This is a genomic window from Pseudaquabacterium inlustre, from assembly GCF_038066595.1.
In the GTDB taxonomy this organism is placed as follows: Bacteria; Pseudomonadota; Gammaproteobacteria; order Burkholderiales; family Burkholderiaceae_C; genus Pseudaquabacterium; species Pseudaquabacterium inlustre.
In genome coordinates this window covers 227,867-675,628 of sequence record NZ_JBBUTH010000008.1, presented here as the reverse complement: position 1 = coordinate 675,628, position 447,762 = coordinate 227,867, and the positions used below count along the sequence as shown (strand labels likewise).

Below are 447,762 nucleotides of genomic sequence, written 5' to 3'. Positions count from 1 at the left end.
CCTCGCGCAGGGACACGGTATTTCTCTCCGTCCAGACCATGGGCTCTTCCGTTGGCTTCAGCCTCGAAAGCGTTACCCATGTCCTGGCACAGGTGTTACCTATGTCATCGGTCTGAACAGTCGCGACAAGAAAGGACCCAAAGAAGCGCTTCCAAACTTTCCGAACACGCCCTGCTGCTCCCCCACCACCCAGGCGGGCGCCTCGCCCGCCAAGCGGGCTCGAACAGGCTGCCGAACAAGGGCGGGGTGACGGAGGCGCTGCCGCCGATGGCAGGGCTGTCGCATGGTGGGGCTCTGGCAACTGCCGTGCCCTGCGGCGTTCCGCGCGCAAGTCTTGATCGGGGGGGCACGGCCGTGGAGTGATCCGTGGCCTGCCCGGCCGGCTATGTTCGAGCCCGCCGGGCGGGCGAGGTGCCCGCCTCGATGCGCTTCAAGCGCGAGGTGGTGTCGGAAGGTTTGGAGAGCGCTTTCTTTGCCCACTTTCTTTTCGCGAAAAGAAAGTGGGTCGCCCGCCGGGGCGAATTCCCGGCGCGCTGCCCAGAGCCATGGGCAACGCCAGCCAAGCGCCAGAGGTCAGTCGTTGTACCGAACCAGCACGTTCTCGCCCGGCGCCGCGCACAAGGCATCGCCAGCGTCGATCACCCGCCCCGGCACGGTGCGCCCACTGCCATGCCCCAGCAGCCAGCCATGCCACGCCGTCCACCAAGAGCCCTCGTGCCGCTCAGCGCCCGACGCCCATTCCTCTGGCGGCACCCAGGCCCCATCCGCCACCTTGGTGCGCATCGCGTAGTGCCGCCCGGCATGCCCCGGCTCCGACACGATGCCGGCGTTGTGCCCGCCGTTGGTCAGCACGAAGGTCAGCTCGGTGTCGGTCAGGCGGTGCAGCTTGTAGACCGACTTCCACGGCGACACATGGTCCTTCTCGGTGCCCACCAGGAAGATCGGCGTGCGGATGTCGGCCAGCGCCACCGGCCGGCCTTCCACCGGGTAGCGGCTCTCGGCCAGCTCGTTGCGCAGGTAGCAGCGGCGCAGGTACTCACTGTGCATGGCCGCCGGCATGCGCGTGACGTCGGCGTTCCAGGCCATCAGATCGTTCGGGCGCAGGCGCTCGCCCAGCCACACCTCGCGCAGCTTGGCGCTCCAGATCAGCTCGCGCGAGTGCAGGAACTGGAAGCTGCCGGCCATCTGCGGGCCGGTGAGGAAGCCGCGCTCGGCCATCATGTCCTCCAGCAGCGCCACCTGGCTCTCGTCGATCAGCACGCCCATCTCGCCGGGCTCGGAGAAGTCGGTCTCGGCCGCCAGCATCGACACGCTGGCCAGCCGGGGCAATTGCTCGGCGTTGGCCACCGCGCCGGGCCGCGCCAGCGCCGCGGCGGCGATCGACAGCAGCGTGCCGCCCAGGCAGTAGCCGGCGGCGTGCACGGCCTCGCCCGGCACGCGCTGGGCGATGGCGGCCAGGCAGTCGAAGATGCCCAGTTCCAGGTAGTCGGCCATGTCCAGCAGCGCGTCGCCCTCGTCGGGGTTGCGCCACGACAGGATGAACACCGTGTGGCCCTGATCGACCAGCCACTTCACCATCGAGTTCTCGGGCGAGAGGTCGAGGATGTAGTACTTCATGATCCAGCTGGGCACGATGAACACCGGCTCGGCGTGCACGCTGGGCGTGGCCGGGGCGTACTGGATCAGCTCCACCAGCGCATTGCGGTGCACCACCTGGCCGGGCGTGATGGCCACGTCCACGCCGGGCTGGTAGGGGCGCTCGGGCGGGTGCAGCGGGTCGAGGCCGTGGCGCACGCGCCATTCGTCCAGCGCATTGCCCAGGCCCTGGGCCAGGTTGGCGCCACCGCTGGCCAGCGTGCGCTGCAGCACCTCGGGGTTGGCCAGGCCGGCGTTGGCCGGGCTCAGCAGGTCCAGCCACTGGCGCGCGAACACGCGCGCCATCTCCTGGTGGTGCGGCGCCATGCCGCGCAGGCTGGCGGCCTCACGCCACCACTGCTCGGCGCCCAGGTAGGCGCGCACCATCGGCGCGTAGGGCCAGCGCTGCCAGGCGGGGTTGGAAAAGCGCAGGTCTTCCGGCCGGCCGGCGGCGGCGCCGGCATCGCCATTCAGGTCGCGCTGGGTGAGGTGGTCGGTCCACCAGCGCGCGGCGGCCTGGCCGGCGCGCAGCGCCAGCTGCATCGACTGCGCCGGCTGCGTGGCCAGGTGCAGGCCCCAGTCCATCGTGGCCAGCGCCAGCGAGATCGGCGACAACCCGCCCCACAGCGGCGCCATGCGGGCGTGGAAGGCGCTGTCAAAGGCGGCTGCGGCGGCGCGGCTCTGGGCCTCGTCGGCGGGGGCGTCGAGTTGCAGCGGGGGGGGATTGGGGCTCATCGCGTGCTCGTTCGTGGGGCCGTCGGATCGACAAACCGTAGAGATAGCACGCGAAAGTCACCGGCGCATGTCGGCCCCGCGCCGGTCTTGACCTGCCGCAAGCGGCGGCAGGCCGCAGGCCTGGATCAGCGGCGATCCAGGTGGCGGAAGGTGATGCGGCCCTTGCTGAGGTCGTAAGCCGACAGCTCCAGCGACACCGCGTCGCCCGCCAGGATGCGGATGTGGTTCTTCTTCATGCGGCCGGCCGAGTAGGCCACCAGCTCATGGCCGTTCTCGAGCTTGACGCGGTAACGCGAGTCGGGCAGCACCTCGAGCACGGTGCCACGCATTTCAATCAGTTCTTCCTTGGCCATCAACGGATCCTGGGAAAGGTGAATTCAGGGCCGGCCCGAGGGCGCGGCGCAAACCGGGGAACGCAACCGCCACCAGACCACAGCCCGGCGCGGACGATGAATCTCTCAACCACAGTCGCCACCTGCGGCCAGCCCCATGGCGATGGGCCGGCGACCTGGGGGCCCTGGCTGGGGGCGGCAGGTTCGCGCAGGGCGCCGGGTGCCTCGCTGGCGGGGCCCCGGTGCGGCGCGACGTTCGGGTGCGACGTTTGGGTGGTTGGGCGACAGACCGGCCCGGGCACTGCGCCCGCGCCACATGTGGCACCCTCCGACCAACCCACGATTGTACCCGCAAGGCCCGATTCGGTGTTGTGCGGTGGCTGCAACCGGGCCGCGCTGCCGCTATCCTCGGCGTTTTCGCGCCTTGTCGCGCCTTGTCGCCGTCAATTCCAGCCCCCGCCGCCCAGGAGCCCTGCCCCATGTCGTTCCGCCTGCCCCGCCGCCGCTCGCTGCTGCAACTGTCCCTGTCCGCCCTGGCGGTCGCCGCCACGGCCTTCGCCGCGCTGCCGCAGGCCGCGCAGGCCCAGAGCGGCCGCACCGTGCGGCTGCTGGTGGGCTTTCCGGCCGGCGGCGGCACCGACGCCATCGCCCGCCTGCTGGCCGAGAAGCTCAAGGACGAGCTGGGCGGCGCCAACGTGCTGGTGGAGAACAAGCCCGGCGCCGGCGGCCAGCTGGCGGCGCAGGCGCTGAAAAGCGCGCCGGCCGACGGCAGCACCTTCTTCCTGACCCACGACCACACCGTGTCGATCCTGCCGCTGGTGGTCAAGACGCCCGGCTTCGACACCGCGCACGACTTCACCCCGGTGGCCGGCTTCGCCACCTTCGCCAACGCCTGGGCGGTCTCGGGTGGCACGCCGGCCAAGACCATGGCCGAGTACGTGGCCTGGGTGAAGAACACCGGCAACGGCAAGGGCGCGGTGGGCATCCCGGCACCGGCTTCGGTGCCCGAGTTCCTGGTCAAGGTGGTGGCCGAGAAGTACAAGCTCGACCTCGTGGCCGCGCCCTACCGCGGCAGCGCGCCGATGATGGCCGACATGCTGGGCAACCAGATCGCCGCCGGCCTGGGCTCGATCCCCGACTTCATCGAGAACCACCGCCACGGCAAGCTGCGCGTGGTGGCGGTGATGGGCGACAAGCGCCAGGCCCAGCTGCCCGACGTGCCCACGCTGGCCGAACTGGGCCTGCCCGGCTTCGAGGACCTGCCGTTCTACGGCGTGTTCGCCCCGGCCGGCACGCCCAAGCCGGTGACCGATGCCTTCTCGGCCGCGCTGGCCAAGGTGGTGGCCCTGCCCGACGTGAAGGAACGCCTGACCGCCATGGGCCTGACGGTGGGCTTCGTGCCCGGCGCGCAGTTCAGCGCCAAGGAGCGGGCCTACAGCGCGGCCTGGGCGAAAGTGATCAAGGCCACGGGCTTCGTTCCTCAGTAAGCCTCAACGGCGGCGGGCCAGGCGCGGGTCGAGCAAATCCCGCAGCCCGTCGCCCATCAGGTTCAGCCCCAGGACGCTCAACGCGATCGCCATGCCCGGCCACACCGCCAGCATCGGCGCGGCGAACAGCTGGGTCTGTGCCTCGTTGAGCATGCGACCCCAGCTGGGTTGCGGCGGCTGCGTGCCAAGGCCCAGGTAGCTGAGCGCGGCCTCGGCCAGGATGGCGGTGGCGAACGAGATCGTGGCCTGCACGATCAGCACGCTGGCGATGTTGGGCAGCACATGGTCCAGCGTGATGCGCCAGGGGCCGAAGCCCGCGGCGCGCGAGGCCAACACGTACTCGCGCGCCCACACCGCATTGGCCGCGCCGCGCGTGATGCGCGCGAACACCGGCACGTTGAAGATGCCGATGGCCACGATGCCGGTGAGCAGGCCCGGCCCGTAGATCGCGCCCAGCATGATGGCCGTCAGCAAGGCCGGGAAGGCGAAGGTGAAGTCGGCGAAGCGCATCACCAGTTCCTCCACCCAGCCGCGCCGCGCCGAAGCCAGCGCGCCCAGCGCCACGCCCGCCAGCACGCCGATGCCCACGGCCACCACGCCCACCACGATGGAGTTCTGCGCCCCCACCAGCAGCTGGCTGAACAGGTCGCGGCCCAGGCTGTCGGTACCCAGCCAATGCGCGGCCGACGGCGGCGCCAGCTTGTTGGGGATGTCGATCTCGGCCGGCGGGTAGGGCGACCAGAACAGCGACAGCAACGCGGCGGCAGCCAGCAGGCCCGACAGCAGCGCGCCGATCAGGAAGCTGGGGTGGCGCAGCGCGCGCTGCGCGAACGAAGGAGCGGCGGGGCTATGCATCACTGGCCTTCAGGCGCGGATCGACCAGCGCATACAGCACGTCGACGACGAAGTTCACGATCACCACCACGGCCACCAGCAGCATCACCACGTCGCGCACCACCACCAGGTCGCGGTTGGCAATCGCCTGGAACACCAGGCGGCCGATGCCGGGCAGCACGAACACGTTCTCGACCACGATGGTGCCGGTGATCAGGTTGGCGAACTGCAGGCCCATGATGGTGAGCACCGGGATCATCGCGTTGCGCAGCACATGCCGCCACAGCGTGGCGCGCGCCGACAGGCCCTTGGCGCGCGCGGTGCGCACGAAGTCCTCGCGCATCACGTCCACCACGGCCGAGCGCGTCACGCGCGCCAGGATGGCGGCCTGCACCACGGCCAGCGCCACGGCCGGCAGAAGCAGCGACTGCAGGCCGTCCCACAGGCCGCCACCGTCGTCCTCGGTCCAGCCCGGAAAGCCGCCGGCGCTGAACCACTGCAGCTTCACCGCGAAGGCCAGGATCAGCAGGATGGCGAACCAGAAGTTCGGAATGGCGATGCCCAGCTGGCTGAGCGCCATCACGCCCAGGTCGCCCGCCTTGCGGTGGCGCGCGGCGGCGTAGATGCCGAGTGCCAGCGCCAGCACGGTGGTCAGCGCCATGGCCAGCGTGGCCAGCGGCACGGTGACCTGCAGGCGCTCGACGATCAGCTCGGCCGTGGGCGTGCCGTAGCTGTAGCTGGCGGCCGTGCGGCCCGACAGCAGGCCGCCGATCCAGTGGCGGTAGCGCGTGAGCGGCGGCTGGTCCAGGCCCAGCTTCTTCTCCAGCGCGGCCACGGCCTCGGGCGTGGCCGTCTCGCCCAGGATCACCTGCGCCACGTTGCCCGGCAGCAGCTCGAGCACCGCGAAAACCAGCACCGAGGCCACCGCCAGCGTGGCCAGCAGCGTGGCCAGGCGCTTCGCCAGGAAAACGCTCATGCTTTGGTGCAGTCTCGCCCGGCAGCGCGGCGCGAATCGGAAACCATCATGAAACCTATGATGCCCGAAGAACCCGGCTGACCCGAGGAGACCCACGATGACGACGATCGGATTCGACACCCGCCAACTGCTGATCGGCGGGCAATGGCGCCCCGCCGCCAGCGGCGAGACCCTGCCGCTGCTGAACCCCAGCGACGGCAGCCTGCTGACCGAGATCGCCCGCGGCACGGCCGCCGACGTGGACGCCGCGGTGCAGGCCGCCCAGGCCGCGCTGGACGGCGACTGGGGCCGCCTGACCGCCGCCGAACGCGGCCGCCTGATGCTGAAGATGAGCGCGCTGGTGCTGGAGCAGGCCGACGAGCTGGCCCGCCTGGAGGCACTGGACGTGGGCAAGCCGCTCAAGCAGGCCCGCGCCGATGCGGTGGCCATGGCGCGCTACCTGGAGTTCTACGGCGGCGCGGCCGACAAGGTGCATGGCGAGACGATCCCGTTCGCCAATGGCTACACCGCGCTGACGCTGCGCGAGCCGCATGGCGTCACCGGCCACATCGTGCCCTGGAACTACCCGATGCAGATCATCGGCCGCTCGGTGGGCGCGGCGCTGGCCATGGGCAATGCCTGCGTGCTGAAGCCGGCCGAAGAAGCCTGCCTCACCGCGCTGATGTTCGGCCGGCTGGCCGAGGCCGCGGGCTTCCCGGCCGGCGCCATCAACATCGTGCCGGGCCTGGGCGAGGAGGCCGGCGCGGCGCTCAGCCACCACCGCGGCGTGGCGCACCTGTCGTTCACCGGCTCGGTGGCCGTGGGCCAGATGATCCAGACCGCGGCAGCGCAGAACACCATCCCCGTCACGCTGGAGCTGGGCGGCAAGAGCCCGCAGATCGTGTTCGCCGATGCCGACCTGGACGCGGCCTTGCCCTTCCTGGTGAATGCCGGCATCCAGAACTGCGGCCAGACCTGCTCGGCGGCCAGCCGCATCTTGGTCGAGCGCCCGGTGTTCGAGGAAGTGAAGCGCCGCATGGCCGAGCGCTACAACGCACTGCGCGTGGGCCCGGCGATGAGCGACCTGGACGTGGGCCCGGTGATCTCGCCGCGCCAGCGCGAGATCGTCGAAGGCTTCCTGGCCGTGGCGCGCGACACCGGCCTGGCCATCGCCGGCCAGGCCACGCTGCCGGCCGACCTGCCCGCAGGCGGCTGCTATGTGGCGCCCACGCTGCTGGCCCCGGCCAGCGCCGACCACCGCCTGGCGCAGGAAGAAATCTTCGGCCCGGTGCAGGTGATGATCCCCTTCGACGGCGAGGCCGAGGCGCTGAAGATCGCCAACGGCACCAATTACGGCCTGGTGGCCGGCGTGTGGACGCGCGACGGCGGCCGCCAGCTGCGCATGGCGCGCAAGCTGCACTGCGGCCAGGTTTTCATCAACAACTACGGCGCGGGCGGCGGCATCGAGCTGCCGTTTGGCGGCGTCAAGCACTCGGGCCATGGCCGCGAGAAGGGCTTCGAGGCGCTGTACGGTTTTTCCTCACTGAAAACCATCGCGATCAAGCACGACTGATCCAGCGTCACCGCAGAGGGCCGCGGGCCGAGCGCCGGGCCGCTCCCAAGCGGGCCCGCACCCGCCCGGCGGGTGGACCCGCGTACCCGCGGGGCCGGGTGCCCGTCAGCCCTTCAACACCGCCGCCATGCCGTCGGCCACGCGCTCGACATTGGCGCGGCTCAGGCCCGCCACGCACATGCGGCCCGAGGCGATCAGGTACACCGCGTGCTCGTCGCGCAGGCGCTGCACCTGCTGCTGGGTCATGCCGGTGTAGCTGAACATGCCGCGCTGGCTGAGCAGGTAGCCGAAGTCGCGGCCGGGCAGGCGCGCCACCAGCGCGTCGTGCAGCGCGCGGCGCATGCCGGCGATGCGCTCGCGCATCTGGGCCACCTCGCCCTCCCACTGCGCGCGCAGGTCGGCCTCGCCCAACACCTTGGCCACCAGCTTGCCGGCATGGATGGCCGGGCTGGAGTAGATGCGGCGCACGGTGAACTTCAGCTGGCCCAGCACCAGATCGGCCTCGGCCGCGGTGGCACACACGGCGCTGAGCGCGCCGCAGCGCTCGCCGTACACGCTCATGCTCTTGGAGAAGCTGTTGGCCACGAAGAAGGTCAGGCCCGCATCGGCCAGCGCGCGCACGGCGTAGGCATCCTCGGCGATGCCGTCGCCATAGCCCTGGTAGGCCAGGTCGAGGTAGGGCAGCAGTTCACGCTCGCGCAGCACCGGGATCAGCGCCTGCCACTGCTCGCGGCTCAGGTCCACGCCGGTGGGGTTGTGGCAGCAGGCGTGCAGCAGCACGATGCTGCGCGCCGGCAGGCCGCGCAGGCAGGCCAGCATCTCGTCGAAGCGCAGGCCGCCGGTGGCCGCGTCGTAGTACGGGTAGGAGTTCACCTGGAAGCCGCTGCCCTCGAACATCGAGCGGTGGTTGTCCCAGGTCGGGTCGCTGACCCACACCGCCGATCCGGGCAGCCAGGTCTTGAGGAAATCGGCGCCCACCTTCAGGCCGCCGGACGAGCCCACGGTCTGGATCGTGGCCACGCGGTTCGCGGCGATGGCGGCGTGTCCGGGGCCCAGCAGCAGCTTGGCCACCTCGGCGCGGCAGCCAGCGTCGCCTTCCATCGGCAGGTAGCCCTTGGCGCCGCCCTCGGCCAGGATGCGCGCCTCGGCCTGCTGCACGCTGGGCAGCACCGGCAGGCGGCCTTCCTCGTCGAAATAGATGCCGATCGACAGGTTGACCTTGTGCGGCCGCGCATCGGCCTGGAAGGCCGCCACGACGGCAAAGATCGGGTCGCCCGCATAGGGCTGGATGTGCTCGAACATCGACAAGGGCTCCAGGCTCGACAAAGAGCCGGGAATTATCGGCGCGCGCCGCGCGGGTGCGGCGGGCGGCCACCGCGGCCCAGGACGTTCAGGCGCTCAGGCGCCCAGCGCCTGCTCGATGTCGCCCGCCAACTTGTCCGGCGCGTCCTGCGGCGCGTAGCGGCGGATCACGCGGCCGTCACGGCCGACCAGGAACTTGGTGAAGTTCCACTTGATCGCCTTGCTGCCCAGGAGGCCCGGCGCCTCGGTCTTGAGCCACTGGAACAGCGGATGGGCCCCGTCGCCATTGACCTCGACCTTGGCCATCATCGGGAAGCTGACCCCGTAGTTCAGCTGGCAGAACGAGGCGATCTCGTCATTGCTGCCGGGGTCCTGACGGCCGAACTCGTTGCTCGGAAAGCCGATGACCACCAGACCGCGGTCGCGAAACCGCTGCCACAGCGATTCCAGGCCCTCGAACTGCGGCGTGAAGCCGCACTTGCTGGCCGTGTTGACCACCAGCACCACCTGACCGGCCAGCGAGGACAGCTTCACGGTCTTGCCGGTGATGTCCTGGGCGGTGAAGTCGGCGATCGACGAGGCGCTGCTCATGTTGATCCTTGGCAAGAGTCCTGCGCTTCGGTGCCGCAGTTGACAACGTTTGCGGCATGTTATCCCTAGTTCCGCCGCGCCCCTGCATTGACGCTGGCGGAGCGGCCACCCAGGATGGCTGCAAACACCCAGGGAGACTGTTCACCGTGCCCTCGCCCGTCCGCATTGCCATCCTCGGATTCAGTGAATTCGAGCGCAGTGCGCTGGTGTCGTATTTCCAGCTCACCGCCCAACGCCAACCCAGCTACGCGCAGGTGCTGGCCATCGACGACGCCGACCTCGTGGTGGTCGACGCCGAACAACCCGGCGCGCTGGCCCTGCTGCAGGAGCTGGGCCGCACGCAGGACGCGGTGTACGTCGGCGCCCACGGTTCGGGCGACGCCGCCGGCTGGATGATGCGGCCGATCAACCCGGCCCATGTGCTGCGCGAGCTGGACGCGCTGCTGGTGCGGCACTTCAACCGGCCGGCCGACACGGCCCGGGCCTTCGCGCCCACCCAGCGCTCGGGCTTCGGCGCCACGCAGACGCTGGACTTCCCCGGCACCGTGCCCGGCGCACTGGCCCATCGCGATGCCGCAGCCGCCACACCGGCAGCCACCCCGGCAGCGGCCCCGGCCTCGCCGATGAGCACGGCCACCCTGCCCACGCTGCCGGCCAGCCTGTTCGGCGATCCGCTGGCGCCCGGCGCGCTGCGCACCATCGGCTCGCCGGCCGCGCTGATCCCGCCGCATGCCGGTCGCCGCGCCAATGACCGCAGCCCGACCGCCACCACGCCGTCACCCAGCCAGCTGGCCAGCGAGGCGCGCCGCCGCCGGCGCGAGGCCGCACTGCGGCCCGACGTGCTGCGCCGCGCGCTGCTGGTGGACGACAGCGAGGTGGCGCTGCACTTCCTGCGCCGCGAGCTCGAACCCTATGGCCTGGTGACCGATGCCGCCCGCGACAGCGAGCGGGCACTCGACCTGCTGACCCACCAGCCCTACGGCCTGGTGTTCCTCGATGTCGACCTGGGGCCGCCCAGCCACGTCGACGGGCTCACGCTGTGCCACCGCATCCGCCACCAGCTGGTGCATCCCGGCGGCCGCCCGCCGGCGGTGGTGATGGTCTCGGCCTTCCACGAGCCGGTCGACCAGGTGCGTGGCACGCTGGCCGGCGCCGAGGCCTTCCTGGCCAAGCCGCTGGACGTCGGCGCGCTCGACCGGCTGATGCGCCGCCACGGCTTCACCCGCCAGGCGCCAGTCGAACGCACGCTGGCGCAGTCCACCGCGCAGCCGCGCCCGCGGCTGTAGGCCGGCGCCAGCGTCAGTCGCGCTGCCAGGCGGCCAGCAGTGCCGCACCCACGATCAACACCGCGCCGGCGGCGGTGCGCGCGTCCAGCGCACCGGCGCCCAGCGCCAGCGCCGAGACGCTGGCGAACACCACCTCGCTGACCATGATCACCGAGGTGGTGTTGGCCGGCAGGCGCGCCGCGCCGTACTGCAGCGACAGGTTGGCCAGCAGGAACCAGCCGGCCAGCGCCGTGGCCGCCAGCAGCCAGCCGGCCGCCACCGGCGGCGGGGCCGGCACCCGGCCGGCCTGGGTGAGCAGCAACGCCAGCCCACCGGCCACGATGGCACCGCCGGCGAACATGGCCAGCGCACGCGCCGACTCGCTGCGGTGCGCCTCGCGGCGCAGCATCACGTTGTTCAGCGCGAAGCTGAAGCCGCCCAGCACCGACAGACCATCGGCCAGGCCCACGCCGGCCCAGGCCTGTGCGGCATTGCCGGCCGGCCACAGCACGGTGGCCGCCCCCGCCAGCGCCATGGCCACGCGCAGTGCGCCGCGGGCACTGATGCGCTCGCCCAGCAGCAGGCGTGACAGCAGCGCCGTCCACAGCGGCATCAGGTAGAACAGCAGCACCACGCGCACCACGTCGCCGATGCTCACCGCCCAGTTGAAGCAGGCATTGGTGGTGCCGGCGCCCGCCACCAGCACCCACAGCACCGGCGTGCGCAGCAGCTCGCCCAGCGCGGCGGGCCGGCGCAGCACCAGGATCACCGAGGCCGCGCCGAAGGCGATCACGGTCAGCCACAGCGCGTGCAGGCCCAGCCCGGCCATGGCCCGGAACGGCCACCAGCTCACGCCCCAGGTGAAGGCGTTGAACAGCAGCGCCAGCGCAGCCAGCGCGCGGGGCGGGAGCCCCCCGCTCAATGCTTGTCGCTGCGGGCGATCGCCAGCAGACGCTCGACCTCGTCGCGGTGCTCGACCAGGTTGCGCTGGTGCCACTGGCGGATCACCAGCATCGTGCCGGCCACCACCGTGCCCAGCGCCGCGATGGCGATGAAGGCCGAGAAGCCTAGCTTGGTCAGGCCCGTGTAGAACGCGCCGATGGCCAGGATGCAGGCCTGCTCGTTGAAGTTCTGCACCGCGATCGACCGGCCGGCGCCCATCAGGTTGTGGCCGCGGTGCTGCAGCAGCGCATTCATCGGCACCACCAGGTAGCCGCCGGCGGCGCCCAGCAGCAGCAGGAAGGGCACGGCCACCCAGATGTCACGGATGCCATTCAGGCCGATGGTCAGCAGGCCCATCGCGATGCCCAGCGGGATCACGCCGGTGGCCTTGTCCAGCCGCATGCGGGCCGAGGCCCACACCGCGCCGGCGGCCACGCCCACCGAGACCACGCCGGCCAGGTTCGACGCCTGCGTGGTGGTGTAGCCCAGCGCGGCGGCCGCCCAGGGGAACACGATGATGCGCAGGTTGCCGCCGAAGCCCCAGAACACCGTGGTGGTGGCCAGCGAGATCTGGCCCAGCTTGTCGCGCCACAGGCGGGCGTTGCAGTCGGTGAAGTCGCGCAGCAGCGTCAGCGGGTTGCCGGCCAGCGGCTGCAGCGTGGCGTCGGTGCGCGGGATGTACAGGTTGAACACCGCCGCCAGGATGTAGATGCCCACCATCACCGCGATGGCGGCCTCGGGTGCGGTGTCGACCCCGGTGTCGAAGCCCGGCAGGTCGAAGCCCAGCAGCACCGGCGACAGCTTCGGCCCCACCAGCTGGCCGCCGAGCACGATGCCCAGGATCACCGAGGCGATGGTCAGCCCCTCGATCCAGCCATTGGCCTTGACCAGCTGCGACGGCGGCAGCAGCTCGGTGAGGATGCCGTACTTGGCCGGCGAGTACGCCGCGGCACCCAGGCCCACCACCGCGTAGGCCAGCAGCGGATGGCCGCCAAACAGCATCATCAGGCAGCCCACCACCTTGATGGAGTTGCTGACGAACATCACCCGGCCCTTGGGCACGGCATCCGCAAAGGCACCGACGAACGGCGCCAGCACCACGTAGAACAGCGCGAACATCGGCGTCAGCGCCGGGATCTGCCAGGCAGGCGCCTGCGCATGGCGCAGCAGCTCGATGGCGGCCACGAGCAGCGCGTTGTCAGCCAGCGAGCTGAAGAACTGCGCTGACATGATGGTGTAGAAACCTTTTTTCATCCGCCGCGCGGGAAGCGCCCCAACAGTCCTTCGTTCGCCGGCAGGTCTCCACTGCCGCACACCATCATGCTGCACCGCATCAGGGCCCCAAGCCGCAAACAGGGCCGGGCCTGGCCGGGTGCGGCGGGGTTATAGCACGCGGCCCTGTCGCCACTGTCGCCCGCCTGTCCCCGGAAGGCACACCGCCGGCTGGCAGAATCGCCGGCGCCGTCCCTGCCCCGAGTGCTGCCCGTGCCCCGTCCGATCGAAGCCCTGATCCACCCTGGCGCACTGGCGCACAACCTGGGCCGCGCCCGCGCACTGGCCCCCGATGCCCGCGTCTGGGCGGTGGTGAAGGCCAATGCCTATGGCCACGGCATCGAGCGCGTGTTCGACGCGCTGCGCGGCGCCGACGGCTTCGCGCTGCTCGATCTGGCCGAGGCCGAGCGCCTGCGTGCCCTGGACTGGCGCGGCCCGATCCTGCTGCTGGAAGGCTGCTTCGAGCCGCGCGACCTGGAACTGTGCTCGCGGCTGAACCTGTGGCACGCCGTGCACTGCGAGGCGCAGATCGACTGGCTGGCGGCGCACAAGACGCACCAGCCGCACCGCGTGTTCCTGAAGATGAACAGCGGCATGAACCGCCTGGGCTTCACGCCCACCGCCTTCCGCGGCGCCTGGGCGCGGCTGAACGCGCTGCCGCAGGTGGACGAGATCTCGCTGATGACCCACTTCAGCGACGCCGACGGCACGCGCGGCATCGCCCACCAGGTGGCCGCCTTCGAGGCCGCCACGCACGACCTGCCCGGCGAGCGCAGCCTGGCCAACAGCGCCGCCATCCTGCGCCACCTGGGCGCGGCCGCCGCTGGCGCGCCAGCCCTGCGCAACGACTGGGTGCGCGCCGGCATCCTGAGCTACGGCAGCGCGCCCGACTTCCCCGAACACGACATCGCCCACTGGGACCTGCGCCCGACGATGACGCTGCGCTCGCGCCTGATCGGCGTGCAGGCGCTGCAGCCGGGTGACACGGTGGGCTACGGCAGCGCCTTCACCGCCGAGCAGCCGATGCGCATCGGCATCGTGGCCTGTGGCTATGCCGACGGCTACCCGCGCCACTGCGCCACCGGCACGCCGGTGCTGGTGGAAGGCACCCGCACACGCACCGTGGGCCGCGTGTCGATGGACATGCTGGCGGTGGACCTGACGCCGGTGCCCGGCGCGCAGATCGGCAGCGAGGTGACGCTGTGGGGCGAGGGCCCGCGCGGCAGCCGGCTGCCGATCGACGAGGTGGCGCGCGCGGCCGGCACCATCGGCTACGAGCTGATGTGCGCGCTGGCGCCGCGCGTGCCGGTGCGTGGCGATGCCGACGCGCTGAGCGGCTGACCGACCCGCCGCACCCGCGACGGAGCCAGGCTATCAGGCCATCAGGCCATCAGGCCCTCAGCCAGTCATGCCCGCTTGAACAGCGCCAGCGCCGTGCCGGCGGCCACGAACAGGCTGCCCATGCCGCGGTTCACCCAGCGGATGCGGCGCGGCGCCGCCAGCACGGCCTGCAGGCGGCTGGCCAGGGCGACGTAGCCGCTCATCACCGCGCACTCCACCACGCCGAAGGTCAGGCCGATCACCAGGTACTGCGGCGCCAGCGGCGCGCTGGTGTCGATGAACTGCGGCAGCACCGCCAGCAGGAACACCGTGCCCTTGGGATTCAGCGCATTGACGCCCCAGCCGCGCAGCACCAGTGCGGCGCGGCCGATCGGTGCGGCGGCTTCGCCCTGCGCCTCACCCGCGGCGGCGGCCACGCGCAAACCCAAGGCCGGCGCGCGCCACTGCTGCACGCCCAGCCACACCAGGTAGGCCGCGCCCACCCACTTGACGAGGGTGAACGCCAGCTCCGAGGTGGCCAGCACCGCCCCCAGGCCCACGCTGACCACCAGGGTCTGCGTCCACACGCCGAGCAGCAAGCCGAAGGCGATGGCCTGGCCGCGCGCGAAGCCGTGCGACAGGCCGGCGCCCATGGCCGCCAGCGCACCGGGGCCGGGCGACAGGCTGATGGCCACCGTGGCGATGAAGAACGGAATCCAGACTGACCAGCTCATGGCACCTGCTTCCAGTGGCGTAGCAACAAGGGGCCGCGGTTGTAGCACGCCGGCCGGCGCGGCCGCACGGCCAACGACAATCGCCCCATGGCCAAGGAAAAGACCCAGTACACCTGCACCGCCTGCGGCGGCACCAGCCCCAAGTGGCTGGGCAAGTGCCCGCAGTGCGGCGAATGGAACACGCTGGAGGAAACCGTGGCCGAGGCCAGCGGCGCCGCCCGCCACCGCTTCCAGGGCCTGGCCAAGGCGCAGCCGGTGGCCACGCTGGCCGAGATCGAGGCCGCCGACGTCGAGCGCACGCCCACCGGCCAACCCGAGCTCGACCGCGTGCTGGGCGGCGGCATCGTGGCCGGCGGCGTCACGCTGATCGGCGGCGACCCCGGCATCGGCAAGAGCACGCTGCTGCTGCAGGCGGCCGAGACGCTGAGTTCGGCGGTCAAGGTGCTGTATGTCACCGGCGAAGAGTCGGGCGCCCAGGTGGCGCTGCGCGCGCGGCGCCTGGGCCTGGCCGGCAGCCAGCTGCGCGTGCTGCCCGAGATCCAATTGGAAAAGATCCAGGCCGCGCTGAGCGCCGAGCAGCCGGCCTTCTGCGTCATCGACTCGATCCAGACGCTGTACTCCGACCAGCTGACCAGCGCGCCGGGCAGCGTGGCCCAGGTGCGCGAATGCGCCGCCCAGCTCACCCGCACCGCCAAGGCCACCGGCTGCGCGATGGTGCTGGTGGGCCACGTCACCAAGGAAGGCGCCATCGCCGGCCCTCGCGTGCTGGAGCACATCGTCGACACGGTGCTGTACTTCGAGGGCGACACGCACAGCAGCTACCGCCTGGTGCGCGCGATCAAGAACCGCTTCGGTGCGGTCAACGAGATCGGCGTGTTCGCGATGACCGAGAAGGGCCTGAAGGGCGTCAGCAACCCCAGCGCCATCTTCCTGTCGACCCACGGCGCGCCGGTACCCGGCAGCTGCGTGCTGGTGACGCTGGAGGGCACGCGGCCGCTGCTGGTGGAGATCCAGGCCCTGGTGGACAGCGGCGGCCCCAGCCCGCGGCGCCTGAGCGTGGGCCTGGAGCGCGACCGCCTGGCCATGCTGCTGGCCGTGCTGCACCGCCATGCCGGCGTGCAGTGCGGCGATCAGGACGTGTTCGTCAACGCCGTCGGCGGTGTGCGCATCAGCGAGCCGGCGGCCGATCTGGCGGTGCTGCTGGCCATCCAGGGATCCTTGCGCGGCAAGGCGCTGCCGCAGGGCTTCCTGGCCTTTGGCGAGGTGGGCCTGGCAGGCGAGGTGCGGCCCGCGCCGCGCGGTCAGGAGCGGCTGAAGGAAGCCGCCAAGCTGGGCTTCAGCGTGGCGCTGGTGCCCAAGGCCAATGCGCCGAAGAAGCCGATCGAGGGCCTGACCGTGCATGCGGTCGAGCGCATCGACGAGGCCATGGACCTGGTGCGCGGGCTGTGAGGTCTGCGGCGGCGACAATCCGCCGATGATCTCGGCGATCCTCGGTTCCGCGGCCTTCGGTTGGCTGCTCGCGCTGGTGGCCCATGTGGCCGGCTATGTGATGTACGGCTGGCCCGGCGTGGCCATGGCCTTCTCGGCCACGGTGTTCTGGCTGCTGCTGCAGTTCAGCCGCGCGCTGCGCGCGATGCGCGAGGCCGGCGGCGCGCCGGTCGGCCAGGTGGCCAGCGCGGTGATGCTCAATGCCAAGCTGCGCACCGGCCTGCGCCTGGTGGACATCATCCGCCTGACGCGCAGCCTGGGCGAGAAGCTGGCCGACACGCCCGAGACCTACCGCTGGACCGACGCCGGTGGCGTGGCCGTCACCGTCGAACTGGACGGCGGACGCTGCGCGCGCTGGACGCTGCAGCGGCCGGCCGAACCCGAGGCCGACGCCCCACCCCCGGCCTGACGCTTGGCGGGCCAGCGGGCGGTCAGACGCCGCGGCGGCGCACCAGGAAGCCCAGGCCACCCAGACCGGCCAGCATCAGCGCGTAGCTGCCGGGCTCGGGCACGGCGCTGGTGATGCTGCCGGCGTTGGCGTAGATCGACACGTGCGACAGACCGTTCTGGTTGGCCCCCGGCACGTCCACCAACAGCTGGCTGCCGGCGCTCAGGCCCTGGTCATAGCGGTAGGCGGCGAAGTTGCTGCCGCCCTTGATCGTCAGCACGAAGGGCGTGCCGATGTTCATCAGCAGGTTCAGCGTGCCCTGGCTCGCGTCGGTGCCCGACTTCACCAGGTCGAACAGCGCCAGCGCGGCGTTGGCCATCGTGGTGCCGGCGGCCGGATTGGTGTCCTTGTACTGGGTCAGCGTGCCCAGGCCGGTCCAGCCGGCGCTGGCCAGCAGGCTGGCCACGTTGCCGGGCTGGTCGTTGCCGCTGACGAAGCCGGCGCAGGCGTTGGCCGCCACGCTGACATCGGCCGTCACGCTGCAGGTCCACAGACCGCTGCTGGTGGACGTGGTGCCACCGGCCGGGCTGCTGCCCGGCTTGGCAGCATGGGCGGCGCCGGCCACCGACAGGGCGGCGGCAGCCAGGCTGATGAACAGGCGGTGTGAGTGCGACATGGTGGTTCCCGACGACGTGTGCTGGATGTGAGGCGTGGTCGCCCGTCGCGGACCTGGGGGCCCTGCACCGACGACGGGCCGCAGTGTCGGGAGAACAGCGGGGCCTGTCCGTGCCAGATTGCCGCTTCACCATCCGCCGGGCGGCTGCGGCGGGTGGCCGCGCCCCCGTGCGGTGGGTGTGCGTGACAAGTTGCCGCACGCGGCAGGCTGGCGGCACTCAAGTCGGCCCGCACGACGCCGATGCGCCGCAGCCACGGCCGGCGGCGCCGCACGGACCGGGTGCGACGGCCAGCGGCCTACAATCCCGGGTTCGCCCGATACCCCCACAGGAGAGCTCCCCATGTCGATGTCCGACCGCGACGGCAAGATCTGGATGGATGGCCAGCTGGTCGACTGGCGCGACGCCAAGATCCACGTGCTGAGCCACACGCTGCACTACGGCTGCGGCGCCTTCGAAGGCGTGCGCGCCTACAACACGGTCAACGGCACCGCCATCTTCCGCCTGCGCGAGCACACCGAGCGCCTGCTCAACAGCGCCAAGATCCTGCGCATGAAGGTGCCCTTCAGCATCGAGCAGCTGGAAGATGCGCAGAAGGCCGTGGTGCGCGAGAACAAGCTCGAGAGCTGCTACCTGCGTCCGCTGGTCTGGATCGGCGACCAGAAGCTGGGCGTCAGCCCCAAGGGCAACACCATCCACGTGATGGTGGCCGCCTGGGCCTGGGGTGCCTACCTGGGTGAAGAGGGCCTGAAGCGCGGCATCCGCGTGAAGACCAGCAGCTACACCCGCCACCACGTCAACATCACGATGACGCAGGCCAAGGCGGTGAGCAACTACACCAACAGCATCCTGGCCAACATGGAGGCCACCGACGACGGCTACGACGAGGCCCTGCTGCTCGACTCCAGCGGCTTCGTCTCGGAAGGCGCGGGCGAGAACATCTTCGTCATCAAGAACGGCGTGATCTACACGCCCGACCTGTCGGCCGGCGCCCTGAACGGCATCACGCGCAACACCATCTTCCACATCGCCAAGGACCTGGGCCTGGAGATCGTGCAGAAGCGCATCACGCGCGACGAGGTGTACATCGCCGACGAAGCCTTCTTCACCGGCACCGCCGCCGAGGTGACACCGATCCGCGAACTCGACCGCATCGAGATCGGCATCGGCAGCCGTGGCCCGATCACCACCAAGATCCAGGCCGCGTTCTTCGACATCGTCAACGGCCGCAACGCCAAGTACGCCGAGTGGCTCAGCAAGGTGTGATCGTCATGAGCAACAAGGAATCCGTCGTCGAAGTGCTGGCCAAGGACGTTCAGGGCCCGGGCGTGGTGCCCTGCCCGAACCCCAAGATGGCCCTGTGGAGCAACCACCCGCGCGTGTTCGTCGACGTCACGCACGAGGGTGGCGGCAAGTGCCCGTACTGCGGCACGGTGTACCGGCTCAAGGCCGGTGAAGTGCTGCACGGCGCGCACTGACCGCACGGCCGCGCGCATGAGCCAAGCCTCCCCCGCGGCGCAGGAATTCATCCTGACGCTGAGCTGCCGCGACACCACCGGCATTGTCTACGCCGTCTCGGGCCTGCTCTACCAGGCCGGCTGCAACATCATCGACTCGCAGCAGTTCGGTGACGTGCAGGGCGAGGACGCCACGGGGCTGTTCTTCATGCGCGTGCACTTCGCGGCACCGCCGCACCTGGCCGACGGCGCCACGCTGGCCAACCTGTTCGGCCATGTGCGCCAGCAGTTTGGCATGGATGCGCGCTTCCACGCCGTGGCCGCACGCCCGCGCCTGCTGCTGATGGTGAGCCAGCACGGCCACTGCCTGAACGACCTGCTGTTCCGCGTGAAGAGCGGGCAGCTGGCGGTGGACATCCCGGCCATCGTCAGCAACCACACCACGTTCCAGGCGCTGGCCGAGAGCTACGGCATCCCCTTCCACCACCTGCCCCTGCCCACGGGTGCCGACGCGGCCACCAAGCGCGCACAGGAGCAGCGCATCGAGGCGCTGGTGGAGGCCGAGCAGATCGACCTGGTGGTGCTGGCGCGCTACATGCAGATCCTGAGCCCCGAGCTGTGCGCGGCGCTCAAGGGCCGCGCGATCAACATCCACCACAGCTTCCTGCCCAGCTTCAAGGGCGCCAAGCCCTACTACCAGGCCCATGCCCGGGGCGTGAAGCTGATCGGCGCCACGGCGCACTACGTCACCGCCGACCTGGACGAAGGCCCGATCATCGAGCAGGACGTGGCCCGCGCCGACCACTCGCTGTCGGCCGAAGACCTCACCGCCCAGGGCCGCGACGTGGAATGCGTGGTGCTGGCCCGCGCCGTGCGCTGGCATGTGGAACGCCGCGTGCTGATGAACGGCCACAAGACGGTCATCTTCCGCTGACGCCCCACCCGCTCGACAGGCCCGACGCCATGACACGCCGCCCCGCCCATGCCGCCCACCTGCTGAGCACCCCCGACGAGGTGGAGGCCCAGTTCTACGAGGCCCTGCGCGAGGGCGACCTCGACAAGCTGATGGCCCTGTGGGCCGACGACGACGAGGTGGTGTGCGTGCACCCGGGCGGCCCGCGCCTGGTGGGGCATGGCGCCATCCGCGCGGCCTTCGAGGCCATCTTCGCCAGCGGCCGCATCAACCTGCAGGTCGAACGCGTGCGCCGCGTGCACAGCGCCGATGCCGCGATGCACAGCCTGGTGGAGCGGGTGAACATCGTCACCGCCGAAGGCGCCCAGGTGGGCCATGTGCTGGCCACCAACGTGTACCTGCGCACCGCCCAGGGCTGGCGCCTGGCGGCCCACCACGCCAGCCCCGGCACGGCCGACGAGCCGCCCGAGATCGTCGAGACGCCGTCGGTCCTGCACTGAGCCCGCCGGCAGGAGCGCGCATGCAGGAATTCCGCGCGCCGCGCTGGCTGCCCGGCGGCCATGCCCAGACCATCTGGCCGGCGCTGTACGCGCGCCGCCACCATGGCCCGGCCCTGGCCTTCACGCGTGAGCGCTGGGCCACGCCCGACGAGGACTTCATCGACGTCGACTTCCTGGGCGCGCCGCCGTCGCCCGCCGATGTGCGGCCGCTGCTGGTGCTGTTCCACGGCCTGGAGGGGTCTTCCGCCAGCCACTACGCCCAGGCCTTTGGCCACTGGGCACGCGAGGCGGGCTGGGCCTATGCCGTGCCGCACTTCCGCGGCTGTTCGGGCGAGCTCAACCGCGCACCGCGCGCCTACCACTCGGGCGACTGGCAAGAAATCGGCTGGATCCTCGAACGCCTGCGCGGGCGCAGCACGCAGCCGCTGCGCGTGGTGGGCGTGTCGCTGGGCGGCAATGCGCTGCTGCGCTGGGCCGAGGAGGCCGGCGACAGCGCGGCCGGCACGGCGGCCGGCGTGACGGCCGTGTGCTCGCCGATCGACCTGGCCGCTGGCGGCCACGCCATCGGCCGCGGCCTGAACCGGCAGATCTACACGCGCATGTTCCTGCGCACCATGAAGCCCAAGGCGCTGGCCAAGCTGGCCCAGCACCCGGGCCTGTTCAGCCGCGAGCAGTTGATGGCCGCGCGCGACCTGTACGAGTTCGACAACGTGTTCACCGCGCCGCTGCACGGCTTCAAGAACACCGAGGACTACTGGGCGCGCGGCTCGGCCAAGCCGCACCTGCACCGCATCCGCATCCCGGCGCTGGTGCTGAACGCGCGCAACGACCCCTTCATCCCCGCGCACTGCCTGCCACGCCCGCACGAGGTGGGCCGCTGGGTCACGCTGTGGCAGCCGGCGCATGGCGGGCATGTGGGCTTTCCGGGTGGGCGCTTTCCGGGCCACGTGCTGACCCTGCCCGACGCGGTGATGGGCTGGATGCGGCAGCATGGCGGCTGAGCCGCACCACCAGGAACCCGCCCCATGGACGCCATCGTCGAAGCCGCACTGAAGAAGTGGCCCAACGTGCCGCACTGCCACGGCTGGCTGGCGCTGGACGCGCGCGGCGACTGGTACATGCGCGACGAGCGCACGCAGCGCGCCGGCCCGTTCCCGCAGGTCAAGGGCAGCCGCGTGGTGCACGACAAGCTGCGCGAGTTCATCCACCGCAACTACGCTGCCGATGCCGCCGGCCAGTGGTTCTTCCAGAACGGCCCGCAGCGGGTGTACGTGCAGTTGGAAGCCACGCCGTGGATCTGGCGCGTGCAGTGGCCCGATGACGCCGCGCGGGCCGATGCCGTGCCCCGGGTGAGCAGCCACACCGGGCAGACCACCACCGTCACCAGCACCTGGCTGGACGACGAGGGCCGCCTGTACCTGAACACGCCGCTGGGCCTGGGCCTGGTGCACAGCCAGGACATGCTGGACGCCGCCCGCGCCATCGAGGCCGGGCTGTGGGATCCGCAGCCGCTGACGGCGGCCGAGGCGCCGGCACGCTTCGGCTTCGTGCGCGAGCCGCAACCGCCCTCGGCGCCGGCATGAAAAAACCGCCCCTCGGGGCGGTTTTCTCTGGGGCGCCAGGCGCCGAAGCCGGTGGGGCTTACTTCGACGCGGCGGCGTCCGGGGCCGAGGCGGCGCCGGCCGGGGCCTTGGGCTCGTCGAACTTGGCGCCGCCCTTGTTGGCCATGTACACCACGGCGCGGCCGATCTCCACGTCGCTGAAGTCGCCACCGCCCTGGGCACCCATGTTGCCCTTGCCCTTCAGGGCCGAGGTCAGCAGGGCCTCGTAGCCGGTCTTGATGCGTGCGCCCCAGGCGCCCTCGTCGCCCAGCTTGGGCGCACCGGCCGCGCCGGTGGCGTGGCAGGCCGAGCACTGGGCCTGGAACACCTGTTCGCCGCTCTTCAGCGCGCTGGCGTCACCGGCCACCTTGATCTCGATCGAGCCGATCGGCTGGATGCGGCGGGCCGTGGCCTCTTCGCTCATGCTGTCGCTGCCGGCGCCGGTCTTGCCGCCGAAGTTCACGAAGTTGGCCAGCATGATGATCACCACCACCGGCACCACGAAGGACGCGACCACCGCGCCGATCAGTTGCTTGGGCGTCTTGATCGGGCCTTCGTGCACTTCGTGTGCGTCAGCGTGGGAGGCCTGGTTGTGCTGGGCGTCGCTCATGGAGTCCTCGGCTAGTCACCCGGCAAAGACCCGGGCAAAACCTTCGGATTATAAGGGCCTCGCCCCGCCGCCATGCCCCGCAGGCGACGCGTGGGCGCCACGCCCGGTGGCTGTGCGTACAATGCGAGGTTCTTCGCCGTGGCGCCCGTAGCTCAGTGGATAGAGTATTGGCCTCCGAAGCCAAGGGTCGCTGGTTCGATCCCAGCCGGGCGCGCCACACCGCGCGAACACCGGTGCATACCCAAGCGGTCTGCACCCAGCACACGCCAACCTCCGGGTTGGCGTTTTGCTTTGTGCGCCGCGCCGGCGCCGGGGGCTTGTCCGCTCGCGGACAGCAGGTCCGCGCCCAGGTCCGCAGAATGGGTGCTTGGCCGCGAGGCGGCCGCTGACCTGTCACTGCCCCGGAGACCTCACCATGCGCGACTACCTGCAGTTCTACATCGACGGCGCCTGGGTCGATCCCGCCACGCCGCGCACGCTGGACGTCATCAACCCCGCCACCGAGGGCGTGGCCGGCCGGATCTCGCTGGGCTCGGCCGAAGACGTGGACCGCGCCGTGCGCGCCGCGCGCCGCGCCTTCGCCACCTACTCGCAAACCACCGTGGCCGAGCGCATCGCGCTGCTCGAGCGCGTGATCGCCGAGTACAAGAACCGCTACGCCGACATGGCCGCCGCCATCACCGAGGAGATGGGCGCGCCCGCCGCGCTGGCGCAGAAGGCCCAAGCCGCCATGGGCATCGGCCACCTGCAGACCGCGCTGGCCGTGCTGAAGGACTACCACTTCGAGGAGCAGCGCGGCAGCACGCTGATCCGCAAGGAGCCGATCGGCGTGTGCGGCCTGATCACGCCGTGGAACTGGCCGGTGAACCAGATCGCCTGCAAGGTGGCGCCGGCGCTGGCCACCGGCTGCACCATGGTGTTGAAGCCCAGCGAGATCGCGCCGTTCTCGGCGCAGATCTGGACCGAGATCCTGCATGCCGCGGGCGTGCCGGCCGGCGTCTTCAACCTGGTCAACGGCGACGGGCCCACGGTGGGCGCGGCGATCTCCAGCCACCCCGAGGTGGACATGGTGTCGTTCACCGGCAGCACGCGCGCCGGCGTGGAGGTGGCGCGCAACGCCGCGCCCACGGTCAAGCGCGTGCACCAGGAGCTGGGCGGCAAGTCGCCCAACATCCTGCTGCCCGATGCCGACTTCCAGCGCGCCGTCACCGCCGGCGTCAAGGGCGTGATGAGCAACTCGGGCCAGAGCTGCAACGCGCCCACGCGCATGCTGGTGCCCAACGCCCGCATGGACGAGGTGCTGGCCATCGCCAAGACCGCCGCCGAGGGGGTCAGCGTGGGCGATCCGGTGAGCAGCGGCGCGGCCATCGGCCCGGTGATCTCGGCCACGCAGTGGGACAAGATCCAGATGCTGATCAACAAGGGCCTGGAGGAGGGCGCCACGCTGGTGGCCGGCGGCCCCGGCAAGCCGGCCGGGCTGGAGCGCGGCTACTACGTCAAGCCCACCGTGCTGGGCCGCGTGAACAACCAGATGACCGTGGCGCGCGAGGAGATCTTCGGCCCGGTGCTCACCATCCTGGGCTACGACACGGTGGACGAGGCCGTGGCCATCGCCAACGACACGCCCTACGGCCTGGCCGCCTATGTCTCGGGCAGCGATGCCGAGCAGGTGCGCCAGGTGGCCGGCCGGCTGCGCGCCGGCCAGGTCAACCTGAACAGCGCCGCGCCCGACCTGATGGCGCCCTTCGGCGGCTTCAAGCAGTCGGGCAACGGCCGCGAGTGGGGCGAGCACGCGTTCGGCGAGTTCCTGGAAGTCAAAGCTGTGCTCGGATGGGCCGCGAAAGCCTGATTTCCGGCTGAGGTCGCGCTTGGCGCGACAATCCGGCGGCGCTCTTCGGAGCGCCGTTTTCGTTTCAACTCCCGGATCCCCATGAGCCACCTCATCGTCCACGGCGGCCGCCCGCTGCGGGGCAGCATCAGCCCGTCGGCCAACAAGAACGCGGTGCTGCCGGTGCTGTGCGCCACGCTGCTGACCACCGAGCCGGTGGTGCTGCACCGCGTGCCCGACATCACCGATGTGCGCAAGCTGCTGGCCTTCTTCCGCGAGCTGGGCTCGACGGTGGAGCTGGACGAGGCCACGCGCACGCTGCGCCTGCAGCACGGCGCCCAGATGCGCGCCGACGACGTGCGCCTGCCGGTGGGCATGCGCTCGTCGATCATGCTGGTGCCGGCGCTGCTGCACCGCTTCGGCCAGGCACGGCTGGAGGACGACGTGACCGGCTGCACGCTGGGCGTGCGCGAGGTCGATCCGCACATCGAGGTGTTCCGCGCATTCGGCGCCGAGGTGACGCTGGAGCCGGGTGCGGTGCAGATCCGCGGCGCCCAGCGCTTCACCGCCACCAGCCACTGGCTGGACTACGCCTCGGTCACCACCACCGAGAACTTCGCGCTGTGCGCGGTGGTGGCGCGCGGCCGCTCGCACCTGACCAACGCCGCCTGCGAACCGCATGTGCAGGAGTTCTGCAGCTTCCTGTCGGCCATCGGCGCGCGCATCCAGGGCAACGGCGGCTCGCAGCTCGACATCGAGGGCGTGGACCAGCTCGGCGGCACCGAGTTCACCTTCGCCGACGACTTCCACGAGGTGGCCACCTTCCTGGCGCTGAGTGCCATCACGCAGGGCGACGTGGTGGTGCACAACGACGCCGCCAGGCAGTTCCCGCTGCTGGACCGCACCTTCGCCAAGTTCGGCGTCGAGATCGAGCACCGCGACGGCTACAGCCGCGCCCATGTCAACGGCCCGATGAAGGTGAAGCCGCCGTTCACCAGCAACATCCTGCAGAAGGTGGAGGCCGCGCCCTGGCCCTATGTGCCGGCCGACCTGCTGCCGATCTTCGTGGCGCTGGGCGTGCGCGCCGAGGGCTCGGTGATGTTCTGGAACAAGGTCTACGAAGGCGCGCTGGGCTGGAGTGCCGAGCTCAGCAAGTTCGGCGCGCACGCCGTGCTGTGCGACCCGCACCGCCTGATCGTCTACGGCGGCAAGCCGCTGACCCCGGCCACGGTGGAGAGCCCCTACATCATCCGCGTGGCCATCGCGCTGTTCATGCTGGCCGCCAGCATCCCGGGCAAGTCGACGATCCTGAACGCGCTGCCGATCCGCCGCGCGCACCCGAAGTTCGTCGAGAACCTCAACGCGCTGGGGGCGGCGGTGGAGTGGGTGGCCGAGGAGTAGGCGCCGCGGGCGGCGGGTCGGCGCGCGTCAGTCCAGCGCCCCCACCACCATGCCCGCGGCGGCCAGCCGCTCGGCCAGCACGCGGCCCAGGCCGGTGGCCGGGGTGAGCACGCCGCCCAGGTCGGGGCCGCCGGGCAGATCGCTGCGCTGCAGGGCCAGCGCCAGCGCGGCCTCGCAGACGAAGGTGGTGGTGGCGCGGTTGCCGGGGTCGCCGCGGCCGGCGATGCGGCCGTGCAGCGTGTGGCCCCCCGGGGTGCGGCCGATCAGGTCGCAGCAGAAGCTGCCGCCGTCCATCGCTGCCTCGCTGGGGCCCTCGCCCGGGGCCGGGGCCAGGCGGCGCGCCAGGGCGCGGGCCGGCGCCCAGTGCAGCGCGGCCATGCCGCCGGCCAGGCCCAGGCTCACGCCGCCGGCCGTCAGCGCCGCGCCCAGGCCGCGGCCGGCGCGCAGCCATTCCTGGTAGCGCCAGCCGGGCTGGGCGGCGGCATCGCCGGCGGCCTGCAGCAGCGCCACGCTGCGGCGCACCACGCGGGTGTTCACCGGGCCCATCACGAACGGCGCCAGCCAGGCGTCGAAGTCGGCATCGCGGCAGGGCCCGGTGGGGTCGGCCGCCTGCGCGGTGGCATCGGCCGGCACCGGGCCGGCGGGGTTCAGCAGAAAGGGCTGCGCGGCCTGTGCCGACTGCCCGCTGGCCACCAGGTGCAGGGCCGAGGCCAGCGTGCCGCCGTTCAGCCCGCCGCGCACCGTGTGGCTGGCCTTGACCTCGATGCAGGGCTCGCCGTGCCGGTGCCACAGTGCCTGGGCCACCAGCCAGGCGCCCAGGTCGGACGGCACCGAGTCGAAGCCGCAGCAGGGGATGATGCGCGTGCCATCGCGCGCGGCGCGCGCGTGGTGGGCGTCGATCAGGCCGCGCACCCAGGGCGTCTCGCCGGTGATGTCAACGTAATGCGTGCGCTGCGCCACGCAGGCCGCCACCAGGCCGCTGCCGAAGCGGGCGAAGGGCCCGGCGGTGCTGAGCACCACCGCCGCATCGGCGGCCAGCGCGCGCAACGCGCGCTCGTCGTCGGCGGCGGCCACCACGATGCCGGCACCGGCCGCCGCGGCGCCACCGGCGGCCTCCACCGCCTCACGCACCGCCTGCAGCCGCGCGGCCGAGCGGCCGGCCAGCGCCCAGCGCAGGCCCGGCGGCGCATGCGCGGCCAGGTAGGCCACGGTCTGGCGGCCGACGAAGCCGGTGGCGCCGTACAGCACCACGTCGTAGCGGCGCGGCGCGCTGGGGTGCGAGTGGCGGGAGCGGGCCATGGCGCGGTGCGGGCGGGCGGGCGGGCGGGTGGGCGGGCTCAGGTCATGCGGCGCATCACCGCGCCGCTGACGCGCCGCAGCAGCCACTTGGGCGCTGCGCGGCCGGCCAGGATGGCGGCCAGGTTCAGCGTGCCGGGCACGCGGATCACCTCGCCGGCCAGGCAGGCCTCGTAGCCCTCCTGGGCCACGGCCTCGGCGCTGCCCACCACGAAGTCGGGCAGGCGGCTGCTCAGCGCCTCGCTGGCCTGCTGGGCCTGTTCGAGCATGCCGGTGGCGGTGATGCCGGGGCACAGCGCGGTGGCGGTGACGCCCGTGCCCTTCAATTCCTCGGACAGCGATTCGGTCAGCGACAGCACATAGGCCTTGGTGGCCGCGTACACCGCCAGCTGCGGCACCGGCTGGAACGCGGCGATCGAGGCCACGTTCAGCACCCGGCCCTGGCCGCGCTGCACCATGGCGGGCACGAACTGCGCCAGCATGCCGGTCAGGCCGCTGACGTTCAGGTCGATCAGCCGCCGGTGCGCGTCGGCCGGGTGCTCGACGAAGCCGCCCTGCTCCAGCTGGCCGGCGTTGTTCACCAGCACGTCGATGCGGCGGCGGGCGCGGCGCAGCCGGGCGGCCAGCCCGGCCGGCGCGTCGGGCTGCGACAGGTCGGCGGCCTCGGGCCAGGCGCGCACGCCATGCTCGGTGGCCAGTGTCCGGGCCAGGGCCTGCAGCGGCGCCAGGCGGCGCGACACCAGCACCAGGTTGAAGCCGCCGCAGGCGAAGCAGGCCGCCAGCGCGGCGCCGATGCCCGACGAGGCGCCGGTGATCAAGACGGTCTGGCCCCGGCCCGGTGGGTCCTGGTGCATGTGCGGTTCCTCCCTGCGACGTGGCAGCACATCACCGCGCCAGCGCAGCCATTCTGCATGGCTGCGCCGTTGCGGCACCGCCGCGCGCCCTCACTCGCTTCGGGGGGCGGCGGGCAGATCCAGCGTGAACAGCGCACCGCCCTCGGGGGCGTTGCTGGCGCTGAGGTACCCGCCGTGGCGCTCGACGATGCCGTAGCTGATCGACAGGCCCAGGCCGGTGCCGGTGCCCACCGGCTTGGTGGTGAAGAAGGGGTCGAACACGCGGCCCAGGTGCTCCGGCGCGATGCCGGGGCCGTTGTCGCGGCAGTGCAGGCGCACGCACTGGCCGTCGCAGCGCAGCGTGATCCACAGCGCCGGCGGGCTGGCGCCAGCGCCGTTGGCGGCGTCGTAGGCGTTCTGCACCAGGTTCATCAGCACCTGCAGCAGCTGGCCGGCATGGCCCACCACCCAGCACGGCTCGCCCGGCTGCCAGTGCACCTCGAACTGCGGCGCCGTGCCCTTGCACACCCAGTGGATGGCGCGCTCGATCACGCCGTTCAGGTCGATGCGCGTGCGCTCCTCGCGGTCCACCGCCGAGAAGCGCTTGAGGCCCTGCACGATGTCGGCCGTGCGCTGCGCGCCTTCCAGCGTGCCCTCCATCAGCGAGGGCAGGTCGGCCAGCAGGTGGTCGATGCGCAGCTTGGCACGCAGGCGCGCCTGCTCGCCGGCCGGCGTGCCGCCGTGCAGCGCATCCAGGTAGGTGCGCAGGCGCTCGGTGTAGCGCTGCAGCGCATGCACATTGCCCAGCACGAAGCTGATCGGGTTGTTCAGCTCATGCGCCACGCCGGCCACCAGGCGGCCCAGCGAGGCCATCTTCTCGCTGTGCAGCAGCTGCTGCTGGGTGCGCTTCAAGGCCTCGTGCGCTTCGCGCAGCTGGTGGTATGCGCGTTTGATCTCGGCCATCGGCCGGCCCACGAACACCAGGCCCACGCGGCGGCCGCGCGCATCGCGCCGCGGCGTGCAGTTGAAGTCCACCGGCACGGCCTGGCCCTGGGCGTCGATCAGGTCCACCTCGATCACGGTGCCGCCGGTCAGGCCCGACTTCTGCAGCGCCGGCGTGTCCAGCACCTGGCGCAGGCGCGCGCGGCTGGCGTCGCCGGCCAGCAGGTCGGTGATGCGCGTGCCGCGCAGCGCGGCCTCGTCGCGGCCCACCAGCTCGGCCAGGGCGGCATTGATCTCCTCGATCTCGCCGGCCTGGTTGCAGGCCACCAGCACATCGCTCATCGCCGACAGCAGGCTGAAGATGAACTGCTGGCTCTGCTCGAGCTCGGCGTTCTTCTGCTCCAGCGCGATCTCGTCGGCCACCAGCTGGCTGTAGGTCTCGTCCATCTTCTGGATCACGTCCAGCCAGGTGGTCTCGTCCACCGCGCCGTCCAGCTCCAGCGGCGGCAGCGTGGGCAGGCTGCGGTGTGCGTCTTTCATCGTGCCGGCGTCAATGCACGGTGCAGACCATGCAGGGGTCGAAGCTGCGCACGATGTGCTGCACGGCCACCGGCGTGGCCTCGCCCGGCTGCACCGGCGCGCCCTCCAGCGCGGCCTCCAGCGCACCGGGCGTGCCGGCGGCGTCGCGCGGCGAGAAGTTCCAGCTGGTGGGCGCCACGATCTGGTAGCCGGCGATGCGGCCGCGCTCCACGCGCAGCCAGTGGCCGAGCGCGCCGCGCGCGGCCTCGGTCAGGCCCGTGCCTTCGGCCTCGTCGGGCAGCGGCTGGGTGACGCAGAAGGGCTCGCGCGGTTGGATGGCCGCCAGCCAGCCGGCCATCATCGGCACCACGCGGGCCAGCTCGACCAGGCGCGCCAGCACACGGGTGTAGACCGTGCCGCCGCAGCGCGCCACGGCGCTGCGCACCAGCGGCTGGCCGCTGGCCAGCTGGCGCGCGATGGCGCCGGTCTCCACCACCTGGCCGGCCAGGCGTGGCGCCTTGTTCCAGGTGTAGGCGCCGGGCTTGTCGGCATCGGGCACGGTGAGGCCCATGGCCGGGTGGCGCGCGGCATGGCCACCATCGGCCAGCCAGGCGTGGGTGACGTCCTCGGTGATGCTGTTCAGCGCCAGCGGGTGCAGGCGGGCGTCGGCGGCGTGCCACAGGCCGCGGGCCAGCGCGAAGTCGCCCTCCGGTTGGGCATAGGCGCCATAGCTCAGGTAGCGGCCGGGGCCGGGGCCCAGGCGGTCGAAGCCCAGGTCGGCAGCGATGGTGAGAAACAGGCGCAGATCACCGCGCTGCGGATCGGCCGCATGCCAGGCCTGCAGCGCGGCTTCATCGGCCAGGCCGGCCACCTCATCGAGCGGCGCGCCGAACAACGTGCCTTCCAGAAAGCCCTGGAACTCGCGCAGCCGGGCCAGCAGACGCAGGCGCTCGGCCGCGTCAATGGCACGCGTGCTGCCGCCGGGCTGCAGGCTGTGGGTGTGCGGCCAACGCCCGCCCAGCGTGCCCAGGATCTCGAACCAGCGCTGCCGCGCCGCCAGCGCCGTGCGGGCATGGGCGCCGGCCCCGGCGGCAAAGCGACACTGCACCTCGTTGAACCAGGGTCGCGCGGCATACACCGGCCGCGTCAGGTCGGGCATGAAGAACAGGTAGAAGTGGGTCAGGTGGTCGGCCAGGTTCTCCACCGCCAGCATCAGGTTCAGCGCATGCGTGCCGTTGGGCGGCGGTTCGATGCCCTGCGCATCGGCCAGCGCGCGCGCGGCCGCCGCCGACTGCGACACCGAGCAGATGCCGCAGATGCGCGGCACGATGACCAGCGCATCCTGCGGCGCGCGGCCACTGAGCATGGGCTCGAAGCCGCGGTACATCGGCGCATTGACCTCGGCGCGCGTGACGCGGCCCTCGGCCACCTCGAGCCGCACTTCCAGATCGCCCTCCACGCGGTTGAAGGGGCCGACGACGAGACGGGTGCTCTCTGTCACTTGAGCCTTGTCTTCTTCACGGCCGGCGCGACGACCACATGGTCGGCCGTGGCGTTGTGCTTCACGCGGCGCGGCGTGGCGCTCTTGCTGAGCGAGGCCAGCGCCACGAACCAGGCCTTGGGCATGTCGGTGGGCAGGCCGATGGGGATGCCGGCCAGCTTGGGCGTCAGGTGGTACGGATGGCCGGGATCCTGGAAGCCCGGCTCGGTGCAGCTGATGCAGGCATAGCCGCCGCGGGTGCAGCTGCCCTCGCCGTTCCACAGCCGCGTGTTGCAGTCGGCATGCGCCTGCGTGCCCTTGCAGCCCAGGTGCTCCATCATGCAGCCCAGGTCCGATGGTTTCTCGGCGCTGGCCTTGAACTCGTAGAACTCGTTGCGCGTGCAGCCGTGGTGCACCAGCTGATCGGCATAGAAGCGGGGCCGGCCCAGGGCGTCCAGGTCGTCGGCGCCGAACAGGCCCGCGGCCAGCGCCATCAGCGTATCGAGCACCCAGCCGGGGTGCGTGGGGCAGCCGGCGATGTTGATCACCGGCAGGCCGCCGCGGGCGCGGAAGTCGGCACCCAGCAGGCCGCCGCGCACATCGTCCTCGAACTGCAGGCCGCAGGCCTCGGTGGCGTTGTCGCCGGTGGCGCTGATGCCGCCCCAGGCCGCGCAGCTGCCCACCGCCAGCACATGCGTGGCCACGGCGGCCAGGCGCTGCACCCAGTGGGTCATCGGCAAGCCGGTGCCGGCCAGGATGTGGAAGCGGCCGGTGCCGTGCGGCCCGCGCAGCAGCGCGCCCTCGATGCACAGCGCATCCAGCCGCTGGCGGCCGGCGATGCAGTCCTCCAGCAGCGTGATCAGCTCGTCGCCGCTGGCCAGTGACAGCGCCGGGTGCCACAGCATCTCGATGCCATTGGCCGCCAGCTGGGCCGGGAAGTCGGCCGTGTCGGCGCACAGCAGCGACATGCTGCAGCCACCGCAGCCGCCCGATTGCAGCCACAGCACCTTCAGGCTGTTGGGTGAGCCGATGGCCGCCATCTCAGTGCTTCTTGTCCGAGGCGGCGGCTTCGGCGCGTGATTCCAGACCGAAGCGCAGCAGCTTGGCACGCAGGCCCACGCGCGACAGGCCCAGCTCGGCCGCGGCGCGGGTCTTGTTCCAGCGGTGGCGCAGCATCACCTCGCGCAGCAGCATGGCCTCGATGGCATCCAGCCGGTCCTGCAGCGTGCCCTGGGCGGCGCCGGCAGACAAGGCGTCGGCCGGCGTGCCGGCGGTGGCGCGGCCGGTCTGGCCCTGCAGCAGCTTGGTGGAGAAGTCGGTGGCGCGCAGCAATGCGGCATCGGCGCCGGGGCCACGCAGGGCCAGCGCGCGGGCGATCTCGTTGCGCAGCTCGCGGATGTTGCCGGGCCACGGATAGCCCATCAGCACGGCGCGCGCATCGTCGTCGAAGCGCACCGGGCCCAGGCCCAGCTCGCGGCACACATCGGCCAGCACGCGCTCGGCAATCGGGGCGATGTCGCCCGGTCGCTGGCGCAGCGGCGGCATCTGCAGCGTGACGCCGGCCAGGCGGTAGTACAGATCCTCGCGGAAGCGGCCGGCGCGCACCTCGTCCTCCAGCTGGCGGTGCGTGGCGGCGATGATGCGCACATCCACCGGCACGGTGCGCGTGGAGCCCACCGGGCGCAGCTCGCCTTCCTGCAGCACGCGCAGCAGCTTGACCTGGAACAGCGGCGAGGTCTCGCCCACTTCATCCAGGAACAGCGTGCCGCCGTCGGCGCGCTGGATCAGGCCCACATGGTCTTCCACCGCGCCGGTGAAGGCACCGCGCTTGTGGCCGAACAGCTCGCTTTCCAGCAGCGTGTCGGGGATGGCGGCGCAGTTCTCCACCACGAAGGGCCGGCTGGCGCGGGGCGATGCGTAGTGGATGGCGCGCGCCATCAGCTCCTTGCCGGTGCCCGATTCGCCCAACACCAGCACCGACAGGTCATGCCGCGCCACGCGCTCGGCCATCGTGCACACGCCGTCCAGCGGGCTGCCGGGGGCGCGCACGATGCGCTCGAAATCGAACACGCTGCGCGCCTCGCGCAGCTTCTCGCCCAGGCGGGCACGCAGCGCCGGCGTGCCGGCGCGCAGGTCGATCTCCAGCCGGTGCAGGCCCTGCTGCAGCTGGCTGGCCTCCACCGCGCTGCGCACCGTGCCCAGCAGGTGCTCGGGCACCCAGGGCTTCAGCACGTACTGGTAGATGCCGGCCTCGTTGACGCCGGCGATGATGTCCTCGCTGTCGGCATAGCCCGAGATCACCACGCGCACCACCTCGGGCCAGCGCGCGCGCACGTCCTTCAGGAAGTCGACACCGCTCTGGCCGGGCATGCGCTGGTCGCACAGGATCACGGCCACGCGGTGGCGCTCCAGCAGCGCGCGAGCGGCCGCGGCATCGCTGGCGGTCAGCACCTGGAAGTCCTCTTCCAGCGTGCGGCGCATGGCCTCCTGCGAGCGCACCTCGTCGTCGACCACCAGCACGCAGGGCAGGTGGTCGTCGGCGTCGAAGGGCGCGGCAGGGCTCAGGGGATCCGGGGCGTTCATCGGCGGTGCGTGGCCAGGTGGCGCGGCGTCCAGGCGTGGGGCTTGCGATGCACGAAGTGGTGGCGCGCCACATGGTAGCTGGGGTCGAAGCCGAAGAAGTTGCGGCGCATCTGCGCCAGCTCGTCGGCGCGGTAGGCGGCCAGTGGGCGCCGGGCTTCATCGGCCGCGCGCCGGGCCTGCTTGGCCTGCACCAGGGCCGGCCATTCGGGTGCGCCGGCCAGGGCCAGCGCGGCGGCGGCCAGCTGGGCCTCGAAGTCCTCGCGGTCGGTGCCGAAGCAGTCGTCGATCACGCCTTGCGCCGCCGCCTCGGCGGCGCCCAGCGGCAGCCGGCCCTGCATCAGCGCGCGTGCCGCATCGGCGCCGATGCGGCGCGGCAGCGTGTAGGTCCAGTACTCGCTGCCGTACAGGTTGCCCATGTTCTTGTAGTGCGGGTTCAGCACCACGCCGGCGTGCGCCCACACGCGGTCGGCCGCCAGCGCCAGAAAGCAGCCGCCGGCCCCGGCATTGCCGCGCAGGCCGGCGATGGTGAGCCGGTCGGTCAGCGTCAGGATCTCCAGCGCCACGTCGTCGATGGCCTCGATGGCGCGCAGCGAGGCCTCGGCCGCGCTGTCGCCGGGCACGCGGGCGGCCTGCTCGATCTCGTGCAGGTGGATGCCGTTGCTGAAGAAGTCGGCACCGCCGGCCAGCACCAGCACCTGGGTGTCGCGGCCGCGCGCGAAGCGCAGCGCCTCGACCAGGCGGCGGCTGGCGCGCTCGCCCATCGCGCCGTTGTGGAAGTCGAACTCCAGCCAGCCGACACGGCCGCGCGGCGGGCCGAACTCGCTGTAGTGCAGTTCGTCCCAGCCGTCGGCGGCGTCGCGCATCAGCGGCAGCGGCCAGTCGGGCAGCGCCGCAGCCTCGGCCACGAAGGCCAGCGTGGCAGCCAGCTTCAGCGGCGGTGGCGCGGCCTCGGCGGCTGCCGGCGGCGGTGGCGCGGCCTCGGCGGCTGCCGGCGCCGGCGCCTCGGCCTCGCGCCGCACCTGGCCGATCCACACCGCGCCAGGCTGGCCGTCGGCGTCGTCGGCGCAGCGCAGCAGCACGGCCGGGCCGCGGCGGGCCACCGCCTGGCCAGGTGCCGCGGCCAGCGCACGCCGGGCCTCGGCCGCGGTGGCGGCATGGGCATCGAACAGCCGCACCGGCTGGCCGAACAGCGTGGCGCAGGCACCCGGCGCACCATCGGCACTGCGCACCAGGCGCAGCACGGTGTCGGCGCTGCAGCGCGCCCAGTCGATCTGCCGCTGCGCGCGCGTGACCAGCGGCTGCCAGCCGGTGCGCAGCGCCGGCTGCGGCAGCGGCGCGGCCAGCGGCGCCGGCGCCAGTTGGCCGGGGATGAAGCGCTGCAGCGCGGCCAGCGTGGCGCGCGTGGCGGCCTGCGTCACCTCGTGCCGGTACAGGCTGGCCTTGCTGGCCTCGGGCCGCAGCGTGATCGGCTGCCAGGCCCACACCGTGCCGGCATCGAACTCGCCGCTGGCCTGCAGCACTGTGACGCCCCAGGCGCGGCTGGGCTGCTCGCGCTGGCGCAGCACGGCCCAATCCAGCGCCGAGGGGCCACGGTCGCCCGGCGGGCCGGGGTGCACCACCAGGCAGACGCGCTGGCGCCACACCGGCTCGGGGATGCGGCGCTTGAGGAACGGGGCGATCAGCACATCGGGGTCGGCCAGGGCCACGGCCTCCTCGGTGACGGCATCGGCGATGTCCAGTTCCACGCTGACCTGGTGGCCGGCCGCGCGCAGCGCCACGAACAGGCGCTGCGTCAGCCCGTTGAAGGCATGGGCCAGCAGCAGGATGCGCAGCGGCCGCGCACCGGCCTGCGGCGCGTCAGCCCCGTCAAGCTCCGGGGCGACCGGCAGGACCGTGGGGGAACGCATGGGCAGGGGCCTCGTCGCGGTGGCGGCGTGCAGAACCGGGGCGGCTCAGCAGATGCGCGGCAGCGGCTCGCCGCTGAGCCAGTCGACCACGCGCCGGCCGCCGAAGCGGGTGGCCATCTGCACGAAGCGGTGGGCATCGTCCTGCACCACGCCGATGCGGGCCGCCGCCCGGCCCAGCGGATGCGCGCGCAAGGCGGCCAGCGCCGCCTCGGCATGCGCGGGCGCGACGATGGCGATGAGCTTGCCCTCGTTGGCGATGTACAGCGGATCGAGGCCCAGCAGCTCGCAGGCCGCCTCCACCTGCGGCTGCACCGGGATGTCGGCTTCGTGGAGCAGCATGCCGGCGCCGCACTGGCGCGCGATCTCGTTCAGCGTGGTGGCCAGGCCGCCGCGCGTGGGGTCGCGCAGCGTGTGCACCGCGCCTTCGGGCACGGCCGCCAGCAGCGCCGCCACCAGGCCGTGCAAGGCCGCGGTGTCGCTGACGATCTGGGTCTCGAACTCCAGCGACTCGCGCTGCGAGAGCACCGCCACGCCATGGTCGCCGATCGTGCCGGACACCAGCACCACATCGCCCGGTCGCGCCTGCGCGCCGCCGATGCGCCGGCCCATCGGCAGCGCGCCGACGCCGGTGGTGGCGATGAACACGCCATCGCCCTTGCCCTGCTCCACCACCTTGGTGTCGCCGGTGACGATGGGCACGCCGGCATCGCGCGCGGCCGCGGCCATCGATTCAACGATGCGCTTCAGATCGGCCAGCGCAAAGCCCTCCTCGAGGATGAAGCTGGCCGCCAGGTACAGCGGCGTGGCGCCCATCATCGCCACATCGTTGACCGTGCCGTGCACAGCCAGGCAGCCGATGTCGCCACCGGGAAACTCCAGCGGCGAAATGACATGGCCATCGATGGCCATCACCAGGCGATGACCGGCGGGCATGTCGAGCGCCGCGCCATCGTCGCCCTGGCGCAGCGCCGGGTTGTCGAAGGCGCGGGCGAACAGTTCCTCGATCAGCTGGGCGCCGGCGCGGCCGCCCGCACCGTGGTTCATGTCGACCCGCCCATGCTTGAAGTCAATGGGCCGGATGTAGTCGGGCTTGATGGTCATGCGCTCACCACGGGAATGTCTCTGAACCGGCCATACGAGTAGTGCGCCGCGCAGGCGCCCTCGGACGACACCATGCACGAGCCCATCGGGTTCTCGGGCGTGCACACGGTGCCGAACAGCGTGCAGTCGGTGGGCCGCTTGACGCCGCGCAGGATGGCGCCGCACTCGCACTTCTTGTGGTCGGGCACAGGGCTGTAGCCCAGCCCGAAGCGCTGCTCGGCGTCGAAGCGGGCGAAGGCCGGGCGGATCTTCAGTGCGCTGTACGGCACCTCGCCCAGGCCGCGCCATTCGAAGCGCTCGCGCAGCTCGAACACCTCGGCCACCGCCGCCTGCGCCGCCAGGTTGCCCTCGCGCGTGACGGCGCGGGTGAACTCGTTTTCCACCACCGCGCGGCCCTGGTTGACCTGGCGCACCAGCATCAGCACGGCCTGCATCACGTCCAGCGGCTCGAAGCCGGCGATGACCACCGGCTTGCGGTACTCCTCGGCAAAGTGTTCGTAGGGCCCAGAGCCGATGATGATGCTGACATGCGCCGGGCCGACGAAGCCGTCGATCGGCACGGTGCCGTACTGGCGCACCTCGGCCGATTCGAGGATGTGGGTGATGGCGCTGGGCGTCAGCACATGGCAGCACAGCACGCTGAAGTTCTTCAGGTCTTCCTTGGCCGCCTGGCGGATGGCCAGGGCCGTGGGCGGCGTGGTGGTCTCGAAGCCGATGGCGAAGAACACCACCTCGCGGCCCGGGTTCTGGCGCGCCAGCTTCACCGCATCGGCGGCTGAATAGACCATGCGAATGTCCGCGCCGCGCGCCTTGGCCTTCATCAGCGACAGGCTCTGCGAGGCCGGCACGCGCATCGTGTCGCCGTAGGTCGCCACGATCGCGCCCTTTTCCAAGGCCATCTGGATCGCCTGGTCGATGCGCCCGATCGGCAGCACGCACACCGGGCAGCCGGGGCCGTGGATCATGCGCACGGCCGGCGGCAGCAGCTCGGTGACGCCGTAGCGCGCGATGGCGTGCGTGTGACCGCCGCAGAACTCCATGAAGCTGTAGCGCTTGCCGGGCTGCACCTCGGCAGCGATGGCGGCGGCCAGGCCGCGCGCCAGCGCGCCATCGCGGAATTCGTCCACGTACTTCATGCGTTGGCTCCGGAGGGGCTGGCTTCGGCGCTGGCCGCCATCTCGGCAAACAGCGCCAGCGTGCGCTCGGCCTCCAGCGGATCGAGCAGACCGATGGCATGGCCCACGTGCACGATGACGTAGTCACCGGGCCGGGCCTCGGGCGTCAGCGCGATGGACACGGTTTTCTTGACACCGCCGAGCTCGACGATGGCTTCGTCGGCCGACAGCAGTTCGGCCACGCGGGCGGGCAGGGCGAGGCACATGGCTCAGGCTTCCAGATTGGGGCACCCGGCGTCGCGGGTACGCGCCGCCACCCGCCGGGCGGGTTGGCGGGCCGGCTTGGGAGCGGCCCGGCGCTCGGCCCGCCCCCCTTCGAACAGGTCGGCGGTCGCGCATTGCAACGCGGCGGCCCACGCCTGGCCCAGCGCCAGGCCGGCATCACCACAGCCCACGGTGGCGGGACGGTGCACCTGCAGGCCACGCGATTGCAGGCCATCGGTGACGCGCTGGCTCAGCAGGCGGTTGAAGAAGCAGCCGCCGCCCAGCACCACGGTGGCCGGCGCCGGCAGATGCGCCGCGGCCTCAGCGGCGGCCGCCACCAGGCCATCAGCCAGCGCCAGATGGAAGCGCGCCGCGCCGCGGCCGGCATCGGGCTCGTCGAGCAGGTCGACCACCAGCGGCCACAGGTCGAGCGACGGCGCCGGCAGCGCGGGCGCTTCATGCACGGCCAGCCAGGTGGTGGCGGCCTGCTCCAGCGCGATGGCGGCCTCGGCCTCGTGCACCTGCTTGACGCTCAGGCCCAGCACGCCGGCGGCGGCATCGAACCAGCGGCCAGCGCCGCTGCTGCGCGGGCAGCGCAGATCCCGCGCCAGCAGCTGGGCCACGCCGCGCGCGGCGGCCTCGCCCACCGCCGCGCCGAAGCGGGCCACGATCTCATCGGCCCGGCCGGCCTGGTGCAGCACGGCCGCGGCCAGGCGCCAGGGCTCGCGTGCTGCGGCGTCGCCGCCCGGCAGTGGCAGCAACGGCAGGTGATCCAGTCGCTCCATGCGGCCGCGCTGCACACGCAGCAACTCGCCGCCCCAGGCCGTGCCGTCGGTGCCCAGACCCACGCCGTCCAGCGCCAGGCCGATCAGCGGTGTGTCGTCGGTGATGCCGCGTTCGGCCTGCACCACGGCGATGTGGGCCTGGTGGTGTTGCACGGCAATGGCCGGCACGCCCAGGCGCTGCGCCCAGGCCACGGCCACGCGGGTGCTGTGGAAGTCGGGGTGCAGGTCATGCGCCACGGCGGCGATCGGGCCGCTGGCCGCGGCCACCAGCGCGGCCACCGAGGCGTCGAGTGCCGCGCAGGCCTCGGGCGTGCCCAGGTCGTCGTGCAGTGCCGACCACAGCGCCCGCGTGCCGCCGGCGCCATCGGGCTCGATCAGGCAGGCGGTGTTCTTGAGAAAGGCGCCGCAGGCCAGCACGCGCGCCGGGGCGGCGACGGGCAGCGAGGCCTGGGTGAGCGGGGCGGACATGGTGAGGACCGGTGACGGTGGCTGCGACAGAGGCTGAAGCTCAGCGCGCCGTGGCGCCGTGGCTGTCCAGCGCGGCCAGCCTGGCTTCCAGCTCGGCGATGCGCTGGCGCAGCGCGGCCTCGGTGCCGGTGCCGGTGTCGGCCATCGGCGCGGCGGGCTGGGCGCTGGTGTCGGCATCGAGCAGCCAGTCGAGCCAGGCGTCCATGCCGGCGCCGCTCTTGGCCGAGACCAGCAGCACCTCGATGCCGGGGTTCACGCGGCGGGCGTAGTCGATGCAGCGCGCCACATCGAAGTCCAGGTGCGGCAGCAGGTCCACCTTGTTCAGCACCATCAGGCGCGCGGCGGCGAACATGTCGGGGTACTTCAGCGGCTTGTCCTCGCCCTCGGTGACCGACAGGATGGCCACCTTGGCGCGCTCGCCCAGGTCCCACATCGCCGGGCACACCAGATTGCCGACGTTCTCGATGAACAGGATGGGTGCCCCCGGTCCGTCAACGGCTGCGCCGCTGCCGTCCCGCCCCCCGAGGGGGCCTCGCCCGCCTTGGGGCGGCCCGGCGCCGGGCTCGCCCTTCGACACCACCGCGCCGTGCCCAGGCGCGTGGTCGTGGTGCGCATGGTCATGCAGTGGCAGCCGCCCGAATGCATCGGCCACCATCTGCGCATCCAGGTGGCAGCCCTTGCCGGTGTTGACCTGGATGGCCGGGGCGCCAGTGGCGCGGATGCGGTCGGCATCGTGGCTGGTCTGCTGGTCGCCCTCGATCACGGCCACCGCGCGCCGCGGTGCGCGCGCCTTCAGTGCCTCGATGGTGGCGCACAGCAGCGTGGTCTTGCCCGAGCCGGGGCTGGACACCAGGTTGTAGGCGGCGATGCCGTGGCCGGCGAAGTGCGCGCGGTTCAGCGCGGCCAGGCGGTTGTTCTCGCCCAGCACATTGGTCTCGAGCTGGATGGCGCGGGCCTGGCTCATGCCGGGTACCGACACGCGGGCGCTGCCGGCGCCGTAGTGCAGGTCGCCATTGGCGGCCACGGCCGGGCCGTGACCGTGGGCATGGTCGTGTCCATGCCCGTGCGCATGGTCATGGGAATGCTCGTGGCCGGTGCTGGCGCAACCGCAGACAACGCACATGGTTCAGGTCTCCTGCAAGGGGGATTCGTCGTGCACGATCAGCTCGTGCACCGTGAGTTCGGTGCCGCCGGTGGGCTGGATCTGGTGGCTGCCGCACTGCGGGCAGGCGTCCAGCCGCGAGCGGATGGGCACCGTGGCGCCGCAAGGCAGGCACCAGGCCTGGGCCGGCGGCTCCAGGATCTCGATCTCGGCGCCGTCCAGGCAGGTGCCCGGGGCGATGGCATCGAGGGCGAAGCGCAGCGCGCGCACCTCCACGCCCGACAGCGCGCCGGCGGCCAGCGTCAGCCGCTTCACGCGGGCAAAGCGCTCGCGCACGGCGGCGTCTTCCACCACGCGCAGAACGCCGCCGGCCAGGCTCATCTCATGCATGTTGCGGCTCCGGTTGCGCGGCGGCTGGTGCGGCGGGGGTGGCCACGGTGAAGGCCACGCAGGGGTCGAAGGCCACGGCCAGGCGGGTGGCGGCGGCGCTGTCGTCGGCCGGCAGCGCGCGCAGGGCCTCGGCCAGCACGCCGTGGGGATGGAAGTTCCAGTCGGTGGGCGCCAGCACCTGCAGCGCCTGCAGGCGCGGGCCGGCGGGGCTGCCGTCATCGGCCTCCAGGCCCACGCGGTAGACCAGCAGGCCGCGCGCGGTCTCCACCCAGGCCAGGCCTTCGCCGGCGGTGGGCGATGCGGCGCCGGCGGACAGCCAGTCGGCACCGGCCGGGCGGGCCAGCTGCAGCAGGTCGACAAGACGGCTCACCAGGCGCATCCAGGCATTGTGGGCTGCGGGGGCCACGCGGTCATGCGCGCGGCTCCACGGGCCGGTGTCGGGCCGCGACGCGCTGGGGTCGCCGCCGCGCGGATCGGCCGCCTCGACACGCCATTCGGCCAGTGCCGCATCGAAGGCTGCCAGCGGGCCTGCGTCCGTGGCTCGGCTGGCGTCTGCGGCCGGCGCATCTGCCAACGGCAACCAGGGCCGCTGCGGCGTGGCCAGGGCCTGCGCGGCCGCGCACTGCCCGGCCAGCAGTCGGGCCAGCGGCGTGGCCTGCTGCTGGGCCCAGCGCTGCGGCCAGCCCAGCGGGTCGGCGGCCCAGGCGGCCAGCCAGTCGGCCACCGGCTGGCCCAGCCACTGCTGCGCCAGCCAATCGGGCAGGCCGGCCAGCGCGGCGGTGGGCGCCGTGCCGGGCCGCCACAGCGGGCAGCTGCGCAAGGCCTCGGCCAGCGCGGCAGCGTGCGGCTCGGCGCTGGGCAGCAGGCGCGGCCAGTCGTGGGCCAGGCGCAGGATCTGGTCGCGCGCGGTGCCGGCCTGCAGTGCCAGGCGCTCGGCGGCGGTGGGCAGCCCTGCCTGGCCACGCGCGGCACGCACGGCCAGCCGCGCGGCCAGGCGGTGGGCATGGGCGCACAGCGCATGCAGCGCCGCCATCAGCGTGGGCAGTTGCTCGGCGCGCTGGCCCAGGGCCACGCGCTGCAAGCCCTGCGGCCGCGTGCTGTGGATGGCGGGCGCAAGGCCTGGGCCGGGGTGCAGCAGCAGGCGGCCGGCGAGATCGGCACCGGTGCTCATCGCGCGCCTGCGTTGCTGCGGCCGAACAGGAAGCCGCGGCGCGCCGGCACCGGCTCGGCCGGAGGGGCTGCGGTCACGGCGATGGGGGCCACGACGGAAGCCGCGACAGGCGCCACCGGGCGCAGCTGCAGCAGCACCTCGCGCGCGGTGGCCACGGCAGCGGCCTGGTCGACGAACTCGGCCATCGGCGAGAACAGCGAGGCGGCGGCATAGCGGCCCAGGCCCTCCTCCTCGCCGCCGAAGAAGTCGAAGCGCCAGTCGCCGATGGCCAGTGCCTGGCTCAGGCCGGGCTGCGGCAGCGCCTGCGCCGCATCGGCATCCAGCGGCAGCTGCACCAGGTTCATGAACCACGGCGTGATCAGCACGCCCAGCGCCACGCCGGGTGGCCCGGCCTCGGCCGGCGCCGGTGCAAAGCCCACCGCCTGCACCGCCAGCGACGGATGCAGGATCGGCACGCCCGCCATGCGGCTGCGCGCGATGTGGCGGAAGGCGCTTTCCAGCGCCTCGACGCGGCGGGTGAGCAAGGGGGCGGTCATGGCGTCAGGCCTCGGGGCTCAGGCGTTGGCGGGAGGCAGGACCATGAACTGGTCGGCGTCGCCATCGCACTGCGGGCAGCGCCAGTGCGCCGGCAGTTCGGCGAAGGGCACGCCGGGCGGGATCTGCCACTGCGCGTCGCCCTCGGCGGGGTCGTACACCCACCAGCAGATCTTGCACTCCAGGCGCGCATCGGCCGGAAGCCGGTTGCGATCGCCCAGGTAGCTGCCCTCAAAAGTCATGTCTGCCCCTCGCCCGGCGAGTACGCCGGTCGATCCCCCAAGGGGATGGCGGGCCGGCTTGGGAGCGGCCCGGCGCTCGTCCCGCCAACGGTGACTCCGGTCAGCGTCATGCCTGCTCCACCCAGGCCAGCACCTCGGCCAGGCGCTCGCGCGAGTCTTCGAGGTCCTCGCGCGCGGCGCAGGCCACCTCGGGCAGGTCGACCACCTCCACCGAGTTCAGGATCACCGTGTCCTGCGAGTTGTAGTACACGACGCGCCAGGTGTTGGCCACGCGGCAGTTGGTGATGCGGCAGTTGCCATAGCCGCGCGACAGCACCAGCACGCGGCCGGTGCCCAGCACATGGTCGATGAAGGCGATGTCCTCGGGGCCGCAGGGCAGCAGCGTGAGGTTCACCACCTGGGCCGGCTGGCCGGCGCGCCAGGTCTGGCGGTGGTCTTCCAGCTCCACCAGGATGGGCTGGGCGTTCAGCACGCCCGGCGGGGCCGCGAGCATGTCGGCCGCCGGGCCGGTGGCGTCGGCGCGCGCCGCCTCGCGCAGCAGCGCCGGCGCGTCGCCCACCTCGATGCGGTCGATCACGCGGCCGTCGGCCAGGCACTCCACCACGCGCCACACGCCGGCGAACACCGACTCCTGGATGCGCGCCTGGCTCAGCAGCGGCCGCGCCGGATCGGCCAGCACCTGGGCGCTGACCTCGCCCTCGCCCAGCACCTGGTTGATCAGTGCCAGGTCGGCGGCCGGCAGGCCGGCCAGCACCACCGGGGCGGGCGTGCCACCGGCGTTGCGCAGGTCCAGCGCGGCCAGCACCGCACGCAGCGCCGACAGCGCGCCGTCGTGGCCGGCCAGGTCCTCGGGCTCGGGCAGCGGCGGCGGCTGGAAGGTGGCCATGCCCTGCGGCATGGTGATGTAGTCCAGCGTCTCGTCCTCGGTCTGGCTGCCGATGCCGAAGGGCATGTCGGCGATCACCGGGATCGGGAAGGGCTTGGTGCCGGCGGTGAAGTCGCGGATGCTCATGGGGGTCTCGTGCGGGAAGGGGTGGGAAGGCGGGGCGGCTCAGCGGCAGCCGGCGGCGTCGCCCGCGCCGGCCCGCACCACGCGCACGCCGATGCCCGGTGTGCGCGTGGCGGGCAGGGCCAGCGCCTCGTTGACGCGGGCCACGTAGTCCAGCCAGTCCAGCATGCCGGCCACCACGGTGACATAGCGGCCGTCGCGCAGGAACAGCAGCGAGGGCCAGCGCTGCACGTCGAAGCGCGCGGCCAGCGCGTCCTCGTCGGCGCGCGGCACCACGCCCACCTGGAAGCGGCCGCCGGGCGTGCCGTCGGCCACCGCGCGCTGCAGCTCGGGCAGCACCACGGCCACGTCCACCACCTCGGGAAAGCGCACCGGGTCGCCGTGGAAGAACAGCACGCGGTCACCGGGCTCGGCCAGGAAGGCCTCGAGCTGGGCGCGGCCGATCCAGCGCGCGCCATGCTGGGTGACCAGGCGCTGCACCAGCGGCGCGGCGCCATCGGTGGGGTCGGCGGTGGTGGGGGTGTCCAGGGTGTCGGTGCTCATGGTGTCTCGGTGGCTGGGGGGTTCGGTTCAGGGATGGGGCCGGGCGTCGGGGCGCAGACGGGTCATTGGCCGGCCAGCGCAGCCAGCTGCTCGGCCGTCATCGCCGAGGGCAGGCTGAAGCCGGGGTCGTGCCGCGGATCGGGCTGGCCGCCGTCCATCGCGGCCTGCACCAGGTCGAGCGTGGCGTTGACCTCGGCGGCGCGCGCGGCGTCGATCAGCTCGCGCGCACCGTCCAGGAACACCAGCAGCCAGTAGCCCGGCTGCACCGGGCCGACCAGCGCGGTGCTCACCTCGCGCTGCTCGCCGCGGCCGGTGGCCTGCGCGAAGCCCTCGCGCATGGCCACCACCTGCATGGGAATGCCGATGCACATGGCCGCTCAGCCCTGGGGCACCGGCTGGGTGCCGAGCAGTGCCGCCGCGGCGGCCGGGCTGACCATGAAGCGCTCGTCGCCGATGCGGCAGGCCTGGGCCTCGGCGGGGCGGCCGGCCTCGTAGGCACCGAGCGACAGCGTGGGCACGCACACGGCCTCGTCCTGCGGCGGCGGTGCCTGGCGCGGCTGCGGGTCGGCGCCCCATTCGCGCAGGCGCTGCACGGCCTGCTGCACCGCCTCTTCCAGCGCGGCCTTGACCACCGGGCGCAGGCTGCCGCCATAGTCTTCCAGCTCCTCGGGCTGGCAGCCGATCAGCAGCACGCGGTCGGGGTAGCTGCCGGTCAGGCGGGCCAATGCCAGCACCTCCTGGAAGCCGGTCTGGTGCAGGCTCATCTTCTTGGCGCCCAGGAAGCGCGGCACCTCGTCGTCCTCCACGCGCTTGAGCGTGCCGGGTGCGAGGCCGTAGTCGATGGCGTCCAGGATCAGCAGCTTGCGCGCGGCCTGCACATGCTGGATCAGGTACAGGCCCTGGGTGCCGCCATCGACCAGCCGCACGTTCGGTGCGAAGGCGTAGCGGGCGTCCAGCGCCTCGACCGCACGCACGCCGAAGCCCTCGTCGGCCCACAGCACATTGCCGATGCCCAGCACGACGATGGTGTCGTCGGCTGCCGTGTCGGGGGTGTTACACGGGGGGTGGCAGGTGCTTTCGGGGGCGGCGGCGCGCATGGGCTGTCTCGTCGGGTGGGTTTGGGGGGAGAGGGCGTGCCGCCGTCAGGCCGCACGCCTCCGGGCGGTGGGCCGGCCGGCCGGGGCCGCCGTGCGGGGCGCCAGCGTGCGGCGCAACTGCTTCCAGGCGTGGTAGCTGTCCCACTGCGCCTGCAGTGCCAGCCACTCGTCGGCCGGCAGGCCGAAGGCCAGCGCGCAGCGGATGGCCGTGTCGGGCGACATCGCCCGGTGGCCCATCACGATCTCGTTGACGCGGCGCCGGCTGATGCCCAGGCGCCGCGCCGCCTCGCTCTGGCTGATGGCCATGGGCGCCAGCACATAGCGCTGCAGGAAGCGCCCCGGGTGCACCGGCGCACGCCGGGGCACGCCGCTGGGGTGGAGCATCGGGGCGCGCATGGCGGGCAGCTCGCGTCGTCGGCGGCTTATTTCTTGAACGTGCGGTGGCCCGAGACCATCGTCGAGACGATGCTCTGGCGGCCCATGATGTCCTCGCGGATGGCCGCGTAGACATGCACGGTGATGAAGATCAGCATGCCCCACATGCCCATGCGATGCCAGGTGTGCACGTCCTGGCTCTGGCCCATCAACGGGATCACCCAGCCGAACAGGCGCTCCTGCCACGAGCCGGCCTGCGCGCCCTCGCCATACAGCGCGAAGCCGGTGCAGACCATGAACACCGAGAACAGGAAGAAGCCGAAGAACATGGCCAGCCGCGCCAGCGGGTTGTGGCCCACGTACTGGCTGGGCTGCGGGATCAGGAAGCCGTACCACTTGAGCATGGTGCGCACCTCGCGCCAGTAGGCCGGCGTGAGGATGGGCAGCGTGAACAGCTCGCGCGCATGGTGGTTGCCCACGAAGGCCCAGTAGATGCGGCCCAGCAGACCCACCGCGAACACATACGCCGCCGCGAAGTGCGCGAAGCGGATGTAGCCCATCAGGTAGTTGGCACTGGCCTCGCCCGGCTGCGTGGGCAGTGGCTGGCCGATGAAGTAGCCGGTGACGGCCAGCACGGTGATGCACGCGGCGTTGATCCAGTGCCAGACGCGCACCGGCGCCTCGTACACGTAGACCGAGCGGATGGTGCGGCCGTGGGCCACGGCCTCGTCGTCGACGCCGGTGGCCGAGGCCACGTGCGGCGATGCGGATGGGGTCATCTCGTTGTCTCCTTCTGGCGTCGGGCGTCGGGGCTCAGTCGCGCCGGCCGTTGTCGCGGCGGCGCAGCAGGTGCCAGGCCACGCCGCCCACCGCGCACAGCGCCAGCAGGGCCAGCAGCCACTCGCCATGCTGGTGGAACATGTCGGCGCCATGGCCGGGGTGGGCCAGCGCCGCGCCGCTGGCGGCCAGGGCCGCCAGGCCGCTCACACTGCGGGTCAGGAAGGAAGGCAGGGAAGTCGTCATGTCGAATGTCTCCGGTCGGGGAAGGCGGCGGACGCCGGTGCGGGCGCCTCAGCGCACCTTCACCGTGGTCAGCTCGCGGCCGTCCTCGCTCATCACGTGGGTCGAGCAGGCCAGGCAGGGGTCGAAGGAGTGCAGCGTGCGCAGGATCTCCACCGGCTGCTCGGGGTTGACCATGGGCGTGTTCATCAGGCTGGCCTCGAAGGCGCCGATCTGGCCCTTGTGGTCGCGCGGCGAACCGTTCCAGGTGGTGGGCACCACGCACTGGTAGTTCTCGATCTTGCCGTCCTTGATCTTCACCCAATGGCCCAGCATGCCGCGCGGCGCGGCCACCGTGCCCACACCCTTGGCCTCCTTGGGCCAGGTGCTCGGGTCCCACTTCTCGACGTTGGCGGTGGCGCGGTCGCCGGCCTTGATGTTGGCGACCAGTTCCTTGAAGTCGTCCATCATCATCTCGCCGCAGTACTGGCTTTCCAGCGCGCGGGCCAGCGTGCGGCCGATGGTGGTGGGCAGCAGCTGCTTGGCGGTGTACTGCGTCTCGGGCAGGCCCAGGGCCTTGGGGATGGCGCTGTTGATGGCCACCGCCGAGCTCTCGATCTGCTCCTTCACGCGCTGGCAGTGCTTGTTGCCCTTGAGCGCATGGGCATAGCCCAGGATGTAGCGCGACAGCGGGCCCACCTCCACCGCATGGCCGCGCCAGCGCGGGCTCTTGATCCACGAGTACTTGGCGCTCTCGTCGATCTGCTGGATGTGGGTGCGCGAGCCCTTGGTCTTGGCGCCGAGCTGGTAGTTCGGCTCGGTCACGCCGTCCCAGGGGTGCAGGCCCTTGGTCTCGTCACCGTACTTGTACCAGCTGTGGGTGACGAACTCCTGCACCTGCTCGGGGTCGCGCGGGTCGATGGGTTCGATCTTGTCCCAGTTCCCGCCCAGGATCACGCCGCCGGGCAGCTGCTGGGTCCGGGGGTCGTAGGCCACCTTCTCGTAGGTGCCGTAGTCGGCCACGTTCAGCGCGCTCAGGCCCCCGCCATGCAGCCAGCCGGCCTGCTTGTAGATCGTGCCGATGGCCAGCACGTCGGGGATGTAGACGTTGGCGTTGAACTCGATCATCTCCTTGATGCGGGCCTCGACGAAGTTCAGCCGCTCCATGTTGATCGGCGCACCGGCGGCGCCGTCGCCGTCGATGTTGATCGCGCACGGCACGCCGCCCACCAGGTAGTTGGGGTGCGGGTTCTTGCCGCCGAAGATGGTGTGCACCTTGACCCATTCCTTCTGCAGGTCGAGTGCCTCCAGGTAGTGGGTCACGGCCATCAGGTTGGCCTCGGGCGGCAGCACATAGGCCTTGCTGCCCCAGTAGCCGTTCATGAAAGGACCGAGCTGTCCACTCTCTACGAACTTCTTCAGCCGGTTCTGAATGTCGCGGAAGTAACCCGGCGAACTGAGCGGGTGGCTCGGCGAAACCAGTTGCTGCAGCTCGCTGGTCTTCTTGGGGTCGGCCTTCAGCGCCGACACCACGTCCACCCAGTCGAGCGCATGCAGGTGGTAGAAGTGCACCGCGTGGTCGTGCACCTGCAGCGTCTTGGCCATCATCTCGCGGATGAGGTGCGCGTTCTTCGGGATCTTGATGCCCAAAGCGTCCTCGACCGCGCGCACGCTGGTCAGCGCATGGCAGCCGGTGCACACGCCGCAGATGCGCTCGACGAAGGCCCAGGCATCGCGCGGGTCGCGGCCCTTCAAGATGACCTCGAGGCCGCGCCACATGGTGCCGGTGCTCACCGCGTTGCGGATGACGTTGTTGGAGTCGACGTTCACCTCGCAGCGCATGTGGCCTTCGATGCGGGTGACGGGATCGACGACGATGCGCTTGCCGCTGTCGTCGAGCTTGAAGCCTTGCGTTTCGTACGCGCCCATTTGGATGTTCCTGAGTGTTCTGTTCGAGGGTGGGCCGTGCGCTTACTTGGCGCCGCTGTCGACCGTGTCCCGGGCCGTGTCCTTGGAGGCCACGCGCTTGAGCGCGCTGACCGCGGCATGCGCCGCCACCGCCGCGCCCACCACGCCGGCGGCCGTGCCGCCCACCTTGTCGGCGTTGGCCTCGATGCCGAACTGGTGGATGTCGGTCAGGCGGTTGTAGAACGAGCCCTTGTCCCAGAAGCCGTCCTCGCTGCAGCCGATGCAGCCGTGGCCGGCCTTGATCGGGAAGCTGGTGCCCTCGTTCCACTGCACCGTGGAGCAGGCGTTGTAGGTGGTCGGGCCCTTGCAGCCCACCTTGTAGAGGCAGTAGCCCTTGCGCGCCGAGTCGTCGTCGAAGGCCTCGACGAACTGGCCGGCGTCGAAGTGCGGCCGGCGGTAGCACTTGTCGTGGATGCGCTGGCTGTAGAACATCTTCGGCCGGCCCTGGCGATCGAGCTCGGGGATGCGGTCGAAGGTGAGCATGTAGGTGATCACGCCGGTCATCACCTCGGCGATCGGCGGGCAGCCGGGCACCTTGATGATGGGCTTGTCGGTGATCACCTTGTGGATCGGCGTGGCCTGCGTCGGGTTGGGCTTGGCCGCCTGCACGCAGCCCCAGCTGGCGCACGAGCCCCAGGCGATGATGGCCTTGGCGTCCTTGGCCACGCGCTTGAGCTTCTCGACGAAGGGCTTGCCCGACTGGATGCAGAACATGCCGTCCTCGTTGAGCGGCGGGTTGCCCTCGACGGCCAGGATGTAGTTGCCCTTGTACTTGGCCATGATCTCTTCGAGGATGGCCTCGGCCTGGTGGCCGGCGGCGGCCATCAGCGTGTCGTCGTAGTCCAGGCTGATCATCGACAGCACCACGTCCTTGGCCAGCGGGTGCGCGCTGCGGATGAACGATTCGCTGCAGCAGGTGCATTCCAGGCCGTGCAGCCACAGCACCGGGGTGCGCGGCTTGGTCTCCATGGCATGGGCGATCTGCGGCACGAAGGCCGGGCCGAGGCCGAGCGAGGTCGCGGTGAGCGAGCAGTACTTCATCAAGCTGCGCCGCGAAATGCCCTGGCGGCGCATCACGTCGTAGAAGGTCTCCATGGGGTCGTGTTCTCCGTTTGCGCTGGACGCTGTCGTCTGAAGGCGGCCACAGCGCGCAAGGGCACCGTCAACCGCAGGCACGCCTTCCGGCGCGTGCAGCCCTCGTCACAAGTTGTGTGCCATCGCCAGGGACTGGCCGGGAAAACACCGAGAGGCCGCGCCAAGTGCTTGAAATCATTTGATTTGGATCCAGCCTCGTCGAGATCGCCCGACAGCCCGGCGCCGGCGCTGCAAAGCCGGCTTGCAGTGCCGGCGCCGGAGCGAAAGCGCGCTGACCATCCCCAACGCAGCAGACGAAGCGGCAGGGGCCGCTGGCTACACTGGTCCGCACCGGTGGCGCGAGCTGGTCTGGCCGCTGATCGGCGCCAACGCCCGCGCATCCACCGCCGCCACAAAGCGCAGGAGGCAGCATGGCCCAGTCGACCCCCCGTCCGCCGGTGAAGATCGTCACGCCACCGGGGCGCCACATCGAAAAGCCCGCGCTGCCACGCGGCCTGGCCGCCGGCCACCGCGGCGCCGGCCCGGGCGAGGATGACCGCTTCCTGCCCGCCGGCTTCGTGCGCGCCGTGCAGGCCATTGACCTGAGCCCCGGTGCCCGCGATGTGGCCGCCGGCCAGCCGCAGGAACTGGCCCCGGCCGCCGGCCAGGTGCTGGCGATCGAGCTGGCCGAGGGCGTCACCGTCTACACCAGCCCCGAGAACCTGCAGCGCACGCTGGCCCAGGTGGCGCCTGAGCTGGTGCTGCCCGACGGTAGCGTGGCCCTGGCCGGGCTGGAACAGCATGCCAGCGCCAGCCGCGGCGTGGGCGATGCGGCGGCGCAGCTGGTGGCGCGCGTCACCACGCTGGATGTGGGCCAGGCCGGCGACGCCATCACCCAGGCCGCCGGCGACAAGCTGCGCGAGTGGCTGGGAGACAAGATGGCCGGCAAGGTAGCCGACCAGCTGGGCATCACCTGGTGGGGCACCAAGGCGCTGATGTGGGCGATCGAAGACCGCCACGGCCGCACCCACGGCCTGTACCGCTGGATCGGCGGCGAGACGCAGCCGTCGGCACTGTTCGCGCCCGAGAACGATCCGCGCCTGGCCAAAGAAACGGCAAAGGGTGCTGCGCTGGTGTTCATCCACGGCACGGCGTCCAGCGTGGGCGGCAGCTTTGGCGAGCTGCAATCCGGCTCACCCGACACCTGGCGCGCGCTGGAATTGCAGTACGGCGAGCGCATCTACGGCTTCGAGCACCGCTCGCTGTCGGAGAGCCCGATCGACAACGCGCTGCAGCTGGCGCGCGCGCTGCCCGCGGGCGCGCGCCTGCACTTGGTGAGCCATTCACGCGGCGGCATGGTGGCTGACCTGATGTGCCTGGCCGCGCAGGGCGGCGCCGATCTGGACGCGTTGCTGGCCGGCTACGCCGTCGACACGGTGGCCTTGGGCGGCGTAGACGACGATGCCGACCGCGAACGCCTGAGCGCCGAGCTGGCCACGGCCTACGAGCGCCAGCGCGCCGCGTTGCGCGAGCTGGCCTCGCTGCTGCAAGGCCGCGGCTTCGTCATCGAGCGCTATGTGCGCGTGGCCTGCCCGGCGCGCGGCACGCGCCTGGCCAGCGGCAACTTCGATGTCTTCCTGTCGGGCCTGCTATCGCTGATCGGCCTGGTGCCCGGCCTGGCCGGCAACCCCTGGTACACGGCCTTCAAGCGCGTGGTGCTCGAGATTGCGAAGAACCGCACCCGGCCGCAGCGCGTGCCGGGCATCGAGGCCATGCTGCCGGGCTCGCCGATGGCGCGGCTGCTGGCCCGCCTGCCGGCGCAGGATGGCACGCAGATGGCGGTGATCGCCGGCGACATCGAGGGTGGCGGCCTGCTCAAGCGCCTGGGCGTGCTGTTCACCGACCACATGTTCTTCGACGGCGTGGACAACGACCTGGTCGTCGACACCGATTCGATGAGCGCCGGCGTGGCGCGCCCGGCCACCACCCGGCGCCTGTTTGACCAGGGCCCCGAGGTCAACCATTTCCGCTACTTCACCAACCCCAACACGCGCGAGGCGCTGCGACGGTGGCTGACCGAGGCCGACCCCACGGCGCTGTCGCAGTTCAGCTCACTTCCGGCCCTGGTGCCCGAACGCAGCGCCGAAGAGACGCGCCGTCGCGACATTGCTCGGGCCGCCCAGCGTGGCCTGACAACCACCAACCTGCCGGTCGTCATCGTGTTGCCCGGCGTGATGGGCACGCATTTGTGGGTCAACCGCAAGGATCGAGTGTGGATGGACCCGCTGGACCTGCTAGCCGGCGGCTTGGAGAAGGTGAAGTACGGTCAACCGAACGTTGAAGCCGAGAAGCTGTTCGACATGTCCTACGGCGACTTGTGCGAACACCTGGCGGCCAGCCATCAGGTTGAGCGCTTCCCATATGACTGGCGCCTGCCGCTCGACCAGCTGGCTGATACGCTGGCCGCGCGTGTCCGCGCCGTGCTCGATGCCAGCGCTAACCCGGCCCGTCCGGTGCGCGTGGTGGCGCACAGCATGGGCGGGCTCGTCACGCGGGCCATGATCGTCAAGCACCCGGCGCTGTGGACCGAGCTGATGCAACGCCCAGGCGCGCGCTTCGTGATGCTGGGCACGCCCAATCACGGCTCGCACCAGATGGTGGAGATGCTGATCGGCAAGGGCGACACGGTGCGCATGCTGGCCCATGCCAGCCTGAAGCACAGCCTGCAGCAGGTGCTGGATCTGGTGGGCGGCTTCCGCGGCCCGCTGGCCCTGCTGCCGCGGCCGGGCTTCATCGACGAGGCCGCCCAGTTGGGCGGCGCCGGCCAGCAGCTGCCCGACTACTTCCGCACCGACGTGTGGGACACCTTCCGCCGCGAGATCAAGGACCTCTGGTTCGGCACGGGCGTGGTGGCACAGCTGTCGAAGCAGGCGCTCGACGAGGGCGGCTGGCTGTGGCGCCAGGGCCCGGCCGCCACCAGCCTGCCAACCGGCTTCGAGGATCGCACCTTCTACGTCCACGGCGTGGCCAGCAGCACGGCCTGCGGCATCGTCAAGCGCAACGGCCGCTGGCAAATGCTGGCCACGCCGCATGGCGACGGCACGGTCAGCTGGCCCTCGGGTAAGTTGGGCGGCATCGGCCAGTACTACTACATGCCGGCCAGCCACGGCGCGCTGGCCGACACGGCCGAGTACTTTGAGGCCATCGCATCGCTGATCAGCACCGGCCAGTCCGGCAACCTGCTGACCAGCCCGCCACGTGCGCGCGACACCACTGGTGCCGAGATCACCCAGCCCGTGGCCTACGACGCCGGCCCGCCGTTGGTGCCCAACCAAGAGGAGTTGGCAGCGAGTTTGATGCGCCGCGAAGCCAAGCGGAATACGCATGCCCGGGGCCAACGCAAGCTCTACGTGCGCATTTGCAACGACGATCTACGTGCACTCAATCGACCTATCCTTGTTGGACATTACGAGCGAGACGCAATCTCGGGTGCGGAAGCACTTATTGATCGCGACTACATCCCAGGCGAATTGCGCAAGCGATATGACTTGGGTCTGTATGCAGGCCCCATCGGATCCGCGACGGTGGTACTACCAGTAAAGCGGACAGCGAGCAGCACCTATAGAAGCCTCAAAGGTGTAGTTGTAGCCGGGCTAGGGCCATTTGATGGTTCGCTGGGTGCACCCGCACTCACAACTGCTGTTCGCAGTGCTGTTACTCGGCTACTGCTATACGTACTGGATGCGGGGTTGACAGAACCAGAAGATGAACATGATGCAGGCCTACCTCTAGCTTCACTCCTCATTGGAAATGACACGGCGGCCGGATTGGGGATTGGCGATGTTTTGGCCGCCCTTATCAAGGGAACCGATGAAGCCAACCATAGCTTCCGAGAAGCAACAAGCAGTAAATGGCACGTTGATTCACTAGATATAGTGGAGGTCTATAGAGACACCGCATTCAGCGCGGCTTTGCACCTCGATAAATTACAAAAAGCGCGCGCATATGATCGGTCACTACGATGTGGCCTGGTCGTCCTACCTATCAAGGAAGGTAACGGCGCGCGCGAGCGCCTACTTGATACACGCGGCGTGTCACATTGGTGGCGACTATTGGTTAGCTCTACCAGCGATGATGGCATAGTTGAATCTGCCCCAGCGAATTATGGTGATGACTCCAGGGAACAGGTAAGTAGCCCTCGAGAACATGGCATGCGCCGCGCTGTAGCCAATCGACTGCGGTTCATATATTTGGGCTCAAGGCGCGCCCGGGTCGAGGCTCAAATTCAGCAACGCCAGCCGGGACTGGTCGAGCGACTGACTGAAAAGCAACTCAGACAATCTGAGGTTGACAAGGCATTTGGGCGATCGCTATTTCAGCTGTTGATTCCCAATGAGTTGAAAGATGCCGTTCGACAGCTAGATCGCACGGTTCTGGTTTTGGATGGCGCCACTGCCAATCTTCCTTGGGAGATGATGCGCATAGACGATGTCCCGCTAGCCTACCGCACAAGATTGGTCCGACAACTTGCGACGCTGCAGTTCAGCACGCAGGTACACCAAGCGTCGGGTCAGCTTGCTCTAGTCATTGGCAATCCATCCTACGAGGGCTTCGGTGCTGCGTTCACAAGGGCTGGTAGTGCGCCATGGCGCGATCCAGACTCACTCCCTGAGGCCGAGAATGAAGCTCAAACTGTCGTCGATGTTTTACAGAGGGCAATGTGGAAGCCTACGGCTCTAATTGGCCAGAATCGGCGATCCCTCGAAGTCATAACCGCCCTTATTGACAGTCCTTGGCGACTATTGCACATCGCTGCGCACGGCGTTGTCGATCTTCCGCACCCCGATGGCGGAACACGCAGTGGTGTAGTTTTGTCTGACGGCCTGCTAATAACGGCAGCTGAAATTAGCGCGATGCAAGCTGTGCCGGAATTGGTATTTTTGAACTGTTGCCATCTTGGGCAGATCGACTTATCAGGCGACGTGCCGCATCAAGCCAACCGGAACCGATTGGCGGCCAGCTTGGCGCGCGAACTTATCCAAGCTGGTGTACGCTCGGTGGTGGTAGCCGGGTGGGCAGTAGATGACGCAGCAGCACAGTTGTTTGCGACCACATTTTACGAGCGCCTACTGATTGGACGATCTTCTTTCGGAGACGCAGTATTCGAAGCACGCCGGAAAACCTACGAACGATTTCGAGATAGTACGACATGGGGCGCTTACCAAGCCTACGGGGAACCCGACTGGCGTTTTGCGAGCGATACCGCCAGCGACAGCGAAGAAACAGGATCGAACTGCCTCGCTACTGAAGAATTTGTTTCTCCGCGGCAGTTGGTCGAAGAACTGCAACTCCGTCGCAGGGATGTAATGCGGCAACACCAAGCGCTTACTCCTTCGGTAGTAGAAAATACAGCGCAATGGCTAAATGAGCGTCTTAGGGCCCACATCGAGTGGTCGGCTCACTCCGAGGTAGCTGTTGCAGCCGCGCAGTTGTTCAGTGATCTTGGGCCCAGGTATTTCGGAGAGGCGATAACCCTTTTTTGGAGGGCGCTTGACGATCCACGCCAAGTTGGCCACATAGACATCGATGCCGTACAGCAACTAGCCAATCTGGAAGCCCGCCACGGTGAGGCAACCGATGACTTGGCCTTGCTGGACCGCGCCATCACACGCGTGACCGACGTGCTGTCTCTCTTGGCGGGCGCTCCGGCCGTGGCCAAGGCTGGTTCGTCCGGTCTTACGCCTGAGCGAGCTAGCCTGCTGGGCAGCGCCTATAAGCGCCGTGCCGTGGTCCTGGCCCGCGCCGGCCGTCTGGCGCAGATGCGGCAGGACCTGCAAGCTAGCCTCGGCTGGTACCGTGCTGCAACCGCGCACGAGGAGGCGCCTGAGCGGCACCCCTATTCAGTGCTGAACTGGCTAACACTGGCGGCTTGGGACACCTCGCTAGCGCCGCATGTCGATGCCACCGCACGGCTTGAATTGGCGCAACGCTGCGGCGATTCGGCCAACGCCAGCTTCCGGGCATCGCGCGAGTTCTGGGATGCGGTGATGGTCGCCGACGCGCAGTTGACGATGGCGCTGCTGCGTGGCGAACTTGCGGCCACCACATCAAACGCCGCTGTCGCTCGCCTGTACAGCAAGTATGTCAATGATCTCGACGGCGTGATGATGCCGTTACGCGGCCTGGATTCGGTTGCGCAGCAGCTGCACATGACGGCCCAGTTCTTCGCTGCACGCGGCCGGCAGGGCGGTGCCGGTGCGGCGGCCGATCTGCGCACCGCGCAATCGCTGCACGACCTGGGCGAACGCCTGATGCCGGGCAGCACGCGGCAGGTGCCGCAAGACGCGCCGCCAGACGCCGCGCAGCCCGCCAAGCCCGCGCGCAAGGCCGCCCCGGCGAAGAAGGCCGCCCCGGCCCGCAAGACGCCGGCCCGGCAGCCCGCAGCCAAGGCCACCAATGCGGCCACCAAGTCGACCACCACAGCGGTCAGCCAGGCACCCGCCAAGGCAGCCGTGAAGACCGCCCCGGCGCCCGCAGCACCCGTCGAGCCATCCGCCAAGCGCGCGCGCCGCAAGCGCTGAAGGTTGCCGGAGTGGGTTAGGGTTCGGGCCGTGACCCGTCCGAATCCTGCCCACGCCCTGCTGCCCCTGGCCGTGGCGGCCCTGCTGGCCGCTTGCGGCAGCGCGCCGCCGCGTCCGGCCGCCGAGCCCGGCCCGCAGGCCACCCGGCCGGCGCCGCCACGGCCCGCCACGCCCGTGCCGCGCCGCGACGACCCCAGCCGCGATGGCCCCGAGGCCAACCCGCCGCCCAACCTGTACGCCGTGCCCGATGCCGAGCCGCGCATCGAGCCGCTGCGCGTGGGCGGGCCGAACAAGCCTTACGAGGTGCTGGGCACGCGCTACGAGCCGCTGACCGGCGACGTGGCGGTGCGCGAGAGCGGCCTGGCCTCGTGGTACGGCCGCAAGTTCCACGGCAAACCCACCGCCACCGGCGAGCTGTACGACATGTACGCGATGACCGCGGCGCACAAGACCATGCCGCTGCCCAGCTACGCCCGCGTGCGCAACCCGCGCAACGGCCACGAGGTGGTGGTGCGCATCAACGACCGCGGGCCCTTCCACAGCGACCGGGTGATCGACCTCAGCTACACCGCCGCGCTGAAGCTGGGGCTGCTGGGGGGCGTCGATCAGGTGGAGGTGCAGCGCATCACGCACGAGGCCATCCGCACCGGCAGCTGGCGCAACCCGCGGCTGCCGCCGGTGCCGGGTCTGATGCTCGACGACACGGCGGTGGCCACCATCGCGCGTGAGCCGTCCGAAGGTTCGCCACCCGCCAGCGCGGCCGGTGGCGCCTATGCCGACGACCCGATCGCCGCCTTCGCCAGCCGGCCCGGCGCGCGCGGCGGCAACCCGCTGGGCCCGCTGCCGCCGGCCCCGGCGCCGGGTGATCCGCTGTCCGGCAGCCAGACCTCGGCGGCGCCGGTGGTCAAGGCCGCGCCGGGTTTCTGGCTGCAGCTGGGCGCGTTCCGCGAGCGCGATGGCGCGGTGGGCTTCCGCCAGCGCGTGGCGCAGCAGGTGGACGGCCTGGCGCCGCTGCTGGCCATCTTCCAGGAGCGCAACCTGCACCGCCTGCAGGCCGGCCCCTACGCCAGCCGGCAGGACGCCGCCCAGGCCGCCGAGCGCCTGCGCGCCACCCTCGCGCTGGTGCCGGCCATCGTCGAGCGCCGGTGAACTGATACCCCCCCGAAGCGGCCAAGGCCGCTCCCCCCAGGGGGCGCCGCCAGCGGCCCGGCCAAGCCGGATCCGCGGCGACTGCTGGGTGGGGCCGGGTGCTTGCGCCGCCACCCGCACCACACCGGCTGCTGTCCGTCGCAAACCCCGAGGCGACAGGCGGCGCTTCGCAATTCAGTTACAAAGCCTCCACACAGTCCAGCGCCCATGAACGCCCGAACCTCGCCCCGCGTGCCGTCCGCCTTGTCCTTCCTGCCGATGCGGCTGACGCCGGTGGCCCTGGCGGCGTGGGGCCTGGGGGTGATGCTGGGGTGGCTGCCCGCCGGCCCGGCAGGGGCCCAGGCCGCCGCGGCAGCACCATCGGCAGCACCATCGGCAGCACCATCGGCAGCGGCAGCGGCAGCGGCAGCGGCATCGGCACCGCGGCCGGCGGCTTCGGCGCCGCGGGGCGCCCGCCCGCCCGGCGCGGCGGCCAGCGCGCCGGTGCAGGCGGTGGAGATCACCGGCCGCAACGTGGCCGACCCCACGATGGAGGAGCGCCGCCAGTCCACCGCCAGCAAGCTGGTGATCGGCCGCGAGGAGCTCGACCGCATGGGCGACGGCAGCGTGGCCGAGGTGCTCAAGCGCCTGCCCGGCGTGACCATGAGCGGCCCGCCCGGCCGGGGCAGCGGCCCGCGCATGCGCGGCATGGGCGGCGGCTACACCCAGCTGCTGGTGGACGGCCAGCGCATGCCGCCCGGCTTCTCACTCGACGACCTGCCGCCCGAGCAGATCGAGCGCATCGAGATCATGCGTGCGCCGGTGGCCGAGTACGGCACGCGGGCCATCGCCGGCACCATCAACGTGGTGATGCGCAACGGCTACAAGCGCCGCGAGAACGAGCTGCGCTTCGGCGGCGGCGCCGACGGCAGCCGCACCCAGTACGGCGGCAACTGGACGCGCAACGGCCAGAGCGACAACCTCACCTGGTCGGCCGGCGCCTCGCTGTTCGGCGGCGGGCGCAACAGCGACAGCGTGTCGCACACCACCGGCAGCGATGCCAGCGGCACGCCGACGCTGGACCGCACGGTGCGCAGCACCGGCTACGGCACGCGCGAATCGCTGTTCCTGAACGGCCGGCTGATGTGGCGCCTGGGCGCCGGTGAATCGCTGGAGCTGCAGCCGTCGCTGAACGTCTCGCGCGGCCAGAACCAGGGCCACAGCGACGTGACGCAGACGCTGGGCAGCGCCGATGCGCTGACCTACACCCGCGCCAGCAGCGAGGGCCGCAGCGAGAACCGCATGGCCCGCCTGGCCGGCACCTGGAACACCGCCACGGGCTCGGGCGGCAAGCTGCAGCTGCGCTTCGCCACGATGCTCAACCAGTCCGACAGCGACAGCACGCGCTTCGAGACCGGCGGCCAGGCCGGCGGCGGCCGCACCCGCACCAGCGACAGCCAGGTGCGCGACCTGTCGATCGACCTGAACGGCAAGTTCTCGCAGCTGCTGCGCGAGAGCCACTCGATGAGCGCCGGCTGGGAGCTGCAGAGCAACCAGCGCAACGAGAGCGGCAGCAGCGAGAGCACCGGCAGCCTGGTCAACAGCCTCGACCAGAACGTCGACGCGCGCATCCGCCGCCTGGCGCTGTATGCGCAGGACGAGTGGGAGTGGACCAAGCAGCTGTCGTTCTACGTCGGCGCGCGCTGGGAGGGCATCCTCACCGGCAGCGAGGGCAACACCGGCGCCAACGGCGCGCAGCGCCGCGTCAACAACCGCTCGGGCGTGTTCACGCCGCTGGCGCACCTGGTCTGGCGCATCCCCGACAGCAAGGACCAGGTGCGCGCCAGCCTGACGCGCAGCTACCGCTCACCCAACACCAACCAGATCGTCGGCCGCGTGGCGGTGTCGAGCCAGCAGCCCGACCTGACGCAGACCAACGAGATGCTGTCGCCCGACCGCATGGGCAACCCCGACCTGAAGCCCGAGCTGGCCTGGGGCCTGGAGGTGGGCTACGAGCGCTACCTCGAGGCCGGCGGCGTGCTCAGCGCCAACGTCTTCTACCGCCGCATCGACGACCTGATCCGCAACGTCATCGCGCTGCAGACGGTCGACTACGCCAGCGCCCAGCGCTACGTGTCGCGGCCGATCAACATCGGCCAGGCCGATTCGGCCGGGCTGGAGCTGGAGGCCAAGATGCGCGCCGCCGACCTGTGGGACACCGAGCTGCCGATCAGCCTGCGTGCCAACACCACGCTGATGTGGTCGCGCGTGAGCGCCGTGCCCGGCCCCAACAACCGGCTGGAAGGCCAGCCCCGCGCCACGCTGAACCTGGGCGCCGACTGGCCGATCCGTGGCACACCGCTCACCGTGGGCGGCAGCTGGAACCTGACGCCCGGCTTCAGCATCCAGCAGATCGACAACCAGGCCAGCAGCCAGGGGCGGCGCGCCCAGCTCGACCTGTACGGCCTGTGGCGCTTCAGCCCCGACTTCAGCACCCGGCTGAGCGTGAACAACGCCGACGCGCGCCACTTCGACACCGGCCTGGTCACCCGCGCCGCCGACGGCAGCCTGCAGACGGTGCAGACCTCGGCGCGCAGCACCACGCAGATCAACCTGCGGGCCGAGATGAAGTTCTGAGCACGGTGGTCGCGGCGGCGCGCAGCGGCGCGCCAGCGCCATCGCACGGCCCTGCATCCAATTCGGCCAGTCCTCCGTACAAGGGGTATCGGTGTGTCTCGCTCGGCCCGCCCGGCCGGCGGCGCGACCATGCACCTCACCCGAACCCAAGGATTCCCGATGCCCCGACACCTCGCCCTCACCGCCCTGGCCCTGGCCGCCTGCGGCCCGTTCACGCTGGCCCAGGCCCAGTCGCTGGCCAGCGACACGTCGATGGTCGACCCCACGCGCATGGTCGATGCCTTCGAGGCCACCAACGGCAAGTTCGAGGGCTACCGCCGCTCGGGCGCCAAGGGCGTCTGCGCGATGGGCGAGTTCACCGGCTCGGCCGAGGGCCGCGCGCTGTCGGTCGCCTCGGCCTTCAGCGGCCAGGCGGTGCCGGTGATCGTGCGCTTCTCGGTCGGCGGCGCCAACCCGCGCGCGGCCGACAACACCAAGTCGCAGCGCAACCTGGCGCTGCAGTTCAACCTGCCGGGCGGCGAGGTCTGGCAGATGGGCAACATCTCGGCGCCGGTGTTCGGCGCGGCCAGCCCGGCGCAGATGCTGGGGCGCATCGAGTCGCTGCGGCCCGATCCAGCCACCAAGGCGCCCGACGCGGCCAAGGTCAAGGCCTTTGCCGACGCCAACCCCGAGGTGCTGCTGCAGGGCCGCTACTTCGCCTCGCAGCCGGTGCCGGCCAGCTTCGGCAGCGTCAACTACTGGGGCGTGCACGCCTTCGCCTTCGTCAACGCCAAGGGCGAGAAGCAGTGGGGCAAGTGGCTCTTCGAGCCGGTGGGCGGCGTGCAGGGCCTGAGCGACGACGAAGCCAAGGCCAAGGGGGCGAACTTCCTGCTCGACGACCTGCGCCAGCGTGTGAAGGATGGCAAGCTGGCCTTCGACTTCAACCTCGAGCTGGCCCAGCCCGGCGACCGGCTGGACAACGCCACCGTGCCGCTGCCCGAGGGCCGGCGCAAGGTGAACCTGGGCCGGCTGAAGGTGACCGCGGTGGCCGAGGACGGCAGCGGCGCCTGCCTGAACCTGACCTTCAACCCGACCGCGCTGCCCAGGGGCGTGGAGCCCTCAGCCGACCCGATGCTGCTGGCACGCGCCGCGCCCTACGGCGTGTCGCTGGGCCGCCGGCTGGGCGAGGGCTCGAAGCAGTGAGGCCGTGACGGCCGCGCGCCGCCTCAGCGCGGCGGCTGCGGCAGCGCGGCCAGGGCCTCGCCAAAGGCCGCCATCTCGCGGATCACCCCCTCGAGCCGGCGGCCCAGCGGCGTGAGCTCGTACTCGGTGCGCGGCGGCACCTCGGGGTACACGGTCTTGGTCAGCAGGCCCTGGGCCTCGAGCAGGCGCAGGCGCTGCGCCAGGATCTTCGGGCTGATGCCCGGCAGCCCGGCCAGCAGCGCCGAATAGCGCCGGCGCCCCGGCAGCAGGTCGCGCACGATCTGCGTCGTCCACTTGCCGTCGATGATCTGCGCGGTGCGGCGCACCGGGCAGTCCGGCGTGCAATCCGGCGCGGCCGGTTCGGGATCGGATCGGTGCATGGCCGCACCGTGCCATGGTTTCCAAAAGGCCCCTACTTCCGAAAAGAAAGCATGGTGACTCGCATCCCGCCATCGGCGCTGCGCCATGCGCCACGGCTGTTTCAGGCGTTGCTGCCATGTCGCATCGGATCTCGTCCCACCCCCGACGGCACCGCGCGGCTGCTGGGGCTGGCCACCGCGCCGGGCTGGCATGATGAAGCGATGATGCCCCCGCGTTCCCGCACCTTGCGCCGGCTGGTGTCCGGCATGCTCGGCGCCTGCCTGATCCAGGCCCAGGCGTCCGAGCCCGCCGCGCCGCCGGCCCACCACCGCCCGCAGGGCTACCAGAACAACGACATCGAGTTCGCCCCCAAGAGCCTGCGCGACCTGATCGCCTGGCGGTGGAACGCGCTGCGCGAGGGCCTGCCGCGCCCGCCGCAGGCGCCCACGCCGGCGGTGGCGCCCGACCTGGCCTTCATCCACGCCAATGCCCAGGCCGGCGCGGCCATGCAGCCGGCCGTCACCTGGATCGGCCATGCCACGGTGCTGGCCCAGCTGGGCGGGCTGAACGTGCTGACCGACCCGATCTTCTCCGAGCGCGCCTCGCCGGTGGGCTTTGCCGGGCCGAAGCGCCATGCAGCGCCCGGCCTGGCGCTGGCCCAGCTGCCGCACGTGGACCTGGTGGTGGTGTCGCACAACCACTACGACCACCAGGACGAGCCCAGCCTGCGCGCGCTGGCCGCGCAGCCCGGCGGCTCGCCGCTGTTCGTGGTGCCGCTGGGCAACAAGGCCTGGTTCACGGCCCAGGGCCTGACCCGCGTGGTCGAGCTGGACTGGTGGCAGAGCCACCGCGTCGGTGCGGTGGAGGTGGTGCTGACGCCCGTGCAGCACTGGACGGCGCGCGGCCTGGGCGACCAGCTGGCCACGCTGTGGGGCGGCTATGCGCTGCTGGCGCCCGACTTTCACCTGTTCTTCGCCGGCGACACGGCCTACTCGAAGGACTTCCAGCGCATCCGCCAGCATTTCGCGCCGCGCCAGGGCGCGGCCGGCTTCGACCTGGCCGTGCTGCCGATCGGCGGCTACGAGCCGCGCTGGTTCATGAAGACCCAGCACGTGAATCCGGACGAGGCGGTGCAGATCCACCGCGACCTGGCGGCGCGCCAGTCGCTGGGCATGCACTGGGGCACCTTCGAGCTGACCGACGAGCCGCTGGACGAGGCGCCACGCGCGCTCGCCCGTGCACGGGCCGAGCAGGGCGTGGCCGACGAGGCCTTCTTCGTCACCGCCATCGGCGAGACACGGCGGCTGGCGCGGCGCGGCGCGCCTTGACTGGCAGGCGGCGGTCCGACGCGGGGGTGTCAGTCCCCGGCCGGCCGCCACAGGTGCCAGGCACCCGCCAGCAGCAGCAGCAGCGCCAGGGCGCCCGCATCCACGCGCATCACGGCGGTGAGTGCGGCATTGGCGTGGCCGACCAGTCGCACCAGCACGATGAAGGACAGCACGCTGACCAGCCCGGCCAGCAGCGCCGCGCCGTGCAGACGCGGCTGGAACGCCGCGGCCGCCAGGAACGCCGCCAGCAGGCCGAACAGCACTGCGCGGTGGCGCAGCAGGATCTCGAGTTCAGGGGCGGCGACCGGCACGCCGTACAGGCGCTGCAGCGGGTTCACACCCAGCACGCCGACCAGCGGCAGTGCATGGATCAGGGCCACCAGCAGCAAGGTGGCGGGGACGAGGTGGCGCATGGGCGGGGCGATGGCGTGACCGTGGGCATGGACATGCCGCACTTGTAGCCCGCCCGGTCGCGCCACGCCATGACCTCCCAGGTCATGGCGGCGGCGTGCGTCAGTCGCCCTTGAAGCCCGAGGCCTTCACCACGCCGGCCCAGCGCGCAGCCTCGCGCTGCAGCATGGCCTGGGCATCGGCGCGGCTGCTGGGTGTGACGGTGAAGCCGGCCTCGGTCAGCTTCTTCGCCACCTCGGGGTCGCGCAGCGCGGCCACGGTGGCGCGCTGCAGCTGGTCCTGCACGGCCGGCGGCGTGGCGGCCGGCACCAGCAGCGCGAACCAGGCGGCGAAGTCGGCCTTGGGGTAGCCGGCCTCGGTGAAGGTGGGCACCTCGGGCAGCAGCGGCGAGCGCTCGGGCGCGGTGGTGGCCAGGGCGCGCATCTTGCCGCCCTTGACCTGGGCCATGGCCAGCGCGGTGGACACGAAGGCGCCCTTCACGTCGCCGGCGATGATGGCGGTGACGGCATCACCGGTGCTGCGGTAGTGGATGCTCTCGACGCCGAAGCCGGCCAGGTGGCCGAACACCTCGGCGCCGAAGTGCCCGGGCGTGCCGGCGCCGAAGGTGCCGAAGTTGACCTTGTCCTTCTCGCCCCGCGCGGCCTTGACGAAATCGGCCACGCTGCGCTGCGGCGAACTGGCGGGCACCACCAGCACGAAGTCGGAGCGCACCACCTCGCTGATGGCCGCGAACTCCTTCAGCGGCTGGTAGGGCAGCTTGCCGAAGGCCGCCGGCGCGATGCTGATCGAGCCCACCTCGCCCAGCAGCAGCGTGGCGCCGTCGGCCGCGCCCTTGGCCACGGCCTGCGCGGCGATCTGGCCGCCGGCACCGGCGCGGTTGTCGATGGCCAGCGTGAGCTTGAGCTCCTCGCCCAGGCGCTGGCCCAGCGTGCGCGCCACCACATCCGGGCCCGAGCCGGGCGGAAAGCCGACCACCAGCTTCACCGGCCCGGCCAGCGTCTGGGCCTGCAGCAGCGGGGCGGCGCCCAGCGCGGCGGTGGCCGCCAGGCCGGCCAGCAGCAGGCGGCGCAGCGGGCGGGGGGATGCGGGACGGAACGACGGGGCGGGCATGGCAGGCTCCTCGGCAGGCAGGCTGGGCGACGATGGGCCGCGAGTCTGGCCGAGCGCGCCGTGCGGTCCTGTCATCCGAGAGGGCGACAGCGCCGGGCGCCGCCGGCTCAGTGCCGCTGGCCGTGGGCCCAGGCGAACAGCTCGCTGCGGAAGTGCAGGCCCAGGCGGTCGAAGGCGCGGGCGCGGTAGGTCTTGACCGTGGCCACCGTGAGGCCCAGGTCGGCGGCGATGCCGTCGTAGCTCCAGCCGCGCAGCAGGCGCTCGCAGACGTCGAGCTCGCGCGCGGTCAGCGCCGGACAGCGGGCCTGCAGGCGCGCGCGGGTGGCGGCCGGGCCGTCGTCGGGCGCGGCACCGGCATCGTCGGCCGGGGCGGCCAGGCGCGCCTGCAGCCGCAGGTGCTGGCGCACGCCGGACAGCAGCAGCGGCGCCAGGCGCTGGAAGCGTTCCTGCTCCACCGGCTCGAACACGCCCTGGCGCTCGTGGCGGTACAGGTTCACCGCCAGAAGGCTGCCGTCGTCCTCCAGCGCGGCCACGCTCAGGCGTTCCAGCACGCCGTGGCGCTGGTAGATGGCCTCGCGGTGGGCGCGGCTGGGCGCCTCGTCGGCGGCCATCTTCAGCACCAGCGGCGCGGCGGCACCGCGTTGGCGGCGCACGGCGTCGAAGCTGGCGTCGCGGCGGTACAGGCCGTCCAGGTAGGCGGCAAAGCAGTCGCGCGTGGTGTCGGGCACGCCGCGCGCCGCCGAGCAGTGCAGCACCGGCGGCTGGCCGGTGCGCAGCCGGTACACCGACCACGAGCCGGCGCGCAGCGCCTGGTTCAGCCCCTCCAGCGCGCCCTGCGCGAAGCCGGGCTCGCCCAGCTGGCCGATCAGCGCGCCCAGGCAGGCCTGCTCGGGGCGGTCGAGTGCGGTGGCGGGGGCGGCGGGAGCGACGGGCCAGGTGTGCATCGGTGGCGGCGGGGAACGGGGCTGTGATCGGAACGGTGGGGCGGCGGCCTGTCCGCCTCTGGGATGACAGCCCGCGGCGGCCGCTGGCGGCACGCTAGCGGGCTGGCAGGCATGCCGATGGCGCCCGGCGCGCCGATGCTAGGCGGCGCCACCGGCGCCCGGCATCCAGACTGTCCCTGCCCCGAGCCCATGACCCACCCCACCGACACCGCCGACCTGTCCTTTCCCCCGCCCCCGGCACTGGCGCCCTTCACCCGCATCCGCTGCGAGGTGGGGGCGCTGGTCACGCTGGGGCCGGGCCACCATGGCGAGCGGCGCTATGTGCCGCTGGGTGGCGGCACGGTGCGCGGCCCGGGCCTGAACGGCCGCGTGGTCGAAGGCGGCGTCGACTGGCAGGTGCGGCGCGCCGACGGCGTGCTGGACATCGCCGCGCACTATGTGCTGCAGGCCGACGACGGCGCGCTGATCGAGGTGCGCAGCGAGGGCTACCGCCACGGCCCGGCCGAGGTGATGGCGCAGCTGGCGCGCGGCGAGGCGGTGCCGCGCGAGGCCTACTACTTCCGCACCGTGATGCGCTTCCAGACCGGTGCGCCGGCCTGGGCGCACCTGAACGGCCTGCTGGCACTGGCGGTGGGCCAGCGCGAGGCCAGCGCGGTGCTGCTGGACGTGTACGCGATCCGCTGAGCGGCGGCGCGCTGTTCCGGCCTGACCGGTCAGCGCCCGCCGCTCACGTCGAGCAGGGTGCCGGTGGTGTAGCTGGCCTCGTCCGACAGCAGCCACACGATGGCGGCGGCGATCTCCTCGGCACGGCCCGGGCGCTGCATCGGGATGGTGTGGGCCAGCTTGAACGGGCGCTGCGGGTCGCCACTGTCGGCATGGATGTCGGTGTCGGTCATGCCGGGCCGCACACCGTTCACGCGCACGCCCTCGGCCGCCAGCTCCAGGCCCAGACCCATCGTGAAGGTGTCGATGGCGCCCTTGCTGGCCGCGTAGTCCACGTACATGCCGGGCGAGCCCAGGCGCGCTGCGGCACTGGACACGTTGACGATGGCGCCGCCCGCGCCACCGTGGCGCGTGCTCATGCGCCGCACCGCCTCGCGCGCCACCACCAGCGCGCCCACCACGTTGACGCCCATCAGGCGCTGGATGCGCTCGGCGCTCATCTCGTCGAGCCGGGCCTGCGGCGCCACGATGCCGGCGTTGTTCACCAGGCCCGACAGCCGGCCCCATTCGGCATCGATGCGCTCGTACATCGCCAGCACCTGGGCCTCGTCGGCCACGTCGGCCTGGATCACCAGCGCGCGCCGGCCGGCGGCGCGCACCTCGGCGGCCACGCGCTCGGCGGCCGCGGCGTCGCGGGCGTAGTTCACCACCACGTCCCAGCCGCGCTGCGCGGCCAGGCGGGCGGTGGCGGCGCCGATGCCGCGGCTGGCGCCGGTGATCAGCAGGATGGGGGCGGTGGCAGTGGCGGGGGCGACGGCAGTGGTGGCCATCGTCAGCCCGCCAGCACCACGCGCCCCACCACGTGGCCGGCGCGCAGGTCGTCCAGCGCGTGGCTCACCTCGTCGAGCGGGCGGGTGTGGATGGGCACGGGCGGCATGCCCTGGGCGTTCACCAGAGCCAGCAGCTCGGCCATCTCGGCATGCGAGCCGACGTACGAGCCGCGCAGCGTCAGCGCACGCATCGGCAGCATCGGCGTGGGCAGGTTCACGGCACCGCCGAACAGGCCCACCACCACCACATGGCCGCCCTTGGCCGCGGCGGCCAGCGCCAGGTCCACCGTCTGGCCGGCGCCGACGAAGTCGATCGCCGCCATGGCCCCGCCGCCGGTGGCGCGCTGGATCTGCGCCACCGCATCCGCGGCCTGGCCGTCGATGGCCTGGGTGGCGCCGGCGGCCAGCGCGGCCTCGCGCTTGGCGGCGTCGATGTCGACCGCGATGACCTGGCGCGCGCCCATCATGCGCGCCAATGCGATGCCCATCATGCCCACGCCGCCGGCGCCGATGACCACCAGCGGCTCGGTGGCCAGCAGCGGCTGCACCTTCTTCAGCGCTGCATAGGCCGTGACGCCCGAGCAGGCCAGCGGCGCCGCCTGCTGCGGCGTGAGCTGGCCGATCGGGAACAGGTGGCGGCCCTCGGGCACCAGCAAGTGGGTGGCGTAGCCGCCCTGCGCGAACACGCCCAGGAAGCGCGGCTTGGCGCACAGGTTCTCCTCGTTGCGCCGGCAGGCCGGGCAATCGCCACAGCCGATCCACGGGTGCGCCAGGCGGATGTCGCCCACCTGCACGCCGGTGGCCTCGGGACCCACGGCGATGACCTCGCCGACGTTCTCGTGGCCCATGGTCAGCGGCAGGCGGATGCCGCGGTCGATCAGGTTGAGCTGGCGGCCGCCGCCCATCTCGTAGTAGCCGTCCCAGATGTGCAGGTCGGAGTGGCACACGCCGGCCGCCAGCACTTTCAGCAGCACCTGCGCGCCCTGCGGCTGGGGCACCTCGCCGTCGCTGCGTTGCAGCGGCAAACCGCACTGGCAGACCTGGTAGCTGCGCATCCTCATCATGGGTCTCCTTCCTGGCTTTGGAACTTGTCGGGTGATCGGCTTGGGTGGACGCTAGGCGCCAGGGGCGGTGGCGTCAATCGGGCCTTGCGCCGTGGCCGTCTGCACCGGCGCGCATTGGTTACAGTGCCCGCCTTGCCGTCGCCGGGTGCCGTGTCGCCCAGGCGTCACCCGCCCGCTGGAGATCCGCCCGATGAGCCCGACCCGCCGCACCTTCGTTGCCACCACCGCCGGCCTGCTGCTGGCCAGCCCCGGCCTGCTGCGCGCGCAGGCGCTGGAGAAGCCCCAGCTCACGCTGGCCGTGGGCGGCAAGAACCTGCTGTACTACCTGCCGCTGACCATCGCCGAGCAGCTGGGCTACTTCAAGGCCGAGGGCCTGGACGTGAAGATCGTCGACTTCGCCGGCGGCAGCCAGGCGCTGCGTGCGCTGGTGGGCGGCAGCGCCGACGTGGTGAGCGGCGCCTTCGAGCACACCGTGAACATGCAGCCCAAGGGGCAGAAGCTGCGCGCCATCGTGCTGATGGGCCGCGCGCCGCAGATCGTGCTGGGCGTGAACCCCAAGAGCATGGCCGGCTTCAAGACCGTGGCCGACCTGAAGGGCAAGAAGATCGGCGTCACCGCACCGGGCAGCAGCACCAACGTGATGACCAACTTCGTGCTGGCCAAGGCCGGCCTGAAGCCCAGCGACGTCAGCATCATCGGCGTGGGCGCCGGCAACGGCGCGGTGGCGGCGATGCGCAGCGGCCAGGTGGACGCGATCGCCAACCTCGACCCGGTGATCTCGCTGCTCAGCCGCAGCAACGACATCAAGATCATCAGCGACACCCGCGTGGTGGCCGAGGCCGAGCGCGTGTTCGGCGGCCCGATGCCCGCCGCCTGCCTGTACGTGCCGCAGGCCTTCGTCGACAAGCACCCGCGCACCGCGCAGGCGCTGGCCAACGCCATCGTGCGCGCCAACCAGTGGATTCAGAAGGCCGGCCCCGGCGACATCATCAAGGCCGTGCCCGAGAGCTACCTGCTGGGCGACCGCGCGGTCTACATCGACGCCTTCCTGGCCGCCAAGGGTGCGCTGTCGCCCGACGGCCTGTTCCCCGACAAGGGCGCCGAGACCGCGCTGCGCGCGCTGGCCAGCATCGACGCCGAGATCGGCAAGGCCACGATCGACCTGAAGGCCGTCTCCACCAACGACTTCGTCAAGGCCGCGCTGGCCAAGTACCCGGCCAAGTGAGCACACCGGCACTGCAGCTGGCCGACGCCAGCGTCACCTTCGTCGACCGCGCCAACCCGGCCGCGCGCTACACCGCGGTGCAGGGCGTGTCGCTGACCGTGGGCGCGGGCGAGTTCGTCTCGGTGGTGGGCCCCACCGGCTGCGGCAAGAGCACGCTGCTGAACCTGGCCGCCGGGCTGCTGGCACCGTCCACCGGCACGGTGCAGGTCTTCGGCCAGCCGCTGCAAGGCATCAACGCCCGCGCCGGCTACATGTTCCAGGCCGAGAGCCTGATGCCCTGGCGCAGCGCGCTGGGCAATGTGATGGCGGGGCTGGAGTTCCGCGGCGTGCCGCCGGCCGAGGCCCGCGCCCAGGCCGAGGACTGGCTGCGCCGCGTGGGCCTGGGCGCCTTTGGCGACCGCTACCCGCACCAGATGAGCGGCGGCATGCGCAAGCGCACCAGCCTGGCCCAGACCCTGGTGCTGGACCCCGACATCATCCTGATGGACGAGCCCTTCTCGGCCCTCGACATCCAGACGCGGCAGCTGATGGAGAACGAGGTGCTGGCCTTGTGGCAGGCCAAGAAGAAGGCGGTCTTGTTCATCACGCATGACCTGGACGAAGCCATCGCCATGAGCGACCGCGTGGTGGTGATGAGCGCCGGCCCGGCCAGCCGGCCGATCGGCGAGTTCGCGATCGATCTGGAGCGGCCCCGCGACGTGGCCGAGGTGCGCACCACGCCCGCGTTCATCGCGCTGCACAACGCCATCTGGGCCGTGCTGCGCGACGAGGTGCTCAAGGGCTACCAGCAGCAATTGCAAGTGAAATGAGCGGCAGCATGTGGGACGCGATCAAACCCAACCCCCGCAACCTGCGCGCCTGGCAGGTGGCGCTGCTGCTGGCCATCGTCGGCGCCTGGCATGTGCTCACCACGCCGGGCCTGGTGCCGCCGATCTTCTTCAGCAACGACCAGCAGGCAGCCTTCTTCTTCGGTGAACCGGTGAAGGTGGCGCAGCGCATCTGGCGCTGGTTCGCCACCGATGCCGACATCTACAGCCACCTGGGCGTGACGCTGGTCGAGACCGTGCTGGCCTTCGTCATCGGCGCCGCCGCCGGCCTGGGCGGCGGCCTGTGGCTGGCGCTGCAGCCCATGGCCAGCGCGCTGCTGGAGCCCTACATCAAGGCCGCCAACTCGATGCCGCGCATCATCCTGGCGCCGATCTTCGCGGTGTGGTTCGGGCTGGGCATCGCCAGCAAGGTGGCCCTCGGTGTCACGCTGGTGTTCTTCATCGTCTTCTTCAACGTCTACCAGGGCGTGAAGGAAGTCAGCCCGGTGATCCTGGCCAATGCCCGCATGCTGGGCGCCAGCCAGCGCCAGCTGCTGCGCGCCGTGTACCTGCCGAGTGCCACCAGCTGGGTGTTCAGCAGCCTGCACACCAGCGTGGGCCTGGCCTTCGTGGGCGCCGTGGTGGGCGAGTACCTGGGCTCGGCCAGCGGCGTGGGCTACCTGATCCACCAGGCCGAGGGCGTGTTCGACATCAACACCGTGATGGCCGGCATCGTGGTGCTCACCGCCTTTGCACTGACGCTCGATGGCGCCGTGGGCCAGCTGGAGCGCCGGCTGCTGACCTGGCAGCCGCGCGGCGGCGAGAGCGAACGGCTCTGAGGCCGCGGGTCAGGCGCCCGGGGTCGCAGCCGGGGTGGAGGGCGCAGCGCCGTCTGCCAGCGCCTGCAGCGCCGGCTGCGTGAGGTACAGCAGGTACACCGTGCCGCGCGTGGCCACCATCGGCTGCAGGCTGCGGATGCGCCGTGCCGGTGTGCCCGGTGCGCCGGGCACTTCGAGCCAGGCGTTCGGGTCGTCGTGCTGGCCGATCAGCGGGTCCTTGGCCGTGCCGCGGTGGTCGGGACCCAGCGGGTTGCGGTCGGCCCAGGCGCCCAGCAGGTGCTCGAACTGGTCTTCCAGGCTGGCGCAGAAGAACAGGCCCAGCAGGCCGCGCTCGGCCGCATTGCGCTGGTCGTCGCGCGGGCTGGGCGTGGCGGCTGCGTCGGGTGTCCAGCGCGGGCCGTAGGGCATGCCGCGGCGCATCAGCGGCCGGCGCTTGTTCTGCACCAGCGGGTCGCTGCGCGGGTTCATGCGGCGCAGGTGGCTGCCCATCGGGCAGCCTTCGCCGCGCGGGTCGTCCTTGAAGTCGAAGCCGTTGTACAGGGCGCCCGACTGGCTCGCTTCGGCCGCGTCTGTGCCAGGGGCGCGCATCAGGCGGCCGTCGCGCCAGCGGCCGCACCACTTGGCCATCACCCACTCGGGCGATTCGCCCAGCTCGCGCGCCACGCGCTCGGCCTGGGCGTGGAAGGCGGCCTCGTCCTGCGCGATCTTGCGGTAGGCGCCGAAGCTGGCGTGGCGGAAGAACTGCGCCGCCGCCGGAGCCTCGGGCAGGCGCCAGGGGTTGGCGCCGTCGTCGTTGGCATGGCCCAGCAGCAGCTCGCCCGGCGCATGGCGCGGCGGCTGGCCGTCCTTGGGCTTGTGCAGGCCGGTCATGCGCGGGTTGGAGATGCCGTCCACATAGCCGAAGTGCACGATGCGCCGGCCGTCGTCGTTGTGCATGTGCTGGCCGGCGCTGCGGCCGCGCGCCCAGCCGGCCAGGCCTTCGGCGCCGTCCAGCGTGCGCAGATCGGCGATGCGCGCGTCCAGCGTGTGCAGGCTGTCGGCATGCAGCGTCAGCAGCAGGTGCGCCACGCGGTGGCCGAAGGCCGGCTCCCAGTGCGGCGGTGCGTTGTCGCCGGTGTCGCCCAGACGGCGGGCGGCGCGCGGCACCGCGCCTTCGCTGAAGGCCGGCGCGTACTGGCGCAGCAGCGCCTGCAGCCGGCCGGGCAAGCCCAGGGCCTGCAGCCCGCCGAAGCTGAGGCCCAGGTTCAGCGCCCAGCCGATGGCCTCGCGCGGCGCGCCGCTGATCTCGCGCAGCGCCTCGGTGCCCAGCCAGCCGCGCGCCAGCACGGCGCCCAGCCAGCGCCGCGCGGCGGCACCGTCGGTGATCTCCAGCAACAGCTGGGCGTTGCGCTGGTAGCCGTAGCCGTACACCGGCAGCTGCTGCACGCCGGCCTCGGCCGGCAGCGGCAGCCAGCCAGGGTGCGTGGCAGGCTTCGGGGCGGGCGCGCTCACTGCGCCCGCTCCTTCAGCGCATGCTGGATGTCGACCACCGGCGCGGCCGGGTAGGCGCTGTAGAAGTAGCCACCCACCGGCGCGGTGTTGTACTGCCGCGCCTTGGCGACGAAGGCCTCGGGGTGGTCGGCCACCGGCAGCGGCGGCGCGTCCTCGAGGTACTGGTAGATCGAGTCGAACAGCGGGCCCACGGTGCGCGAGAAGTGCTTCAGGTACTCGTCGAAGGCGCCGTCGAAGGCGGTGAACAGGCCCAGGCGCGTGTCGTTGTCCAGCAGCATGAACCAGGCGAAGTGCACATGGCGCGCCTCGTCCAGCTTCATCTCGATGCGCGGCGCGGCCACGGCGATGGTCTGCCGCAGCTTCTCGGCGTTCTCGGCCACCGGCGCCTTGATCTTCATGATCACGGCCAGCGGCTGCTGGGTGATGGCGCGGTCTCGGCTGTACTCCAGCATCAGCTTGTCGCAGCGGAAGCCCCAGGTCTTGACCAGCGCGGCCGGCTCGCCGGTGTCGACATCCAGCGCGCGGGTGATGCCCGGCAGCATCAGCACGCGGCGCACCGTCTCCAGCACCAGCGGCTGGGCCAGGTAGGCGCCCAGGCAGTCGTGCACATGCTGGGCGCCGGGTTCGGCCGACGCGGCGGCGCCGAAGATCAGCGGATCGCCGCGCGGGCCGAAGTCGTCGGCATGCGGCCGCATCTCGCGCGTGCCGGCGCCGATGGCCAGCAGCACCAGGCTGCCGGCCTTCAGCGTACCCACCGGCTGGCCGCCCACGGTGAGGGGCAGGTCGGCGATCACCTGACGCGGCAGAAAGGCCGCCGGCGGGTTGTCGGCCAGCGCGTCCATCACGCGGCGCTGCAGCCGCGCGCGCTCGGCCGTGCCGGGCTCGGCGGCATGGGCCTCGGCGATGGCCTGGGTCAGCGTGCCCTGCGGCGCGGCCATCAGCGCCTGCAGCGCGATGCTGACGCTGGCCTGCACATTGCCGATGGTGCCGGCGATCAGCCCGCCCAGCAGCGAGGCCAGCTCGGCGCCCGACAGATCGCTGGGCTCGGCCACCAGGCGCGCGCACACCGGCTGGAAGTGCTGGAGCGCGTCGAGCTTGCGCGCCTCGCCGATGGCCGCCAGCCGCGCCTGCAGCTCGCGCACATCGTCGGGCACCTGGCCGGCGGCGTACTCGCCCAGCAGCGCCACGGTGCGCTGCAGGAACAGCGCGCCGGCCTTCTGGGCCGCCACCGCCGCGGCAGGGTCGTAGCTGAAGTGCCGGCCGATGATCTGGTAGACGAGGTGCTGGTAGCCGTAGCGCATCGCGGCTTCCAGGTACGGATGCTCGTGCAGCGGAAAGCCGAACAGCAGCGCGGCAAAGCGCAGGCCCACCTGCTCGGCCAGCGCCGCGGCGTCGAAGCGGCGCTGCTTGAGCGGCAGCACCGCGGCGGCGCGCCAGGCGATGTCGATCAGCGCCGCCAGCTCGGCCGGGTGGTACTTCAGCACGCGCTGGGCAAAGCCGCGCTGCATGGCGTGCGCCATGCCATCGAGCCCCAGCATGAAGGTGCCGCTGCCCAGCGCCGCATAGGACGCGTTGCTGAAGTGGCGGTCGTCGCGCATGGCCAGGTCGATGTGCTCGCGCGCGGCCAGCAGCGTGACGGTCTGGTGGAAGGGGGGCACGCTGCCCGGCGTGGCGGCGGCGCCGTCCGACGGGGCCTGGGCCATGCTCTGGAACTGCAGCAGCCGCGGCTCGCGCTGCAGCTGCGCGTACAGCGCGGCGCGCTGCGCATCGTCCGACAGCACCCGCAGCAGACGCTGGCTGAACTGGAAGGGCGTGAGCGAGGCGGGCGCGTCGAGGTCGATCATCGTGGCGTCAGGCGGTTCGGATCGGGGCGCGGACCGGTCGGCCGCGTACGCAGCCGGGATGGTGCCGCCTGCCCGGCGGGGCGGCGGATGCCGTGTCGGGCAGCGTCCATCGCATTGCGGATGGGCCCCGGGCGCGCCCGGCGCTCAGGCCCAGCGGGCCAGCAGCGCGCGCGCGTGGCGCACGTCGCGCGTGGTCAGGCCCTCGCGCAGCGCGCCCAGCGCCGGCTGCAGCAGCGCACGGGCCTCGGCCTCGCGGCCCTGGGCGGCGTGGCGCTGCCCCAGGGCCATGGCCGCGCGCAGGGCCAGCGCGTCCAGCCCGCGGGCCTGGGCCTCGGCCAGCGCCTGCTGCAGCCAGCGCTCGCCCTCGGCCTGCGCGGCGGCATCGCCGGGCGCGGCGCGGGCCAGCAGCTGCAGGCCGATGGCGCGCGCCAGCTCGGGCGCCCAGTAGCGCTCGCCGCTGCGCTCCACCAGCGCCCAGGCCTCGCGCAGCAGGGCCAGGGCCTCGTCGTCGCGGCCGGCCTGGGCCAGGCCTTCGGCACGCAGGCTCAGGTAGAAGGCGCGCGTCACCACGGCGCCGGTGGCGGCCCACATGGCGTCGCCCTGGCGCATCTCCTCGATGCCGGCCTCCACGTCGCCCGGCTCGGCGCGCTCGGCCACCAGGCGTCCGTGCACCACGCGGGCATGGGCCAGCCAGACCGAGAAGCCGCCGGATTCGCAGATCTCGATGGCGCGGCGCGCGGCCGCCAGGCCCGGGCCGATCTCGCCGCGGAACCAGTGCGCCACGGCCAGGAAGCCATAGGCCTCGCCCATGCTGAAGCGGTGGTTCAGGCCTTCGGACAGGTCCACCACGGCGCGCGCGCGGGCCAGGGCCTCGTCGGCGCGGCCCAGCTCCCACAGGCCCCAGGACGAGTAGCACAGGCACATCACGCCGGGGTCCTGCACGGCCATGGCGCGGTGGCCCAGCTGGCGGTAGCTGGCCAGGCAGGCGTCCATCATGGCCACGGCGCGGCGCAGGTCGCCCTGGTGGAACACGATGTTGGCGATGGCCCACTGCGACTGGATGCGCGCCAGCCGGTCGTCCACCGCCGGCTGCGGCGGGCCCAGATCGTCCTCGACCTGGCGGGCGATGGCCATGGCCTGCGGGAAGTCGCCGCGCATGAAGTGCCAGCCTTCCAGGCCCAGGCGCACCTTGCCCAGCGCGGCCACGTCGCCGGTGGCTTCGCACAGTGCCAGCGCGCGGCCGTACACGGCCTCCACGGCCGGTGCGCCGTAGCCGGCGGTGGCGATCAGGCGGCCGGCCAGCAGCATCTGCAGGCGCAGCTCGATGCGGTCGCGGGCGCCACCTTCGGGCTGGCGCGCCAGCAGCACCAGCGCGTGGCGCAGGTGGGCGATGGCCTCGTCGTGCGCCGAGCGCGCCGCGGCATGGCGCGCCGCGCGCTCCCAGCCGCCCAGCGCCTGGTCGGTCAGGCCGGCCAGCTCCTGGTGGTGGGCCATCAGCTCGGGCTGGGCCGTCACCAGGTGGGCGAACTGCGTGGCCAGCACCGCGGCGATGGCGCCATGCAGGCGGCGGCGGTCACGCTCCAGCAGGCTCTGGTGGGCCGCGTCGCGCACCAGCGCGTGCTTGAAGGTGTACTCGCGCTGCGCGCCCTCGCCCTGCACGCTGACCAGGCCGGCCTGCGCCAGCACGGCCAGCTCCTGCGCCAGATCCGGCAAGCGGATCGGCGAATCGGCATGCGCGTTCACGGCCTCGGCCAGCGCCAGCGAGAAGCTGCGGCCGATGGCGCTGCCCAGCTGCGCGGCGCGGCGGGCCGAGGGCAGCTGGTCCAGGCGCGCGGTGAGCAGGCCCTCCAGCGTGGCCGGCACGGCCTCGCGCAGGGTGTGCGCGATGTCCATGCCCGGCGGCACCGGCGGCGCCCCCGGGGCCGGCGCCACGCCCACGGTGAGGCCCTTGACCAGGGCCGCGGCCATGCGCGCCGATTCCTCGATGAACAGCGGCACGCCGTCGGCGCGCGTGGCCAGCCAGCGCTCGGCCTCGGCATCCAGCAAAGCCGCGCCGCAGGCATCGCGCATCAGCTCGAAGGCCAGCGCCGGCGGCAGGCCGGCCAGCGGCAGGCGCGGCAGCTCGGGACCGAAGGCGGCGGCGTCCTCGGCCTCGCCCGCGTCGGCCGCGCCACCGGTGCGGCGCGTCAGCAGCAGCAGCAGCGGCATGCCGGCGCGGCCGTCCAGCAGGCTGGCCATCAGCTCGCGCGTGGACGGGTCGATCCAGTGGATGTCCTCGACGATCAGCGCCAGTGGTCGGTGGCCCGCCCCCAGTCGCAGCCACTGCACCAGCAGGGCCAGCGTGCGCTGGCGGCGCAGCGCGGCATCGGCCGGCACCGGCGGCAGGCCGTCGGCCGGCAGCGACAGCAGGTCGGCGGCCAGCGCCACCGCGTCGTCGCCGCCCAGCGTGGCCGGCCCGCTGCGGCGCAGGCGCTCCAGCGCGGCGGCGGGGCTGTCGACGCTGGCCAGGTTCAGCTGCCGGCGCAGCAGCTCGATCACCGGCTGCAGCGCGCTGCCGGTGTGCTCGGGCGCGCAGCGGCATTCCAGCACCAGCGCGCCACGCTCGCTGAGCTGGCGGCGGAACTCGCGCACCAGGCGCGACTTGCCGATGCCGGCCTCGCCGGTCAGCAGCACGGCCTGCGGCCGGCCGGCCGAGGCGGCCTGCCAGTGCTGGTGCAGGCGCGCCAGCTCCTCCTCGCGGCCGACGAAGCGGGTGAGCTGGCTGCGCGTGTCGAAGCGCTCGGTGCCCTGGGCCTCGCGCTCGCGCAGCAGGCGCCACACGGCGCCGCCGCCCTGCTGCTCGAAGCCCTTGAGCCGCGCGTCGGCATCCACCAGCGTGAACTCGAAGCGCTCGGCCACCAGGGCCTGCGTGGCCTCGGCCACCAGCACCGTGCCGGGCGCGGCCAGGGCCTGCAGGCGCGCCGCATGGTGGATGGCGCTGCCCACCGGCTGGCCGTCCTTGACCACCACGCGGCCGGTGGAGATGCCGATGCGCAGCTGCCAGGCCAGATCGGCCATGGCCTGGGCCAGCGCCAGGCCCGCACGCAGGGCCTGGGCCGGGGCGTCCTCGCGCGCCACCGGATAGCCGAAGTAGCACATGAAGCCGTCGTCGCCCTGCGGGTCGTCGGCCATGCCGCCATGCTGGCGCACGATGGCCGCCACACGGGCGTGGTACTGGGCCAGGCGCTCGGCATAGGCCTCGTCGCCCAGCACGCCCATCTGGCGCGTGCTGTCGACCAGGTCGCACTTGAGCATGGTGCACTGGCGCACGTCGTCGTCGGGCGGCTGCGGCGCCTCGGGCAGGCAGGGCGCGTGGCTGCCGTCGCCGTGGAACCAGGCGGCCGCGGCGCTGGCCAGCGCCGGCGTGCCGGCGGCCACGCGGCGCAGGCGGCGTGCGGCTTCGCCGAAGGGCGCGCCCTCGGCCAGCGCAGCCCAGAACGGCGCCAGCGCGGCATCGGCCTGGGCCGGCGCCACCGGCACGCACAGCGCGCTGAAGCCGGCGCGGCAGGCCGCGGCCACCCACGGCACCCAGGCATCGGCACCGTGCGGCCCCGGTGCCACCGTGGCCAGCAGCAGGCGCGGCGCGGCCGGCCGGGCGGCCAGCGCCGCCAGCCACGCGGGCAGGGCTCCGGCGGGCGGCAGGGCGTCGGCCCACCACAGCACCTCGGCGTCCACGGCCTCGGGCGGCGGCAGCGCAGCATCGGCGGCCGGTGGCAGGCACTGCAGCGGCAAGGCGGCGGGCAGCGGGCGCGCGGTGGCGTCGGCCGGCGCGCCCACAGCGCCCACCCGCAGCACCGGCACGCGCGCGGCGGGCGGGCGGTGCTGTGGCGGCGTGCCGCTGCCGGCCGTGCCCACCAGCTGCCGCACGACGGTGAAGCGCTGGTCCAGCGGCTGGCCGGCCAGCAGCGCATGCTCCCACGGCAGGGCGGCCAGGCCCTCGGCCAGCTGCAGCTGCAGCAGCGCGGGCGGCTGGCGCGCCAGCCAGTGCTGCACCGGCAAGGGCAGCCAGGCATGGCTGAAGCGCGCGCCGCGCTCGGCGGCGTCGTCCAACGTGGCAGCGGTGCGGGCCCAGGCCGCCAACGCGCCACCCAGGCCGGCATCGGGCAGGGCCAGGCGCTCGAACACGCCGAAGCTGCGTCCGTCACTGGCCAGAAAGCCCAGCGCCTGCGGCTCCTGCACGATGGCGAGCATGACGGTGGACGGGGCAGACACGGAACTTCAGCCTGGGCAACAAATGAAGACGCGCGCGCACTGTGCCACACCCACCCGGCCCCCGGCTGGCACCCTGGAGACGGCTCTCTAGAGGGTGAATCAGCGGTGGATCAAGTGTCGCTCAGCCCAGCAGCCCGCTGACCCGCTCCACCCGGCGCTGCACCGCGGCGCCCAGCACATCACCGGGCCCGGCCGGCGCCGCGGGCACCAGCGTGAACCACTGCCGCGCCCGCGTGATGCCGGTGTAGACCAGCTCGCGCGTGAGCACCGGGCTCAGCCGCGCCGGCAGCACCAGCGCGGCATGGGCGAACTCGCTGCCCTGGCTCTTGTGCACCGTCATCGCGAACACGGTCTCCACCGCGCGCAGCCGGCTGGGCAGCACCCAGCGGATGCCGCCCGAGCCATCGCCGGCCGGGAAGGCCACGCGCAGCACCGGCCGGCCGCTGGCGGCATCGGGCCGCGCCAGCGTGACGCCCACATCGCCGTTCATCAGGCCCAGGCCGTAGTCGTTGCGCGTCACCAGCACCGGGCGGCCGGCGTACCACTCGCCTCCGCCCTCTTGACCCGCCAGGGCCGGGGTGACGGGCGGCAGCAGGCCCTCGGCGCGCAGCAGGGCCACGATGCGGGCATTGAGCCCGGCCACGCCCTGCGGCCCGCTGCGCAGCGCGCACAGCAGCTGGAAGCCGCCGTGCGCGGCCAGCACCGCGCGCGCCCAGTCGTCATGCGCCTGCGGTGGCGCATCCGCTGGCGGCTGGCCCTCGCGCATGACCTGCAGGAAGCGGGCATAACCGGCCATCGGCGCGCCCGCCTCGGGCAGGCCGAAGGCGCGCGGCGCGCCGTGCACCACCAGCGCGCGGAAGGCCGCCTCGTCGCCCGCGCGCAGGCAGGCCAGATCGGCCGGGCGCTCGGCCAGCACCGCGCGCACGGCCGGGGCATCGCCCGCGTTCACCGCGGTGGCCAGGCGGCCGATGCCGCTATCGGCGCTGAAGCGGTGGCTGTGGCGCAGCTTGGCCACGGCCTGGTCCAGCGGCTGGCCGTGGGCATCGATCAGCGCGACTTCGATGGCCTGGCCGGTGGCTGCCTGCAGCCAGGCCGCCGTCTCGGGCAGGTAGTGGCCGTCGTCGGCGCGGCGGCACAGGTCGCCCAGCACGGCGCCGGCCTCCACCGAGGCCAGCTGGTCCTTGTCGCCCAGCAGCACCAGGCGCGCATGGGCCGGCAGCGCGGCCAGCACGGCGGCCATCATCTCCAGGTCCAGCATCGAGGCCTCGTCGATCACCAGCACGTCCAGCGGCAGCGGGTGGCGGGCATCGTGGCGGAAGTGCCGCGTGTCGGGCCGGCTGCCCAGCAGGCGGTGCACGGTGGTCACGGCGGTGGGGATGGCCGCGCGCAGCGCGCCGGCATCGGCCGGTCCGCCATCGCCCGGCAGCGGCCCCAGCCCGGCCAGGTTCAGCCCGCCCACGGCCTTGGAGATGGACTCGTTGAGCCGCGCCGCCGCCTTGCCGGTGGGCGCGGCCAGGCGGATGCGCAGCGGGCGCGGCGCCGCGCCACTGGCCGGCGGCGCGGTCAGCGCCAGGTGCTGCAGCACGGCCAGCAGGCGCACCACGGTGGTCGTCTTGCCGGTACCGGGGCCGCCGGTGACGATGGCGAAGCCCTGGCGCGCCGCCAGCGCGCAGGCCAGGCGCTGCCAGTCGGGCGTGACAGCCGGTGCGGCCGGTGCGGCCGGTGCGGCCGGTGCGGGCGGCGCGCCGGCAGCGGGCGTGAACACCACCTCGATGGCGCGGCGCAGCTCGGCCAGGCGCGCGGGCGCGGCCGCCTCGGTGGGCGCGGCCAGGCGCTGCGCAATGGCGGCGCGCACGTCCTGCTCGTGCTGCCAGTAGCGGCGCAGGTACAGCCGCGTGCCCTCGCGCACCAGCGGCGTGCCGCCGGCGCCGGTGCCCACCAGCAGCGGCTGGTCCAGCGCGGCCAGCCAGCGCGGCAGGTCCACGCCGGCCAGCAGCTGGGCCGGCGAGGGCGCGCGCGCCGGTGCGTCATCCCCGTCGAGCCCGTCGTCACCGGCCGGGGGCACGCGCGGCGCCGGCTCGTCGGGCGGCAGCGCCAGGGCCCCGGCGGCATCGGCCAGCGTGGCGGCCAGGTCCAGGCAGGCATGGCCGCGGCCGAGCTGGTGACTGGCCAGCGCGGCGGCCAGAATCAGCAGCCGGTCGGCATCCGGCGCCAGCTGCGCCAGGAAGCCGGCGAACACGCGGTCGAGCGCGCGCAGCCAGCCTTCGGCCACCCAGGCGTCCAGCGTGGCCAGCAGGTCGGCATGGCGCGTTGGCGGTGGGGCCAGCACGCGGGCGCGCGACCGCGCCCCGGCCGCGTCGCCACCGTGGGCCTCGGTGATGGCGGCGAAGGCGTCGACTTCAGGCATGGCGGTACGGCGGCCGGGCCACCGGGAGCGGAAACGTGCGCATGCCCTGGATCATGCCTTCAGGGGAGGTGGCCGCCGCGGCCGCGCGGCCTGCGCACACAATGCGCGGCGCGGCGGGTGGAGGACACAGGCGCGGCCCCGGGGAGTGGGCCTGACCTGACCCGCCTTGGGGAGCAGGATGTTGCAGTGGATGGAGCGCGCCACCGGCGGCGCGCGGATGGGGGCCTGGCGGCTGGGACGGCTGGCAATGGCGCAGCTGGGACTGACGCGACTGGCACTGGGTGGTCTGGTGCTGGCCCTGGCCGGCTGTGGCGGCGGCGGTGGGGGTGGCGGCGCGGCCGGCACGCCCGGCAGCACGGTCGAGGGCGCGGTGGCCGGTGCCGACTACCACCCGCTGAACCTGGGCGACCGCTGGCGCTATGTCGACGGCGCCCAGGCGCCGACCTGGGTGGAGGTGACCGGCAGCGAGTCCACGGGCTCGGGCCCGGCGATGCTGATGCAAACCGAGATGCCGCCCGACCGCTACACGCAGCGCATCGTCAAGACGGCCAGCGGCGTGGTGCTGGTGCCGGGGGCCGATGAGGACCCGGTGCTGCAGGCCCTGGGCCCGCTGCAGCTGCTGCGCCTGCCGCTGGTGGCCGGCGACGACTGGGTGCTGGCCGAGCGCGCGCTGGACGGCCGCTTCGACGTCGACCTGGACGGCATTCCCGATGCGATGACCGTGCGCATGCAGGCCACGGTGCTGGGCTTCGAGACGGTGGTGACGCCGGCCGGCACCTTCAGCCGCTGCGCCCATGTGCGCACCGTGCTCACCCGCACGGCCCAGCTCAGCAGCACGCGGCGCAGCGTGACCACCACGCTGACCTCGGACGACTGGTACGCGCCCGATGTGGGCCTGGTGCGCAACCGCCTGGTCGACAGCAGCGACCCGCCCGGCACCAGCTACGAGATGTCGCTGACCCACTACCGCGTGGCCGGCCGCAGCAACGACGGCACGGCGCCCACGGTGGCCTCGGTCACGCCGCTGGCCGAGGGCCAGGCCTACGGCGGCTTTCCGGAGGTGCGCATGGTGTTCTCGGAGGCCATGGACACGCGCAGCGGCGGCACGGCGCAGATCACGCTCACCCACGAGAGCGGCCAGGTGATGTCCGGCACCACGGTGTGGCTGGACGATCGCACGCTGGGGCTGATGCAGGGCATGGCCCTGCCCAGCGGCCGCTACACGGCGCGGCTGACCGGACGCGCCACCGACCAGGCCGGCAATGCGCTGGCGGATGCCCCGGGCTGGCGCTTCACGCTCGACGCCAGCGGCCCCGCGGCCACGCTGGTGCAGCCGCTGGCCGGCGCCACCGAGGTGGCGCTGGACACGCGCATCGTGATCGAGCTCGACGAGGTGCCCGACCCGCTGACCGTGACCCCCAGCACCGTGCGCCTGATCGACCAGCGGGCCAGCAGCGACGTGCCGGCCACGCTCAGCCTGAGCGACCGCACCGTCACGCTGACCCCCAGCGCCCCGCTGCGCATGGGCGGCCGCTACATGGTCTCGGTCAGCGGCATCGCCGACCGCCATGGCAACACGGCCTACGGCAGCAGCTGGACCTTCGGCACCGACCCCGGCCGCTTCGCCGCGCCGCAGGCCCTGTTCACCAACGCCGGCATCACGGCCGCCGCCATCGGCGACGTGGACGGTGACGGCCGCGCCGACGCGCTGGTGGCCGTGGGCTTCGGCTGGGGTGCGGCAGACGAGTTCACGCTGCAGTTGCGGCGCAGCCTGGGCGGCGGCAACTTCGCGCCGGCCCAGACGGTGGCCACCATCGCCGCCTATGGCGCCGAGATCGGCTCGCTGCAGATGGCCGACCTGGACCGCAACGGACGCCTGGCCGTGGTGGCGGCGGCCTCGGGCCGCGGCCTGCAGATCTTCCGGCGGCAGGCCGATGGCACGCTGGCCAGCAGCCAGGTGATCGACACCCCGCACAGCGCCGTGGTGCGGGTGATGGACATGGACGGCGACGGCCGCCCCGACCTGGTGAGCGCGCCGTTCTACGGCGATGCGGTGTCGGTGTGGCTGCAGCAGGCCGACGGCCGCTTCGGCACGGCCACCGTGGTGCCGGTGACGGTGGGCAGCTTCGGCGACATCGACGTGGGCGACCTCGACGGCGACGGCCAGCCCGACATCGCGGTGGTCAACGGCAATTCGCCCGATGCGCCGGTGTCCATCGTCACGCGCACCGCCGGCGGCGGCTATGCCGCCCCGCGCGTGCCGGCCCTGCCCAATGCCTATGCGGTGGCAGGCGTGGCCATCGGCGACGTCAATGGCGATGGCCGGGCCGACCTGGTGCTGGCGCAAAGCGGCAGCAGCCTGGTCACGGTGCTGGCCCAGCAGGCCGACGGCACGCTGCGCGCCAGCGCCCAGGTGAGCGGCATCGGCAACACGCAACGCGTGCGCGTGGTCGATCTGGACGGCGACGGCCAGGGCCGGCTGGACGTGCTGTCCTGGTCCTGGGGCGGCTACCCGATCGCGCTGAACCGCCAGCGCCGCGACGGCACGCTGGGCGCGGTGGAAAGCTGGCCGGTGGACGACTACGGCAACTGGCGCCCCGACCTGGCCGCCGTGGGCGACCTGGATGGCGACGGCCGGCCCGACCTGCTCTACGCCGGCCAGTGGCTGCGCCAGCGCGCCGTGGCCTGGACCGAGGCCACCGCCACGCCCCAGGCCGCCCCGCGGCGTGCGGCGGCCGCCACCGCCGCCGCCGCATCTGCCCGCCTCGGCGCACAGGCGCCGGCCGCGCGCGCGGGCAGCCCGCTGTGGCGGGCGCTGATCCGCCCCGTGCCGGCTGCCGGATCGGTGGCCGGGCGCTGAGCGCGCTGAGGACCGTCGCGCGGCCGGGCACGCGGCCCGACGCTCAGTCCGGTACTCCGTCGGACGCGCCGTCGAACAGCGCGTCCATCGCCTCGATCAGTTCGCGCGGCGGCCGATCCAGGTGCAGGCCCTGGCCCGGCGCCGCGTGGCCGCGCAGGAACAGGTAGACCGCGCCGCCGATGTGCTGCTCGTAGTCGTAGCCCGGCAGGCGGCACTTGAGCAGGCGGTGCAGGGCCAGCAGGTACAGCGCGTACTGCAGCTCGTAGCGGTGGTGCAGCACGGCGCTGCGCAGCGCCTCGGGCGTGTAGTCGGCATCGCGCGGGCCCAGCCAGTTGCTCTTGTGGTCGGCCACGTACCAGCGGCCCTGGTGCTCGAACACCCAGTCGATGAAGCCCTTGAGCATGCCGTTGAGCTGCTGCGCGGCCAGCGGCGGGCGCGGCGCGCCGCCCAGCGTGTGGCGCGTGACCAGGGCATCGAGCGCGGCGGTGTCCACGCGCTGCGCGGCGAACCAGAACTCCAGCTCCACCTGCATCTGCGTGGGCGCCAGGTCGGCCGGGGCCAGCGGCGTGGCGCCGGGCACCAGCGCATCCAGTTGCAGCGGTGTGGTGAGCCAGCCGCTCAGCCAGCGCGTCAGCGGCTCGGCCCAGCCGCGCCAGGGGCCGCTGGCGCAGCGCCGGGCCAGCGCCTCGGCACAGGCCGCCGGCTGCTGCGCGGCGTGGGCGAAGCCCTGGGCGCCGGCCCATTCCAGCACACCGTGCAGAAAGCTGCCGGCCTCGGCGCCGCGCGGGAAGGCGTGCAGCGTGCCCTGCGAGGCCGCGGCCACGGGCAGGCGTGCAGCCGGGCCGCGCTCGCCATCGGCCGCCTCGCCGCCGGCCGTCAGCACCTGCTCGGCCAGGGCCTCGGCAAAGGTTTCTTCTGCGGCGCTGGCCGGCGTGGGGCTGGCGGCGGAGGCGGCCTGTGCAGCGGCATCGGCGGTGGCGCCCTCCACCGTCACCGGCGCGGCGCGCAGCGCGGTGTAGCTGGCGATCCACCAGCGCTCGCGTGGCGTGGGCGGCGCGGGCTGCGGCGCCCAGTCCAGCGCGCCCTGTGTGCCGCGGTGGCGGGTGTCGTCGGCCGGCGGCAGCGGCTGCACGGCGACGGCGGCGCAGCCCTGGGCCAGGGCCTGCAGCGCCGGGCCCAGCGCCTCGGGTGGCAGCGCCTCGCCACCGGCCAGCAGGGTGCCGAAGGCGCTGCGCTGCAGGTCCTTCAACGGCGCCATGCCCACCCAGGTGGCGTGGCGCGCGCGGGTGAGCGCGACATAGAGCTTGCGCAGGTCTTCGCCCAGGCGTTCCTGGTCGGCGCGGGCCAGGCCGTCGGCATCGGCGCGCAGGGCCACCACGGGCTGGCCGGCGTCGTCGTGCCATTGGAGCGGCGTGTCGTCGCGCTTGATCGCGCGGAAGGCGCAGGCAAACGGCAGGAACACCAGCGGGTACTCCAGGCCCTTGCTCTTGTGCACCGTGACCACCTTGACCAGCGCGGCATCGCTTTCCAGCCGCAGCTTGCGCGCGTCGCTATCGCCGGTGGCGGCGGCGCGCTGCTCGGCCAGGTGGCGCATCAGCGCATGCTCGCCGTCCAGCCGCGCAGCCGCGTGTTGCAGCAGCTCGGCCAGGTGCAGCAGGTCGGTCAACAGCCGCTCACCTTGTCCGTCAGGCGCGGCCAGCAGGCGCTGCGGCACGGCGAAGTCATGCAGCAGGTGGCGCAGCATCGGCAGCACGCCCTGGCGCCGCCACATCGTGCGGTAGCCGCGGAACTGCAGCACGCGCGCCTCCCAGGCCAGCTCGTCATGGTTCAGGCGGTCGAGTTCGGCCCAGGCCAGGCCCAGCGTGGCGCTGCCGAGTGCGGCGCGCAGCGTGCGGTCGTCGTCCGGCTCGGCGCAGGCGGCCAGCCAGCGCTGCAGGTCGGCGGCCACGGCGCTGTCGAACACCGAGCCCTTGTCCGACAGGTATACGCTGCGCACGCCGCACTGGCGCAGGGCGCCCTGCACCGCCGCGGCCTCGCGGCCGTTGTTGACCAGCACGGCGATGTCGCCCGGCTGCACCGGGTGCAGCGCATCGTCCTCGGCAAAACCGGCGCGGCCGGACTGGCCCTCGGCCAGCAGGCGCACGATCTCGCTGGCGGCGGCCTCCGACGCCAGCGCCACATAGTCTTTGCCGCTGAGGGCCGCGCCGCCCTGGCCTGGCGGCACCTGCCACAGCACCAGCGCGGGTGCCTCGGCGCCACCGCGCCACCAGCGCTCGCCCCGGCCGCGCGCGCCAACCGGCTGGAAGGGCAGCGGGTTGTCGGCCCCCTGGCGGAAGCCGAAGGCGCCGGCACCGGGCCGGTCCTCGGCCTGCTGGAACACGCGGTTCACCGCCGCCACCATGGCCTGGCTGCTGCGGAAGTTGGTGCCCAGCGTGGCATGGCGGTCGCCGGTGTCGCGGCGCGCGGCCAGGTAGGTGTGGATGTCGGCTCCGCGGAAGGCGTAGATGGCCTGCTTGGGGTCGCCGATCAGCACCAGCGCGGTGGACGCCTCGTTGCCGGCCACGCGGTAGATCGCATCGACGATGCGGTACTGCACCGGATCGGTGTCCTGGAACTCGTCGATCAGCGCCACCGGAAACTGCGTGCGGATGCGCTGCGCCAGGCGTGCGCCGTTGGGGCCTTGCAGTGCGGCGTCCAGCCGGGTGAGCAGTTCGTCAAAACCCATCAGCGCGCGCTGGGCCTGCTCGCTGTGCAGGCGCTGCGCGGTCCAGGCGGCGGCGTGGCGCAACACGTCCTCACGGCCGGTGGGCATGGCGTCCAGCAGGCCGCGCAGTGCGGGCAGGGCGTGCAGGGCCGGGTGATCGGGCGCATTGCCCACCTTCCAGGCCTCGGACAGACCTTCGGGGGTCAGGCGCGTCCAAGCGGTGCTGGTGTTGTCGAGCGCCGGGCGCAGCGCCTCGCTGCCGGCCCAGGTGGCCAGGGCTTCGAGCCAGGGCATGTAGAAGCGCGCCTGCAGCTTGCGGCCATCCACCTGCTTGGCGGCCACGGCGGCATCGAGCAGCGCGCGCAACTCGGCCACCCAGGCGGGCCACGGCGCCTTCAGCTCGGCCAGGGCCTGCTGCTGGGCGGCGCGGGCCTGGCCCAGGGCCTGGGCCGGTGGCTCGCCGGGGCCCAGCGCGGCGCTGGCGGCCAGCAGCGGCTGCACCTCGGCGCGCAGCGCATCGGGCGTGGGCCACCAGGCCTGCACCTGGGCCGCATCTTCGGCCGGCAGCGGCGTGAAGAAGCTGCGCCAGTAGTCGCGCAGCGCTTCGGCCAGCAGCTCGCGCTGGTCGGTCTCCAGCGTCTGCGTGAACAGGCTGCCGCTGTCGAAGGCGTGCTCGCGCAGCATGCGGTAGCACCAGCCGTGGATGGTGGACACCGCTGCCTCGTCCATCCACTCGGCCGCCAGGCGCAGCGTGCGCGCGCAGGCCGGCCATTGCTCGGGCGGGTAGCTGGCGCGCAGATCGTGCAGCAGGTCGCGGCCCGGGGGCTGATCGGGCACCGTGGCGGGGTCAGCCAGGAAGGCCACCGCGGCTTCGGCCAGCCGGGCGCGGATGCGGTCGCGCAGCTCCTGCGTGGCGGCCTCGGTGAAGGTGACCACCAGGATCTCGGGCGGCACCAGCGGCCGTGTGAAGCCGCAGCCCTCCGGCCCGGCGCCGCCGTGGCCCAGCACCAGGCGCAGGTACAGCGCGGCGATCGTGAAGGTCTTGCCGGTGCCGGCGCTGGCCTCGATCAGCCGGCTGCCACGCAGCGGGAAGCTCAGCGGCTGCAGGATGGGCGTGCTCACTGGACTACCCTCCGGTCACTTCGTGACCACCTCCCCGAGGGAGGAACGCGCTTCCTTCGGAGCGGCCGTGCGGAAGCGCTCATGCCGCCGCTCCCGTGGTGGCGCGCTGGCCCTTGCCGGGCTTGTCGTCGGCGCGCTGCAGCGCAGCGTCCAGCGGCGCCAGCAGGGCCTGCGCCCATTGCGCGAATGCACCCTCGGCCCACAGCGCGTGGAAGTTCGCGAAGGCGCGCGCCAGGTAGGCATTGCCCTCGCGCTCGCCGGGCCGGCCGCTGCCGGTGTCGCCGTCGTCGAAGCAGGCGCGGGCAGCTTCCCAGGCCGCCTCGCTGTCCGGACCTTCTTCAGCACCACCCTTGTCCAGCCACTCGAAGCCGCTGCGCACGGCCAGCGGCAGCGGCGCCTGCAGGCCTTGTTGCCAGGCCGCCAGCAGCGCGGCCCAGGCGGCCTGCGCGTCGGCGTCGTTCAAGGGCCTCAGCGTGGCGGTGCCGGCCTTGCTGACCACCACGGTGGTGATCGGCTCGCCGGCCAGGTGCGCGGCCAGGTGCGCCACCCAGGGCGCCACCAGGCGGTCGCGGCGGTAGCGCTTGTTGGCGATCAGGCTGCCGCTGTCGAGCAGCAGGCGTACGCGCAGGCCATCGTCGTTGGCGCGCAGCCGGTCCAGCCAGTCCACCAGGCGCAGCGGCTCGGGCTGGCCCGGCGGCAAGTGATCGAGCAGGGCATCGGGCAGCGCATGCGGCCACAGCGCCAGCTGCTCGGTGTAGCGGGCAAACAGGTCGGCCATCGGCGCGGCCAGCTGCTGTTGCACCAGCTCGGCGAAGTGGCCGGCCGGCAGCGCGCCGCGGCGGGCCATGCGCGCCAGCTGGGCCCGCATCGCCTCCTCACGGCTTTCACCGGCATCGAGTGCGGCCTTCTGCGCCTGGATCAGCTCGTCCTGCAGCTGCCAGTTCTCCAGCGCGTCGACGGCGAAGGGTTCCTGGTCGGCGCCCACCGGGTCGTCGGCCTCGAAGAACACGCCCAGGCGCTGGCGCAGGAAGGCGCGCGCCGGGTTGGCCAGCAGGTCGGCGAGCAGGCGCAGCGTCAGCGGGCCGTCGAAGGGCCAGGGTTCAAGCGCTGCGCTTTTGGTGTCGTCTGATTGCGGCAGCGCCGGCTGCATCACACCGCGCAGGCCGTCGCGCCACTCATGCGCGTGGCTGAACAGCCGGGCATCGCCGCCCCGCGTGAAGTAGGCCGGGTCGAAGGGCTGCAGCCGGTGCTCGACGGTCAGCGCGTCCAGCAAGGCTTGGCCGGCATCCTCGTCGTCCGGTGCATCGGCCAGGCGCCAGCCGGCAGCCAGGTGATCCCGCAGCTGGGCCACCAGCACCGAGGGCGCGCGTTCCGACTGGTCGTGGATGCTGCGGCCCACCCAGCTGATGTGCAGGCGCTCGCGCGCCGACAGCAGGGCTTCGAGGAAGAGGTAGCGGTCGTCCTCGCGGCGCGAGCGGTCGCCGGGGCGCCAGTCACCGCCCGTGCCCGTCTGGTTCATCAGGTCGAAATCCATCGGCACGCGGCTGCGCGGGTAGTCGCCATCGTTCATGCCCAGCAGCGCGACGATGCGGAACGGGATCGCCCGCATCGGCATCAGCGTGGCGAAGGTGACCGAGCCGGCAAAGAAGGGCTGGCTCAGGCCGCCAGCGTCCAGCGCGGCCAGCCAGTGCTCGCGCACCACGGCCAGCGGCAGGGGCTCGACCAGGCCGGCGCTGGCACAGGCCGCCAGCCAGTCCTGCAGCGTGGTCTGCAGGCGCAGCAGGGTCAGGCCATCGGTCTGGCGGGTGGCGCCATCGGCCGCGCCGGCTTCCGTGTCAAAGCAGTCCGCCAGCAGCGTGGAAAGTCGCGCACCCCAGGCGCTGGGTGGCGCCGGCTCGGCCAGGGCCTGCCAGTGGCGCTCCAGCGCGGCCAGCAGGCTGACCAGCGGGCCCAGCAGCGCGGCGTCCAGCCCGCCGATCTCGTCCAGCGGCTCGATGCCCTGCCAGGCCTCGGCGGCACCGCTGGCATAGCCCAGCAGCATGCGCTGCAGGCCGCTGTCCCAGCTGTTGTGCGGCTGGTCGGGCGGCAGGCCCAGGGCCGCCCGCTGCGCCGCATGCAGGCCCCAGCGGATGTGGGCGCCGTGCAGCCAGCGGCGCAGCAGCGGCAGCTGCTCGTCGGCGATGGCAAAGCGCCGGCGCAGCGCCGGCACCTCCAGCAGATCCAGCACATCGCTGACGGCGATGCGCGACTGGGGCAGGTGCAGCAGCTTTTCCAGTGCCCCCAGCAGCGGGTCGTGCCCGCGCTGGCCCTGGTCGGCCAGCGAGAACGGGATGTGGCGCTTGTCGTCCGCCCGCAGCAGGCCGAACACCGCCTGCACATGCGGCGCGTAGGCGGCGATGTCGGGCACCATCACGATCACGTCGCGCGGCTGCAGCGTGGGATCGGCGGCAAAGGCGGCCAGCAGTTGGTCATGCAGCACCTCCACCTCGCGCTGCGGGCCGTGGGTGAGGTGGAAGGCGATCGAGCGATCCACCTTGGCATCCACCGCCGGCCAGCGCGCGCGGGTCTCGGCCAGCGGGCGCAGGTCGCGGATGTCGTCCTGCAGCTGGGCCAGCAGCGTGTGGCCGGGCGTGGCGTCGAACAGGTCGATGCGCTGGCCCAGGGCCTGCAGGCGCTGGGCATGGTCGCCATCGGCGGCACTGCCCTCGTCGAACTCGTCGAGCAGGCGGATGAAATCACGCCCCTGCTTGCCCCAGGCGGCCAGCAGCGGCTGGGCATGCAGGTGCAGGGCCTCGTCGGCGATGGCGCCCTCGCTGCCGGGGCGCCGGCGCTGGCGGTGGCGCTCGGCGCGCAGCAGGTCTTTGTCGGCCACGATGTGCGACCAGTCGTGCTCGCAGGGGTTGTGCACGCACATCAGCACCTGCGTGAAGCGCGCCAGCGCGGCCAGCACCTGCAGCGCCTGCTGCGGCAGCGACGAGATGCCGAACACCACCAGGCGCTGCGGCAGGCCGGCCGGGCGCGGGCCATTCCATTCGGCCATGCGCTGCAGGAACTGCTGGTGCACGGCCGCGCGGCTGGTGGCCGCCGCGGCCTCGCCGGTGGGGTCGGTGGCGGCCACATCGGCCAGCAGCGCGCGCCACAGCCGCGGCTGCCAGCGCAGATCGTCCGGCACCGGCTGCAGGCCATGGCGGCTGGTGGCGATGCGGTCTTCACCGGCCGCCCAGTCGGCCAGCCAGTCGGCCCGGTAGACCTGGTACTGGTCCAGCAGGTCGGCCAGGCGCTCGGCCAGCTGGTGGCGCTTGCGCAGATCGGCGTCGTCGGCCAGAAAGCGCTGCAGCGGCGCGAACACGTCCTCGACCAGCAGCGCCGGCAGCAGGCGCATCAGCCGCCACAGCAGCAGCGGCTTGTCGAAGGGCGAGACCGGCGGCACGGCCGCCTCGCCCAGCACCGCACGGTACACGTCCCACTGGAAGCGCGAGGGCAGCAGCATCTTCACCGCCGCGGCAATGCCCAGCCCGCCCGTGCCGTCGGCACGGCGTGGCTGCGCCATCGCCAACTTCAGCCACTGCGCCACGCCATTGCTCTGCACCAGCACCGTCTCTTGCGCCAGCGGCGGCAGCGGGTGAGCGGCCAGCCATTGCAGCATCAGCGCGCGCAGCGCCTCGGGGTGGTTGCCATGCACCACCAGGAAGCCGGGTTGGAGGGTGTCGGTCATGGGCGCGGTACTGCGGGTTCAGGCCGCCACGCTGCGCGTGTAGGCCGCATACACGGTGTCGCGCTGCCAGCCCAGCGACTCGTACAGGCGCTGCGCGGTGTGGTTGGTGTGCGCGGTGGTCAGGTCCAACCGCACCTTGCCTTGTGCGCGGGCCAGGTCTTCGGCCGCCAGCAGCAGCTGGCGGCCGGCACCGCTGCGGCGCTGGGCCGGCCACACGAACAGGTCGGACAGGCAGTAGATCGGCTGTGCGCTGATCGAGCAGAACAGCGGGTACAGCTGGCAAAAGCCCAGCAGCTCGCCAGACTCGGCCTCGGCCACCAGGATCTGCGCATCGCCGCGCGCCAGCCGCTGGGCGATGAAGCGCGTGGCCGTGTCCAGATCCGCCGGCTGCGCATAGAACTGGCGGTAGGCGTCGAACAGTGCGCCCAGGGCGGGCAGGTCGTCGGCTCGGGCGGGGCGGATGGTGGGCACGGCGGGGTTCCGGTGGGCAGGGGGCCAGGTCACAGCATGCGCAGCGCCACGCCCATGTCGCGCCATTGTTCGGGATGGCAGGTGAACAGCAGCAGCTGGTGGCGCTGGGCGGCGTCGAACAGCACGCGCTTCATCGCCGCCAGGCGTTGCGCGTCGCTGTGTACCAGCGCGTCGTCGAGGATCAGCAGCGTGGGCCGGCCGGCCTGCTGCAACAGGTCGGCATAGGCGAAGCGGCTGATCAGGCGCAGCTGCTCTTTGGCGCCGAAGCTCAGGTCATCGAGCGCGGCGCGCTCGGCGCTGCCATCGGCTGCGGTGCGCGTCACGGCCTCGGGGGCCAGCTGATCGTCCATCTGCACCGCGGCGCCGGGCAGCAGCAGCGGCAGGTAGTGCTGCAGGCGCTGCTGCAGCGGCGCCTGCAGGCGTTGCAGCGTGGCCTGGCGCTTGGCCTCGAGCCGGGTGCACAGCAGGTCCAGTGCGGCGGCGCGGCGTTGCAGTTCGGCGGCGCGGCGCTGACTGTGGGCCAACGCACCGGCCAGGGTGTCGCGCTGTTCTTCCAGGCCTTGCGCGCCGGCCTGCTGCAGCGTGCCTTCCAGCACCAGCAGTTGCTCGCGGCGCTGCTGGTGGGCCTGCAGCAGCTGCTCGATGCTGCGCGACAGGCGCGCGATGTCCTGCGCCACGATGTCGGGCCGGGCATCGGCCAGCGCCGTCTGCGCCTGGGCGATGCGCGCGGCCAGGGCCTCGTGCTCGGCCTGGGTGGCCAGCAGCTGGTCTTGCGCCTGCGCGTGGCGGGCGGCGCGGGCGGGGTCGGCCAGCGCGGCCTGGGCGCTGGCGTGCTCGCGCTGGGCGGCCTCGTGTGCGCTGGCGGCGGCGGCCTGGCGGCGCTGGGCAGTGGCCAGGGCTTCGGCAGCGGCCTGTTCGCTGCGCGTGGCAGCGTCGTGGGAGGCTTCGGCTTCGTCGAGCAGAAGTGCAGCGGCATCCGCAGCGGGCGGCAGGCGGTCGAGCGCGGCCTGGGCGCTGGCGATGCGTGCGGTGGCCTCGGTGGCCGCCGCCTGCATCGGCGCCAGGCCTTGCGGTGCCAGGATGGCCAGCTCGCGCTCGGCCAGCTGGATGGAGGCCTGGCGCTGGGCGTACGCAGCCTGGCGCGCCTCGGCCTCGGCCAGGTCGGCCAGGCCCTGGGCTTGCAGCGCCGTGGCCAGCGCGGCGGTGGCCTCGTCGTGCTGGCGCGCCAACGCGGCCAGGTCCTGCCCGCCGGGCGTGATGGTCAGCATGCCGCCGCCGGGCAGGGCCAGCGTGGCCGGGCTGTCGAGCAGGCGTTCGCCTTGCTGCTGCAGGGCCTGCTCGGCGCCGCGGCCATCGCGCAATGTGAGCGACTGCCCGGCGGGCAGATCGAACTGCAGCCGCGTGGCCACGGCCTGGCGGCGCAGTGCGGCGTCGCGCGCGGCGCGGTCGAGCTTCTGCAGCGCCTGCAGCTGTGCGGGGCTGATCGCCGGCTGCGCGGCGGCGTGGGCGCGCAGCGTGGCCAGGTGCTGATGCGCGGCCTCGGCGCGCTGCAGCGCATCAGCCTGGCGCTGGGCTTCTGCCTGGGCGGTTTGCAGCTGCTGGGCCAGGGCCTGGCGTTGCGCTGCCTCGCGCGCGGCGCGCCAGGCCTGTCGGGCGGATTGGGCGCGGGCCTGGGCGGCTTGCGCGGCCTGGCTGGCCGCGGCCACGGCGGCATCGGCCGCCTGCTGCTGCTGGGCGACCTGGGCCAGGGCCTGGGCGCGCTGGGTGGCCTGGTCTTGCTGGCGCTTCAACGCATCGAGCTCGCCGGCCAGCAGCTGGCGGGTTTGCGCCAGCTGGGCGGCGCGGGCCTGGTCGGCGGCCAACTGCTGCTGCTGGCCGGCCAGCGCCTGCTGGCGTGCCTGGGCCTCGGCCAGCGCAGCGCGCAGCGCCACCCAGGGCTGCGCAGCCTCGTCGGCCTGGTGCTGGGCGCGCAGGCTGGCCAGCTGATCCACCTGTTGGCGATAGGCGGCCACTTGCGCTTCCAGCGCTTGCAGCTGGGCCTGCTGCTCCTCGGCACTGGCCAGCGCATCGGCCAGTGCGCCACGTGGCTTGCCGGTGCCGGTGAGCAGCTCGGCGCGCTGGGTGCGCAGCTGTTCCAGCAATTCGTCGCCACCGCTGGCAGCCAGGCTGCCCGCGGCCGTCTGCGCGGCATCGGCCTGGCCTTGCAGCGCATCGTGCAGGTGCTCTCGCGCGTGGCTCACATCCAGCGCCTGGCCGCTGCCCTGCTCCACCCACAGCAGGCCGGGGATGCCCCAGTGCTCTTCCTTGCTGCGGCCCTTCAGTGCATAGGCATAGCCGAAGCACTGGGCCAGGAAGTCCTCGGCCTCGGCGCCGTCCAGCGTGCGCTGCGTGCCGATCTGCAGCGTGCAGCGCTTCTTGCCCAGAAAGCTCTTGACCAGGTGGTGCGGCTGGCCGTCGAGGTGGAAATCCAGCGTGATGGTGGGCGTGGCGCTGCTGCCCTCGCCCCAGGGGCGCAGATCGTCCACCGCGGTGGAGCGGTGGCGCTCGAAGAAGGCGGCGCGGATGGCGCGCACCAGCGTGCTCTTGCCGGCCTCGTTGGGCCCGGCCAGGATGTTCAGGCCGGGCTCGAAACCCTCCAGCACCAACGGCTGGCGGAAGCGCTTGAACTGCTCGACCTGCAGGCGGGTGATCTGGAAGGCCATGGCTCAGGCCTCCGTTGCCGCAGCGGCCACCGGCGTGCGCTGCGCCAGCGTGGCGGTCAGCAGCGCCAGCGCGTCGCGGGCGGTGCGGGCGTCGGCGGTGTCGCCATCCTGCTCGGCGCGCAGCTCGGCGATCAGCTCGCCCAGGTAGCCATCGGCCTGCAGCGCGGCGATGTCCTCGTCGGTCGGGTTGAGCTGCAGGTCGGCGTGGTCGCATTGCAGGTCGCGCGCGGCGGCCTCGGCGCGGGCGATGGCCGCCTGCAGCCGGGCGTGGCCGGCCAGGTCGATGCGGCCGGCCAGCGTCAGGCTCACCACGTCGCTGGCGCCCACCGCGGCCAGTTGATCGACCAGCGCGTCCACATCGCTGGCCACCTGCAGCGTGGCACCCAGCGCCTGCCAGCGGTACTGGCCCACGGCCAGCGGCGTGACCTGCGGCTCGGCGCCCAGCGCGGCGATGTCGACCAGCAGCGCCTGGCCGGCGCCGTTGTCCTTGAAGCGGTCGGGCTCGGGCGTGCCGGCGTACCAGGTGCGCGCATCGATGCGCTTGCAGCCGTGCCAGTCACCCAGGGCCAGGTAGTCCAGCCGGGCGCGCTCGGCACGTTCGGGCGCGATCGGGTTGGTGGCGTCGATGCCCTCGGCCAGCAGGCCCTGCACGCTGCCGTGGGCCAGGCCCAGGCGCAGCAGGCCGGCGGGGGTGTCGCAGCCATCGAACCAGGCGGTCAGGTCGCCATGGGTGTGGCGCTGGGTGAGCGGTGCGGGCAGCACGGCAAAGCCGGCTTCGGCGAACAGCCGCGGCTCGGGCGCCAGCAGCAGGTGGGCGTTGGGCGGCACGGCGCCCAGGCGCTGGGCGCGGGTCCACACGCTCTCGGCCAGTGCGGCGTCGTGGTTGCCGGGGATCAGCAGCCACGGCCCGGCATAGCCCGCCAGCGCGTTGAACAGGCGGCGGACGGTGCGGTCGGCCACGGTCTGCGCATCGAACACATCGCCGGCCACCAGCACCGCGCTCACCTGGTGCTGCGTGGCCAGCGCGGCCAGGCGCTCCACCGCAGCCAGCCGCGCATCGGCCAGCAGCGGCGCGTGCTCGGGGTCGAAGGTGCTGAACTGGCGGCCGATCTGCCAGTCGGCGGTGTGCAGGAAGCGGGGCATCGGGTGCGGCTTGGCGGTGAGAGACGACCGCAACAAGGCGGCGCGGCGAAGGCGCAACCATAGCCGCTGACTGGCTCAGCGCCCGAGCCTGCCTGCGGGTGCCGATGCCTTGTGGTCGCATCCAAACTGATGCAATATGGCATCAAATTCGATTCACCAGCCCACCATGCGCACAACCGTGACCCTGGACGACGCGCTGTACGAGCGCGCACTGGAACTGGCCGACCCCGGCACCGACAAGGCCGACCTGTTCCGCGATGCCATGCGCACCTTCGTGCGTGTGCAGGCGGCCAAGCGCCTGGCCGCACTGGGCGGCAGCGCGCCGGCCATGGCCGACATCCCGCGCAACACCGCCACCGAGCCGCCCGCCAAGCCCTACGCCCCATGAGCGGCATCACCGGCGTGCTGGTGGACACTGCCGTGTGGGTGGATCACTTCCGACGCCGCAACGAGGCGCTGGTGGCGCTGCTGGAGCGCGATCTGGTGCTGATGCACCCCCTGGTGCTGGGCGAACTGGCCTGCGGCACGCCGCCCGAGCGCCAGCGCACCTTGGTGGATCTGGCCGACCTGCGCCCCGCGCAGCAGGCCAGCCTGCGCGAGGTGATGGGCTTCATCGACCGCGAGCAGCTCTACGGCCTGGGCTGCGGCCTGATCGACCTCACGTTGCTGGCCTCCAGCCGGCTGACGCCCGGCGCCGCGCTGTGGACGCTGGACCGCCGCCTGGCCACCCTGGCCGCGCGGCTGAACGTGCGCTTTGCGGGCGCTTGATCAGGCCGCGCTGTCCACCACCGCCGCGTTGACCAGCGTGCGCAGCTCGCGCCGGATCGGGTACAGGCTGCTGGGCATGAACTGGGTCATGAAGACCACCGAGAGGTCTTCCACCGGGTCGACCCAGAAGGCCGTGCTGGCGGCGCCGCCCCACCAGTACTCGCCCGGGCTGCCCGCAATGCCGGTGCGGGCCACATCGGTGGTCATGGCAAAGCCCAGGCCGAAGCCGATGCCGTGGTACGTGGCCTCGCTGAACAGGCTGGTGGCGATGTCGGCCAGATCCGCGTTGCCGGGCAGGTGGTTGCTGGTCATCAGCTTCAGCGTCTTGGGGCCCAGCAGGCGCACGCCGTCGAGCTCGCCGCCGCGGCGCAGGCATTCGCAAAAGCGCAGGTAATCCGCTGCGGTACCCACCAGGCCACCGCCGCCCGAGGGGCAGCTGGTGGGCTCCAGGAAGGTGCGGCCCGGTAGCACGCCCAGCTTGCCATCGGCACCCTGGATGTAGCACTGGGCGAAGCGCTGGCGCTTGTCTTCCGGCACGTGGAAGGCGGTGTCCACCATGCCCAGCGGGCCCAGGATGCGCTGCTGCAAGAAGTCGGCGAACGGCAGGCCCGAGATCTTCTCGACCAGGTAGCCCAGCACGTCGGTGCTGACCGAGTAGTTGTAGGCCGTGCCGGGCGAGAACTCCAGCGGGATGCCGGCCAGCGCATCGACGAAGCCCTGCAGGCCGTTGGCCTGCTCGAAGGGCTCGAGCTTGGCCTTGCGGTAGGCCGCATCCACGCTGGTGCGCATGTGGAAGCCGTAGGTCAGGCCCGCGGTGTGGCGCAGCAGGTCGATCATGCGCATCGGCGCGCTGGTGGGTTTCGTCACCCAGCCGCCGCCGCCGCCCGGCACGCCGGCGCCGCCGGCCTGGTACACGCCCAGGCCGCGCCAGGCCGGGATGAAGCGGTGCACCGGGTCGTCCAGTGCCACCAAGCCCTCTTCCACCAGCATCATGAAGGCCACGCTGGTGATCGGCTTGGTCATCGAGTAGATGCGCACGATCGTGTCGTCGGTCATCGCGCGGCCGGTCACGCCATCGGTCGGCAGCACCGCCTGGCCCAGCACGCTGTGGTGCACGATGTGGCCGTGGCGCGCCACCAGCAGTTGCGCATTCGGCAGCTTGCCCGGCCCCACGTAGCGCTGCTGCAGAAAGCGGTCGATGCGAGCCAGGCGCTCGGCGCACAGGCCTTGCGAGGCGGGGCTGGCGGTGGGGATGGCGGGCATGGTCGGTGGATCCTGCATCAGCGCTGGGAGGCAGATGCTGGCGCCAGACCGCACCCGCGTCAGTCAAGCCGGCGACGCCGCTGCGCGCTGGTGGCGGCGCAGCGCCACGCCCAGGCCAGCCAACAACAGCCATGCCGAGGCCGGCTCAGGCACTGGCGTCTGCACGCCAAGCGGCGTGATGTCAATCTCGAAGCGGCCACCGTTGTCACCGTAGAAGCCATCGCTCACACCAAAGCGCAGCCGGTGCGACGTGCCCGACAGCAGGGCGCTGTTGATCACCACCTGGTACCGATGGTCGGAGCGGTAGGCCGGAACATGCGGGGCCGATACGGCCATGCCGGCATCCAGGTCATAGACGATGAACCGGCGGGCGCTGTCATTGGCTCCTGCATCGCCACCCAGTTCCACGCTGCCGCTGCGCGTGACCACCAGTTGGTAGAAGCTGCCGGGCGACTCGACCGGCCCGCCGGTGTAGAGATGAAACGCATCGTTCATGCGCGGGCCCAACGAGAAGCCACTGCCGCGGATGTTCAGCAGCACGTAGCCCTGGTAGTCGTTCAACGTCAATGCGCCGCTGCTGGCAACGAAGTCGGCCACCAGCGTTTCGGCGGGGCCGGCAGTTGCATAGTCGATGCCACCGATCTGGATGGCCCAGGCGGGTGCGAGGCCGGCGCAAAGCGCGGCCACGCAAGCCCATCGGGGCAGGCGGGAGGGTGGGAATTTCATGATGACGCTTCTCCTGACATGCGTGGGGTGACATGCCTGAGCGCAGCGCCGGCAAGCGGCAGGGATCACGCTTCCCCTTGAACGAGTGGGGGTGACGACGATGATCGCGGGGCCGCACTGCGTGCCCGCACGCAGCCCGCCACCGGCCGGTGCTAGACTGCCGCTCAACATTCGGAATTGGGTCGACGCCCATGCCAACCTGCCCGCCCGGGCAAGGTGGATCGCGAAAGCGGATGTGGCTCCTGCAGCAGGGGCAACCAAGCGGGAACTGCGTCGACCCTCCGCCGAACACGGAGGGTTTCTTGTTTCCAGACACGCAGATCGCAGCCGCGCTGATCCAGGCCTACCGCGAGACGCACTACGAGGTGCGGCCGGCGGACACCGCAGCCTTCACGCTGCACATCGACCAGCCCTGCGCCGGGCTGCGCGCCGCGCACCAGCGCCACGGCGTGGCCTGCAGCGCCTTCATCACCGCCTGCAACCCGTACAGCCAGGCGCTGGACGATGCCGCCAATGCCGCACGCCAGGCCGCGCTGCTGGCCAAGTTGGAAGCGCAGGGCAGGCGCACCGACGCGGGCCAGGGCCGCCATCCCGCCAACGGCTGGCCGGCCGAACCCAGCCTGCTGGTCTATGGCCTGGGCCTTGAAGCGGCCCGCGCGCTGGGCCGGCAACTCGAACAAAACGCCATCGTCTGGTGCGGTGCCGACGCCGTGCCGCGCCTGGTCCTGCTGCGCTGAACCTGCTGCGCTGAACCGATCCACCGGGGCTGGCCACCCTGCCACATGGCGAACCGGGCCGGGGGAGTTGATCCGGATTGCCGCCCCCGACGCAACGTCGAAGCGGCTAAAGAGGAGTGAACCATGCGCACCACCGTGCAACACACCGAGGCCTACGAACTGTCCGTCGCCATCGACGCCACCCGCCACGGCCACCACCTGCGCCTTGAAAGTCTGGTGCCCTGCGCCCGCCGGCCCGAACGGCAGCTGCGCTTCGAGGCGCTGCTGTCACGCGATGAGTTGGCCGCGCTGCAGGCGGCCATCGGCCAGGCCTTGCGGGCGGTTGACTCGGCGGCTGCAACGGCGGCGCCTTGATGCCGCTGCGCGCGCCGGCCTGCTGGCCACCGTGGGTGGTGATCCACCTGCCGCACGACGCCGTGACCATCCCGCCGGCCGTGCGCGGGCAGTTCGTGCTCGACGAAGTCGAACTGGCGGCCGAGGTCGGGCGCATGACCGATCACTGCACGCAAGCGCTGTTCGTGCCGCCCGCTGAGGCAGGCGGTGGCGTGTGCGCCGTGCGTGCGGCGGTCAGCCGGCTGGTGGTGGATGTGGAACGCTTTGCCGACGACCACGACGAGCCGATGGCCGCGCGCGGCATGGGTGTGATCTACACCCGCACCGCCGACGGCCAGGCTCTGCGCCGGCCCCTGGCGCCCGCCGAGCGCGAGGCCCTGCTGGCCGAGCACTACCGGCCGCACCACGCGCGGCTGGAGGCCGCGGTGGCCTCGGCCCTCAGCCACCACGGCCGCTGCCTGGTCATCGACGCCCACAGCTTCCCAGCAAAGGCGCTGCCGTACGAGCAGGCGGATGCGGGCACGCCGCGGCCCGACATCTGCATCGGCACCGACGACTTCCACACCCCGCCAGCGCTGGCACACGCCTTCGTGTCGGCCTTCGCCGAGGCCGGCTGGCGCGTGGCCGTGAACCAGCCGTTCGCCGGCGCCCTGGTGCCCGCCAGCCGCTACCACCGCGACATCCGCGTGGCGGCGGTGATGGTGGAAGTCAACCGCGGCCTGTACCTGGACGAAGCCGGCACCACGCCCTTGGCCGGATTCCGGGACGTCGCACGCCGGGTGCAGCGGGCCTGCGCGCGGGGGGCGCTGGACTGGGCCGGCGGCTGACACGGCCGGCGGGCGAGAATCGTGCATCCGTGCCCGCCCAAGAGCCCCACGCCATGCTGCGCTACGAAACCGTCCCGGTAACCCCTTTCGAACAAAATTGTTCGCTGCTTTGGTGCCCTGACACGCTGGAAGCCGCCGTGGTCGATCCCGGTGGCGATCTGGACCGCATCCGTGCCGCCGCGGCGCGGCACGGGGTCACGATCAAGCAGATCCTGCTCACGCACGCCCACATCGACCATGCCGGTGGCACCGGCACGCTGGCGCGCGAGGACGGCCTGCCCATCGTCGGCCCGCACCCGGGCGACCAGTTCTGGATCGACGGCCTGCCGCAGCAGGCGCAGATTTTCGGCTTCAAGCCGGCCGAGCCCTTCACGCCCACACGCTGGCTGGCCGATGGCGACACGGTGCAGGTGGGCCGCGTGACGCTGAACGTGCGCCACTGCCCGGGCCACACGCCGGGCCATGTGGTGTTCCATGACCCGGTGACGCAGCGCGCCTTCGTGGGCGACGTGCTGTTCGCCGGCTCGATCGGCCGCACCGACTTTCCGGGCGGCAGCCACCCCACGCTGATCGACAGCATCACCCAGCGCCTGTGGCCCATGGGCGACGACACGGTGTTCATTCCCGGTCACGGGCCGGAAAGCAGCTTCGGCGACGAGCGCCGGCACAACCCCTTCGTCGCCGGGACCTGACCAGACTGCCGGCCCGCTTCGGCATGCGGGCCAGGTGAATAAGTCACAGATCCGCAGGGCGGCAGTTCACCAAACGGGTGGATCGCCGGCACCTAAGCTTCTTGCCATGGCGTGAAAGCGTGCCGTCGGCAGCGCAGGGCGCCCGACATGCAGGAGGGAACACCATGCTGGATCTGCACGACACCCGCAGCGCGCAAGTCGCCGAGTTCTATGCCGGCTTCGCCGCCACCCTGCCCGCCACCCGCGGCCGCGGCTACGCCGGCCCCGAGCGCCGCGGCGCCGCCTCGCAGCAGCACCGCCGCATGGCGCAGATGCTGGACACGCTGGACCACGGCCTGCTGCTGGTGGATGCCGAGGGCCGCGTCGCCCACCTGAACAAGGCCGCGCGCCGCGACCTGGACGCCACGCACCCGCTGCAGCTGGCGGGCGATCACCTGGCCACCCGCCTGGGTGCCGACACCGTGCCGCTGCGCGATGCGCTGCAGGGCGCGGCGCTGCGCGGCCTGCGCCGCCTGCTGATGCTGGGCGAGGGCAAGCAGCGCGTCAGCGTGGCCGTGGTGCCGCTGGCGCCGCTGGGCACCGAGAGCCAGCACGGCGTGGCCCTGCTGCTGGGCCGCCGCCAGGTGTGCGAGGAGCTCACGGTCGACTGGTTCGCCCGCGCCCACGGGCTGACGATGGCCGAAACGGCCGTCATCAAGGGCCTGTGCGCCGACTACACGCCGCAGGAGATCGCCCAGCGCCAGGGCGTGGGCCTGGCCACCATCCGCACGCAAATCGGCAGCATCCGCCAGAAGACCGGCGCCGGCAGCATCCGCGCGCTGGTGCGCCAGGTGGCCCTGCTGCCGCCGCTGGTGAGCGCGCTGCAGGCCCCCGCCGTGGCCGGCACGCCGGCCCCCACGGCCAGCGAGGCGCCGCGCGCCGTGCGCACGGGCGGACGCACGCTCAACGCCTGAGGCCCCACGCCCCCGCCTGACGTCTCGGGCAGCCCCGGGCAGCCCCTGGGCGCAGCGGCGCATCCGGGTAGCATGCGTGGTGCTGCGCGGGCCACACAGGGCCGGCGCAGCGTTGCGTCATGGTTGCCCTCGCCCCTTCGTCTCCGCTTGCCGCCCCGCCTGCCACCGGCCCGGCCGATGCCGGTGGCGCCAGCATGTCCGACACGCTGCGCGCCCTGGCCGGGCGTGGCGAGACGCGCCGCTACCGCAAGGGCACGCTGCTGATCCAGGAAGGCGACCACGGCGACACGCTGTTCATCATCCTGAGCGGGCGGCTGCGCGCCTTCAGCGCCGGCGATAACGACCGCGAGATCACCTACGGCGTCTACGGCCCCGGCGAGTACCTGGGCGAGATGAGCCTGGACGGCGGCCCGCGCTCGGCCAGCGTCATCACGCTGGAGACCACCACCTGCTCGGTGGTGAGCCGGCGCACGCTGGAGCGCTTCATCTCCGAGCGGCCGGAGTTCGCCTTCGAGCTGCTGGCCAAGGTGATCCGCCGCGCCCGCGCCGCCACGCTCAACGCCCGCCAGCTGGCGCTGAACGATGTGTACGGCCGCCTGCGCCTGCTGCTGGCCGAGGTGTCCACGCCGCACGACGACGGCCACCGCATCGTCACTGAGCGGCTCACGCACCAGGAGATGGCGCACCGCCTGGGCTGCTCACGCGAGATGGTCAGCCGGCTGATGAAGGACCTGGAGCGCGGCGGCTACACCACGCTGCAGGATTCACGCATCCACATCCTCAAGCCGCTGCCGCAGCGCTGGTAGCCGACCGGAGCGGCGCGAGGCCAGCGCCGGGCCGCTCCCAAGCGGCCTCGCCACCCCCGCGGGGGGTGGTCTGCCGTACCCGGCAGACCGGGAGCTCAAGCATTCGGCGGGCCGAACCGCTGGTCGGGCTTCGCCGCCGCTTCGTACATCGGCATCACGCGCGGATAGCGGGCCTCGATCTCGTGGATGCGCGTCTCGCCCGACGGGTGGGTGGACAGCCACTGCGGCGGCGCGCCCTTGCTGGCCGCCAGCATCTTGCGCCACAGCGAGGCGCCGGCCTCGGGGCGGTAGCCGGCCTGGGCCGACAGGATCAGGCCCAGCGCATCGGCCTCGGATTCGTCGTCGCGCGAGAAGCGCAGCGTGAGCAGCTGGCCACCCATGTCGGCCACGCCGCGGCCCACATTGCCCAGACCAAACAACGCTGCGCCCAGCTCGATGGCCCCGCGCGTGGCCATGGTCTTGCCCATGCGCTCGCGCGCGTGCTCCAGCAGCGCATGCGCCACCTCGTGGCCCATGATCACCGCCACCTCGTCGTCGTCGAGCTTGAGCCTGTCGAGGATGCCGAGGTAGAACGCGATCTTGCCGCCGGGCATGCAGAAGGCATTGAGCTCCTTGCTGCCGATCAGGTTGACCTCCCAGCGCCATTCCTTCGCGCGCGGGTTGCAGTCGTAGGTGAGCGGGATGATGCGGTTGGCGATGTAGCGCAGCCGCTTGACCTGCGGATGGTCCTTGGGGGCCAGCGCCTGCTGGCCGTTGGCCTGCTGCAGCATCTGCCGGTACTGCTGGCCAGCGCCCTGCTCGATCTGGTCGGCGCCGGTGAGCTTGGCAAAGCCCGAGCGCTTGCATTCGGGCTCGGCCGCGGCGGCCGGCAGGCCGGTGGTGACGGCCAGCACGCCGGCGCCCAGCAGCGCGCCGCCCAGGCGGCGGCGGGCATGCAGCATGCAGCGGCAGCCGTCGGCATGGCGGGCCAGGGCGGGCAGATCCACCTGGGCATCGGTGCGGAAGTGCGTGTCGGTCATCGGTCGGCGGCTCGAGGGCAGGGGCGGCGGGCGTGGCCCGGATGGTCTCAGATGGCGGCGCGCTGCGGTGGTTTCAATCGTCCAGCGGTGCGGAGGCCGTCACCTCCAGCCGCTGCACGGTGGCGCGCAGCCACCACAGCATGGCCAACGCCGGCAGCGCCACCACGGTGGACACGATGAAGAAGGCCGGCCAGCCGATCGACTCGGCCAGCACGCCGGCCAGCGGCCCCACCCACACCCGGCCCACCGAGGCAAAGGCGCTCAGCATCGCGAACTGCGTGGCCGTGAAGCGCTGCTGCGTCAGGCCCATCAGGAAGGCCAGGAAGGCCGCCGTGCCCATGCCGCCGGCGATGTTGTCGACCGCGATCACCGCCAGCAGCGAGCCGTCCACCGGCGTGGCCTGCTTCAGCGCCACGAAGCCCCAGTCGAAGGCCGGCAGCAGCACCGCGCCCAGCGTGCCCTTGCCATAGGCAGCCAGCCACCAGTAGCCCAGGTTGCTGACCATCTGCAGCACGCCGAACAGCATCAGCGCGCGCCACAGGCCCAGGCGCAGCATCAGCACGCCGCCGGCCAGCGCGCCGGCAATCGTGAGCCACAGGCCCAGCACCTTGTTGACCACGCCCACCTCGGCCGAGCTGAAGGCCATGGCCTTGAGCAGGAAGGGCGTGACCAGCGCGATGGCAAAGGCATCACCCAGCTTGTAGAGCACGATGAACAGCAGGAACAGCCCGGCGCCGGGCTGGCTGAAGTAAGCGCGCAGGCCGCCCAACAGGGTGTCGAAGCGCGCGGCGCGGGCCGTCCAGGCGGCCAGCGGCAGCGTGAAGCCCAGGCCCAGCAGCAGCGCCGCCAGGTCGATCCAGCGCGCCTGCAGCGGCGCCGGCAGGCTGCCGGTGGCCAGCCACGGCCCCAGCACCGCGCCGGCCGCCGGCGTGAACACCTGCTGCGTGGCCACGTAGCCCACGGCCACCGCCGCCAGCACGGCCAGGAAGCCCAGCACGTCCTGCCGGCCGGCCACGGCCGGGGCGCCGGCGCCGGCATCCCCGGCGCGTGGTGCCAACACCGGCAGCTTGGGCAGCAGCAGCAGCGACAGGCCGGCCGCCACCGCCATGGCCAGTGCCATCCAGCGGTAGACCTGCGGCCAGGTCAGGCCGCCGCCCTGCACCGGGTCGGTCCAGATCATCGCCAGCCCGCCCGACACCACCATGGCCGCGCGGTAGCCGGCCACGTTCAGCGACGAACCCAGGCCGCGCTCGGCCGGCGGCAGCAGGTCGGTGCGGTAGGCGTCGATGACCACGTCGTGCGAGGCCGACACGAAGGCCACCGCCACCGCCAGCAGCGCGAAGGCCTGCAGCGCGCCCGGCGGGCCGTTGGGCGTGACGGCGGCCATGGCCACCAGGCCGCCGGCCAGCGCCAGCTGCGTGATGACCAGCCAGCCGCGCCGCCGGCCCAGCAGGCCCACGGCCGGCTCGAAGCGGTCCATCAGCGGCGCCCACAGGAACTTGAAGGTGTAGGGCAGGCCCACCAGGCTGAGGAAGCCGATGGTGGCCACGTCCAGCCCCGAGACACTCAGCCAGACCTGCAGCGCCTGGCCGGTGAGCGCCAGCGGCAGGCCGGAGGCGAAGCCGAGCACGGCGACCACCAGCCCGCGGTGCAGGGCGGCGGCCGTCGGCCGGGAACGGGTGGGGGCGGACGACGGCGCTGCGGGCATCGGCGGCATTCTAGGGAGCCGGGGGGCCGGCCCCATGCCGCTGCCGCCAGGCGCGGGCCGGCCGCGGGTGGCCGATCAGGACGCCGGCCGTCCGCCGGCGGGCTGCAGGCTGTCGGGCCGCGAGGCACCGCCGTCCGGCGTGCGCACGATGCCGTCTTCCACCTGCTTGTACACGGCCTCGGCCAGCGCCAGCAGCCGCTCCTTGGGCAGGTTGCCCACCAGCGCGCAGCCGAAGCCGTCCTCGGTCCAGTAGAACAGGCCCAGTTCGCCGTCGCGCTGGTAGCGGAAGGCCGTGTCGGCGCCGGCCTCGGGGCGGCGCAGGTAGACGGTGACGCGCTGGCCGCCGCTGTTCTGGTACATCAGCTGCGCGCTGGGGCCGGCGGCATCGGGCAGCAGGCGGCCGCCCACCAGCTCGAAGCCGTGGGCGCGCAGGTCGAACAGCTTGACCGGCATGTCCAGGCGCTTGGACAGCCAGCGCGCCAGGTGCTCCTCCTGCGCGCGCTGCTCGGCGGCGCTGCCCTGGGCCACGTTCACCTCCACCGGGTGGCGCACCTCGGGGGCGTAGACGGCATGGGCCATGGCGGCGCGGTGCGTCCAAGCCAGCGGCGACGGGCGCGCCCAGCCCCGGGCCTGCAGGGCCACCTGCAGTTCGGGCGAGTTCCACACCACACCGGCGCCCACCAGACCACCCAGCACGCCACCGGCCAGCAGCAGCCCGGCGGCCCAGGCCAGCGGCAGGCCGCGGCGCGGCGCGGGGGCTGGCGCCGCGCTGCGGCCCCCATCGCGCACCAGCGTGTGCCAGGCCTCGGGCACGGGCTCGTCGGCCAGCGGCGCCAGGCGGGCGCGCAGCGCGTCGCGGTCGGCGGCCCACAGGCGCACGCGGGCGGCGTCTTCCGGGTGCTCGCGCAGCCAGGCATCCACCTCGGCGGTGGCGGCGCTGTCGAGCTCGCCGTCCAGCCAGGCCGAGAGGCGTTCGTCGTCGGGGCGTTGGTTCGGGTCCATGGCTAGATCACCCGCCGCAGGTTGGGGGTGCCTTCGGGACGCGCCGGGCTGCGGCCGTCCAGGTGCTCGCGCAGGGCGGCGCGGGCGCGCGAGACGCGCGACATCACTGTGCCGATGGGGATGCCCAGCGCCTCGGCGCACTCGGCATAGCTGAACTGCTCCACGCTGACCAACAGCAGCGGCTCGCGCTGCTCGAGCGGCAGGCGCGCCAGCGCGGCCATCAGGTCGATGCGCAGGCCCACGTCGGCGCCGGGATCGGCGCGCAGCGCATCCTGGCGCGCGTCGGCCTCGGCCGGCTCGACGATGCTCAGCCGGCTGTCGCGGCGGCGCTGGTCGAGGTGCGCGTTGTGGGCGATGGACAGCAGCCACACCACCATGTCGCGCAGTGGGTCGAACTGGTGCCAGTGCGTCAGCGCCCGCTCCAGCGTGGTCTGCACCAGGTCGTCGGCGACGCCGGGATCGAAGGCCAGCGAGCGCGCATAGCGCCGCACCCGCGGGATGGCGGCAAGCAGTTGCTGGCGAAAAGCGGCAGGAGCGTCCACGCGAAGCCTACGGGCCGGGGTGCCGGATTATTCCGCCGCCGCGGTCCAAGCACCTGCTGGCGTCCACGTCATGGTGATTCGTGCACGGCCCTGCGCCCAACGCAGCGCACAATTGCGAAATTGCAGTAAGCCTGGCGGCCACCCACCGGCCTGCCCACCGACACATCCCGATGTCCGAACTCGATTGGAGCGACCTGCGCTATGCCCTTGCGGTGGGCCAGACCGGCTCGCTGGCCGGCGCCGCCCGCCAGCTGGGCGTGAACCACACCACCGTGCTGCGCCGGCTGGACGCCCTGGAGCAGCGCCTGGGTGCGCGGCTGTTCGAGCGCGCCCGCGCCGGCTACCTGCCCACCGAAGCCGGCGCACTGCTGCTGGAGCAGGCCCGCCGCATGGCCGACCAGGCCGAGGAGATCGAGCGCCGCGTGACCGGCCGCGACCGCGAGCTGACCGGCCCGCTGCGCGTGACCACCGCCTTCGTGGCCATGGAACACCTGCTGCCGCAGCCGCTGGCCGACTTCGCCCGCGCCTTCCCCGGCATCGAGGTGGAGGTGGTGGAAAACGCCTTCATGGCCGACCTGAGCCGCCGCCATGCCGATGAGTCCAGCGGCTGGGCGCGGCGCGAGGCCGATGTGGCGATCCGCCTGTCGCACCAGGTGGCCGAGCACCTGGTGGGCCGCCAGCTGGGCATGACGCAGTGCCGCGTCTACGCCCGCCGCGGCGCACCGGGCCTGCCGCAGACCGTGCTGCCGCTGGCCACGCTGCTGAAGGAGGCGCCGTGGATCGCCTTCGAGCGCGACAGCCAGGCCCGCGTGTACGACCACTGGATGCGCAAGCACCTGGCGCAGGCCAGCGTGCGCCTGCGCGTGGACATCTTCAACGCCGCTGCGGCCATGCTGCACACCGGCATCGGCGTGGCCGTGCTGCCCACCTTCATGGAGGCCCGCCACCCCGACCTGCTGCCGGTCAGCGAGGTGATCCCGGAACTGGCCGTGCCGGTGTGGATGCTGACCCACCCCGACCTGCGCCAGACCGCGCGGGTGCGCTCGTTCATGCAGTTCGTGGGGGACCGCGTGGCGGCCCTGCTGGCCGCCGCCCACACTGGCTGAACCCGGGACACGGTGGCGTTGAGGCCCCCCGGATCCGGGGACCCGCGGCCGGTGTTTAGGGATCGACGCGCAAGCAGTTGTTACCGACATTGCCTTTCGTCAACCCGGTGGCGGGTCGGCGGCGGCCCGGCAGCAGCCAGGCCCCGCCGGCGATGCACTTTCATCGACCGACGACAAAGGCAGCGCGATGCGTTCCACGATCCTGGCTGCGGCACTGGCTGCCGCGGCAGTCACCCTCCCGGCCACCACGAATGCGGCCGCCATCTTCCAGTTCAGCGAGGTTGGCGGCAATGTGGTGGGCACGCTGAGCGGCTCGCTCAACCTCAACGGGGCCACCCCGTACGCCGCGAACTCCACGGCGTACGGCAGCAGAGTGTTCTACAGGAACGGAAATATCCCGCTGTTCCAGTTGCAGGCCTCGGACAGTGCGGTCAACAACCAGGCCAATACCTGGCTGCTGGAAAGCGGCGTGACCGTCGGCACCCTGGACTCGAAGAGTGTCGCCGGCACCTCGACCGGTGGCACCAGCAAGTTCGAGATCGTGTACGACCCGAACCCGAGATTCAGCGACTACCTGTACCTGCCATCCAACTACGTCAGTGGCGGCGCGCTGAGCCGCACGCTGACCTTCTCGAACCAGAGCTTCCAGAGCCTGGGCATCGCGGCTGGCGACTATGTCTTTGCACTGGCCGGATCCCACGACACGGTGACCCTGCGCTTCCAGAACAGCACCAACGTGCCCGAACCTGGCGCACTGGCACTGGCGCTGGCGGCGCTGGGTGCAGCCGCCACCGTCCGGCGCAAGCCGGTGGGGCGTTCGTCAGTGGCCTGAACGGCAGCCGCGCGTCAATGCGCGTGGCCGGATCGCGCGGCGGAACGCGCATCCAGTGCCGTCAGAACGGCCGCATCGATCTGTGCGGCGGCCAGCACCTGGCCGCCATGCCCTTGGGCAAAGCGCTCGGCGGCTGAGCGGCTGGCAAAGGCCGGCAGGTTGCCGGCGCGCATCGGGCCCAGCGCGTCGGAGCCCTGCACATGCCAGGCGCCGATCGCGTCGATCCAGCCGCCGCCCTCGGTGTCGCGCACATACAGCGCGGCCAGGTCCTGCCGGCTGCGGCCGCGGGCGTAGCGGCCCACGTCCTGCAGGAACAGGTGCAGGCTCAGCGGCGAGTCGAAGAAGTGCGCGTCGCCGTCGCGGTAGATCACCTGCGCCGCCCAGGCCGCCGCGCGCGCCGGGAACATGCCGCACACCGGGCAGCGTGCCTGAGCGGGCACCGGGCGTGGCGCCAGGCGCGGCTGGCCGCTGGCGGGGTCGAACGGCAGGGCCGGGGCGAAGAAGCACACCTCGTCAGCAGGCACCGGTGCGCCGCGCGCCGGTGCCGACCGCTGCGTGGTCAGCGCATCGATCCAGTGGCGCAGCGCCGGTCCGCCCGCCCCGGTGAGTGCCCCGCCCGCCGCCAGGGCCAGTGCGGCCGCCCACAGCCAGCCGGTACGCGGCAGGGTGGTGGCGACGCGCATGGCTACATCCTGCTGTCGTGCAGCGCGCCACCCGACAGGTCCACCATCTCGGGCTTGATCTCGGCATAACGCAGCACGCGGCCGCCGAACTCCGCGGCGAACTTCTGCGCATCGGCCTGCTGCGCGAAGCTGGCGATGGTGGGGCCCATCGAGCCGTGGCGCTTGCTGCCCAGCACGAAGTAGCCGGTGCTGGCGTCGAACCACGCACCGCGCGGACTGGCCCAGTCGGCCTTGGCCATGTCCTGCACATACACGGCGCGCACCTGGCGCACCTGCTCGGGCTTGAGCAGGGTGGCGAACAGCTCCACCGTGTCGCAGAACCACAGCGGCCTGGCCTCGCCGGCGTAGTGCACCTGGGCCTTCGGGCCGGGGTAGTCGGCCAGCAGCATGCCGTCCAGGTCGCAGGTGGTGGCGCGGTCGATCTCCAGCGGCGCGGTGCTGGCGGTGGTGGCGCCGTCGCGGCCGCAGGCGCCCAGCGCCAGCAGCAGCGCCGCGGCCGCGGCATGGCGCAGCAGGCGTGCGCGGGAAACAGGGGTGAACATCATTGGCGGAATCTCCAGGCGGCCACCATCAGTGGGGCCACGATCCAGGCCAGCATGGCCACGCCCATCACGGCCGGGTTGGCCAGCGCCGGCGGCACGATGCTGGCCAGGCCGTACAGGCTGCGCACCTCGTCGAGCGAGAACACATTGAGGATGCGGAACACATCGGCCGGGTTGGCCAGCAGCAGCCAGGCGAAGGCCTCGCCGCCGAACTGCCCGCCGCTGACCACCAGCGCGCCCAGCAGCAGCAGGTCGAACACCAGCACGAAGAAGAACCAGGCGGCGATCGCCAGGCCCGAGGCGCGCGTGCGGTCGGCGGCCAGCACCGACACCATCACCGCCAAGCTCAGGAAGGCCCAGCCCAGCAGCAGCGCGCTGAGCATGAAGCCGCCGAAGTGCCACAGCCCGGCCGTGCCCAGCTGCAGCGCCAGCAGCACCGCCACGCCGCCAAAGCCCAGCAGTGTGCTGAGCGTGAAGGCCGCAGCCAGCCCGAGGTACTTGCCCAGCAGCAGCTCCAGCCGCGTGACCGGCAGCGCCAGCAGCAGGTCGAGCGAGCCGCGCTCGCGCTCGCCGACGATGGCGTCGAAGCCCAGCAGCAGCGCGATCAGCGGGATCAGGTAGATCACCAGGCTGACCAGGCTGGCGATGGTGACCTCGATCGAGCGCAGGCCCACGGCACCCTGCTGCGCACCGCCGACGTAGGCGATGACCAGCGCGAACACGGTGAACACCGCGGCCACGGCCAGCACCCAGCGGTTGCGCAGGCGGTCACGCCACTCCTTGGCGGCGATGGTGAGGATCTGGCGCGGCTCGATCCACGCCGAGGCGGCAGCGGCGACGGGTGGCAGGGCGTGTGCGGCAGCCATGGCGGTCGCTCCTTCAGTCGGACATGCCGAAGAACAGGTCTTCGAGCGAGGGTTCGATCAGTTGCAGGTCGGCCAGGCGCGGCCCCAGCGCTGCCAGGGCGGCCAGGGCAGGCAGCTTCATGGCGCGAGGGCAGCGGGCGGCAAAGGAATCGCCCTCGGCATCGGCGCGCCACTGACCGTCGGTGAGCGGCAGGCTGTCCAGCACCGCCTGCACCACGCTGCGGCTGGCGGCACGCGCAGCGGCATCGCCCGTGGCCAGGCGCAGCTGCAGGCGCAGCGGCAGCGCCACGCGCTCGCGCAGCGCCTGCACGCTGCCCACCGCCTGCACGCGGCCGGCGGCCAGGATGGCCAGGCGGTCCACCCGCTCCTGTAGCTCGGCCAGGATGTGCGAGGTGATGACCACCGTGACGCCCTCGTCGCGCAGCGCGCGCAGCGTGGCGTAGAAGCCGCGGATGGCCTCGGGGTCCAGCCCGTTGGTGGGCTCGTCGAGGAACAGCACCTGCGGCGCGCCCAGCAGGGCCTGCGCAAAGCCCAGGCGCTGGCGCATGCCCTTGCTGTAGCCGCGCACCGCGCGCTGGCCGGCATAGGCCAGGCCCACGCGGTCGAGCACCTCGTTGCAGGTGGCATCGAGCCCGCGCGCCGGCAGGCCCTTCAGGCGGCCGAAGAACTGCAGCGTCTCCAGGCCGCTCAGGTTGTCGTACAGCACCACGTTCTCGGGCAGGTAGCCGATGCCGCGGCGCACGCTGCGGAAACCCCGGCCCGACACCGGCTGGCCCTGCACGCGGATCTCGCCGGCGGTGGGCGGCAGCAGGCCCAGCATCATCTTGAACAACGTGCTCTTGCCGGCGCCGTTGTGGCCGATCAGGCCGAACAGCTCACCGCGCGGGATGTCGAGATCCACGCCATCGACGGCATGCAAGGCGCCGAAATGCTTGACCACGCCGCTGAGCTGCACGGCGGGCATGGCCGCCGGGGCGCGGGCCGCCAGCAACTGGAGGGGAGCGGCTTCGGGTGCACGCATGGTCGGGCTCATCCTGGAACGGTGGATCAATCGGCGACGGTCTGGCGGCCCAGCCAGGGCGCCCAGTCGGCATGGCCGGGCTTCATGCGCGGGTGGGCGTCCACCACGCTGGGCACGCGCAGCAGCGGGAACTGCTGGGCCACCAGACGCAGCGCCTGCACGGCCGGGCTGGCCATCAGCAGCTTCACGGCCGGGTGGCGCCACACCAGGCGGTCGACCAGGTCGTTGGCCTCGTAGCGCACATCACCGCGGCCGTCGCCGTCGCGGTCCCAGCCGAGGTAGTTGCTCCAGTGGTTGCCCGCGGCGCCGCCCCACACCTCGTCGCGCGTGCCCACGTAGCGCACCTGCTCGCGGTTGCCGATGAAGTCATTGCCCTCCACCACGTTGCGGGTGGAGCCGGCCGCCAGGTGCACGCCCACGCGGTTGCCCGCCACCAGGTTGCCGCGCAGCTTCGTGTACTCGACGTCGTAGATGAAGAAGCCGCGCACGTTGCCGGCCACCACGTTGTCCTCGACCACCGAGTCCTGGATCGAGCGCAGCATGATGCCGTGGTCGGTGTTGCCCCAGGCGCGGTTGCGGCGCACCACCTGGTCGCGCACTTCCATCAGCGCCAGGCCGCCGCGGTTGAAGTAGCTGTCGTTGTCCTCCCACACGTTGTAGTAGGAGTTCATGTAGTGCGTGCCGTAGCGGCTGTGGTGCAGCCGGTTGCCGCGAAACAGCGCGTGGTGCGACACGTCCACATACAGCGCATCGCGCACGAAGCTGATGTGGTTGCCGACGATCTGCGCGCCATTGGTGTTGTACAGCTGCACGCCGTTGCCGCGCTGCGCGCTGTTGAGCTCGCGCTTGCCGGTGATCAGGTTGTTCTCCACGCGCACATCGTTGGCCTTCTCGATCCACAGGCCGAACAGGGTGTAGACGATGTCGCAGCGGCGCACCACGGCACGGTGGGCGCCGGGGCGGATGTAGATGCCGGCGTTCTGCGCGTTCAGGTCAGCGCCCGAATCGCGCACGATCAGGCCTTCGATCGTGACGTCGGGCGCGGTGACGCGGATCACGTCACCCTGGTTGGCGGCCGAGATCGTGGGGTGATCGCTGCCACGCAAGGTGAGCGGCTTGTCGACCAGCAGGTTGCCGGCGTACTGGCCGCGCGGGATCACCAGCACATCGCCCGGCGCAGCCTGGTCGATCAGCGGCTGCAGGGCCTGGCCGGGCTGGGCGGTGAGCGTGGCGGCCATGGCCGCACCGTGCAGCAGGCTCAGCGCCAGCAGCAGGCTCAGGGCGGACGCTCGGCGTGCCATGGGGATCGACCTCAGGCCTGCAGCCAGCCCAGCGACTTCAGCGCCAGGAACAGCGTGGCGCCGATCAGCAGGTTCTTGAAGCCCACGTAGCTCAGCATGTCCATGGGCGTGGCCACGCGGTAGACGCGGCCCCACCAGGGCCCGTCTTTCACGTAGCGCTTGCCGGCCAGGCGCACGCCCACCTCCACCACGCTCCAGCCGAACCACCAGCCGATGATGGCGCCGGCGTGCAGGCGCCCGGTGGCCGCCGCGGCCCAGGCCAGCGTGACGGCCACGGCCAGGCCGGCGGCCAGGGCGGGCAGCAGGCGGCCGCGCTGCAGGCCGGCGCGGCTGAAGGGCCACAGGTGGTCCCAGGTCTCGGCCGCCAGCCATGCCAGCGTGCTGGCGCGCTCACCGTAGGCCGGCTGTGCGCGGTCGGTGGGCCAGCGGGGGTCGACGGACGTCACGGGCGCTCCTTCACCGCAACGATGGGGATGAAGTAGCCATCGGCCCCGATCGGCGTGATCAGCAGGCCGTCGCGCTCGCGGCGCTTGCGCTCCTGGGCCAGCGGCGGGCAGGCATGGTCATCGGTGTAGAGGATCATGCAGTCCAGGCAGTGCAGGCATTCGCGGTGGTCGATGCGGCCATCGTCGTCAATGGCCTGGGCGCCGCAACCGGCCTGGCAGGCGTGGCAGCTGTTGCACGCCTGCTTGCGCTTCAGGCCGAACCAGCGGAAGGTGCTGGGCATGGCCAGCGACGCGCCCAGCGGGCACAGGTACTTGCAGAACGGCCGCTCGGTGAAGATGGACAAGCCCAGCAACCCGGCCGCGAACAGCGTGTACGGCCAGGCGCGCTGGCCCCAGCCCACCAGGAAGGTGGTCTTGAACGGCTCCACCTCGGCCAGCATCTCGGCCAGGCCCATCGAGAACATCGACGTGGCCAGCAGGCCGAAGAACACGCCGTACTTCACCCACTTGAGCCGGTGGTGCCAGCGCGCCGGCACGAGGAACTGCGCCTTCTTCCAGCCCAGCCGCGCGAAGACCAAGCCGCCGATCTTGTAGAGCAGCTCGCTCAGCGAGCCGAACGGGCACAGCCAGCCGCAGAACAGGCCGCGGCCCCACACGAAGACGGTGATGCCGATGAAGATCCAGAACAGGAAGATGAACGGGTCGCTGAGGAACAGCGTCCAGGTCCACTGGAACAGCAGCGCATGGAACCAGGTCAGCACCTGGGTGATGGACGGCTGCGCCATCACGCCGAAGCCGACGAACACGATGCTCAGCACCCAGGCCGCGTACTTGAAGCTGTTGACCGGCCACTTGTTCTTGCGCGTGGCGCGTCGGGTGAGCCGCTCACGGTTGGCGTACACCACGCCCACCGCCACCAGCAGCACGGCAAAGGCCGCGATGGGCAGCGCGCGCTGGCGCCATACCTTGACCCAGGTGGCCTCGGGCTCGGCCACCACCGGGCGGCCGCCCTGCAGCGCGGTGTCGGGCAGCCAGTAGCGGGCATCGAAGTTGGCGAAGCTGCGTGCGCCGGTGGCGCGGTCGACCCGGTTGCCCAGGAACACCAGCTTGAACGGCAGCGCGGCCGAGAAGGCGGCGCTGCGAACGATGAAGATGGCCGACTCGTCGAAGGCCGGCGCGCCGGGCGCGGCCAGGCCGTAGAGGTTGAGGTAGTCGGTGTCGCGGAAGGTGAAGCTGTCGGCGTCCTGGCGCAGCTGCACGCGGTCGTAGATGCCGCCGCGCACGAAGCCCGAGCCCTTGAAGCTCTCCTGGCCCGCGGTGCGCACGATGAAGACGGCCTGCTCGCCGGGTTTCAGCTGCGCCATCAGGTTGGCCCAGCCGGCCTGGCCCAGCAGGCTCTGGCCGATGTCGGGCGGGTTCAGCAGGCCGAACCACAGGTCGATGAAGGGCGCGTCACCGCGCGGCAGGCCCACCTGCTCGGGCTGCACCACCAGGCGCTGCACGGCGCCCTGCTTCACCAGCGCGGCCCAGTCCAGGCGCTGGCCGGTCTGGGTGAACCGCGCCACCGGCCGCTGCACCGGCGGCAGGATGCCGGTCTGGCGCGCCACCGTGGCGGCCGAGGTCATCAGCACCTGGTTCTGCGCGATCACCGTGACCGTGGCGCCCGAGATCGCGTCCACGCCGACGATGCCCTCGTCGGGCCGGCTGTGGCCGATCTCCACCTTGGCGCCGGCATGCTGGCCCAGGTACTGGTGGTTGAACTTCAGCAGCGCGCTTTCGGGGATGCCCAGCAGCAGGATGGGCTCGGAGTGCTTGAGCACCTTCACGCCGACGAAGCGCCCCTTCAGGTCCATGCCGATCAGCGTGACCACCGGCTTGCCCGAATAGGCCGGCGTGTCGGTGATGTCGGTGGACAGCATCACATAGCCCAGCAGCGCGGGCTGGCCGTTCACCGGCGCGCCATAGGCCTCCACATAGGGCGGCTGGCCCTTGCGCTCGGAGAAGCTCAGGGCACCCGGAAACACCTCGGCACAGGGCGCGTGGTCGCACAGCCGCGGGCCATGGATGCCCTCGGGCAGCGGCGCCTCGTAGGCCGTGGCTTTGGCGGCGGCGTTGGCGGCGTCGGCCGCGGCGGCGGGCATGGCCAGGGCACACAGGCCCAGCCACGCCGCCAGCGCGAGCCGGCAGACGATGGACAGCGGGGACATCGGGGTCTCGTCGGGCGCGGCGGGCGTCACACACCGCCGCGCCGGGGTGCCACTCAGGCTTCCACGAACATGCGGCTGCGCATCTCGAGGTGCAGCGCGTGGCAGAAGTGCGTGCAGTAGCACCAGTACACGCCGGGCTTGTCGACGACGAAGGTCACCGAGGCCGTCTCCTGCGGGTTGACGATGAAGTTGACGTTGAACTTCGGGATCGCGAAGCCGTGCGTCAGGTCCTCCACCTTGTCGAGGTTGGTGATGATCAGCGTGACCTCGTCGCCCTTCTTCACGGTGAACTCGGGCAGGCTGTAGGCCGGCGCCTGGGTGGTCATCTTGACCGTCACCTTCTTGCCGTTGCGGGTGATGCCGCCGTCCTTCGGGTCCTTGATGGCGTTCGGGAAGTCGTCGAGGCTGTAGACCTGCTTGGGCCGCAGCAGCTCGCGCTTGAAGATGATGAAATCATGCGGCTCGCCGCGCACCGGATGGTCGCCGGTGAGGATCATCTTCTCGCCCGAGATGTCGACGATCTGCTCGTTCTCGGGGTGCAGCGGGCCCACCGGCAGGAAGCGGTCCTTCGAGAACTTGCAGCCCACGGCCAGCCACTTGCCATCGGCCTTGGCGGTCTCGGAGCCCGAGGCGTTCAGGTGGCCCGGCTGGTAGTGCACATCCAGGCGGTCGACCACGTACTTGGCGGTCTTGTCGCCACCGTGGAACTTGATCGCGGCGTCGACGTTCCACTTCACCACCTGGCTGTCGAGGAACAGCGTGGTGAAGGCGTTGCCGCGGCCGTCGAAGGCGGTGTGCAGCGGCCCCAGGCCCAGCTCGACCTCGGCCACGATGGCCTTGTCGATCTTGTCCAGCTTGCCGTCGAACCAATCGAGCACCTTGGCCAGCTCGATCACCGTGGCGGTGGGCGAGAGCTTGCCCGAGCAGATGAAGTACTTGCCGTCGGGGCTGGCGTTCACGCCGTGCGGGTTCTTGGGCACGCTCACGTAGGCGGCCAGCGCGGTCTTGGGGTCTTCGTTGCTCTTGCGCGTGCAGTCCACCACCGGCACCTTGCTGTCGCCGTAGGTCTTGAACTTGCCGTCCTTCACCGCCTGCTCGATGCGCGCGATGTGGAAGAACACGCAGGCATCGCGCTCGGCCGACATCATCTCGGCGAAGTGCGCACCGCCCTCGGTGTTGTACTGGTTGCTGGCCGCCAGCTTGCCGTCATAGGACGTGGCCACCAGGTCGCAGTTGCCGTCGATCAGCGCCTGCCAGCGCACGTTCATCGTCTCGACGTCGATGCAGGTGAACAGCGCGCGGTAGGTCTCGGGCTTGTCCATGCCCTTGCCGTCGTTGGGCAGCGGCAGGTGGAACTCGGCGCCGGCGAACACGCGCGTGGTGTAGTTGATCTTCTCGTCGACCGGGTCGCGCTTATCGGGGAAGATGCCGTGGAAGCCCTGGATGTTGGGAATCTCGGTGATCTTGTCGCAGACGAAGTAGTCGAGCCGGATGCGCGCGATGCGGCTGTTGATCTTGTCGTTGACGAAGGCGTAGCGGCCGTCGTAGTCGCCGTCCTTGTAGCTGGCGTGCACGTGGTGGGTGTCGCCCACGGTGTAGCGCAGGCTGCCGTCGGCCTTGGTGCCCATCACCTTCTTCGATTCATTGGTGATGCCCCAGCCCACCAGCGCATCGGGCACGAAGCAAGGGATGCGCAGGATCTCGCGGCCCGAGGGCATGCCCAGCACGCGCACATCACCGGTGTGGCCACCGCTCCACAGGCCGTAGTAGGTGTCCAGCTCGCCCGGCTTGGGGTGCAGGCCCGGCTGGCTGGACGTGCCGGCGTGGCCGCTGCCGCCCGACGCAGCGGGCGCGGCGCCCGAGGCGGCGCCCGCCGGGGCGGCGCTCTGGCTGCCGCTGTTGCAGGCGGCCAGGCCGGCGCCCAGACCGGCCACGGCGGCCGAGTTGAGGAAGCGGCGGCGGCCCGGTACGGTCAGCTCAGGCGTGGCCGAAGGGGCGGTCGCAGGGGTCTTGTCCTGGCTCATGGAGGGGGTCCTCGTTGCTGTTGTTCAGACGGCGTCGACACCGGCCCACGGGGTGCCGTGAAGCCTGCTGCGCACGCACGCCGGGGCGGCTCTTGGCGCAGGCTGGATGCTCGGGAAAGCCCTGTCCGGCGGCCTTGAACCAGTTCAACTTTCGAAACGAAAGCCGGTCAGCAGGCTGGACAGGGCCGACCGGCGCTTCCTACGATGGCCGCCATCGGGTGCCGCACCAGGGGCGCCCCTGCCCCTGCACCGAGACGCGCCATGCCCACCCCTTTGCCACGATGCCCGGCACCCGCCGCGTGCCGCCCGCCCATGCACCGACGCCAGGCGCTCGCGCTCGGCGGCGGCCTGCTGCTGCCCGGCCTGGCCACACTGCCCGCAGGCCCGGCCCGGGCGGCCACGCCCGGCACCTGGCGGCAGCAGGCGCAGCGCCCGCTGATGGGCACCACGGTGCGGCTGGTGGCCGAGACCGCCGACGCCGGCCGTGCCGCCGCACTGCCCGAGGCGCTGGACCATGCCTTCGCGCGCATGGCCGCTCTGGCCGCGCTGATGACGCATTACGAGCCCACCAGCGGCACCGGCGCCATCGCGCTGGCCGCCGGGCTGCAGCCGGTGCCGGTGGCCGCGCCACTGATGACCGTGCTGCAGCAGGCGCAGGCCCTGTCGGCACGCAGCGACGGCGCCTTCGACGTGACCATCGGCGCCACCGGGCTGTGGCGCTTCGACGATCCGGCCGCTCCGCCGCACCCGGCGCCCGAGCAGGTGGCCCGCGGCCTGCCGCTGGTGGGCTGGCGCCAGCTGCGGCTGGATGCGCGCGCCGGCACGGCCTGGCTGCCGCGCCGTGGCATGCGGCTGGATCTGGGCGGCATTGCCAAGCTGCCGATCCTGGCCGCCGGCCTGCAGGCCCTGCGCGAGGCCGGCGTGCCCCGCGCACTGGTGGACGGTGGCGGCGATGTGCTGGCCTTCAGCCCGCCGGACACCGCCACCGCCCCGGCCGGCCGCCGCCGCCTGCCCGCATCGCCAACATGGCCCGCCTGGCGCGTGGGCGTGCGCGACCCCGCGCGGCCCGACGCGCTGATCGGCGTGCTGGCGCTACACAACGGGGTGATGGCCTCCTCGGGCGACTACGAGCGCTGCAGCACCGACACGCTGGGCCGGCGCTGGCACCATGTGCTGGACCCGCGCACCGGCCGGCCCGCCACGGCGGCACATGGCGTCACGCTGCTGGCGCGTGCACCCGGCGAAGGCGGCCCCGCCGCGCTGGACGACGCGGTGGCCCGCGTCAACGGGCTGGGCGCTGCGCTGATGGTGCTGGACGAGGCCCGCGGCCGCGCGCTGCTGGCCGGCCTGCCACCGGCCGGCCACCGCCGGGCGGACGTGCAGGCGCTGGTGACGCGGCAGGACGGCTCGCGCTGGGGCGCGCTGGACGGCTGGGTGCGCGCCGGCGCGGCCTAGCGTCCGGTCGTCCCCGCCTCGTGGTGCTCGGCCTCGCCCTCCAGCACCAGCGGCAGGCGCACGATGAAGGTGCTGCCCTGGCCGGGGTCGCTGTGCAGCGCGATCTCGCCGCCATGGGCCTGCACCAGCGCGCGGGTGAGTGCCAGGCCGATGCCGGCGCCCTCGTGCAGGCGGCCGTTGCCGTTGTCCAGCTGGTGGAAGCGCTCGAACACCTGGGCCTGCAGCGTGGCCGGGATGCCGTGGCCGGCATCGCGCACCAGCAGCTCGAAGCGCGGCGGCCCGTCGTCGGCCGGCAGCGGCCGCGCCTGCAGCGCCAGGCTGCCGCCGTCGGGGGTGAACTTCACCGCGTTGGACAGCAGGTGCCACAGCACCTGGCGCAGGCGGTCGGGGTCGAGCATCAGCGCGTCCAGCCCCGCGTCCACCTGCACCGCCAGCGTCTGCCGGCGCGCCTGGCGCTGCGGCGCCAGCGTGGCGGCCACCTCGTCGACCAGCACCTGCAGATCGAACAGCGCGGGCCGCAGCTGCAGCCGGCCGGCCTCGATGTGGGCGAGGTCGAGCACGTCGTCGATCAGGCGCAGCAGGTGGCCGCCGTTGTTGGCGATGCGCGCCAGCACATTGGTCTCCTGCGGCGAGCCCGGCACCAGGCGGCCGCGGCGCATCAGTTCCACGAAGCCCAGCACCACGGTGAGCGGCGTGCGCAGCTCGTGCGTCATGGTGGCCAGGAAGCGGCTCTTCAGATGCCCCAGCTGCTGCAGCCGGCGTGCCTCCTCGGCCTGGGCCGCGGCCTCGGCCTGGGCCTGCTCGGCCTGCACCTGGGCGCTCACGTCGGTCAGCGTGGCGATCAGGCGGTCGGCAGCCAGGCGCTCCAGCCGCAGCGCCAGCACGCGCGCCGGCCCACCGGCGGCCGGCAAGGGCAGGCGCAGGCCGTCGTGGATCAGGCCAGGGGTGCTGCCGCGCGCCGCCACATCGGCGGCCAGGTCCAGGCCCGGCCGCACCTCGGCCAGCAGCGTGAACAGGTTGAACAGCGCACGCCCGGCGTTCAACGGCAGCAGCAGGCGGGCACAGGCGGCGTTGGCCAGCGTCACCGTGCCGTCGTCACGCACCGCCATCAGGCCCAGCGGCGCGGCGTTCAGGAACAGCAGCAGCTCGGCCAGTTCGTCGTCGGCGCTGGGCAGCGGGGGCATCGGGCGCCCCGCGTCAGCGCTGCACGCACACGTAGCTCAGGCGGTCCGGCGGCGCATCGGCCGGTCCGGCCAGCAGGCGCAGCCGCACCGGCGTGGGCCGCATGCGCAGCGTCAGCACGTAGTCGATCGTGGCGTCCAGTGGCCGGGCCTGCTGGCGCGCGCCGTGGAAGCGCTGCGCCACCAGCGCGTTGTCCATGCACGGCGCCACCACGGTGAACAGCGGCAGCCCCACCACCTGGTGGCGGCCCAGCGCGGCCAGGCGCGACTCGGTGGCGTTGTAGCGCTGCACGATGTCGGCGGCGTCGAAGCCGATGACCCCGAAGCCCAGCGCGTCCAGCGCGCCATCGTCCAGGCTGGACAGCACGGACCACAGGTCCGGTTGGTCAAAGGCGGTGCTCGGCAAGTCGGCTGTGTTCATGACCGGCGCTCAAAGGGGGTGGGCAACAGGGGGCTACAGCCGAAAGACACCCCGGTCGTCCGGATATCGGCCGGCCGCGGCGCCGACTTGAGCCCGGCATGCGGCGCGGCGACGTTCAGCGCCTCAGCGTCCCCACACCGCCGCCACCAGCGTCAGCGTGCCCAGCACCAGGTTGACGCCCACCCAGCGGCGGATGACGGCCATGGCCGCGCCAGCGGCCGGCCACTCGCGCGCCGCCACATGGCGCTTGAGCCGCGGGTAGGGCACGGTGACGATGAACGCGAAGATGCCCGCCATCACCAGCCCCAGCGCCAGCATGGCGTGCCAGGCCGGCGGCGCGGTGGCCAGACCCACGCGCCCCAGCAGCGCCAGGCCGGTGAGCAGGATCAGCGGCACGGCCACCCCCACCAGGCGGAAGAAGCGGCCCAGCGTGGCGGCCAGCAGCGGCAGGCGCTGCGGTGGCTCCAGCACCTCGGCCGCCGCCGGGCGCAGGGCGAAATGGGCGAAGGCCATGCCGCCCACCCACAGCACGGCGCCGAGCAGGTGGACCAGCAGCAGCAGTGGCCAGGGCAACCAGGGCAGGTTCATCGGGTGGGGCCTCGGGTGGGTGGCGCGCCACGCGCCGATGTCAGGACACCCGGCCGAGCTGGCGCACCAGGTGCGCCAGGCAGGCCAGGGTGAGCGCCGCCGCCACGGCCAGCGGCTGCAGCAGGTCCAGGGCGGCGATGGCCTCGCCGCTGAGCACGCGCTGCATCAGCGTGCTTTGCGCCAGCGCCGGCACCCACAGGTGCCAGGGCGCCTCGCCGCCCAGGCTGAACAGCGGCACCATCGGCGCGAACGAGCAGGCCAGCACCAGCACCGTGCCGCTGGCCTGCGCCTCCTTCACGCTGCGGCTGCGCAGCGCCAGCGCCATCATCGCGGCGGCCATCAGCGCGGCCAGCGGCAGCAGCAGGGCCAGGAACAGCGCCGCCTCGCGCGGGCCGAACTGGAAGCTGGCGGCCAGCATCTCGCTGCGCAGCAGCCACTGCCCGGGCAGGAAGCTCAGGCACGACAGCACCGCCACGCCCATGGCCAGCAGCGCCACCGCGCCCCACTTGCCCAGCACCAGCGCGGCGCGCGAGGCCGGCGTCATCAGCAGCGGCTCCAGCGAGCCGCGCTCGCGCTCGCCGGCGGTGCTGTCGAGTGCGGTGTGGAAGGCGCCGTACACCACCGCCATCAGGATGAACATCGGCAGCATGCGCGTGAACTGGGCCGAGCGCTGGCGGGCGTCGGCCATGTCCTGCTCGTCGGTCTGGATGACCTGCAGCACCGCCGGCGGCACGCCGCGCCAGACCAGGCGCAGCATGGCCTGCTCCTGCTGGAAGCCGGCCAGCAGCTGCTGCCACTGGCTGGCACTGCTTTGCGCGCGGGTGTTGCCGCTGGCCGTCTTGAGCACCAGCTGCGGTGCACGGCCGGCCAGCAGCGCGGCCTCGAAGTCGGGCGGCAGCACCAGCACGGCCAGTCCCAGGTCGCGCCGGGCCAGCGCGCGCTCGTGGTCGGCGGGCGCGGGCTCCAGCGTGTAGCCCTGGCGCGCGGCGTAGTTGGCCAGCGTGGGCGCATGGTCGATGCCCACGGCCATCAGCGTGCGCGCGCGGGCCTGGGTTTCCAGCTCGGCCACCAGGGCCGACAGGCCCAGCAACATCACCGGCCCGATGGCCACCGAGGACAGCAGCATCACGGCGATGGTGCGGCGATCGCGCAGCGCGTCGACCACCTCCTTCTTCAGCACCTGCAGCAGCTGGCGCAGCATCGCGGTCATGGGTGCCCCTCGCCGTAGCCCAGGCGCACGAAGGCGGCCTCGAAGTCGTCGCAGCCGCTGCGCGCCAGCAGCTCGGACACCGTGCCCTCGGCCACGGTGCGGCCACCGGCCACCACCACCACGCGGTCGCACAGGCGTTCCACCTCCTGCATGATGTGGGTGCAGAACACGATGCACTGGCCGCGCTCGTCGCGCAGCGTGCGCAGGGCCTCGCGCAGCGCGCGCGTGGCCAGCACGTCCAGGCCGTTGGTGGGCTCGTCCAGGATCAGGTGGCTGGGGTCGTGCACCAGCGCGCGGGCCAGCGCGGTCTTCATGCGCTCGCCCTGGCTGAAGCCCTCGGTGCGGCGGTCCAGCAGCGGCGCCATCTCCAGCAGGCGCGCCAGCGTGTCGGCGCGGGCGGCGGCGGTGTCGGCGTCCAGCCCGTGCAGGCGGCCGTGGTAGACGATGTTCTCGCGTGCAGTCAGGCGCGGGTACAGGCCACGCGCATCGCTCAGCACGCCCAGGCGGGCACGCACGGCCTGCGGGTCGGTGGCCACGTCGATGCCGTCCACGCGCACTGCACCGGCATCGGGCTTCACGCGCGCGGCCACCATGCGCAGCGTGGTGGTCTTGCCGGCGCCATTGGGCCCCAGCAGGCCGGTGATGCTGCCGTCGGCCACCGTGAAGCTGACCGAGCGCACGGCCTGCACCGGCGCGCCGGCGCGGCGCCACGGGCCCCAGCCGCGGCCGGTGGGCGGGCCCGGGTAGGCCTTGGCGACGCCTTGCACCTCGATCATCGGGCCTCCTGAACAGCCTGCACGGCGGACAGGCCAGGCGGCACGAAGGCCGGCGGGCGCGGCAGGCGCTGGCCGCAGCTGGCCAGCGCCTCGCGCTCTGCAGCCAGCGCGGCGGCGTCGTCGTCCAGCGTGATGAAGCCGCGCACCGCATCGCGCACACAGGGCTGCGACAGCACGCCATGGCCGGCCTGGGCCATCACGATGTGCCGCGCCTGCGCGCCCAGCGCGGCGGCGGTGCGCTCGGCATGGCGCGGCGGCGTCACCGGATCGGCCCCGCCCGACAGCAGCCACACCGGCACCGGCGATGGCGCCACACGGTAGAAGGCCGCCGGCACGGCGGCGCGCGGCCAGCCGGTGCAGGCGCGCTGGTACAGGTGCCGGAACGCGCTGGCGAACAGGTTGCTGCCGTCCTGCGCGGCGGCGCGCTCCTCGGGCGGTGGTTCGGGCGCGTGGTCGCCCAGGTCTTCGCTGCACACCACGGCATGGTGCAGGCCGGTGGCGATGCCCATGTCGCCGCCGCCCAGCGCGGCACCCAGCGTGGCCAGCGGCGCCCACTGGCCGCGGCTGGCGGCGTCGATGGCGGCGGGCAGGCCGGCAGCCAGGACCGGGGCGTACAACGGCGCGCGCAGCAGCGCGGCAAAGGCGTCGCGGTCCAGCGTCACACGCTCGGGCTGCCCGGTCAGCGGATGCGGCAGGCTCAGCGCGGCCGGCAGGCGCGCGGCCAGGGCCTGCAGCTGCTGGCGCAGCTGCGGATGGCGGCTCGCGCAGCCGGCGTCGGCAGCACAGCCGGCCAGCAGGGCGTCGAGCGCGCGCTGGTTGTCCAGCGCGGCGGCCTCGGACAGGCGCAGGTCGGGCGGCGCCACGCCGTCCAGCACCGCGCGGCGCAGCGCCTGCGGCGTCTGGCGCAGCCACTCCAGCACCACGCGTGTGCCGTAGGACACGCCGATGGCATTCACCCGCGGCGCGCCCAGGCGCTGGCGCACGGCCTCCACATCGGCCACCGCCAGCGTGGTGCTGAAGAAGCGCAGATCACCGTACGGCAGGGCCTGCAGCGCCGCGCGGCAGGCCGCCAGCCGCTGCAGCCGGGCCTCGGCGCTGTACTGCGCGGCCAGCGGCGGGGCCGGCGCATCGGGCCGGTCGTCGGCGCAGCGCAGCGGCGCACTGCGGCCGGTGCCGCGCAGGTCCACGAACACCAGATCGCGGCGCTGGTTCAGCCGCCCGTGCTGGCCGGCGAAGTGCGCCGCGGCATCGATGGCGCTCTGGCCGGGCCCACCGGCGAAGAAGAACACCGGGTCGGCCGCCTTCAACCGCGCCTGCGCCGGCAGCACGGCGTAGTGGATGTCGATGGCCACGCCCCCGGGCCGCGCCGGATCGAGCGGACGGCGCAGCACGCCGCACAGCGCGGCCTGCGGACGGTGGCGCAGCCGGCACGGCGCCAGGCCGGTGGACGGCTCGGGCGGGCTCGATGCGGTCGAGGTGGTGGTTGCCGCCGATGCCACCGACGCGGCCTGTGCGGCCTGTGCGGCCCGGGCCGGCGGCACGGCGGCCGACAGCAGGGCCAGCACGGCCAACGCGGGCGCCAGGGCGGGAGCCAGAGCGCTGAGGCGCATCAGGCCAGCAGCTGCTTCAGCTCGCCGCTGTCGATCAGCTTCTGCAGATCCTGCGCGCCGCCCACCAGCTGGCCCTTGACGAAGACCATCGGGAAGGTGGGCCAGCCGCTCCACATCTTCAGCGCATTGCGGCGGCGCCACTGGCTGAGGTAGCCGCCGTAGTCCAGGTCGTGGTGGGCGATGCCGGCGGCATCGAGTGCGCGGCGCGCCTTCTTGGGCCAGGGGTTGGCGGCCATGCCCACCACCACCACCGGGTGGCGGCGCACCGCCTCCTGCACCTCGCGCACGATGTCGGCGTGCGCATCGGCCACCCGGGCACGGATGGCGGGATGGAGGGCAGCGTCGTCGAGCACGGGGCGAGGCATGGGCGGTGTCCTGCAGCAATGGTGTGGGCGCAGCATACTTCGGCGTTCACCATTTCCGCGGCGATGTGCCGCGCCGGGTGGACGTTGCGGCATCCACGCCACCCACCCCGAAGGAGTCCTCCGCATGAAGCTCTACTACAGCCCCGGCGCCTGCTCGATGGCCGCCCACATCGTGCTGCAGGCCTCGGGCCTGCCCTTCGAGGCCATTGCGGCCCCCACCAAGACCAAGGTGCTGCCCGACGGCAGCGACTACCGCGCCATCAACCCCCTGGGCTACGTGCCGCTGCTGCAGCTGGACAACGGCGAGCGCCTGACCGAGTGCCCGGTGATCATGCAGTACGTGGCCGACCAGGTGCCGGCCAAGGCCCTGGCCCCCGCCAACGGCACGATGGAGCGCTACCGCCTGCAGGCCTGGCTGACCTTCATCAGCACCGAGCTGCACAAGGGCGGCTTCGGCATCTTCTTCAACCCGGCCGCGAACGCCGAGTTCAAGGCCGCGATGGGCGAGCGCCTGGCCGGCCGCCTGCGCTGGGTGAACGAGCAGCTGGAAGGCAAGACCTATGTGATGGGCGATGCCTTCACCGCCGCCGACGCCTACCTGTTCACCGTGACCAATTGGGCCAAGCCCACCGGCGTGGACCTGTCGCCCTACACCCAGCTGCTGGCCTGGCGTGAGCGCGTGGCCGCGCTGCCCGCCGTGCAGGCCACGCTGAAGGCCGAAGGCCTGGCCTGACGCTCAGGCCCCCCGCTGCTGGCGGCGGCGCGCCAATGCCCGCACGCCAGCCAGCGCGGCCAGGCCGCCGGCCAGCATCACCCCGCTGGCCGGCTCGGGCACCGGCAGGCTGCTGTAGTCGTGCCCGCTGGCGCTGGTGAGCGTGACGCCCTGCGTCATCACCTCGATCCAGAAGCCGGCGGTGTTGGCCGCATTGGCCGTGGCCTCCGACCAGGCCACGTAGCCGCCACCCGGCGTCTGGCGGCCGGCCCAGGCATCGGCCTGCGCGCCCAGGCTGGCGCTGATGTTGAAGGTCGACCACTGGAAGCCGCCGGCCGAGCGCTGGGCTTGCGCCACGCCACCGACCAGGTCGGCGCCGGTGAGCTGCATCGCGATGTCCAGCCCCGGGTAGCGCGGGTGATCGACGAACAGCCAGGTGTCCACCGAAGCCGACCCGGCGCCGCTGCGTGCGGCGCTGCCGCTGAGCTGCAGGTGGAAGTTCAGCACCACGTTGGGCACGTAGGTGCCCACCGGCATGTGGACGGTGATGGTGTCCTGCCAGGTCGTCGACGCACGCGCCTGGGCACTGGCCAGGTAGACGTCGTCCACCTGCTTGGTCTCGCCATCGGCGTTGGTGTAGACATAGGCCATCGGGTCGGAACTGGCGCGCGCGTTTGCGTAGGCATGCAGTGCACCGGCACCGGCCGTCGCGCTGGCGCTGGCCAGTGCGCCCTGGCTGAAGCTGTAGCGCCGGCCTTCGTCGGCGTCCACATACACCGTGCCGCTGGATGTGGTGACGCCGCTGCAACCGACCCCGAAGCTGGACGGTGCGCCGCCATCGGCGCGGGTGCTGCCCGAGGCCGAGCAACTGCCTTCTGCCGCGCCGGCTGGCGCGGCCAGCGCCCCCAGCAGCAGGGCCTGCAGCAGGGCCAGCCCCAGCGCCGCGGGGCGGGCCGGGGTGGAACGGGGCAGGCGGCCACAGCCGGCCGCCGGTGCATGCAACGGTGCCATCACGACGTCTCCTGTTCGAGGGCTTCTCTCCAGGAGCACAGTTCAGCACCCGCCGTCCGCCGGCGGCTTGACGCGCCGCAATCCACCGCCCCGCAAACCCGGGGGTGTATGCGCGCAGCCACGGCCCGCGCAATGCATGCGCACGCGGCCACCGCCGCGCGGGGCGATCAGCTGCTGCGCCGGGCGGCGTTCTTCAGCAAGGCCTCGCAGGTGGCACGCTGCGCGTCGGCCGCATCGAGCTTGCCGCACACCGGCTGCAGGCTGGTCTGCAGGCGCTTGACCACGGCCTCGTGCTGGCCTTGCGCGTTCCAGCTGGCCAGCTTGCCGCCCATGCGCTGCAGCGCGCGCGCGCTGCGCTCGTGGAAGGCCGCGGGGTCGCGCGCGGCCTCGTCGATCAGCTGCCGCGCCACGCGCTCGATGCGCGCCTCGTCCTGCGGCGCCAGCTCCACCAGCGCGGCAAAGTAGCCCGAGCCCCACTGCAGCCGCGTGGCCGGGCCCTGCGCCTTGGTGAACGACTCCTCGTACCAGCGCAGCGCCTCGTCGGCACGGCCCTGCTTGCGGGCGTTGCCACCCAGCTGGCTCATCAGGTAGTACGGCGAATGGCTGCGCGCCAGGTTGGCCTTGAGCAGCACATCGCTGTCGGCCCACAGCCCGGCCTCGCCCAGCAGGTAGGCGGCCGAGGTGATGACGGCCTGGCGCTCGTGGGGGTCGGTGATCTCGCGGTCCTCGCGCGCCGCGGCCTCGCGCACGCGCTGCAGCAGCGCGGCGGGGATCTTGGGCGCGCGCTCGTCCTTGGCCTGGTCGATGCGCGCCAGCTGCACGCGCGAGACCAGCGCCGACATGCGGTCGGCGCGCGACAGGCTGGCATCGGCCTCCAGGCGCTGCAGCGCGGCGTCGAAAGCGGTGGCCAGCTTCTGCCGGTCGGTCCCGCCGGGCCGCCCCAAGGGACCGGACGCCCCCTCGGGGGGCAGGAGCGAAGCGACGTGGGGGCGCGATGATCCCGCTTCGGGCGCCAGCGCCTTGGTGATGTCGGTGGCGAAGTTCACCACCACGTCCATCTGCGCGCGGCTGGCGGCGGCATCGGCCAGCACGGCCAGTACCTTGGCGCGCAGCGCGGCGTCGGGCTTCAGGCCCTTGCCGTCGTCGCTCTCGGCCAGGGCCTTGAGCAGCAGGCGCGTGCCGGCATCGCGCTCGGCCGGCGGGCAGGCGGCGGCCAGCTGGCCCAGCAGCGCGGCGCGCTCGGCGGCGGGCACCAGCTGCGATTCATCGGTGTCCCAGCCATAGAAGGCCAGCATGCGCCACTCGCCGCCGCTCAGCGGCTTGCCGGCGCGGGCATCGGCCAGCACGGCCTTCACCGGCCGGCCACCGGCCAGGCCCTGCTGCAGCAGGGCCATCACCTGCGGCGCGTCCACCTCGCCGGGCAGGCGGGTGATCTCGGCGCCCTCGGGGTTGAACAGGATCAGCGTGGGGTAGCCGCGCACCTTGAAACGGCCGCCCAGCTTCTGCGCGCCGGCCAGGTCGCCATCCACATGCACGGCGACGAAGCCCTTGGCCCGGTCGATGAAGTCCTGCCGGTTGAACAGCGTGGCCTTGAGCTGGTTGCACGGCGGGCACCAGCTGGCGCCCCAGTACAGCAGCACCGGCTTCTTCTCGGCCCGGGCCTGGGCGAAGGCGCGGTCGACGTCGGCATCGGCGCCGGCCTGCTGCCAGGCCACGCCCGGGCCGGGCAGGGCCGCGGCCTGGGTGCTGAAGCTGGCCGGCAGGCCCAATACCAGGGTGATGGCGCTGGCCAGGGCCAGGCGGGAACAAGCGCTGCGCAGGGGTGCTCGCATCGGGGTTTCAGGCGTCCTTCGTGGGGATCGCGGATTGTGGCGCCGGTGGCGCGTCGGCCGGCTTGGCGCTTTCCCCGTCGGCGCCGTGGTCAGCCCGCGGATCGGGTTCCGGATCGGCGCCCAGCGCCAGCTGCGCGTCGTCGTCCAGCGGCTCGGGCGTGGCGCGGGCCAGGGCCATCCACACCGGGAAGGGCAGGCGCATCGCGCGCTGTGGCGCCGGGCGCGCCACCTCGAGCGGGCCGCGTTCGGGCGCCACCAGCACGCCGTAGGCCGGCGGAATCTCCTCGGGCCGCGCGATGCCTTCGCGGATCACGTACCAGCACTCGCTGGCCAGCCAGCGGTAGGCCTCGCCCTTGGCCGGGCGGCGCAGGTCCGACAGCAGGTCGGCGCGGCGCACCTTGATCTCGTGCGCCACCGGCAGCAGCCAGGCCTCCTTGGTGGTGTGGCGGATCGAGTAGACATCGGGCATGGCCATCGCCCAGGCAGCATCGGGGCCGTCGACCTCCTGGCCGGCGTCGTCGGTGACCAGACCGACGCGGGCGCGCAGGCTCAGGCCCCGCCAGACGATGCGCCCGGCACGCTGCATCTCGCGCGCCACGCGGGCCACCAGGGCCTCGTGCGCATCGCGCGCGGCGCGGTTCTTCTGCAGCGTGTCGGCCAGCACGGCGATGCCGGCCTCGGTGACGCGCAGCGTCTCGCGCCCGGCGGCATCCAGTTGCTGGGCCAGCAGGCCGGCGGCCAGCAGCTCGGCCTCCAGCGGATCGCGGCAGGGCCAGCCTGCCGAGCGCCACACCTCGCGCAGGCGGCGGCGGTGGGCGGTACCGAGGGTGGGGGAAGACGATGCAGTGGACACGGTGCGCAGCGTAGCGCGGCGCAAAGCGGCCCGGCCACCCGGCCGCGCCATGCAGCGCCGGCGAACGCTGTGTTCAAGGCCCTGTGCACCGCGCGGGCCGGGCGCCGTGCCACGATCACGCCATGAGCACGATCACCGCCCCTTCTGCCCCGAACGCCCCCGCCACGCCCGTGCGCCAGCCGCGCGCGGTGGAGCGCCTGGTCACCGGCCAGCCCACGCAGGACGGCGCCGGCGTCAAGCTCACCCGGGTGCTGACGCAGCCGCTGCAGCGCCGGCTCGACCCGTACCTGATGCTCGACGCCTTCGGCTCCGACCAGCCGGGCGACTACATCGCCGGCTTCCCCGATCACCCGCACCGTGGCTTCGAGACCATCACCTACATGATCGCCGGGCGCATGCGCCACCGCGACTCGGCCGGCCACGAGGGCCTGCTGAGCAATGGCGGCGTGCAGTGGATGACCGCCGGCCGCGGCGTGATCCACAGCGAGCTGCCCGAGCAGGAAGAGGGCGTGATGGAGGGCTTCCAGCTGTGGCTGAACCTGCACAGCGCCGACAAGATGCAGGCCCCCGGCTACCGCGACATCCCCAGCGAGCAGATCCCCGAATGGCGCGCCGACGGCGTGACCGTTCGCGTGATCGCCGGCGAGAGCCAGGGCGTGGCCGGCGCCGTGCAGCGCCCCACCACGCTGCCGCTGTACCTGGATGTGCACCTGGCGCCCGGCGCGGTGTTCGCCCAGCCGCTACCCGAAGGCCACAACGCCTTCGTCTACACCTACCGTGGCGCCGTGCGCATCGAGGGCACCGAGGTGCCGGCCCAGCGCATGGCCGTGTTGGTCGGCGGCGGCATGAACCCGGCGCCCGGCACCGATGGCGTGCTGCTGGCCGCCGGGCCCGAGGGCGCCCGCGCGCTGCTGATCGCCGGTGCACCGCTGCACGAGCCGATCGCCCAGTACGGCCCGTTCGTGATGAACACCCGCGACGAGCTGATGCAGGCGGTGAGCGACTTCCAGACGGGGCGGCTGGCGTAACCGATTCGTACCTGGGCTCAGGTGCCTCCCGAGGGTGGCGAGGTGCTGCGCGTCCGTACACTCGGCGCGTTTGTCACTTTCCCACCCGGAACACCCCATGATGCTTCGCCTGCTGACCGCAGCCCTGCTGGCCACCGTGACGGCCACCGCCGCCCAGGCCGCCGACACCCCCGCCAAGGCCCCCAAGGCCGCACCCAAGTACCTGATCGTCGACCGCTCGTCCGAGGCGGTGATGGACAAGGCCACGGCCGAGGCCGAGTGGGCCAAGCAGATCGAAGCCAAGGGTGCCAAGCGCCTGGCCAAGCTGTATCCACTGGCCAAGTGGGGCTTCATCAGCCAGGTCGAAGGCGGCTTCACCGCCGACAAGACCTGCGTGGTGACCGCCCGCGCGATGCTGGTGCCGCGCGCTGGCAAGGTGCTGCAGTTCGTGCCCGACAAGACCGCCACCGTGTTCGACGCCAAGGCCGGCGCCGATGCCGCCGCCTGCAAGGCGCTGGGCGCGGCCAAGCTGGGCGAGGCCATCGACTCGGTGCTGTCCTCCCTGGTGAAGTGAGGCCCGGGCCGGCCGCGCCGGCCTGCGGCGCGGCGGCGGGCTGCGGTCAGGGCACGCGCAGGCGGCCGTCGGCCGGGTGCGCAGCCAGCGGCCCGGGCCCCAGCGGCGGCTCGGCCGGGTGCCGCAGCCAGTCGGGCGGCACCGGCGTGGGTGCCGGTGTGGCGGGCAGCGCGGCCACCAGGCTGCTGCGCGTCAGGCCGGTGGCCATCTGGTTGGCCACGTGGCGTGCGGCCTGCGGCGCCGCGGCACTGGTGCCGTTGAAGCGCTGCAGCACGGCGCGCCGGTTGCCCGGCAGGCGCATGCCGGGATGGCTGATGCCGGCGTCGGCCGCCGCGGCCAGCGGCAGCCAGCGTTGCGGCAGGCCGCCGGCGCCCGCCGCCAGGCCCGGCATCCCCGAGTAGCCCGACACCGGCCCGTCGTCTCGGCGGCCGGTGTACGCGGCCACGGCCAGCGTCAGCGCGCCGGTGGCCACGTTGCTCAGCGTGTCGTCGCGCCGCACCACACGGGCGGCGACCTCCTGCGGCCGCTCATCCGCGGCACAGCGCTGCGGGTTGAAGAAGCGCGCCGACTGCGGCCGCACCCGGCCGAAGATCACCTCGTCGCACTCGATCCAGGCCGACACCGCCAGCGGCCCGTCGCCGCCCTGGCGCACGCGCAGGAGCCAGGGCCCGGCCGGCGCGGGTGCTTGGCGGGTCACGCTGCTGGTGGTGCCCCAGATGGCCAGCAGGGCCATCGGCCGGTCGGTGGCCTGCACCACCTCGGAGTACAGCAGCAGTGCGGCGCACGGCTGGTCGGGCTGGCAGCGCCATTCCATCTCGGGTGTGCGGCCGTCCACGCGCAGGCAGGTGCCGTCGGGCGCCGTCACCTCGATCGCCACCTGGTCGAGCGCGGTGCCGGGCGGCAGCCACAACTCCACGCAGCTGTCGAAGGGCTGGGCCGGCGGCACGAACAGGCCCAGCTCGGCCCACCCACCGGCCGGCACCTCCAGCGCCGCATGGCTGGCGTTCAGCCGGCTGTTGCCGGCGGCCAGCGTGATGGCCAGGTGCTCGTCGGCCTGCAGCAACTCGTCCATCGCCCGTTCGAACATGGCCTGGCCGGCACGTGCCGCCGCGTGCGCGCCCGACGACAGGTTGACCACCACCGGCAGGCGCGCCGGCGGCGTGGCGGCCGGGTCCGCCGCCGCGCCATCGGCCGGCGCCCAGTGGAAGCGGCTCCGCGCCTCGGCGGTGATGAAGCGCAGACCGTCCAGCGCATTGACCGGCAGCCAGCGGCCCGAGGACACCTCGGACTGCTCGCGCGGCAGGTCCACCACCAGCAGCGGGCTGCGCGAGGCCACATCGCCCGGCGGCGCATGCAGCGCGGCAGGCGGCTGCTCGGCCGGCGGCAGGCCGGCGGGCCACCGCGCCACCAGGCCCGCCGCGGGCGCGGCCGCCAGCGCCAGCACGCCGCTGCCGTGCGAGGCCCGCGACAGCAGCGCACGCGACGGCTTGAGCCAGCGCCGGGCCGGGTGGGTGGCGCTGGCCGGCGCGGTGTCCATCACCGCGTACGCGGTCTCGTAGCAGCGGGCCTCGTCGACCGCGCCGTCGATGCGGTGCGCGTCCAGCAGCGCCTGCAGGGCGTCGTGGCCCAGCATCCGGCCATGCGTGAAGCCGGGCGGCAGCTGCCAGGGCGGCTGCGCCACGTCACGCGTGGTGCACTGCCACAGGGCGGCCACGCGGGTGGTCCCGGTGGCATCCAGCAGGCCGGCATGGGCGAAGGGGCAGCCGTAGTCGATGACGCCCAGCACCACCGCCGCCGGCCGGGTGAGCGGCCGCACCGGACCGGCCGGCGCGCCCGGCGCCGATGTGGCCGCGCCGCGCGGGTAGCCCAGCTGCAGCCGCGCCACGGCCGGGTTGCCCAGCACGCCGGCCACGCGCGCGGCCAGTGCCGGCGGCGGCAGCGTGGGTTGGCCGGGCAGCGCGGTGGCGATGCGCAGCGTGGCAAAACGCGAGGGCGTGCCGCGGCCGGGCAGCGGCTCGTCGTAGGCCGCGGGCACCTCGGCCCCGAACACCGGGCTGCGCACGGCGTCCCAGCCAGGGCTGTCGGCGCTGCGCTCGACGACGAAGGACAGCTGCGCCGGCAGCCGCCCACCGGGCATCAGCGGGCGCCAGGCGCTCAGCTCGGCCCAGCGCAGGTAGGGGTCGCGCGGTCGCGCGGCGGCGGCGCTGCCGGGGGCCCAGATCGCCGAGGGCTGCGGCACGGTGGGGGCGGGGGCGGCCATCGCCGGCTCAGCGCCAGTCGCCCCACTCGTCCCAGGCCAGGGCCCAGGCATGGCGCAGCACGCCGCGGCCCGGCTCGGGCGAGACGGCGTCGCGGTCGGCCACCGTGTCCTGGGCCGGCTCGAGCGCCGGTTGCGCATCCAGCGCCTCGACATAGGCCGGCAGCGCGCGCTGCGCGGTGACGCCGGCCGCGTCCAGCGGCTCGTGGCGGTCGAAGTCGCGCATCAGCGCCGGCCAGGGCAGCTGCGTGGCCGGATCGCGCCAGGCCTCGCCGTCGAAGCCGCGCGGCTGCCAGCCACCGCCCAGGCAGCGGGCGCGCACATAGCCCGCGAAGGTCTCGCCGACCAGGCGCCCGGCGACGTTGTCGATCGGGAAGTGAACGCCGGCCACGACGCGGTTGTCGGCGATGCGCTTGGCCAGGCGCTGCAGCTGGGTGTCGAACGCGCTGCCGACGGCCTGGCCGCTGAGCATCTGCAGCAGCCGCGCCACCAGGAAGGCCTCGGCCGCATGGCCGCAGGGAAAGGCGCCGAAGCGGCGCGGGTTGATCATCGGCTGGATGCTGGGCGAATAGGCCGTGGGTCGCGGGCACGCGAAGCTGTGCTTGGCCATCTGGTTCAGGTGCGACAGCGCCTGCAGCGCCACCGCCAGCAGCTCCAGCGTGCGCCGGTGCTGGGTGGGGTTGAGGTCGGCGATGGACGCCCAGAACTGCATCGGGATGCCGATCTGGCCGACGATCTCGGACAGCCGCTCCTGGCGCAGGTCGGCCATGTCGAACACCATCTGCACCTGGGCCTCGAACAGCGCCTGCGGCGGGCGGCGCAGGCGCATCACCAGCGCCACCGCGTCCAGCTGCGGAACGCCCGCGGCATCGGCGCCCATCTGGCGGTGCCACACCATCAGACGGTCGCCGGACAGGCGCCAATGCAGCGGCTCCATCAGCGCGGTGATGCAGTTCTCGACCCGGATGTCGTCGGACCACCGGGCGGCGCTGCCGGGCCGACCCACCGCGGGCAGCGCCAGCGGGCGCGCCGGCGACCAGCCCGCGGCCAGGCGCGGCTCGACCAGCTCCTCGCGGCTGGCGGTGAGGGCGAAGCTCATGGCCGCATCGGCGCCCGGACCCAGGCCCGAGGTGGGCGCCGCGGCCGCCTGCGCGAAATGCGGCACCCAGGCGCCATAGGCCCCTTGTGCACCTTGCGCGCCTTGTGCGCCTTGGGCTCCCTGCGCACCCTGGGCGCCTTGCGCGCCCTGCAGGCTGCTGTAGATCGTCATGCGAAAACTCCTCCCTGGATGGCGACGGGCTAGCCGGCCGGCAAGCCGGCATCGGCGAGTGCGCGGGCGAACAGCCGGTTCTGCTCGCTGTCGACCGCGGCGCGCGACAGGAACTGGCGCACGCTGGAACCGGGCTCGACCGCCCGCAGGCGCAGCACGGTGGCGCGCGCGTCGTCGGTGCGGCCCAGCATCATCTGGGCGATGGCCAGGGCCCGGTAGCTCGAGCCATGCATGCAGTTGGCGCGGATGGCGCGCTCGGCCAGCTCGACCGCGCGGGCGTACTGCCGGGCCCCCATCGCCGCGGTGGCGCTGAGCGAGTCGTAGTAGAAGCGCAGGGGGTCGAGCGGCGACAACTGCAGGGACCTTTCGCTGGATGCCAGGGCGGCCTCGCCCTCGCCGAGAAAGCCGTGGGCCACGCCCTTGAGCAGCCAGGCCAGCGGCTCGCTCGGGTTGCGCGTCAGGGCCAGCTCATAGTAGGAGCGGGCGCCGGCCATGTCGAGGTGGGCGCCGGCCCGCACCGAGCCGGCCATCGTCAAGGCCAATGAGGAATCCGGGTCGCGGTCGAGCGCGCGCTGCGCCTGGTCGCTGGCCAGGGCGCTGTCGCGCGCGACGTCGGGCGACCAGCCCTGCACGATGCGGAACACATGCCAGCGCGCCAGCCAGGCCGCCGGCACGGCATGGCGTGGCGCGCGCTCACGCAGGGCCTGCAGCATGTCGTGCGCGCGCTCGAAGTCGCTGCGCGAGAAGCGGTGCAGCATGCCCACCGCCGCCAGGTACAGCGTGTGCGTGGCCAGGTTGGGCAGCGGCTGGCCGCGGGCGATGTCGAGCTCGGTGACGGACAGCGCGTCTGCCACGGCCAGCACCACCTCGCCGAGCCAGGGCGGCCCGGCATCGGCCACCGCCGCCGCGGCGCAGGCGCGCTCGGCCTCCCACACGCAGCGACCGGTGCGCACATGCAGCAGGCGCAGTTGCACGGCCAGCCGGTGCGCCTCGGTCGGCAGGCGCAGGCCGGCGAGCACGTAGTCGGCCCCCAGGCGCTGACCGGCCTCGGCGGGCGCGATGCCGCGTCCGCGAAAGGCGTTGGACGACAGCATCGACGTGATCTGCAGCAGCGGGCTGGCCGACAGCGCGGCGGCCAGGCGGTCGACCAGCACATCGCCTGCATCGGGACCGGCACCGGGGGCGGCACCGGGGCCCGTGGCTGCAGTCGGCGCCACCGCGCACGCCGCGTCCCAAGCCAGCGGCAGCACCGCCAGGCGCGGCCGGATGTCGGGCGGGGCCTGGTGACCGCCGTCGGGCGCGCGGGCCCCGGCCCCGGCGGTCAGCACCTCCGCTGCCGGGCCTGCCCGCAGGCGGTAGGCGCGCAGCGGTTGCGGCACATGCTTGACGAAGACCTCGCCCTGGTCGACCAGCTGGCCGTCCAGCGGCTCGGTGAGCTGGTCGCGCACCTCGGCGCTGAGCCACACCTCGTCAGGCTGGGCCAGTGCCGCCAGGCGAGCGGCCAGGCCCAGGCCCTGGCCATAGGCGCCACCGTCCTCGTCCAGCAGCAGCGACGCGCAATGCAGGCCGATGCGCAGCTGCAGCGGCGCCAGGCCGGCGGCGGCATCGCCGCTGGCGGGCAGCGCCGCCAGGCTGGCCAGGGCCGCGGCGGCGGCCTGGCGCGGCGACTCGAAGCTGGCCAGCAGCCCGTCGCCACGGCGCTCGAGCACGCGGCCACCGAACTGCTGCACGTAGCGCTGCCCCAGCCCGCGCACCAGGCGCTGCACGCGGGCGGCATGCAGCGGCTCGTCCTGCGCGATCAGGCGCATGGACTCCACCACATCGGCAAACAGCACCGTGGCCTGCACGGTCTGCAGCGGACCTTCGCTCACGCCGGTGTCCTCCCCCTGCCGGCCCCGGGTGGCCAGCGACGCCCCGAGCCCGCCGCGACGATAGCCCGCGGCCGGGGCCACCGCCACCGCGCCGGCGCCAAGTCCCAGCGCCGGGCGGGGTTCAGTGTCGCCGCAGGTCCAGCACCACGGTGTGCGCGGTCTTGTCCTGGATGGCCTGGCGATTGCCGTCCCACAGCAGCTGCAGCAGGCCCAGGCCACCGGTGGCCATGCCCGCGGCATAGCCGCCGTAGCGCTTGAGGTTGCGCATCGGCGTCATCGGCTTGCCGGTCAGCTCGGCCACGCACAGGCCCAGCCAGCGCTTGCCCAGCGTCTGCCCCGGCCGGCCACCCAGCCAGCCGGCCGGCAGCAGCATGAAGTAGGCCAGCGACCACACCCAGCCCTCGCCCAGTTCGTCCAGCCAGTGCCGCGCGCGCGCCTGCCAGGCGCCCAGGCCGGGGCTGCGCAGGCGCTGCAGTTCGGCGTCCTGGGCGGCGATGCGCGCCTGCAAGCGATCGATGGGCTGCTGTGGCGGTGAGGCCGCAGGGCTGGCCCAGGTGGCGGACGCGGCGCCGGATGCGGCGTCGCCGGCGCCATCGCCCTCGGTCAGCGCGCCCAGGCACAGCAGGGCCGCGGCCAGCAGCGTGGCGCGCCAGGGCCGGCCGGCCGGAGCCCCGTCGGCCGGCGCGGCATCGGCTGGCGCACCAGCCGTCACCCGGCGGCGCGCACGCTGCCACAGCAGCAGCGCGGCCAGTGCCAGCGCCACCCAGACATTGCCCAGCGCGTGGAAGGCGGCGATCCACAGCCCGTCGATGGCGATGGCCGCCGCACGCCGGCCCGGCCCCGCCAGCGGCCGTCCCAGCAGTGCGGGCGCGACGTTCAGGTCCTCGGCCGACACCCGCTCGCGCGGGCCGGGGCCGCGTGCGATCAATGCCATGCGCCGCCCAGGGCGACCGCCAGCTGGCGCCGACCGGGCCGCGGCAAGGCCTGGCAGGGCGGTGGAACGGCAGCGGTCATGGGGCTCCTCCTGTGTGGCGTGTCGGCTGGATTCTGCAACCGCGACGCGGGCCGGCCGGGCGGTTGCTCCAGCCCGAAACACCGCTGCTCCATCCTGGCGAAATGGGCGTGCGACTTGAGATCGATCAAATCGCGGGCCGTGCTGCACCGCAAGATGCCGCCATCGACGCGATCAACCGTCATCCGCTGGAGTAGCACCATGCAAACCAAGTCGCCCCTTCTTCTCGCCCTGGCCGCCACGGGCCTGGCGCTGGCCGCCGGCAGCGCACGCGCCGACGACCACGACGCCATGGTCAAGCTGGCCACCGCCAGCGGCTGCATGACCTGCCACCACATCGAGCCGGGCGCCAAGGGCCCGGACGGTCTGGCGCCGATCGGCCCGGCCTGGAAGGACGTGTCGGCCAAGTACAAGGGCCAGAAGGGCGCCGACGCCAAGCTGACACAGACCGTGCTGGCCGGCTCCAACCCCTACGACAGCCACTGGAAGGGCAAGGTCTCGGGCCTGGCCATGCCGCCCAATGCCGTGGCGATCAAGGAAGCCGACGCCAAGAAGCTGGTGAAGTGGATCCTGACGCTGGACACGGCCAAGAAGGGCTGAGCGCCGGCGGGCGGGCCGCGGCCCGCCGTCCTGTGCCGGCAGGCTACTCGCCGCAGCCGCGCACGTCGCGGGTCACCACCCGCACCTCCTCGAGCTTGCAGGCGGGCTTGGGCTCGATCTTGGCGGCATCGCCCATGAAGCAGTCGGTGGCGATGCCGACGAAGGTCTTGACCACGCCCTTGCTGCCGACCACGCTGCCGGGGCACAGCGCCTCGTAGTGCACGTCCAGGCAGGACACGGGCTTCTTCTCGGCGCCCAGCTTGGGCAGCAGGCCGACCACGTAGTAGTGGCCCTCGCCGTCCGGACAGCGGCGTGCGCGCAGGTCCAGGTTCTTGCGCAGCGCCTGCAGGTAGTCGCTGCGCGCCTGGGCCTCGGCCTGGCGGCGGGCCTCCTCCTCGGCCTTCTTGCGCGCCAGTTCGGCCTCGCGCTCGGCCTTGCGCCGCGCGGCCTCGGCCTCGGCTTCGGCCCGTTTGCGCGCGGCTTCCGCATCGGCTTCGGCCTGCGCGCGTTTGCGCGCTGCCTCGGCCTGGGCATGCTGTTGCTGGGCCTGCTGTTGATGCTGCGCCTGCTGGGCTTGTGCCACGGCCTGCGCCGCCGGGCCCGCGCTGGCAGCGGCTGTGCCGGAGGCCTGCGCCGCCGGGTTCTGCAGCAGCGCCAGGCGCTGTGCCTGCTGCTGCTGCTGTTGTTGCGCCTGGCGCTCCTGGGCCTGCCTCTCCTGGGCGCGGCGTGCCTCCTCGAGCTTGCGCGCCTGCTCGGCCTGGGCTTGCTGCAGCGCCAGGGCCTGCGCCTGGGCCTGGGCGCGGCCGGCCTGAATGTCGGCGGCGGCGGCACGCATGCCGCTGCCGCCGCTGTCGGTCATCACGTCGGACACATAGCCGCTGATCATGCGCGCCTTCTCGGCGCCGCTGATGCCCGGCGCGCGGCCGATCAGCGCGGCGCCGAACAGGCCCACCAGCACCTGGCCGGTCTCCACGCGTGACGATGCGCGCTCTTCCTGCTTGCGCTGGCGCGCGGCGTCGAACTGTGTCGGCCCCTGGCGCTTGCCGTCGACGAAGGCGCCGACGTAGCGGTCGCCGTCGGGCCAGGTCATCTCGCCCTGGCCTTCGCGCTTGCCCTGGCGCCAGTCGCCGGTGTAGCGCAGGCCGTCGGCCCACAGCAGGGTGCCGCGGCCGTGCTGCTCGTTGGCCAGCCATTCACCCTCGTAGCGCTGGCCATCGGGCCAGGTGTAGACGCCTCGGCCGGCGCGCTGGCCGGCCAGCCACTCGCCTTCGTAGGTCTGGCCGCTGGCGTAGCGGATGCGGCCGCTGCCGGCATAGCGGTCGTCGAGCCAGCCGCCCTCGTAGCGCAGGCCGTCGGGCTGGGTGTGCACGCCCTGGCCGCTGCGCTTGCCCTGCGCCCAGTCGCCCTCGTAGCGGCCGCCACCAGCCAGCAGCAGGCTGCCGCGGCCGTGGTAGCTGCCCTCGCGCCATTCGCCCTCGTAGCGCTGGCCGCTGGGCCAGGTGTAGGTGCCCTGGCCGCTGCGCCGGCCCTGGGCGTCGAAGCCGCCTTCATAGACCTCGCCATTGGCCATCTGGTTGCGGCCCTGCACCAGCACGCCGGCCTCGTAGCGGCCCTCGTCGCGCCGGCCGTCGGGCCACAGCAGCACACCGGCGCCCTGGCGCTTGCCATCGACGAACTCGCCCTCGAAGCGCGCGCCGCCGGTGCCCACGGTGACGTGGCGACCGCTCAGGCGCTCGGCCTCGGCGCGCAGGTCGACCTCGCGCACCTGGCCGGCCGCCGTGGTGAAGCGCCCGAGGGACGGGCGGTCGTTGGCGAACTGGCCCTCGAAACGGTCGCCGTCGGGCCAGCTGTAGGTACCCTGGCCCTGCTGCAGGCCGGCGACGAACGTGCCCTCGTAACGGTGGCCGCTGCGCCAGGTGAAGACACCCGGGCCCTCGTACTTGCCGGCGGCGTCGAAACCGCCCTCGTAGCGGTTGCCGCTGGCGTAGAGGATGCGGCCCTGGGCCAGCTTGTCCTGCGCCCAGCGCGCCTCGTGCCGCTCGCCGCTGGGCCAGGTGGCCACGCCCTCGCCATGGCGCTTGCCCTCGGCGTACTCGCCCTCGTGGCGGCTGCCGTCGCTGCGCACCATCAGGCCGCGGCCGTGGTACTGGCCGGCGCGCCAGCCGCCCTCGTAGCGCTGGCCGCTGGGCCAGGTGTAGGTGCCCTGGCCGTCGCGCTGGCCCGCGGCATAGCCGCCTTCGTAGCGCTGGCCGTCGGCGAACACCTGCACGCCGCGGCCCTGGAAGCGGCCCTGCACCAGCTCGCCCTCGTAGCGCGAGCCGTCCAGGCCCAGCACGGTGGCGCTGCCGCTCAGGCGCTGGCGCTGGGCGCGCAGGTCCACCTCCAGGCGCTGGCCATTGGCCTTCAGCAGCGTGCCGGCCAGCGGCTCGCCGTCCATGAACTCGCCGTCGAAGCGGCGACCATCCGGCCACTGCAGGCTGCCACGGCCGTGGCGGGTGTAGCCGCGCAGGGCACCGTCGTAGACCTCGCCATTGACCAGCGTGAGCCGGCCCGACACCGTCTCGTTGTTCGAGAACACGCCCTCCAGCTTGCGGCCGTCGGGCCAGGTGATGGTGCCGCGGCCATGGCGCTTGCCCTGGGCTACCTCGCCCTCGTAGCGCGCGCCGTCGTCCCACTGGTAGACGCCGGTGCCGCGCGCCTTGTCCTGGCTGAGCCACTTGTCGGCCAGCGCCGGGCCCGCAGCGCCCAGGGCCAGGGCGGCGGCCAGCGCCAGCGCGGCGGGCAGGGGATGACGGGTCGGACCGGTCAAGCGGGCCACGCAGGCGAGGCGGAACGGACGTCGCACAGCGGGCGTCGAGGGCGGGGCAATTCGGCTCATCCGCACATCATCGGCGCCGGCCGCGACGGCCTGATGCCGGCGCGCCGGGCAGCGGTGTGGCGAAGCGCACGCCTCGGCGACAATGCCGCCCCATGCTCCAGTTCGACCTGCTTTCCACCGAGGGCCTGGCCCGCCGCGGCCGCCTCACGCTGAACCATGGCGTGGTGGAGACGCCGGTGTTCATGCCGGTGGGCACCTACGGCACGGTCAAGGGCGTGATGCCGCAGTCGCTGGAGGCGATGGGCGCGCAGATCATCCTGGGCAACACCTTCCACCTGTGGATGCGCCCGGGCCTGGACATCGTGCGCAGCTTCGGCGGCCTGCACGGCTTCGAGCGCTGGCCGCGGCCGATGCTCACCGACAGCGGCGGCTTCCAGGTCTGGAGCCTGGGCGAGATGCGCAAGATCAGCGAGGAAGGCGTCAAGTTCGCCTCGCCGGTCAATGGCGACCGCCTGTTCCTCACCCCCGAGGTGAGCATGCAGATCCAGACGGTGCTCAACAGCGACATCGTCATGCAGTTCGACGAGTGCACGCCCTACGAGGTCAAGGGCCGCCTGACCACCGAGGCCGAGGCACGCAGCTCGATGGAGCTGAGCCGGCGCTGGATGCACCGCTGCCGCGACGAATTCGCCCGCCTGGAGAACCCGAACGCGCTGTTCGGCATCGTGCAGGGCGGCATGTTCGAGCACCTGCGCGAGGAATCGCTGCAGGCCCTGGTCGAGATGGACCTGCCCGGCTATGCGGTGGGCGGCGTCTCGGTGGGCGAACCCAAGGAAGACATGCGCCGCATCATGGCGCACACCCCCCACCGGCTGCCGGCCCACAAACCGCGCTACCTGATGGGGGTGGGCACGCCCGACGACCTGGTCGAGGGCGTGGCCTGCGGCGTGGACATGTTCGACTGCGTGATGCCCACCCGCAACGCGCGCAACGGCCACCTGTTCACGCGCTTCGGCGACCTGAAGATCCGCAACGCGCGGCACAAGACCGATCCCGGCCCGATCGACCCCACCTGCGGCTGCGAGGCCTGCGCCGGTGGCTTCAGCCGCGCCTACCTGCACCATCTCGACCGCTGCGGCGAGATGCTGTTCCCGATGCTGGCCAGCATCCACAACCTGCACTACTACCTGAACCTGATGCGCGAGATCCGCGCAGCGCTCGACCAAGGCCCAGGCGGGTTCGCCGCCTTCCGTGCGCAATTCCTGTCCGACCGCGCCCGCGGCGTGTAGCCAGCCGCACGGCGGACATCCTTCCACCCGACACTGCGGGCGGCCCGACAGCAGGCCACCTGCCCGAGACAAGACACCCACGCCCCATGGCGACCACCCCTGCCCAAAAACGGACTCCCCGGCGCCGCGCCGGCGCCGCCACCACCGACGCGGCCGACACGCCCGCGCTGAGCCCTGCCGCCGCTGCGCCCGCCGCGCCGGACACCCCCGCGACCACCGACGCCCCGGCCAAGCCGGCGCGCAAGAAGGCCACCAAGGCAGCGGCCACGGCCGCGGCCAAACCCGCCGTGAAATCCGCGCGGAAGGCGGCCGCTGCGCCCGCGGCCGAGGCATCGCCAGCCCCGGCCCCGGCCCCCGCCGTCACGGAAGCCGTGGCGCCCGCCGCCGAAGCCGCTGCGCCTGAGAAGGCCCCGAAGAAGACCGCGCCGAAGAAGGCCGCCCCGAAGAAGACGGCTGCCAGCAAGACAGCCGCCAAGAAGGCCGCCCCCGCGAAGAAAGCCGCCGCGAAGAAGGCGCCGGCCCGCAAGACGGCCCAGGCCGCCGCGGCCGACGAGGGCAAGGTCATGGCGGACGAGGTGACGGCTGACGCCGCCGACGCGGCCACCGCTGCCACCGCGCCAGCCGACGCCGCCCCGGCGCCGGCGCGCAAGCGCAGCCCGCGCAAGGCCGCTGCGTCCGCTCCCGCCGCTGCTGCACCGGTTGCGGATGCTGAACCGGTCGCTGCAGCCGAAGCGGCGCCCGCCGTGGTGGCCGAGTTGGTGAGTGCGCCCGCGACCGAAGCCGCAGCCGCCCCATCGACCGAGGCCGCCCAGGCAGCGATCGACGAGCAGGAGCACACCGAAGCCATCGCCACCGACGAATCCGATGCCGACGCGACCGCCGACGTCGACACCGACACCGACACCGACACCGACAGCGACGCCGAGGCCGAAGCGCCGGCCACCACCGACGCCGCCGCCCCGCGCGAGCGCGGCCGCCGCAACCGCCGTCGCGGCCGTGACCGCCACCGCGATCGCGGCGAACGCGCCGAGCCCGCGGCCGAAGCGTCTGCCGCCGAGCCCGATGACGGCGCCGTGCCGGCCACCGTGCCAGACACCGAGTCCGCCACCTCCGCCGAGCCGGCCGCGCCCATCGACGTCGCGACGGAAACCCTCGCCGAGGCCCCCGCCCCGGCCCCGGCCCCGGCGGCCCCCGCCCGCCCGCCGCGCCCGGCCCCCAGCGGCCCGGCGCACAGCACGCTGCGCTGTGTCGACGGCGACCAGCGCCAAATCGTCTGGCAGACCGGCCATGGCGCCAGCGATGCGCTGTTCTACGCCGCGCTCGAACGCCTGGGCGCCGACGGCCGCCTGGGCGATGACGACGACGACAGCCTGCCGCGCCTGCTGCGCCAGGCCGGCGACGAAGGCCACCGCGTCGAGGTCGATCCTGCCGTGTGGGCGCAGCTGGCCGCGCGCCGCGATGCCCGCACCCGTGCCGGCGTGCTGCTGGCCGCCTACCCCGACGGCCCGGCCAGCCCGGCGCTGCGCCAGCTGCTGACCGCGCCGCTGCCGCTGTTCCAGGCCGAAGGTGCGCTGTGGGCCGTGGTGGCCGGCCGCGGCCTGCTGGCCGACGAACGCGGCCTGGGCAAGAGCGTGCAGGCCATTGCCGCCGCACAGCTGTGGCGCCGCCACTTCGGCCTGCGCCGCGTGGCCGTGATCAGCGGCGCCAGCGAGCGCCTGGCCTGGCAGCGCGCCTGGCGCCGCTTTGCCGGCCTGGACGCGCAGGTCATGGAAGGCGGGCTGCACCAGCGCCAGGCGGCCTGGTCGCAGGCGGCCGAGGTGCGCATCCTGGCGCCCGAGGCCCTGGCCAGCGACGCCGCGCACCTGGCGCACTGGACGCCCGAGCTGGTCATCGTCGACGAGCCGCAGCGCCTGGCCCTGGATGCCGAGGCCTGGGCCGTGCTGGACCAGGCGCCGCAGGCCCTGGTGCTGTGCGGAGCGCCGCTGGACGACCAGCCGGCGCTGCTGGCGCAGCTGGTGGCCTGGCTGGACCGCGACCGCCTGGGCGCCCTGGCCGCGCTGCGCGAGGTGCAGGCCGCCCGCGAAGGCCGCGCCACGCTGGGCGAGGCCGATGTCGAACGTGTGTCCGACGCGCTGTCGCGCAGCGTGCTGCAGCGCCAGCGCGCCGAGGTGGCCGAGCAGCTGCCGGCGCTGGTCTACAGCGAGCGCCTCGTGCCGCTGGCCCCGGCCCAGCGCGAGGCCCATGACCGCGCCCTGGCCACGCTGCGCCGCGGCCTCGCCGGCTGGCAGGCCAGCGGCTACCTGTCCGACACCGACCAGTGGCGCCTGGCCACCACGCTGCGCGCCGCGCTGGCCGCCTGCCACCGCGCCGATCCGGCCGTCGAGACCAGCCCGCTGGCCGACGCCGTGGTGCAGGCCGTGGCCGATCAGCTGCAGGCCTGGGCGCCCGGCGCCGAGGCCGCCGCACCGCTGGCCGTGGCCGTGCTGTGCGAGACCGAGGCGGATGCCGCCCAGCTAGACGCCGCGCTGCAGGCGCGCGGCCTGGCCCGCGACGGCATCGCGCTGCTGGCGCCGGGCCAGGCGCCCAGCGTGGCGCCCGAGGCCGTGCTGCAGGTGGGCGTGCCCTGGCGCACCCGCCGCGCCGCGCTGCTGCCGGCCGGCGCCCGCACCGAAGCGGTGGCCGGCCAGCAATGGCTGCTGCTGGTGGCCCAGGACAGCCTGGAGACCGCGCTGTTCGACACGCTGGCCGCGCGCCTGGATGCGCCGCGCAGCGCCGCCGAGCCCGGCAGCCGCGGCTTCCTGCAGGGCGAGCGCCTGCTCGCCTGGCTGCAAGCCGTGCAGCTGGCGCTGCAGGCCATGCCAGCCGCGGTGCCGTCCGTCAGCACCTCGGGCTGAACGGTCGCGCCAGGCTTGACCCGGTGGCCCGGCCGCGGATCATGCGGCCATGGCCCCCCATCCGCATGAGCCGCCGCGCGGCCTGAGCCCCGGCCCATGGCGCACCCTGCTGCAGTGGCTGCGCCGCCTCGGCGGCGCACTGCTGGCGCTGCTGATCCTGTTCGAGGAATGGGGCTGGGAGCCGCTGCAGCGCGCGCTGGCCCGCCTGGGCCGGCTGCCGCTGCTGCGCCAGCTGGAGGCCGCCATCACCCGGCTGCCGCCGGCTGCGGCGCTGGCGGTGTTCGCGCTGCCGGCGCTGCTGCTGCTGCCGGTCAAGCTGCTGGCGCTGGGCCTCATCGCCCACGGCAAGCGCCTGTTGGGCGTGGCCGTGATCGTTGCCGCCAAGCTGGTGGGCACGGCGGTGGTGGCGCGCCTGTTCACGCTGACCCGGCCGGCACTGATGCAGCTGGCGTGGTTCGCCGCGCTCTACACGCACTGGAGTGTCTGGAAGGAAGCGCTGCTGGCCCGCGTGCGCGCCTCCTGGGCCTGGCGCACCGGCCGCGCCATCAAGCGCTTGGCGCGCATGCAGTGGGGGCGCTGGCGGGCGGGTGGCAACACCAGCGCCTGAGGCGATCTTCGTCGCGAGCGGGCTCAGGGTGGTTCGAGCAGCGCAGCCGTACACCCGTACGGCGAGCAGCGCAGGGCCGCCATGTGCCCGCGCAGCAGAAGAGCGCTCAGGCGCTCACCAGAATTGCCATTGCCCTGAAGCCACCACCCAGATGCCCAGCGCGCCGTTGGTCACGGCGTGGGCGATCACCGCCGTCCACAGCCGGCCGGTGGCCCGGTACAGCAGCGCATAGGCCAGGCCGGCGACGATGGCCGCCAGCCACAGCGGATGCGCGAGCATGAACACGAAGGTGGACAGCAGCACCGCACGCGCGCCGGTGGCACGCGGGTCCAGTCCCTCGAACACCGGCTGCTGCAGCCAGCGCATCAGGAACGAGCGCCAGAACAGCTCTTCCATCACCGGCACCAGCAGCGCCGCGCCCAGCCAGCGCACGACGATCAGCGGCCAGTCGAGCGCGCCGGCATGCGTCAGCGGCACGAAGGCGGCCGTGGGCTGGCCGATCTGCATCCACGGCGCATCGAGGTGGATCCAGGCCACGAAGACCGCCACGCCGACGCCCACCGACAACGCGGCCTCGCGCCACGTGGGCAGGGTCTGGCGCGCCAGCTCGCCGTACTCGCGGCGCCAGGCCAGCAGCAGGCCCCCCACCACCAGCAGGTTCAGCGCGTACAGCCAGCGGCCGTCGACGCCCCAGTGGCCATCGGCAGGCACCATGCCGCGCAGCGCCAGCAACAGCATGAAAGCGACGAAGGGGGCGACGCGACGCACCGCGGCGCGGGACAGCTGAGGCATGACGGTGCGGAGCGGTGGCAACGTTTCGTAACGGCTGACCCCCAGTGTCGTCGAGCCACGCGACGGGTTGAAGACGGTGCTCACCCTCAAGGTGCGCACCTTTTGGCGCCTGGACGGACGCAGGCCCGGTCGCACCGCGACGGACCGCCATGGGCCACCACGGGCCGCCGCGCAGCGCCCTGCCACGGACCGCGCCGCAGGCGTGACAGCAGGGACATGCGCCGGCCGGTTAACCTGCCGCCCATGCCTACCCTCTTCGATCCCGTCCAGCTTGGCGACCTGTCGCTCGCCACCCGCATCGTGATGTCGCCGCTGACGCGCACCCGCGCGCCCGGCGAACTGGCCAACGACCTGATGCGCCAGTACTACGCCCAGCGCGCCAACCCGGCCACCGGCGCCGCGCTGATCATCAGCGAGGCCATCCAGGTCTGCCCCGAAGGCCGCGGCTACATCGACACGCCGGGGCTCTACACGCCCGAGCAGACCGCCGCCTGGCGCCCGGTGACGGACGCCGTGCACGCCCAGGGCGGCAAGATCATCGCCCAGCTGTGGCACGTGGGCCGCATCTCGCACAACCTCCTGCAGCCCGGCGGCGCGGCGCCGGTGTCGTCCAGCGACAAGACCGCCGAGGGCGTGAAGACGCGCACCCATGAAGGCGCCAAGCTGGCCTCGCAGCCGCGCCCGCTGCGCGCCGACGAGATCCCGGGCGTCATCGCCGCCTACCGACAGGCCGCGCGCAATGCCATCGCCGCCGGCTTCGACGGTGTGCAGGTGCACGGCGCCAACGGCTACCTGCTCGAGCAGTTCCTGCGCGACAGCATCAACGACCGCAGCGATGCCTACGGCGGCTCGATCGAGAACCGTGCCCGCCTGCTGCTGGAGGTGATGCGCGCCGTGGCCGACGAGATCGGCGCCGGCCGCACCGCGCTGCGTCTGTCGCCCATCACGCCGGCCAACGCCGCGCCGCAGGACAGCGACGCGCAAGCGCTCTACACCTACGTGGCCGCCCAGCTGGCGCCGCTGAAGCTGGCCTTCCTGGAGGTGGTGGAAGGCTCCACCGGCGGCCCGCGCGACCTGTCCGACCAGGGCGTCAAGCCGTTTGACTACGCCGCGATGCGCGCGGCCTTCGGCGGCCCGTGGATGGTGAACAACGGCTACACGCGCCAGATGGCGCTGGACGTGGTGGCCGCAGGCGGCGCCGACGCGGTGGCCTTCGGCCGGCCCTTCATCAGCAACCCCGACCTCGGCCGCCGCCTGCGCGAGAACGCGCCGATCGCGCCGATCAACCCGGGCACCGTGTACCTGAGCGACGCCACCGGCTACACCGACTACCCGACGCTGGACGAAGCGGCCGCCCTGGCGAAGTGAGCGGGCTGGCAAGCGCGCCGCGCCCGGTTCGCCTGGCGGCCACGCTGGCCTGGGCCGCCGCCGCCGGCGCGCTGGCGGCGGCGCTGCACGTGCCGCTGCCGTGGATGATCGGCCCGCTGCTGGCCACCGCCCTGGGCTGCATGCTGGGCTGGCCGCTGCAGGCCTCGGTGCGGCTGCGCAATGCCGGCCTGTGGTGGCTGGGCACGGCGCTGGGCCTGTACTTCACGCCGCCGGTGCTGGCGGTGGTGGCGCGGCTGGCACCGGCCATCGCGCTGGGCGTGGCCTGGGCGCTGCTGCTGGGCCACGGCTTCTACCGCTTCCTGGTGTGGACACAGGGCGGCGCGAAACAGCTGGATCCGACCGATCACGTGAGCGCGTACTTCGCTGGTGCGATCGGCGGCGCCTCGGAGATGGCCATCCTGGCCGAGCGCCACCATGGCCGGGTGGACCGCGTGGCCGCGGCGCATTCGCTGCGCGTGATCATCGTCGTGGTGCTGATCCCGTTCGCCTTGCTGGCGCTGGATGTGCATGGCGCCGACCTGGCGGCGCCCATCACCCGACAGGTCGACTGGCCGGCGCTGGCCGGCCTGCTGGCGGCCACGGCGGGCGGCTGCGCGCTGATGTGGCGGCTGCGCACACCCAACCCCTGGGTGCTGGGCGCGCTGGCGGTGTCGGCCGCACTGGCGGCCACCGGCCACGCCGGCTCGGCCCTGCCGCGCGGCCTGCTCAACGCCGGCCAGCTGGCCATCGGCGTGATGCTGGGCAGCCGCTTCACCCCGGCCTTCATGCGCGCCGCGCCGCGCTGGCTGGGCGCGGTGGCCGTGGGCACGCTGGGCATGATCGCGGTGTCGGCCGGCTTCGCCTGGGCGCTGGCGTGGGCGCTGGGCCTGCATCCGGCCACGCTGGTGCTGGCCACCTCGCCCGGCGGCATTGCCGAGATGGCCATCACCGCCAGCGTGCTGGGCCTGGGCGTGCCGGTGGTCACGGCGTTCCACGTGGTGCGCTACGTGGCAGTGCTGGTGCTCACCGGGCCGCTGTGGCGGCGCCAGGCCCGGCGGCTGGAAGCCATCAGAGGTGCTGCTTCTTCTTCATCTTCGCCATGAAGAGCTCGCGGATCGCCACCTCGCGCGGGCCGGGGATGACCTCGATCTCGTCGCCGGCCTGGATCAGGCCCGGCTCGATCACCGCGAGGTACGTGCCGCACCAGCCCGATTGCGCCATCAGCTTGCCGGCCTGGTTGAAGCCCATCACCGCATTGAACTTGAAGCAGGGCTGGCGCGGCTCGCTGACGGCCAGCACGCAGCCGGGCAGCTGCCAGCGATCACCGACGAAGCACTGCGCCTCGTCCAGCCCCTCGATCGTGAGGTTCTCGCCCAGAAAGCCCGGCGGCAGCGCCTCGTCGGGGCCGGCGGCGCGGGCCTGCGCCCGCACGCCCTGCCAGAAGCCGTAGCGCTCGGCCGGGTAGGCGTACACCGCCTTGCTCAGCCCGCCATGCACGCTGGGGTCGGCCTGCTCGTCGCCTTCCAGCCCCAGCGGCAGCACGCCCACCGGTCCCGCCACCGCGCGCTTGCCGATGGCGGTGGCCACGCGCCGGCCGTCGATCAGGCGGGATTCGATGCGGGCGACGTTGACACTGAGGACCTTCATGGGCGGCTTTCGAGGGGGTTGGGCGGGCTGCGGGGCCGCAAATGGTAAGAGGCGTGAAAGTCGCACGCCGGCGGGGACATAGCCTCATGCAGTATTTGCATACCCCCGGGGGCCCGGTAGTTACCTGCCTATTACACTGGTTTGACAATGCACCGGCCCTGTCATCCCAGGGCGTGCGCGTGTCATCCGATGTAACCCGTCGGATCCGGTGGCCAGGCCCGATCGCGGCCGGCCCAGCTTGTCCCAACACGCGGCGTTGAACGAGCCTCGCAGCCAGCGCATGGCGCGGCCGGGGGGCTGGTTCAAAACCGCTTTTTCATCTTGACCATGATTGGAGCCCCCGTGAACCAGCCCGTGATGGAAGGCCTGCGCCTGAACGTTCCCGCCCACGTCAAACACGCCCGCCTGGTGGCGTGGGTGGCCGAGATCGCCGCCCTCACCGAGGCCCGCGACGTGTACTGGTGCGACGGCAGCCAGGAAGAGTACGACCGCCTGTGCAAGCAGCTGGTGGACGCCGGCACCTTCATCAAGCTGAACCCCGAACTGCGCCCCAACAGCTTCCTGGCCCGCAGCGACGCCAGCGACGTGGCGCGCGTCGAAGACCGCACCTTCATCTGCAGCGAGCGCCCCGAGGACGCCGGCCCCACCAACAACTGGATGGCCCCGGCCGAGATGCGCGAACTGCTGCAGACCGGCGACAAGGCCCTGTTCAAGGGCTGCATGAAGGGCCGCACGCTGTACGTGGTGCCGTTCTCGATGGGCCCGCTGGGCTCGCACATCGCCCACATCGGCATCGAGCTGAGTGACAGCCCGTATGTGGCCGTCAACATGCGCCACATGACCCGCATGGGCAAGGCCGTGTTCGACGTGCTGGGCACCGACGGCGAGTTCGTGCCCTGCGTGCACACCGTGGGCGCGCCGCTGGAAGCCGGCCAGAAAGATGTCGCCTGGCCCTGCAGCAAGACCAAGTACATCGTGCACTACCCCGAGACGCGCGAGATCTGGTCCTACGGCTCGGGCTACGGCGGCAACGCGCTGCTGGGCAAGAAGTGCTTCGCGCTGCGCATCGCCAGCACCATGGGCCGCGACCACGGCTGGCTGGCCGAGCACATGCTGATCCTGGGCGTCACCTCGCCCGCCGGCAAGAAGTACCACGTGGCCGCCGCCTTCCCCAGCGCCTGCGGCAAGACCAACTTCGCGATGCTGGTGCCGCCCCAGACCTTCGCCGGCTGGAAGGTCACCACCATCGGTGACGACATCGCCTGGATCAAGCCCGGTGCCGATGGCCGCCTGTACGCCATCAACCCCGAAGCGGGTTACTTCGGCGTGGCCCCCGGCACCAACTACAAGACGAATCCGAACTGCATGGATTCGCTGAAGTCGGACGTCATCTACACCAACGTGGCCCTCACCGACGACGGCAACGTGTGGTGGGAAGGCATGGACGGCGACGCCCCGGCCCACGCCATCGACTGGCAGGGCAAGGACTGGACGCCGCAGATTGCCAAGGAAACCGGCGCCAAGGCCGCGCACCCGAACGCCCGCTTCACGGTCAGCGCCACCAACAACCCGGTGCTGGACGCCGACTGGGACAACGCCCACGGCGTGGCCATCGACGCCTTCATCTTCGGCGGCCGCCGCAGCACCACGGTGCCGCTGGTCACCGAGGCGCGCAACTGGACCGAAGGCGTCTACATGGCCGCCACGATGGGCTCGGAAACCACCGCTGCGGCCGCCGGCCAGCAGGGCGTGGTGCGCCGCGACCCGTTCGCGATGCTGCCGTTCATGGGCTACCACATGAGCGACTACTTCGCGCACTGGCTGGGCCTGGGCAAGCAGCTGCAGGCCAACGGCCACGCGCTGCCCAAGATCTACTGCGTGAACTGGTTCCGCAAGGGCGCCGACGGCAAGTTCGTCTGGCCGGGCTACGGCGACAACATGCGCGTGCTGAAGTGGATGCTCGACCGCGTGGAAGGCAGCGCCGGTGGCACCGAGAACGTGTTCGGCGTGAGCCCGCGCTACGAAGACCTGAACTTCGACGGCCTGGACTTCACGCCCGAGCAGTTCCAGTCGGTGATCTCGATCGACAAGGCCGCCTGGCAAGCCGAGCTGAAGCTGCACGCCGAGCTGTTCGAGACCCTGAGCCACCACCTGCCGGCCGAGCTGCCGGCCACCAAGGCGAAGATCGAGGCCGCACTGCAGGCTTGATCGGGGCGCATCGGATCCGGGGCATCATCGCCCCGTGATCCTGCAATTGCTTTCCGATCTTCACCTCGAATCCGAGACCTTCGACCCGCAACCGGCGCCCGGCGCCGAGTTGCTGGTGCTGGCCGGCGACATCGACGCCAGCTGGGCCGGTTGGGCGCGCTTTGCGCACTGGCCGGTGCCGGTGGTGGCCGTGGCCGGCAACCACGAGTTCGATCGCCGCGAGCTGGAACAGGCCTGGATCGACCTGCGCGCCCACCTGGCGGCGCTGAACATCCGCCTGCTCGAGCGCGAATCGCTCATCCACACCAGCCGCAAAGGCCAGCGCGTGCGCCTGCTGGGCACGGTGCGCTGGTGCGACTTCGACGTCTTCGGCGCGGCCGGCCGCGAGCGTGCGATGCGCGCCGCCGCGTACTACCTGCGCCTGATGGACAGCCGCCGCGGCGACGACCCCATCGACGCCGCCGTGCTGCGCGACGAGGCCCTGGCCTGCCGCGCCTGGCTGGCCGCCGAACTGCAACGCCCCAACCCCGGCGCCGCCGAGGGCGGCTGGGACAGCACGGTGGTCATCACGCATTTCGCGCCCAGCCTGAAGAGCGCCGACCCGCGCTACGGCAAGCAGCCCGGCACCGCCAGCTTCTGCAACGCCGACGACGACCTCATCCCGCTGGCCGACCTGTGGCTGCACGGCCACCTGCACTGCCGGCACGACTACGAGGTGCCCCGCCCCGGCCGGCCGCCCACGCGCGTGGTCTGCCAGGCCACCGGCCTGGGCCGCAAGGGCGAGGACGCGGGCTTCGATCCGTTCAAGCTGATCATCTGCCCCGCGCCTTGACATCGGGCAAGTCGCAGCCCCTCAGCGGTGCGACACTGCAGCCATTACCCCTCTGAGGAGCACTCCATGAAGATCCTGGTCCCCGTCGACGGCAGCCCGTTCACCAAGCGCATGCTGGCCTACCTGGCCGCCCACGACGAATGGCTGGGCGAGGCGCACAGCTACACCCTGGCCTATGTGGCCCCGGCCGTGCCGGCGCGCGCCGCCTCGGTCATCGACAAGGAACTCCTGAAGGGCTACTACGCCGAAGAGGCCGACAAGGTGTTCAAGCCGATCCGCAGCTTCTTTGCCAAGCAGAAGATCAAGGCCGATTTCGTCGGCAAGGTGGGCCACGCCGCCGATGTGATCGTCGACCTGGCCGCCAAGGGCAAGTACGACCTGCTGATGATGGGCTCGCACGGCCACGGCGTGCTGGGCAACCTGGTGCTCGGCTCGGTGACCACCAAGGTCATCAGCCGCAGCGAGGTGCCGGTGCTCATCATCAGGTAACTGAAGCACCCGGTCGCCGGGTACGGCGACCACCCGCCGAGCGGGTTGGCGGGCCTGCTTGGGGCGGCCCGGCGCTGGCCCGCTGGAGCACCCGGCGCCGCTTCGGCGCGGTCAGCGCCGCGTCGCCAGTCCGTCGAAGCAGGTGGACAGCACCCAGTCGACGATCTGCGCGTCGCTGTGGCTGCCACCGGCCTTCAGGAAGCCCAGCACCGGATCGCAGGCGCGGGCGTAGATCGTGTACAGCACCGCCTCGGGCGGCAGCGCCGGGTTGACCGTGCTGTCGGCCTGGGCCTGCACGATCCATTCGCCGAGCCGGTCGCTCAGCGTCATCAGCCGGTCCATGTAGTCGCGGTGCGCCAGCAGCGCGCTGCGCAGCGACGAGTTCTCGGACGGCAGCGTGGGCATGGCCCCGGCCAGCTGGGTTTCCAGCGTCCAGCGCGTCATGGCCTTCAGGCGGCCGGCGGCGTCGAGCGACGCGTCGGCGGCGAGGCCATCGACGATGGTCAGCGCCTGGTCCATGGTCTGCACCATGGCGGCAGCGGCCAGTTGTTCCTTCGAGGCGAAGTGCTTGTACAGGCTGGCCTTGGCAATGCCCACCTCGGCCGCCACCTCGTCCACCGTCATCAGGTCGAAACCCTTCTCGGCGAGCAGGCGCTTGACGGCCGCGACGATGGCGTCTTCGCGGGCCAGCAAGGTCTTCTGGCGAAAGCTCAGCTTGGCGGGGGCGGCGTCGACAACTTCGTTCACGCCCCCATTCTAGGACGGGGCCGCCGCATCCATACCAGCAAGGTTATTCAGTGACTGATCAGTCACCAGGGCTTGCAGCGCCCCGGTGTGGGTCAAGTCCCGCCGCCTGACGGGCGCTCAGATGCGCTGGCCGTACGCTCGCCGCGCACTCACCGGGCGCCGGCGCGCGCCAGCCAGCGCGGCCACCAGGCGCGACGGGCCGCGGGCGGGCTGGCCACCGGCACCGGGTCTTCGTCGGCCTCGTCCAGCCACTGCTCCATGCCGAACGCGGTGCCCATGTCGGCCGGCTCGGGCTCGCGCACGACGCCGCGGCGCCCGGCCAGGCGGCTGAACAAGGACAAGGCGGGCAGCAGCGACATCGGAGTCTCCTGGGTGGGCGTTGTAGGCACGTCTCGAAGGTCGGGCGGCGGACGCATTTCGGGGCCTCACCGCACAGCCCCAGGATGCATGCACGCCGCGCTCGGCCATCGCGGGAATTGCGGGGTTCTGACGCCCCAGACGCCGGCATTCGGGCAGCGCATTGAAGCGCCGGCCGTCCGCTCATGCACGGCAATATTCACGATGAATGGCACCGGCCCCCGCAAACCCGGGGGCGACCGACACAGCGTGCGTCGCGCTACCGCGACGGACCAGCGGGAAGCCTGGGAAGCGCCTGTCGGGAGGACTGAATGTTGTGACCCACGTCACAGACGCTCCGGCCACCAGCACACAACCCGCCACGGGCCGTGGCACCTACGCTGTGCGTCCATGATGGTCACTGTCCACCCCCCGGCCACTTCGCCCTTTGCGCGCCCCGCGGCCCCGGCGCAGCCGACCTGGCGCTCCAGCGAGCCGGTGCTGCGCGACTGGCTGCCGCAGCACAAGGACAGCCTGTTCCGCTGGACGCTGGCGCGCGGCGGCGATGCGGCGGCACGGCGCGGCTTCGCCGAAGGCGCGGTGGCCATCCAGCGCCTGCGCGGCGAAGGCGAGTTCGTCGACTGGCTGCTGGCGGCCGCCGTGCTGGCCGCCCACCGCGACCGCCGCGCCGTGCTGGCCAGCCAGGCGCTCAGCGGTCTGCCGCCCGAGTTGCGCGCGCTGCTGCGCCTGGTGGCGCAGGGCGATTTGCGCATCGAGGAGGCCCTGGCCCTGCTGCCGCAGCGCATGGACTACGTGCGCCAGCGCCTGGTGCGCACGCGGCTGGTGACACAGCGGCCTCACTCATTAGCTTGGCTAATGAACGCGTAAATTCATCAATCCATCTTCATGGATCAGGGTGCGATGCCGAGAATCCCCGGCAACCGCACCGCTGCGGCGACGCCCCGGTCGCCCGAGCCCGTGTGCACAGGAGCTCTCCATGAAGGTCATCGTTCTCGGCGCCGGCATCATCGGCGTGTCCACCGCCTGGCACCTGCTGAACGAGGGCCACGAGGTCACCGTGGTCGACCGCCAGCCCGACGCCGCGCTGGAGACCAGCTTCGCCAACGGCGCGCAGATCTCGGTGAGCTTCTGCGAGCCCTGGGCCAGCGCCGAGGCGCCGTTCAAGGTGGCCAAGTGGCTGCTGCGCGACGACTCGCCGCTGCTGTTCCGCCCGCGGCTCGATCCGCACCAGTGGCGCTGGGGCCTGAGCTTCCTGGGCCAGTGCAGCGACGCAGCCTTCGCCCGCAATGTGCGCCAGCTGGTGGCGCTGGGCCGCTACAGCCATGAATCGCTGAAGGAGATGGTGGCCGCCACCGGCATCCAGTACCAGCGGCTGGAGCGCGGCATCCTGCACTTCTTCTCGTCGGCCGCCGACTACGAGGCCGGCGCCGCCGCGGCCGAGCTGATGCGCCAGCATGGCGTGGACCGCCGCGTGCTCAGCCGCGACGAGGTGCTGAAGGTCGAGCCGGCGCTGGCCGCCTTCGGCCCCGCCATCCACGGCGGCACCTTCACGCCCAGCGACGAATCGGGCGACGCGCGCGAGTTCACGCAGCGCCTGGCCGAGCTGTGCCGCGCCCGCGGCGCCACCTTCCTGCACGAGACCGCGATCAGCGGCCTGAACCGCACCGGGGATCGCATCAGCGGCGTGCGCGTGCACCACCTGCGCCACGGCCGCTTCCAGACGCTGACCGCCGACGCCTATGTGGCGGCGATGGGCTCGTACACCGCGCCGCTGCTGCGCCAGGTGGGCGTGTGGCTGAACATCTACCCGGCCAAGGGCTACTCGGCGACGATGAAGCTCAAGCGCCCGCAGGACGCCAGCGTGGTGAGTCTGCTGGACGACACGCGCAAGATCGCCATCAGCCGCCTGGGCGACACGATCCGCGTGGCCGGCACGGCCGAGCTGGCGGGCTATGACACCTCGCTCGACGGCGCCACCGCCCGCGCCCGCTGCGCCGCGCTGGTGCGCCGCTACGAAGAGCTGTTCCCCGGCGTGGCCGACACCAGCGAGCCCAACTTCTGGGCCGGCCTGCGCCCCAGCACGCCCACCAACATCCCCTACATCGGCCGCAGCAAGATCGCCAACCTGTGGCTCAACGCCGGCCACGGCACGCTGGGCTGGACGCATGGCGCCGGCTCGGGCCAGGCCCTGGCCGAGCTGATCAGCGGCAAGCGCCCGGCGCTGGCCGCCAGCGGCTTCGGTTTCTGCGGCGATGCGCTGCCGGCGCCGCGCCCGCAGGTGCCGGTGCGCGCACCGGCCGCCGGCCGGGCCTGACCCCGCGCCCAGACCGCGGGCAAGCCACGCGGGAGCCGGGCAGCGCAGTTCCGGGCTTTGGCCGCCAGGCCCACGCCTAGAATCGCGCCCCTTCCCAAACCCCCGTGAACGCGGAGGCCGGGCCCCAGGCGGCCCGGCGTCGCGTGCCCTGCCCATGGCCCACGCTGTCTGCGCGATCGATTTCGGCACCTCCAACTCGGCCATCGCGCTGCCCACACGCAGCCCGGCCGGCGACGGCGTGCGCCTGGTGGCGCTGGAGGCCGGCCGCAGCACCATGCCCACCGCGGTGTTCTATGCCGTCGAAGGCCTGGAGCCGCACGAGGAACCGCAGCGCCACTACGGCCGCGCCGCGGTGGCCGCGTATGTGGAAGGCATCGAGGGCCGGCTGATGCGCTCGATGAAGAGCATCCTGGGCAGCACGCTGGCCACGCAGGCCACCGATGTGGGCGCGGGCCGCTCGGTGAAGTACCTGGACATCGTCTCGGGCTACCTGCGCCACCTGAAGACCCTGGCCGAAGCCGAGGCCGGCCAGGCGCTGACGCACGCCGTGCTGGGCCGGCCGGTGTTCTTCGTCGACGGCGAGCCCGAGCGTGATGCCGCTGCCCAGGCGGCGCTGGAGGCGGCCGCGCGCGCCGTGGGTTTTGCCGACGTGAGCTTCCAGTACGAGCCGATCGCCGCCGCGCTGGACTACGAGATGACGGTGGACCGCGAGCAGATCGTGCTGGTGGCCGACATCGGCGGCGGCACCTCCGACTTCTCGCTGGTGCGCGTGGGACCCGAGCGGCGCGAGCGCGTGAACCGCGCCGACGACATCCTGGCCAACCACGGCGTGCACATCGCCGGCACCGATTTCGACCGCCACATCGAGCTGGCCGCCATCCTGCCGGCCTGCGGCTACAAGGGCGTGGGGCCCACCGGCCGCGAGGTGCCCAGCAAGGTGTACTTCGACCTCGCCACCTGGCACCTGATCAACACCGTGTACGTGCCGCAGCGCGTGGCCGAACTGGGCCGCATGAAGACCTTCTACGCCGACCTGGCCCACCACGCGCGGCTGATGACCGTGGTGCGCGAGCGCCTGGGCCATGCGCTGATCGCCCGCGCCGAGGCGGCCAAGATCGCGGTGGCCGAGGGCGGCCAGACGCTGATCGACCTCTCCTTGCTGGGCGACCACGGCCTGGACGTGCCGCTGGACGAGCCGCAGGCGGTGGGTGCCATCGGCGCCGATCTGCAGCGCATCGTGGATGCGGCCGACGACACGCTGACGCAGGCCGGCATCACGCGCGAGCAGGTGGATGCGCTGTACTTCACCGGCGGCTCCACCGGGCTGAAGCCGCTGGCCGAGGCGATTGCGGCGCGTTTTCCGGCCGCGCGCCGGGTGCGCGGCGACGCGTTTGCCAGCGTGGCCGCCGGCCTGGGCCAGCACGCGCGGCGGGTCTTCGCCTGAACCTGGTTCAGGCGGGCGCTCAGCGCCGTGGCGGCCCCGGCCGGCGCGGGCCTCCCGGACCACCCGGGCGGCCGCCCGACTTGGCCGCCGGCTTGCCGGCCGGCTTGTCCTGCGGCAGCGACACATCGGCCATCAGCAGCGTGGCGCGCACCAGGTCTTCGACGGCTTCGTCCAGCGTCTCGGGCGGCTCCAGCGTCTCGATCTCGGCCAGCAGTTCGTCGGCGTCCTCCAGGTCCTCAGGGTCGAGGTGGCGGTACAGCAGGGCCAACGGCTCCATCAGCGCGGGCTCGTGGCGGTCCATCAGCGCCGGGAACAGGTCCACCGCGGTGGCGAAACCGGCCACCCAGGGCATCACCACCTCGGACGGGCTGGCCGCGTCGTCCAGCTCGTACACCCAGGGGTCGAACCAGTCGCGCTCGCTGATCGCATGCGCCAGCTCGGCATGGCGGCGGCGCACCAGCTGGTGCAGGCGCTGGACATCGAAGCGCGGCGGCGGGGCCTTGCCGTCCACATCGACGATGTGGGCCAGCCAGCGCACCTCGGGCACCGGATCGGGCTGCAGCAGCACGCCGGCCAGGTAGCCGTCGAGCGACATCACGTCCAGCGCGTCGTGGCTGGCGGGCAGGGTGTCGAGCAGGGCCTGCAGCGCGTCGATCTCGTGCTCGGCCAGCGGCTCGGGCGGTGGCAGCGGCTTGGTGCCGCTGCGGGGTGCGGCAGCGGGCCGGGGCGCCGTCTTGCCGGCAGGGGCGCCGGCGGGCTTGCCGGGCGCCGGGCCACGGCCCGCGCCAAAGTTCGAGCCGAAGCCCGTTCCTGCGGTGGTCTTGCGGGCGGGTGCTCCAGCAGGACGAGGAGCTGACTTCTTGGCAGGCGGGCGAGGAGGCGTCATGCCGCGGATTGTCACCGCCTGCCTATGATCCAGCGCATGACCACTGAACGCCACCTGCTCTTCCTCGTCGCCAGCACCCGCGAGCCCGGCATCGAGGGCAACACCGAAGCCCTGGCCCGCGCCGCCGCCGCCGGGCTGCCGGCCGACACCCGCCAGACCTGGCGCCACCTGCACGGCCTGAGCATGCCGCCGTTCCAGGACCACCGCCACGACCGCGGCACCTACCCGATGCCCGACGCCGCCGTGCCGGCCGAGCGCGACCTGCGCGGCCTCCTCGACGACACCCTGGCCGCCACCGACCTGGTGTTCGTGGCCCCGGTCTACTGGTACAGCCTGCCGGCCGAGCTGAAGCTCTATCTGGACCACTGGAGCGCCTTCCTGCGCGTGCCGGGCCTGGACTTCAAGGCCCGCATGGCGGCCAAACGCTTCTGGCTGGTCACCACCAGCGGCAACCGGCCCAAGGCCCAGCCGATGATCGACAGCCTGCGCCTGTGCGCCGAGTTCTGCGGCGCCGCCTGGGGCGGCGAACTGTGGGGCCAGGGTGGCGAGCCCGGCAAGGTGCGCACCGACGCGGCCGCGCTGGCCGCTGCGCCAGGCTTTCTGCGCCTGCCGGGCTGACGTCCGATGCAACTGCTCGACGCCGCCGCCACCGCCGCCGCGCTGCCCTGGGCGCCGCTGACCCAGGCCATCGCCGACACCCTGGCCGACCAGGCCGCCGGCCGCGTGCAGGCGCCCGACCGCTGGGTGCTGCCGGTGGCACCCGGCACCTCGTGGTTCCTGATGCCGGCCTGGATCACACCAGAAGCGGGCGATCTGGCCGCCATCAAGCTCATCACCTACAGCGCGCAGAACCCGGCGCGCGGCCTGCCGGCCATCCTGGGCGACGTGATGGTGATGCGCGCCTCCACCGGCGAGCGCCTGCTGCTGCTGGACGGCCCCACGGTCACGGCGCGGCGCACGGCGGCCGCCACGCTGCTGGCCGCGCAACGCCTGGCGCCGAACACCGCCGGACCGCTGCTGGTCATCGGCACCGGCGTGCAGGCGCTGTCGCATGTGCAGGCCTTGGCCGCCGGCCTGGGCGTGCGCGAGGTGCAGGTGATCGGCCGCACGCCCGCGCGCGCCGTCGACTTTGCCGCCGAACTGGAACGCGAGGCCGGGGTGCAGGCCCGCGCGGCGACGGACTTGCCCACCGCGCTGGCCGACTGCCCGCTGGTCATCACCGCCACCCCGGCCAGCGCCGTGGTGCTCAGCGGTCAGGTGCGTGACGACGCCTTCGTCGCCGCCATCGGCGCGTTCACGCCGCAGATGATCGAGCTCGACCCCGCGCTGACCCGCGACCTCGCCGCGCGCGGCCGCGTGGTGCTGGACAGCCCCGCCGCCCGCCACGAGGCCGGCGACCTGATCGCCGCCGGCCTGGCGCTGGACGGCCTGCCCACGCTGGGTGACGTGCTGGCCGGCCCGGCCGTGCCCCCAGGTGGTGCACCGGTGCTGTTCAAGAGCTGCGGCGCCGCGCTGTGGGACCTGGCCGCCGCCCGCTGCGCTGCGGCATCGGCACCACAGCCGGGGTGACAAAGCGTTTTCTAGGGATGGCTGCCCCCCGCAGCGCTGGGCACAGTGCATTCCGTTGTGCAGCGCAATGTGCGCTGCCAGGGTCCCAACGACGTCCTTTCCGAGGACTTCAACAGCCCGCCGAGTTTTCGGCGGGCTTTTTTTTGGCTGGCCTCAGGTCAGCGCCGGGCCGCCCCAAGCGACCTGAGTACCCGCACGGCGGGTGGTCGCTGTACCCGGCGACCGGGTGCCCCACTCAGGCTGCAAACCCCTCCGCCAGCGCCTCGCGCAGCCAACCCACCAAGGCCTGCACCGCGCGTGGCACATAGGGGCTGTAGGGGCGGATGGCCCACAGGTGGCTGCCGTAGTTGCCCACCGGGCGCCAGCCGGGCAGCACCGGCAGCAGCCTGCCTTCGCGCAGGGCGGCCTGGGCGCTGAAGTCGGGCAGCAGCGCAATGCCCAGGCCGCGCAGCGCCGCCTCGCGCAGCGCCTCGCTGTTGTTGGCAGCAAAGGGGCCGGCCACCGGCACCGTGCGCTCCTGGCCCTGCTCGTCGCCCAGCGTCCAGGTGGGCGTGTCGCCGGGGCGCAGGTAGTGCAGGCAGTCGTGGGCGGCCAGGTCGTCGGGGGTGGCGGGCGTGCCGCGGCGGCGCAGGTAGGCGCGGCTGGCCACCAGCAGCGAGCGCGTCTCGCACAGCGCCCAGGCCACATGCGTCTCGGGCGGCGCGTGGGTGTGGCGGATGGCCAGGTCGAAGCCCTCCTGCGCCAGCGGCACCAGCCGGTCGGACAGGTCCAGTTCCACCCGCACCTCGGGATGGGCGCGCAAGAAGTCGGGCAGGCGCGGCACCAGCTGCTGGCGCGCCAGCGCCACCGGCGCGGTGATGCGCAGCCGGCCGCGCGGCTGCTCGGCCAGATCGCGCACGCCCGAGAACGCGGTGGCGATGGTGTCGAAGGCGCCGGCCGTGGCGTCGGCCAGGCGCTGGCCGGCCTCGGTCAGGCGCACGCTGCGGGTGGTGCGCAGCACCAGCGGCACACCGGCCGCGCGCTCCAGCTCGGCGATGCGCTGGCTCATCGCCGCCTTGCTCAGGCCCAGGCGCTGCGCGGCGGCGGTGTAGCTGCCCAGCGTGCCCAGGATGCTCAGCGCATGCACATGGCTCCAGAGCGTGTCGATGCGGCGTTCGTCCATGGGCGGGCGGTTGTTCCTTGATCTGTGACTGGATTGTTCACTGAACTGAACAATGAATCCAGCCACGCCCGGCTAGGCGCCGCGGCCTCAGCTGCCTAGACTGCGGGCCTCATCCCGAACCACGCTCGACACCGTCGAAGGAGACCACCATGGGCGCCCCTGAAGCCTTCACCGCCACCGCCGACGTCGGCCACTACATCGCCGGCCGCGTGGTGCCCGGCGCCAGCGGCCGCCAGCAGGCCGTCTACCACCCGGCCAGCGGCCGCGTGGCGCGCCAGGTGGCGCTGGCCTCGGCCGACGAGGTGAACGCCGCCGTGGCCGCCGCCGTGGCCGCCCAGCCGGCCTGGGGCGAGCTGCCGCCGCTGCGTCGCGCGCGTGTGATGTTCAAGTTCCTGGAGCTGCTGAACCAGCACAAGGACACGCTGGCGGCCATGATCACCGCCGAGCATGGCAAGGTGTTCACCGATGCCCAGGGCGAGGTGGCGCGCGGCATCGACATCGTGGAATTCGCCTGCGGCGCGCCGCAGCTGCTGAAGGGCGACTTCACCGACCAGGTGTCCACCGGCATCGACAACCACACGCTGCGCCAGCCGCTGGGCGTGGTGGCCGGCATCACGCCGTTCAACTTCCCGTGCATGGTGCCGCTGTGGATGTTCCCTCTGGCACTCGTCACCGGCAACGCCTTCATCCTGAAGCCCAGCGAGCGTGACCCCAGCTGCAGCCTGTTCATGGCCGATCTGTTGAAGCAGGCCGGCCTGCCCGACGGCATCTTCAACGTCATCCAGGGCGACAAGCTGGCGGTGGACGCGCTGCTGACCCACCCCGACGTGAAGGCGGTGAGCTTCGTCGGCTCGACGCCGATCGCCAACTACATCTACGAGACCGGCGCGCGCCACGGCAAGCGCGTGCAGGCGCTCGGCGGCGCCAAGAACCACCTGGTGGTGATGCCCGATGCCGACGTGGAGCAGGCGGTGGACGCGCTGGTCGGCGCCGCGTACGGCTCGGCCGGCGAGCGCTGCATGGCCATCAGCGTGGCGGTGCTGGTGGGCGACGTGGGCGACACCATCGTCGAGAAGGTGGCGGCGCGCGCCCGGACGCTGAAGGTCAAGGACCCGATGAGCCTGGACGCCGAGATGGGCCCGATCGTCACCGCCGAGGCCAAGGCACGCATCGAGGGCTACATCGCCACCGGTGTCGAGGAGGGCGCCAAGCTGGTGGTCGACGGCCGCAACTTCCAGGTGCCCGGCCTGGAAGGCGGCTTCTTCACCGGCGGCTCGCTGTTCGACCACGCCACGCCCGAGATGCGCATCTACAAGGAAGAGATCTTCGGCCCGGTGCTGACCTGCGTGCGCGTGCCCGACTTCGCCGCCGCGCTGAAGCTGATCAACGAGCACGAGTTCGGCAACGGCGTGTCGATCTACACCACCGATGGCGGCGTGGCGCGCGAGTTCAGCCGCCGCGTGCAGGTGGGCATGGTGGGCGTGAACGTGCCGATCCCGGTGCCGATGGCCTGGCACGGCTTCGGCGGCTGGAAGAAGAGCCTGTTCGGTGACATGCACGCCTATGGCGAAGAGGGCGTGCGCTTCTACACCAAGCAAAAGAGCGTGATGCAGCGCTGGCCCGAGAGCATCGCCAAGGGCGCCGAGTTCAACTTCCCGGTCTCGAAGTAACCGCGCCATGCAGCGGCGCCTGGGCTTGCGCTGGGCCGCCGCCGCGGCCCTGGGAATCGGCGGCGCGCTGCGGGCCGGCCCCGGCGGCGCGCAGACGGCTGCCGACGGCGCTGCGCCCCGGCTGGCCGATGCCGACCTGGCCTTCGCCCGCCAGCTGCGCACGGCCGGCCTGGCCGACACCCGCGCGCTGGCCCTGGTGCAGCGGCTCACCCAGCAGGTAGGCGCCCGCCCGGCCGGCAGCCCGGCCGATGCCCGTGCCGTGGCCTGGGCGCTGGCCGAGGCCCGCGCGCTGGGCCTGCCGCGCGTGTGGCAGCAGCCGGTGCCGCTGCGCGTGTGGCGGCGCGGTCCGGCCCAGGCCACGCTGGTGACGCCCGAGCGGCGCACGCTGGTGATGGCCGCGCTCGGCAACAGCGTGGGCACCCCGCCCGGCGGGCTGGAGGCCGAGCTGGCCTGGTACCCCGACTTCCAGGCGCTGAAGGACGACCGCAGCGAGCGCGCGCGCGGCCGCATCGTGTTCATCGACCAGCGCATGGACCGCAGCCGCGACGGCAGCGGCTATGGCCGCGCGGTGCCGGCACGCTTCGGCTCGGCGGCCGAGGCCGCACGCCGCGGCGCGCTGGCGGTGGTGATCCGCTCGGTGGGCACCAGCGGCGCCAACCCGGTGCTGCCCGGCGAGCCCGAGCGCGTGGCCCACACCGGCGCGATGCGCTACGACGACGACGCGGCGCAGATCCCGGCGCTGGCCGTCTCGGTGGCCGACGCCGAGCACCTGGCCGCGCTGCACGCGGCCGGCCAGCCGCTGCGCCTGGCGCTGCAGGTGGCCAACCAGGTGGGCGTCGAGGCCCTCAGCCACAACGTGCTGGCCGAGCTGCCCGGCCAGGGCGCGCTGGCCAGCGAGGTGGTGCTGCTGGGCGCCCACCTCGACAGCTGGGACGTGGGCGAAGGCGCGTTGGACGACGGCGCCGGCGTGGGCATCGTGCTGGCCGCGCTGGGCCTGATCGCCGAGCGGCTGCGCGCCGCGCCGGCCGAACTGGCCCAGGCGCCCCGCCGCAGCCTGCGCGTGGCCCTGTACGCCAACGAGGAGAACGGCTTCGACGGCGCGCTGGCCTACAGCCGCGCCCATGGCGCCGAGACGCACCAGTGGGTCAGCGAGAGCGACTTCGGCGCCGGCCCGGCCTATGCCTGGCGCCACCGCGTGCGGCCCGAGGCGCTGCCGGTGATGGCGCAGATCGCCGCCGAGCTGGCGCCGCTGGGCCTGCCGCTGGCCGACGGCAACGACGCCACGCCCGGCCCGGATGCCGCCGTGCTGATGCGCCGCCACCGCTGGCCGGCGGTGCAGCTGCACCAGGACGGCAGCCGCTACTTCGACGTGCACCACACGCCGCACGACACCTTCGCGCGGCTGGACGGCAGCGCGCTGCCGCAGAACGTGGCCGCCTGGGCGGTGATGGCCTGGCTGGCCGCGCGCGCGCCGGTGGCCTTCGGGCCGCTGCCGGCGCGCTGATCCGCCTTGCCTTCTCAGGTGCAGCCCGGGCCCTGGGCGGCCATGGCCTGCAGGCCCTCGGTGATCTGCTGCGGCGTCAGCTGGCGCGTCTGCATCGCGATCGACCAGCGGTGGCCGAACGGGTCTTCGACCTGCCCGTAGCGGTCGCCCCAGAACTGGTCGGCCAGCGGCATCACCACGCGGCAGCCGGCCTCCACCGCGCGGGCGAAGGTGGCATCGGCGTCGGTGGTGTACAGGTGCAGCGTCACCGCGGTGCCGCCGCGCGCCTTGGGGCCGATGGCGCCCATCTCGGGAAACTCGTCGTGCAGCATCAGCATCGAGTCGCCGATGCGCATCGACGCATGCATCAGCAGGCCGCCGGGGCCGGGCAGGCGGCTCAGCTCCTCGGCACCAAAGGCGCGGACATAGAACGCGATGGCGTCGGACGCGCCGGCGCACACCAGGTGCGGCGTCAGGCTGTGGAAGCCGTCGGGGATGGCGGGCACGGGGGCAGGGCTCATGGGCAACTCCAGGTGGATGACGGGTGCGGCGGCGGCAGCACCGCCGCCTCCACCTGCGCACGACGAACGGCGCGGCCGCGTCGCGACAACGGGCGGGCCATCGTGCCGCTGTTCGGCCGATCGGGCCCAGGCGCGCCGGCCCATCATCGCGGGGGGAACGCCTGCACGTCCATGACCCGAATCCGCCCTGTCTCGCCCTGCCATGCCCGCCCCGGCGCGGCCGCCACCCTGGCGGCCCTGGCCGCGCTGGGCCTGCTGCTGTCCGGCTGTGCCGGCCGCCTGCCGCTGCACCGCGCCGACGGCCTGCCACCACCGCCCAGCAGCGACGGCCGCAGCCCGCCGGTGCCCTGCCGGCAGTTGTCCGGCGCGCTGGCCGACTGGCCCGGCCTGCGCATCACCGAGGCGCAAGACCAACCCGCCGACGCCGCCGGCCACCCGGCGCACTGCCTGGTGCGCGGCCGCCTGGGCGAGCGCACCGGCAGCGATGGCCGGGCCTACGCCATCGGCTTCGAGCTGCGCCTGCCCCGGGGCGATGGCCTGCGCCTGCTGCACCAGCCGCAGGACGGCATGTCCACCCCGGCCTTCGGCACGCTGGCCGTGCAGCCCGGCCCCCATGCGCTGGGCCGCGGCATCGCCGTGCTCACCAGCGACGGCGGCCACCAGGCCACCGCGCCGGCCGAGGCGCGCTACGGCCTGGCCGCACCGCAGGCCTATGGCGCCGACGCCCAGGCCCGCCGCGACCTGGCCCACGCCGCCGATGCCGCGGTGTGGCCGCTGGCCGTGGCGCTGGCCACGCGGCACTACGGCGCCGCGCCGAAGTACCGCTACATCGCCGGCTGCGGCGAAGGCGGCCGCCGCGCGCTGATGGCCGCCTCGCGCCAGCCCGAGCACTACGACGGCCTGCTGGCCGGCGCACCGGCGCTGAACCTGCCGCGCGCCACGCTGGCCCAGGCCTGGAGCCTGCAGAGCTGGATGGCCGTCAGCGCCGACCTGCGCCGCGCCTTCACGCCGGCGCAGCTGCGCGAGGTGGGCGCCCGCGTGCTGGCGCGCTGTGACGCGCTGGACCAGCTGGCCGACGGCGTGGTGGCCGATGTGCGCCGCTGCCAGCGCGCCTTCCGCTTCCAGGACCTGCAATGCCCGGCGCCGCCGGGCGTCACCGCCGCGATGGCGCCCGGCGAGGTGGCTGCCGCCCAGCCGGCCGCGACCCAACCGGGCAGCAAACCGGCCCGCAAGGCCGCCACCCAACCCGCTGCCAAGCCCGCGGCCAAGCCCGCCGGCAAGGCCGTGGCCAAGGCGCCCACGCCGCCCACCGAGGAAGAGCTGCTGCCGCGCACGCTGGCGCCGCTGCCATCGGCCGCGCGCAGCGAGGCCGGCCGCGCGCTGGCCGAGGGCCCGGCGGCCTGCCTGTCGCCGCTGCAGGTGCGCGCGCTGCAGCGGGCCTTCGCCGGCCCGGTCACGCAGCAGGGCGAGCCGCTGTACGCCGCCTGGCCGATGGACCCCGGCATCGCCGGCGCGCAGTGGCGGCGCTGGCAGCTCGATTCGGCCGAGCCGGCCTTCGACGGCCTGCCGCTGCTGGCCGTGCTGGCGCCGGCCACGCTGTCGCAGGTGATGAGCACGCCACCGGCCGAGCTGGGCGACGGCTCGGTGGCCGCGCTGCGCGACTACCTGGCGCGGCTGGACATGGACCGCGACGCCCCGGCCATCGCCGCCACCGATGCCACGCACACCGAATCGGCGCTGGAACTGTTCACACCGCCCGAGGTGCTGGCGCCACGCCTGGCCAGCCTGGCGCGCCACGGCGGCAAGCTGCTGGTCTACCACGGCGTGGCCGATCCGGTGTTCTCGGCGCTGGACACGCTGGGCTGGGCCGACCGCCTGCAGGCCGCCCTCGGCGTGCCCGCCGCCGACGAGGTGGCGCGCGTGTTCCCGGTGCCCGGCATGAACCACTGCGCCGGTGGCCCGGCCACCGACCGCTTCGACGCGCTGGGCGCGCTGATGGACTGGGTGGAGCAGGGCCGCGCGCCCGATCGCATCGAGGCCCGCGTGCACCCCGCCAACCCCGAGCGCCCCACCGCCTGGAGCACCCAGCGCAGCCGGCCGCTGTGCCCCTGGCCGCGCGTGGCGCGCTACGCCGGTGGCGATGTGGAGTCGGCCGACAGCTTCCGCTGCGGGCCGCCGTAGCCCACCGGGCACGGGGGCGGCCGCAAGGCCCCGCGAATGCCGCCCCGGGGAAAGCCCTGCACCCGCAGATCCGGTGGGCGGTCCGGGCCGGCCCGCGGGCGGGTTCAGAATCGCCCGCTTCGCCACCCTTGCAGACGCTGCCCGATGATCTCGATGCACCGCCGCTCGCTGCTGGCCCTGGCCACCGCCACGCTCGCCACCCGCGGGCTCACCGGATGTGCCACCGCCACGCCTGTTCCGTCCACCGCTGCGGCCGCAGGGCCGGGCCCCAAGGCCGCGCCACTGCCGGCCGCCGATGCCGGACCCTGGGTCAGCCCGCCCGCCGCGCTGCACCTGCGCCATGTGCCGCCGGTGCCGCAGGCCGTGGCCGACGCCGTGGCGCGCTACACCGACTTTGCCGGCCACGCGCTGTTCGACTGGCATCCGCAGCGCCGCGAGATGCTGGTCAGCCACCGCCCGACCGGCGCCCCCGTGGCCCAGCTGATGCGGCTGGCCACCCCGGCGGACGGCCGCCCGGCCACGCCCGAGCGCCTGCTGGACAGCGCCGAGCCGGTGGCCGGTGCCCACTACGCGCCGGGCGACGGCCGCTTCATCGTCTTCAGCCGCGCCCAGGGTGGCAACGAGGCCTACCAGCTGTGGCGCCTGGACGGCGCCGGCAGCGCCCCGGTGCTGTTGACCGACCCCGACCTGCGTCACGCCTTCCAGGACTGGCTGCCCGGCCGCGCCGCGCCGCTGGCCCTGGTGGCCTCGGTGCCACTGGACCGCACGGCCCAGGGCGGCAAGCGCGAGAACCCCAGCACCCGGCTGTGGCTGCTGGACCCGCTGCAACCGGCCACGGCCGCAGCGCCCGGAAAGACCATCGCCGAGCTGCCCGGGACCGGCTGGTTCGGCGGCGCCATCAGCCCCGATGGCCGCCAGGTGGCGCTGACCCGCTATGTCTCGGCCACCGACAGCGAGCTGTGGCTGCTGGACCTGGCCGACGGCCAGCGCCGCCAGCTGCTGCCGCAGCCCGGCGCGCCCCGCGCCACGCACTTCGCGCGGCGCTTCAGCCCCGACGGCCGCCAGCTCTACGTGGTCAGTGACCGCGGCGGCGAGTTCCGTGAGCTGTGGCGCCTGACCCTCGCCGACGGTGCGCTGCAGCGCCTGACCGGCGACACGCCCTGGGACGTGGACGAGATGGACCTCTCGCCCGACGGCCGCTGGCTGGCGCTGCGCATCAACGTGGACGGCCGCGACGAGCTGCGCCTGATGGACACCGCCAGCGGCGCGTGGAAGCCGCTGGGCGCGCTGCCGGGCGGCAGCGTGGTGGACCTGAAGTTCCACGCCATGCGGCCCGAGCTGGCCTTTGCCGTGAACGGCGCGCAGGGCCCCAGCCAGCTGTGGAGCCTGACGCTGGGCGGCGATGGCGCGCCCACCGCCGCGCCCCAGGCCTGGAGCCGCGCGCGCCTGCACCCGGCGCTGGACGTGGCCGCCTTCAGCGAGCCGCAGATCGTGCGCTGGAAGAGCTTCGACGGCCGCGCCATCTCGGGTCTGCTGCACCGCCCGCCGGCGCGCTTTGGCGGCCGCCGCCCGGTGCTGATCAGCATCCACGGCGGGCCCGAGAGCCAGGCCAAGGTGGGCTTTGCCGGGCGCAACAACCACTTCGTGCAGGACCTGGGCATCGCCATCCTGCAGCCCAACGTGCGCGGCTCCACCGGCTACGGCAAGACCTTCCTGTCACTCGACAACGGCATGCTGCGCGAGGACTCGGTCAAGGACATCGGCGCGCTGCTCGACTGGATCGCCACCCAGCCCGACCTGGACCCGCGGCGCGTGGTGGTGGCCGGCGGCAGCTACGGCGGCTACATGAGCCTGGCGGTGGCCACGCACTACGCCGACCGCATCGCCGGCGCCATCGACGTGGTGGGCATCTCGCACTTCGTCACCTTCCTCGAAAGCACCGAGAGCTACCGCCGCGACCTGCGCCGCGTGGAGTACGGCGACGAGCGCGACCCGGCCATGCGCGCCTTCCTGCACCGCATCTCGCCACTCACCAACGCGCAGCGCATCACCAAGCCGCTGTTCGTGGTGCAGGGCGCCAACGACCCGCGCGTGCCGGTGGGCGAGGCCGAGCAGATCGTGGCCAAGGCCGAGGCCAATGGCACGCCGGTCTGGTACATGCGCGCGGCCAACGAAGGCCATGGCTTCGCGCGCAAGGAGAACGCCGACTACCAGTTCTACAGCACGGTGCAGTTCCTGCGCCGCGTGCTGTCGCTCACTTGAAGGCGTAGTTGACGCTCACCGACACGCTGCGGCCGCGCGTGTCGGTGTAGCTGGGGTCGTAGCCTGACAGGAAGAACCAGGCCTGCTGCGAGAACGGCGGCGCGGTGTCGAACAGGTTCAGCACGCTGGCACGCAGCGTGAGTGCCTTCATCGGCTGCCAGGCCGCCGACAGGTTCCACAGCGAGTACGGCGACACCTTGCGGTCGGCCTTGCCGACGACGATCTGGTCGCCATAGCCCGACAGGAAGCTGTTGGACAGCGTGGCGCTGACCGGGCCCTGGCTCCAGTCCAGGCTGACCGTGTGGCGCCAGCGCTGCACCACGCCGTCGTTCAGGAAGCGGCCCAGGTTGCTGACGAAGGGGTCGCCATTGCCGGTCTGCTGCTGGCTCTTGAGCGTCAGCGTGCCGTTCAGCCGCGCGCCGAACTCGCCCACGCCGGTGGCGATCTTGCTGACCGACAGGCCGATGTCCAGGCCCGAGATCTTCTGCGCGCCGCGGTTCTCCTTGACCAGGTCGATGTGGTCGATGACGCCGTCGCTGTCGCGGTGCACCAGGCTGCCGTACTTGTCCAGGTTGGCCAGGATCACGTCGGCGCCCAGCGTGCTGATCAGGTCGCGCTTCTCGATGGCCCAGTAGTCCAGGCTCAGGCTGGTGTTGCGCACCGGCTCGAACACCAGGCCCAGCGCGAACTGGCGGCTCTTCTCGGGCTTGAGCTTGGCGTTGCTGTAGTTGTAGGTGGTCCAGATGTCCGAGCAGTCGGTCACCGTGTTGCCGGGGTCGGCGGCCATGCACACCGGATCGACCAGCGTGGCCGCCGAGCCCTGCGTGACCGGGCGGTACAGGTCGCTCATGCTGGGTGCACGGAATCCCGCGCCGGCCGAGGCGCGCAGCAGCAGCTCGCGGCTGGGCGTGTACTTCAGGCCCACCTTGGGGCTGAGCTTGCCGCCGCTGACCTGGTAGTGCTCGTAGCGCAGCGCGGCCTGCAGCTCCAGCTGCTTGCTGATGGGTGCCGAGATCTCGCCGAACACCGCGCTGATGCCGCGCGACTTGCCGAAATCGGCGTCGGTGCCCTGCGAGGTCTCGCCCAGGATCAGGTCCTGCGCCAGCGCGGCCGACTGGTGGTAGTCCTGGCGCTCGCGGCGCAGCTCACCGCCCACGGCCAGCGACAGGTCGCCGCCGGCCAGCTTCATCAGCGGGCGCGAGAGCTTCAGGTCCAGGCTGCTCATCGTGCCCTTGGCGCTGCGCACCTCGCCGCGCAGCTGGGCAGCCTCGTACAGCGCCACGCCGGCCGCGCTGCTGGGACCGAAGGGGTTCAGCGTGCCGGCGGCGAAGCCGTCGCGGATCATCTGCTCGTCGAGGTAGCCGTTGTGGTCGCGGTCGCTCACCCGGCTGGTGCTGTGGTTCAGCGCCCACTCGTAGTCCCAGCCGGCCAGCGTGCCCTGGGTGCCCAGCGCCACGCGCTGGCCGGTGGACACCAGCTCGCTGGTGCGCAGCCCGGCCTCGACCAGGCGCGTGCGCACGGTGATCAGGCGCTCCTCGTCATCGGCCGCCAGCGCGTTGAGCGCGCTGCCGGCGAAGGCGCTGATCTTCGACACGTCGATGTCGGCGTCGATGCGGTTGGGCGTGCCCGAGTACAGCGTGCGGGCGCGCGCCAGCGACAGCTCGGCGAACAGCGTGTGGCCACCGCCCAGGTCGACCAGGCCGCGCGTGAACAGGCTGCCCTTGTTCGACTCGGGGTACAGCTCGATGTTGCGCATGTAGTCGAAGGTGCAACCGTCGACACCGCCGATGCCGTCGGGCAGGTACAGGTTGGCCGGCGGGTTGCAGCCGCTGGCCGCCGCCGGGTTGACCGTGCGCGAGTCGATCACCGTCTTGCCGTTGCTGGAGTAGCCCTCGCCCGACAGCACGCGGTACTGGTAGCGCGACAGGCGGATGTTGCCGGGGAAGGTGGCGCTGGACAGCAGGTCGGGCAGGCGCTCGGGGATCTTCAGGTCGCTGATGAACTGGCGGTTCAGCGCATTGAGCCGGGTGGTCTTCTGCAGGTCGAGCACCGCGAACACGTTGTAGCCCTCGCGCGCCAGGTCGCCATGGCCGGCCGACAGCGTGGCGCTGCGCTTGTCGCCGCCACCGCCCTCGGTGGTCTTCAGCGCGCTGGCGGCCAGCTCCACGCCGCGGAAGTCCTTGCGCGTGATGAAGTTGATGACGCCGCCGATGGCGTCCGAGCCGTACAGCGACGAGGCGCCGTCCAACAGCACCTCCACGCGCTCGATGGCGGCGGCGGGGATGCTGTTCAGGTCCACGCCGGCCGCGTCGCCCGGCGAGGCGAAGTTGGCCATGCGCCGGCCGTTCAGCAGCACCAGCGTGCTGCTGACGCCCAGGCCGCGCAGGTTGGCGCCGTTGAAGCCCATCTGGTCGCGAAAGCCGCCATAGGCCACGCTGCCGCCGTCGGTCAGGTTGCTGGCCGTGGCCGACAGGCGGGCGATGATCTCGGCCGCCGTGGTGGCGCCCTGCTTGGTGAACTCGTCGCGCGTGATCACCTGCACCGGCAGCGCCGTCTCGCCGTCGATGCGCTTGATGGCCGAGCCGGTGATCTCCACGCGCTGCGGGGCCGGGCTGGTCTGGGCCAGTGCCGCGCCGGCCGCCGCGCAGGCCAGGGCCACGGCGCTGGCGCGCAGCATGAATCGGGGGGCGGGTTGGCGAGCGGACATCGGCGGTACTCCGGGCAGGCTGGGTTCGGCGCAGTCTAGGAAGCCTTCACCGAAGGGCAACGGGGCCGAAACGCCGCCGTCGCTTGCCCGCAAGTCGCCGTCGCAACGGTGCAAGCGGCTGTCGCAGCCATGTCGCATGGCCGCACGGCTTGCGTGCAAGCGACATGTTCTTTCACCCACCGGCCAGCGGCGGAACGAACGGGCCGCGGCGGTGCCAACATCGCGGCCCTGAACCCCTCCACCTGACCCCGGTGCCGCTGCGGCGGCCCGCGCCGCCCATGCACCTGCCCACCCCCGCCCGCCGCCGCCTGCTGCTCGCCTTCGGTCTGCTGGGCTGTCTGGCCGGCTGCCTGTGCACTGGCCAGGCCGCGCTGGCGCAGGGCGCCGCCGCGTCCGGCCCCGCCGCCGCGCCCCAGGGCGTGGCCGTGGCCATCGGCGGCGCGCTGCGCGACGACAACGAGCTCATCTGGGGCCAGCTGATCCAGCTGAGCGGCGGCCCCGGCGCGAAGTGGGTGGTGCTGGGCACGGCCAGTGACTCGCCGCAGCAAAGCGCCGACAACGCCGCCAAGCAGCTGCGCCGGCGCGGCGCGGTGGCCGACACGCTGCCGGTCTCGCCGCTGCTGAAGGACCGGCCGGTGGCCGACGCGGTGCGCGACCCCGCGCTGATCGACAAGGTGCGTGCCGCGCGCGGCGTGTTCTTCACCGGCGGCGCGCAGGAGCGCATCGTCAGCAGCCTGCAGCCCGGCGGCCAGCCCTCGCCGCTGCTGCAGGCCATCTGGGACGTCTACCGCGCCGGCGGCGTGGTGGCCGGCACCTCGGCCGGTGCGGCCATCATGAGCGGCACCATGTTCATCGACGCGCCGGATGTGGTGGGCGCGATGAAGGGCCGGCTGCGCGAGGGCCAGGAGTACGGCCGCGGTCTCGGCTTCATGGGCGCGGCGCTGTTCGTCGACCAGCACTTCCTCAAGCGCGGGCGCATCGGCCGCATGCTGCCGCTGATGCAGCGCACCGGCCTGCGGCTGGGCCTGGGCGTGGAAGAGGATTCGGCCGCCGCGCTGCGCGGCGAGGTGGTGACCCTCCTGGGCGGCCAGGCGGTGTTCGCCGACCTCACCGAGGCGCGCAGCGATGCGGCGCTGGGCGTGTTCAACCTGCGCGGCGCGCGGCTGTCGCTGCTGGACGCCGGCGACCAGCTGAACCTGGCCACGCGCACGTTCACGCCGGCCACGCGCAAGGCGCGGGGCACGGTGTACGACCCCGCGGCGCCGAACTACAAGCCGTACAACACCACGGCGGGCTTCGACGTCGACTGGCTGGCCAATGGCGTGCTGGCCACGCGCATGGGCCAGCTGATCGATGGCAGCTTCAGCGAGCTGCGCGGCCTGGCCTTCGACCCGCGCGGCAAGGCGGATGACCCGCTGGCCGCGCTGGGCTTCGAATGGCGGCTGTACAAGGCGCCCGGCAGCATCGGCTGGAGCAGCCCCGAGGGCGGCGACGAGGACTACAGCGTGCACCGCCTGGGCCTGGACGTGCTGCCAGTGCGCATGGCCCAGCCGCTGTACGGCCCGTGGCCGGCCGCCCCGGCGCGTTAACCTCGTCGCCATCCCCCGACACACCCGACAAACCCAGGAGGACCCCCGTCCATGCAACGCCGCCTCGTCACCACCGCCCTGGCCTCGCTGCTCGCGCTGGCCGCCACCGCCAGCCTGGCCCAGGCACCCGACTGGAAGAAGATCCGCATCGGCGTGGAGGGCGCCTACCCCCCGTTCAGCGAGGTGGGTCCCGATGGCAAGTTGAAGGGCTTCGACATCGACATGGCCAACGCCCTGTGCGCCGAGCTGAAGGCCGAGTGCACGCTGGTGCAGCAGGAGTGGGACGGCATGATTCCGGCACTGAACGCGCGCAAGTTCGACGCCATCATCGCGTCGATGGCCGCCACCGACGAGCGCCGCAAGTCGGTGAACTTCAGCGACAAGTACTACAACACGCCCGCCCGCCTGGTGGCCAAGGCCGGCGCCAAGCTGGAAGCCAGCGCCGCCGGCCTGAAGGGCAAGAAGATCGGCGTGCAGCGCAGCACCATCCACGACCGCTTCGCCACCGACACGTTCAAAGAGAGCGAGATCGTGCGCTACGCCAAGGCCGACGAGGTCTACCTCGACCTGGCGGCCGGCCGCATCGACGTGGCCATGGGCGACTCGGTGGCCATCGATGGCGGCTTCCTGAAGAAGCCGCAGGGCCAGGGCTATGCCTTCTTCGGCCCGCCGTACAACGACGTGAAGTACTTCGGCACCGGCTCCAGCATTGCCGTGCGCAAGGCCGACGACGCGCTGGCGCAGAAGTTCAACGCGGCGATCAAGGCCATCCGCGCCAACGGCTCATACAAGAAGATCCAGGACAAATACTTCGACTTCGACGTTTACGGCAACTGACATGACCACCCCCCGTCGCTGCGCGCCGGCCCCCCGCGGGGGCTGCCCGCCCGCCTTGGGGCGGCCCGGCGCCGGGCGGGTCCCTTCGATCCGGAACTGACCTGATGCTCCATGGCTACGCCCTCAGCCTGCTGCAAGGCGCCGCGCTGACGCTGGCCGTGGCCGCGTGCTCGCTGGCCATTGCGCTGGCGCTGGGGCTGGCCGGGGCGGTGGCCAAGCTGTCGCGCTCGCGCCTGGCGCGCGGTGCGGCCCAGGTCTACACCACGCTGATCCGCGCGGTGCCCGATCTGGTGCTGATGCTGCTGGTGTTCTACGGCGGGCAGACGGCCGTCAACGCGCTGGGCGAGCGCCTGGGCTGGGAATACGTCGACATCGACCCCTTCGTGGCCGGCGTGCTGACCATCGGCTTCATCTTCGGCGCCTACTTCACCGAGGTGCTGCGCGGCGCCTTCCTGGCCGTGCCGGCGGGCCAGCGCGAGGCCGGCCTGGCTTTCGGCTTCAGCCGCACGCAGGTGCTCACGCGCATCGTCGGGCCGCAGATGCTGCGCCATGCGCTGCCGGGCCTGTCGAACAACTGGCTGGTGATGATCAAGAGCACGGCCATCGTCTCGGTGATCGGCCTGTCGGACCTGATGAGCCGCGGCGCCCAGGCCGCCGGCGCCACGCGCGAGCCGTTCACGTTCTACCTGGCGGTGGCGGTGGTGTACCTGGGCTTCACGTCGCTGTCCGAGGCCTTCTTCGCCTGGCTGTCGCGGCGCCTATCGGTGGGCACGCGGGCGGTGGCGCTGTGAACTTCGACGTCATCTGGCAGAGCCTGCCGCTGTACGCGGCCGGCAGCGGCGTGACACTGCAGCTGCTGGTGGCCGCGCTGGCCGCCGGCCTGGCCGCCGCGCTGCCGCTGGCCCTGCTGCGCAGCCTGCCCTCGCCCTGGGCCTGGCGGCCGGTGTGGTGCTTCACCTACGTGATCCGCGGCACGCCGCTGCTGGTGCAGCTGTTCCTGCTGTACTACGGCCTGGCGCAGTTCGAGGCGGTGCGCGCCAGCCCGCTGTGGGGGGCGCTGCGTTCGCCCTGGTTCTGCGCCGTGGCGGCGCTGGCCATCAACACCTGCGCGTACACCTGCGAGATCCTGCACGGCGCCATCCGCGCTGTGCCAGCCGGCGAGGTGGAGGCCGCGCGCGCGCTCGGCTTCTCGCGCCGCGCCACGCTCACCCGCATCGTGCTGCCGCAGGCGCTGCGCCGCGCGCTGCCGGCGTACAGCAACGAGGTGGTGTTGATGCTGCACGCCACCGCGCTGGCCAGCGTGGTGACGCTGCACGACCTCACCGGCGTGGCCCGCGAGGTCAACTCGGTGCACTACCTGCCTTTCGAGGCCTTCATCACCGCGGCGGTGTTCTACCTGCTGATCACCGTGGTGCTGGTGGGCCTGTTCCATGCCGCCGAGCGGCGCTGGCTGGCGCCGATGTCGCGCCACGCCCAGCCCGCCTGAACGCCGCAGCCACAAGCCGCGGCCCCTTCATTCCCCCCACGATGCAGACCGTCCACCATCCCCTGCCCAGCGCCACGCCGGGCACCACGCGCAGCCTCACCAGCCTGCACTTCGGCACGCCCGGCAGCGGCCCCAAGGCGCTCATCCAGGCCTCGCTGCATGCCGATGAAGTACCCGGCATGCTGGTGGCCCACCATCTGCGCCAGCGCCTGGCGGCGCTGGAGGCGGCGGGCCGGCTGCGTGGCGAGGTGGTGCTGGTGCCGGCGGCCAACCCCATCGGCCTGGGCCAGTGGACGCTGCGCAGCCACCAGGGCCGCTTCGAGCAGACCAGCGGCGAGAACTTCAACCGCGCCTATGCCGACCTGGCGCCCGCCGTGGTGGACCGCGTGACCGGTCGCCTGGGCACCGACGCCACGCAGAACGTGGCCACCGTGCGCGCCGCGCTGCGCGAGGCCGTGGCCGCCTTGCCCGCCGCCAGCGAGCTGCAGGCCCTGCGCCGCGCGCTGTTCAGCCTGGCCGTGGATGCCGACTGGGTGCTCGACCTGCACTGCGACGGCGAGGGCCTGCTGCACTTCTACACCACGCCCGCCTGCTGGCCCGGCCTGCAGCCGCTGGCGCGCTGCCTGGGGGCCGAACCCGTGCTGCTGGCCGAGCATTCGGGCGGCGAGCCTTTCGACGAGGCCTGCTCGATGCCGTGGGCGCATCTGGCGGCGCAGTTTCCCGCGCACCCCATCCCGCAGGCCTGCCTGGCTGTGACGGTGGAACTGCGTGGCGAGGGCGACGTGAGCCACGCGCTGGCCGCGCAGGACGCCGCCGGCATCGAGCAGGCGCTGGCCCTGGGCGGCTGGATGGACGGCCCGGTGGCCGAGCCGCCGCCGCTGCGCTGCGCCGCCACGCCGCTGGCCGGCTCGATGCCCTTGATCGCCCCGCACGGGGGCGTGATCGTGTTCGTGCGTGCGCCGGGCGAACGGGTGAAGCAAGGCGACACGATCGCCGAGCTGATCGACCCGTTCACCGGCGCGCTCACACCCCTGCAATCGCCGGTGGACGGCCTGTTCTTCGCGCGCGAGAACCGCCGCTTCGCGGTGGCCGGCATGTCGGTGGGCAAGGTGGCGGGCACGCAAGCGCAGCGTGCCGGCGCGCTGTTGTCGCCATGAGGTCTGTCGCGCTGGGGTTGGCGTGCGAGGATGCCAGCCCCCATCCTTGGGCACCGGGCCCCGCATGATCATCCTTCTCGGCAGCGTCGTCGTTCAACCGGGCCGCATGGCCGACGCCCTGGCCCTCGCCCAGGCCCATGTGGCCCGCTCGCGCCTGGAGCCCGGCTGCCTGGAGCATGGCGTGCACCGCGACAGCGAGCGCGACGACCGCCTGGTGTTCATCGAGCGCTGGGCCGACCTGGCCGCACTGCAGCAGCATTTCCAGGTGCCCGCGTCCAACCACTTCGTGCGCGACATCAGCGCGCTGGCCGCCGAGCGGCCCGCCATCAGCATCCACCAGAGCACCGAGCTGCCGTGGCCGGGCCAGACGCCACGATGAAAGATCACAGCCTGCGCATCGACAACCTGCACAAGCGCTTCGGTGAGCGCGAGGTGCTGCGCGGCGTGTCGCTGCAGGCGGCGCAGGGCGACGTGGTGGCCATCATCGGCAGCAGCGGCTCGGGCAAGAGCACGCTGCTGCGCTGCCTGAACCTGCTGGAGCAGCCGCACGAGGGCGCCTTCACGCTGGCCGGCGAGACGCTGGCACTGACCCGCGACCGCGACGGCAGCCTGCGCGCCGCCGACGCGCAGCAGCTGCAGCGCTGGCGCGCGCGCCTGGCCATGGTGTTCCAGGGCTTCAACCTGTGGAGCCACCGCACGGTGCTGCAGAACATCACCGAGGCGCCCGTCCACGTGCTGGGCCGCTCCCGCGCCGAGGCCACCGAGCGCGCCGATGCGCTGCTGGCCCGCGTGGGCCTGACGCACCGCCGCGACGTGTACCCGGCCCAGTTGTCGGGCGGCGAGCAGCAGCGCGTGGCGATTGCCCGCGCGCTGGCCATGGACCCCGAGGTGATGCTGTTCGACGAGCCCACCTCGGCACTCGACCCCGAGCTGGTGGGCGAGGTGCTGGCCGTGATGCGCGAGCTGGCCGCCGAGGGCCGCACGATGCTGGTCGTCACCCACGAGATGGGCTTTGCCCGCGAGGTGGCCAGCCAGGTGATGTTTCTGCACCAGGGCCGGGTGGAGGAGCAGGGCGTGCCGTGCGAGGTGCTGGCCAAGCCGCAAAGTGAGCGGCTGCGGCAGTTTCTGTCGGGTGGATTGAAATGACGCTGCCGGCTCAACGGTGGGGGTTCGTGCTGCTCCCCGGCTTCGGCCTGGGTGCACTCGCCGGCGCCACCGATGTGCTGCAGGCTGCCAATGCCCTGCTGGCCGAGACCGGCGAAGCGCCACGCTTCGGGCCGGCCTACACGACAGTGCTGCTGGGCGGCGAGGTGCCGCCCGACCGCGTGAGCGGTGAATGCCGCGTCGCCAGCGCCTCGGGCGCGCAGCTGCTGGCGCGGCCGCTGGCCGAGGCCGGTGCGCTGGATGCGCTGTTCGTCGTCGCCGAGCGGCCGTTCAGTGCGGTGCCGGGCAGCGCGCCGAGTGCCGCGCGCGCCGAGCTGCTGGCCCTGCTGCTGCAGCTGGCCGCGGCCGGGCGGCTGCTGGGCGGCATCGGCACCGGTGCGGCCTGGCTGGCCGAGGCCGGCCTGCTGCGCGGCCACCGCGCAACCGTGCACTGGCCGCAGATCGGCCCGCTGGCCGAGCGCCACCCCGAGGTGCTGGTGTCGCAGCGCGTGTGGGAGATCGACCGCGGCCGCCTCACCTGCGCCGGCCACCAGGCCAGCCGCGACCTGCTGATCGGCTGGCTGGGCCAGCGCCACGGCGAGCGCTTCGCGCAGGAGCTGGCGGCGCAGTTCGGCCTGGCCCATGTGCCGGCGGCGGACGAACGCCAGCACGCCCCGCTGGGCGCGCGCCTGGCGGCGCAGCAGGGGGGAGGATCGGCCAAGCTGGCCGAGGCCGTGGCGCTGATGGAGGCCAACCTGGCCGAGCCGCTGCCCACCGAGGAGATTGCGCGGCTGGTGGGCGTGTCGCGCCGCCAGCTGGAGCGCCTGTTCCGCCAGCACCTGGATGCCCTGCCCTCGCGCTGGTACCTGGGCCTGCGCCTGGCGCTGGCGCAACGCCTGCTGCGCCAGACCAGCCAATCGGTGCTGCAGATCGCACTCGGCTGCGGCTTTGCCTCGGGCCCGCACTTCAGCAACGCCTACCGCGGCTTCTACGGCCGCACGCCGCGCGACGAGCGCAGCCCGCGGGCCGCGGCGTGGCGGGCCGAGGGGCAGCCTCCGCAGACCGCCAATTCACCGCCGGCCACGGACGATCACGCCCTGGCGCGCGACACTGCGCAGCCGGATGACCCGACATGAGAGACCCTACGGCCCCGCCTCACGACAATGCCACCGGCGACCGGTGGTTGCTGCGCGCTGCGCGTCCGGATGATCTGGACGCGCTGATGGCCCTGGCCCAGGCGCGCGCCATCGGCATCAGCTCGCTGCCGGCCGAGCGGGCGGCGCTGGCCGAGCAGATCGCGCAATCGCAGGCCGCCTTCACCAGCGACGACGACGCCAGCGGCGAGGAGCGCTACCTGTTCGTGCTGCAGGACCGGCGCAGCGGCCGCCTGGTGGGCACGGCCGGCATCGCCGCGGCGGCCGGCTTCAACGACCGGTTCTACAGCTACCGCAACGAGTTCATCGTGCAGGCCGCGCCGGCACTCGGCGCGCGCAACCGCATCCACACGCTGCACCTGTGCCACGACCTGACCGGCGTGACGCTGCTCACCGGCTTCCACATCGACGCCGCGCTGGCCGACACGCTGGCGCCGCAGTTGCTGTCGCGCGGGCGCCTGGCCTTCATCGGGGCCCAAGCCGAGCGCTTTTCCGACCGCATCGCGGCCGAGAACCCCGGCCTGGCCGACGACTCGGGCCGCTGCCCGTTCTGGGACGCCGTGGGCCAGCGCTTCTTCGGCATGGCCTATCCCGAGGCCGAGCGCCTGACCGGCGGCTTCAGCCCCAAGGGCTGGATCGCCGAGCTGATGCCGCAGGGCCCGATCTACGTGCCGCTGCTGCCCGAGGAGGCGCAGTGGAGCCTGGGCCAGTTGCACCCGGTGGGCGACCTGCCCTTCAGCATGCTGCTCGACGAAGGCCTGGACGGTGACACCTACCTGAACCTGTTCGACGGCGGCCCCACCGCCGAGGGCCGCGTGGCCACGCTGAAGACCGTGCGCCGCCGCCGCACCACGCCCGCTGCACCGGGGCCCGAGATCCTGCACATTGGCCCGCCCACCGGCGGCGACGTGCCGCAAGCCGATGAGGACGACACCGCCTGGTGCCTGGTGGACAACGGTCGCCGCGACGGCTTTGCCGCGCTGCTGCTGCCGGCGCCCGAACCCGGCATGCCGCTGCTGCTGAGCGACGACGACATCGCCGCGCTCGGCTGGCAGGATGGCCAGCCGCTGTGGGCCGCGCTGCTCGACCCGCTGCACCCGCCGGTGGAGGTGGACGCATGAGCGCGCCGGGCCGCTCCCAAGCGCGAATCCCGGAGCGCGCAGCGTGGAGGGTAGTCCAGTGAGCCCCGGCTTCACGCTGCGCGCGGTGACGGCCGCCGACCTGCCCACGCTGCTGCCCTGGCTGCGCCCCGGTGCCGCCCGCACGCTGCCGCTGGCCGAGCCCACCACGGCAGCCACCGCAACCACGGCCACCGCAGGCGACGGGTCCGCCGAGCACTGGCTGCTGGTGGAGACCCAGGGCGCCCCGCGCGCCTGCCTGCGCCTGCGCCGCGCCATCGGCCTGGCGCTGCCGCGGCCCTGGTACCACGTGGGCTGCGTGGTGCATGCGGCTCCCGCCCTGCAGCTGCAGCACCGCCAGCACACGCTGCTGCTGGGCCACGACCACACCGGCGCCAGCGAGCTGGCCGACATCGCCTGGCAGCGCACCGGCCGCAGCCTGGCCGAGCAGGCCGCGGCACTGCAGGCCCTGGTGCAGGGCGCCATCGCCCGCATCGCCGCCCAGCGCCACCAGTACGCGGCCACGCTGATCGTCGAACTGCCGGGCCGGCGCGACGCGCAAGGCCACGCGCCCTTCTGGCACGGCCTGGGCCGGCACTTCTACGCCGGCGACCCCGAAGCCGCGGCCGAACGCTTCGGCCCCGACTGGCGCTGCCACGTGGCCGCGCTGCTGCCGCGCCAGCCGGTGTACGCCGCCTTCCTGAGCGACGCCGCCCAGGCCGCCATCGCCCAGGTGGACGACGGCAGCCGCCTGCTGCTCGACACGCTGTGGCACGCCGGTCTGCGCTACGGCCACCACATCACCGTCGACGACGGCGGGCCGGTGTTCGAGGCCGAGGTGGATGCGTTGGTGGGCGGTGCCGCAGCCCCCCCGACCATGGGTGTCGAGGGCCGCAAGAGCCTTTGAACATTTGCTTACGAAATAGACTGTCCTACAGGGGAGAGGACACATGAATGCCGGCGGCAGGCCTCTTCCTGCGCGGGCCTCCGGCAGCGCTTCGTTGGTTGCCGCCGGCGCATGTGTTTGGAGTACTTTTCCTTGAACAAGAAGACCCTCGGGAGCTTGGGAGCCCTGACCTTGGCGCTTGGCGCCACCACCGCTGCGGCTGCCGTCACGCAGCTGCCGCCCAACAGCCAGCTGCAGAACTATCAGTCGGCCACCGCGTCGGTGACCGCCAGCGGCAGCATGAGCTACAACACCGGCACCGCCAGCGGCAATGCCAGCGAGAGCGACAGCAACGCCACCGGTGAACTGTTGCAGGTGAACTGGGCCCGCAAGGGCTACGGCTATGACGCCTTCGCGTCCGCCCAGAACGGCTTGGTCAAGTCGTATGCGTCGGCCATCGACGCGGGTTCCCAGGGCAGCAGCAGCGCCTCGTCGTCGGCCACCTGGACCGACTACTTCATGATCACCGGCGACGACAGCACCGAGTACACCTGCTACTACTACTGCGGCACGAACTACAAGCAAGCCACGGCCGTGCTGAGCGCCAGCATCGACGGCCGCCTGGCCGGCAACAACAGCAGCGGTTCCGCGTCGTTCTCGTTCACGGTGAACTACAGCCCGATCAGCGGCTGCAGCTACTGGTACGGCTGTGGCACGGCCGAGAACAACCAAAGCCTGGTCAGCGAGTCCCGCTCGGTCAGTGGCCGCCGCGCCGTGACGGTCAACGACCAGTTCGAGAGCGAGTTCACCTTCCGCTACAACACGCCCTTCCGTATCACGGCCATGCTGAACACCTCGGCTGGCGAAGGCGGTCTGGCTGACTTCAGCCACACGGGCAGCTTCGATCTCGTGCTGCCGGAAGGCGCAACGCTGGTGAGCGCTTCGGGCCTGCCCTATGGCCAGGTGTCGGGCGTGCCCGAGCCCGAGAGCTGGCTGATGCTGGCCGCCGGCCTGGGCATGCTGGGCTTCATGGCGTCGCGTCGCCACCAGCGCTGATCCACCGCAACACGCCGGGCCGCCTCGCGATCGGGGTCGCTCGGCTACCGCGCCTGACCGACAGGGTGAGCGGGCGGTATGGGGCGGGAGGATTGCGCCGGTGGCGCGATCAGGCTCTCGGCACTCCGCCCCAGAAGCCGCCGCCCCGCCCACAACCGCACCGCCAGCGCCAGCAGCATCCAGCTGACCAGCACCGCGGTGCGCGCCCACGGCTCCTTGAGCATCGGCAGCACCGTGCTGCCCGCCACGATCGAGAACGAGGCATGCGTGGCGCCGAAGTTCAGGCTCATGGCCGTGAGGTGCTCGCTGAGCCACCAGCGCGGCTGGTCGGCGCCACGCACCCAGCGCCGGGCCATCCACACCAAGCACACCGAGATCAGCGACGCCTAGACGTTGAACGCGCCCTTCATTGGCTGGCCCTCCAGCACCGCGCCGGCGGCGATGACGAAGGTCACCGCCAGCAGCGCGGCCATGGCCAGCCCATAGACGCGGCCCAGCAGCCGGTGGCGCGCGCGCTGATCGCCGCCACCAGAGCCGGCGACGGTGACGCCCACGCCGCCTTGCAGAGCCGCATGGTCCTGCTGCGCGCCGGCTGGACGCCCGCCACCGCCGCCGACTGGCTCTACACCCAGACCCATGTGGACACCTGGCAGCACCTGGTGCTGGAGGCCGGCTGGGCGCCCGAGGCCGCGGTGAACCGCCTGGTGGCCACGCTCCGTGAGGCCCTGCTGACCCCCGCGTGACGGCGGGCGCGGCCCAAGTCCGTACAGTGCACAGGACAAGGGCCGAGGCGCTACCGTGCGCCGCACGCCACACGACCTGGAGACCCGCGCATGAGCGACCCCGCCGCCTACACCCCGCCCGCCGTCTGGACCTGGAACAAGGCCAGCGGCGGCCGCTTCGCCAGCATCAACCGGCCGATCGCCGGGCCCACGCACGAGCAGGAACTGCCGGTGGGCCGGCACCCGCTGCAGCTGTACTCGCTGGGCACGCCCAACGGCCAGAAGGTGACCATCCTGCTGGAGGAGCTGCTGGCACTCGGCCACACCGGCGCCGAGTACGACGCCTGGCTGATCCGCATCGACCAGGGCCAGCAGTTCGGCAGCGGCTTCGTGGCCGCCAACCCGAACAGCAAGATCCCGGCGCTGGTGGACCGCAGCGGCGCCGAGCCCATCCGCGTGTTCGAGTCGGGCGCGATCCTGATGTACCTGGCCGAGAAGTTCGGCGCCTTCCTGCCCACCGAGCCGGCACGCCGCGCGGAAGCCTTGAGCTGGCTGTTCTGGCAGATGGGCAGCGCGCCCTTCCTGGGCGGCGGCTTCGGCCACTTCTACGCCTATGCACCGGCCAAGTTCGAGTACGCCATCGACCGCTACGCGATGGAGGCCAAGCGCCAGATGGATGTGCTGAACCGCCGGCTGGCGGAAGCGCCCTACATCGCCGGTGACGCGTACACCATCGCCGACATGGCCATCTGGCCCTGGTACGGCGCGTTGGCCAAGGGCCAGCTGTACGGCGCGGGCGAATTCCTCAGCGTGCACGAGTACACCCATGTGATCCGCTGGGCCGACCAGATCGCCGCGCGCCCGGCGGTGCAGCGCGGCCGCATCGTCAACCGCACGCAAGGCCAGCCGTCGGCCCAGCTGCGCGAGCGCCACGACGCCAGCGACTTCCAGCTGCGCACGCAGGACAAGCTGGAGGGCCAGGCATGACCATCACGCTGTACGACTGCGCCACCGCGCCCAGCCCGCGCCGCGCGCGCATCCTGCTGGCCGAGAAGGGCGTGGCCCACGCCACCGTGCAGGTGGACCTGCGCGCCGGCGAGCAGCTGGGCGAGGCCTTTCGCCGCATCAACCCGCAGTGCACCGTGCCGGCGCTGGTGGTGCAGGGCGGCGAGGACGACGGCCTGGTGCTGACCGACAACGCCGCCATTGCCGCGTACGTGGAGGCGCGCTGGCCCGAGCCGCCGCTGCTGGGCCGCACGCCCGCCGAGCAGGCCGAGGTGGCCAGCTGGCACTGGCGCGCCGAGTTCGAAGGCCTGATGGCGATTGCCGAGGCGCTGCGCAACAGCACGCCGGCCATGGCCGGCCGCGCGCTGCCGGGCCCGGTGAACTACGAACAGATCCCGGCGCTGGCCGAGCGCGGCATCGCGCGGCTGCAGCAGTTCTTCGCCACGCTGGATGCGCGCCTGGCCGGCCGCGAATTCATCGCCACCGGGCGCTTCAGCATCGCCGACATCACCGCCGTGGTGGCGGTGGACTTCGCCCGCGTGGTCAAGCAGAAGCCCGACGCCGAGAAGCACCCGAACCTGCTGCGCTGGCGCGCGGCGATGGCGCAGCGGCCGTCGATGGCGCTGTGACGCGCGCGCTCGGGCCGATGCTCAGGCGTCCGGGCCCAGCAGCGCGCGGCGGCGCGCCAGGCTCTCGGCCGGCCACAGGGCCTCGCGCTCGTAGTACTCGGCCACCGCCGGCACGCCGGGCGGCAACAGCACCCAGGGCTGCTTGCTGGCGGTGAAGATGTGGATGTCGGGCGGCAGCTGATCGGGATCGTCCAGCGTGCCCACGCGCACGAAGGCCACGCGCGCGCCAGAGCCGGCGTAGTGGCTCCACACGGCCACGCGGCAGTGCGGGCAGCGCGCGATCTGCTGGCCCCGGCCGCTGGCGCTGGGGGTGTGCACCAGCTCGGGCGCCTGCGGGCCGGTCAGCGCGACGCGGTCGGCCTCGATCATCGCGTTCAGCGCGAAGGCGCTGCCGCTCTCGCGCTGGCACCAGCGGCAGTGGCAGCAGTGGGTGAACAGCGGCCGCGAGGCCAGCCGGTAGCGTACGGCGCGGCAGTCGCAGCCGCCTTCCAGGGCAGTGAGGGACATGCGGAGGCCTCCTAGAGCAGGTGACGGCGCGGCACCGCCAGCGGCCGCGGCAGGTCGGCAATCCACTGCCGGGCCTGGGCCTCGGTGTCGAACACGCCATAGGGCTGGTCGCCGATGAAGCCCAGCGCCTTGAAATGCGCGATGGCCGCCAGCACCGCCGGCTGCGTGGCCACGGCGGCGATCCGGATGCCGGGGTTGGTGAGCAGCGGCGCCACGTGCAGCGCGGCGATCTCCTCGGTGCTTTCGGCCCGCACCTCGTAGTCGGTGACGCCCAGGTAGTCGGTGATCGCGTAGCGCAGGCGGTCGAAGCGCGGATCGGCGCAGATGCGCTCGAAGGACTCGCGGCGCTCGTCGGCGGTCACGCGGCCGGTGTAGCGGCGCAGCACGCCGTCGGGGGCTTCCCAGTGCAGGGTGTAGGGCATGGACAGGCAGACGGCGCGATCGCGGGCGTTGACGGTGGGGCGGACCGGGCCGCAGGGCTCAATCGGCCCAGCCACCCGCCTGAATGGTGTCACGGATGGCGTGCGCCGTGCGCACCAGGGCCGGGGCGATCTCGTCGGACAGGCGCTTGCCCTGCAGCCGCGCCGCCGGACCGCCCACGGTGAGCGCCAGCGGCTCGCGGCCGTCGCCCAGGTCGATGGCCACGCCGATGGCGCTGATGTCCGTCTCCCACTCGGCCTCGCTGGTCACATAGCCCAGCGTGCGCTGCTGCAGCTGGGCGCGCTCCAAGCCCTGGCGCTGCTGCGGCCACGACGGCGCGCCGGCGCGCAGCTGGCGCAGGCCCTCGGCCTCCAGGTCGGCCAGCAGGCGGGCCTGCTCGGCGGGCTGCAGCGCCACGTACAGCGCACGGCCCATGGCCGTGGTGGCCAGCGGCAGCTGGGTGCCCACGTCCAGGCCCAGCGTCAGCGGCGCGGCGCTGCGGCAGTGCGCCACGTAGACCATGGTCAGGCTGCGGCGCACACCCATCGACACGGCGGCCTGGGCCAGATCGGCCAGCGCCTGCATGTGCGGCCTGGCGATGCGGCCGATGTCGAAGTTGTTCAGCATCGAGAAGCCCAGCGCCAGCACGCCCGGCGCCAGCGCGTACTCGCCGCGCGTGCCGCGGTGGCGCAGGTAGCCCAACGCGGTGAGCGTGAAGGTCAGGCGCGACACCGTGGCCTGCGGCAGGCCGGTGCGGCGCGCGATCTCCTGGTGCGCCAGCCAGCGGTCGGCCGGGCGGAAGCAGCGCAGCACCTCCAGCCCGCGCGCCAGCGCAGTGACGAAGCGCCGGTCCTCGGCCACCACCGCCATGGCGTCGCTGCCGGCCTGTTCGCGTTGTCGGCCCATCCTCGCGCTCTCCTCGTTATTCCGCTCAGAGAAATGGTGCCGCCGCCAGCGTGCCAGATCCTGTCGCCGCAGCGACAAGGCGGGCTGTCGCTTTCCCTAGGCAGGGTGGCGTGCCAATGCCGCACTGCCTAGACTGTCCGGACCTCGACGCCTCTTCCAATGCGCGGAATTGACATGACTCCACGTTTCTCGCGACGCCAGCTGCTGGCCGCCACCACCCTGGCGCCGCTGGCCGCCACCAGCACCGGCAGCCACGCCCAGGCCTGGCCGGCCAAGCCCATCACGCTGATCGTGCCCTGGCCGGCCGGCGGCAGCACCGACCGCCACCTGCGCGCGCTCGGCGAGATCGCCAGCAAGCACCTGGGCCAGCCGGTGATCATCCAGAACCAGCCCGGCGGCGGCGGCACCACCGGCCCCGGCACCATGGGCCTGAACGCCCGCCCCGACGGCTACACCATCGCCCAGTACCCGATGGGCATGCTGCGCATCCCGCACATGCAGAAGGTGCCCTGGCACCCGATCAACGACTTCACGTTCATCCTGGGCGTGTCGGGCTACACCTTCGGCTTCGTGGTGCGCGCCGACAGCCCGTACAAGACCTTCCAGGACTACATCGCCGCGGCGCGCAAGCAGCCCGGCGGCATCAACTTCGGCAGCACCGGCAACGGCACCAGCCCACACCTGCTGATGGAGGAGGTGGCCGACGCCGCCAAGGTCGAGCTCACGCATGTGCCGTTCAAGGGCAATGCCGACCTGATGCAGGCCCTGCTGGGCGGCCACGTGATGGCCGCCAGCGACGCCACCGGCTGGGACAAGTTCGTCGATGGCGGCCAGATGCGCCTGCTGGCCACCTTTGGCGAGCAGCGCACCAAGCGCTGGCCGCAGGTGCCCACGGCCAAGGAGCTGGGCTACGACGTGGTGGGCAACTCGCCCTACGGCCTGGTGGCGCCCAAGGGGCTGGATCCCGCCATCGCCCAGCGCCTGCACGACGCCTTCAAGAAGGCCATGGACGACCCCGAGCACCTGAAGGTGCTGGACCAGCTGAACCAGCAGCCCTGGTACAAGACCGGCCCCGAGTACCTGGCCTGGGCCAAGGCGGGCTTCGTGAAGGACAAGGCGCTGATCGAGCGGCTGGGCCTGGCCTCGAAATGACGGCGCCCGGGCGGCGCGCTTCGGTCAGCGTCGCCTAGAACAACGTCCCCACGTTGGCCAGCGTCAGCAGCCCCAGCACCGCGAAGATCATCGCGGCCACGGCGTGCACCATGCGCATGCTCACGCGCTTGGCCACCTGGTCGCCCAGCAGCACGGCGGGCACGTTGGCCAGCATCATGCCCAGCGTGGTGCCGGCCACCACCGCCAGCAGGCTGGTGTAGCGCGCGGCCAGGGCCACGGTGGCGATCTGGGTCTTGTCGCCCATCTCGGCCAGGAAGAACGCGATCACCGTGGTGCCGAACACGCCGAAGCGCTGCACGCCGCCTTCGGCTTCGTCGTCGATCTGGTCGGGCACCAGCATCCACGCGGCCATGGCCAGGAAGCCCAGGCCGATGACCCAGCGCAGCACGGTGGGGCCCAGCAGGGCGGCGATCCAGCCGCCCAGCCAGCCGGCGGCGGCATGGTTGGCCAGCGTGGCCACCAGGATGCCCAGGATGATGGGCACCGGCTTGCGGAACTTGGCGGCCAGCAGCACGGCCAGCAGCTGGGTCTTGTCGCCCATTTCACCGAGGGCGACGATGCCGGTGGAGACGAGAAAGGCTTCCACGTGGGGAGGAGCGGCGCGGCGACGCGCCTGCAGGCAAAGCGGCGCAGTGTAGCGAGCCGGGCTGTCAGGCCGCTGTCGCCGCCGCCCGGTCGGGTGCTGCACAGGGGCTTCAGCCTGGGTTCAGCCTGGCGGGGCCCGGCTCTCAGGCCGTGGCCGCGGGGGCCGGCAGACGCGCCAGCCCGGCCGCCACGAAGGCCTCGAACACCGGCCACAGCACGGGGCCGGGGTCATGCGCCGGCGCCAGCTGGCCCAGCGCCAGCACCGCGGCCTCGAAGGTGGACAGCTGCCCTTCGCCGCGCGCGCGGCGGATGCGGTAGCGCGAGGGCGGCGGCGCCACCAGCGCCAGGCGCGGAAGGCGCTGCAGCCAGGGGCTCTCGTAGAGCATGCGGCGGCTCTTGCGCCAGGTGCCGTCGATCACCACCAGGCGCAGCCGCGCGGGCTCGGCCAGCCAGGCCGCGGGCAGCGGCGGTGCTGCGGGCAGCGCGGTGTCGCCGGGCGTGGCGGGGTAGAGCAGCACATCGTGGTGCGAGGCCGGCGTGGTGGCAGGGTGCGCCGCGCCGTCGGGCGCCGGCGGGTCGGTCCAGCGCTCGCCCACCAGCAGCCGGCTGCCGGCCACCGCCTGGTGCAGCAGCCGCGCCGTGCCCTTGGTCTCGCGCTGCTCGCGCGGGTGCTGCAGCAGCAGCAAGTGCACCGGCCCCTGCCAGGGCACGCCCGGCCGGGCCAGGCAGGCGCACACGCAGGCGGCGCGCAGGCAGCGCGGGCAGGCGCTGCGCGGCGGCTGCAGCGCTGGCTCAGCCGGCATCGGCGGCCAGCGCGTCGGGTTCGAACAGCGTGTGCAGCGGCGCGGGCTCGTGCAGCAGGTAGCCCTGCGCGTAGTTCACGCCCAGCTGGCACAGGCGCTGGCGCTGGCCCTCGGTCTCGACGAATTCGGCCACCGTCTCCAGCCCGGCCACGCGGGCCACGTCGACGAAGCAGCGCACCGCGGCGGCCTCCAGCGCGTCGTCTTCCAGCTGGCGGATGAACTGGCCGTCGATCTTGAGCTTGTCCACGCGCAGGCTCTTCAGGTAGCCGAACGAGGACACGCCGGCGCCGAAGTCGTCCAGCGCCACGCGCACGCCGGCGGCGCGCACCTGCTCGATGAACAGCGCCGCATCGGCCAGGCGCGTGATCGCGGCGGTCTCGGTGATCTCCAGGCACAGGCGGCTGCAAACCTGCGGGCCGGCCTCGCGCAGCATGCCCATCACCTGGCCGTGCACGCTGCGGTCGCCGATGGTCTGGCCCGAGAGGTTGACGCTCAGGCACTCGATGTCGGCGATGTGCGGCGTGGCGGCCATCCAGTCGAGCACCTGGCGCAGCACCCAGCGGTCGATGCGCGAGGCGAGGTGGAAGCGCTCGGCCGCCGGCAGGAACGCGCCCGGCGCCACCAGCGAGCCATCGGGCTCGCGCAGGCGCAGCAGCACCTCGGCATGCACGGCCGGCTGGGTGGCACCGGGCAGGCGCGGCGACAGGCCCTCGATGCGCTGCGCGAACAGCACGAACTGGTGCTCGTCGAGCGCGCGCTCCAGCCGCATGGCCCAGCGCATGGCGCCGTGGCGCTCGCTCACCTCGCCGTCGTCGTCGCGCCAGGCCTGCACGCGGTTGCGGCCGGCCTCCTTGGCGGCATGGCAGCAGCTGTCGGCCGCCTGCAGCACGGCCGCGGTGCTGCGCCAGCGCTCGTCCACCGGCACCAGGCCGATGCTGGCCCCGATGCGAAAGCGCTGGCTGTCGTGGATGAAGCGGTACTGCTCCAGCCGGTCGCAGATCTGCTGCGCCACGCGCCGGGCCTGGGGCAGGCGGCAGTGCTCGAGGATCACCGCGAACTCGTCGCCGCCCAGGCGCGCCAGCGTGTCGCGGGTGCGCACCTGGTCGCCCAGCATGCGTGCCACCTGCTGCAGCAGCTGGTCGCCGGCGGCATGGCCGCAGGTGTCGTTGACCAGCTTGAACTGGTCCAGGTCGATGAACAGCAGCGCATGGTGGCTGCGCTCTTCCTGGGCCGCCTTGAGCACCCGCGCCAGGCGCGACTCGAACTCGGTGCGGTTGACCAGGCCGGTCAGCGGGTCGTGGCTGGCGCGCCAGTTCATCTCGCCCGACAGGCGGCGCTGCTCGGTGACGTCGTGGAACACCAGCACCGTGCCCAGCACCGTGCCCTGCTCGCTGCGGATCGGCGCGGCCGAGTCCTCCACGCCGTACTCGGTGCCGTCGCGCGAGATCAGCAGCGTGTGGCTGCCCAGCGCCACCACCTCGCCACCGGCCAGGCAGGCGGCCACGGGGTCGGCGGCCGGCTCGCGGGTGCGCTCGTCGACGATGTGGAACACCTGGCGCAGCGGGCGGGCGCGGGCGTCGCGGCTGCTCCAGCCGGTCAGGCGCTCGGCCACCGGGTTCAGCCACACCACGTGGCCGCTGGCGTCGGTGGTGATCACCGCATCGCCGATGGACTGCAGCGTCACGCGCATCAGCTCGTGCTGCTCGGCCAGCTCGGTGGCCAGGCGGCGCGAATCGGTGATGTCCTGGTGCGTGCCGGCCACCCACTCGGGCTGGCCGTCCGGGGTGCGGCTGATCACCCGGGCGCGCGCCAGCACCCAGATCCAGCGGCCCTCGCGGTGCCACATGCGCAGCTCGCACTCGTAGTGCGGGGTGTGGCCCTGCACATGCTGGTTCAGCAGGTCGCGCGCGCGCAGAAGGTCGGCCGGATGCACATGGCGGTTCCACGACTCGGGGTGCATGGGCAGCAGGTCGGCCAGGCGCCAGCCGATCATGCCGGCCCAGCGCTCGTCGTGCCGCACCTCGCCGGTGACCAGGTTCCACTCCCAGGTGCCGGCCGCCGTGCCATGCAGGATGTTCTGCAGCCGCGCCCGCTCGGCACTGAGCGCGCGCTCCTGCTCCGACAGGGTCTGCAGCAGCTGCTGCTGCAGGCGCACGGCGCGGCGGTGCTCCAGCGCGCGGGCGGCGGCCAGGGCCAGGTGATCGAGCACGGCGCGCTGGCGCGCGTCCAGTGCGCGCGGCTGGCGGTCGATGACGCACAGCGTGCCCACGCGGGCGCCATCGCTCAGCCGCAGCGGGCTGCCGGCGTAGAAGCGGATGTTCGGCTCGCCCACCACCAGCGGGTTGTGGGCGAAGCGCGGATCGTCGCGCGCATCCGGCACCTCCATCAGCGCGTCGTCGAGCACGGCGTGGGCGCAGAAGGCCTGGTCGCGCGGCGTCTCGCTGACGCCGGGCAGGCCCACGTTGGCCTTGAACCACTGGCGGTGCTCGTCGACCAGGCTGATCAGCGACACCGGCACATTGCACACCAGCGCGGCGGCCTGCACGAGGGCGTCGAATTCGCTCTCGGCCGCGCTGTCCAGCACCTGCAGGTCGTGCAACGCGGCCAGGCGGCGGGACTCGTCAGGCGACAGCGGTGCGGGTGTGTACTGCATCGGCAACAGGGCAGGGGCGACGGCGGAGGGCGTCGGCCCGCATTCTGGGTCAGTCAGGGGCCCGCGCGGCGCGTGCGTTCAGGCCGTAGCCCTTGAATTTTTCGACCACGCGGGCGATCTCGTCGTCCGGCAGCACCGACACCCGGCTGCCGGTGGCCGCCGCCAGCTGCAGCGCGGCCAGGTACTGCTGGGCCAGCGTTTCCACCTCGCGCGCCAGCCACATGGCCTTGGCCAGGTCGCGCTCGAAGGCCAGCAGGCCGTGGTGGGCCAGCAGGCAGGCCTTGCGCCCGTCCAGCGCGGCCACCGCCACCTGCGACAGCTCGGGCGTGCCGTAGGTGCGGTAGGGCGCGCAGCGGATCGTCGGGCCGCCGGCGGCGGCAATCATGTAGTGGATGGCCGGAATCGCCAGGCCCTGGATGGCCAGCACCGTGGTGTGCGTGGGGTGGCCGTGCACCACGGCGCCGGCCTCGGGACGCGCCTGGTAGAGCGCCAGGTGCATCAGCCACTCGCTGCTGGGCAACTGATCGGCCGGCCAGTCGGCGGTGCCCGGGCCGGTGAAGCGCACCGGCACGATGTGCGCGGGCTGCAACGTCTCATACGGCATGCCGCTGGGCGTGATCAGCATGCCCTCGGCGCCATCGGCCAGCGTGACGCGCACGCTCAGGTTGCCAGAGGTGCCGCTGGCCAGGCCCAGCGGCACCAGGCGGTTGGCCTCGCGCACCAGGGCGTGGCGCAGCGCGTCGAGTTCATCGGGGCGGGTGGGGGTGGCGGACATGGCGGTGCGGATCAATCGAGCGGCCAGGGCATGGATTTGGGCAGGGCGCGTTCTGCCGCCTCGGGCGCCGGCGCGGCGGGTGCGGGCGCCGGGGCCGGTGTGCCGCGCGCATCCACCGCCCGCCACCAGGGCTGCACGCGCCCGCGCTGCGCGGGCTCCACCGGCTGGCCCAGCTGCGGCATCAGCAGCGGGGCATGGGCGCCCAGCGTCAGCAGGGTTTCGGCCGGCTCGTCCCAGTCGTGCAGCGCCAGGCTGAAGGTGCCCCAGTGCACCGGCAGAAAGGCGCCGCCGCCCAGCAGCGCATGGGCCTCGAGCGCATGGGCCGGGCCCAGGTGGATGTCGCCCCACGACGGATGGAAGGCGCCCACCTCCAGCATCACCAGGTCGAACGGCCCCAGGCGCTCGCGGATCAGTGCATAGGCGTCGGTCAGGCCGGTGTCGCCGCTGAAGAACACCGCATGCCGCTCACCGCGCACCACCAGCGACGACCACAGCGTGGCATTGCGGTCCTTGAACCCGCGGCCCGAGAAGTGCTGCGACGGCGCGGCGGTGATCTCCAGCCCGGTGCCGGGCACGCGGTGGGTCTCCCACCAGTCGAGCTCGGTGATGCGCTCGGCCGGCACGCCCCAGGCCTGCAGGTGCGCGCCCACGCCCAGCGAGGTGACGAAGGGCACGCTGGTGGCCGCCAGCGCGCGGATGGTGGGGAAGTCGAGGTGGTCGTAGTGGTCGTGCGAGATCACCACCACATCCACCTCGGGCAGCGCCTTCAGCGCCACCGGCACCGGCTGGAAGCGTTTGGGCCCGGCCAGGCGCGACGGCGACGCGCGCGGGCCCCACACCGGATCGGTGAGCACGCGGTGGCCGTCGATCTCGATCAGCACCGTGCTGTGGCCCAGCCAGGTGGCGCGCAGGCCGGTTTGCGGTGCGCGGCGCCAGCCCTCGCGCGGATCGTGGGCCGGCAGCGGTCCGCTGGGCACGCGGCGTTTGCCGCCACACAGAAATTCGCTGATCGTGGGCCGCGGCGCCGTCAGGTCGCGCAGGCCGGCCCGCACCGGAAAGCGGTTGGCAAAGCCCTCGCCAGCCCAGCCCGGCGAGGCGCGCATGCGCTCCAGCCGCAGCCCGTCGGCGCGGGCGCCGAAGCTCTTCAGCGCCATCAGCGGTTCAGCACCTTGGCCACCGGCGCGGGCCGCAGGCGGTAGGCATCGGGCATGCCGCTGCCCAGCAGCGGGCGCAGGTACAGGCGGAAGGCGTCGGTCACGTCGGTGCCGCTGTCGGCGATGAAGGCGTCCTCCATCGTGCGCGTCTTGCCGGCCACGGCCTCCAGCGGCAGCAGCGCGTAGTCGGCCGCGTAGTGGCCGGCGCGCTGGATGGCCACCGAGCCGTCCTGGTCGCCCCACATCGCGAACTGCACGGCCTTCTCGCCCACCTCGCGCGCCTCGCGCTGGTCGACATCGCTCACGCAGCCCACGAAGCTGCGCTGCAGGTAGCCGAAGGTGTCGCCGCGCACGCGCTTGATCCCGAGCTTGGCCTTGATCTCCTCACACAGCAGGTCGGCCAGCGCGCCGGTGCCCGAGAGCTGCACATTGCCGTGCGCGTCGCGCTCCAGGTCTTGTGCCAGCTTGGCGATCATCGGCGTGCCGTCGGGGGCATGGATGCCCTCGCTGACCGCGATCACGCAGCGGCCATGGCGCTTGTACACAGCGTCCACGTCGGCCAGGAAACGGTCGATGTCGAAATCGCGCTCGGGCAGGTAGATCAGGTGCGGGCCGTCATCGGCGAACTTCTTGCCCAGCGCGGCCGCGGCGGTCAGGAAGCCGGCGTGCCGGCCCATCACCACGCCGAGGTAGACGCCGGGCAGCGAGGCGTTGTCGAGGTTGGCGCCGGCGAAGGCCTGGGCCACGAAGCGCGCCGCACTCGGAAAGCCCGGCGTGTGGTCGTTCAGCACCAGGTCGTTGTCGATGGTCTTGGGGATGTGGATGCAGCGCAGCGGGTAGCCGGCATCGCGTGCCTCCTGGGCCACGATGCGCACCACGTCCGACGAATCGTTGCCGCCGATGTTGAAGAAGTGGCCGATGCCATGTGCCTTCAGCACCTGGAACATCTTGTGGCAGTAGGCCGCATCGGGCTTGTCGCGCGTGCTGCCCAGCGCCGAGCTGGGCGTGGCGGCCACCAGCTCGAGGTTGTGGCTGGTTTCCTGCGTCAGGTCGACGAAATCCTCGTTGACGATGCCGCGCACGCCGTGGCGTGCCCCGTAGACGCGGTCGATGCCCTTGTGGCGTCGCGCCTCCAGCACCACGCCCACCAGGCTCTGGTTGATCACCGCGGTGGGGCCGCCGCCCTGGGCGACGAGGATCTTGTTCATGCCGGTCTCCGGAAGGGGATGCCGGCGCGCCGTTCGTGGCGGCGCGCCGGTCCGCTAGCGTAGCCGGGATTGGCGGCGGTGCCGTCGTGCCCTGCTGCTGCGGGTTGACGCGCCCTGAGCGGGCGATCAGGCCGGCGGTGCCAGCATCAGCGCCGGCATCAGGCGCGCCACCTGCTGCACATCCACCCGCGGCCGCTCGGCCGCGCGCGCCGCCAGCGCGGCCACCTCGCTGACCTCGATGCGGCCCACCAGGCCGGACAGGTCGGACAGCCGCAGACCCTGGCCCACCAGCCAGTCGATGCAGGTGTCGCGCAGCATGCCCAGATCCAGCGCGGCACCGACGGGCAGGCCGGCATCCACGGCGGCGCAGGCCAGCTGCACCTTCAGGTCGGCTTCGGCCAGCGGCTGGCCGGCGGCATCGGCCAGCAGCGGCGCATCGGCCATGGCCGCGAATCGCTCGGCACCGGCCTGCAGCGCGTGCTGCAGCCACTCGGGCAGCGGCAGGGCCCGTGCATGGGCACCGCCCACACGCAGCGTGGCGGACGGCGCGTCCAGGTCGGCGGTGGTCAGCGATTGCAGTTCGGCCAGCGTCAAGCCCATCAGCGCCAGTGCGGCGGCATCGCGCACCGGCCCGCGTGTGGCGGCCAGCAGGGCCGCCGCCTCAGGCTGGCTGAGCAGCTGGCGCGCCGGTGCGGCCAGCGCCGCGGTGGCCGCCGGCATCGATGCCGCGGCCAGCGTTGGTGCGGCGGGTGCCGGGGCGGCACCCAGCATCGGATGGACCGCTTGCCCGGACTGTGCGCCCCACATCGGCGGAATCACCACCGTCGTGTGGCCCGCCGCCGGGACGGCCGGCGTGGGCGGCGGGCGGTTGAACACCTCCACCAGGGCCATCGTCAGCAAGGCCAGCAGCAGCGAGCCGCCCAGCACGCGCCAGGTATCGCTGCCATGCTGCGGCTCGAACGGCGCGGTGGGCAGCACCGCCGCCTCCAGCACCGCCACGCCCGGCACGCGCCGGCGCTGGTCGGCCTCGAGCCGGGTGACGCGTTCGAGCAGTTCGCGCCGCGCCTTGTCCACCTGCGCCAGGTCGTCTTCGAGCACCTTGGCCTGGGCATAGCGCGCCGAGGCGCCGTGCAGGGCCGGGCGGCTGCCCGCCAGATCCTGCTTGAGCCGCGCCACGTTGGCATGCGCCGTGGCCAGTTCCTCGCGCGCCAGCTGCAGCGCGGCCTCCTGGCTCTCACCGCGCTGCTGCGTGGCCTGGCGTTCCAGTTCCGCCAGGCGCGCGCGCAGGGCCCGCGCGCGTGGATCCATGGCCATGAATTCGGGGGTGTAGACGCGCTCCATGTCGCGCAGTTCTTCGCGCGTCTGGCTGGCCCGGGACTCGATACCGGCCAGCGTCGGGTTGTCGCGCGACTGGGTCACGCCGCGGCCGGCGGCGGCGCTGTCCTGCAGCGCACGCAGGCGGGCCTCGGCGGCGGCCTCCTTCTCGGCCGCGGTGTTCAGCGCGGTGTTGATGCCGCGGCTGCGCGACACGGCCTCGCTCTCGTCACGCTCGGCCTGAACGCCGGCCTCGCGCCGGAAGGTCTCGAGCCGCACACGCGCCTGGCCAGCAGCGGTGTCCAGACGTGCCAGCTCGGCTTTGGCGCCGGCCAGCTGGCCATCGGCGGCCTGCTGCTGTCGGCCGGTGAGTTCACGCCGCAAGGCCTCGGGCAAGGCGTTGAGCGCCGCCGCCAGCAGGGCCGGCGTCTCGCCGACAGCCTCCACACGCACCACATCGCCGCCGCCCTCGTTGCGTGCTTGCAGCAACTGCTGCAGCAGCGTGGCGGCATCGTCGGCATTGGCGGGCAGGGCGAAGCCCGCCTCGGCGACGGTGCGCGCCACCTGTTGCAGCACGGGCCGGCTGGTGATCAGCGGCAGGGTATCGACCATGGCCGCCGAGGCGGCGGCGCCTGGCCGGCCGGCATCGGGCACCGACAGCTGCAGCAGCGTGCCGGCGCGGAAGCGGTCGGGGCGGGCGTAGTTCCAGGCCTGGCCGACGGCAAAGGCCAGCACGGCCACGCCACCGAACACCGCGAGCCGGCGGCGGTTGCCGCGCCGCGCCTGGCCGACCGCCAGCGCAGCGGCCATCGCCTGCGCCATGCCCGCATCGGGCCCAGGCAAGCGGGGCATGGCCCCATCCGACGACAGCACTTCCATATCGCACGTCCCACCGGCAGCAAGGGCCGGTCAAGGCGCCGGATTATGGGTGGCCAAGCGATCGGGAAGGTGTCGGCGGCCGAGTGGCCAGACCGCCAGCCGTGGGGGGCGTGCGGTTTTGCACTCGCCCGGGCGTCAACCCACCTTGATCTCGCTGATCTGCAGCGTGGGCTGGGCGTTGGTGTAGTTGGGGATGTCGCCCAGGATCTCGGCGGCGTGCGGGCCGAAGCCGGCCTGGAAGGCCTCGACCGAGGTGCAGATCAGCGCACCGATGGCCACATAGGGCGCCGGCTGGCCGGGGGCGCCGCCGGCCAGGCCAGCATCCACCGTGAAGCCAGTGCAGGCCGCGCCGATGCGCGCCTTCACCATCGGCATGTGCTTCTCGACGTAGTAGGCCATGTCGAAGCGGGTGTCGGGCGTGTTGGGGTAGAGGATGTGGACCTTGATCATCGGGCGCTCCTGCATTTGGCGGGGGATGGGTGGACCCGCGTTATCGCACGCAGGCGGCGCCCGGCACAGTGGGGGCAAGCCCGGTGCCCCAGCCGGTCTGTGCCAGCGCGCGACAGCCGGTGATCAGCCGAACAGCCCCGGCGCCACGTCGCCCAGGCTCTCGTCGGCGTAGAAGCAGGCCGGGCACACGGCGCGGTAGCGCTCGTTGCCGCCGATCTCGACCTGCGCGCCCTCCTTCACGCGCCGGCCTTGGGCGTCGATGCGCATGTTCATCGTGGCCTTGCGGGCGCAGGCGCAGATGCTCTTCATCTCCTCCACCTCGTCGGCCAGCGTCAGCAGCGCGGCGCTGCCGGGGAAGGCCTCGCCGCGGAAGTCGCTGCGCAGGCCCCAGCAGATCACCGGCACATGGTCCACATGCGCCATGCGGTGCAGCTGGCGCACCTGCTCGGGCGTGAGGAACTGCGCCTCGTCGATCAGCAGGCAGGCCAGGTGGCCGCCGGCGGTCTCGTGCAGGCGCGCGGCCTGGAACTCGGTGTCGGCGCCGAAGGTGGCGGCCTCACGCGTGAGGCCCAGGCGCGAGCCGATGCGGCCCACCGCCACGCGGTCGTCGTGCGCCGCGGTGAACAGCAGCACGCGCATGCCGCGTTCCTCGTAGTTGTGCGCCACCTGCAGCAAGGCGGTGGACTTGCCGGCGTTCATGGCCGCGTAGCGGAAGTAGAGCTTGCTCACGGGCGCGATTGTCGGCGGGCGCCGGCCGGCCGCGCCATTTGATCCAGCGCAGGCCGCGCTCGACGGCCGCACGGTGACGGCGCAGCATCCGTTGCCTGTGCACTGCACCCTGGGGAGGGTTGTTCCATGTCCATGCATCGCATGCTGGCCGGCCTGGCGCTGGCCGCCGGCCTGGTGGCGGCCGGCGCTTCGGCCCGGGCGGCCACGCTGCCGCGCTTCACGGCCATCGACCTCGGGCCCGGCACCACCGCCACCGCGCTGAACGCCAGCGGGCAGGTGACGGGTGCCGTGATCGTGGACGGGACGGACCGCGCCTTCGTCACCGGGGCCGATGGCGTCGGCCTGAGCCTGCTGCCCACGCTGGGCGGGCCCCGCAGCTGGGGCACCGCCATCAACGACCGCGGCCAGGTGGTGGGCGATTCCTTCCTGTCGGACGACATGCGAACGGGGCTCAGGCACGCCTTCGTCACCGGCGCCAACGGGCAGGGCATCACCGACCTGGGCACGCTGGGCGGCATCTGGGCCTACTGCAACGGCTGCAGCCGGGCCACCGGCATCAACAACGATGGCGTGGTGGTCGGCGAAGCGGCCGACCCGGCGCACAACCCGCGCATCTTCGTCGCCGAACCGGCCGACTACACCGTGCTGCGCACGATCACGCTCGGCAACGGCACGCTCTACGGCGGCCCGATCAACAACCAGGGCTGGATCGCCGGCACCGTGAACCTTGGCGGCGACTACACGCCGCTGCTGATCCGCGCCGATGGCGGCAGTTCGATCCCGCTGGCCCACGACACCGAACTGCGCCAGCCCGCCATGATGGGCATCAACGATGCCGGCCAGGTGGTGGGTGACTACTTCTTCACCAGCTGGCAGCGCGATGCCTTCGTCACCGATGCCGGTGGCAGCAACCTCCGGCGCCTGCGCGATGTCGGCGCCAACGGCAGCACCGCCAACGACATCAACAACGCCGGCTGGGTGGTGGGTGTCAGTTACCCGGATACCGGCATCGGCCGCCGCGCCTTCCTGGCCGCCGCCAACGGCAGCGTGGTGGTGGACCTGAACACGCTGGTCAGCCTGCCCGACGGCATGGTGCTGAACGTGGCCACGGCCATCAACGAGCAGGGGCAGATCGTCGCCAACAGCGATCTGGGCCACGCCTGGCTGCTGACCCCCGAGACCCTGGACGGCAGCCTGCCCGCGCCGCCGCCGGTGCCCGAGCCCGCCACCTGGGCGCTGTGGCTGGCCGGGCTGGCGCTGCCGCTGCTGCGCAGGTGGCGCCGGCATTGATGCAGCGCCGGCCAGTTCTATAGTCGGCAGCTCATGCCCGGGCCAGCCGCCCGGGCCCAAGGAGCGCGCCCGACGATGAGTTCCCACCCGCTGCGCATCGGCATCTCCACCCGCCTGATGCACCAGGTGCCCGCCGAGCTGGGCTTTCGCGGCAAGACGCTGCAGTACCTGGAGCAGAGCTTCGCGCACTGGATCATGGCCCACGGCGCGCTGGCACTGATGGTGCCCACGCTCGGCCACGACGCCGAGGTGGCACGTCGGCGCGTGCACCTGAAGGGCTATGTCGACCTGCTCGACGGCCTGATGCTGCAGGGCGGCGCCGATGTCTGCCCCACGATGTACGGCCAGCAGCCGCTGCGCCCCGAGTGGGGCGGCGACATCGTGCGCGACCGCTACGAGATCGAGCTGATCGAGGCCTTCGTGGCCGCCGGCAAGCCGGTGTTCGGCATCTGCCGCGGCCACCAGCTGATCAACGTCGCCTTCGGCGGCAGCCTGCTGCAAGACATCGTCACGCAGCGCCCTGGCACGCGGCCCCATGTCGACCGCGCGGCCTACGACGAGTGGCACCACGCCATCACCTTCGAGCCCGGCTCGCGCCTGGCCGCGCTGTATGCCGGCACGCCGCCGCGGCCGCTGGTCAACAGCATCCACCACCAGGCGGTGGACCGACTGGGCGAGGGCCTGGTGGTGGAGGCGCGCGATGCCGACGACGGCACGGTGGAGGCCATCCGCCACACCGGCGCCAGCTTCGTGGTGGGCGTGCAGTGGCACCCCGAGTTCCACTGGCGCCGCAGCGACCGGCTGGATGCCGAGCCGCTGCTGGTCGATTTTCTGCACGCCGCCCGCGCCGCCCGGCGCGAGCACGCGCCCGCCTGACGCTCCGTCACCCCCTCGAAAGGCCGCCGATGAACGCCCCCACGCCGCTGCCCGCCCTCGACGAGATCCGCGCCCACGAGGCCGAGGCCATCGCCATCCGCCAGCAGATCCACGCCAACCCCGAGCTGGGCTTCGAGGAGTTCGCCACCTGCGACCTGGTGGCCGAGCGGCTGGCGCGCTGGGGCTATGCCGTGCACCGCGGCCTGGGCGGCACCGGCGTGGTGGGCACATTGAAGATGGGCAACGGCCCGCGCACGATTGGCCTGCGCGCCGACATGGACGCGCTGCCCATCGTCGAGACCAGCGGCCAGCCCTGGGCCAGCAAGGTGTTCGGCAAGATGCACGCCTGCGGCCACGACGGCCACACGGCCATGCTGCTGGCCGCCGCGCGCCACCTGGCGGCGCAGCGCGACAGCGGCGCGTTCGACGGCACGGTGCACCTGATCTTCCAGCCCGCCGAGGAGGGCCTGGGCGGCGCGCGCAAGATGCTGGAAGACGGCTTCCTGACGCTCTTTCCCTGCGACTGGGTGTTCGCGCTGCACAACATGCCGGGACACCGCGCCGGGCAGTTCGGCTTTCGCGCCGGGCCGTTCATGGCCAGCAGCGATGTGGCCACCATCACCGTGCACGGCACCGGCGGCCACGGCGCGGTGCCGCAGAAGGCGGTGGATCCGGTGGTGGCCGCGGCCAGCATCGTGATGGCGCTGCAGACCGTGGTGGCGCGCAACGTGCCGCCGCTGGACATGGGCGTGGTCACGGTGGGCGCCATCCACGCCGGCGAGGCGCCCAACGTGATCCCGCAGACGGCCGAGCTGCGGCTGTCGATCCGCGCGCTGCGCCCCGACGTGCGTGAACTGCTGCAGCAGCGCGTGACCGAGATCGCCCAGACCCAGGCCGCCGTGTACGGCGCGCGCGCCGAGGTGCAGTACGAGTGCCGCTACCCGGTGCTGGTGAACGACGCCGAGGCCACGGCGTTCGCCCGCCAGGTGGCGATCGACTGGCTGGGCGAGGACGGCGTCATCGCCGACATGCAGCCGCTGACCGGCAGCGAGGACTTCGCCTTCTTCCTGCAGCAGGCCCGCGGCTGCTACCTGGTGGTGGGCAACGGCGAGGGCATGGGGCCGGGCGAGGGCGGCTGCATGGTGCACAACCCCGGCTACGACTTCAACGACCGCGTGTTGTCCACCGGCGCCAGCTACTGGGTGCGCCTGGTGCAGGCCTGGCTGAAGCCGGGCGCGGCCTGACCCCTGCCCGGCCGCACTGTCAACCGCGGGGATCGGCCGGACGTTGTATCGGACAAGCCGGGTGAAATCCTGGCCTGCTCAAGCGCGGCGCAACAGCCGTGCAGCCCGGATCACCACAGGACACCTTCCATGACCAAGAACCTCCTCATCGCCGCCCTGCTGTCCACCGCTGGCGCCGTGGCCTTCGCCCAGACGCCCGCCACCCCCGTGGCCAAGGACACCACCGCCGCCCCGGCCGTGGCCGCCAAAGCTGGCAAGAAGCACGCCAAGAAGCACAGCGCCAAGAAGGCTGCCAAGCCGGCCGCCGCTGCCGCCTCGAAGTAATTCGACGCCTGCTGGCACCCCGGCTTCGACGGGAGCCCGGGTGCAGCCCGAAGGCCGGCCTTTGCCGGCCTTTCGCATTTCCGGGTGGCCGCGGCATGCGGCGCGACAAGGCACACTGGCGGCCCCGCACCCCAACAAGGCCTGCGCCATGAAAGCAACCTGGAACGGCGTGGTGATCGCCGAGAGCGACGACACCGTGCTGGTGGAAGGCAACCACTACTTCCCCGAAGCCAGCCTCAAGCGCGAATACACCACCTTCAGCAACCACCGCAGCAGCTGCCCGTGGAAGGGCCAGGCGCGCTGGATGAGCCTGTTCGTCAACGGCGAGATGCTGCCCGACAGCGTGTGGTTCTACCCCGAGCCCAGCGATGCGGCGCACGAGATCGCCGGCCGCGTGGCCTTCGGCAAGGGCGTCACGGTGGCATGAAGCTGCGGCTGTCCGAGATCTTCCGGCGCAACCCCTACCGGCCCGTGCGGCCGCGGCAGCGGCTGGCCATCGTGGGCGTCACCCTGTTCACCGTGGTGATGCTGTTCTCGGGCCTGTTCGCGCCGCACTTGCGCTATCTGAAGTTCAAGATCGAGTCGCGCCACCCGCCGCTGCCGCCCTGCGCCCCCGGCCAGACCACCGGCTGCCTGGGCGGCACCCAGGGCGTGATGCTGATTCCGGCCACGCCCGCCACCCCCGCCACCCCCGCCGTCCCGGCCAGCCGCTGAGGCCCGCGCGATCGCGGACACGGTCGCGGCCACGGCCACGGCTGGGCCGGGGTCAATCCAGCGGCGGCACCCGCCCGGCCAGCCAGTCGGCCCAGTGCGCGATGCAGGCGCGCAGCTTGGGCAGGCGGTGGCGCTCCTGCAGCATCACCGCGTACAGCGGCACCGGCTCGCCCTGGGTGAAGCCGGGCAGCACCCGCACCAGGTGGCCCGCCGCCACCAGCGGCTCGGCCGCGATGTTGACGATGCGGCCGATGCCGGCCCCCGCGCGCACCAGCGACAGCACCACGGCCGTGCTGTCGGCGCGGGTGTGGCCGCGCGCCGTGTAGGTCTCGGTGCTGCGCTGGCGTGGGGCGCCGTCACCGGGCGTCATCGGCCACAGGTTCAGCGCCGGATGCACGCTGTTGCCCACCAGGCGATGCTGGTCGAGGGCCTGCGGCGTCTCGGGCAGTCCGTGGCGCCGCACATAGGCGGGCGCGGCGTACAGGCCGCGGCTGAGCATGCCGATCTGCCGCGCCACCAGCGTCTCGCTGGCCGGGCTGCCAGTGCGGATGGCGATGTCCACGCCCTCGCGCACCAGGTCGACCACGCGGTCGTCGGTGCTGATGTCCAGCTGCAGCTGCGGGTAGCGTGCGTGCAGTGACGGCAGGCTGGGTGCGATCACCGTCTCGGCGGTGATGGTGCTGACGCTCAGCCGCACCCAGCCGCTGGGCCCGGCCAGGCGGCCCGAGAGCGCGCTGTCGAGCTCGGCGCGCACATCCAGCAGCCGGCGTGCATGGGCCAGCACGGTGTCGCCCTCGTCGGTGAGGCTCAGGCCGTGGGTGTTGCGGTGCAGCAGGCGCACGCCGCAGCGTGCCTCCAGCCGCGCCAGCGCCCGGCTGACCTGACTGACCGGCCAGTCGCGCTCGCGCGCCGCGGCCGACAGCGTGCCCAGCTCCACGATGCGCAGGAACAGCGCGGCGTCGTCCAGATCCATGGCGGGCATTGTGGCTGGTGATGCAGCTTCTGCAAAACCGATTCACATTTCATGCGGTTTCCGGCCGGTTTGCCACTCCATAAAGTGCACAGCACCACCTCACTTGCTGGAGCCACACATGGACCCGCTGCTCACCGATCCCGCACTGCTCAACGCCCTGCACGACCAGGCCCGTGCCGAAGCCCGCCGCCTGCGCCGGGCGGCCGTGGGCGAACTGTGGCGCGCCGCCGATGCGGTGCTGGCCACGGCCGCCACGGCCAGCCAGCGCAGCGCCGCGCGCTGGCTGCACCGGCTGCAGCGCCACCGGTCGCTGCGCCAGACCCTGCCGCCAGCGGGCCTGTGAGCCCGCCCGACCCCGCCCGCTGCACCCTGCCCGCCAGACCCCGGACACCCCACCATGCCCCTGCTCACCCTGCGCATCGCCGCCGAACCCGACCGCCACCTGGCCGCCCGCGCTGCCGCGCTGCTGCAGCGCCTGACCGTCACCCACCTGGGCAAGCGGCCCGAGCTGATCGCCATCGCGGTGGACTTCATCGACCCGGCCACCTGGTTCGTGGCCGGCCGTGCGCTGGCCGACAGCGGCCTGCGCAGCTACCACCTGGCCATCACCATCACCGACGAGACCAACACCAAGGCCGAGAAGGCGCGCTTCATGGCCGCCACCCATGCCGCGCTGGGCGATGTGCTGGGCCCGCTGCACGAGGAGAGCTACATCCACGTGCACGATGTGCGTGCCGCGGCCTATGGCTACGGCGGCCGCACGCAGGAGTGGCGCGCCCACCACCCCGACGGCGCCTGACCCCGTGGCGGACTCAGCCCCCGGCCGCCGGCACCGGAAAACGCTGCGCGTTCAGCGCCATCTTGGCGCGCGCGGCCTGCACCGCGTCGATGCCCAGCTGGTCGGCCAGCTGCAGCAGGTACAGCAGCACATCGGCCACCTCCTGTGCCACCTCGGCGCGCTGGGCGGCGGGCAGCGCGCGGCTCTGCGCCTCGGTCAGCCACTGGAAGTGCTCCAGCAGCTCGGCCGCCTCCACGCTCAGCGCCATGGCCAGGTTCTTGGGCGCGTGGAAGGGCTGCCAGTGCCGCGCGGCGGCAAAGGCGCGCAGATCGGCCGTGAGGGCGGCCAGCGAATCCGGCGGCAGCGGGGCCGGCGGCTCGGGCTGGGCGGGCAGGGTGGGCAGGGTGGTCACTGGGATACCTTCAGGCTGCGCCTTCCGGTCGTCGCCCTTGGGGCGGCCCGGCGGGCTCTTGCACCAAGCCTAACGCGGCGGCGCGGGCCGGCCCGTCGCTTCACAATGCCGGCATGAGTGACGCTGCCCTGTACCTGAGCCCCACCGAGGCCCCCACCCGCGCCGAACTGGACGCCCTGGCCGGCCCGGTGCTGCTGGAGTTCGGCACCGACTGGTGCGGCCATTGCCGCGCCGCGCGGCCGGTGGTGGCTGCGGCGCTGCAGGCCCATCCCGGCGTGCGCCATGTGCGCGTGGAAGACGGCCCCGGCCGCGCGCTGGGCCGCGGCTTCGGCGTGAAGCTGTGGCCCACGCTGGTGTTCCTGCGCGACGGCCAGCCGCAGGCGCAGCTGGTGCGCCCGCGCGAGGCCGCGCCCGTCGCCTCGGCCCTGGCCCTCATCGACCCGGCCACGCCCGCTTGAGCCAGCGGGCACGCGCCTGCGTCAGAGCTTCAGGTCCAGCGACAGGTTGAACTGCGGCCGCGTGTAGCGCTCGGTGCGCGAGTAGTCGCCGCTGCCGTACAGCGTGGCGTTGGTGCCGTTGCTGGGGCCGAAGGGCTGCACGCCGGCACTGGTGGCCAGGCGCATCGACAGCCCCGGGCGGAACATCCACACCCCGAACAGGTCGATGCTGGTGGTGCGGCTGCGCTGCAGCGTCTGGTCCAGCGTGAGCTGGGTGTCGTAGGCCGGGTTCAGGCCCAGGCTGCCGCCCACCATCAGCGGCAGGCCGGCGATGCGCTGGTCGAAGCCCAGCGTGGCCGACCAGGGCTGCTGGCCGTCGAGCCGGTTGTCGGGCCCCGGCAGGGCGGCCACGCGCGAGCGGTAGAAGTTCAGCGAGCCGCGCAGGTTCAACGCCTTGGCCCCCACCGGGAACACCTGCGCCAGCGGCGGCAGCAGGTCGGACGCCCGGCCCTTGACCTCCAGCTCCACGCCGCTGGTGGTGGCCGACGAGAAGTTGACCGGCTGCGCCACATAGCGCGCCGCCGTGGCCCAGCTCACCGCCTGCGGGCCGGTGGTGACGGTGCGCACCACGTCCTTCAGCTGGCGGTGGAACACGCCCACGCTCCACAAGCCGCCGTTGGCCAGGTAGTGCTCGAAGGCGATGTCCAGGCCGGTGGCCAGCTCGGGCTTGAGCAGCGGATTGCCGATGCGGTCGGGCTGCAGCGCGGTGTTGGCCTGACTGGTGTCGAGGTAGTTGGAATTGATCGACGGCCGCGCCAGCAGCGAGCCCAGGTTGGGCGCCTTGTAGCTGCGCGTGAGGCTGGCGCGCACCATGTCGCGGCCCTTGGGGTCGAACTTGTAGGTCATGTGCGCCAGCGGCGACATCACCCGGCTGGTGTTGACCACCGCCGACGCCGCATCGGTGCCCCGGCTCTCGGTGCGGATGGCCTCGTGGCGCAGGCCCAGGTACAGCTGCCACTGCGGCGAGATCTCCCACTCGTCCTGCACGTAGAAAGCGGTGCGGCGCACGCGGGCGCTGAAGGGCTGGCCGTCGTAGGCCGGCAGCTGGGCCTGGCCGGCAGCATTGGTGGTCAGGCGCCATTCGTCGCGCTGGCGCGCCTCCAGATCCCAGCCGGTGGTGAGGCTGTGCGCCTCGCCCAGCAGCAGGTTGTACTTGCCGGCCTGGGTGAGGCCCTCGTCCACGCCGCCGCCCACCGAGTGCAGCTTCAGCGCGCCGGCATCGGTGAAGTTGCTGGCATCGAAGGTCCACTTCGACAGCTGCGCGCCGGCCTTCAGCTCGATGCGCTGCTCGGGCCGGAAGCGGTTGGCCCACACCAGGTTGGCGCGGCGGTTCTCCCAGCTGCCGTGCTGGGCCGTGTCGTCGTCGAACACCGGCAGGCCCGACACCGCCTGGTTGGCGTAGTCGCTGCGGTTGTTCCAGTAGCCCTTTTGCGCATAGCCCTGCAGCGACAGCGACTCGTCGTCGCTGAACTTCCAGTTCAGGCGCGGGCCCAGGTTGTAGCCCCAGCCCCACACCTCCTGCTGCGCCTGCTGGCGGCCCAGCGCGGGCAGGCCGTCGGTGCCGGCCATGCGCCGCTCGGTGGTGATGCGGTTCTCGCGGTGCCACTCGAACAGCGACACAGGCAACGACAGCGCGGCCGGACCCTTCGACTCACCCAGCGTCAGGTTGGCAAAGCCCATCGGGCGGTCGACGCCATCCACCAGGCCCACGCGCAGATCGCGCTGCGACTTGCGCGGCGCGTCCTTCAGGATGATGTTGATGGTGCCGGCAATGGCCTGCGCGCTTTGATCGGCCGTGGGCGCCCGCAGCACCTCGATGCGCTCGATCTGCGACGGGCTCAGCTGGTCGAGCGCGAAGCCCGGCGGCGCCGGATCGCCGTTGATCAGGATCTGCGTGTAGCCCGCGCCCAGCCCGCGCATGCGCGGCCCGTCGGAGCCCACGTTGACGCCCGGCAGCCGCCGCAGCACATCCAGCGCATTGGTGTCGCCGTGGCGGTCGATCTCTTCCCGGTCGTAGATCTGCTTGGCCACGCTGGCCGCACGCCGCAGCTCGGTGGCGCCCTGCCGCCCGGCGATCTCGACCCGCTGCACGCTGGTGGCCTCGCGCTGCGGCGCATCGGCACCGGCATCGGGGCCGGCCTGCTGGGCCTGCGCGACCAGCGGAAATGCCGCGGCGATGGCGCAGCACAGGGCCAGCGGGGCAAACGGCAGCCGACACACCCCAGGCGGCACGGGCACAACGCGTGAACGAACGACAGTGGACGATGAAGACGCCAAGCGAGCCTCCCAACTCAGACCCGGGCGACGTGCACAGGCGGGGGTGGATGCTGCCAGAACCGGCCGGGCACGTGGCGGGGATGGGATGAATGGCGGTTGGCGGGGGCCAGCCGCGGCGGTGGGCGATGGAGCGTCGCACTTCGGGCCCCATCCGGTCGCCACCAGACGTCAATCCGGCATCGGCGGTCGCCAGCCTGGATCGCGCAGCCGCGCCAGACGCCAGGCCAGCGCCGCCTCGCGTGGCCACATCGCGCGCTGCTCGGGCAACAGCAGGGCGCGGCCCTTCAGCCCCACCAGGCGCTGCAGATCCGGCACGCGGTCGTCAAGGGCTGCGCTGACGTGCCATCGCAGGTCCGGTCCTGGCGCGATGAGGTTGCGGTCCATGGCCCAGTGCATGTCGGGCGTCAGCGCGATGCCGTTGCGCGGATCGTCATCACCGGTCTCGGCGAACGGATGGATGTGGGCCGCCTCCACCATGGCCTCGCCACCCTCGAGCAGCACGCGGTGGCCGGTGGCGGCACAGCGGTAGTCGTACAGCTCGATGACCACGCGGCGGAAGGCCGGCGAGCGCACGTACTCCGGCACCGGCTCAGCCGCGGCCAGGGTCAGCCCTGTGCGGATTGCCCGTTCATAACGGGCGGCCGCCATGCCGCGCTGCGCCATGCGACCCAGTTCCTGCAGGCCACGGTCGAACCAGCGCTCGGCCAGCCACTGCGCCAGCGCCTGTGCCGCCTCTGCCTGCTGCACCAGCGCGAACAAGGCGTCATCCAGGCGGGCACCGGCGAAGTTGCGAACGATGTCGCCGTCGCTGCGCGCCGAAGCGAGTGCCTGCGCTGCCTGCTCGCGGCCGGGCAGCGGCACCAGATGCCAGAAGCTCTCACCGCCGCGCCGCAGGGCACCCTTCAGGTGGAAGAACGGGAAGTGCGGATTGGCGTGATCGCCCTCGCGCCGCACCGCGTCGAAATAGCGACGGTAGCGCTCCAGCAGCGGCGGCGCATAGCGGATCAGGTTCTCGGTCAGTCCGCCGGCCATCGCCAGGTCCAGCACCGCGAGCAGCATGCACACCTTGTGCGGGCTGGCGCGGCCGTCGCGCACATTCACATTCAGCCGGGACAGTCGCTCGCGGTAGTCCGCCAGGTTGTCGGGGTGCGGGACGGACATGCCACCTCAGCCAAAGCTGGCCCGGAAACTCACCGCATCCAGCAGGCAGTGCTGCTCGATCGGTCCGGCCAGTTCGAACATGCGTGGTGCAGCACGGAAGTCGAACAACCGGTACAGGCGGAAGCGGTCACCGTGGTCCCGCGCGAATCGCACCTCGAATCCCAGGCTGGCCAGGCAGCGAACCACCGTGGCCGCGCCGCCCGAAAACTCGGACGCCCGCAGCGGCCCCTCGGCCGGAAACTGCACCCCGAGCGCCACACCCGCGATGGCCTTCGAATCGGCCCATTGCCCACTGTGCGGATCACGCACCACATAGCCGCTGGCGCGGCCGAACCCGTACTTGGCAAGAAAGGCCTGCTGACCCAAACGCCGGTACTCGTCGAGCACGGCCTGGACGGCGGCCGGATCGGTCAGGTCGGCGAGACGGCGTGTCATTGCTGGGATGGCAGCCGGCGTTCGATGTGATCCATGAGCCTTGACGAAGGACGCGTATTAAACGCGTTAGGAATCTTACACGTCGATATTCGCCGCCCTCAGCGCATTCGTCTCGATGAAATCGCGGCGCGGTTCCACCTCGTCGCCCATCAGCATCGTGAACACACGGTCGGCTTCGATGGCGTCTTCGATCTGCACACGCAGCAGGCGGCGCACGGTGGGGTCCATGGTGGTGTCCCACAGCTGCTCGGCGTTCATCTCGCCCAGGCCCTTGTAGCGCTGGCGGCCCACGGCGCTTTCGGCCTGGGCCAGCAGCCAGGCCATCGCGGCGCGGAAGTCGGCAGCCTTGTGCTCCTTCATCTTCTCGCCCTCGCCGCGGCGCACCACGGCGTCGGCGCCCAGCAGGCCCTTGAAGGTGACGCCGGCTTCCTTCAGCGCGCCGTAGTCGGCGCCATGCACGAAGTCCTGCGTGATGACGCTGGCCTTCACGTTGCCGTGGTGGCGGCGGCTGATGCGCAGCAGGTGCTTGTCGGTGCGGGCATCGAACTGCGATTCCACCGTGGCGTCGTTCAACGCGGTCTGCAGGGCCACGGCGCTGGCCTCGGCCTTGGCGGCGTCGTCCAGGTCCAGTTCCAGGCCGTTGGCGATGGCGCGCAGCGCGTCCAGGTCCATCCAGTTGTTCAGGCGCTCGATCACCTGGTTGGCCACGGCGTACTTGCGGGCCAGTTCCTGCAGGGTGTCGCCGCTCAGCGCGGGGCGGCTGCCAGTGGGGCCGTCGGGCCACACCGAAGCGCCATCCAGCGCCACCTTCAGCAGGAAGCTGTCCAGCTCGTGGCCGTCCTTCAGGTACTGCTCGTGCTTGCCCACCTTCACCTTGTACAGCGGCGGCTGGGCGATGTAGATGTGGCCGCGCTCCACCAGCTCGGGCATCTGGCGGTAGAAGAACGTGAGCAGCAGCGTGCGGATGTGCGCACCGTCCACGTCGGCGTCGGTCATCAGGATGATGCGGTGGTAGCGCAGCTTGTCGATGTTGAATTCTTCGGCGCCGATGCTGGTGCCCAGCGCCGTGATCAGCGTGACGATCGAGTCGCTGCTCAGCAGCTTTTCGTAGCGCGCCTTCTCCACGTTCAGGATCTTGCCGCGCAGCGGCAGGATCGCCTGGAACTTGCGGTCGCGGCCCTGCTTGGCGCTGCCGCCGGCGGAGTCGCCCTCCACGATGTAGATCTCGCACAGCGCGGGATCCTTCTCCTGGCAGTCGGCCAGCTTGCCGGGCAGGCCCAGGCCGTCCATCACGCCCTTGCGGCGCGTCATCTCGCGGGCCTTGCGCGCGGCCTCGCGGGCGCGGGCGGCCTCGACGATCTTGCCGCAGATGATCTTGGCGTCGAGCGGGTTCTCCAGCAGCCAGTCGGTCAGCAGCTTGCTGACGATCTCTTCCACCGGGCCGCGCACCTCGCTGGACACCAGCTTGTCCTTGGTCTGGCTGGAGAACTTGGGCTCGGGCACCTTGACGCTGACCACGCAGGCCAAGCCTTCGCGCATGTCGTCACCGCTGATCTCGACCTTGGCCTTCTTGGCCAGCTCGTTGTCGTCGATGTACTTGTTGATCACGCGGGTCATCGCCGCACGCAGGCCGGTGAGGTGGGTGCCACCGTCGCGCTGCGGGATGTTGTTGGTGAAGCACAGCACGCTCTCGCTGAAGCCATCGTTCCACTGCATGGCCACCTCGACACCGATGTTGGTGTTCTGGTCGCTGATCTTGTCGCCCAGGGCGTGGAAGATGTTCGGGTGCAGGGTCTTCTTGCCCTGGTTGATGAACTCGACAAAGCCCTTCACGCCGCCGGCGTAGGCGAAGTTGTCTTCCTTGGCGTTGCGCTCGTCGACCAGGCGGATCTTCACGCCGTTGTTCAGGAACGAGAGCTCGCGCAGGCGCTTGGCCAGGATGTCGTAGTGGAAGTCGTTGTTCTGCTGGAAGATCTCGGTGTCGGGCAGAAAGTGCACCTCGGTGCCGCGCTTCTCGGTCTCGCCGACGATCTTCAGCGGCCGCACTTCGAAGCCATCGCGCACTTCGGTGGGCATGTCCTGCGGAATGCCGCGGGCGAACTCGATCTGGTGCACCTTGCCTTCGCGGCGCACGGTCAGGCGCAGCCAGCGGCTCAGGCCGTTGACGCAGCTGACGCCCACGCCGTGCAGGCCACCCGAGACCTTGTAGCTGTTCTGGTTGAACTTGCCGCCGGCGTGCAGTTCGGTCAGCGCGATCTCGGCCGCACTGCGCTTGGGCTCGTGCTTGTCGTCCATCTTCACGCCGGTGGGGATGCCGCGGCCGTTGTCGATGACGCTGATCGAGTTGTCGGAGTGGATGGTGACGATGATGTCATCGCAGTGGCCGGCCAGCGCCTCGTCGATCGAGTTGTCCACCACCTCGAACACCAGGTGGTGCAGGCCGGTGCCGTCACTCGTGTCGCCGATGTACATGCCCGGGCGCTTGCGCACCGCCTCCAGGCCTTCCAGGATCTGGATGGCGTCCGAGCCATAGCCGCCGTCGGCGCCCGAGGCGGGTTGCTGGGGGGTGTTGCTGTCGCTCATCGCAAACCTTTTGGGCCGCTGAAGCGGCCCTCATCGAAACTCAAACTGGAGCCCCCGCCTGGCGGGGGCTGGGGGTGCAGAAACGCAGGGGCAGCATGCCCTTGCGGTTCTGACTGCGTCAGATCCGCATGGGCATGACGACGTACTTGAACCCCGGTTGCTCCGGCACCGTGATCAGCGCGCTGCTGTTGCCGTCCTGCAGTTCGACCTTCACCATGTCGGCGCCGATGTTGCCCAGCGCGTCCATCAGGTAGGTGACGTTGAAGCCGACCTCGATGGCATCGCCACCATAGTCGATCTCGAGCTCTTCCTTGGCCTCTTCCTGCTCGGCGTTGCTGCTGGCGATGCGCAGCGTGCCGGGGTCGAAGTTCAGACGCACGCCCTTGAACTTCTCGCTGGTCAGGATGGCGGCGCGCTGCAGGCTGGCCAGCAGCGGCGCACGGCCCAGCGTGACGCTGTTCTTGTGGTTCTTCGGGATCACGCGGTTGTAGTCGGGGAACTTGCCCTCAACCAGCTTGGTGACGAATTCCAACCCCGAGAACGCGAACTTGGCCTGGTTGGCCGCGAAGCGCATCTCGATGGGGGTGTCCTCGTCCTTGAGCAGGCGCTGCAGCTCCAGCACGGTCTTGCGCGGCAGGATCACCTCCTGCTTCGGGATCTCGGTCTCCAGCTCGGCCTGGGCCAGGCCCAGACGGTGGCCGTCGGTGGCCACCAACGTCAGCGTCTTGCCCTCGGCCACGAACAGGATGCCGTTGAGGTAGTAGCGGATGTCGTGCACCGCCATCGCGAAGTGCACCTGGTTGATCAGGCCCTTGAGCACCTTCTGCGGCACGCTGAACGCGGGGCCGAAGTCGGCCGACTCGTTGACCAGCGGGAAGTCTTCCGACGGCAGCGTCTGCAGCGTGAAGCGGCTCTTGCCGCCGGCCAGCGTCAGCTTGTTCTGCGCGGCGCTCAGCGTCACCACCTGGTCGCCGGGCAGCGAGCGCAGGATGTCGATCAGCTTGCGCGCGCCCACAGTGCTGCTCCAGGGGCCGGGATCGCCACCCAGCGTGGCGTTGGTGCGCACCTGGATCTCGAGGTCGCTGGTCGTGAACTCGATCGCCTCGCCGTTCTTGCGCATCAGCACGTTGGCCAGGATCGGCAGCGTGTGGCGGCGCTCGACGATGCCGGCCACGGCCTGCAGGGCCTCGAGCAGTGCGTGTTGCGGCGCTTTCAATACGATCATGTCTTCCTCTTTAAAGAACTGGTAGTTCTTAGTAGGGGGCCGGGCTGGCTGTGAACAACGGCATTTTCGCCTGACTTTTCAACGCTTTATCGCCGGCTGAACCCTGTGGGCGCAGGGCGGGATTGGGCGCGGTTGGCGAACAACAACTCGATCTGGCGGCCCGCGGCTGTGGACAACAGCAGGCTTGTTCCAGTTTTGTTCACAGCTTTGTCATTTGACGGCACTGATCCACAGGGTGTAAGGGGCTTCGAACGAAGGGGGGAGACCGGCCAGAGAGCCCTGGCAGGCCGGTAGAGGGGGGTGGGCGTCAGGCAGGCGGCATGCGGCCCGCGTCAGCCCTTGAGCGTCTGTTCCAGCACGTGCAGCTGCTGGTTGAGCTCGGAGTCCTTGGTACGGTCGCCGCCGATCTTGCGCACGGCGTGCAGCACGGTGGTGTGGTCGCGGCCGCCGAAAAGCTCGCCGATCTCGGGCAGGCTCTTCTGGGTGAGTTCCTTGGCCAGGTACATCGCGATCTGGCGCGGCTTGGCGATCGAGGCCGGGCGCTTCTTCGAGTACATGTCGGCGACCTTGATCTTGTAGAAGTCGGCCACCGTCTTCTGGATGTTCTCGACCGAGATCTGGCGGTTCTGGATGCTCAGCAGGTCCTTCAACGCCTCGCGCGCGAGGTTGATGTTGATGTCCTTGTGGCTGAAGCGGCTGTAGGCCAGCACCTTGCGCAACGCGCCTTCGAGCTCGCGCACGTTGGCGCGCACGTTCTTGGCGATGAAGAAGGCCACGTCCTCGGGCATGTCGGTGCCCTCGGCCAGCGCCTTCTTGATCAGGATGGCCACGCGCATTTCCAGCTCGGGCGGCTCGATGGCCACCGTCAGGCCGGCGTCGAAGCGGCTGGTGAGCCGCTCGTCGATGTCCACCAGCCCCTTGGGGTAGGTGTCGCTGGTCATGATGATGTGCGCGCGCTTGGCCAGCAGGGCCTCGAAGGCGTTGAAGAACTCCTCCTGCGTGCGGTCCTTGCCGGCGAAGAACTGCACGTCGTCGATCAGCAGCAGATCGAGCGAGTGGTACTTGGCCTTCAGTTCATCGAAGGTCTTGCGCTGGTAGTTCTTCACCACGTCGCTGATGAACTGCTCGGCGTGCAGGTAGAGCACGCGGGCGTCGGGGCGGTCTTTCAGCAGCGCGTTGCCCACGGCGTGGATCAGGTGGGTCTTGCCCAGGCCCACACCGCCGTAGATGAACAACGGGTTGTACATGACGCCCGGCGCGCCGGCCACGTGCAGCGCGGCGGTGCGGGCCATCTGGTTGGCGCGGCCGGCCACCAGGGTGTCGAAGGTGAGCGCGGTGTTCAGCCGGTGGGCGTTGGCCGAGGGCGGCAGGTGGCCACCGGCCGGGCGCGGCGTGGCCGCCGCGCCGCCGGGCATCGGGTAGCCCGGGCGCGGTCCGGGGGCCGACGCGTGGGCCACCTCGGCCGGGGCCGCAGTTGTGGCCGGGGTTGCAGCCGGGATGCCGGGTTCGTCGGCCAGCACATCGCCGCCAGCCGCCACGGGAACCGGCACCGGCACACGGGTGGCCGGTGCCAGGGCCTGGCCGTTCAGCAGCGCGGCCGCGCGCACCGGGCCGTTGGCCGGCAGCGGCCGGGCCGGCGGCATCTCGCGGGCGGCCAGGCTGAGCGACAGGCGCACCGGGGCGCCGGCCAGCTCACTGAGGATGGACTCGATGCGCGAGGCGTACTGCGACCGGATCCAGTCGAGCTTGAATCGGTTGGGCACGCGCACCTGGACCACGGCTCCGTCGGCGCCAACGCTCAGTTCGGCGGCAGGCAGCGGGCGGATCCAGGTGTTGTATTGCTGTTCGGGCAGTTCGGCGGCGAGTCGTTCGCAGCCGCGCAGCCAGAGATCTGGGCTCATTGTGGACAAGTCTTCTTTTGAGCGTCGCGATTGTAGGCCCCTCCGGCCCGCGCAGCCGTGGTTATCCACAGTTCCTTGCAACGCGTCAATGCCCCCGCCAAGCCGCATGCTGGCGTGCAAGTGTTTGACCGCAAAGGAGGTTTTTGCTCTAATAGTGGGTTTCCCCAACGTGCAGGGCTCGGTGGGCGGAAGGCGCAGGCGACCATGGCGGTGCATCTCGGTGCACAAGATCCAGCGGCGGGCGACCTTCGGCCAGTCAGGCAGGGCATGAGCGCACGGGCGCGCCGCGGTCTTTGGCCATGGCAGTCCCGGTGACTCACCGGGGCCCGTCCTTGTCACCCCCCGCACACTGATCCTCGAAGAGACCCACCATGAAGCGCACCTATCAGCCTTCCAAGACCCGTCGCGCCCGTACCCACGGCTTCCTCGTGCGCATGAAGACCCGCGGCGGCCGCGCCGTGATCGCCGCGCGCCGTTCCAAGGGCCGCAAGCGCCTGACGCAGGTCTGATCCCGGCGCCGGGGCCGGCCACAGCGGCAGCCAGGATGGTCGGGCGCATCGTGCGAACGGCCGACTTCGAACGCGTGTTGGCGTTGCCTCCGCGTTCGCGAAGTGCTCACTTCGCGGCTCACCATCTGCCCGACGCGCCTTCGGCACCGAAAAAGCCCGCCAAGGCGAGCGCAGCGGCCGACTTATCCACAGGTGATGCACCCAGTTGCCCACCGCCTGTGGATGAAGTGCCCAAACTGGTGCTCGAAGGCTGCTGGCTGGGCACCGTGGTGCCCAAGCGCCATGCCCGGCGCGCGGTGACGCGCAACCTGCTGAAGCGCCAGATGCGTGCGGTGATGCAGGACCATGGCGGCAGCCTGCCGCCCGGCCTGTGGGTGCTGCGCCTGAAGGCGCCGTTCGACCGCACGCAATTCCGCAGCGCCTCGTCCGAAGCGCTGCGCGCTGCTGCGCGCGCGGAACTGGCACTGCTGCTGCAGCGGGCGATGTCACCCCGTCCGCCTGGCCCACCGGCCGGTCGCGCCCTGCGCGCGGCGGCGGCCTGAGCGCCGGCGTTGCCGGGGCCTCGTGCTGTCGTCGCGGTCCGCACTGCCATGACCCCGCCCGACGCCTTGCCCACGCCAGCGCCTGTATCTGCCACGCCCGTCAAGGGCCTGGCCGGACTGCCCCGCCGTGCGCTGATGGCGCTGGTGCAGGGCTACCGCTACCTGCTCAAGCCCTGGCTGGGCAATGTGTGCCGCTTCGAGCCCACCTGCTCGGCCTATGCGCTGCAGGCGCTCGAGCGCCACGGCGCTGCCGCGGGCAGCTGGATGAGCGCTGCGCGCATCCTGCGCTGCCACCCGTGGTGCGCGGGCGGGCATGATCCGGTGCCCGACGCGCCGCCACGGCTGTTCCGCCACCTGGTGGCACAGCCGGTCGCGGCCGAGCCGCCCGGCCCGGCCGCGCACGACCCCCTTTCCCGTTCGTAGACCCGAAGACTCCACCCATGCCCGACATCCGTCGCAACATCCTCTGGGGTGTGTTCCTCGTCTCGCTGTTCCTGCTGTGGGATGCGTGGAACAAGCACAACGGCCAGCCCTCGTTCTTCGCGCCGCCGGCCGCCCGTCCGCAGGCTGCTGCGGGCTCGGCCCCGCAGCCGGCTTCGGCGGCCGGTCTGCCGCAGGCCGGCGGTGCCGTGGCGGCCACGCCGGCCGCCAGCGCCGCGGCGCCGCTGGTCAGCGAGAAGGTCACCATCACGACCGATCTGGTGAAGGCCACGCTCGACAGCAAGGGCGGTGACCTGGTGCGCCTGGAACTGCTCAAGCACGCCGACAGCGACGATGCCAAGCGCAACGTGGTGCTGATGGACCAGACCGCCAAGAGCGTGTACCTGGCGCAGACCGGCCTGATCGGCGCCCAGGGTGCCGCGGCCCTGCCCAACCACCTGACGGTGATGAGCCTGGTGCCGGGCGAGCGCGAGCTGAAGGACGGTGCCAATGAACTGTCGGTGCGCTTCGAGTCGCCCGAGGTCGGCGGCGTGCAGCTGGTCAAGACCTACACCTTCCGCCGAGGCGACTACGCCGTGGCCGTGAAGCACGAGCTGAAGAACACCAGCGCGGCCGCCGTGGCACCGCAGCTGTACCTGCAGCTGGCGCGCGACGGCACCGTGCTGGGCAACACCAACGTGATGGCCGGTCCCACCTCGTTCACCGGCCCGGCGGTCTACACCGAGCAGGCCAAGTTCGAGAAGGTGGAGTTCGCCGACATCGACAAGGGCAAGGCCCAGTTCCAAAAGAGCGGCGACAACGGCTGGGTGGCCATGGTGCAGCACTACTTCGCCAGCGCCTGGCTGGTGAATGCCAAGGCCGCACGCGAGTTCAAGGTGGACGCGATTCCCGCCAACGAATCCACCTTCGGCAAGCCGCTGTACCGCGTGGCCATGGTGCTGCCGCTGGGCAGCGTGGCGCCCGGCGCCACCGCCAGCCACCAGGCCGTGCTGTTCGCCGGCCCGCAGGAGGAGAAGAAGCTCGAGGCCCTGGCCCCCGGCCTGGAGCTGGTGAAGGACTACGGCATGCTCACCATCCTGAGCAAGCCGCTGTTCTGGCTGCTGGACAAGCTGCACAGCCTGATCGGCAACTGGGGCTGGGCCATCGTGGCGCTGGTGGTGCTGCTGAAGATCGCCTTCTACTGGCTGAACGCCAGCGCCTACCGCTCGATGGCCAAGATGAAGGCCATCAACCCCAAGGTGCAGGAACTGCGCGAGCGCTACAAGGACAAGCCGCAGCAGATGCAGCAGGAGATGATGCGCATCTACCGCGAGGAGAAGGTCAACCCGCTGGGCGGCTGCCTGCCGATCTTCGTGCAGATGCCGTTCTTCATCGCGCTGTACTGGGTGCTGCTGTCCACGGTGGAAATGCGCAACGCACCGTGGATCGGCTGGATCCACGACCTGTCGACCAAGGACCCGCTGTTCATCCTGCCGCTGCTGATGACCGCGTCGACGATGTTCCAGACCTGGCTGAACCCGACGCCGCCCGATCCGGTGCAGGCCAAGATGATGTGGATCATGCCGCTGGTGTTCTCGGTGATGTTCTTCTTCTTCCCGGCTGGCCTGGTGCTGTACTGGCTGACCAACAACCTGCTGGGCATTGCGCAGCAGTGGTTCATCAACAAGCAGCTGGGCGTCAACAAGTAGCCTGGGCGTGAACCAGTGCACGCGGGGCCGCCAGCGCCCCCGTGACCCCGGACTCAAGCCCGGGCCGAAGCCGACCGATGATGCGAATCAGCGGTCGGCTTTTTTCATGGCCTGTCCGCAACGATCAATGCGGGGTGTGGCGGCACCGCCCGGTGCCGCCCCGGTGGTGTTCACTCGGTGCGGGCAAGCGCGCGCACCGGCACCCCGCCCCGCGCCATCTCCCTGCAGCCTGCCGCCCACCCGCCACACCCTGGCGGCTGGCCGGAGGCGGTGGCAGGGCATCGGCCACAATCCGCGCCGATGTCACTGGCCCGCCGCGAAGACCCCATCGTCGCCATCGCCACCGCCGCCGGCCGCGGTGCGGTGGGCATCGTGCGTGTGTCCGGCCGCAGTCTGGCGCCGCTGGTGCAGCGTCTGGCGGGCAAGCTGCCAGCGCCGCGCCATGCGCAGTACGGCCCGTTTCTCGCGGCCGATGGCCAGCCCATCGACCAGGGCCTGGCGCTGTGGTTTCCGACCCCGCACAGCTACACCGGCGAAGACGTGCTGGAACTGCAGGCCCACGGCGGCCCGGTGCTGCTGCAGCTGTTGCTGGCGCGCTGCCTGGAGGCGGCGGCCGAGGTGGACGCCGGCACGGGCCGGCCGCTGCTGCCGGGCCTGCGCCTGGCCGAGCCGGGCGAGTTCACCGAGCGCGCTTTCCTGAACGACAAGCTCGACCTGGCCCAGGCCGAGGCCGTGGCCGACCTGATCGACGCCAGCACCGAGGCGGCGGCGCGCTCGGCCGGCCGGTCCTTGAGCGGCGCCTTCAGCCACGAGATCGAGGCGCTGCGCCAGCGCATCGTGCACCTGCGCATGCTGGTGGAGGCGACGCTGGACTTTCCGGAGGAGGAGATCGACTTCCTAGAGCGCGCCGATGCGCGCGGCCAGCTGCAGGCCATCGACGCCGCGCTGGCCGCGGTGATGGGCCGGGCACGCCAGGGTGCGCTGCTGCGCGAGGGCATGAACGTGGTGCTGGCCGGCCAGCCCAACGTGGGCAAGAGCAGCCTGCTCAATGCGCTGGCCGGGGCCGAGCTGGCCATCGTGACGGCCATTGCCGGCACCACGCGCGACAAGGTCAGCCAGACGATCCAGATCGAGGGCGTGCCGCTGCATGTGATCGACACCGCCGGTCTGCGCGGCGACGACGAGGCCGCCGACGAGGTGGAGCGCATCGGCATCGCGCGCAGCTGGGCGGCCATCGCCGAGGCCGACGCGGTGATCTTCCTGCACGACCTGACGCGCCGCGGCCAGCCCGAGTACGAAGCCGCCGAGGCCGGCATTGCCGAGCGCCTGGCCGCGCACGGCATCGCGCGCCTGGTGCATGTGCACAACAAGCGCGACGGGGTGGCTGCCGAGGTGGTGGCCGCACTGCCGGCGGGCGAGATCGCGCTGAGCGCCAAGGCTGGCGCCGGCCTGCAGGCGCTGCGCCAGGAACTGCTGCGCCGCGCCGGCTGGGAGGCAGCTGCCGAAGGCGTGTTCATCGCGCGCCGCCGCCATGTGCAGGCGTTGGAGCGCACCGCGGCGCACCTGGCGCTGGCGGCCGAACATGCGGCGGTGGCCGATGCCGCGCTCGACCTCTTCGCCGAGGAACTGCGCCTGGCGCACGAGGCTCTGGGCGAGATCACCGGCCGCTTCAGCGCCGACGACCTGCTGGGCGTCATCTTCAGCAGCTTCTGCATCGGCAAGTAGGCGTCTGGCCGCGCCCCCTGGTTGCGGGGGGCGGTGATCCGTTGCGCCGCGCGGTCTGGCGCTACCGGGTATCCGCACTACCTTGTCGTTGGAGACCTCGATGGCCCTTGTTCCGCTGCGCTGCGCCGCCACCCTCTGTCTGGTCGCGGCCGCTCTGTTGCCCGTGACGGGCGCCCAAGCCGCCGTGCCGGCCTTCACGCTGGTGCATGCCTTCGATTTCAGCCGCGATGCCGACAGCGCACAGGGGGCACACGCCACGCTGTCGGGCGATGTGCAGGTGCGCGGTGGCGTGCTGGCCGTGCGCGGCGACAACGCCTTTGCCGAGTACGCCGGCCTGATCCCGTCGGCCGAAAACGGTGCCGACACCTGGTGGACGGTGAGCCTGTGGGCGCGCCAGACCCCCGGCACCGGCACGGCCGCCGAGGCGGTGATGGTGGGCCAGGGCGTGGTGTCGGGCTACCTGCCCGAGTTCGCGCTGTCGCTGCGTCCCTCGGCCGGTGGGGGATCGGAAGTGGTCGGCATCAACCAGTCGGGCTGGGCCGGTGCACGCAGCGCGCCGGTGGCCGACACCGGCGTGTGGCACCACTACGCCGTGGCCATGGCCGAGAACGTCGTGCTGCTGTGGGTGGACGGCCAGTACATCGGCCACGGCGGCGCCGGCTGGAACTACAGCACGCCGTACTTCCACGGCAACATGCGGCTGGGCCGGCAGGTGTCCAGCTTCGGCGGCCAGTTCAACGGCGATCTGGACGACGTGCGCATCTACAGCGGCCGCCTCGACGACACCACGGTGCAGGCGCAGTTCATGGCCGGGCCCAGCGTGTCGGCGGTGCCCGAGCCGGCCAGCGCGCTGATGGCCCTGGCCGGTGGCGCGCTGCTGTGGGGCCGGCTCAGTGCCCGTCGTAATCGACCAGCGTGAACAGCGGCAGGCCCGCGTCGCGGATGCGGCGTGAGCCGCCGAGCTCGGGCAGGTCGACGATGGCGGCGCCCTCGATGACCTCGGCGCCCAGCTTCTGCAGCAGGCGCAGACCGGCCGTCATGGTGCCGCCGGTGGCGATCAGGTCGTCGATCAGCACCACGCGGTCGCCGGGCTTCACGGCGTCGGTGTGCATCTCCACGGTGGCGCTGCCGTACTCGAGCTCGTAGCTTTCCTCCACCGTGGTGTAGGGCAGCTTGCCCTTCTTGCGGATGGGCACGAAGCCCACGTTCAGCTCATAGGCCACCACCGCGCCCAGGATGAAGCCGCGCGCATCCAGGCCGGCCACCGCATCGGGCTTCAGGTCGAACCAGCGGTGCACGAACTCGTCGATCAGCACGCGGAACACCTTGGGGTTCTGCAGCAGCGGCGTGATGTCGCGAAACTGCACGCCCGGCGCCGGCCAGTCGGGCACGGTGCGGATGTGGCTGCGGATGTAGTCGGCGGTCAGCGCGTGGGCGGTGGTGTGCTGCATGGCGTGGGGCGGTGCGCGTGCCGGGCACGGCGGGGACCGGGATTGTGCGCGCATTCCGCGCTGCGGCAGCGCCACGGGTGGCCCCTGATGGGCGGGTGTGGCGGGCTTGGCTAGCCTCGCGGCTTCTGCATTGCGGCTGCCCGCCCTACCCGACGTGACCTTCGACCCCGATGCCAGCCGCGCTGCGGAACTGGCGTTTCCCGCCACGGCGGGCGATCCCTGCGCCGGCAGGCCCGAGCCCGGCCCGCCCGATCACTACTGCCGGGTGGCGCAAGGGTTTCTGTACGCCAGCACGCGGCTGCCGCCGGTGCGCACCCAGCGGCCGGCCGCGGTGCTGCTGCTGGCGGTGGCGGCGCATGAGCTGTTCGGCATCGAGACCGCACGGCGCGGCCTGCGCTGCGGTGCGGCCGCGGTGCAGCCGCTGGTGGCGCGGCGGCTGCTGGCGCAGGGCGTGCCACTGGTCAGCCTGAACCTGCATCCGGAGCATGCGGGCTTCCTGCGCTGGCGCGGCATCGCGGGCGACGGCGTGCTGCCGCTGTCGCGCGCCGCCTTCGCGGCGCACGACGCCCATCTGGCCGCGATGGCCCGCGGCCTGCCCGACCGGGCCAGTGGCCAGGCGCTGTGCGACGCGCTGCTGGCCACGCTGCACCCGCTGCTGCCGCCGGTGGGCGCCGATCCGCCGCTGCGTGCCACGCTGCTGCAGTGGCTGCGGGTGGAGCCCGAGCTCGGGCTGCCCGAGCTGGCGCGGCGCCTGGGCATCTCGTACCACCGCATGTCGCACTGCTTCAGCCAGGCCCTGGGCGTGCCCTATCGCCATTGGCGAGCGTACGCCCGGGCCCAGCGCGCGGCGGCGCAGTTCAAGGCCGCGCGCACGCTGACCGGCATCGCCCACGAGGCCGGCTTCACCGACTCGGCCCACCTGTCGCACACGTGGCAACGCACCTACGGACTTTCCCCCAGCTTCGTGCGCCACGACAACTCGGTACAAGCCATCCTCTAGCGGCCTGCCCACCATCGCGCCTCCCGGTCCGCCGCATCGACAGGACCCGCATGAGGAGACGCCCGTGAACCGCACCCCTTCCCCGCTTTCCCGCTTGAGCGCGACCGCGCTGGCCGCCATCGCCGCCGCACTGCTGTCCGCCTGCGGCGGCGCCGACGACACGCCCACCACCCAGGCCGTCAGCGAGCCCGAGGAGACCCGCGCGCAGGACAGCCGCACCAGCTTCGCGCCGCGCGCGGCCAGCGCCTACAGCGACTACGAGGCCGGCACCGGCAGCAACGGCGACGGCTTCAAGGCCCAGGCCGGCGTGAGCGTGGAGACCGACCGCTGGGCCGGCGTGCTCAATGGCTCGGGCTACCGCATCGAGGTGCCCAAGAACTGGAACGGCAAGCTGGTGATGTATGCCCACGGCTATGCCGGCACCGGCAACGAACTGGTGGTCACCACGCCCAGCGCGCTGCGCGCCTACCTGATCGCCAACGGCTTCGCCTGGGCGGCCAGCAGCTACAGCAAGAACTACTACGACGTGCGCGTCGGCGTGGAAGACACCAACGCGCTGGCCAACGAGTTCACCAAGATCGCCGCGGCGCGCGGGCGCACGCTGGCCGCGCCCACCAAGACCTACCTGGTCGGCCATTCGATGGGCGGGCACATCACGGCCGCGGCCATCGAGACCGAGACCGCCACCTACGCCAAGAACAAGGTCAACTACGACGGCGCGTTGCCGATGTGCGGCGTGACCGGCGACACCGAGCTGTTCGACTACTTCAGCGCCTACCAGGCGCTGGCGCAGTACTTCGCCGGCGTGCCCAAGTACCCGCAGACCGGCTGGGCCGACATCTCGGCCCTGGTGCGCAGCAACCTGTTCACCACCTTCAGCACCGTGCCCACGGCCCAGGGCCTGAAGCTGCGCGAGGCCATCCGCAACCTCACCGGCGGCGAGCGGCCGATCTTCAACGAGGGCTTCGCCAACAGCGGCTTGCAGGGCGTGGTGTGGGGCACCTTCGGCGGCGACGGCACGATCAACGGCATCCTGAACAAGAGCCCGCTGGACACCAACCGCTTCGTCTTCCAGCTGGACGCCGACACGGCGCAGACCGACGAAGAGAAGGCGCTGAACACCGGCGTGCTGCGCGCCACTGCGGTGGCCGACGCCAACCGCCTGCGCCGTGACGGCCTGCGGTGGATTCCGAAGGTGAATGGCGAGTTCAAGATCCCGGTGCTGTCGATGCACACGCTGGGCGACATGTACGTGCCCTTCCACATGACGCAGATCCACCGCCAGCGCGCGGTGGCCAAGGGCAACGGCAACCTGCTGGTGCAGCGCGCCATCCGGGCGCCCAGCCACTGCGACTTCACCGTCACCGAGACGGTGAACGCCTTCGCCGACCTGGTGAAGTGGGTGGAGCAGGGCACCAAGCCGGCGGGCGACGACGTGATGACCCCGGCCACCGTGGCCAGCCCCAGCTACGGCTGCACGTTCACCGTCAACACCGCGGTGGCCGGCGAGCCGACGACGCCAGGCTCCGCGGTCTACACCCGCACGCTGATGCCCGCCTGCCCGGCGAACTGAGGTTCAGGGCCGCAGCAGCGCCGCCTCGGCCATCGCCAGCGGCTCGGGCAGGCCCGACAGCACCAGGGTGTCGCCGGGGCCCAGCAGCAGCGTGTCGTCGGCATCGACCACGCGGCCGCTGGCCTGGCGTACCGAGGCCACCTGCACGCCCATGGCCGGCAGGGCCACGTCGCCCAGCGGCCGGCCCAGGCAGGCGGCGGCGGCCGGCAACGTGACGCTGGCCAGCCGCGCCTGCTGGCGCTCTTCCATCGTGTCGTCGTCGGCGCCGTGGAAGTAGCCGCGCAGCAGGTGGTAGCGCTTGTCGCGCGCGTCGCGCGTCACGCGGATCACGCGGCGCATCGGCACGCCCACCAGCGCCAGCGCCTGGGCGGCGAGCATCAGGCTGCCCTCGATGGCCTCGGGCACCACCTCGGTGGCGCCGGCCGCGCGCAGGCGCTCCAGGTCGCTGTCGTCGATGGTGCGCACGATCACCGGCACCTTGGGCGCATGCTCGCGCACCAGGGCCAGGATCTTCAGCGCCGAGGGCGTGTCGTGGTAGCTCACCACCACCGCGCTGGCGCGGGCCAGGCCGGCGGCCATCAGGCTGGGCAGGCGCGCGGCGTCGCCGAACACCACGCTCTGCCCGGCCGCGGCGGCCTGGCGCACGCGGTCGGGGTCGAGGTCGAGCGCCATGTACGGAATGGCCTCCTGCTCCAGCATGCGCGCCAGGTTCTGGCCGCTGCGGCCGTAGCCGGCGATGATCACGTGGGCCTCGTTGCGGATCGACTTCTTGGCGATGGTGGTCAGCTGCACCGACTGCAGCATCCACTCGCTGGCCGACAGCTTCATCACGATGCGGTTCGAGAACATCACGATGAAGGGCGTGGCCAGCATCGACAGCACCATGCTGGCCAGCACCGGGCTGACCCAGGGGCCGCGGATCAGGCCACCCTGCGCGCCCAGCGTCAGCAGCACGAAGCCGAACTCGCCGGCCTGTGCCAGGTACAGGCCGGTGCGGATGGCCACCCCCGGCGTGGCGCCGAAGGCCCGCGCCAGGCCGGCCACCAGCGCCGCCTTGGCCACCACCGGCACGGCGGCCAGCAGCAGCACCAGGAACCACTGGTCGACCACCGGCCGCCAGTCCAGCTTCATGCCGATGGTGATGAAGAACAGGCCCAGCAGCACGTCGTGGAACGGCCGGATGTCGGTCTCCACCTGGTGCTTGAACTCGGTCTCGGCCACCAGCATGCCGGCCACGAAGGCGCCCAGCGCCAGGCTCAGGCCGGCGTGCTCGGTCAGCCAGGCCAGGCCCAGCGTGATCAGCAGCAGGTTCAGCACGAAGAGCTCCTCGCTCTTGCGTCGCGCCACCAGCGTCAGCCACCAGCGCATCACGCGCTGGCCGCCCACCAGCAGCAGCGTGAGCAGCACGCTGGCCTTGAGCAGCGCGAACAGCAGCGCACGCGCCATGTCGGGGCCGCTCTCGTCCAGCGCCGGGATCAGCACCAGCAGCGGCACCACGGCCAGGTCCTGGAACAGCAGCACGCCGATGACGCGGCGGCCGTGCTCGCTCTCCAGCTCCAGCCGCTCGGCCATCAGCTTGACGACGATGGCGGTGGAGCTCATGGCCATGGCCGCGCCCAGCACGATGGCGCCTTGCCAGCCCAGGTCCCAGCGCCGGGCCAGCATCGCGAAGCCCCAGGTCAGCGCCGCATTGCCGGCCACTGCGCCCAGGATGGTCAGCAGCACCTGGCTCAGGCCCAGGCCGAACACCAGCGTGCGCATGCTGCGCAGCTTGGGCAGGTTGAACTCCAGCCCGATGACGAACATCAGGAACACCACGCCGAACTCGGCCAGGTACTTCACACCGGCCGAATCCTTGGCCAGCGCGAGCGCATTCGGGCCGATGACGATGCCCACCGCCAGATAGCCGAGCATCGGCGGCAGCTTCAGCATCCGGCAGCCCACCACGCCCAGCACGGCGGCAACCAGGTACAGCAGGACGAGTTCGAGGGTGGTGGCCATCCGTGGGTGAGTTGGAAAGGGGCGCCGCCTAGAATGCGGCGCACCGGTGCAGCCGATGCTAAGCCAGCGCATCGGCCCTTTGCCCTGATCCCGCCCAACGTGACCCTCAGCCGACCCATCGATCCGCAGCGTGCGCTGCAACTCGCCGCCGAAACCTTCGAGATCGAGGCGCGCGCGTTGCTGGGCCTGGCCGCGCGCCAGGGCGAGGGCTTCACCGGCGCGGTGCAGGCCATGCTGGACTGCCGCGGCCGCGTCATCGTGATGGGCATGGGCAAGAGCGGGCATGTGGGCCGCAAGATCGCCGCCACGCTGGCCTCCACCGGCACGCCGGCCTTCTTCGTGCACCCGGCCGAGGCCAGCCATGGCGATCTGGGCATGGTGCAGCCCGGCGACGTGGTGCTGGCCATCAGCAACAGCGGCGAGAGTGACGAACTCGCCGCCATCCTGCCGGCGCTGCGCCGCCTGGGCATCACGCTGGTGGCCATGACCGGCAAGCCCGAGTCCACGCTGGCGCAGCATGCCGACCTGATCGTCTCCAGCGCGGTGGCCGAAGAAGCGTGCCCGCTGAACCTGGCGCCCACCGCCAGCACCACCGCGCAGATGGCGCTGGGCGATGCGCTGGCCGTGGCACTGCTGGATGCGCGCGGCTTCGGCGAGGCCGACTTCGCCCGCTCGCACCCCGGCGGCGCGCTGGGCCGCAAGCTGCTGGTGCATGTGGGCGAGCTGATGGTCCGCGGCGACGACCTGCCCACCGTGGCAGCCGACACCCCGTTCACCGGGATGATGCGCACCATGTCGGCCAAGGGCCTGGGTGCCGCGCTGCTGGTGGATGCCGACGGCCGGCTGCAGGGCATCTTCACCGACGGCGACCTGCGCCGCCTGATCGAGCGTGGCGGCGACCTGCGCACGCTGCGCGCGGCCGAGGTGATGCACCCGCGGCCCAAGACCATCCGCGCCGAGGCGCTGGCCGTCGAGGCCGCCGAGCTGATGGAGCAGCACCGCATCACCGCCGTGGCCGTGGTCGACGCCGACGGCAGGCTGGCCGGCATGCTGACCATCGGCCACCTGATGCGCGCCAAGGTGGTGTGATGGCGGCGCCCGCCCTGAACTTCGCGCCCGAACTGCTGTTGCGTGCCCAGGGCCAGGGTGGCGGCATGCGTGCGGCCATCTTCGACGTCGACGGCGTGCTGACCGACGGGCGCCTGTACATCGGCGCCGACGGCGAGGGCGTCAAGGCCTTCCATGTGCTGGACGGCCATGGGCTGAAGCTGCTGGCCCAGGCCGGCATCACGCCGGTCATCATCACCGGCCGCGACTCGCCGGCCGTGCGCCGGCGCATGGCCGACCTGGGCATGACGCGCGTGCACTTCGGCGTCAGCGACAAGCTGGCCTGCGCCGAGCGCGTGCTGGCCGAACTGGGCATAGCCTGGGACGAACTGGCGGTGATCGGCGACGACTGGCCCGACCTGCCGCTGCTGGTGCGTGCCGGTTTCGCCTGCGTGCCGCCCAACGGCCATGCCGAGGCGCGCGCGGTGGCCCACCACATCACCAGCGCCCGTGGCGGCGAAGGCGCGGCGCGCGAGTTTTGCGATCTGCTGCTGATCGCCGCCGGCCGCTACGCCCCGCTGCTGGCCGCCCAGCACGGCCAGACGCTGGACGCGCGCTGAGCCGGCGCCACCGCGAGGCCGCCCCCTGATGCCCGGCGCCAGCCCGCCTGAACTGCACCTGCCCGACCTGCCCGAGGTGAGCGTGCACCTGGGCAGCCTGCGCGCGCCTGCCGGTGCGCCGCGGCCGGCGCTGTCGTGGGACTGGCGCTTGCGCCAGCTGCTCTCGTCGTACCTGCCGCTGCTGCTGATGGCGCTGCTGGCGGTGGGCACCTGGTGGCTGGTCAAGCACACGCCGCAGCCGCCCGGCCCGCAGACCCAGGTGCCGGTGCGCAAGGAACCCGACTACACGATGAGCGACTTCTCGGTGAGCCGCTTCGCACCCGACGGCCGCCTGGTGCTGCGCATCGACGGCACGCAGCTGCGCCACTTCCCCGACACCGACCGCATGGAGATCGAGGGCGTGCGCATCCACGCCGTCGGCGGCGATGGCCGCATCACCGAGGCCCAGGCGCGCCGCGCGCTGGCCAATGGCGACGGCAGCGAGGTGCAGTTGCTGGGTAGTGCCCAGGTGCGCAGCCACCTGCCCGACGGCGACACGCTGGAGGTGGAGGGCGAGTTCCTGCACGCCTTCACGCGTTTCGAACGCCTGCGCTCGCACCTGCCGGTGCGCGTGCGCCGCAGCGGCAGCGACGTGCGCGCCGGCGGCATCGACTTCGACAACCTCAGCCAGCGCCTGGAACTGGCCGGCCCGGTGCGCGCCAGCCTGGCGGCCCGCCGGGTGGCGCCCACGCCGGCCACGAAGGAGGCCCGGCCATGAGCGAGGTCAGCAGCGCCGTCATCGCACGGGCGCCGGAGGCGCCGCTGGCGTTCATCACCGGCGCGTCCAGCGGCATCGGCCAGGCCCTGGCGCTGCGCTACCACCGCGCCGGCTGGCGCCTGGCCCTGGTGGCTCGACGGGCGGCCGAACTGCAGCAATGGGCCGATGCCCAGGGCCTGCCGCGCGAGCGCGTGGCCGTCTACGGGGCCGACGTGCGCGACGTGGCTGCCATCACCGCCACCGGCCGCGCCTGCATCGCCGCCCAGGGCCTGCCGGACGTGGTGATCGCCAACGCCGGCATCAGCGTGGGCATCGACACCGCCGACGCGGCCGACCTCGAGGTGCTGCGCAGCATCTACGAAACCAACAACATCGGCATGGCCGCCACCTTCCAGCCCTTCGTCGCGGCCATGTGCGCCCGCGGCCACGGCACGCTGGTGGGGGTGGCCAGCGTGGCCGGCATCCGCGGCCTGCCGGGCCATGGCGGCTACTGCGCCAGCAAGGCGGCGGTGATCAGCTACTGCGAAAGCCTGCGCGGCGAATGCCGGCCGCACGGTGTGAAGGTGGTGACCATTGCGCCGGGTTATGTCGACACGCCGCTGACGCAGAAGAACCGCTACAGCATGCCGTTCCTGATGAGCGCCGAGGCCTTTGCCGACCGCGCCTTCGCGGCGATCTCGGCGGGCGTCACGTTCCGCGTGATTCCCTGGCAGATGGGCGTGGTGGCCAGGCTGCTGCGGGTCCTGCCCGATGCGTTGTTCGACCGGCTGCTGGCCGGCCGGCCGCGCAAGCACCGGCAGTCGACCTAGTGTCGCGGCGCTCGTCGCGACGGGCTGCACGGCCCGGCGGCGCCGGAAAAACAAAAGGGCATCCGAAGATGCCCTTGGACCGTGCACCGGGCACCACGCAGGGGCCCGATGCTGGTGCGGATCAGTAGCCGCCCTGGCCGCCGCCGTAGCCGCCACCACCGCCGCCGCGCGGGCCACGGCCGGTGCCGTAGGGGCTGCGACCACCGCCGCCGCCACCGCCGTAACCACCGCCGCCACCGCCACCGCCGTAGCCGCCGCCACCACTGCGGCCACCGCCGCCGTAGCCGCCGCCGCCACCACCACCGTAGCCGCCGCCACCGCTGCGGCCACCGCCGCCGAAGCCGCCCGGACGTTCCTCACGGGGACGCGCCTCGTTGACCACCAGCGGACGGCCTTCCAGGGGCTGGCCGTTCATGGCGTTCATCGCGGCTTGCGCTTCGGCAGCCGACGACATCTCGACGAAGCCGAAGCCCTTCGAGCGGCCGGTTTCACGGTCCATCATGACCTTGGCGGAGGTGACCGCACCGAATTGCGAGAACGCTTCGTGCAGCGACTCGTCGCGCACCGAGTAGGCCAGGTTGCCTACATAAAGCTTGTTTCCCATGAGGGGAAGCTCCTTAACGAGAAAAGAAAACCATGTGGAGCTTCTACCCAGCGTGAACCACTCAAGCTACAGGCGCCGTCTCCAGACACGGGCCGGGGCACAAAAACCCGTGCGGACATTATGGTGGCAAACAACGTGCCATCAACAGGGCCGGGAGCCCGTGCAAACCCGAAAAGTATCATGGCCGCCACGATGTCGACCGAAATTGCCGAATCTCAAAGATTTCGCGGCCCGCTGCGGGCCTTGGATTCGGTGCTGCAGAGCGTGGAGTCGGTGCGCAACGGCACCGCGCTGTACCTGCTGCTGCTGACTTTCGCGTCGGCCGGCTGGCTGCTGGTGAGTGCGCAGCGCCTGCTGGGCGGCGAGTCGCTGGCCACCGGCGTGGGGCTGGGCGTGGCGGCCTTCGGCGTGGTGCTGCTGGGCAGCACCGCCGCGGGCCTGGTGCTGATGGACGAGGCCCGCGGCCACCGGCCGCGCCACCCGCTGGATGCGCTGCGCGCGGCGCCGGTGCCGGCGCTGCGCCTGCTGGCCGTGGTGCTGACCGTGCTGGCGCTGGCGGCGCTGCTGCTGGCGGCCGTGACGGCGCTGCTGTGGGCGGCCCGGCTGCCCGGCGTGGGGGCCGGCTGGCTGGGTGTGCTGGTGCCGGTGGCCGTGCCGCTGCTGGGCGCGGCGGCGCTGGTGATGGTGACGCTGGTGGGCCCGATCGCCGCGCCGGCCGCCTGGTCGGGCCTGGGCTGGCGCGCCATCCTGGCGATGCTGTGGCGGCAACTGCGCGCGCGGCCGGTGCATGCGGTGCTGCTGTCGGCTGCGGTGAGCCTGCTGTCGGCGGCGGTGGCCGGCCTGATGAGCTTCGTGGTGCTGGCCGGCGGCCGGGCGTTCGCGGCGTTGGCGGTGGGCGTGCTGGAACTGCCGCTGGCGGTGCCGCCCTTCCTGTCGGCGCTGTTCGGCATGGGCTTTCGCGTCGCGCCGGGGGCGCCGCCGCTGCCCGAGCACACCAGCGCCGCCCTCACCGGGGCCGGCCTGGTGTTCGCGCTGGGCCTGGTGGTGCCGGGCGCGGTGTACCTGCGCGGCCTGTGCGAGCTGTTCCTGGCGCTGCGCCGGGCCGACGATGAAACGGCAGCGGCGGAAACGGCTGCTGAAGAAACGGCCGCTGCAGAAACGGCCGCGGATGCGGGTGCACCCTCAGCGACCGCGCCACCGCTTTGACGCGATGATGGCGCGATGGACCTGCTCAAACCGCTGATCGCGCTGCTGGCGATCGTCAACCCGATCGGCGCGGTGCCGTTCTTCCTGGCCTTCACGCAGGGGCTGCCGCGCGAGCAGCGCCTGCGCACGTTGCGCGTGGCCAGCTTCTCGGCCTTCTGCGTGATCGCCGTCAGCGGCCTGGCGGGGCTGCAGATCATCGCCTTCTTCGGCATCTCGATCGCGTCGTTCCAGGTGGGCGGCGGCATGCTGCTGCTGATCTCGGCGCTGCACATGCTGAACGCCCAGCCGGCCGAAAGCGGCAAGGACGACATCGACGAGGGCCAGACCCGTGCCGACGCCGGCGCCAGCGTGGCCGTGGTGCCGCTGACCATCCCGCTGCTGACCGGCCCGGCCACCATCTCCACCATGGTGATCTACGCCGAGAAGACCAAGCACTTCTGGCAGCACGCGGTGTTGGTGGGCTATGGCGTGGTGATCGGCCTGGCCACCTACGCGGCCTTCGCCGCCTCGGGCCGCATCGCCAAGGTGCTGGGCCGCACCGGCATCAACGTGATGACGCGGCTGATGGGCCTGATCCTGGCGGCGATGGCGGTGGAACTGCTGGCCGACGGGTTGGTGAAGCTGTTCCCGATCCTGGGCAGCGCGGCGATTCGCTGATCGCTCACCGCCAGATGCTGGCCGCGGCCTCGAACAGCTGATCGACCGTGGCCGCGCGGGCCGGGTCGGCCGGCGGCACGCGGCTGACCAGCGACAGCGCGGTGTCCAGCGGCTGCTGGCGCCACACGGCCAGGCCGGCGGCGTCGGCCTCGCGCAGCGCCACGGCCTCGCGCGCCAGGCTCAGGCCGAAGCCGGCGCGCACCAGGTCGAGCATCGAGGCCTCCTGGTCGACACGGGCCACGCTGCGCAGCGGCCGGCCCAGCCGCGCCAGCAAGGGTGCCAGCAGGCGGTGGTGCACCGATTCGGGCGGCGTGGTGATCCACGGCAGCGCGGCCAGGCCGTCCCAGCCCAGGCCGTGCAGCCGTGCCTGCCAGCCGCGCGGCGCCACCACCACATAGCGCACCGTGGCCAGGCGCTGCACGCGCAGCGAGCCGGCACTCACATCGCCGAGCGTGAAGCCCAGGTCCAGCCGGCCGGCCGCCACCTCGCGCTGCACGCTGCCCGAGATGCCGTGGCGCAGCTCGGGCAGCACCGCCGGCAGCCGGGCGCGGGCGGCGCGCAGCAACTCGCCCAGGCGGATGGCGTCGGGGTCGAGGATGGTGCCCAGGCTCACCGGCGCTGGCGTGTCGGGCCGCGCGTCGCGGGCGGCGGCGCTGCCGTGGCTGGCCTCGTCGACCAGGCGCTCCACAGCGGCCACGGCGGCCTGCGCCGACGGCAGCAGGCGCTCGCCGTCAGCGCTGAGCACCAGGCCGCGGCCGGTGCGGCGCAGCAGCGTGCAGCCCAGGCGGCGCTGCAGTTCAGTGAGCTGCAGCGACAACGCCGACGGGCTGCAGTGCAGGGCATCGGCCGCGCGGGCCAGCGTGCCGAGCCGGGCGATGGCCACCAGCGCCTGCAGTTGTCGCAATTCAGGAGTCATGTGATTTGAGTTTCCCTGAAACCTGAGGGGCTGGCCATCGGTGCACCGCGGGCTGGCGGCGCACCACAATGCCGGCACTGACGCGCACACCTTGAGGAGACCGCCGGCATGCCGCACCGCCCGCACGACGCCTACCAGTTCGACCACATCGTGGTGGGTGCCGGCACCGCCGGCTGCCTGCTGGCCAACCGGCTGAGCGCCGACCGTGGCAAGCGCGTGCTGCTGATCGAGGCCGGTGGCAACGACGACTACCTGTGGGTGCACATTCCGGTGGGCTACCTGTACTGCATCGGCAACCCGCGCACCGACTGGCTGTTCAAGACCGAGCCCGACCCCGGCCTGAACGGCCGCAGCCTGCGCTACCCGCGCGGCAAGGTGCTGGGCGGCTGCAGCAGCATCAACGGCATGATCTACATGCGCGGCCAGCAGCGCGACTACGACCACTGGGCCGCCGTGACCGGCGACGAGCGCTGGCGCTGGGACCGCGTGCTGCCGGTGTTCAAGCAGCACGAGGACCACTGGCGCGGCGACAACGCGCACCACGCCGCACCCGGCTTCGACCGCACCGGTGCGCGCGCCGGCGGCGAGTGGCGGGTGGAGAAGCAGCGCCTGTCGTGGGAGATCCTGGACGCGTTCTCGGCCGCGGCGCAGCAGGCCGGCATCCCGGCCACCGACGACTTCAACCGCGGCAGCAACGAGGGCGTGGGCTATTTCGAGGTCAATCAGCGCGGCGGCGTGCGCTGGAATGCGACCAAGGCCTTTCTGCGCCCGGTGCAGCACCGCGACAACCTCGAGATCTGGACCGGCGCCCAGGTGACGCGCTTGGTGACCGCCCGCGACGTCGACGGCCAGCTGCGTGTGACCGGCGTGGAACTGCGCCCCGAAGGCCACGACCACCAGCGCGGCGCGCCGCTGATCGCCCGGCTGCGCGAGGGCGGCGGTGGCGAGGTGGTGATGGCCGCCGGCGCGGTGGGCACGCCGCAGATCCTGCAGCTGTCGGGTATCGGGCCCGGTGCGCTGCTGCAGCGCCATGGCATCAGCGTGCAGCATGAGCTGCCGGGCGTGGGCGGCAACCTGCAGGACCACCTGCAGATCCGCGCCGTGTTCGAGGTGCAGGGCGTCAGGACGCTGAACACCCAGGCCAGCAGCCTGCTGGGCAAGGGCCTGATCGGCCTGCAGTACCTGCTCAACCGCAGCGGGCCGATGAGCATGGCGCCGTCGCAGCTGGGCTGCTTCACGCGCTCGTCGCCGGCCTATGCCGACCCGAATGTGGAGTACCACGTGCAGCCGCTGAGCCTGGATGCCTTTGGCGAGCCGCTGCACCGCTTCAACGCCTTCACCGCCAGCGTGTGCAACCTCAATCCGACCAGCCGCGGCACGGTGCAGATCCGCTCGGCCCGGCCCGAGGACGCGCCGGCCATCCAGGCCAACTACCTCAGCACGGCGGAGGACCGCCAGGTGGCGGCCGATTCGCTGCGGCTGACGCGCCGCATCGCGGCCCAGCCGGCGCTGGCGAAGTACCAGCCGCGCGAGGTCAAGCCCGGCGTGCAGTTCCAGAGCGACGACGACCTGGCGCGCCTGGCCGGCGACATCGGCACCACCATCTTCCACCCGGTGGGCACCTGCCGCATGGGCCGTGCCGACGATGTGCAGGCGGTGGTCGACCCCGAACTGTGCGTGCGCGGCGTGGTCGGCCTGCGCATCGCCGATGCCAGCGTGATGCCCACCATCACCAGCGGCAACACCAACAGCCCCACGCTGATGATCGCCGAGCGCGCCGCGGCGCTGATGCGCGCGGCGGCGCGTTGAGCGGGCGGGCCGGGCGCTGTCACCTCCCACGGCCGGATGTGGCAAAAACGTTAAAGCGCCGGGTTATCCCGGTGTCACCTTTGTTCATGGGCTCCTTACAGTCCCGCCACTCGGTTCTGCGGCCAGCGCGCCGCCAGAACCCGGGGGACTGAGGAGACATCGACGACATCAGAACAACCTGGTGGTCCGGCCGGGCAGCCACAAAGCATTACAGCGCCCCAGCCGCACCCATTGCTTCCGACGCCAGGCCGTGTGCCTGGCGTTTTTTTTGCCCGTCCGCGCCCCGGGCGGGCCCGGCTCGGCCCCACGGGGCGCTGCGGCGGCGGAAATGCGGGGTGGCCGGGGGCTGTTTCGGGGCTTTGGCGGCGGCGTGGCGGCCCTAGCCTAGCCGCCGTTGGCAGTCCCCTTCCGCCCCTTCCCGCCCTCCTGACCGGCCCGCCCGCCGCCCACGCCATGTCCGTCGACCCGCAACTGCGCACCCTCGAGATCGACATCCCGGCCCAGCCGGACTCGCTGGTGAAACTGTCGCTGCTGCTGGCCGATGACGAGGTCAACCAGCAGGCCGTGGCCGCGCTGGTGCAGGCCGACATGGCCCTGGCCGCCGCGGTGATGAAGGCGGTGAACTCCTCGTTGTACGGCCTGGCCGGCCGGGTGCAGAGCGTGCAGCAGGCGGTCACCTACCTGGGCACGCGCGAGATCGCCGGCATCACCTTCGAGATGGGGCTGCGCGCGGCCTTTCCGCCGGCGCCCGAGCTGCAGCCGATCTGGCAGCGTGCGGCGTTGCGTGGCCACTTGATGGGCCGGCTGGCCCAGGCCCTGGGGGTCGATGCCTGGGCCGCGCATTCGGCCGGGCTGTTCGAGGAGTGCGGCAAGGCCGTGCTGTTCCGCCACGCGCCCGACCATTACCGCGCCATGCTGCGCGCCACGGCCACCGACGGGGACCTGACCCAGCTGGAGCATGTGGGCTTCGGCGTCAGCCACGACGCGTTGGGCGCCGCGCTGTGCGAGAGCTGGGGCCTGGACCCCGCCGCCGTGGCCAGCGTGCGCCACCATGTGGTGGCCCAGGGCCTGCTGGAACTGCCCGACGCCCCCACCCGGCGCTCGGCGCTGGCGCTGTCGGTCATCGTGCAGGCGCTGATGACGGTGCCGGCCTCGATCGACGACGTGGTGCCCATCATCGCCGCCCAGGCCGATCTGGACCCCACGCTGGTGCTGCGCGCCACGCGCCGCCTGGCCGAGCAGCAGGCCGAGGCACAGGCCCACGGGCGCCGCGCCGCGTGACATCGGGCCGCGGCCTCGCGGCCGCGGGGTGCCACCCGCAGGTAATCACTATGGCCCGAGGGCCGTCGCGCGGCTACGCTGCGCCCGGACCGTCCCTGCCATCGAAAGGCCTGCCATGCGACACGTGCCCGTCGACCCCGCCAAGCTGGCGCTGCAACGGCTGTACCACTGGGAGCAGACCGCCCCCGACCGCGTGATCCTCACCCAGCCCATGGGCCGGGAGCAGGGCGGCGCGGTGCGCGACTTCACCTGGGCGCAGGTGATGGACCAGGCCCGGCGCATCGCCGCCTGGCTGCAGGCGCAAGGCCTGCAGCGCGGCGACCGGGTGGCGATGATCAGCAAGAACACCGCCTGGTGGCTGATCGCCGACTTCGGCATCTGGATGGCCGGTGGCGTCTCGGTGCCGCTGTACCCCACGCTGGCGGCCGGCTCGATCCGCCAGATCTGCCAGCACAGCGAATCGCGCTGGCTGTTCATCGGCAAGCTCGACGGCTGGGCCAGCATGCGCAGCGGCGTGCCCGAGGGCCTGCCCTGCATCCGCATGCCGCTGGCGCCGCCGCTGTCGGAGATGCCGGCCGGCACCGTGGCCTGGGACGACATCTGCGCCCGCACCGAGCCGCTGGCCGGCACGCCCGAGCGCGACGGCGACGAGCTGGCCACCATCATGTACACCTCGGGCACCACCGGTGCGCCCAAGGGCGTGATGCACAGCTTCGGCACCTTCGCCTGGTCGGTCGATGCAGGCCTGAGCCGCCTGGCCACCATCGACGAGAACGCGCGCATGCTGAGTTATCTGCCGCTGTCGCACGTGGCCGAGCGCACGCTGGTCGAGCATGGCCTGCTGTTCACCGGCATGCACGTGTTCTTCGCCGAATCGCTGGACACCTTCACGCAGGACCTGCAGCGCGCGCGGCCGACGGCCTTCTTCTCGGTGCCGCGGCTGTGGGTCAAGTTCCAGCAGGGCGTGAGCGCGAAGATGCCGCCGGCCAAGCTGGCGCGGCTGTTGAAGATTCCCATCCTGGGCGGCCTGGTGCGCAAGAAGGTGCTGGGCGCGCTGGGCCTCGACCAGTGCCAGTTCGCCGCCGGCGGCGCGGCGCCGATGCCGCCCGCACTGCTGAAGTGGTATGCCGATCTGGGCCTGCCCATCGTCGAGGTGTACGGCATGACCGAGAACTGCGGCGTCTCGCACGCCACGCTGCCCGGCGTGCAGCGCCCCGGCACCGTGGGCCAGCCCTACGACGGCGTGCAAAGCCGCATCGATCCGGCCAACGGCGAGATCCAGGTCAAGAGCCACGGCCTGATGCTGGGCTACTACAAGGAGGCCGAGCTGACCCGCGAGGTGTTCACCGACGACGGCTGGCTGCACACCGGCGACAAGGGCACGCTGGACGCCGAGGGCAACCTGAAGATCACCGGCCGCGTGAAGGACCTGTTCAAGACCAGCAAGGGCAAGTACGTGGCGCCGGCGCCGATCGAGGACCGGCTGGTGATGCACAACGCCGTGGAGGCCTGCTGCGTGACCGGGGCCAACCTGGGCCAGCCGCTGGCCCTGGTGATGCTGAACCTGGAAGCCATGGCGCGCGCCGCCGACGCGGCCGGCCGCGCCGCGCTGAAGGCCTCGCTGGCCGAGCACCTGCAGGCCATCAACGCCCAGCTCGATCCGCACGAGCAGCTCGACTGCCTGGTGGTGGTGAGCGAGCCCTGGACGGTGGACAACGGCTTCGTCACGCCCACCTTCAAGGTCAAGCGCAACCGCGTGGAAGAGGTCTACGCCGCGTACTGGGAGCGCTGGGTGACCAGTGGCGAGACCGTGATCTGGGCCGAGGGCAGCGCGTCGGCCCAGCCGGGCATGAAGCTGGCGGCCTGAGCGCCGCGCCGCCGCCCAGGCGGCGTGCGCGCTCAGTCGACCTTGGCGCCCGAGACCTTCACCACCTTGGCCCACTTGGCCGTCTCGGCGGCGATCAGCGCGGCGAACTGGGCGCTGGTGATGCCGCTGGGCACGGCGCCCTGCGACTTCAGGCGCTCCTGCATGGCCGGGGTGGCCAGGGCCTTGGCGGTCTCCTGCTGCAGGCGGTTGACGATGTCGGCAGGCGTGCCGGCCGGCGCCAGCAGGCCGAACCAGCTGCTGGCCTCGAAACCCTTGAGCGCCGGGCCGCCGGCTTCCTCGACCGTGGGCACCTCGGGCAGGGCCTCCGAGCGCTTGGCGCTGGTGACGGCCAGGGCCTTCAGGCGGCCGCTCTTGATGTGCGGCAGGGCCGAGGGCAGGTTGTCGAACATCAGGTCCATGTTGCCGGCGATCAGGTCGATCAGCGCCGGGCCCGAGCCGCGGTACGGGAAGTGCACCATGTAGGCGCCGGTCATGCTCTTGAACAGCTCGCCGGCCAGGTGGATGGAGGTGCCGTTGCCCGAGCTGGCCATGTTCAGCTTGCCGGGGTTGGCCTTGGCGTAACGGGCCAGGTCGGCGACGCTGGCGATGCCGTACTTCTGCGCATTGGCCGGGTTGATGACCAGCACGTTGGGCACGCCGGCCATCAGCGAGACGGGCACGAAGTCCTTCACGTGGTCGTAGGGCATCTTGGGGTACAGCGCCGGGTTGATGGCGTGCGTGCCCACGGTGCCCATCAGCAGCGTGTGGCCGTCGGCCACCGACTTGGCCACCTCGGCGGCGCCGGTGTTGCCGCCAGCGCCGGGCTTGTTGTCCACCACGAAGGGCTGGCCGAACACGCGCTGCAACTCGGGCGCCAGCGCGCGCGCCAGCAGGTCGGTGGTGCCGCCGGCCGCGAAGGGCACGACGATGCGCACCGGCTTGGCGGGCCAGCCGGCCTGGGCCTGTGCGGCGGCGGGCAGCACGACGCTTGCCGCGCCGGCGGTGGTGGCGGCCAGCAGCTGGCGGCGGGTGATCGGGGGGGTCATGCAGGTCTCCTGGTTGGACGTGCCCGGCGGCGGGCCGGGCCGGCGGTCTGCCATGCAGCCGCGGTGTCAGGAGTGTGCCGCAAGCGTCGGCTCGGGCCGGTGCGCACCCGCGCAGGCGGCGTCGGCGCGACCGTCGGGCGCCGGGCCGGCATCGATGTCCAGCTGCACCTGGCCGGCGCGCCAGGCCTGTTCGAGGTCGGCCTCCAGTGCGCGCAGCGCGGCGGCGTCGGTGGCCTCGGCGCGCTGCAGGCCCACCGCGCGGTGGCGGCCCTGGGCCTTGGCCAGGTACAGCGCCATGTCCACCAGGTTGATGGCCTGGTCCAGGCCCACCGGCAGGCCGTGCGGCGGCAGCGGAAAGCCGGCGTGGCCGATCGATGCGCTGACCTGCAGCGGCGTGCCGTCGGGCAGCGTGAAGGGCGTGTCGCCCACGGCGTGCAGCAGGCGCCGCGCCAGCGCGCGCAGCGCACCGGGGGCCAGTGGCTCGGGCAGCGCGACGAGGAACTCCTCGCCACCCCAGCGCGCGGCGATGGCGCCGGGGCTCAGCGCCTCGCCCAGGCGCGCGGCCAGCTGCACCAGCACGGCGTCGCCGGCGGCATGGCCGTGGCGGTCGTTGATCTGCTTGAAGTGGTCGATGTCCAGCATCAGCAGGCCGCCGCGGAAGTGCTCGGCCTCGCGCCGGCCCTGCAGCTGGGCCTGGGCATGGCGGCGGTTGCTCAGGCCGGTGAGCGCGTCGCGCTCGCTCTGGTGGCGCAGCTGGCGCTGGTTGCGCGCCAGCGCGCGGTTGGCCACGCGCACGCGGCGCGCCAGCAGCAGCACCAGCACCACGGCCAGTGCCAGCGCGCCGCCCACCAGCATCCACAGCCGCTGCGTGAGGGTGCGGTTCTCCAGCGTGGCGGCCTTCACGGCGTTCTCGCGTTCCAGCACCAGGATGTCGCGCTGCTGTGCCTCGCGCCCGTACCGGCCGCGCAGCTCGGCCAGCGCGGCCTCGCGCGTGGTGGTGTGCAGCTTCTGGCTCAGCGCGCGCTCGCGGTGGTGCAGGGCCAGCGCGCCGGGCAGATCGCCGGTGGCGGCCAGTGCATCGGCGAACTGGCGCAGCGCCGCCAGCTGGGCGGTGTGGTCGCCTGATTCGGCCCAGGCGGCGAGCAGATGCTCCAGCGTCGCGCGCGCGGCGGCGGCCTGCCCCAGGCGCACCTGGGCGAGCATGGCGTTGGCCTCGAGCAGGCGGGCCAGGCGGTGGTCGGCCAGCGGGCGGGTCAGTGCCAGGCCGCGTGTGGCGGCCTGCAGGGCCTGCGGGGCGCGGCCGGCTTCCAGCTCCAGGTCGCTCAGGTTGCCCCAGGCCACGGCCTCCAGGCGCGTGGCGCCGGCGCGCTGGGCACTGGCCTGGGCCTGGCGCAGCAGCGCGCGGCTGCGCTCGACCGGCGACTGCGGCGGCAGCGTGGTGGCTTCGGTCAGGTCGACCAGCGCGACCAGTGCGGCGTCGCCGCTGCGGCGCGCCAGGGCCTGCGCCTGTTCGAGGTGGCGCTGCAGTGCGGCGCGGTCGTCCTGCGCGGCGGCGGCCTGGGCCAGCTGGCATTCGGCACTGCCCTGGCGCCAGGGGTCGGCGGCCGCGCGGGCCAGCGCCAGCGCGGCCAGGGCGTGCTGGCGGGCGGCGTCGGCCTGGTGCCGGCCCAGCGCGTGCAGGCCCCGCAGCAGCAGCAGACGCCAGCGCGGGCGCAGCTCGCAGGCTGTGCCGCCCGCACCTGCCGCGTTGCCGGCACCCGCCGCGCTGGCCGGCGCCGCCGTGCCGCAGTGGCGCTGGTAGGCCGCCAGCGCATCGGCGGCCAGGCTGTCCAGCGGGCCGCGGCCGTCGCGCTGGGCCTTCAATGCGCGCAGGTACTGGCCATCGGCCTCGGCCAGGGCCGGGGCCACGGCGGCGGCGGCGATGACGGCCTCGCCCAGCGCGGCCGCGGCGTCGCCATCGCTGCCGGCCGTGGCCAGCACCTCGGCCCGGGCCAGGGCCAGCAGGCGGCGGCCGGCGACATCGGCCGGCGCGGGCAGGGCCAGCAGCTCGGCCAGCGCGGGCTGCGGCTGGTCGCTGCCGCGGCGCACCAGGCGGTCGACCTGCTCGGCCAGTGCGGCGGCGGGTGCGGCGGCGGGTGCGGCGGCGGGTGCGGGGGCGGGCGCTGGCTGGCCGGCAGCCGTGGTGGCCGTGGTGACCAGGTGGGCCAGGACCAGGGCCAGCGCGGTGGCGATGCGGTGCCGGTGGCGCAGCGGGTTCATGCCGGGGCCTTCGCGCTGGACGGGGCGGCCGAAGCCGGGGCCGGTGTGGCCGGCGTGGCGCCGGGGACGCGGGGCGCGGGATCGGGGCCGGCACCGGCCGCCGCCGTGCGGCCGGTCTCGCTGGCGCCGCCGCTGGCCGGGTCGAGCGGGCCGGGCAGGTGGGTCAGCGTGACCAGGCCGTCGACCTGGGCCTGCTCCAGCTGGCTGGCGATGCGGCGCAGCGTGTCGATCTCGGCCGCGGCGATCTGGCGCACGCCGCAGGCACGGTTGCGACCGTGGGCCTTGGCCAGGTACAGCGCGGCGTCCACCAGGCCGAGGGCTGGCTCCCAGCCGGGCGCCAGGCCGGTGGGCTGCAGCGGGAAGCCGGCATGGCCCAGCGAGGCGGTGACGCGCAGCCGCGTGCCGTCGGGCAGCGCCACCGGCGTCAGGCCGATGGCCTCCAGCAGCCGCAATGCCAGTGCGTCCAGCGCTGCCGCATCGCGGGCGCTGGCCAGCACCAGGAATTCCTCGCCACCCCAGCGCAGCAGCAGGTCGTCCTGACGCAGGGCCTGCTGCAGGCGCTGCGCCACGGCCACCAGCACGGCATCGCCGGCGGCATGGCCATGGCGGTCGTTGACCTGCTTGAAGTGGTCCAGGTCGATCAGCAGCAGCGCGCCGTCCAGCGCCGGCGCGTGGCCGTTGCCCGCGGCGGGCGCCATGCGGCGCTGCAGGTGGCGGCGGTTGGCCAGGCCGGTGAGCGGGTCACGCTCGCTCTGGTGCAGCAGCGCGGCATTGCCGGCCACCAGGCGCAGGCCCTGGCGGCGCAGCCGGCGCAGCAGCAGCGCGGCCACGGCCAGCAGCAGCGCACCGCCCGCGGCCGCGGCGATCCACACCCGCTGCTGCAGGGCCTGGTTGTTCAGCTGGGTCTCGCGCAGCTGGCCCTCGCGCTGCAGCAGGGCCAGCTCGCGTTGGCGGTGCTCGGCCTCGAAGCGCTCCTGCAGCTCGACCATGGCGTCCTGCTGCGTGCGGCGGTCCAGTGCGTCGGCCAGTGGGCGCAGGCGCTGGTAGCTGGCGAAGGCCTCGCGCAGGTAGCCGGCGCGCTCGAGGTAGGTGCCCTGCTCCTGCACCAGCAGGGCCAGCGCACCTTCGGCACCGGCGCGCTCCTCCACCGCCATGGCCTGGGCCAGGTGGGCCAGGCCTTCGTCCAGCCGGTGCAGCGACACCAGCGCCAGGCCGATGTTGGCCAGCGCCACCGATTCGCTGTTGGCGTCGCCCAGCGCCCGCGCCAGCGGCAGCGCCTCGCGCGCCTGGGCCAGGGCCACGGCGTACTGGCCGCGCTTGAGGTAGTGGTCGGACAGGTTGGCGAGGCCCAGCACCTCCATCGTGCGCGAGCCGCCGCGCCGCGCCTGGGCGATGGTCTCGTTCATCGCGCGCAGCTCGGCGACAGGGTCGTTGCCGACGTCGTGCAGGAAGGCAGCGATGTTCCAGGCGTGCGCCAGGGCCAGCGCGTCGTCACCGGCCAGCGCCATGGCCTGGCGGTGCTGGGTGCGTGCGGCGTCGAGCTGCTGGGCCTGCAGCAGCGTGAAGGCCAGGCTGGCGCGCGCCTCGCTGCGCCGCCAGGCCACGCCCTGGGCGTCGGCCACGGTGACGGCCTGCTGGCGCAGCCGCAGGGCGTCGTCGAGGCGGCCGCTGTCCTCGTTCAGCCGCGCCAGCGAGGCCAGCATGCGCAGGCGCAGCGTGGCGGGCGCGTCGTCGGGCAGGCGGGCGATGGCCTCGTCCAGCAGGCGCTCGGCGCGGAACACCGGGCCGCGGCGCGCCTCCAGCATCGCGCGCGCCCAGCCGGTGACGGCCGCGCCCAGCGGCTGGGCGGCCAGCCGCTGCACGGCCTGCACGCTGCGCTCGGCGGCGGCCAGCTGGTTGTGGCCGGCCAGCAGTGCGGCGCGCAGGCCCAGGGCCTGCAGGCGCACGGGGTCGTCGTCGCGCAGGCGTTCGGCCAGCGTGGCGGCGGCGTCGGCGGCCACCAGCGGCTGGGCCCGGGCCTGGGTGTCCAGGGCTTCCAGGCGGGCATCGTCGGCCACCGGGCGCAGCGCGCGGGTGGCCGGGGCGCTGGCCGCGGTGGCGGGGGCCGTGGCCGTGGGGGTTGTGGTGGGCGCGGCCGCGTGCGCCCCGGCCACGGCGCCGCCCAGGCAGCCGGCCAGCCAGACCGGCAGCACGGCAGCCCGCAGCCAATGCGGGTGGCGCGGAATTCGGGCGGGCATGGGGATGGGCGTGCGGGCGGCAGTCCAGGCAATCGGTCTGCCGGGGTTGTCGGCCGCCCGGGCGCCGGCTGCAGGGGGCCGCGCCCGGCGCGCGGCCGTGCTGCGCACTCCGTCACGCTGCCGCCGCCCGCCTGATACCGCGGACAGCCGCGGACAGCCGCGGACGGCCGTCGCGCCGTGCCTACGCGGCGCCGGGCGTCCAGCCGCGCGGCACGGCGGCCAGCAGGCGGCGGGTGTAGTCCTGGCGCGGTGCGGCCAGGATCTGCTGCGCGCTGGCCTGCTCGACCACCTCGCCGTTCTGCATCACCATCACCTCGTCGCTGATGAAGCGCACCACGGCCAGGTCGTGGCTGATGAACACATAGGCCAGGCCCAGCTCGTCCTGCAGGTCCTTCAGCAGGTTCAGCACCTGGGCCTGCACGCTGACGTCGAGCGCGCTGACGGCTTCGTCGAGCACCAGCACCTCGGGCTCCAGCACCAGGCAGCGGGCGATGGCGATGCGCTGGCGCTGGCCGCCCGAGAACTCGTGCGGGTACTTGCCGAAGGCGCGGCCGTCGAGCCCCACGCGCTCGAGCATGCGGCGCGCGCGCGCCTCGCGCTCGGCGGTGTCGGCGCCGATGCCGTGGATGGCCATCGGCTCGACCAGCGACTCACCGATGGTGAAGCGCGGGTTGAGGCTGGCGTAGGGGTTCTGGAAGACGATCTGGATGCGACGGCGCATGGCCTGGCGCTCGCGGTCGCCCAGGGTCAGCAGGTTCTTGCCGTCGAAGATCACCTCGCCGCTGGTGGGCTCGTGCAGGCGCAGCAACGTCAGGCCCATGGTCGTCTTGCCCGAGCCGGACTCGCCCACCACGCCCAGCGTGTGGCCGCGCCGCAGCTGGAAGTTGACGTTGCGCACGGCGCGGAACTCGCGCTTGCCGAACAGGCCCTGCGGCAGCCAGAAGCTCTTGTGCAGCGACTTGACCTCCAGCACCACCGGGGCGTCGGCGTTCTTCGGGGCGGCCTGGGGCACGGCGGCCGCGGCTTGGCCGTCCTGCTGCGCGATGTGCTCGTCGATGACCTGCAGCCGCGCCGGGTTGCCGTCCAGGCTGGGGCGGCAGGCCAGCAGGGCCTTGGTGTAGCTGTCCTGCGGCGCGCTGAAGATGCGCGCCACGTCGCCCTGCTCGCGCACCGTGCCGTGGCGCATGACCACCACGCGGTCGCTGATCTCGCCCACCACGCCGAGGTCGTGGCTGATGAACAGCACGCTCATGCGGTGTTTCTCTTTCAGCCCGGCGATCAGCTCCAGCACCTGGCGCTGGATGGTGACGTCGAGCGCGGTGGTGGGCTCGTCGGCGATCAGCAGCTTGGGCTCGCAGGCCAGGGCCATGGCGATCATCACGCGCTGCTGCTGGCCGCCCGACAGCTCGTGCGGATAGGCCTTCAGCCGCCGCCTGGGCTCGGGCATGCCCACCTCGGCCAGCAGGCTCTCGGCCTTTTCCAGCGCGGCCTTGGCCGACAGGCCCAGGTGGCGGCGCAGCGGCTCCACCAGCTGGTTGCCGATGGTGAACACCGGGTTCAGGCTGGACATCGGGTCCTGGAACACGCAGGCGATCTCGCGGCCGCGCATCGCCCGCAGCTCGGCCATCGAGGCCTGCAGCAGGTCGCGCCCCTGCCACAGGATGCGGCCCGAGCGCTCGGCGTTGTCGGGCAGCAGGTTCAGGATGGACATGGCGGTGACGCTCTTGCCCGAGCCCGACTCGCCCACCAGGGCCACGGTGCTGTTCTCGGGGATGTCGAAGCTGACACCCTGGCCGTTGCGGCCCACGGCGGCGGCGCGCTGCACCACGCCGCCTTCCTTGCCCATGCGGAAGTCGACGCGCAGGTCTTGAATGGAGAGCAGCATCGGATTCACTCCAGCCCACGCAGCTTGGGGTCGAGCGCATCACGCAGCGCATCGGCCATCAACGAGAACGCGGTGACGAACACCGCCATGAACGCGGTGGCTGCCACCAGCTGCCACCAGTGGCCGAGGATCAGCTCGCTCTGGGCTTCGGAGAGCATGGTGCCCCAGCTGACCTGGTCGATCGACACACCCAGGCCCAGGTAGGACAGGATCACCTCGGCCTTGATGAAGCCCACCACCAGCAGGCCCATGCGCACCAGGATCACGTGGCTGATGTTGGGCAGGATGTGGCGGAACATGCGGCGCGTGCTGCTGGCGCCGATGGCCTCGGCGGCGCGCACGTACTCGCGGCTGCGGTGCTTCATGAACTCGGCGCGCACCTGGCGGTACAGGCCGGTCCAGCCGGTCAGGCCCAGGATGATCACCACGGTGTCGATGCCGCGGCCCAGCACCGCCGCGAAGGCGAAGATCAGCAGGATGCTGGGGATGGCCTCGAACACGTTGTACAGCCACTCCAGCAGATCGCCCACCTTGCCGCCGAAGAAGCCGCTGGTGGCGCCCAGCAGCGTGCCGATCAGCGTGGCCACCAGGGCCGCGGCCACGCCCACGAACACCGAGATCTCGGTGCCCTTGATGGCCTTGGCCAGCACGTCGCGGCCCAGGCGGTCACCGCCGAAGGGCAGGGTGTCGGCCTTCTTCACCTCGGTGGTGCTGTACTGCTTGGCGCGCTCGGCCCATTCGGCGTACTTGGGCGCCAGCGGGTCGATGGCGCTCAGGTCCACGTTCGGGCCCTTGGGCTGCGCCACGGCGGCCGACTTGGCCTCGGGCGGCGCGGCGCCCATGAAGGTGGGCCGCGCATTGGGCACGCCCACCTCGGTCTGCCAGCCGCGCGCCACCACGCCCAGCGCGGCGGCGGCGATCAGCACGAAGAAGGCCAGCACGATGGTCAGCGAGACCATGCCCACGCGGTCTTTCCTGAAGCGGCCCCAGGCGGCGTGCCACACGCCTTCGGAGCGTTCGACGGCCAGCGCGCCGGCGGCCGGGTTCGGGTTCGAGGTCATCACCGCGCTCACTTCAGCACCACCCGCGGATCCACCGCCTTGAAGGCCAGGTCGGTGAGCAGGTTGATCACCATGGTCAGCACCGCCAGGTACACGGTCACCGCCTGGATCACCGGGTAGTCACTGCGGTTGACGGCCAGCAGCACCTCGCGGCCCAGGCCGGGGATGGAGAAGAAGGTCTCGATCAGGAACGAGCCCAGGAACACGCCCGGCAGCAGCAGGCCGACGTTGGTGAGGATCGGGATCATCGCGTTGCGCAGCACGTGCTTGAACAGCACCTTGCCCTCGCCCAGGCCCTTGGCGCGCGCGGTGCGCACATAGTCCTGGCCCAGCTCGTCGAGGAAGAAGCTGCGGTACAGCCGGGTCTGCGGCGCCAGGCCCACCAGCACCGCCAGCAGCGCTGGCAGCGGCACATAGGTCACCAGGTTGGTCCACACGCTGTCGCCCCAGCCCTGCACCGGGAACCAGCCGAGCTGGAAGCCGAACAGGTACTGGCCGACGATGATGTAGACCAGGAAGCTGATCGACAGCGCCACCGTGGTCACCACCATGATGGTGCGGTCGGCCAGCGAGCCGCGGCGGTAGGCCACCCACATCGCGATCGGCAGTGCCAGCACCACCTCCATTGCCAGGATCGGCAGCATCACGGTCAGCGTGGCCGGCATGCGCGTGGCGAACAGCTGGCTCACGGCCTCGTTGGTGGCCCAGCTCTTGCCCCAGTCGAAGGTGACGATGCCCTTGACGAAGATGCCCAGCTGCACGTACCAGGGATCGTTCAGGCCCAGCTGGTCGCGGATCGCCTGGATCTGCTGTGGCGTGGCGTTCAGGCCACCGAGGATCTCGGCGGGATCGCCGCCGAAGAACTTGAACAGGAAGAACACCAGCAGCACGACGCCCGCCATGGTCGGGACCATCTGCCACAGGCGCCGGATCAGGTAAGCCAGCATCGGTGAGCACTCTCCCAGCGCCCGGCGGATGCCGGACCCTGTCGACAAGACAAGGGGCGCGCGCAGGCTTGTGGCCTGCCGTGGCGCCCCGGATTTCAGGATGCGCGAGTGTAGGGGGGCGCCAGGGCCATACCTCCCCGCGTTTCCCCCCGGACTGCCGGGGGCCGTCCCCACGCCATCCGGGGGGTGAGCGGGTGCAAGTCCCGTGCCGCGCCGGGGCGCCACGGCTGCGCCAGCACGGTGCATCGCCCACCCGCCCGGGCGTGGGGTCGATCGCGATGCGCAGCGTGGAAACCCGCCGCTAGACTGCGCGCTTCGTCCCACCCGACTCAGCGGCCAGGGCGGGGTCACCACCCCTTTGCCGGCGTTCCAAGCGCCGGCAGCACCCGGCGCCGCAGCTCCCGAAGCCGATGAAGCCTCGTTTCCTGTTCCGCAGCCCGCGCATCCGGCGCGCGCTGCTGGCCCTGCCGCTGTGCCTGCCGCTGGCCTGGGCCCCGTTGTCCGCTGCGGCGCAGTCCGCACCCGCCGCGGCGCCTGCGGCCGCCGCCGCGCCCAAGGTGCTGCGCTATGCGTTCCAGATCGCCGAGACCGGCTTCGATCCGGCGCAGATCTCGGACACCTATTCGCGCATCGTCGCCTCGAACATCTTCGAGTCGCCGCTGACCTATGACTTCCTGGCGCGGCCCGCCAAGCTGGTGCCGCAGACCGCCGCCGCGCTGCCCGAGATCAGCCCCGACTTCAAGCGCTTCGTGCTGCGCATCCGGCCCGGCATCTACTTCGCCGACGACCCGGCGTTCAAGGGCCGCAAGCGCGAGCTCACCGCGGCCGACTACGTCTACTCGCTCAAGCGCCATTACGACCCCAAGCTCAAGAGCCCCAGCCTGTACCAGCTGGAGGGCGCCAAGCTGCTGGGCCTGAGCGAGCTGCGCAAGAAGGCCGTCGACAACAAGCAGCCCTTCGACTACGACACCGAGGTCGAGGGCCTGCGCGCGCTGGACCGCTACACCTTCGAGATCCGGCTGGCCGAGCCCGCGCCGCGCTTCCACTACTTCCTGGCCGATGCCGGCAGCATGGGCGCAGTGGCGCGCGAGGTGATCGAGGCCTATCCCGGCAAGAGCATGGAGCACCCGGTGGGCACGGGGCCGTTCCGCCTGGCGCAGTGGAAGCGCTCGTCCAAGATCACGCTGGAGCGCAACCCCGGCTACCGCGCCGTGACCTACGACGCCCAGCCGGCCGCCGACGACGCCGTGGGCCAGGCCATCCTGGCGCGGCTGAAGGGCCGCAGCCTGCCGATGATCGACCGCGTGGAGGTGTCCATCATCGAGGAGAGCCAGCCGCGCTGGCTGGCCTTCCTGAACGGCCAGCTCGACATGCTGGAGCGCCTGCCCAATGAGTTCGCCGGCATCGCCATCCCCAACGACCGCCTGGCCCCGCACCTGGCGAAGAAGGGCGTGACGATGGAGCGCGTGCCGGCCGGCGACGCCACGTTCAGCTACTTCGCGATGGAGCACCCGGTGGTGGGCGGCTACACGCCCGACAAGGTGGCGCTGCGCCGCGCACTGGCGCTGGCCTACGACTCGGCCGCCGAGGTGGCCCTGGTGCGGCGCCAGCAGGCCGTGGTGGCCCAGGGCGTGATACCGCCCAACATGAGCGGCTACGACCCCACGCTGCGCACCGAGATGAGCGAGTACAACGTGGCCCGCGCCAAGGCCCTGCTCGACCTGTACGGCTACACCGACAAGAACGGCGACGGCCTGCGCGACCTGCCCGACGGCAAGCCGCTGGTGCTGGAGTACACCAGCCAGCCCGACCAGCAGAGCAAGCAGCTGCAGGAGCTGTGGCGCAAGGCCATGGGCGCGATCGGCGTGAAGATCGAGTTCAAGACCGCCAAGTGGCCCGAGAACCTGAAGGCCAGCCGCGCCGGCAAGCTGATGATGTGGGGCGTGGCCTGGCTGGCCGCCATCCCCGATGGCAGTTACTTCCTGGAGCTGATGTACGGCCCCAACAAGGGCCAGGCCAACCATGCGCGCTTCGACATGCCGGCCTTCAATGCGCTGTTCGAGAAGCAGCAAGGCATGGCCGACGGCCCCGAGCGCGAGGCCGTGATGCGCGAGCTGCAGCTGATGGGCGTGGCCTACATGCCCTACAAGGTGAATGCCCACCGCATCCTCACCGACCTGATGCACCCGCAGGTGATCGGGTACCGACGCCACCCCTTCCTGCGCGATTTCTGGCGCTATGTCGACATCGACACCACCGCCCTGGAGAAGGCCCGATGAGCCGCCGAGCCCTGTCCCCGTCGCAACGCGTCCGCCGGCGCATGCTGGCCGCCCTGGGCCTGATGACCGGCGGCGCCACCATCGCCGCCGCGGCCGCCCGCGCCGCCACGGGTGTGCCTGGTGCGGCCGGTGCGGCCAGTGAGGCCGGTGGGGCTGCCAGTGCCCCGGCCGGTGCCGCGCAGAAGGTGCTGCGCCTGGCGCTGCGCAGTTCCGAGACCAGCCTCGACCCGGCGCGCATCGTCGACCTGTACTCGCGCTCGGTCACCAACCACATCTTCGAGGCGCTGTACGGCTACGACCACCTGGCGCGTCCGCCCCGGATCCGTCCGCTGGCCGCCGAGGGCATGCCCGAGCACAACGCCGAGTTCACGGTGTTCACGGTGCGGCTCAAGCCCGGGCAGTTCTATGCGCCCGACCCGGCGTTCAAGGGCCGGAAGCGGCCGCTGCGCGCCGCCGACTTCGTCTTCGCCTTCAAGCGCTTCGTCGACCCCGAGAACAAGAGCCCGCTGTTCGGCAGCGTGCTCGACATCGGCTTCGTGGGCCTGGCGGGCCTGCGTGACGAGGCCCTGAAGACCAAGAAGCCCTTCGACTACGACAAGCCCATCGAGGGCCTGCAGGCTCCCGACGACCACACGCTGCGCTTCGTGCTCGACAAGCCGTCGCCGCGCTTTCTGCAGGACCTGTGCAACTGCGACCTGTTCGGGGGGGTGGCGCGCGAGGTGGTCGAGTTCTACGGCGACAAGATCGGCGAGCACCCGGTGGGCACCGGCCCGTACCGCGTGGTGCAGTGGCGGCGCTCGTCGTTCATCGCGCTGGAGCGCAACCCGAACTACCGCGAGCGCTACTACGACGCCGAGCCCGCCGCCGACGACGCCGAGGGCCAGGCGATGCTGGCGCGCTTCAAGGGCCGGCGCCTGCCGATGATCGACCGCGTGGAGCTGTCGGTGATCGAGGAAGGCCAGCCGCGCTGGCTGTCCTTCCTGAACACCCAGGTCGACGCGCTGGCCACCAGCGCGAACGAGATGCCGATCGACTTCGTCAACGTGGCCATGCCCGGTGGCAAGCTGGCGCCCAACCTGGCCAAGCGCGGCATCCAGGGCATCCGCTCGCTGAATGCCGATTGCGGCCTGAGCTTCTTCAACATGGAAGACCCGGTGGTGGGCGGCTACACGCCCGAGAAGGTGGCGCTGCGCCGCGCCATCGGCCTGGGCATCGACGTGGAGCGCGAGATCCGCCTGGCCCGCCGCGGCCAGGCCATTCCGGCGCAGTCGCAGGTGCTGCCGCACACCAGCGGCTACGACGCGGCGTTCAAGAGCGAGAACGGCGACTACGACCCGGCGCGTGCGCGCGCCCTGCTCGACACCTACGGCTATCTGGACCGCAACGGTGACGGCTGGCGCGAGCTGCCCGATGGCCGGCCGCTGGAGCTGGAGGTGGCCACGCAGCCCGAGCAGATCAACCGCCAGTTCGACGAGCTGTGGAAGAAGAACATCAATGCCCTGGGCATCCGCGTGCGCTTCAAGACCGCCAAGTGGCCCGAGCAGCTGAAGGCCGCGCGCGCCGGCAAGCTGCAGCTGTGGATGCTGGGCTCGTCGGCCGACCGGCTGGACGGCCAGAGCTCGCTGGCCCGGCTGTACGGGCCGCAATCGGGCGGGCAGAACCTGGCGCGCTTCAAGCATGCGCGCTTCGACGAGATCTTCGACCGCATGAAGGTGCTGCCCGACGGCCCGGAGCGCGAGGCGCTGTTCCTGGAGGCCAAGAAGATCGGCGTGGCCTTCATGCCCTACAAGGTGCACGTGCACCGCTTCTCGACCGACCTGCTGCACCCCTGGGTGGTGGGCTACCGGCGCCCGGTCTACAACTGGGAGTGGTGGCACCTGGTCGACATCGACGAGAGCAAGCGCCCGAAGGCCTGAGATGGATCCCCAGGCGCGGCGCCGCTGGTTGCAGGGCCTGGCCCTGGGGGCGTCGTCCGCCGCGCTGGCGGGCCCGGCCGCGGCGGCGCCCCGCCCGGGCCGCAAGCGGCTGCGCCTGGCCCACCCCGCGCCCGAGACCGGCTTCGACCCGGCACAGGTCAACAGCGACTACTACTCCATCACGCTGATCGCGCAGATGCTGGAGCCGCCGCTGGGCTATGACTACCTGGCGCTGCCGGCCCGCCTGGTGCCGCGCACCGCCGAGGCGCTGCCCGAGGTCTCGGCCGACCACCGGGTGTTCACGCTGCGCATCCGGCCGGGCATCTTCTACAGCGACGACCCGGCCTTCGGCGGCCGGTCGCGCGAGCTGGTGGCGGCCGACTACGTCTACGCCATCAAGCGCTTCTTCGACCCGCAGCACAAATCGGGCGACCTGTACCAGTTCGAGGCGCTGAAGCTGCCGGGCCTGGCGGCGCTGCGCGAGCGCGCGATCCGAGATCGCACCCCGTTCGACTACGACACCGAGGTCGAGGGCCTGCGCGCGCTGGACCGCTACACGCTGCGCTTCACGCTGGGCGCGCCGGACCCGCGATTCCCCTACCTGCTGGCCACGCCCTTCTGCGCCCCGATCGCGCGCGAGGTGGTGGCGCGTTATGGCGCGGCGCAGATGGGCGCGCACCCGGTGGGCACCGGGCCCTTCCGGCTAAAGCGCTGGGTGCGCGGGGCGCGCATCGAGTTCGAGCGCTCGCCCAGCTTCCGCGGCGAGGTCTACCAGGGCCAGCCGGCCGACCAGCCGCTGCAGCAGGCACTGGCGGCCGATCTCGCCGGCCAGCGCCTGCCGCGCGTGGACGAGGTGGTGGTGGAGGTGGTCGAGGAGGACCAGCCGCGCTGGCTGGGCTTTCTGAACGGCCGCTACGCGCTGCTGCAGGTGCCGTTCGGGCTGGTGAACCATGTGGCGCCGAACGGCACGCTGGCGCCCTACCTGGCGCGGCGCGGCGTGCGGCTGCAGCGCCAGTCCATGCCCGACATGGGCATGAGCTACTTCACGATGACGCACCCGGTGGTGGGCGGCTACACGCCCGAGAAGGTGGCGCTGCGCCGTGCGGTGTCGCTGGGCTTCGACCAGACGGCCTACATCGAGCATGTGCTGGGCGGGCAGGCGATTCCCGGCCAGTCGCTGATCGCGCCCTTCACCTCGGGCTACGACCCGGCCTACAAGAGCGGGATGAGCGACCACGACCCCGCACGCGCCAAGGCCCTGCTCGATGCCTACGGCTACGTGGACCGTGACGGCGACGGCTGGCGCGAGCAGCCCGACGGCACGCCGCTGGTGCTGGAGAAGGCCAGCCAGAGCACGCAGCGCGACCGCCTGGCCAACGAGGTGTGGAAGCGCTCGATGGACCGCATCGGCGTGCGCATCACCTTACGCACCAGCACCTGGAGCGAGCTGCTCAAGCTCACCCGCAGCGGCACACTGATGATGTGGGGCTTCGCGTGGAGCGCGGCCTCGCCCGATGGCGGCTTCTTCCTCGACACGGCCTATGGGCCGAATGCCGGTGAATCCAACGACAGCCGCTTCGCGCTGCCGGCCTACGACCGCCTGGTGGAGCGCCAGAAGCGCCTGCCCGATGGCCCCGAGCGCGAGGCGCTGATGCGCGAGGCCAAGAACCTGCTGGCCGCCTACATGCCCTACAAGGTGCATGGCCACCGCGTCCTCACCGATGTGCTGCAGCCGGGCACGCGCGGATACTGGCGCCATCCCTTCATGCGCGACACCTGGCGCTTTGTCGATGTCCCTGCCGACGACGAACCCGCGGCCTGAGCCGCAGATCACCCGCTACCAGCACTGGCTGGCCGAGCACCGCGGCCTGCACTTTGAACGCTACGAGGACCTGTGGCGCTGGTCGGTCGACGACCTGCCCGGCTTCTGGCAGTCGATCTGGGATTTCTTCGACATCCAGTCGCCCACACCGGCGGCGCAGGTGCTCGATGCCGAGCGCATGCCCGGCGCCCGGTGGTTCAGCGGCGCCCAGGTCAACTATGCGCAGCAGGTGCTGCGCCATGCCGATGCGCTGCATGCCGCCGGCCATCCGGCCATCGTGTTCGCCGACGAGCCGCTGCTGGCCGCCGGCCAGATGCGTGAGCTGAGCTGGCCCGCGCTGAAGCGCCAGGTGGCTTGCATGGCGCTGGCGCTGCGGCGCATGGGCGTGCAGCGCGGCGACCGCGTGTGCGCCGTGCTGGCCAACACGCCCGAGACGGCGGTGGCCTTCCTGGCCTGCGCCAGCATCGGCGCGCTGTGGTCGGTGTGCTCGCCCGACATGGGGCCGGTGGCCGTGCTCGACCGTTTCCGCCAGATCGAGCCCACGGTGCTGATCGCCGCCGATGGCTACCGCTGGGGCGGCCACGCCCATGATCGCCGCGCCGTGCTGGCCGAGGTGCTGGCCGGCCTGCCCAGCGTGCGGCATCTGGTGCTGTGGGCGCGGGTCGACGAGACCGCCGATGCGCAGGTGCATGCCTCGGCCGAACGGCAGGCGCATGACCTCGCCACGCTGCTGCGCGGCGACGGCCTGGCGCCCGAGGCCGTGGCGGCCTTCACGCCCGACTGGCTGCCCTTCGACCAGCCGCTGTGGGTGGTGTATTCCAGCGGCACCACGGGCCTTCCAAAGCCCATCGTGCACGGCCATGGCGGCGTGATGCTCGAAGGCCTGAAGCTGGGCACGCTGCACAACGACGTGGGCCCCACGTTGCTGACCGGCGACCGCTTCCACTGGTTCTCCACCACCGGCTGGATCATGTGGAACAGCCAGGTGGCCGGCCTGCTGGGCGGCACCACGGTGTGCATCTACGACGGCAACCCCGGTGGCAGCACAGCCGGCACGCACGACTGGTCCACGCTGTGGCGCTTTGCCGGCCTGGCGGGCGTGAGCTTCTTCGGCGCCGGCGCGGCCTTCTATGCCTCGTGCGCCAAGGCCGGCGTCGAGCCCACGCAGGTGGCCGATCTGCGGCGGCTGCGCGCCATCGGCTCCACCGGCTCGCCGCTGTCGGAGGACAGCTACCGCTGGATCTGGGGCCACCTGCCCAAGGTGGATGGCCGCGACATCTGGCTGACCTCGATCTCTGGCGGCACCGACTTTGCCGGCGCCTTCCTGGCCGGTGTGCCCACGCTGCCGGTGGTGGCCGGCGAGATGGTGTGCCGCTGCCTGGGCGCCGCGGTGGAGGCCTGGAGCGAGGACGGCCGGCCGCTGGTGGACGACGTGGGCGAGCTGGTGTGCGTGAAGCCCATGCCGTCGATGCCGCAGTACCTGTGGAACGACCCCGACGGGCGGCGCCTGCACGACAGCTACTTCGACATGTACCCGGGCGTGTGGCGGCATGGCGACTGGCTGCGCCTGGTGCCGCACAGCGACACCGGCACCTGCGGCGCCATCATCTACGGCCGCAGCGACGCCACCATCAACCGCCACGGCGTGCGCATGGGCACGGCCGAGCTGTACCGCGCGGTGGAGGCCCTGCCCGAGGTGCTGGACAGCCTGGTGGTCGATCTGGAATACCTGGGGCGTGGGCCCTGGGCGCCGGGCCGCTCCCAAGGCCAGGGCCAGCCCTCTCGGAGGGCGGGCGACGAAGTCGACCGGGTGCCGACAGGTACCAGCTGGATGCCGCTGTTCGTGGTGCTGCGCGAGGGCGTGGCGCTGGACGAGGCGCTCACCGCCCGCATCAAGGCCGAGGTGCGTCAGGCGCTGTCGCCACGCCATGTGCCCAACGACGTGTTCCAGGTGGCGGCCATCCCGCGCACGCTGTCGGGCAAGAAGATGGAGCTGCCGGTCAAGAAGCTGCTGATGGGCGCCGACCCCGACGCCGTGATGAAGCGCGACGCGATGGCCAACGCGCAGTGCGTGGACTGGTTCATCGCCCTGGCACAACGGCGACGGGCGGCGGGCGCCTGAGCGGGCAACATGCGGTGGCCTGTCTCACTGCGAGTGCCCCTCCGATGAAACCCGTGATCCTGCTGCTGGTGCCGATGAAGCCGATGGAGGACGGCCTGGTGGCCGCCGTGTCGGCGCTGCGGCCCGATGCCGAGCTGCTGCGCTGGCGCAGCGACCTGCCCGAGGCCGATCTGGCCCGCGTCAACGTGGTGCTGGGCTGGGCCTTCCCGCCCGGGCTGGCCGGCCGGCTGCCCGCGCTGCGCTGGGTGTGCGCAATGGCCGCGGGGGTCGAGAAGCTGCTGGTGCCCGACCTGGCGCCGCAGGTGCCGCTCAGCCGCATTGTCGATCCCGACCAGGCGCTGGGCATTGCCCAGTACGTGGCCGCCGTGGTGCTCGATCACGCGCGCGGCCTGGCGCGCTACCGCGCCCAGGCCCCGCAGCGCGACTGGACCCGCCACCCGATGGCCGCTGCCCGGCACCGCGTGGGCGTGCTGGGCTATGGCGAGGTGGGGCGCGAGGTGGGCCGCGTGCTGGAGGCGCTGGGTTTCAGGGTGCGAGGCTGGCGGCGCGACGGCACGGCGCTGCACGACTTCCTGGCCGGCAGCGACATCGTCGTCAACACCCTGCCGCTGACGCCGGCCACCGCCGGGCTGCTGGACGCCGCGGCGTTTGCCGCCATGCCGCGTGGCGGCTACCTGGTGAACATCGCCCGCGGCGGCCATGTGGTCGAGGCCGACCTGATCGCCGCGCTGCGCAGCGGCCAGCTGGCCGGCGCGGCGCTGGATGTGCAGCAGCGCGAGCCGCTGCCGGCCGACGATCCGCTGTGGGCCGAACTGGGCGTCACGGTCACGCCGCACATCGCGGCGCAATCGTCGCTGGCCACGGTGGCGGCCCAGTTCTGTGCCGGGCTGCAGGCCCTGGCCGACGGCCGGCCGCTGCCCAACCCGGTGGACCGCGCGCGCGGCTACTGACGCCGCCCGGCGCTCAGCCCTGCGCCAGCGCCACGATCTGCGAGGCCGGCAGCGCGCCTGACTGGCGCCGCACCTCGCGCCCGCCCTGCAGCTTCACCAGCGTGGGAATGCTGCGGATGCCGAACTGCGCGGCCAGCTGCGGGTTCTGGTCGCTGTCGACCTTGGCGAAGATCACCCGGCCCTTGAGCTGGCGCGCCGCGGCCTCGAACTGTGGCGCCATCTGCCGGCATGGGCCGCACCAGGGGGCCCAGAAGTCCACCAGCACCGGCAGGGTCGACTGCGCCAGGAACTTGCCGGCGCTGGCGTCGGTCAGCGTGACCGGCTGGCCGTCCAGCAGCGGCTGGTGGCAGCGGCCGCAGCCGGGGTCGTCCGCCAGCCGTTCGGCGGGGACGCGGTTGGTGGCGCCGCAGTGCGGGCAGACGAGGTGGTGGGTGTCCATGTCCCCCAGGGTGGGTGCGGGTGGGGGTATTTCAAGTGGGGTGTCAGTTGGGGCGAAGGGGCTCGGCCGATGCGCCGGCGGCGGCTCAGTGCCCGCCCACCACGCGCTGGCGGGGCAGGGCCGCATGGCTGCGCGGCACGAACCAGCGCGCCGGCGGCGAGACCCGCTGCACCGGGTTGACCACCGCCTGCTCCACCGCCTGCTGCCAGGGCAGGCCGTGCACGATGCCGTTGATGTGCCGCACCGTCTCGCCGTCAGGCAGCGCCTCGCCGCTGTCGTCCACCAGGCGCAGATTGGTCACGATGGCCATCGGGTCGGCCAGCGCGAACAGGCCCTCGGCCAGTTCCACCCAGTCCCAGGCCATCGCCGCCTGGCCGCCGGCGCAGTCGGCGCCCCACAGCGTCTGGCCCATGGTGCGGAAGGCCGGGTCGGTCGAGGGATTGACCTGGGTGCACAGGTGCTGCAACGGTAACGAATTATTTGCGCCAAGCTGCCACAATAGCGGCGGCCAGGCGCGAACGGCCCAAGGCGGGCAGTGGGGCGCTGCATTGTTGTTGTTCATCGAGGTCTCCACGACAGTGATTGGCATGCCAGCAGTTTTCGGCAAGCATCATTGGATGAAAACATGTAAACCCTTTCAGGGGTGGCCATTGTCGGGCCGCTCGGATTGATCGTTGGGCATGCTGCAAGGGGGTTACGCATCCGTACTCGGAGCCGTCAGCCGGGATGAATTCCGCGGTGAGGTGGTGCGCTTCGCGCGTCAGCTGGGCTTCGACACGGTGTCGGCCATGGCCGTGGTCGACCACGGTGTGGGACGCTCCGATTTCGTGCTGATCGACAACGCCCCCGAGGGTTACAGCGACGCCTTCCACGACGTGCCCAGCATGCGCCGCGACCCGGTGATGCAGCATTGCCGGCGCCACTCGGTGCCCATCGTCTGGAACCAGGACACCTACACCAGCCAGGGCCTGGGTGATCTGTGGGAGGAGCAGGCCCGCTTCGGCTACTGCAACGGCATCGCGATGGCGCTGCACCTGCCGCACGGCCGGCACTTTGCGCTGGGCGTCGAGCGCGACCGCCCGCTGCCGGCCGATCGCGGCGAGCTGACCCGCATCGTGGCCGACCTGCAGCTGTTCGCCGTGCATGCCCAGGATGCGGCGATGCGCGTGCTGGCGCCCGATCTGGCGATGACCGACCTGCCCGCGCTGACGCCGCGTGAGCTGGAGGTGTTGCGCTGGACGATGGAAGGCAAGACGGCCTGGGAGGTGGGCGCCATCCTGGGCATCACCGAGCGCACGGCGGTGCTGCACGTCAACAACGCCATGCACAAGCTGCAGTGCAGCAGCAAGCACCAGGCGGTGCTCAAGGCCCTGCGGCTGGGCCTGATCCACTAGGCGGCGGCCTGTACGGGTGTGGCGGCGGGGCCTGCCCTGTAAGACCTGACAGTTCCGGCCCGGGGGCCGCGTTGGTGAAATACGCCCAGAGCGCTGCCAAACAGATGTCCGGCGCCGCAACCAACACCAGGAGAAGCCCCATGCAAACGATGCTCCCCCGCGCTGGCTGGTAAGCCCCCGATTCGAATTCTTTGCTCCCGGTCCTGTGCCCGCAGGGCCGGCTTCACGGCCCGGACAGGCTCCGGGCCGTTCTTGTTGCGGTGCGCTGCGGGCGCGCCGTCACAAGCGCACAGGGGCCCGGCGGTGACGCTGGGGCCCCTGTTTCACATGGGTGCCTGGATCAGGCGGCCAACGTCCGCCAGCGGGCAGGCGTTGGCAGGCGGTGGGGCTCAGCCCTTGTTCATCGGGCAGGTGTTCAGGCCGATCAGCGGGTACAGCGGGCAGAAGCCCACCGCGCCGGTGAGCAGCGGCACCACGCCGATCCAGCCCCAGGCGCCCACCGTGCCGGTGGCGGCCAAGCCCACCAGCACCAGGCCGGCCGAGATGCGAAGAATGCGGTCGATGCCGCCGACGTTCAGTTTCATGGCTCATTCCTCCAGACGACTCTCGGCACGTTGCCGATGCATGCACTGTGCGCGCCGCGGCGGCGGGCGTCTGTGACTGCAGTCACCGAGCGGTGGGGTGAGCGCGCTCAGCGCGTGGCCGTCGGCTGGCCGGACGCCAGCGCGCGCAGCGCGGCGGCATCGACGATCTCCACGCGCTCGCGGCCCAGGCGCAGCCAGCCGGCGCGCTCGAAGCGGCGCAGCAGCCGCGTGACGATCTCGCGCACCGTGCCCAGCTCGTCGGCCAGGGCCTGGTGCGTGGCGGCGATCACCGCGCCATGGCCCAGCAGCGCGCCGGCCAGGCGCTGATCCAGGCGCTGGAAGGCCACGGCCTCGGCCAGGCCCATCAGGTCGGCCAGGCGGTCGGCGAACACGCCGAACACGAAGCGGCGAAAGGCCGGCACCGCCGTCCAGCGCTCGAAGCCCGCGGGCGACAGCAGGACCAGCTCGGTGGTGGCCACGGTGACGCCATGGGCCATCAGCAGGCTGTGGCCGAACAGGCAGGAGGTGGACACCACGCACAGCTCGCCCGGCAGCACGCGGTAGAGCTCCAGCGAGCGGCCCTGCGGGCTGCCGCGAGCCACGCGCACCTCGCCGCTCAGCAGCATCGGGAAGCCCTGGCAGGGGGCGCCTTCGTCGAACAGGGTCTGGCCGTCGGGCACGCGCACCACCTGCGTGTCACGCGCCAGCACCTCTTGGCGCAGGTCAGCCGACAGTTCGGCCAGCACCGGGTACAGCGGCAGCAGGCGTTCGGCAAGATCGGAGGGGGGCGCGGGTGTGGACATGGTGCGGCCGGGGAGGGCGTGCGGTGAGGCGGGGCTGGCTGGAGTCTAGGCGGTGGCTATGATTGCCATGAAAACTATCGAACGTTGTATATCGATAGTCATTGCACAATTCAACACATCGTACACCTCGGCAGGAGAGCCTGATGGCCAAGTCGGCAGCATTCGGTGCGATGCACGTGGGCATCGCGTTCAGCGTGGGCTATGCACTCACCGGCAGCGTGACGGTGGCCGGCGCCATCACCGTGGTGGAGCCGATCTGCAACACCGTGGCGCATTACTTCTTCGACCGCTGGTGGGACGGGCGCGACGGCGCCGCCGCGCCGCTGGCCAGCAGCTGACCCAAGGCACCGCCAGGCCGAGGCTCAGCGCGCGGGCGGCCTGGTGGCCGATTCCAGCGTGGACAGCCAGTGCAGCGCGTGGGTTCGATCGGTGCCGCACATCTCGGCCACCGGCTGCAGCGAGCCGCACACCGCCGGTCGCTCGGGGCGGCCGAACAGGCGGCAGCGCAGCTGCGCGTCGAGCTGCACGCAGGGCACGCCGGCCGGCTTTCCGGCTGGCATGCCGGGAATGGGCGTGCTGATCGACGGGGCGATGCAGCAGGCGGCGCAGCCGGGGCGGCAATCCATGGCGATGGGGGCTGGGGTCAGGCGCTGGCGGGTTGAACGGGCCCGGGGTCAGGCCGGGCGGGCCGGATGATAGGCGGCAGGCAGGGCCAATGTGCAATCCGACGCCCCGGCCGAGGGGGCGCTTTTTACAATACGCGCCTCCCCGCCCACTCTGGCGGCGCCCGTGCCGCGCCGCCCTCCCCACCGTGCTGCATCCTCAATCATTCGACGTCATCGTCGTCGGCGGCGGCCATGCCGGAACCGAGGCCGCGCTGGCCGCGGCGCGCATGGGCTGCGCCACGCTGCTGCTGACCCACAACATCGAGACGCTGGGCCAGATGAGCTGCAACCCCAGCATCGGCGGCATCGGCAAGGGCCACCTGGTCAAGGAGGTGGATGCGCTGGGCGGCGCGATGGGCGCGGCCACCGACGAGGGCGGCATCCAGTTCCGCATCCTCAACGGCAGCAAGGGCCCGGCCGTGCGCGCCACGCGGGCGCAGGCCGACCGCATCCTCTACAAGGCGGCCATCCGCCAGCGGCTGGAGAACCAGCCCAATCTGTGGCTGTTCCAGCAGGCGGTGGACGACCTGATGGTGGAGGGCGACCGCGTCACCGGCGCCGTCACGCAGGGGGGCATCGCCTTCCGCGGCCGCACCGTGGTGCTGACGGCGGGCACCTTCCTCGACGGCCGCGTGCACATCGGCCTGCAGAACTACAGCGCCGGGCGGGCGGGCGATCCGCCGGCGGTGAGCCTGTCGGCGCGGCTGAAGGAGCTGAAGCTGCCGCAGGGCCGGCTGAAGACCGGCACGCCGCCGCGCCTGGACGGCCGCTCGATCGACTTCAGCCAGTTGCAGGAGCAGCCGGGCGACGGCGTGGCGCTGGTGGGGCAGTGGGGCGCGTCGGCCGAGACCACGCCCGAGGTGCCGGTGTTCAGCTTCCTGGGCCGCTGGCAGCAGCACCCGCGCCAGCTGCCGTGCTGGATCACGCACACCAACGAGCGCACGCACGAGATCATCCGTTCGGGCTTCGACCGCAGCCCGATGTTCACCGGCGTGATCGAAGGCGTGGGGCCGCGCTACTGTCCCAGCATCGAGGACAAGATCAACCGCTTCGCCGACAAGGACTCGCACCAGATCTTCCTGGAGCCCGAGGGGCTGACGACGAACGAGTTCTACCCGAACGGCATCTCCACCTCGCTGCCCTTCGACATCCAGCTGGCCGCCGTGCGCAGCATGGCCGGCCTGGCCCATGCCCACATCCTGCGACCCGGCTACGCCATCGAGTACGACTACTTCGACCCGCGCGGGCTGAAGAACACCTTCGAGACGCGCGCCATCGGCGGCCTGTTCTTTGCCGGCCAGATCAATGGCACCACCGGCTATGAGGAAGCGGCGGCGCAGGGCCTGTTTGCCGGCGCCAATGCCGCGCTGCAGGCGCTGGGGCGCGACGCGTTCGTGCTGCGCCGCGACCAGGCTTACCTGGGCGTGCTGGTGGACGACCTGACGACGCAGGGCGTCAGCGAGCCCTACCGCATGTTCACCAGCCGTGCCGAGTATCGGCTGCAGCTGCGCGAAGACAACGCCGACATGCGCCTGACCGAGATCGGCCGGCAACTGGGCCTGGTGGACGATGCGCGCTGGGACGCCTTCAGCCGCAAGCGCGATGCCGTGGCGCGCCAGACCGAGAAGCTGCGGACCAGCTGGGTGCACCCCGGCATCCTGGCGGCCGCCGAGGCCGAGCGCCTGCTGGGCAAGGCCATCGAGCGCGAATACAACCTGGTCGACCTGCTGCGCCGGCCCGGCATTGGCTTCGACACCGTGGCCGAGGTGCTGCGCACGGCGCGTCCCAACCTGGCGCCGGAGGAGCGTGTTTCACGTGAAACACTGGCCGTGGAACTGGGCGATGCCACGTTGGCCGACGCTGTGATCGAGCAGGTGGAGATCGCCACCAAGTACGCCGGCTACATCGGCAAGCAGGGTGAGGAGGTGGAGCGCGCCGCCCACTACGAGCACCTGGCGCTGCCGGCCGAGCTGGACTACAGCCAGGTGACGGCCCTGAGCCACGAGGTGCGCCAGAAGCTGGGCCGCCACCGGCCGCAGACGCTGGGCCAGGCCTCGCGCATCTCGGGCGTCACGCCGGCGGCGATCTCGTTGCTGCTGGTGCACCTGAAGAAGAAGCGCTTCAAGGGCTTTGTCGAGGCGCGGCCAGGGGAGGGCACGGCGCCCGAGGCGCCCGTCGCCACGTCGGTGGACGCCACGGAAAGTGCGGCCCGCGCATGAACGCGTCCAAGCCGCATCGCCCGGCAGGCAAGCCGGGCAAGTCCGCAAAGCCTGCGCTGGACGTCTGGGCCGACGACACCCGCCACGCCGCCCAGCGCAGCGCCATGAGCGCCCGCACCCAGGCCAGCGAGGCCGACCGCCGCGCCCGCCTGCTGGCCGCCGCGCAGGCGCTGGAGACTCCGCTGGATGAGCAGGCCGCTGATCGCCTGATGGCCTACCTGGGCCTGCTGCAGCGCTGGAATCAGGTCTACAACCTGACCGCGCTGCGCGAACCCGAGGAGATGCTCAGCCATCATCTGGTGGACTGCCTGGCCGTGCTGGCGCCGCTGCGCCGGCACTTCGCCAGCCAGGCCAGCGCGGGGGGCGCTGACGCGCCGCACATCCTGGATGTGGGCAGCGGCGGCGGCCTGCCCGGCGTGGTGCTGGCGGCGGTGGAGCCCGGCTGGCAGGTGGACTGCGTGGACACCGTGGCCAAGAAGGCCAGCTTCATCCGCCAGGTGGCGGCCGAACTGGGCCTGCCCAACCTGCGCGGCCTGCACGCCCGGGTGGAGACGCTGGACCCGGCCGTCCGCCGCTACCAGCTGATCACTTCGCGCGCTTTCGCGTCGCTGCCCGACTTCACCGGCCTCACCGCGCCCTTGCTGGCAGAGCAGGGCGTGTGGATGGCGATGAAGGGCAAGTCACCGGGCGATGAGCAGGCGGCGCTGCCCGCCAGCGTGCAGGTGTTTCACGTGGAACAACTGGCCGTGCCAGGCCTGGACGCCCAGCGCTGCCTGGTCTGGATGCGCCCTGTCTGAGCGCCTTGAATTGCCGCGCCGGCCGGCTTTCTGACCCCAGATTTGCCTGCGCCCAGGGCTGAACCGCAGCCCGGCCACGCCAGCCAGCGGCGATACTTCCACCCATGGCCAAAGTCTTTTGCATCGCGAATCAGAAGGGTGGCGTCGGCAAGACGACCACCACCGTGAACCTCGCCGCCGGCCTGGCGCGTGTGAACCAGCGCGTGCTGGTGGTTGACCTCGATCCGCAGGGCAATGCGACGATGGGCTCGGGCGTGGACAAGCGGGCCATGCCGATGTCGGTGTACGACGTGCTGCTCGAATCCGCTGGCATCGCCGAGGCCAAGTGCAGCGCCGACGGCGCGGGCTACGACATCCTGGGCGCCAACCGCGAGCTGGCCGGTGCCGAGGTGGAACTGGTGCAGCTGGAGCGCCGCAACGAGCGCCTGCGCACCGCGCTGGCCGCCGTGGATGCCGACTACGACTTCGTGCTGATCGACTGCCCGCCGTCCTTGAGCCTTCTGACGCTGAACGGTCTGTGCAGTGCCCACGGCGTGATCGTGCCGATGCAGTGCGAGTACTTCGCGCTGGAGGGCCTGTCCGATCTGGTCAACACCATCAAGCAGGTGCACGCCAACCTGAACCGCGACCTGCAGATCATCGGCCTGCTGCGCGTGATGTTCGATCCGCGCATCACGCTGCAGCAGCAGGTGAGCGAGCAGCTGCAGCAGCACTTCGGCGACAAGGTGTTCAGCACCGTGATCCCGCGCAACGTGCGCCTGGCCGAGGCGCCCAGCTACGGCCAGCCCGGCGTGGTGTTCGACCCGTCGTCCAAGGGCGCCCAGGCCTATGTGGAGTTCGCGCGCGAGCTGGTCAAGCGCATGGGCAGCCTGGGCAAGCCGGCCAAGGCCGGCGCCGCGCTCTGAACGCACCGCCAGTCGCCATGCGCTCCAGGGTCACCCCGGCCACCGACTTCCCGCCCGCCCTGCTGGCCCGCGTGGAGGATGCCGGCCTCAACGCCAGCGCACCGCCTCAGCAGCGCTGGATGGACGGCTGGCTGGTGCGCTTCTCGCCCGGCAAGGCCAAGCGCGCGCGCTGCATCAACGCCGTGGCGCCGGGCGTGCGCCTGCTGGCCGACAAGCTGGCCGCCAGCGCCGCGCTGTACCAGGCCCAGTCGCTGCCGTGGATCTTCCGCATCACGCCGTTCACGCAGCCGGCCGACCTGGACGCCCAGCTGGCTGCGCGCGGCTTCGTCGCCGAGGACGACACGCGGGTGATGGTCTGCACCGATCTGGCCCAGGCCATCGCCCAGGCCGCCGCCGCGCCGCAGCCGGCGGTGGACATGAGCTGGCGCGAGATCGACCCGGCCGACTACGGCCCCATCGTCGGCGCCTGGCGCGGCACCCCGCCCGAGGGCGTGCGTGCCCATGTCGAGCGCCTGCGCACCACGCCCGTTCCCTACCGCGCCTGGATCGGCTGCGACGCCACCGGCGAGCTGCTGGCCGGCGGGCAGACCGCCACCGAGGACGGCCTGGTGGGCCTGTACGACATCTTCACCGCGCCGGCCGCGCGCGGCCAGGGCCTGGCCACTGCGCTGTGCGGCGCGCTGCTGGCCGCCGCACGCGAGGGCGGTGCCGAGGCTGCCTACCTGCAGGTGGACGCCGACAACCTGGCCGCCCGGCGCATCTACCAGCGCCTGGGCTTTGCCGACGCCTACGCCTACCACTACCGCACCGACACGCACGCCGGTGGCTGACGCACGCCGCGTTGCATCACCTTGCGCGGCAGCGGCCGTTGGGGCCTGGCCCCAAGCAAAACGGGCGATCCGCTGTCGCCGATCGCCCGTTGCAACGCTGAACCGAGGGTCAGCGCATCAATGATGTGAGCGTGCGCTCACAACCCGAGGCCTTCGTCCAGCCCCAGGTGCACGTTCATCGACTGCACCGCCGCGCCGCTGGCGCCCTTGCCCAGGTTGTCCAGGCGCGCGATGACGATGGCCTGCTGCGCATCGGCAAACACCGCGATCTCGCAGCGGTTGCTGTCGTTGCAGGCCTGCACGTCGAAGAAGCCGCCGTCCAGCGCCGCGGCATCGCCCAGCGGCAGCACCTTGACGAAGCGCTCGCCCTCGTAGCGCTGGGCCAGCGCGCGCTGGATGGCCGCGCCGTCGGTGCCTGGCGCCAGCTGCGAGAAGTGCAGCGGCACGCTCACCGCCAGGCCCTTGTAGAAGTTGCCGACGATGGGCATGAACACCGGCTTGGTGGTGAGGCCGGTGTGGGCCAGCATTTCCGGGATGTGCTTGTGCGCCAGCGTCAGGCCGTAGGGGCGGGGCGATTCCAGCTTCGCATTGCCGCCGGCCTGGTACTCGGCAATCATGCTCTTGCCGCCGCCCGAGTAGCCGGTGATCGACGTGGCGCTCAGCGGCAGCGCCGCGGGCACAAGGCCGGCATCCACCAGCGGCCGCAGCGCCAGGATGAAGGCGCTGGCATGGCAGCCGGGGTTGGCGATGCGCTTGGATTCACGCAGCTTGGCGCGCTGGCCGGCCGCCAACTCGGGCAGGCCGAAGGTCCACCCGGCCACCGTGCGGTGCGCGGTGCTGGCGTCGATCAGGCAGGTGTTGGGGTTGGTCACCAGCGCGGCGGCCTCCTTGGCGGCGGCGTCGGGCAGGCACAGAAAGGCCACGTCGGCGGCGTTCAGCAGGCGGGCGCGCTCGGCGCTGTCCTTGCGCTTGTCGGCGTCGATCAGCAGCACCTCCACGTCGCTGCGGCGCGCCAGCATTTCGTGGATGCGAAGGCCGGTCGTGCCCTCCTGCCCGTCGACGAAGATGCGGTAGCGGCTCATGGCGTGTCTCTTGGAAGATTGGTGAAGAATGCGGGTGAACCCCGAAGGATAAGGCACGCCCCCCGATGACTCCGCGAATCCTGTTGCTGCCCGGCTGGTTGGACTCCGGTGCCACGCACTGGCAGACGCGCTGGGAGCAGGCGCACGGCTTCGAGCGTGTGCAGCAGGACGACTGGCAGTGGCCGCGCCGCGGCGACTGGATGGCGCGGCTGGAAGACACGCTGCTGGCCGACGAGCGGCCTGCGGTGCTGGTGGCGCACAGCCTCGGGTGCCACCTGGTGGCTGCCTGGGCGGCGCACTCGCAGCACCGCGCGCGCGCGGCCGCGGCGCTGCTGGTGGCGCCGCCCGACGTCACCCGCCCCGACCTGCCGCCGCAGCTGCACAACTGGGCGCGTGAGCTGCGCCGGCCGCTGCCGTTTGCCAGCACCCTGGTGTTCAGCACCAACGATCCGTTTGCCGACGCCGCCCGCAGCCGGCAGATGGCCGCCGACTGGGGCAGCGAACTGCTGGACCTGGGCGCCGCCGGCCACATCAACGGCGACAGCGGTTTGGGCGATTGGCCCGCAGGCCTGGCGCAGCTGCGCGCGGTGATGGCCCGTGCGGGTCTGGCCCCGGGGTTCTGACGGTGACAACTGAACGACAATCCCGAGTCATGAAACCCCCTCGCTCACTTCGTTCGCTGCCCCCCGAGGGGGCGCTTCAAGCCCTTCGGGCGGCCGAGCGGGCTTGAACATCATGGTCACCAAGAAACCCAAGGGCCTGGGCCTGGGCCTCGAAGCGTTGCTCGGCCCCAAGGTCAGCGACGCGCCCGCTGCGCCCGCCGGCCAGCCCACCACGCTGAAGCTCGATCGCCTGCAGGCCGGCAAGTACCAGCCGCGCACGCGCATGGACGAGGGCTCGCTGTATGAGCTGGCCGAGAGCATCAAGGGCCAGGGCATCATGCAGCCGATCCTGGTGCGCCCGATCGGCGCCTCGGCCTACGAAATCATCGCTGGCGAGCGCCGCTTCCGCGCCGCCAAGCTGGCCGGGCTGGACGAGGTGCCGGTGCTGGTCAAGCAGGTGCCCGACGAAGCCGCCGCGGTGATGGCGCTGATCGAGAACATCCAGCGCGAGGACCTCAATCCGCTGGAAGAGGCGCAAGGCCTCAAGCGCCTGGTGGACGAATTCGGACTCACGCACGAGCAGGCCGCGCAGTCGGTGGGCCGCTCGCGCAGCGCCGCCAGCAACCTGCTGCGCCTGCTGAACCTGGCCGCGCCGGTGCAGCAGATGCTGATGGCCGGCGACCTGGACATGGGCCATGCCCGTGCGCTGCTGTCGCTGGACGCCGCGCAGCAGATCCTCAGCGCCAACGAGATCGCCGCCAAGAAGCTCAGCGTGCGCGACGCCGAGAAGCTGGTGGCCAAGGCCCAGGGCGAGGGCGGTCTCTCCGGCCGTCAGACACCCTTGCTGCGCGTCAAGAAGGACAAGCCGCGCGACGTGGTGCGGCTGGAAGAGCAACTGGCCGACGCGCTGACCGCGCAGGTGGAGATCCGCATCCACCGCCAGACCAAGCGCGGCCTGCAGGGCGAGGTGGCGATCAGCTTCGGCTCGCTCGACGAACTGAACGGCCTGCTCGACAAGCTGGGCGCCAACGCCGCCACCGAGCGCTGACCCGGCGCAGCCCGTTGCGGCCACCATCGGCCGCCGCCACCGTGTCCCTGCCACAGCCCGCATGCCCGCAACGGCATGCGGGCTGCCCGCTTTCGGCGCATCATGCACCGCAAGGGCTCGTGGCTGTCAGCGGATGGACAGCGTCGGGCGTTGCAGGGGAATGGGATGGCCTGGCCCGGGCCTTGCTCAACCCACGCAAACAGAGATAAAAAGGGCAGCGAAGGGGGGCCTGATCACGGCATTGCCGCCCTTCAGGATCGACGAAGCTGGAGACACGCTGCAGTACTGACAAGACAAGCCGACCGGAAAGCTCTGATGGCGCCCGGGCCCGTGAAGCCGGGACGTCATCAGAACTTCCCCCGAGCCGAGGGCACTCCCGCCCATCGGCTGCCACAGGTCCTTTCAAGGAGGTCGCATGGACGTCATCAGCAGTTTCGCCGCGCGCTACGAGCGCACCCGTGAAGAAGAGATGTCCCTCGAGGACTACCTCGCCGAGTGCAAGCGCAACCCCCTGGCCTACGCCACCGCCGCCGAGCGCATGCTCAAGGCCATCGGCGAGCCGCAGATGGTCGACACGCGCAACGATCCGCGCCTGTCGCGCATCTTCGCCAACAAGCTGATCAAGATCTACCCGGCCTTCGCCGAGTTCTATGGCATGGAAGACGCCATCGAACAGGTGGTGTCCTATTTCCGCCATGCCGCACAGGGCCTGGAGGAAAAGAAGCAGATCCTGTATCTGCTGGGCCCGGTGGGCGGCGGCAAGAGCTCCATCGCCGAGCGCCTGAAGGCGCTGATGCAGGAGGTGCCGTTCTACGCCATCAAGGGCTCCCCGGTGAACGAGTCGCCGCTGGGCCTCTTTGATCCGGTGGAAGACGGCGCGCTGCTGGAAGAGCAGTTCGGCATTCCGCGCCGCTACCTGCAGCGCATCATGTCGCCGTGGGCCGTGAAGCGGCTCGAAGAGTTCGGCGGCGACATCCGCAAGTTCCGCGTCGTCAAGCGCTACCCCAGCATCCTCAAGCAGGTGGGCATCGCCAAGACCGAGCCGGGCGACGAGAACAACCAGGACATCTCCAGCCTGGTGGGCAAGGTCGACATCCGCAAGCTCGAGACCTTTGCGCAGGACGACCCCGATGCCTACAGCTACTCGGGCGGCCTGTGCCTGGCGAACCAGGGCCTGCTGGAGTTCGTGGAAATGTTCAAGGCGCCGATCAAGGTGCTGCATCCGCTGCTGACCGCCACGCAGGAAGGCAACTTCAAGGGCACCGAGGGCTTCGGCGCCATCCCGTTCGACGGCGTGGTGCTGGCGCACAGCAACGAGAGCGAGTGGAAGGCCTTCCGCAACAACAAGAACAACGAGGCCTTCCTCGACCGCATCTACATCGTCAAGGTGCCGTACTGCCTGCGGGTGAGTGAAGAGATCAAGATCTACGAGAAGCTGATCAAGGGCAGCTCGCTGGGCGAGGCCAAGTGCGCCCCCGGCACGCTGAAGATGATGAGCCAGTTCGCCATCCTCACGCGCCTGAAGGAGCCCGAGAACTCGTCGCTGTTCAGCAAGATGCTGGTGTATGACGGTGAGAACCTGAAGGACACCGACCCGCGCGCCAAGAGCTACCAGGAGTACCGCGACTACGCCGGCGTCGATGAAGGCATGAGCGGCATCAGCACGCGCTTCGCCTACAAGATCCTGTCCAAGGTCTTCAACTTCGACAGCCAGGAAGTGGCCGCCAACCCGGTGCACCTGATGTACGTGCTGGAGCAGCAGATCGAGCGCGAGCAGTTCCCGAAGGAGACCGAGGAGAAGTACGTCGCCTTCATCAAGGAACAGCTGAGCCCGCGCTATGCCGAGTTCATCGGCAAGGAGATCCAGACCGCGTACCTGGAAAGCTATTCCGAGTATGGCCAGAACATCTTCGACCGCTACGTCACCTACGCCGACTACTGGATCCAGGACCAGGAGTACCGCGACACCGACACCGGCGAGGTGTTCGACCGCGGGGCGCTGAACGCCGAGCTCGAGAAGATCGAGAAGCCCGCGGGCATTGCCAACCCCAAGGACTTCCGCAACGAGATCGTCAATTTCGTGCTGCGCGCGCGGGCCAACAACCAGGGCCGCAACCCGGTGTGGACCAGCTACGAGAAGCTGCGCACGGTGATCGAGAAGAAGATGTTCTCGAACACCGAGGAACTGCTGCCGGTGATCAGCTTCAACGCCAAGGCCAGCGCCGACGAGGCCAAGAAGCACGAGGACTTCGTCAACCGCATGGTGGCCAAGGGCTACACCGCCAAGCAGGTGCGCCTGCTGTGCGAGTGGTACCTGCGCGTGCGCAAGTCCAGCTAACGATGTTCTGACGCGGCCTGGCGGCTGCCTTGCCCCTGGGGAGGCAGCCGCCCGCGGCACCGGCAAACCGCCGGTGCGCGGCGGCCGCCGGCACCGAGAAATCCGGGGGATCCATGGCGTTGCAATCCATCATCGACCGACGGCTGGCGGGCAAGAACAAGTCCATCGGCAACCGCGAGCGCTTCATGCGGCGCTACAAGACGCAGATCCGCGAGGCCGTGCGCCGCGCGGTGGACGGGCGCGGCATCCGCGACCTCGAGCGTGGCGAGGAAGTGCGCATCCCGAAGAAGGACCTGTCCGAGCCGGTGTTCCACCACGGCCAGGGCGGCGTGCGCGAGATGGTCCATCCGGGCAACCAGGACTATGTGAAGGGCGACCGCATCAAGCGGCCGCAGGGCGGCCAGGGCGGCGGCAGCGGCAAGGGCCAGGCCAGCGACCAGGGCGAGGGCGAGGACGACTTCAGCTTCGCGCTCAGCAAGGAAGAGTTCATGCAGGTCTTCTTCGAAGACCTGGCACTGCCGCACCTGATCCGCACCCAGCTGGCCGAGACGCCCGAGTTCAAGACCCACCGTGCCGGCTTCACCAGCGATGGCACGCCGAACAACCTGCACGTGGTGCGCTCGATGCGCGGCGCACTCGGCCGGCGCATCGCACTCGGCATGGGCGCGCGGCGCGAGCTGCATGAACTGGAGGCCGACCTGGCCATCACCCAGGCCGCGGCCGAGGCCGGCGACGGCGAGGCCCGCGCCCGCCTGCCGGCGCTGCTGGCCGAGGTGGAGGCACTGCGCGCGCGGCTGCAGCGCATCCCCTTCCTCGACCCCATCGACCTGAAGTTCCGCAGCCGCGTGAAGACGCCGGTGCCCACCAGCAAGGCGGTGATGTTCTGCCTGATGGACGTGTCGGGCTCGATGGACGAGGCGCGCAAGGAGCTCTCCAAGCGCTTCTTCATCCTGCTGTACCTGTTCCTGACGCGGCACTACGAGAAGATCGAGATCGTCTTCATCCGCCACCACACGCAGGCGCAGGAGGTCGATGAAGAGAACTTCTTCCATGCGCGCGAAACGGGCGGCACCGTGGTCAGCTCGGCCCTGGTGCTGATGGAAGAGATCATCAAGGCCCGCTTCAACCCGACCGAGTGGAACATCTACGGCGCCCAGGCGAGCGACGGCGACAACTGGCACCACGATTCGGGCCGCTGCCGCGAGCTGCTGGCCGACAAGATCCTGCCGCTGGTGCGCTACTTCGCCTATGTGCAGGTGGCCGAGGAAGAGCAGAACCTCTGGGAAGAGTACTGCCAGCTGGCGCAGAGCCAGCCGCACTTCGCGATGCGCAAGGCCGTCGAGGCCTCGCAGATCTACCCGGTGTTCCGTGACCTGTTCAAGAAGGAGGGCGTCGCGCAGGCGGCGTGAAGACGATGAGCACTTCTCCCTCGGTTTCCCACGAACCCCTGCCCGACATCGCCGCCATCACGCCGGCGGCCGTGGCCGCCGCGCCCGAGCGCCCGCTGCGCGGCCCCTTGCCGCTCAAGCGCCCGGTGCACAAGCTGGCCGGGCCCAGCGACTGGTCGTTCGAGCTGGTGCACGAGTACCACGACGTGATCCGCCACACGGCCGAGCGCTACGGCCTGGACACCTACCCGAACCAGCTCGAGATCATCACCGCCGAGCAGATGATGGACGCCTACGCCAGCGTGGGCATGCCGGTGGGCTACCGTCACTGGAGCTACGGCAAGGAGTTCATCGCCACCGAGAAGAACTACAAGCGCGGCCACATGGGCCTGGCCTACGAGATCGTCATCAACAGCAACCCCTGCATCAGCTACCTGATGGAGGAGAACACCATGGCCATGCAGGCCCTGGTGATCGCGCATGCGGCCTACGGTCACAACAGCTTCTTCAAGGGCAACTACCTGTTCCGCATGTGGACCGATGCCGCGTCCATCATCGATTACCTGGTCTATGCCAAGAACTACATCGCCGAGTGCGAGGAGCGGCACGGCCTCGACACGGTTGAGGAGTTCCTCGACTCCTGTCACGCGCTGCAGAACCACGGCGTCGACCGCTACCGCCGCCCCAGCCGCAAGAGCCTGGCGCAGGAACTGAGCGAGCGCCGCGACCGCGAGGCCTACGCCCAGCAGCAGATCAACGACCTGTGGCGCACGCTGCCGCGCAAGGCCGACAAGGCCGACGAGGCGCCCGAGGCCCGCCGCTTCCCGGCCGAGCCGCAGGAGAACCTGCTGTACTTCATCGAGAAGAACGCGCCGCTGCTCGAACCCTGGCAGCGCGAGATCGTGCGCATCGTGCGCAAGATCGCGCAGTACTTCTATCCGCAGCGGCAAAGCCAGGTGATGAACGAGGGCTGGGCCACGTTCTGGCACCACAAGCTGCTGAACACCATGTACGACGACGGCTGGCTGACCGACGGCGTGATGATCGAATGGCTCAAGAGCCACACCAACGTGGTGTACCAGCCGCGCGTGGGCGACCGCGGCTACTCGGGCCTGAACCCCTATGCGCTGGGCTTCGCGATGTACACCGACATCAAGCGCATCTGCGAGAACCCGACGGACGAAGACCGCGCCTGGTTCCCCGACATCGCCGGCGCCGACTGGGTGCCCACGCTGGACCACGCGATGCGCAACTTCAAGGACGAGAGCTTCGTCGGCCAGTTCCTCAGCCCCAAGCTGATGCGCGACTTCCGCCTGTTTGCGATCACCGACGACGACAAGCAGCCCGAGCTGGAAGTCAGCGCCATCCACGACGACTCGGGCTACCGTCAGGTGCGCGAGATGCTGTCGCACCAGTACGACCTGGGCTCGCGCGAGCCCAACATCCAGGTGTGGAACGTGAACCTGCGCGGCGACCGCTCGCTGACGCTGCGCCACTTCCAGCACAAGGACCGGCCGATCGACGACAGCGCCAGCGAGGTGCTCAAGCATGTGGCCCGCCTGTGGGGCTTCGGCGTGCACCTGGAAAGCGCCAACAGCCGCGGCGACGTGACCAAGCGCTTCAGCGCGCCGGCGCCGGTGCAGGCCTGAAGCCCGCCTGAGCCTGGCTGGCCGGCCAGCGCGCGCGTCCGGCGTCCAACGGTCCGCTCGGCGGGCGTGACGCACTGCCGGCGGTGCGGGGTCAAGTCGGCCCTGCTGAGGCCGATACCGAGGGGCGCGCTCACCAACGCTGTTCCAACCGGGTGGGTGCGCAACGTGGAGTTCCTCGCGTTGCCCCCCATCTCCAGCCCAGTTCACCTGTCTGACCCGCCCCGCCGTGCGGCGCCCGCCGCCTGGCTGCTGCGCTTGGGCCTGGCCGTGGGCCCGCACCAGCGCATCCGGCTGGCCGTGGTGCTGCTGCTGGTGATGGTGGCCTGCGCCGCCGGCATGCAGGACTGGCGCTTCGACGCGCTGGAGCGCCAGCGCCGCAGCGACGCTCGCCTGCACGGCCTGGCGCTGTCGGTCAACGCCACGGCCCAGGGGCTGGCCTGGTCGGCGGCGCGTACCCAACAGGTTGGCGGCGCGTCCAGCGAGGCGGCGACGCAGCTGCAGGTGGCACTGGAGCGCTCGCGCACCGAGGCGCTGCAGCTCGACTCGCAGGTGCAGGCCCAGCGCGCCGCGATGCAGCATCTGGATGCCGCCGAGGCCGCCGCGCTCGACGAGGCGCTGGAGCACTGGCACAGCATGCGCGAGCGGCTGTGGTACCGCGCCGAGACCCTGGCCGCCAACCTCGACACCGCCAGCGCCGAGCGCCTGGCCGCGGCCGCCCTGGCCTTGCAGGCCCAGGTGCCGCCGGCCATCCATGCCGGCACCATGCTGGCCGCGCGCGTGGCCGATGCGGCCGAGCGCCAGCGCCAGGCGGCGCTGGACCAGCTGCGCCTGTGGAGCGCGGCCACCGTGGCCCTGCTGGTGCTGCTGATCCTGCTGATCGGCGAGCCCAGCGCGCGCGCCGTGCACCGCCAGCACCGCCGCCTGCGCGAGCAGCAGCGCCAGCTCACCCGCCTGGCCCGCGTGGCCCAGCGCAATGTGCATGGCACGGCCCTGCTCGATGCCGCGGGCGCGGTGGACTGGGCCAACGATGCCTTCGCCACGCTGTGTGGCGCGGTGCCCGGCCAGCCGGCGGGCCAGCCGCTGGCCGCGCTGCTGCAGGCCGCGCACATCACCCTGCCTGACGACCGCGGGAGCGCGCCGCCGGTCGACCCACCGGCCGCGCAGCTGGCGGCCCAGGTGGCCGCCGCGCTGCGCAGCGGCACACGGCTGCGGCTGGAGCTGCGCCAGGCCTTGCCCGATGGCAGCCACCGCGGCCTGGAGCTGGACCTGCAGCCACTGGCCAGCTCGCCCGATGTGCTGCCGGCCGGCGCCATCGCGATGCTGGTCGACCGCACCGAGCAGCTGCAGCGCGAAGAGACCGCCGCGCTGCTGGCGCACACCGTGGACGCCGCCGGCGTGGGCACCTGGCAGTGGGACCTGCGCGACGGCCGCATGCAGTGCAACGACCGCTTCCTGGCCATGCTGGGCTACCGCCGTGGCGAGCTGAGCGATTCGCTGGACACCTGGCAGCACCTGGTGCACCCCGAGGACCTGCAGGTCTGGCGCCAGGCGCTGGAGATCCACCTGCAGGACCCCAGCATGCCCTGCCGCGCCGAGCTGCGCCTGCGCCGCCCAGGGGGCGACTGGGCCGTGGGCCAGAGCTGCGGCGTGGTCACCGAGCGCAGCGCCAGCGGCCGGCCGCTGCGCATGGCCGGCATCCACATCGACCTCACCGAGCAGGTGCAGATGCAGGCCATGCTGCGCCATGCCGCGCGCACCGACGGCCTGACGCAGATGCCCAACCGCGCGGCGGTGTTCGACCATGTGCAGCAGGTCATCGACCGCCGCGCCCGCCACCCTGACGAGGGCTACGCGGTGCTGTTCATGGACTTCGACCGCTTCAAGCAGGTCAACGACACGCTGGGCCATGGCGCCGGCGACGAACTGCTGCGCCAGATCGCCCAGCGCCTGCGCGGGGCGCTGCGCACCGGCGATGCGGTGCGCCCGGGTGCCTCGCACCAGCCGGGCGAGGCGGCGGACGCCAGCCACACGGCCGGGCGCATCGGCGGCGACGAGTTCGTGGTGGTGCTCGAGCACGTGAACGGCCGCGACGAGGCCTGCGCCATCGCCCAGCGCCTGATGGACGTGCTGGCCGCGCCCTACCGCATCGGCAGCCACACGGTGCATTCCACCGCCAGCATCGGCATCGTCACATCCGAGCATCCGGCCAACGACGCGCACACTGTGATGCGCGACGCCGACACCGCGATGTACGAGGCCAAGCGCAACGGCCGCGGCCGCTATGCCGTGTTCGACCCCGGCATGCACGAGCGCGTGGCGCGCGGCCTGGTGCTGGAGGGCGAGCTGCGCCAGGCGCTGGCGCGCGACGAGCTGTTCGTGGTCTACCAGCCGGTGGTGGCGCTGCAGCCGCCGGCGCACGGTGACGGCCCGCGCCGCGACGGCGTGGAGGCCCTGGTGCGTTGGCGCCATCCGGTGCGCGGCCTGGTCTCGCCGGCCGAGTTCGTGCCGGTGGCCGAGGAGTCGGGGTTGATCGTCGAGCTGGGCCTGTTCGTGCTGCGCGTGGCCTGCCTGCAGTTCGCCGACTGGCAGCGCACGCTGGGCGCGGCGGCGCCGGGCTCGCTGGCGGTGAACCTGTCGCCGCTGCAGCTGCGCTCGGCCGGGCTGATCGCCGGCGTGCAGGCCTGCCTGACCGACAGCGGCATCGCGCCCCAGGTGCTGCAGCTGGAGGTGACCGAGAGCCTGGCCGCGCAGGACGAGGCGGCCCGCGAGCGCCTGCGCGAGCTCAAGGCCCTGGGGGTGCGCATCGCGCTCGACGACTTCGGCACCGGCTATTCGTCACTGGCCTGCCTGCACCAGCTGCCGGTGGACACGGTCAAGGTCGACCGGTCGTTCGTCTCGCACGCCGAGACCAGCGCCTACCACCGCGCCCTGATCGAGGCCACCATCCGCGTGGCGCAGACGCTGGGCATGGACACCGTGGCCGAGGGCATCGAGACCGCCAGCCAGGCCGCGCTGATGCAGGCCCTGCACTGCGACCGCGGCCAGGGCTACCTGTACGCCCGGCCGCTGGAAGCCGGCGCGCTGGCCGACTGGTGCCTGCAGCGCGGGCTGCGCGCGGCCTGAATCAGACGCTGAAGATCTTGCCCGGGTTCATGATGTTGTCCGGGTCGAGCGCCAGCTTCACGCTGCGCATCAGCGCCACCGCGCCGGCGCCGGCCTCGTCGACCAGGAAGCCCATCTTGTGCAGGCCGATGCCGTGCTCGCCGGTGCAGGTGCCTTCCAGCGCGATGGCGCGCTGCACCATCTGATGGCTCAGGCGCTCGGCCAGCGCGCGCTGGTCGGCGTCGCCTTCCTTCACCAGGTAGGCCAGGTGGAAGTTGCCGTCGCCCACATGGCCGACGATGTAGAAGGGCAGGCCGCTGGCATCGGCCTCGGCCACCGAAACGTTCAGGATCTCGGCCAGGCGCGAGATCGGCACGCAGGTGTCGGTGGTCACGGTGCGGCTGCCGGGGTTGGCCTGCATGCCGGCGAAGTAGGCCTTGTGCCGCGCCGCCCACAGCCGCGTGCGCGCCTCGGGCGTGCTGGCCCATTCGAAGTCCTCGCCGCCCAGCTCGCTGGCGATGGCCTGCACAAGTTCAGCCTGCTCCTTCACGCCGGCCTCGCTGCCGTGGAACTCCATCAGCAGCATCGGCTGCTCGCGCAGGCCCAGCTTGCTCTGCAGGTTCACGAAGCGCACGGCATTGGTGTCGAGCAGTTCGCAGCGCGCGATCGGCACGCCCACCTGGGTGAGCTGGATGGTGGTGTTGACGGCCGCGTCGATGCTGGGAAAGTGGCAGATCGCCGCGCTCACCGCCTCGGGCAGCGGGAACAGGCGCAGCGTCACCTCGGTGATCACGCCCAGCGTGCCCTCACTGCCGACGAACAGGCGCGTCAGGTCATAACCGGCGCTGCTCTTCTTGGCGCGCGTGCCGGTGCGGATGACCTCGCCGCTGGCCGTCACCACGGTCAGGCCCAGCACGTTCTCGCGCATGGTGCCGTAGCGCACGGCGTTCGTGCCGCTGGCGCGCGTGGCGGCCATGCCGCCCAGGCTGGCGTTGGCGCCGGGGTCGATCGGGAAGAACAGGCCCGAATCACGGATTTCGCGGTTGAGCTGCTCGCGCGTGACGCCGGCCTGCACCGTCACCGTCAGGTCCTCGGGGTTCAGGCGCACGATGGCGGTCATGCGCGACACGTCCACGCTGATGCCGCCCTGCACCGCCAGCAGGTGGCCTTCCAGCGAGCTGCCGGTGCCGTAGGGGATCACCGGCACGCGGTGCGCGGCGGCGATGGCCACCGCGGCGGCCACGTCCTCGGTGCTGTCGCAGAACACCACCGCATCCGGCGGCGTCACCGGGAACGGCGACTCGTCGCGGCCATGCTGCTCGCGCACCGCGGCGGCCGTGCTGCAGCGCTCGCCGAAGCGCTCGCGCAGGGCGGCCAGCGCGGCCTCGGGCAGCGGGCGGCGCGGGGCATTGAGCAGGTGGGCATCGGGCAGCGGGGCGTTCATGGCAGGTCTCCGGCAGAACCCGCAATGGTATGACCTTGAGCCGACCCCGTGCTTTGCAGGCCTGCAGGCCGCAGCGCGGAAGAACGCCCGCGCAATCGGGCAACATCCGGTTCCCCGCAGCCACCTCGACACCCACCGCCATGGCCAACCGCCTGACCCAGATCGCCACCCGCACCGGAGACGACGGCAGCACCGGCCTGGGTGACGGCAGCCGCGTGCCCAAGGACCACCTGCGCGTGCAGGCCATGGGCGATGTGGACGAGCTGAACTCCAGCCTGGGCGTGCTGCTGGCCGAGCCGCTGCCCGCCGACGTGCGCGAGCTGCTGGTGGTCGTCCAGCACGAGCTGTTCAACTTGGGTGGCGAGCTGTCCATCCCCGGCTACCAGCTGCTCAAACCCGAGGCCCTGCTGACGCTGGACAACGCGCTGGAGCAGCACAACGCCACGCTGCCGCGCCTGGCCGAGTTCATCCTGCCGGCCGGCACGCGCAGCGCCGCGCTGGCCCATGTCAGCCGCAGCATCGCCCGCCGTGCCGAGCGTGCGGTGGTGGCGCTGGGCGCGCAGGAGAAGGTCAACGACGCGCCGCGCCAGTACCTGAACCGCCTGTCCGACCTGATGTTCGTGCTGGCGCGCGTGCTCAACCGCGCCAACCTCGACGGCCTGGGCGGCGACGACGTGTACTGGAAGAGCGAGCGGCTGAGCCGCCAGCAGGACTGACGGCGCGCACCCGGCCCCGCGTTCGCGGGGGGGCCGGCGTGGCGGTGAGCCGCGGCGCCAACGGGGCCTTGCGTAGGCAGACGGACCCCCGCCACACCGCGCGGTGGGCAACGTCACCCACCCGAGGGAGCCTGCCATGACCCGATCGATCCTGTCCGCCCGTCCGGCGCGCCGCGCCATCACCCTGGCGGCGGCCGCTGCCCTGGCTACGCTGGGCGCTGCGCCTGCGGCCCATGCCGCGTACCAGTTCACCTTCCTCAGCGGTCTGCCCTGGGGCGCCAGCGATGCCCAGCTGGGACTGGCCGCTGGCGCGCAGATCGAGAACTTCGAGGACACCGCGCTGATCCCCGGCCTGACCGTGCAGCTGAGCGCGTCGTCCTCGGGCAGCTACGGCCCCACCGGCACCCTGCCGCGCGTGTTCGCGCCCGGCGCCGATCCGTACGGCAATGCCTTCATCTGGGGCACCTGGGACGGCTCGCATGCCTTGCTGAACACCGGCAACAACGCGTCGGCGCCCTACAGCAGCAGCTCGGCCTGGGGCGATGTGACGCTGGGCTTCGGCAACGGCGGCGCGCGCCAGGTGGGCTTCAGCCTGCAGAACATGCAGCAGGCCGCCAGCTTCACCCTCAACGGCAGCACCGTGGTGCCCACCGGCAGCATCGCCAACTTCGTCTACAGCTGGTACGGCCAGGGCTACCTGCGCATCGACGTGACCGGCAACTCGGCCCCGATCACGTCGCTGAAGATCGACGGCACCATCTACGACGCCTGGACCCTCGACCACCTGGCCGTTACCGCCGCCGTGCCCGAGCCGCAGAGCTGGGCCCTGCTGGCCGGCGGCCTGCTGGCGGTGCTGGGCCTGGCGCGCCGCCGCGCCGCTGCGCGTGGCTGATGGGCAGGTGATCGGCGGGTGATCGGCCGCTCAGGCCGCGCCGCTGCCCAGCTCGCGGTGCAGCCAGGCGCGGGCCACGGTCCAGTCGCGCTTCACGGTGGCCAGCGAGATGCCCAGCACCTGCGCCACCTCCTCGTTCTCGAGGCCGCCGAAGAAGCGCAGCTCCACCACCTTGGCGGCGCGCGGGTCGATGGTCTCGAACGCCTGCAGCGCCTCGTGCACGGCCACCAGGTCGCGGTCGGGCGCAGCGCCCAGCTGTTCCAGGCCCGACAGCGTCACCGACACCAGCTCGGCGTCGCGCTTGGCGGCGCGGCGCGCCATCTCGTGGTTGACCAGGATGCGGCGCATCATCGTCGAGGCCACCGCCAGGAAGTGGCTGCGGTTCTTCCACTGCGTGCGCGTCTGATCGGCCATGCGGAACCAGGCCTCGTGCGCCAGCGCGGTGGCGCTCAGCGTGTGGCCCGGCAGCTCGCGCCGCAGGTGGCTGCGCGCGATGCGCCGGAGTTCGTCGTAGAGCAGGGCGAACAGCTGATCGCCGGCCGCGCGGTCGCCCGGCTGGGTCAGGCCGCTCAGCCACTGTGTGACTTCGGCGGCATCGAACTCGGGTGCGGCTTCCAACGACATGCTGCGGCGGGCCCGGTGGCGGCCGCCTCCCCGGCGGCCAGGCGGCCCGGCTGATCCTCTCCTGGGGGTGGATTGTCACCAGCCTGGCGCTTCGGCCACCATGCGAGTTGTCACGCGGGTCTGGCCAGCGCCACCGCAGGCCCCCTGTTCCGGGGGCCCGGCGACGCGCCGGCCGCATGGCAACCTCGTCCCCTGACCGCACGCGACAGCGCGCGCCAACGCATGTCTGCCCACCCGTCCGACCTGTCCCTCGACGTTTCCTCCGACGCTTCTTGCGGCGCACCCGCTGGTGGCGACCCGGCCGCTGCCGCTGCGCGCTGGGCGGCGGTGCGCGCGCTGTTCGAGCGCCTGCTCGATTTGCCGCCGGCCGAGCGCGAGCCGGCGCTGGCCGAGGCCGCAGTGGACGAGGCGATGCGCGCCGAGCTGCTCTCGCTGCTGGCCCACCTGCCCGAGGACGATGGCAGCGCAGGCGACGGCCCCCCGGCCGCCGGCGGGGGCCCGAGCGCGGCACCGGCCCAGGCCGGCTTCCTGGCGCGCCCCGCGGCCATGCTGTCCACCGCCTTTGCCGCCACCGGTCCGGCCGCCGGGGGGGGCACGGGCGACGCGCCCTGGGCCGATGCGGCCGAGGCCGACGGCCAGGACCGCAGCGGCCAACGCCTGGGCGCCTGGCGGATCGCGGGCCTGCTGGGCCGCGGCGGCATGGGCGACGTCTGGCGCGCCCACCGTGCCGACGGTGCCTGGGACGGTGTGGCAGCGATCAAGGTGCTGCGCCGCGGCATGGATTCGCAGGCCGTGCTGGCGCGCTTTGCACAGGAGCAGCGCGCGCTGGCGCGGCTGGACCATCCGCACATCGCCCGCCTGCTGGACGCCGGCCGCACGCCCGACGGCCTGCCCTACTTCGTGATGGAGGCGGTGGACGGCCAGCCGATCGACCGTGCCTGCGCCGGGCAGCCGCTGGCGGCGCGGCTGGGCCTGTTCCTGCAGCTGGCCGACGCGGTCAGCCACGCCCACCGCCAGCTGCTGCTGCACCGCGACCTGAAGCCCAGCAACGTGCTGGTCGACGCGCAGGGCCAGGTCAAGCTGCTGGACTTCGGCATCGCCAAGGCGCTGGATCCGCTGGACGGCCCCGCAGCCGCCGGCGCGGCCGATGCCGCCGAGCCGGCGGCCAGCGCCACGCTGCTGGGCGGGCGCGCGTTCACGCCGCATTACGCCAGCCCCGAGCAGGTGCGCGGCGAGCCGGTGGGCACGGCCACCGACATCTACAGCCTGGGCGTGCTGCTGTACGTGATGCTGACCGGTCGGCGGCCCTACGGCCAGGGCGCCACCACCGCCGCTGCCGCCGCGCGCAGCGTGCTGGACGACGCGCCGCTGCGGCCCAGCGCCACGGCCATCGCGCCATCGGCCGAAGCGACCGACGCAGCCGACACGGCCGACGAAGCCGCCACCCAGGCGCTGCGCCGCCAGCTGCGCGGCGACCTCGACAACATCCTGCTCAAGACGCTGGACAAGGACCCCGCGCAGCGTTACCCCAGCGTGGATGCGCTGGCCGCTGACCTGCGCGCCTGGCTGGGCGGCTTTCCGGTGGCCGCGCGGCCGCTGGGCTGGGGCCGGCGCAGCCTGCGCTTCGTGGCCCGCCACCGCGCCGCCAGTGCCGCCGGCGCGCTGGCGGTGGCGGCCGTGCTGGGCTCCACCGTGCTGGCCTGGCACCAGGCCGACCGCGCCGAGGCCCAGCGTGCGCTGGCCCAGGCGCGCATGGCCCAGGTGCGCCAGCTGGCCAACCAGCTGGTGTTCAAGTACCACGACCAGATCGCCTACCTGCCCGGCGCCACCCGCGTGCGCGAGGCGCTGCTGACCGACGCCGCCGACTTCCTCGACCGCCTGCGCCAGGATGCCGCGGGCGACACCGCGCTGGCCGTGGAGCTGGCCGGCACCTACTACCGCATCAGCAAGCTGCAGGGACTGGACCCGTCGGCCTCGGTGCACACCGGGCGCCACGCCGCTGCCGAGGCCAACCTCGACAAGGCGCTGGCGCTGTCGCGCGGCTATGTCGGCCTGCCCAGCCTGGACATGCCGGCGCTGACCGACGCGGTCAACATGCAGGTCAGCCAGGCCGAGCTGCGCCAGCGCGCCGGCCGCATGGCCGAGGCCGACGCCGCGCTGCGCACCGGCCTGGCCCTGCTGGACCGGGCGCTGGCCCGCGATGCCAGGGACACGCGGGCGCTGACCAGCGCGATCCGCCTGCACGGCGTGCATGCGCGCATCCTGGGCAACCAGACCGGCCTGGCCATGCTGGGCCGCTGGCGCGAGGCCTGCGCCAGCGCCGACCGTTCGCGCGCCGCGGCCGAGGCCACGCTGGCGGCCGACCCGGTCAACGTCTACGTGCCCGACAGCCTGGCCTACGCGCTGCGCGAGCAGGCCTGGTGCCGCCAGCTCGACGGCCGCGCCGACGAGGCGCTGGCCCTGGTGCAGCAGCAGATCCCGCTGCGCGACCGCATGGCCGCGAAGTTTCCCGACGACCTGGATTTCCGCTGGCAGCGCGCGCTGGTGCGGGCCCACCAGGCCGAGCTGCAGTCGGCCCTGGGCCTGCATGCGCAGGCACTGGCCGGGCTGGCGCAGGCCCAGGCGCTGGCGCGCGAGGCGGTGGCGGCCGATGCGGCCAACGTGGCCGGCCAGCAGCGCTGGGTGGCGCTGGCGCTGCTGCAGGCCCGCCTGCTGGCCGCCGCCGGCCAGCCGGCCGCGGCGCGCCCGGTGGTGGAGGCCGTGCTGGCGCGCCTGCCCGTGCCGGCCGGGCCGGTGGCCTTTGCCGAGCGCCATCCGGCGGCCGAGGCCCGGGTGTGGGCGGCGCGGCTGTGGCGCGAGGCCGAGCCGGCGCGGGCGCTGGCCTGGGCGCGCGAGGCCGAGGCGCTGATGCAGGCCGCGGGCGCCGGCGACGACAACGCCGCACGGCGCTGGTGGCAGGCCCAGGCCCAGGGCGAGGCGGCGCTGGCCCTGGCCGCGCTGGGCCGCGGCACCGAGGCGCGCGCGCAGGCCGTGCAGGCGCTGCTCAGCTGGGGGGATGAGGCGTCGACGCCGCCGGCGCTGCGGGCGTCACGGCAGGCGGTGCAGGCCCTGGCCGCAGCGGCGGCGGGCGCCTGAGCGGCCACCGCCGCGGCTTTCGGCCGGACAGCGCCGGCGCAGTTCCGGCGCAGTTCCGGCTCAGTGCCGATTCAGTGCGCCGGCAGCGTCACGCCCAGCGTGCCGGCCAGCCGCAGGGCCGTGTCCTGCAGCAGCGTCACCCGTGACGCCGCGCCGCGCGCCAGGCAGGCGCAGGCATAGGCCCGGTCGGCCTGCATGCGCTCGACATGCACATCCAGTCCGGCACCGGCCATCAGCCACTTGAAGTCGATGATGTCGACCAGCGGCAGGCCTTGGACGTCGGGAGCGGTGAGAACGGACATGGCGGCAATCGTTGTCAGTGCCTCCACGTTAACGGCTCGCCGCGGCTTGTGGCTGACACCTGCCTCTAGATGCCGGTCGCCGGCAGCGCGCAAAGCGTCACGCCCTGGGCGGCAGGCGCCGGGCTGGTGGCTCAGCCTGCGCGCAGGGCGCGCAGCAGCCAGGCGCGGGCGAAGGCCCAGTCGCGCTTGACCGTGGCGCTGCCCACGCCCAGCGCCTGGGCGATCTCGTCGATCTCCAGCCCGCCGAAGAACTTCAGCTCCACCACCTGGGCCGCCCGCGCGTCGGCCTCTGCCAGCGCCAGCAGCGCCTCGTGCACCGCCACCACATCGGCACCCGGCCCACCGGCCACCTGCTCGGCCTCGGCCAGGGTCAGCGGCAGCAGCTGGGCGTCGCGCTTGGCCGCGCGCCGCGCCAGCGCATGGTTGACCAGGATGCGGCGCATCATGATCGACGCCACGCCCAGGAAGTGGCTGCGGCTCTCCCAGCGCGTGCGGGTCTGGCCGCTCAGGCGGAACCAGGCCTCGTGCGCCAGCGCCGTGGCGCTGAGGGTGTGGCCCTCGGCCTCGCGGCGCAGCTGCGCGGCGGCACATTGGCGCAGGTCGTCGTACAGCGCGGCATACAGCCCGTCCACGGCCCCGGCATCGCCGGCGTCGAGCTGCTGCAGCCACTGGTTCAGCGTCGGGCCGTCGGGGGCCGGGGAGGGCGGGGCGGAATCGGACATCGGCGTGATCCTAATGGCCCGGTTTGCCTGCGCTCACTGCAGTGGGCGTCCGTGTTTGCCCGGGCCGCTCCGCCCCGCGTCCCGGTGGGTCGGGGGCCGCCCACCGGCCCGCAGAATGCCGTTGCCGTGAATCCGTCCCCCCCGCCGCCCGATCCCGTGCCGCCTCCGCCATCGCCTGCCCAGCCCGCCGCCCAACCTCCCGGTGGGCCGGACTGGCCGGCGATCAAGGCCGCGTTCGGCCGTCTGGCCGGGCTGGGCCCGGCCGAACGCGCCGCCGGCCTGGCGCCGGCGGCGCTGCAGGCTGCGGGGCTCGGCATCGCCGACGCCGCCGAACTGCAGGCGCTGCTGGCCGCCCACGACGCCGAGCGCGCCACACAGGGCCTGCTCGACGGTGGTGCGGTGCAGGCCCTGGCCGACGACGCGGCCGACGAGGCGCCCGCCGCGCCCGTGGGCGAGCGCCTGGGCGCCTGGGCCGTGGTGCGCGCGCTCGGCGCCGGCGGCATGGGCGAGGTGGTGGAGGTGCAGCGCGCCGACGGCCGCTACCAGGGCCGCGCGGCCGCCAAGCTGCTGCGCCCCGGCCTGTCGGGCGAGGGCGTGCTGCGGCGCTTCGCGCAGGAGCGCCAGGCGCTGGCGCGGCTGGAGCATCCGCACATCGCGCGCCTGCTCGACGCCGGCGCCACCGCCGCCGGCCGGCCTTTTTTCGTGCTGGAGTACGTGGACGGCCAGCCGATCGACCGCGCGCTGGCCGGTCTGCCGCTGCGCCAGCGGGTGCAGGTGTTCCTGCAGCTGGCCGATGCGGTGGCCCACGCCCACCGGCAGCTGCTGGTGCACCGCGACCTGAAGCCCGGCAACGTGCTGGTGGATGCGCGCGGCCAGGTCAAGCTGCTCGATTTCGGCATTGCCAAGGCGCTGGACCCGGCACCGGCCAGCGCGGCCGAGGCCGAGCACACCCAGGCCGGCCAGCGCCCGTTCACGCCGCAGTACGCCAGCCCCGAGCAGGTGCGCGGTGAGCCGGTGGGCACGGCCACCGACATCTACAGCCTGGGCGTGCTGCTGTACCGCCTGCTCACCGGCGTGAACCCCACCGGCCGCGACGCCACCACGCCGGCCGAGGCCGCGCGCCGCGTGCTCGACGAGACGCCCACGCGGCCCAGCAGCCTGTCACCGGCGCTGGTGGACGACCCCGGCTGGCTGGCCACGCGCCGCCACCTGGCGGGCGATCTGGACAACATCCTGCTCAAGGCGCTGGAAAAGGAGCCGGCGCGCCGCTACGCCAGCGTGGACGCGCTGGCCGCCGACCTGCAGGCCTGGCTGGACGGCCGGCCGGTCAGCGCGCGTGCCGCCACCTGGCCCTACCTGGCCAGCCGCTTCGTGCGCCGGCACCGTGCGGCCAGTGCGGCCAGCGCGCTGGCCCTGCTGGCCGTGCTGGGCGGCGCGGGCGTGGCGCTGCACCAGGCACGCCAGGCGGATGCGGCCCGCGCCCGCGCTGAAAGCCACCTGGCCGAGCTGCGCCGCATCAGCCGCGATGTGGTGGTGGCCTACGGCGACGCCATCACCCATGTGCCGGGCGGCGCTGCGCGCAAGATCGAGATGCTGCAGACCACCGCCGCCACGCTGGAGCGCCTGGCCAGCCAGGTGGACGCGCAGGCCGACGCTGGCTTCGCCGCCGATGTGGCCGGTTTGTATGCGCGTCTGGCCGATCTGCTGACCGTGGGCAACCACAACGTCAGCGAGAAACTCGAGGACTCGGCGGCCTATGCGCGCCGCGCCGTGGCGTTGTACAGCCGCGCCGGCGTGGCCGGGGTGCCCGATGCCGACAGCCTGGTGAACTGGGCCCAGGCGCATCAGGCGCTGGCCTCGGCGGCCCAGGCGCGCCGTGACTTCGACGCCGCGCTGCGCGAACTGGCGGCCGGCGAGGCCGTGCTGGCCGGTGGCCAGCAGCGCTGGGCCCGGGCCGAGCCCGCCGTGCGTGGCCGGCTGGTCAGCGCGCGCGGCGCGCTGGCCATGCGCCAGGCCGCGCTGCACTACGGCTGGGGCCAGCCCAACCGCAACGACCCCCCGGCCGCGCTGGCCGCGCTGGACCGTGCCGGCCACTGGTACCTGCAGGCCCTGGGCGACGGCCGCAGCCCCGACATGGAAGACGTGTTCCAGCTGGGCACCGTGGCCGGCGGCCGCGCGCTGGTGCACGCCCGGCTCGAGGCCTGGGACGCGGCGCTGGCCGCCGCGCGCGACAGCATCGCGCAACGCCAGCGGGCACTGGCGCTGGCACCGCACAACCGCACCGTGCAGGGCGCGGTGGCGGCCGACCAGAACCTGCTGGGCGGCCTGAGCCTGAACGTCGGCGACAGCGCCGGCGCGCTGGCCGCCACCGCGCCGGCCTGGGCCACGCTGGCCCGCCTGATCGCCGAGGAGCCGGCGCACACCAACTGGCGCACCAACCAGCAGGCGCTGGCGCTGAACCATGGCCGCGCGCTGCTGGGCCAGGGCCGGGCGGCCGAGGCACTGCCGGTGCTGGGCGTAGCCGAGGCCGCGCTGGCGCCGCTGGTGGCCGGCGGCCAGGCCAATGCCACGCAGCAGCGCCGGCTGGCCCAGGTGCGCCTGGCCCAGGCCCAGGCGCACCACCGCCTGGGCGAGCGCGCGGCGGCGCAGCGCCTGGGCGAGGCCGCGCTGGCGGCGCTGCGCGGCCTGACGCGCGAGCGGCCGACCGACCGCGACGCCTGGCTGGTGCAGGGCGAGGTGGCGTTCCAGCTGGCGGCCTGGCAGGCCGGTGCGGGCGGGGCTGCCGGCGCACGGGCCGCGCGGCCCTGGCAGGACGAGGCGCGCAGCGCCTATGCCCGTGCCGCCGCGCTGCGGCCGCTGACCGCCGAGCACGCCCGGCGCGCGGCCGCCCTGCCGCCGGGCTGAGCCCTGACCCCACCCGCCGCGCGGGCCCCGCCGCCGCGCAGGCCCCCTCGCCCCCCTGCTTGCGGGGGCGGCGGCGCCGCGGTGATCCGCCGGGCGCGCCGACCCGGCGCTGTGGAACAAGCCCGGCGTCTGTGCTTCGTCCGGGTGCCACCTGCCTCGACAGCAAAGGATGTCCCCGATGATCACCACCACCCTGCGCTGCGCGGCCCTGGCCGCCAGCCTGCTGCCCGGCCTGGCCCTGGCCACCGGCCCGGTGTCGCTGACCGACCAGCCCGGCGTCAGCGCCACGGCCAGCAGCTGCTTCCAGTCCGCCGACTGCGCCGCCGGCCGCTGGTCGGCCGCCAACGTCTTCGACAACCTGGCCTACGTGGCCGGCATCGGCGGCAACGCCTGGAACGCCGGCACCTGGGCCAGCGCGCTGGCACCGGCCTGGGTGCGTGTGGACCTGGGCCGCCTGGCGCAGATCGACAGCGTGGTGCTGCGCTTCACCGACAACCAGGGCGGCTGGAACGGCTACGAGAACCTCTACGAACTGCGCGGCAGCGCCGACGGCCAGGCCTGGCAGCTGCTGGGCAGCGGCGCGCTGGTCGACATCACCGGCAACGCCGACGCCCTGACCGACACCTACCAGTGGGCCAGCGGCGCCCAGCCCACGCTGCGCCTGCTGGAGTACCGCGTGGTCGGCGGCCGCCACTGGGCCGCGCTGGACGAGATGGACGTGACGGGCACCGCCGTCAGCGCCGTGCCCGAGCCCGGCGCCTGGGCGCTGATGGCCGCCGGCCTGGGCCTGCTGGGTCTGCGGGCACAGCGCTCAAGACTGGCGCGCGCCGGCCGATAAGCAGGCTGAATCCACGCAGCACGCCTTGGGCAGTTCACGGGGGGCGAGCACCCGACGGAGCTGGCCCATGTCCCTCGCGAACACCCTGCAGCAGTACGTCCTCCACGGCTTCTGCCTGTCGTGGAACCCGCCCCTGCTGCTGCTGCACGTGGCGTCCGACGGCATCATCGCGCTGGCCTACGCCACCATCCCGGTGATGCTGATCCGGCTGGTGCGGCAGCGCAAGGACCTGCAGTTCAGCTGGGTGTTCGTGCTGTTCGGGGCCTTCATCCTGGCCTGTGGCGCCACCCACGCCATGGGGCTGTGGACGGTGTGGAACCCCGACTACCTGGCCGCCGGCCTGGTGAAGGCCTTCACCGCCCTGGTCTCGGTGGGCACCGCGCTGGCGCTGTGGCCGCTGATCCCCAAGGCCATCGCGCTGCCCGGCCCGGCGCAGTGGGAGGCCGTGCACCAGGACCTGCGCCGCCAGGTCGACGAACGCCACCGCGCCGAAACCCAGGTGCGCCTGCTCAATGCCGGGCTGGAGGCGCGCGTGCGCGAGCGCACCGCCGAGCTGGAGCAGGCCAACCAGCGCCTGTCGCTGCTGCACGCCGAGCTGGAGCAGCGCGTCAAGGACCGCACGCGCGAGCTCGAGGCCGCCCAGGCCGCGCTGGTGGACAGCGCGCGCCAGGCCGGCATGGCCGAGATCGCCACCAACGTGCTGCACAACGTGGGCAATGTGCTCAACAGCCTGAACGTGTCCACCGGCCTGCTGGCGCAGCGGCTGCGCCAGTCCAAGCTGCCGGGGCTGGGCAAGTCGGTGGACATGCTGGCGGCCCAGGCGGCCGACCTGCCGCGCTTCTTCGCCGAGGATCCCAAGGCGCGCATGCTGCCCGACTACCTGGGCCGGCTGAATGCCGCGCTGCAGCAGGAGCAGCGCGAGGCGCAGACCGAGCTGGATCAGATGTCGCGCAGCATCGACCACCTGAAGGACATCGTCGCCACGCAGCAGACCTATGCCGGCGCGCGGCAGATGGTGGCCCTGGCCCGCGTGCAGGACCTGGTGGACGACGCGCTGCGCATGAACGCCGGGGCGCTGTCGCGCCACCACATCACGGTGGAGAAGGTCATCGCCGACCTGCCCGAGCTGCCGCTGGACCGCCACCGCGTGCTGCAGATCCTGGTCAACCTGATCGGCAATGCCAAGCAGGCCATGGACGCCGCCGAGGCCCGCGGCCACAGCCTGCGCATCGCCGCCGCGCTGGACGACGAGGGCCGGCTGCAGCTGTCGGTGCAGGACCAGGGCGACGGCATCGCGCCCGAGAACCTGCAGCGCATTTTCCTGCACGGCTTCACCACCCGCGCCGACGGCCACGGCTTCGGCCTGCACAGCTGCATCCTGGCGGCGCGCGAGATGGGTGGCGAGCTGCGCGTGCACAGCGACGGCGTGGGCCACGGCGCCACCTTCACGCTGGTGCTGCCGGTGCAGGGCGTGGAGGTGGGGCGATGAAGCATGCCGCGCATGAACTCGGCTGGGTGCAGGCCGTCGCCGGCGCCGCGCCGCGCATCCTGCTGGTGGATGACATGGCGGCCATCCACGACGACTTCCGCAAGATCCTGGGCGGCACGCCGCCGGTCGACGCCGGCCTGGACGACCTGGAGGCGGCGCTGTTCGAGTCCGCGCCCTCGCGTGCCGGGCCGTCCGCCGCACCGGGCTTCGAACTCGACTCGGCCTACCAGGGCAGCGAGGCGCTGGTGCGTGTGCGCACCGCGGCGGAGGCCGGCCGGCCCTATGCGCTGGCCTTCGTGGACATGCGCATGCCGCCGGGCTGGGACGGCGTGCAGACCATCGAGCAGCTGTGGCGCGTCGATCCCGCGCTGCAGGTGGTGATCTGCACCGCGTACTCCGACTACGCGTGGGAAGAGGTGCTGGACCGCCTGGACGCCAAGCACCGGCTGATGATCCTGAAGAAGCCCTTCGACGCCATCGAGGTGTCGCAACTGGCGCACACGCTGTGCGCCAAGTGGCAGGCCGACCACGCGGTAGCCCGCCACACCGAGGCGCTGGAGCGCGAGGTGCAGCTGCGCCTGGGCGAGCTGCGCGAGGCGAACCAGCAGCTGCAGCAGGAGCTGGCCGAACGCCAGCGCCGCGAGGCCGACCTGCAGCTGGCGGCCAGCGTGTTCCACAACGCGCTCAACGGCATCGTCGTCACTGACGAGCGCGCGCGCATCGTCTCGGTGAACCCGGCCTTCACCCGGCTGACCGGCTACGAGCCGCACGAGGCCGTGGGCCAGACGCTGCGCCTGCTGCGCACCGAAGCCGACCGCGCCAGCCGTGCCGACGACCTGTACCACCAGCTGTGGTTGCAGCTGCTGGCCACCGGTGAGTGGAGCGGCGAGCTGTGGAGCCAGCGCAAGGACGGCAGCCGCTTTTGCGAGTGGCTGAGCCTGAACCGCGTGCCGGTGCCGCCGGGCCAGCCCCGGCGCTTCGTGGGCCTGATGGCCGACGTGACCGAGCAGCGCCGGCAGCAGGACAGCTGGCGCCAGCAGGCGCTGCACGATCCGCTCACCGGCCTGGCCAACCGCGCCCACCTGCACGGGCGGGTGGACGAGGCCCTGCTGCGCGCGCAGCGCGGTGGCGCCGGCTGCTGCCTGCTGTTCCTCGACCTCGACCGCTTCAAGCCCATCAACGACCGACTGGGCCACGACGTGGGCGACGCCCTGCTGCGCGAGGTGGCCGAGCGCCTGAAGGCGCTGATCCGCCACGACGACCTGGCGGCTCGGCTGGGCGGCGACGAGTTCGTGCTGCTGCTGGACGGCGCCGAGCCGGCCGACTGCGGCGAGCGCGTGGCCGACCGCGTGCTGGCCAGCCTGGCGCTGCCGGTGCAGGTGGGCGAGCACAGCCTGCAGATCGGCGTGTCCGTGGGCATCGCCTATGGCCCGCTGGACGGCGCCGACCGCGACACGCTGATGAAGCAGGCCGACGCGGCGATGTACCTGGCCAAGGCGCGCGGGCGCCAGTGCTGGCACCGCCACGGCGCGGCGCCCGCCGGCCCGGCCGACCCCGCGGCGTCGATCTGAACGCGGCCGCGGGGCCGCCTCAGGCCGCCGTCACTTGCGGCCGTCGGCCTGGGCGCGGCGGTTCTTCACCGCGTCGCTCAGCACCTGCAGCACGGTCATCGAGTCGTCCCAGCCGATGCAGGCGTCGGTGATGCTCTGGCCGTAGGCCAGCTTGGCCACGTCGTCCTTGCCCGGGGTGAACTTCTGCGCGCCGGGGTTCAGGTGGCTTTCCACCATCACGCCGAAGATGCTGCGGTTGCCGGCGGCCATCTGCGCCGCGATGTCGCGCGCCACGTCCACCTGCCGCTCATGCTGCTTGCTGCTGTTGGCGTGGCTGCAGTCGACCATCAGCTTCTCCGGCAGCTTGGCGGTGGCCAGTTCGGCGCAGGCCGCGGCCACGTGCTCGGCGTCGTAGTTCGGCTTCTTGCCGCCGCGCAGGATGACGTGGCAGTCCTTGTTGCCCTTGGTCTGCACGATGGCCACCTGGCCGTTCTTGTGCACCGACATGAAGTGGTGCGGCCGGCTGGCGGCCTGGATGGCGTCTGTGGCGATCTTCAGGTTGCCGTCGGTGCCGTTCTTGAAGCCGATGGGTGCCGAAAGACCCGAGGCCAGTTCGCGGTGCACCTGGCTTTCGGTGGTGCGTGCGCCGATGGCGCCCCAGCTGATCAGGTCGCCGATGTACTGCGGGCTGATCACGTCGAGGAACTCGCTGCCCGCCGGCAGGCCCAGGCGGTTGATCTCCACCAGCAGCTGGCGCGCGATGCGCAGGCCTTCGTGGATGCGGTAGCTCTCGTCGAGGTAGGGGTCGTTGATCAGGCCCTTCCAGCCCACCGTGGTGCGCGGCTTCTCGAAGTACACGCGCATCACGATCTCCAGCGTGTCCTTGTACTTCTCGCGCTCCACCTTCAGCTTGCGCGCGTACTCTAGCGCCGCGGCCGGGTCATGGATCGAGCAGGGGCCGATGACGACCAGCAGGCGGTCGTCCTTGCCCTCGAGCTGCTTGCGGATGGTGCGGCGGGTGTCGGCGATCAGCGTCTCCACCGGCGTGCCGGCGATCGGGAAAAAGCGGATCAGGTGCTCGGGCGGCGGCAAGGGCGTCACCTCGTGGATGCGTTGGTCGTCGGTCTGGCTGGTCTTCTCGCTGAGCGAATAGCCATAGCCCGCTTCCGTGCTGGCGTGGCTGCTGGGGGACTTCGGGGCCATGGGGAACTCCTGTGGATGGACGAAAAAAAACCGCCGGGGCTTCCGGCGGTTTTCTGGGTGTTCGGTCTGCTTGCTTTACGCGCGCTTGCCTCTCCAGCCGCCGGTCAGGGGCGAGAACCAAAAGTAGGCAAAGAAAAATCGCGAGGCGCGCATGGACGGCGAATGTAGCACGCAGCCGCTGACGCGGCCATGACACCTGGGCGACGCGACGCGGCTCAGAAGAACTCGACCGCGCCCACCGCCGCCTCGCCCGCCGTGCTGGCCGCCGGGGCCTGGTGGGCCAGCGTGCGGTTGCGGCCCGCCTGCTTGGCCGCGTACACCGCCTGGTCGGCGCGCTCGAAGGCGCTGCTGGGCGTGTCGTCGGGGTCGACGGCGGTGAAGCCCACGCTGACCGTCAGCCGGCGCACCTGGGGAAAGTCGTGCGCCTCGATGCCGCTGCGCAGCCGCTCGAAGGCCGCGAAGGCGTGCGACTCGTCGGGCGCGCTGAGGAGCACCACGAACTCCTCACCGCCGAAGCGGTACAGCCGGTCGCCCAGGCGGCAGGTGCTGCGCATCAGCTGCGCGGTGAGCAGCAGCACCTCGTCGCCGATCAGGTGGCCGTGGGTGTCGTTCACGCGCTTGAAGTGGTCGATGTCGACCAGGCCCAGCCACCAGCGGTGGCCCTGGCCCGGCCGCGTGCCGCCCAGCTGGCCCTGTGCCGCGCGCACGAAGCTCTCGTCGAAGGTCTTGCGGTTGAGCAGGCCGGTCAGGCCATCGCGCTCGTTCTCGTCGATCAGCCCGCGCAGCTGGCGGTAGAAGCGCAGCAGGCTGGCCACCATGCGCAGCTGCCCCGGCGCCAGCGCCTGGTGCTGGGCGAATTCGATGACGCCCGGCGTGGGCACGCCGCAGGCCTCGGTCAGCGGCTGCAGCCAGCGGAAGCCCGGGCGGGGCAGCGGGCACGCCTGCTGGCTGGTCAGGCAGCTCAGCCAGTGCGGTCGGTCCTCGCGCAGCGGCAGGCTGCCGCATTCGGGCCGCGCGCAGGGTGACAGCAGGGGGCAGGCCTGGCTGGCGGGGCTGGCGGCCACATCGGGTGGCACGGCCATCGCGGTGGTCAGCCAGCGCTGCTGGCTGCCATCGTGCACCAGGCGGTGGATGGCCACCCCGTCACACTGCATCAGGTCACGCGCCAGCTCCGCCAGGGCGGTGTCCAGCACATCGGCGTCGCGAAGGCGTGTCAGCGACGTCAGGTGGTCGATCAACTCGGACATGCGGGTGGACTGCAACAGCAACAACATGGCACGCCGAAGGCGCACCTGAAGTCAATGTCGGCCGTCCGGCGCTGGCGCTTGAGAGCCGCTGCCTGTGACCGTTGGCACGATCCGGCCCGCCCGTGCGGGCCGGGCCGCTCAGGCCGTGCCGCCGACGGTCAGGCCGTCGATGCGCAGCGTGGGCTGGCCCACGCCCACCGGCACGCTCTGGCCTTCCTTGCCGCACACGCCCACGCCGGTGTCGAGCTGCAGGTCGTTGCCGATCATGCTGACGCGGGTGAGCGCGTCGGGGCCGTTGCCGATGATCGTGGCGCCCTTCACCGGGTAGAGGATCTTGCCGTTCTCGACCCAGTAGGCCTCGCTGGCCGAGAACACGAACTTGCCGCTGGTGATGTCGACCTGGCCGCCGCCGAAGTTGGTGGCGTACAGCCCGCGCTTGATGCTGGCCACGATCTCGTCCTTGGTCTTGTCGCCGGCCAGCATGTAGGTGTTGGTCATGCGCGGCATCGGCACATGGGCGTAGCTCTCGCGGCGGCCGTTGCCGGTGGGCTTCACGCCCATCAGGCGGGCGTTCATGCTGTCCTGGATGTAGCCCTTGAGGATGCCGTCCTCGATCAGCACGTTGCGCTGGCTGGCGTGGCCCTCGTCGTCGACGTTCAGGCTGCCGCGGCGGTCGGGGAGGGTGCCGTCATCGAGCACGGTGACGCCCTTGGCCGCCACGCGCTGGCCGATCTTGCCGCTGAAGGCGCTGCTGCCCTTGCGGTTGAAGTCGCCTTCCAGGCCGTGGCCCACGGCCTCGTGCAGCAGCACGCCGGGCCAGCCCGGGCCCAGCACCACGGTCATGTGGCCGGCCGGGGCGGGGCGCGATTCGAGGTTGGTGAGCGCGGCGTTCACCGCCTGGTCGACGTACTGCGCCAGCAGGTCGTCCTGGAAGTAGCCCAGGCCGTAGCGGCCACCGCCGCCGCCCGAGCCGATCTCGCGCCGGCCGTTGCTCTCGGCGATCACGGTGACCGACAGGCGCACCAGCGGGCGCACGTCCGCCGCGCGCGTGCCGTCGGCACGGGCCACCAGCACCACGTCGTACTCGGCCGCCACGCCGGCCATCACCTGCACCACGCGCGGATCACGCGCGCGGGCCATGCGTTCCACCTTCTCCAGCAGCGCCACCTTCTGCGCGCTGTCCAGCGTGCCGATGGGGTCCGTCGTCGGGTACAGCGCGCGGCTGGCGGCCACCTTGGCGGCGCGGCCCACCTTGATGCGCTTGCTCTGGCCGGCGGCGGCGATCGAGCGCACGGTGCGCGCGGCGTCCAGGAGGCTGGCCTCGGAAATGTCGTCGCTGTAGGCGAAGGCGGTCTTCTCGCCGGCCACGGCGCGCACGCCCACGCCCTGGTCGATGCCAAAGCTGCCGCTCTTGACGATGCCTTCCTCCAGGCTCCAGCCCTCGTGGCGGGTGATCTGGAAGTAGAGGTCCGCGTCGTCGATGCGGTGCTGGCCGATGACGGCAAGTGCATTCGCGATCTTGGCCTCGTCGAGGCCGAAGGGATCGATCAGCAGCTGCTGCGCGGTGGCTAGCCGCTCGAGGGTGGGTTCGCGCGAGATCATCGGTCCATTCTAGGAGCGGGCGGGTTCCTGCGCTGGCCGCGGGCCGGGCGGGCTGGCTGTTGCCGATTCACACAACTTTGCGAACGGCGGCGTGCACGCGGGCCGACAGCCTGGCGTTGAGTCTGAGCCACCGGGCCCGGACGGCAAAGGATGAAGAAGCCAGGCGCTCAGCATGCCCGCTGCGCGCCATTGCGAAACCCCAAGACGAAGGTCCGACGCCATGCATTCCGCCCTGAAGCTCTCGCTGTCCACCCTGGCCCTGGCCGTCACCGCGCTGGCGGCACCGGTCCACGCCCAGCCCGCGGCGGCCCCCGGCGCCACCGCCGCCTCCGGCAGCACCGCGACGCCGCGGGTTGACCGCCGCGAGGCCCGCCAGCAGGCCCGCATCGCCCAGGGTGCTGCCTCGGGCGCGCTCACCGGCCGTGAAGCCCGCCGCCTGGAGCGCGAGCAAGCCGCCATCGGCAAGGCCGAGGACAAGGCCAAGGCCGATGGCAGCGTCACGCCGCAGGAGCGCCACCGCCTGGCGCACCTGCAGAACCGCGCCAGCCGCGACATCCACCACCAGAAGCACGATCGCCAGACCGCGCCGGGTGCTGCCAGCGCGCCGAAGTGATCGGCCCCCGGCGGATGGTCCGAGGTGCGCCCTTCAATCAATTGATTGACTGAGGCAAGTAAATGATTGACGATGGCATGCATGCCGTCGCCCAATCCCCAAGCTTCCGCCGTCGATGCGACCGCGATCGACGCGATCCGCCGCTTCAACCGCTTCTACACCCAGCGCGCTGGCGTGCTGGCGCCCTACCTGGGCAGCGAATTCACGCTGACCGAGGTGCGCGTGCTGTACGAGTTGGCGCACCGCGAGGCGCCGGTGGCCAGCGAGCTGGCACGCGTGCTGGGGCTGGACGGCGGCTACCTCAGCCGGGTGCTCAAGCGCTTCGAGCAGGCCGGCTGGCTGCGGCGCCAGCCCAGCCCCACCGACGCCCGCCAGAGCCTGCTGGCGCTGACCGAGGCCGGCCAGGCCGTGTTCGCGCCGCTGCAGCAGAAGTCGTGCGACGAGGCGGCGGCGCTGCTGGCGCCCTTGCCGCCGCCCGACCGTGCGGCCCTGGTGCAGGCGATGGGCCGCATCGAGGGCCTGCTCGACCCCGCCAGCCGCGCGCCCACCCGCACCGTGCTGCTGCGCGAGCCCGCGCCGGGCGATCTGGGCTGGGTGGTGCAGCAGCATGGCGAGCTGTACGCGCGTGAGTACGGCTGGGACGCGCGCTTCGAGGGCCTGGTGGCCGGCATCGTGGCCGACTACGTGCGCCAGTTCCAGCCCGGCGTCGAGCGCTGCTGGATCGCCGAGCTGGACGGCCAGCGCGTGGGTTCGGTGTTCGTCGTGCGCCAGTCGGCCACGACCGCCAAGCTGCGCCTGTTGCTGCTGCGCCCCGAGGCGCGCGGCCTGGGCCTGGGTGGCCGGCTCACCGACGAGTGCATCGCCTTCGCGCGCCGCGCCGGCTACCGCGAGATGGTGCTGTGGACGCAGAGCTGCCTGGTGGCGGCGCGCGGCATCTATGCCAGCCGCGGCTTCGAGTGCACCGGCAGCGAGCCGCATGCCGAGTTCGGCGTGCCGCTGGTGTCCGAGACCTGGCGGCTGGCGCTGGACTGACGGGCGCTCAGGCCCCGGGCGGCGTGGCGGCGTCCGTGCCGTTGTCGGCCACGTCCTCGCCCTCGGCCTCATCGCGCAGCGCCAGCGCACGCTGGTACAGCGCGTTGCGCGGCGTGCCGGTGGCCTCGGCGGTCAGCGCCACGGCCTGCTTCAGCGGCAGGGCCTGCAGCAGCGGGGCCAGCAGCTTTTCCACCGCGGCGGGCACGGCCGCCTCGGCCTCGCCATCCGCTGCTGCCAGCGCATGCAGCACCAGCACGAACTCGCCACGCTCGCGGTGGGCGTCTTCGGCCAGCCAGGCGGGCAGGGCGGCGGCGGGCCGGGTGACGATGGTCTCGAATTGCTTGGTCAGCTCGCGCGCCAGCGTCACCGGGCGCTGCGGCAGGGCCTCGGCCAGCTCGCGCGCCAGCGTGGCGATGCGGTGCGGTGCCTCGAACAGCACCTGGCAGCGTGCATCGGCGGCCAGCGCCTGCAGCGCGGCGCGGCGCTCGCCGCCCTTGGCGGGCAGGAAGCCGACGAAGGTGTAGCCCTGGGCCACCGTGTCGCCGGCGGCGCTGAGCGCGGCGGTGGCGCTGCTGGCGCCGGGCAGCGGCAGCACGCGGTAGCCGGCCTCGGCCACGGCGGCCACCAGCACCGCGCCGGGGTCGCTGACGGCCGGCGTGCCGGCATCGCTGGCATAGGCCACGCGCTCGCCGGCGGCCAGGCGTGCGATCACGCCCTGCGCAGCGGCGCGCTCGTTGTGCTGGTGCAGTGGCAGCAGCGGCTTGTCCAGCCCCAGGTGGCGTAGCAGGCCGCCGGTGACGCGGGTGTCCTCGCAGGCCACGGCGTCCACCAGGCCCAGCACGTGCAGCGCGCGCAGCGTGATGTCGGCCAGGTTGCCGATCGGCGTGGCCACCACGTACAGTGCCCCGGCGGGGTACTGCTGGCTGCCGGCCGCGGCGGCGGCGGCCTGGCGGAGCAGGGTGGCGTCGATGTTCAAGGCAGCAGGCCGGGACGGCGGATCAGGCGGAAGCGGGGGGCGCACCACCAAGGCGGTGGGCGACGAGGCCGAGGCGCGGGCGCTGGCCTATCTGCAGGCCCAGGGCCTGGCGCTGGTGGCGCGCAATTATCGGCTGGCCGGTGGCCCGCGCCAGCGTGGCGCCGAGATCGACCTGATCTGCCGCGAGCGCGACGGCACCCTGGTGTTCGTGGAGGTGCGTGCGCGGCGCGGCAGCGGCCACGGTGGCGCGGCGGCCAGCGTGGGCTTTGCCAAGCAGCAGCGCATCGTGCGCGCCGCGCAGCACTTCCTGCTGCGCTTCGACCGCCTGCCGCCCTGCCGCTTCGACGTGGTGGCCATCGACGGCGGCCAGGTCAGCTGGCTGCGCGGGGCGTTCGACGCCTGAGCGGGCTTGGCGGGCAGGCTTGACCGGGCGGCAACGGCCGCGACACCCCGCGCACTTATCATCACGCACCATGCTAGAGCAGCGCATCCAGCACCATTTCTTCGAGAGTGCCGACCTGCAGTACCAGGCCGCCGAGGCCCTGGGCCGGCCGATCGCCGAGGCCGCGCAGGCCCTGGTGACCGGCTTGACATCGGGCGGGCGCGTGCTGGTGGCCGGCCTGGGCCCCAGCGCGGCGCTGGCCCAGGTGGCGGCGCTGGCACTGACTGGGCGCTTCGAGCGCGACCGGCCCGGCTTGGCCGCACTGGCCCTGGGCGCTGACGCCGTGGCCCTGGCCGGCCTGATCGCCGAGGGCGGGCTGGAACTCGCGCTGGTGCGCCAGGTCGACACGCTGGGCCAGCCGGGCGACCTGCTGCTGGTGCTCGACCCCGAGGGCGAGGCGCCGGCGCTGATCGCCGCGGCGCAGGCCGCTCAGTCCAAGGAAATGTCCGTGATCGCCATCACCGGCCGCACCGGGGGCTCGCTGCGCGGGCTGCTGGGCGAGACCGATGTGCTGGTGGCCGTGCCGCACGAGCGCCGCGCCCGCGTGCTCGAGTCGCAGCTGCTGGTGTTGCACTGCCTGTGCGACGCGATCGATCTGCAATTGCTGGGTGAACAGGATTCCGCATGACCCGTCTGACCACCGACCTTCCCCGCGCGCTGCGCCTCACCGCCCTGATGGCCGCCCTGGCCGGCAGCGTGCTGGCGGCCGGTTGCGCCGCGCCCATCCTGGTGGGCGGCGCGATGGTGGGCACGGCCTTCGCGGTGACCGACCGCCGCACCGGCGGCGCTCAGGTGGAGGACGAGGCCATCGAGCTGAAGACCATCACCCGCGTGCGCGAGGCCATCGGCGAGCGCGGCCATGTCAACGCCACCAGCTACAACCGCAGCGTGCTGATCACCGGCGAGGTGCCCTCCGAGGCCGACAAGCAGGCCGTGGAACAGGCCATCGCCCGGATCGAGAACGTGCGCAGCACGGTCAATGAGCTGGCCCTGGTGGGCAACAGCTCGCTGACCTCGCGCACCAACGACGGCGTGCTGACCAGCAAGGTGAAGGCCACCTTCATCGACGCCAAGGACCTGCAGTCCAACGCCATCAAGGTGGTGACCGAGCGCGGCACGGTGTACCTGATGGGCATCGTCACCGAGCGCGAGGCCGCCCGCGCCGCCGAACTGGCCCGCTCGGTGGGCGGCGTGACCAAGGTGGTGCGCGTGTTCCAGGTGATCAGCGAGGCTGAACTCGCGCAAATTCAACCGCCCGCGAAAAAGTAACCCACCCCCTACGCGCTGACGCGCGCCCCCTCAAGGGGGCATCGCCGCAGGACCGGCAAAGCCGGATCCTGGGCGATCGCTGGGTTTCGGTGGTGGCTTGCCCCGGCCCTTACTTCAGTCTGCGAATCAGGCTGCTGGTGTCCCAGCGGTTGCCGCCCATCTTCTGCACGTCGCCGTAGAACTGGTCGACCAGCGCGGTGACCGGCAGGCGCGCGCCGTTGCGGCGGGCCTCGTCGAGCACCAGGCCCAGGTCCTTGCGCATCCAGTCGACGGCGAAGCCGAACTCGAACTGGTCGTCGACCATGGTCTTGCCACGGTTGTCCATCTGCCAGCTCTGCGCGGCGCCCTTGCCGATCACGTCCAGCACCTGCTTCATGTCCAGCCCGGCCTTCTGGCCGAAGGCGATGGCTTCCGACAGGCCCTGCACCAGGCCGGCGATGCAGATTTGGTTGACCATCTTGGCCAGCTGACCCGCGCCGCTCTTGCCCACCAGCGTGACGGCGCGCGAAAACGCCATGGCCACCGGCTGCATCGCGGCAAAGGCCGCGGCATCGCCGCCGCACATCACGGTGAGCAGGCCGTTCACCGCCCCTGCCTGGCCGCCCGACACCGGTGCGTCGACGAACTGCAGGCCGGCGGCCGTGGCCGCTGCGGCCAGCTCGCGCGCCACCTCGGCCGAGGCCGTGGTGTGGTCGACGAAGATGGCGCCCGGCGCCATGCCGGCAAAGGCGCCATCGGCACCCAGAACCACCGAGCGCAGGTCGTCGTCGTTGCCCACGCAGGCGAACACGAACTCGGCACCAGCGGCGGCCTCACGCGGCGTGGCGGCGGCCTGGCCACCGTATTCCTGGGCCCAGGCCTGGGCCTTGGCGGCGGTGCGGTTGTAGACCGTGACCTGGTGCCCGGCGCGCGCCAGGTGCCCGGCCATCGGCCCGCCCATCACGCCCAGGCCGAGAAACGCCACACGGCGCGAAGCGATCGGTTCGTAGGTCTTGGTCATGGGCGCCGAGTGTATCGACGCCTCATCACACATCACACGATGGTGAAATGTTCAGTGCCTGCCGAGAGGTCGCGGCTGCGCGCACGGTTGCTGTGCAGCTTGATCTGCAGGCGCAGGTCGTTCACCGAGTCGGCGTTGCGCAGCGCGTCCTCGTAGGTCACTTCGCCGGCTTCGTACAGGTCGAACAGCGCTTGGTCGAAGGTCTGCATGCCCAGCTCGCGGCTGCGCTTCATCAGGTCCTTGATCTCGGCCACCTCGCCCTTGAAGATCAGGTCGGAGATCAGCGGCGTGTTCAGCAGGATCTCCACCGCGGCGATGCGGCCCTTGCCTTCCTCGCGCGGCAGCAGCCGCTGCGACACCAGGCCGCGCAGGTTCAGCGACAGGTCCATCAGCAGCTGCTGGCGCCGCTCTTCGGGGAAGAAGTTGATGATGCGGTCGAGCGCCTGGTTCGACGAGTTGGCGTGCAGCGTGGCCAGGCACAGGTGGCCGGTCTCGGCAAAGGCCACCGCGTGTTCCATGGTCTCGCGGTCGCGGATCTCGCCCATCATGATCACGTCGGGCGCCTGGCGCAGGGTGTTCTTCAGCGCCTGCTCCCAGCCGTCGGTGTCGATGCCCACCTCGCGCTGCGTGACGATGCAGTTCTTGTGCGCATGCACGAACTCCACCGGGTCTTCCACGGTGATGATGTGGCCGTAGCTGTGCTCGTTGCGCCAGTCGAGCATGGCCGCCAGCGAGGTGCTCTTGCCCGAGCCGGTGGCGCCCACCATGATGACCAGGCCGCGCTTGGTCATGGCCACCTCCTTGAGCACCGGCGGCAGGCCCAGGCTGTCGATGGTGGGCAGCACCTGCGGGATGGTGCGCATCACCAGGCCCACATGGCCCTGCTGCATGAAGGCGTTGACGCGAAAGCGCCCGATGCCATGCGGGGCGATCGCGAAGTTGCACTCCTTGGTGCGCTCGAACTCGGTGGCCTGGCGCTCGTTCATCACGGCGCGGGCCAGTACCAGCGTGTGCTGGCCGGTGAGTGGCTGCGGCGACACGCGCGTGACCTTGCCATCCACCTTGATGGCGGGCGGGAAGTCGGCGGTGAGGAACAGGTCGGAGCCGCCGCGCGTGACCATCAGCCGCAGCAGGTCGTTGACGAATTTCGAGGCTTGTTCGCGTTCCACGGCGCCGGACTCCCTGGCAGCTCAGTTCGGTGAATTGTGGGGGAGTTTCACCCTGGGAAGTTCTCCGGAATCTTGGCCTTGGCGCGCGCTTCCGCAGGGGCGATGAGGTTGCGGCGCACCAGGTCGGCCAGGTTCTGGTCCAGCGTCTGCATGCCCAGGTTCTGGCCGGTCTGGATCGACGAGTACATCTGCGCGATCTTGTTCTCGCGGATCAGGTTGCGGATGGCCGGGGTGCCGATCATGATCTCGTGCGCCGCCACGCGGCCCGTGCCGTCCTTGAGCTTGCACAGCGTCTGCGAGATCACCGCCACCAGCGATTCGGACAGCATCGCGCGCACCATGTCCTTCTCGGCCGCCGGGAACACATCCACCACGCGGTCGATGGTCTTGGCGGCGCTGCTGGTGTGCAGGGTGCCGAACACCAGGTGGCCGGTCTCGGCGGCGGTGAGTGCCAGGCGGATGGTTTCCAGGTCGCGCATTTCGCCCACCAGGATGGCGTCGGGGTCTTCGCGCAGCGCGCTGCGCAGCGCGTTGTTGAAGCTCATCGTGTGCGGGCCCACCTCGCGCTGGTTGACCAGGCACTTCTTGCTCTCGTGCACGAACTCGATCGGGTCTTCCACCGTCAGCACGTGGCCGTACTCGTTCTCGTTGAGGTGGTTGACCATGGCCGCCAGCGTGGTGCTCTTGCCCGAGCCGGTGGGGCCGGTCACCAGCACCAGCCCGCGCGGGCGCAGCGCCAAGTCGGCAAAGATCTTCGGCGCGCCCAGCTGCTCCAGCGTCAGGATCTTGCTCGGAATGGTGCGGAACACCGCGCCCGAGCCGCGGTTCTGGTTGAAGGCGTTGACCCGGAAGCGCGCCAGGCCCTGGATCTCGAACGAGAAGTCGCATTCCAGCGTGTCTTCGTACGCCTTGCGCTGGGCGTCGTTCATGATGTCGTAGACCATGGCGTGGACCTGCTTGTGGTCCAGCGGCTCGACGTTGATGCGCCGCACGTCGCCGTTGACCCGGATCATCGGCGGCAGGCCGGCCGACAGGTGCAGGTCGGAGGCCTTGTTCTTGACCGAGAAGGCCAGCAGCTGGGTGATGTCCATGGTGTCGCCTGGGGTAGGCTCGCGGCAGTCTGGTCGTCGCGCCCGCAGCCCGTGTCGGAAATGGGAAATGCGGAGGGCGCGCGCCGCCCCCCTTGCAAATCATTATGACCACCGTTATCGGCAACTATCAGCAAGTTCAAGAGCGAATCGCGACGGCTTGTGAGCGTGCGGGCCGCCCCGTGGACGCGGTCACGCTGCTGGCCGTCAGCAAGACCTTCCCGGCCGAGGCCGTGCGCGAGGCCTTCGCCGCCGGCGCGCGCCAGTTCGGCGAGAACTACGTGCAGGAGGCGCTGGACAAGATCGCCACGCTGGCCGACATCCGCCGCCAGCTGCAGTGGCACCTGATCGGCCCGCTGCAGAGCAACAAGACCCGCCCGGTGGCCGAGGCCTTCGACTGGGTGCACTCGGTCGACCGCCTGAAGATCGCCCAGCGCCTGGCCGAGCAGCGCCCGCCCACGCTGGGGCCGCTGCAGCTGTGCCTGCAGGTCAACATCAGCGGCGAGGCCAGCAAGAGCGGCCTGGCGCCGGCCGACACCGCGGCGCTGGCGCTGGCGGTGGCCGCGCTGCCGGCCGAGCGCGTGCGCCTGCGCGGGCTGATGGCCATCCCCGAGCCGGCCGGCGACCTGGACGCGCAGCGCGCGCCGCACCGTGCGCTGCGCGAGCTGATGGCCGCGGTGAACGCCGCGCTGGCCCAGGCCGGCAGCAGCACCCGGCTGGACACGCTGAGCATGGGCATGAGCGCCGACCTGGAGGCGGCCATCGCCGAGGGCGCCACCCTGGTGCGCGTGGGCACGGCCATCTTCGGCGGCCGGCCACCGCTGGCGCGCACCGAGCCCTCGCCCTGCAAGTGGGGATCGTCGGGCGGCTGAGGGCCGGCCTGGCGGCCCTCAGATCGGCAGCTGGGTGCTGCTCTTGACCTCTTCCATCACCGCGTAGGTGCGGGTCTCGCGCACGCCGGGCAGGGTCCAGATCACGGTGCCGATGAACTCGCGGTACTGGGCCATGTCGGCCACGCGGGTCTTGAGCAGGTAGTCGAAGCCACCGGCCACCAGGTGGCATTCCAGGATCTCGGGGCGCACCTGCACCGCGGCGCGGAAGTTGTCCATCACGTCGTGCACGGTTCGGTCGAGCAGCACCTCGATGAACACCAGCAGCCCGGCGCCCAACTTGGCCGGGTTCAGCCGCGCCTCGTAGCCCAGGATGTAGCCCTCGCGGGTGAGGCGCTTGACGCGCTCGAGCACCGCCGTGGGCGACAGGTGCACGGCCTCGGCCAGCTTCAGGTTGCTGATGCGGCCGTCGGCCTGCAGCTGGCGCAGGATGCGCAGGTCGATCTTGTCGAGCTCGCGCTCGGCAGCGCCCTCGTCCGCCATGGTCAGTCCAGCGTCACGCCCGTGGCGCGGATGATGGCGCCCCAGCGCTTGGCGTCGTCCTGCAGCGTGCGCTTGAAGGCCTCGGGCGTGCCGCCCACCGGGTTCAGGCCCTGCAGGTCCAGCTGCAGGCGCACGTTGGCGTCGCGCAGCACGGCGTTGACGTCGGTGTTGATCTTGCCGATCACCGCCGGCGGGGTGGCCGCGGCGGTGAACAGGCCGTTCCAGGCCAGCGACTCCACCTGCGGGAAGCCGGCCTCGGCCAGCGTGGGGATGTCGCGCAGGCTGTCCGGGCGCTGCGAGGCGCTGGTGGCCAGCATGCGCACCTTGCCCGACTTGACATGCGGCAGCAGCGCCGGCGCGGTCATGAAGCTGGCGTCGGCCTCGCCCTGGGCCAGCGCGAAGGCGGCCGGCGGCGAGCCGTTGAACGGAATGTGCGTGGCCTGGAAGCCGGCTTCGGCCATGAACAGCGCCATGGTCAGGTGCGCCGAGCTGCCGTTGCCCAGCGACGAGTAGTTCACCTTGCCGGCGCGGGACTTGGCCCATTCGACGAATTCCTTCACCGTCTTGGCCGGCACCCCGGCGCTGACCGCCAGCACATTGGGCTGGCTGGTGACCATGACCACCGGCGCCAGGTCCTTGGCCGGGTCGTACGGCATCTTCTTGTACAGGAAGGGCGCGAACGCCACCGGGCCGTTGAAGCCCAGCGCCAGCGTGTGGCCGTCGGGTGCGGCCTTGGCCGCCACGTCCACACCCAGCATGCCGCCGGCGCCGGGCTTGTTCTCCACCAGCACCGGCTGGCCCCACTTGTCCTTGAGCTTGTCGCCCAGCAGCCGGGCCACGATGTCCAGGCTGGAGCCGGCCGGCGCCGGCACCACGATCTTCACCGCCTGCGTCGGCCAGTGCGGCGCGGTCTGGGCGGTGGCCACCAGCGGCAGGGTGGCGGCAAGGGCGAGGAGCAGGGGGCGACGGCGCATGGCGACAGGGCGGCAAAGGCGGCAGAACGGCGAAGCCGCCATTGTCGCGCCGGCAGGCTCAGGGGTAGAGGCCGCGCTCCTGGCGGGCGATCAGGATGCGCTCGCAGGCCACCGCAAAGGTGGCGGTGCGCAGGCTGATCTTGTGGCGGTCGGCCGTGTCCCAGATGTTCTTCAGCGCGCCGACCATGATCTTGTCGAGCTTGACGTTGATCTCGTCCTCGGTCCAGAAGAAGCTGGAGAAGTCCTGCACCCACTCGAAGTAGCTCACCGTCACGCCGCCGGCGTTGCAGATCACGTCGGGCACCACCAGGATGCCGCGGTCGGCCAGCACGTCATCGGCGGCCTGGCCGGTGGGGCCGTTGGCGCCTTCGAGCACCAGCCGGGCCTTCAGGCGCGCGGCGCGGGCGGCGGTGATCTGGTTTTCCAGCGCGGCCGGGATCACGATGTCGCAGGCCACGTCCCAGAAGGCCTCGTCGTCGATCTTCTCGGCCTCGGCGAAGCCGGCCACGCCGCCGGTGGCCTTGGCGTGCGGCACCAGCGTGGCCAGGTCCAGGCCCTTGGGGTTGATGATCGTGCCGGTGTGGTCCTGCACGGCCACGATCTTCGCGCCGGCCTGGCCGAAGAGCTCGGCCGCCGACGAACCCACGTTGCCGAAGCCCTGCACCGCCACGCGGGCGCCTTCCAGGTTCAGGCCGATGCGCCGGGCCGCCTCGCGGCCGGTGACGAACACGCCGCGGCCGGTGGCCTTCACGCGGCCCAGGCTGCCGCCCAGGTGAATGGGCTTGCCGGTGACGACCCCGGTGGCCGTGGCGCCCACGTTCATCGAGTAGGTGTCCATCATCCACGCCATGATCTGGGCGTTGGTGTTGACGTCGGGCGCCGGGATGTCCTGGTGCGGGCCGATGATCAGGCCGATCTCGCTGGTGTAGCGGCGCGTCAGCTTCTCCAGCTCCTTCTGGCTGAGCTTCTTGGGGTCGACGCGGATGCCGCCCTTGGCGCCGCCGTAGGGCAGGTTCACCGCGGCGTTCTTGATGCTCATCCAGGCCGACAGGGCCATCACCTCTTCCAGCGTGACGTCGGGGTGGTAGCGCACACCGCCCTTGCCGGGGCCGCGCGTCAGGCTGTGCTGCACGCGGTAGCCCTCGAAGTGCGCGATCGTGCCGTTGTCCAGCTCGATGGGCACGTCCACGATCAGCGAGCGCTTGGGGCGCTTGAGCGTCTCGCCCCAGCGGGCCAGCGGGCCCAGGTAGGGCAGCACACGGTCGACCTGGGCCAGGTAGGTGCCCCAGGGGCTGTCGGTGGTGGGATGCACGTAGGAAAGGGTCATGGATGTCTCGTCCGGGTTGTCTAAGGTCCTGCGCCGTGGCCGTCGGGCCTCGTGAGCCGTTGGCGTGGCGCTGGGCGCGCAATGTAGGCGTCGCCACCCAGGCTGCGGCACGTTATGCGCCGAATGCATGACCCGCCAGCGGCGGGGTATGACGCGGCGCAGCATGAACCCGCGTGATGGCCGACCGATGTTGCGGGCCGCACTGCCCTGGGAAAACGTGGCTGTGGCGGACCCGGCCGCGCTCGCATCATCCAGCGCTTCACACTCCAGGCCATTCCCATGCCCATCTGCCGATTCAGACCCGCCCTGCCGGCGCTGGCCGCCGCCCTGCTGACCACGATGACCGCCCTCACCCCGGCCCAGGCCCAGGCCCCCGCACTGCCCAGTGCCGAACAGACCGACCCCGCCAAGCTGGGCTGGATGGTGGGCTCGCCCCCGCCGCCCGACAAGGTGATCCGCTTCGAGGACGGCAGCGGCTACCGCTTTCCGCAGCTGCGCTGGAGCTTCTCGCACCAGCGCCAGCTGATCCCCACCACCAACGTCTCGCGCGGCGTGGGCGCGGTCAGCCCGCTGCCGCGCGCCGAGCGCAATGACCTGGACGCGGTGCGCTTCACGCCGCTGGGCAAGACCGAGCCCCTCACCTGGGCCCAGGCCTTCGACGCCAACTACACCGACGGCATCGTGGTGCTGCACAAGGGCCGCGTGGTCTACGAGCGCTACGCCGGCGTGTTCCGCCCCGAGGGCCAGCACATCGCGATGTCGGTGACCAAGAGCTTCTTCGGCACCATCGGCGCCATCCTGGTGGCCGAGGGCCAGCTCGACGAGAACGCCGTGGTGGCCAAGTACGTGCCCGAGCTGCAGGACACGGCCTTCGGCGACGCCACCATCCGCCAGCTGCTGGACATGCGCACCGGGCTGAAATACAGCGAGAACTACGCCGACCCGAACGCCGAGATCTGGGCCCATGTGCGTGCCGGCGGCGTGCTGCCGCGCCCGCCCGGCTACAGCGGGCCGAAGAGCTTCTACGAGTTCTTGCAGACGGTGAAGAAGGAGGGCGAGCACGGCGGGCCCTTCACCTACAAGACCGTGAACACCGATGCGCTGGGCTGGGTGATCCGCCGTGTCACCGGCAAGGGCGTGGGCCAGAACCTGGGCGAGCGCATCTGGAGCCAGCTGGGCATGGAGCAGGACGCCTACTTCAGCGTCGACAGCGTGGGCAACGAGTTCGCCGGCGGCGGCCTGAACACCAGCCTGCGCGACCTGGCGCGCTTTGGCGAGCTGATGCGCAACGGTGGCCAGGCCGGCGGCCGGCAGGTCATCCCCAAGGCCGTGGTCGACGACATCCGCAAGGGTGGCGACCGCAGCGCCTTCGGCGGCTATCCCACGCTGCCGGGCTGGAGCTACCGCAACATGTGGTGGGTGTCGCACAACGCGCACGGCGCCTTCATGGCGCGCGGCGTGCATGGCCAGGCGATCTACATCGACCCGGCGGCCGAGATGGTGATCGCCCGCTACGCCTCGCACCCGCTGGCCGGCAACGTCAACAACGACCCGACCTCGCTGCCGGCGTACCACGCCATCGCACTGCACCTGATGGCCAACCCCAGGTGAATCTTGCGCGGCGCTCGCCGCTGCGAACCGCAGAAGCTGCGGTACGCCGCTGGTTAGACTGCCGCGCATGACTTCTGACACCCGAGACACCATCGCCTTCATCGGCGGCGGCAACATGGCCAGCGCGCTGATCGGCGGGCTGGTGAAGAGCGGCCGCGCACCGGCCAGCATCCTGGTCGTCGACCCCGACGAGGCGCAGCGCGCCAAGCTGCAGGCCGAGTTCGGCGTGCGCACGCTGGCGGCGGCCGATGCCATGCTGGCCGGCGCTGCGCTGGTGGTGTGGGCGGTGAAGCCGCAGCTGTTCAAGGAGGCCGCCGCGCCCTGTGCCGCCCAGGTGGCCGGTGCGCTGCACCTGAGCGTGATGGCCGGCATCCGCAGCGACGCCATCGCCCGCGCCCTGGGCGCCGATGGGGCCGCCGCACGCATCGTGCGCAGCATGCCCAACACGCCGGCGCTGATCGGCCGCGGCATCGCCGGGCTGTATGCCACGCCGGGGGTCAGCGCCGATGAGCGCACGTTGGTCGAGCAGGTGCTGGCGCCCACCGGCCAGGTGCTGTGGGTGCAGGCCGAGGCCGACCTCGATGCCGTCACCGCGCTGTCGGGCTCGGGCCCGGCCTACGTTTTCTACTTCGTCGAGGCCATGATGGCGGCGGCTGAAGCGATGGGGCTGACGGCCGAGCAAGGCAAGCAGCTGGCGCTGGCCACCTTCGACGGCGCCACCGCGCTGGCCGCCGCCAGCGACGAGCCGCCCGAGGTGCTGCGCGAGCGTGTCACCAGCAAGGGTGGCACCACCTATGCGGCGCTGCAGTCGATGCGCGGCGATGCGGTGGCCGAGGCCATCACCCGTGCCGTGCGTGCAGCGCAACAGCGGGCCAAGGAACTGGGCGACGAGTTCGGTTGATTGGTGCACGGTGGTGTGCGCCGAAGGTGTCGTGCCTTGTCTCGCTCTTGCCGCCAAGCTGGAACCGCGGTCCCGGTGGTGCGAATCTGTGCCGGTGAGGAGCGCAGGATTCAGGGCGGCGCGCGCAGCGCGCGTTGACCGACTGACTCGCGGCGCTTGTTCGAGCACAGAGAGCGCAGCGAACGGAGCGAGTTGCGCCGCGCAGCCCTGAATCCGAGCACCGCAACGAAGTCCGCCGCCATGCGGCGGACCGGCGCAGTTGAGCGCTGCCGGGACCGCGGTTCCAGCTTGGCCTGCACAAAACGCCGAACGGAATGACTCAGCGCAAAGCCAGATCCGCCGCCACGCCGGCAAACACTGCGAAACCCACCCAGTGGTTCTCGCGGAAGGCGCGGAAGCAGCCGTCGCGGCTGCGGTCGCGGATCAGCGTGTAGTGCCAGGCCACCTGCAGCGCCGCCGCGCCGATGCCGGCCAGGAACAGCGCGCCCAGGCCCAGCGCATGGCCGATGGCCGCCCAGGATCCCAGGAACACGACGTAGAAGCCCATCACCGCGGCCACGTCCCAGCGGCCCAGCGTGATGGCCGAGGTCTGGATGCCGATCTTCAGGTCGTCATCGCGGTCGACCATGGCGTACTCGGTGTCGTAGGCCAGCACCCAGAACAGGTTGCCCACCAGCAGCCACCAGGCATGCGCCGGCACGGCCGCCGGCACACTGGCCAGCGCCCAGTCCTTGCCACCCTGGGCGGCCGAGAAGGCCATCGGGATGCCGAACGAAAAGGCCACGCCCAGCACCGCCTGCGGCATGCTGACATGGCGCTTGGCATACGGATAGGCCATGGCGATGGCCAGCGCCGCGAACGACAGCCAGATGGTGGGCGGATTGGTGGTCAGTACCAGCAGAAAGGCCACGAAGGCCAGCACCGCGCCCACGGTCAGCGCCTCCTTCGCGCCCACCCGGCCGCTGGTGACCGGTCGCTGCGCCGTGCGCTTGACGTGGCGGTCGAACTCGCGATCGGCCACGTCGTTGATGCAGCAGCCGGCCGAGCGCATCAGCACCGTGCCCAGCGTGAACACCGCCAGCAGATGCCAGCCCGGAAAGCCGTCGCCCGCGATCCACAGCGCGCTGAGCGTGGGCCACAGCAGCAGCAGCCAGCCGGCCGGGCGATTCCAGCGGATCAAGTCCAGGTACAGCGGCAGGCGCGGCGGACGCGCGGAGGGAGCGGTGTGGGTCGACATGGGCGGCAAATTGTGTCACCCGGGCCGGCCGGGCTGGCAACGCACAATCGCCCGCGATGAGCCCGCCCATGAACCCCCTGCTCGACATCCACCCCGAGGTGGCCGAGGCCCTGGCCGCCGGCCGCCCCGTGGTGGCACTGGAATCCACCATCATCAGCCACGGCATGCCCTGGCCCGAGAACGCCCAGACCGCGCTGGCCGTGGAGGCCGAGGTGCGCGCCCACGGCGCGGTGCCGGCCACCATCGCGGTCATCGACGGGCGGCTGAAGGCGGGCCTGTCCACCGACCAGATCGAACGCCTGGGCCAGGCCGGCCACGCCACCACCAAGGCCAGCCGGCGTGACCTGCCGCTGCTGGTGGCGCGCCGCGGCACCGGCGCCACCACGGTGGCCGCGACGATGATCGTGGCCGCGCTGGCCGGCATCCGCCTGTTTGCCACCGGCGGCATCGGCGGCGTGCACCGCGGCGCCGAGACCAGCATGGACATCTCGGCCGACCTGCAGGAGCTGGCGCGCACGCCGGTGGCCGTGGTGTGCGCCGGCATCAAGAGCATCCTGGACCTGGGCCTGACGCTGGAATACCTGGAGACCCACGGCGTGCCGGTGATCGGCTACGGCACCGACCGCCTGCCCGCCTTCTACAGCCGCGACAGCGCGCACGGCGTGGACGCCCGGCTCGACACGCCCGCCGACGTGGCGGCGGTGATGCAGGCGCAATGGGCGCTGGGCTACCCGGGCGGCCTGGTGGTGGCCCACCCGGTGCCGGCCGAGCACGCGATGCCGCGCGAGGCGATCGACGCCGCGATCACCCAGGCCCTGGCCGAGGCACAGGCGCAAGGCGTGGCCGGCAAGGCCGCCACGCCTTTTCTGCTGCAGCGGGTGAGCGAGCTGACCGGCGGGCAGAGTCTGGCCAGCAATATCGCGCTGATCAAGGCCAATGCGCGGCTGGCAGCGCAGGTGGCGGTGGCACACGCCACACTGCAGGGCTGAAAGACCGCTGACATGCCCCTGCCGCCCATCGCCTTCGACAACAGCTACGCCCGTGACCTGCCCGGCTTCTACACCGCCTGGCAGCCCACGCCGGCACCGCAGCCGCAGCTGCTGAAGCTCAACCGCGCGCTGGCCGACGAACTGGGCCTGGACGCCGACGCGCTGGCTGGCCCCGAGGGCCTGGCCGTGTTGTCGGGCCAGACCGTGCCGCCCGGTGCCGAGCCGCTGGCCCAGGCCTACGCCGGCCACCAGTTCGGCGGCTTCTCGCCGCAGCTGGGCGATGGCCGCGCCTTGCTGCTGGGCGAGCTGATCGACCGCCACGGACAGCGCCGCGACTGGGCCTTCAAGGGCTCGGGCCGCACGCCGTATTCGCGCGGCGGCGATGGCAAGGCCGCCGTCGGCCCCGTGCTGCGCGAGTACCTGATGGGCGAGGCCATGCACGCCCTGGGCATCCCCACCACCCGCGTGCTGGCGGCGGTGGCCACCGGCGAGCCCATCCAGCGCGACCGCGTGCTGCCCGGCGCCGTGCTCAGCCGCATCGCGGCCAGCCACATCCGCGTGGGCACCTTCCAGTTCTTTGCCGCGCGCGGCCGGCACGAGGACGTTCAGCGCCTGGTGGCCTACACCGTGGCGCGCCACTACCCTAAATTGAAGGACGCCGAAAACGCCGCGCTGGCGCTGCTGAACGCCCTGGCCGGGCGCCAGGCTGCGCTGATCGCGCAATGGATGGGCGTGGGCTTCATCCACGGCGTGATGAACACCGACAACATGACGCTGTCGGGCGAGACCATCGACTACGGCCCCTGCGCCTTCATGGAGCACCATGACCCGGCCGCGGTGTTCAGCTCCATCGACCATGGCGGGCGCTACGCCTATGGCCAGCAGCCGCTGATCGCACGCTGGAACATCGCGCGCTTCGCCGAGTGCCTGCTGCCGATGATCGATGCCGACCCCGATCGCGCGGTGGCCGCGGCCACCGCGGTGATCGACGCCTTCCCGGCGATGTACGCGTCCGCCTGGCTGGCGGTGATGCGCGCCAAGCTGGGCCTGGCCGGCGCCACGCCCGAGCACGACGAGACCGACCGTGCGCTGGCCGAATCGTTCCTGCTGCTGTTGCAGACCCAGGGTGCCGACCACACGCTGGCCTTCCGCGGGCTGGCGGATGGGGTGGAGGGCGACAACGCAGTCGACGCGCCCATGTCCGGTGTGCCCGCCGGTCGTGCACTGGCGCAATTGCTGCCCGACACCCCGGCGCGCGAGGCCTGGCTGGCGCGCTGGCGTGCACGCCTGGCCCAGCAGCCGCAGCCGGCGGGCGGCCATGCCGCGGCGCTGTGCCGCGCCAACCCGCTCTACGTGCCGCGCCACCACCGCGTGGAGGCGGCGCTCACCGCCGCCGTCGAGCAGGGCGACCTGACGCCCTTCGACGAGCTGCTGGCCGCGTTGCAGCAGCCCTTCGACACGCTGCCCGGCCACGCGGCCGATGCCGAGCCGGCGCCGCGCGAGCAGACCGCCTGCTACCAGACCTTCTGCGGCACCTGAGGCGGCGCCCTGGCGCGGGCGGCGCGGGCCGGGCGGCCGGCGGCTACTCCGGCTCGATGTGCGCGGCGCGGATCACCTCGCCCCATCGCCGGATCTCGTTGTCCAGCAGCCGGGCCATCTCGGCCGGCGTGCTGGCGGCCGTGCGCATGCCCAGCTTGCCCAGGCGCTCCTGCACCGCGGGGCTGGCCATGGCCTCTCGCGCGGCCTGGTTCAGCGTGGCAATCACCTCCGGCGGCGTGCCGGCCGGCGCCGCCAGCGCATTCCACGAGGCCACCTGGTAGCCGGCCACGCCGGCCTCGGCCACCGTGGGGACCTCCGGCAGCGACGGGTTGCGCCGGTCCGACGACACCGCCAGCACCCGCAGCGCGCCGGCCTGCACCTGCCCCGCCATCGGGCCCAGGATCTCGAACGCGGCGTCGATCTCGCCGCTGCGCAGTGCGGTCGTCACTGCCGGGCTGGTCTTGTAGGGCACCACCGTCACGTCGATGCCGGCCACGGTCTCGAACAGCTTGGCCGCCAGGTGCTGCGTGCTACCCACCGCGATGGTGCCCACGTTCAGCCGGCCCGGCCGTGCGCGCGCTGCGGCCACCAGGTCCTTCAGCGAGCCCAGGCGCGAGCCCGCCGGCACGAACACGCCGATGTCGAAGTAGCCCAGCGTGCTGATCGGCGCGAAGCTGTGGCGCGTGTCGTAGGGCAGCTTCCGGAACAGGCCCACGCTGACCGCATGGCCGTTGCTCATCAGCAGCAGCGTGTGGCCATCGGGCCTGGCGCTGGCGGCCGCCTGGCTGGCCACGATGCTGCCGGCGCTGGGCCGGTTGTCCACCACCACCGGCTGGCCCAGGCGGCGCGACATCACCTCGGCCACCGCGCGCGCCGAGATGTCGGCGATGCCGCCGGGCGCGAACGGCACCAGCAGCGTGATCGGCCGCTCGGGAAAGGGCGGTGCGGCACGGCCGGCACCGGCCACGGCGGCCCAGGCCAGCCCCCAGCCGAGCCGGACCAGGCGACGCCGCGGCAGGCCAGTCATCGACCGCGGGCCTCAGCCGTCGATCTGCTTCTGGAACACCAGGCCCGCGTGCTCGCGCAGCGCGTGGAAGCGGATCTTGGGCCAGTTGCTCTCGATGGCGCGCAGCTCGGGCGCGTACTCCACCAGCAGCGTGGGCGCGTTCACCGCGTCGTGCGCCATGCGGTGGCTGTTGGCGTCGATGAAGCGGTTGAGCTCGCGCTCATCGGCGGCCGCGCCTTCGCCGGTGTCGGCCGTCACCCAGCGGGCGATCTGGAAGCGGCAGGGGCTGATGCGCGCCTTGCAGCCGTATTCATGCTCCAGGCGGTGCGCCACCACCTCGAACTGCAGCTGGCCCACGGCGCCCAGCATCAGCACGCTGCCGGCCACCGGGCGGAAGACCTGGATCGCGCCTTCCTCGCCCAGCTGTTGCAGGCCGGCCTTGAGCTGCTTGGTCTTCAGCGGGTCGGCCACCTCGACCATGCGGAACATTTCCGGCGCGAAGAACGGCAGGCCGGTGTACTGCAGGGCCTCGCCCTCGGTGAGGGTGTCGCCCAGCTGCAGCACGCCGTGGTTGGGGATGCCGATGATGTCGCCGGCAAAGGCCTCGTCCAGCAGCTCGCGCTTCTGGCTCATGAAGGTCACCACCGTGTTGGGCCGCAGCGTCTTGCCGCTGCGCACCACCTTCAGGTTCATGCCGCGCTCGAACTTGCCGCTGGCCACGCGCAGGAAGGCGATGCGGTCGCGGTGCGCCGGGTCCATGTTGGCCTGGATCTTGAACACCACGCCCGAAAACTTGGGCTCCTCGGGGTGCACGGTGCGCTGGATGGCGGCGCGGTCGCCGGGCGGCGGGGCCAGGTCGACCAGCGCGTCCAGCACTTCCTGCACGCCGAAGTTGTTGACCGCCGAGCCGAAGAACATCGGCGTCTGGCGGCCGGCCAGGAACTCGGCTTCATCAAAGGCCGGCGCGGCGTCGCGCACCAGCTCGATCTCGCCGCTGGCCTGCTCGTAGGCGGCGCCGAAGCGCGTGGCCAGCGAGGGGTTGGCGATGCCGTCGACGATCTCCTCGGTGCCGGCCACGCGGTCTTCACCCGGCGTGAACACGCGCATCTGGTCCTTGCGCAGGTCGAGCACGCCGCCGAACACCTTGCCCATGCCCACCGGCCAGGTGAAGGGCACCACGGTCATGCCCAGCTCGCGCTCGATCTCGTCCATCAGCGCCAGCGGCTCCTGCACCTCGCGGTCGAGCTTGTTCACGAAGGTCAGGATGGGCGTGTTGCGCGCGCGGCAGACCTGCAGCAGGCGCCGCGTCTGCGGCTCCACACCGTTGGCCGCGTCGATCACCATCAACGCCGCATCCACCGCGGTCAGCACGCGGTAGGTGTCTTCCGAGAAGTCCTGGTGGCCCGGGGTGTCCAGCAGGTTGATCACGCAGTCGCGGTACTCCATCTGCATCACGCTGGATGCCACCGAGATGCCGCGCTGCTTTTCGATCTCCATCCAGTCGGATGTAGCGTGGCGGCTGGCCTTGCGTGCCTTCACCGAGCCGGCGATCTGGATCGCGCCCGAGAACAGCAGCAGCTTCTCCGTCAGCGTGGTCTTGCCCGCGTCGGGGTGGGAAATGATGGCGAAGGTGCGCCGGCGGCGAACCTGGGGGGCGAGATCGGACATGGGCGCGGCGCCACGGTGCGCGGCCGCCGCGGAGGGCGGAAAGCGGCACCCGCGGCCAGGCAAGGGCTGGGGGAAGGGCGGGATTATCCCGCGCCCGCGCCATCCCCCGGCTTGCGGGGGTGCGCCCGAAACCCGCGGCGGGGCGTGAGCTTTTGACGCGACGGTTGCGGCGTTGCTTGGTGACACTGCATCGCAGAGCAACACGGCCACCCGCCCGCCGAACCCTGGGTGTGCTGCCGTCCACCCCTCGTTGGAGAGATTCCGAATGTCCACGCACCGCCAGACCGCCCGCCTGCACCGCCTTGCCGTCGCCCTTGCCCTGACCGGCTGCGCTGCCGCCCAGGCCGCGCCGATCAGCCTCAGCAACGCCGGCTTCGAGGCCAACTGGACGAATGCCAGCTTCGTGGGCAGCGATGGCTTCGTGACCTTCAACTACAGCCCCACCGGCCCGGCCGTGGGCTGGAACTTCGGCGCCGGCACCGGCGTGGCGGGCAGCTACAGCCTGCTGTCGGCCTACGAAGGCAGCCGCTTCGGCTTCCTGCAGACCCAGACCCAGGCACTGAGCCAGAGCTTCACGCTGGCCGACGCCCAGCAAGTGGAACTGAACTTCGCGCTGGCCCTGCGCCAGCGCTACGCCGCCGGCCAGGTGGTGCGCGTGAGCATCGACAACCAGACGGTCGCGGATGTCGCTGCCACCACGGCGGGCTGGTCGCTGCAATCGCTGTCGCTGGGCACGCTGTCGGCCGGCAACCACCTGCTCGCCTTCGAGGGCCTGAGCGGCAACAGTGGCGACACCACGGCCTTCATCGACGCCGTGGCACTGGACGGCACGGCGGTGAGCACCGGTGGCACCGTGCCCGAACCGCACAGCCTGGCCCTGGTGGCCACGGCGCTGGCCGGTCTGGGCGCCCTGCGCCGCCGCCGCGCCGGCTGAGCTGGCCACCCGCCGGTCGGCGCGGCCGATCCGGCACCTCGTGCGCCCTGTTGATGCAGGCCCAGGTCGTCCCCCTGGCCTTGCGTTAGCGTAGCGCGTGCGCTGCCGGGAGGCGGCGGCGCAACACGAGGAGGGACTGGATGAACGCGTTGTATCGGGCGCCCGTGTGGGCGGCGTGTGCGGTGAGCTTGGCGCTGGGCGGCTGTGCCCTGCAGGCGCCCGGCTACACGCCGTCGATCGACCATGTCGAGACGCTGAAGAAGCGTGCCGTGCCGGTGGCGCTGGGCGCTTTCACGGTGCAGACCGGCGCCACCGGGGCCACGGCCATCGGCCTGCGCGGCTCGCCGATGAGCTCGTCGGTGGGCGGTGACTATGCCGCCTACCTGGCCGAGGCGCTGCGCCAGGAGCTGATGCTGGCCGGCAAGCTGGATGCGAAGTCGCGCATCGTCATCGGCGGCCTGCTGCTGAAGAACGACATTGCCGCCGGTGGCCTGGCCACCAACAGCGGCGAGATCGAGGCGCGCTTCACCGTCACACAGGACGGCCGCGAGCGCTACAACCGCGTCAAGCGCGCCACCCAGTCGTGGGAATCGTCCTTCGTTGGCGCGGTGGCCATCCCCAAGGCGCAGCAGCAGTACCCGCTGCTGGTGCAGCAGCTGCTGACCGAATTGCTGGCCGACGGCGACTTCCTCGCCGCGCTGCAGTGACCCACCCTGCAAGGACCCCCATGAAGCGACTGTTCGTTCTGCTGGCCGCCCTGGCCACCGTGCTCACGCTGGGCGGCTGCGCCCATCCGATCACCCTGAACCCCAATGTGGCCAGCCTGGCCGATGCCGGCGGCACCAAGATCGACAAGCGCGTCGGCCTGGTGATCACCGACGAGTCGAAGAAGCGCGAGATCACCACGCCTGGCGGTGGTGGCGACAAGGTCAGCTACTTCCCGTACCGCGACCTGGAAAGCGGCCTGTACTTCACGCTGTCGCAGGCCTTCACCGGCGTGTCGCGCCTGTCGGGCCCGGCCGATCCCAAGGTGGCCGGCGAGAAGCTGAACCTGGTGATCACGCCCGACATCCGCACCACCTCGTACTCCGACAGCATCGTCACCTGGCCGCCCACGCTGTTCACCGTGGAGCTGATCTGCACGGTGGTCAGCGACAGCGGCGCGCCGGTGACCACGCTGCGCGTGATGGGCGACGGCCGCGCCAGCTTCGACGAATTCAAGAGCGACTTCTCGCTGTCGGCCAAGCGCGCCTCGGAAGACGCGCTGAAGAAGCTGCTGAAGGCCATCGCCGACGACAAGGCGCTGCGCTGACGGCCGCGCCGGCCGCCGCGCTCAGCCCTGGCGTGCCAGCGGGTTGGGCGTGGGCTCGGCGATCTTGCTGAGCCGGTTGCGGTCGGTGTGGTGGAACAGCTCGGCCTGGCCGCGGATCTTCAGCACCGTGTCCTCGTCGTAGCTCCAGGTGCCGTCGTCGTGCACGGTGACCTGGATGCGGAACTCCACCGTCTTGAAGGCCACGTCCAGGAACGGCGCCGAGCAGATGCCGAAGGTGTCCAGCCCTTGCGTGGCCACCAGCTCGAACTGGGTTGCATCGGCGGCTGCCGTGCCGCCGGCGATGGCCACCTGGCCGCGCGGGATGGTCAGCGTGTGGATGATGGCGCCGCTGGCCGGCTCCCACAGCCAGTAGCCCAGCTGGTCGTGGTAGGTCTTGATCTGGTCGGGCTTGGTGACGAAGGTGTGGTACCGCAGCCCGTACAGCAGCTGCGGGCCGTTGGTCTGCGGGTCGATGGGCTGCAGCTCGATGCGCTCCACATAGGCCTGCTTCTTCGGGCCCTCGGCCTTGGGCTTCACGTCCAGGCCTCGCATGCCCTGCCACACGCCGGCCAGCGGGCGCAGCGGGCCCAGGTTGGCCAGGGTGTTCACGTCGATGTCGCGCGGCTCGGTGTAGATGTCGCTGGGAAAGTCGCTGGCGTGGTCGCTCATGGGGCACCCGGTGCGGGCTGGAAGTGATGGGCCGCAGCATAGCGCCGGGCCGGGACCCGCCGGGCTGCGCGAGCGCATGTCGGCGGCGTGGTGCTGCGGCGCGTTGAGCCTGCACCGCCACTGCCCAGCAGGCACGCCACCATGACCCTTGCCTTGACCACCACCCGATCGCATCGCCGCCGCCGGGCGCTGATCGGCGCCGCTGCGGCCGCGGTCACATGGGGGCTGTCCGGCTGCGCCACGCTGCGCGACGAGGTGGCGCCACGCGTCGAACTGGCCGGCGTCGAGGGTCTGCCGGGCGAGGGGCTGGAACTGCGCTTCCTGCTCAAGCTGCGCATCCAGAACCCGGCCGACCGTGAGCTGCGCTTCGATGGCGTGTGGGCCGAGGTGGAACTGCGCGGCCTGCCCCTGGCCGGCGGCGGCGCGGCGGTGGCCGGCGTGGTGCCGCGCTTCGGCGAGGCGGTGGTGCAGGTGCCGGTCACGGCCTCGGGGCTGGCGCTGGCGCGCCAGGCCTTCAGCCTGTGGAAGAGCAGCCAGCAGACCCAGGGCCCCGGCCCGGTGGCCTATGTGCTGCGCGGCCGGCTGGGTGGCACCGGCCTGGCGCCGGTGCGCTTCGAGTCGCGCGGCGAGGTCAGCCTCAGCGACTGACCGCCACTGACCACGCCGGCCGCAGCGATCACTTCGCGCCCAGCTTGGCCTTCACGTCCTGGCCCACCCTCTTGTTCACGAACTGGAAGGTGGCCACCTGGGCCAGGTCCACGTCGCCGGCCTTGTACAGCCCGGCCTTGACCATCTGCTCGTAGAAGTCCTTCACCCGCGCCGCGCTCATCGCGCCGATGCCGTTGGCCTGCGCCTCGCCGCTGTCGACGATGCCTTGGGCTTTCATCAAGGCCACGCTGGCCTCGATCTCGGCCTCGGTCATCTCGGGGTTGTCCTTCAGCATCAGCGCGTTGGCCGGCTTGCGGTTGCCGTAGAGGTAGTTCACCCAGCCGACGATGGACGCATCGACGAAGCGCTGCACCAGCTCGGGCTTGGCCTTGACCGTCTCGGTGCGCGCCTCGATCACCGTGCTGTAGGTGCTGAAGCCGTGGTCGGCCAGCAGGTGCACCACCGGCTTGAACTTGCCTTGGTTCTCGGCGTAGATGGGCTCGGCCACCGAGTAGCCCTGCTGGATGCTTTTGGGATTCGCCAGCCAGGGGCCGAGGTTGTAGTTGTAGGGCTTGAGCGCCTCGTCCTTGAAGCCGTGCACGGCCTTCAGCCACTGCCACCAGCTGAACTGCCCGTCCTTGGCCACCAGGGCCACCGGCGCGTTCTTCAGCGTCTCCCACTTCTCGTAGCCCTGGCCGGGGTGGGCCATCAGCGCCTGCGGGTCCTTCTGGAACATGGCGGCCACCACCACGGTGGGCACCTTGTTCTTCACGTTGTCGAAGCTGTGCAGCAGGTTGCCGGTCATCAGGAAGTCGATCTTGCCCGCCGGCAGCAGCGGCCGGTTGTTCACCTGCGGCCCGCCTTGCTGGATGGTGACGTCGAGCCCGTACTTCTTGTAGGTGCCGTCGGCCAGCGCCTGGTAGAAGCCGCCGTGCGCGGCTTGCGCCTTCCAGTTGGTGGCGAAGATCACCTTGTCCTGGGCCTGGGCGGCGCCGGCGGCCAGCATCAGGGTGGCGGCAAAGGTGGCGGTCAGCGTGAAGCGCATGGGTCTCTCTCCCCCGGGAAGATCAGTCGGTGCGGCCGGATTCTGACGCGTGCCAGCGCCCCAGCACGGCGCGCGACACGGCATTGAACACGGCGAAGATCATCACGCCGGTGAGCACCAGCAGCGTGAGGGCGGCAAACATCTTGGGCGTCTCGGTGCGGAAGCTGGCCTCCAGGATGCGCGAGGCCAGGCCGGTCTCGCGGCCTGCGGCGCCGGCCACCATCTCGGCCGACACGGCGCCGATCAGCGCCAGCCCACCCGACACCTTCAGCCCGGCGATGAAGTAGGGCAGCGCCGAAGGCACGCGCAGCAGCGCCAGGCGCTGCCAGGGCGTGGCGCGGTACAGGCGGAACAGGTCGCGCAGCTGCGGGTCGGCCGCACGCAGCCCGATCACGGTGTTCGACAGGATCGGGAAGAACGCGCTCAGCCACGCGCACAGCAGCAGCGCGGCGGTGGTGCTGTCGAGGTAGATCAGCATCAGCGGCGCCACCGCCATCAGCGGCGTCACCTGCAGCACCACGGCCAGCGGGAACAGCGCGCGCTCCAGCGTGGGTGAGAGTGCAAAGGCGCTGGCGATCAGCACGCCGCCCGCGCAGGCCAGGGCCAGCGCGCCGAAGGTGATCTTCAGCGTGTACCACCAGCTGCCGACCAGCGAGGCGCCATGCTCGGCCAGCGCCTGGGCGATGCGGCTGGGCGCCGGCAGCGTGTAGTCGGGGATGCCGGCCCAGCGCACGCCCAGCTCCCAGGCCAGCAGCAGGCCCAGCATCACCGCGGCGGGCAGCAGCCTGTTGGTGACGGTGCGGTTCATGGGCGGTGGGCAGGGGCCGGTTCGGATGCCTCGGCCAGCGCCTGCGACAGCGTGCGGCAGGCGGCGGCAAACTCGCCCGTGTGGCGCCAGTCGGCCGGGCGCGGGTAGGGCGCGTCGATCGCCAGCTCGGCCACCACGCGGCCGGGCCGCGCGGCCATCACCAGCACGCGCTGGCTCAGGTACACGGCCTCGGCCACGCTGTGCGTGACGAACAGCGCCGCCAGGCCCTGTGCCTGCCACCAGTGCAGCAGGTCGGCGTTCAGGCGCTGGCGCGTGATGTCGTCGAGTGCGGCAAAGGGTTCGTCCATCAGCAGCACGCGCGGCGCGGTGACCAGCGCGCGGGCGATGGACGCGCGCATCTTCATGCCACCCGACAGCTGGGCCGGGTAGGCCTGTGCAAAGTCGGCCAGGCCCACGCGGGCCAGCACCTCGGCCACACGCGGCGCGCTCGTGCCGCGGGATTGGCCCTGCAGTTTCAGCGGCAGCGCCACGTTGTCGGCCACCGTGGCCCAGGGCATCAGCGTGGGCTCCTGGAACACGAAGGCGGTGGCGGCATCGCCGCTGGCCTGGCGCGCCGGTGCGCTCACCGTGCCGGCATCGGCATCGTCCAGGCCCGCCACCAGGCGCAGCACCGTGCTCTTGCCGCAGCCCGAGGGGCCGAGCAGCGAGACGAACTCGCCCGCCCGCACCGCCAGGCTCACGCCGGCCAGGGCCTGGGTGCCGAGCGTGCTGCCGCCGGCAAAACGTTTGTGCACCTGGTGCAGGGCGACCAACGGGGCGGTGGACGGGCCACCGGGGACGGGCGAGCCGGGCAAGGGGGACGGAGCGGCAGCGGGCACGGCCGCGAGTGTGCCCGGTTTGCCGAGCCCGGCGCAGCCGTGCGGCTTCCCCGCGGGTGGCCGGGCTCAGCCGTGGTGGCTGAGCCAGCGCACCGTGTCGGCAAAGCCGATCAGGCTGCCGGCGGCGAACACGGTCCAGCCCAGCCAGTGGCGGGCATCGTGCGGGCGCAGGGGGCGGGCGGTGGTCATGCGGGGCTCCGGTGTGGGGGGCAGGTGGGCGAATGCTAGGCAGCGCGCGCCGGCCCGGCCAATGGATTGCATTGCTCACGGCGATAGCCCCGCACCCCCATCGCCGCGATAGCCCCCGTGCTGCATCACCGCGCCGCCGCGCAAGGTCCCGCCGTGGACAGACCGGCACCGGCGGCATAGGCTCACCGCACCAGCGCCTACCCCACACCCCCCGGGATGACCCAAGCCACCACCACCTTCACCCACGCCGCCTCCGCCGCCACCACCACGCCCGAGGCGCTGCTGCACTTCTGGTTCAGCGAGACCACGCCGGCGCAGCGCTTTCGCGTCGACCCGGACTTCGACGCACTGATCGCCCGGCGCTTTGGCGCCACGGTGGACGCGGCGGCGGCCGGCGAGCTGTGGGCCTGGCGCGCCACGCCCCAGGGCCGGCTGGCCGAGGTGGTGGCGCTGGACCAGTTCCCGCGCAACATGCACCGTGGCACGCCGCGCGCGTTTGCCTGCGACGGCATCGCGCTGGTGCTGGCCCAGCACGCCGTGGCGGCCGGGGCCGACGCCGCCGTGCCGCCCGAGCAGCGCGCGTTCTTTTACCTGCCCTACATGCACAGCGAGTCGCGCGCCATCCAGGCCGAGAGCGAGCGCCTGTACCGCGCGCTGGGCCACGACAATCACCTCGACTACGCGATCCGCCACCGCGTCATCGTCGATCGCTTCGGCCGCTTTCCGCACCGCAACGCCATCCTCGGCCGCGCCTCCACCGACGAGGAACTGGCCTTCCTGCAGCAACCCGGCTCCAGCTTCTGAAGCCGCCCGCCCGCCCCCCGATGCAAGCCCACATCGATTTCATCCTCGAGCTCGACCGCCTGAAGGGCGTGACCCGCAAGACCAAGCCCGCCGGCCTCGATCGTTACGAGAACTCGGCTGAGCACAGCTGGCAGATCGCGCTGATGGCGCAATCACTGGCCCACCTGGCGGCCGAGCCGGTGGACGTGGGCCGCGTGGTCGAGCTGCTGCTGGTGCACGACGTGGGCGAGATCGACACCGGCGACACGCTGGTCTACGTGGAGCACGGCTGGGCCGAGCGCAAGGCCGCCGAGCGCGCCGCCGTGCAGCGCATCTTCGGCCTGCTGCCCGAGGGCCGCGGCCAGCGCTTCATCGACGCCTGGCAGGAGTTCGAGGACGAGGCCACGCCCGAGGCGCGCTATGCCCATGCGGTGGACCGCGCCATGCCCGCGCTGCTGAACCTGGCCAACCACGGCCAGAGCTGGCGCGAGAACGGCGTCAGCCACGCCAAGGTGGTGGCCCGCATCGGCCCGCCGATCGCCGCCGGCTGCCCGGCGCTGTGGGACTACATGCGCGAGCGGCTGGACGCGGCGCAGGCCGAGGGCTGGTTCGGCGCCCCCTGAGGGCCCGCAGCGCGCCGCTCAACCGCGCCGCTGGGCGCGTTGCCGTTCACGCAGCATGAACAGGTACAGGCTTTCGACCTTTTCGCGCGCCCAGGGCGTGCGGCGCAGGAACTTCAGGCTCGATTTGACGCTGGGCTCGAACGCGAAGCAGCGCAGCGGGATGCGCTCGTCCAGGCCACGCCAGCCGTACTCGGCGCGCAGCGCTTCGACGATGGCTTCCAGCGTGACGCCATGCAGGGGGTTGCGGGGTTGCGCGGGCGGTGGCGGGGTGGCGTCGCTCATCGGGGCGGATTGTGGCTGACGCGGCTTGGGAGTGAGGTCGGACAGGAGCAGCCTCGCGGCTGCGAGTCGTCTTGCCGTAACTCAAAGCGTGTGCACGGCCGACTATGGGCTCCTGAGTCGAGAACTCGCCAACGCGGTCTCGAGGCCGTCACCCAGCTAGGCGCGGAACTGGCGCGCACCTCTGGGGTTCAGAATGCACTGCCACCTCTGAACCGATAGTTGGCTGATGTATGCGGGATCGCGATTCTGTTCCGAAGTGCTTTGCACTGCGAACGCCTGAAGCGGCTTGATCGCAGCCCCCAACGCATTGCCACCAACCACCGTCTCGGCACTCACGACAGCAAGGTCACCCCATTGAGCTGGCACGCGTACACCGCGTTCCTCAAGGCCGCGATGGCCTCGTAGCGCGGGAAGCTGCGGCGCCAGGCCAGCACCACGCGGCGCGTGGGGGCCGGTGGCGTGAAGGGGATGTAGCGCACGTGCTCGGAGGGCTCCTTGGGCACGCTGAGCACCGGCACCACGGTGATGCCCATGCCCGAGGCCACCATGTGCTTGATGGTCTCCAGCGAGCTGCCCTCGAAGCTCTTGCGGATGCCCTCGGTCTGGCTCGAGAAGCGCGCGAACTCGGGGCACACCTCCAGCACCTGGTCGCGGAAGCAGTGGCCGGTGCCCAGCAGCAGCATGGTCTCGCGCTTGAGCTCCTCGGCGCTGATGGTCTCGCGCGTGGCCAGCGGGTGGGTGGCGGGCACGGCCACGATGAAGGGCTCGTCGTACAGCGGCGCCACGGCCAGGCCGGTGTCGGGGAAGGGCTCGGCCATGATGGCGCAGTCGAGCTCGCCGGTGCGCAGCATCTCCAACAGCTTGACGGTGAAGTGCTCCTGCAGCATCAGCGGCATCTGCGGCGTCTGCGCGATGGCGTGCTTCACCAGCTCGGGCAGCAGGTAGGGGCCGATGGTGTAGATGATGCCCAGGCGCAGCGGGCCGGCCAGCGGGTTCTTGCCGCGCTTGGCGATCTCCTTGATGGCCTGGGCCTGCTCCAGCACCTGCTGGGCCTGGCGCACGATCTCGTCGCCCAGCGGCGTGACGCTGACCTCGGCGCCGCCGCGCTCGAACAGCTTGACATCCAGCTCCTCCTCCAGCTTCTTGATCGCCACGCTCAGCGTGGGCTGGCTGACGAAGCAGGCCTCGGCGGCGCGGCCGAAATGCTTCTCGCGGGCGACGGCGACGATGTAGCGCAGCTCGGTGAGGGTCATGCACCCATTATGGGAGCGGCGTCCGGCGCGGGGTGGACGGGCGCCGGCGCAGCGCCCGCATCAGCAGCAGCGCGCCACCGCCCAGCAGCGCGGCGCTGGCGGGCTCGGGCACGGCGCTCACGCCCCAGCTGGCCACCACCATGATCTGTTCGCCGTAGGTGTTGTTCAGCTGCAGCAGGGCCGGGGCGCCGGCGCCGCCCAGTTCCAGCATGCCGCCGAAGGTCTCGCCCACGTACAGCTCGCCGTCGCCGGGCCGCAGCATCTCGCCGGCGCCGTTGGCGGCGGCCAGCACCGTCAGGCCGTCGGCCGGGCCCTCCAGCAGGGTGATGCGGTCATAGCCGCTGCGCAGCAGGGTGTGGCGCTGGGCGCCGGGCAGGGCCAGCTGCGCCAGGCCGGTGAAGGCATCGCCGGACAGGTAGATGCCGATCTGCGCGCCGGCCAGGCCCAGGGCGGCGCCGTCCAGCGTCAGCACCGGGGCGCTGCCGGCCACGGCCGGGTGGGCCAGCGCATCGGCCAGGCCGGCCAGAAAGCTGGCGTCGTCGCGCGCGGCCAGCGTGGCCTGCAGCACGGCCAGTTCGGCCGCGGGGTCGTTGCCGAACAGGTTGTCGCTGGTGCTGCCGGCCAGGCCACGGCCCAGTGCGGGCGCGGCCTGCGCGCTCAGGTTCCACAGCTGGCGGGTCAGCGAGAACGGCGTGGCGAATGCCATGCCGGGCGTGCTGCCGGTCTGCAGCAGCGTGGCGCTGTCGCGGGCCACGGTGAGCAGGCGCTGGGCCGTCTCCAACTCGGGGTTGCGGGCGGCCTGCAGGCTGCGGTCCACGGCCAGGTCGGTCCAGCTGGCGCTGCGCAGGGTGTTCACGTCGGCCGCCGCGCTGGCCCAGCGCGCGGCCGTGGCGGGTGCAGCCGATCCGGCCGTGGCCAGCAGCGCATCGGCCACATAGGCCTGGGCGGTCTTGCTCTGGTACTGCGCGCTCAGGCGCAGCTGGCCCGACAGCGACAGCTCACCTGCCAGCAGCTGCGCGCCGGCAAACAGCGGCTCGGCGCTGGCGCTGGCCTGCAGGCGCCAGGGCTGCAGCGCCTGGGCCGGTGCCGTGATGGCGGCCAGCGCGGGCGTGGCCTGGGCCAGGGTGTGGACCACCATCGTGTCGGTGCAGCGCGTGGCGGTGCCGGCGCAGTGCCAGGTGGCGCCCAGGTTCTGTGTGAACGGGCTGGCCGCCAGCAGGCCACCGCTGACGCTGGCGCTGGCCGTCACGTGCAGCAGATCGCGCGCGGTGCCCGGCGCCACGGCCACGCCGGGGTCGCTGATCGACACGCCGTGGCTGGCCGTCACGAAGAAGCTGGCCTCGGTGCCGATCCAGGTGCCCAGCCGCTCGGCCACCAGGCGTGCCGCCTGGGCCTCGCCGAGGCTCAGCGTGCGGTCGATGCCGCTGGCGAAGGTGGCGGCTTCGCTGAAGTTGATCTGCACATTGGTGGCGATGACGCCAGCCGTGGCCGGCAACAGGCCGGTGGCCAGCAGGGCCGCGGCCAGCGGACGGAGGAAGGACGCGCGACGCATGGTTCGTCTCCACAGCACCAGGAAGACCCCCGATGCTGCCCAGCCAGCGTCTCAGCCGCGTCTCATGCGTGTTGGACCGGGCCCCCGCGCTCCGGGGGGCGGGCTCAGGTGCGGAACACGTGCACCGTGCGCTCCAGCGTGGCGCTGCGCTTGTGCAGCATCTCCACGGCGGCCACGGTCTGCTGCACCAGCGCGGCGTTGGCCTGGGTCATGTGGTCGAGCTCGCTGACCGCGGCATTCACCTCGCCGATGCCCAGCGACTGCTCGGACGCGGCGCGCGTGATGTCGTGGATCAGCCCGCCCACGCGGTTCACCTCGTCGACGGTGCGGCCGATGGTCTGGTTGGCGTCGACCACCCGGCGCGTGCCGTCGGCCACCTCTTCCACCGAGCGGTGGATCAGCGTGCGGATCTCGCGGGCCGCGTCGGCGCTGCGCTGGGCCAGCGCGCGCACCTCGCCGGCCACCACCGCGAAGCCGCGGCCCTGCTCGCCGGCCCGCGCTGCCTCCACCGCGGCGTTGAGCGCCAGCAGGTTGGTGCGAAAGGCGATGCCCTCGATCACCTGCACGATTTCGGCCACCGACTTCGAATGCTGCTCGATGGTGCGGATGGCGCCTTCCACCCCGGCCATGGCCTGGCCGCCGGCGGCCGCGGCCTGGGCCGTGTGCTCGCTCTGGCGCGCCACGTCGCCGGCGGTGGAGGCCGTCTGGCGCACGGCGGCGGCCATCTGCTCCATCGACGCGGCGGTGCGCTGCAGGGCCTCGGCTTGGGCGCGCGTGCGCTGCGACAGGTCGGCCGCGCCGCGGCTGATCTCGCCGGTGGACGTGGCGGTGCCGTCCACTTCCTGGCGCGCGTCGCCGATCACGGCCTGCAGGTTGATCTGGATCTGGGCCAGCGCGCGGGCCAGTGCGCTGAGCGGGTGCGGGTGCACCAGGTCGAGCCGGCTGCGCAGGTTGCAGGCCGACAGGTCGTTGGCGAAGCGCTCGGCCTCGTCCAGGCGGCGCTGCACGCTGGCGTGGAACCAGGCGGTCACGGCGCCGCCGCCCAGCACCGCGGCGGCCGTGGCGGCCCACCCGCCCGCCAGGGCGCCGGCGCCCAGCGTGGCCAGCAGCGCCAGGCCCATGCCCAGCGCCAGCCGGCCGGTCAGTGACAGCCGGTGCAGCCGGCCCGGCAGGTCGCGCCAGCCCAGCAGGCGCACCCGCCCGGCATGCAGCTTGAAGGTGGCGCGGCCGTTGGCGCGCTCGGCGGCCAGGCGCGCGTACAGGGCCTCGGCCTCGCGCACCTGCTCGCGCGTGGGCTGTCGGCGCACCGACATGTAGGCCTCGGGCTTGCCGTTGGCCAGGATCGGGGTGACGTTGGCCTCCACCCAGTAGTGGTCGCCGTTCTTGCAGCGGTTCTTCACCACGCCGGTCCAGGGGCGGCCGCGGCCGATCGTGGCCCACATGTCCTTGAAGGCCTCCGGCGGCATGTCGGGGTGGCGAATCATGTTGTGCGGCTGGCCCAGCAATTCGTCGTAGCTGTAGCCGCTGACCTCGACGAAGGCGCGGTTGCAGTGCGTGATGCGGCCCTGCAGGTCGGTGGTGGAGACCAGCAGCTCGCCGGCCGGGAACGGGTGCTCACGCTGGGTGACGGGGAGATTGGCGCGCATGGACGAGGGCAGGGCAGGCGTGATGGGGGCTCCAGCACTGTAGGCAGCGCCCATGCCGCGCATGCGGCGAACAGCACCGCTGGCGGCGCGCAAATCGCGGACAAGCGCGGCGCGGGCCGGATCAGGCCGGGCCCAGCGGCCGGCCGTCGGCCAGCAGCGCGGCGAAGCCGTCGGCCGGCAGCGACCGCGCGTACAGCCAGCCCTGCTGGTACAGGCAGCCGTGGCCGCGCAGGAAGGCCGCCTGCTCGGGCGTCTCCACGCCCTCGGCCACCACGCGCAGGCCCAGGTCGCGGCCCAGCGCGATGATGGCCTTGGCCAGCGCGCTGTCGCGCCCTCCTTGCGCGGCGTCGACGATGAAGCTGCGGTCGATCTTCAGCTCGTCGATGGCGAAGCGCTTGAGGTAGCTCAGCGAGGAGTAGCCGGTGCCGAAGTCGTCCAGCGCCAGCCCGAAACCGCGTGCCCGCAGCGCGGCAAGCCGCGCCGCGGTGGCGTCGGGCTCGCGCATCAGCAGGCTCTCGGTCACCTCCAGCACCAGGCGGTCGGGCGCCAGGCCGTGGGCGGCCAGCAGCGCGGTCAGGCGCTCGTCCAGGCCGGGGTCGGCGAAGCTGGGGGCCGACAGGTTGACGGCCAGCGCCGGCACTGGCAGGCCGGCCTGCTGCCAGGCCTGCAGCTGGCGGCAGGCCTCGGCCAGCACCCAGTCGGTCAGCGGGGCGATCAGCCCGGTCTCCTCGGCCAGCGCGATGAACTCGCCCGGCGGCACCAGGCCGCGCTCGGGGTGCTGCCAGCGCACCAGGGCCTCGGCGCCGGCGATGCGTCCACCGGCGCCCCCCTGGGCGTCCAGCAGCACCTTGGGCTGGTAGTGCAGGCGCAGCTCGCCGCCGGCGATGGCACGTCGCAGCTCGGCCTCCAGGCGCAGGCGCTGGGCGGCCTGGGCGTCCAGCGTCTCGTCGAAGAAGCGCAGCTGGCCGCGGCCGCGGGCTTTGGCCGCGTACGCGGCCTGCTCGGCGCAGCGGGTCAGGCCGGCCAGGTCGGGCGCGTCGCCGGGGTACAGCGCGATGCCGATGCCGGCGCTCAGCACCAGCGGCGGGGCGGCCACGCCGGGCAGCGTGATCGGCAGGCCCACGGCCTTCAGCAGGCGCTGGGCCACGGCGGCGGCCGGGGCCTGGCCAGCCAGGTCGGTGATCAGCAGCGTGAACGCGTTGCCGCCCACGCGCGCCACCACGCCGCCATCGGCGTCGGTGCCGGGGCAGGGCTCGCAGGGGCCGCGCGCGGCCGCCAGGTCGCTGCCGCGGATCCAGCCGCGCAGGCGCTCGGCCAGGCACTGCAGCACCTGGTCGCCGCCGCCATGGCCGAAGGCGTCGTTGACGGCCTTGAACTGGTCCAGGTCGATGTGCAGCACCGCGCAGTGCAGGCCCTGGCGCCGCGCGCGCTCAAGCAGCGGGGCGGCCAGCTCGGCGAAGAACTGCCGGTTGGGCAGGCCGGTCACGGCGTCGTAGTGCGCCAGCTGGCGGATGCGCTGCGCGGCCTGCACGCGCTCGGTGATGTCCTGCGTGATGCCTTCGACGCCCAGGCGCAGGCCGCTCTCGTCCTGCAGCGGCATGCCCTGCTCGTGCAGCGTGCGCAGCTGGCCGTCCAGGCGCTCGATGCGGTACTCGATCTGGTAGCTGCGGCCCTCGTCCAGCAGGCGCCGGCGCGCCTGGGCCACGGCGTCGCGCTCGGTGGGCAGCACGCGGGTCAGCAGCGCCTCGGGCGTGGAGAACCAGTGGGTCTGGTCGGGCGTGTCGGCCCCGTACAGGCGGGCCAGCTCGGGCGAGCATTCCAGCCGGCCGTCGGCGGTGAAGGCCCAGCTGCCCATGCCGGCCAGGCGCTGCGCGCGCGCCAGGCGTTCGCGGCCCAGGCTCAGCGTGCCGGCCGATTCGGCCGCGCGCAGCGCATAGCGCACGCGGTGCGACAGCAGCGTCCAGTTGATCGGCTTGGTGATGAAGTCGGTGGCGCCATGGCCGTAGGCCTGCTCGATCGAGGCCGTGTCGTCCAGGCCGGTGAGCATGATCACCGGCACGCGTGCGCCGCGCGGCAGCGCGCGCAGGCGCTGGCAGGTCTCGAAGCCGTCCAGCCCCGGCATCATCACGTCCAGCAGCACCAGGTCGAAGGCCTGCGCCGCGAACGCGGCCAGCGCGGCCGTGCCGTCGGCGGTGTCCACCACGGTGAAGCCGGCGTGGCGCAGCGTGCGCGCAGCCATGTGGCGCAGCATCGGATCGTCGTCCACCAGCAGCAGGCGCGGTGGCTGCGGCGCGGGCGCCTGGCCGTCGGGGCCCAGGCCCGACAGCGCCTGCAGCAGGCGGTCAGGCGCGTTCATGGCTGGGCCTCCAGTGTGGGGGCGGCGGCGCGCTGACGCGACTGCAGCTGCGGCTGCAGGCGGCCCCAGGCGGCGGCCAGGCGCTGGCCCAGGTCGGCGGCGGGCGGCTCGCCGCGGCGCAGCCCGGCCTCGGCGCCGGCGGCCAGGGCCGCCAGCTCGAGCGCGCCCACGCTGGCGCTGGTGGACTTGAGCGTGTGCACCAGACGCTGCAGGCGCGGCAGGTCGGCGTCGGCGATCGCGCGGTCGATGTCGCACAGCGCCTCGGCGGTGGTGGTGTCGAACATCGCCAGCAGCTCGTCGGCCACCTCGGGCGCCGAGCCGTCGGCCACCATCGGCAGCGCCGCCAGCACGCCGGGGTCGAACACCGGCGGGCCGCCGGCCGGCGGCTGGGCTGATGGAGCCGATGGGGGCGATGGGGCCGATGGTGCGGGCGGTGCCGTGGCCGTGGCCGCCGACGGCGTCCAGCGCGCCACCGCGGCCAGCAGCGCGGTGGCCAGCACCGGCTTGGTCAGGAAGTCGTTCATGCCGGCCGCCAGGCAGGCGGCGCGGTCCTCGGCAAAGGCGTTGGCGGTCAGGGCCACGATGGGCACGTCGCGGCCGGCCGGTCCGGCCTCGCCCTGGCGCAGGCGGCGGGTCACCTCCAGGCCGTCCATGCCGGGCATCTGCCAGTCCATCAGCACCAGGTCGACGCGGCGCGCCGCGGCCAGGCGGGCCAGGGCCTGCGGGCCGTCGCCGGCCTCGGTCACGCGGCAGCCGGCATGCACCAGCAGGCCGCTGACGATGGCGCGGTTCAGCGCATCGTCCTCCACCACCAGCACATGGGTCAGGCGTTCATAGGCCTCCTGGGTCAGCAGGGCCTGCGGCGCCGCCTCGGCCGCGGCCGAGGCGGGTGGCCGGACCTGGGCGCGCGGCCCCAGCCGGCCGGCCAGCGCGGCGCGGGTCACGGGCTTGAGCAGCTCGCTGGCCATGCGCAGGCTGTCTCGCGCGGCGCTGGCCTCCAGCGAAAACTCGGCGGCCAGCGAGATCACGCGCTCGGGCTCGATCCAGTCGATGGCAGCAGCCAGCAGTTCGTCGGCCTCGGACGCGTCGCTGGCCAGCAGCAGCCAGGCCGGCGGCGCGTCGGGTGGGGCGCCGGCCAGCCAGGTGCGCAGTTCGTGGCCGTCGCGGCAGCGGCGCGCGTCGCAGCCCAGGCGCTGCAGCAGGGCCTGCAGCGCCTCGGCGCTGGCCTCGTGTGGCTCGACGAAGGCCACGCGGTGGCCCAGCCGCGGCGCCTGGGGCACGGGCGCCTGGGCCACCGGCAGCGGCAGCTCCAGCGTGAAGCTGCTGCCCAGGCCGGGGCGGCTGCGCACCTGCACCTGCCCGCCCATGGCCTGCACCAGCTGGTGCACGATGGCCAGGCCCAGGCCGCTGCCGCCGAAGCGGCGGTCGGCGCCCTCGTCGCCCTGGCGGAAGGGCTCGAACACCCGCGCCAGGGTGTCGGCGGGCATGCCCACGCCGGTGTCGCTGACGCTCAGCCGCACCGACTGCGGCGTGGCCCCGGGCTGCACGCGCAGCACCACCTCGCCGCGCAGGGTGAACTTCACCGCATTGCCCAGCAGGTTCAGCAGCACCTGGCGCAGCCGGGCCGCGTCGCCGTGGCGCCAGGCGGGCAGTGCGGGGTCGACCACGCAGGCCAGCGCCAGGCCCTTGGCGCGCGCCGACAGCGCGGCGGTGGACAGCGCCGCCTCCACGCATTCCACGAGGTCGAAATCGGCCACGTTCAGGGTCAGCGCGCCGGCCTCGATGCGCGACAGGTCGAGGATGTTCTCGATCAGCCCGAGCAGGTTGCGCCCGCCCTGCTGGATGGCCTCGACCAGCTGGCCCTGGCGCTCGGCGTCCGCGGCCTCGGCGCGCAGCAGCTGGGCGGCGCCGATCACCGCGTTGAGCGGCGTGCGCAGCTCATGGCTCATGTTGGCCAGGAAGCGGGTCTTGGCCAGCGACGCGCTCTCGGCCTGCGCGCGCATGGCCTCGGCCTGGGCCGCCGTCTGCTTGAGCTGCTGCTGGGTCAGGTACTGCGCCGCCATGGTGCGGCCGATGCGCACGGCCGCCAGCAGCAGCACGCCCAGGCCGAAGCCCATCTCCAGCGCCAGCAGCCGGGCATCGGCGCCGCCGCTGAACCACGCGGCCAGCGCCGGCGGCGCCATCGCGCCGACCAGGAACAGCATCAGCGCGCGCGGCTGGGCGGCCATGGCCGGCACCGCGGCGGCGCAGACGATCAGCAGCGCGCCGCTCATCACCGAGGCGCCGCGCGCGTCGGGGTGGGCCAGGTGCCAGGTGGGGCCGAAGGACCAGCACAGCGACGACAGCAGCGCCCCGGCCATGTAGGCGCGGCGCCAGACCGGCGGGGCCTGCGTACCGGCCGGCCAGCCGCGGCGGCGGTACAGCCAGCCGCTGAGGCCGCGCACCACCACGGCCAGCACCATCAGCGCCACCCAGGTGTGGAACACCGGCGGTGCCAGGTAGGGCTCCAGCAGGCCCATGAACACCAGCAGGGCCACCAGCGAGAAGGTCACGCTCAGCGGCAGGTGCGCGTAGGCGCTGCGCAGCAGCGCGTCGCTGCCGTTCCTGCGGCGCTGGGTGGGCTCCTCGGCCGGTGCGGGGGCCGTCATGGGGGGCTGGCGGCAGGACGGCCCGCGTCGAGGTGCTGCACGATGGCCTGCAGCGTGCTGGCCTGGGTGTCGGCCAGACGCGCGCGCCAGCCGGTCTCGGGTGCCAGGCCGTGGCGCATGCGCGCCTCGCCCTCGGCGGCCAGCGCCGCCAGCGCCAGCGCGCCGACCTGGGCGCTGGTGGACTTCAGCGTGTGGATGCTGCGCAGCGCGGTCTGGCTGTCGCCGGCCTCCAGCGCCTCGGCCCAGCGGTTCAGCGTCTCGCTGCTGTCGCGCAGGAAGCTGCGCAGCACATGGGCCATGAAGCCGGGGTCGGAGCCGTCGGCCACCATCGGCAGCGCGGACAGCACGCGCGGGTCGAACAGCGGTGCGGCCGGGGTTGCCGGGGCCGGCACGGCGACCGGGGCCGCTGCGGGGGCCTCGGCGGGTGCGGGTGCCGGCGCAGGGGTCGCGGCCGGGGCGGTGGCCGCGGCCGTGGCAGGCAGCGGCGCCAGGTGCCGTGCCAGCATCTCGGCCAGGCGCGCGGCGGTGATGGGCTTGGCCAGGTAGTCGCTCATGCCGGCCGCCAGGCAGGCCTCGCGGTCGCCGGCCAGCGCATTGGCGGTCAGCGCCACGATGGGCAGCGGTGCGGTGCCGGGCCCGGCGGCGGCCTCGCGGGCGCGGATCACGCGGCTGGCCTCGTAGCCGTCCATCTCGGGCATCTGGCAGTCCATCAGCACCAGGTCGAAGCGCTGCGCGGCCACGCGCTCCAGCGCCTGCAGCCCGTTCTCGGCGGTGTCGACGGTGCAGCCCAGGCCCTGCAGCAGCGCGCCGGCGATCTCGCGGTTCAGCGCGGTGTCCTCCACCAGCAGCACGCGGGCGTCGAAGCGCAGGTGGTGGGCCGGCACGTCGGCGGCGCCGCTGCGCCGCGCCCGGCGCGGCGTGAACAGGCGTTCGAGCAGCAGGGCCAGTGCGCTGCGCGTGACCGGCAGCAGCAGCACGCCGTCGGCCTCGCGCTCGTCCAGCGCGGTGTCGCCACCGGCCTGCAGCGGCACCAGCGTGACCAGGCGGGTGTCGGGGCCGCAGCGCTGGCGCAGCGCGCGCAGCCGCTCGGCGGTGCCGGCGGCCGGCAGCAGGCTGTCGACGACCACCAGCCCGAAGCGCGGGCCGCCGCCGGCGATGGCGCGGTCGAAGTCGGCCTCGGTGGGGGCCTCGACGACCTCGGCGCCGGCCGTGGCCAGCAGCTCGGCCAGCGCGGTGCGCGTGGCGGTGTGGGCGGCGCCCAGCAGCACGCGCAGCCCGGCGGGCGCCCGGCCCAGCGGTGGCGGGCTGGCGCCGGGCGGCGGCGCGCAGGCGCGCTCGGGCAGCTCCACCCAGAACTCGCTGCCCTGGCCGGGCGTGCTGTCCATGCCCACGCGGCCACCCATGCGGTCGGCCAGCTCGCGGCAGATCACCAGGCCCAGGCCGGTGCCGCCGTACAGCCGCGTGGTGGTGTTGTCGGCCTGCATGAAACGCTGGAACAGCCGCGCGCTGACCTGCGGCGTGACGCCGATGCCGGAGTCGGCCACCGACAGGCGCCAGCCGCGGCTGCCCGGCGCGGCGCCTGTGATGCCGCCGGGCATGGGTTCCAGGCCGATGACGATCTGCCCGGTCTCGGTGAACTTGATCGCGTTGTTCAGGAAGTTGGCGAGGATCTGGCGCACGCGGTGGCCGTCGCCACGCACATAGGCCGGCACGCCGGGCGCCAGCCGGCACACCAGGGCCAGGCCCTTGGCCGCGGCCTGCGGCGCGAACAGCAGCGCGGCCTGTTCCGCCAGCTGCGCCGGGCTGAAGGGCTCGTCCACCAGCTCCAGCTTGTCGGCCTCGATCTTGGACAGGTCGAGCACGTCGTTGAGCAGGCTCAGCAGCGCCTCGGCCGACTGGCGCAGCGCCTCGGCATAGCGGCGCTGGGTGTCGGTCAGCGAGGTGGCCTGCAGCAGGTCGGCCATGCCGATCACGCCGTTCATCGGCGTGCGGATCTCGTGGCTCATGTTGGCCAGGAAGCGGCTCTTGGCCACGTTGGCGGCCTCGGCCTGCTCCTTGGCGGTGCGCAGCTGGGCGGTGCGCTGCTCCACCTGCTGCTCGAGCCGGTCGCGGTGCTGCTGCAGCTCCTGCTCGCGCGACTGCAGCTCGCCCAGCATGGCGTTGAAGCGGGCGGCCAGCTCGCCGACCTCGTCGCGCTGGTCCAGCTGCACGCGGCGGCCATGGTCGCCGTCGGTGGCCACGCCCTCGGCCACGCGGGCCAGCTGCAGCAGCGGCTGCGAGATCGAGCGCTGCATGCGCATGGCCAGCGCCATGGCCACCGCAAAGCCCAGCAGCGAGGTCAGCGAGGCCACCGACAGGCTGGCCAGCGTGTCGCGCCGGGCGCCGGCCAGGTCGGCCACCAGCAGCACCTCGCCGATCAGCTCGCCGTCCTGGCGCACCGGCTGGCGCAGGTGCAGCAGGTGCCGGTCGCCGGCCTGCACCGCGGCCGTGACCGGCGCGGCCGCCGAGGCACCGGCGCTGCCCGGCGCGGGCGGCACCACGCGCGGGTACAGCGCGAACACGCGCCCGCCGGGCAGGGTGATGCGCGCTTCCACGATCTCGGGGCGCGCGCTCAGGCCGACCAGCGTGGCCTGCGCGGCCTCGGGGTCGTCGAAGCGGATCGCCGCGGCGCTGGTCTCGGCCACGATGGCGGCGATGCTGGCCAGCTGCGACTCCACCGCCGCGCGGCGCGAGCGCAGATCGCTGGCGGTGAACAGCACCAGGTTCAGCACCAGGCCGATGGCCGCGGCCAGGCCGATGCTCACCAGCAGCTTGGTGCGGATGGGCAGGTCGCGAAAGCGCGTCATGCCTGTCCCCCGGCCTGCGGTCCGCGTGGCGTTGGCGAAGGTTTCGGGCGCATGGTGTCTCAGGGGCGCACGCTGCGCGCCAGGCGCAGCAGGTTGGCGCTGGCGCGCAGCTGGGCGCTGTCCAGCGCGGCACGGTTGATGTCGAAGCGGATGCGGCCGTCCTCCAGCGTCACGCCGATCGCGCCGCCGGCCTCGGTGAAGCCGGCCGCGTCGCCGACGGTGAGCACCGGCTCGCCGGCCAGTGCGCGCAGCATCGGCTGCTGGCGGCGTTCTTCGGCCTCGGCGATGTAGAGCACGTGGCAGCCGCGCAGTTCTTCGATGCCCAGCACGCGCCGCACCTGCGTGGGGCGGTTGTGCAGCGTGCGCCCCTCCAGCGCCGAGGCCGCGCCGCCCAGGCTGTCGCGGCCGGCCAGGCAGAACACGAAGCCGCCGTCCTTGGCGGCATAGGCGCGCTCGGGCCAGTCGATGTAGCGGGCGAAGTTCAGCAGCACCGCGGCCTTGGCCTGGGCGTCGCTCAGCGCGGGCTGGGCCTGGCTGACGGGGCTGCCCAGGGCCAGCGCCGCCAGCCAGGCGGCGGCCAGCCGCGGCAGCCCACGCCAGCGTTGCTGGCGCCATCGCAGCCTGTGCAGGTGGCTCATGGCCGGGTGCGGGCTCAGAACTGCCAGAGCGCCTTGACGTGGGCCATGCGCGGCACGCGCAGCGTCTGCGACGGCAGCAGCTCGGGCGCGCCCTCCAGGTGGTGCGCGCGCAGCAGGTTCTCGCCGATCAGCGCCAGCGTCAGCCCCGGCCGCGCATGCCAAGCCAGGCGCAGGTCCAGCGTGGTGTAGCCCGGCACCGGCGTGGTGGCCGCGCCCGAGATCGCCGACGCATGGCGCAGCCGCGCGTCGGCATCGACGTTGCCGCCCAGCGCCAGCGTGCTGCGCAGCGACAGCAGGCGCTCGGGCGTGCCGGCGCCCTGGGTCGCGGCCGAGCCGATGGACACCGGGTCGGCGCTGTTGCTCATCACCGAGGTCTCGACATGCGAGTAGGTGGCCTGCACGCGCCAGCCACGCTGCACGCGCCAGTCCAGCACCAGCTCGCCGCCGCGCGTGCGGCCATGCAGGCCGTTGCCCGGCAGCAGCAGCTGCACCACATGCGGCACCGGGGCCAGCTCGAAGCTCTGACCGCCGCTGCTGCCGCCGGTCAGCCGGTGGTAGCGGTTGGAGAACAGCGCCACGTCCAGCGCCACGCTGGGGCCGAACTGCTGGCGGTAGCCGAGCTCGAAGGCGTCGATCAGCTCCGAGTCGAGCGGCCGGGCCTCGGTGGTGATGCTGCGCAGCAGCACCGGGGGGGTTGGCGGATTGGCCGGCACCGCGCGCAGGTCGACCTGGATGTCGCGTTCGGCGCGCGAGGGCGTGCGCACCGCCCGCGACAGCGCGCCCCACAGCGTCTGCGTGGGGTTGGGCGTCCAGGCCAGGCGCAGGTGCGGCTGCGGCTCCCAGCCGGTGAAGCTGTTGTGCTCGATGCGCGCGCCCACGGTGGCGCGCAGCGTGTCGGGGCGCAGCGTGATCTCGTCGTTGACGAACAGGCTGGCCACCGTGAAGGTGCGCTGCGGCTGGCCGAAGGCGAACAGACCGGGGCCCGAGCCCACGCTGTCGTGCGAGCTGCGCCAGGTGGCGCCCAGCACCAGGTCATGGTGGCCGATGGGGCGCGGGCGGTGCTGCGCGTCGAGGTCGACGGTCATGCGGTGCTGGTCGAAGAAGCGCCCGCCGACCACGCGGTCGGTTGCCAGGTAGCCCTGCACCACGGTCTCGCTGCCGTCGCTGCCCAGGCGGCTGGCGCGCGCCAGCAGGTGGGTGGCGTTGGTGCGCTGCACGATGTCGTCGACGTTCACGCCGGTGGGCGAGACCAGGCTGGCCGTGTACCAGCGGTCGCCCGAGGTGTTGTCGGTCAGGCCGCCCGACAGGCTGAGCGTGGTGTCGCCGGTCAGTGCGCGGTCGACGCGGAAACCGGCGCGCGTGGTGCGCCAGCCGTCGTGGCCGGGCTGGCCCGACAGGTCGTCGAAGTGCTTGGCGTCCTGGTGGCTGATCCAGGCGCGCCAGTGGCCGCCGGGCAGCGTGCCGCCATGGCGCAGCGCCAGCGAGCCGCGTTCCAGCGTGCCGGTGCTGGCCGCCACCAGGGTGCCCTGGGTGTCGCGCGCCTGGCGGGTGATGATGTTGATGACGCCGTTGACGGCGTTGGCGCCCCACAGCGCGGCACCGGGCCCGCGGATGACCTCGATGCGCTCGATGTCCTCCATCAGCGTGCCTTCCATCTCCCACAGCACGCCCGAGAACAGCGGCGAGTAGATGCTGCGCCCGTCCATCAGCACCAGCAGCTTGTTGGCGAAGCGGCCGGAAAAGCCGCGCGTGCCCACCGCCCAGCGGCCGCTGGCCAGGCGCTGCACCTCGACACCGGGGGCCAGGCTCAGCGCCGCCGGCAGGCTGCTGGCGCCGGAGTGCTCGATGTCCTCGCGCGTGATCACGTACACCGCGGCCGCCACGTCCTGCACCGCCTGGGCCTTGCGCGAGGCGGTGACCACATCCACCTTGAGCAGGTCTTCCAGGCTCAGGTCGGCGGGGTTGTCGGGGGCGGCCTGGGCCGTGGCGGCGCAGGCGGCCGCGACGAGCGCGGCCAGACGGGTGAGCAGGGGGCGGAAGGCAGGCAGGGGCATGGTTGCGGCTCGATTGGCGCAGTACGCCGCTGTTTCGGCCGCAGCCGCACGCAATTGAGCGCGCCGCCCTCACCCGATGGGTGAATGTGTCATTTCTGGCACTTTCGCCACCGCGCCGGGCCAGGCCCCGCGCCCGTGGTTCAGCGCCCCTGGAAGCTGAACACCGCCACGCTGGCCATCAGGTTGGGGTGGCGGCGCACCACCTGGCCGGCATGCAGGCCGAAGCTGTCCTGGATCTGCAGGCCGTTGCGCCGCGCCAGCACCTCGAAGTCGGCGAAGGTGCCGACGCGGATGTTGGGCGTGTCGTACCACTCGTAGGGCAGCGCGCGCGTCACCGGCATGCGCCCGCGCAGCACGCTCAGCCGGTTGGGCCAGTGCGCGAAGTTGGGAAAGCTCACGATGCCCATGCGGCCCACCCGGGCCGTCTCGCGCAGCATCTTCTCGGTGTTGCGCAGGTGCTGCAGGGTCTGCAGCTGCAGCACCACATCGAAGCTGCGGTCGTCGAACAGCGCCAGGCCTTCTTCCAGGTTCAGCTGGATGACCTCGACGCCGCGGCGGGCGCAGGCCAGCACGTTGTCGTCGGCCAACTCCACGCCGTAGCCGGTGCAGCCCTTGGTGGCCTTCAGGTGCGCCAGCAGTTCGCCGCTGCCGCAGCCCAGGTCGAGCACGCGGCTGCCGGCGGGCACCAGGCTGGCGATGACTTCGAGTTCGGCGGTCACTTCGCAATCCCCCGCGCAATGCGCTCGAAGGTGGCCCGCAGCACGCCGTGGTAGCGCGGGTCTTCGAGCAGGAAGGCGTCGTGGCCGTGCGGCGCGTCGATCTCGGCGTAGCTGACGGCGATGCGGTTGTCGACCAGGGCCTTGACGATCTCGCGGCTGCGCGCGGGCGAGAAGCGCCAGTCGGTGGTGAAGCTGACCACCGTGAAGCGGATGTCGCTCGCCGGCACGAAGGCGGCGGCCAGATCACCGCCGTGCTCGCGCGCGGGGTCGAAGTAGTCGAGCGCGCGGGTGATCAGCAGGTAGGTGTTGGCGTCGAAGTACTCGCTGAACTTGTCGCCCTGGTAGCGCAGGTAGCTCTCGATCTGGAACTCGATGTCCTGGGTGCTGTAGGCCAGCTCGGCCTCGCGCATCGAGCGGCCGAACTTGGCCTCCATCGAGTCGTCGCTGAGGTAGGTGATGTGGCCGATCATGCGCGCCACGCGCAGGCCGCGCTTGGGCACCACGCCGTGGGCGTAGAAGTGGCCGCCGTGGAAATCGGGGTCGGTGATGATGGCGCGGCGCGCCACCTCGTTGAAGGCGATGTTCTGCGCGCTGAGGTTGGGCGCGGTGGCCACGGCCACGCATTCGCCCACGCGCTGCGGGTGGCGCAGCGTCCAGCTCAGCGCCTGCATGCCGCCCAGGCTGCCCCCCAGCACGGCGGCCAGGCGCTGGATGCCCAGGCGGTCGAGCACGCGGGCCTGGGCGTCGACCCAGTCTTCCACCGTCATCACCGGGAAGTCGGCGCCCCAGGGCGTGCCGGTGGCCGGGTTGGTGTGCATCGGCCCGGTGGAGCCGAAGCAGGAGCCGGGGTTGTTGACGCCGATGACGAAGAAGCGGTTGGTGTCCAGCGGCTTGCCCGGGCCCACCAGGTTGTCCCACCAGCCCTCGCTCTTGTCCTGGCCTTCGTAGGTGCCGGCCACGTGGTGGCTGGCGTTGAGCGCATGGCACACCAGCACGGCGTTCGACTTGTCGGCATTGAGCGTGCCGTAGGTCTCGACCATCAGGTCGTAGGCGGGCAGCGTGGCGCCGCTGCGCAGCGGCAGCGGCGCATCGAAGCGCAGGGTCTGCGGTGTGACGTGACCGACGGAGGCCATGGATACGTGTGCCCGAAAAGACAAAACCCGGCGCCGCAAAGCGGACACCGGGTCGGGCGTCCCTCTTTAGCGGCATTTGATTAAGCGCCCGCAATCCGGAACAAATCGGCGCTGTGGGGGCGGAGTATAGCCAGCCGGGTCCGGGCGCGCTGCGCACCGCCTGCGGCAAGGCGCGGCCCGGGCGCCCGCCAGGCCGCCCGCCAGGCCACTGTTTGCGCTGGCGCAAAACTGGGGGGTGGTGGTTACTGGTCAATCGACCAATAATGGCCGCCATGCCCCGCCCGTCCCAGCAACTCGACCAGGCCCTGCTGCGCAGCGGCCGTGCGCTGTACCCGCAGCTGGGCTGCGCCGGCCTGTCGCAGCGCCGCGTGGCCGAGCATGCGGGCGTGGCGCCGGGCATGTTCCATTACCACTTCGAGAGCAAGAACGCCTTCCTGCGCGCGGTGCTGCAGCAGCTGTACGAGGAGCTGTTCGCCGGCCTGAGCGCGCAGGCCGAGCTGCAGGGCCCGGTGCTGGCGCGGCTGCGCGGCACGCTGCTGGCGCTGGCGCAGTTCGTGCGCGCACAGCGGCCGCTGCTGGTGCGCCTGGCCACCGATGCGGCGGCCGGCGAGGCGGTGGCCACCGAGTTCGTGCGCGACAACATGCCGCGCCACCTCGGCCTGCTGCTGGGCCTGGTGGCCGAGGCCCAGCGCGAGGGCCGCTTCGCCGCCGGTCCGCCCCTGGGCACCGTGGCCTTTCTGATGGGGGCGGTGATGGCCCCGCTGATGGTGGCGCCCACGCTGGCCGCGCTGGCACCGGCGATGGCCGGGCTGGCGGGCGTGGCCACAGGCGCCTCACCCGACCCCGCCCCGGACCGCACAGCGGGCGCCGCGCCCGAAGCCCCTGTCGACGCCGCCGATCGCGTGGCCGCCGCCGTGGGCAGCGATGCCGCCATCGCCACCCGCATCGACCTGGCGCTGGCCGCGCTTCAAGGAGCCGCCCGATGAACGTGCACCCACCCGCCGCCCGCCCGGCGCACGCGCCGCGCCGCCGCCAAGCCCCGGCCGTGTTGATCCTGGCCGCGCTGGCTTCGGCCTGCCAGGCGCCGCCACCCGGCGGCTGGACCGGCTACGCCGAGGGCGACTACGTGCGCGTGGCCGCGCCACTGGGCGGCGCGCTGGTGGCGCTGCCGGTGCAGGCGGGCCAGACCGTGGCCGCCGGCGCGCCGCTGTTCACGCTGGAATCGCAATCGGAAGCCGCTGCGCGTGACGAGGCCGCCGCCCGTGCCGCCGCCAGCCTGGCCACCGCGCGCAACGCCGACAGCGGCCGCCGCGCCGACGAGATCGCCGTCACCCGCGCTCAGCTGGCCCAGGCCCGCTCCGCCGCCACGCTGGCGCGCAGCGAGCTGGCGCGCCAGCAGCAGCTGGTGACGCAGGGCTTCATCTCGCCAGCCAGGCTGGACGATGTGCAGGCCGCCGCCACGCAATCGGCCGCCCGCGTGGCCGAGCTGGAGGCCGCACTGAAGGTGGCCGAACTGCCCGGCCGCCCCGACGAGCGCGCCGCCGCCCGCGCCACCGCCCAGGCCGCCGAGCAGGTGCTGGCGCAAAGCCGCTGGCGGCTGGAACAGAAGACCCAGCGCGCACCCGACACCGCCGGCCCCGGCACCCAGGTGGCCGACACCTACTACCGCGTGGGTGAATGGGTGCCGGCCGGCGCGCCGGTGGTGTCGCTGCTGCCACCGGGCGCCATCAAGGCGCGCTTCTGGGTGGCCGAGGCCGAACTGGGCACGCTGCAGCCGGGCCAGGCCGTGCGCCTGCAGTGCGATGGCTGCGGTGCGCCGATCGCCGCGCGCATCACGCGCATCGCCACCCAGCCCGAGTACACGCCGCCGGTGATCTACTCCAACGCCCAGCGCGCCAAGCTGGTGTTCATGGTCGAGGCGCGGCCCGAGACGCCGGCCGATGCGCAGCGGCTCAAGCCCGGCCAGCCGCTGGACGTGCGGCGGGCGTCATGACCCAGGCCATTGAAGTCACCGGGCTGACCAAGCGCTTCGACGGCCGCACCGTCGTCGACGGCATCGACCTCACGGTGGGCCAGGGCCGCATCTGCGGCTTCCTGGGGCCCAACGGCAGCGGCAAGACCACCACCATCCGCATGCTGTGCGGCCTGCTCAAGCCCGATGCCGGCGAGGGCCGCTGCCTGGGCCACGACATCCGCCGCGAGGCCGCGCTGATCAAGCGCCAGGTGGGCTACATGACGCAGCGCTTCGGCCTGTACGACGACCTGTCGATCCGCGAGAACCTGGACTTCGTGGCACGCCTGTTCGAGCTGCCGGGCCGCCGCGCGGCGGTGGACGCCGCGCTCGACCGCCTGGGCCTGGCCAGCCGGCAGAAGCAGCTGGCCGGCTCGCTGTCGGGCGGCTGGAAGCAGCGTCTGGCGCTCACCGCCTGCCTGCTGCACGGCCCGCGCCTGCTGCTGCTCGATGAACCTACCGCCGGCGTCGACCCCAAGGCGCGGCGCGAGTTCTGGGACGAGATCCACCGCCTGGCGGCCGACGGCATCACGGTGCTGGTGTCCACGCACTACATGGACGAGGCCGAGCGCTGCCACGAGCTTTGCTACATCGCCTACGGGCAGCTGCTGGCCAAGGGCACAGCCGCCGAGGTGGTGGCCGAGGCCGGCGCCACCGACCTGGAAGACGCCTTCGTGCGCCTGGTGGACCGGGCGAAGGACAACTTCGCATGACACGGACCTTCTCGCTGCAGAGGTTGCTGGCCATCTTCATCAAGGAGTTCCAGCAGATGCTGCGCGACCGGCTGACCTTCGCGATGGCGGTGGGCGTGCCGGTGATGCAGCTGGTGCTGTTCGGCTACGCCATCAACACCGATCCCAAGGGCCTGCCCACGGTGCTGGTGATGGCCGAGGCCACGCCGCTGGGCCGCAGCCTGGCCAGCGCGCTGCAGACCAGCGGCTATTACCGGATCGTGCACGAGACCGCCAGCGAGGCCGAGGCCGCAGCGTGGGTCGAATCGGGCGAGGTGCAGTTCATGGTGGTGATTCCGCCGGGCTTCGAGCGCGCCATCGTGCGCGGCGAGAAGCCGGTGGTGCTGGTGAGCGTGGATGCCACCGACCCGGCAGCCTCGGGCAATGCGCTGGCGGCGCTGCCGCTGCTGGCCGGGCCGGCGTTGGCGCGCGACCTCAGCGGCCCGCTGGCCGCACGCGCCGGCGGCGAGGCGCCGTTCGAGTGGCGCGTGCACCGCCGCTACAACCCCGAAGGGCTCACGCGCTACAACATCGTGCCGGGCCTGGTGGGCACCATCCTGACGATGACCATGGTGATGCTGACCGGCCTGGCCATGACCCGCGAGCGCGAGCGCGGCACGATGGAGAACCTGCTGGCCACGCCGGTGCGGCCGCTGGAGGTGATGCTGGGCAAGATCCTGCCGTATGTGGTGATCGGCTACATCCAGCTGGGCGTGATCCTGGCCGCTGCGGCGCTGCTGTTCCAGGTGCCGATGGTGGGCAGCTTCGCGCTGCTGATGGGCGCCATCGGTGTGTTCATGCTGGCCAACCTGGGCGTGGGCTTCACCTTCAGCACGCTGGCGCGTAACCAGCTGCAGGCGCTGCAGATGACCTTCTTTTTCTTCCTGCCCTCGCTGCTGCTGTCGGGCTTCATGTTCCCGTTCCGCGGCATGCCGGTGTGGGCGCAGCATCTGGGCGAGGTGCTGCCGCTGACGCACTTCTTGCGCATCGTGCGCGGCATCCTGCTCAAGGGCAATGGCTGGGGCCAGGTGTGGCCCGAGCTGTGGCCGATGGGGCTGTTCCTGCTGGCCGCGGCGGCCGTGGCCCTGGCGCGTTATCGCCAGACGGTGGAGTGAGGCGCCAGGGGCGTGGCCTACCGCACCTTGCCCAGCAGCGTCTGCACGTCGTCGAGCACGGCCGTCAACTCGGCCTCGCGCTTGGCGTCGGGCGCCAGGCGGGTCTGCAGCTCCTGCTGCATGAAGCACACCGTCATGCGCACATAGGCGCTGTCGAGCGCCTTGCGCACCGCAGCCATCTGGCCGGCGATGTCCAGGCAGGGCTCGCCGCCCTCGATCATGCGCTGGATGCCGCGCAGCTGGCCTTCGGCCCGCTTCAGGCGGTTGAGCAGATCGGTGCGTGCGCTTTCGTCGGTGAACTTCGCCATGGTGCAGGCCTCCCGAGCCGGCAGGTGTTGTGCAGAGCGGCCCATTGTCGCCAACTCCGAAGGCCGGGCACGCCGGAGGCGATCAGCTGGCGCAAGCCGCCCGCGAGGCCGGCACGCCCAGCTTCTTCAGGATGATGGCCAGCGGGCAGAAGTTGGTGAAGCCGAACTGAAACAGGTTGGCACCGACGAAGGCCGTGAAGGCCAGCGCCCACTTGCTGACGAACAGCGGGCTGCCTTCGACGCCCAGCAGCAGCGAGATCATGATGAAGGTGCCGGCGATGACACGGATCCAGCGTTCGATGGTCATGGGATATCTCCTTGGGGAACGGTTGTGGAACAGGACGAGGGGGCGGAACAGGGGCGGTTCAACGGTCGGTCAGGCGCACGATGCCCAGGGCCTTGAGCACGTACTTTTCGTAGATGGGTTCGGAGTTGCCACTTTTCATCTTCGACAGGAAGTACTTCTCGAAGGCCACCTTGGCCAGGTGCACCCACTTGCCCTTCTTGAACCAGTTGACGTTGCGCGGCGGGATCTGTGGCAGCGCCACGAAGGCGGCCCCGGTATCGCCCATGTCGGCCAGGCAGATGGCGTTCCAGGTGCCCTGGGCGGTGGCGGGGCGGCCGGCCAGCTCGTCGGCGATGTTGTGCGCGATGGCGCTGACCATGGTCTCGATCATGTAGCCGGTCTTGGGCGCGCCGGTGGCCACCGGCGTGGCCTCCACCGGCGGAATCGCCACGCACACGCCCGCCGAGAAGATGTTGCGGAAGGCCTTGCTGCGCTGGTGCGCGTCGATCAGCACGAAGCCGCGCGGGTTGCACAGCCCCGGCACCGCAGCCACCGCATCCACGCCCTTGAAGGCCGGCAGCATCATGGCCAGCTTGAACGGCAGCTCGTGCTCCTTGTAGACGTTGCCCAGCGCGTCGACCTCGGTGGTGAACAGCTTGCCGGCCTCCACCTTGTGCGTGCGGGCGTTGCACACCCACTTGATGTCGTGGTTGCGCAGCTCGCTTTCCAGCATGCTCTTGCTGTCGCCCACGCCGCCCAGTCCCAGGTGGCCGATGTAGGGCTCGCTGGTCACGTAGGTCATCGGCACCTTGTGGCGCAGCTTGCGCTTGCGCAGGTCGGCGTCGACGATGAAGGCGAACTCGTAGGCCGGGCCGAAGCAGCTGGCGCCAGGCATCGCGCCGATGACGATGGGGCCAGGGTTCTTCAGGAATTCCTGGTACTCGGCCCAGAATTTTTCGGCATGGTCCACGGTGCACACCGAGTGGGTGTGCCCCCCATGCGGTCCGGCGCCCGGCACCTCGTCGAAGCTGAGCCTGGGGCCGGTGGTGATGACCAGGTAGTCGTAGTCCAGCGCCTGGCCATCGGCCAGCGTCACGCGGTTGGCCGGTGCGTCGATGGCCTGTACCGCCTGGGCCACGAAGGCGATGCCCTTCTTCTCCAGCAGCGGCGCGATGGGCAAGGTGATGTCCTCGCGCTCGCGCCAGCCCACGGCCACCCAGGGGTTGGACGGCGTGAACTGGAAGTAGGCCTGTGCGCCGACCACGGTGATGCGGTGCTCGCGCGGCAGCAGTTCGCGCAGCTCATACGCCGCCGGCATGCCGCCGATGCCGGCGCCGATGATGACGATGTGGGCCATGCTGTCTGTCTCCTCATGCCGCCGGCGTCGTGGCTCAGGCGGTCTCGTGGTGGCGCCGGTACACGGCGTAATACAGCACCGGGATGACCACCAGCGTGAGCAGCGTGGACACCAGGATGCCGAAGATCAGCGAGACGGCCAGGCCGTTGAAGATCGGGTCGTCGAGGATGAACAGCGCGCCGATCATCGCAGCCAGCGCCGTCAGCGCGATGGGCTGCGCCCGCACCGCGGCCGAGCGCACCACCGCGTCGGCAAAGCCCAGGCCTTGGGCCACCTGCAGCCGGGTGAAGTCGACCAGCAGGATGCTGTTGCGCACGATGATGCCGGCCAGCGCGATCATGCCGATCATGCTGGTGGCGGTGAACTGCGCGCCCAGCAGCGCATGGCCGGGCATCACGCCGATCATCGTCAACGGGATCGGCGCCATGATCACCAGCGGCGTCACGTAGCTTCTGAACTGCGCGACCACCAGCAGGTAGATCAGGATCAGGCCCACAGCGTAGGCGGCGCCCATGTCGCGGAAGGTCTCGTAGGTGACCTGCCACTCGCCGTCCCACTTCAGCGCGTAGGCGCGGTAGGGGTCGGCGGGCTGGGCGATCCAGTACTCCTGCAGGCCCAGCTTGTCGAGATGGCTGCGGATGGCGGCCAGGCCGTACAGCGGTGAATCGGGCAACGTGGGGGCCAGCTTCGCATCGCGCCTGCCCACATCGGCCAGCACATAGCTCACGCCCTGCAGGTCCTTGGTGAACAGCGGCTTGTCGATCACGCCGCGCTCCACGCGCACCAACTCCGACAACGGCACCTGCTGGCCGTTGGCGGCCAGCAGCGGCAGGGCCAGCAGCGCGTCCAGCCCCACCTGCGCGTCACGCGGCAGCTGCAGGCGCACGGGCACCGGGTACTTGCTGCCATCGTGCAGCCAGGCGGCATCGGTGCCCGACAGCGCGGCCTGCACCGTCTGCGCGATCTGCGCCACCGGGATGCCCAGGCTCTCGGCGTGCTGGCGCTGCACGCGCAGGAAGGCGCGCGGCGCGTCCTCCTTCAGCGTGGTGTCGATGCCCACCACGTCGGGTGTGGCAGCGAAGGCCTTGGCCACCTCGGCGGCCACGCGCTGGCGGCCGGCCTCGTCGGGGCCGTAGACCTCGGCCACCAGCGGGCTGAGCACCGGCGGGCCGGGCGGCACCTCCACCAGCTTCAGCCGCGCGCCGTGTGCCTGGGCGATGGCGATCAGCGCCGGCTGCAGGCGCTGGGCGATGGCATGGCTCTGCTCCTTGCGGTGGTGCTTGTCCACCAGGTTCACCTGCAGGTCGCCCTGCTCGGCATCGGCGCGCAGGTAGTACTGGCGCACCAGGCCATTGAAGGTGATCGGGCTGGCGGTGCCGGCATAGCCCTGCAGGTCGCGCACCTCGGGCTGCGTGGCCAGGTGGGCGGCCAGGGTCTGCAGCGTGGCGGCCGTGTCTTCCAGCGGCGTGCCGGCCGGCATCTCGACGACAAGCTGGAACTCGCTCTTGTTGTCGAAGGGCAGCATCTTCAGCACCACCCCAATGGCCCAGGTCGGCACCACGGCCAGCCCCACCGACAGCAGCAAGGCCGCGACGATGCCACCCAGCAGCAGCCAGCGCTTGCGCGCACTGGCCAGCAGCGGGCGCAGCAGGCGCTCGAAGCCGCGCTCCAGCTTGCCCGCCAGGCCGCCGTGGCCGGCAGTCGCGCCGTCGCCGTGAGGGGCCACCGGCTTCATCAGCTTCAGCGCCAGCCAGGGTGTCACGGTGAAGGCGATGGCCAGCGACAGCGCCATGCCCAGGCTGCTGTTGATCGGGATCGGGCTCATGTACGGGCCCATCAGGCCCGACACGAAGGCCATCGGCAGCAGCGCGGCGATCACCGTCAGCGTGGCCAGGATGGTGGGGCCGCCCACTTCGTCCACCGCCGCCGGGATGATCTCGCGCAGCGGCCTGGCCGGATCGAGCTGCTGATGGCGGTGGATGTTCTCCACCACCACGATGGCGTCGTCGACCAGGATGCCGATCGAGAAGATCAGCGCGAACAGGCTCACGCGGTTGAGCGTGAAGCCCCAGGCCCAGCTGGCGAACAGCGTGGCGGTGAGCGTCAGGATCACCGCGGCGCCGACGATGATGGCCTCGCGCCGGCCCAGCGCCAGGCCCACCAGCAGGATGACGGAGGCCGTGGCGAAGCCCAGCTTCTGGATCAGCTTGTTGGCCTTCTCGGCGGCGGTTTCGCCGTAGTCGCGGGTGATGGTGGCCTCGATGCCCTCGGGCAGCACCGTGTTGCGCAGCTGCTCCACCCGGGCGCGCGCGCCGGCGGCCACGTCCACCGCGTTCTGGCCGGGCTTCTTGGTGACCGTGAGCGTGACGGCCGGGTGCACGGCGCCCACCGGGGCGCTGGCGGCGCTGGCGCCGGCGGCAGCCTGGCCCGCGCCGGGCGTGAACCACACATAGCGCTGCGGCTGCGCGGCGCCGTCGCGCACCGTGGCCACCTCGCGCAGGTACACCGGGCGGCCGGCGTGGCTGCCGACGATCAGGCCCGCCACCTCGTCGGCCGAGGCCAGGAACTCGCCGGTCTGCACGGTCAGCGTGCCGGCGGCACCGCGCTGCGCCACGGCGCCGGCGGGCATGCCCACGTTGGCGGCGGCCAGCATGGCCTTGAGCTTCAGCAGGTCGACGCCGCGCTCGCGCAGCCGGGTCGGGTCCAGCGCCACCTCCACCACGCGGCCGGGGCCGCCGAGGGTCTGCACCTCGCGCGCGCCGGGCACGCGCTTCAGTTCGGCCTCCAGCGTGTGGGCCACGCGCTCCAGCGCCAGCGCGCTGCCGTCCTGCGGCGCCCACAGCGTCACGGCCAGCACCGGCACGTCGTCGATGCCCTTGGGCTTGACGATGGGCGCCAGCGTGCCCAGGCCCGCCGGCAGCCAGTCCTGGTTGGCATTGAGCACGTCATACAGCCGCACCAGCGCCTCGGTGCGCGGCACGCCCACCTTGAACTGCACGGTCAGCACCGCCATGCCGGGGCGCGACACCGAGAAGGTGTGCTCGATGCCGGCGATCTGGCCCAGCACCTGTTCGGCCGGGCGCGCCACCATGGCCTGCACGTCGGCGCTGCTGGCCCCCGGGAAGGGGATCAGCACATTGGCCATCGTGACGTTGATCTGCGGCTCTTCCTCGCGCGGCGTCACCAGCACGGCAAACAGGCCCAGCAGCAGCGCCACCAGGGCCAGCAGCGGGGTCAGGGCATTGGCCTGGAAGGCGGCGGCCAGGCGGCCAGCCACGCCCAGGGGGGCGGGCACCGGGATGGGGGTCGGGGTATCGGGCATGGCCTGCGGGTCTCGGGCGTCGGGGTGCGGGCTCACGGATTCAGGGGGTCGGGGTGGCTGGCGTGGCCGGCGTGGCATCGGCCAGGCCGGCGCGCACGGCGTCGGCGGCCAGGCGCTCGCCGGGCTTCACGCCGGCCAGAATCTCGATGCCATCAGCCCCGCGGCTGGCGCCGGTGCGCACCGCGCGCAGCACGAAGCGCGGGCCCTGGGCCACGTAGACGGCGGTGAGTTCGCCGCGGCGCAGCACCGCGGCGGCGGGTACCATCAGCGGCGCGTCGGCGGCCGGGGCGGGCGCCACCCCGGCCGCGCCCTGGAAGTGCACGCGCAGTTGCTGGCCCGGCAGCAGCGGTTGACCGGCGCCCGCCTTGGCGGCCAGCTCGGCCGGCAGGTCGAGGCGCCATTCCACGGTCTGCGACACAGCGTCGGCGCCTGGCAGCAGGTTGCGCGCCACCGGCGTGACGCGCTGGCCGTCGGCCAGTTCCACCTGCACCTGTTGCGCACCACGGGCTGCGGCGGCCAGCGAGGCCGGCACCTGCACCACGGCGCGCAGCGCGCCGGGGGCGTAGACGGTGGCGATGGCGCGGCCCGGCGTGGCCAGGTCGCCGGCTTCCACATGGGTGGCCAGCACCACGGCGTCGTAGGGCGCGGCCACGGTGGTGAAGCCGCGCGCCAGGCTGGCCTGGGCGCGGCCGGCCTGGGCTTGCGCCACGCCGGCCTGGGCGCCCTTCAGCGTGGTTTCGGCCTGGTCCAGCGCAGCCTGGCTGACGAAGCCCTGGCCGCGCAGCTCGCGCGCACGCTCGGCGGCCAGCTTGGCGTTGCGCCACTCGGCCTCGGCCTGCGCCACGCCGGCCTCGCTGCGCAGCACGCCGGCCTGCAGCTCGCGCTCGTCCACACGCGCCACCGGCTGGCCGGCCTTCACGCGGTCGCCCGCCTTGACCAGCAGGGCCACCACGTTGCCACCCACCTGGGCGGCCAGCGTGGCCTGGCGCACCGGCTGCAGCACGCCGTCCAGCGACTGCGCACCGGCCGCGGCGGCGCCGCGTGTGACCACGGTGGGCACCGGCGTGGCGGCCTGTGCCAGGCCGGCGGCGGCCAGCGCGGCGATCGACAAGGCGGCGGCCGTCAGGCCGGCGGCGAAGGAATGGCGGTGCTTGATACCCATGTGGGTATCTTAGACCATACCCCCTCCGGGTATCAAGACCGGGTTGCCGGGTGGGACTTCAGCGGCTGGCGGCGGCCGCTGCCCGGGCCGCCGCGCGGGCGGCCTCGTGCCGTCGGGGCAGGTCCAGGATCCATTCGGCGGGGATCGCGAAGTTCAGGTTCTGGCTGTCGCCGCCGAAGATGCCCAGCGTGGTCAGACCCAGCAGCTCGCCCTGCTCGTTGAACAGCGCGCCGCCCGACGAGCCGCCGGAGATCGCGGCCGAGGTCTGCAGCAGCACCAGCTGGCCGGCGTCGTTGCGGCGGATCGACGACACCAGGCCGGCGGCCAGCGTCAGGTCCAGGCCCTTGGGATGGCCCACGGTGTAGGCCGCCTGGCCCACGGTGGCCTGGTCGGCACGGCCCAGGCGCACGGCCGGCGCGGTGAGGCCGGGCACCGACAGCTGGCACAGGTCGCGCTGCACGTCCCAGCGCGCCAGGCGCGCCGGCAGCGGTTGCGGCAGGCCGTCGCGGCGGATCTGCACGCGCTGCGCCTTGGCCAGCACATGGCAGTTGGTCACCAGTTCGGCAAAGCCGGTCACCACGCCGCTGCCCTGGCCCAGTGGCAGGCCGTCGCGGTCGAAGGTCTGCACCCGCCACACGCTGGGCGCCACCTGGGCGAACAGCTCGGCGGGCGTCAGCGCCCGGGCGGGCCCGGCGATGGCGGCCATGGCCAGCGCGGTCAGAGCGGCCAGAGCGGCCAGTGCTGTGGTGGGGGCCAGGCGGCGGCTCATGGCGTGATCAGCCCGCGCAGGTCGTCGGTGGTGGCGCGCGGGTTCAGCACCGCCTCGCCGTTCACCTGGCCACCGCGGATCGGCGAGACGGCCTGGCTGCGCGCGGCCTGCGCCTGGCCCAGCGGCACGCAGGCCTGGGTGGACGTGCTGCGCAGCAGCAGGTCGGGCGGTGCCTGCGGGCGCTCGGGCTGGGTGGTGTCGAACAGCTGGGCCGGGCAGCCGTCGGCCACGGTCATGCCCTGCACCAGATACAGGCGGTCGGCGCGCGGCACGAAGCTCCAGCGCACGCTGCAGGCGCTTTGCCCGGTGCGGTGCACCACGAACTCCAGCGTCACGCGCTGGCCGGCCCGCAGCCGCGCGGCGGGCGCCGGCTGGCGCGGGCTGCCCTGGGTCAGCAGCTGCGGCTGCTGGCACTGCGCCTCGTCGGCCAGCACGCGCAGCGAGAAGCGGTCGTTGGCCGGCACCGCGGCGCGCATCGACACCCGCGCCCAGGGCTGGCCCGGCGCGGGCGGCGGGTGGTCGGGCAGCGGCAGCTCGGGCACCGCGGCGCAGCCGGTCAGCAGCAGCACCGCCAGGGCCACGGTGGCCGACGGCAGGGGCGCAGCGGAACGCGAGGGGGCAGGCTGGGGCATGGGCCGGCACGGCCGCGGGCGGCGCGCGCTGTAGGGTGGCGGGGCAGGGGAAAGCCAGGGTGGATGCGGCTGCCAGTGTAGGCGGCACCACCGTAGACTGGCCCGATGACCGAACTCGTCACCGCCGACGGCCTGCGCCTGCATCTTGCCCCGGGTGTGCCAGCCACCGCGCCGCTGCGCGGCCAGGTGCTGCTGGTGCATGGCCTGGGCGAGCACAGCGGCCGTTACGCCCATGTGGCGCGGCATCTTGCGGCTGCCGGCTTCGGCGTGGCGGCCTACGACCACCGCGGCCATGGCGCCAGTGAGGGACCGCGCGGTGTGATCCCGGCCGCAGACAGCCTGCTGGCCGACCTGGGCGCCGTGCTGGCGCAGGTGCGCGCGCAACACCCCGGCCTGCCGCTGGTGCTGCTGGGCCACAGCCTGGGCGGCCTGGTGGTGGGGCGCTATGTGGCCGAGGGCCTGGCCGCGCAGCCGGCGCCGTGGTGGCAGGCGGTCGACGGGCTGGTGATGTCCTCGCCAGCGCTGGACCTGGGCATGAATGCGGCCCAGAAGGCCCTGCTGGCGGTGCTGGGGCCGATCGCCCCGAACCTGGCCGTGGCCAACGGCCTGAAGCCCGAGTGGGTCTGTCGCGATCCGGCCGTGGTGCGCGCCTACGTGGCCGACCCGCGGGTGCACGACCGCATCGCGCCGCGTCTGGTGCGCTTCATGCTGGACGCCGGCGCCCTGGTGCGCGCACGCGCCGCGCAATGGCGCACGCCCACCTGCCTGCTGTATGCGGGTGCCGACCGCTGCGTGGCACCGCGCGGCAGCGCGGCCTTTGCCGCCGCCGCGCCGGCCGCCTGCGTGCAGACCACCGCCTACCCCGGCCTGGCGCACGAGATCTTCAACGAGTCCGAGCAGGCCCGCGTGCTGGCCGACCTGACGGCCTGGCTGCAGGCGCGCTTTGCGCCGGTGTCGGCGCCGGCACAGCCGCGGGCCGCGGCCTAAACTGCCGGTTCGGCCGCCCACCCGCGGCCCATTCACCCGCCGGGGCCGCACGATGGCCCCGCCCATCCGCGCCAGGAGTGCCCATGAACGCCCGTGATCCGCTGCAACCGCTGCAACCCGACGAAGCCGCCGCGCTGGGCGCCTTTGCCGATCGCCGCTGGGACGAAGCCCTGCTGCCCGCGCTGACCGACTACATCGCCGTGCCGGCCAAGAGCCCGATGTTCGACACCGACTGGCAGAAGAACGGGCTGATCGAGCGCGTGGTGCGCGACGCCGCGCAGTGGGTGGAGGCGCGCAAGGTGCCGGGCCTGACGCTGGAGGTCATCCGCCTGGAAGGCCGCACGCCGGTGATCTTCTTCGAGATCGAATCCACCAAGGCCGGCAGCACCGACACCGTGGTGATGTACGGCCACCTCGACAAGCAGCCCGAGTTCAACGGCTGGCGCAACGGCCTGGGCCCGTGGACGCCCAAGTACGTGGACGGCCTGCTCTACGGCCGCGGCGGCGCCGACGATGGCTATGCCATCTATGCCGCCGTCACCGCGGTGGAGGCCTTGAAGGCCCAGAACCTGCCGCACCCGCGCATCGTCGGCCTGATCGAGACCTGCGAGGAAAGCGGCAGCCACGACCTGCCGCCCTACCTGGACCTGCTGCGCACCCGCCTGGGCGACGTGAGCCTGGTGGTGTGCCTGGATTCGGGCGCCGGCAACTACGACCAGCTGTGGCTGACCACCAGCCTGCGCGGCATGGTGTCGGGCGTGCTGAAGGTGGAAATCCTGACCGAGGGCGTGCACTCGGGCGATGCCAGCGGCGTGGTGCCGTCCAGCTTCCGCATCCTGCGCCATGTGCTGGATCGGCTGGAGGATTCGGGCACCGGCCGGCTGCTGCCCGAGGCCTTCCACTGCCACATCCCGGCCAGCCGCGTGGCGCAGGCCGAGGCCGCGGCGGCCACGCTGGGCGATGCGGTGTTCAAGTCCTACCCCTGGGCCTGCGGTGCCGAGGGCGCGCCCACGCTGCCGATGACGCAAGACCCGGTGGAGGCGCTGCTGAACCGCACCTGGCGGCCCACGCTCAGCGTCACCGGCGTCGAGGGCTTTCCGGAGCTCAAGAGCGCCGGCAATGTGCTGCGGCCCTACACCGCGTTCAAGCTCAGCCTGCGCCTGCCGCCGCTGGTGAACGGCCACGAGGCCAGCCTGAAGTTGAAGACGCTGCTGGAAGACAACGCGCCCTACCAGGCCAAGGTGACCTTCCAGCCCGACGGCCGGGCCGGCGAGCTGGGCGCCACCGGCTGGGACGCCCCGGAACTCTCACCCTGGCTGGAGCGTGCGCTCAACGAGGCCAGCCTGGCGCACTACGGCGCGCCGGTGGGCTACATCGGCCAGGGCGGCACGATCCCGCTGATGAACATGCTGCAGCAGGGCTTCCCGAAGGCGCAGATGATGGTCTGCGGCGTGCTGGGCCCGAAGAGCAATGCCCACGGGCCCAACGAGTTCCTGCATGTGCCCTACGCCAAGCGGCTCACGGCCGCCGTGGCGCAGGTGATCGCCGGCATGCCCTGAGGCCCGCAGGGCCTCCAGGGCATCGGCTCACTGACCGGCCGCAGCGGCCTTGGCGCGCGGCGCCACGGCGTGGGCTTCGGCCAGGCCTTCGCCGGCGCTGGCCAGCTGGCCGGCACGGGCGGCGGCCACGGTGCTGCGCTTGACTTCGGCGCGGGCCAGGGCGGTCGGGGCCGGGGCGGCGGCGGGCACGGTGCTCAGCTCGCCGGCGGCGGCCAGGGTGTGGGCGCGCTGCGCGGCCTCGACCTGGGCGGTCACCTGGGCGCGGGTCAGCGTGCTGCGCACCGGCTGGGTGCGCTGGATGACTTCACCTTCGCCAGCGGGGTACCACTCGCCGGCCGGGGCGGCCTGGCAGGTGGCGGCGCCGAGCAGGGCGACGGCGGCGGTGGCGACGGTGAGCAGGGTGGAACGAACGGTCATGATGGGCTCCTGAGTCAGCAGGGTGGCAAATGCAACGGGCCGGCCTCGTGATCGGGTGGCTCTGGTGCGTCGATGACCGTGACTCTAGGTAATTACCCGAAACTCAAACAGCCGCAGCGGGCGAATGCACCATTCCAATTGATGGAATGATCTAGGTCTTGAAAATTCGTTTGAACTAAAACACAGATGTAATGCGGCCGTCATCTGGCTGCAATGTGGGCCAACAAGAGGCAAGGCGATGGATCAGCTGCGTGCGATGCGCGTGTTCGTGCGGGTGGCCGATGAGGGCGGTTTCGCGGCCGCGGCGCGGGCCCTGGACCTGACGCCGCCGGTGGTCACGCGCCTGGTGGCCGAGTTGGAGGAGCAACTGGGCGCCCGGCTGATGCAGCGCACCACCCGCCGCCTGACCCTCACCGACGTGGGCACCGAGTACCTGGAGCGCGCGCGCCAGATCCTGGCCGACGTGGACGAGGCCGCCGCCGCCGCCGGCCGCGACACGCGCGAGCCGCGCGGCCACCTGCGCGTGCTGCTGCCGCCGGCGCTGGCCGTGCACCAGCTGGCCAAGCTGCTGCCGGCCTTCCATGCCCGCCATCCGCAGGTGACGGTGGAGCTGCACTCGCCCGGCCCGGTGGAAACGGTGGACGAAGGCTTCGACCTCACGCTGCTGGCCACGCGCCTGCCGCTGCAGGGCGACTTCGTGGCCCGGCGCCTGGCGCGCACCGAGGTCATCCTGTGCGCCGCACCGGAGTACCTGGCCCGGCACGGCCGGCCCGATCACCCCACCGGCCTGGCCCGGCACGACACGCTGCTGCCGCCGATCAGCGAACTGCAGCAGGGCATCGCCTTCCAGCGCCAGCGGCCCGGTGATGCGGGTGCCGGCGGCGGGCTCGAAACCATCACCGTGGTGCCGCGCCGCCCGCTGCTGACCACGCACCACACCGACACCATGTACGCCGGCGCGCTGCACGGCCTGGGCGTGGCCGGTCTGCCGTCGTTCGTCATCGAGGACGCGCTGCTCGAAGGCGCGCTGGAACGCGTGCTGCCCGCCTGGCGCCTGTTCTCGCTGACGATCTGGGCCGCGCTGCCCTCGCGCAAGCACCTGCCGGCGCGCACGCGGGTGTTCCTCGACTTCCTGCTGCAGGCCTTCGGCGGCGAGGACCGCGATCCGTGGCTCGCGGCGGCGGGGTGCGAGACGGGCGGCTGCTAGCCCCGCCGCGCCAACCACCGGTCAGCGCAGCGAGAAGCCCGTGGTCGTCAGCGGTCCGCTCATCGGCTCGATCAGCCGCACCAGCGGCGCCAGCTCGCGGTAGCGCACGGCCACCTTGGTGGCATAGGCGAAGAAGCGCGGCAGGTCGGCGCTGTAGGCCGGCTTGCCGTCGCGGTGCTTCAGGCGGCAGAAGATGCCCAGCACCTTCAGGTGGCGCTGCAGGCCCATCCACTCGATGGCGCGCCAGCATTCGCCGAAGTCTTCGGCCAGCGCGGTCTCGCCCAGCAGGCCGGCGCCGCGGGCGCCCTGCCACCAGCGCACGGCCCAGTCGATCTCGCGCTCTTCTTCCCAGCTGACGAAGGCGTCGCGCAGCAGCGAGGCGATGTCGTAGGTGACCGGCCCGCGCACGGCGTCCTGGAAGTCCAGGATGCCGGGGTTGGGCGTGCTCACCATCAGGTTGCGCGGCATCCAGTCGCGGTGCACGGCCACCTGCGGCTGGGCCAGCGCGCTGGCCACCAGGCGGTCGCACAGCGTGTCCCAGGTGGCCTGTTGCTGCGGCGTCCAGGTGATGCCGAATTCCCGGGCCACGCACCAGTCGGGAAACAGCGCCAGCTCGCGGCGCAGCAGCGCGTCGTCGTACTCGGGCAGGCCGGTGGCGTCCACCTTCTGCTGCCACTGCAGCAGCGCGGCGATGGCGTCGCGCATCAGCGGCTCGGCGCGCTCGCTGGGGCCCTTGCCGTCGGCGGTCTGCACCGCGCGCAGGTACAGCTCGCTGCCCAGGTCGGTCAGCAGCAGGAAGCCGTGCGTGGCATCGGCGTCCAGCACCACCGGGCCGTGCAGGCCGGCACGCTGGATGCGCCCGGCGATGTCGACGAAGGGGCGCACGTCCTCCTGGGGCGGCGGCGCGTCCATCACGATGCAGCTGCGGCCGCCGGCGCCCTGCACGCGCAGGTAGCGGCGGAAGCTGGCATCGGCCGAGGCCGGCGCCAGCGTGGCGGCATCCAGGCCCTCGCGCGCGGCCAGCGGCGTGAACCAGCGCCAGAAGGCGGCCTCGCGCGCGGTGTCGGTCCAGGGGATCGCGGAGGTGGCGGCGGGCGCAGCGGCGGAACTCATCGTGGCGGGCAGGGTGCGGCAGACACCCTCATGGATAATCCGCCGATTCTACGAAGCCCACCCTGCCGGGCCGGGTGCCGGCCTCGCCGGTCAGCCCGTTTTCCCGCCCTGTCTTCCGCCCCGTGCCCCGGGTGCGCCCGCGTCCACCGCCCGTGCCCCCAGCCGTCCGCCCCCGTCAACGCCGCCACCCCCGCATCGCGCCCGTGATGCTGCCGCTGGCCTGGGCCGCCGCCCTGGCGCCCTGGCTGGTGCAGCCGGTGGCTGCCCAGACGGCGCCCGGCGCCCCTTCCGTGCCAGCCCCGGCACCGGTCGCCGACGCCCCGCCCGCGCTGAAATCCAGCCCGCGCCTGACCGATCCGCCCGAGGGCGAGGCCGCGCAGCAGCGCCCGGTGCTGTTGCAGGCCGACAAGCTGACCGTGCGCCCCGACATCGACGCCGTGGCCGAGGGGGCGGTGGAGTTCCGCCGCGCCGGCACCGCCATCCGCGCCGACCGGCTGAGCTACGACAGCGCCAGCGACACCGCCACCGCGCGCGGCCGGGTCGAGATCCAGCGCCCCGGCGTGCGCTACCGCGGCAGCGAACTGCAGCTGCAGGTGCAGCGCTTCGAGGGCTTCTTCCAGCAGCCCGAGTTCGAGCTGTTCGAGCTGGGCTCGGGCGGCAAGGCCGAGCGCATCGACTTCCTCGACAGCGCGCGCAGCCGCCTGCAGAAGGCGGTCTACACCAGCTGCCCGCGCGACGACGGCCAGGGCCCCGACTGGCTGCTGCGCACCGACCGCGTGCGCCTGGACCTGGCGGCCAACGAGGGCGTGGCCGAGGGCGCGGTGCTCGAGTTCCTGGGCCTGCCGCTGCTGGCGCTGCCCAAGGTGAGCTTCCCGCTCAGCGATGCGCGCAAGAGCGGCTGGCTACCGCCCACCATCGTGCCGCTGGACAGCCGCAACGGCACCACGGTGTCGGTGCCTTACTACTGGAACATCGCCCCCAACCGCGACGCCACGCTGACGCCCACCGTGCTGACGCGCCGCGGCCTGGCGCTGGGCAGCGAGTTCCGCTACCTCGAGCCGGCGCACAGCGGCCAGCTCAAGCTGCACCTGCTGCCCTACGACCGCGACACCGGCACCTCGCGCCATGCGCTGCAGCTCGATCAGCAGGGCCAGGTGCCGGTGCTGGCCGGCCTGGGCGGGAGCGGCCTGCGCTACAGCCTGAAGGCCTACCAGGTATCGGACGACGCCTACTGGAAGGACTTCAGCCAGACCGTGCCCACCACCTCGCCGCGGCTGCTGCCGCGCGATGCGCGTGCCGAGCAGGACCTGGCCACGCCCTGGGGCGCGGTGACCGCCTATGCGCGCGTGCAGCACTGGCAGGTGCTGCAGACCGGCAGCGGCGACGACTTGATCGTGGCGCCCTACCGCCGCAGTCCGCAACTGGGGCTGCGCGCGGCGCCGCTGCTGCCGCTGGGCCTGCGCGCGGCGCTGGAGACCGAGCTCAACCACTTCGACCGGCCCGACGGCAGCGCCTCGGCCACGTTGCCCACCGGCTGGCGCTGGCATGCGCTGGGCAGCCTGTCGCGGCCCTTCGGCAACGCCGGCTGGTGGCTGACGCCCAAGCTGTCGCTCAATGCCGCGAGCTACCGCATCGACCAGGCCGACGCCGCGCTGCGCCGCCACACCCGCGTGATCCCCACCACCAGCCTGGACGCCGGCATGGTGTTCGAGCGCGACAGCCGCTGGTTCGGCCGCGCGCTGCGCCAGACGCTGGAGCCGCGCCTGCTGTACGTGCGCACGCCCTACCGCGACCAGTCTCAGCTGCCGCTGTTCGACACCGCCGAGCGCGACTTCAACACCGTGTCGATCTATGCCGAGAACGCCTTCTCGGGCATCGACCGCGTGCAGGACGCGCACCAGGTCACCGCCGGCGTCACCAGCCGCATGGTCGACGCGGCCACCGGGGGCGAGCTGCTGCGCCTGGGCATGGCCCAGCGCATCCGCCTGCGCGAGCAGCGCGTGGTGGTCTCGGGCGAGCCGCAGTCGCAGCGTTTCTCCGACGTGCTGTTCGACGCCTCGACGCCGGTGTTCAACCCCTGGCGGCTGGACGCGGCGCTGCAGTACAACCCCGACAGCTCGCGCGTCGTGCGCTCGATCCTGGGCGCGCGCTACACGCCGGCGCCGTTCCACACGGTGAGCATGGGCTACCGCCTGGCGCGCGGCCTGTCCGAGCAGGCCGAGTTGGGCTGGCAGTGGCCGATCTACCGCGGCACCAGCCGGCCGGTGGGCGCCTCGGGCGGCTGCGGCGGCACCGTCTATGGCGTGGGCCGGCTGAACTACAGCATGAAGGACAGCCGGCTGACCGACTCCATCGTCGGCGTCGAGTACGACAGCGCCTGCTGGATCGGCCGCCTGGTCTTCACCCGCCTGTCCACCGGCCGGGCCGAGGCGCACACGCAGATCTCGGTGCAGCTCGAGCTCTCGGGCCTGTCGCGCATCGGGGCAAACCCGCTGCAGGTGTTGAAGGACAATATCCCCGGTTACCGGCTGCTGCGTGATACGCCGGGCCAGCCGTTCTCCCGCTTCGATCCATGACCCACATCCCCTGCACCGGCCTTCGCGCTGGCCCCACCGTCCGCCGTGCCGCGGCGCGCGTCCAGCGTCGCGCCGGCTCCGGCGGGGCGCTTCTGTGCGCCCTGGCGCTGGCGGGCTGCCTGGCCGCGCCCACTGCGATGGCCCAGGCCGCCGCGGCGGCCACCGCGCCGCGCGCCGCCGTGAAGCTGGGGAGCGCCGAGCGCAACAGCCGCAACGGCGACTTCATCGTCGCGGTGGTCAACACCGAGCTGGTCACCTCGGTCGAGGTGGGGTTGCGCCTGGACCGCGCCCAGGCCGAGTTGCGCCGCCAGGGCGGCCAGCTGCCGTCCGAGGAGTCGCTGCGCCAGCAGGCCGTCGAGGCGCTGATCGACGAGCGCGTGCAGATCACCTACGCCCGCGACTCGGGCTCCAAGGTCGACGATGCCGAGCTCGATCGCGCCGTGACCAACGTGGCCGCGCAGAACCAGATCACCGTGCCCCAGCTGCGCGAGCGGCTGAAGGCCGAAGGCATGGACTGGGCGCGCTTTCGCAACAACCTGCGCGACCAGTTGCTGGTCGAGCGCGTGCGCGAACGCGAGGTGCTCAACCGCATCCGCATCACCGACGGCGACATCGACAAGCTGCTCGACGAGCAGCGCGCCCGCCTGGCCGGCGAGGTGCAGCTGAACCTGGCGCAGATCCTGGTGAAGCTGCCCGAGGGCGCCAGCGAGTCGGTGGTGGCCAGCAAGCAGGCCATCGCCAAGGCCGCGCTCGAGCGCGTGCAGCGCGGCGAGTCCTTCGCCCAGGTGGCGCGCGAGCTCAGCGAGGACAACAACCGCGAGACCGGCGGCGAACTGGGCCTGCGCCCGGCGGCACGCCTGCCCGACCTGTTCATCGAGGCCGTCAAGGAGCTCGAGATCGGCAAGGTCACGCCGCAGCCGGTGCGCAGCGCCGCGGGCTTCCACGTGCTGAAGGTGGTCGACCGCCAGCAGCCCGACTTCTACCAGGTGACGCAGACCCACGCCCGCCACATCCTGCTGCGCGTGGGCGATGCCACGCAGCAGCCGGCCGTGCTGCGCCGCATGGAAGAGCTGCGCCGCCAGATCGAGAGCGGCGCCCGCAAGTTCGAGGACGTGGCGCGCGAGGTGTCGGAAGACGGCAGCGCGCCCAACGGCGGCGACCTGGGCTGGGCTGCGCCCGGACAGTTCGTGCCCGAGTTCGAGGACGCGATGAACAAGCTGGCCCCCGGCGCGCTGTCGGCCCCGGTGGTCTCGCGCTTCGGCGTGCACCTGCTGCGCGTGGACGAGCGCCGCAACGTTTCGCTCGAGCCCAAGGAGGTGCGCGAGCAGGCCCGCAACCAGTTGCGCGAGGCCAAGTTCGAGCAGGCCTACACCGACTGGGTGAAGGAGCTGCGGCTGCGCGCCTACATCGAGATGCGCGAGCCGCCGCTGTGAGCGGTCACGTTGCGCGCAAGCGCTTCGGCCAGCACTTCCTGGTCGACACGGCCCTCATCGACGCCATCGTGCGCCAGATCGATCCGCGGCCGGGCGAGCCGCTGGTCGAGATCGGCCCTGGCCTGGGCGCACTGACCCAGCCGCTGCTGGAGCGCTGCGGCGCGCTCACCGTCATCGAGCTCGACCGCGACCTGGCCGCGCGCTGGCGCAAGCGCGAGGGTGTCACGGTCATCGAGTCCGATGTGCTGAAGGTCGACTTCGCCGCGCTGGCCGATGCCGCCGGCAAGCCGCTTCGCGTGGTGGGCAACCTGCCGTACAACATCTCCACGCCCATCCTGTTCCATCTGCTGGAGGTGGCTGACCGCGTGCGCGACCAGCACTTCATGCTGCAGAAGGAAGTCGTCGACCGCATGGCCGCGGGCCCGGGCGGCAAGGACTACGGCCGCCTGTCGGTGATGCTGCAGTGGCGCTATGCCATCGAGGCCACGCTGGACGTGCCGCCCGAGGCCTTCGACCCGCCGCCGCGGGTGGACTCGGCCATCGTGCGCATGCGGCCGCTGGCCACGCCGCCGGCGCTCGACCCCGCCAGGCTGGGCGCGCTGGTCACCGCGGCCTTCTCGCAGCGCCGCAAGCTGCTGCGCCACAGCCTGGGCCGCTGGCTCGCCGAGCAGGGCTTCGCCGGCAGCTTCGACCTGCAGCGCCGTGCCGAGGAAGTGCCGGTGGCCGAGTACGTGGCCCTGGCCCAGGCCGTGGGCAGCGCGCCGGCCGCACCGGGCGCGTGAACCGGCCCCTGGGGCCCGAAAGCCCCTGAAGGCGGCGGGACCGCGCTCAAGCGTCGGGTTTGTGCGGCCCGGCAGTGCCTTGGCGCTGTCTCAGAATGACGCGGACGCCATCTCCCCCGTGCATGTTGCGCCCCGACGACTCCGGCAGCCGCCCTCCCATCCCTGACCGCCTCGGGCGTCTGGCCGTCTGGGCCCTGGCCGCCTCGGTGGTGGCGGGCTGCGTGGTGGCCGCCGCCACGCGCTATGCGCAGCACCGCCAGGAGCAGGCCGCGCGCGTGGCCTTCGTCGCCGAGCTGCGCGCCAGCGAGCTGGGCGCCTGGCTGGCCGAGCGCCATGCCGAGGCGCGCTTCGTGCGCAGCAGCGCCTACATGGTCGACCTGTACCGCCAGCTCGAAGGCGGTGACGACGAGGCCCGTCAGCGCCTGGTCGAGCGCTTGGCCGAGATGCGCCGCGCCGACGGCGCCGACCGCGTCGCCGTGCTCGACGCCCAGGCCCGCGTGGTCGCCGCCGACGGCCCGCTGGTGGTCGACGACGCGCTGCGCCAGGCGCTTGAGCGCGCACGGGTCAGCGGCGGCGTGCAGGTCACGGCGCCGGCGCCCGATGCCGAGGGCGTGCCGCGCGTGCACCTGGTGATTCCCTACGTGCACAGCGGTCAGCCGGCGCAGATCGCCGCGGTGCTGCGGGTCGATGCGCGGCTGGCGCTGTTCGAGCGCCTGGCCGGCTGGCCCACCGCCAGCCACAGCGCCCGCACGCGGCTGTGGCAGGAGCACGATGGCCAGCTGCGCCTGCTGGGCCCGCCCGATGGCGCGGCCACGCCGCCACCGCTGCGCCAGGCCGTCAGCGAGCCGCGCTTTCCGGCGGCCGCACTGCCCAGCGCCACGCCCGGCCAGCCCTCTCAGGCGCTGGACGACCATGCCGGCGAGGCCGTGTTCGGCGCACTGCGCCCGGTGCCGGGCACCGACTGGTGGGTGGCGGCCAGCGTCGCGCAGCGCGAGGCCTTCGCGGCCCTGGCCGGCGAGCTGGTGTGGATCGCCGCCACCGGCGTGCTGGCGCTGCTGGCACTGGCCTTCGGCGCCCGGACGCTGCGCCAGCGCGAGCAGCTGCGCCGCAGCCGGCAGCAGCGCGCGCTGCAGCAGGAGGCGCTGCAGCAGCTGTCGCTGTACGCCGCCATCGCCGACGGCACCGACGACGCCATCACCGCCAAGGACGCGCAGGGCCGGGTGCTGCTGTGCAATGCCGCGGCCGCGCGGCTGCTGGGCGTGGCGGCGTCGTCGCTGATCGGCCGGGCGGCGCACACGCTGCCACCGCCCGGCGCGTTGCTGGCCGATGGCGCCGATGCGGCGACGCTTGAACGCCGTGTGCGCCGCGAGGGCGGCACGCTGCGCCTGCAGGCCGAGCTGGCCGCCACGCCCGGCGGCGAGCTGCGGCCCTGGGATGTCACCATGGGCCCGCTGCGCGACGCCGACGGCGCCGTGGTCGGCGTGTTCACGGTGATGCGCGACGTGGGCGAGCTGGCGCGCATGCAGCGCCGCCTCGACGAAGGCCTGGCCCTGCGCGCGGCCCTGCTGCAGCAGGCGCACGACGGCGTGGTGGTGCTCGACGACGAGGGGGCCGTCGTCGAGTTCAACCCGGCCTTCGCCGCCTTGCTGGGTCGGCCGCCCGAGGCGGTGCAGCGCCTGCATGTCTGGGAATGGGACGTGCAATGGACCACCGAGCAGGTGCGCGGTGCGATGTCCGGCGCGGTGCCGGTGCCGCAGCTGTTCGAGACCACCTTCCTGCGTGGCGACGGCAGCCGCCTCGAGGTCGAGGTCAGCAGCGCGCGTTTCCTGTTCGGCGACCGCTGGCTGGCGCTGGCCGCCTGCCGCGACATCACCGAGCGCAAGCGCATCGCGGACGAGCTGGCGCAGCACCGCCACCGGCTGGAAGAGCGCGTCACCGAGCGCACCGCCGAGCTGGAACAGGCCGTGGCCGCGCAGACGCGGGCGCTGCGCTTCACGCAGGCGGTGGCCGATGCCATTCCCAACGTCGTCGGCTACTGGGATCCGCAGCTGTGCTGGCGCTTCGCCAACCGGGCCTGCGAAACCTGGTTCGACCGCACGCCCGAGCAGCTGCTGGGCCGCCCGGCTGCCGAGGCCCTGGGCCCGCAGGTGGTGCGCGCGGTGGCCGACGCGCTGCTGGCGGCGCTGGGTGGCGAGGCCCAGACCGTGGCGCTGGCGCTGCCGGCCCCGGCCCTGGAGGGCGGCCTGCGCCATGCGCTGGCGCACCTGGTGCCCGACCGGTCGCCGGTCGAGGGCGCCGAGGCCGGCGTGCGTGGCCTGTTCGTGGTGCTGTCGGACATCAGTGCGGTCAAGCAGGCCGAGCTGCGGCTGCAGGAGCTCAACGAGGCGCTGGTGCAGGCGCGCGACCGGGCCGAGGCCGCCAGCGAGGCCAAGAGCGCCTTCCTGGCCAACATGAGCCACGAGATCCGCACGCCGATGAACGCCATCGTCGGCCTCACCCACCTGCTGCGGCGCGAGGCCGCCGAGCCGCGCCAGAGCGAGCGCCTGGCGCACATCGACACCGCCGCGCAGCACCTGCTGGCGATCATCAACGACGTGCTCGACCTGTCCAAGATCGAGGCCGGCAAGCTCGAGCTCGAGCGCGCCGACTTCGACCTCGACACGGTGATCAGCCGCGTCGTCACGCTGGTGGCCGACCGCGTGCGTGCCAAGGGCGTGGAGCTGGTCGTCGACACCGACCACCTGCCGATGCGCCTGCGCGGTGATGCCACCCGGCTGTCGCAGGCGCTGCTGAACCTGCTGGGCAACGCCGCCAAGTTCACCGAGCGCGGCAGCATCGTGCTGCGCGCCGAGCGCCTGCCGCCACCGCCGGCCGGCACCGGGGCGCCACCGCCGCCCGGCCTGGTGCGCGCGCGCTTCGAGGTGCGCGACACCGGCGTGGGCATTCCGGTCGACCAGCAGGCGCGGCTGTTCCAGGCCTTCGAGCAGGCCGATGCCTCGACCACGCGGCGCTTCGGCGGCACCGGCCTGGGCCTGGCGATCACGCGCCGGCTGGCCGAGCTGATGGGTGGCGAGGTGGGCCTGGAAAGCCGGCCGGGCGAGGGCAGCCGCTTCTGGTTCACCGCGTTGCTGGCCGAGCCGCTGGCCCCGCCGCCGGTGGCCGAGCGCGGCCAGTTCCATGGCCGCCGCGTGCTGCTGGCCGACGACCTGCCGGCGGTGCGCCAGGCGGTGGCCGACATGCTGGGCCAGATGGGCCTGCAGGTGGTGACGGTGGCCGACGGCCCGGCCGTGCTGGAGGCCTGCCGCGACGAGGCCTCGGCCGGCTTCGACCTGTTGCTGCTGGACGAGACCATGCCTGGTTTCGGTGGCGCCGAGGCGCTGCAGCGCCTGCGTGCCCAGGCCCGGCGCGCCCTGCCGCCCGCGCTGCTGACCTGCACCGACGACGGCAGCGCGCCGGCCGAGCGCGCCCGTGCCGCCGGCTTCGATGGGCTGCTGGTCAAGCCGATGACGCCGTCCACGCTGTTCGACGCGCTGTCGCGCATGCTGGTGCACCGCCAGTGGCGCCTGGGCGCGGCGCCGGTGGCCGCGCCGCCGATGGAGGCCCTGCACGCCGCCGAGCAGCGGCTGCGCGCGCGCCCCAGTGCGGCGCGGGTGCTGCTGGCCGAGGACAACCCGGTGAACCAGGAGGTCGCGGTGGCCCTGCTGGCCGACGTGGGCCTGCGCGTGGACGTGGTCGGCGACGGCGCCCAGGCGCTCGCGCGCGTGCAGCGCCAGGCCTACGACCTGGTGCTGCTGGACATGCAGATGCCGGTGATGGACGGCCTGCAGGCCGCCCGCGCGCTGCGCGCCATGCCGCAGGCCGCGCAGTTGCCGATCCTGGCCATGACCGCCAACGCCTTTGCCGACGACCGGGCCGAATGCCTGGCCGCCGGCATGAACGACCACGTGGCCAAGCCGGTGGATCCACTGCAGCTGTTCGAGGCCCTGCTGCGCTGGCTGCCGCAACCGGCCGTGGCGCCCGAGCCCGGCCGCACCGGCGCGCTGTGGGCGGCCATCGCCGGGCTCGACGCCGGGCTGGGCATCGCCCATGCGGGCGGGCGGGGCGACGTCTACGCCCGGGTGCTGGAGCGCTTCGTCGGCCTGTACCAGCCCGGCGGCAGCGGTTGGCAGGCGCTGGCCTCGGACGACCCGGCCACGCTGGCGCGCGCGCTGCACTCGCTGCGCGGCGCGGCGGGCGCCATCGGCGCCGGCGAGATCGAGGCGCTGGCGCTGGGCGCCGAGGCGGCGGCCCTGGAAGGCCGCGTGCCCACCATGCTGCCGCTGCGCAATGCGTTGGCCACGCTGGTGGCCCAGGCCGGCGAGGCCGTGACCAGCTGAAACGACAACGGGCGGCCCGCAGGCCGCCCGTCGGCAGACGATGTCAGCGCGCTGTCGTCAGGCGCCGTTGACCCACATCGCGGTGTCGAAGGCGCTGCACATCATCGGCATGTTCATGCCGAAGTTGGGGTTGGTGCCGTTCTTCGAGGCGGCCTTGGGCGGCGTCTTCTCGGCCGCCTGGGCGGCCTCGTTCACGCGTTCCCAGGCGCTGGTCTCGGTGCTGCGGGCCACCGCGAACGAGTAGAAGCAGCGGAAGGCCACGCGGCGCTCGGCCCAGAAATCGGCGGCGTCGCGGAACACGTCGAGCAGCTGCTCGCGCGCCTCGCGGTCGAAGCGGGCGTTGTCGGGCAACTGCTCGAGCACGACCACGAAGCCCGGCTGCGTGCCGGCGCGGTGCACCAGGTCGGTCATGCAGTCGTACAGCGCATCGAGGTTCTTGCCGAAGTGCGCCGGGAACAGGAAGGACTCAGCGATCTTCTCGAGCACTTCCTGCTTGTTCTGCGTGCCATCCAGGTTGGCATACAGGAAGTGCTGGCCCGCGTTCTCGGCGGCCTGCATCAGATCATCGACACGGTAGGCCCGGATGGCCTGCACGATGTTGGGACGGACGGTCTGCAGCAGCATGGTCACGTTCCTTCCAGAAACAGAGGTGGGTTCCGATTCGTCTGGCCGGTCATGGCGCGATGAGCTGGAAGCTCGCGTAATGATCGGCCGTGTAATAACAGGCTTCGGGTTGGGTGGATTGACGGCCGCCGCACACGATGCGCCGGGCGCCACGGTCTCGCGACCCCGGCGTCGGCACGGTGTACTCGCGGTAGAAACCGCGCGCTTGCGCTGGCAGCAGACGTTCGCGATTGCCGAAGACCGAACCGTCCTTTGCGTACGGGAACGGGCCACCGGCGTGGATCAGGCGCTGCGTCTGCTGGGCTTCGGGCGGCAGCGTGGCCAGGGCCACGGTGCTGCCGTTGTCCACCGGGCCCCTGGCGTGGACCGGCGCACCGGCCCACAGCGCCGACACGACCGCCGCCATGACACCCAGCGAACGCCAGGAGGACATGAACGATGACCGGACGGTCTTTGCCACGGGTTAACCCTGAAAACTGAGCACAGCATGGTACTTGAGAGCCCCCGAAAACTCAAGCCATTGCCTCAAATTTGGGCAATGAACCAAGGATATGAGTGGGTACTCACAAAACCCTAAGTGCTTGTTCTTTCGGGGATTTCAAGTTGTCAAGCCGGAAAGTCATGAACTTTGCGACGGCTTGCAAGCGCATTCAGCATTTGCACCGATTTGGTGCGGCGTCTGGATGATCCCCTGCCGGGCCGGGCGCGCCATCAGGCAGGCCAGCGCCGGGCCGCTCCCAAGCGGGCACGCCAACCCGCCCGGCGGGTGGCCTCGCGTACCCGCGGCGCCGAGTGCGCCAACAGGCGGGCTAGCTAGCGCCGGGCCGCTCCCAAGCGGGCCCGCCAACCCGCCCGGCGGGTGGCCCCGCGTACCCGCGGGGCCGGGTGCACCAGTCACCGCGCAGCGTTGGCGTCCGCCACCGTCAGCGCGGTCATGTTGACGATGCGGCGCACCGTGGCCGACGGGGTCAGGATGTGCGCAGGGCGGGCGGCGCCCAGCAGCACCGGGCCGATGGCGATGCCACCGCCGGCGGCCGTCTTCAGCAGGTTGTAGCTGATGTTGGCGGCGTCGATGTTGGGCAGCACCAGCAGGTTGGCTTCGCCGGTCAGCGTGCTGCGCGGCATCAGCTCGCCACGGTAGGCGGCGTCGAGCGCGGCGTCGCCGTGCATCTCGCCGTCGATCTCCAGCCAGGGCGCCTGCTGCTGCACCAGCGCCAGCGTGTCGCGCATCTTCACCGCCGACGGGTGGTTGCTGGAGCCGAAGTTGCTGTGCGACAGCAGCGCCGCCTTGGGCGTGACGCCGAAGCGCAGCATTTCCTCGGCGGCCAGGATGGTGATCTCGGCCAGCTGCTCGGCGCTGGGGTCGTAGTTGACGTGCGTGTCGACCAGGAACACCTGGCGGCCCGGCAGGATCAGGCCGTTCATGCAGGCGTAGGTCTTGACGCCGGCGCGACGGCCGATGATCTGGTCGATGTGGTTCAGGTGCTGGGTCGTGGAACCCCAGGTGCCGCAGATCATGCCGTCGACCTCGCCCTTGTAGAGCAGCATGCTGGCGATCAGCGTCAGGCGGCGGCGCATCTCGATCTTGGCGAACTGCTCGGTGACGCCCTTGCGGTCGGTCAGCTGGTGGTAGGTCTGCCAGAAGTCCTTGTAGCGTGCGTCGTTGTCGATGTTGACGATCTCGCAGTCGCGGCCCGGCTTCAGGCGCAGGCCGTACTTCTCGATGCGGCGCTCGATGATGCTCTGGCGGCCCACCAGCCAGGGGCGGGCCAGGCCTTCGTCGACGATGACCTGCGCGGCGCGCAGCACGCGGCGGTCCTCGCCCTCGGCGAAGGCCACGTTCTTGCGCTGCGCCTTCTTGGCCACCGAGAAGATCGGCTTCATGGTGTTGCCCGACGCGTAGACGAAGCTCTGCAGCTTCATCTCGTAGGCGTCGTAGTCGGTCACGGGGCGCGAGGCCACGCCCGAGGCCACGGCCGCGCGGGCCACGGCCGGGGCGATCTTGATCATCAGCCGCGGGTCAAACGGCTTGGGGATCAGGTACTCGGGCCCGAAGCTCAGCGTCGCGCCCGAGTAGGCGGCGGCCACCACGTCGTTCTGCTCGGCCTGGGCCAGCTCGGCGATGGCGTGCACCGCGGCGATCTCCATCTGGTCGGTGATCGTCGTCGCGCCGCAATCCAGCGCACCGCGGAAGATGTACGGGAAGCACAGGACGTTGTTGACCTGGTTCGGGTAGTCGGTGCGGCCGGTGGCCATGATGGCGTCGTCGCGCACCGCCTTGACTTCCTCGGGCATGATCTCCGGCGTCGGGTTGGCCAGCGCGAAGATCAGCGGCTTGGCGGCCATGCTGGCCACCATCGCGGGCTTGAGCACGCCGCCGGCCGACAGACCCAGGAACACGTCGGCGCCGGCGATCGCTTCAGCCAGCGTGCGGTGCGGCGTGTCCTGCGCGAACTCGGCCTTGTCCGGGTCCATCAGTTCGGTGCGGCCCTGGTAGACCACGCCGGCCAGGTCGGTGACGAAGATGTTCTTCCTGGGCAGGCCCAGCTTGACCAGCAGGTTGATGCAGGCCAGCGCCGCGGCGCCGGCGCCGGAGGTGACGAGCTTGACCTCGTCGATCTTCTTGCCCACCACCTTCAGGCCGTTGAGCAGGGCGGCGCCCACGACGATGGCGGTGCCGTGCTGGTCGTCGTGGAAGACGGGGATCTTCATGCGCTCGCGCAGCTTGCGCTCGACGTAGAAGCAGTCGGGGGCCTTGATGTCCTCGAGGTTGACGCCGCCGAAGGTGGGTTCCAGCGCGGCGATGATGTCGACCAGCTTGTCGAGGTTCTTCTCGTTGATCTCGAGGTCGAAGACGTCGATGTCGGCGAACTTCTTGAACAGGACGCCCTTGCCCTCCATCACCGGCTTGGAGGCCAGCGGGCCGATGTCGCCCAGGCCGAGCACGGCGGTGCCGTTGGAGACCACGGCCACCAGGTTGCCGCGCGAGGTGTAGCGCCAGGCGTTGGCCGGGTCGGCCACGATCTCCTCGCAGGCAGCGGCCACGCCGGGGCTGTAGGCCAGAGCCAGGTCGCGCTGGTTCACCAGCTGCTTGGTGGCCGTCACCGCGATCTTGCCGGGCGTCGGGAACTCGTGGTACTCGAGGGCGCTGCGGCGCAGCTCGGCGCGCTTTTCTTCGTAGGTGGACATGGCGGGTGCGAGAGAGCGTTTTTGGAGTGGTCGGCCGTGCGGGCGAGGGCCGCCGCCTGCGGGCGCCGTCGCCGGGGCGACAGTGGGTCGGCGATTCTAGGCAGCGGGGTTCGGCGCGGTACGCCGCTGAGGCATGGCGTCATGCGCCATCGGCATGGGGCACGCGTGCCCGCCTCAGCCGGCCGCAGTGTGCGCCCGGCCGGGGCGCAAGCCCATGCGCGAAACTGCGTACCAGACCGGCCGTCGGCCGCGCCAATACTTGCCGACGATGACGCCTTCCGTGGCCCCGGCCGCCCCCGCACCCGCCCTGCCACCGCTGGCCGCACCGCCGCGCCGCGCGCGCCGCGCGCTGCTGTGGGGCGCGCTGGTGGGCCTGTTGCTGGTGGCGCAGACGCTGCTGGTGCTGCTGTCGCTGCGCTACGAGGAGACCCGCGCGCAGGAGCGCACCGACGAGGTGGCCGCCGCGGTGCAGAGCGAGATCCGCCGCGGCGTGCAGCGCGTGCTGCAGGGTCTGCAGGCGCTGCAGCCGCGCGCTGGCGACGAGGGCGACGACGGCGCCTGGCGCCAGAACGCCGCCGCGCTGCTGCGCGCCCAGCGCGAGATCGGCCGCATCGAGCTGCGCGACCGCGCCATGCGCATCGCCGTGGCCGCCGATTCGCCCTGGCACGAGCCGCTGTTCCAGCGCCTGCCGCGCAGCAGCGTGGATTTCGAGGCCCAGCTGGCCTGCACCGCCGCGCAGCGGGCGATGGCCCCGGCCTTCACGCCCAGCCAGTTCGTGCCCATGCCCGGCGGCCTGGGCGTGGAGGTGGTGGACGCCTGCGTGCCGGTGCAGCAGGCCGGCCAGCTGGTGGGCTTTGCGGTGGCCACGCTGATGCTGCCCGAGCTGCTGGAGACGGTGCGCCTGCCCGAGAGCGCGCGCCGCCACGAGCTGAGCTTCGTCGAGGCCGACGGCACCCGCCTGGCGCGCAGCGGCGCGGTGCGCGGCGCCGGCGTGTTCGTGGCCGACCGACTGATCGACCTGACCGGCGCGCCGCTGCAGGTGCGCGTGGACGCCGCCGAGCGCCGCCCCAGCCTGATCCCCAACCTGGCCACGGCCCTGGTGCTGGGGCTGTCGGCGGGCCTGTTCGCGGTGGTGCTGATGCTGGTGCGTGACACGCGCCGCCGTGCCCGCGCCGAGGCCGCGCTGGCCGAGGCCCTGGCCTTTCGCAAGGCCATGGAGGACTCGCTGATCACCGGCCTGCGGGCGCGCGACCGTGCCGGCCGCATCGTTTACGTCAACCCGGCCTTCTGCGCGATGGTGGGCTTCAGCCCCGACGAGCTGATGCAGGCCACGATGCCGCCGTACTGGCCGCCCGACCAGGTGGCGACCTACCAGCGCCGCCAGGCCGAGCGACTGGCCTCGGACGCGCACAACCCGCCCTCGCGCGAGGGCTACGAGACCGAGTTCCAGCGCAAGAACGGCGAGCGCTTCCCGGTGATGGTGTACGAGGCGCCGCTGGTCGACGGCACCGGCCACCACACCGGCTGGATGAGCGCGGTGCTGGATCTGTCCGCCCAGCGTCGCGTGGAAGACCTGTCGCGCCAGCAGCAGGAACGGTTGCAGGCCACCGCCCGCCTGGCCAGCGTGGGCGAGATGGCCTCGCTGCTGAGCCACGAGCTGAACCAGCCGCTGGCGGCCATTGCCAGCTATGCCACCGGCTCGCTGAACCTGCTGGCCGAGGCCGACGCCGCCGACGTCGCCCCCACCGCTGGTGTCGGTGCCGGCGCCGCGCTGCGCCGCCCGCCGCCCAGCCCCGACGAGCTGCGCGGCCTGCTGCGCCATGCCACCGAACGCATCGCCGAGCAGGCCGAGCGCGCCGGCCGCGTGATCAAGAGCGTGCACGACTTCGTGCGCCGGCGCCACCAGGCGCACGAGCTGATCGGCGCCGACGTGCTGATCGACTCGGTGCTGCCGCTGGTGCGCCTGTCGGCCCGCAAGAGCGGTGCGCGCATCGTGCTGGACATCGTGCAGCCGCCGCCGCGCGTGCGCGTGGACCGCACGATGGTCGAGCAGGTGCTGCTGAACCTCACGCGCAACGCCATCCAGGCCATGGAGGCGCACACGCCGCTGGCCGAGCGCGTGCTGACGCTGGGTGTGCGCCTGCTGCCGGGGCTGGCCGCCGACGCCGGCGCGGCCGAGCCCGCCGCCGGCCGCTGGGTGGAGTTCAGCGTGCGCGACGCCGGCCCCGGCATCGCCGACGACGTGGCGCAGCGCCTGTTCACGCCCTTCTTCACCACCAAGCCCGAGGGCATGGGCCTGGGCCTGTCGCTGTGCCGCACCGTGGTCGAGCAGCATGGCGGCGCGATGGACTTCGAGAACCTGCGCGATGCCGGTGGCCAGCTGGTCGGCACGGTGTTCCGCTTCTCGCTGCCGCCACCGCCGCAGCGGGGCGGGCGCGCGGCGCCGCCGGTCGAGGCCGCCACCGGCGCGTCCTGACATGGCGCAGCGCCGCCACAGGCGGTGCTTGGCCGCGACGCCGGCCATGCCCGATACTCCGCCGCCATGACCGCCGTGCCGATCTCGCCACCGCTGGGTCTGCCGGTGGTGTACCTGGTGGACGATGAGCCCGTGGTGCGCGACGCCCTGGCCTGGCTGCTGCGCTCGCGCCGGCTGCTGTCCGAGGGCTTCGCCAATGCCGAGGCCTTCGAGGCCTGGCTGGCCGAACGCGCCACCCACGCCAAGGGCAGCCAGGCGCTGGCCGACATCTGGCCCGACGCGCCGGCCTGCCTGCTGCTGGACGTGCGCATGCCGGGCACCAGCGGGCTGGTGCTGTTCGAGCGCCTGGTCGAGCGCGGCCTGATCGAGGCCATGCCGGTGATCTTCCTCACCGGCCATGGCGACGTGCCCACCGCGGTGTCGGCGGTCAAGCGCGGCGCCTTCGACTTCGTGGAAAAGCCGTTCTCCGACAACGCCCTGGTCGACCGCGTCGAGCAGGCCCTGGCGGCCAGCACCGAGGCGCTGCTGCGCCGGCGCGAGCGCCAGCGCGTGGCGCAATCGCTGTCCGAGCTGACCGAGCGTGAGCAAGAGGTCATGAGCCGGGTCATCGACGGCCTGGCCAACAAGCAGATCGCCGACGAGCTGGACATCAGCGTGCGCACGGTGGAGGTGCACCGAGCCCGCGTGTTCGAGAAGATGGGCGTGCGCTCGGCGGTCGAGCTGGCCAACCTGTTGCGCGGACGCGGCGCCTGAGCCTGCGGCGGCCTGCGCCCGAACCGGCAGTACCGATGCACGCCCTGCGCCGCCTGCTGGTCTGTCTGACGCTGGCGGTGATGGCCTGCCAGGCGGCGGCGCCGGTGGGCGCGCGCGACCACTTCCGCTTCCGCCTGGCGCCCGGCGGCACGCCGGTGCTGCCGGCGCGCGATCTGCTGGATGCCAACGAGCGCGCCTTCATCGCCCAGCTGCCCGAGCTGCGCGTGGGCCTGAACCTGCCCGACAACCGGCCCTACGAGGTGATCGCCGACAGCGGCGAGATCTCGGGCATCCAGATCGAGATCCTGACCCATGTGGCGCAGTCGCTGGGCCTGCGCCTGCGCCCGGTGGTGCTGCCGTCCTTCCCCGAGGCGCTGGCCGCGCTGCGCGAGCGCGAGGTGGACCTGATGGCCACCGTGGGCTACGAGCCCTCGCGCGAGGCCTACATGGCCTACACGCTGGGCACCGCGCCGAACCCGGGCGCCATCATCGGCCGCGCGGCCGACACGCGCTTTGCCGACAACCCCACGCTGAACGGCCGGCGCGTGGCCATCGAGCGCGGCTACGTGGCCCAGGCCTATGTGCGCCGCCACTACCCTGAGGCGCTGGTCACCGACCAGGCCAACACCTCGGCCGCGCTGCACGCCGTGGCGCTGGGCGAGGAGGACTACTACGTCGGCAGCATGCTGATGGCCATGGACCGCATCCAGCGCGACGGCGTGGCCGGGCTGCAGGTCAAGCGCTCGCTGACCTATGCCACCGGGCAGATGCACTTCGGCGTGCGCCGTGACTGGCCGCTGCTGGCCTCGGCGCTCAGCAAGGGCATTGCCGCGCTGCGCGCCACGCCGCTGCCCGAACTGCAGGCGGCCATGCGCCAGATCGACCGCCAGGGCCAGCCGGCCGTGGCGATGCTGCAGCTGTCGCCTACCGAGCAGCAGCAGCTGGCCGGGCGCAGCGTGTTGCGCGTGGGCGCGGTGCGCGGGCTGGAGCTGCTCAACGAGGCCACGCCCGAGGGCGGGCATTCGGGCATCGCCGCCGATTACACCCAGCAGGTGGCCGCGCGCCTGGGCGTGGCGGTGGACGTGGTGCCCTTCGACAGCGTGGCGCGCATGCTCGACGCATTGCGGGCCGGGCAGATCCATGTCGTGCCCTTCCTCACCTACACGCCCGGCCGCGCGCAGGACGTGACCTACTCGCACCCCTACCTGGAGATGCCGTACTACATCGTGGCGCGCAGCGACGCCCCGATGTACTGGGACCTGGACAGCCTGCGCGGCCGCCGCCTGGCCCTGGCCCCGCAGCATCCGCTGCGCGAGCTGCTGCGCCGCCGCTACCCCGACATCCGCATCGTCGACGCGCCACCGGGCGGCGGCGCGATGGACCTGGTGGCCGGGCGCCTGGCCGATGCGGCGGTGGAGGTGAAGCTGTACGCCAACCTGCGCATCAACAACGACAACAACGGCGTGCTGCGCACCGTGGCCCAGGTGGAGGAACTGCCGGCGCAGTTCCACTTCGCCACCTCGTCCGAGGCCGCCGGGCTGATCCCGCTGATCGACCGCGCGCTGGCCGACATCCCGCCGGCCGAGCGTGCACGCATGCTGCGCCGCTGGGTGGCGGTGGACTTCATGCCCGGCTTCCCGTGGCGCCGCCATGCGCCGTGGCTGGCGGTGTCGGGCGCGGCGCTGCTGCTGCTGGCCGGCGCCAGCCTGTGGTGGATGCGCCGCCTGGGCACCGAGGTGCGCCAGCGCCGCCAGGCCGAGGAGCGCCTGGCCGATGTGACCGCCAGCCTGCCCGGCGTGGTGTTCCAGACCGTGCTGTCGGCCGATGGCCGGCGCGAGCAGCGCTACCTGAGCCCCACCGCCGGGCAGTTCCTCGGCACGCCGATCGACGAGGCCGGCGGCCTGCTCGACACCCTCACGCCGCACATGCGCGCCGAGGACGCCGCGCTGCTGCGCCAGGCACGCCGCGACAGCACCCGCCAGCGCCGGCCGATGAAGCTGACCTGGCGCTACGACGATCCGTTGCGAGGCGAACGCTGGCTGCACTGCGAGGTGGCGGTGCGCGAGCTCGACGGCGGCCGCACGGCCTGGACCGGCTACATCGTCGACGTGTCCACCGAGCGCGCGCTGCAGGCCCAGTTGCTGGACGCGATGCAGGCCAAGAACCTGTTCGTGGCCAGCGCCAGCCATGAGCTGCGCGGCCCGCTGCAGGCCGTGACGCTGGCGCTGCAGCGCCTGTCCGAGGGCCCGCTGGACGAGGCCCAGCGCCAGGTGTGCCGCATCGCGCAGGACTCGTCCTCGGCGCTCACCCAGCTGATCGACGATGTGCTGGATCTGGCGCGCTTCGAGGCCGGCCGGCTGACGCTGCACCCGGCGCCGCTGGACCTGTCGGCGCTGATGGCGCAGCTGGTGGACAACCACCGCCTGGCGGCCGAGAGCCGCGGCCTGCGCCTGGGTCTGCAGATCGACCCCGCCGTGCCGCGGCGCGTGCTGGCCGACGGCCTGCGCCTGCGCCAGCTGCTGGTGAACCTGATCGGCAATGCGGTGAAGTACACGCCCCGCGGCGAGGTGCAGGTCAGCGCGCAGTGCCACGCCTCGGTCGATGGCCGGGACGACCGGCTGCTGATCACCGTGCGCGACACCGGCGTGGGCATCCGCGTCGAGCGCCAGCATGCGCTGTTCGAGCCCTTCGGCACGCTGCACGCGCCCGCCGAGGCGCCCCCCGAGGGCAGCACCGGCCTGGGGCTGGCCATCTGCAAACGCCTGGTCGAGGCCATGCAGGGCGTGATCGCGCTCGACAGCGAACCCGGCCGCGGCACCACCGTCACCGTGAACCTGCCGCTGCCGCCACCGGCCCCCGAGCCGCCCCCGGCGCAGGCGCCATCCGGACCGGCCGCGCCGTCGCCGGGGCCCGACGCGCCGGCCTCGGCCCCGGGCGCCGGCCGCGTGGTGCTGCTGGTGGACGACGACCCGGTCAGCCGCCTGCTGATGGGCGAGCTGCTGCGCGGCGAGGGCCTGCAGGTGGCCGAGGCCGCCGACACCCAGTCGGCCTTTCTGCGCTGGCAGCGCGGCGACGTGGCCGCGGTGATCAGCGACCACCACATGCCCGACGGCACCGGCCTGGCGCTGATGCAGCGCATCGTGCAGGAAGCGCCGGCCGGCCAGCGCCCGCGCCTGGTGCTGTGCAGCGGCAGCCCGCCCACGGTGGACATGGCCCCGCTCAGCGGCCTGGACGCCACGCTGCGCAAGCCGGTGACGGCCCAGGCGCTGCGCGCGCTGCTGCGCGAGCTGGGCCTGACCTGACGGCGCCGGCGCCGGCGGGCCGCGCCACGCAGGCGCGGCGACAATCTGCCGCCATGTCCCTCGGCGAATTCGACCTGATCGCGAAGTACTTCACCCGGCCGCAGGCGCCCAGCGGCGCCACCGTGCTGGGCGTGGGCGACGACTGCGCGCTGCTGCAGCCCACGGCGGGCCGGCAATGGGCCGTGTCCAGCGACATGCTGGTGGAGGGTCGGCACTTCCTGTCCACCGTGGCGCCCGAGCGCCTGGGCCACAAGGCGCTGGCGGTGAACCTCAGCGACCTGGCCGCCTGCGGCGCCGACCCGGTGGCCTGCACACTGGCGCTGGCGCTGCCGCGCGTGGACGAGGCCTTCCTGGCCGGGCTGTCGCAAGGCTTCTTCGCGCTGGCCGATGCGCACGGCATCGCGCTGGTGGGCGGCGACACCACGGCCGGGCCGCTGAACCTGTGCATCACCGTGTTCGGCGAGTTGCCGGCCGGCCAGGCGCTGCGGCGCGACGGCGCGCGCGTGGGCGATGCGCTGTGGGTCAGCCACCCGGTGGGCGGCGGCATCGGCGATGCGCGGCTGGCGCTGGAGGTGTTCCGCGGCACGCTGGCGCTGCCGGGCGAGGCCTTCGAGCGCGTGCGCCGGGCCATGGAGCTGCCGCAGCCGCGCGTGGCCCTGGGCCGCGCGCTGCGCGGCCTGGCCACGGCGGCCATCGATGTCAGCGACGGCCTGGCGGGCGATCTGGGCCACATCCTGCGCCGCTCGGGCGTGGCCGCGGTGATCGACGTGGACGCGCTGCCCGTCAGCCCCGACCTGGCCAGCCAGCCGCTGGCCGTGCAGCGCGCGTACGCGCTGGCCGGCGGCGACGACTACGAGCTGCTGTTCACCGCCCCGGCCGATGCCGATGGCGCGGTGCGCGCCGCCGCCGAGGCCGCCAATTCAACAAACCCCGGCGGACCGGCGGTGGCCGTGCGGCGCATCGGGCGCATCGAGGCCGCGGACCCCTCGGCCCCGGCGCTGCGCCTGCTGGACGGCGCGGGCCGACCGCTGGCCCTGGCGCTGCGCGGCTTCGACCACTTCGCCACGCCATGAACGGGCCGATGATCGTGGGCGCCGCGCCGCGCCGCGCCACCGCCGGTTTCATGCTGGGGCACCCGGCGCGCTGGATTGCACTTGGCTTCGGCAGCGGCCTGTCGCCCAAGGCGCCGGGCACCGTGGGCACGCTGTGGGCCTGGGCCAGCTTCCTGGTGCTGCGCCACTGGATCACCGAGCCGATGTGGGCCGCGGTGCTGCTGGCCGGGCTGGCCATCGGCTGGTGGGCCTGCACACGCTGCGCCCAGCACCTGGCCATCAGCGACCCCGGTGCCATCGTGTGGGACGAGATCCTGGCCTTCTGGCTGGTGCTGTGGCTGCTGATGCCGGCCACGTTCTGGGCCCAGGCCGTGGCCTTTGGCCTGTTCCGCTTCTTCGACGCCGCCAAGCCCGGCCCGGTGGGCTGGGCCGATGCGCGCTACAAGCAGCGCCCCGGCACCGCCATCGGCTGGCGCGAGGGCTTCGGCATCCTGTTCGACGACCTGGTGGCCGCCGGCTGCACGCTGCTGGTCATCGCCCTGTGGAAAGCCATCCTGGGATGAGCCCTGACATCGACACCCTGGTGGCCACGCTGGCGGATGCGCTGCGCGGCCGCGGCCTGACGATGGCCAGTGCCGAGAGCTGCACCGGCGGCCTGATCGCCGGCGCCTGCACCGACCGGGCCGGCAGCAGCGACTGGTTCGAGCGCGGCGTGGTCAGCTACAGCAACCGCGCCAAGACCGAGCTGCTGGGCGTGCCGGCCGAGCTGATCAACGCGCACGGCGCCGTCAGCGAGCCGGTGGCGCTGGCCATGGCCGGCGGCCTGCTGGCGCGTGCGCCGGTGGCACTGGCGGTGGCCGTCACCGGCGTGGCCGGCCCGGGCGGCGGCACGGCCACCAAGCCGGTGGGCCTGGTGTGGCTGGCCTGGGCCTGGCGCGATGCGGCCGGCGCCCCCCAGGTGCAGGCCGTGTCGCAGCACTTCAGCGGCGACCGCGCGGCCGTGCGCGCCGCCACCGTGGCCTGTGCGCTGCAAGGCCTGATCGAGCGCGCGCCGCTGGCGTCGCCACCCACCCCGCAAGCGGCCTGAGCGCCACCCGACACCGCATGAACATTCTTCTGGCCGGCAGCTTCGACGACGCGGCTGAACTCGATGCCTGGGTCCATGCCCTGAACGCCGCGCTGGCCCAGGCCCTGCCCGGCGGCCACCGTCTGCTCACCGCGCGCGGCGAGGTGCCTGACGACCACATCACCGCCGCCATCGTCGCCAACCCGCCGCCCGGCAGCCTGCAGGGTTTGCCGAAGCTGTGTCTGATCCAGAGCCTGTGGGCTGGCGTCGACCGCCTGCTGGCCGATGCCACGCTGCCGGCCGGCGTGCCCATTGCGCGCATGGTCGACCCGATGATGAACGAGGCCATGGCCGAGACTGCGCTGTGGGCCGTGCTGGCGCTGCACCGCGGCTTCTTCACCTATGCCCGCCACCAGGCCGCCGGCCGCTGGCAACCGCATGCTCAGCGCCGTGCCGACGAGGTGCCGGTGCTGGTGCTGGGCGCCGGCCAGATGGGCGGCACGGTGGCGCGCCGGCTGGCGGCCAACGGCTACCCGGTGACGGTGTGGCGGCGTCAGGGCGCGTCGGCGACCTCGCAGGCACTCGACGGCCTGACCGTGCGGCAGGGCACCGAGGCCCTGCACCACGCGCTGGCCGGCACCCAGGTGCTGGTGAACCTGCTGCCGCTGACGCCCGAGACCCGCGGCCTGATCGACGCCGCCTTGCTGGCCCGCCTGCCGCGCGGCGCCGGCCTGGTGAACCTGGCGCGCGGCGCGCATGTGGTCGATGCCGACCTGCTGGCCGCACTCGATGCCGGCCACATCGGCCACGCCGTGCTGGACGTGTTCACCACCGAGCCGCTGCCGGCCGATCACCGCTACTGGCAGCACCCGCAGGTGACGGTGCTGCCGCACGCCGCGGCGCAGACCGATGCGCGCACGGCGGCCGCCATCGCCGCCGCCAACCTGGCCGCGCTGGACCAGGGGCGGCCGATTGCCAACGAGGTGGTGCGCGCTGCCGGGTACTGAGCCCGATGCCCGCTGATCCGGTGTCCGGTTGGGTGAGCCGGGCCAAGCGCGCGGGGCGAGCGCGTGCCGGCCTGGCGGCCGGGGTCGGCGTGGTGCTGCTGATGCTGGCCGTTGGCGCGGGCTGGCGGCTGGCCGGCCCCGGGCAGCCTGCGCCTGGGGCTTCTGATCCGGCACCGCGCACCTTGGCATCCCCTTCGACTACGCATGCGGCAGCGGCCTCGCAACCCGCCAGCGCAGTGCGGGTCGGGCTCGGGGCCACCGCGGACAGCACGGCATCGGCCCCGCTCTCCCCCGAGGTCTGGCGGCTGTCGCCGCAGGTGCCCGGGCCCCGGCGGCAGGTACCGCTGGCGCTGTGCGGCGCGGGCGCCGTGTTGGTGGACCTGCCCGCATCGCCTGCCCAGCCGGGTGACGGTTCGCATGCCGCAGGGTCGGAGGGCGCGCCAGAGGCACCCGATGCCGCTGACCTGGCCGTGACGATGCGGCTGGACGCGGCCTGGCCCCGGCTGACCCAGCACCTGCGCGCTGCACCGGGGCCGCGTGCCCAGGCCGCCGGCTGGTTGCTGATGCTGGACCGGCCGACGCTGGCGCAGGACGCGACCGGTGTGTCCGATCCGGGCGCCGTTGCCTTGCGCGAAGCGGCGCTGCAGGGCCTGGTACAGCTGGCGCGCCGTGCCGGCGATGCCTGGGTGCTGCAACAGGCGCTGCGCCGCTGCACCGGCCAGGCCGTGCCGGCTGCCTGCGCCGGCTTGTCGGCCCGGCACTGGCTGCAAGTGGATCGCAGCAATGCGCTGGCCTGGCTGGCGCTCTGGGGGCAGGAGCCGGCCGCCACCGACGAGGTGCTGCATGGCTTGTCCCAGTCGCGCAGCGCCGACAGCGGTTTCGGCGAACTGCCGTGGCTCATGGCCCGGCACTGGCCCGACGACCTGCCGACCTACCTGCTGCCAGCGGCTGGGGCGCGCGCCATCGGCATCGAGATGGCCTGGCCGATGACCAGCTGGGCGCCGCTGATGGCCACGTGCTCCGCCGCCGTGGCCCAGGCAGATGCCAACCGCCGCGCCGTGTGCGACGCCACGGCCGCCTTGCTGGCATCGGCCGGGCGCGACCTGCTGACGCGCCAGATGGGCTTGAGCCTGGGCACACGCCTGGGATGGGAGCCGCAGCGTCGACAGACGCTGGCCGCTGCGCTGGAGGCTGCGCGCGAGGGGGCCGCCGCCGACGGGCCCGCAGCGACCGCCGAGCCTTACGGCTGCACCGCGGTGGCACAGTGGCGCAGCCGGCTGCGCGGCGTGGCCGAGCAGGGCGAAGTCGAGAAAGGCCTCGCGCGGCGACGGGCGCGGCACTGAGCGCTCAGGCCTTCAAAAACTCCGCCCGTGAATCCAGCCAGCGTGCCACATGCGCCTGCGCCGCGGTGGGGTGCTGGCGCAGCAGCCGGGGCGCCTGTTCGCGCGCCAGCGCCAGCAGCGGCGCGTCCTCGTTCAGGTCGGCAAAGCGCAGCAGCGCGTCGCCGCTCTGGCGCGCGCCCATGAACTCGCCGGGGCCACGGATCTCCAGGTCGCGGCGGGCGATCTCGAAGCCGTCGGTGGTCTCGGCCATGGCGCGCAGGCGGTCCTTGCCGGTGGGTGACAGCGGGCCCTGGTACAGCAGCACGCACACGCTGGCCACCGCGCCGCGGCCCACGCGGCCGCGCAGCTGGTGCAGCTGGCTGAGGCCGAAGCGCTCGGCATGTTCGATCACCATCAGGCTGGCGTTGGGCACGTCCACGCCCACCTCGATCACCGTGGTGGCCACCAGCACCGCCATGCGGCCTTCGGAGAACTCCGCCATCACGGCCGCCTTCTCGGCCGCCGGCATGCGCCCGTGCAGCAGGCCCACGGCCTGTCCGGGCAGGGCGTCGGCCAGGCGCTGGTGCGTGGCGGTGGCGTTCTCCAGGTCGAGCTTCTCGCTCTCCTCGATCAGCGGGCACACCCAGTAGACCTGGCGCCCCTTGGCCACCTCGGCGGCGATGTTGGCCACCACCATCTCGCGCTTGTCGTCGGCGAACACTTTCGTCAGCACCGGCGTGCGGCCGGGCGGCAGTTCGTCGATGGTGCTCACGTCCAGATCGGCGTAGTAGGTCATCGCCAGCGTGCGCGGGATCGGCGTGGCGCTCATCATCAGCAGGTGCGGCTCCAGCACCGCGCTGCCGGGCGCGCTGGCGTCGCCGCTGCTGGCATGCAGCTTCTCGCGCAGCGCCAGGCGCTGGGCCACGCCGAAGCGGTGCTGCTCGTCGACGATGGCCAGGCCCAGGCGGGCGAAGTGCACGTCGTCCTGGATCACGGCGTGCGTGCCCACCACCAGGCCGGCCTCGCCGCTGGCCACGCGGGCCAGCATCTCCTTGCGGCCTTTGCCCTTGCGGCTGCCGGTGAGCCAGGCGATGCCGATGCCCAGCGGCTCCAGCCACTGCACCAGCTTGCGGAAGTGCTGCTCGGCCAGGATCTCGGTGGGCGCCATCAGCGCGCATTGCCAGCCGCAGTCGATGGCCACGGCGGCGGCCAGCGCTGCCACCACGGTCTTGCCCGAGCCCACGTCGCCCTGCAGCAGGCGGTTCATCGGCGTGGCGTGGGTGGCGTCGGCGGCGTCGGCGGCGTCGGCGGCGTCATGCTCGCGCGGGCGCGCCAGGTCCTGGGCGATCTCTTCCACCACGCGGCGCTGCGCGCCGGTCAGCTGGAAGGGCAGCACCGCCAGCAGCCGGTCGACCAGGCCGCCCTGCTGGGCCACCAGGCGCGGCGCGGCTTGGGCGCCGCGCTGCGCGCGGGCCATCAGCTGGCTGAGCTGCTGGGCCAGCAGCTCCTCGAACTTCAGCCGCTGCCAGGCCGGGTGGCTGCGGTCTTCCAGCGCCGCCAGCGCCAGCCCCGGCGCCGGGTGGTGCAGGCGCATCAATGCCTCGCGCAGCGGCGGCAGGCCAGTGGGCACGGTGCCGGGCGGCAGCAGTTCGTCCAGCGGCGCGCGGTGCAGTGCCGAGGCCACGGCCTTGCGCAGGTAGGCCTGCGGCAGCTGGGCGCTGGTGGGGTAGACGGGCGTCAGCGCCTGGGCCAGCGGCGCGCCGGGTTCCACGCCCTTGAAGTGCGGGTGCACCATCTCGCGGCCGAAGAAGCCGTGCCGCACCTCGCCGCGCACGCGCACGCGCTGGCCGGCGGCCAGGGTCTTCTGGTGATTGGGGTAGAAGTTCAGGAAGCGCAGCGTGAGCTCGCCGCTGTCGTCGGCCAGCCGGGCCACCAGCTGGCGGCGCGGGCGCAGCTCGATGCGGCAGTCGCGCATCACGCCTTCCACCTGCACCGCATCGCCATCGCGCGCGGCGGCGATCGGTGTGATGCGCGTCTCGTCCTCGTAGCGCAGCGGCAGGTGCAGGGCCAGGTCGATGTCGCGGCGCAGGCCCAGCTTTTCCATCGCCTTCTGCGGCGCGGATTTTTCGCGCGGGGCAGCGGGGGCGTTGGCAGCGGGCGACGGCATGGGGGCATTCTGCCGTCGGGTGCGCTGGGCGCCGTCGCGTTGCTTGAAAGCACGCCCGGGCCGGCCCCCGGGCGTTGCTAGACTGCCGCGCCGTTCACCCGCAGCGGCCGCCAAAGAACACGAGCCCGAATGATCGACGACATCAAGAAGACCCTCTGGGCCACCGCGGACAAGCTGCGCGCCAACATGGACGCGGCCGAGTACAAGCACCTGGTGCTGGGCCTGATCTTCCTGAAGTACATCTCCGACACCTTCCAGGCCCGCCGCACCGAACTGGCGGCGCGCTTCGCCGACCCGGTCGACGAATACCACCTCGACAGCGCCGCGCCGGCCGACATCGAAGCCGAGCTGGAAGACCGCGACTACTACCGCGAGGCCAACGTCTTCTGGGTACCCGAGGCAGCGCGCTGGGAGGCGATCCGCGCCGCGGCCAAGCAGACGGACATTGGCAAACGCATCGACGACGCTTTAAGTCTCATCGAGGCCGAGGACCCCAAGCTCAAGGGCATCCTCGACAAGCGCTTCGCCCGTGCCCAGTTGCCCGACGGCAAGCTGGGCGAGCTGGTGGATCTGATCTCCACCATCGGCTTCGGCCAGAGCGCATCAGAAGCGCGCGACGTGCTGGGCCAGGTGTACGAATACTTCCTGGGCATGTTTGCCAGCGCCGAGGGCAAGCGCGGCGGCCAGTTCTACACGCCGCGCAGCATCGTCAAGACGCTGGTGGCCGTCCTGGCGCCGCACCACGGCAAGGTGTACGACCCGTGCTGCGGCTCAGGCGGCATGTTCGTGCAGAGCGAGGAGTTCATCGTCAGCCACGGCGGCAAGCTGGGCGACGTGGCCATCTTCGGGCAGGAGGCCAACCCCACCACCTGGCGGCTGGCCGCGATGAACCTGGCCATCCGCGGCATCGACTTCAACCTCGGCCGCGAGCCGGCCGACACCTTCACCAAGAACCAGTTCCCCGACCTGCGCGCCGATTTCATCCTGGCCAACCCGCCGTTCAACATCAGCGACTGGTGGCACGCCAGCCTGAGTGGCGATGCGCGCTGGGAGTACGGCGACCCGCCGCAAGGCAACGCCAACTACGCCTGGCTGCAGCACATGCTGTGGCACCTGAAGCCCGGTGGCCGTGCCGGCATCGTGCTGGCCAACGGCAGCATGAGCAGCAGCCAGAACAACGAAGGCCAGATCCGCGCGGCGATGGTGGACGCTGATGTGGTGGAGGTGATGATCGCGCTGCCGGGGCAACTGTTCTTCAACACGCAGATCCCGGCCTGCCTGTGGTTCCTGGCCAGGACCAAGCCGCAGCGCCGGGGCGAGGTGCTGTTCGTCGACGCGCGCAAGCTGGCCACAATGATCAGCCGGGTGCAGTGCGAGCTGAAGGACGAGGTGATCGAGCGCATCGCGGGCACGGTGGCAGCGTGGCGCGGTGATGCGGGCGCGGGTGAGTACGCTGACACGCCGGGCTACTGCCGCAGCGTGAAGCTCGCCGAGATTGCCGAACACGGGCATGTGCTGACGCCGGGGCGCTACGTGGGCGCTGAAGCGGTAGAGGACGATGGCGAGGGCTTCGAGGCCAAGATGCAGGCGTTGACCGAGAAGCTCGGGGAGCAGATGGCGAAGGGGGCGGAACTGGATGACGTGATTCGGCGGAAGCTCGGGGGGCTCGGGTATGAGTTCTGAGTGGCCCGTGGTCTCGATCGACGAGATCAAGGCCCCGGGAGCGGGAAGCATTTCGATCGGTCCATTTGGCTCGCGGATGAAGAGCGACTGCTACGTTGACGCAGGCGTTCGCGTTGTCCGAGGCACCAACTTGACTGGCGGTCGATCATTCTCGGGTGAGTTCGTTTTCATCACGCCGGAGAAAGCTGCAGAACTCAACTCGGCAAACCTGTCGCCGAATGACCTTGTCTTCCCTCATCGTGGCGCAATAGGCGAAGTCGGAATCGTCCCGGACGATGGCGAGAGGTACGTTCTGTCCTCAAGCCTTATGAAGCTGACTTGCGATGTTGACCGCGCAAGACCGGACTTCATCTACTACTTCTTCAAGTCAACGGTTGGGCGCTTCGAGCTTCTCAAGAACTCTTCGCAGGTAGGCACGCCGGGTATCGGTCAGCCGCTTACATCACTTCGGCAAATCAAACTGGCGGTGCCGCCAATCGGCGAGCAACGAAAGATTGCGGCGGTTCTGCGAGCCCTCGACGACCGCATCGCCCTCCTGCGCGAAACCAACACCACCCTCGAAGCCATCGCGCAGGCGCTGTTCAAGTCGTGGTTCGTCGACTTCGATCCCGTTCGCGCCAAGAGCCAAGGCCTCGCCCCGGCCGGCATGGACGAAGCCACGGCAGCCTTGTTCCCGGAGGGGTTCGAGGAGTCGGCGCTGGGACCGGTTCCCTGGGGATGGTCGGTCGGCAAGCTGGAGGACCTGCTCGTCCTGCAGCGTGGGTTCGACCTGCCTGCTCAAGACCGTCGTTCGGGCGCATTTCCGATCATCGCTGCCAGTGGGCTATCAGGCACGCACGACGAGGCGATGGCAAAGGGTCCTGGCGTCGTCACTGGGCGCTCGGGTGTCCTCGGGCGAGTGTTCCTCGAACTGGGCGACTACTGGCCGCTCAATACGACGCTGTGGGTGAAGGAGTTCCGGCGAGCGTCGCCCTGCTTCGCGTACGAGACGCTGCGCCGCTTGGACTTCAAGGCCTTCAATGCCGGTTCCGCCGTCCCGACCCTGAATCGGAACCACATCCACGGTTTGCCCTACGTCTTGCCACCTGAGCACTGCGTTGCGGCCTACGAGGCGGTGGCGCTCCCATTGCACCAGCGACGTAGGGCGTTGGAACTGCAAGCGCAGTCGCTCGCTGAGGTGCGCGACACTCTCCTGCCCCGCCTGATCTCCGGTCAGCTACGCTTGCCCCAAGCCGAAGAGGCCATCGCCGAGGCCACCCATGCAGATTGAATCCATCGAGATCAAGAACTACCGCCTGTTCCGCGATACGAAACTGCAGAACATCCCGCGGCTGTGCGTGCTCGTGGGCGCCAACGGCACGGGCAAGAGCACGCTGTTCGACGTGTTCTCCTTCTTGAAGGACGCGCTGGCCATGAACGTCGGCAAGGCGGTGTCCAAGCGCGGCGGCTACAAGGAACTGGCCAGCCGAGGATTCGCGGATCAGCCGATCGAGTTGACGCTGCAGTTCCGCCTGGAGATCACCGGCTACGAGCGCCTGGTGACCTACATCCTGAGGATCGCGCCCGACGCCACCGGGCGCGCCGTGGTGGCGCGCGAGGTGCTGCGCTACAAGCGCGGCGCCAACGGCAAGCCCTTCCACTTCCTCGATTTCGCGAACGGCCGCGGCTACGCGATCACCAACGAAGAGGACTTCTCAAAGATCGACGAGGCCCTGCTGCGCGAAGAGCAGGAACTGGACGCGCCCGACATCCTGGCCATCAAGGGCCTCGGCCAGTTCGAGCGATTCAAGGCGGCCAGTGCGTTCCGCTTGATGATCGAGAACTGGCACATCTCGGACTTCCACGTCTCCGACGCCCGACCGAGCCAGGAAGATGGCTTCGCGGAGCACCTGTCAACGCGCGGCGACAACCTGCCGCTGGTGGCCAACTACCTTTTCGAGCATCACCGGCCTGCGTTCGACCGCATCTTGGAAGCGATGCGGCAGCGTGTGCCTGGCGTGTCGGTGGTCGAGCCGCGGCAGACCGAGGATGGGCGGCTGGTGCTGCGCTTCCAGGACGGCAGCTTCAAGGACCCCTTCATCGCGCGGCATGTCTCGGACGGCACGATCAAGATGTTTGCCTACCTGGTGCTGTTGAACGACCCCAAGCCGTATCCGCTCCTGGCCGTGGAAGAGCCTGAGAACCAGCTCTATCCAGAGTTGCTGCCGCAGTTGGCCGAAGAGTTTCGCGATTACTCGCGACGTGGTGGCCAGGTGTTCATCTCCAGCCACTCGCCGGACTTCCTGAATGCGCTGACGCTCGAAGAGATCTTCTGCCTGCGCAAGGACGGGGGTTTCACCACGGTGCGTTGCGCCGCTGCCTCCGAGAACCTGCGCGCGTTGTTCGAAGCGGGTGACCTGCCGGGCTATCTGTGGAAGCAGGGTCTGTTCGAGGGCGTCAACTGATGCAGGGGCGGCTCGTCTTCCTGCTGGAAGAGCCGTCGATGAAGCACTTGCTCGACGGCTTGTTGCCGAGGCTGATGCCCGGCTGGGTGGCGGGACAGCACTTTCTGTGTGTGCCGCACGAGGGCAAGAGCGATCTGGACCGAAGCGTGCCCCGCAAGTTGGCCGCTTGGCGCATCCCCGGCGACCGATTCGTCGTGCTGCGGGACAACGACTCCGCCGCTTGTCAGGATGTGAAGGCGAGGCTGACCAAGCTTTGCGTGGACAGCGGACGCGCCGACACGTTGATTCGGCTCGTGTGCCAGGAACTGGAAGGCTGGTACCTGGGCGATCTCGACGCGCTGGCGCAGGCCTACGACGATCCGCGCGTCTGCGCTCCTGCGGTACGCAAGCGCTTCGCCGATCCCGATGCATGGGCCAAGCCTTCGGTGGAGGTGCAGCGCATGCTGCCAACCTTCCAGAAGGGGCAGGCATCGCAACGGATGGGGCAGACGTTGAGAGACGCCGGGGACAACCGGTCCCGAAGCTTTCAGGTCTTCTTGGCCGGCGTTCGCAGGGTGGCGGCGGAGATGGGGTGGCAATCGGCCTGATCGCACAGGCCGGGCCTCTACAAGCCTGCTATCGCCGGCTTCCTATAAATTAAAGAACGCTTTACTATGAAGACCGGCTGCTCAAGCCAGCTTTCATACGATGCGCACCACCGGCACCACCATCACCACCACCACGCTGGGCGAGGCGGTGCAGGCGTTCGTGCCCCATGCGCTGCCGCCGGCCGACCCGCCGCTGGCGGCTGACAGCTACACGGCCACCAACCACCGCGCCGAGATGGCCTTGGCCCGGCTGGGTGGCGTGGCTGGCCTGGTGCCATCGGTCGACTGGCTGCTCTACAGCGCCATCCGCAAGGAGGCGCTGCTCACCTCGCAGATCGAGGGCACCCAGGCCACGCTGACCGACCTGTTCGACGACGAGGCCGGCCAGATGCTGGCCAACACGGCCGATGTCGAAGAGGTGACCAACTATCTGCGGGCGTTCCGCCTCGTGCGCGACAACCTGCGCAGCGAGGACGGCCTGCCGATCTCGGTGCGCTTGCTGTGCAACGCCCACCGCCTGCTGCTCGATGGCGCACGCGGCGCCGGCAAGCAGCCGGGCGAGTTGCGGTGCTCACAGAACTGGATCGGCGGCGCGCGGCCCGGGCGGGCCGCGTTCGTGCCGCCGCCGCCAGACCAGGTGCCAGGGCTGCTGGCCGACCTGGAGCGCTTCATCCATGACCCTGCGCCAGAGCTGCCGCCCCTCGTGCGCGTGGCCCTGGTGCACGTGCAGTTCGAGACCATCCACCCCTTCCTCGACGGCAACGGGCGCATCGGCCGCTTGCTGATCGCGGCGCTGCTGGAGCAGTGGGGCCTGCTGCCCGAGCCGCTGGTCTATCTGAGCGGATACCTCAAGCAGCACCAGGCCGAGTACTACCGGCGCCTGTCGGCGGTTCGCACCGAAGGCGACTGGGAAGGCTGGGTCGGCTTCTTCCTCGATGGCGTTGAAGCCGCCGCCACCGACGCCGAGCGCGGCATCGTCGCGATGGCGAGCCTGATCAATGCCGACCGTAAGCGCCTGCTGGCTGCTCCCCGCGTGGGTGCGGTTGCTCTGCGCCTCTTCGAACTGCTGCCGTTGATGCCGCGCTTCACCATCGAACAGGCGCGGCAGAAGCTGGACACCACCTTCCCCACGGCCACTGCGGCGGTGAAGCTGCTGCAGGACCTGGGGATGTTGAGCGAGCTGACCGGACAGAAGAAGAATCGCCTGTTCAGCTACGCTGCCTATGTCGAATTGCTGGCAGGGAGCCCATGACGGAGGACCGGCTCGAACAGGAGTGCCTGGCATGGCTGGCCGATGTGGGCTGGCAGCACCGCTATGGGCCCGACATCGCGCCCGATGGCGATGCCCCCGAGCGCGACAACCACCGCCAGGTGCTGCTGCTGGGGCGCTTGCGCGCTGCGGTGGCCCGGCTGAACCCAACCGTGCCAGCCACGGCACGTGAGGACGCCATCCGCCAGGTGCTGGACCTGGGCACCCCGGTGCTGCTGGCCGCCAATCGCCATTTCCACCGGCTGCTGGTGGGCGGTGTGCCGGTGCAATACCAGCAGGACGGCGAAACGCGCGGCGACTTTGTGCGTTTGGTCGACTGGGCCGAAGACCCCACACAACCAGCGCGCAATGACTGGCTCGCCGTCAACCAGTTCTCCATCACCGGGCCGCACCACACGCGCCGGCCCGACATCGTGCTGTTCGTCAACGGCCTGCCGCTGGTGTTGATCGAACTGAAGAACCCGGCCGACCTGAACGCCGATGTGTGGAAGGCCTTCCACCAGATCCAGACCTACAAGGCGCAGACCCCGGACATCTTCCAGACCAACGAGGTGCTGGTGGTGTCTGATGGCAGCCAGGCGCTGCTCGGCTCGCTCTCGGCCGACAGCGAGCGCTTCATGGCCTGGCGCACGATCGACGGCAACACGCTCGACCCGCTGGGCAAGTTCCATGAGCTGCAGACGCTGGTGCGAGGCGCGCTGGCGCCGGCCTACCTGCTCGACTACCTGCGCTACTTCGTGCTCTTCGAGGATGAGCTGGGCAATGGCGGCCAACTCGTCAAGAAGATCGCCGGCTATCACCAGTTCCACGCGGTGCGCGCGGCCATTGCGCAGGTGGTGACCGCCTCGCACCCGAACAGTGATGCACGGCTTCGCGGCAAGGGTGGTGTGGTCTGGCACACCCAGGGCAGCGGCAAGAGCATCACGATGACCTGCTTTGCGGCGCGCGTGATGCAGGAGCCGGCGATGGAGAACCCTACCATCGTCGTGATCACCGATCGCAACGATCTGGACGGCCAGCTCTTCGGCGTGTTCAGCCTGGCGCAGGATCTGTTGCGTGAGCAGCCGGTGCAGGCGAATACGCGGCAGGAACTGCGCGCGTTGCTCGGCAACCGCCCGAGCGGCGGCATCGTGTTCGCCACCGTCCAAAAGTTCATGCCGGGCGAGGACGAGGACACGTTCCCGCTGCTCTCTGCCCGCCATAACATCGTCGTGATGGCCGACGAGGCGCACCGCACGCAGTACGGCTTCGAGGCCAAGCTGAAGACGCCGAAGTCGCCGCCCAAGGCATCGAGCGCGCTGACCACGGGCGATGGCCAGCCGGCCGCGCACCGGGCCGAGTTCGCGCCGACCGCGAAGTACCAGGTGGGCTATGCGCAGCATCTGCGCGACGCGCTGCCCAACGCCACCTTCGTGGCCTTCACGGGCACGCCGGTGTCAGGTGAAGACCGCGACACGCGGGCGGTGTTCGGCGACTACATCAGCGTCTACGACATGCAGCAGGCCAAGGAAGATGGCGCCACCGTGGCCATCTACTACGAGAGCCGGCTCGCCAAGCTGGGCCTCAAGGCCGATGAGATGGCCACCATCGACGACGAAGTCGATGAGCTGGCCGAAGACGAGGAAGAGAGTCAGCAGGCGAAGCTGAAGAGTCGCTGGGCGGCGCTGGAGAAGGTGGTGGGCGCCGCGCCGCGCATCGCCCAGGTGGCGGCCGACCTGGTGGCGCACTTCGAGGAGCGCAACCAGGCGCAGACCGGCAAGGCCATGGTGGTGGCTATGAGCCGCGAGATCTGCGTGCACCTCTACGACGAGATCATCAAGCTGCGGCCCGACTGGCACAGCGCCGACCCCGAACAAGGCGCGATCAAGATCGTGATGACGGGCTCGGCCAGCGACAAGGCGCTGCTGCGGCCCCACATCTACAGCGCTCAGGTCAAGAAGCGGCTGGAGAAGCGCTTCAAGAACCCGGCCGACCCGCTGCGCATGGTGATCGTTCGCGACATGTGGCTCACCGGCTTCGACGCGCCCTGCGTGCACACGCTCTACGTCGACAAGCCGATGAAGGGCCACAACCTCATGCAGGCCATTGCGCGCGTGAACCGCGTGTTCAAGGACAAGCAGGGTGGGCTGGTGGTGGACTACATTGGCATCGCCAACGAGCTGAAGTCGGCGCTGAAGGAGTACACCGCCGCTCAAGGCCGCGGCCGGCCGACGGTGGACGCGCACAAGGCCTACAGCGTGCTGGCCGAGAAGCTGGACGCGCTGCGCGGCATGCTCGCCGGCACGAACGGGTATGGCTTCGACTACAGCGACTTCCTGACAGGCGGACACAAGACACTGGCTGGCGCGGCGAACTACGTCTTGGGCCTGAAAGACGGCAAGAAGCGCTTCGCCGACCTGGCGCTGGCGATGAGCAAGGCCTTCACGCTGTGCTGCACGCTCGACGAGGCCAAGGCCGTGCGCGAGGAGGTGGCCTTCTTCCAGGCTGTGAAGGTGATCCTGACGAAGCGCGAGATCACGGCGCAGAAGAAGACGGACGAGGAGCGCGAACTGGCGATCCGGCAGATCATCAGCTCGGCCGTGGTCTCCGAAGAGGTGGTCGACATCTTCGACGCCGTGGGCCTGGACAAGCCCAACATCGGCATCCTCGACGACGCCTTCCTGGCCGAGGTGCGCAGCCTGCCCGAGCGCAATCTGGCCGTCGAACTGCTGGAGCGCCTGCTCGAAGGCGAGATCAAGTCACGCTTCGCCAGCAACGTGGTGCAGAGCAAGAAGTTCTCCGACATGCTGGCCCACGTGGTGCTGCGCTACCAGAACCGATCCATTGAAGCCGCGCAGGTGATGGAAGAGCTGGTGGAGATGGCCAAGAAATTCCGCGAGGCAGCGTCGCGCGGCGAGCAACTGGGCCTGAACGAGGACGAGGTACGCTTCTACGACGCGCTGGCCAACAACGAATCGGCAGTGCGTGAGCTGACCGATGAGACGCTGAAGAAGATCGCTCACGAACTGGCCGAGAGCCTGCGCAAGAACCTGACCGTCGACTGGTCGGCCCGCGAAAGTGTGCAGGCCAAGCTGCGGCTGATGGTCAAACGTATCCTGCGCAAGTACAAGTACCCGCCGGATCAGCAGGAGGCGGCGGTGGAACTGGTGTTGCAGCAGGCGAAGGCCTTGGGGGAGGCCTGGGCATAGTGTCAGGCAAGGGGATGGACTCGGAGCCGGGCAAACCAGCTGCCCCTGTTGGCACGGCCGGACGCACATGCCTGCCTGGCCCCCCGTCGCCCTGCCGATAATCCGGCTCCCGGGCCAGTTCGGCCCACCGCCCCGGCCTGCCTTGACGACCGAACCTGCCGCGCCCGCTTCGTCGCATCCGCCCCTCCTGATTCGCCCCTGGCTGCGCCGCGCCCTCATCGTCGCCGGCGCCACGGTGGCTGCCGGCGCATTGGCGCTGGGCGCTGCGGTGCTGTGGTACCTGCCGCAACTGCCCTCGCTGGACCCGGTCACCACCTACCAGCCGCGCCAGCCGCTGCAGGTGTTCACGGCCGATGGCGTGGAGATCGCGGCCTTCGGCAGCGAGCGGCGGCAGTTCGTGCCCATCGAGCAGATGCCGCCGATGCTGGTCAAGGCCGTGCTGGCCACCGAGGACGCACGCTTCTACAGCCACGGCGGCATCGACTGGCTGGGCGTGGCCCGCGCCATCGCGGCCCAGCTGACCGGCGGCCTGCGCCAGGGCGCGTCCACCATCACGCAGCAGGTGGCGCGCACCTTCTTCTTGTCGCAACGCTTCACGCCCGAGCGCAAGATCAAGGAGGCGCTGCTGGCGCTGCGCATCGAGCGCAACCTGTCCAAGGACAAGATCCTCGAGCTGTACCTGAACCAGATCTACCTGGGCCAGCGCGCCTACGGCTTCGGTGCCGCGGCCGACACCTACTTCGGCAAGCCGCTGGCGCAGCTGAACCTGGCCGAGTGCGCGATGCTGGCCGGCCTGCCGCAGAACCCCGGCTTCGCCAACCCGATCACCAACCTCGAGCGCGCCACCAACCGCCAGCGCATCGTGCTGGCGCGCATGGTGGCCACCGGCGACATCACGCCCGAGCAGCAGGCGGCGGCCAAGGCCCAGGCGCTGGCCATCGGCAAGGCGCGCGACGGGGTGCTGCATGCCGAGTACGTCGCCGAGATGGTGCGCCGCACGGTGGTGGAGCGTTTCGGCACCGAGGCCTATTCGCAGGGCCTGCGCGTGGTCACCGCGCTGCGCGCCGCCGATCAGCAGGCCGCCTGGGCCGCCGTGCGCCGCGGCGTGATGGCGCATGACCAGCGCCAGCCCTGGCGCGGCCCGGAAGACGAGGCCGAGCTGCCGGCCGACGGCAGCGCCGAGCTGGAGCAGGCCGCCGCCCAGGCGCTGAAGGACGTGCGCGACGACGAGGTGCTGCGCGCCGCCGTGGTGCTGTCGGCCAGCCCGCGCGAGGTGCAGGTGCTGCTGGCCAACGGCGAGCGGGTGCGCATCACCGGCGACGGCCTGCGCCGCGCCGCGCCGGGCCTGGCGCCCCGGGCCAGCGACGAGCTGGCCATCCGCCGCGGCGCGGTGATCCGCGTGATGCAGACCCCCGGCAAGAACGGTGACAAGGGCGGCGAGCCGGGCCCGTGGGCCATCACGCAATGGCCCGAGGTGGAGGCGGCCCTGGTGTCGATGGACGCCAACAGCGGCCGCGTGCGTGCGCTGGTGGGTGGCTTCGACTTCCAGCAGCAGCCCTTCAACCATGTCACGCAGGCCTGGCGGCAGCCGGGTTCGTCGTTCAAGCCCTTCCTGTACTCGGCCGCGCTGGAAGATGGCGTGATGCCCGGCACGCTGGTCAACGACGCGCCGCTGACCTTCGCCGACGGCTGGGCGCCGCAGAACAGCGACGGCAACTTCGACGGCCCGATGACGCTGCGCCAGGCGCTGACGCGCTCGAAGAACCTGGTGTCGATCCGCGTGCTGCAACAGGTGGGCATTCCGCCGGCGCTGGCCTGGGTGCGGCGCTACGGCTTCGAGGCCGCGCGCCAGCCGAGCGACCTGACGCTGGCGCTGGGCGCCGGCAGCGTCACGCCGCTGCAGCTGGCGCAAGGCTATGCGGTGCTGGCCAATGGCGGCTGGGCGGTGAGCCCGGTGGTCATCGAGAAGATCACCGACGCCCAGGGCAAGCTGCTGTTCCAGGCCCCGCCGCCGGCGGCCCCGGACGAAGCCCAGCGCGCGGTGCCGGCGCGCAACGTGTTCCTGGTCAACAGCATGCTCAACGACGTGGCGCGCTACGGCACCGCCGCGCGCGCCCAGGCCCAGCTGGGCCGTGGCGACCTGTACGGCAAGACCGGCACCACCAACGACGCAGTGGACGCCTGGTTCGCCGGCTTCCAGGCCGGCGTGGGCGCCGACGGCGTGCAGCGCGGCCTGGTCACGGTGGTGTGGATGGGCCACGACACGCCGCGCAGCCTGGGCGCGCGCGAGTCCGGCGGCGGCCTGGCGCTGCCGATCTGGATCGAGCACATGGCCCGCGCGCTGGACGGCGTGCCGCCCGCCGCGCCGCTGCCGGCGCCGGCCGAGGGCCTGGTGCGCGAGGAGGGCGGTGACTGGCGCTATGCCGACGGTGCCTTCGTGCCCGCCATCGGGCTGGACGGCGCGGCCCAGGGCGCCGAGGGCGCGGCCAGCGCCGCCTCGGGCGCCGTGCCGGCCGCTGCGGCGGTGCCCACCGCCGGCGCCACGCCGGGCCCGGCGGCCAGCGCCGTGCCGCGCTGATCCTGCGGCTGTTCCGGCAGTACCTGACCCATGCACCTGCTAGCCCGACTCACGCTGCCTCAGATGCTGACGCTGCCCTACATCGCGCTGGTGCTGCTGCTGACCGGCAGCATCGGCGCGCTGTCGTACAACGCCGGCCAGCAGGCGGTGGACACGCTGTCCGACCTGCTGCTGACCGAGACGGTGAACCGCATCACCCAGGCCGTGGACCGCCACGTGGCCGGCTCGGCCGCGGTGCTGGAGACGGCCTTCCCGAAGGGCGTGGCCGCGCCGCCCACGGTGGCGCAGGGCATGGATGCGCTGCGCACGCGCTTCTGGCTGGCCACCTCGGTGCACCGCGACCCGAACAACTATGCCTACTACGGCGACATCGACGGCCACTTCTTCGGCCTGTGGCGCCACGGCCAGGACGACGCCGAGCTGCGCCTGCGCCTGGCCGGCAGCGGGCCGCGCAGCATCCTGCGCTTCAGCGGCATGCACGGGGCGCTGGGCGAGGCGGTGGTCGAGCAGCGCATCTTCGAGCCGCGCGAGCGGCCCTGGTTCAAGGTGGCGCACAGCAGCGCGCTGCACGCCTGGACCTCGATCTACATCGACTTCAAGACCGCCGAGCTGGTGGCCACGCGGGCGCGCCGGGTCGGCGATGCCGCGGGCGAGTTCCGCGGCGTGGTGGCCACCGACCTGTCGCTGCAGCGCGTCAACGAGTTCCTGCGCGGCCTGCCGCTCAGCGCCAACGGCCTGGCCTTCGTGGTCGAGCGCGACGGCAACCTGATCGGCGTGTCGCGCGGCGCGCACCTCAAGCGCCAGGCCGATGGCGGCAATGCCCGGCTGAACGCCGCCGAGCACGAGAACCCGCTGGTGCGCGAGACCTACAAGGCCTACCAGGCGCTGCTGGAGCGCCACAGCGGCCAGCTGCCGCGCACCGACGTGTTCGACGGCCCCGACGGCCAGCCGGTGCAGGTGGCCCATGCGCGCATGCGCGACAACGCCGGCCTGGACTGGGTGATCCTGGTGGCCGTGCCGCGCAGTGACTTCCTGCACCGCGTGAGCGACAACTTCCGCACCACCATGCTGCTGGCCGGTGGCGCCGCGCTGGCGGTGCTGGCCATCGGGCTGGGCGTGCTGGGCGTGGTGTCGCGTGACCTGGCCGGCCTGGCGCGCGTGGCCCGGCGCTTCGGTGAAGGCCATGCCGAGCTGCCGCAGGCCATCGGCCGGCGCGACGAGATCGGCGAGCTGGCGCGCAGCTTCGTCACCATGCAGCGCCGGCTGATGACCGACCCGCTGACCGGCCTGGCCAACCGCGAGGCCGTCACCCGCCGCCTCGACGAGCGCCTGCAGCAGTGCCGGCGCAGCGGCGACGTGCGTCCGTTCGCGGTGCTGTTCGTCGACCTGAACCGCTTCAAGCAGATCAACGACCGCCACGGCCATGAGGTGGGCGACCAGGTGTTGCAGGAGCTGGCGCGCCGCCTGCGCGAGGCCGTGCGCCCCGGCGACGACGTGGCGCGCTACGCCGGCGACGAGTTCCTGGTGGTGCTGGACAGCGTGGCCGACCGCGCCGACGCCGAGCGCCTGCGCGCGCTGGTGGACGCACGCCTGCGCGAGCCGCTGCAGACCCTGGCCGGGCGCGACACCGAGCCCGCCGGCGCCGCCGTGGGCCTGGCGCTCTACCCCGACGACGCGCGCCGCGCCGACTCGCTGATCCGCCGCGCCGACGAGGACATGTACCGGCGCAAGTGACCCTGCGCTGCCGCATGCCGGGTGCGTGCATGGAACAATCCGGCCCCGAATCGACTCCTCAGGCCGGTACAGCCTGACAGACATGAACCAGCCCCCACGCTCACTTCGCTCGCTGCCCCCCGAGGGGGTGTGTCAGTACCTTCGGACGGCCGGGCGGTACTGACATGCGCACCTACACCGTTGCCGATTTCGATTTCCCGCTGCCGCCCGAGCTGATCGCCCAGCATCCGGCGGCTGAACGCAGCGCCTCGCGCCTGCTCGACGGCCGCGGCGACGGCCCGCCGGTCGACCGGGTGTTCCGCGAGCTGCCGTCGCTGCTGTCGCCGGGCGACCTGGTCGTGTTCAACGACACGCGCGTCATCAAGGCCCGGCTGCACGGCGAGAAGTCCACCGGCGGCGCGGTCGAGGCCCTGGTCGAGCGCGTGCTGCCGAACCACGAGGTCTGGGCCCATCTGCGCGCCAGCAAGTCGCCCAAGCCGGGCAGCTACGTGAGCTTTGCCCGCGGCGCCTTCGAGGCCGAGGTGCTGGGCCGCTGCGGGCCCGACGACGCGCTGTTCCACCTGCGCCTGCCGGCCGACCCGCTGGCGCTGCTGGAAGCCCATGGCCACGTGCCGCTGCCGCCCTACATCACCCATGGTGACGGCGCCGAGGATGTGCAGCGTTACCAGACCGTGTTCGCCAGCAAGCCCGGCGCCGTGGCTGCGCCCACCGCCAGCCTGCACTTCGACCAGGGCGTGCTCGACGCGCTGGCCGCGCGCGGCGTGCTCAGCACGCGCATCACGCTGCATGTGGGTGCCGGCACCTTCCAGCCGGTGCGCGGCGACAACCTGGCCGAGCACAAGATGCACAGCGAGTGGTACGAGGTGGGCGCCCAGGCGGTGGCCGACATCGCCGCGGCGCGTGCGCGGGGCGGCCGCGTGGTGGCGGCCGGCACCACGGCGCTGCGCGCGCTGGAATCGGCCGCGCTGGCCAGCGCCCAGGCCGGGCACGCCACGCTGCAGCCCGGCGCGCGCGAGACCACGCTGTTCATCACGCCCGGGTTCCACTTCCGCGTGGTCGACCGCCTGGTCACCAACTTCCACCTGCCCAAGAGCACGCTGCTGATGCTGGTCAGCGCCTTTGCCGGCCACGAGCATGTGCGGGCGCTGTACCGCCACGCCATCGAGTCGCGCTACCGCTTCTTCAGCTACGGCGACGCGATGCTGCTCGACCGCCGCACGGGCCCGCTGTTGTAACCTGGAAACAATCCGGCAATCATCGGCCAAACGGACGAAGCAATTTAGAAATCCCTTCACAACAATCGAGCTCCCCGACGGTCCGGCTCCACGGACCGTCCTACTGGTGATCCAAGGGAGTTCGAATAAATGAAGTGGCAAACCCTGAGTGCCCTGCTGGCCAGTGCCGGCCTGCTGACCGCCTGCGGCGGCGGAGGCGGTACCGCTGATCCGATTGCGACCACGCAGGACACCGATGCCAGCATCACGCTGAGCGGCACGGCCGCCAAGGGCCTGATGGCCAACGCCGACGTGAAGGTGCATCCGGTCAAGGCCGACGGCAGCGTCGACACCAGCACCGTGCTGGCCAGCACCACCACCGACAGCAGCGGCAAGTACACGTTGCCGGTGTTCAAGGTGCCGAAGTCGCAGCCCTATGTGGTGAAGGTGTCGGCCAAGTCCGACGGTACCACCACCCATGTGGACGAAGTGCTCAAGACCGCCAAGGTGCTGCCCTCGGGCTTTGCCATGCGCAGCGTGCTGGTGGCACCCAGCACCGCCAGCGCCAGCACCACGGCCAGCGTCACGCCCTTCAGCGAGATGGCCGTGGCGGCTGCCGTGAAGGCCAGCGGCGGCGTCACCGCCACCAATGCCACGCAGGCGGTGTCCACCGTCACGCAGCTGCTGGGCTTCGACCCGACCAAGGTGACCCCGGCCGCCAGCGTCAGCGCCGCCGCCAGCGAGGACGAGAAGAAGCTCGCCGTGATGCTGACCGCTGTGGCGCAGATGGCCAACAGCGGTGAACTGGGCTGCGCCACCGGCGACAATGGCGCCAAGACCCAGTGCGTGGTCGAGAAGCTGGCCAGCGCCGCCACCACCACCAGCATCAAGCTCGAGACCGGCACGACCAATGTGTCGTCGGCCCTCAGCAGCGCGGTGAGCACCGTGCTGGCCGACACCACGCTCAGCGCGGGCGTCAGCTCGTCCAGCCTGGCCACCGTGGTGGCCAACCTGGGTTGCACCACCAGCTGCACGGCCGCCAGCAGCGGCACCACGCCGGTGGCGGACGCGGTGGCCACCGCCATCGCGGCGGCCAAGCTGATGTTCACGCAGATCAAGAGCGACTGGACCGCGATGTTCAGCACCGGCGGTGCCAGCTCGATCGCCAGCGGCGCCGTGAACCAGCAGGCCTATGCGTTCAGCCAGGCGTTCAGCGACGTGCGCGTGCCGGTCGACGTGATGGCCAAGGACGTGGGTGCCATCGCGATGGGCATCGACTTCTACAACGACTACAAGGCCGGCCGCGTGCCGGCCACCACCACCGGCGTCAGCCGCGGTGACAGCAGCCAGGTCTACACCGACGGCAGCTACCTGTCGGAGCAGAACGCCTACCCGGCCGGCTGCACGGTGTACCAGGACGAGGACACGACCAAGCCCGCCACCGGGCCGGCCAATGCCAACTTCATCGGCTGCGGCGCGCGCTACTACGTCACCTACACCAGCAGCGGCGGCAGCACCGTCCGCACCGAGTGGCGGCATGGCTTCACCATCACCCCGCCGGCCGACGGCAAGGGTGCCGGCGCCTACAGCTACGTGACGCGTGCGCGCAAGCGCGTGCAGACCTGCACCACCAGCGGCTGCACGCTCACGCTGAACGAGTCGCTGCAGACCGATGCCAGCAGCGCCGACTACGGCAAGTTCAGCGGCACGGCCACGGCCACGCTCAGCGGCACCAACGGTGACATCACCAAGCTGGTGATCGCCGGCGACCTGCCGGCGGCCTTCGTCAACGGCACCACCCGCATCGACACCCGCGCGTTCAAGCACACGCTGGCCTTCGAGGGCACGCAGACGCTGAACGCTGACGGCACGGTGAGCAGCGCGGCCAGCGGCTCGCTGGTGGCCAAGACCGCGGCCGGCGCCACGGTGTCCACGGTCACGCTCAAGCCCAGCAGCCTGATGCAGCTGCCGGTCAGCTTCGACGCCAATGGCTACGAAGTGAAGCCTGGCACCGCGGGCAGCACGGCCTCCGGCGCGCACACCGCGGGCGCCATGGTGCTGAACCTGATGTTCGCCAACGCCTCGGCCGAGTTCGAGGGCCTGCTCTCGCTGACCGACACCACCTGGGACAAGAGCGGCAACGTGCTGGCACCGACCAAGGGCACGCTGAGCGGCGCGCTGCGCACGATCAGCGGCGGCACGACCACCGAGTTCATCAAGGGCGTGCTCACCTACACCGGCACCGGCATGGCCAGCTACGACGCCACCGCGGCCAAGAGCACCAGCAACAGCTACCAGGTGGACCTGAGCTTCGTCGGCACCATCACCGCGCCGAACCGCCCGACGCTGGAACTCAGCATGGGCTCGGGCTGGATCAGCGACAGCGAAGCCGGCCGGTCCACCGGGCTGACGATGCAGTACCGCACCCTGGTCAGCGGCACGCCGCGCACCGTGGTGTCGCTGACCGGCAGCCGCAACGCGGCCGGCGACGTCACCGACTTCAAGCTCACCGAAGCCACCTCGAACCTGGCCCTGAAGTGGACCGCGGGCGCCTCCAGCGCCGACCTGTGGCTGGGCGACGCCTCGAAGATCGGCACGCTGGCGGTCAGCAGCGGCGTGCTCACCTTCACCGACGGCAGCTTCATCTCGCTGGACATCGGCCTGTGACCCGCACCGCCACCCACGCCCGCCGCCCCCGGTGGCGGGCGGCCGGTGTGGCGGTCGCCTGCGCCGCGGTGGCCTGTGCCGCCGCGGCGGCCGACAACGACGCCGCCGCGGAGGTTTCCGCCGGCGGCGTCGTCACGTTCGGCCTGCGCAGCGACCACCATGCCGATGCGCTGGCGCTGGGCCTGATGGGCCGTGGCCACTGGCACCGCCGTGAATGGGCCCAGGTGTCGCCGCGTGCCGGCGACAACCTGGCGCAGATCGACGACGAGGCGCGCCTGGGCTGGCAGCAGCGCGGCGGCGCCTTCGATGGCTGGCAGATCGCCGTGCTGGCGCGCAGCCAGGCCACGCTGGTGGCCTCGCACGATGCGCTGGCGCTGGCCGCCCAGGTGGCGCGCGGCCACACGCTGGCGGCCGACACCGATTGGCAGACCCGCGTGCGGCTGCGCGCCTTCACCGGCGCCGGGCTGGCCCTGGGCCGCGCGCAGGCGCTGGGTTTCGTGCCCGCGCCGGGGCGCTGGCAGGCGGCCTGGGAGGTGCAGGCGCTGGCGCTGGGCCGCTGGCGGCAGCGCGACATCGACGGCCCGGTGCACCTGGACGCGGCGACGCAGCGCTACGGCTTCGCGCTGGCCTCGAACGAGGCCGACAACCGCCTGAACCTGCCCTTCCAGCAACCGGCCGGGCGCCATGGCGCGGGCCTGCTGCTGGCGGGGCGGGTCGACTGGCAGGGCGAGGCCTCGCCGGCGGGCTGGACCCCCTGGGCCCGGCTGGCGCTGCGAGATGGCGGCTGGCTGCGCTGGCGCGGCCTGCCGCAGCAGCAGGCCACGCTGGACACCGCCACCGCCGGCACCGATGCCGACGGCTTCCTGGTCTATGCGCCGCTGATCCAGGGGCAGAACCGGCAGTCCACCGTCACCCGCTGGCAGCCCTGGCGGGCCGCGCTGGCGGCCGGCGTGGAACTGCCCGATGGTCAGCGCCTGGGCGGCCGGCTCGACACGGTGCCCGGCTGGCACGCCGCGCTGCCCAGCCTCACCTGGCAGCGCCCGGCCGCCTCGGCCACCGCATCCGGCTGGACCGGCCTGGGCCTGGCCGCCGAATGGCAGCTGCACCAGCGGCGCCTGACGCTGGGCGTGGACTGGCGGGGCCTCAGCCTGCAGGCCGGTGCCGACCGCCTGGGCGGCGATGCCCGTTCACGCGTGTGGGCGCTGGCCTGGCGCCAGGCGCTCTGAGCGGCGCGGCGCCTGGCACGCGCGCCCCGGGCCGCAGTCAGCGGTCCTTGCGCAGCACCGCCTGCGGTGCGCTGCTGTCGCCCAGCATGAACACCGTGTACAGGCCCTTGGCGGAGATGGTGGCGTCGGTCAGCGTCCACAGCGGCGTGCTGGTCAGCGGCGAGGTCACTTCCAGGCGCATCGAGGTGCTGGCCGTCACGTTGGCCCAGGCCGAGGCCTGGCCCTGGGCCACGCTGCTGGCCACGGCGCTGAAGTCGGCGGCCAGGGTCAGCGGGGCGCTCAGGCCGGCCACGCCGTGCACCAGGCGCAGCTTGGCGTTGCTGGTCACACTCGGCAGGCGGTTGTCGTCGGTCACCAGCGTGAACTGCGGCGCCGAGGCATCGCCCCACACCATCAGCGTGTAGTCGCCGCCGGCCACCAGGGCCTGGTTGGCCACCGCCACGGCGGTGCCGTTGACGCTCACCGTCACCGGCGCCGAGGTCGAGCCGTCGATCAGCGTGTAGTTGCCGATGCTGGGCGAGGTGGCGGCCGCGGCCAGCGTGGCGCCCATGGTCTGCAGCGTCACCTTGCCGTTGCCCGACACCGAGCCCACCACGCGGGCGCGGGCCTTGGTGTTGTTCAGCGCCGTGACCGTGCCCTTCTGCACCGCCATCAGCGCGTTGACCAGCGTGCCGCCCGAGCCCGAGGTGAGCATCAGCGTGCCCACCTGGGTGCTGGCCAGCGTCAGGCCGGTGGCGTCCAGGCGCACGTCGCTCTTGTCGTTGGCGGCGGTCACCACCACGCGGAAGGTGCCCACGCCGGGGTTCAGCGACGAGACGCTGCTGCCGCCGGCCACGCCGCTGGCCAGCGGCGTGGCGCTGTCCAGCGAGTCGGCCGTGCCCATCACGTACACGTCCACCGAGCCGGCGTCGCTGGCCAGGTTCAGCACCGTGAGCTTGCTCTTGCCGGAATCGGCGGCGTCGGTGTTCTCCTCGAGCAGCGCGGTCTTCAGCGCGCCGGCCCAGCCGTAGGCGATCAGCGTGTACGAGGTGTCCTTGGTGAAGCTGCGCGACGAGCTCGACAGCGCCGTGGTCTGGCCGCCGGCGGTGATGACGGTCAGGCGCGAATCGCTGGTGCTCACGCCCTGGTAGCTGCCGGGCGTGCCGTAGGCCAAGCCGCTGTTGCTGCTCTGCCGCGCGCCGTCGATGTAGAGGTCCAGCGTGGCGTAGCCAGCCGTCGTCGTGGGGTAGCCGTTGGTCGCGTTCAGCAGGCGCAGCTGCGCGTTGCCGTCGTCCGAGCTGTTGCCGCCACAGGCCGCCAGGGCCATCGTTCCTGCCAGCGCCAGCCAGCCTGCCGCGCGCACCATCCACCGCATGGGTAATCTCTCTTTACAGTTGAATCGACAAGCGCCCGATTGCAGCGGGGCGCTGTCAAGCCGGGCTTGCGCAGTGATGCTGGTGTGTAAAGGGGCTGTGCGGCGGGAAAAGCCCTCGACGGCGCTGTTTGCGGGGTCATCTGGCGCGCCGACCGTGCCAGGGCGTGAAAAAGCCATGGATTGCGCGCGGTCTTCGACCTCTTTTGGTGCGCGCCAGCGGCCGATAGTGACGAAGCAAGGTTGGCGTCCGGGCCGGATCCGCGGGAGCGGGGGGCCTGCACACCACCCCAGCCAATGTCCGACTCCCGAGAGCGCTCCGCCATGCCTGATCCGCAAAGCAACAAGTCTTCCCTGTCCCTGTCCACCACGGCCGACCGCCTGATCTTCGGCGTGCTGCTGTTCAGCGCGCTGTTCGCCGTGGGCGTGGGCGCCACCTACGGCCAGCTGGGCACGGCCATCGTCGGTGCGGTGGTGCTGGCGGCGGTGGGCGCCGGCGCGATGCTGGGTGCACCGGGCACGCCGGGCTCGCGCATCGTGCTGGCGCTGGCGCTGATGGCCAGCGTGGCGCTGCACATCCAGCTGGGCCGCGGCACGCTGGAATTCCACTTCGGCGTGTTCGTCACGCTGGGCCTGCTGCTGGTCTACCGCGACTGGAAGCCGATCGTGGCCGCCGCCGGCCTGATCGCCGTGCACCACGTCGCCTTCGACCGCCTGCAGGCGGCCGGCGTGGGCGTGTACTGCATGGCCACCCCCGATTTCGGCAAGGTGGTGCTGCACGCCGGCTACGTGGTGCTGCAGGGCGGCTTCGGCATCTTCATGGCGCAGATGATGCGCAATGCCGCCAACGCCGCGCAGGAGATGGCGCAGCTGGTGGGCCACCTGGGCACCGACAGCGAGGCGATGGCGCTGGACGTGGACGGCATTCCGGTGCGCACCCGCGAAGGCCAGGCGCTGAAGGACGCGCTGCTGCGTCTGGGCAGCGCGATGGGCCGGGTCAGCCAGGCCATCGGCAACATCCGCACCGCCAGCACCGAGATCGCCAGCGGCAGCACCGATCTGAGCCAGCGCACCGAAGAGACCGCCAGCAGCTTGCAGCAGACGGCCAGCTCGATGGAGCAGCTGACCGGCACCGTGCGCCAGAGCGCCGATGCCGCCGCCCAGGCCAACCAGCTGGCCGGCTCGGCCGCCGACGTCGCGCAGCGCGGTGGCCAGGTGGTGGGTCAGGTGGTCAGCACGATGGAAGAGATCAACCACGCGTCCAAGAAGATCGCCGACATCATCGGCACCATCGACGGCATCGCCTTCCAGACCAACATCCTGGCGCTGAACGCGGCGGTGGAAGCCGCGCGTGCCGGCGAGCAGGGCCGCGGCTTCGCGGTGGTGGCCGGCGAGGTGCGCAGCCTGGCCCAGCGCAGCGCCGAGGCCGCACGCGAGATCAAGAGCCTGATCGGCGCCAGCGTCGAGAAGGTGGAGTCCGGCTCGCGCCTGGTGCAGGACGCCGGCAGCACGATGAACGAGATCGTCAGCAGCATCCAGCGTGTCACCGACATCATCGGCGAGATCAGCGCCGCGGCCAGCGAGCAGAGCGCCGGCATCGGCACCGTCAACCAGGCCGTCACCCAGCTCGACGGCATGACGCAGCAGAACGCCGCGCTGGTGGAGCAGAGCGCCGCCGCCGCCGAGAGCCTGAAGGACCAGGCCGCGCAGCTGGGCGACGTGATCGCGCGTTTCCGCACCGGCCAGGGTCACGCGCTGGCCTGAGCGACCACACCAGCCGTCGCACGAAAAAAAGGTCCGGCACACAGGCCGGACCGCAAGTGCCGCCCCGGATCACGGGGACTCAGGCAGAGGAGTCTTGGGAACACGGGCCGCGCATGCGGCCCGTCGTGCGTTCAGGCGCCGCGCATTCACAGCGTCGGCAGGGCGCCGGCGCTGGCCGAGCTGGCCAGGCGCAGCGCCTGGGCCTGCACCTCGGCCTGGGCCTGCGCGGCCAGGCCGCTGTGGGCCTCGTGGTGGGCCACGCCGCCCACCCCGGCCAGCAGGCCCAGCGTGACCGTGGCGGCCAGGGCGATGGACAGCAGGTGGTGGTGCAGGCGAAGGGGGGTCATGGCGGGCTCCTGGGTCGGTGTGGCGGTGTCGATGGGCTGAACTCTAGGCAGCGGCTGCAGCGGCCGACAGCCCGGCGCGACGGGGCGCACGCCACGCACGACGAACCGCAGCGGTGCGCGACGAAGCGCCGGTCACACCCCGGTCATCGGTGCTGGCTAGGCTGGCCGCCGTGCCGGGCGGGGAGCCGGTGCGCCGCGTGGAGGCGGTGCGCCGGACGCCCAGGGCACGCAGTCACCCCTGGAGGAAGCCCATGAAGACCTTTGTCGCGGCCAGCCTGGCCGTTGCCGCCGCCATCGCCTGTGCCCTGCCGGCCCAGGCCGCCACCTGGAACACGCTGGACGGCGCCGCGCCCATCGTCATCGGCCACCGCGGTGCCTCGGGCTACCGGCCCGAGCACACGCTGGCCTCGTACTACGCCGCCATCCAGCTGGGCGCGAACTACATCGAGCCCGACCTGGTGCTGACCAAGGACGGCGTGCTGATCGCCCGCCACGAGCCCATCCTCGACGGCACCACCGACGTGGCCTCGAAGTTCGGCGCCGAGCGCAAGACCACGCGCCTGCTCGACGGCGTCAGCACCACGGCCTACTTCGCCGACACCTTCACGCTGGCCGAGATCAAGAGCCTGAACGCGGTGCAGACGCGTGGCCGCACGGTGGACCTGACGAAGAACGTCACGCCGTATGACAGCGACTTCAAGATCCCCACGCTGGACGAGGTGATCGCGCTGGCCAAGGCGCAGAGCCTGGCCACCGGCCGCACGATCGGCATCTACCCCGAGCTCAAGCACAGCACCTACATGGCGCAGCAGGCACAGGCCCTGGGCTTCTCGGCCACCTATTTCGAGGACAAGCTGGTCAGCACGCTGCACGCCGCCTATGGCAACACGGCCAGCGCGCCGGTGTTCATCCAGAGCTTCGAGACCGCCAACCTCAAGTACCTGAACGGCCAGACCCAGATCAAGCTGGTGCAGCTGGTGGATGCCGACGACGTGAATGCCGATGGCTCGATGTCGCTGGTGGCGCCTTATGCCCAGCCCTACGACATCGCGGCCGCCGGTGGCAGCACCACCTTCGCCGACCTGCTCACGCCCGCCGGCCTGGCCGCGGTGAAGCTGTATGCCGACGGCATCGGCCCCTGGAAGCCCTACCTGGTGAAGACCGTGGCCGATGGCGTGGACCGCACCGGCGACGGCAGTGTCGGCATCAACGACCGCCGCGTCGACGGCTCCACCGGTGTCATCGAGGCGGCCCATGCCGCCGGCCTGCTGGTGCACACCTGGACCTTCCGCAACGACGCCAGCGGCTACGGCTTCGCCGACCCCCAGGCCGAGATGGCCTACTACATGCAGCTGGGCGTGGACGGCGTGTTCACCGACTTCGCCGACACCGGCGTGGCCGCACGCCAGCTGGCCGCCGTGCCCGAGCCCGGCAGCTACGCGCTGATGCTGGGCGGCCTGGTGGCGCTGGGCGCGCTGGCACGGCGCCGCCGCGGCTGAGCGGCCCGCGCCGGCGGCGCAGTGGGCCGTCATCCGGCGGCCGCCGGCCGGCGGTAGGATGCGCGGCCCATGACCACCGCCCCCCCGGATCGTCCGCCGGCCACCGTGCCGGCCACCCCGCCGGTTGCCGCCCTGTCCCTGCGCGGCGTGCGCTACCGCTGGCCCGGCGCCGCGCCGCGCGCGGGCGACACGCTGGCCATCGCGCAGTTCACGCTGGCGGCCGGTGAGCGGGTGTTCCTGCGCGGCCCCAGCGGCTGCGGCAAGAGCACGCTGCTGGCCCTGGCCGCGGGCGTGCTGCTGGCCGATGCCGGCCAGGTGGACCTGCTGGGCCAGGACTGGCGCACGCTCGGCGCCGCCGCGCGCGACCGCCGCCGTGCCGCGCACCTGGGCGTGATCTTCCAGCAGTTCAACCTGCTGCCCTACCTGTCGGTGCTGGACAACGTGCGCCTGCCGCTGCGCTTCTCGCCCGAACGCGCCCGCCGCGCCGCACCCGACGCGGCTGAGCAGCTGCTGACGCGCAGCGGGCTCGAGGCGGCGCTGTGGCGCCAGCCGGCCGGCCGCCTGTCGGTGGGCCAGCAGCAGCGCGTGGCCGCGGCACGGGCCCTGATCGGCGCACCCGAGGTGGTGATCGCCGACGAACCCACCTCGGCGCTCGACGAAGACCGGCGCGAGGCCTTCATGGCCCTGCTGCTGGCGTGCTGCGCCGAGGCCGGCGCCGCGCTGCTGTTCGTCAGCCACGATGCGCGCCTGGCCGCGCACTTCGACCGCGTGGCCGACCTGCCGACGCTGAACGCCGCGGCAGCGGCGGCAGCGCCGGCCCAGGAGGCCGGCGCATGACCCCGCTGCTGGGCCTGGCCGCGCGCAGCGCCTGGAACCGCCGCTTCTCGCTGGGCCTGGTGCTGGCGGCCATCGCGCTGTCGACGCTGCTGCTGCTGGGCATCGAGCGGCTGCGCGTGGACGTGCGGGCGAACTTCTCGCAGGCGGTGTCGGGCACCGACCTGATCGTCGGCCCGCGCACGGGCGCGGTGCAGCTGCTGCTGTACTCGGTGTTCCGCATCGGCAACCCGGCCACCGGCATCCGCCTGGCCAGCACCGAGGCCATCGCCCGCCACCGTGCCGTGGCCTGGGTGGTGCCGCTGTCGCTGGGCGACAGCCACCGCGGCTTTGCCGTGCTGGGCACCACGGCGGGCTATTTCGAGCACTTCCGCTACGGCGCCCGGCAGCCGCTGGTGCTGGCCCAGGGCCGCGCGTTCGGCAATGCGCCGGCAGACGCGGCGGGCGCCAGCGACGGCGTGCACGAGGCGGTGATCGGCGCCGAGGTGGCGCGCCGCCTGGGCTACGGCCTGGGCCAGAAGATCGTGCTGGCGCATGGCGACGGCGCGATGGCACACAACGACCACGACGACCAGCCCTTCACCGTGGTGGGCGTGCTGGCCGCCACCGGCACGCCGGTGGACCGCACGGTGCACATCCCGCTGCCGGCGGTGGAGGCCATCCACCGCGACTGGGCCAGCGGCATGCGCATGCCGGCCGGGCCGGCCACGCCGGTCGCGCCGGCCGCGCCGCCCCCCGCGGCCCGGCCCGCGCATGGCGCGCCGGGGCACGACCATGCCCACGATCACGACCACGACGATCACGCCGACACACCGGCCCTGCCCAGCACCGTCACCGCCGCGCTGGTGGGGCTGAAGACGCGCGCCGCGGTGTTCGCGGTGCAGCGCGAGGTGCTGGCGATGCGCGACGAGCCGCTGCTGGCCATCCTGCCCGGCGTGGCGCTGGACGAGCTGTGGGACGTGGTGGCGCTGGGCGAGCGCGGCCTGCAGGCCATGAGCGCGCTGGTGGCCGTGGTCAGCCTGGCCGGCCTGGTGGCGGTGATCCTGGCCGGTCTGAACGAGCGCCGGCGCGAGCTGGCCATCCTGCGCGCCGTGGGCGCCGGCCCGCGCCAGATGCTGGCGCTGCTGGCGCTGGAAGGCGCACTGGTCACCGGCCTGGGCGTGCTGCTCGGGGCCCTGGGTTGCGCGCTGTCGGTGGCTGCGCTGGCGCCCTGGGTGCAGGCGCAGCATGGCATCTCGCTGCAGCTGGCCTGGCCGGGGCGCGCAGAATGGACGCTGATGGCCGCGGTGCTGGCCGGCGGCTTCCTGGCCAGCTTGGTGCCGGGCTGGCGCGCCTACCGCCTGTCGCTGGCCGACGGCCTCACGCCCAGGATCTGAGCCCTGCACCCGCGGGCCGCCCCGAACCCTTGAACTTCGCTGCGCGTCGCGCATCGATCACCCCATGACCGCTCACCGTTCGCTCCTCACCCGCCGCAGCGGCCTGGCCGCGCTGGCCACGCTGCCGCTGTGGCCCGGCCTGGCCGCCGCCCAACCGCTCACCAAGCCCGGCCCCGGCGGCTACACCGAGCTGCGCTGGGACGACCTGGTGCCCAAGGGCTGGGACCCGATGAAGCAGCTCAAGGACCGCGGCATCGCCAACCCCGCGCAGCTGCAGGACACCGATCCCAAGGCCCAGGACCTGATGCGCCTGCTGCGCGAGGCCTGGGACAACGCGCCCACCGAGGCCCAGCTCGACGGCATCAAGGTCAAGCTGCCCGGCTATGTGGTGCCGCTGGAGGACGAGAAGGCCGGCCTCACCGAGTTCCTGCTGGTGCCGTACTTCGGCGCCTGCGTGCACACGCCGCCGCCGCCGGCCAACCAGATCGTGCTGGTGGTGCCGGCCAAGCCGGCGGCCGGGTTTCGCAGCATGGACACGGTGTGGGTCAGCGGCGTGCTGAAGGCCAAGCGCGGCGATTCGCCGATGGGCACCAGCGGCTACCGGCTTGAGGCGGCCCAGGTCGAGCGCTACAAGGCGCCGGCGCGCTGAGCCGGTGAGTGCGCCCCTGAGCCCCGCCGCGCCGGGCCTGGCCCCGGCGGGGGGGGATGCCGGACCGGCCTGGCACCTGCTGACCCGCCTGGGCGAGGCGCAGCTGCTGCTGCCGCTGATGGCGCTGGCGGTGCTGTGGCTGCTGCGCCGGCCCGGCCAGGCGCGCACGGCGCTGGGCTGGCTGGCCGCCACCGCGCTGGCGGCCACACTCACCACGGCCAGCAAGGTGGCCTTTCTCGGCTACGGCTGGGGCCTGCCGGCGCTGGACTTCACCGGCTTCTCGGGCCATGCGATGTTCGCCGCGGCGGTCTGGCCGCCGCTGCTGCGCCTGGCAGTCACCGCCTGGTGGCCGGCACGCGGCGGGGCGGGCAGCCTGGCCGGCTACGGGCTGGCCGCGCTGGTGGCCGTCTCGCGGGTGGCGGTGGGCGCGCATTCGTGGAGCGAGGTGCTGTCGGGCGCTGCGCTGGGGGGCCTGGCCAGCGGCGCGGTGCTGCTGGCCGGCCATTGGCCGCGGCAGGCCGGCGCCGGCCTGGTGCGCGGTGCGGCGCTGGCGCTGGGTGGCCTGCTGGCCCTGGGCGTGGCCGCAGCCCCGGCGCCGCGCACGCACGACTGGGTCACCCGCCTGGCACTGGCCACCTCGGGCCGCGCAGCGCCCTTCCACCGCTGGATGCTGCACCGCCACGCGCCGCAGGCCGCGCCGGCCGGCGTGCGTGCGCCGGCGCCCTCACTGCAGCTGCGCTGACGAGGGCTCCAGCCGCACCGTGTCCAGCGTGGCGGTGGCCCAGGCCGCCCAGTCGGCCAGCGCGCATTCGCTCACCGCCAGGCCCTGGCGCAGCTCGTAGCTCGAATCGAACCAGCCGCAGCCGCGGGTGGCCAGCGCCTCGGCCGCCTGCTGCGCCAGAGCCTCGGCATGCGCCGGTTCCTCGGCCAGCGGCGGCGCCTGCAGCAGCGGCGCCGGGGCGGGCGCCTGGACCGGCGCGCCAGCCAGGGCCAGGAAGGGGTGGAAGACGCGGCGCAGGGGCTGGGGCAGCAGGTTCATCGCGGGCTCCTCACGGCGGTGGCATCGATGGGCGGCATCTTGTCGGCCCGGCTGCCGGCCCTCCATCACCCCGCGGTGGGGCCGGCGGGGGCACCCTGTGCAGCCCTCCCACCTCCACCCTCCGGCGGGGGTGTGCCACCATCCCCCCTGCCGTCCCCGTCCATCCGCCTCCCCCCCCCCATCACCCGGGAGCCCCGCCATGTGTGGCCGCTATGTCGTCGCCTACGACCCGCAGACGCTCGTCTCGGGCTTCAGCCTCACCCGCATCCAGCCCTTCGAGCGGCGCTGGAACGTGGCCCCCACGATGCCGGTGCCAGTGGTCTACGACACCCGCGATGGCCAGCGCGTGTGCGAGCCGATGCGCTGGGGCCTGGTGCCGCACTGGGCCAAGGACGTCAGCATCGGCGCCAAGCTGAACAACGCGCGCGTCGAGGGCGTGGCCGAGAAGCCCTCGTTCCGCCAGGCGCTGCGGCGGCGGCGCTGCATCCTGCCGGCCAGCGGCTTCTATGAATGGACGCCGGCCACCGGCGCCGATGGCAAGCCGTTCAAGCAGCCGCACTACATCTCGCCCACCGACGCGCCGTTCTTCGCAATGGCCGGGCTGTTCGAGGCCTGGCGTCCGGCCGATGCAGGCGAAGACGGAGAGTGGTTGCTCACCTGCTGCGTGATCACCACCGCTGCCAACGCGGTGATGGCGCCCATCCACGACCGCATGCCGCTGATGCTGGCGCCCAACGACTGGGCCACCTGGCTGCGCCGCGACCTGCAGGACGTGGACGCGCTGGCGCCCTTGCTGCAGGGGCGCAGCGAGGTGGCCGATGCCCTGCGCACCTGGCCGGTGGCGCGCACCGTCAGCCGCGCCGGCAACGAGGGGCCGGCGCTGATCGAGCCGCTCGGCGCTGATGGCGCTGATGGCGCTGATGGCGCTGACGGCGCCGGTGCCACCCGACCGCCCGCCACCGCGGGGGATTGAGCGCCGCCACCCGCCGTCAGCGGCTGCGCGCTGCTATCCTCGCGCCCCCACCATGGCCACCCGCCCCTTCCCCACCCCACGTTCGCGCCCGCTGGCCCTGGGCCCGGCGCTGGCGTTGGCGCTGCTGTTGCTGTTGGCACAGCACTGGGGGCTGGTGCACGGCCTGGGCCACAGCCTGGCCGGCCGCGACGCGGCCGTGCTGTCGGCTGCGGCCGGGCACGCACCGCCGGCGGTGGCGGCGGCGGTGGCCGGCGCCGTGGGCGATGCGGCCGCCACGCCGTCCTTCCCTGTCCCGGCCCCGCGCGCCGACGCGCCCGCACCGGCCACCGGGCTCGACACCCCGGCCGATCCCGCCGCCGATGCGCTGTGCAGCATCTGCCTGGTGCTGGCCACCATCGGCGCGCTGGCGCCGCCGCAGCCACTGGCTTTCGCGGCCGCGCCGACCCCGGCCACCGCGCCGGTGGCGCCCCCCTGGCCGGCCCGGCTCAGCGCCGCGGCCGCGCCGTTCCAGGCCCGCGCGCCACCGGCCCTGCCTGTCTCCGTCTGACCCGCCGCACCGGCCGGCGCCTGCGCATGTCCTGAGGGCATGGCCCGGGCGCGGCCGGATGCCCGTCATCCGTTGCCAGGATCCGAGCCTTCCATGTCGTTGTCGTCCCTCCGCCGCGCGCGTGTCTGCGCGCCGCACGCACTGTCTTTCGTTCTTCCGCTGTCGGCCGTGGCGCTGGCCATCGTGTCACCCGGCACCGCCCGGGCGCAGGCCGCCGCCAGCCCTGTTGCCAGCCCCATCGCCAGCCCCAGCGTGGGCACCGTGGTCATCACCGGCAACCCGCTGGGCTCGGCCCAGCTGGCCCAGCCGGCCGAGGTGCTGACCGGCGAAGCCCTGGCCCAGCGCCGCGCCGGCACGCTCGGCGACACCCTCGCCGGCCTGCCCGGCGTGGCCGCCTCGGGCTTCGCGCCCCAGGCCAGCCGGCCGGTGATCCGCGGGCTGGACGGCGACCGCATCCGCCTGCTCGACAACGGCGGCGCGTCGGCCGACGCATCCAACCTCAGCTTCGACCATGCGGTGGCGGTCGATCCGCTGGTGGTCGAGCGCATCGAGGTGCTGCGTGGCCCGGCCGCACTGCTGTACGGCGGCAATGCCACCGGCGGCGTGGTCAACACGCTGGACAACCGCATCCCGCGCAACCCGCTGGGCGAGGTCGGCGGCCGGGCCGAGTTCCGCCTGGGCGGCGCGGCGCGCGAACAGGCCGGCGCCGTGGTGCTGGAAGGCGGCATGGCCGGCCTGAACTGGCATGTGGACGCTGCCGACCGCCACAGCCAGGACCTGCGCACGCCGCGCTTCACGCCGCCGGCCGGGGACGGCGAGGCCGCCACGCCCGCCACGCGCGTGGCCAACAGCGGCGGCCGCGGCCGCGCCGGCGCGGTGGGCGTCTCGTGGGCCGATGCCCAGGGCTTCGTCGGCGTGGCGGTGGACGGCCTGCGCCAGCACTACGGCGTGGTCGTGGAGCCCGATGTCGGCATCCAGCTGCAACGCGAACGCGTGGCGTTGGCCGGCGAGCGCCGCGGCCTGGCCGGGCCGTTCAGCGCGGTGGAAGGCCAGTACAGCCGCACCCGCTACCAGCACCAGGAGGTAGAAGGCACGGGCGAGGTCGGCACCACCTTCCGCAGCCAGGGGCAGGAGCTGCGTCTGCAGGCCCGCCAGGCGCCGCTGGCGCTGGGCGCCGGCACGCTGCGCGGCACCGTGGGCCTGCAGGCCGAGCGGCTGGACTTCTCGGCCCTGGGCGAGGAGGCCTTCGTGCCCGCCACGCGCACCCGCAACGACGCGCTGTTCGTGCTGCAGGAATGGGCGCTGCCCGGCCTGACGCTGAGCGCCGGCGCGCGGCGCGAGCGCGCCACGGTGCAGTCCGACGGCGATGCGGCCGATGCCGCCGAACCGCGCTTCGGCGCCGCCACCAGCCGCCGCTTCACGCCCACCAGCTGGTCGCTGGGCGCGCAGGCGCCGCTGCCGGGGGCCTGGCTGGGCGCGCCGGGCTGGTCGGTGCGCGGCACGCTGGGCCGCACCGAGCGTGCGCCGGCCTACTACGAGCTGTTCGCCAACGGCCTGCACGTGGCCACCGGGGCCTACGAGCTTGGCGACGCCGCGCTGGCCGCCGAGCGCAGCCTGCATGCCGAGCTGGGCCTGCAATGGCAGCAGGGCGGCCACAGCGTGCAGGTGCAGGCCTGGCGCACGCGCTTTGCCAACTACATCGCGCTGGATGCCAGCGGCACCGACATCGCGCTGCCCGACGGCAGCGGCAGCGTGCCCGAGTACCGCTTCATCGGCGTGCCGGCCGCGCTGCACGGGCTGGAGCTGGAGGCGCGCAGCCGCTGGCAGCAGGCCGGCTGGGCGCTGGATGCCAGCGCCGGGCTCGACCTGGTGCGCGGCCACAACCGGGCCAGCGGCGAGCCGCTGCCGCGCCTGGCGCCGCTGCGGCTGCAGGCCGGCCTGCAGGCCAGCCGCGGGGCGCTGAGCCTGGGCCTGGTGCTGCGCCACCTGGCCGCGCAGCACCGCGTGCCGGCCACCGACCGCGCCACGCCCGGCGCCAACGTGGTCGACCTGAGCGCCGGCTGGCGCCAGCGCTGGGGCCAGGCCGATGCGCTGTGGACGCTGAAGCTGGCCAACCTGGGCAACGCCCTGGTGTGGAATGCCAGCGCGGTGCTGCCGGCGCGCGAGCGCAGCCCCGGCGGCGCCCGGGCGCTGACCGCCGGGCTGCGCGTGGGTTTCTAGGCGACAGGCGACGCGGCCGGCCGAGGCCTGAACAAGGCCCCCGCCGGCCGCCTGTTCGGGGCTTCGGGCGGCCTGCTGCCCCCTATGCTGGCGGCACCATGAGCACCCACCGCGCAGCGCCGATGACGGCCGAGTCTCGCGATCGACGCGACGTCTGGCCCGACACGACCCCCATGCCGCTGGAGCCGGAATCGTTGTCGCCGGCGCCCATCGACGGTCTGGACGTCAACGAGATCGAGAGCGAGACGGTCTTCGACCGCCTGTTCGGCAACCTGCCTTTGCCTACGTTCCGGCGCGGTTAGGCGCGCCAGGCGCTCAGGCGCCGAACGGCCGCACGCCGAACAGCAGGCCGTGGCCCCAGAAGGCCAGCGCCGCCCACAGCAGTGCGCCGATCAGCAGCGCGCGCAGCGTGCCGGCGGTGGTGCCAGGCGCCGCCACCGTGCCCGCGGCGCGGTCGCGCTGGCGCAGCGACCGGAAATCCAGCACCGCCCAGAGCAGGAAGCTGCCGAACAGCAGCAGGTCGGCCAGCGTGTTGTTGGCCAGCAGGTGGGCCAGCGCCCAGACCTTGACCGACAGCACCATCGGGTGCCGCAGCCGGGCCTTCAGGCCGTTGCGCGGCACATAGGCCGCCACCAGCAGCACCATCGAGGCCAGCATCAGCAGGCCGGCCAGGTGCCGCGTCCAGGTGGGCGAGGCCCACAGCACCACCGGCGCCAGCCGGGCCTGGCCGTAGCCCCACACGACGAGGGCCAGGCCGGCCAGCGCGCCCAGCGTGTACAGGCCCTTCCAGGCGTTCTCGCCCAGGCGGGCCACCATCCGGCTGCGCCAGCCATCGGCCACGATGCGCAGCGAATGCAGGCCCAGGAACAGCAGCAGGCCGAAGATCAGGGCGCGCATCGCAGCATCCTTCAGAGTGGGTGCCGGCGATGGTAGCGGTCTGCCGCGCCGCTTACTTGCGCGCCGGGCTCTTCAGGTACAGCGTCCACAGGCGGGCCAGGTCGGCCGTGCCGTCGCTGCCCTTGACCTGGGCGAAGGTGCCCAGCGCATCGGCCACCTTGCCGGCGCGCACCTGCACCACGCCCAGGTGCAGCAGCGCGTCGTCGGGCTGGCGCAGGCCGCCCTTGGCCTGGCCCACGGCCATCACGGCCAGGGCCTTGTCGTGCTGGCCGGCGCCCGACAGCGCCATGCCCAGCGCGAAGGGCACGTTGCCGTCCTTGGCGTTGCGGGCGGCGGTCTCGGCGTCGTTCAGGCTGGCGCGGTCGTTGGCGGCGGCCTTGGTCACGGCCTCGCGCAGCTTGCGGTCGGCCGCGGCATTGGCGTCCTTGCCCAGCACGCCGCTGTTGAAGCCATCGTCCAGCAGCTTCTGCGCCTCGGAGGGCAGACCGATCTGGCTGGCACGGTAGGCCATGTCGCCCACCTCACCGGCCGGCAGGCTCAGGCCCACGGCCTGCTTCAGGCGATACAGGTCCAGGCGCAGGCGCTCGTCGGCGAAGCCGTTGCGCTGCGCGGTGCGCGCGATCAGCTCATTCCAGTAGTCGGACTTGCCAGTGGTGCCGGCCAGCTTGGCCAGCGTGTCCAGGTAGCCGGCGTCGTCCTTCAGTGTGTTCTGCGCCACCGCCAGGCGGCTGAGCAGCACCTCGCCAGGCACGCGGTTGGCAGCCTCCTCGGCCTTGACCAGGGCGGCGAACTCGCGCACGGCGCCGGCCTGGTCGCCGGTCTCGGCCAGCAGGCGCGGGTAGAGCTCGCGCAGTTCGGTGCTGTTGCCGCCGGCGGCCACGTACACCGGGTAGCGCTGCACGGCCACCGCGTACTGCTTGTGCTGCACGGCCAGGCGGATCAGCGCCTCGTTCAGCGGCCGGCGTTCGGCCTCGGGCAGGAATTCGGTGTCGATCACGCCCTGCAGCGCGGCCATCGCCTGCGCTGTATCGCCCTTGCCGCTGGCCGCGGCCAGGCGGAAGCGGCCGACCACATAGCGCTCGTACGGTGTGATGCCGGCGATGGCCTCCACCGCCGTCAGCTTGTCCAGGGCCTCCTGGTGCTTGCCGGCCTTCAGCGCCTCCTGCGCTTCCTGCAGCGGCTTGGCGGTTTCGGCGCGCACGCTGGGCGCCGAGGCGGCCGCGGCCGGCGCCGCCGCCTGCTGGGCCAGCACCGGCGCGGTGCCGGCTGCCGCCAGCACGGTGAGCGTGGCCAGGGTGATCGCGCGCAGCGTGCGGCGCGGCTGGGTGGTGAAGCAGATGGGCAGGCGGGTCGTCAAGCGGGCACCCCGTGAGGCGGTGAAGAACGAAGGCGGGAGTGTAGTCAGCCGCCGTCACCGCGCGGGGTACCGGCGAGTTTCAGCCCATCCGGCCGGGCGCGTGGCCGGCCGGGTGGGTGGGGGCAGCCCCCGTCGCGTGGGCGCGTCAGTTCAGCGGCGTGATGCCGGCGATGGCCCATTCGCCACCCACCGGGCGCACCAGGTGCCACAACTCGGCGAAGGGCTCGGCCGGGCGCTCGGCTTCCTCGCGGATCAGGCCCGAGTAGCGCACGCTCACCACGTCCTGACCCATGCCGTCGCGGGTGACGTCGGCGATGGTGGCGTCGAGCTGCACCACATCGGTCTGCTGCTTGGCGGCGCCGCGCTCCTGCAGATCCACCCGCAGCGAGGCAAACAGCTCGGGCGTCGTGAACTTGCGCAGGTCATCGACATTGCCGGCGTCGTTGGCGGCCTGCATGCGCACGAACACCATCTTGGCCAGGCGAATGAAGTCGTCGCGGTCGATGCCGGCGGGCAGGGCCGGCTCGGCGGCGGCCGGTGCGTCCAGCGGGCCGGCACCGGCGGTGCTGGCGGCGCCAACCGGATCGGCCAGGCTGCTGCGCTCGGTCATCGGCGTGGCTTGCACCGGCTGGGCCGGCGACGGTGCCATGGCCGGGCCCGCGCCCAGGCCGCCGCCCGAACCCGCCCCGGCGCCGGCACCGGCCAGGCCCAGGTTGCCCATCGAGCCCATGCCGGAGGCGGCCGGCTGGCGCTTGGCGCCCAGGCGGCCCAGCACGAAGCGCAGCAGCGCGAACGCGGCCACGGCCAGCAGCGCGATCATCACGAAATTGGCCAGGCCCTCGCCCATGCCGAAGTGGCTGAACAGCGCCGCCAGGCCGATGCCGGCGGCCAGGCCGGCCAGCGGGCCCATCCACGAGCGCTTGGCCGGCGCGGCCGCCGCCGCGGCGGTGGCGCCGGCCATGGCCGGGGCGGCCTGCTGGCCTGCGGGCTGGGCGCCCGGCGCCTGGGCCGGGGTGGGTGGCGTGGCCGGCTTGGCGGGCGTGGCCGGCATCTGGCGTTGCAGCCCGGCCGGCTTGCCGCTGCCCAGGCGCTTGGCCTCGGCGAAATGCGGGGCCATGCCCAGGGAACCGACGGCCACGGCCATCGACAACGTCAGCAGCAGTTTCTTCATATGCGCAAGGTCTCCATGCGGTGTCCGGCATGCCCGCGCGCCACGCGCACGGACCGGTCGGCATTGTGAGCCCTGGCGTCGCCAGAGGTTCCGTGCCCGCTGTGCACCGGGTGTGCTGTCTGTCGCAGCAGCGACAGCCCGGCGCCGCACAAGCCCGGGTGGTCAGCCACCGGGTCGCGCGGCAGCATCGGCCGCGACACCGACGCGATCACGCCAACCCAGGGAGCCCGCCATGACCGACACCACCACCACCCGCCGCTGGGTGCGCCGCCCCGAGGGCTCGACCTGGGGCGATTTCGGCGCCGACGACCAGCTGGGCCGTCTGAACCTGATCACGCCCGAGCGCCGCCGCGCCGCGGTGGCGGAGGTGCGCGAGGGCCTGGCCTTCGGCCTGAGCCTGCCGCTGGACTACCCCGGCGGCGCGGTGCTGAACCCGCGCCGCCACCCGCCGACGCTGCGCCCCACGGCGCTGAACGGCCAGCCGTTCATGAACCAGCCGCTGTCGCTGGTGGCCGAGCGCGCCACCGACGTGATCTGCGACGACCAGGTGACGATGAGCCTGCAGTACAGCACGCAGTGGGATAGCTTCGCCCATGTGGGCAGCTGGTTCGACGCCGATGGCGACGGCGAGCCCGAGAAGGTGTACTACAACGGCTACCGCGCGCACGAGCACATCGTCGGCCCCGGCGACCGCCTGCTGGCCGCCTGCGGCTGCGGCGAGGACGGCTCGTACGCCCGCGCGCTGGGCATCGCCAACTTCGCCGAATCACCCATCCAGGGCCGCGGCGTGATGGTCGACCTGGCGGCGCACCTGGGCCGCGAGCGCGTGTTCGTCGACCATGCGCTGCTGATGCGCATCCTGGCCGACGACGGCGTGGTGGTCGAGCCGGGCGATCTGTTGCTGATCCACACCGGCTTTGCCGAGGCCGTGCTCGAGATGAACCGAGAGCCCGATCCCCAGGTGCTGCACCACGCCTGCCCGGTGCTGGACGGCCGCGACCCGGCCCTGCTGCAGTGGGTGACCGACAGCGGCGTGGCCGCACTGTGCGCCGACAACTACGCGGTGGAGGGCTACCCCGCGCGTGATGTGCCGGGTCCGCGCGCCGCGCTGCCGCTGCACGAGCACTGCCTGTTCAAGCTGGGCGTGCCGCTGGGCGAGCTGTGGTGGCTGGGCGACCTGGCCGCCTGGCTGCGCGCGAACGGCCGCTCGCGCTGCCTGCTCACCGCCCCGCCGCTGCGCCTGCCGGGCGCGGTGGGCTCGCCGGTGACGCCGGTGGCGACCGTGTGACGTTTCTCCGCCAGACGTGACCAGGGCCCGTCGCCGGGCCCTGTGGATGCGTTCAGACCGGCTGGACGGTCAGAACGGAATGTCGTCGTCCATGTCGTCGAAGCCGGTGCTCGACTTCGGCGCCGGGCGCTGCGCGGCGGCCGGGGCGCGCGGGGGCGGGGCGCTGCGACGCGGGGCCGGCGCCGGGGCGGCGCCCATGTCGTCGTAGTCGTCGCCACCACCACCGCCGGCCGGGGCGCCGCGGCCCATGCCGCCACCGCCGCCGCCCATGCCGCCTTCCTCACGGCCGCCCAGCAACTGCATGGTCTCGGCGAAGATCTCGGTGGTGTACTTCTCCACGCCGTCCTTGTCGGTCCACTTGCGGGTCTTCAGGCGGCCTTCCACGTACACCGGGCGGCCCTTCTTCAGGTACTCGCCGGCGATTTCGGCCAGACGGTCGAAGAACACCACGCGGTGCCATTCGGTCTCTTCCTGGCGCTCGCCGCTGTCCTTGCTCTTCCAGTTGCGCGTGGTGGCAAGGCTGACGTTGCACACGGCGCTGCCGCTGGGCGTGTAGCGCACCTCGGGGTCACGACCCAGGTTGCCGATGAGAATGACTTTGTTGACCGAGGCCATGGCCGGTGCTCCTGCTGCGCGGGGACGGAAAGGTGGAAGGGGCGCGATTGTCCCCGAAACGGCATCTTAGCCACCCGCCGCGGCCGCTGGCAGCCGCCCGGAGGAGGGTGGCGCACCCTCTTTCGGCGGGGCCGGCCCGGCGGCGGGCGTGCCGGTCGGTACCATCGCGTCCCGATGCCCACCTCGCGCGCCGCTGACACCCATTCCACCGACCCGCTGGACATCCTGCAGCAGGTCTTCGGCTACACCGCCTTCCGGGGCCAGCAGGGGGCCATCGTCCAGCAGGTCACGCAGGGCGGCGACGCGCTGGTGCTGATGCCCACCGGCGGCGGCAAGAGCCTGTGCTACCAGGTGCCGGCCATCGCCCGCCACCGCGCCGGCCATGGCGTGACCCTGGTGGTGAGCCCGCTGATCGCGCTGATGCAGGACCAGGTGGGTGCGCTGGACGAACTGGGCGTCAGCGCCGCCTTCCTGAACAGCACGCTGGACGGCGACGAGGCGCGCCGCATCGAGCGCGATCTGCTGGCCGGCCGACTGGTGCTGCTGTACGCCGCGCCCGAGCGCATCCTCACGCCGCGCTTCCTGGCGATGCTCGATTCACTGCACGAGCGCGGCCTGCTGGGCTTGCTGGCCATCGACGAGGCGCACTGCGTCAGCCAGTGGGGCCATGATTTCCGCGAGGAGTACCTGGGCCTCAGCGAACTGCATGAGCGCTACCCCACGGTGCCGCGCATCGCGCTCACCGCCACGGCCGACGACCACACCCGCGCCGACATCATCGAGCGCCTGGCGCTGGCCGAGGCGCAGCTGTTCATCGCCAGCTTCGACCGGCCCAACATCCGCTACACCATCGTCGAGAAGGCCGATGCCAAGAAGCAGCTGCTGCGCTTTCTGGCCGACGAGCACGAGGGCGATGCCGGCGTCGTCTACTGCCAGAGCCGCAAGAAGGTGGAGGACACGGCGGCCTGGCTGAAGAGCGAGGGCATCAGCGCGCTGCCGTACCACGCCGGCATGGAGAGTGAAGCGCGCCGCGTGAACCAGGACCGCTTCCTGCGCGAAGAGGGCATCGTGATGGTGGCCACCGTGGCCTTCGGCATGGGCATCGACAAGCCCGACGTGCGCTTCGTGGCCCACCTGGACCTGCCCAAGAACATCGAGGGCTATTACCAGGAGACCGGCCGCGCCGGCCGCGACGGCCTGCCCGCCGACGCCTGGATGGCCTATGGCCTGGCCGACGTGGTGAACCAGCGCCGCATGATCGACGATGGCGAGGCGGGTGAGGACTTCAAGCGCCTGCAGCGCGCCAAGCTGGACGCGCTGCTGGCGCTGGCCGAGGCGCACGACTGCCGGCGCGTGCGCCTGCTGGCCTACTTCGGCGAGCACAGCGAGCCCTGCGGCAACTGCGACAACTGCCTGCACCCGCCGGAAACCTGGGATGCGACGGAAGCCGCACGCAAGCTGCTCAGCTGCATCTACCGCTGCCACCAGGCCAGCGGCTTCGGCTTCGGCGCCGGGCACCTGATCGACGTGCTGCGTGGCAAGCGCACCGACAAGGTGGTGCAGCGCCACCACGACACGCTCAGCACCTTCGGCATCGGCGCCGACATCGCCGAGACGCAGTGGCGCAGCGTGCTGCGCCAGCTGATTGCGCTGGGCCATGTGCAAAGCGAAGGCGAATACAACACGCTGTCTTTGACCGATTCAGCCCGCGCGGTGCTGAAGGGCGAGATCACCGTGACGCTGCGCGTGCCCAGCGAGGCACCCAAGGGTCGCAGCCGGCGGTCGTCGGGCAGCAGCCGCGGTGGAGCGGAGAAACCCCCGCCGCTGCCGCTGGACGAGGCCGGCCTGCAGCGCTTTGCCGCGCTGAAGGCCTGGCGCGCCGAGATCGCCCGCGCGCACAAGCTGCCGCCCTACGTGGTGTTCCACGACGCCACGCTGGCCGAGATGGCGCGCGAGGCGCCCGATTCGCTGGATGCGCTGGCCGGCGTCAGCGGCGTGGGCGCCAAGAAGCTCGAGGCCTACGGCAGCGAGATCCTGCGCGTGCTGGCGGTCAACGCCGGCTGAGCTGCAGGCGCAGGCCGCCGGCTGGCCGCAGCGTCACCTGCATCTCGGGCGCGCCTAGCGGCTGGCCACTGATGGGTGCCAGGCGGTAGCGCTGCAGCAGCATCGCGGCCACCAGGGTCATTTCCAGCAGCGCGAAGTGCTGGCCGATGCACACCCGCGGGCCGGTGCCGAAGGGCAGCCAGGCGCCGCGCGGCGGCGGTGCGTCGCCGCCCCGGTCCACCGGCAGAAAGCGCTCGGGCCGGAAGGTCTCGGGATCGGGGAACCAGCGCGCATCGCGCTGCACCACCCAGGGCGAGATGCGCACCAGCGCGCCGGCGGGGATCGTCCACGGCCCGGCCTGCACCGGCGCGCGGGTGCGGCGGGTCATCAGCGCGCCCAGCGGCGGGTACAGGCGCAGCGTCTCCTTCAGCGTGGCGCCCAGCCAGGCCAGCTGCGGCAGGTCGTCGGCCGTGGGGTCGCGGCCGGCCAGCAAGGCATCCACCTCGGCCTGGGCGCGGGCGGCGGCTTCGGGGTGGTGTGCCAGCATCGCGCTCCACCACAGCAGCGCGCTGGCGGTGGTGTCGTGGCCGGCGGTGAAGGTCACCAGGCATTGGTCCATCAGCTCCTGCGGGTCCAGGCCGGCGCCGTGGTCGTCGCGCACGGCCAGCAGCATGGCCAGCAGGTCGTCGGCGGGCGCTGGGTCGGCGGGGGCGGCCTGGCGCCGCGCGATGTGCCGCCGCACCAGGCTGTGCAGGATGTCGATGGCGCGGCGCTTGTCGGCCTTGCCGGGCAGCGGCAGCCAGTCGGGCAGGGTGACGGGCCAGAACATCTCGCGCATCGCGGTGGCGTTGGCGGTCTTCACGGCCCAGGCGGCGTCGGCCGATTCCCGCGCCGTGGCCGCCGCTCCGAACAGCGTGCGCAGGATCACGTCCATGGTCAGGCGGGTGAACAGCGCGTCCATGTCCACGTCGGCGCGGTCGGCGCCGGGCATCACCGCCATGTCCAGCGCGTGGCGTGCGGCGTCCACCATCAGGCGGCCATAGCCGGCCACGCGCCTCGGCGTGAAGCCGGGCTGCAGCATGCGGCGCTGGCGCTGCCAGGTGGCGCCCTCGGTGACCAGCACGTTCTGGCCCACCAGTTCGGCAAACACCTCGGGGCCGCGCTCCCAGCGCTGCAACTGCTCATGCTGGTCGACCAGCACCTGGCGGATCAGCTCGGGTGCGAACAGGTCGTAGGCCTGCTCGTGCACCAGCTGCATGAAGGTCACGTCGCCATGCTGGCGCTGCAGCCGGGTGACGAAGCCCAGGTAATCGGCGCGCATCGCACGCATGGTGCCCAGGCCCCACCAGGGCGTGGGCGGGCCGGGTGGCCGGGCTGCAGGTGGTGCGCTGGGAGCGGCGGCAGCGTCGCTGCGGTGGGGGGATGGGAGGCTGGCATGCGGGTTCATGGCGGCCATGCTGCGGCGCCATGGCGGCGCTGTCTTGAAGCTTCACGACATCGCCGGGCCTTGCACCGCCGGTCAGCGGCACGCTTCTACACTGGCGCCATGCCCAGCCCTGCCGGCACCGCCCCGCTGGCCCCCGACACCCGCAGCCAGCTGCTGTTGCCCAGCGCGGCCATCGGCGGCTGCGTGCGCGCCTACACCGAGCGCGACACCCGCGGCTGCGTGCTCAGCGAGGCGCAGCGCTTCAACCACTTTCCGGCCACGCCGTATTGCTCGCTGGTGTGGGTGCTGGCCGGCGATGCGGCCATCGTGCGCACCGACCAGCCCGACGCGCCCGGCCTGGCCGGCGCGCCGCGCACGCCGGTGGGCGCCGACTGGCTGATCTCCGGCCCGCAGACCCGGCCGATGGTGAGCTGGAACCCCGGCCCGGCGCTGGGCTTCTGGGTGCTGCTGCAGCCCGACGCGCTGCATGCGCTGACCGGACTGGACAGCGCCGCCTGGTGCAACCAGCTGCTGCCGGCGGCGCCGCTGCTGGCCCAGGCCCGCGACGCCGCGGGCTGGCAGGCGCTGGACCAGGCCGTGCGCGCCGCGCCCGACACCGCCGCGCGCGTGGCCGCGGTGGAAGCCTTCGTGCTGCCGCGCTGGCAGGCCGCGCGGCCGGCGCAGCCGCTGGGCCTGCACCATGCGCGCGACTGGGCGGTGGCCGTGGCCCAGCGCGCCGCCACCTCCGGCCCGGGCCGCAGCCTGCGCCAGCTGGAGCGGCGCATCAAACGCCACACCGGCCTGCCGATGCGCGAGTTGCGCGTGCTCAGCCGTGCCGAGGCGGCCTTCTTCCAGGTCCGGGCCGAGCCGGACGGCGAGCGCCCGCGCTGGGCCGAGGTGGCCAGCGACGTGGGCTACGCCGACCAAGCCCACCTGTGCCGCGAGACGCGCCGCGTCACCGGCTTCACGCCCAGTGAGCTGCGCCAGCGCATCGCCGAGGACGAGGCCTTCTGGGCCTATCGTCTATGGATATGAAGCACCCGGTGCCGCGGGTACGCGGCACCACCCGCCGGGCGGGTAGGCCGGGTGGCTTCGGGCGGCCGGGCGCTCGCCCGGCTCGCTCCGTTGGATGCTGTCACGGCTCGTCGCTCAACGCCCGCAGCGCCGCCATCAGCTGCGGCATGGCCAGGCGCGCATGGCCGGCGTCGGCGGCCAGCACCACGCCTTCGCGCTTGAGGGCCGAGATCAGGCGACTGGCGGTTTCCACCGTCATGCCCAGCATCGCGCCCATCTGCTGGCGCGAGGGCAGCCACACGCGGCCGTCGGGCTCGCTGAACTCGCTGATCTTCAGCAGCAGGCGCAGCATGCGCCAGCGCGCGCTGCCGGCCGACAACTCGGTGAGCCACTCCTCGGCCTCGTCCAGCGCGGCCTGCCAGCGCTTCATCAGGTCGCGCCGCATCTCGGCGTGGTCCTTGGCCAGCTCGTCGATCATCATCCGCGGCAGCCGGCACACCTTCACCGGCGTGCAGGCCACGGCGTCGGCCGAGTAGGTCTGGCCCAGCAGGGCCTCCAGGCCGATCAGGTCGCTGCGGCCGGCCAGGCGCACGATGCGGCGCTCGCCACGCTCGCTCATGCGCTCCATGCGCACCACGCCCTCGCGCAGCGTGAAGGCCGCCAGACCGGGATCGTTGGCCGAGAACAGCCGCTGGCCGGGCTGCACCTGCAGGTCGGCGATGTGGCCGTGGATGTGCTCCAGCGCCGCCACGTCCAGCACGCCGAACAGCGAGCTGCGGCGCACGCCGCAGCCCAGGCAGGCGCGGGCCTGCGGGTTGAACACCACATGGCGGACGTTCGCTGGCGCCGTGCTGGGCCCTCCCACCGGCAGAAGATCGTGTTTGGCGCTCACTGCAACACCTTTGCGCTTGGACCGAGCTGTGTTCATACCCTCCCCGGGTACGACTCCGATTCAGTATGAACAGCGGTTCTGGAGCGATCACCCCAGAGTGGGCAGGCACCGTCTGCGTCGCGTCCGCACCACGCGGCGCCCGGCCGGGCGCACCCCCCGCCCGGTGGCCCGCATCGGGCGGGCCGACTATGATGGTCGGTTGCCCTCGAACCGCCGCGTCCCCATGTCCCGCCCCCAGAATGCCGCAGCACCCGTTGCACCCGCCGGCGCCATCACCGCTTCCAGCCACCTGCAGATCCGCGGCGCGCGCACCCACAACCTCAAGGCCATCGACCTCGACATCCCCAAGCACGCCCTGGTGGTGATCACCGGCCTGTCGGGCTCGGGCAAGAGCAGCCTGGCCTTCGACACGCTGTACGCCGAGGGCCAGCGCCGCTATGTGGAGAGCCTGAGCGCCTACGCGCGGCAGTTTCTGCAACTGATGGACAAGCCCGATGTCGACGTGATCGAGGGCCTGGCCCCGGCCATCAGCATCGAGCAGAAGGCCACCAGCCACAACCCGCGCTCCACCGTGGGCACGGTGACCGAGATCCACGACTACCTGCGCCTGCTGTTCGCGCGCGCCGGCACACCCTTCTGCCCGGATCACAACCTGCCGCTGCAGGCGCAGAGCGTGGGGCAGATGGTGGACACCGTGCTGGCCCTGCCCGAGGACACCAAGCTGATGATCCTCAGCCCCGTGGTGCGTGACCGCAAGGGCGAGTTCGTCGAGCTGTTCGCCGAGATGCAGGCCAAGGGCTATGTGCGCTTCCGCGTCGACGGCCAGATCGTCGAGGCCACCGAGCTGCCGGCACTCAAGAAGAACGAGAAGCACGACATCGACGTGGTGATCGACCGCCTGAAGGCCCGGCCCGATGCCAAGCAGCGCCTGGCCGAGAGCTTCGAGGCCGCGCTGCGCGCCGCCGAGGGCCGCGCCATCGCCTTCGAGATGGACACGGGCAAGGAGCACCTGTTCTCCAGCAAGTTCGCCTGCCCGGTGTGCAGCTATGCGCTGGCCGAGCTGGAGCCGCGGCTGTTCTCGTTCAACGCGCCGATGGGCGCCTGCCCGGCCTGCGACGGCCTGGGCCAGCAGACGGTGTTCGATCCCGAGCGCGTGGTGGCCTTCCCCAGCCTGAGCCTGGCCGGCGGTGCCGTGAAGGGCTGGGACCGCCGCAATGCCTACACCTTCAGCCTGCTGGAGAGCGTGGCCGCGCACTACGGCTTCGACATCGAGGCCCCGTTCGAGGAACTGCCCGAGAGCGCGCGCCACACGCTGCTGTACGGCTCGGGCGAACAGGACATCGAGTTCGTCTACCAGGCCGAGACGGCCAAGGGCAAGCCGCGCATGGTCAAGCGCGCGCACCCGTTCGAAGGGATCATTCCCAACTTCGAGCGCCGCTACAAGGAGACCGACTCGGTCGCCGTGCGCGAGGATCTGGCCCGCTACCAGGCCGCCAAGCCCTGCGCCCACTGCCACGGCGCGCGGCTGCGGCGCGAGGCGCGCCATGTGTTTCTGGTGGGCGCCGATGGGGCCGATGGCCAGCCGGCCGTGCCACGCCAGGCCATCTTCGAGATCGAGCACGCCACGCTGGCCGAGGCGCTGGCCTACTTCGAGCAGCTGCACCTCACCGGCGCCAAGGCCGAGATCGCCGACAAGGTGGTGCGCGAGATCCGCGCGCGGCTGAGGTTCCTGAACGACGTGGGCCTGAACTACCTGAGCCTGGACCGCAGCGCCGACACGCTCAGCGGTGGCGAGGCCCAGCGCATCCGCCTGGCCAGCCAGATCGGCAGCGGCCTGACCGGCGTGATGTACGTGCTGGACGAACCGAGCATCGGCCTGCACCAGCGCGACAACGAGCGCCTGATCGGCACGCTGCGCCACCTGCGCGACCTGGGCAACAGCGTGCTGGTGGTCGAGCACGACGAGGACATGATCCGCGCGGCGGATCACGTGATCGACATGGGCCCCGGCGCCGGCGTGCACGGCGGCCGCGTCATCGCCCAGGGCACGCCCGAGGCCGTGGCCGCCCACCCGGAGAGCCTGACCGGCCGCTACCTGGCGCAGGCGCTGCGCATCGAGGTGCCGAAGGAGCGCCGCGCCTGGCTGCCCAAGCCGGCGGCTGAAGCCGCGGACGAGCCGGCCGCGCCGCGCAAGCGCCTGCCCGATGGCAGCTGGCCCAGCTTCACGCAGAGCACGGCCACGTCGCTGCGCATCGTCAACGCCCGCGGCAACAACCTCAAGGGCGTGACGGTGGAGATTCCGGTGGGCCTGCTCACCTGCGTCACCGGCGTCTCGGGCTCGGGCAAGAGCACGCTGATCAACGACACGCTGTACGCCGCCGTGGCCAAGAAGCTCTACCAGAGCCATGCCGAGCCCGAGGCGCACGACGAGATCGAGGGCCTGGACGCCTTCGACAAGGTGATCAACGTCGACCAGAGCCCGATCGGCCGCACGCCGCGCAGCAACCCGGCCACCTACACCGGCCTGTTCACGCCGATCCGCGAACTGTTTGCCGAGGTGCCGATGGCGCGCGAGCGCGGTTACGGCGCCGGCCGCTTCAGCTTCAACGTGGCTGGCGGCCGCTGCGAGGCCTGCCAGGGCGACGGGGTGATCAAGGTGGAGATGCACTTCCTGCCCGACGTCTACGTGCCCTGCGACACCTGCGCCGGCAAGCGCTACAACCGCGAGACGCTGGAGGTGCTCTACAAGGGCAGGAACATCCACGAGGTGCTGGGCCTGACGGTCGAGGCCGCGCACGGCTTCTTCAGCGCCGTGCCGGCGCTGGCGCGCAAGCTGCAGACGCTGCTGGACGTGGGCCTGGGCTACATCACGCTCGGCCAGAGCGCCACCACGCTCAGCGGCGGCGAGGCCCAGCGCGTGAAGCTGGCGCTGGAGCTCAGCAAGCGCGACACCGGCCGCACGCTGTACATCCTGGACGAGCCGACCACCGGCCTGCACTTCGCCGACATCGAGCTGCTGCTGCGCGTGCTGAACCAACTGCGCGAGGCCGGCAACACCATCGTCGTGATCGAACACAACCTCGACGTCATCAAGACCGCCGACTGGCTGATCGACATGGGCCCCGAAGGCGGCGCCGGCGGCGGCACCGTGGTGGTGGCCGGCACGCCCGAGACCGTGGCCGACTGCGCGGCCAGCTTCACCGGACGCTTCCTGAAGCCGCTGCTGGGACGGTAGGCAGGGCATCCGGCGACGCGGGGATGCGTCGCCGGCTGCCTTTACCTCCCACAACGTTCGCGCAACAGCGCCGCGCAGCGCGCGGCCTAGCCTTCATGGCATGGCGTCCTTGCCATGAAAGGCCTGCGATGAACCCGCCCCTCGCCCCGCTGTTGTCCCCCGCGATCACGCCCGCGTGGCGCCGCGCCCGCGCGCTCAGCGCGCTGCCCCATGTGCTGCCCGGTCAGCCCCCGCAACCGGCGCGGGCGCTGTGGGTGCACGGCCGCACCGCCGACGGCCTGCCGCTGGTGTTCGAGGCCGAGGCGGGCGACATCGTGCACCTGCGCGGCGGCAGCCCCGATCTGCAACGCGCCGTGCTGGAAACCGCCGCACTGGTGCGCGAGCCGCTGGGCCGCTGGGACGTGCTGGGCCTGGACGCGCGCGGCCTCAGTCCGGCGCAGCGCCAGTTGCTGCAGCGCCGCCACATCGGCCGCGCGCTGCTGGGCGATGCGCTCGATCCGCAGCTCACAGCGCTGGGCAATGTGGCCGTGGCGCGCCGCCTGGTGCAGCCCGACGCGGGCGACGATTTCGACCTGGCGGCGCTGGAGCTCGATGCCCTGGGCCTGTCGGATGTGATGCACCGCCGTCCGGCCCAGCTGGCAGCGGCCGAGCAGCGCCTGGTGCTGATCGCCCGTGCCCTGGTGGGCCGCCGCCGCCTGGTGGTGGTGGAACAGCCCGAGGCCGGCCTGTCGGCACTGCAGATCACGGCCGTGCGCCTGTCGCTGTGGACGGCCGCGGCGCTGCACGGCTGCTGCGTGCTGATGAGCACCGACCACCCGCGCCTGGCCGCCAGCGCCAACCGCGGCGTGCCGCTGCATGCCGGCCGCGGTGCCGGCCGCTGGATGAGCGCGGCATGAGCGGCCGTCGCCCGTTCGCGATGCCCGGTGCCCGGGGGCCGCGCCTGCGCGCCGGCCGGGTGGCGGTGCGCACCGTGCTGGCGCTGCAGGCCCTGCTGGTGCTGTGGCCGGCTTCAGCGGCCCAGGCAGCCCAGGCCACCCAGGTGGCGCCGGTGGCGCCGGTGGTGGCCGTGGCCGCGTCTCTTGCCGGCCCCTGGTGGCAGCAGTTCGACGACCCGGTGCTCACCGCCCTGCTGGCGCCACTGGGCGAGGCCCAGCCGGGCCGTGCGCAGGCCCTGGCCCGGCAATGGGTGGCCGTGCGCGTGTACCACCTGCAAGGGGCCACCGCCGACGCGCTGGGCCGCATGGCGCGGGCGCAGCAGGCGGCCCTGATGGACCTGCCGGCCGACACGCCCGGCCGCGACGACGCGCTGGCCCGCGTGGCCACGCAGCTGGCCCAGGCCCAGCGCCATGCCGAAGACCGCGCGGCGCGGCGCGACCAGGCGCTGGCCGAGGTGGCGCAGCTGAGCGGCCTGCCAGGCGAGGCGCAAATTCAACGACTGGGCGCGGCGCTGTCCGATGGCCGCCTGCCTCACCTGGTGGCCGAACCGCCCACGCTGCGCGTGACCCTGTCGGCCCACACCAGCGAGCAGGCCCAGCGCCTGACCACGCTGCATGCCTGCCACGAGGCGGCACGCCAGGCCGACCGCGCGGTGCTGGCCGCGCGCCAGGCCCTGGCCCAGGCGCGGGCACTGGCACCGGCCGGTGCACCGCCGGCCGGCCCGGCCGGCCCGGCGGGGGCCTCGGACGACCTGCCCACCGATGCGGCCACCGCGCAGGCCACCCAGGCCCTGCTGCTGGCCATCAGCCGCCAGGCGGCCACCGCCGGCGACCTGGCACTGGCGTGGCTGGAGTGGCTGGCCATCGAGCCGGCGGCGCCGCCTGCGCGCACGGGCGCCGGTCACACGGCCACGCGCGCGCCGGGCAAGCCGGTCTGAACCACCGGCTGGACGCCGCGTGGCCGCCGTGGTGGGCCCAGGGGTCGCTCGGTGGCGGGCGCTGCGCTGGCCTCAGTGGTCGGCCACCGCCACGCGGTCGCGGCCGGCCGCCTTGGCGGTGTAGAGCGCACGGTCGGCGCGGTCGATCAGCGCCTCGGGCGCCTCGCCGGCATGCCACACCGCCGCACCCAGCGACAGGGTGATGCGCTCGATCGGTGCCTCGTGCCCCTTGCGGCGCACGCGGCTGCCGGCCACGGTGGCGCGCAGCTTCTCGGCCAGCGCCAGGGCCTCGTCCAGCGTGGCCGCGGGCAGCAGCACGGCGAACTCCTCGCCGCCCACGCGCGCGGCCAGCGCGGGCTCGCGCACCACGGCCTGCAGCACCTGGGCCACGGCGCGCAGCACCTGGTCGCCGAAGGGGTGGCCGTAGTTGTCGTTGATGCGCTTGAAGTGGTCCAGGTCCATCATCAGCAGGCAGGGGCGGCGTGCGTCGGCGCCGCTTGCGCCACCTGCGCTGGCCGACAGCTCGGCGCCCAGGCGGCGGTCGAAGGCGCGGCGGTTGGGCAGACCGGTGAGCGCGTCCACCTGCGATTCCTCGCGCGCCCGCTGCACCTCGTGGCGCAGCTGGTCGATCTCGCGCTGGCTGTCGGCCAGGCGCTGCTGCAGCCGGGCCATGTCGGTCTGCATCTGGCGCGTGTGCGCCATCAGCTCCTCCAGCATGGCCGGCGGGTGCCCGGCGGCGTCGGCATCGGCGTCGGGCGGCAGGCCGCCATCGCCCGCCTCGGCCAGCTCGGCCGCCATGCGTTCGAGCGTGAGGCCGTAGCGCGAGGTCTGGTCCTTGGCCAGTGCGGCGTGGGCCGACATGCCGCCGATCAGCTGCCGCAGGCCCTCGCTGACACGCTGCATCGTCTGCGGATCATGCTCGGCCAGGTAGCGGTGGAACAGCTGCGCCGTGGTGGCCTCGTCCAGCGAGCCGCGCTGGGCCAGGTGGTGGTCGACCTCCAGCCGCAGCGGTGAGGCGGTGTCGGCCACGTAGGCATACCAGACCGCGTAACTCATCGGGTGCAGCGCGGCGGATTGCCGCGACATCAGCGGCAAGGCCTGGCGCAGCAGCTCGGTGCTGCGCTCGGGGGTGTGGGGGTACTGCATGACGGCGGGGTGTGTACGGCGGGTCGGCCATGCGCCCGGTCGCGGCGCGCGGGCGGCCATCGGCCATTGGCGTATCTTCGGCAGCCTCGGCCGGTGCTGAAGCCCCGCGGCAGCGTGCCCGGGCCGGCCCAACGCCAACTGGAGCACGCCATGCGCCCTGCATCACGCCTGTTCACCGCCCGTGCGCTGCGCCGGGCCCGCCTGTCGGTGCTGGCGCTGGCCTGGCCGGTGCTGGCGGCGCAGGCAGCGCAGGTGGCCGCAGGCACGGCCTACGACGGCCCGCTGTTCGATGCCCACCTGCACTACAACGAGGAGGCCTGCGCGCTGGGCGCCGACTGCCCCTACCCGGTGGCCGAGGTGCTGGCGATGATGCAGCGTGCCGGCGTGCGCGCCGTGGTGGCCAACAGCCGGCCCAACGACGGCACCAAGTCACTGGCCGCAGCCACCGAGGCCACGCGTGCGGCCGGTGTGACGGTGGTGCCCTTCGTGCGCCTGTACCGCAACCGCGCCGACTACACCGGCTGGTTCGCCGACGAGACCATCGCCACGATGGTGCAGCAGGAGCTGGCCGCCGGCACGCGCGCGGGGCCCTTTCGCGGCCTGGGCGAGTTCCACCTCTACGACAGCCGCAATGCCGACGGCCCCATCGCCCGCCGCCTGATGCAGCTGGCGCAGGCGCGCGGCCTGGTGGTGCTGGCGCATGTGGACGACGATGCCATCGAGCGCCTGATGGCCCATGCGCCGCAGGCGCGCCTGGTGTGGGCGCACACCGGCATCGGTGGCGTGCCCATTGCGCGCGTGCGCGCGCTGCTGCAGCGCCACCCCACGCTGATGGGCGAGCTGTCGTACCGCCCCGGCCTGACCGATGGCGAGGGCCGCCTGAGCCCCGAATGGCAGGCGCTGCTGCGCGAGTTCGACACGCGCTTCCTGGTCGGCTCGGACACCTGGATCAACCCGCGCTGGGGCGCCTACGAGGCCTTGATGGCCGAGGCGCGGCGCTGGCTGGGCAGCCTGCCGGCGGATTCAGCGCGGCGCATCGCCTGGGGCAACGGCGCGCGGCTCTTCGGCCTGCCGGAATGAAAACGGCCGGCATGAAGCCGGCCGTGTGTGTGGCGATCGGCGGGCCTCGTTGACCGAGGCACCGCGCGAGGCATCACTTGAGGTGCGAGTTGATCAGCTTGGTCATCTCGAACATCGACACCTGGGCCTGCTTGAAGATCTCCTTCAGCTTGGCGTCGGCGTTGATCATGGTCTTCTTGACCTTGTCCTGCAGACCGTTCTTCTTGATGTATTCCCACACCTTCTTGGTGACCTCGGTGCGCGGCAGCGGCTTGTCGCCGATCACGGCGGCCAGGGCGGCGCTGGGGGTCAGGGACTTCATGAAGGCGGCGTTGGGCGTGCGCTTCTTGGCGGCGGCCTTCTTGGCCGGAGCAGCAGCCTTCTTGGCGGGCGCGGCGGCCTTCTTGGCCGGGGCCGCAGCCTTCTTCGCCGGAGCGGCGGCCTTCTTGGCCGGAGCCGCCTTCTTCGCAGCGGGCGCGGCCTTCTTCGCCGGAGCCGCCTTTTTGGCCGGAGCGGCCTTCTTCGCAGTTGCCATCTGGATACTCTCCATCACGTGAGTGGTTGATGTGCCGGGGCCTGGGTCGGGGGTTGCATGAACCCGCGCTTCTCTCTGTGGCCTCTGCAGCTGCAATGGTACTGCCACCCCATGGGGCTGAGAAGCTGTTTTCCCTCGTAAAACCCGCTTTGGCGCCCTGTGGAGAGCGCTTTTGTCGCCGCCAGGCATCACCTGGGCACGGGCAGGCCGTGCCAGCCTGCTTTTGTCATACCGTCACCCGTATGCCGCCGAGGGTGCGCAACCCACGTCGCGCATGGGCCGCAGGCCCGGCCGGCGCTATGCTCGCGACCATGATGAAGCTGCTTGTGCGATGGATGCTGCTGGCGGCCGCGCTGCTGCTGGTGGCCCACCTCTACCCCGGCGTGACCGTGGCCAGCTTTGGCGCGGCCATGGTCGCGGCGCTGGTGCTGGGCCTGCTCAACACGCTGGTGCGGCCACTGCTGGTGGTGCTGACCTTCCCGGTCACGCTGGTCACGCTGGGGCTGTTCCTGTTCGTGATCAACGCGCTGATGTTCTGGTCAGCCGCTGGCGTGCTCGACGGCTTCAACGTCACTGGCTTTGGCGCGGCGTTGATCGGCTCGCTGATCTACAGCCTGTGCGGCATGGTCATCGACGTGGCCATCGAGCGCCTGTTCACCCGCAACGAGTTCTGAGTCAGGACGACGGACGCCGGAAGGCGTTCGCCGCCCGACGCGCGCTCAGTGCTGCAGGTGGTTGTCGCCGCTGTCGGGCCGGCTGCCGCGCGAGCCCTGCTGTTGCTGCTCGGCCATCAGCTGCCGGCGCTGGCCCTGCAGGTCGCGCAGGCGCGCGTCGATCACCGAGGCCTCGATGAAGTCGAGCCCTACCTGGCCGCTGCGCGCCAGCTGCTGGCCGGCCCGCAGGCGGTCGATCGCGCCGCCCAGGTTGCCCAGCGCGGCCTGTGCCTCGGCCTCGGCGCGCACGGCGCGCAGCTTCTGACCCTGGCGGTCACTGGTCTGGGCCATCAGCTGCCAGGCGCTGCTGTCCTGCCGGTGCTCGGCCAGCCAGGTCTGCAGGGCCTCGGCGCTGGTGCGCAAGGCCGCGGGCTGGCCCTCGGCCAGCGCCAGGCGCGCGCGCAGCAGCAGGCTGGCGCGGCCGGCATCAGCGCTGTCGGGCAGCAGCGCCGTGCGGGCCGCGGCCACGTCGCCACGCGCCAGCGCCACCTCGGCCGCGAACTGGTGCAGGTCGCGCTGCGAGGCCGCATCCACGGCACCCGGCGCGGCCGCGGCCTGCAGGGCGGTCATCAGCCGGGCGGCGCGCTCGGCGCGTGCGAAGTCGCGCAGCTGCGTGGAGGCCAGTGCGGCCGCGCTGGCCGCGGCCAGGCGCTCGGCCAGCGGCAGGCTGGTTTCGGCGGCGCGCAGATCCAGGTCCTGCAGGCGGCGCAGGGCCTGCACCGACGGGTCCATCAGCACCTTGGCGCGGGCCTGCATCAGCGTGTGACGCAGCGTGGGCGGCGGCAGCACCACGCTGCCGTTGGTCTCGACGCGCTGGCGCGCCTCGCCGATGCGGTCAACCGTGAGCGGGTGGCTGCGCAGGTAGGGGTAACCGCCGCTGTCGTTCAGGCGGCTGGACTGGTCGAGCTTGTCGAACATGCCGGCCATGCCCGAGGGCGCGAAGCCGGCGTCGCCCAGCAGCGCGAAGCCGTTGCGGTCGGCCTCGCGCTCCATGTCGCGCGAGAAGTTCAGCTGCGACTGCGCCATGGCCGCCTGGCCGCCGGCGATGGCCGCCTGCGCCACGTCGACATTGCCCGAGCGGCCGGCCACCAGCAGGCCCAGCAGCATGGCCGCCAGGCCCAGTGAACTGCTGCGCGAACCCGCGCTGACGCTGCGCGCGATGTGCCGCTGCGTGATGTGCGAGAGCTCGTGCGCCAGCACCGAGGCCAGCTCGTCGGGGCTGGCGGTGAGCGCGATCAGCCCCAGGTGCACGCCCACGTAGCCGCCGGGCAGCGCGAAGGCGTTGACGCTGCGGTCCCGCACCAGGAAGGCCTCGTACGGGAACAGCGTGGCCGTGTCCACGCCGATGTCGCCACGCGCCTGCGCGGCCTTGACCAGCGGCTGCCACAGGCCCTGCAGGTAGCTCAGCAGGATGGGATCGTCCAGGTAGTCGGGGTCGCGGCGGATCTCGCGCATGATCTGCTCGCCCACGCGCTTTTCGGTGCTGAGGCCGAACTCGTCGGAGGCGGACTCGCCCAGGGCCGGCAGGCGCAGGGCCGGTGCCGGCCCAGCGGCGCCTTGCGCCTGCAGCGGCGATGCAGCCCCGATCAGCAAGCCTGCTGAAACCAGCGCGCACAGCGCGCGGCGCGTCCTGGCCAGGCCCCGGGGCAGCAGGGTGGGCAGGGCTGGGTGAGCGTTCAAGCGGAGCCTCGGTGCAAGTCGGCGTCGCCTATCATCGCACCCCTTCATTGCCCGCCCGTTGCTCGCTGCCATGACCTCGCCGCTGACCCATTTCGATGCCCAAGGCCAGGCCCACATGGTGGATGTGGCCGCCAAGACCGAGACGCACCGCGTGGCGCGCGCCGTGGGCACCATCCGCATGCTGCCGACCACGCTGGCGCTGATTGCCGGCGGCACGGCCAAGAAGGGCGACGTGATCGGCATCGCGCGCATCGCCGCCATCCAGGCCGCCAAGCGCACCGCCGAACTCGTGCCGCTGTGCCATCCGCTGCCGCTGACCCGCGTGGCGGTCGAGTTCCGCCTCGACGAGCCGGCCAGCGCGGTGCACATCGAGGTCACGGCCGAGACCGTGGGCCGCACCGGCGTGGAAATGGAAGCCCTGACCGCCGTTCAGGTCGGTCTGCTCACCGTGTACGACATGTGCAAAGCGGCCGACAAGGGCATGGAGATGACCGGCATCCGCCTGGTCGAGAAGCAGGGCGGCAAGAGCGGGCACTGGGTGGCACTGGCCTGAACTTGAGCCGTGGCCGGGCACGCGCCCGGCGCCGTCAGCGCCCGGCGGTTGCCGCAGGCAGGTAGTCGCGCCAGCCGGGCGTGCTGGCCGGCGGCTGGCACGGAAAGCCCGTCGTCTTACCGCCCTCGCAGGGGGCGAAGAAGTCGTCCGCCTCGGGGTTGTCGAACTCGCGCAGCCGTGCCGCCACGCCCTGCGCCAGGGTCTCCTGCCCCTGCGCGTGCAGGTGCTGCGCCCAGGCGATCATCAGGCGCGTGTCCAGCAGCGAGTGCGTGCCGCGCGCCAGGCCCAGCGCGCGGGCGGCAGCCGGCACCTCGTTGGTGGATGCCGCGTAATCGGCGTGATGGGCGAACAGCAGGCTGCGCTGGCCCCGTTCGATGCGCTCGGCCAGCGGGGTGCTGCCCGGCGGGGGTGCGTAGATGACGACCACGCTGCGGTAGTCCAGCAGCGCCAGCGCACCGCCCAGCATCATGGCCAGGCCCAGCGCCAGGCCGACCGCCAGGCCCGGCCCGCGCGGCAACGGCTCGGCCGCCCGGCTGGGCTGCAGGCCAGCGGCCGGATCGGGCAGGCCCAGCACGAAGCCCCAGGCGAAGGCGGCCGGCAGCAGGAAGTAGGCGTACCACAGCGGGTACTCCACCAGGCTGTGCAGGCCGGCCAGCAGCACCAGCACCAGCGCCGCACGCCCGGCGCTGCCGGCTGCGCTTGGCGCCGCCATGGCTCGCCGCCCGCCCTGCCACAGCGCCCAGGCCAGCAGGGCCAGCACCAGCCCGGCGCGCGGCAGGCCCAGTTCCACCGCCAGCTGCAGCATCAGGTTGTGGGTGTGGTCGAAGAAGGCCGTGGGCCGACCGGGGAAGGGTGTCAGCGTCCAGGCGAAGTTGAACTCGCCGAAGCCCACGCCCAGCCAGGGTTGGGCCTGGATCAGTGCCAGCGCATTGCGCCAGATGTTGCTGCGTCCGTTGCGGCTGCCACCATCGCCCAGGCCGCCTGCATCGATACGCGCCTCGGCGCCCAGCGCCTGGTGCGCCAGCTCGCCATACCAGGCCATCGCGCCATAGGCCAGCGCATACAGCAGCGGCGTGGCTGCCAGCGTCCAGCGCGCGGTGCGCGACAGGCGACGGTCCAGCAGGCCCCACAGCATCAGCACCCCCAGGCCGACGGCGCCGGTGCGCGAGGCCGTGAGTTCCACGCCCACCACCAGCAGCGCCACCACGGCCGCCAGCGCGCGGCGCGGCAGCCGTCCCAGCTCATGCAGCGCCACGGCGGCCACCATGGCCCACAGCAGCAGGCTGCACAGGTGATTGGGCTGGCGCAGGTTGCCCACCGCGCGGCCCGGCAGGCCGCTGGTGGCGATCAGGCTGCCATCGGCCCAGCCCGGCATGAACACCTGCACCCAGGCCACCACCGTGCTGGCCAGGCCGGCCCCGAGCAGGCCCACACAAAAGGCCTCGAACAGCGCCGGGCCCTCATGCCGCCGAGCGGCATCGGCACCGGTGCCCACCAGCAAGGCGGCCGCGGCGATGAGGCCGGCCGCCGCCAGGCTCAGCGAGCGGGGCAGCGCACCCAGCCACCAGGCGCTGAGCGCCGATACCCCCAGCACACCCAGCACCGCCAGCAACGACCCCGCACCCCGTGGCCAGCGCGCGGGCGCCAGCACCAGCACCCACGCCCCCCAGGCCGCCACCGCCACGCACTGGTTCAGCAGCGTGGCCGAAGGCGGGGCGTTGTAGGCCAGCAGCGTGGGCACGCAGCAGGCGAGGAGGGCGGCGAGCCAGAGTGAGGGAGCGAGCGAGGAAGGGCGCGGGATGGAGGGGTGCATGTGGAACGCAGCGATGGCAGGAACTGCAGTGAACGCGCCGGGTCTTGAGGGGTCCAGCGTCTGCGTTGGTCAGCACAGGCGCCTGAGGCTGTTGCCATCTGCTGATTCGTGAAATCGCGGTCGGATGCTAGCAGCCAGCCTTCTGCACACATGGCCTCTGTTGGAGGGGGCCTCTGCCCTCAAGAATTGGCCGTCTCGCGCAGGCTGCGACGAAGGCCTTGAGGCATCTAGTGGGCGCTGGCGCCCACCTGAGCAAGCTTCGGGGAGGGGCCGGAGCAACTGCGACCGCGCAGGTCACGATCGAAGTTCCCGTGGTGGAGGGTCCAACGCACTGGCGGGGTGTATGGGACGCTGCCAAGGTCTGGGAATGCGCCTGGTTTGGTGACGTTGAATCCCGCCTGCCTGGTCATGGTGGCGTATGCAGAGCGACCGGAGACGGGTTGATCCCGGTTTGCCCGCAGCGCGCGGGTGCGTTGCGGGTTGGCTGCCTGCCAGGCGTCGGACAACCAGAAGAACATCGGCACACGGTAATTGACCTCAGCCGCGAATCCATGACCTGCGCGCCTGCACTGGCCATCGAACAAGGCCTCTCCGTGGTCAGCCACAAACATCAGGGTGGCCGACAGTCCCGTGCCTTGAAGTTCGGCAATCACGGCGTCGAGAAACCAATCCGTGTACCTGACCGAGTTGTCGTACGCATTGATCAGCGCTGGTGTGTGTCTGTCGTGCCAGATGTCAGGCCGGTCGCTCGAGGCCAGGGCGGGCACGAAATGCTCAAACTCGGGCGGGTATCGGTGGGCATAGTGCAGATGACTGCCAAGGGTATGCAAGACGATGAGCTTGCGTGGCTCGGGCCTGGACAAGATCTCCTTCAGGCGTGGAAGCAGTGCGCCATCGAGGGCGCCTCGTCCTTTGTAATCGACCGGGTTGGCATAGAAGTGTTCATCGGCCTCATGTGCCAGCACGGCGATAGGAGTTTCGTGCGTTCCCGCGGCGCCTTGCGTGCTGAGCCAATGGGTTCGGAAACCGGCTTGGCGAAATGCCACCATCAACGAGGGTGCGTCATACGCCTCACTTGCAGTCAGTAGGAGTGGCACAGACTCCCGTGTCGCGGCAGCGGCTGAAACCGCATCCGAGAAGGCGATGATGCCGGAGCGGGCGATGAGTCTTGGTGTCGTATCGCGAGCACCACCAAACAGACCCCAGCGATCGGGCCGTGCCGTCTCTCCGATCACCAAGACATGTACCGCGGGCGTGTCTTGTTGTGCGGGTGAGATCCAGCGCACCCCCACGTCCAGACGACCCACGGCTTGCGCGCGAGCTTCAACGCGGCGCAAGTGATGACCGAAGCGTGCAAGGCGCAGCGGCAAGCCCCATGGATAGCTGTCCTCCAACCGGGCTGCCAGGCCCTCACGATCCTCCGTCAACGGATCAGATGGCAGCTCCTCCAGGTCACGGGCGTCCGCGATCTGCCCCTCCGCCAGAACCAATGCGATGACCATCAGCAGCATGGCGGCCAGGCCCCCTATGCACCATAGGCGTGAGCGATGTTGCCAATGCCAATCTGCAATCCACCATTGTCGACAGGCCCAGACCGTGGCTGCGATCGACACCATGATGGTCAGGAGTACCCAGCCCCACCAAGGCCCCAACCAGGCCAGAACCTCGTCCGCGTGGGTTTCCGCCAGCACGCCGTAGACATGTGGCCCGGATGGCTGCCCGAACTTGAGCAGGTAGAAGGCCTCTGGGACCGCCAGCAGAGCAAAGGGGGCCAGCGCCCACACCGCCAAACGCGAGCGCCCAAACAGCGCCAGCGGCCCGACCAACCAGACCACGGAAAGGCCCAAGACGAACCAGGGCCCCCCGATGTCATCCACCCTGGGACTCAGTCCGACGATGTCCGTCGGATGTCGAACGACCAACCAGGCGATGGCCGGGAGCAGAGTGGGTGCAAACAGCAGCGCAACAGCCAAGGGCATGCGCCAGCGTGCGTGTCGCAAAGACATCCTGTGCAAAACGTAAAGGGGGCCGAAGCCCCCTTGAAACTCACGCGTTGATGGGAACCGAGATCAGGTGCCTGTGCCGGTGGCGGCGGCGCCCTTCACGTAGCCCTTTGTCACACATGCACCGCTGAAGGTCCAAGTGATTCGACCATTGCCGGCCGCAGGCGTCATCACGCAGGTGTCGCCGGCGTCGATGCCCTTGTAGGCATTCGGCGTCATGGTCAGCACGCCACCAGCGCCGGTCTCGACCTTGTTGAGTGCGCCGGTGGTGGTGGCGGTCATGTTGCTCGGAACGTCATTCGATCCCGGCGTGCCGCAGTCCGCCAGCGCATTCGTCTGGCTGTAGCAAATCTCCACGCCCTTTTTGAAGTTCGCCGCGCCGGCAATCACTTCCGAGTAGGCTGCCTTGGTGACATAACTTTGGTAGGCCGGCAGGGCCACGGCGGCCAGGATGCCAATGATCGCGACGACGATCATCAGTTCGATCAGGGTGAAACCTTGTTGCAGATTGCGCTTCATGGTGCAGCTCCTCGGGTGGAACGGAAACGGGTGGGTGGGGACGACGAGTGCTTCATCGCAGGACGCGTGCCAACACCGGATGTGAGGGGTTCAGGGGTCTGGCGCGGTGTTTCTTCACGACCGGGCCGGTCGGGGTGCCGCGTTGTGTCACACGGCGCGTCGGTCGGGTGACGTTTTTCGTCACCCCTGCCGCATCACGTCAGTGTCAGGCGCTGGCCGGCGCTCAGGGCCTGCACGCTGTGGCGGGGCGCCAGGGCGGTGATCTCGCTCATCACCGTGTCCAGCTCGCCCGGCTTGATGTGGGTGATCCACACGGTGCTGCCGTCCTGCAGCCGGGCCAGTTCCTGGCCCAGCGCAGACGGGTGCAGGTGGCGGCTCAGCGCCGCCAGGCGGTGCTCGTCGTTGCGGAAGGCGGTTTCGATGACGAGGTGGGCCACCGGCATCTGGGCCAGCCGCTGCCACAGGGCCTCGTTCGGGCCGGTGTCGCCGGTGAACACCCAGGCGCCCTGGCTGGCCAGCACGGCGAAGCCCACGGCCGGCACGGTGTGCTGGGCCGGCAGCACCTCGACGCGGCGCGCGCCCAGGTTCAGCACCTCGCCGGTGTCGAACGGATGCAGGGTCAGGATGGGCCGCTCGGCCGACGGCAGGCGGGTGAAGTCGGGCCAGATCTGGCCGTTGAACAGGTGCTGTCGCAGGGCGTCCAGCGTGGCCGGCAGGCCGTGCACGCGGATCGGCGGGCGGCCGGTGCGGCGGCGCATCACGCTGTCGGCCAGCAGCGGCACACCCAGCACATGGTCAAGGTGCGAATGGGTGAGCAGGATGTCCTGGATGCCGGCCAGTTCATCGAGCGTGAGATCGCCCACGCCGGTGCCGGCGTCGATCAGCACGTCGTCGTCGAGCAGGAAGGCCGTGGTGCGGCAGCCTGCGGCAATGGAGCCAGAGCAGCCCAGGACGCGAATCTGCATGGAGGACGGAGCCGCCATCCGGGCGGGCGGGAACGATTGCGAAGGGTGCCAGCCGGGGTGGGTGGCGGGTCCGTCGCGCGTCGGCGAGCCGAGCCGCGGCGGTGGCGCGATCGTCGCCGCCCCCTGCGGCGGATGCAAGCCTGAGGCCGCTCAGTTGTCCACGACCTGAACGACTGCGTGCCGTGCGGAGCGCGGCGATGTGAAGTCGATCACGTGGCCGGGAGACGTGCCGCCGCTGGCCGCGGCAGGGCGCTCAGCCCTGCACGAACTGCATCTGCGTGCCGGCCAGCTCGATCAGGTCGCCGTGGTGCAGCGGTGCGGTGTCGCCGGCGATGGGCACGCCGTTGATCGTGGGGCGCTGCTGGCCCTCCACATGGGCCAGCACGTAGCCGTTGGGCCGGCGGGTGATCGATGCCACCTGCACGCCAGGCTTGCCCACCGTGGTGACCACCTTGGTCAGCGTGACGGCGCGGCCGGCGGCGGCGCCGGTGAGCACCTTGATCGACGCGGTGGTGCCGGCCAAGGCCGCTGCGCCACTCAGGCCGCCCATGCCACCCATCGGGCTGGACACGCCCGCCGGGCTGGCGCCGGCCGGTTGCAGGTACGAGGGGTGCGGCGGCACGCCGGTGCTGCCGCCCGGCCGCATGATCATGGTCTTCTCGAAGTCGCCACCTTCCTCGACCAGGAACTTGATCTTGTACTTGCCGATCTCGACCGTGTCGTTGTGGGCCAGCAGCTGCTTCTTGATCGCCTTGCCGTTGATGTAGGTGCCGTTGGTGCTGTTGAGGTCTTCGATGAAGACGTCGTTGCCCACCATCTGCAGCACGGCGTGCTCGCCGCTGACGGCGAGGTTGTCGATGACGATGTCGTTGTAGGGCCGCCGGCCGAGCGTGGTCTTGTCCTTGGTGATCTGGACTTCCTTGATCACCACGCCGTCGAGAGACACCACCAGCTTGCCCATGCTTGACCTTCTACGTTTTCATCCAGCCCGGGATGGGCTCGAGAACGCCTGCATCGCTGCAGAACTGCCGCGTCAGCGGCCGAACTTCCACCACGGACGCCCGGGCGCCGCGGTCCCTCCCGCTACCCGCACGAGTATGAGAGCGATATTATCCTTTCCACCTGCCTCATTGGCCGCGTCGATCAGCGCCTTGCCGGCGGCCGGCAGCGCGTCGTGCGTCTGCAACAGGCGCGCGATCATCGGGTCATCGAGCATGTCCGACAGGCCGTCGGAACACATCAGGTAGACGTCGCCCGGCTGCAGCTCGTGCAGATGGGTTTCCAGCAGCACCGTGTCCTCCACGCCCACGGCGCGGGTGACGAGGTTCTTGTTGGCCGAGAAGGCCGCCTGCTCGGGGGTGATCAGGCCGGCGTCGATCTGCTCCTGCAGCAGCGAATGGTCGCGCGTGATCTGCGTCAGCTGTCCGCCGCGCCAGCGGTAGGCGCGCGAGTCGCCCACATGGCCCAGGCGCAGCTGGCCTTCGCGGAACACCGCCACCACCAGTGTGGTGCCCATGCCGGCGTACTGCGGGTTGGCGTTGGCGGCGTTGAAGATGGCGCGGTTGGCGTTGTCCACGCAGATGTCCATCGCGCGGCGCACTTCCAGGTCGCTGGCGCGCTGTGCGGCCTGGGCCAGCCAGCGGCCCAGCTCGGTGCAGATGAAGCTGGTGGCCATGCCGCTGGCCACTTCGCCAGCGTTGTAGCCGCCCATGCCGTCGGCCAGAACGGCCAGCGCATTGCCTTCGTCCACCGCCACCGAGTCCTCGTTGTTGGTGCGCGAGCGACCCGTGTCGACGGCGTGGAAGAACTCGAAGGTCATGCTGGGCGCTGCGCGCGTGGGCCGGGGGAGCGGGCGATTTTGCATCGGAAGCCACGGGGGATCATCGCGGCCCCCTACAGTCGGAACGCGACATCCGGCGCAAGAACGCGCGCCATCACGGCGGCCAGCGCCGCCAGGTTGGCCGCCCAGTCGGCCAGGTCGGTCGGGCGCTGTTCGGGCTCGCGGGCCAGCAGACTTTCGACCGACGCGACCACGGTGGCCGGCAGGTCACGGCGCAGCACGGCCAGGCGCGCCGGCGCCTCGCGGTGGGTGGAGCGCAGCAGTTCGCCCAGGGTGTCGGCCTGGTGCGGGCGGCGGCCGGCCAGCAGCTCGAACAGCATCACGCCCAGCGCGTAGGTGTCGGTGGCGGCGCTGGCGGGCGCGCCGGCCAGTTGTTCGGGCGCCATGTAGGCCGGCGTGCCCAGCGTCATGCCGGTGCGTGTCTGCGCGGCGTCGTCGACGCGGGCCACGCCGAAGTCGATCAGCTTGAGCACGCCGGTGCCCAGGTCGACCACCACGTTGGCCGGCTTCAGGTCGCGGTGCACGATGCCGCGCGCATGCGCATGCGCCAGCGCGGCGCCCACGCGCGCGCCGATGCGCAGCACCAGCGTTTCGGGCAGCAGGCGGCTGGGCTGGGTGTAGCGGCTCAGGTCGTTGCCGTGCACGCGCTCCATCGCCAGCCAGGCTTCGTGGGCGGTGAGCCCGGCCTCGTGCACGGCCAGGATGTCGGGGTGCTCGAGGCGGCGGGAGATGTCGGCCTCGCGGTGCAGGCGGGCCAGCCATTCGGCGCGCTCGGCCGACGGGATGTCGGCACCCAGCGGGATGCGCTTGACGGCCACCGACGCGCCGGTGCGTAGATCAACCGCCTCGTAGACCTCGCCCACGGCACCGCCGCCCAGGCGCGAGCCGATGCGGTAGCGCCCGGCCAGCAGGGGCAGCGGCCGCGCCATGGCTGGCGCGGCAGACTCGCGACGAAGAAACGAGAACCAGGCCACTGCGCCTCCCGTGACGCCCGGTGATGGATGGCCGGGGCACGTTAGCACAGGCGCAGGCCTGCGGTCATCCGCCGCTCACGTGGGCGGGGGACGGCGTGGGCGCCGCCGTTGCGTCTCAGGTCTCGGCAGGCTGGCGGCGGGCCTGCGCCCAGCGTCCGGCCAGCAGCACGCCGGCGATCAGCAGCGCATACAGCGCCCAGCGGGCCAGCGCATGCGGGTCGAACACGGCGTCCAGCAGCGGCTCGGCGACGATCATCTTGGCCGCTGTGAACGCCAGCACCGCGGCGCCCAGCTGCACGATGACCGGGAAGCGGTCGATCAGGCGCAGCACCACCGAACTGCCAGCCACCACGATGGGCACGCTGATCAGCAGGCCCAGGATCACCAGGGTCATGTCGCCATGGGCCGCGCCAGCCACGCCCAGCACGTTGTCGATGCCCATCAGCGCGTCGGCGATGACGATGGTCTTCATCGCGCCCCAGAAGCTGGCGGCCGGCGTGCCATGGTCGTCACCATCGTCGGCCGGCACCAGCAGGCGGTAGGCGATCCACACCAGGCCCAGGCCACCGGCCAGCATCAGGCCGGGGATCTTCAGCAGCCACAGCGTCACCAGCGTCATGGCGGCACGCACGACGATGGCGCCCACCGTGCCCCACAGCACCGCGCGCTTGCGCAGGGTGTCGGGCAGGTTGCGCGCGGCCAGGGCGATGACGATGGCGTTGTCGCCAGCGAGCACCAGGTCGATCAGGACGATGGCTGCCAATGCGGCGAACCAGTCGGGGGAAAACAGGGTCATGGAATCTCCGGAAGGTGTCGAGTCGTTGTGGCGACGCGGCAGCGCTCGGAGATCGGATGCCAGATGCGCGGGGGGGACCGCGGCCTTCGACCCGATGCACGCCAGGCGGTGCACGCGTCGAAGGTCTTGCCCGGCGGTGCCTGGATGGCACACCGCCCGACGGGCCGGAAGCAATGCTTCGTATTGACGACCCGCCGACCCAGGCCGCAAGGTGCGGGCGCACCGGCGGCGAACTGGGGGGCTACTCCCCTTCTGGGGCAGGATTAGGCCAGAAAACAGCAGAGCCTGGGAAACTGCGGGCCTTTCGCAGCATCACCGGGGGGCGGCGGGCGGTGTCTTGTCACGCACCCGCCGCGGTGGCCGGGCTCAGGCCTCGGCGGTGTGGCCAGCCTGGCGGCGCTGCAGCAGCAGGCCGACGGCCACCACGCCCAGGGCGCCCAGGGCGCCGGCCGCCTGCACCACCCAGTGCGGCACGCTGCCCAGGTGCTGGGCGACGGCGGGGTCGGTGAGCATCATCTCGCCGGCCAGGAAGCCCAGCAGGCCGGCACCGATGGTGATGATGACCGGGAAGCGCTCCATCACCTTCAGCAGCATGGTGCTGCCGAAGATGATCAGCGGGATGCTGATCGCCAGTCCGATGACCAGCAGCGTGGTGTCGCCCTTGGCCGCAGCGGCCACGGCCAGCACGTTGTCCAGGCTCATCACCAGGTCGGCCACCAGGATGGTGCGCACGGCGGCCATCAGGCCACCGCTCTTGTCGCTGCCGACATCGCCGTCGCCATCGTCTTCCAGCAGCAGCGACACGCCGATGTAGGCCAGCAGCACGCCGCCGATGATCTTCAGGTAGGGCCACTTCAGCATCTCGGCGGCCAGCAGCGTGAGGCCGATCCGCATCACGATGGCGGCGGCACTGCCGTAGAAGATGGCCTTCTTCTGCTGGTGCTCGGGCAACGAGCGGGCGGCCAGGGCGATGACCACCGCGTTGTCGCCCGACAGCAGGATGTTGGCAAGGATGATCGAGCCGAGCGCGGCCCAGAATGCGGCGGACATCAGGTCCATGGAAGTCTCTCCGGCGGTCTTGTGGTCCCGTGGATCGGCGCACGCGGCGCCGCACGGGGCAACCTGGAAGTGTAGGAAGCGCAGGGCCCGCCACCGTTCGTAAAACTACGCAAGCGGTGGCGATGGCGTTGGCGGGCGTCTGAAGGCGGACGCCGGCGCCCGAAAGCGCGACAGCCACCCGCAGGTGGCTGTCGTTGAATAGGTGTCACCGGTCGCGGCGCCTCAGCGGCGCCGTTGGTGCGCCGGGGCTCAGATCTTCAGCAGACCCTTGAGCAGGCGACCCATCTCGCTGGGGTTGCGGGTGACGGTGAAGCCGCACTCCTCCATGATCGCCAGCTTGGCGTCGGCCGTGTCGGCGCCGCCCGAGATCAGCGCACCGGCATGGCCCATGCGCTTGCCCGGAGGGGCGGTCACACCGGCGATGAAGCCCACCACCGGCTTCTTCATGTTCGCCTTCACCCAGCGCGCGGCCTCGGCCTCGTCGGGGCCGCCGATCTCGCCGATCATGATCACCGCGTCGGTGTCCGGATCGTCGTTGAACAGGCGCATCACGTCGATGTGCTTCAGGCCGTTGATCGGGTCGCCGCCGATGCCCACGGCGCTGGACTGGCCGATGCCCAGCTCGGTCAGCTGCGCCACGGCTTCATAGGTCAGCGTGCCCGAGCGGCTGACCACGCCGACGCGGCCCTTGCGGTGGATGTGGCCCGGCATGATGCCGATCTTGATCTCTTCGGGCGTGATCAGGCCCGGGCAGTTCGGGCCCAGCAGCAGCGTCTTCTTGCCGCCGGCCGCTTCCTTGGCCTTCATCTTGTTGCGCACTTCCAGCATGTCCTTCACCGGAATGCCTTCGGTGATGCAGATCGCCAGGTCCAGGTCGGCTTCCACCGCTTCCCAGATCGCGGCCGCGGCGCCCGCCGGCGGCACGTAGATCACGCTGACCGTGGCGCCCTGGGCGCTGGCCGCTTCCTTCACGCTGGCGTAGATGGGAATGCCTTCGAAGCTCTCGCCAGCCTTCTTCGGGTTCACGCCCGCCACGAAGGCGTTCTTGCCATTCGCGTAGGCCTGGCAGCCCTTGGTGTGGAACTGGCCGGTCTTGCCGGTGATGCCCTGCGTGATGACGCGGGTGTCCTTGTTGATGAGGATGGACATGTCGTGTTCTCCTGGGCTTACTTGACGGCGGCGACGATCTTCGTCGCGGCTTCGGCCATCGTGTCGGCGGCGATGATGGGCAGGCCGCTGTCGGCCAGCATCTTCTTGCCCAGGTCTTCGTTGGTGCCCTTCATGCGCACCACCAGCGGCACGCCCAGGTTCACCGCCTTGCAGGCCGTGATCACGCCCTCGGCGATGGTGTCGCAGCGCATGATGCCGCCGAAGATGTTCACCAGGATGCCCTTGACGTCCGGGTTCTTCAGCATGATCTTGAAGGCCTCGGTCACCTTCTCGGCCGTGGCGCCACCGCCCACGTCCAGGAAGTTGGCCGGCTCGCCGCCGAACAGCTTGATGGTGTCCATCGTGGCCATGGCCAGGCCGGCGCCGTT

At 72.2% G+C, this 447,762-nt stretch carries 376 protein-coding genes, 1 tRNA gene, 4 pseudogenes and 1 riboswitch (1 of these 382 running past the window's edge); of the genes and pseudogenes, 187 read left to right on the top strand and 194 right to left on the bottom strand.

From position 1 onward, the window contains the following. Window positions 1-573 precede the first annotated feature (573 nt). Both AACH10_RS17480 and infA read right to left on the bottom strand, forming a co-directional pair. The gene (locus tag AACH10_RS17480) at window positions 574-2,370 is read right to left on the bottom strand and encodes a PHA/PHB synthase family protein (RefSeq protein ID WP_341411744.1); all 1,797 of its coding nucleotides are present in this window, start codon (window positions 2,368-2,370) and stop codon (window positions 574-576) included. A gap of 125 nt (window positions 2,371-2,495) precedes the next feature. Continuing rightward, window positions 2,496-2,723 carry a translation initiation factor IF-1 gene (infA, locus tag AACH10_RS17475; protein WP_341411743.1) on the bottom strand — a complete coding sequence of 76 codons (228 nt, stop codon included), beginning with the start codon at window positions 2,721-2,723 and terminating at the stop codon, window positions 2,496-2,498. Window positions 2,724-3,181: 458 nt separating this feature from the next. On the opposite strand from infA, the gene AACH10_RS17470 reads away from it, so the two are divergent. Next, window positions 3,182-4,189, top strand: coding sequence for a Bug family tripartite tricarboxylate transporter substrate binding protein (locus AACH10_RS17470; RefSeq protein WP_341411742.1), 1,008 nt, complete (start codon window positions 3,182-3,184; stop codon window positions 4,187-4,189). A 3-nt stretch (window positions 4,190-4,192) separates the two neighbouring features. Here the strand turns inward: AACH10_RS17470 and AACH10_RS17465 are convergent, their stop codons facing one another. Then, on the bottom strand, window positions 4,193-5,044 hold the full coding sequence (locus tag AACH10_RS17465) for an ABC transporter permease (protein ID WP_341411741.1): 852 nt from the start codon (window positions 5,042-5,044) through the stop codon (window positions 4,193-4,195). Then, window positions 5,037-5,999: an ABC transporter permease gene (locus AACH10_RS17460; RefSeq protein ID WP_341411740.1), complete on the bottom strand. Its 963-nt coding sequence runs from the start codon at window positions 5,997-5,999 to the stop codon at window positions 5,037-5,039. The genes AACH10_RS17465 and AACH10_RS17460 overlap by 8 nt, the downstream gene beginning before the upstream one ends. 97 nt (window positions 6,000-6,096) lie before the next feature. Here AACH10_RS17460 and AACH10_RS17455 point away from each other — a divergent pair, with 97 nt between their 5' ends. After that, a complete protein-coding gene (locus AACH10_RS17455) occupies window positions 6,097-7,551 on the top strand; it encodes an aldehyde dehydrogenase family protein (RefSeq protein ID WP_341411739.1) in 1,455 nt (484 codons plus the stop codon). Between the two features lie 105 nt (window positions 7,552-7,656). On the opposite strand, the gene AACH10_RS17450 is transcribed toward AACH10_RS17455, so the two are convergent. Both AACH10_RS17450 and AACH10_RS17445 read right to left on the bottom strand, forming a co-directional pair. Next, a complete protein-coding gene (locus AACH10_RS17450) occupies window positions 7,657-8,853 on the bottom strand; it encodes an amino acid aminotransferase (protein ID WP_341411738.1) in 1,197 nt (398 codons plus the stop codon). Window positions 8,854-8,949: 96 nt separating this feature from the next. Next, a complete protein-coding gene (locus tag AACH10_RS17445; RefSeq protein ID WP_341411737.1) occupies window positions 8,950-9,444 on the bottom strand; it encodes a glutathione peroxidase in 495 nt (164 codons plus the stop codon). A gap of 146 nt (window positions 9,445-9,590) precedes the next feature. Here AACH10_RS17445 and AACH10_RS17440 point away from each other — a divergent pair, with 146 nt between their 5' ends. Beyond that, window positions 9,591-10,730 (top strand): response regulator, encoded by a 1,140-nt coding sequence (locus AACH10_RS17440; protein ID WP_341411736.1) that lies wholly within the window; start codon window positions 9,591-9,593, stop codon window positions 10,728-10,730. Between the two features lie 13 nt (window positions 10,731-10,743). Here the strand turns inward: AACH10_RS17440 and AACH10_RS17435 are convergent, their stop codons facing one another. Together AACH10_RS17435 and lplT are read right to left on the bottom strand one after the other, a co-directional pair. Next, a complete protein-coding gene (locus AACH10_RS17435) occupies window positions 10,744-11,631 on the bottom strand; it encodes a DMT family transporter (RefSeq protein ID WP_341411735.1) in 888 nt (295 codons plus the stop codon). Beyond that, window positions 11,628-12,905: a lysophospholipid transporter LplT gene (lplT, locus tag AACH10_RS17430; RefSeq protein ID WP_341411734.1), complete on the bottom strand. Its 1,278-nt coding sequence runs from the start codon at window positions 12,903-12,905 to the stop codon at window positions 11,628-11,630. Before lplT ends, AACH10_RS17435 begins: the two co-directional genes overlap by 4 nt. Window positions 12,906-13,136: 231 nt before the next feature. Here lplT and alr point away from each other — a divergent pair, with 231 nt between their 5' ends. Further along, window positions 13,137-14,264: an alanine racemase gene (gene alr, locus AACH10_RS17425; protein WP_341411733.1), complete on the top strand. Its 1,128-nt coding sequence runs from the start codon at window positions 13,137-13,139 to the stop codon at window positions 14,262-14,264. Between the two features lie 65 nt (window positions 14,265-14,329). Here the strand turns inward: alr and AACH10_RS17420 are convergent, their stop codons facing one another. Next, on the bottom strand, window positions 14,330-14,977 hold the full coding sequence (locus AACH10_RS17420; protein ID WP_341411732.1) for a LysE family transporter: 648 nt from the start codon (window positions 14,975-14,977) through the stop codon (window positions 14,330-14,332). A gap of 87 nt (window positions 14,978-15,064) precedes the next feature. Between AACH10_RS17420 and radA the strand changes: the two genes are divergently transcribed. Further along, entirely contained in the window at window positions 15,065-16,426 is a 1,362-nt protein-coding gene (radA, locus tag AACH10_RS17415) for a DNA repair protein RadA (protein WP_341411731.1), read from the top strand. 25 nt (window positions 16,427-16,451) lie between these two features. Continuing rightward, entirely contained in the window at window positions 16,452-16,874 is a 423-nt protein-coding gene (locus tag AACH10_RS17410; RefSeq protein WP_341411729.1) for a hypothetical protein, read from the top strand. 22 nt (window positions 16,875-16,896) lie between these two features. Here the strand turns inward: AACH10_RS17410 and AACH10_RS17405 are convergent, their stop codons facing one another. Beyond that, the gene (locus AACH10_RS17405) at window positions 16,897-17,529 is read right to left on the bottom strand and encodes a PEP-CTERM sorting domain-containing protein (RefSeq protein WP_341411728.1); all 633 of its coding nucleotides are present in this window, start codon (window positions 17,527-17,529) and stop codon (window positions 16,897-16,899) included. Between the two features lie 340 nt (window positions 17,530-17,869). Here AACH10_RS17405 and AACH10_RS17400 point away from each other — a divergent pair, with 340 nt between their 5' ends. The 6 genes from AACH10_RS17400 to AACH10_RS17375 are packed head-to-tail and all read left to right on the top strand — an operon-like array spanning window position 17,870 to window position 21,980. Beyond that, window positions 17,870-18,793 (top strand): branched-chain amino acid transaminase, encoded by a 924-nt coding sequence (locus AACH10_RS17400; protein ID WP_341411727.1) that lies wholly within the window; start codon window positions 17,870-17,872, stop codon window positions 18,791-18,793. Between the two features lie 5 nt (window positions 18,794-18,798). Beyond that, complete coding sequence (locus tag AACH10_RS17395; protein WP_341411726.1) at window positions 18,799-19,005, top strand: zinc-finger domain-containing protein; 207 nt, start codon at window positions 18,799-18,801, stop codon at window positions 19,003-19,005. Window positions 19,006-19,021: 16 nt separating this feature from the next. Then, window positions 19,022-19,918, top strand: a complete 897-nt coding sequence (gene purU / locus AACH10_RS17390) for a formyltetrahydrofolate deformylase (protein WP_341411725.1) — start codon at window positions 19,022-19,024, stop codon at window positions 19,916-19,918. 29 nt (window positions 19,919-19,947) lie between these two features. Next, complete coding sequence (locus AACH10_RS17385; RefSeq protein ID WP_341411724.1) at window positions 19,948-20,397, top strand: YybH family protein; 450 nt, start codon at window positions 19,948-19,950, stop codon at window positions 20,395-20,397. 20 nt (window positions 20,398-20,417) lie between these two features. Further along, entirely contained in the window at window positions 20,418-21,398 is a 981-nt protein-coding gene (locus tag AACH10_RS17380; RefSeq protein ID WP_341411723.1) for a YheT family hydrolase, read from the top strand. A gap of 24 nt (window positions 21,399-21,422) precedes the next feature. Further along, the gene (locus tag AACH10_RS17375) at window positions 21,423-21,980 is read left to right on the top strand and encodes a DUF2946 family protein (RefSeq protein ID WP_341411722.1); all 558 of its coding nucleotides are present in this window, start codon (window positions 21,423-21,425) and stop codon (window positions 21,978-21,980) included. 58 nt (window positions 21,981-22,038) lie between these two features. Here AACH10_RS17375 and AACH10_RS17370 read toward each other — a convergent pair whose 3' ends face one another. Next, on the bottom strand, window positions 22,039-22,608 hold the full coding sequence (locus AACH10_RS17370; RefSeq protein ID WP_341411721.1) for a c-type cytochrome: 570 nt from the start codon (window positions 22,606-22,608) through the stop codon (window positions 22,039-22,041). Window positions 22,609-22,749: 141 nt separating this feature from the next. Here AACH10_RS17370 and AACH10_RS17365 point away from each other — a divergent pair. From AACH10_RS17365 to AACH10_RS17355, 3 genes are all read left to right on the top strand, one after another. Then, window positions 22,750-22,825: transfer RNA gene (locus AACH10_RS17365), tRNA-Arg, on the top strand. Window positions 22,826-23,023: 198 nt separating this feature from the next. Beyond that, window positions 23,024-24,457 carry an aldehyde dehydrogenase family protein gene (locus AACH10_RS17360; RefSeq protein ID WP_341411720.1) on the top strand — a complete coding sequence of 478 codons (1,434 nt, stop codon included), beginning with the start codon at window positions 23,024-23,026 and terminating at the stop codon, window positions 24,455-24,457. 81 nt (window positions 24,458-24,538) lie between these two features. Then, the gene (locus tag AACH10_RS17355; protein ID WP_341411719.1) at window positions 24,539-25,837 is read left to right on the top strand and encodes a UDP-N-acetylglucosamine 1-carboxyvinyltransferase; all 1,299 of its coding nucleotides are present in this window, start codon (window positions 24,539-24,541) and stop codon (window positions 25,835-25,837) included. A 27-nt stretch (window positions 25,838-25,864) separates the two neighbouring features. Here the strand turns inward: AACH10_RS17355 and AACH10_RS17350 are convergent, their stop codons facing one another. From AACH10_RS17350 to AACH10_RS17230, 25 genes are all read right to left on the bottom strand, one after another. Next, a complete protein-coding gene (locus AACH10_RS17350) occupies window positions 25,865-27,136 on the bottom strand; it encodes a saccharopine dehydrogenase family protein (protein ID WP_341411718.1) in 1,272 nt (423 codons plus the stop codon). A gap of 38 nt (window positions 27,137-27,174) precedes the next feature. After that, complete coding sequence (locus tag AACH10_RS17345) at window positions 27,175-27,987, bottom strand: SDR family NAD(P)-dependent oxidoreductase (RefSeq protein ID WP_341411717.1); 813 nt, start codon at window positions 27,985-27,987, stop codon at window positions 27,175-27,177. A gap of 90 nt (window positions 27,988-28,077) precedes the next feature. Next, a complete protein-coding gene (locus AACH10_RS17340) occupies window positions 28,078-29,448 on the bottom strand; it encodes a sensor histidine kinase (protein WP_341411716.1) in 1,371 nt (456 codons plus the stop codon). A gap of 10 nt (window positions 29,449-29,458) precedes the next feature. Beyond that, window positions 29,459-30,928 carry a nickel-dependent hydrogenase large subunit gene (locus AACH10_RS17335; RefSeq protein ID WP_341411715.1) on the bottom strand — a complete coding sequence of 490 codons (1,470 nt, stop codon included), beginning with the start codon at window positions 30,926-30,928 and terminating at the stop codon, window positions 29,459-29,461. After that, window positions 30,925-31,947 (bottom strand): NADH-quinone oxidoreductase subunit B family protein, encoded by a 1,023-nt coding sequence (locus AACH10_RS17330; RefSeq protein WP_341411714.1) that lies wholly within the window; start codon window positions 31,945-31,947, stop codon window positions 30,925-30,927. Before AACH10_RS17330 ends, AACH10_RS17335 begins: the two co-directional genes overlap by 4 nt. A 1-nt stretch (window position 31,948) precedes the next feature. Continuing rightward, a complete protein-coding gene (locus AACH10_RS17325) occupies window positions 31,949-33,490 on the bottom strand; it encodes a sigma-54-dependent transcriptional regulator (protein ID WP_341411713.1) in 1,542 nt (513 codons plus the stop codon). Further along, entirely contained in the window at window positions 33,487-35,397 is a 1,911-nt protein-coding gene (locus AACH10_RS17320) for an enoyl-CoA hydratase-related protein (RefSeq protein WP_341411712.1), read from the bottom strand. The genes AACH10_RS17325 and AACH10_RS17320 overlap by 4 nt, the downstream gene beginning before the upstream one ends. A 45-nt stretch (window positions 35,398-35,442) precedes the next feature. Continuing rightward, window positions 35,443-36,498 carry a hydrogenase expression/formation protein HypE gene (gene hypE / locus AACH10_RS17315; RefSeq protein WP_341411711.1) on the bottom strand — a complete coding sequence of 352 codons (1,056 nt, stop codon included), beginning with the start codon at window positions 36,496-36,498 and terminating at the stop codon, window positions 35,443-35,445. Next, entirely contained in the window at window positions 36,495-37,634 is a 1,140-nt protein-coding gene (gene hypD / locus AACH10_RS17310; RefSeq protein WP_341411710.1) for a hydrogenase formation protein HypD, read from the bottom strand. The genes hypE and hypD overlap by 4 nt, the downstream gene beginning before the upstream one ends. Then, entirely contained in the window at window positions 37,631-37,879 is a 249-nt protein-coding gene (locus AACH10_RS17305; protein ID WP_341411709.1) for a HypC/HybG/HupF family hydrogenase formation chaperone, read from the bottom strand. The genes hypD and AACH10_RS17305 overlap by 4 nt, the downstream gene beginning before the upstream one ends. A gap of 3 nt (window positions 37,880-37,882) precedes the next feature. Beyond that, window positions 37,883-39,130: a Kae1-like domain-containing protein gene (locus AACH10_RS17300; protein ID WP_341411708.1), complete on the bottom strand. Its 1,248-nt coding sequence runs from the start codon at window positions 39,128-39,130 to the stop codon at window positions 37,883-37,885. Between the two features lie 40 nt (window positions 39,131-39,170). Further along, the gene (hypB, locus tag AACH10_RS17295) at window positions 39,171-40,253 is read right to left on the bottom strand and encodes a hydrogenase nickel incorporation protein HypB (RefSeq protein WP_341411707.1); all 1,083 of its coding nucleotides are present in this window, start codon (window positions 40,251-40,253) and stop codon (window positions 39,171-39,173) included. Window positions 40,254-40,256: 3 nt separating this feature from the next. Continuing rightward, the gene (locus AACH10_RS17290) at window positions 40,257-40,622 is read right to left on the bottom strand and encodes a hydrogenase maturation nickel metallochaperone HypA/HybF (RefSeq protein ID WP_341411706.1); all 366 of its coding nucleotides are present in this window, start codon (window positions 40,620-40,622) and stop codon (window positions 40,257-40,259) included. Then, the gene (locus AACH10_RS17285; protein ID WP_341411705.1) at window positions 40,615-41,793 is read right to left on the bottom strand and encodes a serine/threonine-protein kinase; all 1,179 of its coding nucleotides are present in this window, start codon (window positions 41,791-41,793) and stop codon (window positions 40,615-40,617) included. The genes AACH10_RS17290 and AACH10_RS17285 overlap by 8 nt, the downstream gene beginning before the upstream one ends. Continuing rightward, window positions 41,790-42,329 carry a [NiFe]-hydrogenase assembly chaperone HybE gene (gene hybE, locus AACH10_RS17280; protein WP_341411704.1) on the bottom strand — a complete coding sequence of 180 codons (540 nt, stop codon included), beginning with the start codon at window positions 42,327-42,329 and terminating at the stop codon, window positions 41,790-41,792. Before hybE ends, AACH10_RS17285 begins: the two co-directional genes overlap by 4 nt. Before the next feature lie 18 nt (window positions 42,330-42,347). Next, window positions 42,348-42,569 carry a rubredoxin gene (locus tag AACH10_RS17275; RefSeq protein ID WP_341411703.1) on the bottom strand — a complete coding sequence of 74 codons (222 nt, stop codon included), beginning with the start codon at window positions 42,567-42,569 and terminating at the stop codon, window positions 42,348-42,350. Between the two features lie 106 nt (window positions 42,570-42,675). Then, entirely contained in the window at window positions 42,676-43,581 is a 906-nt protein-coding gene (locus AACH10_RS17270) for a hydrogenase expression/formation protein (RefSeq protein WP_341411702.1), read from the bottom strand. 39 nt (window positions 43,582-43,620) lie between these two features. Next, window positions 43,621-44,121: a thioredoxin domain-containing protein gene (locus AACH10_RS17265; RefSeq protein ID WP_341411701.1), complete on the bottom strand. Its 501-nt coding sequence runs from the start codon at window positions 44,119-44,121 to the stop codon at window positions 43,621-43,623. Window positions 44,122-44,183: 62 nt separating this feature from the next. Next, window positions 44,184-44,492: a HypC/HybG/HupF family hydrogenase formation chaperone gene (locus tag AACH10_RS17260; RefSeq protein ID WP_341411700.1), complete on the bottom strand. Its 309-nt coding sequence runs from the start codon at window positions 44,490-44,492 to the stop codon at window positions 44,184-44,186. A gap of 6 nt (window positions 44,493-44,498) precedes the next feature. Beyond that, on the bottom strand, window positions 44,499-45,218 hold the full coding sequence (locus AACH10_RS17255; protein ID WP_341411699.1) for a HyaD/HybD family hydrogenase maturation endopeptidase: 720 nt from the start codon (window positions 45,216-45,218) through the stop codon (window positions 44,499-44,501). A 45-nt stretch (window positions 45,219-45,263) separates the two neighbouring features. Continuing rightward, a complete protein-coding gene (locus tag AACH10_RS17250; RefSeq protein ID WP_341411698.1) occupies window positions 45,264-45,614 on the bottom strand; it encodes a HigA family addiction module antitoxin in 351 nt (116 codons plus the stop codon). Between the two features lie 26 nt (window positions 45,615-45,640). Beyond that, entirely contained in the window at window positions 45,641-46,372 is a 732-nt protein-coding gene (cybH, locus tag AACH10_RS17245) for a Ni/Fe-hydrogenase, b-type cytochrome subunit (protein WP_341411697.1), read from the bottom strand. Between the two features lie 34 nt (window positions 46,373-46,406). Continuing rightward, a complete protein-coding gene (locus AACH10_RS17240; RefSeq protein ID WP_341411696.1) occupies window positions 46,407-46,616 on the bottom strand; it encodes a hypothetical protein in 210 nt (69 codons plus the stop codon). Window positions 46,617-46,664: 48 nt separating this feature from the next. Beyond that, window positions 46,665-48,521, bottom strand: coding sequence for a nickel-dependent hydrogenase large subunit (locus AACH10_RS17235; protein WP_341411695.1), 1,857 nt, complete (start codon window positions 48,519-48,521; stop codon window positions 46,665-46,667). A gap of 42 nt (window positions 48,522-48,563) precedes the next feature. After that, window positions 48,564-49,655, bottom strand: coding sequence for a hydrogenase small subunit (locus AACH10_RS17230; protein WP_341411694.1), 1,092 nt, complete (start codon window positions 49,653-49,655; stop codon window positions 48,564-48,566). Between the two features lie 410 nt (window positions 49,656-50,065). Between AACH10_RS17230 and AACH10_RS17225 the strand changes: the two genes are divergently transcribed. The 4 genes from AACH10_RS17225 to AACH10_RS17210 all read left to right on the top strand — a co-directional run bounded on the left by AACH10_RS17225 (window position 50,066) and on the right by AACH10_RS17210 (window position 61,162). Beyond that, the gene (locus AACH10_RS17225; RefSeq protein ID WP_341411693.1) at window positions 50,066-56,215 is read left to right on the top strand and encodes a CHAT domain-containing protein; all 6,150 of its coding nucleotides are present in this window, start codon (window positions 50,066-50,068) and stop codon (window positions 56,213-56,215) included. A 30-nt stretch (window positions 56,216-56,245) separates the two neighbouring features. After that, a complete protein-coding gene (locus AACH10_RS17220; protein ID WP_341411692.1) occupies window positions 56,246-57,364 on the top strand; it encodes a septal ring lytic transglycosylase RlpA family protein in 1,119 nt (372 codons plus the stop codon). A 207-nt stretch (window positions 57,365-57,571) separates the two neighbouring features. Further along, window positions 57,572-59,980 (top strand): TonB-dependent receptor plug domain-containing protein, encoded by a 2,409-nt coding sequence (locus tag AACH10_RS17215; protein WP_341411691.1) that lies wholly within the window; start codon window positions 57,572-57,574, stop codon window positions 59,978-59,980. Window positions 59,981-60,139: 159 nt separating this feature from the next. Next, window positions 60,140-61,162: a catalase family peroxidase gene (locus AACH10_RS17210; protein ID WP_341411690.1), complete on the top strand. Its 1,023-nt coding sequence runs from the start codon at window positions 60,140-60,142 to the stop codon at window positions 61,160-61,162. A gap of 23 nt (window positions 61,163-61,185) precedes the next feature. Here AACH10_RS17210 and AACH10_RS17205 read toward each other — a convergent pair whose 3' ends face one another. After that, complete coding sequence (locus tag AACH10_RS17205; RefSeq protein ID WP_341411689.1) at window positions 61,186-61,542, bottom strand: winged helix-turn-helix transcriptional regulator; 357 nt, start codon at window positions 61,540-61,542, stop codon at window positions 61,186-61,188. Window positions 61,543-61,746: 204 nt separating this feature from the next. On the opposite strand from AACH10_RS17205, the gene AACH10_RS17200 reads away from it, so the two are divergent. Further along, on the top strand, window positions 61,747-62,850 hold the full coding sequence (locus AACH10_RS17200) for an MBL fold metallo-hydrolase (protein ID WP_341411688.1): 1,104 nt from the start codon (window positions 61,747-61,749) through the stop codon (window positions 62,848-62,850). Between the two features lie 29 nt (window positions 62,851-62,879). Here AACH10_RS17200 and AACH10_RS17195 read toward each other — a convergent pair whose 3' ends face one another. The 3 genes from AACH10_RS17195 to AACH10_RS17185 form a co-directional block, all read right to left on the bottom strand. Next, entirely contained in the window at window positions 62,880-63,263 is a 384-nt protein-coding gene (locus AACH10_RS17195) for a phosphopantetheine adenylyltransferase (RefSeq protein ID WP_341411686.1), read from the bottom strand. Between the two features lie 100 nt (window positions 63,264-63,363). After that, window positions 63,364-64,371 carry a Bug family tripartite tricarboxylate transporter substrate binding protein gene (locus AACH10_RS17190; protein ID WP_341411684.1) on the bottom strand — a complete coding sequence of 336 codons (1,008 nt, stop codon included), beginning with the start codon at window positions 64,369-64,371 and terminating at the stop codon, window positions 63,364-63,366. A gap of 107 nt (window positions 64,372-64,478) precedes the next feature. Further along, on the bottom strand, window positions 64,479-65,315 hold the full coding sequence (locus AACH10_RS17185; protein WP_341411683.1) for a helix-turn-helix transcriptional regulator: 837 nt from the start codon (window positions 65,313-65,315) through the stop codon (window positions 64,479-64,481). Window positions 65,316-65,504: 189 nt separating this feature from the next. Here AACH10_RS17185 and AACH10_RS17180 point away from each other — a divergent pair, with 189 nt between their 5' ends. After that, window positions 65,505-65,999 (top strand): DUF3237 domain-containing protein, encoded by a 495-nt coding sequence (locus AACH10_RS17180; RefSeq protein WP_341411682.1) that lies wholly within the window; start codon window positions 65,505-65,507, stop codon window positions 65,997-65,999. A gap of 29 nt (window positions 66,000-66,028) precedes the next feature. Here AACH10_RS17180 and AACH10_RS17175 read toward each other — a convergent pair whose 3' ends face one another. Together AACH10_RS17175 and AACH10_RS17170 are read right to left on the bottom strand one after the other, a co-directional pair. Then, a complete protein-coding gene (locus AACH10_RS17175) occupies window positions 66,029-66,808 on the bottom strand; it encodes an SDR family oxidoreductase (RefSeq protein ID WP_341411681.1) in 780 nt (259 codons plus the stop codon). A 2-nt stretch (window positions 66,809-66,810) separates the two neighbouring features. Beyond that, window positions 66,811-67,869, bottom strand: coding sequence for an alcohol dehydrogenase (locus tag AACH10_RS17170; RefSeq protein WP_341411680.1), 1,059 nt, complete (start codon window positions 67,867-67,869; stop codon window positions 66,811-66,813). Between the two features lie 193 nt (window positions 67,870-68,062). On the opposite strand from AACH10_RS17170, the gene AACH10_RS17165 reads away from it, so the two are divergent. From AACH10_RS17165 to AACH10_RS17155, 3 genes are read left to right on the top strand one after another with little or no spacing between them, the layout of a single operon-like run. Continuing rightward, window positions 68,063-69,097 (top strand): ABC transporter substrate-binding protein, encoded by a 1,035-nt coding sequence (locus AACH10_RS17165; protein ID WP_341411679.1) that lies wholly within the window; start codon window positions 68,063-68,065, stop codon window positions 69,095-69,097. After that, window positions 69,094-69,906 (top strand): ABC transporter ATP-binding protein, encoded by an 813-nt coding sequence (locus AACH10_RS17160; protein ID WP_341411678.1) that lies wholly within the window; start codon window positions 69,094-69,096, stop codon window positions 69,904-69,906. Before AACH10_RS17165 ends, AACH10_RS17160 begins: the two co-directional genes overlap by 4 nt. Window positions 69,907-69,914: 8 nt before the next feature. After that, the gene (locus AACH10_RS17155) at window positions 69,915-70,742 is read left to right on the top strand and encodes an ABC transporter permease (RefSeq protein WP_341411676.1); all 828 of its coding nucleotides are present in this window, start codon (window positions 69,915-69,917) and stop codon (window positions 70,740-70,742) included. Between the two features lie 9 nt (window positions 70,743-70,751). On the opposite strand, the gene AACH10_RS17150 is transcribed toward AACH10_RS17155, so the two are convergent. The 4 genes from AACH10_RS17150 to recD all read right to left on the bottom strand — a co-directional run bounded on the left by AACH10_RS17150 (window position 70,752) and on the right by recD (window position 80,735). Continuing rightward, window positions 70,752-72,233: a Dyp-type peroxidase gene (locus AACH10_RS17150; RefSeq protein WP_341411674.1), complete on the bottom strand. Its 1,482-nt coding sequence runs from the start codon at window positions 72,231-72,233 to the stop codon at window positions 70,752-70,754. Beyond that, window positions 72,230-74,077: a cytochrome P450 family protein gene (locus tag AACH10_RS17145; protein WP_341411673.1), complete on the bottom strand. Its 1,848-nt coding sequence runs from the start codon at window positions 74,075-74,077 to the stop codon at window positions 72,230-72,232. The genes AACH10_RS17150 and AACH10_RS17145 overlap by 4 nt, the downstream gene beginning before the upstream one ends. 144 nt (window positions 74,078-74,221) lie before the next feature. After that, window positions 74,222-78,307 carry an ATP-binding protein gene (locus tag AACH10_RS17140; protein WP_341411672.1) on the bottom strand — a complete coding sequence of 1,362 codons (4,086 nt, stop codon included), beginning with the start codon at window positions 78,305-78,307 and terminating at the stop codon, window positions 74,222-74,224. Between the two features lie 142 nt (window positions 78,308-78,449). After that, on the bottom strand, window positions 78,450-80,735 hold the full coding sequence (gene recD, locus AACH10_RS17135; protein ID WP_341411671.1) for an exodeoxyribonuclease V subunit alpha: 2,286 nt from the start codon (window positions 80,733-80,735) through the stop codon (window positions 78,450-78,452). Window positions 80,736-80,925: 190 nt separating this feature from the next. On the opposite strand from recD, the gene AACH10_RS17130 reads away from it, so the two are divergent. After that, window positions 80,926-83,595, top strand: coding sequence for an FG-GAP-like repeat-containing protein (locus AACH10_RS17130; protein ID WP_341411670.1), 2,670 nt, complete (start codon window positions 80,926-80,928; stop codon window positions 83,593-83,595). Window positions 83,596-83,638: 43 nt separating this feature from the next. On the opposite strand, the gene recB is transcribed toward AACH10_RS17130, so the two are convergent. From recB to AACH10_RS17105, 5 genes are all read right to left on the bottom strand, one after another. Further along, a complete protein-coding gene (gene recB, locus AACH10_RS17125) occupies window positions 83,639-87,421 on the bottom strand; it encodes an exodeoxyribonuclease V subunit beta (protein WP_341411669.1) in 3,783 nt (1,260 codons plus the stop codon). A 79-nt stretch (window positions 87,422-87,500) separates the two neighbouring features. Next, on the bottom strand, window positions 87,501-91,136 hold the full coding sequence (recC, locus tag AACH10_RS17120; RefSeq protein ID WP_341411668.1) for an exodeoxyribonuclease V subunit gamma: 3,636 nt from the start codon (window positions 91,134-91,136) through the stop codon (window positions 87,501-87,503). 18 nt (window positions 91,137-91,154) lie between these two features. After that, complete coding sequence (locus AACH10_RS17115) at window positions 91,155-91,607, bottom strand: GNAT family N-acetyltransferase (protein ID WP_341411667.1); 453 nt, start codon at window positions 91,605-91,607, stop codon at window positions 91,155-91,157. Between the two features lie 29 nt (window positions 91,608-91,636). Beyond that, window positions 91,637-94,309: an AAA family ATPase gene (locus AACH10_RS17110; protein ID WP_341411666.1), complete on the bottom strand. Its 2,673-nt coding sequence runs from the start codon at window positions 94,307-94,309 to the stop codon at window positions 91,637-91,639. A 3-nt stretch (window positions 94,310-94,312) separates the two neighbouring features. Further along, a complete protein-coding gene (locus tag AACH10_RS17105) occupies window positions 94,313-95,452 on the bottom strand; it encodes a metallophosphoesterase family protein (RefSeq protein WP_341411665.1) in 1,140 nt (379 codons plus the stop codon). Between the two features lie 166 nt (window positions 95,453-95,618). Between AACH10_RS17105 and AACH10_RS17100 the strand changes: the two genes are divergently transcribed. Both AACH10_RS17100 and AACH10_RS17095 read left to right on the top strand, forming a co-directional pair. Next, window positions 95,619-95,840, top strand: coding sequence for a type II toxin-antitoxin system VapB family antitoxin (locus AACH10_RS17100; protein WP_341411664.1), 222 nt, complete (start codon window positions 95,619-95,621; stop codon window positions 95,838-95,840). Further along, window positions 95,837-96,220: a type II toxin-antitoxin system VapC family toxin gene (locus AACH10_RS17095; protein ID WP_341411663.1), complete on the top strand. Its 384-nt coding sequence runs from the start codon at window positions 95,837-95,839 to the stop codon at window positions 96,218-96,220. Before AACH10_RS17100 ends, AACH10_RS17095 begins: the two co-directional genes overlap by 4 nt. Here the strand turns inward: AACH10_RS17095 and AACH10_RS17090 are convergent, their stop codons facing one another. Together AACH10_RS17090 and AACH10_RS17085 are read right to left on the bottom strand one after the other, a co-directional pair. Continuing rightward, window positions 96,221-97,483, bottom strand: coding sequence for a serine hydrolase domain-containing protein (locus AACH10_RS17090; protein ID WP_341411662.1), 1,263 nt, complete (start codon window positions 97,481-97,483; stop codon window positions 96,221-96,223). It lies immediately after the preceding gene. 63 nt (window positions 97,484-97,546) lie between these two features. After that, complete coding sequence (locus tag AACH10_RS17085; RefSeq protein ID WP_341411661.1) at window positions 97,547-98,209, bottom strand: PEP-CTERM sorting domain-containing protein; 663 nt, start codon at window positions 98,207-98,209, stop codon at window positions 97,547-97,549. A 162-nt stretch (window positions 98,210-98,371) separates the two neighbouring features. Further along, window positions 98,372-98,480, top strand: a riboswitch (SAM-I-IV-variant riboswitch). Window positions 98,481-98,511: 31 nt separating this feature from the next. Here AACH10_RS17085 and AACH10_RS17080 point away from each other — a divergent pair. From AACH10_RS17080 to AACH10_RS17055, 6 genes are all read left to right on the top strand, one after another. Continuing rightward, on the top strand, window positions 98,512-98,946 hold the full coding sequence (locus AACH10_RS17080; RefSeq protein WP_341411660.1) for a DUF3293 domain-containing protein: 435 nt from the start codon (window positions 98,512-98,514) through the stop codon (window positions 98,944-98,946). A gap of 123 nt (window positions 98,947-99,069) precedes the next feature. After that, window positions 99,070-99,300, top strand: a complete 231-nt coding sequence (locus tag AACH10_RS17075; RefSeq protein ID WP_341411659.1) for a hypothetical protein — start codon at window positions 99,070-99,072, stop codon at window positions 99,298-99,300. Next, complete coding sequence (locus AACH10_RS17070; protein WP_341411658.1) at window positions 99,300-100,106, top strand: N-formylglutamate amidohydrolase; 807 nt, start codon at window positions 99,300-99,302, stop codon at window positions 100,104-100,106. Before AACH10_RS17075 ends, AACH10_RS17070 begins: the two co-directional genes overlap by 1 nt. 53 nt (window positions 100,107-100,159) lie before the next feature. Next, complete coding sequence (locus AACH10_RS17065) at window positions 100,160-100,798, top strand: MBL fold metallo-hydrolase (RefSeq protein WP_341411657.1); 639 nt, start codon at window positions 100,160-100,162, stop codon at window positions 100,796-100,798. Window positions 100,799-100,962: 164 nt separating this feature from the next. Further along, window positions 100,963-101,751: a helix-turn-helix transcriptional regulator gene (locus AACH10_RS17060; protein ID WP_341411656.1), complete on the top strand. Its 789-nt coding sequence runs from the start codon at window positions 100,963-100,965 to the stop codon at window positions 101,749-101,751. Between the two features lie 194 nt (window positions 101,752-101,945). Then, a complete protein-coding gene (locus AACH10_RS17055; protein WP_341411655.1) occupies window positions 101,946-102,557 on the top strand; it encodes a Crp/Fnr family transcriptional regulator in 612 nt (203 codons plus the stop codon). Between the two features lie 95 nt (window positions 102,558-102,652). Here the strand turns inward: AACH10_RS17055 and AACH10_RS17050 are convergent, their stop codons facing one another. The 4 genes from AACH10_RS17050 to AACH10_RS17035 all read right to left on the bottom strand — a co-directional run bounded on the left by AACH10_RS17050 (window position 102,653) and on the right by AACH10_RS17035 (window position 106,828). Further along, complete coding sequence (locus tag AACH10_RS17050) at window positions 102,653-103,576, bottom strand: M48 family metallopeptidase (RefSeq protein WP_341411654.1); 924 nt, start codon at window positions 103,574-103,576, stop codon at window positions 102,653-102,655. A gap of 73 nt (window positions 103,577-103,649) precedes the next feature. Then, window positions 103,650-105,284: an AmpG family muropeptide MFS transporter gene (locus tag AACH10_RS17045; RefSeq protein WP_341411653.1), complete on the bottom strand. Its 1,635-nt coding sequence runs from the start codon at window positions 105,282-105,284 to the stop codon at window positions 103,650-103,652. A 75-nt stretch (window positions 105,285-105,359) separates the two neighbouring features. Next, window positions 105,360-106,286 (bottom strand): anti-sigma factor family protein, encoded by a 927-nt coding sequence (locus tag AACH10_RS17040; protein ID WP_341411652.1) that lies wholly within the window; start codon window positions 106,284-106,286, stop codon window positions 105,360-105,362. A 2-nt stretch (window positions 106,287-106,288) separates the two neighbouring features. Next, entirely contained in the window at window positions 106,289-106,828 is a 540-nt protein-coding gene (locus tag AACH10_RS17035) for an RNA polymerase sigma factor (protein ID WP_341411651.1), read from the bottom strand. A 170-nt stretch (window positions 106,829-106,998) separates the two neighbouring features. On the opposite strand from AACH10_RS17035, the gene AACH10_RS17030 reads away from it, so the two are divergent. Further along, window positions 106,999-107,934 (top strand): LysR family transcriptional regulator, encoded by a 936-nt coding sequence (locus AACH10_RS17030; protein WP_341411650.1) that lies wholly within the window; start codon window positions 106,999-107,001, stop codon window positions 107,932-107,934. Window positions 107,935-108,121: 187 nt separating this feature from the next. Then, on the top strand, window positions 108,122-108,766 hold the full coding sequence (locus AACH10_RS17025; RefSeq protein ID WP_341411649.1) for a PEP-CTERM sorting domain-containing protein: 645 nt from the start codon (window positions 108,122-108,124) through the stop codon (window positions 108,764-108,766). A 14-nt stretch (window positions 108,767-108,780) separates the two neighbouring features. On the opposite strand, the gene AACH10_RS17020 is transcribed toward AACH10_RS17025, so the two are convergent. The 7 genes and pseudogenes from AACH10_RS17020 to nosZ form a co-directional block, all read right to left on the bottom strand. Then, entirely contained in the window at window positions 108,781-109,449 is a 669-nt protein-coding gene (locus AACH10_RS17020) for a nitrous oxide reductase accessory protein NosL (protein ID WP_341411648.1), read from the bottom strand. A 2-nt stretch (window positions 109,450-109,451) separates the two neighbouring features. After that, the gene (locus tag AACH10_RS17015; RefSeq protein ID WP_341411647.1) at window positions 109,452-109,994 is read right to left on the bottom strand and encodes a nitrous oxide reductase accessory protein NosL; all 543 of its coding nucleotides are present in this window, start codon (window positions 109,992-109,994) and stop codon (window positions 109,452-109,454) included. Beyond that, entirely contained in the window at window positions 109,991-110,806 is an 816-nt protein-coding gene (locus AACH10_RS17010; RefSeq protein WP_341411765.1) for an ABC transporter permease, read from the bottom strand. Before AACH10_RS17010 ends, AACH10_RS17015 begins: the two co-directional genes overlap by 4 nt. A 64-nt stretch (window positions 110,807-110,870) precedes the next feature. Beyond that, the gene (locus AACH10_RS17005) at window positions 110,871-111,821 is read right to left on the bottom strand and encodes an ABC transporter ATP-binding protein (RefSeq protein WP_341411764.1); all 951 of its coding nucleotides are present in this window, start codon (window positions 111,819-111,821) and stop codon (window positions 110,871-110,873) included. Between the two features lie 83 nt (window positions 111,822-111,904). Continuing rightward, window positions 111,905-113,116: a nitrous oxide reductase family maturation protein NosD gene (locus AACH10_RS17000; protein ID WP_341411763.1), complete on the bottom strand. Its 1,212-nt coding sequence runs from the start codon at window positions 113,114-113,116 to the stop codon at window positions 111,905-111,907. Window positions 113,117-113,190: 74 nt separating this feature from the next. Next, window positions 113,191-115,766 (bottom strand): annotated as a pseudogene (locus tag AACH10_RS16995) (4Fe-4S binding protein). A 119-nt stretch (window positions 115,767-115,885) separates the two neighbouring features. Continuing rightward, complete coding sequence (nosZ, locus tag AACH10_RS16990; protein WP_341411646.1) at window positions 115,886-117,856, bottom strand: TAT-dependent nitrous-oxide reductase; 1,971 nt, start codon at window positions 117,854-117,856, stop codon at window positions 115,886-115,888. A gap of 312 nt (window positions 117,857-118,168) precedes the next feature. Between nosZ and AACH10_RS16985 the strand changes: the two genes are divergently transcribed. Beyond that, a complete protein-coding gene (locus tag AACH10_RS16985) occupies window positions 118,169-119,311 on the top strand; it encodes an FAD:protein FMN transferase (RefSeq protein WP_341411645.1) in 1,143 nt (380 codons plus the stop codon). Here AACH10_RS16985 and AACH10_RS16980 read toward each other — a convergent pair. From AACH10_RS16980 to AACH10_RS16950, 7 genes are all read right to left on the bottom strand, one after another. Beyond that, on the bottom strand, window positions 119,308-120,495 hold the full coding sequence (locus tag AACH10_RS16980) for a sensor histidine kinase (RefSeq protein ID WP_341411644.1): 1,188 nt from the start codon (window positions 120,493-120,495) through the stop codon (window positions 119,308-119,310). The genes AACH10_RS16985 and AACH10_RS16980 overlap by 4 nt on opposite strands. 13 nt (window positions 120,496-120,508) lie before the next feature. Further along, window positions 120,509-120,913, bottom strand: coding sequence for a phosphonate transporter (locus AACH10_RS16975; protein WP_341411643.1), 405 nt, complete (start codon window positions 120,911-120,913; stop codon window positions 120,509-120,511). A 123-nt stretch (window positions 120,914-121,036) separates the two neighbouring features. Next, window positions 121,037-121,501 carry a DUF4149 domain-containing protein gene (locus AACH10_RS16970; protein ID WP_341411642.1) on the bottom strand — a complete coding sequence of 155 codons (465 nt, stop codon included), beginning with the start codon at window positions 121,499-121,501 and terminating at the stop codon, window positions 121,037-121,039. Window positions 121,502-121,541: 40 nt separating this feature from the next. After that, the gene (locus AACH10_RS16965) at window positions 121,542-122,711 is read right to left on the bottom strand and encodes an ABC transporter permease (protein ID WP_341411641.1); all 1,170 of its coding nucleotides are present in this window, start codon (window positions 122,709-122,711) and stop codon (window positions 121,542-121,544) included. Beyond that, on the bottom strand, window positions 122,708-123,487 hold the full coding sequence (locus AACH10_RS16960; protein WP_341411640.1) for an ABC transporter ATP-binding protein: 780 nt from the start codon (window positions 123,485-123,487) through the stop codon (window positions 122,708-122,710). Before AACH10_RS16960 ends, AACH10_RS16965 begins: the two co-directional genes overlap by 4 nt. Then, complete coding sequence (locus AACH10_RS16955; protein ID WP_341411639.1) at window positions 123,484-125,097, bottom strand: alpha/beta fold hydrolase; 1,614 nt, start codon at window positions 125,095-125,097, stop codon at window positions 123,484-123,486. Before AACH10_RS16955 ends, AACH10_RS16960 begins: the two co-directional genes overlap by 4 nt. Beyond that, a complete protein-coding gene (locus AACH10_RS16950; RefSeq protein WP_341411638.1) occupies window positions 125,097-125,462 on the bottom strand; it encodes a glutaredoxin domain-containing protein in 366 nt (121 codons plus the stop codon). Before AACH10_RS16950 ends, AACH10_RS16955 begins: the two co-directional genes overlap by 1 nt. Window positions 125,463-125,586: 124 nt before the next feature. On the opposite strand from AACH10_RS16950, the gene gstA reads away from it, so the two are divergent. Continuing rightward, complete coding sequence (gene gstA, locus AACH10_RS16945) at window positions 125,587-126,195, top strand: glutathione transferase GstA (RefSeq protein ID WP_341411637.1); 609 nt, start codon at window positions 125,587-125,589, stop codon at window positions 126,193-126,195. 3 nt (window positions 126,196-126,198) lie between these two features. Here gstA and AACH10_RS16940 read toward each other — a convergent pair whose 3' ends face one another. The 3 genes from AACH10_RS16940 to AACH10_RS16930 all read right to left on the bottom strand — a co-directional run bounded on the left by AACH10_RS16940 (window position 126,199) and on the right by AACH10_RS16930 (window position 129,870). Beyond that, a complete protein-coding gene (locus tag AACH10_RS16940) occupies window positions 126,199-127,185 on the bottom strand; it encodes a hypothetical protein (RefSeq protein WP_341411636.1) in 987 nt (328 codons plus the stop codon). A gap of 167 nt (window positions 127,186-127,352) precedes the next feature. After that, window positions 127,353-129,017, bottom strand: a complete 1,665-nt coding sequence (locus AACH10_RS16935; RefSeq protein ID WP_341411635.1) for a thioredoxin family protein — start codon at window positions 129,015-129,017, stop codon at window positions 127,353-127,355. 7 nt (window positions 129,018-129,024) lie between these two features. Next, entirely contained in the window at window positions 129,025-129,870 is an 846-nt protein-coding gene (locus AACH10_RS16930) for a hypothetical protein (RefSeq protein WP_341411634.1), read from the bottom strand. A gap of 122 nt (window positions 129,871-129,992) precedes the next feature. Between AACH10_RS16930 and AACH10_RS16925 the strand changes: the two genes are divergently transcribed. Next, window positions 129,993-130,898 (top strand): pirin family protein, encoded by a 906-nt coding sequence (locus AACH10_RS16925; RefSeq protein ID WP_341411633.1) that lies wholly within the window; start codon window positions 129,993-129,995, stop codon window positions 130,896-130,898. Window positions 130,899-130,995: 97 nt separating this feature from the next. Next, complete coding sequence (locus AACH10_RS16920; protein ID WP_341411632.1) at window positions 130,996-131,451, top strand: hypothetical protein; 456 nt, start codon at window positions 130,996-130,998, stop codon at window positions 131,449-131,451. Between the two features lie 46 nt (window positions 131,452-131,497). On the opposite strand, the gene AACH10_RS16915 is transcribed toward AACH10_RS16920, so the two are convergent. The 4 genes from AACH10_RS16915 to AACH10_RS16900 form a co-directional block, all read right to left on the bottom strand. Further along, window positions 131,498-133,711, bottom strand: a complete 2,214-nt coding sequence (locus tag AACH10_RS16915) for a S8/S53 family peptidase (RefSeq protein WP_341411631.1) — start codon at window positions 133,709-133,711, stop codon at window positions 131,498-131,500. A 7-nt stretch (window positions 133,712-133,718) separates the two neighbouring features. Beyond that, the gene (locus tag AACH10_RS16910) at window positions 133,719-134,978 is read right to left on the bottom strand and encodes a phosphatase PAP2 family protein (protein ID WP_341411630.1); all 1,260 of its coding nucleotides are present in this window, start codon (window positions 134,976-134,978) and stop codon (window positions 133,719-133,721) included. A 29-nt stretch (window positions 134,979-135,007) separates the two neighbouring features. Further along, complete coding sequence (locus AACH10_RS16905; RefSeq protein WP_341411629.1) at window positions 135,008-136,849, bottom strand: adenylate/guanylate cyclase domain-containing protein; 1,842 nt, start codon at window positions 136,847-136,849, stop codon at window positions 135,008-135,010. A gap of 121 nt (window positions 136,850-136,970) precedes the next feature. Further along, the gene (locus AACH10_RS16900; RefSeq protein WP_341411628.1) at window positions 136,971-137,783 is read right to left on the bottom strand and encodes an RDD family protein; all 813 of its coding nucleotides are present in this window, start codon (window positions 137,781-137,783) and stop codon (window positions 136,971-136,973) included. 279 nt (window positions 137,784-138,062) lie between these two features. Here AACH10_RS16900 and AACH10_RS16895 point away from each other — a divergent pair, with 279 nt between their 5' ends. Further along, a complete protein-coding gene (locus AACH10_RS16895; protein WP_341411627.1) occupies window positions 138,063-138,461 on the top strand; it encodes a c-type cytochrome in 399 nt (132 codons plus the stop codon). Between the two features lie 43 nt (window positions 138,462-138,504). Here the strand turns inward: AACH10_RS16895 and AACH10_RS16890 are convergent, their stop codons facing one another. Beyond that, window positions 138,505-141,270: an MORN repeat-containing protein gene (locus tag AACH10_RS16890; RefSeq protein WP_341411626.1), complete on the bottom strand. Its 2,766-nt coding sequence runs from the start codon at window positions 141,268-141,270 to the stop codon at window positions 138,505-138,507. Between the two features lie 161 nt (window positions 141,271-141,431). Here AACH10_RS16890 and tgt point away from each other — a divergent pair, with 161 nt between their 5' ends. From tgt to AACH10_RS16875, 3 genes are all read left to right on the top strand, one after another. After that, on the top strand, window positions 141,432-142,568 hold the full coding sequence (tgt, locus tag AACH10_RS16885; RefSeq protein ID WP_341411625.1) for a tRNA guanosine(34) transglycosylase Tgt: 1,137 nt from the start codon (window positions 141,432-141,434) through the stop codon (window positions 142,566-142,568). Window positions 142,569-142,654: 86 nt separating this feature from the next. After that, the gene (locus tag AACH10_RS16880) at window positions 142,655-145,462 is read left to right on the top strand and encodes an SNF2-related protein (protein WP_341411624.1); all 2,808 of its coding nucleotides are present in this window, start codon (window positions 142,655-142,657) and stop codon (window positions 145,460-145,462) included. A 49-nt stretch (window positions 145,463-145,511) separates the two neighbouring features. After that, a complete protein-coding gene (locus AACH10_RS16875; RefSeq protein WP_341411623.1) occupies window positions 145,512-146,069 on the top strand; it encodes a hypothetical protein in 558 nt (185 codons plus the stop codon). A gap of 114 nt (window positions 146,070-146,183) precedes the next feature. Here the strand turns inward: AACH10_RS16875 and AACH10_RS16870 are convergent, their stop codons facing one another. Further along, window positions 146,184-146,861, bottom strand: coding sequence for a CAAX prenyl protease-related protein (locus tag AACH10_RS16870; protein WP_341411622.1), 678 nt, complete (start codon window positions 146,859-146,861; stop codon window positions 146,184-146,186). Window positions 146,862-147,104: 243 nt separating this feature from the next. Between AACH10_RS16870 and AACH10_RS16865 the strand changes: the two genes are divergently transcribed. Both AACH10_RS16865 and AACH10_RS16860 read left to right on the top strand, forming a co-directional pair. Further along, the gene (locus AACH10_RS16865) at window positions 147,105-148,229 is read left to right on the top strand and encodes an alkene reductase (protein ID WP_341411621.1); all 1,125 of its coding nucleotides are present in this window, start codon (window positions 147,105-147,107) and stop codon (window positions 148,227-148,229) included. Continuing rightward, window positions 148,226-149,332 carry an AbrB family transcriptional regulator gene (locus AACH10_RS16860; RefSeq protein WP_341411620.1) on the top strand — a complete coding sequence of 369 codons (1,107 nt, stop codon included), beginning with the start codon at window positions 148,226-148,228 and terminating at the stop codon, window positions 149,330-149,332. Before AACH10_RS16865 ends, AACH10_RS16860 begins: the two co-directional genes overlap by 4 nt. Here the strand turns inward: AACH10_RS16860 and AACH10_RS16855 are convergent. Beyond that, complete coding sequence (locus AACH10_RS16855) at window positions 149,298-149,876, bottom strand: MOSC domain-containing protein (protein WP_341411618.1); 579 nt, start codon at window positions 149,874-149,876, stop codon at window positions 149,298-149,300. The genes AACH10_RS16860 and AACH10_RS16855 overlap by 35 nt on opposite strands. Before the next feature lie 342 nt (window positions 149,877-150,218). Here AACH10_RS16855 and AACH10_RS16850 point away from each other — a divergent pair, with 342 nt between their 5' ends. The 3 genes and pseudogenes from AACH10_RS16850 to AACH10_RS16840 all read left to right on the top strand — a co-directional run bounded on the left by AACH10_RS16850 (window position 150,219) and on the right by AACH10_RS16840 (window position 153,405). Then, entirely contained in the window at window positions 150,219-152,084 is a 1,866-nt protein-coding gene (locus AACH10_RS16850) for a phosphoenolpyruvate carboxykinase (GTP) (RefSeq protein ID WP_341411617.1), read from the top strand. Window positions 152,085-152,106: 22 nt separating this feature from the next. Next, window positions 152,107-152,916: pseudogene (locus tag AACH10_RS16845) on the top strand (metallophosphoesterase); the annotation flags it as partial. 66 nt (window positions 152,917-152,982) lie between these two features. Beyond that, window positions 152,983-153,405: a universal stress protein gene (locus tag AACH10_RS16840; protein ID WP_341411616.1), complete on the top strand. Its 423-nt coding sequence runs from the start codon at window positions 152,983-152,985 to the stop codon at window positions 153,403-153,405. Between the two features lie 111 nt (window positions 153,406-153,516). On the opposite strand, the gene AACH10_RS16835 is transcribed toward AACH10_RS16840, so the two are convergent. Both AACH10_RS16835 and AACH10_RS16830 read right to left on the bottom strand, forming a co-directional pair. Beyond that, complete coding sequence (locus AACH10_RS16835; protein WP_341411615.1) at window positions 153,517-154,152, bottom strand: TetR/AcrR family transcriptional regulator; 636 nt, start codon at window positions 154,150-154,152, stop codon at window positions 153,517-153,519. A 149-nt stretch (window positions 154,153-154,301) separates the two neighbouring features. After that, a complete protein-coding gene (locus tag AACH10_RS16830) occupies window positions 154,302-154,511 on the bottom strand; it encodes a hypothetical protein (protein ID WP_341411614.1) in 210 nt (69 codons plus the stop codon). A 388-nt stretch (window positions 154,512-154,899) separates the two neighbouring features. Between AACH10_RS16830 and AACH10_RS16825 the strand changes: the two genes are divergently transcribed. The 3 genes from AACH10_RS16825 (at window position 154,900) to AACH10_RS16815 (ending at window position 158,267) form a co-directional block, all read left to right on the top strand. Next, window positions 154,900-155,376, top strand: coding sequence for a hypothetical protein (locus tag AACH10_RS16825; protein ID WP_341411613.1), 477 nt, complete (start codon window positions 154,900-154,902; stop codon window positions 155,374-155,376). Between the two features lie 109 nt (window positions 155,377-155,485). Then, window positions 155,486-156,823 (top strand): D-amino acid dehydrogenase, encoded by a 1,338-nt coding sequence (locus AACH10_RS16820; RefSeq protein WP_341411612.1) that lies wholly within the window; start codon window positions 155,486-155,488, stop codon window positions 156,821-156,823. A 154-nt stretch (window positions 156,824-156,977) separates the two neighbouring features. After that, window positions 156,978-158,267: an Hsp70 family protein gene (locus AACH10_RS16815; protein ID WP_341411611.1), complete on the top strand. Its 1,290-nt coding sequence runs from the start codon at window positions 156,978-156,980 to the stop codon at window positions 158,265-158,267. 19 nt (window positions 158,268-158,286) lie between these two features. Here the strand turns inward: AACH10_RS16815 and AACH10_RS16810 are convergent, their stop codons facing one another. Then, a complete protein-coding gene (locus AACH10_RS16810) occupies window positions 158,287-159,153 on the bottom strand; it encodes a YecA/YgfB family protein (RefSeq protein ID WP_341411610.1) in 867 nt (288 codons plus the stop codon). A gap of 36 nt (window positions 159,154-159,189) precedes the next feature. Between AACH10_RS16810 and AACH10_RS16805 the strand changes: the two genes are divergently transcribed. Beyond that, window positions 159,190-159,771, top strand: a complete 582-nt coding sequence (locus AACH10_RS16805) for an NAD(P)H-dependent oxidoreductase (RefSeq protein ID WP_341411609.1) — start codon at window positions 159,190-159,192, stop codon at window positions 159,769-159,771. Between the two features lie 6 nt (window positions 159,772-159,777). Then, on the top strand, window positions 159,778-160,722 hold the full coding sequence (locus AACH10_RS16800; RefSeq protein ID WP_341411608.1) for a delta(1)-pyrroline-2-carboxylate reductase family protein: 945 nt from the start codon (window positions 159,778-159,780) through the stop codon (window positions 160,720-160,722). A gap of 235 nt (window positions 160,723-160,957) precedes the next feature. Here the strand turns inward: AACH10_RS16800 and AACH10_RS16795 are convergent, their stop codons facing one another. Beyond that, entirely contained in the window at window positions 160,958-161,884 is a 927-nt protein-coding gene (locus AACH10_RS16795; RefSeq protein WP_341411607.1) for a LysR family transcriptional regulator, read from the bottom strand. A gap of 149 nt (window positions 161,885-162,033) precedes the next feature. Between AACH10_RS16795 and AACH10_RS16790 the strand changes: the two genes are divergently transcribed. Together AACH10_RS16790 and AACH10_RS16785 are read left to right on the top strand one after the other, a co-directional pair. Continuing rightward, window positions 162,034-163,554 (top strand): CoA-acylating methylmalonate-semialdehyde dehydrogenase, encoded by a 1,521-nt coding sequence (locus tag AACH10_RS16790; protein ID WP_341411606.1) that lies wholly within the window; start codon window positions 162,034-162,036, stop codon window positions 163,552-163,554. Between the two features lie 7 nt (window positions 163,555-163,561). Further along, on the top strand, window positions 163,562-165,058 hold the full coding sequence (locus AACH10_RS16785; RefSeq protein ID WP_341411605.1) for a M28 family peptidase: 1,497 nt from the start codon (window positions 163,562-163,564) through the stop codon (window positions 165,056-165,058). Window positions 165,059-165,072: 14 nt separating this feature from the next. Here AACH10_RS16785 and AACH10_RS16780 read toward each other — a convergent pair whose 3' ends face one another. Continuing rightward, the gene (locus AACH10_RS16780) at window positions 165,073-165,558 is read right to left on the bottom strand and encodes a VOC family protein (RefSeq protein ID WP_341411604.1); all 486 of its coding nucleotides are present in this window, start codon (window positions 165,556-165,558) and stop codon (window positions 165,073-165,075) included. A gap of 171 nt (window positions 165,559-165,729) precedes the next feature. Between AACH10_RS16780 and AACH10_RS16775 the strand changes: the two genes are divergently transcribed. Next, window positions 165,730-167,739 (top strand): tannase/feruloyl esterase family alpha/beta hydrolase, encoded by a 2,010-nt coding sequence (locus AACH10_RS16775; protein ID WP_341411603.1) that lies wholly within the window; start codon window positions 165,730-165,732, stop codon window positions 167,737-167,739. A gap of 144 nt (window positions 167,740-167,883) precedes the next feature. Further along, window positions 167,884-170,001 (top strand): S9 family peptidase, encoded by a 2,118-nt coding sequence (locus AACH10_RS16770; RefSeq protein ID WP_341411602.1) that lies wholly within the window; start codon window positions 167,884-167,886, stop codon window positions 169,999-170,001. On the opposite strand, the gene AACH10_RS16765 is transcribed toward AACH10_RS16770, so the two are convergent. Continuing rightward, window positions 169,994-172,708, bottom strand: a complete 2,715-nt coding sequence (locus AACH10_RS16765) for a TonB-dependent receptor (RefSeq protein ID WP_341411601.1) — start codon at window positions 172,706-172,708, stop codon at window positions 169,994-169,996. The genes AACH10_RS16770 and AACH10_RS16765 overlap by 8 nt on opposite strands. A gap of 278 nt (window positions 172,709-172,986) precedes the next feature. Here AACH10_RS16765 and AACH10_RS16760 point away from each other — a divergent pair, with 278 nt between their 5' ends. From AACH10_RS16760 to AACH10_RS16710, 11 genes are all read left to right on the top strand, one after another. Continuing rightward, entirely contained in the window at window positions 172,987-174,297 is a 1,311-nt protein-coding gene (locus AACH10_RS16760; protein ID WP_341411600.1) for a cyanophycinase, read from the top strand. A 51-nt stretch (window positions 174,298-174,348) separates the two neighbouring features. After that, window positions 174,349-175,134, top strand: coding sequence for an ABC transporter substrate-binding protein (locus AACH10_RS16755; RefSeq protein ID WP_341411599.1), 786 nt, complete (start codon window positions 174,349-174,351; stop codon window positions 175,132-175,134). Between the two features lie 104 nt (window positions 175,135-175,238). After that, complete coding sequence (locus AACH10_RS16750) at window positions 175,239-175,925, top strand: ABC transporter permease (RefSeq protein WP_341411598.1); 687 nt, start codon at window positions 175,239-175,241, stop codon at window positions 175,923-175,925. Beyond that, a complete protein-coding gene (locus AACH10_RS16745; protein ID WP_341411597.1) occupies window positions 175,922-176,620 on the top strand; it encodes an ABC transporter permease in 699 nt (232 codons plus the stop codon). The genes AACH10_RS16750 and AACH10_RS16745 overlap by 4 nt, the downstream gene beginning before the upstream one ends. A 41-nt stretch (window positions 176,621-176,661) precedes the next feature. Further along, window positions 176,662-177,777, top strand: coding sequence for a succinylglutamate desuccinylase/aspartoacylase family protein (locus tag AACH10_RS16740; RefSeq protein WP_341411596.1), 1,116 nt, complete (start codon window positions 176,662-176,664; stop codon window positions 177,775-177,777). 64 nt (window positions 177,778-177,841) lie between these two features. After that, window positions 177,842-178,156, top strand: coding sequence for a putative quinol monooxygenase (locus AACH10_RS16735; RefSeq protein ID WP_341411595.1), 315 nt, complete (start codon window positions 177,842-177,844; stop codon window positions 178,154-178,156). After that, the gene (locus AACH10_RS16730) at window positions 178,153-178,923 is read left to right on the top strand and encodes an ABC transporter ATP-binding protein (protein WP_341411594.1); all 771 of its coding nucleotides are present in this window, start codon (window positions 178,153-178,155) and stop codon (window positions 178,921-178,923) included. Before AACH10_RS16735 ends, AACH10_RS16730 begins: the two co-directional genes overlap by 4 nt. Before the next feature lie 26 nt (window positions 178,924-178,949). Next, on the top strand, window positions 178,950-180,056 hold the full coding sequence (locus AACH10_RS16725; protein ID WP_341411593.1) for a GlxA family transcriptional regulator: 1,107 nt from the start codon (window positions 178,950-178,952) through the stop codon (window positions 180,054-180,056). Between the two features lie 47 nt (window positions 180,057-180,103). Continuing rightward, the gene (locus tag AACH10_RS16720; protein ID WP_341411592.1) at window positions 180,104-181,195 is read left to right on the top strand and encodes an arginine N-succinyltransferase; all 1,092 of its coding nucleotides are present in this window, start codon (window positions 180,104-180,106) and stop codon (window positions 181,193-181,195) included. Between the two features lie 43 nt (window positions 181,196-181,238). Beyond that, the gene (locus AACH10_RS16715) at window positions 181,239-182,099 is read left to right on the top strand and encodes an arginine N-succinyltransferase (RefSeq protein WP_341411591.1); all 861 of its coding nucleotides are present in this window, start codon (window positions 181,239-181,241) and stop codon (window positions 182,097-182,099) included. 171 nt (window positions 182,100-182,270) lie between these two features. Beyond that, window positions 182,271-183,134: a PEP-CTERM sorting domain-containing protein gene (locus tag AACH10_RS16710; protein ID WP_341411590.1), complete on the top strand. Its 864-nt coding sequence runs from the start codon at window positions 182,271-182,273 to the stop codon at window positions 183,132-183,134. Between the two features lie 44 nt (window positions 183,135-183,178). Here the strand turns inward: AACH10_RS16710 and AACH10_RS16705 are convergent, their stop codons facing one another. Together AACH10_RS16705 and AACH10_RS16700 are read right to left on the bottom strand one after the other, a co-directional pair. After that, the gene (locus AACH10_RS16705) at window positions 183,179-183,424 is read right to left on the bottom strand and encodes a hypothetical protein (protein ID WP_341411589.1); all 246 of its coding nucleotides are present in this window, start codon (window positions 183,422-183,424) and stop codon (window positions 183,179-183,181) included. Window positions 183,425-183,520: 96 nt separating this feature from the next. After that, complete coding sequence (locus AACH10_RS16700) at window positions 183,521-183,688, bottom strand: hypothetical protein (RefSeq protein WP_341411588.1); 168 nt, start codon at window positions 183,686-183,688, stop codon at window positions 183,521-183,523. Window positions 183,689-183,706: 18 nt separating this feature from the next. Here AACH10_RS16700 and AACH10_RS16695 point away from each other — a divergent pair, with 18 nt between their 5' ends. The 3 genes from AACH10_RS16695 to AACH10_RS16685 all read left to right on the top strand — a co-directional run bounded on the left by AACH10_RS16695 (window position 183,707) and on the right by AACH10_RS16685 (window position 185,490). After that, entirely contained in the window at window positions 183,707-183,877 is a 171-nt protein-coding gene (locus AACH10_RS16695; RefSeq protein WP_341411587.1) for a hypothetical protein, read from the top strand. Between the two features lie 90 nt (window positions 183,878-183,967). Beyond that, complete coding sequence (gene yghU / locus AACH10_RS16690; protein ID WP_341411586.1) at window positions 183,968-184,843, top strand: glutathione-dependent disulfide-bond oxidoreductase; 876 nt, start codon at window positions 183,968-183,970, stop codon at window positions 184,841-184,843. Further along, on the top strand, window positions 184,840-185,490 hold the full coding sequence (locus AACH10_RS16685; RefSeq protein ID WP_341411585.1) for a glutathione S-transferase family protein: 651 nt from the start codon (window positions 184,840-184,842) through the stop codon (window positions 185,488-185,490). The genes yghU and AACH10_RS16685 overlap by 4 nt, the downstream gene beginning before the upstream one ends. A gap of 21 nt (window positions 185,491-185,511) precedes the next feature. Here AACH10_RS16685 and AACH10_RS16680 read toward each other — a convergent pair whose 3' ends face one another. The 3 genes from AACH10_RS16680 to AACH10_RS16670 are packed head-to-tail and all read right to left on the bottom strand — an operon-like array spanning window position 185,512 to window position 187,323. Further along, window positions 185,512-185,997: a GFA family protein gene (locus tag AACH10_RS16680; protein ID WP_341411584.1), complete on the bottom strand. Its 486-nt coding sequence runs from the start codon at window positions 185,995-185,997 to the stop codon at window positions 185,512-185,514. 11 nt (window positions 185,998-186,008) lie between these two features. Beyond that, window positions 186,009-186,419, bottom strand: coding sequence for a hypothetical protein (locus AACH10_RS16675; RefSeq protein WP_341411583.1), 411 nt, complete (start codon window positions 186,417-186,419; stop codon window positions 186,009-186,011). Window positions 186,420-186,477: 58 nt separating this feature from the next. Further along, window positions 186,478-187,323 carry an IclR family transcriptional regulator gene (locus tag AACH10_RS16670; RefSeq protein WP_341411582.1) on the bottom strand — a complete coding sequence of 282 codons (846 nt, stop codon included), beginning with the start codon at window positions 187,321-187,323 and terminating at the stop codon, window positions 186,478-186,480. A gap of 174 nt (window positions 187,324-187,497) precedes the next feature. Between AACH10_RS16670 and AACH10_RS16665 the strand changes: the two genes are divergently transcribed. Then, entirely contained in the window at window positions 187,498-188,475 is a 978-nt protein-coding gene (locus tag AACH10_RS16665; RefSeq protein WP_341411581.1) for a tripartite tricarboxylate transporter substrate binding protein, read from the top strand. A 34-nt stretch (window positions 188,476-188,509) separates the two neighbouring features. On the opposite strand, the gene AACH10_RS16660 is transcribed toward AACH10_RS16665, so the two are convergent. The 9 genes from AACH10_RS16660 to AACH10_RS16620 form a co-directional block, all read right to left on the bottom strand. Then, on the bottom strand, window positions 188,510-189,082 hold the full coding sequence (locus AACH10_RS16660; RefSeq protein ID WP_341411580.1) for a TMEM165/GDT1 family protein: 573 nt from the start codon (window positions 189,080-189,082) through the stop codon (window positions 188,510-188,512). 142 nt (window positions 189,083-189,224) lie between these two features. Continuing rightward, on the bottom strand, window positions 189,225-189,884 hold the full coding sequence (locus tag AACH10_RS16655; RefSeq protein WP_341411579.1) for a tRNA-uridine aminocarboxypropyltransferase: 660 nt from the start codon (window positions 189,882-189,884) through the stop codon (window positions 189,225-189,227). After that, complete coding sequence (locus tag AACH10_RS16650; protein WP_341411578.1) at window positions 189,874-192,537, bottom strand: EAL domain-containing protein; 2,664 nt, start codon at window positions 192,535-192,537, stop codon at window positions 189,874-189,876. Before AACH10_RS16650 ends, AACH10_RS16655 begins: the two co-directional genes overlap by 11 nt. Window positions 192,538-192,586: 49 nt before the next feature. Beyond that, on the bottom strand, window positions 192,587-193,312 hold the full coding sequence (locus AACH10_RS16645) for a class II aldolase/adducin family protein (protein WP_341411577.1): 726 nt from the start codon (window positions 193,310-193,312) through the stop codon (window positions 192,587-192,589). A gap of 11 nt (window positions 193,313-193,323) precedes the next feature. Beyond that, complete coding sequence (locus AACH10_RS16640) at window positions 193,324-194,466, bottom strand: MBL fold metallo-hydrolase (RefSeq protein ID WP_341411576.1); 1,143 nt, start codon at window positions 194,464-194,466, stop codon at window positions 193,324-193,326. Next, the gene (locus AACH10_RS16635) at window positions 194,466-195,674 is read right to left on the bottom strand and encodes a 6-phosphofructokinase (RefSeq protein WP_341411575.1); all 1,209 of its coding nucleotides are present in this window, start codon (window positions 195,672-195,674) and stop codon (window positions 194,466-194,468) included. Before AACH10_RS16635 ends, AACH10_RS16640 begins: the two co-directional genes overlap by 1 nt. A gap of 126 nt (window positions 195,675-195,800) precedes the next feature. Continuing rightward, on the bottom strand, window positions 195,801-197,840 hold the full coding sequence (locus AACH10_RS16630) for a hypothetical protein (protein WP_341411574.1): 2,040 nt from the start codon (window positions 197,838-197,840) through the stop codon (window positions 195,801-195,803). A 162-nt stretch (window positions 197,841-198,002) separates the two neighbouring features. Beyond that, a complete protein-coding gene (locus AACH10_RS16625) occupies window positions 198,003-198,317 on the bottom strand; it encodes an EthD family reductase (RefSeq protein WP_341411573.1) in 315 nt (104 codons plus the stop codon). 123 nt (window positions 198,318-198,440) lie between these two features. Beyond that, window positions 198,441-199,046 (bottom strand): thymidine kinase, encoded by a 606-nt coding sequence (locus AACH10_RS16620; protein WP_341411572.1) that lies wholly within the window; start codon window positions 199,044-199,046, stop codon window positions 198,441-198,443. A gap of 126 nt (window positions 199,047-199,172) precedes the next feature. Between AACH10_RS16620 and AACH10_RS16615 the strand changes: the two genes are divergently transcribed. The 6 genes from AACH10_RS16615 (at window position 199,173) to AACH10_RS16590 (ending at window position 203,494) form a co-directional block, all read left to right on the top strand. Beyond that, on the top strand, window positions 199,173-200,336 hold the full coding sequence (locus tag AACH10_RS16615) for a PEP-CTERM sorting domain-containing protein (protein ID WP_341411571.1): 1,164 nt from the start codon (window positions 199,173-199,175) through the stop codon (window positions 200,334-200,336). 75 nt (window positions 200,337-200,411) lie between these two features. Next, window positions 200,412-201,212, top strand: a complete 801-nt coding sequence (locus AACH10_RS16610; protein ID WP_341411570.1) for a gamma-glutamyl-gamma-aminobutyrate hydrolase family protein — start codon at window positions 200,412-200,414, stop codon at window positions 201,210-201,212. A gap of 29 nt (window positions 201,213-201,241) precedes the next feature. After that, window positions 201,242-202,456, top strand: coding sequence for a M20 aminoacylase family protein (locus tag AACH10_RS16605; RefSeq protein WP_341411569.1), 1,215 nt, complete (start codon window positions 201,242-201,244; stop codon window positions 202,454-202,456). Between the two features lie 129 nt (window positions 202,457-202,585). Further along, window positions 202,586-202,780, top strand: coding sequence for a hypothetical protein (locus tag AACH10_RS16600; RefSeq protein WP_341411568.1), 195 nt, complete (start codon window positions 202,586-202,588; stop codon window positions 202,778-202,780). 148 nt (window positions 202,781-202,928) lie between these two features. Further along, complete coding sequence (locus tag AACH10_RS16595; protein WP_341411567.1) at window positions 202,929-203,207, top strand: DUF427 domain-containing protein; 279 nt, start codon at window positions 202,929-202,931, stop codon at window positions 203,205-203,207. Then, a complete protein-coding gene (locus AACH10_RS16590; RefSeq protein WP_341411566.1) occupies window positions 203,204-203,494 on the top strand; it encodes a hypothetical protein in 291 nt (96 codons plus the stop codon). Before AACH10_RS16595 ends, AACH10_RS16590 begins: the two co-directional genes overlap by 4 nt. 52 nt (window positions 203,495-203,546) lie before the next feature. Here AACH10_RS16590 and AACH10_RS16585 read toward each other — a convergent pair whose 3' ends face one another. Continuing rightward, on the bottom strand, window positions 203,547-204,467 hold the full coding sequence (locus AACH10_RS16585; RefSeq protein WP_341411565.1) for a LysR family transcriptional regulator: 921 nt from the start codon (window positions 204,465-204,467) through the stop codon (window positions 203,547-203,549). A 118-nt stretch (window positions 204,468-204,585) separates the two neighbouring features. On the opposite strand from AACH10_RS16585, the gene AACH10_RS16580 reads away from it, so the two are divergent. Together AACH10_RS16580 and AACH10_RS16575 are read left to right on the top strand one after the other, a co-directional pair. Then, window positions 204,586-204,810, top strand: coding sequence for a hypothetical protein (locus tag AACH10_RS16580; protein WP_341411564.1), 225 nt, complete (start codon window positions 204,586-204,588; stop codon window positions 204,808-204,810). Window positions 204,811-204,864: 54 nt separating this feature from the next. After that, a complete protein-coding gene (locus AACH10_RS16575) occupies window positions 204,865-205,266 on the top strand; it encodes a tautomerase family protein (RefSeq protein ID WP_341411563.1) in 402 nt (133 codons plus the stop codon). A 13-nt stretch (window positions 205,267-205,279) separates the two neighbouring features. Here AACH10_RS16575 and AACH10_RS16570 read toward each other — a convergent pair whose 3' ends face one another. Beyond that, window positions 205,280-205,648 carry a nucleotide pyrophosphohydrolase gene (locus tag AACH10_RS16570; RefSeq protein WP_423228621.1) on the bottom strand — a complete coding sequence of 123 codons (369 nt, stop codon included), beginning with the start codon at window positions 205,646-205,648 and terminating at the stop codon, window positions 205,280-205,282. A 122-nt stretch (window positions 205,649-205,770) separates the two neighbouring features. On the opposite strand from AACH10_RS16570, the gene AACH10_RS16565 reads away from it, so the two are divergent. Continuing rightward, window positions 205,771-206,115 (top strand): thioredoxin family protein, encoded by a 345-nt coding sequence (locus AACH10_RS16565; RefSeq protein ID WP_341411562.1) that lies wholly within the window; start codon window positions 205,771-205,773, stop codon window positions 206,113-206,115. A 21-nt stretch (window positions 206,116-206,136) separates the two neighbouring features. On the opposite strand, the gene AACH10_RS16560 is transcribed toward AACH10_RS16565, so the two are convergent. The 6 genes from AACH10_RS16560 to dnaA form a co-directional block, all read right to left on the bottom strand. Next, window positions 206,137-208,374, bottom strand: coding sequence for a TonB-dependent receptor plug domain-containing protein (locus AACH10_RS16560; protein WP_341411561.1), 2,238 nt, complete (start codon window positions 208,372-208,374; stop codon window positions 206,137-206,139). 225 nt (window positions 208,375-208,599) lie between these two features. Further along, a complete protein-coding gene (locus AACH10_RS16555) occupies window positions 208,600-209,592 on the bottom strand; it encodes an HNH endonuclease (RefSeq protein WP_341411560.1) in 993 nt (330 codons plus the stop codon). Between the two features lie 6 nt (window positions 209,593-209,598). Then, window positions 209,599-210,027, bottom strand: a complete 429-nt coding sequence (locus AACH10_RS16550) for a ScoMcrA-related endonuclease (protein ID WP_341411559.1) — start codon at window positions 210,025-210,027, stop codon at window positions 209,599-209,601. Window positions 210,028-210,102: 75 nt separating this feature from the next. Continuing rightward, window positions 210,103-212,610 carry a DNA topoisomerase (ATP-hydrolyzing) subunit B gene (gene gyrB, locus AACH10_RS16545; RefSeq protein WP_341411558.1) on the bottom strand — a complete coding sequence of 836 codons (2,508 nt, stop codon included), beginning with the start codon at window positions 212,608-212,610 and terminating at the stop codon, window positions 210,103-210,105. Window positions 212,611-212,728: 118 nt separating this feature from the next. Further along, a complete protein-coding gene (gene dnaN / locus AACH10_RS16540) occupies window positions 212,729-213,835 on the bottom strand; it encodes a DNA polymerase III subunit beta (RefSeq protein ID WP_341411557.1) in 1,107 nt (368 codons plus the stop codon). 332 nt (window positions 213,836-214,167) lie between these two features. Then, on the bottom strand, window positions 214,168-215,736 hold the full coding sequence (dnaA, locus tag AACH10_RS16535) for a chromosomal replication initiator protein DnaA (RefSeq protein WP_341411556.1): 1,569 nt from the start codon (window positions 215,734-215,736) through the stop codon (window positions 214,168-214,170). A 371-nt stretch (window positions 215,737-216,107) separates the two neighbouring features. Here dnaA and rpmH point away from each other — a divergent pair, with 371 nt between their 5' ends. The 6 genes from rpmH (at window position 216,108) to AACH10_RS16505 (ending at window position 221,560) form a co-directional block, all read left to right on the top strand. Then, the gene (gene rpmH, locus AACH10_RS16530; protein WP_341411555.1) at window positions 216,108-216,245 is read left to right on the top strand and encodes a 50S ribosomal protein L34; all 138 of its coding nucleotides are present in this window, start codon (window positions 216,108-216,110) and stop codon (window positions 216,243-216,245) included. A gap of 35 nt (window positions 216,246-216,280) precedes the next feature. Further along, a complete protein-coding gene (locus tag AACH10_RS16525) occupies window positions 216,281-216,787 on the top strand; it encodes a ribonuclease P protein component (RefSeq protein WP_341411554.1) in 507 nt (168 codons plus the stop codon). Window positions 216,788-216,904: 117 nt separating this feature from the next. Beyond that, window positions 216,905-217,210 (top strand): membrane protein insertion efficiency factor YidD, encoded by a 306-nt coding sequence (gene yidD, locus AACH10_RS16520; protein WP_341411761.1) that lies wholly within the window; start codon window positions 216,905-216,907, stop codon window positions 217,208-217,210. A 17-nt stretch (window positions 217,211-217,227) separates the two neighbouring features. Then, window positions 217,228-218,916, top strand: coding sequence for a membrane protein insertase YidC (gene yidC, locus AACH10_RS16515; RefSeq protein ID WP_341411553.1), 1,689 nt, complete (start codon window positions 217,228-217,230; stop codon window positions 218,914-218,916). 300 nt (window positions 218,917-219,216) lie between these two features. Further along, window positions 219,217-220,641, top strand: coding sequence for a tRNA uridine-5-carboxymethylaminomethyl(34) synthesis GTPase MnmE (mnmE, locus tag AACH10_RS16510; RefSeq protein ID WP_341411552.1), 1,425 nt, complete (start codon window positions 219,217-219,219; stop codon window positions 220,639-220,641). Between the two features lie 163 nt (window positions 220,642-220,804). Further along, the gene (locus AACH10_RS16505) at window positions 220,805-221,560 is read left to right on the top strand and encodes a LamG-like jellyroll fold domain-containing protein (RefSeq protein ID WP_341411551.1); all 756 of its coding nucleotides are present in this window, start codon (window positions 220,805-220,807) and stop codon (window positions 221,558-221,560) included. Here AACH10_RS16505 and AACH10_RS16500 read toward each other — a convergent pair. Beyond that, window positions 221,532-222,092: an adenine phosphoribosyltransferase gene (locus AACH10_RS16500; RefSeq protein ID WP_341411550.1), complete on the bottom strand. Its 561-nt coding sequence runs from the start codon at window positions 222,090-222,092 to the stop codon at window positions 221,532-221,534. The genes AACH10_RS16505 and AACH10_RS16500 overlap by 29 nt on opposite strands. Window positions 222,093-222,246: 154 nt before the next feature. On the opposite strand from AACH10_RS16500, the gene AACH10_RS16495 reads away from it, so the two are divergent. Together AACH10_RS16495 and AACH10_RS16490 are read left to right on the top strand one after the other, a co-directional pair. Next, window positions 222,247-223,092: a helix-turn-helix domain-containing protein gene (locus tag AACH10_RS16495; protein ID WP_341411549.1), complete on the top strand. Its 846-nt coding sequence runs from the start codon at window positions 222,247-222,249 to the stop codon at window positions 223,090-223,092. A gap of 94 nt (window positions 223,093-223,186) precedes the next feature. Further along, window positions 223,187-224,665, top strand: a complete 1,479-nt coding sequence (locus AACH10_RS16490) for an alpha/beta hydrolase family protein (protein WP_423228617.1) — start codon at window positions 223,187-223,189, stop codon at window positions 224,663-224,665. A 3-nt stretch (window positions 224,666-224,668) separates the two neighbouring features. On the opposite strand, the gene AACH10_RS16485 is transcribed toward AACH10_RS16490, so the two are convergent. Next, window positions 224,669-226,666: a cation:proton antiporter domain-containing protein gene (locus tag AACH10_RS16485; protein ID WP_341411548.1), complete on the bottom strand. Its 1,998-nt coding sequence runs from the start codon at window positions 226,664-226,666 to the stop codon at window positions 224,669-224,671. Window positions 226,667-226,765: 99 nt separating this feature from the next. Here AACH10_RS16485 and AACH10_RS16480 point away from each other — a divergent pair, with 99 nt between their 5' ends. From AACH10_RS16480 to AACH10_RS16465, 4 genes are read left to right on the top strand one after another with little or no spacing between them, the layout of a single operon-like run. Then, window positions 226,766-227,755 carry a KpsF/GutQ family sugar-phosphate isomerase gene (locus AACH10_RS16480; RefSeq protein ID WP_341411547.1) on the top strand — a complete coding sequence of 330 codons (990 nt, stop codon included), beginning with the start codon at window positions 226,766-226,768 and terminating at the stop codon, window positions 227,753-227,755. Further along, the gene (locus AACH10_RS16475) at window positions 227,755-228,333 is read left to right on the top strand and encodes a KdsC family phosphatase (protein ID WP_341411546.1); all 579 of its coding nucleotides are present in this window, start codon (window positions 227,755-227,757) and stop codon (window positions 228,331-228,333) included. Before AACH10_RS16480 ends, AACH10_RS16475 begins: the two co-directional genes overlap by 1 nt. Before the next feature lie 28 nt (window positions 228,334-228,361). Beyond that, window positions 228,362-229,090, top strand: a complete 729-nt coding sequence (gene lptC, locus AACH10_RS16470; protein WP_341411545.1) for an LPS export ABC transporter periplasmic protein LptC — start codon at window positions 228,362-228,364, stop codon at window positions 229,088-229,090. Beyond that, window positions 229,087-229,899, top strand: coding sequence for an SDR family oxidoreductase (locus AACH10_RS16465; RefSeq protein WP_341411544.1), 813 nt, complete (start codon window positions 229,087-229,089; stop codon window positions 229,897-229,899). Before lptC ends, AACH10_RS16465 begins: the two co-directional genes overlap by 4 nt. A 121-nt stretch (window positions 229,900-230,020) precedes the next feature. On the opposite strand, the gene AACH10_RS16460 is transcribed toward AACH10_RS16465, so the two are convergent. Further along, on the bottom strand, window positions 230,021-230,503 hold the full coding sequence (locus tag AACH10_RS16460; protein WP_341411543.1) for an RNA recognition motif domain-containing protein: 483 nt from the start codon (window positions 230,501-230,503) through the stop codon (window positions 230,021-230,023). A gap of 243 nt (window positions 230,504-230,746) precedes the next feature. Between AACH10_RS16460 and AACH10_RS16455 the strand changes: the two genes are divergently transcribed. Then, window positions 230,747-231,709 carry a hypothetical protein gene (locus AACH10_RS16455; protein WP_341411542.1) on the top strand — a complete coding sequence of 321 codons (963 nt, stop codon included), beginning with the start codon at window positions 230,747-230,749 and terminating at the stop codon, window positions 231,707-231,709. Window positions 231,710-231,724: 15 nt separating this feature from the next. Beyond that, a complete protein-coding gene (locus tag AACH10_RS16450) occupies window positions 231,725-232,366 on the top strand; it encodes a MarC family protein (RefSeq protein WP_341411541.1) in 642 nt (213 codons plus the stop codon). Between the two features lie 4 nt (window positions 232,367-232,370). Here AACH10_RS16450 and AACH10_RS16445 read toward each other — a convergent pair whose 3' ends face one another. Continuing rightward, complete coding sequence (locus AACH10_RS16445) at window positions 232,371-233,282, bottom strand: LysR family transcriptional regulator (protein WP_341411540.1); 912 nt, start codon at window positions 233,280-233,282, stop codon at window positions 232,371-232,373. A gap of 108 nt (window positions 233,283-233,390) precedes the next feature. On the opposite strand from AACH10_RS16445, the gene AACH10_RS16440 reads away from it, so the two are divergent. The 3 genes from AACH10_RS16440 (at window position 233,391) to AACH10_RS16430 (ending at window position 238,239) form a co-directional block, all read left to right on the top strand. After that, window positions 233,391-235,091, top strand: coding sequence for a GMC family oxidoreductase (locus tag AACH10_RS16440; RefSeq protein ID WP_341411539.1), 1,701 nt, complete (start codon window positions 233,391-233,393; stop codon window positions 235,089-235,091). 453 nt (window positions 235,092-235,544) lie between these two features. Beyond that, window positions 235,545-236,372: an HDOD domain-containing protein gene (locus AACH10_RS16435; protein ID WP_341411538.1), complete on the top strand. Its 828-nt coding sequence runs from the start codon at window positions 235,545-235,547 to the stop codon at window positions 236,370-236,372. Window positions 236,373-236,487: 115 nt separating this feature from the next. Then, window positions 236,488-238,239: an AMP-binding protein gene (locus AACH10_RS16430; protein ID WP_341411537.1), complete on the top strand. Its 1,752-nt coding sequence runs from the start codon at window positions 236,488-236,490 to the stop codon at window positions 238,237-238,239. Window positions 238,240-238,271: 32 nt separating this feature from the next. Here AACH10_RS16430 and AACH10_RS16425 read toward each other — a convergent pair whose 3' ends face one another. The 6 genes from AACH10_RS16425 to AACH10_RS16400 form a co-directional block, all read right to left on the bottom strand. Beyond that, entirely contained in the window at window positions 238,272-239,285 is a 1,014-nt protein-coding gene (locus tag AACH10_RS16425) for a Bug family tripartite tricarboxylate transporter substrate binding protein (RefSeq protein WP_341411536.1), read from the bottom strand. A 66-nt stretch (window positions 239,286-239,351) separates the two neighbouring features. Continuing rightward, window positions 239,352-241,544: a diguanylate cyclase domain-containing protein gene (locus AACH10_RS16420; RefSeq protein ID WP_341411535.1), complete on the bottom strand. Its 2,193-nt coding sequence runs from the start codon at window positions 241,542-241,544 to the stop codon at window positions 239,352-239,354. Continuing rightward, window positions 241,541-243,781 (bottom strand): diguanylate cyclase, encoded by a 2,241-nt coding sequence (locus AACH10_RS16415; protein WP_341411534.1) that lies wholly within the window; start codon window positions 243,779-243,781, stop codon window positions 241,541-241,543. The genes AACH10_RS16420 and AACH10_RS16415 overlap by 4 nt, the downstream gene beginning before the upstream one ends. Window positions 243,782-243,962: 181 nt before the next feature. Continuing rightward, on the bottom strand, window positions 243,963-245,666 hold the full coding sequence (locus AACH10_RS16410; RefSeq protein ID WP_341411533.1) for an ABC transporter ATP-binding protein: 1,704 nt from the start codon (window positions 245,664-245,666) through the stop codon (window positions 243,963-243,965). A gap of 5 nt (window positions 245,667-245,671) precedes the next feature. Beyond that, window positions 245,672-246,727, bottom strand: a complete 1,056-nt coding sequence (locus AACH10_RS16405; protein WP_341411532.1) for an ABC transporter permease — start codon at window positions 246,725-246,727, stop codon at window positions 245,672-245,674. 8 nt (window positions 246,728-246,735) lie between these two features. Beyond that, window positions 246,736-247,674: an ABC transporter permease gene (locus tag AACH10_RS16400; RefSeq protein ID WP_341411531.1), complete on the bottom strand. Its 939-nt coding sequence runs from the start codon at window positions 247,672-247,674 to the stop codon at window positions 246,736-246,738. Between the two features lie 410 nt (window positions 247,675-248,084). On the opposite strand from AACH10_RS16400, the gene AACH10_RS16395 reads away from it, so the two are divergent. From AACH10_RS16395 to AACH10_RS16375, 5 genes are read left to right on the top strand one after another with little or no spacing between them, the layout of a single operon-like run. After that, complete coding sequence (locus AACH10_RS16395) at window positions 248,085-249,953, top strand: ABC transporter substrate-binding protein (protein WP_341411530.1); 1,869 nt, start codon at window positions 248,085-248,087, stop codon at window positions 249,951-249,953. Further along, entirely contained in the window at window positions 249,950-251,869 is a 1,920-nt protein-coding gene (locus AACH10_RS16390) for an ABC transporter substrate-binding protein (RefSeq protein WP_341411529.1), read from the top strand. Before AACH10_RS16395 ends, AACH10_RS16390 begins: the two co-directional genes overlap by 4 nt. Window position 251,870: 1 nt before the next feature. Continuing rightward, window positions 251,871-253,691 (top strand): ABC transporter substrate-binding protein, encoded by a 1,821-nt coding sequence (locus tag AACH10_RS16385; protein WP_341411528.1) that lies wholly within the window; start codon window positions 251,871-251,873, stop codon window positions 253,689-253,691. Beyond that, window positions 253,660-255,813, top strand: coding sequence for an acetoacetate--CoA ligase (locus AACH10_RS16380; protein WP_341411527.1), 2,154 nt, complete (start codon window positions 253,660-253,662; stop codon window positions 255,811-255,813). Before AACH10_RS16385 ends, AACH10_RS16380 begins: the two co-directional genes overlap by 32 nt. 44 nt (window positions 255,814-255,857) lie before the next feature. Next, on the top strand, window positions 255,858-256,763 hold the full coding sequence (locus AACH10_RS16375) for an NAD(P)-dependent oxidoreductase (RefSeq protein ID WP_341411526.1): 906 nt from the start codon (window positions 255,858-255,860) through the stop codon (window positions 256,761-256,763). Between the two features lie 13 nt (window positions 256,764-256,776). Here AACH10_RS16375 and trxC read toward each other — a convergent pair whose 3' ends face one another. Further along, window positions 256,777-257,202: a thioredoxin TrxC gene (gene trxC / locus AACH10_RS16370; RefSeq protein WP_341411525.1), complete on the bottom strand. Its 426-nt coding sequence runs from the start codon at window positions 257,200-257,202 to the stop codon at window positions 256,777-256,779. Between the two features lie 85 nt (window positions 257,203-257,287). Further along, complete coding sequence (locus tag AACH10_RS16365; protein ID WP_341411524.1) at window positions 257,288-257,668, bottom strand: hypothetical protein; 381 nt, start codon at window positions 257,666-257,668, stop codon at window positions 257,288-257,290. A gap of 214 nt (window positions 257,669-257,882) precedes the next feature. Here AACH10_RS16365 and AACH10_RS16360 point away from each other — a divergent pair, with 214 nt between their 5' ends. Continuing rightward, on the top strand, window positions 257,883-258,596 hold the full coding sequence (locus tag AACH10_RS16360) for a helix-turn-helix transcriptional regulator (protein WP_341411523.1): 714 nt from the start codon (window positions 257,883-257,885) through the stop codon (window positions 258,594-258,596). A 389-nt stretch (window positions 258,597-258,985) separates the two neighbouring features. Here AACH10_RS16360 and AACH10_RS16355 read toward each other — a convergent pair whose 3' ends face one another. Both AACH10_RS16355 and AACH10_RS16350 read right to left on the bottom strand, forming a co-directional pair. Continuing rightward, window positions 258,986-259,180 carry a YgaP family membrane protein gene (locus AACH10_RS16355; protein ID WP_341411522.1) on the bottom strand — a complete coding sequence of 65 codons (195 nt, stop codon included), beginning with the start codon at window positions 259,178-259,180 and terminating at the stop codon, window positions 258,986-258,988. A 107-nt stretch (window positions 259,181-259,287) separates the two neighbouring features. Next, complete coding sequence (locus AACH10_RS16350) at window positions 259,288-259,983, bottom strand: Crp/Fnr family transcriptional regulator (protein WP_341411521.1); 696 nt, start codon at window positions 259,981-259,983, stop codon at window positions 259,288-259,290. A gap of 143 nt (window positions 259,984-260,126) precedes the next feature. Here AACH10_RS16350 and AACH10_RS16345 point away from each other — a divergent pair, with 143 nt between their 5' ends. Beyond that, window positions 260,127-260,321 (top strand): DUF2061 domain-containing protein, encoded by a 195-nt coding sequence (locus AACH10_RS16345; protein ID WP_341411520.1) that lies wholly within the window; start codon window positions 260,127-260,129, stop codon window positions 260,319-260,321. 24 nt (window positions 260,322-260,345) lie between these two features. Here the strand turns inward: AACH10_RS16345 and AACH10_RS16340 are convergent, their stop codons facing one another. Further along, window positions 260,346-260,609 (bottom strand): YkgJ family cysteine cluster protein, encoded by a 264-nt coding sequence (locus tag AACH10_RS16340; RefSeq protein WP_341411519.1) that lies wholly within the window; start codon window positions 260,607-260,609, stop codon window positions 260,346-260,348. A gap of 185 nt (window positions 260,610-260,794) precedes the next feature. On the opposite strand from AACH10_RS16340, the gene mnmG reads away from it, so the two are divergent. From mnmG to AACH10_RS16320, 4 genes are all read left to right on the top strand, one after another. After that, window positions 260,795-262,867 carry a tRNA uridine-5-carboxymethylaminomethyl(34) synthesis enzyme MnmG gene (mnmG, locus tag AACH10_RS16335; RefSeq protein WP_341411518.1) on the top strand — a complete coding sequence of 691 codons (2,073 nt, stop codon included), beginning with the start codon at window positions 260,795-260,797 and terminating at the stop codon, window positions 262,865-262,867. Window positions 262,868-262,971: 104 nt separating this feature from the next. Beyond that, on the top strand, window positions 262,972-263,664 hold the full coding sequence (rsmG, locus tag AACH10_RS16330) for a 16S rRNA (guanine(527)-N(7))-methyltransferase RsmG (RefSeq protein WP_341411759.1): 693 nt from the start codon (window positions 262,972-262,974) through the stop codon (window positions 263,662-263,664). 104 nt (window positions 263,665-263,768) lie between these two features. Continuing rightward, complete coding sequence (locus AACH10_RS16325; RefSeq protein WP_341411517.1) at window positions 263,769-264,569, top strand: ParA family protein; 801 nt, start codon at window positions 263,769-263,771, stop codon at window positions 264,567-264,569. A gap of 17 nt (window positions 264,570-264,586) precedes the next feature. Next, on the top strand, window positions 264,587-265,399 hold the full coding sequence (locus AACH10_RS16320) for a GNAT family N-acetyltransferase (protein ID WP_341411516.1): 813 nt from the start codon (window positions 264,587-264,589) through the stop codon (window positions 265,397-265,399). Window positions 265,400-265,536: 137 nt separating this feature from the next. On the opposite strand, the gene argC is transcribed toward AACH10_RS16320, so the two are convergent. Then, window positions 265,537-266,481 (bottom strand): N-acetyl-gamma-glutamyl-phosphate reductase, encoded by a 945-nt coding sequence (argC, locus tag AACH10_RS16315; protein ID WP_341411515.1) that lies wholly within the window; start codon window positions 266,479-266,481, stop codon window positions 265,537-265,539. A 65-nt stretch (window positions 266,482-266,546) separates the two neighbouring features. Here argC and AACH10_RS16310 point away from each other — a divergent pair, with 65 nt between their 5' ends. From AACH10_RS16310 to AACH10_RS16285, 6 genes are all read left to right on the top strand, one after another. After that, the gene (locus AACH10_RS16310; protein ID WP_341411514.1) at window positions 266,547-267,104 is read left to right on the top strand and encodes an RBBP9/YdeN family alpha/beta hydrolase; all 558 of its coding nucleotides are present in this window, start codon (window positions 266,547-266,549) and stop codon (window positions 267,102-267,104) included. A 112-nt stretch (window positions 267,105-267,216) separates the two neighbouring features. Next, entirely contained in the window at window positions 267,217-268,131 is a 915-nt protein-coding gene (locus tag AACH10_RS16305; protein WP_341411513.1) for a ParB/RepB/Spo0J family partition protein, read from the top strand. Window positions 268,132-268,546: 415 nt separating this feature from the next. Continuing rightward, entirely contained in the window at window positions 268,547-270,469 is a 1,923-nt protein-coding gene (locus AACH10_RS16300) for a PrkA family serine protein kinase (protein WP_341411512.1), read from the top strand. A 113-nt stretch (window positions 270,470-270,582) separates the two neighbouring features. After that, entirely contained in the window at window positions 270,583-271,878 is a 1,296-nt protein-coding gene (locus AACH10_RS16295; protein WP_341411511.1) for a YeaH/YhbH family protein, read from the top strand. A 5-nt stretch (window positions 271,879-271,883) separates the two neighbouring features. Next, complete coding sequence (locus AACH10_RS16290; protein ID WP_341411510.1) at window positions 271,884-273,506, top strand: SpoVR family protein; 1,623 nt, start codon at window positions 271,884-271,886, stop codon at window positions 273,504-273,506. Window positions 273,507-273,686: 180 nt separating this feature from the next. Beyond that, window positions 273,687-276,629, top strand: coding sequence for an EAL domain-containing protein (locus tag AACH10_RS16285; protein ID WP_341411509.1), 2,943 nt, complete (start codon window positions 273,687-273,689; stop codon window positions 276,627-276,629). Between the two features lies 1 nt (window position 276,630). On the opposite strand, the gene AACH10_RS16280 is transcribed toward AACH10_RS16285, so the two are convergent. Then, a complete protein-coding gene (locus tag AACH10_RS16280) occupies window positions 276,631-278,052 on the bottom strand; it encodes an FAD-binding oxidoreductase (RefSeq protein ID WP_341411508.1) in 1,422 nt (473 codons plus the stop codon). A gap of 140 nt (window positions 278,053-278,192) precedes the next feature. On the opposite strand from AACH10_RS16280, the gene AACH10_RS16275 reads away from it, so the two are divergent. Then, window positions 278,193-278,768 carry a cob(I)yrinic acid a,c-diamide adenosyltransferase gene (locus AACH10_RS16275; RefSeq protein WP_341411506.1) on the top strand — a complete coding sequence of 192 codons (576 nt, stop codon included), beginning with the start codon at window positions 278,193-278,195 and terminating at the stop codon, window positions 278,766-278,768. 136 nt (window positions 278,769-278,904) lie between these two features. Beyond that, window positions 278,905-279,660: a PEP-CTERM sorting domain-containing protein gene (locus AACH10_RS16270; RefSeq protein WP_341411505.1), complete on the top strand. Its 756-nt coding sequence runs from the start codon at window positions 278,905-278,907 to the stop codon at window positions 279,658-279,660. Window positions 279,661-279,690: 30 nt separating this feature from the next. Here the strand turns inward: AACH10_RS16270 and AACH10_RS16265 are convergent, their stop codons facing one another. Then, window positions 279,691-280,284, bottom strand: coding sequence for an ECF-type sigma factor (locus AACH10_RS16265; protein ID WP_341411504.1), 594 nt, complete (start codon window positions 280,282-280,284; stop codon window positions 279,691-279,693). A gap of 222 nt (window positions 280,285-280,506) precedes the next feature. Here AACH10_RS16265 and AACH10_RS16260 point away from each other — a divergent pair, with 222 nt between their 5' ends. Further along, window positions 280,507-283,419 (top strand): serine/threonine-protein kinase, encoded by a 2,913-nt coding sequence (locus AACH10_RS16260; protein ID WP_341411503.1) that lies wholly within the window; start codon window positions 280,507-280,509, stop codon window positions 283,417-283,419. 71 nt (window positions 283,420-283,490) lie between these two features. Here the strand turns inward: AACH10_RS16260 and AACH10_RS16255 are convergent, their stop codons facing one another. After that, a complete protein-coding gene (locus tag AACH10_RS16255; protein ID WP_341411502.1) occupies window positions 283,491-283,721 on the bottom strand; it encodes a hypothetical protein in 231 nt (76 codons plus the stop codon). A gap of 131 nt (window positions 283,722-283,852) precedes the next feature. Then, window positions 283,853-284,443 carry an ECF-type sigma factor gene (locus AACH10_RS16250; RefSeq protein WP_341411501.1) on the bottom strand — a complete coding sequence of 197 codons (591 nt, stop codon included), beginning with the start codon at window positions 284,441-284,443 and terminating at the stop codon, window positions 283,853-283,855. A gap of 126 nt (window positions 284,444-284,569) precedes the next feature. Here AACH10_RS16250 and AACH10_RS16245 point away from each other — a divergent pair, with 126 nt between their 5' ends. The 4 genes from AACH10_RS16245 to AACH10_RS16230 all read left to right on the top strand — a co-directional run bounded on the left by AACH10_RS16245 (window position 284,570) and on the right by AACH10_RS16230 (window position 291,245). Continuing rightward, the gene (locus AACH10_RS16245; protein WP_341411500.1) at window positions 284,570-287,347 is read left to right on the top strand and encodes a serine/threonine-protein kinase; all 2,778 of its coding nucleotides are present in this window, start codon (window positions 284,570-284,572) and stop codon (window positions 287,345-287,347) included. A gap of 178 nt (window positions 287,348-287,525) precedes the next feature. Beyond that, a complete protein-coding gene (locus AACH10_RS16240) occupies window positions 287,526-288,185 on the top strand; it encodes a discoidin domain-containing protein (RefSeq protein ID WP_341411499.1) in 660 nt (219 codons plus the stop codon). Window positions 288,186-288,252: 67 nt separating this feature from the next. Further along, window positions 288,253-289,674 (top strand): sensor histidine kinase, encoded by a 1,422-nt coding sequence (locus AACH10_RS16235; RefSeq protein WP_341411498.1) that lies wholly within the window; start codon window positions 288,253-288,255, stop codon window positions 289,672-289,674. After that, entirely contained in the window at window positions 289,671-291,245 is a 1,575-nt protein-coding gene (locus AACH10_RS16230) for a two-component system response regulator (RefSeq protein WP_341411497.1), read from the top strand. Before AACH10_RS16235 ends, AACH10_RS16230 begins: the two co-directional genes overlap by 4 nt. A gap of 30 nt (window positions 291,246-291,275) precedes the next feature. On the opposite strand, the gene AACH10_RS16225 is transcribed toward AACH10_RS16230, so the two are convergent. The 3 genes from AACH10_RS16225 to tldD all read right to left on the bottom strand — a co-directional run bounded on the left by AACH10_RS16225 (window position 291,276) and on the right by tldD (window position 295,276). Beyond that, window positions 291,276-292,427 carry a 3-deoxy-7-phosphoheptulonate synthase gene (locus AACH10_RS16225; RefSeq protein WP_341411496.1) on the bottom strand — a complete coding sequence of 384 codons (1,152 nt, stop codon included), beginning with the start codon at window positions 292,425-292,427 and terminating at the stop codon, window positions 291,276-291,278. A gap of 215 nt (window positions 292,428-292,642) precedes the next feature. After that, window positions 292,643-293,674 (bottom strand): GGDEF domain-containing protein, encoded by a 1,032-nt coding sequence (locus tag AACH10_RS16220; protein WP_341411495.1) that lies wholly within the window; start codon window positions 293,672-293,674, stop codon window positions 292,643-292,645. A 138-nt stretch (window positions 293,675-293,812) separates the two neighbouring features. After that, a complete protein-coding gene (gene tldD, locus AACH10_RS16215; protein ID WP_341411494.1) occupies window positions 293,813-295,276 on the bottom strand; it encodes a metalloprotease TldD in 1,464 nt (487 codons plus the stop codon). 220 nt (window positions 295,277-295,496) lie between these two features. Here tldD and AACH10_RS16210 point away from each other — a divergent pair, with 220 nt between their 5' ends. Further along, on the top strand, window positions 295,497-295,889 hold the full coding sequence (locus AACH10_RS16210) for a hypothetical protein (RefSeq protein WP_341411493.1): 393 nt from the start codon (window positions 295,497-295,499) through the stop codon (window positions 295,887-295,889). 72 nt (window positions 295,890-295,961) lie between these two features. Further along, window positions 295,962-296,921: a bifunctional helix-turn-helix transcriptional regulator/GNAT family N-acetyltransferase gene (locus AACH10_RS16205; protein ID WP_341411492.1), complete on the top strand. Its 960-nt coding sequence runs from the start codon at window positions 295,962-295,964 to the stop codon at window positions 296,919-296,921. Between the two features lie 7 nt (window positions 296,922-296,928). Here AACH10_RS16205 and rsmI read toward each other — a convergent pair whose 3' ends face one another. Next, window positions 296,929-297,897, bottom strand: a complete 969-nt coding sequence (gene rsmI / locus AACH10_RS16200; RefSeq protein ID WP_341411491.1) for a 16S rRNA (cytidine(1402)-2'-O)-methyltransferase — start codon at window positions 297,895-297,897, stop codon at window positions 296,929-296,931. On the opposite strand from rsmI, the gene AACH10_RS16195 reads away from it, so the two are divergent. The 3 genes from AACH10_RS16195 to AACH10_RS16185 all read left to right on the top strand — a co-directional run bounded on the left by AACH10_RS16195 (window position 297,890) and on the right by AACH10_RS16185 (window position 299,608). Beyond that, a complete protein-coding gene (locus AACH10_RS16195; protein WP_341411490.1) occupies window positions 297,890-298,300 on the top strand; it encodes a YraN family protein in 411 nt (136 codons plus the stop codon). The genes rsmI and AACH10_RS16195 overlap by 8 nt on opposite strands. A gap of 70 nt (window positions 298,301-298,370) precedes the next feature. Next, on the top strand, window positions 298,371-298,967 hold the full coding sequence (locus AACH10_RS16190; RefSeq protein WP_341411489.1) for an SIS domain-containing protein: 597 nt from the start codon (window positions 298,371-298,373) through the stop codon (window positions 298,965-298,967). Beyond that, window positions 298,964-299,608 carry a BON domain-containing protein gene (locus AACH10_RS16185; protein WP_341411488.1) on the top strand — a complete coding sequence of 215 codons (645 nt, stop codon included), beginning with the start codon at window positions 298,964-298,966 and terminating at the stop codon, window positions 299,606-299,608. Before AACH10_RS16190 ends, AACH10_RS16185 begins: the two co-directional genes overlap by 4 nt. A gap of 109 nt (window positions 299,609-299,717) precedes the next feature. Here AACH10_RS16185 and AACH10_RS16180 read toward each other — a convergent pair whose 3' ends face one another. From AACH10_RS16180 to AACH10_RS16170, 3 genes are read right to left on the bottom strand one after another with little or no spacing between them, the layout of a single operon-like run. Continuing rightward, window positions 299,718-300,608 carry an NAD(P)-dependent oxidoreductase gene (locus AACH10_RS16180; RefSeq protein ID WP_341411487.1) on the bottom strand — a complete coding sequence of 297 codons (891 nt, stop codon included), beginning with the start codon at window positions 300,606-300,608 and terminating at the stop codon, window positions 299,718-299,720. Window positions 300,609-300,640: 32 nt separating this feature from the next. Continuing rightward, window positions 300,641-301,777 carry a PilT/PilU family type 4a pilus ATPase gene (locus AACH10_RS16175; RefSeq protein WP_341411486.1) on the bottom strand — a complete coding sequence of 379 codons (1,137 nt, stop codon included), beginning with the start codon at window positions 301,775-301,777 and terminating at the stop codon, window positions 300,641-300,643. A 47-nt stretch (window positions 301,778-301,824) separates the two neighbouring features. After that, entirely contained in the window at window positions 301,825-302,868 is a 1,044-nt protein-coding gene (locus tag AACH10_RS16170; protein ID WP_341411485.1) for a type IV pilus twitching motility protein PilT, read from the bottom strand. Between the two features lie 104 nt (window positions 302,869-302,972). Here AACH10_RS16170 and AACH10_RS16165 point away from each other — a divergent pair, with 104 nt between their 5' ends. Beyond that, a complete protein-coding gene (locus tag AACH10_RS16165; RefSeq protein ID WP_341411484.1) occupies window positions 302,973-303,737 on the top strand; it encodes a YggS family pyridoxal phosphate-dependent enzyme in 765 nt (254 codons plus the stop codon). An 18-nt stretch (window positions 303,738-303,755) separates the two neighbouring features. Here AACH10_RS16165 and AACH10_RS16160 read toward each other — a convergent pair whose 3' ends face one another. Genes AACH10_RS16160 through AACH10_RS16150 form a run of 3 tightly spaced genes read right to left on the bottom strand, consistent with a single transcriptional unit; the run spans window position 303,756 to window position 306,539 of the window. Next, window positions 303,756-304,238, bottom strand: coding sequence for an Lrp/AsnC ligand binding domain-containing protein (locus tag AACH10_RS16160; RefSeq protein ID WP_341411483.1), 483 nt, complete (start codon window positions 304,236-304,238; stop codon window positions 303,756-303,758). 2 nt (window positions 304,239-304,240) lie between these two features. Next, window positions 304,241-305,212: a Bug family tripartite tricarboxylate transporter substrate binding protein gene (locus AACH10_RS16155; RefSeq protein WP_341411482.1), complete on the bottom strand. Its 972-nt coding sequence runs from the start codon at window positions 305,210-305,212 to the stop codon at window positions 304,241-304,243. 58 nt (window positions 305,213-305,270) lie between these two features. Further along, the gene (locus tag AACH10_RS16150; protein ID WP_341411481.1) at window positions 305,271-306,539 is read right to left on the bottom strand and encodes a Glu/Leu/Phe/Val family dehydrogenase; all 1,269 of its coding nucleotides are present in this window, start codon (window positions 306,537-306,539) and stop codon (window positions 305,271-305,273) included. 279 nt (window positions 306,540-306,818) lie between these two features. Here AACH10_RS16150 and AACH10_RS16145 point away from each other — a divergent pair, with 279 nt between their 5' ends. Both AACH10_RS16145 and proC read left to right on the top strand, forming a co-directional pair. Beyond that, window positions 306,819-308,150 (top strand): serine hydrolase domain-containing protein, encoded by a 1,332-nt coding sequence (locus AACH10_RS16145; RefSeq protein WP_423228616.1) that lies wholly within the window; start codon window positions 306,819-306,821, stop codon window positions 308,148-308,150. Between the two features lie 67 nt (window positions 308,151-308,217). Beyond that, a complete protein-coding gene (gene proC / locus AACH10_RS16140; RefSeq protein WP_341411480.1) occupies window positions 308,218-309,051 on the top strand; it encodes a pyrroline-5-carboxylate reductase in 834 nt (277 codons plus the stop codon). Between the two features lie 319 nt (window positions 309,052-309,370). On the opposite strand, the gene ubiA is transcribed toward proC, so the two are convergent. Beyond that, window positions 309,371-310,288 (bottom strand): 4-hydroxybenzoate octaprenyltransferase, encoded by a 918-nt coding sequence (ubiA, locus tag AACH10_RS16135; RefSeq protein WP_341411479.1) that lies wholly within the window; start codon window positions 310,286-310,288, stop codon window positions 309,371-309,373. 68 nt (window positions 310,289-310,356) lie between these two features. Here ubiA and AACH10_RS16130 point away from each other — a divergent pair, with 68 nt between their 5' ends. Both AACH10_RS16130 and AACH10_RS16125 read left to right on the top strand, forming a co-directional pair. Further along, complete coding sequence (locus AACH10_RS16130) at window positions 310,357-311,277, top strand: pseudouridine-5'-phosphate glycosidase (RefSeq protein WP_341411478.1); 921 nt, start codon at window positions 310,357-310,359, stop codon at window positions 311,275-311,277. Between the two features lie 12 nt (window positions 311,278-311,289). Then, window positions 311,290-312,816: a protein adenylyltransferase SelO gene (locus AACH10_RS16125; protein WP_341411477.1), complete on the top strand. Its 1,527-nt coding sequence runs from the start codon at window positions 311,290-311,292 to the stop codon at window positions 312,814-312,816. A 43-nt stretch (window positions 312,817-312,859) separates the two neighbouring features. Here AACH10_RS16125 and AACH10_RS16120 read toward each other — a convergent pair whose 3' ends face one another. Both AACH10_RS16120 and AACH10_RS16115 read right to left on the bottom strand, forming a co-directional pair. Beyond that, a complete protein-coding gene (locus AACH10_RS16120) occupies window positions 312,860-313,843 on the bottom strand; it encodes a tripartite tricarboxylate transporter substrate binding protein (protein ID WP_341411476.1) in 984 nt (327 codons plus the stop codon). A 12-nt stretch (window positions 313,844-313,855) separates the two neighbouring features. Then, entirely contained in the window at window positions 313,856-315,490 is a 1,635-nt protein-coding gene (locus AACH10_RS16115; protein WP_341411475.1) for a peptide chain release factor 3, read from the bottom strand. A gap of 265 nt (window positions 315,491-315,755) precedes the next feature. On the opposite strand from AACH10_RS16115, the gene AACH10_RS16110 reads away from it, so the two are divergent. The 3 genes from AACH10_RS16110 (at window position 315,756) to AACH10_RS16100 (ending at window position 317,736) form a co-directional block, all read left to right on the top strand. Continuing rightward, window positions 315,756-316,424: a PEP-CTERM sorting domain-containing protein gene (locus AACH10_RS16110; RefSeq protein ID WP_341411474.1), complete on the top strand. Its 669-nt coding sequence runs from the start codon at window positions 315,756-315,758 to the stop codon at window positions 316,422-316,424. Window positions 316,425-316,564: 140 nt separating this feature from the next. Further along, entirely contained in the window at window positions 316,565-317,131 is a 567-nt protein-coding gene (locus tag AACH10_RS16105) for a hypothetical protein (RefSeq protein WP_341411473.1), read from the top strand. 20 nt (window positions 317,132-317,151) lie between these two features. Next, window positions 317,152-317,736 carry a hypothetical protein gene (locus AACH10_RS16100; protein WP_341411472.1) on the top strand — a complete coding sequence of 195 codons (585 nt, stop codon included), beginning with the start codon at window positions 317,152-317,154 and terminating at the stop codon, window positions 317,734-317,736. A gap of 21 nt (window positions 317,737-317,757) precedes the next feature. On the opposite strand, the gene AACH10_RS16095 is transcribed toward AACH10_RS16100, so the two are convergent. Next, window positions 317,758-318,405 (bottom strand): FABP family protein, encoded by a 648-nt coding sequence (locus AACH10_RS16095; RefSeq protein WP_341411471.1) that lies wholly within the window; start codon window positions 318,403-318,405, stop codon window positions 317,758-317,760. A 141-nt stretch (window positions 318,406-318,546) separates the two neighbouring features. On the opposite strand from AACH10_RS16095, the gene AACH10_RS16090 reads away from it, so the two are divergent. Continuing rightward, window positions 318,547-319,053: an LEA/WHy family protein gene (locus AACH10_RS16090; protein WP_341411470.1), complete on the top strand. Its 507-nt coding sequence runs from the start codon at window positions 318,547-318,549 to the stop codon at window positions 319,051-319,053. A gap of 28 nt (window positions 319,054-319,081) precedes the next feature. Here the strand turns inward: AACH10_RS16090 and AACH10_RS16085 are convergent, their stop codons facing one another. From AACH10_RS16085 to AACH10_RS16070, 4 genes are all read right to left on the bottom strand, one after another. Then, window positions 319,082-320,098 carry an ABC transporter substrate-binding protein gene (locus AACH10_RS16085; RefSeq protein ID WP_341411469.1) on the bottom strand — a complete coding sequence of 339 codons (1,017 nt, stop codon included), beginning with the start codon at window positions 320,096-320,098 and terminating at the stop codon, window positions 319,082-319,084. A gap of 22 nt (window positions 320,099-320,120) precedes the next feature. Further along, window positions 320,121-320,906 carry an ABC transporter permease gene (locus tag AACH10_RS16080; protein WP_341411468.1) on the bottom strand — a complete coding sequence of 262 codons (786 nt, stop codon included), beginning with the start codon at window positions 320,904-320,906 and terminating at the stop codon, window positions 320,121-320,123. Then, window positions 320,903-321,679: an ABC transporter ATP-binding protein gene (locus AACH10_RS16075; protein WP_341411467.1), complete on the bottom strand. Its 777-nt coding sequence runs from the start codon at window positions 321,677-321,679 to the stop codon at window positions 320,903-320,905. The genes AACH10_RS16080 and AACH10_RS16075 overlap by 4 nt, the downstream gene beginning before the upstream one ends. Window positions 321,680-321,811: 132 nt before the next feature. Next, window positions 321,812-321,934, bottom strand: a complete 123-nt coding sequence (locus tag AACH10_RS16070) for a hypothetical protein (RefSeq protein WP_341411466.1) — start codon at window positions 321,932-321,934, stop codon at window positions 321,812-321,814. Window positions 321,935-322,150: 216 nt separating this feature from the next. Here AACH10_RS16070 and AACH10_RS16065 point away from each other — a divergent pair, with 216 nt between their 5' ends. Both AACH10_RS16065 and AACH10_RS16060 read left to right on the top strand, forming a co-directional pair. Continuing rightward, window positions 322,151-322,738: a DUF924 family protein gene (locus tag AACH10_RS16065; protein WP_341411465.1), complete on the top strand. Its 588-nt coding sequence runs from the start codon at window positions 322,151-322,153 to the stop codon at window positions 322,736-322,738. 20 nt (window positions 322,739-322,758) lie between these two features. After that, entirely contained in the window at window positions 322,759-323,340 is a 582-nt protein-coding gene (locus AACH10_RS16060) for an HD domain-containing protein (RefSeq protein WP_341411464.1), read from the top strand. An 18-nt stretch (window positions 323,341-323,358) separates the two neighbouring features. Here AACH10_RS16060 and AACH10_RS16055 read toward each other — a convergent pair whose 3' ends face one another. The 11 genes from AACH10_RS16055 to metX all read right to left on the bottom strand — a co-directional run bounded on the left by AACH10_RS16055 (window position 323,359) and on the right by metX (window position 340,467). After that, window positions 323,359-323,622, bottom strand: coding sequence for a VF530 family protein (locus AACH10_RS16055; protein ID WP_341411463.1), 264 nt, complete (start codon window positions 323,620-323,622; stop codon window positions 323,359-323,361). Between the two features lie 332 nt (window positions 323,623-323,954). Continuing rightward, complete coding sequence (locus AACH10_RS16050; RefSeq protein ID WP_341411462.1) at window positions 323,955-324,875, bottom strand: LysR substrate-binding domain-containing protein; 921 nt, start codon at window positions 324,873-324,875, stop codon at window positions 323,955-323,957. A 7-nt stretch (window positions 324,876-324,882) separates the two neighbouring features. Then, on the bottom strand, window positions 324,883-326,427 hold the full coding sequence (locus AACH10_RS16045) for a hypothetical protein (RefSeq protein WP_341411461.1): 1,545 nt from the start codon (window positions 326,425-326,427) through the stop codon (window positions 324,883-324,885). Between the two features lie 104 nt (window positions 326,428-326,531). Next, window positions 326,532-328,073, bottom strand: coding sequence for a methyl-accepting chemotaxis protein (locus tag AACH10_RS16040; protein ID WP_341411460.1), 1,542 nt, complete (start codon window positions 328,071-328,073; stop codon window positions 326,532-326,534). A 121-nt stretch (window positions 328,074-328,194) separates the two neighbouring features. After that, window positions 328,195-330,429 (bottom strand): putative bifunctional diguanylate cyclase/phosphodiesterase, encoded by a 2,235-nt coding sequence (locus tag AACH10_RS16035; protein WP_341411459.1) that lies wholly within the window; start codon window positions 330,427-330,429, stop codon window positions 328,195-328,197. Then, window positions 330,426-333,077 carry an ATP-binding protein gene (locus AACH10_RS16030; RefSeq protein ID WP_341411458.1) on the bottom strand — a complete coding sequence of 884 codons (2,652 nt, stop codon included), beginning with the start codon at window positions 333,075-333,077 and terminating at the stop codon, window positions 330,426-330,428. Before AACH10_RS16030 ends, AACH10_RS16035 begins: the two co-directional genes overlap by 4 nt. Further along, a complete protein-coding gene (locus AACH10_RS16025) occupies window positions 333,074-335,923 on the bottom strand; it encodes a response regulator (protein ID WP_341411457.1) in 2,850 nt (949 codons plus the stop codon). The genes AACH10_RS16030 and AACH10_RS16025 overlap by 4 nt, the downstream gene beginning before the upstream one ends. Window positions 335,924-335,982: 59 nt before the next feature. Continuing rightward, complete coding sequence (locus AACH10_RS16020; protein ID WP_341411456.1) at window positions 335,983-336,561, bottom strand: TOL_0243 family YfiR-like periplasmic protein; 579 nt, start codon at window positions 336,559-336,561, stop codon at window positions 335,983-335,985. A 14-nt stretch (window positions 336,562-336,575) separates the two neighbouring features. Then, entirely contained in the window at window positions 336,576-338,615 is a 2,040-nt protein-coding gene (locus AACH10_RS16015) for a TonB-dependent receptor plug domain-containing protein (protein ID WP_341411455.1), read from the bottom strand. 140 nt (window positions 338,616-338,755) lie between these two features. Then, window positions 338,756-339,334: a methionine biosynthesis protein MetW gene (gene metW / locus AACH10_RS16010; protein ID WP_341411454.1), complete on the bottom strand. Its 579-nt coding sequence runs from the start codon at window positions 339,332-339,334 to the stop codon at window positions 338,756-338,758. Beyond that, window positions 339,331-340,467 carry a homoserine O-succinyltransferase MetX gene (metX, locus tag AACH10_RS16005; RefSeq protein WP_341411453.1) on the bottom strand — a complete coding sequence of 379 codons (1,137 nt, stop codon included), beginning with the start codon at window positions 340,465-340,467 and terminating at the stop codon, window positions 339,331-339,333. Before metX ends, metW begins: the two co-directional genes overlap by 4 nt. A 272-nt stretch (window positions 340,468-340,739) precedes the next feature. Here metX and AACH10_RS16000 point away from each other — a divergent pair, with 272 nt between their 5' ends. The 4 genes and pseudogenes from AACH10_RS16000 to AACH10_RS15985 all read left to right on the top strand — a co-directional run bounded on the left by AACH10_RS16000 (window position 340,740) and on the right by AACH10_RS15985 (window position 344,324). Beyond that, complete coding sequence (locus AACH10_RS16000) at window positions 340,740-341,453, top strand: TetR/AcrR family transcriptional regulator (RefSeq protein WP_341411452.1); 714 nt, start codon at window positions 340,740-340,742, stop codon at window positions 341,451-341,453. Next, window positions 341,450-342,460, top strand: a complete 1,011-nt coding sequence (locus AACH10_RS15995; protein ID WP_341411451.1) for an HlyD family secretion protein — start codon at window positions 341,450-341,452, stop codon at window positions 342,458-342,460. Before AACH10_RS16000 ends, AACH10_RS15995 begins: the two co-directional genes overlap by 4 nt. Beyond that, window positions 342,457-343,119: pseudogene (locus tag AACH10_RS15990) on the top strand (ABC transporter ATP-binding protein); the annotation flags it as partial. The gene AACH10_RS15995 and the pseudogene AACH10_RS15990, both read left to right, overlap by 4 nt. Window positions 343,120-343,187: 68 nt before the next feature. Next, window positions 343,188-344,324 carry an ABC transporter permease gene (locus AACH10_RS15985; RefSeq protein ID WP_341411448.1) on the top strand — a complete coding sequence of 379 codons (1,137 nt, stop codon included), beginning with the start codon at window positions 343,188-343,190 and terminating at the stop codon, window positions 344,322-344,324. Window positions 344,325-344,341: 17 nt separating this feature from the next. On the opposite strand, the gene AACH10_RS15980 is transcribed toward AACH10_RS15985, so the two are convergent. The 7 genes from AACH10_RS15980 to AACH10_RS15950 form a co-directional block, all read right to left on the bottom strand. Then, complete coding sequence (locus tag AACH10_RS15980) at window positions 344,342-344,632, bottom strand: metal-sensing transcriptional repressor (RefSeq protein ID WP_341411447.1); 291 nt, start codon at window positions 344,630-344,632, stop codon at window positions 344,342-344,344. 82 nt (window positions 344,633-344,714) lie between these two features. Then, window positions 344,715-344,939 (bottom strand): YgaP family membrane protein, encoded by a 225-nt coding sequence (locus AACH10_RS15975; protein ID WP_341411446.1) that lies wholly within the window; start codon window positions 344,937-344,939, stop codon window positions 344,715-344,717. A 58-nt stretch (window positions 344,940-344,997) separates the two neighbouring features. Further along, complete coding sequence (locus AACH10_RS15970; protein WP_341411445.1) at window positions 344,998-346,275, bottom strand: NAD(P)/FAD-dependent oxidoreductase; 1,278 nt, start codon at window positions 346,273-346,275, stop codon at window positions 344,998-345,000. A gap of 34 nt (window positions 346,276-346,309) precedes the next feature. Further along, window positions 346,310-349,597, bottom strand: a complete 3,288-nt coding sequence (locus AACH10_RS15965) for an efflux RND transporter permease subunit (RefSeq protein WP_341411757.1) — start codon at window positions 349,595-349,597, stop codon at window positions 346,310-346,312. Between the two features lie 40 nt (window positions 349,598-349,637). Beyond that, window positions 349,638-350,759 (bottom strand): efflux RND transporter periplasmic adaptor subunit, encoded by a 1,122-nt coding sequence (locus AACH10_RS15960; RefSeq protein ID WP_341411444.1) that lies wholly within the window; start codon window positions 350,757-350,759, stop codon window positions 349,638-349,640. Window positions 350,760-350,817: 58 nt separating this feature from the next. Continuing rightward, on the bottom strand, window positions 350,818-351,528 hold the full coding sequence (locus AACH10_RS15955; protein ID WP_341411443.1) for a S1C family serine protease: 711 nt from the start codon (window positions 351,526-351,528) through the stop codon (window positions 350,818-350,820). Continuing rightward, on the bottom strand, window positions 351,525-352,160 hold the full coding sequence (locus tag AACH10_RS15950) for a hypothetical protein (protein WP_341411442.1): 636 nt from the start codon (window positions 352,158-352,160) through the stop codon (window positions 351,525-351,527). Before AACH10_RS15950 ends, AACH10_RS15955 begins: the two co-directional genes overlap by 4 nt. Window positions 352,161-352,265: 105 nt before the next feature. Here AACH10_RS15950 and AACH10_RS15945 point away from each other — a divergent pair, with 105 nt between their 5' ends. Next, window positions 352,266-353,147 (top strand): alpha/beta hydrolase, encoded by an 882-nt coding sequence (locus tag AACH10_RS15945; protein ID WP_341411441.1) that lies wholly within the window; start codon window positions 352,266-352,268, stop codon window positions 353,145-353,147. Between the two features lie 83 nt (window positions 353,148-353,230). Continuing rightward, complete coding sequence (locus AACH10_RS15940; protein WP_341411440.1) at window positions 353,231-354,706, top strand: M20 family metallopeptidase; 1,476 nt, start codon at window positions 353,231-353,233, stop codon at window positions 354,704-354,706. Window positions 354,707-354,733: 27 nt separating this feature from the next. On the opposite strand, the gene AACH10_RS15935 is transcribed toward AACH10_RS15940, so the two are convergent. Continuing rightward, the gene (locus tag AACH10_RS15935; protein ID WP_341411439.1) at window positions 354,734-355,123 is read right to left on the bottom strand and encodes a hypothetical protein; all 390 of its coding nucleotides are present in this window, start codon (window positions 355,121-355,123) and stop codon (window positions 354,734-354,736) included. A gap of 238 nt (window positions 355,124-355,361) precedes the next feature. Here AACH10_RS15935 and AACH10_RS15930 point away from each other — a divergent pair, with 238 nt between their 5' ends. Continuing rightward, window positions 355,362-356,330, top strand: a complete 969-nt coding sequence (locus AACH10_RS15930; protein WP_341411438.1) for a LysR family transcriptional regulator — start codon at window positions 355,362-355,364, stop codon at window positions 356,328-356,330. 21 nt (window positions 356,331-356,351) lie between these two features. Here the strand turns inward: AACH10_RS15930 and AACH10_RS15925 are convergent, their stop codons facing one another. Beyond that, on the bottom strand, window positions 356,352-357,443 hold the full coding sequence (locus AACH10_RS15925; protein ID WP_341411437.1) for an aminoglycoside phosphotransferase family protein: 1,092 nt from the start codon (window positions 357,441-357,443) through the stop codon (window positions 356,352-356,354). A 206-nt stretch (window positions 357,444-357,649) separates the two neighbouring features. Here AACH10_RS15925 and AACH10_RS15920 point away from each other — a divergent pair, with 206 nt between their 5' ends. The 4 genes from AACH10_RS15920 to AACH10_RS15905 all read left to right on the top strand — a co-directional run bounded on the left by AACH10_RS15920 (window position 357,650) and on the right by AACH10_RS15905 (window position 366,610). Next, window positions 357,650-360,019 carry an LPS-assembly protein LptD gene (locus tag AACH10_RS15920; RefSeq protein ID WP_341411756.1) on the top strand — a complete coding sequence of 790 codons (2,370 nt, stop codon included), beginning with the start codon at window positions 357,650-357,652 and terminating at the stop codon, window positions 360,017-360,019. Beyond that, window positions 360,016-361,452 (top strand): peptidylprolyl isomerase, encoded by a 1,437-nt coding sequence (locus AACH10_RS15915; RefSeq protein WP_341411436.1) that lies wholly within the window; start codon window positions 360,016-360,018, stop codon window positions 361,450-361,452. The genes AACH10_RS15920 and AACH10_RS15915 overlap by 4 nt, the downstream gene beginning before the upstream one ends. Continuing rightward, on the top strand, window positions 361,449-362,234 hold the full coding sequence (rsmA, locus tag AACH10_RS15910) for a 16S rRNA (adenine(1518)-N(6)/adenine(1519)-N(6))-dimethyltransferase RsmA (RefSeq protein ID WP_341411435.1): 786 nt from the start codon (window positions 361,449-361,451) through the stop codon (window positions 362,232-362,234). The genes AACH10_RS15915 and rsmA overlap by 4 nt, the downstream gene beginning before the upstream one ends. 122 nt (window positions 362,235-362,356) lie before the next feature. Then, the gene (locus AACH10_RS15905; protein WP_341411434.1) at window positions 362,357-366,610 is read left to right on the top strand and encodes a response regulator; all 4,254 of its coding nucleotides are present in this window, start codon (window positions 362,357-362,359) and stop codon (window positions 366,608-366,610) included. Between the two features lie 231 nt (window positions 366,611-366,841). Here the strand turns inward: AACH10_RS15905 and AACH10_RS15900 are convergent. The 3 genes and pseudogenes from AACH10_RS15900 to AACH10_RS15890 all read right to left on the bottom strand — a co-directional run. Beyond that, a pseudogene (locus tag AACH10_RS15900) lies at window positions 366,842-367,330 on the bottom strand (barstar family protein); the annotation flags it as partial. Continuing rightward, window positions 367,284-367,640, bottom strand: a complete 357-nt coding sequence (locus tag AACH10_RS15895) for a guanyl-specific ribonuclease (RefSeq protein ID WP_341411754.1) — start codon at window positions 367,638-367,640, stop codon at window positions 367,284-367,286. The pseudogene AACH10_RS15900 and the gene AACH10_RS15895, both read right to left, overlap by 47 nt. 488 nt (window positions 367,641-368,128) lie before the next feature. Next, window positions 368,129-370,423 (bottom strand): NADP-dependent malic enzyme, encoded by a 2,295-nt coding sequence (locus tag AACH10_RS15890; protein ID WP_341411433.1) that lies wholly within the window; start codon window positions 370,421-370,423, stop codon window positions 368,129-368,131. Window positions 370,424-370,691: 268 nt separating this feature from the next. On the opposite strand from AACH10_RS15890, the gene AACH10_RS15885 reads away from it, so the two are divergent. The 8 genes from AACH10_RS15885 to AACH10_RS15850 all read left to right on the top strand — a co-directional run bounded on the left by AACH10_RS15885 (window position 370,692) and on the right by AACH10_RS15850 (window position 381,422). Beyond that, the gene (locus AACH10_RS15885; RefSeq protein WP_341411432.1) at window positions 370,692-372,899 is read left to right on the top strand and encodes a two-component system sensor histidine kinase NtrB; all 2,208 of its coding nucleotides are present in this window, start codon (window positions 370,692-370,694) and stop codon (window positions 372,897-372,899) included. A gap of 66 nt (window positions 372,900-372,965) precedes the next feature. Then, a complete protein-coding gene (locus AACH10_RS15880; protein ID WP_341411431.1) occupies window positions 372,966-373,652 on the top strand; it encodes a response regulator transcription factor in 687 nt (228 codons plus the stop codon). 35 nt (window positions 373,653-373,687) lie between these two features. Further along, window positions 373,688-376,954 carry an ATP-binding protein gene (locus tag AACH10_RS15875; protein ID WP_341411430.1) on the top strand — a complete coding sequence of 1,089 codons (3,267 nt, stop codon included), beginning with the start codon at window positions 373,688-373,690 and terminating at the stop codon, window positions 376,952-376,954. A gap of 53 nt (window positions 376,955-377,007) precedes the next feature. Then, on the top strand, window positions 377,008-378,027 hold the full coding sequence (gene thiL, locus AACH10_RS15870; RefSeq protein WP_341411429.1) for a thiamine-phosphate kinase: 1,020 nt from the start codon (window positions 377,008-377,010) through the stop codon (window positions 378,025-378,027). After that, entirely contained in the window at window positions 378,024-378,569 is a 546-nt protein-coding gene (locus tag AACH10_RS15865; RefSeq protein WP_341411428.1) for a phosphatidylglycerophosphatase A family protein, read from the top strand. The genes thiL and AACH10_RS15865 overlap by 4 nt, the downstream gene beginning before the upstream one ends. Then, window positions 378,566-379,093 (top strand): CinA family protein, encoded by a 528-nt coding sequence (locus AACH10_RS15860; RefSeq protein WP_341411427.1) that lies wholly within the window; start codon window positions 378,566-378,568, stop codon window positions 379,091-379,093. Before AACH10_RS15865 ends, AACH10_RS15860 begins: the two co-directional genes overlap by 4 nt. 17 nt (window positions 379,094-379,110) lie before the next feature. After that, window positions 379,111-380,079, top strand: coding sequence for a 2-hydroxyacid dehydrogenase (locus tag AACH10_RS15855; protein WP_341411426.1), 969 nt, complete (start codon window positions 379,111-379,113; stop codon window positions 380,077-380,079). Window positions 380,080-380,549: 470 nt separating this feature from the next. Beyond that, entirely contained in the window at window positions 380,550-381,422 is an 873-nt protein-coding gene (locus AACH10_RS15850; protein ID WP_341411425.1) for a hypothetical protein, read from the top strand. Window positions 381,423-381,426: 4 nt separating this feature from the next. Here AACH10_RS15850 and recG read toward each other — a convergent pair whose 3' ends face one another. Continuing rightward, window positions 381,427-383,568, bottom strand: coding sequence for an ATP-dependent DNA helicase RecG (gene recG, locus AACH10_RS15845; protein ID WP_341411424.1), 2,142 nt, complete (start codon window positions 383,566-383,568; stop codon window positions 381,427-381,429). A gap of 129 nt (window positions 383,569-383,697) precedes the next feature. Between recG and AACH10_RS15840 the strand changes: the two genes are divergently transcribed. The 11 genes from AACH10_RS15840 (at window position 383,698) to AACH10_RS15790 (ending at window position 402,159) form a co-directional block, all read left to right on the top strand. Continuing rightward, window positions 383,698-385,251, top strand: coding sequence for a class I SAM-dependent DNA methyltransferase (locus tag AACH10_RS15840; RefSeq protein ID WP_341411423.1), 1,554 nt, complete (start codon window positions 383,698-383,700; stop codon window positions 385,249-385,251). 76 nt (window positions 385,252-385,327) lie between these two features. Beyond that, entirely contained in the window at window positions 385,328-386,521 is a 1,194-nt protein-coding gene (locus AACH10_RS15835; protein ID WP_423228620.1) for a restriction endonuclease subunit S, read from the top strand. Then, on the top strand, window positions 386,511-387,695 hold the full coding sequence (locus tag AACH10_RS15830) for an AAA family ATPase (RefSeq protein ID WP_341411421.1): 1,185 nt from the start codon (window positions 386,511-386,513) through the stop codon (window positions 387,693-387,695). The genes AACH10_RS15835 and AACH10_RS15830 overlap by 11 nt, the downstream gene beginning before the upstream one ends. Before the next feature lie 38 nt (window positions 387,696-387,733). Further along, window positions 387,734-388,282 carry a DUF4276 family protein gene (locus tag AACH10_RS15825; RefSeq protein ID WP_341411420.1) on the top strand — a complete coding sequence of 183 codons (549 nt, stop codon included), beginning with the start codon at window positions 387,734-387,736 and terminating at the stop codon, window positions 388,280-388,282. A 100-nt stretch (window positions 388,283-388,382) separates the two neighbouring features. Beyond that, window positions 388,383-389,534, top strand: a complete 1,152-nt coding sequence (locus AACH10_RS15820; RefSeq protein WP_341411419.1) for a Fic family protein — start codon at window positions 388,383-388,385, stop codon at window positions 389,532-389,534. Continuing rightward, window positions 389,531-392,740, top strand: coding sequence for a type I restriction endonuclease subunit R (locus AACH10_RS15815; protein ID WP_341411418.1), 3,210 nt, complete (start codon window positions 389,531-389,533; stop codon window positions 392,738-392,740). Before AACH10_RS15820 ends, AACH10_RS15815 begins: the two co-directional genes overlap by 4 nt. A gap of 67 nt (window positions 392,741-392,807) precedes the next feature. Beyond that, window positions 392,808-395,318, top strand: a complete 2,511-nt coding sequence (locus AACH10_RS15810) for a penicillin-binding protein 1A (protein ID WP_423228615.1) — start codon at window positions 392,808-392,810, stop codon at window positions 395,316-395,318. 30 nt (window positions 395,319-395,348) lie between these two features. Further along, window positions 395,349-397,052 carry a diguanylate cyclase domain-containing protein gene (locus AACH10_RS15805; protein ID WP_341411416.1) on the top strand — a complete coding sequence of 568 codons (1,704 nt, stop codon included), beginning with the start codon at window positions 395,349-395,351 and terminating at the stop codon, window positions 397,050-397,052. A gap of 164 nt (window positions 397,053-397,216) precedes the next feature. Continuing rightward, the gene (gene queA, locus AACH10_RS15800) at window positions 397,217-398,287 is read left to right on the top strand and encodes a tRNA preQ1(34) S-adenosylmethionine ribosyltransferase-isomerase QueA (protein ID WP_341411414.1); all 1,071 of its coding nucleotides are present in this window, start codon (window positions 397,217-397,219) and stop codon (window positions 398,285-398,287) included. Window positions 398,288-398,416: 129 nt separating this feature from the next. Next, window positions 398,417-400,933 (top strand): hypothetical protein, encoded by a 2,517-nt coding sequence (locus AACH10_RS15795; protein WP_341411412.1) that lies wholly within the window; start codon window positions 398,417-398,419, stop codon window positions 400,931-400,933. Further along, the gene (locus tag AACH10_RS15790) at window positions 400,930-402,159 is read left to right on the top strand and encodes a hypothetical protein (RefSeq protein ID WP_341411411.1); all 1,230 of its coding nucleotides are present in this window, start codon (window positions 400,930-400,932) and stop codon (window positions 402,157-402,159) included. The genes AACH10_RS15795 and AACH10_RS15790 overlap by 4 nt, the downstream gene beginning before the upstream one ends. Before the next feature lie 37 nt (window positions 402,160-402,196). Here AACH10_RS15790 and AACH10_RS15785 read toward each other — a convergent pair whose 3' ends face one another. Next, window positions 402,197-403,513, bottom strand: a complete 1,317-nt coding sequence (locus AACH10_RS15785) for a DUF4397 domain-containing protein (protein ID WP_341411410.1) — start codon at window positions 403,511-403,513, stop codon at window positions 402,197-402,199. A 321-nt stretch (window positions 403,514-403,834) separates the two neighbouring features. On the opposite strand from AACH10_RS15785, the gene AACH10_RS15780 reads away from it, so the two are divergent. Next, window positions 403,835-405,274 carry a methyl-accepting chemotaxis protein gene (locus AACH10_RS15780; RefSeq protein WP_341411409.1) on the top strand — a complete coding sequence of 480 codons (1,440 nt, stop codon included), beginning with the start codon at window positions 403,835-403,837 and terminating at the stop codon, window positions 405,272-405,274. 146 nt (window positions 405,275-405,420) lie between these two features. Here the strand turns inward: AACH10_RS15780 and AACH10_RS15775 are convergent, their stop codons facing one another. Further along, window positions 405,421-405,621 (bottom strand): hypothetical protein, encoded by a 201-nt coding sequence (locus AACH10_RS15775; protein WP_341411408.1) that lies wholly within the window; start codon window positions 405,619-405,621, stop codon window positions 405,421-405,423. 251 nt (window positions 405,622-405,872) lie between these two features. On the opposite strand from AACH10_RS15775, the gene AACH10_RS15770 reads away from it, so the two are divergent. The 5 genes from AACH10_RS15770 (at window position 405,873) to AACH10_RS15750 (ending at window position 410,721) form a co-directional block, all read left to right on the top strand. Then, complete coding sequence (locus tag AACH10_RS15770) at window positions 405,873-407,120, top strand: glycerophosphodiester phosphodiesterase family protein (protein ID WP_341411407.1); 1,248 nt, start codon at window positions 405,873-405,875, stop codon at window positions 407,118-407,120. Window positions 407,121-407,189: 69 nt separating this feature from the next. Further along, window positions 407,190-407,957 (top strand): ATP-binding cassette domain-containing protein, encoded by a 768-nt coding sequence (locus AACH10_RS15765; RefSeq protein WP_341411406.1) that lies wholly within the window; start codon window positions 407,190-407,192, stop codon window positions 407,955-407,957. Further along, window positions 407,954-409,330 carry an ABC transporter permease gene (locus tag AACH10_RS15760; RefSeq protein ID WP_341411405.1) on the top strand — a complete coding sequence of 459 codons (1,377 nt, stop codon included), beginning with the start codon at window positions 407,954-407,956 and terminating at the stop codon, window positions 409,328-409,330. The genes AACH10_RS15765 and AACH10_RS15760 overlap by 4 nt, the downstream gene beginning before the upstream one ends. A 64-nt stretch (window positions 409,331-409,394) precedes the next feature. Then, window positions 409,395-409,979, top strand: coding sequence for a DUF3299 domain-containing protein (locus AACH10_RS15755; protein WP_341411404.1), 585 nt, complete (start codon window positions 409,395-409,397; stop codon window positions 409,977-409,979). 4 nt (window positions 409,980-409,983) lie between these two features. Further along, window positions 409,984-410,721, top strand: a complete 738-nt coding sequence (locus tag AACH10_RS15750; RefSeq protein ID WP_341411403.1) for a phosphatase PAP2 family protein — start codon at window positions 409,984-409,986, stop codon at window positions 410,719-410,721. On the opposite strand, the gene AACH10_RS15745 is transcribed toward AACH10_RS15750, so the two are convergent. Then, window positions 410,704-411,018: a hypothetical protein gene (locus AACH10_RS15745; protein ID WP_341411402.1), complete on the bottom strand. Its 315-nt coding sequence runs from the start codon at window positions 411,016-411,018 to the stop codon at window positions 410,704-410,706. The two genes, AACH10_RS15750 and AACH10_RS15745, sit on opposite strands and share 18 nt — an antisense overlap. Before the next feature lie 199 nt (window positions 411,019-411,217). On the opposite strand from AACH10_RS15745, the gene AACH10_RS15740 reads away from it, so the two are divergent. The 4 genes from AACH10_RS15740 to AACH10_RS15725 all read left to right on the top strand — a co-directional run bounded on the left by AACH10_RS15740 (window position 411,218) and on the right by AACH10_RS15725 (window position 415,060). Further along, window positions 411,218-411,991 (top strand): SOS response-associated peptidase, encoded by a 774-nt coding sequence (locus tag AACH10_RS15740; protein ID WP_341411401.1) that lies wholly within the window; start codon window positions 411,218-411,220, stop codon window positions 411,989-411,991. Between the two features lie 52 nt (window positions 411,992-412,043). Next, complete coding sequence (locus AACH10_RS15735) at window positions 412,044-412,538, top strand: hypothetical protein (RefSeq protein WP_341411400.1); 495 nt, start codon at window positions 412,044-412,046, stop codon at window positions 412,536-412,538. A gap of 93 nt (window positions 412,539-412,631) precedes the next feature. After that, window positions 412,632-414,758 carry a TonB-dependent receptor gene (locus AACH10_RS15730; protein ID WP_341411399.1) on the top strand — a complete coding sequence of 709 codons (2,127 nt, stop codon included), beginning with the start codon at window positions 412,632-412,634 and terminating at the stop codon, window positions 414,756-414,758. Window positions 414,759-414,856: 98 nt separating this feature from the next. Next, a complete protein-coding gene (locus AACH10_RS15725) occupies window positions 414,857-415,060 on the top strand; it encodes a hypothetical protein (RefSeq protein ID WP_341411398.1) in 204 nt (67 codons plus the stop codon). Between the two features lie 13 nt (window positions 415,061-415,073). Here the strand turns inward: AACH10_RS15725 and AACH10_RS15720 are convergent, their stop codons facing one another. The 3 genes from AACH10_RS15720 to AACH10_RS15710 form a co-directional block, all read right to left on the bottom strand. Beyond that, entirely contained in the window at window positions 415,074-415,655 is a 582-nt protein-coding gene (locus AACH10_RS15720; protein WP_341411397.1) for an NnrU family protein, read from the bottom strand. 52 nt (window positions 415,656-415,707) lie between these two features. Then, window positions 415,708-417,012 (bottom strand): tetratricopeptide repeat protein, encoded by a 1,305-nt coding sequence (locus tag AACH10_RS15715; RefSeq protein WP_341411396.1) that lies wholly within the window; start codon window positions 417,010-417,012, stop codon window positions 415,708-415,710. 145 nt (window positions 417,013-417,157) lie between these two features. Then, entirely contained in the window at window positions 417,158-418,183 is a 1,026-nt protein-coding gene (locus tag AACH10_RS15710; RefSeq protein ID WP_341411395.1) for a Tim44 domain-containing protein, read from the bottom strand. Window positions 418,184-418,415: 232 nt separating this feature from the next. On the opposite strand from AACH10_RS15710, the gene AACH10_RS15705 reads away from it, so the two are divergent. Further along, on the top strand, window positions 418,416-419,471 hold the full coding sequence (locus AACH10_RS15705) for a cyclase family protein (protein ID WP_341411394.1): 1,056 nt from the start codon (window positions 418,416-418,418) through the stop codon (window positions 419,469-419,471). 69 nt (window positions 419,472-419,540) lie between these two features. On the opposite strand, the gene ssb is transcribed toward AACH10_RS15705, so the two are convergent. After that, entirely contained in the window at window positions 419,541-420,086 is a 546-nt protein-coding gene (gene ssb / locus AACH10_RS15700; RefSeq protein ID WP_341411393.1) for a single-stranded DNA-binding protein, read from the bottom strand. Between the two features lie 174 nt (window positions 420,087-420,260). On the opposite strand from ssb, the gene recQ reads away from it, so the two are divergent. Beyond that, complete coding sequence (gene recQ, locus AACH10_RS15695; RefSeq protein ID WP_341411392.1) at window positions 420,261-422,150, top strand: DNA helicase RecQ; 1,890 nt, start codon at window positions 420,261-420,263, stop codon at window positions 422,148-422,150. Here the strand turns inward: recQ and AACH10_RS15690 are convergent. Next, window positions 422,137-423,576 carry a cytochrome P450 gene (locus tag AACH10_RS15690; protein WP_341411391.1) on the bottom strand — a complete coding sequence of 480 codons (1,440 nt, stop codon included), beginning with the start codon at window positions 423,574-423,576 and terminating at the stop codon, window positions 422,137-422,139. The two genes, recQ and AACH10_RS15690, sit on opposite strands and share 14 nt — an antisense overlap. Before the next feature lie 99 nt (window positions 423,577-423,675). On the opposite strand from AACH10_RS15690, the gene AACH10_RS15685 reads away from it, so the two are divergent. Continuing rightward, the gene (locus AACH10_RS15685) at window positions 423,676-424,590 is read left to right on the top strand and encodes a helix-turn-helix domain-containing protein (protein ID WP_341411390.1); all 915 of its coding nucleotides are present in this window, start codon (window positions 423,676-423,678) and stop codon (window positions 424,588-424,590) included. A gap of 100 nt (window positions 424,591-424,690) precedes the next feature. On the opposite strand, the gene AACH10_RS15680 is transcribed toward AACH10_RS15685, so the two are convergent. After that, window positions 424,691-425,461: a Crp/Fnr family transcriptional regulator gene (locus AACH10_RS15680; RefSeq protein WP_341411389.1), complete on the bottom strand. Its 771-nt coding sequence runs from the start codon at window positions 425,459-425,461 to the stop codon at window positions 424,691-424,693. A 223-nt stretch (window positions 425,462-425,684) separates the two neighbouring features. Between AACH10_RS15680 and uvrA the strand changes: the two genes are divergently transcribed. From uvrA to AACH10_RS15665, 3 genes are all read left to right on the top strand, one after another. Further along, complete coding sequence (gene uvrA, locus AACH10_RS15675; RefSeq protein WP_341411388.1) at window positions 425,685-428,696, top strand: excinuclease ABC subunit UvrA; 3,012 nt, start codon at window positions 425,685-425,687, stop codon at window positions 428,694-428,696. 128 nt (window positions 428,697-428,824) lie between these two features. Further along, window positions 428,825-429,592, top strand: coding sequence for a P-loop NTPase family protein (locus tag AACH10_RS15670; protein WP_341411387.1), 768 nt, complete (start codon window positions 428,825-428,827; stop codon window positions 429,590-429,592). Next, complete coding sequence (locus tag AACH10_RS15665) at window positions 429,589-430,569, top strand: hypothetical protein (RefSeq protein ID WP_341411386.1); 981 nt, start codon at window positions 429,589-429,591, stop codon at window positions 430,567-430,569. The genes AACH10_RS15670 and AACH10_RS15665 overlap by 4 nt, the downstream gene beginning before the upstream one ends. Window positions 430,570-430,641: 72 nt before the next feature. Here AACH10_RS15665 and AACH10_RS15660 read toward each other — a convergent pair whose 3' ends face one another. After that, on the bottom strand, window positions 430,642-431,715 hold the full coding sequence (locus AACH10_RS15660; protein ID WP_341411385.1) for a GGDEF domain-containing protein: 1,074 nt from the start codon (window positions 431,713-431,715) through the stop codon (window positions 430,642-430,644). Window positions 431,716-431,865: 150 nt separating this feature from the next. Between AACH10_RS15660 and AACH10_RS15655 the strand changes: the two genes are divergently transcribed. Then, window positions 431,866-432,795: an amidohydrolase family protein gene (locus AACH10_RS15655; protein ID WP_341411384.1), complete on the top strand. Its 930-nt coding sequence runs from the start codon at window positions 431,866-431,868 to the stop codon at window positions 432,793-432,795. Between the two features lie 73 nt (window positions 432,796-432,868). Here the strand turns inward: AACH10_RS15655 and AACH10_RS15650 are convergent, their stop codons facing one another. Then, entirely contained in the window at window positions 432,869-433,309 is a 441-nt protein-coding gene (locus tag AACH10_RS15650; RefSeq protein WP_341411383.1) for an SWIB/MDM2 domain-containing protein, read from the bottom strand. 314 nt (window positions 433,310-433,623) lie between these two features. On the opposite strand from AACH10_RS15650, the gene AACH10_RS15645 reads away from it, so the two are divergent. Continuing rightward, entirely contained in the window at window positions 433,624-433,983 is a 360-nt protein-coding gene (locus AACH10_RS15645) for a phage holin family protein (RefSeq protein ID WP_341411753.1), read from the top strand. A 45-nt stretch (window positions 433,984-434,028) separates the two neighbouring features. Here the strand turns inward: AACH10_RS15645 and AACH10_RS15640 are convergent, their stop codons facing one another. Beyond that, entirely contained in the window at window positions 434,029-435,702 is a 1,674-nt protein-coding gene (locus AACH10_RS15640) for a M48 family metalloprotease (RefSeq protein WP_341411382.1), read from the bottom strand. Window positions 435,703-435,772: 70 nt separating this feature from the next. Between AACH10_RS15640 and moaC the strand changes: the two genes are divergently transcribed. Further along, window positions 435,773-436,255, top strand: coding sequence for a cyclic pyranopterin monophosphate synthase MoaC (gene moaC, locus AACH10_RS15635; RefSeq protein WP_341411381.1), 483 nt, complete (start codon window positions 435,773-435,775; stop codon window positions 436,253-436,255). A 34-nt stretch (window positions 436,256-436,289) separates the two neighbouring features. Here the strand turns inward: moaC and AACH10_RS15630 are convergent, their stop codons facing one another. The 11 genes from AACH10_RS15630 to sucC form a co-directional block, all read right to left on the bottom strand. Further along, window positions 436,290-437,996, bottom strand: coding sequence for a PglL family O-oligosaccharyltransferase (locus AACH10_RS15630; protein ID WP_341411380.1), 1,707 nt, complete (start codon window positions 437,994-437,996; stop codon window positions 436,290-436,292). 299 nt (window positions 437,997-438,295) lie between these two features. Then, window positions 438,296-440,047 carry a phosphoethanolamine transferase gene (locus AACH10_RS15625; RefSeq protein ID WP_341411379.1) on the bottom strand — a complete coding sequence of 584 codons (1,752 nt, stop codon included), beginning with the start codon at window positions 440,045-440,047 and terminating at the stop codon, window positions 438,296-438,298. Between the two features lie 90 nt (window positions 440,048-440,137). Beyond that, entirely contained in the window at window positions 440,138-440,590 is a 453-nt protein-coding gene (locus AACH10_RS15620; protein WP_341411378.1) for a pilin, read from the bottom strand. Window positions 440,591-440,784: 194 nt separating this feature from the next. Continuing rightward, complete coding sequence (locus AACH10_RS15615; protein ID WP_341411377.1) at window positions 440,785-441,555, bottom strand: MBL fold metallo-hydrolase; 771 nt, start codon at window positions 441,553-441,555, stop codon at window positions 440,785-440,787. Between the two features lie 253 nt (window positions 441,556-441,808). Beyond that, window positions 441,809-442,516 carry an FHA domain-containing protein gene (locus tag AACH10_RS15610; protein ID WP_341411376.1) on the bottom strand — a complete coding sequence of 236 codons (708 nt, stop codon included), beginning with the start codon at window positions 442,514-442,516 and terminating at the stop codon, window positions 441,809-441,811. A 72-nt stretch (window positions 442,517-442,588) separates the two neighbouring features. Next, on the bottom strand, window positions 442,589-443,374 hold the full coding sequence (locus tag AACH10_RS15605; protein WP_341411375.1) for a Stp1/IreP family PP2C-type Ser/Thr phosphatase: 786 nt from the start codon (window positions 443,372-443,374) through the stop codon (window positions 442,589-442,591). Between the two features lie 74 nt (window positions 443,375-443,448). Continuing rightward, window positions 443,449-444,324, bottom strand: a complete 876-nt coding sequence (locus tag AACH10_RS15600; protein ID WP_341411374.1) for a serine/threonine-protein kinase — start codon at window positions 444,322-444,324, stop codon at window positions 443,449-443,451. Window positions 444,325-444,484: 160 nt separating this feature from the next. Next, on the bottom strand, window positions 444,485-445,165 hold the full coding sequence (locus AACH10_RS15595; RefSeq protein WP_341411373.1) for a TerC family protein: 681 nt from the start codon (window positions 445,163-445,165) through the stop codon (window positions 444,485-444,487). A 366-nt stretch (window positions 445,166-445,531) separates the two neighbouring features. Then, a complete protein-coding gene (locus tag AACH10_RS15590) occupies window positions 445,532-446,224 on the bottom strand; it encodes a TerC family protein (protein WP_341411372.1) in 693 nt (230 codons plus the stop codon). A 249-nt stretch (window positions 446,225-446,473) separates the two neighbouring features. Further along, window positions 446,474-447,373, bottom strand: coding sequence for a succinate--CoA ligase subunit alpha (sucD, locus tag AACH10_RS15585; protein WP_341411371.1), 900 nt, complete (start codon window positions 447,371-447,373; stop codon window positions 446,474-446,476). A 17-nt stretch (window positions 447,374-447,390) separates the two neighbouring features. Next, on the bottom strand, window positions 447,391-447,762 hold the end of the coding sequence (gene sucC, locus AACH10_RS15580; protein ID WP_341411370.1) for an ADP-forming succinate--CoA ligase subunit beta. It continues 789 nt past the right edge of the window; the window shows 372 of its 1,161 coding nt (coding positions 790-1,161); the start codon falls outside the window, past its right edge; it ends in the stop codon at window positions 447,391-447,393.

Excerpts from the sequence above, each read along its gene's own strand:
- AACH10_RS17480 (WP_341411744.1), bottom strand. The coding sequence starts at position 2,370 with ATGAGCCCCAATCCCCCCCCGCTGCAACTCGACGCCCCCGCCGACGAG.
- infA (WP_341411743.1), bottom strand. The coding sequence starts at position 2,723 with ATGGCCAAGGAAGAACTGATTGAAATGCGTGGCACCGTGCTCGAGGTG.
- AACH10_RS17470 (WP_341411742.1), top strand. The coding sequence starts at position 3,182 with ATGTCGTTCCGCCTGCCCCGCCGCCGCTCGCTGCTGCAACTGTCCCTG.
- AACH10_RS17465 (WP_341411741.1), bottom strand. The coding sequence starts at position 5,044 with ATGCATAGCCCCGCCGCTCCTTCGTTCGCGCAGCGCGCGCTGCGCCAC.
- AACH10_RS17460 (WP_341411740.1), bottom strand. The coding sequence starts at position 5,999 with ATGAGCGTTTTCCTGGCGAAGCGCCTGGCCACGCTGCTGGCCACGCTG.
- AACH10_RS17455 (WP_341411739.1), top strand. The coding sequence starts at position 6,097 with ATGACGACGATCGGATTCGACACCCGCCAACTGCTGATCGGCGGGCAA.
- AACH10_RS17450 (WP_341411738.1), bottom strand. The coding sequence starts at position 8,853 with ATGTTCGAGCACATCCAGCCCTATGCGGGCGACCCGATCTTTGCCGTC.
- AACH10_RS17445 (WP_341411737.1), bottom strand. The coding sequence starts at position 9,444 with ATGAGCAGCGCCTCGTCGATCGCCGACTTCACCGCCCAGGACATCACC.
- lplT (WP_341411734.1), bottom strand. The coding sequence starts at position 12,905 with ATGAAAAAAGGTTTCTACACCATCATGTCAGCGCAGTTCTTCAGCTCG.
- AACH10_RS17420 (WP_341411732.1), bottom strand. The coding sequence starts at position 14,977 with ATGAGCTGGTCAGTCTGGATTCCGTTCTTCATCGCCACGGTGGCCATC.
- radA (WP_341411731.1), top strand. The coding sequence starts at position 15,065 with ATGGCCAAGGAAAAGACCCAGTACACCTGCACCGCCTGCGGCGGCACC.
- AACH10_RS17410 (WP_341411729.1), top strand. The coding sequence starts at position 16,452 with ATGATCTCGGCGATCCTCGGTTCCGCGGCCTTCGGTTGGCTGCTCGCG.
- AACH10_RS17405 (WP_341411728.1), bottom strand. The coding sequence starts at position 17,529 with ATGTCGCACTCACACCGCCTGTTCATCAGCCTGGCTGCCGCCGCCCTG.
- AACH10_RS17400 (WP_341411727.1), top strand. The coding sequence starts at position 17,870 with ATGTCGATGTCCGACCGCGACGGCAAGATCTGGATGGATGGCCAGCTG.
- AACH10_RS17395 (WP_341411726.1), top strand. The coding sequence starts at position 18,799 with ATGAGCAACAAGGAATCCGTCGTCGAAGTGCTGGCCAAGGACGTTCAG.
- purU (WP_341411725.1), top strand. The coding sequence starts at position 19,022 with ATGAGCCAAGCCTCCCCCGCGGCGCAGGAATTCATCCTGACGCTGAGC.
- AACH10_RS17385 (WP_341411724.1), top strand. The coding sequence starts at position 19,948 with ATGACACGCCGCCCCGCCCATGCCGCCCACCTGCTGAGCACCCCCGAC.
- AACH10_RS17380 (WP_341411723.1), top strand. The coding sequence starts at position 20,418 with ATGCAGGAATTCCGCGCGCCGCGCTGGCTGCCCGGCGGCCATGCCCAG.
- AACH10_RS17375 (WP_341411722.1), top strand. The coding sequence starts at position 21,423 with ATGGACGCCATCGTCGAAGCCGCACTGAAGAAGTGGCCCAACGTGCCG.
- AACH10_RS17370 (WP_341411721.1), bottom strand. The coding sequence starts at position 22,608 with ATGAGCGACGCCCAGCACAACCAGGCCTCCCACGCTGACGCACACGAA.
- AACH10_RS17360 (WP_341411720.1), top strand. The coding sequence starts at position 23,024 with ATGCGCGACTACCTGCAGTTCTACATCGACGGCGCCTGGGTCGATCCC.
- AACH10_RS17355 (WP_341411719.1), top strand. The coding sequence starts at position 24,539 with ATGAGCCACCTCATCGTCCACGGCGGCCGCCCGCTGCGGGGCAGCATC.
- AACH10_RS17350 (WP_341411718.1), bottom strand. The coding sequence starts at position 27,136 with ATGGCCCGCTCCCGCCACTCGCACCCCAGCGCGCCGCGCCGCTACGAC.
- AACH10_RS17345 (WP_341411717.1), bottom strand. The coding sequence starts at position 27,987 with ATGCACCAGGACCCACCGGGCCGGGGCCAGACCGTCTTGATCACCGGC.
- AACH10_RS17340 (WP_341411716.1), bottom strand. The coding sequence starts at position 29,448 with ATGAAAGACGCACACCGCAGCCTGCCCACGCTGCCGCCGCTGGAGCTG.
- AACH10_RS17330 (WP_341411714.1), bottom strand. The coding sequence starts at position 31,947 with ATGGCGGCCATCGGCTCACCCAACAGCCTGAAGGTGCTGTGGCTGCAA.
- AACH10_RS17325 (WP_341411713.1), bottom strand. The coding sequence starts at position 33,490 with ATGAACGCCCCGGATCCCCTGAGCCCTGCCGCGCCCTTCGACGCCGAC.
- AACH10_RS17320 (WP_341411712.1), bottom strand. The coding sequence starts at position 35,397 with ATGCGTTCCCCCACGGTCCTGCCGGTCGCCCCGGAGCTTGACGGGGCT.
- hypE (WP_341411711.1), bottom strand. The coding sequence starts at position 36,498 with ATGACCATCAAGCCCGACTACATCCGGCCCATTGACTTCAAGCATGGG.
- hypD (WP_341411710.1), bottom strand. The coding sequence starts at position 37,634 with ATGAAGTACGTGGACGAATTCCGCGATGGCGCGCTGGCGCGCGGCCTG.
- AACH10_RS17305 (WP_341411709.1), bottom strand. The coding sequence starts at position 37,879 with ATGTGCCTCGCCCTGCCCGCCCGCGTGGCCGAACTGCTGTCGGCCGAC.
- AACH10_RS17300 (WP_341411708.1), bottom strand. The coding sequence starts at position 39,130 with ATGTCCGCCCCGCTCACCCAGGCCTCGCTGCCCGTCGCCGCCCCGGCG.
- hypB (WP_341411707.1), bottom strand. The coding sequence starts at position 40,253 with ATGTGCGTTGTCTGCGGTTGCGCCAGCACCGGCCACGAGCATTCCCAT.
- AACH10_RS17290 (WP_341411706.1), bottom strand. The coding sequence starts at position 40,622 with ATGCATGAGATGAGCCTGGCCGGCGGCGTTCTGCGCGTGGTGGAAGAC.
- AACH10_RS17285 (WP_341411705.1), bottom strand. The coding sequence starts at position 41,793 with ATGAGCACCGGTGCCGATCTCGCCGGCCGCCTGCTGCTGCACCCCGGC.
- hybE (WP_341411704.1), bottom strand. The coding sequence starts at position 42,329 with ATGACCGCCCCCTTGCTCACCCGCCGCGTCGAGGCGCTGGAAAGCGCC.
- AACH10_RS17275 (WP_341411703.1), bottom strand. The coding sequence starts at position 42,569 with ATGACTTTTGAGGGCAGCTACCTGGGCGATCGCAACCGGCTTCCGGCC.
- AACH10_RS17270 (WP_341411702.1), bottom strand. The coding sequence starts at position 43,581 with ATGAGCATCCGCGACTTCACCGCCGGCACCAAGCCCTTCCCGATCCCG.
- AACH10_RS17265 (WP_341411701.1), bottom strand. The coding sequence starts at position 44,121 with ATGAGCACCGACACCCTGGACACCCCCACCACCGCCGACCCCACCGAT.
- AACH10_RS17260 (WP_341411700.1), bottom strand. The coding sequence starts at position 44,492 with ATGTGCATCGGCATTCCCATGCAGGTGGTGGCCATGCGCGAGGGCTTC.
- AACH10_RS17255 (WP_341411699.1), bottom strand. The coding sequence starts at position 45,218 with ATGCGCGCCGCCGCCCCCGAAAGCACCTGCCACCCCCCGTGTAACACC.
- AACH10_RS17250 (WP_341411698.1), bottom strand. The coding sequence starts at position 45,614 with ATGCGCGCCCCGATGCTCCACCCCAGCGGCGTGCCCCGGCGTGCGCCG.
- cybH (WP_341411697.1), bottom strand. The coding sequence starts at position 46,372 with ATGACCCCATCCGCATCGCCGCACGTGGCCTCGGCCACCGGCGTCGAC.
- AACH10_RS17240 (WP_341411696.1), bottom strand. The coding sequence starts at position 46,616 with ATGACGACTTCCCTGCCTTCCTTCCTGACCCGCAGTGTGAGCGGCCTG.
- AACH10_RS17235 (WP_341411695.1), bottom strand. The coding sequence starts at position 48,521 with ATGGGCGCGTACGAAACGCAAGGCTTCAAGCTCGACGACAGCGGCAAG.
- AACH10_RS17230 (WP_341411694.1), bottom strand. The coding sequence starts at position 49,655 with ATGGAGACCTTCTACGACGTGATGCGCCGCCAGGGCATTTCGCGGCGC.
- AACH10_RS17225 (WP_341411693.1), top strand. The coding sequence starts at position 50,066 with ATGGCCCAGTCGACCCCCCGTCCGCCGGTGAAGATCGTCACGCCACCG.
- AACH10_RS17215 (WP_341411691.1), top strand. The coding sequence starts at position 57,572 with ATGAACGCCCGAACCTCGCCCCGCGTGCCGTCCGCCTTGTCCTTCCTG.
- AACH10_RS17210 (WP_341411690.1), top strand. The coding sequence starts at position 60,140 with ATGCCCCGACACCTCGCCCTCACCGCCCTGGCCCTGGCCGCCTGCGGC.
- AACH10_RS17205 (WP_341411689.1), bottom strand. The coding sequence starts at position 61,542 with ATGCACCGATCCGATCCCGAACCGGCCGCGCCGGATTGCACGCCGGAC.
- AACH10_RS17200 (WP_341411688.1), top strand. The coding sequence starts at position 61,747 with ATGCCCCCGCGTTCCCGCACCTTGCGCCGGCTGGTGTCCGGCATGCTC.
- AACH10_RS17195 (WP_341411686.1), bottom strand. The coding sequence starts at position 63,263 with ATGCGCCACCTCGTCCCCGCCACCTTGCTGCTGGTGGCCCTGATCCAT.
- AACH10_RS17190 (WP_341411684.1), bottom strand. The coding sequence starts at position 64,371 with ATGCCCGCCCCGTCGTTCCGTCCCGCATCCCCCCGCCCGCTGCGCCGC.
- AACH10_RS17185 (WP_341411683.1), bottom strand. The coding sequence starts at position 65,315 with ATGCACACCTGGCCCGTCGCTCCCGCCGCCCCCGCCACCGCACTCGAC.
- AACH10_RS17180 (WP_341411682.1), top strand. The coding sequence starts at position 65,505 with ATGACCCACCCCACCGACACCGCCGACCTGTCCTTTCCCCCGCCCCCG.
- AACH10_RS17175 (WP_341411681.1), bottom strand. The coding sequence starts at position 66,808 with ATGGCCACCACTGCCGTCGCCCCCGCCACTGCCACCGCCCCCATCCTG.
- AACH10_RS17170 (WP_341411680.1), bottom strand. The coding sequence starts at position 67,869 with ATGAGGATGCGCAGCTACCAGGTCTGCCAGTGCGGTTTGCCGCTGCAA.
- AACH10_RS17165 (WP_341411679.1), top strand. The coding sequence starts at position 68,063 with ATGAGCCCGACCCGCCGCACCTTCGTTGCCACCACCGCCGGCCTGCTG.
- AACH10_RS17155 (WP_341411676.1), top strand. The coding sequence starts at position 69,915 with ATGTGGGACGCGATCAAACCCAACCCCCGCAACCTGCGCGCCTGGCAG.
- AACH10_RS17145 (WP_341411673.1), bottom strand. The coding sequence starts at position 74,077 with ATGATCGACCTCGACGCGCCCGCCTCGCTCACGCCCTTCCAGTTCAGC.
- AACH10_RS17140 (WP_341411672.1), bottom strand. The coding sequence starts at position 78,307 with ATGCTCGCCATCGTGCAGGAGCCGCAGGCGCTGGGCTTTCTGGCCAGT.
- recD (WP_341411671.1), bottom strand. The coding sequence starts at position 80,735 with ATGCCTGAAGTCGACGCCTTCGCCGCCATCACCGAGGCCCACGGTGGC.
- AACH10_RS17130 (WP_341411670.1), top strand. The coding sequence starts at position 80,926 with ATGGAGCGCGCCACCGGCGGCGCGCGGATGGGGGCCTGGCGGCTGGGA.
- recC (WP_341411668.1), bottom strand. The coding sequence starts at position 91,136 with ATGACCGACACCCTCCAACCCGGCTTCCTGGTGGTGCATGGCAACCAC.
- AACH10_RS17110 (WP_341411666.1), bottom strand. The coding sequence starts at position 94,309 with ATGGCCTTCCAGATCACCCGCCTGCAGGTCGAGCAGTTCAAGCGCTTC.
- AACH10_RS17105 (WP_341411665.1), bottom strand. The coding sequence starts at position 95,452 with ATGCCCCGCTTCCTGCACACCGCCGACTGGCAGATCGGCCGCCAGTTC.
- AACH10_RS17100 (WP_341411664.1), top strand. The coding sequence starts at position 95,619 with ATGCGCACAACCGTGACCCTGGACGACGCGCTGTACGAGCGCGCACTG.
- AACH10_RS17095 (WP_341411663.1), top strand. The coding sequence starts at position 95,837 with ATGAGCGGCATCACCGGCGTGCTGGTGGACACTGCCGTGTGGGTGGAT.
- AACH10_RS17090 (WP_341411662.1), bottom strand. The coding sequence starts at position 97,483 with ATGCCCGCCATCCCCACCGCCAGCCCCGCCTCGCAAGGCCTGTGCGCC.
- AACH10_RS17085 (WP_341411661.1), bottom strand. The coding sequence starts at position 98,209 with ATGAAATTCCCACCCTCCCGCCTGCCCCGATGGGCTTGCGTGGCCGCG.
- AACH10_RS17075 (WP_341411659.1), top strand. The coding sequence starts at position 99,070 with ATGCGCACCACCGTGCAACACACCGAGGCCTACGAACTGTCCGTCGCC.
- AACH10_RS17070 (WP_341411658.1), top strand. The coding sequence starts at position 99,300 with ATGCCGCTGCGCGCGCCGGCCTGCTGGCCACCGTGGGTGGTGATCCAC.
- AACH10_RS17065 (WP_341411657.1), top strand. The coding sequence starts at position 100,160 with ATGCTGCGCTACGAAACCGTCCCGGTAACCCCTTTCGAACAAAATTGT.
- AACH10_RS17060 (WP_341411656.1), top strand. The coding sequence starts at position 100,963 with ATGCTGGATCTGCACGACACCCGCAGCGCGCAAGTCGCCGAGTTCTAT.
- AACH10_RS17055 (WP_341411655.1), top strand. The coding sequence starts at position 101,946 with ATGTCCGACACGCTGCGCGCCCTGGCCGGGCGTGGCGAGACGCGCCGC.
- AACH10_RS17050 (WP_341411654.1), bottom strand. The coding sequence starts at position 103,576 with ATGACCGACACGCACTTCCGCACCGATGCCCAGGTGGATCTGCCCGCC.
- AACH10_RS17045 (WP_341411653.1), bottom strand. The coding sequence starts at position 105,284 with ATGCCCGCAGCGCCGTCGTCCGCCCCCACCCGTTCCCGGCCGACGGCC.
- AACH10_RS17040 (WP_341411652.1), bottom strand. The coding sequence starts at position 106,286 with ATGGACCCGAACCAACGCCCCGACGACGAACGCCTCTCGGCCTGGCTG.
- AACH10_RS17030 (WP_341411650.1), top strand. The coding sequence starts at position 106,999 with ATGTCCGAACTCGATTGGAGCGACCTGCGCTATGCCCTTGCGGTGGGC.
- AACH10_RS17025 (WP_341411649.1), top strand. The coding sequence starts at position 108,122 with ATGCGTTCCACGATCCTGGCTGCGGCACTGGCTGCCGCGGCAGTCACC.
- AACH10_RS17020 (WP_341411648.1), bottom strand. The coding sequence starts at position 109,449 with ATGCGCGTCGCCACCACCCTGCCGCGTACCGGCTGGCTGTGGGCGGCC.
- AACH10_RS17015 (WP_341411647.1), bottom strand. The coding sequence starts at position 109,994 with ATGATGTTCACCCCTGTTTCCCGCGCACGCCTGCTGCGCCATGCCGCG.
- AACH10_RS17005 (WP_341411764.1), bottom strand. The coding sequence starts at position 111,821 with ATGCCCGCCGTGCAGCTCAGCGGCGTGGTCAAGCATTTCGGCGCCTTG.
- AACH10_RS17000 (WP_341411763.1), bottom strand. The coding sequence starts at position 113,116 with ATGGCCGCCACGCTCACCGCCCAGCCCGGCCAGGCCCTGCAGCCGCTG.
- nosZ (WP_341411646.1), bottom strand. The coding sequence starts at position 117,856 with ATGAGCCAGGACAAGACCCCTGCGACCGCCCCTTCGGCCACGCCTGAG.
- AACH10_RS16985 (WP_341411645.1), top strand. The coding sequence starts at position 118,169 with ATGCACCGACGCCAGGCGCTCGCGCTCGGCGGCGGCCTGCTGCTGCCC.
- AACH10_RS16980 (WP_341411644.1), bottom strand. The coding sequence starts at position 120,495 with ATGCCCCCGCTGCCCAGCGCCGACGACGAACTGGCCGAGCTGCTGCTG.
- AACH10_RS16975 (WP_341411643.1), bottom strand. The coding sequence starts at position 120,913 with ATGAACACAGCCGACTTGCCGAGCACCGCCTTTGACCAACCGGACCTG.
- AACH10_RS16970 (WP_341411642.1), bottom strand. The coding sequence starts at position 121,501 with ATGAACCTGCCCTGGTTGCCCTGGCCACTGCTGCTGCTGGTCCACCTG.
- AACH10_RS16965 (WP_341411641.1), bottom strand. The coding sequence starts at position 122,711 with ATGACCGCGATGCTGCGCCAGCTGCTGCAGGTGCTGAAGAAGGAGGTG.
- AACH10_RS16960 (WP_341411640.1), bottom strand. The coding sequence starts at position 123,487 with ATGATCGAGGTGCAAGGCGTCGCCAAGGCCTACCCGGGCCCGCCCACC.
- AACH10_RS16955 (WP_341411639.1), bottom strand. The coding sequence starts at position 125,097 with ATGCGCCTCAGCGCTCTGGCTCCCGCCCTGGCGCCCGCGTTGGCCGTG.
- AACH10_RS16950 (WP_341411638.1), bottom strand. The coding sequence starts at position 125,462 with ATGCCTCGCCCCGTGCTCGACGACGCTGCCCTCCATCCCGCCATCCGT.
- gstA (WP_341411637.1), top strand. The coding sequence starts at position 125,587 with ATGAAGCTCTACTACAGCCCCGGCGCCTGCTCGATGGCCGCCCACATC.
- AACH10_RS16940 (WP_341411636.1), bottom strand. The coding sequence starts at position 127,185 with ATGGCACCGTTGCATGCACCGGCGGCCGGCTGTGGCCGCCTGCCCCGT.
- AACH10_RS16935 (WP_341411635.1), bottom strand. The coding sequence starts at position 129,017 with ATGCGAGCACCCCTGCGCAGCGCTTGTTCCCGCCTGGCCCTGGCCAGC.
- AACH10_RS16925 (WP_341411633.1), top strand. The coding sequence starts at position 129,993 with ATGAGCACGATCACCGCCCCTTCTGCCCCGAACGCCCCCGCCACGCCC.
- AACH10_RS16920 (WP_341411632.1), top strand. The coding sequence starts at position 130,996 with ATGATGCTTCGCCTGCTGACCGCAGCCCTGCTGGCCACCGTGACGGCC.
- AACH10_RS16915 (WP_341411631.1), bottom strand. The coding sequence starts at position 133,711 with ATGGCCGCCCCCGCCCCCACCGTGCCGCAGCCCTCGGCGATCTGGGCC.
- AACH10_RS16910 (WP_341411630.1), bottom strand. The coding sequence starts at position 134,978 with ATGACGATCTACAGCAGCCTGCAGGGCGCGCAAGGCGCCCAGGGTGCG.
- AACH10_RS16900 (WP_341411628.1), bottom strand. The coding sequence starts at position 137,783 with ATGGCATTGATCGCACGCGGCCCCGGCCCGCGCGAGCGGGTGTCGGCC.
- AACH10_RS16895 (WP_341411627.1), top strand. The coding sequence starts at position 138,063 with ATGCAAACCAAGTCGCCCCTTCTTCTCGCCCTGGCCGCCACGGGCCTG.
- tgt (WP_341411625.1), top strand. The coding sequence starts at position 141,432 with ATGCTCCAGTTCGACCTGCTTTCCACCGAGGGCCTGGCCCGCCGCGGC.
- AACH10_RS16880 (WP_341411624.1), top strand. The coding sequence starts at position 142,655 with ATGGCGACCACCCCTGCCCAAAAACGGACTCCCCGGCGCCGCGCCGGC.
- AACH10_RS16875 (WP_341411623.1), top strand. The coding sequence starts at position 145,512 with ATGGCCCCCCATCCGCATGAGCCGCCGCGCGGCCTGAGCCCCGGCCCA.
- AACH10_RS16870 (WP_341411622.1), bottom strand. The coding sequence starts at position 146,861 with ATGCCTCAGCTGTCCCGCGCCGCGGTGCGTCGCGTCGCCCCCTTCGTC.
- AACH10_RS16865 (WP_341411621.1), top strand. The coding sequence starts at position 147,105 with ATGCCTACCCTCTTCGATCCCGTCCAGCTTGGCGACCTGTCGCTCGCC.
- AACH10_RS16855 (WP_341411618.1), bottom strand. The coding sequence starts at position 149,876 with ATGAAGGTCCTCAGTGTCAACGTCGCCCGCATCGAATCCCGCCTGATC.
- AACH10_RS16840 (WP_341411616.1), top strand. The coding sequence starts at position 152,983 with ATGAAGATCCTGGTCCCCGTCGACGGCAGCCCGTTCACCAAGCGCATG.
- AACH10_RS16830 (WP_341411614.1), bottom strand. The coding sequence starts at position 154,511 with ATGTCGCTGCTGCCCGCCTTGTCCTTGTTCAGCCGCCTGGCCGGGCGC.
- AACH10_RS16825 (WP_341411613.1), top strand. The coding sequence starts at position 154,900 with ATGATGGTCACTGTCCACCCCCCGGCCACTTCGCCCTTTGCGCGCCCC.
- AACH10_RS16820 (WP_341411612.1), top strand. The coding sequence starts at position 155,486 with ATGAAGGTCATCGTTCTCGGCGCCGGCATCATCGGCGTGTCCACCGCC.
- AACH10_RS16815 (WP_341411611.1), top strand. The coding sequence starts at position 156,978 with ATGGCCCACGCTGTCTGCGCGATCGATTTCGGCACCTCCAACTCGGCC.
- AACH10_RS16810 (WP_341411610.1), bottom strand. The coding sequence starts at position 159,153 with ATGACGCCTCCTCGCCCGCCTGCCAAGAAGTCAGCTCCTCGTCCTGCT.
- AACH10_RS16805 (WP_341411609.1), top strand. The coding sequence starts at position 159,190 with ATGACCACTGAACGCCACCTGCTCTTCCTCGTCGCCAGCACCCGCGAG.
- AACH10_RS16800 (WP_341411608.1), top strand. The coding sequence starts at position 159,778 with ATGCAACTGCTCGACGCCGCCGCCACCGCCGCCGCGCTGCCCTGGGCG.
- AACH10_RS16795 (WP_341411607.1), bottom strand. The coding sequence starts at position 161,884 with ATGGACGAACGCCGCATCGACACGCTCTGGAGCCATGTGCATGCGCTG.
- AACH10_RS16790 (WP_341411606.1), top strand. The coding sequence starts at position 162,034 with ATGGGCGCCCCTGAAGCCTTCACCGCCACCGCCGACGTCGGCCACTAC.
- AACH10_RS16785 (WP_341411605.1), top strand. The coding sequence starts at position 163,562 with ATGCAGCGGCGCCTGGGCTTGCGCTGGGCCGCCGCCGCGGCCCTGGGA.
- AACH10_RS16780 (WP_341411604.1), bottom strand. The coding sequence starts at position 165,558 with ATGAGCCCTGCCCCCGTGCCCGCCATCCCCGACGGCTTCCACAGCCTG.
- AACH10_RS16775 (WP_341411603.1), top strand. The coding sequence starts at position 165,730 with ATGACCCGAATCCGCCCTGTCTCGCCCTGCCATGCCCGCCCCGGCGCG.
- AACH10_RS16770 (WP_341411602.1), top strand. The coding sequence starts at position 167,884 with ATGATCTCGATGCACCGCCGCTCGCTGCTGGCCCTGGCCACCGCCACG.
- AACH10_RS16765 (WP_341411601.1), bottom strand. The coding sequence starts at position 172,708 with ATGTCCGCTCGCCAACCCGCCCCCCGATTCATGCTGCGCGCCAGCGCC.
- AACH10_RS16760 (WP_341411600.1), top strand. The coding sequence starts at position 172,987 with ATGCACCTGCCCACCCCCGCCCGCCGCCGCCTGCTGCTCGCCTTCGGT.
- AACH10_RS16755 (WP_341411599.1), top strand. The coding sequence starts at position 174,349 with ATGCAACGCCGCCTCGTCACCACCGCCCTGGCCTCGCTGCTCGCGCTG.
- AACH10_RS16750 (WP_341411598.1), top strand. The coding sequence starts at position 175,239 with ATGCTCCATGGCTACGCCCTCAGCCTGCTGCAAGGCGCCGCGCTGACG.
- AACH10_RS16740 (WP_341411596.1), top strand. The coding sequence starts at position 176,662 with ATGCAGACCGTCCACCATCCCCTGCCCAGCGCCACGCCGGGCACCACG.
- AACH10_RS16735 (WP_341411595.1), top strand. The coding sequence starts at position 177,842 with ATGATCATCCTTCTCGGCAGCGTCGTCGTTCAACCGGGCCGCATGGCC.
- AACH10_RS16730 (WP_341411594.1), top strand. The coding sequence starts at position 178,153 with ATGAAAGATCACAGCCTGCGCATCGACAACCTGCACAAGCGCTTCGGT.
- AACH10_RS16705 (WP_341411589.1), bottom strand. The coding sequence starts at position 183,424 with ATGAGCCTGAACTTCGGCGCCACGCATGCCTCGTTCTCGATCGTGGCG.
- AACH10_RS16695 (WP_341411587.1), top strand. The coding sequence starts at position 183,707 with ATGGTCCTGCTGCGCGCCGGCTGGACGCCCGCCACCGCCGCCGACTGG.
- yghU (WP_341411586.1), top strand. The coding sequence starts at position 183,968 with ATGAGCGACCCCGCCGCCTACACCCCGCCCGCCGTCTGGACCTGGAAC.
- AACH10_RS16685 (WP_341411585.1), top strand. The coding sequence starts at position 184,840 with ATGACCATCACGCTGTACGACTGCGCCACCGCGCCCAGCCCGCGCCGC.
- AACH10_RS16680 (WP_341411584.1), bottom strand. The coding sequence starts at position 185,997 with ATGTCCCTCACTGCCCTGGAAGGCGGCTGCGACTGCCGCGCCGTACGC.
- AACH10_RS16675 (WP_341411583.1), bottom strand. The coding sequence starts at position 186,419 with ATGCCCTACACCCTGCACTGGGAAGCCCCCGACGGCGTGCTGCGCCGC.
- AACH10_RS16670 (WP_341411582.1), bottom strand. The coding sequence starts at position 187,323 with ATGGGCCGACAACGCGAACAGGCCGGCAGCGACGCCATGGCGGTGGTG.
- AACH10_RS16665 (WP_341411581.1), top strand. The coding sequence starts at position 187,498 with ATGACTCCACGTTTCTCGCGACGCCAGCTGCTGGCCGCCACCACCCTG.
- AACH10_RS16655 (WP_341411579.1), bottom strand. The coding sequence starts at position 189,884 with ATGCCGGCTGAGCCAGCGCTGCAGCCGCCGCGCAGCGCCTGCCCGCGC.
- AACH10_RS16650 (WP_341411578.1), bottom strand. The coding sequence starts at position 192,537 with ATGCAGTACACACCCGCACCGCTGTCGCCTGACGAGTCCCGCCGCCTG.
- AACH10_RS16645 (WP_341411577.1), bottom strand. The coding sequence starts at position 193,312 with ATGTCCGCCACCCCCACCCGCCCCGATGAACTCGACGCGCTGCGCCAC.
- AACH10_RS16640 (WP_341411576.1), bottom strand. The coding sequence starts at position 194,466 with ATGGCGCTGAAGAGCTTCGGCGCCCGCGCCGACGGGCTGCGGCTGGAG.
- AACH10_RS16635 (WP_341411575.1), bottom strand. The coding sequence starts at position 195,674 with ATGAACAAGATCCTCGTCGCCCAGGGCGGCGGCCCCACCGCGGTGATC.
- AACH10_RS16630 (WP_341411574.1), bottom strand. The coding sequence starts at position 197,840 with ATGCCCCGCTTGCCTGGGCCCGATGCGGGCATGGCGCAGGCGATGGCC.
- AACH10_RS16625 (WP_341411573.1), bottom strand. The coding sequence starts at position 198,317 with ATGATCAAGGTCCACATCCTCTACCCCAACACGCCCGACACCCGCTTC.
- AACH10_RS16615 (WP_341411571.1), top strand. The coding sequence starts at position 199,173 with ATGTCCATGCATCGCATGCTGGCCGGCCTGGCGCTGGCCGCCGGCCTG.
- AACH10_RS16610 (WP_341411570.1), top strand. The coding sequence starts at position 200,412 with ATGAGTTCCCACCCGCTGCGCATCGGCATCTCCACCCGCCTGATGCAC.
- AACH10_RS16605 (WP_341411569.1), top strand. The coding sequence starts at position 201,242 with ATGAACGCCCCCACGCCGCTGCCCGCCCTCGACGAGATCCGCGCCCAC.
- AACH10_RS16600 (WP_341411568.1), top strand. The coding sequence starts at position 202,586 with ATGACCAAGAACCTCCTCATCGCCGCCCTGCTGTCCACCGCTGGCGCC.
- AACH10_RS16595 (WP_341411567.1), top strand. The coding sequence starts at position 202,929 with ATGAAAGCAACCTGGAACGGCGTGGTGATCGCCGAGAGCGACGACACC.
- AACH10_RS16590 (WP_341411566.1), top strand. The coding sequence starts at position 203,204 with ATGAAGCTGCGGCTGTCCGAGATCTTCCGGCGCAACCCCTACCGGCCC.
- AACH10_RS16585 (WP_341411565.1), bottom strand. The coding sequence starts at position 204,467 with ATGGATCTGGACGACGCCGCGCTGTTCCTGCGCATCGTGGAGCTGGGC.
- AACH10_RS16580 (WP_341411564.1), top strand. The coding sequence starts at position 204,586 with ATGGACCCGCTGCTCACCGATCCCGCACTGCTCAACGCCCTGCACGAC.
- AACH10_RS16575 (WP_341411563.1), top strand. The coding sequence starts at position 204,865 with ATGCCCCTGCTCACCCTGCGCATCGCCGCCGAACCCGACCGCCACCTG.
- AACH10_RS16565 (WP_341411562.1), top strand. The coding sequence starts at position 205,771 with ATGAGTGACGCTGCCCTGTACCTGAGCCCCACCGAGGCCCCCACCCGC.
- AACH10_RS16555 (WP_341411560.1), bottom strand. The coding sequence starts at position 209,592 with ATGTCCGTCCCGCACCCCGACAACCTGGCGGACTACCGCGAGCGACTG.
- AACH10_RS16550 (WP_341411559.1), bottom strand. The coding sequence starts at position 210,027 with ATGACACGCCGTCTCGCCGACCTGACCGATCCGGCCGCCGTCCAGGCC.
- gyrB (WP_341411558.1), bottom strand. The coding sequence starts at position 212,610 with ATGAGCGACAGCAACACCCCCCAGCAACCCGCCTCGGGCGCCGACGGC.
- dnaN (WP_341411557.1), bottom strand. The coding sequence starts at position 213,835 with ATGATCGTATTGAAAGCGCCGCAACACGCACTGCTCGAGGCCCTGCAG.
- dnaA (WP_341411556.1), bottom strand. The coding sequence starts at position 215,736 with ATGAGCCCAGATCTCTGGCTGCGCGGCTGCGAACGACTCGCCGCCGAA.
- rpmH (WP_341411555.1), top strand. The coding sequence starts at position 216,108 with ATGAAGCGCACCTATCAGCCTTCCAAGACCCGTCGCGCCCGTACCCAC.
- AACH10_RS16525 (WP_341411554.1), top strand. The coding sequence starts at position 216,281 with ATGGTCGGGCGCATCGTGCGAACGGCCGACTTCGAACGCGTGTTGGCG.
- yidC (WP_341411553.1), top strand. The coding sequence starts at position 217,228 with ATGCCCGACATCCGTCGCAACATCCTCTGGGGTGTGTTCCTCGTCTCG.
- mnmE (WP_341411552.1), top strand. The coding sequence starts at position 219,217 with ATGTCACTGGCCCGCCGCGAAGACCCCATCGTCGCCATCGCCACCGCC.
- AACH10_RS16500 (WP_341411550.1), bottom strand. The coding sequence starts at position 222,092 with ATGCAGCACACCACCGCCCACGCGCTGACCGCCGACTACATCCGCAGC.
- AACH10_RS16485 (WP_341411548.1), bottom strand. The coding sequence starts at position 226,666 with ATGGCCACCACCCTCGAACTCGTCCTGCTGTACCTGGTTGCCGCCGTG.
- AACH10_RS16475 (WP_341411546.1), top strand. The coding sequence starts at position 227,755 with ATGGCGGCGCCCGCCCTGAACTTCGCGCCCGAACTGCTGTTGCGTGCC.
- lptC (WP_341411545.1), top strand. The coding sequence starts at position 228,362 with ATGCCCGGCGCCAGCCCGCCTGAACTGCACCTGCCCGACCTGCCCGAG.
- AACH10_RS16465 (WP_341411544.1), top strand. The coding sequence starts at position 229,087 with ATGAGCGAGGTCAGCAGCGCCGTCATCGCACGGGCGCCGGAGGCGCCG.
- AACH10_RS16460 (WP_341411543.1), bottom strand. The coding sequence starts at position 230,503 with ATGGGAAACAAGCTTTATGTAGGCAACCTGGCCTACTCGGTGCGCGAC.
- AACH10_RS16450 (WP_341411541.1), top strand. The coding sequence starts at position 231,725 with ATGGACCTGCTCAAACCGCTGATCGCGCTGCTGGCGATCGTCAACCCG.
- AACH10_RS16445 (WP_341411540.1), bottom strand. The coding sequence starts at position 233,282 with ATGACTCCTGAATTGCGACAACTGCAGGCGCTGGTGGCCATCGCCCGG.
- AACH10_RS16440 (WP_341411539.1), top strand. The coding sequence starts at position 233,391 with ATGCCGCACCGCCCGCACGACGCCTACCAGTTCGACCACATCGTGGTG.
- AACH10_RS16435 (WP_341411538.1), top strand. The coding sequence starts at position 235,545 with ATGTCCGTCGACCCGCAACTGCGCACCCTCGAGATCGACATCCCGGCC.
- AACH10_RS16430 (WP_341411537.1), top strand. The coding sequence starts at position 236,488 with ATGCGACACGTGCCCGTCGACCCCGCCAAGCTGGCGCTGCAACGGCTG.
- AACH10_RS16425 (WP_341411536.1), bottom strand. The coding sequence starts at position 239,285 with ATGACCCCCCCGATCACCCGCCGCCAGCTGCTGGCCGCCACCACCGCC.
- AACH10_RS16420 (WP_341411535.1), bottom strand. The coding sequence starts at position 241,544 with ATGAACCCGCTGCGCCACCGGCACCGCATCGCCACCGCGCTGGCCCTG.
- AACH10_RS16415 (WP_341411534.1), bottom strand. The coding sequence starts at position 243,781 with ATGCCCGCCCGAATTCCGCGCCACCCGCATTGGCTGCGGGCTGCCGTG.
- AACH10_RS16410 (WP_341411533.1), bottom strand. The coding sequence starts at position 245,666 with ATGCTGCTCTCCATTCAAGACCTGCGCGTCGACTTCCGCATGGGCAAG.
- AACH10_RS16405 (WP_341411532.1), bottom strand. The coding sequence starts at position 246,727 with ATGACCTCGAACCCGAACCCGGCCGCCGGCGCGCTGGCCGTCGAACGC.
- AACH10_RS16400 (WP_341411531.1), bottom strand. The coding sequence starts at position 247,674 with ATGCTGGCTTACCTGATCCGGCGCCTGTGGCAGATGGTCCCGACCATG.
- AACH10_RS16395 (WP_341411530.1), top strand. The coding sequence starts at position 248,085 with ATGAAGCCTCGTTTCCTGTTCCGCAGCCCGCGCATCCGGCGCGCGCTG.
- AACH10_RS16390 (WP_341411529.1), top strand. The coding sequence starts at position 249,950 with ATGAGCCGCCGAGCCCTGTCCCCGTCGCAACGCGTCCGCCGGCGCATG.
- AACH10_RS16385 (WP_341411528.1), top strand. The coding sequence starts at position 251,871 with ATGGATCCCCAGGCGCGGCGCCGCTGGTTGCAGGGCCTGGCCCTGGGG.
- AACH10_RS16380 (WP_341411527.1), top strand. The coding sequence starts at position 253,660 with ATGTCCCTGCCGACGACGAACCCGCGGCCTGAGCCGCAGATCACCCGC.
- AACH10_RS16375 (WP_341411526.1), top strand. The coding sequence starts at position 255,858 with ATGAAACCCGTGATCCTGCTGCTGGTGCCGATGAAGCCGATGGAGGAC.
- trxC (WP_341411525.1), bottom strand. The coding sequence starts at position 257,202 with ATGGACACCCACCACCTCGTCTGCCCGCACTGCGGCGCCACCAACCGC.
- AACH10_RS16360 (WP_341411523.1), top strand. The coding sequence starts at position 257,883 with ATGCTGCAAGGGGGTTACGCATCCGTACTCGGAGCCGTCAGCCGGGAT.
- AACH10_RS16355 (WP_341411522.1), bottom strand. The coding sequence starts at position 259,180 with ATGAAACTGAACGTCGGCGGCATCGACCGCATTCTTCGCATCTCGGCC.
- AACH10_RS16350 (WP_341411521.1), bottom strand. The coding sequence starts at position 259,983 with ATGTCCACACCCGCGCCCCCCTCCGATCTTGCCGAACGCCTGCTGCCG.
- AACH10_RS16345 (WP_341411520.1), top strand. The coding sequence starts at position 260,127 with ATGGCCAAGTCGGCAGCATTCGGTGCGATGCACGTGGGCATCGCGTTC.
- AACH10_RS16340 (WP_341411519.1), bottom strand. The coding sequence starts at position 260,609 with ATGGATTGCCGCCCCGGCTGCGCCGCCTGCTGCATCGCCCCGTCGATC.
- rsmG (WP_341411759.1), top strand. The coding sequence starts at position 262,972 with ATGAGCGCCCGCACCCAGGCCAGCGAGGCCGACCGCCGCGCCCGCCTG.
- AACH10_RS16325 (WP_341411517.1), top strand. The coding sequence starts at position 263,769 with ATGGCCAAAGTCTTTTGCATCGCGAATCAGAAGGGTGGCGTCGGCAAG.
- AACH10_RS16320 (WP_341411516.1), top strand. The coding sequence starts at position 264,587 with ATGCGCTCCAGGGTCACCCCGGCCACCGACTTCCCGCCCGCCCTGCTG.
- argC (WP_341411515.1), bottom strand. The coding sequence starts at position 266,481 with ATGAGCCGCTACCGCATCTTCGTCGACGGGCAGGAGGGCACGACCGGC.
- AACH10_RS16310 (WP_341411514.1), top strand. The coding sequence starts at position 266,547 with ATGACTCCGCGAATCCTGTTGCTGCCCGGCTGGTTGGACTCCGGTGCC.
- AACH10_RS16305 (WP_341411513.1), top strand. The coding sequence starts at position 267,217 with ATGGTCACCAAGAAACCCAAGGGCCTGGGCCTGGGCCTCGAAGCGTTG.
- AACH10_RS16300 (WP_341411512.1), top strand. The coding sequence starts at position 268,547 with ATGGACGTCATCAGCAGTTTCGCCGCGCGCTACGAGCGCACCCGTGAA.
- AACH10_RS16295 (WP_341411511.1), top strand. The coding sequence starts at position 270,583 with ATGGCGTTGCAATCCATCATCGACCGACGGCTGGCGGGCAAGAACAAG.
- AACH10_RS16290 (WP_341411510.1), top strand. The coding sequence starts at position 271,884 with ATGAGCACTTCTCCCTCGGTTTCCCACGAACCCCTGCCCGACATCGCC.
- AACH10_RS16280 (WP_341411508.1), bottom strand. The coding sequence starts at position 278,052 with ATGAACGCCCCGCTGCCCGATGCCCACCTGCTCAATGCCCCGCGCCGC.
- AACH10_RS16275 (WP_341411506.1), top strand. The coding sequence starts at position 278,193 with ATGGCCAACCGCCTGACCCAGATCGCCACCCGCACCGGAGACGACGGC.
- AACH10_RS16270 (WP_341411505.1), top strand. The coding sequence starts at position 278,905 with ATGACCCGATCGATCCTGTCCGCCCGTCCGGCGCGCCGCGCCATCACC.
- AACH10_RS16265 (WP_341411504.1), bottom strand. The coding sequence starts at position 280,284 with ATGTCGTTGGAAGCCGCACCCGAGTTCGATGCCGCCGAAGTCACACAG.
- AACH10_RS16260 (WP_341411503.1), top strand. The coding sequence starts at position 280,507 with ATGTCTGCCCACCCGTCCGACCTGTCCCTCGACGTTTCCTCCGACGCT.
- AACH10_RS16255 (WP_341411502.1), bottom strand. The coding sequence starts at position 283,721 with ATGTCCGTTCTCACCGCTCCCGACGTCCAAGGCCTGCCGCTGGTCGAC.
- AACH10_RS16250 (WP_341411501.1), bottom strand. The coding sequence starts at position 284,443 with ATGTCCGATTCCGCCCCGCCCTCCCCGGCCCCCGACGGCCCGACGCTG.
- AACH10_RS16240 (WP_341411499.1), top strand. The coding sequence starts at position 287,526 with ATGATCACCACCACCCTGCGCTGCGCGGCCCTGGCCGCCAGCCTGCTG.
- AACH10_RS16235 (WP_341411498.1), top strand. The coding sequence starts at position 288,253 with ATGTCCCTCGCGAACACCCTGCAGCAGTACGTCCTCCACGGCTTCTGC.
- AACH10_RS16230 (WP_341411497.1), top strand. The coding sequence starts at position 289,671 with ATGAAGCATGCCGCGCATGAACTCGGCTGGGTGCAGGCCGTCGCCGGC.
- AACH10_RS16225 (WP_341411496.1), bottom strand. The coding sequence starts at position 292,427 with ATGGCCCCGAAGTCCCCCAGCAGCCACGCCAGCACGGAAGCGGGCTAT.
- AACH10_RS16220 (WP_341411495.1), bottom strand. The coding sequence starts at position 293,674 with ATGTCCGAGTTGATCGACCACCTGACGTCGCTGACACGCCTTCGCGAC.
- tldD (WP_341411494.1), bottom strand. The coding sequence starts at position 295,276 with ATGATCTCGCGCGAACCCACCCTCGAGCGGCTAGCCACCGCGCAGCAG.
- AACH10_RS16210 (WP_341411493.1), top strand. The coding sequence starts at position 295,497 with ATGCATTCCGCCCTGAAGCTCTCGCTGTCCACCCTGGCCCTGGCCGTC.
- AACH10_RS16205 (WP_341411492.1), top strand. The coding sequence starts at position 295,962 with ATGGCATGCATGCCGTCGCCCAATCCCCAAGCTTCCGCCGTCGATGCG.
- AACH10_RS16195 (WP_341411490.1), top strand. The coding sequence starts at position 297,890 with ATGTTCAAGGCAGCAGGCCGGGACGGCGGATCAGGCGGAAGCGGGGGG.
- AACH10_RS16190 (WP_341411489.1), top strand. The coding sequence starts at position 298,371 with ATGCTAGAGCAGCGCATCCAGCACCATTTCTTCGAGAGTGCCGACCTG.
- AACH10_RS16185 (WP_341411488.1), top strand. The coding sequence starts at position 298,964 with ATGACCCGTCTGACCACCGACCTTCCCCGCGCGCTGCGCCTCACCGCC.
- AACH10_RS16180 (WP_341411487.1), bottom strand. The coding sequence starts at position 300,608 with ATGACCAAGACCTACGAACCGATCGCTTCGCGCCGTGTGGCGTTTCTC.
- AACH10_RS16170 (WP_341411485.1), bottom strand. The coding sequence starts at position 302,868 with ATGGACATCACCCAGCTGCTGGCCTTCTCGGTCAAGAACAAGGCCTCC.
- AACH10_RS16165 (WP_341411484.1), top strand. The coding sequence starts at position 302,973 with ATGACCACCGTTATCGGCAACTATCAGCAAGTTCAAGAGCGAATCGCG.
- AACH10_RS16160 (WP_341411483.1), bottom strand. The coding sequence starts at position 304,238 with ATGGCGGACGAGGGCGCTGCCGAGCGCGAGCTCGACAAGATCGACCTG.
- AACH10_RS16155 (WP_341411482.1), bottom strand. The coding sequence starts at position 305,212 with ATGCGCCGTCGCCCCCTGCTCCTCGCCCTTGCCGCCACCCTGCCGCTG.
- AACH10_RS16150 (WP_341411481.1), bottom strand. The coding sequence starts at position 306,539 with ATGACCCTTTCCTACGTGCATCCCACCACCGACAGCCCCTGGGGCACC.
- AACH10_RS16145 (WP_423228616.1), top strand. The coding sequence starts at position 306,819 with ATGCCCATCTGCCGATTCAGACCCGCCCTGCCGGCGCTGGCCGCCGCC.
- proC (WP_341411480.1), top strand. The coding sequence starts at position 308,218 with ATGACTTCTGACACCCGAGACACCATCGCCTTCATCGGCGGCGGCAAC.
- ubiA (WP_341411479.1), bottom strand. The coding sequence starts at position 310,288 with ATGTCGACCCACACCGCTCCCTCCGCGCGTCCGCCGCGCCTGCCGCTG.
- AACH10_RS16130 (WP_341411478.1), top strand. The coding sequence starts at position 310,357 with ATGAACCCCCTGCTCGACATCCACCCCGAGGTGGCCGAGGCCCTGGCC.
- AACH10_RS16125 (WP_341411477.1), top strand. The coding sequence starts at position 311,290 with ATGCCCCTGCCGCCCATCGCCTTCGACAACAGCTACGCCCGTGACCTG.
- AACH10_RS16120 (WP_341411476.1), bottom strand. The coding sequence starts at position 313,843 with ATGACTGGCCTGCCGCGGCGTCGCCTGGTCCGGCTCGGCTGGGGGCTG.
- AACH10_RS16115 (WP_341411475.1), bottom strand. The coding sequence starts at position 315,490 with ATGTCCGATCTCGCCCCCCAGGTTCGCCGCCGGCGCACCTTCGCCATC.
- AACH10_RS16110 (WP_341411474.1), top strand. The coding sequence starts at position 315,756 with ATGTCCACGCACCGCCAGACCGCCCGCCTGCACCGCCTTGCCGTCGCC.
- AACH10_RS16105 (WP_341411473.1), top strand. The coding sequence starts at position 316,565 with ATGAACGCGTTGTATCGGGCGCCCGTGTGGGCGGCGTGTGCGGTGAGC.
- AACH10_RS16100 (WP_341411472.1), top strand. The coding sequence starts at position 317,152 with ATGAAGCGACTGTTCGTTCTGCTGGCCGCCCTGGCCACCGTGCTCACG.
- AACH10_RS16095 (WP_341411471.1), bottom strand. The coding sequence starts at position 318,405 with ATGAGCGACCACGCCAGCGACTTTCCCAGCGACATCTACACCGAGCCG.
- AACH10_RS16090 (WP_341411470.1), top strand. The coding sequence starts at position 318,547 with ATGACCCTTGCCTTGACCACCACCCGATCGCATCGCCGCCGCCGGGCG.
- AACH10_RS16085 (WP_341411469.1), bottom strand. The coding sequence starts at position 320,098 with ATGCGCTTCACGCTGACCGCCACCTTTGCCGCCACCCTGATGCTGGCC.
- AACH10_RS16080 (WP_341411468.1), bottom strand. The coding sequence starts at position 320,906 with ATGAACCGCACCGTCACCAACAGGCTGCTGCCCGCCGCGGTGATGCTG.
- AACH10_RS16070 (WP_341411466.1), bottom strand. The coding sequence starts at position 321,934 with ATGACCACCGCCCGCCCCCTGCGCCCGCACGATGCCCGCCACTGGCTG.
- AACH10_RS16065 (WP_341411465.1), top strand. The coding sequence starts at position 322,151 with ATGACCCAAGCCACCACCACCTTCACCCACGCCGCCTCCGCCGCCACC.
- AACH10_RS16060 (WP_341411464.1), top strand. The coding sequence starts at position 322,759 with ATGCAAGCCCACATCGATTTCATCCTCGAGCTCGACCGCCTGAAGGGC.
- AACH10_RS16055 (WP_341411463.1), bottom strand. The coding sequence starts at position 323,622 with ATGAGCGACGCCACCCCGCCACCGCCCGCGCAACCCCGCAACCCCCTG.
- AACH10_RS16050 (WP_341411462.1), bottom strand. The coding sequence starts at position 324,875 with ATGACCCTCACCGAGCTGCGCTACATCGTCGCCGTCGCCCGCGAGAAG.
- AACH10_RS16045 (WP_341411461.1), bottom strand. The coding sequence starts at position 326,427 with ATGCGTCGCGCGTCCTTCCTCCGTCCGCTGGCCGCGGCCCTGCTGGCC.
- AACH10_RS16040 (WP_341411460.1), bottom strand. The coding sequence starts at position 328,073 with ATGCGCGCCAATCTCCCCGTCACCCAGCGTGAGCACCCGTTCCCGGCC.
- AACH10_RS16035 (WP_341411459.1), bottom strand. The coding sequence starts at position 330,429 with ATGAACGCGCCTGACCGCCTGCTGCAGGCGCTGTCGGGCCTGGGCCCC.
- AACH10_RS16030 (WP_341411458.1), bottom strand. The coding sequence starts at position 333,077 with ATGACGGCCCCCGCACCGGCCGAGGAGCCCACCCAGCGCCGCAGGAAC.
- AACH10_RS16025 (WP_341411457.1), bottom strand. The coding sequence starts at position 335,923 with ATGACGCGCTTTCGCGACCTGCCCATCCGCACCAAGCTGCTGGTGAGC.
- AACH10_RS16020 (WP_341411456.1), bottom strand. The coding sequence starts at position 336,561 with ATGAGCCACCTGCACAGGCTGCGATGGCGCCAGCAACGCTGGCGTGGG.
- AACH10_RS16015 (WP_341411455.1), bottom strand. The coding sequence starts at position 338,615 with ATGCCCCTGCCTGCCTTCCGCCCCCTGCTCACCCGTCTGGCCGCGCTC.
- metX (WP_341411453.1), bottom strand. The coding sequence starts at position 340,467 with ATGGCCTCCGTCGGTCACGTCACACCGCAGACCCTGCGCTTCGATGCG.
- AACH10_RS16000 (WP_341411452.1), top strand. The coding sequence starts at position 340,740 with ATGCCCCGCCCGTCCCAGCAACTCGACCAGGCCCTGCTGCGCAGCGGC.
- AACH10_RS15995 (WP_341411451.1), top strand. The coding sequence starts at position 341,450 with ATGAACGTGCACCCACCCGCCGCCCGCCCGGCGCACGCGCCGCGCCGC.
- AACH10_RS15985 (WP_341411448.1), top strand. The coding sequence starts at position 343,188 with ATGACACGGACCTTCTCGCTGCAGAGGTTGCTGGCCATCTTCATCAAG.
- AACH10_RS15980 (WP_341411447.1), bottom strand. The coding sequence starts at position 344,632 with ATGGCGAAGTTCACCGACGAAAGCGCACGCACCGATCTGCTCAACCGC.
- AACH10_RS15975 (WP_341411446.1), bottom strand. The coding sequence starts at position 344,939 with ATGACCATCGAACGCTGGATCCGTGTCATCGCCGGCACCTTCATCATG.
- AACH10_RS15970 (WP_341411445.1), bottom strand. The coding sequence starts at position 346,275 with ATGGCCCACATCGTCATCATCGGCGCCGGCATCGGCGGCATGCCGGCG.
- AACH10_RS15965 (WP_341411757.1), bottom strand. The coding sequence starts at position 349,597 with ATGCCCGATACCCCGACCCCCATCCCGGTGCCCGCCCCCCTGGGCGTG.
- AACH10_RS15960 (WP_341411444.1), bottom strand. The coding sequence starts at position 350,759 with ATGGGTATCAAGCACCGCCATTCCTTCGCCGCCGGCCTGACGGCCGCC.
- AACH10_RS15955 (WP_341411443.1), bottom strand. The coding sequence starts at position 351,528 with ATGAGCCGCCGCCTGGCCCCCACCACAGCACTGGCCGCTCTGGCCGCT.
- AACH10_RS15950 (WP_341411442.1), bottom strand. The coding sequence starts at position 352,160 with ATGCCCCAGCCTGCCCCCTCGCGTTCCGCTGCGCCCCTGCCGTCGGCC.
- AACH10_RS15945 (WP_341411441.1), top strand. The coding sequence starts at position 352,266 with ATGACCGAACTCGTCACCGCCGACGGCCTGCGCCTGCATCTTGCCCCG.
- AACH10_RS15940 (WP_341411440.1), top strand. The coding sequence starts at position 353,231 with ATGAACGCCCGTGATCCGCTGCAACCGCTGCAACCCGACGAAGCCGCC.
- AACH10_RS15935 (WP_341411439.1), bottom strand. The coding sequence starts at position 355,123 with ATGACCGTTCGTTCCACCCTGCTCACCGTCGCCACCGCCGCCGTCGCC.
- AACH10_RS15930 (WP_341411438.1), top strand. The coding sequence starts at position 355,362 with ATGGATCAGCTGCGTGCGATGCGCGTGTTCGTGCGGGTGGCCGATGAG.
- AACH10_RS15925 (WP_341411437.1), bottom strand. The coding sequence starts at position 357,443 with ATGAGTTCCGCCGCTGCGCCCGCCGCCACCTCCGCGATCCCCTGGACC.
- AACH10_RS15920 (WP_341411756.1), top strand. The coding sequence starts at position 357,650 with ATGCTGCCGCTGGCCTGGGCCGCCGCCCTGGCGCCCTGGCTGGTGCAG.
- AACH10_RS15915 (WP_341411436.1), top strand. The coding sequence starts at position 360,016 with ATGACCCACATCCCCTGCACCGGCCTTCGCGCTGGCCCCACCGTCCGC.
- AACH10_RS15905 (WP_341411434.1), top strand. The coding sequence starts at position 362,357 with ATGTTGCGCCCCGACGACTCCGGCAGCCGCCCTCCCATCCCTGACCGC.
- AACH10_RS15895 (WP_341411754.1), bottom strand. The coding sequence starts at position 367,640 with ATGGCGGCGGTCGTGTCGGCGCTGTGGGCCGGTGCGCCGGTCCACGCC.
- AACH10_RS15890 (WP_341411433.1), bottom strand. The coding sequence starts at position 370,423 with ATGTCCACCTACGAAGAAAAGCGCGCCGAGCTGCGCCGCAGCGCCCTC.
- AACH10_RS15885 (WP_341411432.1), top strand. The coding sequence starts at position 370,692 with ATGACGCCTTCCGTGGCCCCGGCCGCCCCCGCACCCGCCCTGCCACCG.
- AACH10_RS15880 (WP_341411431.1), top strand. The coding sequence starts at position 372,966 with ATGACCGCCGTGCCGATCTCGCCACCGCTGGGTCTGCCGGTGGTGTAC.
- AACH10_RS15875 (WP_341411430.1), top strand. The coding sequence starts at position 373,688 with ATGCACGCCCTGCGCCGCCTGCTGGTCTGTCTGACGCTGGCGGTGATG.
- thiL (WP_341411429.1), top strand. The coding sequence starts at position 377,008 with ATGTCCCTCGGCGAATTCGACCTGATCGCGAAGTACTTCACCCGGCCG.
- AACH10_RS15865 (WP_341411428.1), top strand. The coding sequence starts at position 378,024 with ATGAACGGGCCGATGATCGTGGGCGCCGCGCCGCGCCGCGCCACCGCC.
- AACH10_RS15860 (WP_341411427.1), top strand. The coding sequence starts at position 378,566 with ATGAGCCCTGACATCGACACCCTGGTGGCCACGCTGGCGGATGCGCTG.
- AACH10_RS15855 (WP_341411426.1), top strand. The coding sequence starts at position 379,111 with ATGAACATTCTTCTGGCCGGCAGCTTCGACGACGCGGCTGAACTCGAT.
- recG (WP_341411424.1), bottom strand. The coding sequence starts at position 383,568 with ATGCCGTCGCCCGCTGCCAACGCCCCCGCTGCCCCGCGCGAAAAATCC.
- AACH10_RS15840 (WP_341411423.1), top strand. The coding sequence starts at position 383,698 with ATGATCGACGACATCAAGAAGACCCTCTGGGCCACCGCGGACAAGCTG.
- AACH10_RS15835 (WP_423228620.1), top strand. The coding sequence starts at position 385,328 with ATGAAGAGCGACTGCTACGTTGACGCAGGCGTTCGCGTTGTCCGAGGC.
- AACH10_RS15830 (WP_341411421.1), top strand. The coding sequence starts at position 386,511 with ATGCAGATTGAATCCATCGAGATCAAGAACTACCGCCTGTTCCGCGAT.
- AACH10_RS15825 (WP_341411420.1), top strand. The coding sequence starts at position 387,734 with ATGAAGCACTTGCTCGACGGCTTGTTGCCGAGGCTGATGCCCGGCTGG.
- AACH10_RS15820 (WP_341411419.1), top strand. The coding sequence starts at position 388,383 with ATGCGCACCACCGGCACCACCATCACCACCACCACGCTGGGCGAGGCG.
- AACH10_RS15815 (WP_341411418.1), top strand. The coding sequence starts at position 389,531 with ATGACGGAGGACCGGCTCGAACAGGAGTGCCTGGCATGGCTGGCCGAT.
- AACH10_RS15810 (WP_423228615.1), top strand. The coding sequence starts at position 392,808 with ATGCCTGCCTGGCCCCCCGTCGCCCTGCCGATAATCCGGCTCCCGGGC.
- AACH10_RS15805 (WP_341411416.1), top strand. The coding sequence starts at position 395,349 with ATGCACCTGCTAGCCCGACTCACGCTGCCTCAGATGCTGACGCTGCCC.
- queA (WP_341411414.1), top strand. The coding sequence starts at position 397,217 with ATGCGCACCTACACCGTTGCCGATTTCGATTTCCCGCTGCCGCCCGAG.
- AACH10_RS15795 (WP_341411412.1), top strand. The coding sequence starts at position 398,417 with ATGAAGTGGCAAACCCTGAGTGCCCTGCTGGCCAGTGCCGGCCTGCTG.
- AACH10_RS15785 (WP_341411410.1), bottom strand. The coding sequence starts at position 403,513 with ATGCGGTGGATGGTGCGCGCGGCAGGCTGGCTGGCGCTGGCAGGAACG.
- AACH10_RS15780 (WP_341411409.1), top strand. The coding sequence starts at position 403,835 with ATGCCTGATCCGCAAAGCAACAAGTCTTCCCTGTCCCTGTCCACCACG.
- AACH10_RS15775 (WP_341411408.1), bottom strand. The coding sequence starts at position 405,621 with ATGACCCCCCTTCGCCTGCACCACCACCTGCTGTCCATCGCCCTGGCC.
- AACH10_RS15770 (WP_341411407.1), top strand. The coding sequence starts at position 405,873 with ATGAAGACCTTTGTCGCGGCCAGCCTGGCCGTTGCCGCCGCCATCGCC.
- AACH10_RS15765 (WP_341411406.1), top strand. The coding sequence starts at position 407,190 with ATGACCACCGCCCCCCCGGATCGTCCGCCGGCCACCGTGCCGGCCACC.
- AACH10_RS15760 (WP_341411405.1), top strand. The coding sequence starts at position 407,954 with ATGACCCCGCTGCTGGGCCTGGCCGCGCGCAGCGCCTGGAACCGCCGC.
- AACH10_RS15755 (WP_341411404.1), top strand. The coding sequence starts at position 409,395 with ATGACCGCTCACCGTTCGCTCCTCACCCGCCGCAGCGGCCTGGCCGCG.
- AACH10_RS15745 (WP_341411402.1), bottom strand. The coding sequence starts at position 411,018 with ATGAACCTGCTGCCCCAGCCCCTGCGCCGCGTCTTCCACCCCTTCCTG.
- AACH10_RS15740 (WP_341411401.1), top strand. The coding sequence starts at position 411,218 with ATGTGTGGCCGCTATGTCGTCGCCTACGACCCGCAGACGCTCGTCTCG.
- AACH10_RS15735 (WP_341411400.1), top strand. The coding sequence starts at position 412,044 with ATGGCCACCCGCCCCTTCCCCACCCCACGTTCGCGCCCGCTGGCCCTG.
- AACH10_RS15730 (WP_341411399.1), top strand. The coding sequence starts at position 412,632 with ATGTCGTTGTCGTCCCTCCGCCGCGCGCGTGTCTGCGCGCCGCACGCA.
- AACH10_RS15725 (WP_341411398.1), top strand. The coding sequence starts at position 414,857 with ATGAGCACCCACCGCGCAGCGCCGATGACGGCCGAGTCTCGCGATCGA.
- AACH10_RS15720 (WP_341411397.1), bottom strand. The coding sequence starts at position 415,655 with ATGCGCGCCCTGATCTTCGGCCTGCTGCTGTTCCTGGGCCTGCATTCG.
- AACH10_RS15710 (WP_341411395.1), bottom strand. The coding sequence starts at position 418,183 with ATGAAGAAACTGCTGCTGACGTTGTCGATGGCCGTGGCCGTCGGTTCC.
- AACH10_RS15705 (WP_341411394.1), top strand. The coding sequence starts at position 418,416 with ATGACCGACACCACCACCACCCGCCGCTGGGTGCGCCGCCCCGAGGGC.
- ssb (WP_341411393.1), bottom strand. The coding sequence starts at position 420,086 with ATGGCCTCGGTCAACAAAGTCATTCTCATCGGCAACCTGGGTCGTGAC.
- recQ (WP_341411392.1), top strand. The coding sequence starts at position 420,261 with ATGCCCACCTCGCGCGCCGCTGACACCCATTCCACCGACCCGCTGGAC.
- AACH10_RS15690 (WP_341411391.1), bottom strand. The coding sequence starts at position 423,576 with ATGAACCCGCATGCCAGCCTCCCATCCCCCCACCGCAGCGACGCTGCC.
- AACH10_RS15685 (WP_341411390.1), top strand. The coding sequence starts at position 423,676 with ATGCCCAGCCCTGCCGGCACCGCCCCGCTGGCCCCCGACACCCGCAGC.
- uvrA (WP_341411388.1), top strand. The coding sequence starts at position 425,685 with ATGTCCCGCCCCCAGAATGCCGCAGCACCCGTTGCACCCGCCGGCGCC.
- AACH10_RS15670 (WP_341411387.1), top strand. The coding sequence starts at position 428,825 with ATGAACCCGCCCCTCGCCCCGCTGTTGTCCCCCGCGATCACGCCCGCG.
- AACH10_RS15665 (WP_341411386.1), top strand. The coding sequence starts at position 429,589 with ATGAGCGGCCGTCGCCCGTTCGCGATGCCCGGTGCCCGGGGGCCGCGC.
- AACH10_RS15660 (WP_341411385.1), bottom strand. The coding sequence starts at position 431,715 with ATGCAGTACCCCCACACCCCCGAGCGCAGCACCGAGCTGCTGCGCCAG.
- AACH10_RS15655 (WP_341411384.1), top strand. The coding sequence starts at position 431,866 with ATGCGCCCTGCATCACGCCTGTTCACCGCCCGTGCGCTGCGCCGGGCC.
- AACH10_RS15650 (WP_341411383.1), bottom strand. The coding sequence starts at position 433,309 with ATGGCAACTGCGAAGAAGGCCGCTCCGGCCAAAAAGGCGGCTCCGGCG.
- AACH10_RS15645 (WP_341411753.1), top strand. The coding sequence starts at position 433,624 with ATGAAGCTGCTTGTGCGATGGATGCTGCTGGCGGCCGCGCTGCTGCTG.
- moaC (WP_341411381.1), top strand. The coding sequence starts at position 435,773 with ATGACCTCGCCGCTGACCCATTTCGATGCCCAAGGCCAGGCCCACATG.
- AACH10_RS15625 (WP_341411379.1), bottom strand. The coding sequence starts at position 440,047 with ATGCCCTTGGCTGTTGCGCTGCTGTTTGCACCCACTCTGCTCCCGGCC.
- AACH10_RS15620 (WP_341411378.1), bottom strand. The coding sequence starts at position 440,590 with ATGAAGCGCAATCTGCAACAAGGTTTCACCCTGATCGAACTGATGATC.
- AACH10_RS15615 (WP_341411377.1), bottom strand. The coding sequence starts at position 441,555 with ATGCAGATTCGCGTCCTGGGCTGCTCTGGCTCCATTGCCGCAGGCTGC.
- AACH10_RS15610 (WP_341411376.1), bottom strand. The coding sequence starts at position 442,516 with ATGGGCAAGCTGGTGGTGTCTCTCGACGGCGTGGTGATCAAGGAAGTC.
- AACH10_RS15605 (WP_341411375.1), bottom strand. The coding sequence starts at position 443,374 with ATGACCTTCGAGTTCTTCCACGCCGTCGACACGGGTCGCTCGCGCACC.
- AACH10_RS15600 (WP_341411374.1), bottom strand. The coding sequence starts at position 444,324 with ATGGCGCGGCCGCTGCCCCTGCTGGCCGGGCGCTACCGCATCGGCTCG.
- AACH10_RS15595 (WP_341411373.1), bottom strand. The coding sequence starts at position 445,165 with ATGACCCTGTTTTCCCCCGACTGGTTCGCCGCATTGGCAGCCATCGTC.
- AACH10_RS15590 (WP_341411372.1), bottom strand. The coding sequence starts at position 446,224 with ATGGACCTGATGTCCGCCGCATTCTGGGCCGCGCTCGGCTCGATCATC.
- sucD (WP_341411371.1), bottom strand. The coding sequence starts at position 447,373 with ATGTCCATCCTCATCAACAAGGACACCCGCGTCATCACGCAGGGCATC.